The 451,714-nt window shown below is 62.2% G+C and carries 434 protein-coding genes, 7 tRNA genes, 2 other RNA genes and 1 pseudogene (1 of these 444 cut by a window edge); 214 read left to right on the top strand and 230 right to left on the bottom strand.

The features are described from left to right. Together ACGYLI_RS05955 and ACGYLI_RS05950 are read left to right on the top strand one after the other, a co-directional pair. Positions 1-111, top strand: partial view of a sterol desaturase family protein gene (locus ACGYLI_RS05955; RefSeq protein ID WP_394418057.1) — the end only. The gene continues 615 nt to the left of window position 1, outside the view; only the last 111 of its 726 coding nucleotides appear in the window; its start codon lies off the left edge, out of view; its stop codon occupies positions 109-111. A 100-nt stretch (positions 112-211) separates the two neighbouring features. After that, positions 212-1,519, top strand: a complete 1,308-nt coding sequence (locus ACGYLI_RS05950) for an alpha/beta hydrolase family protein (protein WP_394418296.1) — start codon at positions 212-214, stop codon at positions 1,517-1,519. 426 nt (positions 1,520-1,945) lie between these two features. Here ACGYLI_RS05950 and ACGYLI_RS05945 read toward each other — a convergent pair whose 3' ends face one another. From ACGYLI_RS05945 to ACGYLI_RS05910, 8 genes are all read right to left on the bottom strand, one after another. Continuing rightward, positions 1,946-3,445 (bottom strand): replicative DNA helicase, encoded by a 1,500-nt coding sequence (locus tag ACGYLI_RS05945; protein ID WP_067268251.1) that lies wholly within the window; start codon positions 3,443-3,445, stop codon positions 1,946-1,948. 150 nt (positions 3,446-3,595) lie between these two features. Beyond that, entirely contained in the window at positions 3,596-4,273 is a 678-nt protein-coding gene (locus ACGYLI_RS05940; protein WP_322327598.1) for an orotate phosphoribosyltransferase, read from the bottom strand. A gap of 55 nt (positions 4,274-4,328) precedes the next feature. After that, positions 4,329-5,360 (bottom strand): dihydroorotase, encoded by a 1,032-nt coding sequence (gene pyrC / locus ACGYLI_RS05935; RefSeq protein WP_394418054.1) that lies wholly within the window; start codon positions 5,358-5,360, stop codon positions 4,329-4,331. 46 nt (positions 5,361-5,406) lie between these two features. After that, positions 5,407-6,366: a phosphoadenosine phosphosulfate reductase gene (locus tag ACGYLI_RS05930; RefSeq protein ID WP_209217651.1), complete on the bottom strand. Its 960-nt coding sequence runs from the start codon at positions 6,364-6,366 to the stop codon at positions 5,407-5,409. Positions 6,367-6,509: 143 nt separating this feature from the next. Then, positions 6,510-7,154, bottom strand: a complete 645-nt coding sequence (locus ACGYLI_RS05925) for an FkbM family methyltransferase (protein WP_394418051.1) — start codon at positions 7,152-7,154, stop codon at positions 6,510-6,512. Positions 7,155-7,208: 54 nt separating this feature from the next. Next, a complete protein-coding gene (locus ACGYLI_RS05920) occupies positions 7,209-9,563 on the bottom strand; it encodes a glycosyltransferase family 2 protein (protein ID WP_394418049.1) in 2,355 nt (784 codons plus the stop codon). After that, on the bottom strand, positions 9,563-10,189 hold the full coding sequence (locus ACGYLI_RS05915) for a hypothetical protein (protein WP_394418046.1): 627 nt from the start codon (positions 10,187-10,189) through the stop codon (positions 9,563-9,565). The genes ACGYLI_RS05920 and ACGYLI_RS05915 overlap by 1 nt, the downstream gene beginning before the upstream one ends. Beyond that, the gene (locus tag ACGYLI_RS05910) at positions 10,186-11,205 is read right to left on the bottom strand and encodes a glycosyltransferase family 2 protein (protein WP_394418043.1); all 1,020 of its coding nucleotides are present in this window, start codon (positions 11,203-11,205) and stop codon (positions 10,186-10,188) included. Before ACGYLI_RS05910 ends, ACGYLI_RS05915 begins: the two co-directional genes overlap by 4 nt. A 185-nt stretch (positions 11,206-11,390) precedes the next feature. Here ACGYLI_RS05910 and ACGYLI_RS05905 point away from each other — a divergent pair, with 185 nt between their 5' ends. Continuing rightward, positions 11,391-12,299 carry an AAA family ATPase gene (locus tag ACGYLI_RS05905; RefSeq protein WP_394418040.1) on the top strand — a complete coding sequence of 303 codons (909 nt, stop codon included), beginning with the start codon at positions 11,391-11,393 and terminating at the stop codon, positions 12,297-12,299. 5 nt (positions 12,300-12,304) lie between these two features. Next, a complete protein-coding gene (locus ACGYLI_RS05900) occupies positions 12,305-13,564 on the top strand; it encodes a VWA domain-containing protein (protein WP_394418037.1) in 1,260 nt (419 codons plus the stop codon). A gap of 211 nt (positions 13,565-13,775) precedes the next feature. Here ACGYLI_RS05900 and purL read toward each other — a convergent pair whose 3' ends face one another. Together purL and ACGYLI_RS05890 are read right to left on the bottom strand one after the other, a co-directional pair. Next, positions 13,776-15,935 carry a phosphoribosylformylglycinamidine synthase subunit PurL gene (gene purL / locus ACGYLI_RS05895; protein ID WP_394418034.1) on the bottom strand — a complete coding sequence of 720 codons (2,160 nt, stop codon included), beginning with the start codon at positions 15,933-15,935 and terminating at the stop codon, positions 13,776-13,778. 283 nt (positions 15,936-16,218) lie between these two features. After that, positions 16,219-17,130, bottom strand: coding sequence for a LysR family transcriptional regulator (locus ACGYLI_RS05890; protein ID WP_067260717.1), 912 nt, complete (start codon positions 17,128-17,130; stop codon positions 16,219-16,221). 169 nt (positions 17,131-17,299) lie between these two features. Between ACGYLI_RS05890 and ACGYLI_RS05885 the strand changes: the two genes are divergently transcribed. From ACGYLI_RS05885 to ACGYLI_RS05840, 10 genes are all read left to right on the top strand, one after another. Beyond that, entirely contained in the window at positions 17,300-20,716 is a 3,417-nt protein-coding gene (locus ACGYLI_RS05885) for an indolepyruvate ferredoxin oxidoreductase family protein (RefSeq protein ID WP_394418031.1), read from the top strand. Between the two features lie 57 nt (positions 20,717-20,773). Next, on the top strand, positions 20,774-21,646 hold the full coding sequence (locus ACGYLI_RS05880; protein ID WP_394418029.1) for a lysophospholipid acyltransferase family protein: 873 nt from the start codon (positions 20,774-20,776) through the stop codon (positions 21,644-21,646). Between the two features lie 9 nt (positions 21,647-21,655). Then, positions 21,656-22,465: a glutamate racemase gene (locus ACGYLI_RS05875; protein WP_394418026.1), complete on the top strand. Its 810-nt coding sequence runs from the start codon at positions 21,656-21,658 to the stop codon at positions 22,463-22,465. A gap of 38 nt (positions 22,466-22,503) precedes the next feature. Continuing rightward, a complete protein-coding gene (gene argC, locus ACGYLI_RS05870) occupies positions 22,504-23,532 on the top strand; it encodes an N-acetyl-gamma-glutamyl-phosphate reductase (protein ID WP_394418023.1) in 1,029 nt (342 codons plus the stop codon). Then, positions 23,529-23,972: a cytochrome c maturation protein CcmE gene (gene ccmE, locus ACGYLI_RS05865; RefSeq protein ID WP_394418020.1), complete on the top strand. Its 444-nt coding sequence runs from the start codon at positions 23,529-23,531 to the stop codon at positions 23,970-23,972. The genes argC and ccmE overlap by 4 nt, the downstream gene beginning before the upstream one ends. 81 nt (positions 23,973-24,053) lie before the next feature. Then, on the top strand, positions 24,054-24,665 hold the full coding sequence (locus ACGYLI_RS05860) for a holin-associated N-acetylmuramidase (RefSeq protein WP_394418017.1): 612 nt from the start codon (positions 24,054-24,056) through the stop codon (positions 24,663-24,665). Beyond that, on the top strand, positions 24,656-25,231 hold the full coding sequence (locus ACGYLI_RS05855; RefSeq protein ID WP_394418014.1) for a holin family protein: 576 nt from the start codon (positions 24,656-24,658) through the stop codon (positions 25,229-25,231). The genes ACGYLI_RS05860 and ACGYLI_RS05855 overlap by 10 nt, the downstream gene beginning before the upstream one ends. A gap of 74 nt (positions 25,232-25,305) precedes the next feature. After that, positions 25,306-27,270, top strand: a complete 1,965-nt coding sequence (locus ACGYLI_RS05850) for a heme lyase CcmF/NrfE family subunit (RefSeq protein ID WP_394418011.1) — start codon at positions 25,306-25,308, stop codon at positions 27,268-27,270. Beyond that, positions 27,267-27,719 (top strand): cytochrome c-type biogenesis protein, encoded by a 453-nt coding sequence (locus tag ACGYLI_RS05845; protein ID WP_322327616.1) that lies wholly within the window; start codon positions 27,267-27,269, stop codon positions 27,717-27,719. Before ACGYLI_RS05850 ends, ACGYLI_RS05845 begins: the two co-directional genes overlap by 4 nt. Before the next feature lie 67 nt (positions 27,720-27,786). Then, positions 27,787-28,560: an enoyl-CoA hydratase-related protein gene (locus ACGYLI_RS05840; RefSeq protein WP_394418008.1), complete on the top strand. Its 774-nt coding sequence runs from the start codon at positions 27,787-27,789 to the stop codon at positions 28,558-28,560. Between the two features lie 3 nt (positions 28,561-28,563). On the opposite strand, the gene ACGYLI_RS05835 is transcribed toward ACGYLI_RS05840, so the two are convergent. The 3 genes from ACGYLI_RS05835 to gltX all read right to left on the bottom strand — a co-directional run bounded on the left by ACGYLI_RS05835 (position 28,564) and on the right by gltX (position 32,145). Continuing rightward, positions 28,564-28,863, bottom strand: a complete 300-nt coding sequence (locus tag ACGYLI_RS05835; RefSeq protein WP_322327618.1) for a hypothetical protein — start codon at positions 28,861-28,863, stop codon at positions 28,564-28,566. 471 nt (positions 28,864-29,334) lie between these two features. After that, on the bottom strand, positions 29,335-30,630 hold the full coding sequence (locus tag ACGYLI_RS05830) for a citrate synthase (RefSeq protein ID WP_271691449.1): 1,296 nt from the start codon (positions 30,628-30,630) through the stop codon (positions 29,335-29,337). Positions 30,631-30,744: 114 nt separating this feature from the next. Further along, positions 30,745-32,145, bottom strand: a complete 1,401-nt coding sequence (gene gltX, locus ACGYLI_RS05825; RefSeq protein ID WP_394418004.1) for a glutamate--tRNA ligase — start codon at positions 32,143-32,145, stop codon at positions 30,745-30,747. Between the two features lie 115 nt (positions 32,146-32,260). Between gltX and ACGYLI_RS05820 the strand changes: the two genes are divergently transcribed. Beyond that, positions 32,261-34,288, top strand: a complete 2,028-nt coding sequence (locus ACGYLI_RS05820; protein ID WP_394418001.1) for a ComEC/Rec2 family competence protein — start codon at positions 32,261-32,263, stop codon at positions 34,286-34,288. On the opposite strand, the gene lexA is transcribed toward ACGYLI_RS05820, so the two are convergent. The 7 genes from lexA to ACGYLI_RS05785 form a co-directional block, all read right to left on the bottom strand. Then, positions 34,282-34,977: a transcriptional repressor LexA gene (lexA, locus tag ACGYLI_RS05815; protein ID WP_394417998.1), complete on the bottom strand. Its 696-nt coding sequence runs from the start codon at positions 34,975-34,977 to the stop codon at positions 34,282-34,284. The two genes, ACGYLI_RS05820 and lexA, sit on opposite strands and share 7 nt — an antisense overlap. A 72-nt stretch (positions 34,978-35,049) precedes the next feature. Further along, positions 35,050-36,222: a gephyrin-like molybdotransferase Glp gene (gene glp / locus ACGYLI_RS05810; RefSeq protein ID WP_394417995.1), complete on the bottom strand. Its 1,173-nt coding sequence runs from the start codon at positions 36,220-36,222 to the stop codon at positions 35,050-35,052. Next, the gene (gene moaC, locus ACGYLI_RS05805; RefSeq protein WP_394417992.1) at positions 36,219-36,692 is read right to left on the bottom strand and encodes a cyclic pyranopterin monophosphate synthase MoaC; all 474 of its coding nucleotides are present in this window, start codon (positions 36,690-36,692) and stop codon (positions 36,219-36,221) included. Before moaC ends, glp begins: the two co-directional genes overlap by 4 nt. After that, positions 36,692-37,504, bottom strand: a complete 813-nt coding sequence (gene trpC / locus ACGYLI_RS05800) for an indole-3-glycerol phosphate synthase TrpC (RefSeq protein ID WP_271687133.1) — start codon at positions 37,502-37,504, stop codon at positions 36,692-36,694. The genes moaC and trpC overlap by 1 nt, the downstream gene beginning before the upstream one ends. 7 nt (positions 37,505-37,511) lie before the next feature. Further along, positions 37,512-38,171 carry a uracil-DNA glycosylase gene (locus ACGYLI_RS05795; protein WP_394417989.1) on the bottom strand — a complete coding sequence of 220 codons (660 nt, stop codon included), beginning with the start codon at positions 38,169-38,171 and terminating at the stop codon, positions 37,512-37,514. After that, entirely contained in the window at positions 38,168-39,184 is a 1,017-nt protein-coding gene (gene trpD, locus ACGYLI_RS05790) for an anthranilate phosphoribosyltransferase (protein WP_394417986.1), read from the bottom strand. The genes ACGYLI_RS05795 and trpD overlap by 4 nt, the downstream gene beginning before the upstream one ends. Beyond that, a complete protein-coding gene (locus ACGYLI_RS05785) occupies positions 39,181-39,762 on the bottom strand; it encodes an anthranilate synthase component II (protein ID WP_394417983.1) in 582 nt (193 codons plus the stop codon). Before ACGYLI_RS05785 ends, trpD begins: the two co-directional genes overlap by 4 nt. 166 nt (positions 39,763-39,928) lie before the next feature. Between ACGYLI_RS05785 and ACGYLI_RS05780 the strand changes: the two genes are divergently transcribed. Beyond that, positions 39,929-41,488: a divergent polysaccharide deacetylase family protein gene (locus ACGYLI_RS05780; protein WP_394417980.1), complete on the top strand. Its 1,560-nt coding sequence runs from the start codon at positions 39,929-39,931 to the stop codon at positions 41,486-41,488. Positions 41,489-41,512: 24 nt separating this feature from the next. Here the strand turns inward: ACGYLI_RS05780 and ACGYLI_RS05775 are convergent, their stop codons facing one another. The 6 genes and pseudogenes from ACGYLI_RS05775 to fabI form a co-directional block, all read right to left on the bottom strand. Continuing rightward, complete coding sequence (locus ACGYLI_RS05775) at positions 41,513-42,553, bottom strand: succinylglutamate desuccinylase/aspartoacylase family protein (protein ID WP_394417977.1); 1,041 nt, start codon at positions 42,551-42,553, stop codon at positions 41,513-41,515. 2 nt (positions 42,554-42,555) lie between these two features. Next, positions 42,556-44,067: an anthranilate synthase component I gene (trpE, locus tag ACGYLI_RS05770; RefSeq protein WP_394417974.1), complete on the bottom strand. Its 1,512-nt coding sequence runs from the start codon at positions 44,065-44,067 to the stop codon at positions 42,556-42,558. A 12-nt stretch (positions 44,068-44,079) separates the two neighbouring features. Then, positions 44,080-45,924 (bottom strand): peptidyl-prolyl cis-trans isomerase, encoded by a 1,845-nt coding sequence (locus ACGYLI_RS05765; protein ID WP_394417971.1) that lies wholly within the window; start codon positions 45,922-45,924, stop codon positions 44,080-44,082. Between the two features lie 30 nt (positions 45,925-45,954). After that, positions 45,955-47,132 (bottom strand): annotated as a pseudogene (locus tag ACGYLI_RS05760) (aminotransferase). Between the two features lie 46 nt (positions 47,133-47,178). Further along, positions 47,179-47,712 (bottom strand): xanthine phosphoribosyltransferase, encoded by a 534-nt coding sequence (gpt, locus tag ACGYLI_RS05755; protein WP_067261592.1) that lies wholly within the window; start codon positions 47,710-47,712, stop codon positions 47,179-47,181. 54 nt (positions 47,713-47,766) lie between these two features. Continuing rightward, the gene (gene fabI, locus ACGYLI_RS05750) at positions 47,767-48,573 is read right to left on the bottom strand and encodes an enoyl-ACP reductase FabI (protein ID WP_067261594.1); all 807 of its coding nucleotides are present in this window, start codon (positions 48,571-48,573) and stop codon (positions 47,767-47,769) included. A 248-nt stretch (positions 48,574-48,821) separates the two neighbouring features. Between fabI and pdxH the strand changes: the two genes are divergently transcribed. The 6 genes from pdxH to ACGYLI_RS05720 all read left to right on the top strand — a co-directional run bounded on the left by pdxH (position 48,822) and on the right by ACGYLI_RS05720 (position 55,483). Next, positions 48,822-49,427: a pyridoxamine 5'-phosphate oxidase gene (gene pdxH, locus ACGYLI_RS05745; protein ID WP_271691432.1), complete on the top strand. Its 606-nt coding sequence runs from the start codon at positions 48,822-48,824 to the stop codon at positions 49,425-49,427. 19 nt (positions 49,428-49,446) lie between these two features. Beyond that, positions 49,447-49,992 carry a cold shock domain-containing protein gene (locus ACGYLI_RS05740; RefSeq protein WP_394417967.1) on the top strand — a complete coding sequence of 182 codons (546 nt, stop codon included), beginning with the start codon at positions 49,447-49,449 and terminating at the stop codon, positions 49,990-49,992. Positions 49,993-50,015: 23 nt separating this feature from the next. Continuing rightward, entirely contained in the window at positions 50,016-50,474 is a 459-nt protein-coding gene (locus tag ACGYLI_RS05735; RefSeq protein WP_394417964.1) for a DUF192 domain-containing protein, read from the top strand. A gap of 77 nt (positions 50,475-50,551) precedes the next feature. Further along, positions 50,552-50,628, top strand: a tRNA-Pro gene (locus ACGYLI_RS05730). 693 nt (positions 50,629-51,321) lie between these two features. Then, on the top strand, positions 51,322-54,966 hold the full coding sequence (locus ACGYLI_RS05725; protein WP_394417961.1) for a vitamin B12-dependent ribonucleotide reductase: 3,645 nt from the start codon (positions 51,322-51,324) through the stop codon (positions 54,964-54,966). A gap of 178 nt (positions 54,967-55,144) precedes the next feature. Beyond that, on the top strand, positions 55,145-55,483 hold the full coding sequence (locus tag ACGYLI_RS05720) for a hypothetical protein (RefSeq protein WP_394417958.1): 339 nt from the start codon (positions 55,145-55,147) through the stop codon (positions 55,481-55,483). Positions 55,484-55,489: 6 nt separating this feature from the next. Here the strand turns inward: ACGYLI_RS05720 and ACGYLI_RS05715 are convergent, their stop codons facing one another. Both ACGYLI_RS05715 and ACGYLI_RS05710 read right to left on the bottom strand, forming a co-directional pair. Continuing rightward, a complete protein-coding gene (locus tag ACGYLI_RS05715) occupies positions 55,490-56,200 on the bottom strand; it encodes an endonuclease/exonuclease/phosphatase family protein (protein ID WP_394417955.1) in 711 nt (236 codons plus the stop codon). After that, entirely contained in the window at positions 56,197-57,567 is a 1,371-nt protein-coding gene (locus ACGYLI_RS05710; protein ID WP_394417952.1) for a phospholipase D-like domain-containing protein, read from the bottom strand. The genes ACGYLI_RS05715 and ACGYLI_RS05710 overlap by 4 nt, the downstream gene beginning before the upstream one ends. A gap of 450 nt (positions 57,568-58,017) precedes the next feature. On the opposite strand from ACGYLI_RS05710, the gene ACGYLI_RS05705 reads away from it, so the two are divergent. After that, complete coding sequence (locus ACGYLI_RS05705) at positions 58,018-58,617, top strand: outer membrane protein (protein WP_271687147.1); 600 nt, start codon at positions 58,018-58,020, stop codon at positions 58,615-58,617. A 67-nt stretch (positions 58,618-58,684) separates the two neighbouring features. On the opposite strand, the gene ACGYLI_RS05700 is transcribed toward ACGYLI_RS05705, so the two are convergent. Continuing rightward, positions 58,685-59,866, bottom strand: coding sequence for a pyridoxal phosphate-dependent aminotransferase (locus tag ACGYLI_RS05700; RefSeq protein WP_394417949.1), 1,182 nt, complete (start codon positions 59,864-59,866; stop codon positions 58,685-58,687). 272 nt (positions 59,867-60,138) lie between these two features. Between ACGYLI_RS05700 and cysS the strand changes: the two genes are divergently transcribed. From cysS to ACGYLI_RS05680, 4 genes are all read left to right on the top strand, one after another. Then, positions 60,139-61,509, top strand: coding sequence for a cysteine--tRNA ligase (cysS, locus tag ACGYLI_RS05695; protein ID WP_394417946.1), 1,371 nt, complete (start codon positions 60,139-60,141; stop codon positions 61,507-61,509). A gap of 127 nt (positions 61,510-61,636) precedes the next feature. After that, the gene (gene cimA / locus ACGYLI_RS05690; RefSeq protein ID WP_394417943.1) at positions 61,637-63,253 is read left to right on the top strand and encodes a citramalate synthase; all 1,617 of its coding nucleotides are present in this window, start codon (positions 61,637-61,639) and stop codon (positions 63,251-63,253) included. Beyond that, positions 63,250-63,969 carry a class I SAM-dependent methyltransferase gene (locus ACGYLI_RS05685; RefSeq protein ID WP_394417940.1) on the top strand — a complete coding sequence of 240 codons (720 nt, stop codon included), beginning with the start codon at positions 63,250-63,252 and terminating at the stop codon, positions 63,967-63,969. The genes cimA and ACGYLI_RS05685 overlap by 4 nt, the downstream gene beginning before the upstream one ends. Then, positions 63,966-64,730, top strand: coding sequence for a squalene/phytoene synthase family protein (locus tag ACGYLI_RS05680; RefSeq protein ID WP_394417937.1), 765 nt, complete (start codon positions 63,966-63,968; stop codon positions 64,728-64,730). Before ACGYLI_RS05685 ends, ACGYLI_RS05680 begins: the two co-directional genes overlap by 4 nt. A 4-nt stretch (positions 64,731-64,734) precedes the next feature. Here the strand turns inward: ACGYLI_RS05680 and ACGYLI_RS05675 are convergent, their stop codons facing one another. Next, positions 64,735-65,946 (bottom strand): MFS transporter, encoded by a 1,212-nt coding sequence (locus ACGYLI_RS05675; protein ID WP_394417934.1) that lies wholly within the window; start codon positions 65,944-65,946, stop codon positions 64,735-64,737. Between the two features lie 123 nt (positions 65,947-66,069). On the opposite strand from ACGYLI_RS05675, the gene ACGYLI_RS05670 reads away from it, so the two are divergent. From ACGYLI_RS05670 to ACGYLI_RS05660, 3 genes are read left to right on the top strand one after another with little or no spacing between them, the layout of a single operon-like run. Beyond that, positions 66,070-66,816, top strand: coding sequence for a precorrin-6A/cobalt-precorrin-6A reductase (locus ACGYLI_RS05670; RefSeq protein WP_394417931.1), 747 nt, complete (start codon positions 66,070-66,072; stop codon positions 66,814-66,816). After that, positions 66,813-67,445 (top strand): DNA-3-methyladenine glycosylase family protein, encoded by a 633-nt coding sequence (locus tag ACGYLI_RS05665; protein ID WP_394417928.1) that lies wholly within the window; start codon positions 66,813-66,815, stop codon positions 67,443-67,445. Before ACGYLI_RS05670 ends, ACGYLI_RS05665 begins: the two co-directional genes overlap by 4 nt. Further along, positions 67,442-68,107, top strand: a complete 666-nt coding sequence (locus ACGYLI_RS05660; RefSeq protein WP_067267442.1) for an alpha/beta hydrolase — start codon at positions 67,442-67,444, stop codon at positions 68,105-68,107. Before ACGYLI_RS05665 ends, ACGYLI_RS05660 begins: the two co-directional genes overlap by 4 nt. 36 nt (positions 68,108-68,143) lie before the next feature. Here the strand turns inward: ACGYLI_RS05660 and ACGYLI_RS05655 are convergent, their stop codons facing one another. Next, entirely contained in the window at positions 68,144-68,548 is a 405-nt protein-coding gene (locus ACGYLI_RS05655) for a VOC family protein (RefSeq protein WP_394417926.1), read from the bottom strand. A gap of 145 nt (positions 68,549-68,693) precedes the next feature. Here ACGYLI_RS05655 and ACGYLI_RS05650 point away from each other — a divergent pair, with 145 nt between their 5' ends. Beyond that, a complete protein-coding gene (locus tag ACGYLI_RS05650) occupies positions 68,694-69,278 on the top strand; it encodes an HNH endonuclease (protein ID WP_067265843.1) in 585 nt (194 codons plus the stop codon). Positions 69,279-69,280: 2 nt separating this feature from the next. Here ACGYLI_RS05650 and xth read toward each other — a convergent pair whose 3' ends face one another. Beyond that, the gene (xth, locus tag ACGYLI_RS05645) at positions 69,281-70,063 is read right to left on the bottom strand and encodes an exodeoxyribonuclease III (RefSeq protein WP_271691414.1); all 783 of its coding nucleotides are present in this window, start codon (positions 70,061-70,063) and stop codon (positions 69,281-69,283) included. A 410-nt stretch (positions 70,064-70,473) separates the two neighbouring features. Here xth and ACGYLI_RS05640 point away from each other — a divergent pair, with 410 nt between their 5' ends. After that, the gene (locus tag ACGYLI_RS05640) at positions 70,474-70,644 is read left to right on the top strand and encodes a hypothetical protein (protein ID WP_394417923.1); all 171 of its coding nucleotides are present in this window, start codon (positions 70,474-70,476) and stop codon (positions 70,642-70,644) included. Positions 70,645-70,723: 79 nt separating this feature from the next. Further along, positions 70,724-71,782 carry a DUF6902 family protein gene (locus ACGYLI_RS05635; RefSeq protein ID WP_394417920.1) on the top strand — a complete coding sequence of 353 codons (1,059 nt, stop codon included), beginning with the start codon at positions 70,724-70,726 and terminating at the stop codon, positions 71,780-71,782. 14 nt (positions 71,783-71,796) lie between these two features. Here ACGYLI_RS05635 and ACGYLI_RS05630 read toward each other — a convergent pair whose 3' ends face one another. Next, positions 71,797-72,120: an iron-sulfur cluster assembly accessory protein gene (locus tag ACGYLI_RS05630; RefSeq protein ID WP_067265985.1), complete on the bottom strand. Its 324-nt coding sequence runs from the start codon at positions 72,118-72,120 to the stop codon at positions 71,797-71,799. A 96-nt stretch (positions 72,121-72,216) separates the two neighbouring features. Between ACGYLI_RS05630 and ACGYLI_RS05625 the strand changes: the two genes are divergently transcribed. The 7 genes from ACGYLI_RS05625 (at position 72,217) to scpB (ending at position 79,439) form a co-directional block, all read left to right on the top strand. Then, positions 72,217-73,374: a deoxyguanosinetriphosphate triphosphohydrolase gene (locus ACGYLI_RS05625; RefSeq protein ID WP_067265853.1), complete on the top strand. Its 1,158-nt coding sequence runs from the start codon at positions 72,217-72,219 to the stop codon at positions 73,372-73,374. Positions 73,375-73,422: 48 nt separating this feature from the next. After that, complete coding sequence (locus ACGYLI_RS05620; protein ID WP_394417917.1) at positions 73,423-74,043, top strand: hypothetical protein; 621 nt, start codon at positions 73,423-73,425, stop codon at positions 74,041-74,043. Between the two features lie 106 nt (positions 74,044-74,149). After that, entirely contained in the window at positions 74,150-75,895 is a 1,746-nt protein-coding gene (gene argS / locus ACGYLI_RS05615) for an arginine--tRNA ligase (RefSeq protein WP_394417914.1), read from the top strand. A 79-nt stretch (positions 75,896-75,974) separates the two neighbouring features. Beyond that, on the top strand, positions 75,975-76,985 hold the full coding sequence (locus ACGYLI_RS05610) for an SPOR domain-containing protein (RefSeq protein WP_394417911.1): 1,011 nt from the start codon (positions 75,975-75,977) through the stop codon (positions 76,983-76,985). Next, positions 76,985-77,992, top strand: coding sequence for a beta-N-acetylhexosaminidase (gene nagZ / locus ACGYLI_RS05605; protein ID WP_394417908.1), 1,008 nt, complete (start codon positions 76,985-76,987; stop codon positions 77,990-77,992). The genes ACGYLI_RS05610 and nagZ overlap by 1 nt, the downstream gene beginning before the upstream one ends. After that, complete coding sequence (locus ACGYLI_RS05600) at positions 77,985-78,779, top strand: ScpA family protein (protein ID WP_209217704.1); 795 nt, start codon at positions 77,985-77,987, stop codon at positions 78,777-78,779. The genes nagZ and ACGYLI_RS05600 overlap by 8 nt, the downstream gene beginning before the upstream one ends. A gap of 3 nt (positions 78,780-78,782) precedes the next feature. After that, positions 78,783-79,439, top strand: a complete 657-nt coding sequence (scpB, locus tag ACGYLI_RS05595; protein WP_067265864.1) for an SMC-Scp complex subunit ScpB — start codon at positions 78,783-78,785, stop codon at positions 79,437-79,439. Between the two features lie 14 nt (positions 79,440-79,453). On the opposite strand, the gene ACGYLI_RS05590 is transcribed toward scpB, so the two are convergent. From ACGYLI_RS05590 to ACGYLI_RS05555, 8 genes are all read right to left on the bottom strand, one after another. Further along, entirely contained in the window at positions 79,454-80,530 is a 1,077-nt protein-coding gene (locus tag ACGYLI_RS05590) for a 2'-deoxycytidine 5'-triphosphate deaminase (RefSeq protein ID WP_394418294.1), read from the bottom strand. A 79-nt stretch (positions 80,531-80,609) separates the two neighbouring features. After that, a tRNA-Pro gene (locus ACGYLI_RS05585) sits at positions 80,610-80,686 on the bottom strand. A 67-nt stretch (positions 80,687-80,753) separates the two neighbouring features. Beyond that, complete coding sequence (locus ACGYLI_RS05580) at positions 80,754-81,671, bottom strand: MerR family transcriptional regulator (protein ID WP_394417905.1); 918 nt, start codon at positions 81,669-81,671, stop codon at positions 80,754-80,756. A gap of 3 nt (positions 81,672-81,674) precedes the next feature. Then, positions 81,675-81,977, bottom strand: coding sequence for an integration host factor subunit alpha (gene ihfA, locus ACGYLI_RS05575; protein WP_067265868.1), 303 nt, complete (start codon positions 81,975-81,977; stop codon positions 81,675-81,677). A 109-nt stretch (positions 81,978-82,086) separates the two neighbouring features. After that, positions 82,087-83,058, bottom strand: a complete 972-nt coding sequence (locus ACGYLI_RS05570) for a beta-ketoacyl-ACP synthase III (RefSeq protein WP_394417902.1) — start codon at positions 83,056-83,058, stop codon at positions 82,087-82,089. Continuing rightward, a complete protein-coding gene (gene plsX, locus ACGYLI_RS05565; RefSeq protein WP_209217708.1) occupies positions 83,055-84,131 on the bottom strand; it encodes a phosphate acyltransferase PlsX in 1,077 nt (358 codons plus the stop codon). Before plsX ends, ACGYLI_RS05570 begins: the two co-directional genes overlap by 4 nt. Before the next feature lie 50 nt (positions 84,132-84,181). Next, entirely contained in the window at positions 84,182-84,388 is a 207-nt protein-coding gene (gene rpmF / locus ACGYLI_RS05560; RefSeq protein ID WP_067265873.1) for a 50S ribosomal protein L32, read from the bottom strand. A gap of 200 nt (positions 84,389-84,588) precedes the next feature. Further along, a complete protein-coding gene (locus tag ACGYLI_RS05555) occupies positions 84,589-85,140 on the bottom strand; it encodes a DUF177 domain-containing protein (RefSeq protein ID WP_067265875.1) in 552 nt (183 codons plus the stop codon). A gap of 90 nt (positions 85,141-85,230) precedes the next feature. Between ACGYLI_RS05555 and ACGYLI_RS05550 the strand changes: the two genes are divergently transcribed. From ACGYLI_RS05550 to ACGYLI_RS05540, 3 genes are all read left to right on the top strand, one after another. Further along, positions 85,231-85,695: an outer membrane protein assembly factor BamE gene (locus tag ACGYLI_RS05550; protein WP_067265877.1), complete on the top strand. Its 465-nt coding sequence runs from the start codon at positions 85,231-85,233 to the stop codon at positions 85,693-85,695. A 62-nt stretch (positions 85,696-85,757) separates the two neighbouring features. Next, positions 85,758-86,477, top strand: coding sequence for a GNAT family N-acetyltransferase (locus ACGYLI_RS05545; protein WP_394417898.1), 720 nt, complete (start codon positions 85,758-85,760; stop codon positions 86,475-86,477). A gap of 55 nt (positions 86,478-86,532) precedes the next feature. Next, a complete protein-coding gene (locus ACGYLI_RS05540; protein WP_394407909.1) occupies positions 86,533-88,344 on the top strand; it encodes an ABC-F family ATP-binding cassette domain-containing protein in 1,812 nt (603 codons plus the stop codon). On the opposite strand, the gene ACGYLI_RS05535 is transcribed toward ACGYLI_RS05540, so the two are convergent. From ACGYLI_RS05535 to tyrS, 3 genes are all read right to left on the bottom strand, one after another. Beyond that, positions 88,341-88,952 (bottom strand): hypothetical protein, encoded by a 612-nt coding sequence (locus tag ACGYLI_RS05535; RefSeq protein WP_394417896.1) that lies wholly within the window; start codon positions 88,950-88,952, stop codon positions 88,341-88,343. The two genes, ACGYLI_RS05540 and ACGYLI_RS05535, sit on opposite strands and share 4 nt — an antisense overlap. Next, a complete protein-coding gene (locus ACGYLI_RS05530) occupies positions 88,952-89,707 on the bottom strand; it encodes a 3-hydroxyacyl-CoA dehydrogenase (RefSeq protein ID WP_394417893.1) in 756 nt (251 codons plus the stop codon). The genes ACGYLI_RS05535 and ACGYLI_RS05530 overlap by 1 nt, the downstream gene beginning before the upstream one ends. Positions 89,708-89,841: 134 nt before the next feature. Further along, positions 89,842-91,092 (bottom strand): tyrosine--tRNA ligase, encoded by a 1,251-nt coding sequence (gene tyrS / locus ACGYLI_RS05525; RefSeq protein WP_394417890.1) that lies wholly within the window; start codon positions 91,090-91,092, stop codon positions 89,842-89,844. Between the two features lie 66 nt (positions 91,093-91,158). Here tyrS and ACGYLI_RS05520 point away from each other — a divergent pair, with 66 nt between their 5' ends. Together ACGYLI_RS05520 and ACGYLI_RS05515 are read left to right on the top strand one after the other, a co-directional pair. Continuing rightward, positions 91,159-92,286 carry an anhydro-N-acetylmuramic acid kinase gene (locus ACGYLI_RS05520; protein WP_394417887.1) on the top strand — a complete coding sequence of 376 codons (1,128 nt, stop codon included), beginning with the start codon at positions 91,159-91,161 and terminating at the stop codon, positions 92,284-92,286. Between the two features lie 233 nt (positions 92,287-92,519). Then, positions 92,520-93,200 carry a hypothetical protein gene (locus ACGYLI_RS05515; RefSeq protein WP_394417884.1) on the top strand — a complete coding sequence of 227 codons (681 nt, stop codon included), beginning with the start codon at positions 92,520-92,522 and terminating at the stop codon, positions 93,198-93,200. 49 nt (positions 93,201-93,249) lie between these two features. Here ACGYLI_RS05515 and ACGYLI_RS05510 read toward each other — a convergent pair whose 3' ends face one another. The 3 genes from ACGYLI_RS05510 to ACGYLI_RS05500 are packed head-to-tail and all read right to left on the bottom strand — an operon-like array spanning position 93,250 to position 95,999. After that, complete coding sequence (locus ACGYLI_RS05510) at positions 93,250-93,786, bottom strand: GNAT family N-acetyltransferase (RefSeq protein WP_394417881.1); 537 nt, start codon at positions 93,784-93,786, stop codon at positions 93,250-93,252. Continuing rightward, the gene (gene eno, locus ACGYLI_RS05505) at positions 93,786-95,063 is read right to left on the bottom strand and encodes a phosphopyruvate hydratase (RefSeq protein WP_271691385.1); all 1,278 of its coding nucleotides are present in this window, start codon (positions 95,061-95,063) and stop codon (positions 93,786-93,788) included. Before eno ends, ACGYLI_RS05510 begins: the two co-directional genes overlap by 1 nt. A 33-nt stretch (positions 95,064-95,096) precedes the next feature. Continuing rightward, positions 95,097-95,999: a DMT family transporter gene (locus ACGYLI_RS05500; RefSeq protein WP_394417877.1), complete on the bottom strand. Its 903-nt coding sequence runs from the start codon at positions 95,997-95,999 to the stop codon at positions 95,097-95,099. 130 nt (positions 96,000-96,129) lie between these two features. Between ACGYLI_RS05500 and ACGYLI_RS05495 the strand changes: the two genes are divergently transcribed. After that, a complete protein-coding gene (locus ACGYLI_RS05495) occupies positions 96,130-97,191 on the top strand; it encodes an AbrB family transcriptional regulator (RefSeq protein ID WP_394417874.1) in 1,062 nt (353 codons plus the stop codon). A 7-nt stretch (positions 97,192-97,198) separates the two neighbouring features. Here ACGYLI_RS05495 and ACGYLI_RS05490 read toward each other — a convergent pair whose 3' ends face one another. Both ACGYLI_RS05490 and ACGYLI_RS05485 read right to left on the bottom strand, forming a co-directional pair. After that, entirely contained in the window at positions 97,199-97,897 is a 699-nt protein-coding gene (locus ACGYLI_RS05490; protein WP_394417871.1) for an NYN domain-containing protein, read from the bottom strand. Next, positions 97,894-98,313: a Fur family transcriptional regulator gene (locus ACGYLI_RS05485; protein WP_067265902.1), complete on the bottom strand. Its 420-nt coding sequence runs from the start codon at positions 98,311-98,313 to the stop codon at positions 97,894-97,896. The genes ACGYLI_RS05490 and ACGYLI_RS05485 overlap by 4 nt, the downstream gene beginning before the upstream one ends. 348 nt (positions 98,314-98,661) lie before the next feature. On the opposite strand from ACGYLI_RS05485, the gene ACGYLI_RS05480 reads away from it, so the two are divergent. Next, positions 98,662-99,972: a DEAD/DEAH box helicase gene (locus ACGYLI_RS05480; protein ID WP_394417868.1), complete on the top strand. Its 1,311-nt coding sequence runs from the start codon at positions 98,662-98,664 to the stop codon at positions 99,970-99,972. A 92-nt stretch (positions 99,973-100,064) separates the two neighbouring features. Beyond that, positions 100,065-100,952: a DMT family transporter gene (locus tag ACGYLI_RS05475; RefSeq protein ID WP_394417865.1), complete on the top strand. Its 888-nt coding sequence runs from the start codon at positions 100,065-100,067 to the stop codon at positions 100,950-100,952. 2 nt (positions 100,953-100,954) lie between these two features. Here the strand turns inward: ACGYLI_RS05475 and ACGYLI_RS05470 are convergent, their stop codons facing one another. From ACGYLI_RS05470 to mazG, 4 genes are all read right to left on the bottom strand, one after another. Further along, complete coding sequence (locus ACGYLI_RS05470) at positions 100,955-102,364, bottom strand: YdiU family protein (RefSeq protein ID WP_394417862.1); 1,410 nt, start codon at positions 102,362-102,364, stop codon at positions 100,955-100,957. Beyond that, positions 102,364-102,813 (bottom strand): N-acetyltransferase, encoded by a 450-nt coding sequence (locus tag ACGYLI_RS05465; protein ID WP_067265911.1) that lies wholly within the window; start codon positions 102,811-102,813, stop codon positions 102,364-102,366. The genes ACGYLI_RS05470 and ACGYLI_RS05465 overlap by 1 nt, the downstream gene beginning before the upstream one ends. Then, positions 102,810-103,751, bottom strand: coding sequence for a nucleoside hydrolase (locus ACGYLI_RS05460; protein ID WP_394417859.1), 942 nt, complete (start codon positions 103,749-103,751; stop codon positions 102,810-102,812). The genes ACGYLI_RS05465 and ACGYLI_RS05460 overlap by 4 nt, the downstream gene beginning before the upstream one ends. Positions 103,752-103,828: 77 nt before the next feature. Beyond that, entirely contained in the window at positions 103,829-104,653 is an 825-nt protein-coding gene (gene mazG, locus ACGYLI_RS05455) for a nucleoside triphosphate pyrophosphohydrolase (protein WP_394417856.1), read from the bottom strand. 64 nt (positions 104,654-104,717) lie between these two features. Here mazG and ACGYLI_RS05450 point away from each other — a divergent pair, with 64 nt between their 5' ends. The 3 genes from ACGYLI_RS05450 (at position 104,718) to ACGYLI_RS05440 (ending at position 107,380) form a co-directional block, all read left to right on the top strand. Further along, positions 104,718-105,887: a M20 aminoacylase family protein gene (locus ACGYLI_RS05450; protein ID WP_394417853.1), complete on the top strand. Its 1,170-nt coding sequence runs from the start codon at positions 104,718-104,720 to the stop codon at positions 105,885-105,887. Continuing rightward, complete coding sequence (gene speB, locus ACGYLI_RS05445; protein ID WP_394417850.1) at positions 105,887-106,852, top strand: agmatinase; 966 nt, start codon at positions 105,887-105,889, stop codon at positions 106,850-106,852. Before ACGYLI_RS05450 ends, speB begins: the two co-directional genes overlap by 1 nt. 102 nt (positions 106,853-106,954) lie before the next feature. Next, the gene (locus tag ACGYLI_RS05440; protein WP_394417847.1) at positions 106,955-107,380 is read left to right on the top strand and encodes a DUF1499 domain-containing protein; all 426 of its coding nucleotides are present in this window, start codon (positions 106,955-106,957) and stop codon (positions 107,378-107,380) included. On the opposite strand, the gene ACGYLI_RS05435 is transcribed toward ACGYLI_RS05440, so the two are convergent. After that, positions 107,318-107,617 (bottom strand): hypothetical protein, encoded by a 300-nt coding sequence (locus tag ACGYLI_RS05435; protein WP_394417844.1) that lies wholly within the window; start codon positions 107,615-107,617, stop codon positions 107,318-107,320. The two genes, ACGYLI_RS05440 and ACGYLI_RS05435, sit on opposite strands and share 63 nt — an antisense overlap. Before the next feature lie 60 nt (positions 107,618-107,677). Here ACGYLI_RS05435 and prfA point away from each other — a divergent pair, with 60 nt between their 5' ends. The 3 genes from prfA (at position 107,678) to ACGYLI_RS05420 (ending at position 110,374) form a co-directional block, all read left to right on the top strand. After that, a complete protein-coding gene (gene prfA / locus ACGYLI_RS05430) occupies positions 107,678-108,733 on the top strand; it encodes a peptide chain release factor 1 (RefSeq protein ID WP_394417841.1) in 1,056 nt (351 codons plus the stop codon). Beyond that, entirely contained in the window at positions 108,730-109,572 is an 843-nt protein-coding gene (gene prmC / locus ACGYLI_RS05425) for a peptide chain release factor N(5)-glutamine methyltransferase (protein ID WP_394417838.1), read from the top strand. The genes prfA and prmC overlap by 4 nt, the downstream gene beginning before the upstream one ends. 208 nt (positions 109,573-109,780) lie before the next feature. Then, complete coding sequence (locus ACGYLI_RS05420) at positions 109,781-110,374, top strand: DUF4167 domain-containing protein (RefSeq protein ID WP_394417835.1); 594 nt, start codon at positions 109,781-109,783, stop codon at positions 110,372-110,374. 62 nt (positions 110,375-110,436) lie between these two features. Here ACGYLI_RS05420 and ACGYLI_RS05415 read toward each other — a convergent pair whose 3' ends face one another. Genes ACGYLI_RS05415 through lptF form a run of 7 tightly spaced genes read right to left on the bottom strand, consistent with a single transcriptional unit; the run spans position 110,437 to position 118,430 of the window. Further along, complete coding sequence (locus ACGYLI_RS05415) at positions 110,437-111,015, bottom strand: hypothetical protein (RefSeq protein ID WP_394417832.1); 579 nt, start codon at positions 111,013-111,015, stop codon at positions 110,437-110,439. Between the two features lie 2 nt (positions 111,016-111,017). Further along, positions 111,018-111,860: a 16S rRNA (adenine(1518)-N(6)/adenine(1519)-N(6))-dimethyltransferase RsmA gene (gene rsmA / locus ACGYLI_RS05410; protein WP_209217732.1), complete on the bottom strand. Its 843-nt coding sequence runs from the start codon at positions 111,858-111,860 to the stop codon at positions 111,018-111,020. Then, positions 111,857-112,828 (bottom strand): 4-hydroxythreonine-4-phosphate dehydrogenase PdxA, encoded by a 972-nt coding sequence (gene pdxA, locus ACGYLI_RS05405; RefSeq protein WP_394417829.1) that lies wholly within the window; start codon positions 112,826-112,828, stop codon positions 111,857-111,859. The genes rsmA and pdxA overlap by 4 nt, the downstream gene beginning before the upstream one ends. After that, on the bottom strand, positions 112,825-114,063 hold the full coding sequence (locus tag ACGYLI_RS05400; protein ID WP_394417826.1) for a peptidylprolyl isomerase: 1,239 nt from the start codon (positions 114,061-114,063) through the stop codon (positions 112,825-112,827). The genes pdxA and ACGYLI_RS05400 overlap by 4 nt, the downstream gene beginning before the upstream one ends. After that, a complete protein-coding gene (locus ACGYLI_RS05395) occupies positions 114,051-116,201 on the bottom strand; it encodes an LPS-assembly protein LptD (RefSeq protein ID WP_394417823.1) in 2,151 nt (716 codons plus the stop codon). Before ACGYLI_RS05395 ends, ACGYLI_RS05400 begins: the two co-directional genes overlap by 13 nt. 1 nt (position 116,202) lies before the next feature. Then, positions 116,203-117,300, bottom strand: a complete 1,098-nt coding sequence (gene lptG / locus ACGYLI_RS05390) for an LPS export ABC transporter permease LptG (RefSeq protein ID WP_394417820.1) — start codon at positions 117,298-117,300, stop codon at positions 116,203-116,205. Beyond that, the gene (gene lptF, locus ACGYLI_RS05385) at positions 117,297-118,430 is read right to left on the bottom strand and encodes an LPS export ABC transporter permease LptF (protein WP_394417817.1); all 1,134 of its coding nucleotides are present in this window, start codon (positions 118,428-118,430) and stop codon (positions 117,297-117,299) included. Before lptF ends, lptG begins: the two co-directional genes overlap by 4 nt. A 131-nt stretch (positions 118,431-118,561) precedes the next feature. On the opposite strand from lptF, the gene ACGYLI_RS05380 reads away from it, so the two are divergent. Then, positions 118,562-120,034 carry a leucyl aminopeptidase gene (locus ACGYLI_RS05380; RefSeq protein WP_394417814.1) on the top strand — a complete coding sequence of 491 codons (1,473 nt, stop codon included), beginning with the start codon at positions 118,562-118,564 and terminating at the stop codon, positions 120,032-120,034. A 7-nt stretch (positions 120,035-120,041) separates the two neighbouring features. Continuing rightward, entirely contained in the window at positions 120,042-120,500 is a 459-nt protein-coding gene (locus ACGYLI_RS05375; protein ID WP_394417811.1) for a DNA polymerase III subunit chi, read from the top strand. A gap of 52 nt (positions 120,501-120,552) precedes the next feature. Here ACGYLI_RS05375 and ACGYLI_RS05370 read toward each other — a convergent pair whose 3' ends face one another. The 4 genes from ACGYLI_RS05370 to ACGYLI_RS05355 all read right to left on the bottom strand — a co-directional run bounded on the left by ACGYLI_RS05370 (position 120,553) and on the right by ACGYLI_RS05355 (position 124,411). Beyond that, on the bottom strand, positions 120,553-121,038 hold the full coding sequence (locus tag ACGYLI_RS05370; protein WP_394417809.1) for a hypothetical protein: 486 nt from the start codon (positions 121,036-121,038) through the stop codon (positions 120,553-120,555). Positions 121,039-121,191: 153 nt separating this feature from the next. After that, a complete protein-coding gene (locus ACGYLI_RS05365; RefSeq protein ID WP_209217741.1) occupies positions 121,192-121,773 on the bottom strand; it encodes a TIGR02281 family clan AA aspartic protease in 582 nt (193 codons plus the stop codon). Positions 121,774-121,818: 45 nt separating this feature from the next. Next, entirely contained in the window at positions 121,819-122,457 is a 639-nt protein-coding gene (locus tag ACGYLI_RS05360; protein ID WP_067266625.1) for a MarC family protein, read from the bottom strand. 91 nt (positions 122,458-122,548) lie between these two features. Next, positions 122,549-124,411: an ABC-F family ATP-binding cassette domain-containing protein gene (locus tag ACGYLI_RS05355; RefSeq protein ID WP_394417806.1), complete on the bottom strand. Its 1,863-nt coding sequence runs from the start codon at positions 124,409-124,411 to the stop codon at positions 122,549-122,551. 106 nt (positions 124,412-124,517) lie between these two features. Here ACGYLI_RS05355 and ndk point away from each other — a divergent pair, with 106 nt between their 5' ends. Then, positions 124,518-124,940 (top strand): nucleoside-diphosphate kinase, encoded by a 423-nt coding sequence (gene ndk / locus ACGYLI_RS05350; RefSeq protein WP_067266630.1) that lies wholly within the window; start codon positions 124,518-124,520, stop codon positions 124,938-124,940. 61 nt (positions 124,941-125,001) lie between these two features. Here ndk and ACGYLI_RS05345 read toward each other — a convergent pair whose 3' ends face one another. The 3 genes from ACGYLI_RS05345 to ACGYLI_RS05335 form a co-directional block, all read right to left on the bottom strand. Then, positions 125,002-125,424, bottom strand: a complete 423-nt coding sequence (locus ACGYLI_RS05345; RefSeq protein ID WP_394417803.1) for a DUF4112 domain-containing protein — start codon at positions 125,422-125,424, stop codon at positions 125,002-125,004. Between the two features lie 95 nt (positions 125,425-125,519). Next, positions 125,520-125,642 carry a hypothetical protein gene (locus ACGYLI_RS05340; protein ID WP_269451603.1) on the bottom strand — a complete coding sequence of 41 codons (123 nt, stop codon included), beginning with the start codon at positions 125,640-125,642 and terminating at the stop codon, positions 125,520-125,522. Between the two features lie 145 nt (positions 125,643-125,787). Next, a complete protein-coding gene (locus tag ACGYLI_RS05335; protein WP_394417800.1) occupies positions 125,788-126,702 on the bottom strand; it encodes an MBL fold metallo-hydrolase in 915 nt (304 codons plus the stop codon). 44 nt (positions 126,703-126,746) lie between these two features. Between ACGYLI_RS05335 and ACGYLI_RS05330 the strand changes: the two genes are divergently transcribed. Beyond that, on the top strand, positions 126,747-128,069 hold the full coding sequence (locus tag ACGYLI_RS05330; RefSeq protein WP_394417797.1) for an ATP-binding protein: 1,323 nt from the start codon (positions 126,747-126,749) through the stop codon (positions 128,067-128,069). A 69-nt stretch (positions 128,070-128,138) separates the two neighbouring features. Then, entirely contained in the window at positions 128,139-128,588 is a 450-nt protein-coding gene (locus ACGYLI_RS05325; RefSeq protein WP_394417794.1) for a DUF4442 domain-containing protein, read from the top strand. Positions 128,589-128,615: 27 nt separating this feature from the next. Here ACGYLI_RS05325 and ACGYLI_RS05320 read toward each other — a convergent pair. Beyond that, a tRNA-Ile gene (locus ACGYLI_RS05320) sits at positions 128,616-128,692 on the bottom strand. Positions 128,693-128,820: 128 nt separating this feature from the next. Between ACGYLI_RS05320 and purM the strand changes: the two genes are divergently transcribed. The 3 genes from purM to rnd all read left to right on the top strand — a co-directional run bounded on the left by purM (position 128,821) and on the right by rnd (position 131,697). After that, positions 128,821-129,867, top strand: coding sequence for a phosphoribosylformylglycinamidine cyclo-ligase (gene purM, locus ACGYLI_RS05315; protein ID WP_394418293.1), 1,047 nt, complete (start codon positions 128,821-128,823; stop codon positions 129,865-129,867). Then, positions 129,864-130,460, top strand: coding sequence for a phosphoribosylglycinamide formyltransferase (gene purN, locus ACGYLI_RS05310; protein ID WP_394417792.1), 597 nt, complete (start codon positions 129,864-129,866; stop codon positions 130,458-130,460). Before purM ends, purN begins: the two co-directional genes overlap by 4 nt. 79 nt (positions 130,461-130,539) lie before the next feature. After that, positions 130,540-131,697, top strand: a complete 1,158-nt coding sequence (gene rnd / locus ACGYLI_RS05305) for a ribonuclease D (protein ID WP_394417789.1) — start codon at positions 130,540-130,542, stop codon at positions 131,695-131,697. Between the two features lie 58 nt (positions 131,698-131,755). Here rnd and ACGYLI_RS05300 read toward each other — a convergent pair whose 3' ends face one another. Further along, positions 131,756-132,274: a hypothetical protein gene (locus tag ACGYLI_RS05300; protein WP_394417786.1), complete on the bottom strand. Its 519-nt coding sequence runs from the start codon at positions 132,272-132,274 to the stop codon at positions 131,756-131,758. A 126-nt stretch (positions 132,275-132,400) separates the two neighbouring features. On the opposite strand from ACGYLI_RS05300, the gene ACGYLI_RS05295 reads away from it, so the two are divergent. Beyond that, entirely contained in the window at positions 132,401-132,811 is a 411-nt protein-coding gene (locus ACGYLI_RS05295; RefSeq protein WP_394417783.1) for a SufE family protein, read from the top strand. Between the two features lie 3 nt (positions 132,812-132,814). Here ACGYLI_RS05295 and ACGYLI_RS05290 read toward each other — a convergent pair whose 3' ends face one another. Both ACGYLI_RS05290 and ACGYLI_RS05285 read right to left on the bottom strand, forming a co-directional pair. After that, a complete protein-coding gene (locus ACGYLI_RS05290) occupies positions 132,815-133,459 on the bottom strand; it encodes a DUF1638 domain-containing protein (protein WP_394417780.1) in 645 nt (214 codons plus the stop codon). A 50-nt stretch (positions 133,460-133,509) separates the two neighbouring features. After that, positions 133,510-134,208 (bottom strand): corrinoid protein, encoded by a 699-nt coding sequence (locus tag ACGYLI_RS05285; RefSeq protein WP_394417777.1) that lies wholly within the window; start codon positions 134,206-134,208, stop codon positions 133,510-133,512. 201 nt (positions 134,209-134,409) lie between these two features. Between ACGYLI_RS05285 and ACGYLI_RS05280 the strand changes: the two genes are divergently transcribed. After that, positions 134,410-135,486 carry a PA0069 family radical SAM protein gene (locus ACGYLI_RS05280; protein WP_394417774.1) on the top strand — a complete coding sequence of 359 codons (1,077 nt, stop codon included), beginning with the start codon at positions 134,410-134,412 and terminating at the stop codon, positions 135,484-135,486. A 3-nt stretch (positions 135,487-135,489) separates the two neighbouring features. On the opposite strand, the gene bmt is transcribed toward ACGYLI_RS05280, so the two are convergent. Next, positions 135,490-136,503, bottom strand: coding sequence for a betaine--homocysteine S-methyltransferase (gene bmt / locus ACGYLI_RS05275; protein ID WP_394417771.1), 1,014 nt, complete (start codon positions 136,501-136,503; stop codon positions 135,490-135,492). 134 nt (positions 136,504-136,637) lie between these two features. Next, positions 136,638-136,955: a DUF1476 domain-containing protein gene (locus tag ACGYLI_RS05270; RefSeq protein ID WP_394409613.1), complete on the bottom strand. Its 318-nt coding sequence runs from the start codon at positions 136,953-136,955 to the stop codon at positions 136,638-136,640. 167 nt (positions 136,956-137,122) lie between these two features. Here ACGYLI_RS05270 and purC point away from each other — a divergent pair, with 167 nt between their 5' ends. From purC to ACGYLI_RS05245, 5 genes are read left to right on the top strand one after another with little or no spacing between them, the layout of a single operon-like run. Next, positions 137,123-137,884, top strand: a complete 762-nt coding sequence (purC, locus tag ACGYLI_RS05265; RefSeq protein ID WP_067266657.1) for a phosphoribosylaminoimidazolesuccinocarboxamide synthase — start codon at positions 137,123-137,125, stop codon at positions 137,882-137,884. A 48-nt stretch (positions 137,885-137,932) separates the two neighbouring features. Beyond that, on the top strand, positions 137,933-138,163 hold the full coding sequence (purS, locus tag ACGYLI_RS05260; protein ID WP_394417768.1) for a phosphoribosylformylglycinamidine synthase subunit PurS: 231 nt from the start codon (positions 137,933-137,935) through the stop codon (positions 138,161-138,163). Further along, positions 138,163-138,831, top strand: coding sequence for a phosphoribosylformylglycinamidine synthase subunit PurQ (gene purQ, locus ACGYLI_RS05255; RefSeq protein WP_394407819.1), 669 nt, complete (start codon positions 138,163-138,165; stop codon positions 138,829-138,831). Before purS ends, purQ begins: the two co-directional genes overlap by 1 nt. 36 nt (positions 138,832-138,867) lie before the next feature. Beyond that, on the top strand, positions 138,868-140,628 hold the full coding sequence (locus ACGYLI_RS05250; RefSeq protein ID WP_394417765.1) for an ATP-binding protein: 1,761 nt from the start codon (positions 138,868-138,870) through the stop codon (positions 140,626-140,628). 4 nt (positions 140,629-140,632) lie between these two features. Then, complete coding sequence (locus ACGYLI_RS05245) at positions 140,633-141,967, top strand: sigma-54 dependent transcriptional regulator (RefSeq protein WP_067266663.1); 1,335 nt, start codon at positions 140,633-140,635, stop codon at positions 141,965-141,967. Positions 141,968-141,990: 23 nt separating this feature from the next. Here the strand turns inward: ACGYLI_RS05245 and ACGYLI_RS05240 are convergent, their stop codons facing one another. Beyond that, positions 141,991-142,281 carry a hypothetical protein gene (locus ACGYLI_RS05240; RefSeq protein WP_394409619.1) on the bottom strand — a complete coding sequence of 97 codons (291 nt, stop codon included), beginning with the start codon at positions 142,279-142,281 and terminating at the stop codon, positions 141,991-141,993. Between the two features lie 560 nt (positions 142,282-142,841). Between ACGYLI_RS05240 and ACGYLI_RS05235 the strand changes: the two genes are divergently transcribed. Continuing rightward, the gene (locus tag ACGYLI_RS05235) at positions 142,842-145,736 is read left to right on the top strand and encodes an Rne/Rng family ribonuclease (protein WP_394417761.1); all 2,895 of its coding nucleotides are present in this window, start codon (positions 142,842-142,844) and stop codon (positions 145,734-145,736) included. A gap of 89 nt (positions 145,737-145,825) precedes the next feature. Here the strand turns inward: ACGYLI_RS05235 and ACGYLI_RS05230 are convergent, their stop codons facing one another. Further along, entirely contained in the window at positions 145,826-146,053 is a 228-nt protein-coding gene (locus tag ACGYLI_RS05230; RefSeq protein WP_067266668.1) for a sulfurtransferase TusA family protein, read from the bottom strand. A 91-nt stretch (positions 146,054-146,144) separates the two neighbouring features. Here ACGYLI_RS05230 and ACGYLI_RS05225 point away from each other — a divergent pair, with 91 nt between their 5' ends. The 4 genes from ACGYLI_RS05225 to ACGYLI_RS05210 all read left to right on the top strand — a co-directional run bounded on the left by ACGYLI_RS05225 (position 146,145) and on the right by ACGYLI_RS05210 (position 150,491). Then, positions 146,145-146,897 (top strand): cytochrome c biogenesis CcdA family protein, encoded by a 753-nt coding sequence (locus ACGYLI_RS05225; protein ID WP_394417758.1) that lies wholly within the window; start codon positions 146,145-146,147, stop codon positions 146,895-146,897. 53 nt (positions 146,898-146,950) lie between these two features. After that, entirely contained in the window at positions 146,951-148,180 is a 1,230-nt protein-coding gene (locus ACGYLI_RS05220) for a hypothetical protein (RefSeq protein WP_394417755.1), read from the top strand. Next, positions 148,177-149,529 carry a cytochrome P450 gene (locus ACGYLI_RS05215; protein WP_394417751.1) on the top strand — a complete coding sequence of 451 codons (1,353 nt, stop codon included), beginning with the start codon at positions 148,177-148,179 and terminating at the stop codon, positions 149,527-149,529. The genes ACGYLI_RS05220 and ACGYLI_RS05215 overlap by 4 nt, the downstream gene beginning before the upstream one ends. 68 nt (positions 149,530-149,597) lie before the next feature. Further along, positions 149,598-150,491 carry a fructose bisphosphate aldolase gene (locus tag ACGYLI_RS05210; RefSeq protein WP_394417749.1) on the top strand — a complete coding sequence of 298 codons (894 nt, stop codon included), beginning with the start codon at positions 149,598-149,600 and terminating at the stop codon, positions 150,489-150,491. A gap of 49 nt (positions 150,492-150,540) precedes the next feature. On the opposite strand, the gene ACGYLI_RS05205 is transcribed toward ACGYLI_RS05210, so the two are convergent. The 8 genes from ACGYLI_RS05205 to ACGYLI_RS05170 form a co-directional block, all read right to left on the bottom strand. Beyond that, the gene (locus ACGYLI_RS05205; protein ID WP_394417746.1) at positions 150,541-150,768 is read right to left on the bottom strand and encodes an N-(5'-phosphoribosyl)anthranilate isomerase; all 228 of its coding nucleotides are present in this window, start codon (positions 150,766-150,768) and stop codon (positions 150,541-150,543) included. Between the two features lie 9 nt (positions 150,769-150,777). After that, positions 150,778-151,011 (bottom strand): ribbon-helix-helix domain-containing protein, encoded by a 234-nt coding sequence (locus ACGYLI_RS05200; RefSeq protein ID WP_271691335.1) that lies wholly within the window; start codon positions 151,009-151,011, stop codon positions 150,778-150,780. Beyond that, positions 151,008-151,184: a DUF4169 family protein gene (locus ACGYLI_RS05195; protein WP_394417743.1), complete on the bottom strand. Its 177-nt coding sequence runs from the start codon at positions 151,182-151,184 to the stop codon at positions 151,008-151,010. The genes ACGYLI_RS05200 and ACGYLI_RS05195 overlap by 4 nt, the downstream gene beginning before the upstream one ends. Next, the gene (gene fumC, locus ACGYLI_RS05190) at positions 151,181-152,572 is read right to left on the bottom strand and encodes a class II fumarate hydratase (RefSeq protein WP_394417740.1); all 1,392 of its coding nucleotides are present in this window, start codon (positions 152,570-152,572) and stop codon (positions 151,181-151,183) included. Before fumC ends, ACGYLI_RS05195 begins: the two co-directional genes overlap by 4 nt. A gap of 95 nt (positions 152,573-152,667) precedes the next feature. After that, the gene (locus ACGYLI_RS05185; RefSeq protein ID WP_394417737.1) at positions 152,668-153,147 is read right to left on the bottom strand and encodes an SspB family protein; all 480 of its coding nucleotides are present in this window, start codon (positions 153,145-153,147) and stop codon (positions 152,668-152,670) included. Positions 153,148-153,220: 73 nt separating this feature from the next. Beyond that, the gene (gene chrA, locus ACGYLI_RS05180) at positions 153,221-154,465 is read right to left on the bottom strand and encodes a chromate efflux transporter (protein ID WP_394417734.1); all 1,245 of its coding nucleotides are present in this window, start codon (positions 154,463-154,465) and stop codon (positions 153,221-153,223) included. Between the two features lie 120 nt (positions 154,466-154,585). Further along, positions 154,586-154,931: a transfer-messenger RNA gene (ssrA, locus tag ACGYLI_RS05175) on the bottom strand. Between the two features lie 275 nt (positions 154,932-155,206). Next, positions 155,207-155,461 (bottom strand): helix-turn-helix domain-containing protein, encoded by a 255-nt coding sequence (locus ACGYLI_RS05170; protein ID WP_394417731.1) that lies wholly within the window; start codon positions 155,459-155,461, stop codon positions 155,207-155,209. Between the two features lie 72 nt (positions 155,462-155,533). On the opposite strand from ACGYLI_RS05170, the gene ACGYLI_RS05165 reads away from it, so the two are divergent. Both ACGYLI_RS05165 and ACGYLI_RS05160 read left to right on the top strand, forming a co-directional pair. Next, positions 155,534-155,926, top strand: coding sequence for a hypothetical protein (locus tag ACGYLI_RS05165; protein ID WP_394417727.1), 393 nt, complete (start codon positions 155,534-155,536; stop codon positions 155,924-155,926). Between the two features lie 91 nt (positions 155,927-156,017). After that, positions 156,018-156,911: a hypothetical protein gene (locus tag ACGYLI_RS05160; protein ID WP_394417724.1), complete on the top strand. Its 894-nt coding sequence runs from the start codon at positions 156,018-156,020 to the stop codon at positions 156,909-156,911. A gap of 178 nt (positions 156,912-157,089) precedes the next feature. Here the strand turns inward: ACGYLI_RS05160 and ACGYLI_RS05155 are convergent, their stop codons facing one another. Next, on the bottom strand, positions 157,090-157,404 hold the full coding sequence (locus ACGYLI_RS05155) for a hypothetical protein (protein WP_394418291.1): 315 nt from the start codon (positions 157,402-157,404) through the stop codon (positions 157,090-157,092). A gap of 54 nt (positions 157,405-157,458) precedes the next feature. Here ACGYLI_RS05155 and ACGYLI_RS05150 point away from each other — a divergent pair, with 54 nt between their 5' ends. From ACGYLI_RS05150 to ACGYLI_RS05110, 9 genes are read left to right on the top strand one after another with little or no spacing between them, the layout of a single operon-like run. Then, positions 157,459-158,313: a helix-turn-helix transcriptional regulator gene (locus ACGYLI_RS05150; protein WP_394417721.1), complete on the top strand. Its 855-nt coding sequence runs from the start codon at positions 157,459-157,461 to the stop codon at positions 158,311-158,313. Next, positions 158,310-161,726, top strand: coding sequence for a DEAD/DEAH box helicase family protein (locus ACGYLI_RS05145; protein WP_394417718.1), 3,417 nt, complete (start codon positions 158,310-158,312; stop codon positions 161,724-161,726). The genes ACGYLI_RS05150 and ACGYLI_RS05145 overlap by 4 nt, the downstream gene beginning before the upstream one ends. Continuing rightward, positions 161,726-163,246 carry an N-6 DNA methylase gene (locus ACGYLI_RS05140; RefSeq protein WP_394417715.1) on the top strand — a complete coding sequence of 507 codons (1,521 nt, stop codon included), beginning with the start codon at positions 161,726-161,728 and terminating at the stop codon, positions 163,244-163,246. The genes ACGYLI_RS05145 and ACGYLI_RS05140 overlap by 1 nt, the downstream gene beginning before the upstream one ends. After that, positions 163,243-164,433: a restriction endonuclease subunit S gene (locus ACGYLI_RS05135; RefSeq protein ID WP_394417712.1), complete on the top strand. Its 1,191-nt coding sequence runs from the start codon at positions 163,243-163,245 to the stop codon at positions 164,431-164,433. Before ACGYLI_RS05140 ends, ACGYLI_RS05135 begins: the two co-directional genes overlap by 4 nt. Then, a complete protein-coding gene (locus ACGYLI_RS05130; RefSeq protein WP_394417709.1) occupies positions 164,430-165,359 on the top strand; it encodes a DUF5655 domain-containing protein in 930 nt (309 codons plus the stop codon). The genes ACGYLI_RS05135 and ACGYLI_RS05130 overlap by 4 nt, the downstream gene beginning before the upstream one ends. 9 nt (positions 165,360-165,368) lie before the next feature. Further along, positions 165,369-165,884 (top strand): hypothetical protein, encoded by a 516-nt coding sequence (locus ACGYLI_RS05125; protein ID WP_394417706.1) that lies wholly within the window; start codon positions 165,369-165,371, stop codon positions 165,882-165,884. Next, positions 165,877-166,854, top strand: a complete 978-nt coding sequence (locus tag ACGYLI_RS05120; protein WP_394417703.1) for a hypothetical protein — start codon at positions 165,877-165,879, stop codon at positions 166,852-166,854. The genes ACGYLI_RS05125 and ACGYLI_RS05120 overlap by 8 nt, the downstream gene beginning before the upstream one ends. A gap of 14 nt (positions 166,855-166,868) precedes the next feature. Next, positions 166,869-168,560, top strand: a complete 1,692-nt coding sequence (locus tag ACGYLI_RS05115) for an AAA family ATPase (protein ID WP_394417700.1) — start codon at positions 166,869-166,871, stop codon at positions 168,558-168,560. After that, entirely contained in the window at positions 168,560-169,492 is a 933-nt protein-coding gene (locus ACGYLI_RS05110) for a hypothetical protein (RefSeq protein ID WP_394417697.1), read from the top strand. Before ACGYLI_RS05115 ends, ACGYLI_RS05110 begins: the two co-directional genes overlap by 1 nt. 182 nt (positions 169,493-169,674) lie before the next feature. On the opposite strand, the gene ssrA (ACGYLI_RS05105) is transcribed toward ACGYLI_RS05110, so the two are convergent. From ssrA (ACGYLI_RS05105) to ACGYLI_RS05080, 6 genes are all read right to left on the bottom strand, one after another. Further along, positions 169,675-170,026, bottom strand: a transfer-messenger RNA (tmRNA) gene (ssrA, locus tag ACGYLI_RS05105). 4 nt (positions 170,027-170,030) lie between these two features. Then, positions 170,031-170,708 (bottom strand): hypothetical protein, encoded by a 678-nt coding sequence (locus tag ACGYLI_RS05100; RefSeq protein ID WP_394417694.1) that lies wholly within the window; start codon positions 170,706-170,708, stop codon positions 170,031-170,033. A 157-nt stretch (positions 170,709-170,865) separates the two neighbouring features. Beyond that, positions 170,866-171,837, bottom strand: a complete 972-nt coding sequence (locus tag ACGYLI_RS05095; RefSeq protein ID WP_394417692.1) for a P63C domain-containing protein — start codon at positions 171,835-171,837, stop codon at positions 170,866-170,868. A 150-nt stretch (positions 171,838-171,987) separates the two neighbouring features. Then, complete coding sequence (locus tag ACGYLI_RS05090; protein WP_394417689.1) at positions 171,988-175,131, bottom strand: VPA1269 family protein; 3,144 nt, start codon at positions 175,129-175,131, stop codon at positions 171,988-171,990. Next, a complete protein-coding gene (locus tag ACGYLI_RS05085) occupies positions 175,124-176,590 on the bottom strand; it encodes a tyrosine-type recombinase/integrase (RefSeq protein WP_394417686.1) in 1,467 nt (488 codons plus the stop codon). Before ACGYLI_RS05085 ends, ACGYLI_RS05090 begins: the two co-directional genes overlap by 8 nt. Positions 176,591-176,933: 343 nt before the next feature. Next, positions 176,934-177,686: a FadR/GntR family transcriptional regulator gene (locus tag ACGYLI_RS05080; protein ID WP_394417683.1), complete on the bottom strand. Its 753-nt coding sequence runs from the start codon at positions 177,684-177,686 to the stop codon at positions 176,934-176,936. 77 nt (positions 177,687-177,763) lie between these two features. Between ACGYLI_RS05080 and ACGYLI_RS05075 the strand changes: the two genes are divergently transcribed. From ACGYLI_RS05075 to ACGYLI_RS05000, 16 genes are all read left to right on the top strand, one after another. After that, a complete protein-coding gene (locus tag ACGYLI_RS05075; RefSeq protein ID WP_394417680.1) occupies positions 177,764-178,552 on the top strand; it encodes a DUF2182 domain-containing protein in 789 nt (262 codons plus the stop codon). A gap of 1 nt (position 178,553) precedes the next feature. Continuing rightward, complete coding sequence (locus ACGYLI_RS05070) at positions 178,554-179,186, top strand: DUF1326 domain-containing protein (RefSeq protein WP_394417677.1); 633 nt, start codon at positions 178,554-178,556, stop codon at positions 179,184-179,186. Beyond that, positions 179,183-179,683, top strand: coding sequence for a DinB family protein (locus ACGYLI_RS05065; protein ID WP_394417674.1), 501 nt, complete (start codon positions 179,183-179,185; stop codon positions 179,681-179,683). The genes ACGYLI_RS05070 and ACGYLI_RS05065 overlap by 4 nt, the downstream gene beginning before the upstream one ends. After that, positions 179,683-180,786, top strand: coding sequence for a dimethylsulfoniopropionate demethylase (locus tag ACGYLI_RS05060; protein ID WP_394417671.1), 1,104 nt, complete (start codon positions 179,683-179,685; stop codon positions 180,784-180,786). The genes ACGYLI_RS05065 and ACGYLI_RS05060 overlap by 1 nt, the downstream gene beginning before the upstream one ends. Before the next feature lie 36 nt (positions 180,787-180,822). After that, entirely contained in the window at positions 180,823-181,809 is a 987-nt protein-coding gene (gene acuI / locus ACGYLI_RS05055; RefSeq protein WP_394417668.1) for an acryloyl-CoA reductase, read from the top strand. A gap of 67 nt (positions 181,810-181,876) precedes the next feature. Beyond that, on the top strand, positions 181,877-182,302 hold the full coding sequence (locus tag ACGYLI_RS05050) for an HIT family protein (protein WP_067266693.1): 426 nt from the start codon (positions 181,877-181,879) through the stop codon (positions 182,300-182,302). A 177-nt stretch (positions 182,303-182,479) separates the two neighbouring features. Then, on the top strand, positions 182,480-184,117 hold the full coding sequence (locus tag ACGYLI_RS05045; protein ID WP_394417665.1) for a BCCT family transporter: 1,638 nt from the start codon (positions 182,480-182,482) through the stop codon (positions 184,115-184,117). A gap of 98 nt (positions 184,118-184,215) precedes the next feature. Then, positions 184,216-185,439 carry an aminotransferase class V-fold PLP-dependent enzyme gene (locus tag ACGYLI_RS05040; RefSeq protein ID WP_394417662.1) on the top strand — a complete coding sequence of 408 codons (1,224 nt, stop codon included), beginning with the start codon at positions 184,216-184,218 and terminating at the stop codon, positions 185,437-185,439. Positions 185,440-185,500: 61 nt separating this feature from the next. Beyond that, entirely contained in the window at positions 185,501-186,922 is a 1,422-nt protein-coding gene (locus ACGYLI_RS05035; protein ID WP_394417658.1) for a cryptochrome/photolyase family protein, read from the top strand. A gap of 62 nt (positions 186,923-186,984) precedes the next feature. Next, entirely contained in the window at positions 186,985-188,196 is a 1,212-nt protein-coding gene (locus ACGYLI_RS05030) for a class I SAM-dependent methyltransferase (RefSeq protein ID WP_394417655.1), read from the top strand. 36 nt (positions 188,197-188,232) lie between these two features. After that, positions 188,233-188,673, top strand: coding sequence for a TrgA family protein (locus ACGYLI_RS05025; protein WP_067266699.1), 441 nt, complete (start codon positions 188,233-188,235; stop codon positions 188,671-188,673). A gap of 5 nt (positions 188,674-188,678) precedes the next feature. Then, the gene (locus tag ACGYLI_RS05020) at positions 188,679-189,812 is read left to right on the top strand and encodes an NUDIX domain-containing protein (RefSeq protein WP_394417651.1); all 1,134 of its coding nucleotides are present in this window, start codon (positions 188,679-188,681) and stop codon (positions 189,810-189,812) included. A gap of 13 nt (positions 189,813-189,825) precedes the next feature. Next, a complete protein-coding gene (locus tag ACGYLI_RS05015) occupies positions 189,826-190,860 on the top strand; it encodes a cysteine synthase A (protein WP_394401039.1) in 1,035 nt (344 codons plus the stop codon). After that, positions 190,857-193,220, top strand: a complete 2,364-nt coding sequence (locus tag ACGYLI_RS05010) for a DUF3772 domain-containing protein (protein ID WP_394417647.1) — start codon at positions 190,857-190,859, stop codon at positions 193,218-193,220. The genes ACGYLI_RS05015 and ACGYLI_RS05010 overlap by 4 nt, the downstream gene beginning before the upstream one ends. Then, a complete protein-coding gene (locus ACGYLI_RS05005; RefSeq protein WP_394417644.1) occupies positions 193,217-193,939 on the top strand; it encodes an alanyl-tRNA editing protein in 723 nt (240 codons plus the stop codon). The genes ACGYLI_RS05010 and ACGYLI_RS05005 overlap by 4 nt, the downstream gene beginning before the upstream one ends. Before the next feature lie 72 nt (positions 193,940-194,011). Beyond that, positions 194,012-194,101, top strand: a tRNA-Ser gene (locus ACGYLI_RS05000). Positions 194,102-194,213: 112 nt separating this feature from the next. On the opposite strand, the gene ACGYLI_RS04995 is transcribed toward ACGYLI_RS05000, so the two are convergent. The 4 genes from ACGYLI_RS04995 to ACGYLI_RS04980 form a co-directional block, all read right to left on the bottom strand. Next, on the bottom strand, positions 194,214-194,504 hold the full coding sequence (locus tag ACGYLI_RS04995) for a hypothetical protein (protein WP_394417641.1): 291 nt from the start codon (positions 194,502-194,504) through the stop codon (positions 194,214-194,216). Positions 194,505-194,941: 437 nt separating this feature from the next. Beyond that, positions 194,942-195,538 (bottom strand): L,D-transpeptidase, encoded by a 597-nt coding sequence (locus ACGYLI_RS04990; RefSeq protein ID WP_394417638.1) that lies wholly within the window; start codon positions 195,536-195,538, stop codon positions 194,942-194,944. Between the two features lie 111 nt (positions 195,539-195,649). Next, positions 195,650-197,377, bottom strand: a complete 1,728-nt coding sequence (locus tag ACGYLI_RS04985) for an FAD/NAD(P)-binding protein (RefSeq protein WP_394417635.1) — start codon at positions 197,375-197,377, stop codon at positions 195,650-195,652. Between the two features lie 47 nt (positions 197,378-197,424). Next, entirely contained in the window at positions 197,425-197,994 is a 570-nt protein-coding gene (locus ACGYLI_RS04980) for a DUF882 domain-containing protein (protein WP_067267369.1), read from the bottom strand. A 331-nt stretch (positions 197,995-198,325) separates the two neighbouring features. Between ACGYLI_RS04980 and ACGYLI_RS04975 the strand changes: the two genes are divergently transcribed. From ACGYLI_RS04975 to ACGYLI_RS04960, 4 genes are read left to right on the top strand one after another with little or no spacing between them, the layout of a single operon-like run. Beyond that, the gene (locus tag ACGYLI_RS04975; protein ID WP_394417632.1) at positions 198,326-199,942 is read left to right on the top strand and encodes a murein L,D-transpeptidase; all 1,617 of its coding nucleotides are present in this window, start codon (positions 198,326-198,328) and stop codon (positions 199,940-199,942) included. A gap of 34 nt (positions 199,943-199,976) precedes the next feature. Continuing rightward, positions 199,977-201,068, top strand: a complete 1,092-nt coding sequence (gene lpxD, locus ACGYLI_RS04970; RefSeq protein WP_394417630.1) for a UDP-3-O-(3-hydroxymyristoyl)glucosamine N-acyltransferase — start codon at positions 199,977-199,979, stop codon at positions 201,066-201,068. 32 nt (positions 201,069-201,100) lie between these two features. Beyond that, entirely contained in the window at positions 201,101-201,358 is a 258-nt protein-coding gene (locus ACGYLI_RS04965) for an acyl carrier protein (protein WP_209217782.1), read from the top strand. Between the two features lie 3 nt (positions 201,359-201,361). Next, positions 201,362-202,570, top strand: coding sequence for a beta-ketoacyl-[acyl-carrier-protein] synthase family protein (locus tag ACGYLI_RS04960; RefSeq protein WP_394417627.1), 1,209 nt, complete (start codon positions 201,362-201,364; stop codon positions 202,568-202,570). A gap of 69 nt (positions 202,571-202,639) precedes the next feature. Here the strand turns inward: ACGYLI_RS04960 and ACGYLI_RS04955 are convergent, their stop codons facing one another. Then, complete coding sequence (locus tag ACGYLI_RS04955; protein WP_209217784.1) at positions 202,640-203,290, bottom strand: invasion associated locus B family protein; 651 nt, start codon at positions 203,288-203,290, stop codon at positions 202,640-202,642. A 467-nt stretch (positions 203,291-203,757) separates the two neighbouring features. Between ACGYLI_RS04955 and ACGYLI_RS04950 the strand changes: the two genes are divergently transcribed. Then, a complete protein-coding gene (locus ACGYLI_RS04950) occupies positions 203,758-205,296 on the top strand; it encodes a helicase HerA-like domain-containing protein (protein WP_394417624.1) in 1,539 nt (512 codons plus the stop codon). A 76-nt stretch (positions 205,297-205,372) separates the two neighbouring features. Here ACGYLI_RS04950 and ACGYLI_RS04945 read toward each other — a convergent pair whose 3' ends face one another. The 6 genes from ACGYLI_RS04945 to ACGYLI_RS04920 all read right to left on the bottom strand — a co-directional run bounded on the left by ACGYLI_RS04945 (position 205,373) and on the right by ACGYLI_RS04920 (position 210,869). Beyond that, complete coding sequence (locus tag ACGYLI_RS04945) at positions 205,373-206,677, bottom strand: branched-chain amino acid ABC transporter permease (RefSeq protein ID WP_394417621.1); 1,305 nt, start codon at positions 206,675-206,677, stop codon at positions 205,373-205,375. Beyond that, positions 206,674-207,684: a branched-chain amino acid ABC transporter permease gene (locus ACGYLI_RS04940; RefSeq protein ID WP_067261483.1), complete on the bottom strand. Its 1,011-nt coding sequence runs from the start codon at positions 207,682-207,684 to the stop codon at positions 206,674-206,676. The genes ACGYLI_RS04945 and ACGYLI_RS04940 overlap by 4 nt, the downstream gene beginning before the upstream one ends. A gap of 2 nt (positions 207,685-207,686) precedes the next feature. Continuing rightward, the gene (locus tag ACGYLI_RS04935; protein ID WP_271687269.1) at positions 207,687-208,508 is read right to left on the bottom strand and encodes an ABC transporter ATP-binding protein; all 822 of its coding nucleotides are present in this window, start codon (positions 208,506-208,508) and stop codon (positions 207,687-207,689) included. Beyond that, positions 208,505-209,287 carry an ABC transporter ATP-binding protein gene (locus tag ACGYLI_RS04930; protein ID WP_067266791.1) on the bottom strand — a complete coding sequence of 261 codons (783 nt, stop codon included), beginning with the start codon at positions 209,285-209,287 and terminating at the stop codon, positions 208,505-208,507. The genes ACGYLI_RS04935 and ACGYLI_RS04930 overlap by 4 nt, the downstream gene beginning before the upstream one ends. Before the next feature lie 88 nt (positions 209,288-209,375). Beyond that, positions 209,376-209,537: a hypothetical protein gene (locus ACGYLI_RS04925; protein ID WP_156505744.1), complete on the bottom strand. Its 162-nt coding sequence runs from the start codon at positions 209,535-209,537 to the stop codon at positions 209,376-209,378. 147 nt (positions 209,538-209,684) lie between these two features. Further along, positions 209,685-210,869: an ABC transporter substrate-binding protein gene (locus ACGYLI_RS04920; protein WP_067266789.1), complete on the bottom strand. Its 1,185-nt coding sequence runs from the start codon at positions 210,867-210,869 to the stop codon at positions 209,685-209,687. A 182-nt stretch (positions 210,870-211,051) separates the two neighbouring features. On the opposite strand from ACGYLI_RS04920, the gene ACGYLI_RS04915 reads away from it, so the two are divergent. Further along, the gene (locus tag ACGYLI_RS04915; RefSeq protein ID WP_394417618.1) at positions 211,052-212,149 is read left to right on the top strand and encodes a PQQ-dependent sugar dehydrogenase; all 1,098 of its coding nucleotides are present in this window, start codon (positions 211,052-211,054) and stop codon (positions 212,147-212,149) included. A gap of 3 nt (positions 212,150-212,152) precedes the next feature. Here the strand turns inward: ACGYLI_RS04915 and ACGYLI_RS04910 are convergent, their stop codons facing one another. Beyond that, positions 212,153-213,157: a GlxA family transcriptional regulator gene (locus tag ACGYLI_RS04910; protein ID WP_394417615.1), complete on the bottom strand. Its 1,005-nt coding sequence runs from the start codon at positions 213,155-213,157 to the stop codon at positions 212,153-212,155. A 191-nt stretch (positions 213,158-213,348) separates the two neighbouring features. On the opposite strand from ACGYLI_RS04910, the gene ACGYLI_RS04905 reads away from it, so the two are divergent. Further along, positions 213,349-214,719, top strand: coding sequence for a class II 3-deoxy-7-phosphoheptulonate synthase (locus ACGYLI_RS04905; protein WP_271687274.1), 1,371 nt, complete (start codon positions 213,349-213,351; stop codon positions 214,717-214,719). An 88-nt stretch (positions 214,720-214,807) separates the two neighbouring features. On the opposite strand, the gene ACGYLI_RS04900 is transcribed toward ACGYLI_RS04905, so the two are convergent. Next, the gene (locus ACGYLI_RS04900; RefSeq protein WP_394417613.1) at positions 214,808-215,467 is read right to left on the bottom strand and encodes a PAS domain-containing protein; all 660 of its coding nucleotides are present in this window, start codon (positions 215,465-215,467) and stop codon (positions 214,808-214,810) included. 281 nt (positions 215,468-215,748) lie between these two features. Between ACGYLI_RS04900 and ACGYLI_RS04895 the strand changes: the two genes are divergently transcribed. The 12 genes from ACGYLI_RS04895 to ACGYLI_RS04840 all read left to right on the top strand — a co-directional run bounded on the left by ACGYLI_RS04895 (position 215,749) and on the right by ACGYLI_RS04840 (position 226,554). Further along, a complete protein-coding gene (locus tag ACGYLI_RS04895; RefSeq protein WP_394417610.1) occupies positions 215,749-216,639 on the top strand; it encodes a YicC/YloC family endoribonuclease in 891 nt (296 codons plus the stop codon). 3 nt (positions 216,640-216,642) lie between these two features. After that, positions 216,643-217,290: a guanylate kinase gene (gene gmk / locus ACGYLI_RS04890; RefSeq protein ID WP_394401072.1), complete on the top strand. Its 648-nt coding sequence runs from the start codon at positions 216,643-216,645 to the stop codon at positions 217,288-217,290. Further along, complete coding sequence (locus ACGYLI_RS04885) at positions 217,287-217,808, top strand: gamma carbonic anhydrase family protein (protein ID WP_271691305.1); 522 nt, start codon at positions 217,287-217,289, stop codon at positions 217,806-217,808. Before gmk ends, ACGYLI_RS04885 begins: the two co-directional genes overlap by 4 nt. A gap of 1 nt (position 217,809) precedes the next feature. After that, a complete protein-coding gene (locus ACGYLI_RS04880) occupies positions 217,810-218,862 on the top strand; it encodes an ATP-binding protein (protein WP_394417607.1) in 1,053 nt (350 codons plus the stop codon). 138 nt (positions 218,863-219,000) lie between these two features. After that, complete coding sequence (locus tag ACGYLI_RS04875) at positions 219,001-220,041, top strand: substrate-binding domain-containing protein (RefSeq protein ID WP_271691303.1); 1,041 nt, start codon at positions 219,001-219,003, stop codon at positions 220,039-220,041. A gap of 97 nt (positions 220,042-220,138) precedes the next feature. Next, positions 220,139-221,608 (top strand): phosphate ABC transporter permease subunit PstC, encoded by a 1,470-nt coding sequence (pstC, locus tag ACGYLI_RS04870; protein WP_394418289.1) that lies wholly within the window; start codon positions 220,139-220,141, stop codon positions 221,606-221,608. After that, entirely contained in the window at positions 221,605-222,960 is a 1,356-nt protein-coding gene (gene pstA, locus ACGYLI_RS04865; protein WP_394417604.1) for a phosphate ABC transporter permease PstA, read from the top strand. The genes pstC and pstA overlap by 4 nt, the downstream gene beginning before the upstream one ends. 15 nt (positions 222,961-222,975) lie before the next feature. Next, positions 222,976-223,773, top strand: a complete 798-nt coding sequence (gene pstB, locus ACGYLI_RS04860) for a phosphate ABC transporter ATP-binding protein PstB (RefSeq protein ID WP_067266771.1) — start codon at positions 222,976-222,978, stop codon at positions 223,771-223,773. A gap of 4 nt (positions 223,774-223,777) precedes the next feature. Continuing rightward, entirely contained in the window at positions 223,778-224,485 is a 708-nt protein-coding gene (gene phoU, locus ACGYLI_RS04855) for a phosphate signaling complex protein PhoU (RefSeq protein WP_209217798.1), read from the top strand. Positions 224,486-224,489: 4 nt separating this feature from the next. Then, complete coding sequence (gene phoB, locus ACGYLI_RS04850) at positions 224,490-225,179, top strand: phosphate regulon transcriptional regulator PhoB (RefSeq protein ID WP_394417601.1); 690 nt, start codon at positions 224,490-224,492, stop codon at positions 225,177-225,179. Between the two features lie 182 nt (positions 225,180-225,361). Beyond that, the gene (gene aroQ / locus ACGYLI_RS04845) at positions 225,362-225,799 is read left to right on the top strand and encodes a type II 3-dehydroquinate dehydratase (protein WP_394417598.1); all 438 of its coding nucleotides are present in this window, start codon (positions 225,362-225,364) and stop codon (positions 225,797-225,799) included. Continuing rightward, a complete protein-coding gene (locus ACGYLI_RS04840; protein WP_394417595.1) occupies positions 225,799-226,554 on the top strand; it encodes a LuxR family transcriptional regulator in 756 nt (251 codons plus the stop codon). The genes aroQ and ACGYLI_RS04840 overlap by 1 nt, the downstream gene beginning before the upstream one ends. Before the next feature lie 138 nt (positions 226,555-226,692). On the opposite strand, the gene ACGYLI_RS04835 is transcribed toward ACGYLI_RS04840, so the two are convergent. From ACGYLI_RS04835 to ACGYLI_RS04810, 6 genes are all read right to left on the bottom strand, one after another. Beyond that, positions 226,693-226,851, bottom strand: coding sequence for a hypothetical protein (locus ACGYLI_RS04835; protein WP_394417592.1), 159 nt, complete (start codon positions 226,849-226,851; stop codon positions 226,693-226,695). An 11-nt stretch (positions 226,852-226,862) separates the two neighbouring features. Further along, positions 226,863-227,738, bottom strand: a complete 876-nt coding sequence (gene tsf, locus ACGYLI_RS04830; protein WP_394417589.1) for a translation elongation factor Ts — start codon at positions 227,736-227,738, stop codon at positions 226,863-226,865. Between the two features lie 98 nt (positions 227,739-227,836). Next, the gene (gene rpsB, locus ACGYLI_RS04825; RefSeq protein WP_067262080.1) at positions 227,837-228,712 is read right to left on the bottom strand and encodes a 30S ribosomal protein S2; all 876 of its coding nucleotides are present in this window, start codon (positions 228,710-228,712) and stop codon (positions 227,837-227,839) included. 155 nt (positions 228,713-228,867) lie between these two features. Next, the gene (locus ACGYLI_RS04820) at positions 228,868-229,716 is read right to left on the bottom strand and encodes a lysophospholipid acyltransferase family protein (protein WP_394417586.1); all 849 of its coding nucleotides are present in this window, start codon (positions 229,714-229,716) and stop codon (positions 228,868-228,870) included. Then, positions 229,713-230,471, bottom strand: a complete 759-nt coding sequence (locus tag ACGYLI_RS04815; protein WP_394417583.1) for a GNAT family N-acetyltransferase — start codon at positions 230,469-230,471, stop codon at positions 229,713-229,715. The genes ACGYLI_RS04820 and ACGYLI_RS04815 overlap by 4 nt, the downstream gene beginning before the upstream one ends. A gap of 148 nt (positions 230,472-230,619) precedes the next feature. After that, positions 230,620-230,805: a DUF3553 domain-containing protein gene (locus ACGYLI_RS04810; RefSeq protein ID WP_067262087.1), complete on the bottom strand. Its 186-nt coding sequence runs from the start codon at positions 230,803-230,805 to the stop codon at positions 230,620-230,622. Positions 230,806-230,834: 29 nt separating this feature from the next. Between ACGYLI_RS04810 and ACGYLI_RS04805 the strand changes: the two genes are divergently transcribed. Further along, positions 230,835-231,437, top strand: coding sequence for a histidine phosphotransferase family protein (locus ACGYLI_RS04805; protein ID WP_394417580.1), 603 nt, complete (start codon positions 230,835-230,837; stop codon positions 231,435-231,437). A gap of 3 nt (positions 231,438-231,440) precedes the next feature. Here ACGYLI_RS04805 and ACGYLI_RS04800 read toward each other — a convergent pair whose 3' ends face one another. The 8 genes from ACGYLI_RS04800 to ACGYLI_RS04765 form a co-directional block, all read right to left on the bottom strand. Next, complete coding sequence (locus ACGYLI_RS04800) at positions 231,441-232,706, bottom strand: glutamate-5-semialdehyde dehydrogenase (protein ID WP_394417577.1); 1,266 nt, start codon at positions 232,704-232,706, stop codon at positions 231,441-231,443. A gap of 28 nt (positions 232,707-232,734) precedes the next feature. Next, positions 232,735-233,841, bottom strand: a complete 1,107-nt coding sequence (gene proB / locus ACGYLI_RS04795) for a glutamate 5-kinase (protein ID WP_394417574.1) — start codon at positions 233,839-233,841, stop codon at positions 232,735-232,737. Then, positions 233,829-234,863, bottom strand: a complete 1,035-nt coding sequence (gene obgE / locus ACGYLI_RS04790; RefSeq protein WP_394417571.1) for a GTPase ObgE — start codon at positions 234,861-234,863, stop codon at positions 233,829-233,831. The genes proB and obgE overlap by 13 nt, the downstream gene beginning before the upstream one ends. Before the next feature lie 30 nt (positions 234,864-234,893). Beyond that, a complete protein-coding gene (locus ACGYLI_RS04785; protein ID WP_067262104.1) occupies positions 234,894-235,430 on the bottom strand; it encodes a GNAT family N-acetyltransferase in 537 nt (178 codons plus the stop codon). A gap of 296 nt (positions 235,431-235,726) precedes the next feature. Continuing rightward, positions 235,727-235,996, bottom strand: a complete 270-nt coding sequence (gene rpmA, locus ACGYLI_RS04780; protein WP_067262095.1) for a 50S ribosomal protein L27 — start codon at positions 235,994-235,996, stop codon at positions 235,727-235,729. 12 nt (positions 235,997-236,008) lie between these two features. Further along, on the bottom strand, positions 236,009-236,695 hold the full coding sequence (locus ACGYLI_RS04775; RefSeq protein ID WP_067262097.1) for a 50S ribosomal protein L21: 687 nt from the start codon (positions 236,693-236,695) through the stop codon (positions 236,009-236,011). A gap of 207 nt (positions 236,696-236,902) precedes the next feature. After that, positions 236,903-237,712, bottom strand: coding sequence for a DUF2059 domain-containing protein (locus tag ACGYLI_RS04770; RefSeq protein ID WP_394417568.1), 810 nt, complete (start codon positions 237,710-237,712; stop codon positions 236,903-236,905). Beyond that, entirely contained in the window at positions 237,712-238,554 is an 843-nt protein-coding gene (locus ACGYLI_RS04765) for a DUF2059 domain-containing protein (RefSeq protein WP_394417565.1), read from the bottom strand. The genes ACGYLI_RS04770 and ACGYLI_RS04765 overlap by 1 nt, the downstream gene beginning before the upstream one ends. A gap of 145 nt (positions 238,555-238,699) precedes the next feature. Here ACGYLI_RS04765 and ACGYLI_RS04760 point away from each other — a divergent pair. The 5 genes from ACGYLI_RS04760 to ACGYLI_RS04740 all read left to right on the top strand — a co-directional run bounded on the left by ACGYLI_RS04760 (position 238,700) and on the right by ACGYLI_RS04740 (position 244,092). Continuing rightward, a tRNA-Ser gene (locus tag ACGYLI_RS04760) sits at positions 238,700-238,789 on the top strand. Positions 238,790-239,054: 265 nt separating this feature from the next. Continuing rightward, positions 239,055-240,995, top strand: coding sequence for a TonB-dependent receptor domain-containing protein (locus ACGYLI_RS04755; protein ID WP_394417562.1), 1,941 nt, complete (start codon positions 239,055-239,057; stop codon positions 240,993-240,995). Between the two features lie 157 nt (positions 240,996-241,152). Beyond that, complete coding sequence (locus ACGYLI_RS04750) at positions 241,153-242,007, top strand: universal stress protein (RefSeq protein ID WP_394417559.1); 855 nt, start codon at positions 241,153-241,155, stop codon at positions 242,005-242,007. 21 nt (positions 242,008-242,028) lie between these two features. Further along, entirely contained in the window at positions 242,029-242,442 is a 414-nt protein-coding gene (locus ACGYLI_RS04745) for a c-type cytochrome (RefSeq protein ID WP_394417556.1), read from the top strand. 120 nt (positions 242,443-242,562) lie between these two features. Continuing rightward, the gene (locus ACGYLI_RS04740; protein WP_394417553.1) at positions 242,563-244,092 is read left to right on the top strand and encodes a PAS domain S-box protein; all 1,530 of its coding nucleotides are present in this window, start codon (positions 242,563-242,565) and stop codon (positions 244,090-244,092) included. Here ACGYLI_RS04740 and ACGYLI_RS04735 read toward each other — a convergent pair. Next, complete coding sequence (locus tag ACGYLI_RS04735; protein ID WP_394418288.1) at positions 244,089-244,823, bottom strand: response regulator; 735 nt, start codon at positions 244,821-244,823, stop codon at positions 244,089-244,091. The two genes, ACGYLI_RS04740 and ACGYLI_RS04735, sit on opposite strands and share 4 nt — an antisense overlap. Before the next feature lie 155 nt (positions 244,824-244,978). Here ACGYLI_RS04735 and ACGYLI_RS04730 point away from each other — a divergent pair, with 155 nt between their 5' ends. Then, positions 244,979-245,662, top strand: a complete 684-nt coding sequence (locus ACGYLI_RS04730; RefSeq protein WP_394417551.1) for a helix-turn-helix domain-containing protein — start codon at positions 244,979-244,981, stop codon at positions 245,660-245,662. 55 nt (positions 245,663-245,717) lie between these two features. On the opposite strand, the gene ccoS is transcribed toward ACGYLI_RS04730, so the two are convergent. From ccoS to ACGYLI_RS04645, 17 genes are all read right to left on the bottom strand, one after another. Next, positions 245,718-245,903 carry a cbb3-type cytochrome oxidase assembly protein CcoS gene (ccoS, locus tag ACGYLI_RS04725; RefSeq protein WP_394417549.1) on the bottom strand — a complete coding sequence of 62 codons (186 nt, stop codon included), beginning with the start codon at positions 245,901-245,903 and terminating at the stop codon, positions 245,718-245,720. Next, positions 245,900-248,020: a heavy metal translocating P-type ATPase gene (locus ACGYLI_RS04720; RefSeq protein WP_394417546.1), complete on the bottom strand. Its 2,121-nt coding sequence runs from the start codon at positions 248,018-248,020 to the stop codon at positions 245,900-245,902. Before ACGYLI_RS04720 ends, ccoS begins: the two co-directional genes overlap by 4 nt. Next, positions 248,017-248,490: a FixH family protein gene (locus ACGYLI_RS04715; RefSeq protein ID WP_394417543.1), complete on the bottom strand. Its 474-nt coding sequence runs from the start codon at positions 248,488-248,490 to the stop codon at positions 248,017-248,019. The genes ACGYLI_RS04720 and ACGYLI_RS04715 overlap by 4 nt, the downstream gene beginning before the upstream one ends. Beyond that, entirely contained in the window at positions 248,487-250,076 is a 1,590-nt protein-coding gene (gene ccoG, locus ACGYLI_RS04710) for a cytochrome c oxidase accessory protein CcoG (protein ID WP_394417540.1), read from the bottom strand. The genes ACGYLI_RS04715 and ccoG overlap by 4 nt, the downstream gene beginning before the upstream one ends. A 96-nt stretch (positions 250,077-250,172) precedes the next feature. Continuing rightward, positions 250,173-251,075 (bottom strand): cytochrome-c oxidase, cbb3-type subunit III, encoded by a 903-nt coding sequence (gene ccoP, locus ACGYLI_RS04705; RefSeq protein WP_394417537.1) that lies wholly within the window; start codon positions 251,073-251,075, stop codon positions 250,173-250,175. Then, on the bottom strand, positions 251,072-251,260 hold the full coding sequence (locus tag ACGYLI_RS04700) for a cbb3-type cytochrome c oxidase subunit 3 (protein WP_136720504.1): 189 nt from the start codon (positions 251,258-251,260) through the stop codon (positions 251,072-251,074). Before ACGYLI_RS04700 ends, ccoP begins: the two co-directional genes overlap by 4 nt. Before the next feature lie 10 nt (positions 251,261-251,270). Beyond that, positions 251,271-252,107, bottom strand: coding sequence for a cytochrome-c oxidase, cbb3-type subunit II (ccoO, locus tag ACGYLI_RS04695; protein WP_394407706.1), 837 nt, complete (start codon positions 252,105-252,107; stop codon positions 251,271-251,273). 5 nt (positions 252,108-252,112) lie between these two features. Continuing rightward, positions 252,113-253,723 (bottom strand): cytochrome-c oxidase, cbb3-type subunit I, encoded by a 1,611-nt coding sequence (gene ccoN / locus ACGYLI_RS04690; protein ID WP_394417534.1) that lies wholly within the window; start codon positions 253,721-253,723, stop codon positions 252,113-252,115. Positions 253,724-253,840: 117 nt separating this feature from the next. Beyond that, positions 253,841-256,288 carry an FAD-dependent oxidoreductase gene (locus ACGYLI_RS04685; RefSeq protein ID WP_394417531.1) on the bottom strand — a complete coding sequence of 816 codons (2,448 nt, stop codon included), beginning with the start codon at positions 256,286-256,288 and terminating at the stop codon, positions 253,841-253,843. 1 nt (position 256,289) lies between these two features. After that, complete coding sequence (locus tag ACGYLI_RS04680) at positions 256,290-258,752, bottom strand: FAD-dependent oxidoreductase (RefSeq protein WP_394417528.1); 2,463 nt, start codon at positions 258,750-258,752, stop codon at positions 256,290-256,292. A gap of 89 nt (positions 258,753-258,841) precedes the next feature. Continuing rightward, positions 258,842-259,429 carry a helix-turn-helix domain-containing protein gene (locus ACGYLI_RS04675; protein ID WP_394417525.1) on the bottom strand — a complete coding sequence of 196 codons (588 nt, stop codon included), beginning with the start codon at positions 259,427-259,429 and terminating at the stop codon, positions 258,842-258,844. Between the two features lie 92 nt (positions 259,430-259,521). Then, positions 259,522-260,787 (bottom strand): ABC transporter permease subunit, encoded by a 1,266-nt coding sequence (locus ACGYLI_RS04670; protein ID WP_322329701.1) that lies wholly within the window; start codon positions 260,785-260,787, stop codon positions 259,522-259,524. Then, on the bottom strand, positions 260,787-261,590 hold the full coding sequence (locus ACGYLI_RS04665; protein WP_067266249.1) for a taurine ABC transporter ATP-binding protein: 804 nt from the start codon (positions 261,588-261,590) through the stop codon (positions 260,787-260,789). The genes ACGYLI_RS04670 and ACGYLI_RS04665 overlap by 1 nt, the downstream gene beginning before the upstream one ends. A gap of 103 nt (positions 261,591-261,693) precedes the next feature. After that, positions 261,694-262,686, bottom strand: coding sequence for an ABC transporter substrate-binding protein (locus ACGYLI_RS04660; RefSeq protein ID WP_394417522.1), 993 nt, complete (start codon positions 262,684-262,686; stop codon positions 261,694-261,696). A gap of 412 nt (positions 262,687-263,098) precedes the next feature. Further along, the gene (locus ACGYLI_RS04655; RefSeq protein ID WP_394417519.1) at positions 263,099-263,875 is read right to left on the bottom strand and encodes a MetQ/NlpA family ABC transporter substrate-binding protein; all 777 of its coding nucleotides are present in this window, start codon (positions 263,873-263,875) and stop codon (positions 263,099-263,101) included. A gap of 41 nt (positions 263,876-263,916) precedes the next feature. Continuing rightward, positions 263,917-264,591, bottom strand: a complete 675-nt coding sequence (locus tag ACGYLI_RS04650) for a methionine ABC transporter permease (protein WP_394417516.1) — start codon at positions 264,589-264,591, stop codon at positions 263,917-263,919. Continuing rightward, positions 264,581-265,642 carry a methionine ABC transporter ATP-binding protein gene (locus ACGYLI_RS04645; protein ID WP_394417513.1) on the bottom strand — a complete coding sequence of 354 codons (1,062 nt, stop codon included), beginning with the start codon at positions 265,640-265,642 and terminating at the stop codon, positions 264,581-264,583. Before ACGYLI_RS04645 ends, ACGYLI_RS04650 begins: the two co-directional genes overlap by 11 nt. 193 nt (positions 265,643-265,835) lie before the next feature. On the opposite strand from ACGYLI_RS04645, the gene ACGYLI_RS04640 reads away from it, so the two are divergent. Then, positions 265,836-266,753, top strand: coding sequence for an MBL fold metallo-hydrolase (locus tag ACGYLI_RS04640; protein ID WP_394417510.1), 918 nt, complete (start codon positions 265,836-265,838; stop codon positions 266,751-266,753). Beyond that, positions 266,750-267,697 carry an MBL fold metallo-hydrolase gene (locus ACGYLI_RS04635; RefSeq protein WP_394417507.1) on the top strand — a complete coding sequence of 316 codons (948 nt, stop codon included), beginning with the start codon at positions 266,750-266,752 and terminating at the stop codon, positions 267,695-267,697. Before ACGYLI_RS04640 ends, ACGYLI_RS04635 begins: the two co-directional genes overlap by 4 nt. A gap of 9 nt (positions 267,698-267,706) precedes the next feature. Here the strand turns inward: ACGYLI_RS04635 and ACGYLI_RS04630 are convergent, their stop codons facing one another. Next, positions 267,707-268,966, bottom strand: coding sequence for a urate hydroxylase PuuD (locus tag ACGYLI_RS04630; RefSeq protein ID WP_394417504.1), 1,260 nt, complete (start codon positions 268,964-268,966; stop codon positions 267,707-267,709). 96 nt (positions 268,967-269,062) lie between these two features. Between ACGYLI_RS04630 and ACGYLI_RS04625 the strand changes: the two genes are divergently transcribed. Continuing rightward, the gene (locus tag ACGYLI_RS04625; protein ID WP_394417501.1) at positions 269,063-269,968 is read left to right on the top strand and encodes a LysR family transcriptional regulator; all 906 of its coding nucleotides are present in this window, start codon (positions 269,063-269,065) and stop codon (positions 269,966-269,968) included. On the opposite strand, the gene uraH is transcribed toward ACGYLI_RS04625, so the two are convergent. Continuing rightward, positions 269,965-270,318: a hydroxyisourate hydrolase gene (uraH, locus tag ACGYLI_RS04620; RefSeq protein ID WP_394417498.1), complete on the bottom strand. Its 354-nt coding sequence runs from the start codon at positions 270,316-270,318 to the stop codon at positions 269,965-269,967. The two genes, ACGYLI_RS04625 and uraH, sit on opposite strands and share 4 nt — an antisense overlap. Positions 270,319-270,457: 139 nt before the next feature. Here uraH and puuE point away from each other — a divergent pair, with 139 nt between their 5' ends. The 3 genes from puuE to ACGYLI_RS04605 are packed head-to-tail and all read left to right on the top strand — an operon-like array spanning position 270,458 to position 273,849. Next, on the top strand, positions 270,458-271,867 hold the full coding sequence (gene puuE, locus ACGYLI_RS04615; protein WP_394417495.1) for an allantoinase PuuE: 1,410 nt from the start codon (positions 270,458-270,460) through the stop codon (positions 271,865-271,867). After that, positions 271,864-272,358, top strand: a complete 495-nt coding sequence (locus tag ACGYLI_RS04610) for an ureidoglycolate lyase (protein WP_394417492.1) — start codon at positions 271,864-271,866, stop codon at positions 272,356-272,358. Before puuE ends, ACGYLI_RS04610 begins: the two co-directional genes overlap by 4 nt. A 54-nt stretch (positions 272,359-272,412) precedes the next feature. After that, positions 272,413-273,849, top strand: coding sequence for a nucleobase:cation symporter-2 family protein (locus ACGYLI_RS04605; RefSeq protein WP_209217834.1), 1,437 nt, complete (start codon positions 272,413-272,415; stop codon positions 273,847-273,849). A 201-nt stretch (positions 273,850-274,050) separates the two neighbouring features. Here ACGYLI_RS04605 and ACGYLI_RS04600 read toward each other — a convergent pair whose 3' ends face one another. From ACGYLI_RS04600 to ACGYLI_RS04585, 4 genes are all read right to left on the bottom strand, one after another. Next, positions 274,051-274,872 carry a bifunctional allantoicase/(S)-ureidoglycine aminohydrolase gene (locus tag ACGYLI_RS04600; protein WP_394417489.1) on the bottom strand — a complete coding sequence of 274 codons (822 nt, stop codon included), beginning with the start codon at positions 274,870-274,872 and terminating at the stop codon, positions 274,051-274,053. 162 nt (positions 274,873-275,034) lie between these two features. Then, on the bottom strand, positions 275,035-275,592 hold the full coding sequence (locus tag ACGYLI_RS04595) for a hypothetical protein (RefSeq protein WP_394417486.1): 558 nt from the start codon (positions 275,590-275,592) through the stop codon (positions 275,035-275,037). A 93-nt stretch (positions 275,593-275,685) separates the two neighbouring features. Further along, positions 275,686-276,411, bottom strand: coding sequence for an RlmE family RNA methyltransferase (locus ACGYLI_RS04590; protein ID WP_394417483.1), 726 nt, complete (start codon positions 276,409-276,411; stop codon positions 275,686-275,688). Then, entirely contained in the window at positions 276,411-277,529 is a 1,119-nt protein-coding gene (locus ACGYLI_RS04585) for a Ppx/GppA phosphatase family protein (protein ID WP_067266266.1), read from the bottom strand. Before ACGYLI_RS04585 ends, ACGYLI_RS04590 begins: the two co-directional genes overlap by 1 nt. A gap of 292 nt (positions 277,530-277,821) precedes the next feature. Here ACGYLI_RS04585 and ACGYLI_RS04580 point away from each other — a divergent pair, with 292 nt between their 5' ends. From ACGYLI_RS04580 to ACGYLI_RS04570, 3 genes are read left to right on the top strand one after another with little or no spacing between them, the layout of a single operon-like run. Continuing rightward, a complete protein-coding gene (locus tag ACGYLI_RS04580; protein WP_168613014.1) occupies positions 277,822-278,118 on the top strand; it encodes a virulence factor in 297 nt (98 codons plus the stop codon). Positions 278,119-278,148: 30 nt separating this feature from the next. Then, entirely contained in the window at positions 278,149-279,078 is a 930-nt protein-coding gene (locus ACGYLI_RS04575) for a methylenetetrahydrofolate reductase (protein ID WP_394417480.1), read from the top strand. 10 nt (positions 279,079-279,088) lie between these two features. After that, positions 279,089-280,168, top strand: coding sequence for a methyltetrahydrofolate cobalamin methyltransferase (locus tag ACGYLI_RS04570; RefSeq protein WP_271693733.1), 1,080 nt, complete (start codon positions 279,089-279,091; stop codon positions 280,166-280,168). 99 nt (positions 280,169-280,267) lie between these two features. On the opposite strand, the gene ACGYLI_RS04565 is transcribed toward ACGYLI_RS04570, so the two are convergent. The 12 genes from ACGYLI_RS04565 to ACGYLI_RS04510 form a co-directional block, all read right to left on the bottom strand. Then, a complete protein-coding gene (locus ACGYLI_RS04565) occupies positions 280,268-281,062 on the bottom strand; it encodes an SDR family NAD(P)-dependent oxidoreductase (RefSeq protein WP_394417477.1) in 795 nt (264 codons plus the stop codon). A gap of 52 nt (positions 281,063-281,114) precedes the next feature. Further along, the gene (locus ACGYLI_RS04560) at positions 281,115-282,110 is read right to left on the bottom strand and encodes a zinc-binding alcohol dehydrogenase family protein (protein ID WP_394417474.1); all 996 of its coding nucleotides are present in this window, start codon (positions 282,108-282,110) and stop codon (positions 281,115-281,117) included. 195 nt (positions 282,111-282,305) lie between these two features. Then, positions 282,306-282,382, bottom strand: a tRNA-Arg gene (locus tag ACGYLI_RS04555). A 74-nt stretch (positions 282,383-282,456) separates the two neighbouring features. Beyond that, positions 282,457-283,677, bottom strand: a complete 1,221-nt coding sequence (locus ACGYLI_RS04550; RefSeq protein ID WP_394417471.1) for a cysteine desulfurase — start codon at positions 283,675-283,677, stop codon at positions 282,457-282,459. A gap of 3 nt (positions 283,678-283,680) precedes the next feature. Further along, positions 283,681-284,256 (bottom strand): YIP1 family protein, encoded by a 576-nt coding sequence (locus ACGYLI_RS04545; RefSeq protein ID WP_394417468.1) that lies wholly within the window; start codon positions 284,254-284,256, stop codon positions 283,681-283,683. A 1-nt stretch (position 284,257) separates the two neighbouring features. Then, positions 284,258-284,740: a YIP1 family protein gene (locus tag ACGYLI_RS04540; protein WP_271693728.1), complete on the bottom strand. Its 483-nt coding sequence runs from the start codon at positions 284,738-284,740 to the stop codon at positions 284,258-284,260. Beyond that, positions 284,740-286,020, bottom strand: coding sequence for a Fe-S cluster assembly protein SufD (gene sufD, locus ACGYLI_RS04535; RefSeq protein WP_394417465.1), 1,281 nt, complete (start codon positions 286,018-286,020; stop codon positions 284,740-284,742). Before sufD ends, ACGYLI_RS04540 begins: the two co-directional genes overlap by 1 nt. Then, positions 286,020-286,775, bottom strand: coding sequence for a Fe-S cluster assembly ATPase SufC (gene sufC, locus ACGYLI_RS04530; RefSeq protein WP_394417462.1), 756 nt, complete (start codon positions 286,773-286,775; stop codon positions 286,020-286,022). Before sufC ends, sufD begins: the two co-directional genes overlap by 1 nt. A gap of 83 nt (positions 286,776-286,858) precedes the next feature. After that, entirely contained in the window at positions 286,859-287,665 is an 807-nt protein-coding gene (locus ACGYLI_RS04525) for a polysaccharide pyruvyl transferase family protein (protein WP_394417459.1), read from the bottom strand. After that, a complete protein-coding gene (gene sufB, locus ACGYLI_RS04520; protein WP_209218955.1) occupies positions 287,665-289,188 on the bottom strand; it encodes a Fe-S cluster assembly protein SufB in 1,524 nt (507 codons plus the stop codon). The genes ACGYLI_RS04525 and sufB overlap by 1 nt, the downstream gene beginning before the upstream one ends. Before the next feature lie 36 nt (positions 289,189-289,224). Beyond that, positions 289,225-290,325 carry a cysteine desulfurase family protein gene (locus ACGYLI_RS04515; protein WP_394417456.1) on the bottom strand — a complete coding sequence of 367 codons (1,101 nt, stop codon included), beginning with the start codon at positions 290,323-290,325 and terminating at the stop codon, positions 289,225-289,227. Positions 290,326-290,438: 113 nt separating this feature from the next. Then, positions 290,439-290,900, bottom strand: a complete 462-nt coding sequence (locus ACGYLI_RS04510; RefSeq protein WP_067262959.1) for an Rrf2 family transcriptional regulator — start codon at positions 290,898-290,900, stop codon at positions 290,439-290,441. Between the two features lie 172 nt (positions 290,901-291,072). Here ACGYLI_RS04510 and ACGYLI_RS04505 point away from each other — a divergent pair, with 172 nt between their 5' ends. The 4 genes from ACGYLI_RS04505 (at position 291,073) to ACGYLI_RS04490 (ending at position 293,854) form a co-directional block, all read left to right on the top strand. Then, the gene (locus tag ACGYLI_RS04505; RefSeq protein WP_067262961.1) at positions 291,073-291,726 is read left to right on the top strand and encodes an alpha/beta hydrolase; all 654 of its coding nucleotides are present in this window, start codon (positions 291,073-291,075) and stop codon (positions 291,724-291,726) included. Next, positions 291,726-291,962 (top strand): hypothetical protein, encoded by a 237-nt coding sequence (locus tag ACGYLI_RS04500; RefSeq protein WP_209218794.1) that lies wholly within the window; start codon positions 291,726-291,728, stop codon positions 291,960-291,962. The genes ACGYLI_RS04505 and ACGYLI_RS04500 overlap by 1 nt, the downstream gene beginning before the upstream one ends. Next, positions 291,959-292,543 carry an HD family hydrolase gene (locus tag ACGYLI_RS04495; RefSeq protein ID WP_394417453.1) on the top strand — a complete coding sequence of 195 codons (585 nt, stop codon included), beginning with the start codon at positions 291,959-291,961 and terminating at the stop codon, positions 292,541-292,543. Before ACGYLI_RS04500 ends, ACGYLI_RS04495 begins: the two co-directional genes overlap by 4 nt. Before the next feature lie 96 nt (positions 292,544-292,639). Further along, complete coding sequence (locus tag ACGYLI_RS04490) at positions 292,640-293,854, top strand: NADP-dependent isocitrate dehydrogenase (RefSeq protein ID WP_067262970.1); 1,215 nt, start codon at positions 292,640-292,642, stop codon at positions 293,852-293,854. 313 nt (positions 293,855-294,167) lie between these two features. Here ACGYLI_RS04490 and ACGYLI_RS04485 read toward each other — a convergent pair whose 3' ends face one another. Then, a complete protein-coding gene (locus ACGYLI_RS04485; RefSeq protein WP_394417450.1) occupies positions 294,168-294,374 on the bottom strand; it encodes a DUF6356 family protein in 207 nt (68 codons plus the stop codon). A gap of 115 nt (positions 294,375-294,489) precedes the next feature. Between ACGYLI_RS04485 and ACGYLI_RS04480 the strand changes: the two genes are divergently transcribed. The 3 genes from ACGYLI_RS04480 to typA all read left to right on the top strand — a co-directional run bounded on the left by ACGYLI_RS04480 (position 294,490) and on the right by typA (position 297,253). Next, complete coding sequence (locus tag ACGYLI_RS04480) at positions 294,490-294,948, top strand: Lrp/AsnC family transcriptional regulator (protein WP_394417447.1); 459 nt, start codon at positions 294,490-294,492, stop codon at positions 294,946-294,948. 11 nt (positions 294,949-294,959) lie between these two features. Next, positions 294,960-295,289: a multidrug efflux SMR transporter gene (locus ACGYLI_RS04475; protein ID WP_271693720.1), complete on the top strand. Its 330-nt coding sequence runs from the start codon at positions 294,960-294,962 to the stop codon at positions 295,287-295,289. A gap of 146 nt (positions 295,290-295,435) precedes the next feature. After that, a complete protein-coding gene (typA, locus tag ACGYLI_RS04470) occupies positions 295,436-297,253 on the top strand; it encodes a translational GTPase TypA (RefSeq protein ID WP_209218798.1) in 1,818 nt (605 codons plus the stop codon). Between the two features lie 84 nt (positions 297,254-297,337). Here the strand turns inward: typA and ACGYLI_RS04465 are convergent, their stop codons facing one another. The 4 genes from ACGYLI_RS04465 to recA all read right to left on the bottom strand — a co-directional run bounded on the left by ACGYLI_RS04465 (position 297,338) and on the right by recA (position 302,305). After that, positions 297,338-298,063: a phosphatase PAP2 family protein gene (locus ACGYLI_RS04465; protein WP_394417443.1), complete on the bottom strand. Its 726-nt coding sequence runs from the start codon at positions 298,061-298,063 to the stop codon at positions 297,338-297,340. 85 nt (positions 298,064-298,148) lie between these two features. Next, positions 298,149-298,436: a DUF1330 domain-containing protein gene (locus ACGYLI_RS04460; RefSeq protein ID WP_394417440.1), complete on the bottom strand. Its 288-nt coding sequence runs from the start codon at positions 298,434-298,436 to the stop codon at positions 298,149-298,151. A 5-nt stretch (positions 298,437-298,441) separates the two neighbouring features. After that, positions 298,442-301,099, bottom strand: coding sequence for an alanine--tRNA ligase (gene alaS, locus ACGYLI_RS04455; RefSeq protein WP_394417437.1), 2,658 nt, complete (start codon positions 301,097-301,099; stop codon positions 298,442-298,444). Positions 301,100-301,234: 135 nt separating this feature from the next. Then, positions 301,235-302,305 (bottom strand): recombinase RecA, encoded by a 1,071-nt coding sequence (gene recA, locus ACGYLI_RS04450; RefSeq protein ID WP_067261794.1) that lies wholly within the window; start codon positions 302,303-302,305, stop codon positions 301,235-301,237. Between the two features lie 203 nt (positions 302,306-302,508). Between recA and ACGYLI_RS04445 the strand changes: the two genes are divergently transcribed. Continuing rightward, positions 302,509-303,102, top strand: a complete 594-nt coding sequence (locus ACGYLI_RS04445; protein ID WP_271693818.1) for a gamma-glutamyl kinase — start codon at positions 302,509-302,511, stop codon at positions 303,100-303,102. Positions 303,103-303,120: 18 nt separating this feature from the next. On the opposite strand, the gene ACGYLI_RS04440 is transcribed toward ACGYLI_RS04445, so the two are convergent. The 3 genes from ACGYLI_RS04440 to guaB form a co-directional block, all read right to left on the bottom strand. Continuing rightward, positions 303,121-305,355 (bottom strand): ATP-binding protein, encoded by a 2,235-nt coding sequence (locus tag ACGYLI_RS04440; protein ID WP_394417434.1) that lies wholly within the window; start codon positions 305,353-305,355, stop codon positions 303,121-303,123. 175 nt (positions 305,356-305,530) lie between these two features. Beyond that, positions 305,531-306,691 (bottom strand): RsmB/NOP family class I SAM-dependent RNA methyltransferase, encoded by a 1,161-nt coding sequence (locus ACGYLI_RS04435; protein WP_394417431.1) that lies wholly within the window; start codon positions 306,689-306,691, stop codon positions 305,531-305,533. Between the two features lie 48 nt (positions 306,692-306,739). Then, the gene (gene guaB / locus ACGYLI_RS04430; protein WP_394417428.1) at positions 306,740-308,188 is read right to left on the bottom strand and encodes an IMP dehydrogenase; all 1,449 of its coding nucleotides are present in this window, start codon (positions 308,186-308,188) and stop codon (positions 306,740-306,742) included. Positions 308,189-308,379: 191 nt separating this feature from the next. Between guaB and ACGYLI_RS04425 the strand changes: the two genes are divergently transcribed. The 4 genes from ACGYLI_RS04425 (at position 308,380) to ACGYLI_RS04410 (ending at position 313,640) form a co-directional block, all read left to right on the top strand. Next, positions 308,380-310,428, top strand: a complete 2,049-nt coding sequence (locus ACGYLI_RS04425; RefSeq protein WP_394417425.1) for an ASKHA domain-containing protein — start codon at positions 308,380-308,382, stop codon at positions 310,426-310,428. Beyond that, complete coding sequence (locus ACGYLI_RS04420; RefSeq protein WP_394417422.1) at positions 310,428-311,273, top strand: class I SAM-dependent methyltransferase; 846 nt, start codon at positions 310,428-310,430, stop codon at positions 311,271-311,273. The genes ACGYLI_RS04425 and ACGYLI_RS04420 overlap by 1 nt, the downstream gene beginning before the upstream one ends. A 41-nt stretch (positions 311,274-311,314) precedes the next feature. After that, positions 311,315-311,388 (top strand) — tRNA-Gly (locus tag ACGYLI_RS04415). 200 nt (positions 311,389-311,588) lie between these two features. Next, entirely contained in the window at positions 311,589-313,640 is a 2,052-nt protein-coding gene (locus ACGYLI_RS04410; protein ID WP_394417419.1) for an ATP-binding protein, read from the top strand. Between the two features lie 41 nt (positions 313,641-313,681). Here the strand turns inward: ACGYLI_RS04410 and ACGYLI_RS04405 are convergent, their stop codons facing one another. The 4 genes from ACGYLI_RS04405 to zwf form a co-directional block, all read right to left on the bottom strand. After that, the gene (locus tag ACGYLI_RS04405) at positions 313,682-315,310 is read right to left on the bottom strand and encodes a long-chain fatty acid--CoA ligase (RefSeq protein ID WP_394417417.1); all 1,629 of its coding nucleotides are present in this window, start codon (positions 315,308-315,310) and stop codon (positions 313,682-313,684) included. Positions 315,311-315,469: 159 nt separating this feature from the next. Next, on the bottom strand, positions 315,470-317,062 hold the full coding sequence (pgi, locus tag ACGYLI_RS04400) for a glucose-6-phosphate isomerase (protein ID WP_394417414.1): 1,593 nt from the start codon (positions 317,060-317,062) through the stop codon (positions 315,470-315,472). Further along, the gene (gene pgl / locus ACGYLI_RS04395) at positions 317,059-317,730 is read right to left on the bottom strand and encodes a 6-phosphogluconolactonase (RefSeq protein WP_394407617.1); all 672 of its coding nucleotides are present in this window, start codon (positions 317,728-317,730) and stop codon (positions 317,059-317,061) included. The genes pgi and pgl overlap by 4 nt, the downstream gene beginning before the upstream one ends. Continuing rightward, a complete protein-coding gene (gene zwf, locus ACGYLI_RS04390; protein WP_394407615.1) occupies positions 317,727-319,190 on the bottom strand; it encodes a glucose-6-phosphate dehydrogenase in 1,464 nt (487 codons plus the stop codon). The genes pgl and zwf overlap by 4 nt, the downstream gene beginning before the upstream one ends. A 155-nt stretch (positions 319,191-319,345) precedes the next feature. On the opposite strand from zwf, the gene ACGYLI_RS04385 reads away from it, so the two are divergent. Then, a complete protein-coding gene (locus ACGYLI_RS04385) occupies positions 319,346-320,293 on the top strand; it encodes a radical SAM protein (protein WP_394417411.1) in 948 nt (315 codons plus the stop codon). 25 nt (positions 320,294-320,318) lie between these two features. On the opposite strand, the gene ACGYLI_RS04380 is transcribed toward ACGYLI_RS04385, so the two are convergent. Next, positions 320,319-320,588 carry an usg protein gene (locus ACGYLI_RS04380; protein WP_067262037.1) on the bottom strand — a complete coding sequence of 90 codons (270 nt, stop codon included), beginning with the start codon at positions 320,586-320,588 and terminating at the stop codon, positions 320,319-320,321. Between the two features lie 190 nt (positions 320,589-320,778). Here ACGYLI_RS04380 and gyrA point away from each other — a divergent pair, with 190 nt between their 5' ends. Further along, positions 320,779-323,526, top strand: coding sequence for a DNA gyrase subunit A (gyrA, locus tag ACGYLI_RS04375; protein ID WP_394417407.1), 2,748 nt, complete (start codon positions 320,779-320,781; stop codon positions 323,524-323,526). Between the two features lie 128 nt (positions 323,527-323,654). Here gyrA and ACGYLI_RS04370 read toward each other — a convergent pair whose 3' ends face one another. The 4 genes from ACGYLI_RS04370 to ACGYLI_RS04355 all read right to left on the bottom strand — a co-directional run bounded on the left by ACGYLI_RS04370 (position 323,655) and on the right by ACGYLI_RS04355 (position 327,802). Beyond that, on the bottom strand, positions 323,655-323,990 hold the full coding sequence (locus ACGYLI_RS04370; protein WP_276154009.1) for a hypothetical protein: 336 nt from the start codon (positions 323,988-323,990) through the stop codon (positions 323,655-323,657). Positions 323,991-324,152: 162 nt separating this feature from the next. Continuing rightward, positions 324,153-325,634 carry a carboxypeptidase M32 gene (locus ACGYLI_RS04365; RefSeq protein WP_394417404.1) on the bottom strand — a complete coding sequence of 494 codons (1,482 nt, stop codon included), beginning with the start codon at positions 325,632-325,634 and terminating at the stop codon, positions 324,153-324,155. Positions 325,635-325,637: 3 nt separating this feature from the next. Next, positions 325,638-326,783 (bottom strand): heme A synthase, encoded by a 1,146-nt coding sequence (gene ctaA / locus ACGYLI_RS04360; RefSeq protein ID WP_394417401.1) that lies wholly within the window; start codon positions 326,781-326,783, stop codon positions 325,638-325,640. A gap of 254 nt (positions 326,784-327,037) precedes the next feature. Further along, positions 327,038-327,802, bottom strand: coding sequence for an RNA methyltransferase (locus ACGYLI_RS04355; RefSeq protein ID WP_394417398.1), 765 nt, complete (start codon positions 327,800-327,802; stop codon positions 327,038-327,040). A 158-nt stretch (positions 327,803-327,960) separates the two neighbouring features. On the opposite strand from ACGYLI_RS04355, the gene ACGYLI_RS04350 reads away from it, so the two are divergent. Beyond that, positions 327,961-328,584, top strand: coding sequence for a thiamine phosphate synthase (locus ACGYLI_RS04350; RefSeq protein WP_394417395.1), 624 nt, complete (start codon positions 327,961-327,963; stop codon positions 328,582-328,584). 40 nt (positions 328,585-328,624) lie between these two features. Here the strand turns inward: ACGYLI_RS04350 and ACGYLI_RS04345 are convergent, their stop codons facing one another. Next, complete coding sequence (locus ACGYLI_RS04345; protein WP_394417392.1) at positions 328,625-329,770, bottom strand: HupE/UreJ family protein; 1,146 nt, start codon at positions 329,768-329,770, stop codon at positions 328,625-328,627. On the opposite strand from ACGYLI_RS04345, the gene ACGYLI_RS04340 reads away from it, so the two are divergent. The 4 genes from ACGYLI_RS04340 to ACGYLI_RS04325 all read left to right on the top strand — a co-directional run bounded on the left by ACGYLI_RS04340 (position 329,754) and on the right by ACGYLI_RS04325 (position 333,289). Next, positions 329,754-330,596: a DUF4198 domain-containing protein gene (locus tag ACGYLI_RS04340; RefSeq protein WP_394417389.1), complete on the top strand. Its 843-nt coding sequence runs from the start codon at positions 329,754-329,756 to the stop codon at positions 330,594-330,596. The genes ACGYLI_RS04345 and ACGYLI_RS04340 overlap by 17 nt on opposite strands. A 42-nt stretch (positions 330,597-330,638) precedes the next feature. Beyond that, the gene (locus ACGYLI_RS04335; protein WP_067262050.1) at positions 330,639-331,523 is read left to right on the top strand and encodes a PfkB family carbohydrate kinase; all 885 of its coding nucleotides are present in this window, start codon (positions 330,639-330,641) and stop codon (positions 331,521-331,523) included. Then, the gene (locus ACGYLI_RS04330) at positions 331,520-332,452 is read left to right on the top strand and encodes a pseudouridine-5'-phosphate glycosidase (RefSeq protein WP_394417386.1); all 933 of its coding nucleotides are present in this window, start codon (positions 331,520-331,522) and stop codon (positions 332,450-332,452) included. Before ACGYLI_RS04335 ends, ACGYLI_RS04330 begins: the two co-directional genes overlap by 4 nt. Positions 332,453-332,536: 84 nt before the next feature. After that, on the top strand, positions 332,537-333,289 hold the full coding sequence (locus tag ACGYLI_RS04325) for a DUF502 domain-containing protein (protein WP_067262054.1): 753 nt from the start codon (positions 332,537-332,539) through the stop codon (positions 333,287-333,289). On the opposite strand, the gene ACGYLI_RS04320 is transcribed toward ACGYLI_RS04325, so the two are convergent. Both ACGYLI_RS04320 and ACGYLI_RS04315 read right to left on the bottom strand, forming a co-directional pair. Next, the gene (locus tag ACGYLI_RS04320) at positions 333,269-334,303 is read right to left on the bottom strand and encodes a patatin-like phospholipase family protein (protein ID WP_394417383.1); all 1,035 of its coding nucleotides are present in this window, start codon (positions 334,301-334,303) and stop codon (positions 333,269-333,271) included. The genes ACGYLI_RS04325 and ACGYLI_RS04320 overlap by 21 nt on opposite strands. Positions 334,304-334,308: 5 nt before the next feature. Further along, entirely contained in the window at positions 334,309-335,094 is a 786-nt protein-coding gene (locus ACGYLI_RS04315; RefSeq protein WP_394417380.1) for a 3-hydroxybutyrate dehydrogenase, read from the bottom strand. Between the two features lie 393 nt (positions 335,095-335,487). Here ACGYLI_RS04315 and ACGYLI_RS04310 point away from each other — a divergent pair, with 393 nt between their 5' ends. After that, positions 335,488-337,218, top strand: a complete 1,731-nt coding sequence (locus ACGYLI_RS04310) for an extracellular solute-binding protein (RefSeq protein WP_394417377.1) — start codon at positions 335,488-335,490, stop codon at positions 337,216-337,218. Here ACGYLI_RS04310 and ACGYLI_RS04305 read toward each other — a convergent pair. Beyond that, positions 337,207-337,830, bottom strand: a complete 624-nt coding sequence (locus ACGYLI_RS04305; protein ID WP_067262060.1) for a helix-turn-helix domain-containing protein — start codon at positions 337,828-337,830, stop codon at positions 337,207-337,209. The two genes, ACGYLI_RS04310 and ACGYLI_RS04305, sit on opposite strands and share 12 nt — an antisense overlap. A gap of 102 nt (positions 337,831-337,932) precedes the next feature. Between ACGYLI_RS04305 and ACGYLI_RS04300 the strand changes: the two genes are divergently transcribed. Together ACGYLI_RS04300 and ACGYLI_RS04295 are read left to right on the top strand one after the other, a co-directional pair. After that, positions 337,933-338,577, top strand: a complete 645-nt coding sequence (locus ACGYLI_RS04300; RefSeq protein WP_394417374.1) for a DsbA family oxidoreductase — start codon at positions 337,933-337,935, stop codon at positions 338,575-338,577. A 148-nt stretch (positions 338,578-338,725) separates the two neighbouring features. After that, entirely contained in the window at positions 338,726-339,931 is a 1,206-nt protein-coding gene (locus ACGYLI_RS04295) for a multidrug effflux MFS transporter (protein ID WP_209218961.1), read from the top strand. A gap of 19 nt (positions 339,932-339,950) precedes the next feature. Here the strand turns inward: ACGYLI_RS04295 and mfd are convergent, their stop codons facing one another. Further along, positions 339,951-343,421 carry a transcription-repair coupling factor gene (gene mfd / locus ACGYLI_RS04290; protein ID WP_394417371.1) on the bottom strand — a complete coding sequence of 1,157 codons (3,471 nt, stop codon included), beginning with the start codon at positions 343,419-343,421 and terminating at the stop codon, positions 339,951-339,953. A 31-nt stretch (positions 343,422-343,452) separates the two neighbouring features. Continuing rightward, positions 343,453-343,980 (bottom strand): component of SufBCD complex, encoded by a 528-nt coding sequence (locus ACGYLI_RS04285; protein WP_136720314.1) that lies wholly within the window; start codon positions 343,978-343,980, stop codon positions 343,453-343,455. 119 nt (positions 343,981-344,099) lie between these two features. Here ACGYLI_RS04285 and hemB point away from each other — a divergent pair, with 119 nt between their 5' ends. Both hemB and ACGYLI_RS04275 read left to right on the top strand, forming a co-directional pair. Beyond that, positions 344,100-345,104, top strand: coding sequence for a porphobilinogen synthase (gene hemB / locus ACGYLI_RS04280; RefSeq protein WP_394417368.1), 1,005 nt, complete (start codon positions 344,100-344,102; stop codon positions 345,102-345,104). 113 nt (positions 345,105-345,217) lie between these two features. Further along, a complete protein-coding gene (locus ACGYLI_RS04275) occupies positions 345,218-345,784 on the top strand; it encodes a YSC84-related protein (protein WP_271693665.1) in 567 nt (188 codons plus the stop codon). 89 nt (positions 345,785-345,873) lie between these two features. Here ACGYLI_RS04275 and ACGYLI_RS04270 read toward each other — a convergent pair whose 3' ends face one another. Continuing rightward, positions 345,874-346,746: an NAD(P)-dependent oxidoreductase gene (locus ACGYLI_RS04270; protein ID WP_271693663.1), complete on the bottom strand. Its 873-nt coding sequence runs from the start codon at positions 346,744-346,746 to the stop codon at positions 345,874-345,876. A gap of 96 nt (positions 346,747-346,842) precedes the next feature. On the opposite strand from ACGYLI_RS04270, the gene ACGYLI_RS04265 reads away from it, so the two are divergent. Both ACGYLI_RS04265 and ACGYLI_RS04260 read left to right on the top strand, forming a co-directional pair. After that, a complete protein-coding gene (locus tag ACGYLI_RS04265; RefSeq protein ID WP_394417362.1) occupies positions 346,843-349,311 on the top strand; it encodes a penicillin acylase family protein in 2,469 nt (822 codons plus the stop codon). Continuing rightward, positions 349,308-349,874 carry a pseudouridine synthase gene (locus ACGYLI_RS04260; RefSeq protein WP_394417359.1) on the top strand — a complete coding sequence of 189 codons (567 nt, stop codon included), beginning with the start codon at positions 349,308-349,310 and terminating at the stop codon, positions 349,872-349,874. The genes ACGYLI_RS04265 and ACGYLI_RS04260 overlap by 4 nt, the downstream gene beginning before the upstream one ends. On the opposite strand, the gene ACGYLI_RS04255 is transcribed toward ACGYLI_RS04260, so the two are convergent. The 5 genes from ACGYLI_RS04255 to trkA form a co-directional block, all read right to left on the bottom strand. Continuing rightward, positions 349,871-350,272: a DUF2177 family protein gene (locus tag ACGYLI_RS04255; RefSeq protein ID WP_394417356.1), complete on the bottom strand. Its 402-nt coding sequence runs from the start codon at positions 350,270-350,272 to the stop codon at positions 349,871-349,873. The genes ACGYLI_RS04260 and ACGYLI_RS04255 overlap by 4 nt on opposite strands. Before the next feature lie 99 nt (positions 350,273-350,371). Beyond that, complete coding sequence (hflX, locus tag ACGYLI_RS04250) at positions 350,372-351,670, bottom strand: GTPase HflX (protein WP_394417353.1); 1,299 nt, start codon at positions 351,668-351,670, stop codon at positions 350,372-350,374. Further along, on the bottom strand, positions 351,667-351,906 hold the full coding sequence (gene hfq / locus ACGYLI_RS04245; RefSeq protein WP_007119530.1) for an RNA chaperone Hfq: 240 nt from the start codon (positions 351,904-351,906) through the stop codon (positions 351,667-351,669). The genes hflX and hfq overlap by 4 nt, the downstream gene beginning before the upstream one ends. 130 nt (positions 351,907-352,036) lie before the next feature. Next, complete coding sequence (locus ACGYLI_RS04240; protein ID WP_394417350.1) at positions 352,037-353,587, bottom strand: TrkH family potassium uptake protein; 1,551 nt, start codon at positions 353,585-353,587, stop codon at positions 352,037-352,039. A 16-nt stretch (positions 353,588-353,603) separates the two neighbouring features. Continuing rightward, positions 353,604-354,980 (bottom strand): Trk system potassium transporter TrkA, encoded by a 1,377-nt coding sequence (trkA, locus tag ACGYLI_RS04235; protein WP_394417347.1) that lies wholly within the window; start codon positions 354,978-354,980, stop codon positions 353,604-353,606. Between the two features lie 126 nt (positions 354,981-355,106). On the opposite strand from trkA, the gene ACGYLI_RS04230 reads away from it, so the two are divergent. Further along, positions 355,107-355,601, top strand: a complete 495-nt coding sequence (locus ACGYLI_RS04230) for a hypothetical protein (protein WP_394417344.1) — start codon at positions 355,107-355,109, stop codon at positions 355,599-355,601. A gap of 43 nt (positions 355,602-355,644) precedes the next feature. On the opposite strand, the gene ACGYLI_RS04225 is transcribed toward ACGYLI_RS04230, so the two are convergent. The 5 genes from ACGYLI_RS04225 to dusB all read right to left on the bottom strand — a co-directional run bounded on the left by ACGYLI_RS04225 (position 355,645) and on the right by dusB (position 362,856). Further along, positions 355,645-357,057, bottom strand: a complete 1,413-nt coding sequence (locus ACGYLI_RS04225; protein WP_394407573.1) for a sigma-54-dependent transcriptional regulator — start codon at positions 357,055-357,057, stop codon at positions 355,645-355,647. Further along, the gene (locus tag ACGYLI_RS04220; protein WP_394417341.1) at positions 357,050-359,305 is read right to left on the bottom strand and encodes an ATP-binding protein; all 2,256 of its coding nucleotides are present in this window, start codon (positions 359,303-359,305) and stop codon (positions 357,050-357,052) included. Before ACGYLI_RS04220 ends, ACGYLI_RS04225 begins: the two co-directional genes overlap by 8 nt. A gap of 95 nt (positions 359,306-359,400) precedes the next feature. After that, a complete protein-coding gene (locus ACGYLI_RS04215) occupies positions 359,401-360,780 on the bottom strand; it encodes a response regulator (RefSeq protein WP_394417338.1) in 1,380 nt (459 codons plus the stop codon). 1 nt (position 360,781) lies between these two features. Continuing rightward, on the bottom strand, positions 360,782-361,867 hold the full coding sequence (locus ACGYLI_RS04210; RefSeq protein WP_394417335.1) for a nitrogen regulation protein NR(II): 1,086 nt from the start codon (positions 361,865-361,867) through the stop codon (positions 360,782-360,784). Continuing rightward, positions 361,864-362,856, bottom strand: a complete 993-nt coding sequence (dusB, locus tag ACGYLI_RS04205) for a tRNA dihydrouridine synthase DusB (RefSeq protein ID WP_394417332.1) — start codon at positions 362,854-362,856, stop codon at positions 361,864-361,866. The genes ACGYLI_RS04210 and dusB overlap by 4 nt, the downstream gene beginning before the upstream one ends. Before the next feature lie 184 nt (positions 362,857-363,040). Between dusB and ACGYLI_RS04200 the strand changes: the two genes are divergently transcribed. The 3 genes from ACGYLI_RS04200 to ACGYLI_RS04190 are packed head-to-tail and all read left to right on the top strand — an operon-like array spanning position 363,041 to position 365,133. Further along, entirely contained in the window at positions 363,041-364,171 is a 1,131-nt protein-coding gene (locus ACGYLI_RS04200; protein WP_394417329.1) for a bifunctional 2-C-methyl-D-erythritol 4-phosphate cytidylyltransferase/2-C-methyl-D-erythritol 2,4-cyclodiphosphate synthase, read from the top strand. Next, complete coding sequence (locus tag ACGYLI_RS04195; RefSeq protein ID WP_394417326.1) at positions 364,168-364,659, top strand: phosphatidylglycerophosphatase A; 492 nt, start codon at positions 364,168-364,170, stop codon at positions 364,657-364,659. The genes ACGYLI_RS04200 and ACGYLI_RS04195 overlap by 4 nt, the downstream gene beginning before the upstream one ends. After that, complete coding sequence (locus tag ACGYLI_RS04190) at positions 364,660-365,133, top strand: CinA family protein (RefSeq protein WP_394417323.1); 474 nt, start codon at positions 364,660-364,662, stop codon at positions 365,131-365,133. Here ACGYLI_RS04190 and ACGYLI_RS04185 read toward each other — a convergent pair. Further along, on the bottom strand, positions 365,130-365,582 hold the full coding sequence (locus ACGYLI_RS04185; protein WP_168613460.1) for a type II toxin-antitoxin system RatA family toxin: 453 nt from the start codon (positions 365,580-365,582) through the stop codon (positions 365,130-365,132). The two genes, ACGYLI_RS04190 and ACGYLI_RS04185, sit on opposite strands and share 4 nt — an antisense overlap. A 69-nt stretch (positions 365,583-365,651) precedes the next feature. On the opposite strand from ACGYLI_RS04185, the gene hpt reads away from it, so the two are divergent. The 4 genes from hpt to ACGYLI_RS04165 all read left to right on the top strand — a co-directional run bounded on the left by hpt (position 365,652) and on the right by ACGYLI_RS04165 (position 367,824). Continuing rightward, positions 365,652-366,188 carry a hypoxanthine phosphoribosyltransferase gene (gene hpt / locus ACGYLI_RS04180; RefSeq protein ID WP_067264049.1) on the top strand — a complete coding sequence of 179 codons (537 nt, stop codon included), beginning with the start codon at positions 365,652-365,654 and terminating at the stop codon, positions 366,186-366,188. A 23-nt stretch (positions 366,189-366,211) separates the two neighbouring features. Then, positions 366,212-366,361 (top strand): hypothetical protein, encoded by a 150-nt coding sequence (locus ACGYLI_RS04175; protein ID WP_394417320.1) that lies wholly within the window; start codon positions 366,212-366,214, stop codon positions 366,359-366,361. Positions 366,362-366,453: 92 nt separating this feature from the next. Beyond that, positions 366,454-366,933 (top strand): c-type cytochrome, encoded by a 480-nt coding sequence (locus ACGYLI_RS04170; protein ID WP_394417317.1) that lies wholly within the window; start codon positions 366,454-366,456, stop codon positions 366,931-366,933. Positions 366,934-366,936: 3 nt separating this feature from the next. After that, positions 366,937-367,824 carry a c-type cytochrome gene (locus ACGYLI_RS04165; protein WP_394417314.1) on the top strand — a complete coding sequence of 296 codons (888 nt, stop codon included), beginning with the start codon at positions 366,937-366,939 and terminating at the stop codon, positions 367,822-367,824. 20 nt (positions 367,825-367,844) lie between these two features. Here ACGYLI_RS04165 and lipA read toward each other — a convergent pair whose 3' ends face one another. Next, a complete protein-coding gene (gene lipA, locus ACGYLI_RS04160; protein ID WP_271687409.1) occupies positions 367,845-368,798 on the bottom strand; it encodes a lipoyl synthase in 954 nt (317 codons plus the stop codon). A 242-nt stretch (positions 368,799-369,040) separates the two neighbouring features. Here lipA and ACGYLI_RS04155 point away from each other — a divergent pair, with 242 nt between their 5' ends. Then, positions 369,041-369,589, top strand: coding sequence for a peroxiredoxin (locus tag ACGYLI_RS04155; RefSeq protein WP_394417311.1), 549 nt, complete (start codon positions 369,041-369,043; stop codon positions 369,587-369,589). A gap of 94 nt (positions 369,590-369,683) precedes the next feature. On the opposite strand, the gene ACGYLI_RS04150 is transcribed toward ACGYLI_RS04155, so the two are convergent. After that, on the bottom strand, positions 369,684-370,601 hold the full coding sequence (locus ACGYLI_RS04150; protein ID WP_394417309.1) for a LysR substrate-binding domain-containing protein: 918 nt from the start codon (positions 370,599-370,601) through the stop codon (positions 369,684-369,686). A gap of 95 nt (positions 370,602-370,696) precedes the next feature. On the opposite strand from ACGYLI_RS04150, the gene ACGYLI_RS04145 reads away from it, so the two are divergent. Next, the gene (locus ACGYLI_RS04145; protein ID WP_209218870.1) at positions 370,697-372,193 is read left to right on the top strand and encodes a catalase; all 1,497 of its coding nucleotides are present in this window, start codon (positions 370,697-370,699) and stop codon (positions 372,191-372,193) included. Between the two features lie 56 nt (positions 372,194-372,249). Here ACGYLI_RS04145 and ACGYLI_RS04140 read toward each other — a convergent pair whose 3' ends face one another. Then, on the bottom strand, positions 372,250-373,338 hold the full coding sequence (locus tag ACGYLI_RS04140; RefSeq protein ID WP_394418286.1) for a DUF6456 domain-containing protein: 1,089 nt from the start codon (positions 373,336-373,338) through the stop codon (positions 372,250-372,252). 279 nt (positions 373,339-373,617) lie between these two features. Here ACGYLI_RS04140 and ACGYLI_RS04135 point away from each other — a divergent pair, with 279 nt between their 5' ends. Next, a complete protein-coding gene (locus ACGYLI_RS04135; RefSeq protein WP_271687411.1) occupies positions 373,618-373,914 on the top strand; it encodes a DUF6477 family protein in 297 nt (98 codons plus the stop codon). 35 nt (positions 373,915-373,949) lie between these two features. On the opposite strand, the gene ACGYLI_RS04130 is transcribed toward ACGYLI_RS04135, so the two are convergent. Next, positions 373,950-375,488, bottom strand: a complete 1,539-nt coding sequence (locus tag ACGYLI_RS04130) for a trimethylamine methyltransferase family protein (RefSeq protein WP_394417305.1) — start codon at positions 375,486-375,488, stop codon at positions 373,950-373,952. A 199-nt stretch (positions 375,489-375,687) separates the two neighbouring features. Here ACGYLI_RS04130 and guaA point away from each other — a divergent pair, with 199 nt between their 5' ends. The 10 genes from guaA to ACGYLI_RS04080 all read left to right on the top strand — a co-directional run bounded on the left by guaA (position 375,688) and on the right by ACGYLI_RS04080 (position 385,044). Then, on the top strand, positions 375,688-377,250 hold the full coding sequence (gene guaA, locus ACGYLI_RS04125; protein WP_067266859.1) for a glutamine-hydrolyzing GMP synthase: 1,563 nt from the start codon (positions 375,688-375,690) through the stop codon (positions 377,248-377,250). A gap of 1 nt (position 377,251) precedes the next feature. Then, positions 377,252-377,530 (top strand): putative quinol monooxygenase, encoded by a 279-nt coding sequence (locus ACGYLI_RS04120; protein ID WP_394417302.1) that lies wholly within the window; start codon positions 377,252-377,254, stop codon positions 377,528-377,530. Beyond that, on the top strand, positions 377,527-378,396 hold the full coding sequence (locus tag ACGYLI_RS04115; protein ID WP_394417299.1) for a DMT family transporter: 870 nt from the start codon (positions 377,527-377,529) through the stop codon (positions 378,394-378,396). Before ACGYLI_RS04120 ends, ACGYLI_RS04115 begins: the two co-directional genes overlap by 4 nt. A 121-nt stretch (positions 378,397-378,517) precedes the next feature. Further along, a complete protein-coding gene (locus ACGYLI_RS04110) occupies positions 378,518-379,660 on the top strand; it encodes an OmpP1/FadL family transporter (RefSeq protein ID WP_394417296.1) in 1,143 nt (380 codons plus the stop codon). 111 nt (positions 379,661-379,771) lie between these two features. Beyond that, the gene (locus ACGYLI_RS04105; RefSeq protein ID WP_394417293.1) at positions 379,772-380,704 is read left to right on the top strand and encodes a DMT family transporter; all 933 of its coding nucleotides are present in this window, start codon (positions 379,772-379,774) and stop codon (positions 380,702-380,704) included. 12 nt (positions 380,705-380,716) lie between these two features. Beyond that, complete coding sequence (locus tag ACGYLI_RS04100; protein ID WP_394417290.1) at positions 380,717-381,577, top strand: ATPase; 861 nt, start codon at positions 380,717-380,719, stop codon at positions 381,575-381,577. 56 nt (positions 381,578-381,633) lie between these two features. Then, entirely contained in the window at positions 381,634-382,551 is a 918-nt protein-coding gene (gene metA, locus ACGYLI_RS04095) for a homoserine O-succinyltransferase (protein WP_394417286.1), read from the top strand. Then, positions 382,535-383,515: an alpha/beta fold hydrolase gene (locus tag ACGYLI_RS04090; RefSeq protein ID WP_394417283.1), complete on the top strand. Its 981-nt coding sequence runs from the start codon at positions 382,535-382,537 to the stop codon at positions 383,513-383,515. The genes metA and ACGYLI_RS04090 overlap by 17 nt, the downstream gene beginning before the upstream one ends. A 49-nt stretch (positions 383,516-383,564) precedes the next feature. Further along, the gene (ppk2, locus tag ACGYLI_RS04085; RefSeq protein ID WP_394417280.1) at positions 383,565-384,434 is read left to right on the top strand and encodes a polyphosphate kinase 2; all 870 of its coding nucleotides are present in this window, start codon (positions 383,565-383,567) and stop codon (positions 384,432-384,434) included. Then, positions 384,427-385,044 carry a TetR/AcrR family transcriptional regulator gene (locus tag ACGYLI_RS04080; RefSeq protein ID WP_067266873.1) on the top strand — a complete coding sequence of 206 codons (618 nt, stop codon included), beginning with the start codon at positions 384,427-384,429 and terminating at the stop codon, positions 385,042-385,044. The genes ppk2 and ACGYLI_RS04080 overlap by 8 nt, the downstream gene beginning before the upstream one ends. A 12-nt stretch (positions 385,045-385,056) precedes the next feature. Here ACGYLI_RS04080 and ACGYLI_RS04075 read toward each other — a convergent pair whose 3' ends face one another. Next, complete coding sequence (locus tag ACGYLI_RS04075) at positions 385,057-386,052, bottom strand: LLM class flavin-dependent oxidoreductase (RefSeq protein WP_394417277.1); 996 nt, start codon at positions 386,050-386,052, stop codon at positions 385,057-385,059. A gap of 238 nt (positions 386,053-386,290) precedes the next feature. Here ACGYLI_RS04075 and ACGYLI_RS04070 point away from each other — a divergent pair, with 238 nt between their 5' ends. Then, positions 386,291-386,980 carry a hypothetical protein gene (locus tag ACGYLI_RS04070; protein WP_394417274.1) on the top strand — a complete coding sequence of 230 codons (690 nt, stop codon included), beginning with the start codon at positions 386,291-386,293 and terminating at the stop codon, positions 386,978-386,980. A gap of 147 nt (positions 386,981-387,127) precedes the next feature. Here ACGYLI_RS04070 and rpsI read toward each other — a convergent pair whose 3' ends face one another. The 3 genes from rpsI to ACGYLI_RS04055 form a co-directional block, all read right to left on the bottom strand. Next, complete coding sequence (rpsI, locus tag ACGYLI_RS04065; protein WP_067266905.1) at positions 387,128-387,628, bottom strand: 30S ribosomal protein S9; 501 nt, start codon at positions 387,626-387,628, stop codon at positions 387,128-387,130. A 2-nt stretch (positions 387,629-387,630) separates the two neighbouring features. Then, positions 387,631-388,092 carry a 50S ribosomal protein L13 gene (gene rplM / locus ACGYLI_RS04060; RefSeq protein WP_067266879.1) on the bottom strand — a complete coding sequence of 154 codons (462 nt, stop codon included), beginning with the start codon at positions 388,090-388,092 and terminating at the stop codon, positions 387,631-387,633. A 160-nt stretch (positions 388,093-388,252) separates the two neighbouring features. After that, entirely contained in the window at positions 388,253-389,668 is a 1,416-nt protein-coding gene (locus ACGYLI_RS04055) for a PLP-dependent aminotransferase family protein (RefSeq protein WP_394417271.1), read from the bottom strand. Positions 389,669-389,764: 96 nt separating this feature from the next. Here ACGYLI_RS04055 and ACGYLI_RS04050 point away from each other — a divergent pair, with 96 nt between their 5' ends. Then, positions 389,765-389,995, top strand: coding sequence for a DUF1127 domain-containing protein (locus ACGYLI_RS04050; RefSeq protein WP_067266882.1), 231 nt, complete (start codon positions 389,765-389,767; stop codon positions 389,993-389,995). Between the two features lie 253 nt (positions 389,996-390,248). On the opposite strand, the gene ACGYLI_RS04045 is transcribed toward ACGYLI_RS04050, so the two are convergent. Continuing rightward, positions 390,249-390,677 carry a PaaI family thioesterase gene (locus ACGYLI_RS04045; protein ID WP_209218884.1) on the bottom strand — a complete coding sequence of 143 codons (429 nt, stop codon included), beginning with the start codon at positions 390,675-390,677 and terminating at the stop codon, positions 390,249-390,251. Positions 390,678-390,735: 58 nt separating this feature from the next. On the opposite strand from ACGYLI_RS04045, the gene ACGYLI_RS04040 reads away from it, so the two are divergent. The 4 genes from ACGYLI_RS04040 (at position 390,736) to gluQRS (ending at position 394,633) form a co-directional block, all read left to right on the top strand. Then, positions 390,736-391,521, top strand: a complete 786-nt coding sequence (locus ACGYLI_RS04040) for an enoyl-CoA hydratase (protein WP_394417267.1) — start codon at positions 390,736-390,738, stop codon at positions 391,519-391,521. A 249-nt stretch (positions 391,522-391,770) separates the two neighbouring features. Then, positions 391,771-393,111 (top strand): methylenetetrahydrofolate--tRNA-(uracil(54)-C(5))-methyltransferase (FADH(2)-oxidizing) TrmFO, encoded by a 1,341-nt coding sequence (trmFO, locus tag ACGYLI_RS04035; RefSeq protein WP_394417264.1) that lies wholly within the window; start codon positions 391,771-391,773, stop codon positions 393,109-393,111. 53 nt (positions 393,112-393,164) lie between these two features. After that, entirely contained in the window at positions 393,165-393,779 is a 615-nt protein-coding gene (locus ACGYLI_RS04030; RefSeq protein ID WP_394417262.1) for a class I SAM-dependent DNA methyltransferase, read from the top strand. After that, on the top strand, positions 393,776-394,633 hold the full coding sequence (gene gluQRS / locus ACGYLI_RS04025) for a tRNA glutamyl-Q(34) synthetase GluQRS (RefSeq protein ID WP_394417259.1): 858 nt from the start codon (positions 393,776-393,778) through the stop codon (positions 394,631-394,633). The genes ACGYLI_RS04030 and gluQRS overlap by 4 nt, the downstream gene beginning before the upstream one ends. A gap of 9 nt (positions 394,634-394,642) precedes the next feature. Here gluQRS and hisI read toward each other — a convergent pair whose 3' ends face one another. Continuing rightward, complete coding sequence (gene hisI, locus ACGYLI_RS04020; RefSeq protein ID WP_394417256.1) at positions 394,643-395,002, bottom strand: phosphoribosyl-AMP cyclohydrolase; 360 nt, start codon at positions 395,000-395,002, stop codon at positions 394,643-394,645. A gap of 75 nt (positions 395,003-395,077) precedes the next feature. Here hisI and ACGYLI_RS04015 point away from each other — a divergent pair, with 75 nt between their 5' ends. Then, the gene (locus tag ACGYLI_RS04015) at positions 395,078-395,539 is read left to right on the top strand and encodes an iron-sulfur cluster assembly scaffold protein (protein ID WP_271687444.1); all 462 of its coding nucleotides are present in this window, start codon (positions 395,078-395,080) and stop codon (positions 395,537-395,539) included. Positions 395,540-395,731: 192 nt separating this feature from the next. On the opposite strand, the gene ACGYLI_RS04010 is transcribed toward ACGYLI_RS04015, so the two are convergent. From ACGYLI_RS04010 to ACGYLI_RS03990, 5 genes are all read right to left on the bottom strand, one after another. Next, positions 395,732-395,860, bottom strand: a complete 129-nt coding sequence (locus ACGYLI_RS04010) for a hypothetical protein (protein ID WP_269451604.1) — start codon at positions 395,858-395,860, stop codon at positions 395,732-395,734. A gap of 99 nt (positions 395,861-395,959) precedes the next feature. Next, the gene (gene recG / locus ACGYLI_RS04005) at positions 395,960-398,050 is read right to left on the bottom strand and encodes an ATP-dependent DNA helicase RecG (RefSeq protein WP_394417253.1); all 2,091 of its coding nucleotides are present in this window, start codon (positions 398,048-398,050) and stop codon (positions 395,960-395,962) included. Next, positions 398,047-400,167: an NAD-dependent DNA ligase LigA gene (gene ligA / locus ACGYLI_RS04000; RefSeq protein WP_394417250.1), complete on the bottom strand. Its 2,121-nt coding sequence runs from the start codon at positions 400,165-400,167 to the stop codon at positions 398,047-398,049. The genes recG and ligA overlap by 4 nt, the downstream gene beginning before the upstream one ends. A gap of 101 nt (positions 400,168-400,268) precedes the next feature. After that, the gene (gene ctrA / locus ACGYLI_RS03995; protein ID WP_136720308.1) at positions 400,269-400,976 is read right to left on the bottom strand and encodes a response regulator transcription factor CtrA; all 708 of its coding nucleotides are present in this window, start codon (positions 400,974-400,976) and stop codon (positions 400,269-400,271) included. A 94-nt stretch (positions 400,977-401,070) separates the two neighbouring features. After that, positions 401,071-401,349, bottom strand: a complete 279-nt coding sequence (locus tag ACGYLI_RS03990) for a DUF1153 domain-containing protein (protein WP_067266163.1) — start codon at positions 401,347-401,349, stop codon at positions 401,071-401,073. A gap of 120 nt (positions 401,350-401,469) precedes the next feature. On the opposite strand from ACGYLI_RS03990, the gene mnmA reads away from it, so the two are divergent. Further along, positions 401,470-402,612: a tRNA 2-thiouridine(34) synthase MnmA gene (gene mnmA / locus ACGYLI_RS03985; RefSeq protein WP_067266051.1), complete on the top strand. Its 1,143-nt coding sequence runs from the start codon at positions 401,470-401,472 to the stop codon at positions 402,610-402,612. Between the two features lie 6 nt (positions 402,613-402,618). On the opposite strand, the gene lpxB is transcribed toward mnmA, so the two are convergent. From lpxB to pyrH, 13 genes are all read right to left on the bottom strand, one after another. After that, entirely contained in the window at positions 402,619-403,770 is a 1,152-nt protein-coding gene (gene lpxB, locus ACGYLI_RS03980) for a lipid-A-disaccharide synthase (RefSeq protein WP_394417247.1), read from the bottom strand. Next, complete coding sequence (locus ACGYLI_RS03975; RefSeq protein WP_394417244.1) at positions 403,767-404,567, bottom strand: LpxI family protein; 801 nt, start codon at positions 404,565-404,567, stop codon at positions 403,767-403,769. Before ACGYLI_RS03975 ends, lpxB begins: the two co-directional genes overlap by 4 nt. Beyond that, entirely contained in the window at positions 404,564-405,346 is a 783-nt protein-coding gene (lpxA, locus tag ACGYLI_RS03970; RefSeq protein WP_271687453.1) for an acyl-ACP--UDP-N-acetylglucosamine O-acyltransferase, read from the bottom strand. Before lpxA ends, ACGYLI_RS03975 begins: the two co-directional genes overlap by 4 nt. After that, entirely contained in the window at positions 405,343-405,813 is a 471-nt protein-coding gene (gene fabZ / locus ACGYLI_RS03965; protein WP_067264885.1) for a 3-hydroxyacyl-ACP dehydratase FabZ, read from the bottom strand. Before fabZ ends, lpxA begins: the two co-directional genes overlap by 4 nt. Before the next feature lie 81 nt (positions 405,814-405,894). Then, positions 405,895-406,479 (bottom strand): OmpH family outer membrane protein, encoded by a 585-nt coding sequence (locus ACGYLI_RS03960; protein ID WP_394417241.1) that lies wholly within the window; start codon positions 406,477-406,479, stop codon positions 405,895-405,897. Positions 406,480-406,483: 4 nt separating this feature from the next. After that, entirely contained in the window at positions 406,484-408,820 is a 2,337-nt protein-coding gene (gene bamA, locus ACGYLI_RS03955) for an outer membrane protein assembly factor BamA (RefSeq protein ID WP_394417238.1), read from the bottom strand. A gap of 194 nt (positions 408,821-409,014) precedes the next feature. Then, complete coding sequence (locus tag ACGYLI_RS03950) at positions 409,015-409,140, bottom strand: hypothetical protein (protein ID WP_269451576.1); 126 nt, start codon at positions 409,138-409,140, stop codon at positions 409,015-409,017. Between the two features lie 136 nt (positions 409,141-409,276). Further along, positions 409,277-410,620, bottom strand: coding sequence for an RIP metalloprotease RseP (rseP, locus tag ACGYLI_RS03945; RefSeq protein ID WP_394417235.1), 1,344 nt, complete (start codon positions 410,618-410,620; stop codon positions 409,277-409,279). Positions 410,621-410,633: 13 nt separating this feature from the next. Then, a complete protein-coding gene (gene dxr, locus ACGYLI_RS03940) occupies positions 410,634-411,809 on the bottom strand; it encodes a 1-deoxy-D-xylulose-5-phosphate reductoisomerase (protein ID WP_394417232.1) in 1,176 nt (391 codons plus the stop codon). A 6-nt stretch (positions 411,810-411,815) separates the two neighbouring features. Next, entirely contained in the window at positions 411,816-412,607 is a 792-nt protein-coding gene (locus ACGYLI_RS03935; protein ID WP_067261564.1) for a phosphatidate cytidylyltransferase, read from the bottom strand. Between the two features lie 11 nt (positions 412,608-412,618). Next, on the bottom strand, positions 412,619-413,356 hold the full coding sequence (gene uppS, locus ACGYLI_RS03930; RefSeq protein ID WP_067261562.1) for a polyprenyl diphosphate synthase: 738 nt from the start codon (positions 413,354-413,356) through the stop codon (positions 412,619-412,621). Positions 413,357-413,404: 48 nt separating this feature from the next. Beyond that, the gene (gene frr, locus ACGYLI_RS03925; protein WP_067261561.1) at positions 413,405-413,971 is read right to left on the bottom strand and encodes a ribosome recycling factor; all 567 of its coding nucleotides are present in this window, start codon (positions 413,969-413,971) and stop codon (positions 413,405-413,407) included. Between the two features lie 171 nt (positions 413,972-414,142). Beyond that, complete coding sequence (pyrH, locus tag ACGYLI_RS03920; protein WP_067261559.1) at positions 414,143-414,868, bottom strand: UMP kinase; 726 nt, start codon at positions 414,866-414,868, stop codon at positions 414,143-414,145. A gap of 130 nt (positions 414,869-414,998) precedes the next feature. On the opposite strand from pyrH, the gene miaA reads away from it, so the two are divergent. The 5 genes from miaA to ACGYLI_RS03895 all read left to right on the top strand — a co-directional run bounded on the left by miaA (position 414,999) and on the right by ACGYLI_RS03895 (position 421,797). Next, complete coding sequence (gene miaA, locus ACGYLI_RS03915; protein WP_394407494.1) at positions 414,999-415,889, top strand: tRNA (adenosine(37)-N6)-dimethylallyltransferase MiaA; 891 nt, start codon at positions 414,999-415,001, stop codon at positions 415,887-415,889. A gap of 91 nt (positions 415,890-415,980) precedes the next feature. Next, the gene (locus tag ACGYLI_RS03910; protein ID WP_394417230.1) at positions 415,981-416,766 is read left to right on the top strand and encodes an AraC family transcriptional regulator; all 786 of its coding nucleotides are present in this window, start codon (positions 415,981-415,983) and stop codon (positions 416,764-416,766) included. A 310-nt stretch (positions 416,767-417,076) separates the two neighbouring features. Continuing rightward, positions 417,077-418,165 carry an ABC transporter permease gene (locus ACGYLI_RS03905; RefSeq protein ID WP_394417227.1) on the top strand — a complete coding sequence of 363 codons (1,089 nt, stop codon included), beginning with the start codon at positions 417,077-417,079 and terminating at the stop codon, positions 418,163-418,165. A gap of 12 nt (positions 418,166-418,177) precedes the next feature. Beyond that, complete coding sequence (locus tag ACGYLI_RS03900) at positions 418,178-419,644, top strand: ABC transporter permease (protein WP_394417225.1); 1,467 nt, start codon at positions 418,178-418,180, stop codon at positions 419,642-419,644. 62 nt (positions 419,645-419,706) lie between these two features. After that, on the top strand, positions 419,707-421,797 hold the full coding sequence (locus ACGYLI_RS03895) for a dipeptide ABC transporter ATP-binding protein (protein WP_394417222.1): 2,091 nt from the start codon (positions 419,707-419,709) through the stop codon (positions 421,795-421,797). Between the two features lie 106 nt (positions 421,798-421,903). Here the strand turns inward: ACGYLI_RS03895 and ACGYLI_RS03890 are convergent, their stop codons facing one another. Next, positions 421,904-422,431: a hypothetical protein gene (locus ACGYLI_RS03890; protein ID WP_209218906.1), complete on the bottom strand. Its 528-nt coding sequence runs from the start codon at positions 422,429-422,431 to the stop codon at positions 421,904-421,906. Positions 422,432-422,611: 180 nt separating this feature from the next. Then, positions 422,612-423,157 (bottom strand): lytic transglycosylase domain-containing protein, encoded by a 546-nt coding sequence (locus tag ACGYLI_RS03885; protein ID WP_271689979.1) that lies wholly within the window; start codon positions 423,155-423,157, stop codon positions 422,612-422,614. 280 nt (positions 423,158-423,437) lie between these two features. On the opposite strand from ACGYLI_RS03885, the gene ACGYLI_RS03880 reads away from it, so the two are divergent. After that, complete coding sequence (locus tag ACGYLI_RS03880) at positions 423,438-423,953, top strand: single-stranded DNA-binding protein (RefSeq protein ID WP_394417218.1); 516 nt, start codon at positions 423,438-423,440, stop codon at positions 423,951-423,953. 294 nt (positions 423,954-424,247) lie between these two features. Here the strand turns inward: ACGYLI_RS03880 and aroB are convergent, their stop codons facing one another. Next, complete coding sequence (aroB, locus tag ACGYLI_RS03875; RefSeq protein ID WP_394417215.1) at positions 424,248-425,363, bottom strand: 3-dehydroquinate synthase; 1,116 nt, start codon at positions 425,361-425,363, stop codon at positions 424,248-424,250. After that, positions 425,356-425,952: a shikimate kinase gene (locus ACGYLI_RS03870; RefSeq protein ID WP_394417212.1), complete on the bottom strand. Its 597-nt coding sequence runs from the start codon at positions 425,950-425,952 to the stop codon at positions 425,356-425,358. Before ACGYLI_RS03870 ends, aroB begins: the two co-directional genes overlap by 8 nt. 80 nt (positions 425,953-426,032) lie before the next feature. Here ACGYLI_RS03870 and ACGYLI_RS03865 point away from each other — a divergent pair, with 80 nt between their 5' ends. The 3 genes from ACGYLI_RS03865 to ACGYLI_RS03855 are packed head-to-tail and all read left to right on the top strand — an operon-like array spanning position 426,033 to position 428,814. Beyond that, positions 426,033-426,182 (top strand): hypothetical protein, encoded by a 150-nt coding sequence (locus ACGYLI_RS03865; protein ID WP_007120408.1) that lies wholly within the window; start codon positions 426,033-426,035, stop codon positions 426,180-426,182. Positions 426,183-426,187: 5 nt separating this feature from the next. Further along, positions 426,188-427,834 (top strand): hypothetical protein, encoded by a 1,647-nt coding sequence (locus tag ACGYLI_RS03860; RefSeq protein WP_394417209.1) that lies wholly within the window; start codon positions 426,188-426,190, stop codon positions 427,832-427,834. Continuing rightward, positions 427,831-428,814 (top strand): site-specific tyrosine recombinase XerD, encoded by a 984-nt coding sequence (locus ACGYLI_RS03855; protein WP_394417206.1) that lies wholly within the window; start codon positions 427,831-427,833, stop codon positions 428,812-428,814. The genes ACGYLI_RS03860 and ACGYLI_RS03855 overlap by 4 nt, the downstream gene beginning before the upstream one ends. On the opposite strand, the gene ACGYLI_RS03850 is transcribed toward ACGYLI_RS03855, so the two are convergent. Continuing rightward, a complete protein-coding gene (locus tag ACGYLI_RS03850; protein ID WP_394417203.1) occupies positions 428,751-429,581 on the bottom strand; it encodes a metallophosphoesterase family protein in 831 nt (276 codons plus the stop codon). The two genes, ACGYLI_RS03855 and ACGYLI_RS03850, sit on opposite strands and share 64 nt — an antisense overlap. 88 nt (positions 429,582-429,669) lie before the next feature. Here ACGYLI_RS03850 and ACGYLI_RS03845 point away from each other — a divergent pair, with 88 nt between their 5' ends. Next, complete coding sequence (locus tag ACGYLI_RS03845; protein WP_271687478.1) at positions 429,670-430,977, top strand: HlyC/CorC family transporter; 1,308 nt, start codon at positions 429,670-429,672, stop codon at positions 430,975-430,977. A gap of 6 nt (positions 430,978-430,983) precedes the next feature. Here the strand turns inward: ACGYLI_RS03845 and ACGYLI_RS03840 are convergent, their stop codons facing one another. After that, positions 430,984-432,294, bottom strand: coding sequence for a DUF2254 domain-containing protein (locus tag ACGYLI_RS03840; protein WP_394417200.1), 1,311 nt, complete (start codon positions 432,292-432,294; stop codon positions 430,984-430,986). A gap of 142 nt (positions 432,295-432,436) precedes the next feature. Here ACGYLI_RS03840 and ACGYLI_RS03835 point away from each other — a divergent pair, with 142 nt between their 5' ends. Then, a complete protein-coding gene (locus tag ACGYLI_RS03835; RefSeq protein ID WP_394417197.1) occupies positions 432,437-433,039 on the top strand; it encodes an NTP transferase domain-containing protein in 603 nt (200 codons plus the stop codon). A 70-nt stretch (positions 433,040-433,109) separates the two neighbouring features. Here the strand turns inward: ACGYLI_RS03835 and ACGYLI_RS03830 are convergent, their stop codons facing one another. Next, on the bottom strand, positions 433,110-436,022 hold the full coding sequence (locus tag ACGYLI_RS03830) for a Hint domain-containing protein (RefSeq protein WP_394417194.1): 2,913 nt from the start codon (positions 436,020-436,022) through the stop codon (positions 433,110-433,112). Then, the gene (locus ACGYLI_RS03825) at positions 436,019-436,348 is read right to left on the bottom strand and encodes a hypothetical protein (protein ID WP_394417191.1); all 330 of its coding nucleotides are present in this window, start codon (positions 436,346-436,348) and stop codon (positions 436,019-436,021) included. The genes ACGYLI_RS03830 and ACGYLI_RS03825 overlap by 4 nt, the downstream gene beginning before the upstream one ends. Before the next feature lie 1,031 nt (positions 436,349-437,379). Here ACGYLI_RS03825 and ACGYLI_RS03820 point away from each other — a divergent pair. The 10 genes from ACGYLI_RS03820 to ACGYLI_RS03775 all read left to right on the top strand — a co-directional run bounded on the left by ACGYLI_RS03820 (position 437,380) and on the right by ACGYLI_RS03775 (position 446,903). Beyond that, positions 437,380-437,652, top strand: a complete 273-nt coding sequence (locus ACGYLI_RS03820) for a DUF1127 domain-containing protein (RefSeq protein WP_169306066.1) — start codon at positions 437,380-437,382, stop codon at positions 437,650-437,652. A gap of 298 nt (positions 437,653-437,950) precedes the next feature. Beyond that, entirely contained in the window at positions 437,951-438,919 is a 969-nt protein-coding gene (locus tag ACGYLI_RS03815) for an ABC transporter substrate-binding protein (RefSeq protein ID WP_067268365.1), read from the top strand. 255 nt (positions 438,920-439,174) lie between these two features. Beyond that, positions 439,175-440,200 (top strand): ABC transporter permease, encoded by a 1,026-nt coding sequence (locus tag ACGYLI_RS03810; protein ID WP_394417188.1) that lies wholly within the window; start codon positions 439,175-439,177, stop codon positions 440,198-440,200. 8 nt (positions 440,201-440,208) lie between these two features. Further along, positions 440,209-441,252 carry a glycine betaine/L-proline ABC transporter ATP-binding protein gene (locus ACGYLI_RS03805; RefSeq protein WP_394417185.1) on the top strand — a complete coding sequence of 348 codons (1,044 nt, stop codon included), beginning with the start codon at positions 440,209-440,211 and terminating at the stop codon, positions 441,250-441,252. A 249-nt stretch (positions 441,253-441,501) separates the two neighbouring features. Beyond that, complete coding sequence (locus ACGYLI_RS03800) at positions 441,502-442,377, top strand: STAS domain-containing protein (protein ID WP_394417182.1); 876 nt, start codon at positions 441,502-441,504, stop codon at positions 442,375-442,377. Position 442,378: 1 nt separating this feature from the next. Further along, positions 442,379-442,732: an STAS domain-containing protein gene (locus ACGYLI_RS03795; RefSeq protein ID WP_271687493.1), complete on the top strand. Its 354-nt coding sequence runs from the start codon at positions 442,379-442,381 to the stop codon at positions 442,730-442,732. Further along, positions 442,704-443,144 (top strand): ATP-binding protein, encoded by a 441-nt coding sequence (locus ACGYLI_RS03790; protein ID WP_394417179.1) that lies wholly within the window; start codon positions 442,704-442,706, stop codon positions 443,142-443,144. Before ACGYLI_RS03795 ends, ACGYLI_RS03790 begins: the two co-directional genes overlap by 29 nt. Beyond that, the gene (locus ACGYLI_RS03785) at positions 443,141-444,151 is read left to right on the top strand and encodes an ATP-binding protein (RefSeq protein ID WP_394417176.1); all 1,011 of its coding nucleotides are present in this window, start codon (positions 443,141-443,143) and stop codon (positions 444,149-444,151) included. Before ACGYLI_RS03790 ends, ACGYLI_RS03785 begins: the two co-directional genes overlap by 4 nt. Next, positions 444,151-445,287, top strand: coding sequence for a sensor histidine kinase (locus ACGYLI_RS03780; protein ID WP_394417173.1), 1,137 nt, complete (start codon positions 444,151-444,153; stop codon positions 445,285-445,287). Before ACGYLI_RS03785 ends, ACGYLI_RS03780 begins: the two co-directional genes overlap by 1 nt. A gap of 176 nt (positions 445,288-445,463) precedes the next feature. Then, positions 445,464-446,903, top strand: a complete 1,440-nt coding sequence (locus tag ACGYLI_RS03775) for an aldehyde dehydrogenase family protein (protein ID WP_271693590.1) — start codon at positions 445,464-445,466, stop codon at positions 446,901-446,903. A 66-nt stretch (positions 446,904-446,969) separates the two neighbouring features. Here ACGYLI_RS03775 and arsH read toward each other — a convergent pair whose 3' ends face one another. From arsH to ACGYLI_RS03760, 3 genes are read right to left on the bottom strand one after another with little or no spacing between them, the layout of a single operon-like run. Beyond that, positions 446,970-447,680 (bottom strand): arsenical resistance protein ArsH, encoded by a 711-nt coding sequence (gene arsH / locus ACGYLI_RS03770; RefSeq protein WP_394417170.1) that lies wholly within the window; start codon positions 447,678-447,680, stop codon positions 446,970-446,972. 39 nt (positions 447,681-447,719) lie between these two features. Then, positions 447,720-448,778, bottom strand: coding sequence for an ACR3 family arsenite efflux transporter (gene arsB, locus ACGYLI_RS03765; RefSeq protein WP_394417167.1), 1,059 nt, complete (start codon positions 448,776-448,778; stop codon positions 447,720-447,722). Between the two features lie 29 nt (positions 448,779-448,807). Beyond that, a complete protein-coding gene (locus ACGYLI_RS03760) occupies positions 448,808-449,137 on the bottom strand; it encodes a helix-turn-helix transcriptional regulator (protein WP_209218923.1) in 330 nt (109 codons plus the stop codon). A gap of 122 nt (positions 449,138-449,259) precedes the next feature. Here ACGYLI_RS03760 and ACGYLI_RS03755 point away from each other — a divergent pair, with 122 nt between their 5' ends. After that, positions 449,260-449,874: a hypothetical protein gene (locus ACGYLI_RS03755; protein ID WP_394417163.1), complete on the top strand. Its 615-nt coding sequence runs from the start codon at positions 449,260-449,262 to the stop codon at positions 449,872-449,874. 13 nt (positions 449,875-449,887) lie between these two features. Here ACGYLI_RS03755 and ACGYLI_RS03750 read toward each other — a convergent pair whose 3' ends face one another. Beyond that, positions 449,888-450,460: a TetR/AcrR family transcriptional regulator gene (locus tag ACGYLI_RS03750; protein ID WP_394417160.1), complete on the bottom strand. Its 573-nt coding sequence runs from the start codon at positions 450,458-450,460 to the stop codon at positions 449,888-449,890. 99 nt (positions 450,461-450,559) lie between these two features. On the opposite strand from ACGYLI_RS03750, the gene ACGYLI_RS03745 reads away from it, so the two are divergent. Continuing rightward, positions 450,560-451,126 carry a carboxymuconolactone decarboxylase family protein gene (locus ACGYLI_RS03745; RefSeq protein ID WP_394407446.1) on the top strand — a complete coding sequence of 189 codons (567 nt, stop codon included), beginning with the start codon at positions 450,560-450,562 and terminating at the stop codon, positions 451,124-451,126. A 60-nt stretch (positions 451,127-451,186) separates the two neighbouring features. Here the strand turns inward: ACGYLI_RS03745 and ACGYLI_RS03740 are convergent. Next, a partial coding sequence (locus ACGYLI_RS03740) for a YaeQ family protein (RefSeq protein WP_394417157.1) occupies positions 451,187-451,714 on the bottom strand: 528 nt, incomplete at its 5' end.

Below are 451,714 nucleotides of genomic sequence, written 5' to 3'. Positions count from 1 at the left end.
CGCACCTTGGGGATGCAGCCCGACGATCCAAGACTGCTGGCCGCCCGAGCGCGGTTCGCTGGGAAATACGGGCTGAGCGAGGCCGAAGTGGCCCGCGCCGCGCGGGGGTAGGTGTGAAACTTCCGTAACGTTACCCGAAGGGCGCTTGCCTGTCCCCGTGGCGCGGGTAGGCTTGGCCCAATTCAAGGGAGGACGAACCATGCACCGACATATGACCACCACAGCCCTGCTTGCCGCGGGCCTTACCGCTGGCGCGGCGCAGGCGGAGAACCGGATCGACCGGCAATTGCCGAATGCGCCCGAGCTTGCGGCCTATGGCGATCATGCCGTGGGGGTGCGCACGCTGGAGATGGTCAACCCCGACCAGATCGACATCCTCGCCATCGACCCCGCCGCCGACAAGCCTGAGGAGGTGCCGCGCTATGACCGGCCGCTGACGGTGGAGATGTATTACCCCGCCGCCGAGGGGGCGGAGGGCGAGACCGCCTTCAAGGCTTATCTCCGCGACGGCACCACCGAGGTCACGTTGCAGGGCCAAGCGATGCGCGACGTCGATCCGGCAGAGGGCGAGACCTTTCCGCTGGTGCTGATCAGCCATGGCTATCCGGGCAACCGTTACCTCATGTCGCATCTGGCAGAGAACCTCGCCTCCAAGGGCTATGTCGTGGCCTCGATCGACCATACCGACAGCACCTACCGCACGCAGGCAGCCTTTGGCTCGACACTGGTGAACCGCTCGCTGGACCAGCTTTTCGTGCTGGAGCAGATGGCGCAGAAGGCCGCGGAGGGCGGTGACTTCGCGGGGCTCTATGATGCCGAGAACACCGGTCTGATCGGCTATTCCATGGGCGGCTACGGCGCGATCATCACCGCCGGAGGCGGGGTGACGGAAACGTCGGTCGGCTATACATGGGGCGGGCCGCATGGAACGCTGGGCATTCATCAGGCGGGCTCCGAGACGCATGACGCGCTGCCCGATCCGCGCATCAAGACCGCCGTGGCCTTCGGCCCTTGGGGCATGAACCGCGGCTTCTGGGATGCCGAGGGGCTGGCCGGGGTGCAGATCCCGATGTTGTTTATCGCAGGCTCGCAGGACGATACCTCGCTCTACGAAAACGGCATCCGGGCGATCTGGGAGAACACCTCGAACGTAGACCGCGCGCTGTTGACCTACATGAACGCGGGCCACAACGCGGGCGCGCCCATGCCGGCGCCGGAGGAGGCCTATTACTTCAGCGAAGACAAGGGCTTCAACATCTCCGAGCATTACACCGACGCGGTCTGGGATACGGCGCGGATGAACAACATCGCCCAGCATTTCGTGACCGCGTGGATGGACAGTCATTTGAAGGGTGAGAGTGAGAAGGCGGCGTATCTCGATCTGGTAGAGAACTCGAACGACGGCGTCTGGTCGGTCGAGGAGGATGGGACCGAGAAGGAGGACCACAGCTATTGGCGGGGTTTTCCGGAGGGGACCGCCAAGGGGTTAGTGTATGAGGTGAAATCGGCGGCTGAGTGAGGCTGGGGCCCGGTAGCGTTGCCGGGCCCTTTTGCCACCGGGCCCGGAATCAGGCCGCAGGCGCCGGGCCATAGCCTGCTTGGCGAAAGGGGGGCCACTAGGTGAAGTTCGGCATGGCGTTCCTTAAGACCGATCATGGCGGCAAAAGCACCAGTCGAGGTTGCCACGCAGCCCGGAATCAAGCCGCAGGCGCCGGGCCATCGCCTGCCCGCCCTGTCACGCCGGAGGCGTGCCGGATTATGATCGGCGCACCTTTGGTGCGACCGGGTAGGCGATTTGGCGAGGCTGGGTGAGACCTCGCGGAACGCACATCATGGTTGAAGGATAAAGTGGTACCGAACTTCTGTTGCATCGCCCACCCGCGGGCAGGCGATGGCCCTAAGTTCTTTAAGATCGCTGGTCAGGGGAAACGGAAGGCGCCAGCCCTCAAAACTCCTGATCGTCCCCGCCGCCCTGCTGCCAAGGCTGCACGAGGTTGCCGAAGCGGGTGAACTTGCCCTCGAAGCTGAGGTCAACCGTGCCGATGGGCCCGTGACGCTGCTTGCCGATCACCACCTCGGCGCGGCCGTGCAGACGCTCCATCTCTTCCTGCCAGACCGCCATCTTGTCGAGCTCGTGATCGCCGGGCTTCTCGCGTTCCTTGTAGTATTCCTCGCGGTACACGAACATCACCACGTCGGCGTCCTGTTCGATCGAGCCGGATTCCCGAAGGTCCGAGAGCTGCGGCCGTTTATCGTCGCGGCTCTCCACCTGACGCGAGAGCTGCGACAGGGCGATCACCGGAATGTCGAGTTCCTTGGCGATGGCCTTGAGGCCCATGGTGATCTCGGAAATTTCGTTCACCCGGTTCTCGGATTTGCCGGTGCCGCGCACGAGCTGGAGGTAGTCGATGATCAACACGTCGAGCCCGTGGGTCCGCTTCAGGCGCCGCGCGCGGGCGGCAAGCTGGCTGATCGGCAGGGCAGGCGTGTCGTCGATGAAGAGCGGGCAGGCCTCGAGCGCCTTGGCGGCATCGACGAAACGGCGGAACTCGGCCTCGGTCATGTCGCCCGAGCGGATCTGGTGGCTGGGGATCTCGGCAGCTTCCGACAGAATCCGCGAGGCAAGCTGTTCGGCGCTCATCTCTAGGCTGTAGAAGCCCACGACGCCGCCGTCGATAGCACCCTCAGTGCCGTCGGGCTTCATCCCGCGCTTGTAGGCCTTGGCCACGTTGAAGGCGATGTTGGTGGCGAGCGAGGTCTTACCCATCGAAGGACGCCCCGCAAGGATCAGAAGGTCCGAGCGGTGCAGACCGCCCAGTTTCTTGTCCATGTCGATAAGCCCGGTGGAGACGCCGGAAAGGCCGCCATCCCGCTGGTAGGCGGCATTGGCGACGTTGACCGCATCCGTGACGGCCTTGAGGAAGGATTGGAAACCGCTTTCGACCTGACCCTGTTCGGCCAGCTTGTAAAGCTCCTGCTCGGCCTCGACGATCTGCTCGCGCGGCTCGGAAGAGACATCAACCTGTGCTGCCTTGGCCGAAATGTCGCGACCGAGCTGGATGAGGTCGCGGCGCACGGCGAGGTCATAGATCATCTGCGCGTAGTCGCGTACAGCGAAGGCGCTGATCGCCGCACCGGCAAGGCGGGCCAGATAGGCCGGGCCGCCCAGCTCCTTCAGCCCCTCATCGTCCTCCATAAAGGCCTTGAGCGTGACCGGGGAGGCGAGGTTGTTCTTGGCGATCCGCTGGGCCGCGATGTCGAAGATGCGGGCGTGGACCGGCTCGTAGAAATGCTTGGGCCCGATGACCGAGGCGACACGGTCGTAGACGTCATTGTTGGTCAGGATCGCGCCCAAAAGCTGCTGTTCGGCCTCGATCGAATGCGGCATCGATTCCGGTGCCTGCACGGCCAATTGGTTCGCGTTCAGCGATGTAATCTCGTTCATGACCTCACCCATTTCTACCCAGATGGACCTCATAGCCAGTGGGTTCGCCCGGCGCAAATTGTATCTTTTGTGGATATCTTTACCGACAAAAGGCCCCACCACATTTTGCCTTGTGGTGGGGCCTTCGGTCAACATCTTGCGAAAATTCGGTTAACTTTTGCGGGATTCCTGCCAATCGCGCGGGGCGTTCAGGAAGGCTTCGACCTCCGTCAGCGTGGCGGCGTCAAAGGCCCCTTGGGCGCGGGCCTCGGCCAGCACGTCCCACCATGTGCAGAGCGCGTGGAGCGTAACGCCATGGTCGCCAAGGGTCTTTTCGGTCTGGGGGAAGATGCCATAGTGAAAGATCACCGCCGTATGGGCACAGGTCGCCCCTGTTTCGCGAATCGCGTCGACGAAGCTGAGTTTCGAGCCGCCATCGGTGGTCAGGTCCTCGACCAGCAGCACGCGCTGTCCCGGCGTCATCTCACCTTCGATCCGCGCGTTGCGACCGTAGCCTTTCGGCTTTTTGCGCACATAGGTCATCGGCAGGGCCATCCGTTCGGCGACCATGGCGGCAAAGGGAATGCCCGCCGTCTCGCCCCCGGCGATATTGTCGAAGGCCTCGAAGCCCGCGTCGCGCATGACGGTGACGGTGAGGAAATCCATCAGCGTGGACCGGATGCGCGGGTGAGAGATCAGCTTGCGGCAGTCGATATAGGTGGGCGACGGCAGTCCCGAGGCCAGCGTGAAGGGCTCCTCCGCGTTGAAATGCACCGCGCCGATCTCCAGCAACATGCGCGCGGTGAGGCGGGCCATTTCTTGGGGGCTTGGGTGGCTGGTGGGGATCATGGCAGGCGTCCTTGGGTGGGGAGAGGTCGGAGCGGTATTTAAGAAAGGATGAAGATCAGGTGGTCCAGTGGAGATCAAAACCGGGGTCGAAGACCGTGACCGGGCCAGCGGGCGTGTCGATGCTGACCGGATGGCTCGGGGCTTCGCGGCGCAGGGTAATCTGTGTTTCGTTCGGCGGGAGGCCGTAGAAGGCAGGGCCGTTGAGCGAGGTGAAGGCTTCGAGCTTGTCGAGCGCGCCGTCTTCTTCGAAAACTTGAGCGAGGATGGACATCGTGTTGGGGGCGGTGAAGCAGCCCGCGCAGCCGCAGGGCTGGAGTTTCGCGCCATCGGTATGGGGCGCGCTGTCGGTGCCGAGGAAGAAGCGCGGATCGCCGGAGGTGGCCGCTTGGCGCAGGGCGCGGCGGTGGGTCTCGCGTTTGGCGACCGGCAGGCAGTAATAATGCGGGCGGATGCCACCGGCGAGGATGTGGTTGCGGTTGATCACGAGGTGGTGCGTGGTGATCGTGGCAGCAAGCCCGCTGGCGTTGCTGCGCACATAGTCGGCGGCCTCGGCGGTGGTGATATGTTCCATGATCACGCGCAGCGCGGGGTGGGCGCGGCGGATCGGGTCGAGCACACGGTCGATGAAGACAGCTTCGCGGTCGAAGATGTCGACCTCGCTGTCGGTAACCTCGCCGTGGGTGCAAAGGGGCAGGCCGATTTCGGCCATGCGGTCGAGCACCGGGGCGACATTGTCGAAGTTCGACACGCCGCTGGCGGAGTTGGTGGTGGCGCCTGCGGGATAGAGTTTGACGGCGTGGATCAGCCCTTCAGCATGGGCGCGGGCGACATCGTCGGGGTCCGTCTCCTCGGTCAGGTAGAGGGTCATCAGGGGCGTGAAATCCGCGCCCTCTGGCAGGGCGGCCATGATCCGGTCGCGGTAGGCGGCGGCCTGGGCGCCTGTCACAACGGGGGGCACGAGATTGGGCATGATGATGGCGCGGGCAAAATCGCGGGCACTGTGCGGGACCACGGCGCGCAGCATGTCGCCGTCGCGCAGGTGCAGGTGCCAGTCATCGGGACGGCGGATCGTGAGGCTTTGTGTCATGGGCGCGGGGCTAGCACAGCGCGGGGCCGCGCGCCAGATTGAAAACCTATCCGGTGGCGGTCGCGGCCTCGGCCACACGGGCCTTGCGTCTGGCGCGGATGCGTTCGAGGCGGCGGGCAAAGCGGGGGGCTTTCATCCGGGCCGAGACATTGGCGCAGAGCGCTTCGAGCAGCAGTTCGCGCCCTTGGGTGTTGATCGCTTGGCTGAGGTTGCGCAGATAGGGCAGGTAATCGCGCCGCGCGCGGTAGAGGGCGGCGAAGCGGGTTGCGTCCAGCGTGCCCTCGGCGGCGGCTTGCAACAGCGGGTCGAGCTGGTCGATCTCTAGCAGGTCGGTTTGCAGCGCATCGCCCATGAAGGGCATCCGCAATTTGGTGACATTGGCACGGGTGAAGAGCGCCGCATGCATCGCGTCGAGCCTCTCGCGCGGGTCATAGAGGACGAAGACCCGTTCGGCGGCGTCGAGCATATCGGGCGCATATCCATAACGGGACGTGAAATCGAGGATGCGCATATCGGCGAAACGGTCATCCCATTCGGTGATGCGCGGGTTGAGCGTGGCCTGCGGTTGGATCGCCACCACTGCCGCGCCGGGGGCGGCCACGGAATAGGCGGCGGCAGCATAGGCGCAGGGGCCCGCGCCGTAGAAGAGCACTTGATCGAATTCGTCGAAGAAGCCGTCGTCAATCAGCCGGTCGAAATAGGCATAGACCTCTTCGGCGCGGAACCATGTGTCTCCGTCGCTGGCAAGGCACAGATGCGACCAATCGTGATTGCGCACCATGTCCCAGCCCAAGGGCTGCGCCTTGTCAGAGAGCGCATGCATGCCTTGGTAGGTTTCGAAGGTGACGAGCAGGGTCGTCTCACGCTCGATGAAGGCGGAGAAGTGGCTTTTACCCAGAGATTGGAAATAGCCATCTTCTTCGGCGACGGCCTCAATCGCGCGCAGCCATTTGCGCTTGGGCATATCGGCCAGTGAGCTTTCGATCGTGGGCGTCTCGCGCGGCATCGGGCATCCTCGGGCTTGTCGGGGCGGGGCAGAACCGCCGTTTCAGCTGGGTGTAGCCGGATATTAGGGCGAAAATGCGGAAAATCCGTGAGAAATTGAAGAGAATGTGACGGTTTTCCGGGGGCGCGGCTAGGGAAGGGGCGTCACCAACTACGGCGGAAAGCCACGACTTTATTGTGCGAGCCCCGGTGATAATAGGCCATGCCCGCCTGCATGAAGGCGGCGAAGACCTTGTTTACGCCCTCGGGGCCGATCCATTGCGGGTGCAATTCGATGATCGCGGCGCGGAGGGTCTCGAGGGGCAGATTGGGGATCAGATCGACCTCGGCCCCTTCGATGTCGCAGATCAAAACGCTTGGGGTGAGGTCGGCAAAGACTTGAGCCGCGTCGAGCACGTCGATCTGATGGGTTTCAGGTGGGTCTTCGTCTTTGAAACGGGTCAGGGAAGACGACAGGATGCGGTCGCGCACATAGAAATCCGCCTTGCCGGGGGCGGGGCCGAGGATCGCGTTGGTGACATGGGCGTTGGACAGGCCGTTGGCTGCGTGGACCCGCCGGATATAGGGGATGAGGTTGGGGTTCGCCTCAAAGCTATGGACCAAGGCAACATTGCGTTTGCTGGCCACCAGCGTCGACATATAGCCAACCCCGCCGCCTAGTTCGATCACCCTGTCGCCTTCGCGGACGACGCGCAGCGCGGCCTCACTCTCCTTGGCTTCATAGGCGTTCTGTCGCAGCAGCTTGCGGACCCGCCCGCGCAGGATCGCCGGATCGTCGGGAAACTTCATGCCGCGGGAGTGGATGAAATTGGGTTCAGACGGGGGCGCGGCCTGTGTCACGGGTCAGCTTTCCATATTAAGGGCAAGGGCATAGGCGGCGCGTTCGGTTGCGGTTAACTTGATGTTAAGCGCTTGGCGGTAGAGATCGCGGAACTCCGGTGTCTGGCGCAGTTCTTCGGACTTGGCGCGGTGCCAGTCGAGGCCCGCTTGGTGATGTTTGCGGAGTTGGGCGTCGGTGAGGAGGTGGTTCATCTCGGCGCGCAGGCGGGGCAAATTGCGCTGGATCGACAGGTCGCGGTGGTCGTTCCAGTCCATTCGGATCCAATAGTTGATCCCGATGGAGCGGTCGACGTGAAGGGCGCGCCCGCGCTGGCGTTTGATGAGGAAGGAGTCGGCTGACCGGAGGGCATAATGGTTCAACTGTAGCAGATCATAGCCGACGTTGCTGCGCGAGGACCGCCAGCCGTTGCGCAGCGCGTCGCGCGTCATGTCGCGGCCCGCGCCGTTGACCCATTTGACCTCGGGCACCGAGGCCTCGTCCAATTTGTTTGGTCGGTGGCAGGAGAGTTTGGCATAGGCGCCGAGGTTGCGGAACATCGTTTTGAACCCCCATGCGGTATGGGGTTTGGGGCAGAAGCTTGGCGCGCAGTGGTCGAATTGGCCGATCACGGGGGCCTCCGACAGGGCGGTCACACCGTTGTGGCCGAAGAGGCGCCACGTCATCGCGATATTCGTGGCCTCGGGGGCGGCGGCGAAGAAGTCTTCGAGCCTGCCGTTGCCGGTGCGGATGTTGACGAATTCGTCCACATCGATATGCGCGATCCATTCCGCCTGGCGGACGAGCGGTTCCTCCAGCGCTTGGTTCAGCGCGTGTTGTTGGGGGGAGTTGCCTTTCCAATCGTCGTTGTTGCGGTGCTGGAGAATGCCCATGTCTTGCAGACGCCCCAAAACGGCATCGGTGCCGTCGCTGCAATCATTGGTGTAGATCAGGAAGTTATCAAAGCCCACAGCGCGGTGATAGGAGACCCATTCGACGATATAGGGCGCTTCGTTTTTCATGCAAGCGACGATGACATTGCCGCTGTTGCCGGGCGGCAATGCGCGCGGGGGCACGGCGGTATAGGCGGGCGCGGGCTCGTCTTCGCCCGCAGGGGCTGCGCCGTTGTGGGGGCGGAAAGGGCCGCGCAGAATGGTTTCGTGGTTGACCTTCAGCCGGGTGAGGAGCCGGGCATTGGCGGCGCGTGTCTCTTCGGGGGCGTCGGGATCGTGCAATAGCGCCTCGAACATCGCCGCGGAGCGGCGGGCCTCCTTGGCATCTGCGCGTTTTTGCGCGAGCGGGGTCGCGGTACTGCGGATGCGGTGGGCGAAGGCGGCGAGGTATTGGGTGGCGCGAAAGCCGAACTGGGGGTCGGCTTCTTGCCAAGCAGCCTCGGGCGCATCGGGGGCAAGCGCCTGATCCAGCGCGGGAAAACGGGCGATGAGCGCGGCATTGTCGCGGGCGAAATGGTCAGAGATCGCGGCCAGGCTCCCGGGTTTGATCACGGGGCCGCCGATTTGCAGCGCCTGCAACATCTGGCTCCATGTGCTGCGCGGGCAGGCGAGGTCATGGGCCTGTTGATAGCGGATCAGCACATCGTTGAACTGCCGCATCCGCATCAGCCAAGGCGCGGGCAGGGCTGCGAGGGCGCGGCCGGGAGCGACGGGGCCGAGGGGCGTGGAAAGGCCCAAGCTCTCGGTGATCTCGCTGGCCCCGGCCTTTGACATAAGATGGGGCAGGTCGAGCGGGCGAAAAGTGATGTTCTCGGCTCCGAAGGCGGCGGCCCAATGGGCGTGCAGTGCTTGATAATCGAGCCAAAAGGGCGGGGCTTGCACCTCGGGGAAAAGGCCGAAATCCGGGGCGGTCTCTCTCTGGGCAAGCGCGCCATGCCACCAGTCGTCGCGCTCGGCCAAGGCCAGTTCCTGCGTTAGCGGGTGACGGCGGCTTTCGGCCACGGCAAAGCCGTAATGCGCAACCAGCGTCCGCGCCTGTTCATCCAGATGGGCGACCACGCGGATGTCGTCGAAATAGGGGCGCAGCAGATCGTGTAGGGCGCGCAGCTCCTCGGGCCGGGACAGCAGATTGCCCAGTTGCGCCGCGCTCAGCACCACATGATCGGCGCGGGTCGCGGCCAGCTCATGGGGGATCAGCGCGTGAAATTCATCGCGCAGGGTGGTGCCGATCAGGGGGCTGTCCAAGCCGCGGCGGTGCCGTAGCAGCCCCACCGCTTCCGGGGCGGCGCAAGCGGCATAGAGGCGGACGTGGTTCCAATCGGCGGCTAGAACCCCCTGTTTAAGCAACGCGTCCTTTTGCTGATGCAGGATGTTGCGCAGCCGGGCGGCAGCACGTTCGGTCGGACCGATGAAGAGGGTCAGCCGCATCACTCGGCCTCCGCTTTGCCGGTGTTGCTTTGGCCCCACCACGGCAAGTCGATCTCAAGATAATTTGCGATCTTGTCGCGCGCCTCGGTGTCTTCGATGTCGAACTCCAGAAAGTTGGCACAACCGGCAAAGACACGGCGGCAGAAGGCGAAATGCCCTTCGATCCACCGGGCAAGCTCGGCCTCGTCGCGGCCAAAGCCGCGGGGCAGCCCCGGCACATCGGCTTGCGGCAAGCGTCGGCGGCCCAGATTATTCCAGCGCATCATGCTGTTGGCCGTTCTGGCCGGATCACGGTGCGAGAGTAGAAACTTGACCTCGGGGTGGTGGTGCTGGATGGCGTTCAGCACGCCCCAATCCGTCTGTGGCCAAAGGCTGCGGTCATGGCGCACGGCGCTCATCTCATTGATCACGTCGAACTCATGCAGCCGCGCCAGCGGGTCGCCACTGGCGAAGTAGTCGGCATAGATGATCCGCCCTACATGCGCGCCGGTGATCTCGGGAGAGGTGCTTTGGCCCTTGCGGATGCGCCAGTCCGCGACCTTGAGCCCGGCGTGGCGCAGCGCATCCGTGAGCGTGGTGGTGCCGGTCTTGGGCAGGCCGAGGTTGACGATCCGCGGCCCTGTCATGTGAGGCCGATCTCGGCGCGGATCCGGGCCTCGGCGGCGCAGAACGGGCTGGCTGCGCGCAGTTGGGCTTGCATTTCGCGGTAGCTGGGATCGGTCAGCAGCGCGTCGCGGCGCGCGCGGTGGGCCGCCACGGAGGCGGCATGCAGATCGGCGACGCCGGGCAGCGCTTTTAGGCGGTCGATCTCTTCATTCAAGGCGGGCAGGTAGCGCTGGATCGAGCGATCCTCCCAAGCTGCATCGTTCCGGTCGCGCCAATAGCTGTCGTCAAAAGCGCGGTGTTCGCGGTTCACGTCGCCACGGTCGTTCTTGACCAGATAGCTGTCGAGCGAGCGCAATGCGTAGTGGTTCAGCGTGGCAAAGCGCCGTGCACCGCGGGCGGGAAAGGCCCGGATGCGCCGTTTGGTGGCGGCACTGCGGAAGGGCTTAGGCACCTGTCGGCCTGCGCCATCGGTCCAATGCGGCTGATGCTTCGTGTCGTCGTGGAAGGGCCGGTGCGCCCCGTAGTAGCCCAAGGGAAAGTCGTGCCGGACCAAGGTCTTAACTTCAATCGCCGTATCCGCACAGCAGATATCAGGGTTATGGCTATGGGTGAATTGCGCGATGACGGGGGCGTCGGTGAAATCCTCGACCCCGCCATTGGCGAAGAACTGGAAATGCAGCGAGATCGCCTGCGGGTTGCCGCAGGCCGTGATCAGGGCGGGCAGTCGGTGGTCGCCGACATGAATGTTCAGAAACTCATCCACATCGGCGATCCAGACCCAATCGGCCTGTGTGACGATGGGGTGACGCCGCGCATCCTTGAGCGCCTGCATCTGGTAGTTTCGATTGGTGGCCGGATTGGGCAGATGGGTGACGATACCGTGGCGGGCAAGCACGTCGAGCAGGGCATCGGTGCCATCGCTGCAATCGTTCGAGTAGAATAGGAAATCCGTGACCCCGACCACCCGGTTGAAGGCGATCCATTCCAGCAAAAACGGGCCTTCGTTCTTGACGCAGGTGACAGCGGTGATGCGCATGTCAGACCCCGCCGCGCCGGATCGCGATGATAATGCTCTGTCCCATATCCGCCCCTGTGGCCCCCTTGTTGCCGGAAGCCGTCGTTTATTGCACGGGACTATGCCAGCGCGGGGAAATCCCGTCAATCTGCCGCCGCGCGGTCTGCCCTCTTGACGGGGCGGGGTGGGAATGCACCACTGGGGCCATGAAAAACATTGATACGATCGACGCGGTCCAAGAGATGCTGAGCGCTGAGGGCTATGTCTGCGACCGCGCGCTTGGGGTCGTGGTGTTCCTGAGCCTCACGCTGGGGCGGCCCCTGTTTCTGGAGGGCGAGGCGGGCGTTGGCAAGACCGAGATCGCCAAGGCGCTGGCCGCCGCTCTGGGGCGGCGGTTGATCCGGTTGCAATGCTATGAGGGGCTCGACGCCTCCAGCGCGGTTTACGAATGGAATTTTCCCGCTCAGATGGTGGCGATCCGCACGGCGGAGGCAGGCGGCGGCGCTGACCGGCGCGCACTGACGCAGGAGTTGTTCAGTGACGACTACCTGATCGAACGCCCCCTGTTGCAGGCGCTGCGCCCGGATGAGAACGGCGCCCCGGTGCTGCTGATCGACGAGTTAGACCGCACCGATGCGCCTTTCGAGGCGTTCTTGTTGGAGGCGTTGAGCGATTTTCAGGTGACCATCCCCGAGCTTGGCACGATCCGCGCGCCCGAGCCGCCGATTGTGATCCTGACCTCGAACCGCACGCGTGAGGTGCATGACGCGCTGAAACGCCGCTGTCTATACCACTGGGTCGATTACCCGGATGTGGCGCGCGAGATGGCGATCCTTGCCGCCCGCGCGCCCGAGGCGGCAGAGGCGCTTAGCCGCGAGGTGGTGGCCTTTGTCCAGCAATTGCGGACCGAGGATCTGTTCAAGAAGCCGGGCGTGGCGGAAACGATTGACTGGGCGAAATGCCTGCTGGCCTTGGATGTCACCACGCTCAGCCCCGAGGTTATCGCCGATACGCTGGGGGCTGTGCTGAAGTATCAAGATGACATCGCCAAGCTGCAAGGCTCCGAGGCGGCGCGCATTCTCGCTCAGGCCCGCGCATCGCTGGCGCCTGCCTGAGCGCGATGGCCGAAGACCTACCTTTGGACCTGCCTGACGACCCCAAGCTGGCGGGGAATATCACCCATTTTGCCCGCGCCCTGCGCCGGGCGGGGCTGTCAATCGGTCCCGGGCGGGTGGTAGAGGCGGTGGAGGCCGTCGCTGCCGTGGGCTTCACCAGCCGCCGTGATTTCTATTGGACGCTCCACGCCTGTTTCGTAAGCCGCCCCGAACAGGCGCGGGTCTTTGCGCAGATATTCCGGCTCTATTGGCGTGACCCGCGGTATTTGGAGCATATGATGGCCGCGATGCTGCCCGCGATCCGCGGCGTGCAAGAGGATCGCCCCGCCACGCCCGCCGAGAAACGCGCGGCAGAGGCCCTGTTGGACGGGGCCGAGGCGCCGGAGCGGGAGGACGCGCCTCAGCCAGAGGAGACCCTCGTCGAGGTGGATGCAAGCCTGACCATGTCCGCGCGGGAACGGTTGCGGACATTAGATTTCGAACAGATGAGCCTCGCGGAAATGGCCGAGGCGAAACGGATGTTGGCCAAGCTCGACCTGCCGGTGCCGCCGATGCCAAGCCGCCGCAATGTGGCGGCGGCGCGGGGGCGGATCGACATGGCGCGCACGATGAAAGCAGCGCTGCGGCGGGGTGGAGAGGCGGACCGGCTTTATCGGAAGACACCGCGCGCGCGCTATCCGAACCTCGTCGTGCTGTGCGATATTTCCGGCTCGATGAGCCAATACAGCCGGGTGATCCTGCATTTTCTGCATGCGGTGGCCAACCGCAGGGGCAAAGGCTGGGCGCAGGTGCATGGTTTCACCTTTGGCACCCGGCTGACCAATATCACCCGGCATCTCGCCACCCGCGATGTGGATGCGGCGCTCGCCGCGGCGGGGGCGCAGGCGCAGGATTGGGAGGGCGGCACGCGTATCGGCGCGGCGCTGGCAGCCTTTAATCGAGACTGGTCGCGGCGGGTCATGGGGCAGGGGGCGGTGGTCTTGTTGATCACCGACGGGCTGGACCGGGACGACCCGGCGGAATTGGCGCGGCAGATGCAGCGGTTGCAGCTGACCGCGCGGCGGGTCATTTGGCTGAACCCGCTGCTTCGCTGGGACGGTTTCGCGCCCAAGGCAGCGGGCATTCGTGCGATGCTGCCCCATGTCGATAGTTTTCGCGCCGGGCATTCGATTGCATCTTTGGAAGCGCTGGCCGAGGCGATCTCGCGCCCCGATGATGCGGGGGAGAAGGCGCGGATGTTGGCGGGGTTGAACGCAGAGGTTTAGCCAATGAGGGGCAGGCGGAGGGCTGCGGGTCTCTCCAAAACCAGAGGGGTTTCGGACCCACCCTTGATTGATCCCGGCCTGTCACCCGCCTGTCGTCGGTTCAATCGAAATAGCCGTATCCCCTGAAGGGGCCCCTCGGCGATTTAGCCTGCCCCGCCGCCCTGCGCGCGACCGTTTGGTCTCAAGCAAGGGCGGCTCCGAAACCAGAGGTTCAGGCGAAGGTCTGGGCGAAAGTGGTCCGGTAGATCGTGCGCAGGTCCGACAGGGGCGCGGAGGCGCTGCCGAAGCTGATCTTGTTGCCGCCAAAGGCGCCGACGGCGGTGACCGGTACGCCCGCTTCCTTGCCCGCGGCGATCAGGGTTTCCGCGGCGTCGGCGGTGCAGGCGACGAGGTAGCGGGCTTGGTCTTCGCCGAAGAGGGTGGCGGTGTCTTCGCTTTCGATTTCCACGCCGATGCCTGCGGTTTCAGCCAGCTCAAAGGCCGCGAGGGCGAGGCCGCCGTCGCCGAGGTCGGTGCAGGCGGAGATTTGGCTGGCTTGGGCGCGGATGAATTCGCCGTGGCGGCGTTCGGTGGCGAGGTCGACATGGGGGGCGTCGCCCTCGGCCCGGTCGAAGGCTTCGGCGAGCAGGGCGGATTGGCCGAGGTGGCTGCCAGTCGTGCCGATCAGGAGAGCCACATGGCCCTCACGCAATTGGTTGCTGATGACTTGGTCGAGGCTGTCGATCAGGCCGACCGCGCCGATGGTGGGCGTGGGCAGGATGCCCTTGCCGTCGGTCTCGTTATAGAGCGAGACATTGCCGGAAACGATGGGCATGTCGAGCGCGCCCACGGCCTCGCCGATCCCTTTGATGGCGCCGACGAACTGGCCCATGATCTCGGGCTTTTCGGGGTTGCCGAAGTTGAGGTTGTCGGTCGTCGCCAGCGGTTTGGCACCAACCGCGCAGAGGTTGCGATAGGCTTCGGCGACGGCCTGTTTGCCGCCTTCGCTGGGGTTGGCCTTGACGTAGCGCGGGGTCACGTCGGAGGTGAAGGCCAGCGCCTTGTCGGTGCCATGCACCCGCACGATGCCCGCGCCGAGGCCGGGCAGGCGGACCGTATCGCCCATGACCATCGTGTCGTATTGTTCGTAAACCCAGTCTTTCGAGGCGTGGTTCACGGAGCCGATCAGGGCGCGCAGGCCTTCGATCGGGTCGATGCTGGGCGCATCGGTCAGCGCGGCGGCGGCGGGTGTTTCCACCCAAGGGCGGTCGTATTCGGGCGCGGTGGAGGCGAGTTTCGACAGCGGCAGGTCGGCTTTGACCTCACCATCGAGACAGATGAGGAAGCGGTCTTCGGGGAGGGTTTCCCCCACGATGGCGAAGTCGAGGTCCCATTTGTCGAAGACGGCTTTGGCCTCGGCCTCAAGCTCGGGGCGCAGCACCATGAGCATGCGCTCTTGGCTTTCGCTGAGCATCATTTCATAGGCGGTCATATGCGGCTCGCGCGTCGGAACCTTTTCAAGGTCGAGACGCACGCCGAGACCGCCTTTGTCGCCCATTTCCACGGCAGAGCAGGTGAGGCCCGCAGCACCCATGTCTTGGATCGAGATCACGGCGCCGGTGGCCATCAGCTCGAGCGTGGCTTCCATCAGGCGCTTTTCGGTGAAGGGGTCGCCGACTTGAACGGTGGGGCGTTTCTCTTCGATGGTGTCGTCGAATTCGGCACTGGCCATGGTGGCGCCGCCGACGCCGTCGCGGCCGGTTTTCGCACCGAGGTAGACCACGGGCATGCCCACGCCGGAGGCGGCGGAGTAGAAGATCTTGTCGGCATCCGCTAAGCCTGCCGCGAAAGCGTTCACGAGGCAGTTGCCGTCATAGGCTTTGTCGAAACGCACTTCGCCGCCAACGGTTGGCACGCCGAAACAGTTGCCATAGCCGCCGACGCCTTCGACGACGCCGTGCACAAGCTGGCGTGTTTTGGGGTGATCGGGGCGGCCGAAGCTCAGCGCGTTCATCGCCGCGATGGGGCGCGCGCCCATGGTGAAGACATCGCGCAGGATGCCGCCGACGCCGGTCGCCGCACCCTGGTAGGGTTCGATGTAGGAGGGGTGGTTGTGGCTTTCCATCTTAAAGACCAGCGCTTGGCCATCGCCGATGTCGACCACGCCCGCATTCTCGCCCGGGCCGCAGATCACTTGGGGGCCGTCGGTGGGCAGGGTGCGGAGCCATTTCTTGGAGGATTTGTAGGAACAGTGTTCGTTCCACATGGCCGAAAAAATACCCATCTCGGTGTAGTTCGGCTCGCGCCCGAGGATGTTGACGACCTCGGCGTATTCCTCAGGCGTGAACCCGTGGCTGGCGATGAGGTCGGGCGTGATGGCTGGATCTTGCATGGAAATTCCCCGGCTGGCGCGTTTGCGCCCTCATACAAGGGGAAATGCCGGGGGGGAAGTGGCTTTGGCCGCCTGCGGGCTGAAAGAAGGCGACGCGCCAAAAAAAAGGCCGAGCTAAAAGCTCGGCCAAGTCCAACAGGGAGGTATGAAGCGACGCGCCCTCAGGCTGTCAATCTTCATGATGGTGAAATAGGAGGCAGGGCTGCTCAAATCAAGGCTAATTAACATGGCAAGGCATCATGGCCGATATGCGCCTATTGCATGGCTGGCCATGGGCTGCGGTTTAGCCTTCGCCCTCCACCCGTTCGCGCCATTGCTTGCGGTAGGTAATGATCTCTTCTTGAACGAAATCCTTGAAGGCGGCGACGCGTTTGGATTGGCGCAGCTCTTCTGGATAGGCGAGGTAGACCGGCACCTCGGCGGATTCGATATCGGGCATGACCTGCACGATATGGGGGAAGTCTTGGATCAGGTAGTTGGGCAGCACGCCGAGGCCAAGGTGGTGCACCACGCCTTGGAGCACGCCGAAATAGTTGTTCACGGTCAAGAGCGAGCGCAGGTCGTACATCATCAGCTCTTTGACGAGTTGCAGTCCCGCGCCGACCTGATCGCTGTCGGTGTTCTGACAGATCAGCCGGTGATCGGTCATATCCTCCATACGCGCGGGCGTGCCGTGTTTCTCGAGGTACTCCGGGCTGGCGTAGAGGCCCATGCGCACCGACATCAGCCGTTTGCGGACCAGATCGGCCTGGCTCGGTTCCTTCATGCGGATCGCCACGTCGGCCTCGCGCATCGGCAGGTCGAGCACGCGTTCTTCGAGCATCAGGTCGACTTTGAGGTCGGGGTATTGCTCGTAGAGTTTGGGCAGGCGCGGGGCGAGCCAAAGGGTGCCGAAGCCGGTCGTCGTCGTGACGCGCAGCTCGCCAAAAACCTCTTCTTCGCTGTCGCGGATGCGCGCCGCGGCGGCGTCGAGGCGTTTGGCCATGGCGGAGGTTGCGTCGAACAAAAGCTCGCCTTGTTCGGTCAGGATCAGCCCGCGCGCATGTCGGTGGAAGAGGTTGGTGTTAAGCTGCTCTTCCAGCCCGCGAATCTGTCGGCTGACGGCGGATTGCGACAGGTTGAGCTTGTCCCCCGCATGGGTCAGCGACCCCGCATCGGCCACGGCGTGAAAAATTCTGAGTTTGTCCCAATCCATGGCCCGTACTTTCCTTGCCCAGCCTTTCTCCTACCTTAATAGCCGGGAGAAAACAGCACAAACCGTCGCCTACGGGACCGCCGTTGCGGAATAACTGCTATACAGGTCAGTAACTGTGACCTATAATCCGGGCAATCATGCAAGACTGACGTGCTAGGGAGGGCCCGCCATGACGACGCAAAAGATTTCACTCAACGACCGTTTCGACCTCGATAAAAGCCCGGTGCTGCTGAACGGCACGCAGGCGCTTGTGCGCCTGATGATGATGCAATCGGCGCGCGACCGGGCGGCGGGGCTCAATACCGCGGGCTATGTGACCGGCTACCGCGGCAGCCCGCTGGGGGGCGTGGACCTGCAGATGCAGCGCGCGCAGAAGTTCCTGACTGACTACAACGTGCGCTTCGAGCCGGGTCTGAACGAAGACCTCGCGGCGACCATGCTTTGGGGCAGCCAGCAGGCGGAACTGCGCGGGGAGGGGAAATACGACGGCGTCTTCGGCCTGTGGTACGGCAAGGGGCCGGGCGTGGACCGCACCGGCGATGTGATGCGCCATGCGAATATGGCGGGCACTTCGCCCCATGGTGGTGTGTTGATGGCCATGGGGGATGACCATACCGGCGAATCCTCTACCGTATTGCACCAATCCGAATGGGCCATGGTCGATGCCTATATGCCCGTGGTCTCCCCGGCCGGTGTGCAGGAAATCCTCGACTACGGCATCTACGGCTGGGCGCTTAGCCGGTTCTCGGGTCTCTGGGTCGGTCTCAAGACCATGAAGGACACCGTGGAGGCCACCAGCGTGGTCGACGGCGATCCGAACCGGATGAAGCTGGTGCTCCCTGAGTTCGACATGCCCGACGGCGGCCTCAGCATTCGGCTGAACGACACGCCGCATCTGCAGGAAGCGCGGATGATCGACTACAAGCGCTTCGCGGCCGAGGCGTTTTCGCATGCCAACAAGATGGACAAGCGCGTCTGGGGCAAGCGCGGCGCCAAGATCGGCTTTGCCGCGGCGGGTAAGAACTGGCTCGACCTCGTGCATGCGATGAGCCTTCTGAACATCGACGCGAATGAGGCCGAGCGGCTCGGCATCACCACCTACAAGGTCGGCCAGACCTTCCCGCTCGACATGCAGGGCTTCCATGACTGGGCCGATGGGCTCGATCTGGTGGTTGTGGTCGAGGAGAAGCGCAAGCTGATCGAGGTGCAGATCAAGGAAGCGCTGTTCAACGACACCCACCGCCGCGTCTACGGCTGGCACAAGGGTGGCGCGGGCATGGAGCATGGCGAAGAGCTCTTCCCGACGCGCGGCGCGCTCGACCCGATCCTGATTGCCGAGAAGATCGGCGGCATCTTGTTGGAGGAGGGCCGCGAGACCGATGGCATCCGCGCAGGCCTTGAGGCGCTCAACCAAGCGCGCCGCTCGGACAATGCCGAGGATATCGCGGCCCGTCTGCCGTATTACTGCGCCGGCTGCCCGCATAACTCCTCGACCAAAGTGCCCGATGGCTCGCGCGCCTATGCGGGCATCGGCTGTCACTATATGGTGCAGTGGATGGACCGGGAGACCACGGGCTTTACCCATATGGGCGGCGAGGGCGCGAACTGGATCGGGGAGGCGCCGTTCTCGAATACCGAGCATGTGTTCCAGAACCTCGGTGACGGCACCTACAACCACTCCGGCGTGCTGGCCATTCGTGCTGCCATCGCGGCGGGGACGAACATCACCTACAAGATTCTCTACAACGATGCGGTTGCCATGACCGGCGGGCAGCACAACGAAGGCGACCTTGACGCCTACCGCATCGTCGAAGAGTTGAAGGCGATGGGCGTGAAGAACGTCGCGGTTGTCTACGACCAGAAGGAAGACGTAGACCTGACACGCTTCAAGGGTGTCGAAATCCACGAACGGGCCGAGATGCCGAACGTGCAAAAGGCCTACCGCAAGCACAAGGGCGTCAGCGCTATTGTCTACATCCAGACCTGCGCTGCCGAGAAGCGCCGCCGCCGCAAGCGCGGGCTGTTCCCGGACCCCGACAAGCGCGTCTTCATCAACGAGGACGTCTGCGAGGGCTGCGGCGATTGCGGCGTGCAGTCGAACTGCGTGGCCGTGGTGCCGAACGAGACCGAGTTGGGCCGCAAACGCGCCATCGACCAGTCGCAGTGCAACAAGGATTTCTCCTGCCTCGACGGGTTCTGCCCCTCTTTCGTGACGCTGGAAGGCGCCAAGATCCGCAAGGACCCGACTACCGATCTCAGCATTCCCGACCTGCCGATGCCCGACCTGCCCAAGATCGACGGCACCCATAACGTCGTCATCACTGGCGTGGGCGGCACCGGCGTCGTGACTATCGGCGCGCTGCTGGCGCAGGCGGCACAGTTGGACGGCAAGGGCGCGGGCATGATGGAGATGGCCGGCCTCGCACAGAAGGGCGGTGCGGTGCATATCCACTGCCGACTGGCCGAACGCCCCGAGGACATCAGCGCGATCCGTGTGGCCACCGGCGAAGCGCATGCGCTCATCGGCGGCGATCTGGTGGTGTCCGCCGGTCATAAGACGCTGGGGCTGACCCGCGCCGGGCGCACCGGGGCCGTGGTCAACTCGCACCAGATCATCACCGGCGACTTCACCCGCGATACCGAGTTCCAGATGCCCTACGACCGGCTGAGCCTCGCGCTTGAGGCGCGGTTGAAGGATGACGTGGCGATGTTCGACGCTTCCGATCTGGCAAAGGCGACTTTGGGCGACTCGATTTTCTCCAACATGATGATCTTCGGTGCCGCATGGCAGCGGGGCTTGCTGCCGCTGACGTTTGAAAGCCTAATGCAGGCGATCGAGATGAATGGCGCGGCGGTGGAGCGGAACAAACGCGCGTTTGAGATTGGCCGTTGGGCCGTGCTTAACCCCGAAGATGCCAAAGCGGTCAGCCAGCCTGACAACGTGGTGGAACTGCCCAAATCGCTGAACGAGAAGATCGCGTTCCGCGAGAACCACCTGACCGAGTATCAGGGCAAGGGGCTGGCCAAACGCTATACCAAGATGCTCGACGGTATCGAAGACCGTGACGTGAAAGCGGCGGTGGCCTTGGGGTATCATAAGCTCCTGAGCTACAAGGACGAATACGAGGTCGCCCGCCTGCTGATCACCAGCCGCGACAAGGCACGCGCGCAGTTCGATGGCGACTTCAATATGACCTTTCACATGGCGCCGCCGCTAATCTCGAAGATGGGGCCGAATGGCCGTCCGCAGAAGCGTGAGTTCGGCCAGTGGCTGGAAGGGCCGCTGCGGGTCATGGCGAAGTTCAAAGGGCTGCGCGGCACGCCGCTCGATCCCTTCGGCTATACCGCCGAGCGCAAAATGGAGCGTGCGCTGATCAAGCAATATGAGGCCGATATGGCCGAGGTGCTGCCAAAGCTGACCGACCAGACCCGCGACGCCATCGTGGCGCTGGCCGAACTGCCGCTGCAAATCCGCGGCTTCGGGCCGGTCAAACAAGCCAATGAGGCGAAGGCCGCGAAACGGCGCGAAGAACTGCTGGCGGTGATCCGCGCAGGCGGCACGGCCACGGCCAAGGCGGCGGAGTAATACCGCTGTTACATCTTTGCCCTAAAGTGTCCGCCAAGACGATCCTGAGGCCGAGATGTGACCTACGCCCGTGACATAAGCTATGCCCATTCCGCCCGAACCCGGGGCGGGAGGGCGCTCATCCGATTGATGGAAAACACCACCGGCCGCGTCTCCCTGCTGAAACGGGCCGAAGGCTACGAAGACGATCTGGCCGCGGGGCTGGGATTTTTCGATGCGATGGTGCAGCGCTGTGGTCTGACGCTGGACGTGATGCGCGGCGCTTTGGCGGATATCCCGACGCGGGGGCCGATCATTCTGATCGCCAATCATCCTTACGGCATTCTGGATGGGCTGATGCTGGGCCATATCCTGAGCCAGACGCGCGGCGATTTTCGCATCATGGCCAATGCGGTCTTTAGCCAAGCGCCGGATCTGGCGCATCATCTGCTGCCCATCAGCTTTGCCGAAGACCGCGCCGCACTGGCGCTCAACCTCGCCACCCGCCGGACCGCGTTGAATTATCTGGCGCAGGGCGGGGCGATTGGTATCTTTCCCGGGGGCACCGTCAGCACCGCCGCGCGGCCCTTTTCGCAGCCGATGGACCCCGGCTGGCGCAGCTTCACGGCGCGGATGATCGCCAAGTCTGACGCCACTGTGGTGCCGATCTACTTTGACGGCCACACCAGCCGCTTGTTCCAAATCGCCAGTCACCTGCACGCCAACCTGCGCATGGGCCTGCTGATCAAAGAGTTCCGCGCCCGCGTCGATACGCCCGTGCGCGTGGCTATCGGCGACCCGATCCCGCGCACCACGCTCGACCCGCTCGCAGGGGACGCAAAAGCGATGATGGATTTCCTGCGCAAAGCCACCTATGAGTTGTCACCAAAGCCGAGCCAATATCTGGGCCTCGGTTACGAGTTTGAGGAACGGCATAGAGCCGACAGGTGACGACAGACCATGGCAGTTGGTATTTTCGATTCGGGGCTGGGCGGGCTGACCGTCTGGAACAAGGTGCAAGAACGGCTGCCGGAGGTGGATTTTGTCTACCTCGCCGACAGCGCCCATGCGCCCTACGGCGTGCGCGACGCCGATGACATCTATGAGCTGACCTGCGCCGCCGTGCAGCGGCTGTTCGATGCGGGCTGCGATCTGGTGATCCTTGCCTGCAACACCGCCTCTGCCGCCGCGCTGCGCCGGATGCAAGAGGGGTGGATCCCGCGCGACAAGCGGGTGCTGGGGGTTTTCGTGCCCTTGATCGAAGCGATGACCGAGCGGCAGTGGGGCGACAACTCCCCCCCGCGCGAGGTGGCCGTCAACCATGTGGCGCTCTTCGCCACTCCCGCCACGGTGGCAAGCCGCGCGTTTCAGCGTGAACTGTCTTTCCGCGCCATCGGTGTGGATGTTGAGGCGCAGGCCTGCGGCGGGGTGGTCGATGCCATCGAAGAAGGCGACATGATCCTTGCCGAAGCGCTGGTGCGCAGCCATGTCGACGCGCTGAAGCGCAAGATGCCCAGCCCCGATGCGGCGATCCTTGGCTGCACCCATTACCCGCTGATGCAGGACGCCTTTCAGGCGGCTTTGGGCGGGCAGGTCAAAGTCTTCAGTCAGGCCGAATTGGTGGCGGACTCCTTGGCCGATTACCTTGAGCGGCATCCCGATATGATCGGCAGTGGCGAGGCGGCCTTTCTTACCACCGGTGATCCCGCCCGGGTAAGCGACCGCGCGACGCAGTTCCTGCGACGACAGATCACATTCACTGCCGCCTGAACTCCAATTACATTTCGTTCCGAACAAGGGGACATACCATGACCCAAAACATCGCCATTCTTGGCGCCTCCGGCTATACCGGGGCAGAACTCATCCGGCTGATCGCTGGCCATTCTTCTATGCAGATCAAGGCTTTGGGCGCAAATTCCAAGGCGAGCCAGACCATGGCCGAGGTCTTTCCCCATCTGCGCCATCTCGATCTGCCCACACTAGTCACGATTGATGAAATCGATTTTTCCCAGATTGACCTGTGCTTTTGCGCATTGCCGCATAAGACCAGCCAAGAGGTGATCGCGGCGCTGCCGAAAGACCTGAAGATCGTCGATCTTTCCGCCGACTTCCGCCTGCGCGACCCTGAGGATTATGCCAAGTGGTACGGCAATGAACATGCTGCCCTTGAGCAGCAGAAAGAGGCTGTCTACGGCCTCACCGAATTCTACCGCGAAGAGATTGCCGCCGCGCGGCTGGTGGCGGGGACGGGCTGCAATGCGGCCACGGGGCAATTTGCGCTGCGCCCGCTGATCGCGGCGGGGGCGATTGACTTGGACGATATCATTCTGGACCTGAAATGTGCCGTTTCCGGTGCTGGCCGCTCGCTCAAGGAAAACCTGCTGCATGCGGAGTTGAGCGAGGGCTATCACGGCTATGCGCTTGGCAGCACGCATCGGCATCTGGGGGAGTTCGATCAGGAGTTTTCAGCCCTTGCAGGACGGCCCGTGCAGGTGCAATTCACCCCGCATCTGGTGCCTGCGAACCGCGGCATTCTGGCGACCTGCTATGTCAAAGGTGATGCGCAGGTGATCTATGAGACAATGCAAAAAGCCTATGCCGATGAACCCTTTATCGAGGTGCTGCCCTTCGGCGAGGCGCCCAGCACGCGGCATGTGCGCGGCTCGAACTTCTGTCATATCGGCGTGGTGGCCGACCGTCAGACCGGGCGGGCAACGGTGGTCGCGGCGCTGGATAACCTGACCAAAGGCTCCAGCGGGCAAGCCTTGCAAAACGCGAACCTGATGCTGGGTCTGCCGGAAACCGAGGGGCTGATGATGGCCCCGCTTTTCCCATGAAGAGCCTCAAAAAACAGCGCCGGATCCAGATCATCGCCGTGGCGGCGGTGGCCTTGGTCCTGTCGACCGCACTGATCGGCTATGCGCTGCGTGACGGGATCAACTATTTCCGCGCCCCGAGCCAAGTCATCGCCGAGCCGCCCGGCCCGACAGAGGTGTTCCGCATCGGCGGGTTGGTTGAAGAAGGGTCGCTCAAGCGCGGGCAGGGGGAGCAGATAAGCTTTGCCGTGACCGATGGCGGGGCCTCTATCCCGGTGGTTTTCACCGGCGTTTTGCCGGATCTCTTTGAAGAAAACCAAGGTATGGTCGGCACCGGCAGCTATGTCGGCGGCGTGTTCGAAGCCACTGAAATCCTTGCAAAACATGATGAGACCTACATGCCCAAGGAAGTGACGGACGCGCTGAAAGAGCAGGGTGTTTATCGCGAATCCGAAGGCTAATGGCTGCGCAACGCGCGGGGGCGTGAGCATCGGTTAACCAATCCGGCGGAGCCTGTTTGCATGCAAAACAGGAGAGCCGCGATGCAGTCCGTGCGTGAGATCGCCAGCGCCATCGTCGCCCGCGAGGGCGGCTTTGTGAATGACCCCGACGACCCCGGCGGGGCGACGAAATACGGGGTGACGATCCATACCATGCGCCGCTTGGGGCTGGACCTGACCGGCGATGGGGCGGTCGATGTGGCGGATGTGCGCCGCCTTGGCCGCGCGCAGGCGGTCGATATCTTTGTCCGGCATTACTTCAACGCGCCGCGGATCGCCGAACTGCCCGCGCCTTTGCAGCCGAGCGTTTTCGACATGTATGTCAACGCTGGCAGCAACGCGGTGAAAATCCTGCAAAGCCTGCTGCGCGAGATGGGGCAGGACATCGCCGTTGACGGGGCGATCGGCCCGCAGACGATCCGCGCCGCACATGCCGCCTGGCAGGCCGCCCCGGATCATCTGGTGGATGCTTACGGAATCGCGCGGCGCAACTACTACTTCCGCCTTGCCGACCGCCGCCCCGCCAGCCGCAAATACGCGCGCAGCCGGGCAGGCGGCAAGGGCGGCTGGATCCGGCGCGCGGAGGAGTTCATCGCCCCGCGGTATCACATGAGCGACGCCGATTTCGCACGGAGGGTGGCACAATGGGGCTGATCGAACGTATCTTCACGACAATCTTCGGCGGTGAGCGGAACGTCATCCGCGACACGGTCGAAGTGTTCCGCGAGAATGCCGAGGCCGGGGCGCAGCGCGCCCATGCGGTGCAGGGCCAAGCCATGGCGCAATATTGGGCCGAGTTCGCGCAAGCGCGGCAAGGTAGCTTTGACCACTTCATGGATGGGGTCAACCGGCTGCCGCGCCCGATGCTGGCGCTCGGCACGCTCGGCCTGTTCGTAACCGCCATGGTCAATCCGCTATGGTTCGCCGAACGGATGCAGGGGATCGCCTTGGTGCCCGAGCCGCTTTGGTGGTTGTTGGGGGTGATCGTCTCTTTCTATTTCGGCGCGCGGCAGCAGGTAAAATCGCAGGAGTTTCAGCGTGCCATCGTTGGCTCCATCGCGCGGGTGCCGCAGGTGGTCGAGAATATCGAAGCCTTACGCGAGATGCGCGCCGACAGCCCTCAGGTGGCCGACACCGGTGCCGACAGCCGTCTGGCCCTCGCCGCGGTTGCGCCGTCGGAGAATGCGGCCCTTGATGCTTGGCGTCGCAGCCGCGCCTGACTGCGACCGATTGACCGTTTTTCACGTTTGATTTGCCATGGCTTAGGGGGCTTCGGCCCCCTATAGTCCGGCCCATGATTACAGAGCTTGGACATTTCGCGCTTGTGCTCGCCTTTGGCGTCGCGCTTGTACAGATGGTGGTGCCGATGTGGGGTGCTTGGCGGGGCCGCACGGGCTGGATGGCGGTGGCCGAACCGGCGGCGGCGGCGCAATTTATCCTGATCGCCCTGTCCTTTGGCGCGCTGATGTGGGCCTTTGTTACATCGGATTTCAGCCTGCAACTGGTGGTGGCCAACAGCCATTCCGCCAAGCCGATGCTCTATAAAATCAGCGGCACATGGGGCAATCACGAAGGGTCGATGCTGCTTTGGGTGTTGATCGTGGCGCTTTTCGGGGCGATGGCCGCGTGGTTTGGCGGCAACCTGCCGCCGCGGCTGCGCGCGCGGGTGCTCTCGGTGCAGGCGGCGATTGGGGTGGCCTTTCTGGCGTTCATCCTTTTCACCTCGAACCCCTTTCTGCGCATGGGCACGCCGCCCTTTGACGGCCAAGACCTGAATCCGCTCTTGCAAGACCCCGGTTTGGCCTTCCACCCGCCGTTTCTTTACCTCGGCTATGTCGGTCTCAGCATGGCCTTCAGCTTTGCCGTGGCGGCGCTGATCGAGGGGCGCGTGGATGCGGCTTGGGGCCGGTGGGTGCGGCCTTGGACGCTGGCGGCTTGGGTGTTTCTGACCATCGGCATCGCGCTTGGGTCTTGGTGGGCCTATTACGAGCTTGGCTGGGGCGGTTTCTGGTTTTGGGATCCGGTTGAGAACGCGAGCTTCATGCCCTGGCTTTTGGCGGCGGCGCTCCTGCATTCCGCCATCGTGGTCGAGAAACGCGAGAGCTTGAAAAGCTGGACCATCCTGCTGGCCATCCTCGCCTTCGGCTTTTCGCTGATCGGGACTTTCATCGTGCGCTCTGGCCTGCTGACTTCCGTCCATGCCTTCGCCAACGACCCCGAGCGCGGGGTCTTTATTCTGGCCATTCTGGGGGTCTTTACCGGTGGGGCGCTGGTGCTCTATTCGCTGCGCGCTTCGGCGCTGGAGGCGAAAGGCGTCTTTGCTCTGCTGAGCCGTGAGACGGCACTGGTGGTGAACAACCTGCTGCTCGCAGTGGCCTGTTTCGTGGTCTTCGTCGGTACCATGTGGCCGCTGGTGGCTGAGATGTTTTTGGACCGGAAACTCAGCGTCGGGCCGCCGTTCTTTAACGCCGCGTTTACCCCTTTCATGGTAGCGCTCGGGCTGATCCTGCCGATTGGCAGCGCGATGCCATGGAAACGGGCCAAGATCATGCGCGCGCTCTACCCGTTGCGCTATGTCTTCCTGCTGGCGCTGGCACTTGGGGGGCTGGCCTTTGCCATGCAGACCGGGCGCGGCCTGCTGGGGCCTGTGGGCCTGTTCCTTGGGGCATGGCTGGTGATGGGCACCGTGGTGGATGTGATGCAACGTCTTGGGCGCGGCCCGGGCAAGCTGCGCCGGTTGCGCCGCCTGCCGCGTGCGGATTGGGGCAAGGCCACGGCGCATGGCGGGCTGGGCGTCACCATGGCCGGGATCGCGGGGCTGATGGCTTGGGCCGTGGATGACATCCGCGTGGCCCGGATCGACGCGCCTTTTGACGTTGGCAGCTACACGCTGACCCTGCGGGATGTGAGCGAGGTTCGGGGGCCGAACTACCTCAGCACCATGGCCGAGATTACGCTGGCGCAGGACGGCGCGGTAATCTCGACCCTGCGGCCTGAAAAGCGGTTCTACCCCGTCGCGCAGATGCCGACGACCGAGGCGGCGATCGACTATAACCTTGCGCGGGACGTCTATGTGGTGATCGGCGATGCGCAGGACGGCGGTGGCTGGGCCGTGCGGACCTATATCAAGCCGATGACCAACTGGATTTGGATCGGCTGCGCGCTCATGGCGCTTGGCGGGGTTCTGAGCCTCAGCGACCGGCGCTTCCGGGTCGCGGCGGGTGCGCGCAAGCAACCGACGGGGGTGCCTGCGGAATGAAACGGCTGCTGCTGATCCTGACCCTGCTCGCCAGCCCCCTCTGGGCGGTGCAGCCTGACGAAGTGCTCGACGATCCCGCGTTGGAGGCCCGCGCGCGGGAGTTGAGCCAAGGTCTGCGCTGCCTTGTCTGCCGGAACGAAAGCATTGATGAGAGCAACGCGAGCCTTGCGCGTGACCTGCGCATCTTGCTGCGCGAGCGGCTGGTGGCGGGCGACAGCGATGAGGAGGCGGTGGATTTCATCGTCGACCGATACGGTGAATATGTCCTGCTGAACCCGCAGGCGACGGGGGCCAATTGGCTGCTTTGGGGGGCGGGGCCGCTGATGCTCTTGCTGGCCGGGGGGCTGGGCGTGATCTATCTGCGCGGCCGCGCCCGCAGCAAAACCCCAAGCGAAGCGCCCCTCTCGGCAGAAGAAGAAGCCCGCCTGCGCGATATTCTCGACCGCTGACGCCCCGTTGCACTGGCAGCGGCACATTGCTTTGATATGCTGCGGCCAAGCAATCGAGGATAGCAAGATGGACTATGAAACGATCACCTATGCGCTGACCGACGATGTCGCGCTGATCACGCTGAACCGCGCCGATAAGATGAACGCGCTCACCACCCAGATGCGGGCGGAGCTGACCCATGCGGTGACCGAAGGCGGGCGCGCGGCGCGGGTCGTGGTTCTGACGGGGGCCGGGCGTGCCTTTTGCTCGGGCCAAGACTTGGCCGATCGGGCGGGCGGCGTGGCCGATCTGGAGAAAACGCTGCGCGAAGAATACGCACCGCTGCTGCGCGCCATCAACAACTGCCCGGTGCCGACGATCGCCGCCGTGAACGGCCCGGCGGCAGGGGCAGGGGCGAATATCGCGCTGGCCGCTGACGTCGTCTTTGCGAGCGAGAGCGCCTATTTCATGCAGGCTTTCACCCGCATTGGTCTGATCCCCGACGCGGGCGGCACCTATGCGCTGCCACGGCAGATGGGCATGGCCAAAGCAATGGGGGCGGCCCTCTTTGCCGATAAGATCACCGCCCGTCAGGCCGATGATTGGGGGATGATCTGGCAGGCCGTGCCGGACGCGGAATTCGATGCCCATTGGCGTGCCAAGGCCGCGCAATTGGCCGCCGGCCCGACCGCTGCCTATGCCGAGGCCAAGAAGGCGATCCGCGCGTCATGGGACAATGGGCTTGAGGATCAACTCTCGCTGGAGGCCCAAGCGCAGGGCCGCTGCGGCAAGTCGCAGGACTTCGCCGAGGGGGTGACGGCCTTTACCCAAAAGCGCAGCCCCAAGTTTCAGGGGCGCTGAGCGCTAGCAGCTCCGCTCGACCAGCAGCACATCGCTGGCCGAAGGCGCCGGGCCATTGGCCCGCGCCACCACCGCCACAGCGACGCCATCCGCCAAAACCGTGTGAACCGAGTTCGAGACCTGCGCGATGGTGATGCGCGGCGGGGTCTGGCCCTTGTCATAGACCACGGCGATCTGGTCGCAGTCATGCAATGTATCGGGGACGAGCGCACCCTGAGGGCCGGGGACATCGTCGGCCTTCGCCGACGTCAGACCGGTGGCGCAATCCCAGCGAAGCCCTTTGGTCCGGTCCGTTGCGGTCATCCTGCATCCTCTCGTCGCGGCCCGGCTGTACTGCTGGGCGTCTACAATGGGGTGGACGCCGGCCGGACTGCGAAAGAGCGAACCCCTTCGGCAGTGCCACAATGATGCCCTTCCCACCCCGAAAAGACATCGTGAAAGGAGGCTACCGCCGCGGGGGGAATCCCGTCAAGCGGGGCGGGTGCATTGTCACGAGGTGCGAAACAGTGCCGTAATTTGGCCGTATTTTCGGCTCCGGTGTTTCGCGTCCGGCAAAACGCTTGGAAACATTCACTGATTTTTCACGCCATTGCTGACAGAGCATATAAGGGCACCGGTTTTCGCGATTCGGGCGCGCGGAATCAGTCGCCCCACCGGCGGGTCCATTGTTGCCCTAGGGTCAACAACCTCAATCATAGGTATTGTGGGCAGTGGCGGGAGAAACGCGAAACGCCCCGGAAATCCGGGGCGTTTGCATGGTGTATGAAGGTCGCCTCAGCGGTTCTCGATATCGACGTAATCGCGCTTGTCTTCGCCGAGGTACAGTTGACGCGGACGGCCGATTTTGAGCTGCGGATCGCTGATCTGCTCTTTCCACTGGGAGATCCAGCCCACGGTCCGCGCCAGCGCGAAGATCGGGGTGAACATCGACGTGGGGAAGCCCATCGCTTCGAGGATGATGCCGGAATAGAAATCCACGTTCGGGAAGAGCTTCTTTTCCGCGAAATACGGATCCTCCAGCGCGGCTTTCTCCAACTCCTTCGCAACCTGAAGGATCGGGTTGTTCTCTACGCCCAGCAGTTCGAGCACCTCGTCGGCGCTTTCCTTCATCACGGTCGCGCGCGGGTCGTGGTTCTTGTAGACGCGGTGGCCAAAGCCCATCAGGCGGAAGGGGTCGTTCTTGTCCTTGGCGCGGGCGATGAACTCAGGGATGCGATCTGGCGTGCCGATCTCCTTGAGCATCTCAAGGCAGGCTTGGTTCGCGCCACCATGCGCCGGGCCCCAGAGGCAGGCGATGCCAGCGGCGATACAGGCGAAGGGGTTCGCACCGGAAGACGATGCCAAACGCACGGTCGAGGTCGAGGCGTTCTGCTCGTGGTCGGCGTGCAGCGTAAAGATCCGGTCCATCGCGCGGCTAAGGATCGGGTTGACCTCATGCTCTTCGGCCGGAACGGCAAAGCACATGCGCAGGAAGTTCGACGCATAGTCGAGATCGTTGCGCGGATAGACGAAGGGCTGGCCGATGGTGTATTTATAGGCCATCGCCGCGATCGTTGGCATCTTGGCGATCAGGCGGATCGTGGCGACCTCGCGCTGGTGCTCATCGTTGATGTCGGTGCTGTCGTGATAGAAGGCCGACATTGCGCCAACCACACCCACCATGATCGCCATCGGATGCGCATCGCGACGGAAGCCGCGGAAGAAGTTCATCATCTGCTCGTGCAGCATGGTGTGGTTGGTCACCAAGCACTCGAAATCTTCCAGCGCCTTGGGGGAGGGCAACTCACCATAAAGCAGCAGGTAGCAGACTTCGAGGTAATGCGACTTCGAGGCCAGCTGCTCAATCGGGTAGCCCCGGTGCAGCAGCACGCCTTTGTCACCATCAATGAAAGTGATCGTGCTGTCGCAAGCCGCGGTCGAGGTGAAGCCCGGGTCATAGGTAAAGACACCCGCCTGCCCATAGAGCTTGCGGATATCGACAACATCGGGCCCGTCAGTGGGGCTGTGAATCGGCAGATCGAAGCTTTGATCGTCGATCGTCAGCGTTGCGGTTTTATTGTTATTGGTCATGAAATCCCTTCCCGAATGTAGGCTGCGGAGATGCCCCCGCCGTCTGGGCCTAGCCCCATATGGGGCTGTCCCGTTCAGTTATACCTGCCGCCCAAAGAAGTGGTGAACCAAAACTTAGGCCGCGGCGTCCGTCAGTCGGGCAAGGGTCTCATCGCGCCCCAGCACCAACATCATGTCAAAAACCGATGGGGTGACTGCCCTGCCAGCCAAGGCCGCCCGAAGCGGCCCCGCCAGCTTGCCAAATTTGGTGTCATGCGCGGCAGCAAAGCCGTTCAGTACCTCCTCCAGCGTCTCTTTGTTCCAGCTAGCATTTTGCAATTGCGGCGTCAATTCCGACAGTATGCCACGGGATACCGTATCGAGATTCTTTGCCGCTTTCTCATCTGGCGTGATCGGGCGATCGGCCAAGACAAAGGCCGCTTTTTCAAGCAGTTCTGGGAACTTCTTCGCGCGATCTTTGAGGCAATACATTGCCCGTTCCAACCCCTCGGCCTGACCTTCGGTCAGCGCGGGCTCTCCTGCCGCTTCAAGATAGGCTTCGATCTCGCGCCGCAGCGCGGCATCATCGGCCTGTGCGATATGCTGACCGCAGAGGTTTTCCAGCTTTTTCAGGTCAAATTGCGCGGGGCTTTTGCGGATCCCGTCCAGATCGAACCACTCCTGCGCCTGTGCATCGGTAAAGAATTCGTCATCCCCATGGCTCCAGCCCAGACGGGCGAGGTAGTTGCGCATGCCCGCCGCGGGATAGCCCATCACCTGATATTCCTGCGCACCCAAGGCGCCGTGACGTTTCGACAGCTTCTTGCCATCCGCGCCGTGAATCAGCGGGATGTGCGCCCAAACCGGCACGTCCCAGCCCATCGCCTCATAGATCATCATCTGGCGAGCGGCGTTGTTGAGGTGATCGTCGCCGCGCACCACATGGGTCACGCCCATGTCGTGATCGTCCACCACCACGGCCAGCATATAGACCGGCGTGCCGTCCGAGCGCAGCAGGATCATATCGTCGAGCTGGTCGTTGCGGATGGTGACATCGCCCTGCACCTGATCGCGGATTACAGTGGTGCCTTCCAGCGGCGCCTTGATGCGGATGACATAAGGCGCGTCCGGGTGGCTCGCCGGATCGGCATCCCGCCAAGGGGAGCGATAGAGCGTGCTGCGCCCCTCGGCCTTGGCCGCCTCGCGAAAGGCGGTGATTTCTTCTTGGCTGGCGAAGCACTTATAGGCTTTGCCGGCGGCCAGCAGTTCCTGCGCGACTTCCGCGTGGCGCGGGGCATTCTCGAACTGGCTCACGATCTCGCCATCATGATCGAGGCCGAGCCACGACATGCCCTGCAGAATCGCCGCCGTCGCTTCGGGGGTGGAACGCGCGCGGTCGGTATCTTCGATGCGCAGCAGGAATTTACCCCCCCGGCCACGCGCATAGAGCCAGTTGAACAGGGCGGTCCGCGCCCCGCCGATATGCAGGAACCCGGTGGGAGAAGGGGCGAAACGGGTCACAACAGGGGCGTTCATGGCGGAGGGCCTTTCGGTCAGAGATATGGTGTTCGGAGCGGCGTTTACCAATTGGTAACCATCCCGGTCCTAAGATTTGACGCCTGTCTACCCAGTGCGATCCGCGGGGGCAAGCATGGGCCTTTGGAACCAGTTCAGCGCCGTGATGCTGCGCCAGCGCGGGCATCTGTTTTGCTGGGTGCCGGTCTGCCTCGCCTTGGGGATCGGCTGGTATTTTTCGCTGCGGTTGGAGCCTTCGGGGGTGATGTTGGCGGCGGTCGCATGTGTCGTGGTCGTGCTGGCGGTCGTCGCGCGGGCGCTGCCTGAGGTCACGGCCCCCTTTGCTGTCGCCGCGGCTTTGGTCCTGCTGGGACTGCTGCTGGCGGCGTTTCGGGCGCATTCGGTGGCGGCCCCGGTTCTTGGCTGGCGCTACTATGGCCCGGTCGAGGGGCGTGTCGTGGCGCTTGACCGAAGCCAGTCCGACGCGCCCCGCGTGACGCTCGATCAGGTCCGGTTGGATCGGGTGCCGCCCGCGCGCACGCCGCCCCGGGTGCGCGTCTCACTCCATTCGACGCTCCCCGGCGCAATTACGCCACGGCCCGGCATGCAGGTGATGACCACGACGCATCTGTCGCCACCCGCAGGCCCGGTCGAGCCGGGCGGCTTTGATTTTCAGCGCCATGCTTGGTTTGCCGAGTTGGGCGCGGTGGGCTACACCCGCGTGCCGCTCCTAGGCATTGCGGACCCCTTGGAAGGGGGCATCCCGCTGATCCTCTTTCGATTGCGCATGGCGGCCTCCGCGCGGGTACGCGCCCATCTTCCCGGCGATATCGGCGGTTTCGCCGCCGCCATCACCACCGGCGACCGCAGCGCCATTTCGCAAGACGCCCTGCAAGACCTGCGCAGCAGTAATTTGGCGCATCTACTGGCGATCTCGGGCCTGCATATGGGGTTGCTCAGCGGAGTTGTCTTCGGCGCAGCGCGCCTGCTTCTCGCGTTGCATCCGGTCACCGCCACCCGTTGGCCAAGCCGAAGCATCGCCGCGGGGGCCGCTCTGATCGCCGCCACCGGATACCTCGCGCTGTCAGGCGGAAATGTCGCGACCGAGCGGGCCTATGTCATGTGCGCCGTGGCGCTATGCGCCCTGATAATCGGGCGGCGGGCGATCTCCCTGCGCGCTGTCGCCATCGCGGGCATCATCGTCCTGACCCTGCGGCCCGAGGCGCTGATGGGGCCGGGGTTTCAGATGTCATTCGCCGCAACAACGGCGCTCGTCGCCGTCTTTGGCTGGATCCGCGATTTCGAAGGTGAGGTCATTTCCAAACGCCTCCGCCCCGTTGCCGCGGTGGTGATCTCTTCCGCCGTCGCAGGCATCGCCACCGCGCCCATATCCGCCGCGCATTTCAACACGATCGCGCATTATGGATTGGTCGCGAACCTGCTCTCAGTCCCCTTGATGGGGGTCTTGGTCATCCCCGCCGCCGTGCTGGCGGCGATCCTTGCGCCCTTCGGCGGTGAAGGAATACCGCTTTGGGCGATGGGGCTGGGCCTTGATTGGATCCTATCGGTCGCGGATGTGGTGGCGCATCTGCCCGGCGCGCGCAGCTTCGTGCCGGGGCCGGGGGGATGGGTGCTGCCGCTCTTGTCGCTCGGGTTTCTCTGGCTCGTCCTGTGGCAAGGTCATCTACGTTGGTTCGGCTTGCCCGCGATCATGCTGTCTTTCGCCCTCTGGCAAGGAACCACACGCCCTGACGTGCTCATCGCCGACACGGGAACGCTTGTGGGTGTCATGACGCCGGCGGGCCGGGCGCTCAGCAAAGACAAAGCCGCAGGTTTCGTCGCGCGCAATTGGCTGGAGAATGATGGCGATGGGGCGGATCAAGCCGTGGCTGCCCAAAAATGGGCGGGCCAAGAGGCAGGTATCATCCATTTGTCAGGAAAACGGGCGGTCGCCGCCTTCAGCGGCTGCCAGCCCGAGGATGTCGTGGTCGCGTCCGCCGATATGGCAACCGACCGAGATTGGGGCTGCCAAGTCTACGATCCCCTGCGGCTGCGGAAAACTGGTGCAATCGCGCTCAATAAATCAGCGCAGGGTTGGGAAGTCACCACCGCGAAAGACCGCGCCGGGGCACGCTTGTGGAACAGCCGCTCGCAGCGTCAGTAGGTGCGGATCAACCCGACCAGTCGCCCCTGAACCTTCACCTTGTCCGAAGGCAGCACCCGCGTTTCATAGGCGGCATTAGCGGCTTCCAAGGCGACCGAAGACCCTTGTCTGCGGAAACGCTTCAGCGTCGCCTCCTGATCTTCAACCAAAGCCACCACGATATCACCATTGTCGGCGACGGAGGTTTCACGGATCACCACGATATCGCCATCGTTAATACCCGCCTCGATCATCGAGTCGCCGCGCACTTCGAGGCCGTAATGCTCCCCCTGACCAGCGATCATCCCGCCGGGCACCGTAACGCTATGGGAAACTTGGGAGATCGCCTCGATCGGGACACCGGCAGCAATCCGGCCCATGACCGGCACATCGAACGCGTGATGCGCGGTGACCGGTTGCGCCGCAGGCGGCGGCGGGGCGTCGGGCCGATCCCCGTCGATCACGCGGGGGGCGAAACCGGGCGCACCGCCTAGGCTCTCGGGTAGCTTGACCACTTCGATCGCACGGGCGCGGTGGGCCAGGCGGCGGATGAAGCCACGCTCCTCCAATGCCGTGATCAGCCGGTGGATGCCGGATTTCGACCGCAAGTCGAGCGCCAGTTTCATCTCATCAAAGCTGGGCGGCACGCCGTCGCGCTGCACGCGTTGATGAATGAAAGAAAGCAGATCGAGTTGTTTTTTGGTCAGCATCGCGCGGCCCCTGAAGCTTTTATTGCTTTTGTTCTAGGGATGTTCTTGTTTTGTGTCAACCGTGGGTTGGCGTTAAATCAAGATGTACTTTTGCAAATCGCCCGCCTTGCGCGCCGGTTCATTAGGCGGGCGGATCATCAGCGCATCAGCCTGCGCGAGCACGGATAGAAGAGACGAATCCTGCCGATCATCCGGCTGGAGTGCGCCATCCCGAAGATGGGCGCGCATGTAATGCGCACGCGGCCCATTCGGGCCAATCTCGCGTCCAAGGGGGGCTTCGCGTATGACAGCATGGACTTCGGTCAGCCCGAGCATGCGCCGCAGCATAGGCAACACGAAGATCGCACCGCAAACCATTGCGGAAACTGGGTTTCCCGGCAGCCCGATCATCGCGACATCACCGATCTTACCTGCCATCAACGGCTTGCCGGGGCGCATCGAGACCTTGTAAAAAGACTGCTCCATGCCAAGCTCAGCCGCCACGGGCGCGATGAGGTCATGATCGCCCACCGACGCGCCGCCGATGGTGACAATCAAATCCGCGCCGCGGGCCAGGGCGAAGGCCTGTTTGAGCGATGCTGTCGTGTCCCGCGCGATGGGCAGCATGCGCACTTCGGCGCCCGCCTCTTCGAACATCGCGGCGAGCCCGTAGCTGTTGGAGGCGATGATCTGGTCGGGGCCGGGGTTTTCACCGGGCTGCACCAATTCATCCCCGGTGGCGAGGATCGCGATGATGGGTTTGCGGGTGACAGGCACCTGTGCCACGTTCATCGCAGCCAGCAGCGCCACATCGGCAGGGCGCAAAATGCGCGGGGCGATTAGGTATTCGCCTTTGGTGAAGTCTCCGCCAGCGGGGCGAATATTGTCTTTGTCATCAATACTGTGGCCGAGGGTGATAAGGTTACCCCGCTGGGTCACATCTTCTTGGATCACCACAAAATCGGCGCCCTCGGGCACCGGCGCGCCGGTGAAAATGCGCACGGCTTGTCCGGCCCGCAGCGTACCCGCATAGCCATGGCCCGCCGCGGCTTCACCGACGACTTTGAACATCGCATCCGGTTCGACTTCGGCGCGGCGCAGGGCGTAGCCGTCCATAGAGGAAGCGGCAAAGGGCGGTTGGCTGCGCTGCGCGCGCACGGGCTGCGACAAGACACGGCCATTGGCGGCCCGCAGCGCAACTTCTTCGGTTTCCAAAGGAGCGACAAGGTTCAGGACGGCTTCCAAAGCCGCTTCGACGCTGATCATGTCGCCTCGTAACGGCCTGATTTACCGCCATCTTTCAGAACGACCCGCGTGCCGCCAATCTCCATCGCCTTATCCACGGCTTTGGCCATGTCATAGACGGTGAGGGCGGTGACGGAGGCCGCGGTGAGGGCCTCCATCTCAACCCCGGTTTGGCCAGTGGTTTTGACAGTGGCGAGAATGCGAATGCCGGGGAGTGCGGCGTCGGGAGTCAGATCGACGCTCACCTTGGTGATCGGCAGAGGATGGCAAAGCGGGATCAGGTCTGCCGTCCGTTTGGCCGCCATAATCCCGGCAAGCCGTGCGACCCCCAGAACATCCCCCTTCTTGGCGCGGCCTTCAGTAATGATATCAAGCGTTTGCGGCGCCATCTTGATGTAGCTTTCAGCCTTAGCCACCCGCGAAGTCACGGCTTTCCCCGAGACATCGACCATATGGGCGTCGCCCTCGGCGTCGAAATGGGTGAGCGCCATTACATCCCTCCGGGAACGAGCGGGTTGGCGAGCAGATCGCGGGTGGCCTGTTCGACATCTTGCTGCCGCATCAGGCTTTCGCCGATGAGGAAACAGCGCGCGCCGTAGACAGCCATATCGGCGAGGTCCGCTGGGGTGTAGAGGCCGGATTCACAGACCAGCATACGGTCGTGAGGGACGGCCTCTGACAGTTGGCGCGTCACATCAAGAGAGGTCTCGAAGGTGTTGAGATTGCGGTTATTTATCCCGATCATGCGGCTGTTGAGCTTTTCGGCCCGGGCGAGTTCCTCTGCGTCATGAACCTCAATCAGCGCGTCCATGCCCCATTCATCTGCGGCTTGCTCAAGTTCCGCGGCCTGCGCGTCAGAGACGGAGGCCATGATGATCAGGATGCAGTCGGCACCAAGGCTGCGCGCTTCGGCGACCTGATAGGGATCGTAAAGGAAATCCTTGCGCAGTACCGGTAGATCGCATTCGGCGCGGGCCTCGACGAGGAATTCCTTCGCGCCCTGAAAACTCGGGGTGTCGGTAAGGACCGAGAGGCAGGTCGCGCCGCCTGCGGCATAGGCGCGGGCGAGGGCGGCGGGTTCGAAATCTTCGCGGATCAAACCTTTGGAGGGGCTGGCTTTTTTGATCTCGGCGATTAGGCCGTAGCCCTCGCGGGAGGCTTTGTGCAAGCTCTGCGCGAAGGGGCGGACTGGCGGGGCCGCGCGGGCCGCAGCTTCGACCTCTGCCTGCGATTTTTCGGCCTTGGCAGCGGCAATTTCGTCCAGCTTATAGGCTTTGATTTTTTCAAGAATTGTGGCGGTCATGGCTTCCTCACGGCTTTGTCCAATGTATGCCGGGCTTGCCTTGGCCCTGCAACCAGTCATTCACGCGGCTGAAGGGGCGTGAGCCGAAGAAGCCGCGCCTTGCTGACAGCGGTGAAGGGTGCGGCGTCTCTATCTTCAGGTTGCGCGCCGGATCGACCTCTGCCGCCGCCTTTTGCGCATGCGCCCCCCAAAGCAGGTAGGCGCGGGGGCGATCAGAAAGACGGTTGAGCACCTGAGCGGTCAACTTTTGCCATCCGAGCCTCGCGTGCCCATGCGCGCAGCCCGCCGGAACGGTCAGCACGTTATTGAGCAGTAGAACCCCTTGATCGGCCCAGAACCGCAGGTCTGGGTCTTGCGGTGATGCGCCAAGATCGGCGTCTAACTCTTTGAAGATATTGACAAGGGAGCGGGGAATGGGGCGCACATCCGGCTCGGCTGAGAAGGCATAGCCATGGGCGTGGCCGGGTGTCGGATAGGGGTCTTGGCCAAGGATCACCACCTCCACAGCTGACGGTTGCAGATGCTCAAGTGCGGCGAATATCTGCGGGGCGGGCGGTAGGATCACCCTCGTATCCACGGCGAGCTGCTCGGCGATACGTGGCCAATCCTCGGCAAAAAAGGGCAGCTCGGCCCATGCGCCAAGGGCGGTGAGGCTGGGAGGCGTCATGCCGACTGGCTGATCTGCGCCACTTTTTCGATCCGGTCACGCGCCGCGCCGCTGTCGATGCTTTCGCGGGCCATCTCAACGCCGGTTTTCAGATCCGGGGCCACGTCGGCCACCACCAAAGCAGAGGCTGCGTTCAGCAGCACCGCGTCGCGGTAGCCTGATGGAACCCCGTCGAGGAGCGCTTTGAAATGTTTGGTGTTTTCGGCAGGCTCGCCCCCGGCGATTGCCTCGAACGGATGGACCGGCAGGCCCGCATCCTCGGGGTGCAATTCGCGCAGGTTGACGACACCGTCTTCCAGTGCTGCGACCCAACTGACGCCGGTGATGGTCAGCTCATCCGTGCCATCGGAGCCATGCACAAGCCATGCTTTTTCCGAGCCGAGCTGCTTGAGTGTCAGCGCCATCGGTTCAATCAGATCGCGGGTATAGGCGCCGGTCAGCTGCCGTTTGACCCCTGCCGGATTGGTCAGTGGCCCGAGGATGTTGAAAATCGTGCGGGTGCCAAGTTCGGACCGGGTCGGCATGACATGGGCGACGGCAGGGTGATGCATGGGCGCCATCATGAAACCGATACCGGCCTCGGCCAATTCACGCTCGACCACCGCGGGGCCGACCATGACGTTGATCCCCAGTTGCGACAGCGCGTCGGAAGCACCTGATTTCGAACTGAGGTTGCGGTTTCCATGTTTCGCCACGACAGCGCCTGCGCCCGCAGCCACGAAGGCGGCGGCGGTCGAGATGTTCAGCGTACCCTTGCCGTCACCGCCGGTGCCAACGATGTCGATCGCGCCTTCGGGCGCGCGGACGGCGTTGCATTTGCTGCGCATGACCTGTGCCGCGGCGGCATATTCGGTGACCGTTTCGCCCCGTGTGCGCAGCGCCATGAGGAACCCGCCGATCTGGCTGGGGGTCGCTTCGCCCTCGAACAGAATTTCAAAGGCTTCAACGGCCTGATCCGAGGTCAGCGGCCCGTTCGCGGCGGCATCCAGCAGGGGTTTCAGCGCGCTACTCATGCCGGGACCTTCATCTCGTTCAGGAAGTTTTGCAACAGGGCGTGGCCATGCTCGGACCGGATCGATTCCGGGTGGAATTGCACGCCGTGTAGCGGCAACTCGCGGTGTTGCAGGCCCATGATGGTGCCATCTTCAAGCGCTGCGGTGATTTCAAGGCAATCGGGCAGGCTCGCGCGTTCGACCACCAGCGAGTGATAGCGCGTGGCCCCGAAGGGCGAGGGGAGCCCGGCGAAAACGCCGCGCCCGTCGTGCTGCATCTGGCCCAGTTTACCATGCACGATATCATCCGCGCGCACGACCTTACCGCCGAAGGCTTGGCCAAGCGTTTGATGGCCAAGGCAGACGCCCAGAAGCGGCACCCGCGCGGCGGCGGCGGCATGGGTCAGCTCTAGGCAGATTCCCGCTTGGTCGGGGTCGCAGGGGCCGGGAGACAGCAGGATACCGGCGGGGTTCATGGCCATCGCTTCGTCCACGCTGAGCGCGTCGTTGCGGTGCACTTGCACAGCCGCCCCGAGGCTGCCCAGATAGTGGACCAAGTTATAGGTAAAGCTGTCGTAGTTATCGATGAGCAGCAGCACAGGCAGGCATTTCTTTGTATTAGGACTGGAGAAACCGCGCCGGAGCGCGGTATAGGTTTTCGCATACATGTTCAGGCTTGAACCCCATCGTCAAGAGTTTGGGGCAAGCCAATTGAGGGGAACGCCGGGCTTTCTGGCCATGGCGCAGACAGCAGGAGTAGCGCAGATGGCACGCGGAGTTCTGAGCGGGCTGATTTGGGGCGGTGTGGCAAGCATCGGTGTGGCCGGTGCGGTGTCGCTGATGATGCCTTTGCCGCTGCCGCCGCAGGTGGGCGATGCGCCCGGATCTGGCCCCGCGCCAGCGCGGATCAACGTGACGGATGCAGGCGAGCGGGCGCGCAGCCGCGATAGCGCGCCGGTGTTGAACGCCCCCGCGCCGCGCGCGGATGTGCCGCAGCAAGACAGCCTCGCCGCGCTCGACCCCGACACACAGACCTCCGCCAGCCTGCCAGAGACTGGCGGTGCGGAGGGGCTCAGCACCCCCGCGGCCCCCGAGGGGCAGACGCCGATGTCGCCTGGCGCGGAAGAGCCTGTCATGCCCAATCCGCAGGCCACAGCGCCTGATGCGCCGCCCGCGGCGGATGAGCTTTCGATCAGCACCGAACCCGCGCAGCCGCCCGCGCCGGATGTGGCGGATATTGAAGGGGCCTTTGACGCGCCACAGGGCATGGCCGCGCCGGAGGTCGAAGAGGAGGAGGCGATCACCCTGCCGGCGGAAGAGGTCGTGGTTGAAGAGCCGGAGGCTGAATCCGGAGCGATCGAAGACGTGCCTCGCGGTGAGGCGGAGGCCGCTGAGGCTGACCTGTCTTCCCCGGTGCCTGATCCGGAAAACATCGGGGGGGCGAGCCCTGCGCCGCTGAAAGAGACGGAGGTTACCGAAGTCACCCCAGACCCCACTGAAACCGAAGCAGACAGCCGCCCGGCCATCGGTACACCAGCGACCAGCCTGACCGAGCGAGATACAGGCGTCGTGATCAACCGCCCCGGTGCAGAGGCGGTGGCAGAGCCCGCTGAAGCTGACGAAATCGTGAATGAAGACCCGCGCCCCGTGGTGGCCAACAGCCTCGCCGTGGACTTGCCCGAGGGCAAGCCGCTGATGAGCGTGGTGTTGATCGACGATGGCACCTCGGTCACCGCGGGCAGCGCCGGGTTGGCCGCATTGCGCAGCTTTCCCTATCCGCTGAGTTTCGCCGTCGATAGCACCTTGCCGGATGCCGCCGAGCGGGTGGAAACCTACCGCGAGGCTGGGTTCGAGGTCTTGGCCATGGTCGACCTGCCGCAGGGCGCGCAGCCCAGCGATGCCGAGACCGCATTTGGCGCCACGCTCGACCAGATTGGCCCGGTGGTGGGGGTGTTGGAAGGCACCGAAAGCGGCTTCCAAGGCAGCCGCGCGCTGGCCGATCAGGTGACCGATATCCTCGCGCAATCAGGCCACGGGTTGGTCACGCAGGACAAGGGGCTTAACACCATGCCCAAGCTGGCGCGCAAGGCGGGTGTGCCTGCCGATCCGGTGTTTCGCGATTTTGACAGCAAGGACCAGTCAGCCCGGGTGATCCGGCGTTTTCTGGATCAAGCGGCCTTCAAAGCGGGGCAGGAGGGTGCTGTGATCATGCTGGGCCGCCTGCGCCCCGATACCGTCTCCGCCCTGTTGCTCTGGGGGCTGCAAGACCGCGCGAGCGATGTGGCCTTGGTCCCGATCTCGGCGGTGCTGCTGCGCGAGGAATGACCCCGCGCGGGGGGCGCCTTGGCGCTAGATAATCTCGTCTTCGTCGAAGAGCGGGTCTTCCTCCAACTGGCTGGCGAGTTCATCCACCGTCGCCTCCGCCGCGCGGGGGCCGAGTTTGGCAAGGTGAAAGACCGCATCGCCCTCGTTAACGATGGGCAGCATCGCCCGCCCGATGAGGATGCCGGGCGCATCGGCCAGAAGCTCGGCCTCCTCCTTGCCGAATGGGTCCGAGACGATGGCCAGAAGATCGCCCTCGGCGACGGTTTCCCCCTCGGCCCGGAAGGTGCGCAGCAGGCCGCCTGCGGGGGCGCGCAGCCAATGGGAAGCGGTGCAGATATAGGGCGCGCTGCGGGCGCGGGCGATGCCCTTGGCGGGCAGCATGTCTTGCCCGCGCATGACGCGCAGGATGCCCGCCAGACCGGCCCGCACGGCCATCTCGTCAAAGCGCAGCCCTTCACCCGCCTCGTAGAGCAGGATCGGTGTGCCTTGTTTCGCGGCGACCGCCCGCAGCGACCCGTCGCGCAACGGGGAGGTCAGCACCACCGGCGCACCGAAATCCAGCGCCATTTTCTGGATCACCTTATCCGCCGGAGAGACGCGCACCTGCGGCAGGTTCGTGCGGTGGATCGCCGCCGAATGTAGGTCGATGCCGAAGTCGCAGCGCAGCACCACCTCTTGCAGAAAGATATGCGCCAGCCGCGCGCCGAGGCTGCCGGTGGGCGAGCCGGGGAAACAGCGGTTCAGATCGCGTCGGTCTGGCAGGTAGCGCGAGCGGTTCAGGAAGCCGAAGGAGTTCACGACAGGCACTACAATGAGTGTGCCGCGCAGCGCCGAGAGTTGCGGCGCGCGCAACAGGCGGCGCAGGATCTCGACGCCGATCACCTCATCCCCATGCACCGCGGCGGAGACGAACATCGTCGGCCCGGGCCGTTTGCCGTGGAAGATTTCCAGCGACAGATGCACCGGCGTGTGATCCGGCAGGATCGAAACGGGCAGATCAACGGCAAGGCTGCTGCCGGGGGCGACGGAATGCCCCGCGATCTGGAAGGGCGCGCGGGGGGCCATGGTCAGCCGTTGCCTTTGCCGCCGAACCGCGACGCATCCGCAGCCGCGCGGCGGATTGCGCCGGATTTATGCACGGTTTCCATGAATTCGGCCTCGGGATCGCTGTCATAGACCACGCCGCCGCCTGCTTGGATATAGAGCGTTTCGTCCTTCACCACGGCGGTGCGCAGGGCGATACACATGTCCATGTCGCCGCCCGCGCTGAAATAGCCCACGCCGCCGCCATAAACGCCGCGCTTCTCGGGCTCCAACTCGTCGATGATCTCCATCGCGCGAACCTTTGGCGCGCCGGAAACGGTGCCGGCAGGCATTCCGGCAAAAAAGGCGTCGAGTGCATCCTTGCCCTCTTTCAACTCGCCCACCACGTTGGAGACGATGTGCATGACGTGGCTGTAACGCTCGACGATGAACTCCTCCGTAGGGCGCACGCTGCCGATCTTGGCAACCCGGCCCACGTCGTTGCGGCCCAGATCCAGCAGCATCAGGTGTTCTGCCAACTCCTTGGGGTCGCTGAGCAAATCGGCTTCCAGCGCGCGATCCTCCTCCGGCGTAGCACCACGTTTTCGGGTGCCTGCAATGGGTCGGATGGTCACTTCGTTGCCGAATACCCGCACGAGGATTTCGGGGCTGGCACCCACCACATGGAAGCCGCCGAAGTTGAAATAGAACATGAAGGGCGAGGGGTTGGTGCGCCGCAAGCTGCGGTAGAGCGCGAAGGGCGGTTGGGTGAAACCTTGGGCCCACCGCTGGCTTGGGACCACCTGAAAGATATCGCCCGCCTTGATATAGTCGCGCGCCTTTTCCACAGCAGATTTATAGCCATCGCGGGTGAAATTGCTGACCGGTTCCGGCGCGTCTTCGGCCTCTCCCAAATCGCGGGAGGTCTGAGGCATGGCGCGTTCCAGATCGCGCACGGCGTCCATCACCCGCTCGGCGGCCTGGGCATAGGCCGCGCGGGCGGTTTGGCCCTCGGACACCCAAGCGGGGGAGACGATGGTCACCTCGCCTTTGACCCCGTCGAGGACCGCGACGACCGAAGGGCGTACCATCACGGCGTCGGGCAGGCCCAGAGGGTCGGGGTTCACATTGGGCAGATGTTCGACAAGCCGGATCATGTCATAGCCGAGGTAGCCAAAGAGCCCGGCGGCGGCTTGCGGCAAATCGTCGGGCAGGGTAATCCGCGATTCCGCGATCACGTCGCGCAGACGGTCCAGCGGGTCACCGGGCATATCCTCAAAGGCATCGGCATCATAGCGCGCCGCACGGTTGAGTGCGGAGGTCTTGCCCCGGCAGCGCCAAATCAGATCGGGCTTCATACCGATGATCGAATACCGCCCGCGCACATCGCCGCCGGTGACGGATTCCAGCACAAAGGCATTCTCCGCCGCGCCGGTGAGTTTCAGCATCAAGGACACAGGCGTGTCGAGGTCGGCAGCAAGGCGGGTGTAGACGATCTGATTCTCGCCCGCCTCATAGGCGCGGGCGAAACTATCGAAATCCGGGGTCAGGGCCATCAAAATTGCCTATCAGGGAAAGTTCACATGCACGGCATTGATCGCGCGCTGGTCGATCTGGGGATCGGCGTCGCGCATGACGGCATTGCTGTAGATATCGAAAAGACCTTGGGCCAGCGCCTGATCCAACTGCTGCGACAGACGGTCCATCAGCGCTTGGGTCTGGTCGTCTTCGCCCGCCGGTGTCACGGCATCGACGCGCAGAACCACGACGCTATCGCCTGCAGGCAGGACGGCCACACCGCCTTCGTCGAGGTCAAAGACCTGATCCATGAAATCGTCCGGCGTGCCGTCGACATAGGAGCTGCGGGTCAGCCCTTCGCCAAGCTGCGGCGAAAGACCGGCGGCTTCAAAACCCCCTTCTTCGGCCAGCGTCTCGGTCAGGCTCTCGGCCTTTTCGGTCAGCGCCTCGACAATTTGGGCGTTGCGCCATGCGGTCTCAACGGCGTCGCGGGCCTCTTCGAAAGGTTCGGGACGCGCCTCTTTGGTCTCATCCAGACGCATGGCAAAGATGCCGCCGTCTTCGAGTTGATCGATCTGCGGGAAGTCATTGGCACTCAGCCCCGCCGCGGCCTCGCGGAAGGCGCCATAGGCGGCGATGCCCTCGCTGCTGTCTTGGGTCCAGTCGATGGTGCCAAGGCGCATTTTGGTCTCTTGGGCCAAGTCTTCGAGCGTGGCACCCCCGGCAAGCTGGTCGTCAATCTCTTGCGCGCGGGCTTCGACAGCGCGGGTGGCGCGGGAGATGGCGAGGGTCTCTTCCAGCACGTCACGGGCCTCTTGGAAAGGCACATGCTGCGCGGGAAGGATGGCGTTCACACGGAACAGGGCCGGACCAAGCGAGCTGGGCAGCGGGCCTACGATATCACCGCTTTCGGCGGAGAATACCGCATCACCTGCGTCATCGAGATCGGATTTCGCGACATCGCCCAGATCGACATCCGCCAGAGCAAGGCCGCGCTCTTCGACCAACGCCTCGAAAGTGGTGCCGTCGACCTCAAGCGCTGCGGCAGCGCGGTCTGCGGCCTCCTGATCGGCAAAGACCAGACGTTCGACCAAACGCCGCTCGGGCTGGTCGTATTCGTCGCTGCGGGCGTCATATTCGGCGCGCAGTTCTTCTTCGGGCACTTCGACTTCGTCCAGCAGGTCTTCGGGAGCGAGCCAAGCGTAGGTGATTCTTTTGCTGGCGGGCAGCATGAAGTCATCGGTGTTGGCGTCGTAATAGGCGCGCAATTCGTCTTCGGTGGCGGCGGGCAGGGGCGCGTCGAGGTCATCCTCGCTCAACCGTGCCCAAGTGAAGCTGCGCTCTTCGGCGACATAGTCGACCAGCGTGCGGGCATAGGTGTCGGGCATGGAGACGCCGCCCAGAATGGCGCGTTGGAGCAGGCCGCGCGCGGCTTCTTCGCGGATCGAGCGTTCGAACTCGGCCTCGCTCATCCCGCTTTGCTGAAGGGCAAAGCGATAGCCTTCGCGGTCGAAATTGCCGTCGATCCCTTGGAAGGCCGAGATCGCCACGATCTCATCACGCAGGGTGGCATCACCGATGGAGATGCCCATTTCGTCGGCTTCGTGGTCCAGCGCGCGGTTGCGCACGATCCGTTGCAGCACGGCGCGGTCCAGCCCCATTTCTCGGGCGCGGGCGAAGGGCAGGCTCTCCCCCGTTTGGGCTTCGATCGCGCGGATTTCCTGCTGCAACTGGCGGGCATATTGATCGACCGAGATCGACTTGTCGCCCACGGTGCCGATGCTGCGCAGATTGCCGCTGAGGTTGATCGCGCCAAAGCCGCCCAGACCCAAGATCAAAAGGGCCATCAAGGCCCAGACGGCGGTTTTCGAAAAGCTGAAGCCCTTTTTGGCCATGACACGGTCCCTCGTTGATTTCGGACCTGTCTATGCGTTGCGTGGCAGGGCTGCAAGCCTGTCGAAAAGCACCTTTAGACCGGCGGCGTCGAGGTTGGCAAAGGCGATGCGCAACTGGCTTTCGCCGCGGGCGTCACCCTCGGGCTGGAACATCGTGCCGGGCAGGCAGAGCACGCCGGCGTCACGCACCAGATCGCGCGCCAGATCAGCCGAAGAAACGCTGAAAGGATGGCGCATATAGGCGAAGTAGCCGCCCAGCCCCAGAAGCTCCCAGCCCAGCGGTTCAAGCCGGGGCATCAGGTCGGCAATGGCGGCGCGGCGGGTGAGGATTTCCTCGCGTTCTTCGGCAAGCCATGCGCTGAGGTTCTGCATCCCCCAAAGCGCGCCGTGTTGGCCGATCTGCGCGGGGCAGATGGCGACGGTGTCGAGGAACTTCTCGACCTCGGCCAACCGTGCGCGGCTGGCGATCAGCGCGCCGACGCGGTGGCCGGTCAGGCGGTAGGCTTTGGAGAAAGAATAGAGGTGGATGAGTGTGTCATGCCAATCGGGGTCGCGGAACAGCGTGTGTGGCGCGCCGGGGCGGCTGTGGAAGTCGCGGTAGGTCTCATCAAGGATCAGCGCGATGCCGTGGCGGCGGGCGAGGTCAAAGAAGTCCTGCACGAGGGCGGCAGGGTATTCCACGCCGCCGGGGTTGTTGGGCGTGACCAGCGCGATGGCCCGGGTGCGCGGGGTGATGGATGCCGCGGCCTTCTCGGGGTCGGGCAGCATGTCGGCCTCAACGGGAAGCGGCACCGCGGTGACGCCGCTCATGTCGAGCCACATCTTGTGATTGAAGTACCACGGCGTCGGGATGATGACCTCGTCGCCCTCGCCGCAGAGCGTGGCGATGGCGGCGGCAAAGGCTTGGTTGCAGCCGGAGGTGATGCAGACCTGTTCGTCGGTCACCACGCCCGCGTATTTTTCGGCCGTCTGCCGCGCCAGTTCGGCGCGCAGCTCCGGCAGGCCCAGCACCGGCCCGTAGAGATGCGCCTCATCGTTGTTCAGCGTGACCTCGGCCATGGCCCGGCGCAGCCCTTCGGGGGGCGGATTGACGGGCGCGGCTTGGCTGACATTGATCAGCGGTCGGTCGGGAAGTCGACCCCGTCGAGCCAGCGCCGCGCCTCCATCACCGGAGGAAAGAAAGTGGTGGCGGTGCGCGGAAGCGTCATGGGGGTATCCGGTCAGATAGGGGCAGGGCAGCTGGCGCGGGGCCGGTCAGTCCTTGCCGCGGTAGGGTTCGACATATTGCAGGGCCATGTCCCACGGGAAGAAAATCCATGTGTCCTGGCTCACGCCGGTGATGAAAGTATCGACCTGCGGCTCGCCCTCGGGCTTGGCATAGACGGTGGCGAAATGCGCCTGCGGGTAAAGCTCGCGCACCAGTTCGATGGTCTTGCCGCTGTCGACAAGGTCGTCGACGATCAGGATGCCAGTGCCGTCGCCCATCATCTCGGCATCGGGGGATTTCAGCACCTTCGCCTCGCGGCGTTGGTCGGCGGCGCCGCCACCCGAGTGGTAGGACATGACCGAGATCGTGTCGACGGTGCGGATGTCGAGCTCGCGCGCGACGATCATCGCGGGCGCCATGCCGCCGCGAGTGATTGCCACGACCGCACGCCAAGCGCCATCGTCGGGGCCCAGACCGTCCAGCCGCCACGCTAGTGCGCGGCTGTCGCGGTGGATCTGATCCCAGGAGATGTGAAAGCCCTTTTCATGGGGCAGGCGCGAGGCGTCCTTGGATTTGGTCATGGTGGTCCTTTGCAGCAGCTGGCGCGGGCACCCGCGCGAATTAATTTGGGCGGCTTATTCCTTGGACATGTCGGGCGCGTCAACCGCCTTCATGCCGACGACGTGATAGCCCGCGTCCACATGCAGGTTCTCACCCGTGGTGCCGCTGCCCAGATCCGACAACAGGAACAGCGCGGCCTTGCCCACGTCCTCTGTGGTGACGTTGCGGCGCAGGGGCGAGTTATACTCGTTCCATTTCATGATGTAGCGGAAGTCGCCGATGCCGGAAGCCGCCAGCGTCTTGATCGGCCCCGCCGAGATCGCGTTGACGCGGATGCCGTCCTTGCCCAGATCCTCGGCGAGGTATTTTACGCTCGCCTCCAGCGCCGCCTTGGCCACCCCCATCACATTATAATGCGGCATTACCTTCTCGGCGCCGTAGTAGGTGAGCGTCAGCGCGCTGGCACCGGGCGACATCATCTTCTCGGCGCGCTGCATCACGGCGGTGAAGGAATAGACCGAGATGTCCATCGACATGGCGAAATTGCCGCGGCTGGTGTCGACATAGCGGCCACGCAGCTCGCCCTTGTCGGAAAAGCCGATGGCGTGAACGATGAAATCCAACTCACCCCAACGTTCTTTCAGGCTTTCGAAAAGCGCGTCGATCGATGCTTCATCGCCCACGTCGCAGGGCAGAACGATGTCGCTGCCAAGCTGCTCGGCCAGCGGGCCGACGCGTTTCTTCAGCGCTTCGCCTTGGTAGGAAAAAGCAAGTTCCGCCCCCGCATCGGCCAGTGCCTTGGCCACGCCCCATGCGATGGATTTGTCATTCGCCAGCCCCATGATGAGCCCGCGCTTGCCCTGCATCAGTTCGTTTCCCATTCCGCCGCCTTGTCTATGTTCTTGTCTATGTTCCGTTCAGGTTGTCTTGGTCTAGGCGATTGCAGCGCTACCATCAAGACTGCACAGGCGCCTTCACCCCCGAGATTTGCCATAAGATCGGCGGCTAACTGTCGGAAATCGGGTGAGGTTGTCCTTTGAGTTGCCGATTGTTAACAAATGCCATACCGAAGAGATCGGGCCCCGGTGTAGAACCGGTGACAGGCAAAGCACTCTGAAGGAGATGCCGAATGGAGACGCGGACTGGTATTTTTGCGGGGGATGATCCCTTTGCAATTGCGCAGCGTTGGCTTTCCGAAGCAGAGGCGACCGAGCCGAATGATCCCAATGCCATCGCGCTCAGCACGGTAGATTCGCAAGGTCTGCCCAACGCCCGCATGGTGCTGCTGAAAGAGATCGAGCCGGAGGCTTTTGTCTTTTACACCAATTACGAAAGCCAGAAGGCGCAGGAACTTGACGGCGCGGGGAAGGCGGCCTTTGTCATGCATTGGAAATCCCTGCGCCGCCAGCTGCGGGTGCGCGGCTTAATCAGCCGCGAGGACGGGCCGCAGGCCGATGCCTATTACGCCTCGCGCTCGCTCAAAAGCCGTCTGGGGGCTTGGGCCTCGCGCCAATCGCAGCCGCTCTCGGGCCGCGGTGCGCTGATGGCCGAGGTGGCCAAGGTGACCGCGCAAAAGGGGGTGAACCCTGAGCGCCCCCCGTTCTGGGGCGGTTACCGGATCACCCCGTTGGAAATCGAATTCTGGGCCGATGGCGAGTTTCGCCTGCATGACCGTTTCCAATGGCGGCGCGCAGATGTCGCGGCACCCTGGGCCGTGACCCGGCTCAACCCCTGATCTGACGGCGCGATACCCCATGAAAGATGTGTCTGAAACCCAAGCGGAACCAGCGGCGATAGATGACCCCCTCGAAGGCGTGGTCAAATGGTTCGACCCGGTCAAGGGCTTCGGCTTTGTCGTCGCGGATGCGGGCGGGGCGGACATCCTGCTGCACGTCAACGTCCTGCGCAATTACGGCCAAAGCTCTGTCGCGGATGGGGCGCGGGTGGCGGTGCGCGTCCAACAGACCGAGCGCGGGGCGCAGGCGGTCGAAGTGCTTTCCGTCGAGGCGCCCCGTGAATTGCCCGCCGCCGTGGTGGAATTCGCCGGTTTCGATCCTGAGCAACTGGCCACCGCCGAGTTTGAGCCCGCCCGTGTCAAATGGTTCGACAAGGCCAAGGGATTCGGGTTTGCAAATGTCTTTGGCTGCGCGGAAGATGTGTTTTTGCATATCGACGTGCTGCGCCAATCCGGACTTTGTGATTTGCAACCGGGCGAAGCACTTGCCATGCGTGTGATTGTTGGCGATCGGGGCCATCTGGCGGCGGAGGTAAGCTCATGGGACGCGGTGATAGACGGCTAAAGGTCAGGCGACTGGCAAGGCATATGGCAGGGGCGGCACTGGCTGGCTTGTTGCTGACCGGCGCGGCGGTGGCCGAGGTTTGCCGTATCGATTCCGTGACGCTCCGCGGGGAGTGGGGGAAGGCCCGCTTCTCTGTCGAAGTGGCTGATGACACGGCGGAACGCGCCACGGGGCTGATGCACCGCCGTTCACTGCCGCTGAGCGCGGGGATGCTCTTTATCTACGAAAGACCTCAGCCCCTGAATTTCTGGATGCGCAACACGTTGATCCCACTGGACCTGCTGTTCATCGACGAAAGGGGTGTGGTGCAGAAGATCCGCCACTCCGCCAAACCGCTGGACGAAACACCGATCCCGGGCGGCGACGATTTGCTGTCGGTGCTGGAGATTAACGGCGGCTTGTCGAAACGCCTTGGGATCACCGAAGGCAGCGAAATCCGCCATCCGGCCTTTGCCGGGAACGCTCCGGCTTGGCCCTGCTAAAGACTTCGCGGATTTTCCAATTTTAAGGTCAATCGGGGCTTTTCAATTGGCGGGCTTATGGCTAAAGAAGCCCCAGTCGGAGCGTGGCGCAGCCTGGTAGCGCACCTGTTTTGGGTACAGGGGGTCGGAGGTTCGAATCCTCTCGCTCCGACCATTTTCTTCCAACATCGCTGGTGTAGCGCTTCCCGCTTTGGTTGAGGTGCGCCCGTTGTCCTATCCTCATTCTGCACAAGATATAGTAGCTGCCGCCGCCGCATTGGCAGTTTGCGCCTGTGCGCGCCGAGATCGTGATGATTCTGCCGCGGTTCTTGATGCGGACATGGGGCAGGGGGCTTGGGCCGGGTGATCGTGGCACATAGCCCACTTTCGGCGGCCTGTCGCCCGGTGGGTGGTCTTGGGCTGTGGATGAATTCAACCAATCTCTCAAACACCTCCGCTAACCCGGCCCCGGCAATGGATTATTTCAAAGGCGCCCGCCAGTCGGGCTTGCGGGTATCTTTGGGGATATCCTGAGGCTGAATCACTGGGGTAGGGCGCGGGGCAAATCGGGGGGCTTCGGTCAACTGCCCGCCCCGAAATAATTCCGAAAAAAACCGTTGACCAATTAGTGCGATCTACGTCAGTTTGTGGGGGTCAAGTAAAGCGCCACAATATGTTGTGGTTAACGCAACGGGCGCTTCGGCGGCGGGGACAGAGTATAGAACCAGCGATTTCATCGGTTTCGGGCCGCTTGCGTCTGCAGGTGGCGCGGGGAAGCTTTGTTCAAACTGCCAGCACATAGGGGTGAGACGGCCTGCCGTGGGCATGTCGGCTCAGGATTTTGAGAGTTTGAAAAAGGGCAGCGACGATGAAGATTGAACGGAATTTCACCAAGGCCGGGCAGGATGCCTATGCGGATTTGGACTTTGTCACCACGGTGTCAGAGATCCGCAACCCTGACGGTTCGGTGGTGTTCAAGCTCGACAACGTCGAAGTGCCCAAGTCCTGGAGCCAGGTCGCCAGCGACGTGATTGCGCAGAAGTATTTCCGCAAGGCCGGCGTGCCCAGCAAGACCCGCAAGGTGAAGGAAAAGGACGTGCCCGAGTTCCTCTGGCGCTCCGAGCCCGCAGAGGGCGCCGAGATGGGTGGAGAGACCTCTTCCAAGCAGGTCTTCGACCGTCTGGCCGGGGCCTGGGCCTATTGGGGCTGGAAGGGCGGCTATTTCTCGACCGAGGAAGACGCCCGCGCCTACTACGACGAAATGCGCCACATGCTGGCCAGCCAGCGCGCCGCCCCCAACAGCCCACAGTGGTTCAACACTGGGTTGCACTGGGCCTACGGCATCGATGGCCCGGCGCAGGGGCATTACTACGTCGACTACAAGACCGGCAAACTGACCCGGTCGAAATCCTCTTATGAGCACCCGCAGCCGCATGCCTGCTTTATCCAGTCCGTCGGCGACGATCTGGTGGGCGACGGTGGCATCATGGACCTCTGGGTCCGCGAGGCGCGTCTGTTCAAATACGGCTCGGGCACGGGCACCAACTTTTCATCGCTCCGCGGAGAGGGCGAGAAGCTGTCGGGCGGCGGCAAGTCGTCGGGTTTGATGGGGTTCCTCAAGATCGGGGACCGCGCCGCTGGCGCCATCAAATCCGGCGGCACCACCCGCCGGGCGGCCAAGATGGTGATCGTCGACGCCGACCACCCCGATATCGAGGATTTCATCAACTGGAAGGTGCTCGAAGAGCAGAAGGTGGCCTCCATCGTCGCCGGCTCCAAGATGCACGAGCAGAAGCTCAACCTTTTGTTCGACGCGATCAAGGCATGGGACGGGGCCGAAGCGGATGCCTATGACCCCACGAAGAACGCCGCGCTGAAACAGGCGATCCGCGAGGCCAAGAAGGTCGCGATCCCCGAGACTTACGTCAAACGCGTGCTGGACTATGCCAAGCAGGGCCACACCGGCATCGAGTTCCCGACCTATGACACCGACTGGGATAGCGAGGCCTATAACTCCGTCTCGGGCCAGAACTCCAACAACTCGATCCGCGTCACCAACGCCTTCCTGAAGGCGGTTGAGAAGGATGCCGACTGGGAGTTGATCAGCCGCACTGAGAACCGGGTGGTCAAGACCGTCCGCGCCCGCGACCTCTGGGATCAGGTCGGCCACGCCGCATGGGCCTGCGCCGATCCGGGCATCCAGTACCACGACACCGTGAACGACTGGCACACCTGCCCCGAAGACGGTGCGATCCGCGGCTCGAACCCCTGTTCGGAGTACATGTTCCTTGACGATACGGCGTGCAATCTGGCTTCGATGAACCTGCTGACCTTCCTTCAGGACGGGGTCTTTCAGGTCGAGGACTACATGCATGCCGCGCGCCTGTGGACCGTGACACTGGAGATCAGCGTGATGATGGCGCAGTTCCCCTCCAAGGAAATCGCGCAGCGGTCTTACGACTTCCGCACGCTGGGTCTGGGCTATGCCAATATCGGCGGCTTGCTCATGAACATGGGCTATTCCTATGACAGCGACGAGGGCCGCGCTTTGGGCGGTGCGCTGACCGCGATCATGACCGGCGTCGCCTATGCGACCTCCGCTGAGATGGCGGGCGAATTGGGCGCCTTTCCGGGCTATGCCAAGAACGCCGAGCACATGCTGCGCGTCATCCGCAACCACCGCACCGCCGCCTATGGGAAAGTTGACGGCTATGAGAAGCTGTCGGTCAAGCCGGTGCCGCTGGATCACGCCAACTGCCCGCAGGCAGGGTTGGTCGACATCGCCAAATCCTGCTGGGACGAGGCGCTGAAACTGGGCGAAGCCCATGGCTACCGCAACGCGCAAACTTCGGTCATCGCGCCCACCGGCACCATCGGTCTGGTGATGGACTGCGATACCACCGGCATCGAGCCTGACTTCGCGCTGGTGAAGTTCAAGAAGCTCGCCGGGGGTGGATATTTCAAGATCATCAACCAATCCGTCCCTGCCGCGCTGGAAAAACTCGGCTACGGCTCGGCCCAGATCGAAGAGATCGTCAGCTATGCCGTCGGCCATGGCACCATCGGCAATGCGCCCGCGATCAACCACACCACGCTGGCAGGGCACGGCTTTGGCGCCAATGAATTGGCCAAGATCGACGCCGCGCTAAAGCAGGCCTTCGACATCCGCTTTGTGTTCAACCAATGGACGCTGGGCGAAGCCTTCTGCACGCAGGTGCTGGGCATTCCGACCGAAAAGCTGAACGACCCGACCTTCGATCTGCTCCGCTCCCTCGGTTTCAGCAAGGCCGATATCGAAGCGGCCAATGACCACGTCTGCGGGACCATGACGCTCGAAGGCGCGCCGCATCTGCGCGAGGAGCATTACGACATCTTCGACTGTGCCAACCCCTGCGGCAAGAAGGGCAAGCGCTATCTCTCGGTTAACAGCCACATCCACATGATGGCAGCGGCGCAGAGCTTTATCTCGGGGGCGATCTCCAAGACGATCAACATGCCGAATGATGCGACGATCGAGGACTGCCAGAAGGCTTATGAACTGAGCTGGTCGCTCGGGATCAAGGCCAATGCGCTCTACCGCGACGGCTCGAAGCTGAGCCAGCCGCTGGCCGCAGCCCTCGTGGAGGACGACGAAGACGCTGCCGAGACGCTGGAAAGCGGCAACACGCATGAGAAGGCCGCCGTGTTGGCCGAGAAGATCGTCGAGAAGGTGATCGTCAAAGAGATCATCAAATCACATCGCGAGAAGATGCCGCAGCGCCGCAAGGGCTATACGCAGAAGGCAAACGTGGGCGGTCACAAAGTTTATCTGCGCACCGGCGAATATGAGGACGGCAAGCTGGGCGAGATCTTCATCGACATGCACAAGGAAGGCGCGGGCTTCCGGGCGATGATGAACAACTTCGCCATCGCGGTCTCGGTCGGTCTGCAATACGGCGTGCCGCTGGAGGAGTTCGTTGACGCCTTCACCTTCACCAAGTTCGAACCGGCGGGCATGGTGCAGGGCAACGACAGCATCAAACAGGCGACCTCGATCCTTGACTATGTGTTCCGTGAATTGGCGGTGAGCTACCTCGACCGCACCGATCTGGCACATGTGAAGCCCGAGGGCGCGACCTTTGACGATCTGGGCCGGGGCGAGGAAGAGAACCTCTCGAACGTCAGCGAGTTGAGCGAGGGGGCCGCGAATAAGTCCTTGGAGGTACTCAAGCAAATCAGCTCCACCGGCTATCTGCGCAACCGGCTGCCGCAAGAGTTGGTGGTGTTGCAAGGCGGGCAGGGCGTCGAGCCGAGCACCGCTTACGCGCCCCAAGTGAGCGGCGGCGACGTGGCGGTCGCGGTGCAACCCTCGACCTCCGTCAGCACTGGCGCGGTCAGCCTTGATGCGCGGGCCAAGGCCAAGATGCAGGGCTATGAGGGCGAAGCCTGCGGTGAATGTGGTAACTACACATTGGTTCGCAACGGCACCTGCATGAAGTGCAACACCTGCGGGGGCACCTCGGGTTGTAGCTGATGAGATGTGCCCCGAAAGGGGCGCGCAGGGGCAGGGCCGCAAGGCCCGCCCCGACGAGGCTGCCGGGGCGCCTCAGCCATACTTGCGCGAAAGGGTTAATTTCCGCGCTGCCATCCAGATTGCGTTAACCAAAATTAAACCAGTCTCTCCCTATCAAGGTCGTGAAAGGGAGAATTTGATGAAACGTCTTATTATATTGGGATTTCTCGCCGGATCGCTGGCGGGCTGTGTGGAGCCTCCGGCCTCACCGATGGAGGCCGCGGCGCGTAAAGCGGCGGCGGCGGAATTGACGGCGAAACAATGTGCGGGGTTTGCGGGCGGCTATGAAAGCGTGCGGAAGCTGCGACATGACGCGAACCAGAACATTGCCACTGCCCGGCGGCTTGGCGCGACGGATGCCACGATTGCAAAGGCGCGGGCGGATGTGCGCATGGCCTTTGATATGCAGGTCGCCTTCTCGACCCCGCAACAGGCCTGCAACATGATGGTGGGCGAATTGGCTTGGGCCACGGGGTGAGGGCGTCTAGCGATGCGCCACGTCGAGCCAGATCGGCAAATGGTCCGAGGCGCGGCGGGTCTGGGCCGTCTCGATCACACCGCCTTGGCGCACAGTAAGATGTTGGTCCAAGGCGATGCGATCTAGGAAGGCCACGGGCATCCGCGCGTGATAGCTTTTGCCCGGCGCATGAATGGTGAACCGTTTCGCCAGACGCCCGAGCCCCACCTTTTGCGACCATTCGTTCAGGTCGCCCGCGATCAACGTCGGGCAGGCGGCGCAGGCGTCGAGATGGGCGATCATGGCGCTCAGTTGCTCCTTGCGCGACGGACGCAGCAGCCCCAGATGCGATGCGATCACGCGCAATTGGCGCGCGCCGATATGCAGGTCGGCGACCATGGCGCCGCGCGGCTCCACCCCCGGCAGGGTCAGATGCGCCACCCTGTCGATCTTGGCCGAGGGGCGGACCAGAACGGCATTGCCATGCCAGCCGATGCTCACGTCGCTCGGCGTGGGCAGAGGGCGCAGGCCCGTCACCTCTTCGACCCGGTCGAGCGGCAGGGCCGAGGGGCGCGGCGCGCGGCGGCGGTCGGCCTCTTGCAGCACGACCACATCGGCATGCAGGCTGCGGATGATCCGCATGATCCGCTCAGGGTCGCGGCGCCGGTCGGTGCCCATGGCCTTGCGGATGTTATAGCTCACGATGCGCAGCGATTGCGGGGCGACGGCGGGGATCATAGGACGGGCGCTCCCAGACGAAACAGCCCTTCGGCCACCTTGCGGAACATCCCGCTTGGCGGTCTTTCCATGGCGCAATGCTCGGAGAGATGTTCGAACCAATCATGCAGCTTCGCGACCGAGGCCGCGTCATAGACGAAAAGCGTGACCTCGAAATTCAGCAACATGCTGCGCACGTCGAAATTGGCCGTGCCGACCAGCCCCATGTCGTCGATGATCCCGGCTTTGGCGTGGATCATGCCAGGCTGGTAATAGAGCACATGGCCCCCCGCCTCATGCAGATCGCGCAGATAGGCGCCCCGCGCGAAATCGGCCATCCGTTGGTTCGAGCGTTCGGGGACCAGTACCCGCACATCCACGCCCCGCCGGGCCGCGGTGGTCAAAGCCGAACCGAGCGCTTCGGTCGGGACGAAATAGGGGGTCACCAGCCAAATCCGCGCCTCGGCCAGGTGAATTGCGCGGATCAGTCCGTCATGCAGCGGGTCTTCGGCGATATCGGGGCCGGAAGGCACGAGCTGCACCGTTGCCGTCCCGCCGGTATGGGCCGCGACCGAGGGGGCCGGGTCCAAAGCCTCCCCACTGGCGACGCCCCAGTCTGAGCGGAACACATCGCCGAAACTCTGCACCGCGCGCCCTTCGAGCAGAAAGGCCAGATCGGTCCAGCCATCCTCCAAGGCCGCAGGCCCGAGGTAATGCGCGCCGATGTTCATGCCCCCGGAAAAGACCCGCGCATCATCGGCGATGATCATTTTGCGGTGGTTGCGGAGGTTCAGATGGCCCGATCCCGGCAGTTGCAGTAGCGGAGAGTAGAAGCGTACATCGCCGCCCGCGTCGCGCAGGCGGCGCAGGGCGGCTGTCGGGCCGCGCAGGGTGCCCAAACGGTCCATCAGCAGCCGAACTTTCACGCCCGCCTTGGCGCGTTCGGTCAGCGCGTCGACGAAAATGCGCCCGGTGTCGTCATTGGCTACGATGTAAAAGAGCACGTCGAGCCGTTTCTCGGCCCCTTGGATCAGCGCCATCACCGCTTCATGGGCCGCCGTCGGGTCGCCCAAGAGCCGCAGGTCTTGGCCATGGACGGCGGCGGGCAGGCCGAAATACTGCATCGTCGCGTCAAGCGTATGCACAGGGCGGGGCGGCGGGCCGCCGGTATCGCCTTTCAGAAAATGCACCTGCGTGTAGCGCGAGGATTGTTTGCGAAAGCCGAGCGCAAGAAACAAAGGCACCGCGACCCAAGGCAGCACGATGATGAACAACAGCCAAGCGGCGGTGGATTGCGGCGTGCGGCGTTGTTGCAAGATCACGATCGCCGCCAGCAGCGTCAGGATCACGATAATGACGACTTCCAGATGGGTGGTGATCCAAGACATGGGGTGGGGCCTGCTCCTTCTTGCTGACAATACAAGCAGATAACGCGTTCAGTGGTGACAGCAAGCCTCGGACGGGGTCTACCGTGAGGGAATGGCGCGGGGCCGGGGGCGTTTTAGTGGTTTTCGATCGGGGAGCCTCTTTTGCGCAGTTGTCTCGGGGTCGTTTCTCTGGCGGAACTTTCGCTGCGGTGAGGGCAAACACGGTCGGGAATTCGTGTTGCGGTATCAACCGACTGATTTCACATAATAAAACACGTCTGAGCGACGACCAATTCGACACATGATACATAACTTAAGCGGCCACTAGCCGAGGGTATGTTGCAAATGTGCGACAATCAGCGCATCGCAATTCTGTGATGTGAAAAAACTGAAACCCAACCCTAAATGGGGCGTTGCGTGAGTGACCCCGCGGCGAGGATCGCGGGGTCACCTGTATTTAAGGAGCAGAACATGAAACGCACGACAACAATCGCCAGCATCGCCCTGATCGCATCCAGCGCCTTCGCGGGTGCAGCAGCAGCCGGTTCGCTGGAAGACACCACCGTTGAAGCACCGGTTTTCACACCGGCGCCGACACCCGTGGCCGTTGATGGCGACTGGACAGGCTTCTACACCGGTCTTCAGGTCGGCCAGACCGACGTCGACAGCGACAGCGGCAACCTTGACGGCGACGACACGTCCTACGGTTTCCACGCCGGTTACGACTATGACTTCGGCAAATTCGTTCTGGGTGGCGAACTTGACTACGACAAGACCGACATCGATCTGGGCAACGGCGCAGGCGATGTGGACTCCGTGGCACGCGCCAAGGTCAAGGCTGGCTACGACTTCGGTAAGACACTGGTTTATGCAACAGCCGGTGCAGCCCGTGCCGACACAAGCGTTGGCGATGAAACTGGCCCCTTCGCCGGTCTGGGCGTCACCTATAAAGTGACTGACCGCTACACCGTTGGTGGCGAAGTGCTGCAGCACAAATTCGATGACGTAGGCGGCACAGGCGAAGATCTGGACGCGACCACGATCTCCCTGCGGGGTTCCATGCGCTTCTGATCTGTCTTGGCGGGATGACCCGCTTTGATGAAGGACCGGCTTCCGAAAGGAGGCCGGTCTTTTTTGTTTACGCGGCGCGGCTGGCGCGCCCTTCGGCAAAGCGGCAGAGGTCGCGCAAGGCCGCCTCAAACGCGCTGTCTTCGATCGTCATGGCCACGCGCACGTGGCCCGCCGCCGCCGCGCCGAAACTCTCGCCCGGCATCACCGCGATCTGCTGATCTTCCAGCAGGGCATCGGCAAATTCGCTGCCGCTGAGGCCCGTAGCGCGGACATCCAGCATCAGATACATCGCCCCTTGCGAGGGCACCGAACGCACCACGTTCTGAGTGCTCAAGACCCGTTGCGCCAGCGCGCGGCGGCGGGCGAAGGGGGCGCTGATTTCCTCCTCAAAAGCCGCGCCCTGGGCGAGGGCGTAGTCGCTCGCGTCCTGAATGAAGCCCGGCACGCCGTAGTTGGTATGGGTCGCAAGGTCGATCAGGTCGGCGATGATGTCTTCGGGCCCGATAATCCAGCCACAGCGGCTGCCGGTCATCGCGTGGGATTTCGACATGGAGCCGATGACCAGCGTTCGCTCCGCCATACCGGGCAGGGCGCGGGGGCTGAGATGTGCGCCCTCCCAAATCTGCGTGTCATAGACCTCATCCGAGACCAGCCAGAGGTCGCGTTCTTGGCAGACCTGCGCGATCTCTTCCAAGGTTTCGCGGCCATAGATCAGGCCGGTCGGGTTGTTGGGCGTGTTGATCAACAGCGCTTTTGCGCCCTCGGCGGCTGCCGCCAGATCCGCCCTGCGGGGCAAGAACCCCTGATCGGCCCGCGCTTCGACCGACACGGCCCGTGCCCCGGCAGCACGCAGGGTGCCGGGGTAGGTGGCATAATAGGGGTCGATGTAAAGCGCCGCATCGCCGGGGTCGCAGACCGCCATGAACGCCGCGAAAAGCCCCGCTTGCCCGCCCGGGGTGACCACCACATTGTCCCGCGTCGTCGGCACGCCGGTCCGCTCTTCGGCGCGTTTTGCAATCCGGTCGCGCAGGGCATCGGTGCCCGGCACGGCGGCATAGCCGGTATGTCCGCCAAGCGCGCTGCGGTGCATCTCTTGCAGGATCGGGGCGGCGGTGCGAATGTCATGCTCGCCGATGGTAAGCTCGATCACCGGCACCCCCGCCGCGATCATCGCGCGCGATTTGTGAAACACTTCCCAGCCGTCGGACCCTCCGGCCAGAACCCCTTTGATGCGCGATGATCTATCCATGATGCCTCCGAAATTTTCCGCACAAGGGGGCAGAGCCTTGGGGCTTTGTCAATCCGCGCCGGCAAGGCGGAAGGCAGGGTTGCATAAAACTTAACCGGACAAGGGGCTTGGCGCAGGGCGGCGCGCTTGCTACAACCCGGTCATGAACACCGCAACGCTCATTATTTGCTGCATTACCCGCTGAGACATCCTCGCGGGCCGCTGTTCACGTCATTCCCATTCTGACAAAACTATGCCAAGCCCGCGTCACACCCGCGCAAGGACGCCTGCCCATGACCCGTGACCTGACGATCAAGCTGCACAATACCGCCACCCGGAAGAAAGAGGATTTCACCCCGATCGATGCGCAGAATGTGCGGATGTATGTCTGCGGCCCCACCGTCTATGACCGGGCGCATCTGGGCAACGCACGGCCCGTGATCGTGTTCGATGTGCTCTACCGCTTGCTGCGTTATGTCTATGGGCCGCAGCATGTGACTTACGTGCGCAATTTCACCGATGTGGACGACAAGATCAACGCCCGCGCCGCAGAGAGCGGGCGCAGCATCGGAGAGATCACCGCCGAGACGACGCAGTGGTATCTGGACGACATGGCCGCCGTGGGCGCCTTGGAGCCCGACCACATGCCGCGTGCCACGCAGTATATCCCCCAAATGGTCGCGATGATCCGCGGGCTGATGGATGAGGGCTACGCCTATGAGGCCGAGGGCCATGTGCTGTTCCGGGTGCGCAAATATGCCGAATATGGTGCGCTTTCGGGCCGGTCGGTCGACGATATGATCGCTGGTGCACGGGTCGAGGTGGCGCCTTATAAGGAAGACCCGATGGATTTCGTGCTGTGGAAGCCCTCGGACGAAGACACCCCCGGCTGGGATTCCCCTTGGGGCGAGGGGCGTCCGGGCTGGCATATCGAATGTTCCGCCATGGCGCACGACCTGTTGGGAGAGCGTTTCGACATCCACGGCGGCGGCATCGACCTGCAATTCCCGCATCATGAGAATGAGATCGCCCAATCGAAATGCGCGGGCCACGGGTTCGCCAACTACTGGCTGCACAATGAGATGTTGCAGGTCGAGGGCAAGAAGATGTCCAAGTCCTTGGGCAACTTCTTTACCGTCCGCGATTTGCTGGACCAAGGCGTGCCGGGGGAGGTCATCCGTTTCGTGATGCTCTCGACCCATTACCGCAAGCCGATGGACTGGACCGAGAAGAAGCGCGAGGAGGCCGAAAAGACCCTGCGCAAATGGTATCTTCAGGCGGCAGAGGCCGAGGCCGCGACGCCGGGCGCCGAACTGGTGGCGCTCTTGGCCGATGATCTCAACACCCACGGGGCGCTGACCGAATGCCACCGTCTGTCAAATGCAGGCGATACGGCGGGGCTGCGCGGGGCGCTGTCGCTTCTGGGGCTGCTGGATGATTTGATCCCCGAATGGGCTGCGGTACAAGCGCTGGACTTGACCGATATCGAAGCCTTCCTCAGCGATGCCCGTGCCACTGCGATGGAGACCAAGGATTTCGCCGAGGTGGACCGGATTAAGAAAGCGCTGATCTCGGTCGGGATCGAGGTGCAGATGAGCAAGGACGGGGTGAAGCTGACGCCGCCGCCGGGCTTTGATCGGAGCCAGTTGGAGGGGTTGTTGTGATGTGTCGCCGTCCCAAGAACGGTGTTCGACCGCGGGCGGAAGCGAAGCGCCCGCCCATGGGGGCGGTCGGGCGCTGTTCGTGCCGCGGGCACGAACGGGAGTGTGACGCGGACGGAGGCAATCTCTCATGACCCGCGCGCGCCTCAGCCTCTACGACACCACTCTGCGCGACGGGCAACAAACCCAAGGCGTGCAGTTCTCCACCGACGAGAAACGCCAGATCGCCAGCGCGCTCGACGCGCTTGGCGTGGATTACATCGAAGGCGGCTGGCCTGGGGCCAACCCGACCGACAGCGCCTTCTTCGACGCCGCCCCGCCGACGCGGGCAAGGCTCACCGCCTTTGGCATGACCAAACGCGCGGGCATGTCGGCTGAGAATGACGACGTGCTGGCCGCCGTGCTCAACGCGGGCACCAAATCCGTCTGCATCGTCGGCAAGACCCACGACTTCCACGTCAAAACCGCCCTTGGCATCACCCTGGCGGAAAACACCGACAACATCGCCAAATCCGTCGCCCATCTGGTCGCCCAAGGGCGGGAGGCGCTCTTCGACGCCGAGCATTTCTTTGACGGCTACAAGGCAAATCCCGACTACGCGCTGGAAGCGATCCGCGCGGCCTATGACGCGGGCGCGCGTTGGATCGTGCTTTGCGACACCAATGGTGGCACGCTGCCCGATGAGATTGGCCGCATCACCCGCGCCGTGATCGCGGCGGGCATCCCGGGGGATCATCTGGGCATTCACACCCACGACGACACCGAAAACGCCGTGGCCTGCACGCTGGCCGCCGTTGACGCGGGCGCGCGGCAGATCCAAGGCACGCTCAACGGGCTGGGGGAGCGTTGTGGCAACGCCAACCTGACCACCCTGATCCCGATCCTGCTGCTGAAAGAGCCCTATGCCAGCCGCTATGAGATCGGCGTCACCGATGACGCGCTGCGCGGTCTGACTCGCACCAGCCGCATGTTGGATGAGATCCTCAACCGCGTGCCGATGAAACAGGCGGGCTTCGTCGGGTCTTCGGCCTTTGCACATAAGGCGGGGCTGCATGCCAGCGCCATCGCCAAAGACCCCAGCACCTATGAGCATATCGACCCCGCGCTGGTCGGCAATACGCGCGTCATTCCGATGTCGAACCAAGCCGGGCAATCCAACCTGCGCAAACGGCTGAGCGATGCGGGCCTTTCGGTCGCCAAGGGCGACCCTGCGCTTGGCCGGATCTTGGAGGTGGTCAAGGACCGCGAGGCGCAGGGCTATGCCTATGACACCGCGCAGGCGAGCTTTGAGCTGCTGGCCCGCGACGTGATGGGCCAGTTGCCGCATCTGTTCGAGGTCGAGCGCTACCGCGTCACCGTCGAACGCCGCCGCAATGCCGAAGGCCGGATGGTCAGCCTCTCCGAAGCGGTCGTGGTCATTGATGTGGACGGGGAAAAACGGCTCTCGGTCTCGGAATCGCTGGACGAGGATGGCGCGGACCGTGGCCCGGTCAACGCGCTGTCCAAGGCGCTGGCCAAGGACTTGGGCAAATACAGCAGCCTTCTGGAGGACATGCGTCTGGTTGACTTCAAGGTGCGCATCACCCAAGGCGGCACCGAAGCCACCACCCGCGTCATCATCGACAGCGAAGACGGGCAGGGGCGGCGCTGGTCCACCGTGGGCGTCAGCGCCAACATACTCGACGCCTCATTCGAAGCGCTGCTTGATGCGATACGTTGGAAATTGATCCGGGACCGCGCCCAATGACAGATGATATGACCGCCTTTTTCACCCTCCACCGCGATTTACCACGCGAAGGGCCGGGGGAGCCTGCGGATGTGAGCTGGGCGGTGGATCAGGTCGATCTGCCCGCTCGGGCCGAGATTGCCGATGTGGCCTGCGGCCCCGGCAGCGACATCGGCGCCCTCCGCGCGGCGATCCCGCAGGGCCATGTGACGGCCCTCGATCAAACTGCGCATTTCGTCGACACCGCGCGGGGCCGTTTTGTGGCCGATGGCAATGTTACCCTGCTGCGGGCCGATATGGCCGCGATCGCCAATGAATATGATCTCATTTGGTGCGCCGGTGCGGTCTATTTCCTTGGCGTGACCGAGGCGCTGACCCGCTGGCGCAAGTCGCTGCGCGCGGGCGGTGTGGTGGCCTTCTCCGAACCCTGCTGGCTGACGGATAGCCCGTCGGAAGAGGCCCGCGCGCAATGGGCGGACTACCCCGCGATGAGCGATGCAGACGGCATTGCCGAGCGGGTCCGCGCGGCGGGCTATGAGGTCGTGGCGACCCGTGTCCTGTCGGATGAGGCTTGGGAGAATTACTACACCCCCTTGGAGGCGCGGATCGAAAAGCTGCGCCCCGCTGCGGATGATGATTTGGCTCAAGTGCTCGATGCCGCCGAGGCGGAGATCGCCTGCTGGCGCGCGCATCGGGATGAGTTCGGCTATCTTCTGACGGTGGCACGCCCCACATGACCTTTGACGCCGATCTGAACGCCTGCGCCGCCATGGTAGAGCGCGCCGACCCTTGGCGCTTTCGCGCCGCCATGGCCGCCCCCGTCGAGACGCGCAAGCTGCTCTTCCCGCTCTATGCCTTTAACGTCGAAGTTGCCCGCGCCCCATGGGTCACCCAAGAGGCGATGATCGCCGAGATGCGCCTGCAATGGTGGCGCGACGCGCTGGAAGAGATCGCCAAGGACGGCCCGGTGCGGCGGCATGAGGTGACCACGCCGCTGGCCCGTGCGCTCGCGCCGGAGGATGCTGAACTGCTCGATGAACTCGTCGCCGCGCGGCGGTGGGACATCTACAAAGACCCCTTCGAGGATGCCGCGCATTTCGAGCGCTATATCGACCAGACCGCAGGCCATCTGATGTGGGTCGCCGCCCGCCGCTTTGGGGCGACGGATGAAGCGGTCGTGCGCGATGCGGCCTATGCCACTGGGATCGCCGCATGGCTCTGTGCCATTCCGAATTTGGAAGAGGCGGGCCGCGTGCCGCTGTTGGACGGCACGGCAGAGGGGGTCTCGGCCCTCGCCAAGGGGGCGCTTGACCGGCTGAAATCGGCGCGTGCCAATCGGGGCAGGATCCCCAAGGCGGCGCGCGCGGCGCTGCTGCCTGCCGCCCATGCGGGTCCGGTGTTGCGGGCCGCGGTGGATGCGCCGGAAAAGGTTTCCCAAGCCGCGCTGCCTGACCCGCGCCGCCATTTCGCGCTGCGGGCCATGGCGTCGCGCTGGTAGGCGCTTAGCTCAGCTGCGTCTCCTTGCGGCTGCGCAGCACCAGCCAGATCAGCGACCCGCCCGCGAGCACCAAGAAGGGCACCATGGCAAGGTTCACCGCCGCCCAGCCTTCCTGCGCCGTGCCGCCCGAACAGTTCATCAGCCCGCCCGAGGCCAGCGAGGCCACGGTCACGCCGCCGAACACCAGCAGATCGTTCAGGCCCTGCATCCGTCCGCGCTCATGCGGCTCATGCGCGCCCGCAAGCATGGTGGTGGCCCCGATGAAGCCAAAGTTCCAGCCCAGTCCAAGCAGGATCAGCGCGACAAAGAAGTTGCCCAGTTCCACCCCCTGAAGCGCGACCAGCCCGGCGGCGGCAAGGATCGCGATGCCAAGGCCCATGATCCGCTCCACGCCGAAACGGTTGATCAGATGGCCGGTAAAGAACGAAGGCGCGAACATCGCCAGCACATGGCCGGTAACCACATAGCCCGCGCTGTCTTGGCTATAGCCGCAGCCGACGACCGCCAGCGGGGTCGAGGTCATCACAAGGTTCATCAAGGCATAGGACACCATGGCGCAGATCACCGCAACGGCGATGCGCGGCGTGGTCAAAAGTTCCCACCGGCTGCGGCCCTTGGGCGCGTCATGGGCCGGGATCGGCGGTTTTGGAATGTCGATGAAGAGAAACAGCAGCGCCCCGATAAGGTTCACCGCCACCACGGCCATATAGGTGCCAAGGAAGGGCACCACGAGGCTCATCGACGTGGCCGTGGCAAGCTGCGGCCCGATGATGGCCGAGACAAGACCGCCCGCCATGACATAGGAGATCGCCTTGGGCCGGAAATCATCCGAGGCGGTATCGGCGGCGGCGAAACGGTAGAAGCCCTGCGCCGACATATAGATGCCCGTCAGGAGCGACCCCAGCAGGAAAACAGGAAAGGACGCCAGATAAAGCCCGTAGGCCGCGACCGCGCCGCCCAAGGCACCGCCCGCGGCCCCCAGAAAGAACCCCGCCCGGCGGCCATAGCGCTGCATGATGGCCGAGACCGGCGTGGCCGAAAGCATGGAGCCCAAAACGATCATCGAGATCGGCAGGGTGGCAAGACAGACATTGGTCGCAAGCGACTGCCCGGCGAGACCTCCGACAAGGAATATCATCGGCATCTGCGCCCCGAGAAAGGCCTGGGCTGCCACCAGCACCGCTACGTTGCGCCGTGCGCGTCTGTCGTCGATCATGTCTGAATTCCTCACTTCCCGCCAAGGGGTAGCCCTGCCCTTGGGTAAGGGCAAGCCCGGCAGCGGTTTTTGCGGCTCCGATCCCGCTTGCGCCCGGCGGCAAGCTCGCCGATGATCGCGCCGATGACCGCCCCCGATCGCCCTTCGCTGACCCTTCTTTTGCTCGCTGGCACCGCCGAAGCGCGGCAGCTTGCACGTGCCTTGACGCAGGCCGGGCACCGGGTCACCGCTTGGCTGACGGAGGCGCCGCGCGGCAACAATCCGATGCCGGTGGCCTATGAGATGCGCGATGCCGGGGATGCCGCGGCGCTGCGGCGCGATATGGCGGGCTTTGACGCGGTGCTCGATCTCAGCCACGGGTTCGATGCGGGGCTGAGCCATGCAGGCTATGCCGCCGCCTCGTCTCTGGGCAAACCCTTCGTCAGCTTTTCGCGGCCCCTCTGGCCGCTGGACAACCCGCTGCTCAATTCAGTGCCGGATGTCGCGGCCGCCGCCCGTGCCGTGCCGCCCGCTGCCCGCGTCTTTGCCGCGACCGGTTGGGCCAGCCTGCCAGCGTTCCAACCGTTCAAGGGCGCGAGGCTCATGCTGCGACAGACGAGCCGCCATGACCGCGCCGCACCCTTTGACTTTGTAGATCTGATCTTTGGCGAGCCGCCGTTCACCGTTGAGAGTGAAACGGCATTGTTCCGCGACCTCGGCGTCGACCTACTGATTTGCCGCAACCTCGGTGGGCAGGCCAGCCGCCCGAAAGTCGATGCCGCCCTGTCGCTCGGCCTGCCGGTGATCCTAATCGACAGACCGCCACTGCCAAAGGGCGCACCTTGTCTGACCGATCTCGACGCGATGCTAGATTGGGTGGCACAGCTGTGAGCCTCGCGCGCCCGATCACCTGCGACGCCGATGTGGCCGAGGGCGCGGCATGGCTGGCCGAACGGGAGCCGCGTTTCGCTATGGCGCTGGACCAGACCGGGCCGCTGCCCTTGCGCCTGCGCCCGCCCGGCTTCGCGGGGCTGCTCGACATCATCGTGGGGCAACAGGTGAGCGTGGCCTCGGCCCGCGCGATCTATGCGCGGCTTGTCACGGCGGGGTTGGATCGGCCCGAAATCGTCCTGCGCGCCGGTGACGACGGCCTGCGCGCCGCAGGGCTAAGCCGCCCCAAAGCGCGCTATGTGCTGGGCTTGGCGGAACGTGATTTCGACTTCGACGCGCTGCGCGGGCTGCCCGATCACGATGCCATCGCCGCGCTGGTCGAGATACCGGGCATCGGGCCATGGACGGCGCAGATCTATGTGATGTTCTGCCTTGGCCGCCGCGATATCTTTCCCAGCGGCGACCTTGCGCTGCAAGAGGCGGCGCGGGGGCTTTTCGATCTGCCTGCCCGTCCTAGCCCGAAAGACCTCTCCGCCATGGCCGTCGCTTGGTCACCTTGGCGGTCGGTTGCGGCGCGGCTGCTCTTTGCCTACTACCGGGTGTTGAAACAAAAGGAAGGATTGTCATGACACGGGTTTTGAACGCCGAGCGCCGCGCGCCGGTCTCTGGCACCACACGGTCGGTGGTGGTGTTCCTGCATGGCTATGGCGCGAATGGCGCCGATCTGCTGGGCCTTGCCGATCCGCTGAGCGAGCATTTGCCCGACACGCTTTTCGTCGCACCCGACGCGCCCGAGGCCTGCGCCGGTGCGCCGATGGGCTATCAGTGGTTCCCGATCCCTTGGATCGACGGATCATCCGAAGAGGAATCGATGCGCGGCATGATGAGCGCGGTCGAAGACCTCGACGCCTTCCTCGACGCGCTGATGGTCGACGAAGACGTGTTGCCCGAACAGGTCGTGCTCTTCGGCTTTTCCCAAGGCACGATGATGTCGCTGCATGTGGCCCCACGGCGCGAAGATGCGGTGGCGGGGATCGTGGCCTTCTCGGGCCGTCTGCTCAACCCCGAAGCGCTGGCCGAAGAGGCGCAGGTCAAACCGCCGGTGCTGCTGGTCCATGGCGATGCCGATGACGTGGTGCCGCCGCAATCCTTGCCGCAGGCCGCCGAAGCGCTGCAAGAGGCGGGGTGGCAAGACGTTTACGCCCATGTGATGAAGGGCACTGGCCATGGCATCGCGCCCGATGGGCTGAGCGTCGCGCTCGCCTTCATGCGCGACAAATTGGGGCTTTAACCCTTCAACTCGTCCCAAAGCCAGGGTTCGGCGAACTCAACCGAATTGCCCGCGGGGGTCGCGCACATAGAGCGAGCGCGCCCCGTTGGGCCAATCAAAACTGGTGTCGATCTCGACCCCGGCGGCCCGCAGCCGCGTCTCCATCGTGGCGATCTCATCGCGTTTCATCGCAAAGCAGACATGCCCCGGGCCGCGCGCGCCATGGGGCGGCACAGGCATTTTCGGATTGCCGGGCGGCTGTGCCGTGGCGGTCGGGTTGAAGACCAGCAAGACCGAAGGGCCGAGCGCGAAGAACATATGCCGACCCGGCACCTCCTGAAACAGTTTCAGTCCCAGAATGTCGCGGTAAAACCCCCGCGCCGCGTCCAGATCATCGGCATAGACGGCGGCTTCGAGCAGGGATTGCGGGGCGGGCGCATCGGGGAGGGGGCTTTTCGACATGCCACAAGGTTAACAAACTCTGCCCATCTGTCACGCCTCTGTCGTAATCTTTGGGCAAAATCGGCGACATCTAGTGGTTCACCTTTGTCTTGCCAGAGAGAAACCGCGAGATATAGTGACTAAAACGGGCAGAGGACGCGACCAGATGGACGGCGATTTCAGGACCGAATTTACCCGCCACCCGGCGGCGCTCAAACACCACCCCGCGCTGGTGCTCAACGCGGATTACCGACCTTTATCCTATTACCCGCTGTCGCTCTGGCCATGGCAAGAGGCGGTAAAGGCCAAATGGCTCGACCGGGTCGAGATCGTCGCCGAATATGACGAGGTGGTGCGCAGCCCCTCTACGGTGATCAGGATCCCCTCGGTTGTCGTTCTCAAAGACTATGTCAAACCTCAAAAGCGCGTGGCCTTCACGCGCTTTAATTTATTTCTGAGGGATGAATTCCGCTGCCAATACTGCGGCGCGAAGGGCGATCTGACCTTTGACCATGTGGTGCCGCGCGCCGCCGGTGGGGTGACAAGCTGGCAAAACGTGGTCGCCGCCTGTAGCCCCTGCAACCTGCGCAAAGGCTCGCGGCCCCTGCACCGCACGGGGCTTGCCCTGCGCAAACCGCCGCGGCAACCCGCCGCCGAAGAGCTGCGCAACATGGGGCGCAAATTCCCGCCCGGCCATCTGCATGAAAGCTGGATGGATTTCCTCTATTGGGATGCCGAACTGGAGGCCTGACCTCAGATATCCAGTTCGACCCAGATGGGCACGTGATCCGACGGCTTGTCGCGCCCGCGCACGTCGCGGTCGATCTGGCAATCGCGCAGCCGGTCGGCCACGGTGGGCGACAATAGGAAGTGGTCGATGCGGATGCCGTTGTTGCGGTTCCACGCACCCGCCTGATAATCCCAGAAGGAGTAATGCCCCGGCCCTTGGGTGCGTGCCCGGAAGGCGTCCGTGAGGCCAAGGTTCACCAGCCGCCGCCACGCGGCGCGGGACTCGGGGCGGAAGAGGGCATCTTCGCGCCAGCTGTCGGGTTTGGCAGCATCCTCGGCCTGCGGGATAATGTTGTAATCCCCCGCCATAAGGAAGGGCGTTTCCTCGGCCAGAAGCGCTTCGGCACGGGCTTGCAGCCGCGCCATCCACGCGAGTTTATAGTCATATTTTGGCCCCGGCGCCGGGTTGCCGTTGGGCAGGTAGAGCCCGCAGACCCGCAGCGCCATATCGTCGCCCACAACCGTTGCTTCGATCCAGCGTGCCTGATCATCGGCATCATCACCCGGCAGGCCGCGGGTCACATCCTCAAGCGGGAGTTTCGACAGGATCGCCACACCGTTAAAGGACTTCTGCCCGTGAGTTTCGACGTTATAGCCGCGCTCTTCGAGCATTTCGCGGGGGAAAGCCTCATCCACCGACTTGATCTCTTGCAGCACGACAACGTCCGGCTGCGCCTCGTCTAGCCAATCGGGAAGGGCCGCCGCGCGGGCCTTGATACCGTTGATGTTGAAACTCGCGATCTTCATATCCGGCCCTCTTTCGACGTCCGACTGCTATCGCGCAATTGGCGTCGCGGAGCAAGGGAAAGGCTTGCGCGCTTAAGGTGATTCTCGGGTCAGATTTCTCGCTATTATAGAAATTCCGCGAGGCGGTTGCCCGTATTGTCTCTATCCTGCCCTGTGGGCGGCATTTCTTTTTCTCCACAGGGCGCAAGAGAAATTGAGAATTAAGGTGAAACTGTGGCGCTACCTTAATGTGGATAAGTGTTTCAGTACAATGCGTTAGCCGAAAAATGCTTGGATCAACACGCTTAACGTGCGTCAGTCGAAGAACTACATCTTTAAATTGCAAAACCCTTTGAAAGGACCTCACGATGACCGCTCTTTTTGCACGCGACTTTGCCCCAGTAACAGCCCCTCAGACATAGGACAATCCAATGGCGCTCGGCGCCGGTGTTGGCCTTTTCACCACCGGCCTCAACCGTGGGGGCGGTGACATGTTGTTGGGCGAAGGGGTCGAGATCTTCACCACTGGGTTACAGCAGGACGGCAGCAGCATCACGCAAGGCGGCGGCGTCGACCTGTTCAACTGGCCTCGCCCCGGCTGAGGTGCTGCCCTTCAGTGGCTGAAGCCCTTTCAAGCGGGCGGCTTTGTCGCCCGCCGTTCCCCCTGTCGGAGGCCATGCGATGACCAATGTTGTTCTGCTCAGATCTGACGAAAGCCAAGACCCGGCCATTCAAAGGGCCCGGCTGATCCAAGCCTTCGCAGAAGGGCGTCGCGCGCAGGGGGATGTTTTTTGGCTGAAGGAAAACGCCGAACTGCTCGGGGCGCTGGCGAGCACGGGGGCCACGCTCGACACCGCGGCGCTTCAGCCGCTCGCGGCCTTCCATCAGGGCTGCCGGAACCTGCTGCGCGATTTTCCTCAGTATTACCGTTTCATCCTGTCGATTTGTCTCGATCTCGAAGACCTCGGTTTGCCTCGGCACTACGGCGCGGCCCTTTGCGCCAAGGTTGCGCGGGCAGGGCTGGAGGGGGCGGAGCTGTCGGATCTGCAACGGGCCGAGGCACGCCGTCTGCTGCGCCGTCGGGGTGTGGGGCCGCGGGTGGAGGACGGGGCGCTCGGTCAACGGTTGCGCGATTTTATCGCCCGCAGTGCCACCTTCGCCATGCCCAATCGCAAGGCGGCCTATGAGTTGACCCATATCGTTTTTTACCTGTCAAACTATGGCCGCCGGCTCCCGGACCTGCCGGAGGCCGCGCTGAAAAGCCTGCATTTCACGGGGCTGCTGGCTTTTCTCGATCAAGATATGGACCTGCTGGCCGAGGTCTGCGCCGCGTTGCGTTTTGCCGGGCAGGCCCCCAGCCCCCTGTGGGAGGATGCCATTGCCGCCAGCCACCGTGTCATGAAGGTCTACGCTGACGAAGGCGTGCCTTTGCAGGACGAATACCACGAATGGCTTGTCACCGGCTGGGCCATGCAGATTGCGGGCCGCTCGATGCGATCCACCGATATCCCAAAAGGCGCATTGCGTTTTCACAAAAGCCGAAAGGGGGCAGGGGCCCTGCGCCCGCTGGCGGCTTGCCTCAACGACATGGGCGCAAACCGCCGGGCCGACTGGGGGCAGATGCGCCCGCATGTGCTGTCGTATCTTTGCCCGGAGAGCCACGCGACCCTGCTGCGCGCCGAACGCGCCGGGCCTTATTTCGACGAATTCTTCGAGGGGTTCGCCCGGGCGCGCGGTTAAACGCGCCCGAAAACTTACATCGAAAAGGACGTGCCGCAGCCGCAGGCCGCCGTCGCATTGGGGTTCTCGATGGTGAAGCGCGCGCCGATCAGCTCTTCGGTGAAATCGATCACGGCGTCGGCCAAAAACGGCAGGGAGACGCTATCGACCACCACCTTCTGACCGCTGCCTTCGAGCACGAGGTCATCTTCGGCGGGCTCGTCCAGCGCGATGTCGTATTGAAAGCCCGAGCAGCCGCCGCCTTCGACAGCGATGCGCAGGGCCTTGCCTTCGTCAGCGGCCCCGATCTCGGCGAGGCGTTCAAAGGCGCGGGGGGTGACTTTGGGGGGCAGGTTCATCTGCGGGCTCCGATGCATCGGTTTTCTTTCGTGTTCCTCTAACATATAGAAAGTACAAGGACAGGTCACAAGGACCGCGAGAGAGGACCAGCCGCGATGCGCGCAGAATTCGCCTCTGATCCGGACACCGCCAAGGGACGGTTGGTGCCGGAAGAGGAAAGCACTTTTCGCTCCTGTTATCAGCGGGACCGGGACCGGATCATTCATGCCTCTGCCTTTCGGCGGCTCAAACATAAGACGCAGGTTTTTGTGGAGCATGAGGGCGACTATTTCCGCACCCGTCTGACCCATTCCATCGAAGTGGCGCAGGTCGCGCGGACTATCGCAGGCGCGCTGCGTCTGAATGGCGAGCTGACCGAGGCGGTGGCACTGGCCCATGATCTGGGCCACACGCCCTTTGGCCACACCGGCGAAGATGCGCTGCACAAGCTGATGGAGCCCTACGGTGGCTTCGATCACAACGCGCAGGCGATCAAGATCGTCACCACGCTGGAGCGGCACTATGCCGAATTCGATGGGCTAAACCTGACGTGGGACACGCTGGAAGGCATCGCGAAACACAACGGGCCGGTGACGGGCGAGGTGCCCCATGCGCTGGCCGATTACAACGCGCGGCACGATCTTGAACTGCACACCCATGCCAGCGCCGAGGCGCAGGTCGCCGCGCTCTCCGATGACATCGCCTATAACAACCACGACCTGCACGACGGTCTGCGCGCAGGGCTGTTTACGGAAAGTGAGATCGCCGAACTGCCCATGGTCGGCCCCGCCTATGCCGAGGTTGACCGGCTCTACCCCGAGACCGACAGCTACCGCCGCCGTCACGAGGCGCTGCGGCGGGTCTTTGGGGTGATGGTCGGCGATGTGATCGAAACCTCGGCCAAACTGCTGAAAGACTCGGGGGCGAAATCCCCTGACGACATCCGCCATCTGGGCCGCCCGGTGATCCGTTTCTCAGACCCCGTCTGGCAAGACCTGCGCGAGATCCGCAAGTTTCTCTTCACCCGCATGTATCGCGCCCCCTCGGTGATGGAGAATCGCGAGAAGGTGACCAAGGTGGTCGAGGACCTGTTCCCGCTGTTCCTGTCCCAGCCCAACCTCTTGCCGCGCCATTGGGCGGCGGCGATCGAGGCGGCAGAGGATGAAACCACGCTGGCGCGGATGGTGTCTGATTACATTGCGGGCATGACCGACCGTTTCGCCTTGCAAGAACACGCGCGTCTCTTCGACAGCGACCTGCGCAGCTTCCGCTAGTCTTCGCGGCATGGTAGTCTTCTTTTGATGATCCATAGGTGAGATGACATGATACAAACCCCCGTTCTGCCGGAAAGTCTGGCCGGTGACGCGACATTCGCGATCCTCTCGGCGGGGCAAGCGCCGGGGCCTGCGGTGGCCAAACGCGCGGCGGATCTGGGGGCGGAAGTCGTGGCGATGGACCGCGATCCCTCGGTGCTGGCGCGGTTGATGAGCCAATCGACAGAACGTGTCGAAGCGCTGGCGCTGGCCGGCGATCTTGTCGCGCGGTTTGAGCCGTTGCACCGCAATTGGGGCGGCACGCCGCTGCATATGGTGCTGAACCTGATGCCGCTCGACCCCGACGATTGCTGCAAAGGCACGGATGCGCAGATCCGCGGGCTTTCAGCCATGATGCGTGCCTTGGGCCGGGGTCTGGTGGCCGGGCAGGGGGCGGTGGTGACTGTTCTTTCGCGGCCAAGCCAACCATTGGCGCTGGCCGGGCATGCCATGATCGGCGGGTTTGAAGCGGCCAATGCCGCGCTCGACAAGGTGTTCGGGCCGCGGGGGCTGCATTTCCACCTCATCACCGTGCCCGAGGGGCAGGCAGAGCTTGCAGCGGAAAGCGCGCTGTTCCTCGGCTCCGAAGCGGGTCGACGGCTCCGATCTGGGCGTTTGGACCTCGGCTGAACGCGCCGCTTCAAACGCCACTCCCCAACTTGTGCCGCGACGGCCCGACGCTTGATTGACTGCACCCCCGCACATGATAAACGGGCGGGGAACAAGGATACCCGACATGAACCTATTTGCCGAAATTCGCCATCTCATCATTGCGACGCTGGAACAGATGGTCGCGCAGGAAGCCCTGCCTGCGACCCTGAACTTTGACCCGATCACCGCTGAGCCGCCGCGTGACGCGGCCCATGGCGACATGGCCACCAATGCCGCGATGGTGCTGGCCAAACCTGGGGGCATGAAGCCGCGCGACATCGCCGAAGCACTGGCCGCGCAGTTGCAAAACGATCCGCGCATCACCTCTGCCGAAGTGGCGGGGCCGGGCTTCATCAACCTGCGTCTGGCACCTTCGGTCTGGCAAAACGTGGCCCGTCAGGTGCTGAACCAAGGCACCGACTTTGGCCGCGCGATCCTTGGCGCCGGTCAGCGGGTGAACGTTGAATATGTCTCGGCCAACCCGACGGGGCCGCTCCATGTGGGCCACACCCGTGGCGCGGTCTTTGGTGATGCGCTGGCGAGCCTGCTGGACTTCGCGGGCTATGACGTGACGCGGGAATACTACATCAACGACGGCGGTGCGCAGGTCGATGTGCTCGCCCGTTCGGTCTATCTGCGCTACCTCGAAGCCAATGGCAAAGAGGTGGCCTTCCCCGATGGCACCTATCCCGGCGACTACCTGATCCCGCTGGGCGAGGCGCTGGCCAAGATGTACGGCGACAAGCTGGTCGATCAGCCGGAAAGCGAATGGCTGGACGATATCCGCGAATTTGCAACCGACGCGATGATGAACCTGATCCGCGACGATCTGGCGGCACTGGGTGTCGAGATGGACGTGTTTTATAGCGAAAAATCGCTCTATGGCACGGGTCAGATCGAAGCGGCCATCGCCTCGCTCGAAGCCAAAGGGTTGATCTACGAAGGCGTGTTGGAGCCGCCGAAGGGTAAGAAGCCCGACGATTGGGAACCGCGCGAACAGACGCTGTTTAAATCCACCGAACATGGCGACGATGTGGATCGTCCGGTCAAGAAGTCCGACGGGTCTTGGACCTATTTCGCCCCCGACATCGCCTATCACTACGACAAGGTTAGCCGCGATTTCGACATGCTGATCGACGTTTTTGGCGCGGACCATGGCGGCTATGTCAAACGGATGAAGGCGGCGGTTTCGGCGCTCAGCGACGGTCATGTGCCGCTCGATATCAAGCTGACGCAGCTGGTGAAGCTTTTCAAGAACGGCGAGCCGTTCAAGATGTCCAAACGGGCAGGGACCTTTGTGACCCTGCGCGATGTGGTCGATCAGGTTGGCCCCGACGTGACGCGCTTTGTCATGCTGACGCGCAAGAACGACGCCATGCTCGACTTCGATTTCGACAAGGTGTTGGAGCAGAGCCGCGAGAATCCCGTATTTTATGTGCAATACGCCCATGCCCGGGTCGCGTCGATCCTGCGCAAAGCCGAAGAGGCGGGGATCGAGGTGGCGGATGCCACGCTGCTGGACGCGGACCTGTCCAAGCTCGACCACGAGGCCGAGATCGGCCTGCTGCGCAAGCTTGCCGAATGGCCCCGTTTGGTCGAGACCGCCGCGCGCAGCAATGAGCCGCACCGGGTGGCCTTCTACCTCTATGAATTGGCCTCCGACTTCCACAGCCTCTACCACTTGGGCCGGTCCGAGGATGGCTTGCGCGCGTTGCAAGAAGGGAACGCGGCCACCTCGCAGGCAAAAATCGCCCTGTCGCGTGCCGTTGCGATTGTAATTGCGGCGGGTCTTGGTATTCTCGGGGTCACACCGGCGCAGGAGATGCGGTAACCGCACCAGCGCGCCGAAAACAGGCAACCCCATGACCAGACCCGCGTGGCGATGTATCACGCCGGGCAAAGAGGCAGAGATGGCAGATTTCACGTCTTCCCCGACGACGGCGGGCTATGCGCCCGATTCCGCGCATAGCTACGCAGTGGGCAGCGCGCCCAAGACCCTGACAACGCTCACCAATATCGCGGGCGCCGTGGTGTCCTTGGCGCTGGTGGCGGGGATCGGTGTTTGGGGCTACAAACTGCTTGTCCGCGACGTGACCGGCATCCCGGTGGTCCGCGCGATAGAAGGCGAGATGCGCGTGCGCCCCGAGGAGCCGGGCGGCGAATTGGCCCGCCATCAGGGGCTTTCGGTGAACGTTGTCGCCGCCGAAGGCAGCGCCGGGCGCCCGGCGGATGAGCTGCGTCTCGCGCCGCGCCAGATCGAATTGCAAGACGAAGACCAGCCCGTCAAAGTGGCAATGGTTGCCGCAAAGACACAAGGTACGGCGACCCCAGCCGTGGCGCGTGAGGATGACGGCGACCTGCTCGACGCCTCCGAAGCGATCCGCTCGGGCAATGTGCAAGACCTCGTGGCGCAACTGACCAATGGCGTGGCACCGCTCACCGGTGAGGAGGCCGCCGCTGGCGATCCTGTCGATGCCGCCGTGGCGATGGCGCTGGCCGATACCTCCGTGCAGCCCAAGGTGGTCAAGGCCGTTTTGAACGCGCCCGGCGTGCGCAACTCCCTGCGTCCGCGCCGCCGTCCGGCGGGCGGTGCCGTGGTGACACCCGCCGCCGTGCAACTAAATCCAGTGGCCGCGGCCACCCAAGAAGTCGATCCCGCATCGCTGCCCGCCGGCACCCGCATGGCCCAGCTTGGCGCCTTTGACAGCCCCGAGGTGGCGCGCGAACAGTGGGACCGTTTGCAGGGCCGTTTCGGTGCCTATCTCGAAGGCAAGAGCCGCGTCGTGCAAAAGGCCACCAGCGGCGGACGGGTCTTCTACCGCCTGCGCGCCATGGGCTTTAACGACATTGCCGACGCGCGCCGCTTCTGCTCGGCCCTCGTGGCTGAAAACGCGGATTGCATCCCGGTGGTGATGCGCTGATGCGCCCCTTCGGCGCCACGATCCTCGACGCGACGGGCCATCGGCTGAGCGTCGAGGAAAAGGCGTTCTTTCGGGACGTGCGGCCCTTTGGCTTTATCCTCTTCGCCCGCAACATCGACAGCCCCGACCAGCTGCGCGCGCTCTGCGAAGAGATGCGCGAGGCGGCGGGGCATGAGGCCGTGATCACCATCGACCAAGAGGGCGGCCGCGTGCAGCGCATGCGCGCCCCCCAATGGCGCGATTGGCTGCCGCCGATGGACCTCGCCGCCCGCGCCGGCGATCAAGCGCGCCAAGCCTTTTACCTGATGTACCGGATCATCGCCCATGAGCTGCACAGCGTCGGGGTCGACAGCAATTGCGCCCCACTGATCGATGTGGCCGGGCCGGACACCCACCGTTTTCTGCGCAACCGCTGCTACGGTGAAACGCCGGGGCAGGTGGCCGAGATTGGCCGCGCCGTGGCGGATGCGCTACTGGCCGGAGGGGTCTTGCCGGTGATGAAGCACATGCCCGGCCATGGCCGCGCGACGCTTGACAGCCACCACGATCTGCCCCGTGTTGCGGCCCGCCGGATCGATCTGGAGGCGGTCGATTTCGCCCCGTTCCGCAGCCTGCGCGACCTGCCGATGGGGATGACCGCACATCTGGTCTATGACGCGCTGGACAATGCCCCGGCGACCCTGTCGCCCGAGGTGATGCGGCTGATCCGCGAAGAGATCGGCTTCGACAACCTCGTGATGACCGACGACATTTCGATGAAAGCGCTGCAAATGACCCCGGCGGAAAGCACCCGCGCCGCCATCGCGGCGGGCTGTGACGTGGCACTTTTCTGCAACGGCCCGCTCGAAGACCGCCGCGCCGTGGCCGAAGCGGCGGGCGAGATGACCCCCGCCGCCCAGACCCGCGCCCTGCGCGCCATGGATGCGCGGCAAACCCCCGATGACGTTGACATCGACGCCCTCAGCGCCCAGCTTGAGACGCTTCTGGGCGGGACATTGCATGGCTGACACGACATTTCAGGAAGACCGGGGCGGGGCTGGCAGCACCGTGGCCGACCGGCTGGCCGCCGAAGCCTTCATCATCGATGTCGAAGGGTATGAAGGGCCGCTTGACCTGCTGCTGTCGCTGAGCCGCACGCAAAAGGTCGATCTGCGCAAGATCTCGGTGCTGCAACTGGCGCGGCAGTATCTGGCCTTTGTCGAACGGGCCAAGGAGTTGCGGCTGGAACTGGCGGCGGATTACCTCGTCATGGCGGCGTGGTTGGCTTTCCTGAAGTCGCGTCTGCTGCTGCCTCCAGACCCGACCGAAGAGGGCCCATCGGGCGAGGAAATGGCCGCGCATCTGGCCTTCCAGCTGGAACGTTTGCAGGCCATGCGCGACGCCGCCGCGCGTCTGATGGCGCGGGATCAGCTTGGCCGGGACTTTTTTGCCCGCGGCCAGACCCAAGAGATCACCAGCGTCAAAAAGGTCACTTATACCGCGACCCTGTTGGACCTGATGCAGGGCTATGCGCGCACCCGCACGCGAGAGGATTTTCGCCCCTTCGTGATGGACCGCGACAAGGTCTTCACCATGGAGGAGGCGCTGGACCGCATGCGCGGGCTGATCGGCTATGCGGGCGATTGGGGCGATCTGAACAGCTACTTGCCCGAAGGTTGGGAAAGCGACCCGGAGCGCCGCCGCTCGGCCACGGCAGCGACCTTTGCCGCCTCTTTGCAACTGGTCAAAGAGGGGCATATGGAGATCCGGCAGAAAGAGATTTTCGCCCCCATCCAACTGCGCAAGAAGGATTGATGCGTGTCGGAAGAGATTGAAACCAAAGAAAAGAAACTGTTCGACGCGCCCTCGCTCGCCGAGCAGGAGCGTATGATCGAAGCCGTGCTTTTCGCCAGTTCCGAGCCGATCACCCTGCGCGAACTCGAAGAGCGTTTGCCGCGCGGCTCAGACGTGGGCGAGGCGATGGCCTTCCTGCGGCACCGGTATCAGGGGCGCGGCGTGCAGGTGATGAAAGTGGGCGATGCCTATGCCTTTCGCACCGCGCCGGACCTTGGTTTCCTGATGCATAAGGAAACGGTCGAGACCCGCAAGCTCAGCCGCGCCGCCATCGAGACTTTGGCGATCATCGCTTATCACCAGCCCGTCACCCGCGCCGAGATCGAAGAGATTCGCGGCGTATCGGTGTCGCGGGGCACGGTGGACCAGTTGCTTGAGATGGAGTGGATCCGTTTTGGCCGCCGCAAGATGACCCCGGGCCGTCCGGTGACCTTTGTCGTCACGCAGGAGTTTCTGGATCACTTCGGTCTGGAAAGCGCGCGGGATCTGCCGGGGCTGAAAGAGCTGCGCTCTGCCGGGTTGTTGGAGAACCGTCCGCCTGCCGGTCTGCTGCCCACCGTCGGCGATGGCGAGGACGAGCCGGAAGCGACCGAAGGGCAGAGCGAGTTGTTCGAGGATTGACCGGCGCCGCGTCTTTACGCGGTGCGGAAATGCTTCGAGAGTTTCAGCCCCTGACCTTGGTAGTTCGACGCGATGTCGGCGCCGTAAAGCTGACTTGGGATCTGCGCCATATGCTCATAGACCAAACGGCCCACGACTTGCCCATGCTCCAGCACGAAGGGGGCCTCGTGACAGCGCACCTCCAACACCCCGCGTGAGCCTGCGCCGCCCGCCTCGGCATGGCCAAAGCCCGGATCGAAGAAGCCCGCGTAATGCACGCGGAACTCTCCGACCATCGCCAAATAGGGTGCCATTTCAGCGGCATAGGCAGGCGGGATCGTCACCGCTTCGCGGCTGACGAGGATGTAGAACGCGCCGGGGTCGAGGATGATTTGACCGTTGGTGCTATGCACCTCTTCCCAATAGGCGGCGGGATCGTAATGGCCAATCTTGTCGAGGTCGATCACCCCGGCATGCGGCTTCGCGCGGTAACCGACGAGGCTGGTGCCGGGCAGCCGTAGATCGACGGAGAAGCCCAAGCCCTCATCGATCACGGCGGTCCCGTCAACGAGCGGTGTCTTATCGTGCAGCGCGCGCAGCGCGTCGTCGTCGAGGGTCGCATCCCCGCTGCCGAAACGAATCTGATTGAGCCGCATCCCGGGCCGCACCAGCACCGAGAAAGAGCGCGGGCAGATCTCGGCGTAGAGCGGGCCAGTGTAGCCCGGCGCAATGCGGTCGAATTCGGTGCCACCATCGGTGATGGTGCGGGTCAGCAGGTCCAGCCGCCCGGTGGAGCTTTTGGCATTCGCCACGGCAGAGACACCCTCGGGCAGCGCCAACTGCTCCATCAGCGGCACCACATAGACGCAACCCTTTTCCAGCACGGCCCCTTCGCTGAGGTCGACGCGGTGCATCTCGAACTCCGCCAAACGATCCGAGACCTTGGCCCCATGCCCGGCAAGGAAAGACGCGCGGACGCGATAGGCGACGCTGCCGAGGCGGAGGTCAAGACTGGCGGGCTGGATCTGGGCAGAGGTGACCGCGGGATCGGCGGCAATGGCGCCGCTTTCGATCATCGCTGCAATCTGCTGGTTGGGGAGCACCCCGTTCATCGCATTGGGCATCGGGCGCGGCCTTCTTAAATGACAAACGCCCGCGCGTTACCGGCGCGGGCGTTTTGTTGTAGTCGGTTGGTCGGGCTAGCAGGACTCGAACCTGCGACCTTCCGTCCCCCAGACGGACGCGCTACCAGGCTGCGCCATAGCCCGACTACGTGGGCTTCATACCCGATCTCGCAGGGGGTGCAAGAGGGAATTGCCAATCTTTTCATCGCGATTAGAAATTTGTTTCCGCGCCGGCTTCTGCGGCCATGCGCGCGCGCAATTCAGCCAGATCCAGCAGCAGACCGGCGACCTGCGGTTGCACGTCGCGGGGCAGGCGATGGACACGCGCACCTACGCTGAGCAGCCCCGGACGGGCGGGAAAATCGGCTTCTGGGGTGAAATCGGGCAGGTCGATGATCGCGGGTTTCGGCCTGTCGTCTTCGGGGTCTTCTGCCTCGGCTTCAGCGGGGGCGGGCGAAACCTCTGCGGTCTCCTCCGGCTCAGCCGCCAGCGGGCGCTTGACGAACTCGGGCAGGCCGGTCTCCGATGCAGGTTCCGGCGCGGGTTCTTCTTCGGGCTCAGCTTCGGACGCAGGGAGTTGCGGCGCGTCGGGCGTGTTGCTGTCAGAGGGTGCCAGCGGATCGGGAGTGGCCCGTGGGTGATCGTCGGCGGGCGGCATGGGCGAGGGGCGCTGAGCTGTCGCAGGGGCGGGCTCTTCTACCTCCGCCGTGTTCTCCTGCCGCGTGTCGACCGTCTCAGCGTTCACCTCATCCCCGCGCGCTTCCGTCTTTGCGCCAAAGTTCAGAACAACACCGGTCTCAGGGCGGATAATGTCGGGCTTCGGCGCAGGGCGCGGCTCAACAAAATCCAACTCATCAAGCGGGGCGGAGAGGGAGGAGACATGGGTCATCCCTTCCTCACGTAGGATCTTCTGAACGCCTTTGATGGTCAGCCCATCGTCATGCAGCAACTTCTTGATCCCACCAAGCAGCAGCATATCGGCGGGGCGGTAATAGCGCCGCCCGCCCGCCCGTTTGATGGGTTTCACTTGGGTGAACTTACTCTCCCAAAACCGCAGAACATGGGCTTGGATACCGAGCCAGTCAGCGACTTCGGAGATGGTGCGAAAAGCGTCCGGCGATTTGACCATGGGTCAGGACTTGTTGCCTTCGGCAACCCGGTCTTTCATCAGATGCGAGGGGCGGAAGGTCAGCACCCGGCGCGGGTTGATCGGAACCTCTTCGCCGGTTTTCGGATTACGGCCCACACGCGCGGTCTTGTCGCGTACCGAAAAAGTGCCGAAAGAGGAAATCTTGACCTGTTCCCCGTCGACCAGAGCGTCGGACATATGCTCAAGCACGGCTTCGACCAGCTGAGCACTCTCATTGCGAGAAAGACCGACCTCACGAAATACAGCTTCGCTTAAATCCATGCGCGTCAATGTCTTGTTCGGCATTATATCCCCCATGCTTTCCAATAGCATATGCTGCTCAGATTTTTAGAGTCAACATCAATGCCCGGATCGAGCACGATTCGGCAGAGATTTTCCGCGTTAGCTCAGGGACTTACCAGCGCAGGACAACAGAACCCCAAGCCAGACCGCCGCCGATGGCTTCGGTGACGATCAGATCGCCCTTGTTGATCTGGCCGCGCTCACGGCCCACCGACAGCGCCAGCGGGATCGAGGCGGCAGAGGTGTTGCCGTGGTCTTGTACGGTCACGACAACGCGCTCCATCGGCAGGCTTAGTTTCTTGGCGGTGCCTTGGATGATGCGGATGTTCGCCTGATGCGGCACGATCCAATCGACATCCTCGGCGCTGACACCGGCGCGGTCCATCGCGGTATTGGCGGTGGCGGCGAGTTTTTCCACCGCATGGCGGAACACCTGATTGCCCTGCATCCGCAGATAGCCGGTGGTGCCTGTGCTGACGCCGCCATCGACGTAGAGCAACTCGCGGTAGCGCCCGTCGGAATTCAGGTCAGTCGCAAGGATCCCGCGATCCTCGGGCGTGCCTTGCCCTTCTTGCGCCTCAAGCAGCAGCGCGCCTGCGCCGTCGCCGAAAAGCACACAGGTCGACCGGTCGGTCCAATCCATGATGCGGCTGAAAGTCTCGGCCCCGATCACCAGCACATTGCGCGCCTGACCGGAAACGATAAGCGCATTGGCGTTCGCCAGCGCATAGACAAAACCCGCGCAGACCGCCTGCACGTCAAAAGCGAAACCATTGGTCATGCCCAGTTCGGCCTGCACCATGGTCGCGGCCGACGGGAATGTCAGGTCGGGGGTGGAAGTGGCCACGACGATCGCGTCGACATCAGAGACATCGCGCCCCGCGTCTTCAAGCGCCTTGCGCGCGGCGGCGCTGGCCATGGAAGAGGTCGTCTCACCTTCGGCGGCGAAGTGGCGGCGTTCGATGCCCGAGCGCGAGCGGATCCATTCGTCATTCGTGTCGAGGGTCGCTTCAAATTCGGCATTTTCCACGACACGGGCGGGCAGGTAGTGGCCACAACCAGTGACAACGGCGCGCAGGCTCATTTGACGGACTCCTCAGCTGGCAGCGTCGCGGCGACGCGAGCGGCTAGCTTGTCATTGAATTTATTCTGCGACAACTGCGCGGCGAGTTTGATCGCAGCGGAGATGCCGGTCGCATCGGCGGAGCCGTGCGATTTCACCACCGTGCCGTTCAAACCCAGAAAGACACCGCCGTTCACACGGCGCGGGTCGATCTTTTTGCTGAGACGGCGCAGAGAGGTATAGGCCAGCAGCGAGGCCAGCCGCGATAGGGGCGAATATTTGAACGCTTCGCGCAGCCGGTCGCCAATCATACTGGCCGTGCCTTCGCCGGTTTTGATCGCGACATTGCCGGTGAACCCATCGGTCACGATGACATCGGCGCGGTTGCCCGAGATATCGCCCCCCTCAACGAAACCGACGAATTCAAACCCGGTGGCATCACCTTGGGCGCGAATCAAATCATAGGCTTCTTTGAGTTCGGTGCGGCCCTTATGCTCTTCGGTGCCGACATTCAGCAGCCCCACGCGGGGGCGCTGCAAATCCATACCGTTGCGGGCGTAGGAGGTGCCCATCAGCGCGAAACGCAACAGATCATCGGCGTCGGCGCGCACATCGGCGCCCACGTCGAGCATCACGTTGAAGCCCTGCGGGTTGGAAGAGGGGTAGAGCACGGCAATTGCAGGGCGATTCACGCCCGGCAATTTGCGCAGCCGTATCATCGACATCGCCATCAGCGCGCCGGTATTGCCGCAAGAGACAGCCACAGCCGCCTCTCCGCTGCGCACGGATTCGATGGCAGACCACATGGAACTGTCTTTGCCGGTGCGCACGACTTGGCTGGGCTTGTCGTCCATCGTGACGACATCCGTGGCGTGACGTATCTCGCAACGGCCCGACAACTCACCACGTTTGGCGATCAAAGGCTCCAACTGATCACGGGGACCATGCAGGATAAAACCGATATCGGGATTTGCTGTCGCAGAAAGCGCACACCCGGCAACAACTGCTGCCGGGCCTTCGTCACCCCCCATCGCGTCGACCGAGATCAGGGTGTGTCCGGCTTTCGCGTTGGGGTGATCGGGCTGGGCCGTCATCAGTGCGAATGCCTCACTGCCTAAGAGAAAACCTTAAAAACTACCGCAGCTTATGCTGCGTCGTCTTCCAGGTCCACTTCTTCGGTCAGGGCGACAACTTCGGCGTCGTCATAGTGACCGCAAGCCGCGCAGATGTGGTGGGGGCGCTTCAGCTCACCGCAGTTCGAACATTCGTTCGGGTTCGCCGCAGAGAGCGAATCGTGAGCGCGGCGGTTGTTGCGGCGGGATTTGGATACTTTATTCTGTTGGACAGCCATGTCTGGTGCCTTTGCCTTCGGGGTTGCTGACTTGGCAAAGCAGGCCGCAACCGTGTTTCAATTCGGACCCCGTTTCGGGCGTGACGACGCTTTAGGGCCGCAGCCGCGCAATGTCCAACCTTAATTCGGGTGAGGGCGGCAAAATAACGCGAAACCGGCGCGATGCAAGCGCGAATTTCCGCGGTTTTCCGCTTGTTTCCTTAGGTTTCGTCTTTCTTCAGCGCATCGCGCAGCGCGCCCAAGCCCGCAAAGGGCCGCGCGTCTTCGTCCGTCATCGGCTTTTGCCCCGGTTCGGCATGAACCATCTGGCCCAGTTCGGCGTCGCCTTTGCGGGGATATTCCGGCACTTCCAGCGCCAGCGCCTCGATCATGACCTGCGCGGGGTCGATCCATTGTCCCAAAGGCTCTGTCGTATCGTCCTCGGGCATTTCGACCTCCTCTTCTTCGGGGAGTTCGAAATCATGGATGAAACGGCGGGTGATATCGGCGTCGATCCGCGTGGTCACTGGCTCAAGCGTGACGACGCAGGGCTGCACCACGGTCGCGCCCAGTTTCCCGTCCAGCTGCCAGTCCTGTTTGCCGAGCGGTTTGATGCTACCCGAAAAGCTAAGTTTGCGCAGGGCCGAGAGATCGAGTTCCTCGGCGATCTGTGCCAGCGCTTCCGCCTCAGGGCGCAGCGCGAACGCGTTTGGCTCCGTCTGGGACAGGTCCGCGACCCGAAGAGCGGTTGGCGTAGGTGATTTGCGCGACATGAGATCCGACTTTCGTTTCTTGTACACTTGGGGTGCCTTGGTGTATGCGAAATAAAAGCCATAATCCGTCAGGGCAAGAGGGCAGACCAAATGCGCAAAACCAAACAGACCGGCAAGACGCACCTCCGGATCGCGGGTATGGGCCTTGCACTTCTTCTGACCGCCTGTAGCCCGCAGTATGAGAACCACGGCTATGTGCCGCCGCAAGACCAGCTTGAGCAGGTCGTTGTGGGCAGCGATACCAAAGAAAGCGTCGCGCAGAAGATCGGTGTGCCCACGGTTTCGGGTGTTTTGAGCGATGATAGTTACTATTACGTTAAGATGCGCAAACGCGCGCTCGGCTTCATGGCCCCGAAAGAGATCGAGCGTGAGGTGGTGACCGTCAGCTTCAATGAAGCCGGTGTGGTGTCGAATGTCGAACGCTTCGGGCTTGAACGCGGGCAGGTCGTGCCGCTGTCGCGCCGCGTGACGACATCGCCTGTGGCCGACAACACCTTCCTGCGCCAGCTTCTGGGCAACCTTGGCCGCTTCAGCCCGTCGGCCTTCGGCAGCTAAGTTCCCCTTGGCATGCCCCGGCAGCGGGGCAGGGCCGCGGATAAGCGAAGGCGACCTCGCAGATGACCCAAGCGCCCCCGGGCCGATATCTGACGCGCGAAGCCCTCACGCCCGGGGACATCACCCGGGCGCAGGCGCTGCGGACGCAGTGTTTTCAGACCGGGACCGTCGACCATGATGCATTCGACGCGGCAGCGCGGCATTTTCTGATAGAGGATCGCGACAGCGGCACATTGGTCTGCTGCTTTCGCCTGACCCTGTTTCAGGGCGCGGAGCTGGCCCAGAGCTATGCCGCACAGTTTTACGATCTGAGCCGTCTGGGGCGCACGCAAGGCGCCATGCTGGAACTGGGCCGCTTTTGTATCCACCCAGAATGGCAAGACCACGACATTCAGCGCCTCGCTTGGGGGCAATTGGTGCGGGAAGTCGATGACAGCAGCGCGGCGCTTTTGTTTGGCTGTTCCTCTTTCACGGGCACGGATCCGACCCGCTACCGCGATGCCTTTGCCCTGTTGAAACAACAGCATCTTGCCCCCGCGGAATGGCGCCCCCGCGTCAGGGCGGCTGAGATCCACCCCTATGCCCGCGAGCGCCACAGCCCCGATCCCCGGCGCGCGCGCCAGCAAATCCCGCCGCTGCTGCGCAGCTATCTGGCGATGGGCGGTTGGGTCAGCGATCACGCCGTGATCGACCGGCAAATGGGCACGCTGCATGTCTTCACCGGGCTGGAGATCGCCGGGATCCCGCCCAACCGCGCGCGGCTTTTGCGGGCGCTGGCCTGAAGCCGCACCGCCTTTGGACATTGACCTTGCCCGCGCCGAAAGATAGCTGGCAGGCATGGCACGCGCACCCCTTTTACAACTCACCGACATTTCGCTGACCTTTGGTGGCGATCCTGTTTTCGAAGACCTCTCCCTCGTGGTTCAGACCGGCGATCGGTTGGCCTTGGTGGGCCGCAACGGCTCGGGCAAATCGACGCTGATGAAGGTCATGGCCGGGCTGGTAGAGCCCGACAGCGGGGCGGTTGTGGCCGGGCCCGGCGTCTCGGTCGGCTATATGGAGCAGGAGCCGGACCTCTCGGGCTTTGAGACGCTTGGCGACTTCGCGGCCCATGGGCTGGATCCGGGTGAGATGTATAAGGTGGAACGCGCCGGCGAGGGGCTGAAGTTTGACCCGGCGCGCCCTGTGGCCACCGCATCGGGCGGGGAGCGTCGCCGCGCGGCACTGGCGCGGCTGATGGCCGAAGAGCCGGAACTGATGCTGCTGGACGAGCCGACCAACCACCTCGACATCGAAGCCATCGCATGGCTCGAATCCGAGCTAAAGGGCACCCGCACCGCCTTTGTCATCATCAGCCACGACCGCGCCTTCCTGCGCGAGCTGACCCGCGCGACCCTCTGGGTCGACCGCGGCACCGTGCGCCGTCAGGACATCGGCTTTGAAGGGTTCGAGGCATGGCGCGATCAGGTCTGGGAAGAAGAGGACATGCAGCGCCACAAGCTGAACCGCAAGATCAAGGCCGAGGCGCGTTGGGCGGTCGAGGGGATCTCGGCCCGGCGCAAGCGCAATCAGGGCCGGGTGCGCGCGCTTCAAGAGTTGCGCGCCGAACGTTCGGCGCAGATCAAACGGCAGGGCACGGCGGCCATGGCGTTGGAGGCTGGGCCGAAGTCAGGCCGCAAGGTGATCGAAGCGAGCGGCATCGCCAAGAAGTTCGGCGACAAACAGATCCTGCGCGATTTCTCGATCACGGTGCAGCGCGGCGACCGGATTGCGTTGGTCGGGCCGAATGGTGTGGGTAAGACCACGCTTTTGAACATGCTGATCGGCAAAGAACAGCCCGACGCGGGCGAGATCAAGCTCGGCACCAATCTGGAACTGGCGCTGTTCGATCAGGCGCGCGCGCAGCTTGACGGCGACATGACCCTTTGGGACAGCCTGACCGGCGATCCCGAAATGCGCGTCTCGGGCAAGGCCGATCAGGTGCTGGTGCGGGGTCAGCCGAAACATGTGGTCGGCTACCTCAAGGAATTCCTTTTCGATGAAGCACAGGCCCGCGCGCCGGTCCGCTCGCTTTCGGGCGGCGAAAAGGCACGGCTGCTCTTGGCCAAGATCATGGCGCGCTCCTCGAACCTTTTGGTGCTCGACGAGCCGACGAATGATCTCGACGTCGAGACGCTCGACCTCATGCAGGAACTCTTGGGCACCTATGACGGCACCGTGCTGCTGGTCAGCCACGACCGTGACTTCCTCGACCGCGTGGCGGCGACCACCATCGCGATGGAAGGGGATGGCCGCGCCACGGTCTATGCGGGCGGCTGGTCCGATTATCTGGCACAGCGCGGGCAGGATGATTTCGCCCAAAGCGTGGTTAAACCCAAGCCAAGCAAACCCGAGCCGAAAGCGGAGAAAAAGCAATCCGCGGGCGGGCTCAGCTTTACCGAAAAACACCGGCTCGAAGCCTTGCCTGCTGAGATCGAGCGGCTGGAGGCGGAGATCGGCAAGCTCGAAGAACTGCTCAGCGATGCAGAGCTTTTCACCCGTGAGCCGGTGAAGTTTCAGAAAGCCACCGATGCGCTGGTGCAGCGGCATGAAAAGCTCTCTAACGCCGAAGAAGAGTGGATGGCGCTGGAGGAGAAGGCGCAGGGCTAACCCCGCGCCTCTGCCAGAGCGATCTGCGGGCGGTAGCCGTTGCGGAATGCCGCGACGATGCTCGGCGGGGTGAGCAGGGTAACGCGGCCCTGCGGGCGTCGCTGCGCGGCCCCGTAGCCCTCCGTCGCATAGGGGTGAAGGGCATCGCCGAGAAGCACGCCGCTCTGGCCGTCGTGATCCAAGACGAAACTGCCGTCGGGCAGGTTCTGTGCTTCTACATCCCCATGGCGGCGCTGACGAAAAACGCGCGGCACGGCGCGTTCGGCGTGCAACTGACGGTCCAGATCCGCGGCGGGGCCGGCGAGGTCGCAACCCGCGCGAAACCGTCGATAATCCGCGGCACGGCATTCCGCGCAAGGGCGGTGACCGGCGGCAAAGGCCACGGCCTCATCAAGAAAGAACAGCTCGGTATAATGGCGGGGCGCCATAAGCTTGCGGCGACGCCCCTTGAAACTGAGCCGACAACAAACCCAATTCTGATGCGCCCAACGGCGTTTGGGGTGCAGTCCGTTTTCGTCATGCAGGATGCCTCGGTTGCCCATGAAGCTGCCCCGCGCCGGGTGGGCGATGATCTCCCCATCAGGTTGCACGCGGTTTTGCAGCGGCATCAGCGCATCCTGAGCGCGCCGTCGAGGCGGATCACCTCTCCATTGAGATAGCCCATTTCGACGATGAACCCGGCCAGCCGTCCGTATTCCGCCGGATCGCCAAGGCGCGGCGGGTTGGGCACATCCTTGGCCAATTCGGCCTGCACCTCTTCCGGCAGCCCGGCCAGCATCGGCGTTTTGAAGATGCCCGGCGCGATGGTCATCACGCGAATCCCTTCCTTGGCCAGATCCCGCGCCATCGGCAGGGTCATGCCCGCGATCCCGCCCTTGGAGGCAGCATAGGCGGCTTGGCCCTTCTGCCCGTCGAAGGCGGCGATGGAGGCGGTGTTGATGATCACCCCGCGCGCGCCGTCGTCTTCGGGGGTGTTCTTGGCCATGGCCACCGCCGCCAGCCGCGCCACGTTGAAACTGCCGACGAGGTTGATGTCGATGGTGCGTTGAAAGGCGTCGAGCGGATGCGGCCCGTCGCGGCCCGTGGTTTTGATCCCAAGTGCGATACCCGCGCAATTCACCGCCGCGGTGATCCAGCCCATCTTTTCTTGGGCATAGTCCACCGCTTCCTGCACCGAGGTCTCATCCGTTACATCGGTCAAGACGTAGTGGCCGCCGATCTCTTTCGCGATGGCTTCGCCCCGGGCAGCGTCACGGTCCAACAGGGTGACCTGCGCGCCCTGCGACGCGAAATAGCGCGCGGTGGCTTCGCCAAGCCCCGATGCGCCCCCGGTGACGATGGCGGCTGTACTGTCTAGTTTCATGATGGCTCCCCCCGATATGAACACTTGTTCAGTTCAGCACGAAGTCTCACCCCATGCAAGGGATGCCGTTGCGGCGGCTGTAGGGCGGCGGGAGTGGGGAAGACGGGGCAGACCGAAGCCCGCCCCGTGAGAGATCAGCCGACCTGCACCAGCGCGTGGCGCTTCTTGCCCGCGCTGAGTTTAACCGGAGAGGACAGCGCGCCTGCGTCCAGCATCATGCCCGCATCCGTGAGCGGCTGGTCGTCGATCCGCGCGCCATTCTCGGCAATCAGGCGCTTGGCCTCTTTGCCGGAACCCGCAAGGCCCGATTTCACCAGCAGTTGCACAATGGAGACGCCATCGCCCACATCAGCCGCCGACAGGGTCAGTGTGGGCAGGTCATCGCCCACACCGCCTTTTTCAAAGACTTCGCGCGCGGTGGCTTCGGCGTTGCGGGCGGCCTCTTCCCCGTGGAGGAGACCCGTGACCTCATTGGCCAGACGCACCTTCGCCTCGTTGATCTCGGATCCGGCAAGCGCGCCCAGACGGTCGCATTCATCGACCGGCAGCTCGGTGTAGAGCTTGAGGAAACGGCCCACATCGGCATCGGTGCAATTGCGCCAGAACTGCCAGAACTCATAAGGGCTCAGCATATCGCCATTGAGCCAGACTGCACCGCCCGCCGATTTGCCCATCTTCTTGCCGTCGCTGGTGGTCAAGAGCGGTGACGTCAGGCCGTAAACCTCCCCATCGATCACCCGGCGGGTCAGGTCGATGCCGTTGACGATATTGCCCCATTGATCCGACCCGCCCATCTGGAGAATGCAGCCATAGCGGCGGTGCAGCTCCATGAAGTCATAGGCTTGGAGAATCATGTAGTTGAACTCAAGGAAAGACAGCGACTGCTCGCGGTCCAAACGGGACTTCACGCTCTCAAAGCTCAGCATCCGGTTAATCGAAAAATGCCGCCCGATGTCGCGCAGGAATTCGAGGTAGTTCAACCCGTCGAGCCATTCCGCGTTGTTCAGCATCAAGGCGCCATTTTCGCCCTCGCTGTAATCGAGGTATTGGGCAAAGACCTGACGGATGCCTTCGATATTGTTGTCGATCGCCTCGGGCGTCAGCAGCGGGCGCTCGTCCGAGCGGAAGGACGGATCGCCCACCTTGGTCGTGCCGCCACCCATCAGGGTGATCGGCTTGCCGCCGCATTTCTGCAGCCAGCGCAGCATCATGATATTGACCAGATGCCCCACGTGCAGCGATTTGGCCGTGGCGTCATAGCCCACATAGGCCGGGGCCGCGCCTTTCAGCAGGGCTTCGTCCAACCCCTGATAATCGGTGCAATCGGCCAGAAAGCCGCGCTGCATCATCGTGTGGATGAACTCCGATTTGGGATGGTATGTCATGGTGACTTGCCTCAAAACTGTATTGCGGGGCAATCTATATGCGCACGAGCGGCAAAGGAAAAGGCCATGAATAGGGCCAAGCACAGGCAAGATGCCGGAACCAAAGTGGTGACGGCTTTGGGAATGATGTCGGGCACCTCTCTCGATGGGGTGGACGCCGCGATTTTGCGCACTGACGGGCAGGATATCACAGGCTTTGGCCGCAGCGACTATCGCAGCTATTCCGCCGATGAGCGGCGCGTGATCGCCGCGGGGTTCGGCAAGTGGCACGGGGCCGAGGTTGAGGAGGCAGCCAAGGCGGTGGAGGCCGCGCATCTGGCGCTTATCGCCGATCTGCTGAAGGATGAGGCCGAAGTCGAACTCATAGGGTTCCACGGCCAGACGTTGGCCCACGCCCCACGCATGCAGGGCACGCTGCAAGTCGGCAACGGCGCGCTGCTGGCGCGAGAGATTGGCCTGCCCGTGGTCTGGGATTTCCGCAGCGCCGATGTTGAACTGGGCGGCGAGGGCGCACCGCTCGCCCCCTTCTTTCACCACGCCTGCGCACGCTACGCCGGGCAAAAAGGGCCGGTGGCCTTCCTGAACCTCGGCGGCGTGGGCAACCTGACATGGGTCGACCCGCGCGTGGCCCGCCCGGAGGAGGACGGCGCGTTGCTGGCCTTTGACACCGGCCCCGCCAATGCGCCGATCAATGATTTGATGCAGACCCGCCTTGGCCAAGACTACGACGAAGGCGGCAAGCTCGCCGCGCGGGGCAGGGTGGAGCAGGGCGCCTTGGAGCTGTTTCTGGCCGAGCCTTATTTCGCACGCATGCCGCCCAAATCCCTCGACCGGAATGATTTTGCCGAGATGGTGGCTCTTGTGGGTGAGCTCTCCGATGCCGATGCCTGCGCCACCCTCACCGCCATGTGCGCCGCTGGCGTGGCCGAGGCGATGCAGCATTGCCCAGCCTCGCCCGAACGCGTCTATGTGACGGGCGGCGGGCGGCATAATCCGGTGCTGATGCGAATGTTGGATGTAAGCCTCGATTGCCCCGTCACCCCGGTGGAGGAGATCGGGCTCGATGGCGATATGCTGGAGGCGCAGGCCTTTGCCTATCTGGCAGTACGCGTGGCGCGCGGGCTTCCAACCTCGTGCCCCGGCACGACAGGCGTCCGCGCCGCCGTTGGCGGGGGCACCGTCAGCCGGGAGTGAGGTGAACGGGGCGTTGCCTAACTTTGACGGAAAGGTGCCGAAGAAGGATTTTAAGGCCCCAGCGTGCAGCGGCTATGCCGTCATATCGGCAAGAGCGCCAACTTGCTAACAAAGTTGCAAAAAATACAACTATAGCGCAATTTCCTTGAAACATCGTTCCGACTTCCCGCGTAGGTTCCCTGTGGGGGCTAAGGGTCGAAGGCATTCGACCGGCTTAGAGAAGGAGATTCGCTATGACTATCTTTCACACAGGTGCTTTCAAAAACAGCCTCGCCGCTACGGCAGTGACGCTCATGCTCGCGCCCGCGGCGCAGGCCGAAATCGGCCTCGGGGTTGGGGTCAGCGTCGGGGGCCATGGCGACCATGGCGGCGCGGATGTCGGTGTCGGCGCTTCGGTTGGCGGCAGTGACGGCATCGGGGCCGGGGTTGGTGCTTCGGTCGGCGGCAGTGATGGCATCGGGGCCGGGGTTGGTGCTTCGGTCGGCGGGAGCGACGGTGTGAACGCAGGCGTCGGCGCTTCGGTGGGCGGCGGTGACGGTCTGGGGGCCGGAGCTGGCGTCTCGGTCGGCGGGGGCAGCGGCCACAGCGGGACAGATGACCCCGATAGCACCCCTACAGCGACTGCAGGCCGGGCGACCATCGGCGGCGACAACAGTGCCACCACACCAAGGCCGATCAACATCGCGACCCTCATCGGCGCGCCGGTCTGGAGCAAAGACAGTGTCTTGGTCGGCATGATCGAAGAGGTCGCCCCGGGGCCAAACGGCAAGGTCGACGCGGTTCTGCGCCTCAACGCAGCCCTTGAGACCGACCGGGACATCATCCGCATGCGCATCGCGCCGCGCCTGTCGGACCGTGGGGCGCTGAAGCTGGGGTATTCGAAGCAGAAGTTCTTACAACTCTTCGCCGGGTAAACCGCGCAGCAATGAAAAACGGGGCGGCAATCTGGCCGCCCCGTTTGCGTTATTCCGCTGGCGCGGCCACATCCCTCAGCGGCATCTCGAAGAAACAGATCGCATCCCGCGTGAAATCCGGCATCGGCTGATAGGGCCCGCGCTCAACAAACCCGAGCGACCGATAAAGCGCGCGGGCAGGGGCGAAGCCTACGGAAGTGTCGAGATAGACCTTCTCGAACCCGTCCTCCCGCGCTTGATCGACAAGGCGCTGACAGATCGCCCGACCCGCTCCCGTGCCACGGGCCGCATCGGTGACGAAGACGCGTTTGATCTCGCTCTCCGTCTCGGTCAGCGCATGGGACATGCCACAGCCCAGGGGGATGCCATCCCGCTCCGCCAAGAGGATGATGCCGCGCGGGCGGGCGTGTTCCTCGGGCAGGCGCGCCATCAGGGCGCTGTATTTCTCTTGGGGGTAGAAGGTCTCGACGATCCGCTGTTCGGTCGGGCCGAAGTGATAGAGAAAGTCGCGATAGGCCCAGCAGAGGTCCACCACCGCCGCGAGGTCCGCAGCGGTGGTGACAGGGCGGATGGTGAGGGCCGACATCAGCCGCGCAGGATCGAGCGGCCCGCGTATTGAGCGGTCTCGCCCAGCATTTCTTCGATACGGATCAACTGGTTGTACTTCGCCAGCCTGTCGGACCGCGCCAGCGAGCCGGTTTTGATCTGGCCGCAGTTGGTGGCGACTGCAAGGTCGGCAATCGTGGCGTCTTCGGTCTCGCCCGAGCGGTGCGACATGACGTTGGTGTAGCCCGCGCGATGCGCGATATCGACCGCTTTGAGGGTTTCGGTCAGGGTGCCGATCTGGTTGACCTTGACCAGCATGGAGTTCGCCGCGCCGCGCTGGATGCCATCGCTCAGACGCGCGGGGTTGGTGACGAAAAGGTCATCGCCCACCAGTTGGACCTTGCCGCCCAAAAGGTCGGTCAGCGCCTTCCAACCGTCCCAATCGTCTTCGGCCATGCCGTCTTCGATGGAGATGATCGGGTAGTCGTTCACGAGCGCAGCGAGGTAGTCGGCGTTCTCTGCGCTGGACAGGGTTTTGCCTTCGCCGGAGAGGACATATTTGCCGTCTTTGTAGTATTCCGTCGCCGCGCAATCGAGGGCGAGATACATGTCTTCACCCGGTTTGTAGCCCGCTTTTTCGATGGACTTCAGAATGAAATCAAGCGCATCGCGCGACGAGCTGATGTTCGGGGCAAAGCCGCCTTCGTCGCCGATCCCGGTCGACAGGCCCGCGGCGGAAAGCTCTTTCTTCAGCGTGTGGAACACCTCGGCCCCCATGCGCACGGCTTCGCGGATGTTCTCCGCGGCGACCGGCATGATCATGAATTCCTGAATGTCGATCGGGTTGTCGGCATGTTCGCCGCCGTTGATGATGTTCATCATCGGCACTGGCAGGACGCGTGCGGTGGTGCCGCCGATGTAGCGGTAGAGCGGCTGCGCGCAGTAGTCCGCCGCCGCCTTGGCCGCGGCCATCGACACGCCCAAGATCGCATTGGCGCCGAGGCGGGATTTGTTCTCGGTCCCGTCGAGTTCGATCATCATCTCGTCGATCTCGACCTGTTCCGTCGCCTCGACCCCCACGAGCGCCTCGGCAATCTCTCCATTAACGGCGGCGCAGGCTTCGAGCACGCCTTTGCCCAGATAGCGCGACTTGTCGCCATCGCGCCGCTCGTTCGCCTCATAGGCGCCGGTCGAGGCACCGGAGGGGACAGCGGCGCGGCCCATGGTGCCGTCTTCGAGGATAACGTCGACTTCGACCGTCGGGTTGCCCCGGCTGTCGAGGATTTCGCGGGCGTGGATGTCGATGATCGTGCTCATGGGCTTTGTCCTCATGTTCGGGTTTGTGGCGGTTTACCCCGGCAGGCCCGGCTTGGAAAGACCACGGCGGGGCCGGGGGGTGATTTTGCGTTCGCGCAGCAGGGTATAGACCCCCGAGGCGATGATGACCGCGGCCCCAACCAGCGTCAACGTGTCGGGGGATTCGTCAAAAACCACGATCCCCGCCACCAGCGCAAAGAGCATCCGGGTATAGCGGAAGGGGGTGACAAAACTCACCTCGCCCACGCGCATGGCGGCGACGATCGCGTAATAGGCCAGCACCCCGATCACCATCGCCCCGGCGAGATAGAGCACCTCGGCCCCGCCGGGCATGGCGGCTGGCGTGCCTGCGGCCAGCATCAGGATCAGCCCTGCGGGGACCAAGACGATAAAGGCCAGAAAGCTAAGCTGCATGGAACTGATGCTTTTGGGAACTTTGCGTGTCGCCAAGTCGCGCAAAGCGAGGCCGATGACACCGGCCACGGCAAAGAGCGACAGCGCATTGAACCCCTCCAGCCCCGGGCGCACGATCAAAAGCACGCCGAGGAAGCCCACGACAATCGCGCTCCAGCGGCGCCAGCCGACCGGCTCGCCAAGGAACAGCGCCGCACCGAGGGTGACGGCCAACGGGGTCGCCTGCAAAATAGCCGAGGCCGAAGAGAGCGGCGTCAGCACGATGGCGGTGACGAAACAAAGCGTGCCCAGCACTTCGCCCACGGCACGCAGCAGGATCGGCTGCGTCAGCATATCGGCAGAGAACAGGCGCTTTCCCTGAATGCGCAGGATCACGGCGAAGATCGCCCCGCCGCCCGCGCCCAAAAGCGCGATGATCTGACCGACGGGAAGCGCATCGCTCGTCAGTTTGACGAACATGTCCTCGACCGCGAATCCGGCCATGGCCAGCACCATCAGCATCGCGCCGCGCAGATTGTCCATGATCACGCCCCTTCATCCCGTGGTATTGCCAGTCGCCCATGAACCTTTTGCGACGAAAGGGCAAGGGCGCGCGATGCGCGTCATGCGTGTGGCACTGGCGCAGGCTCTACCGGAGTGCTAGCCCTATCGCATGAGATGGTCGATCCCCTCGCTCGCCCCGCGCGACACAGTGCTGACCCTTGCGGCCGGGGCCTTTGGTGCGCTGCTGTTCTGGTGGCTGAATGCGCCGGTCTATATGCTGCTTGGCCCGGTGATCGCGGTGAGTGTCTTAGGCCTGATGGGGGTGCGCACGGCGGTCGATCCGCGGCTGCGGGATGCCTGTTTTGTCGTGCTGGGCATCGCCGTGGGGGCAGGGTTCAACCAAGATGCGGTGAACGCCATGCTGCGCTGGCCACTGGCCTTTGTCTTTATGACCGGGGTGATTTGGGGGATCATGGCGCTTTGCCGTTGGATGCTCGCGCGGTATTTTGGCTTTGACGCGCGCTCCGCGCTTCTGGCCTCGGCCCCCGGACATCTGAGTTTCGTGATGGCGATTGCCAGCGACAGCGGGTCGGACATGCCGCGCATTTCGATCACGCAGTCGGTCCGGCTTCTGGCGCTGACCATCGTCGTGCCTTTCGCCGCTTTGCTGATGGGCGTCGACATGACCGGGAATATCGCCCCTGCGGGCGCGGGGATGAGCCTGCTGTCGATCCTCGTGATGATCGGCGTCTCCGTCGTCGTGGGAATGATCTTTGCCCGGCTTTCCGTGCCCGCGCCGCTCTTGATGGGGGCGATGGTGGTCTCGGCCATCGCGCATCTGACGGAGCTGGAGACGGGCGTTCTGCCGGGCTGGCTGACCCTTGTCGCCTATCTCGTGCTCGGCAGCCTCATCGGTACGCGGTTTTCCGGCATCACGCCTGCGCGTCTGGCAAGCGGGCTTGGCGCGGGGCTGGCGATCACGGGCGTTGCGGTGGGGCTGGCGGGCCTCGGCGCGGTGCCGGTGGCCTGGGCGCTTGGCATGCCGCTGGGGCATGTGCTGGTGGCCTTCGCACCCGGCGGGCTAGAGACGATGATCGCCCTTGGCGCCGTGCTGGCGGTGGTGCCGGGCTTCGTGGCCGCCTGCCACATCATGCGTCTGGTGGTGCTGAGCCTGCTGTTGCCCGCCATGCTCGCCCGTGTGGCGCGGCAAGAGCAGCGCGCCGCCGAGTGATCCGGCGTTAGCTTTTTAGGCGGACCATCAAGCGGTTGCCATCTTTGCGCGTTTCCAAGGCTTTGAGGTCGGCGGCCAAGGCGCTCAGCTTGCCATGGCCATAGGTACGGCTGTCGAAATCGGGATGCGCCGCCTGAATGGTTTGGCCGATCTGGCCGAGGTTATACCAATCGTCTTCGGTGTCGATCTTGTCCATCGCGGCTTTGAACAGGGGCAGGGCATCGCCCACCTTGGCCTTGGCCCGCGAGGGGGTGTCGGGCTCTACCTCGTCGAGGTTTTCGATCAGGATGAAGCGGTTGTAGACATTGCGCAGCGAATCGTGGGTCTTCTTCTCGCCGATGCCGATAACGGTCACCCCATCCTCGCGCAGGCGGTTCACCAGGGCTGTGAAATCGCTGTCGGAGGAAACGATCACGATGATGTCGAAACGGCGGCTGTGCAGGATGTCCATCGCCTGAATGACCAGCCCGATGTCGCTGGCGTTCTTGCCCTTGGTGTTCGCGGTCTCTTGATGCGCCACCAGACCCAACTCGCGGATCGGGGCTTTCCAACCCTTGAGGTGGTCGTTCGACCAATCACCATAGACCCGGCGCAGGGCAGGCTCCCCAATCGTCGTGACCTCCCGCATGATGGCAGAGGCATGTTTTGCGGGCACGTTATCGGCGTCGATCAACACGGCCAGCAAAGGGCGGTCACGTTCTGTCATGGGTCATCCTTCTTGATCGGCACACCGTAGAGTTCCATCCGGTGGCCCTGTAACTTGTAACCCAGCTTGCGCGCGATCCGTTCCTGAAGCTCTTCGATTTCCGCATCGACGAACTCGATGACCTCGCCTGAGTTCACGTCGATCAGATGATCGTGATGCGCCCGCTGCGCGTCTTCATAGCGCGCCCGGCCATCGCCGAACTCCAGCTTGTCGAGAATGCCCGCTTCCTCAAACAGCTTCACCGTGCGGTAGACCGTGGCGATGGAGATGCCGCTGTCGATCACGCTGGCGCGGGTCAGGATCTCTTCGGCATCGGGGTGGTCTTCGCTGTCGTGAATCACCTGCGCGATGACCCGGCGTTGCCCTGTCATGCGCAGGCCCATCGCCTCGCAGCGTTTGATGATCGGGTTGCGCATCGTCTCGCCCTTCGTCCGTCGGACTACGGTCCTAGCATTTTAGCACCGCCGGACGCCACCGGAATTGACCACGCAGGTTGACTTTTGCGCCCGCACCGCCCATGTGGGGATCAAGCGAAGCCTTCTGCCGCGTGAGCAGTATCAGCGCCAAGCCCCATGAGGGGCCTCTGGGACGCTGACGACAAGGCCCGCCGATGTTCCCAAAATCACGCGTGGGGCCAAGCGCGACAGACGGGTGTGAGGCATGTGGCCTGCGCCCGCGATCTGGCTTGCGCGACCCCGTGGCGCCTGTTGAGTGGCGCGGCGAAAGAACATGGCGCGTGTTTTCGCGGGCCGGAAAGTGAACGAATGAGCGATTTTGACATGATGGGCCTGCCTGCCAAACTGGTGGCCCGACTGAAAGAGATGGGGCTGAACGAGCCGACCCCGATCCAGAAACAGGCGATCCCCCATGCGCTGAACGGGCGCGACGTGATGGGCCTTGCCCAGACCGGCACCGGCAAGACCGCCGCCTTTGGCGTGCCGCTGCTGGCCCAGATGATGGAGATCGAAGGCCGCCCCGCAGCGCGTTCCGTGCGCGGGCTGGTGCTTGCGCCTACGCGCGAGCTGGCGCAGCAGATCGCCGTGAACCTGCGCGGCTATGCCGAAGGCACGCCGATCAAAGTGGCGATGGTGGTTGGCGGCCAGTCGATCAACACCCAGATCAAACGTCTGGAACGGGGTGTCGATCTGCTGATTGCCACACCGGGCCGTCTGCTGGACTTGCTCGACCGCCGCGCGGTCAAGCTCGACGCAACGACCTTTCTCGTGCTGGATGAGGCCGACCAGATGCTCGACATGGGGTTCATCCATGATCTGCGCAAAATCTCGGACATGATCCCGAAAGAGCGGCAGACGATGCTCTTCTCGGCGACCATGCCCAAGCTGATGAACGAGATCGCCAAAAGCTATCTCAACAGCCCGATCCGCATCGAAGTCTCGCCTCCGGGCAAGGCGGCGGATAAGGTGACGCAAGAGGTGCATTTCATCGCCAAGGCCGAGAAGACCGAACTGCTGAAAGAACTGCTGGCCAAGCACAAGGGCGAACGCGCGCTGGTTTTTGGCCGCACGAAACACGGCTCGGAAAAGCTGATGAAGACGCTGGTCAAGGCCGGGTTTGACGCCGCTTCGATCCATGGCAACAAAAGCCAAGGTCAGCGGGACCGCGCGATTGCAGGGTTCAAGAATGGCGACATTACCGTGCTGGTGGCCACCGATGTGGCGGCGCGGGGTTTGGACATTCCGGATGTGAAGCACGTCTATAACTTCGACCTGCCGAATGTGCCGGACAACTATGTCCACCGCATCGGCCGGACCGCGCGGGCGGGCAAGGACGGGGCCGCCGTGGCCTTCTGCGCCCCCGATGAGATGGGCGAACTGAAGGCGATCCAAAAGACCATGGGTATTTCGATCCCCGTGGCCTCGGGCCGTCCTTGGGAAGTGATTGATGAGCCTGCCAAACCCAAGGGCCGGGGCCGCAGACGCGGTGGTCGCCCCGGTGGTGGTGGCGGTCGTCCCGGTGGCGGCGGCGGTGGTGGTGAAGGCGCAGGCAAGCCGAGCGGCGGGCGCCGTCGCAGGCGTGGCGGCGGCGGCAAGTCGGGCGGCCAGCAGGCGGCCTGAGCCGAGGCACCTCCCTAAGACAGCGAAATGGCGCGCCCGGAAAACCGCGGCGCGCCATTGACTTATCCGATCCGGGCAGCGCTTCTGTCGGGATGGAACGCAAATCACATATCGACACGTTCGGCGCCGTGGCGCTGGTGCTCTTCGCGCTGAACCTCGGCTTTAACCAAGTCGTCATCAAGGTCAGCACTGGCGGCTTCAACCCGGTCTTTCTGGCCGGGCTGCGCTCTCTCGGGGCGGTGTTTTTGCTCCTGATCTGGATGCGGCTGCGAGGCGTCAGCCTGTCGATCCCGCGCGCTGCGCTATGGGGCGGTGTGGCCGCGGGGCTTTTCTTTACGCTAGAGTTTGTCTGCCTGTTCCTCGCGCTCGACCTGACCACGGTCAGCCGCGCCTCGATCCTGCTTTATTCCATGCCGGTCTGGCTTGGCATCGCCGCGCATCTGTGGCTGCCAGGAGAGCGGCTGAGCGGGGCGCGGCTCATCGGCATGGGGCTGGCCATGGGCGGCGTGGTGCTGGCGCTAAGCGATGGCGGAACCGAAGGGGCGCATTGGCTGGGCGATCTTCTGGCGCTTTTCGCAGCACTCTGCTGGGCGGGCATCGCGCTTTGCGTTCGCGTCACGCCGCTGGCCAAGGTGCCGCCCGCGCAGCAACTCATGATGCAACTGGTGATCTCCGCCCCGATCCTTCTGCTGCTTGCGCCGCTTTTTGGCCCCTTGCTGCGCGAGGTGGCCCCTGTGCATCTGGCGGGGCTTGCCTATCAGATCATCGCGGTGGCGAGCTTTGGTTTTCTGGCGTGGTTCTGGCTGCTGACGATCTATCCCGCAGCCTCCGTCGCCTCGTTCAGCTTCCTGTCGCCGGTCTTTGCCGTGCTTCTGGGCTGGCTGATCCTCTCGGAAGAGGTGGGGCTGAGCATCTGGGCCGCATTGCTGCTGGTGGCGGCGGGGATTTACCTGATTAACCGTAAACCCCGCAGCCACTAAGCTCAGGTGCCGCAGAATGTGGCAGGGACGATCTCGTCCTCGGTCGGCGGGCGCTGAAGCTCTGGGTCCGTCTCGACAAAGGGGGTGGCCAGCGCTTTCATCAGCCGCTCGAAAGGGGCCATGTCGCCCGCGACGGCGGCCTCGATCATCTCTTCGATCCGGTGGTTGCGGGGGATCACGGCGGGGTTCGCCGCATTCATCACCGCTTGCGGATCGGGTTCCCCTTCGATCCGCGCGCGCCAGCCTTCGGCCCATGTGTCAAAAGCGTCGCGGTCGGTGAACTGGTCGCGGGCTTGATCCGTAGGAAGGGCACGGAAGGCATTGGTGAAGTCGGCACCATCCTTTTGCATCAGCCCCAGCAATTCGTTGATCAGATCGACATCTTCGGCCCGCGGCGTTGAGATACCAACCTTGGCCGCGAAACGGCGCAGCCATGCGGCTTCGATCAACTCGGGCATGTCATGGACGATCTCAGTGGCCTCTTCGACGGCGCTCTCCTTGTCCTCCATCTGCTGCAAGAGCGAGGTCGCCAGCTGCGCCATGTTCCAGACCACGATCTGCGGCTGGTTTCCATAGGCATAGCGCCCCTGCCGGTCGATGGAGCTAAAGACACGACCCTGATGGAAGGCATCCATAAAGGCGCAAGGGCCATAGTCGATCGTCTCGCCCGAGATGCTGCAATTGTCGGTGTTCATCACGCCGTGGATAAAGCCCACCGACATCCATTGCACCACCAGTTCCGCCTGCGCGGCACAGACCGCGCGCAAAAGGTCAAGCGGGCCATCGGCCTCGGGATAGTGGCGCGCGATGGCATAGTCGGTGAGGGTTTTAAGCGCTTCAGTCTCCCCGCGATGGGCGAAGACCTGAAAGGTGCCGACGCGCAGGTGGCTGGCGGCGACGCGGGTCACGATGGCGCCGGGCAGGGGGCCGCTTTCGCGCAGGATTGGCTCTCCGGTAGCGATGGCGGCCAAGGCGCGTGTGGTCGGCACGCCGAGGGAATGCATCGCTTCGCTTATCAAATATTCGCGCAGCACCGGGCCAACCCATGCCCGGCCATCACCCATCCGCGAATAGGGCGTGGGGCCTGAGCCTTTGAGCTGAATGTCACGGCGCTTGCCGCCCTGATCGACGACTTCCCCCAGCAAAATCGCCCGGCCATCGCCTAGTTGCGGGTTGAAGTTGCCGAATTGATGCCCGGCGTAAAGCTGCGCCAAGGGGTCCGCGCCCTCGGGTACTTCGTTCCCTGCGAAAACCTGCGTAATCTGCGCGGGTTGAGCCCCTTCGATACCCAGTTCTGCCGCCAATGCCGCATTCCACGCCAAAAGCTTGGGCGCTTTTACAGGCGTCGGGCCCAGCCGGGTAAAGAACCCGTCGGGCAGGGCAGCATAGCTGTTATCGAAAGGAATACGCATCACAGGGTCCGGGACATAAGCATGTAATCCTCGCGCGGGCGAAAGCCCGCACGGGTATAGAGTTTCATCGCCGCGGCATTGTTGCGATCCACCTCAAGATGGACGGCCCGCAGCCCGCCCGCCGCCAGCGCCCGGGGCAGCGCGATCAGCGCCTCCGAGGCGATGCCGCGACCCCGCACGCCGGGACGGACGTAAATTTCATCAATGATGGCGTCCAAGCCGCCGAATTCAACCGACCAACCGAAACAGATCACCACATAGCCGATGGGCGCGCGGGGCGGGCCGATCAGATAGGCGGCGCCATGGGGGATGCCATCCAACAGCGGGGCCAGCCCGCGGCGACGCTGTTCATCGCTCATCTCGATCCCCGCTTCGGCGTGGAATGCCGCGACAAGCGCTACAAGCTTGTCGAGATGCTCAGGCGCGCCGAGAGTGAGATGGGCGCTCATAGGCGGGCCAACCTTTCGGTGAGCAGGGCAAAGAACCCATCGGCATCAAGATCGCCTACGAAGAGCGCGTTGGGCGCCCGGTCGGTCACGCGCCACCAGTCGGCGACGGTCATGCCCATTGTCAGTTCCGACTGGGTCTCGATCTCGACATTGATATGACGGCCTTGGAAAAGATCGGGGTTGATCAAATAGGCGGTGACGCAAGGGTCATGCAGGGGCGCGCCTTCGGAGCCGTATTTCTCCTTGTCGAACCGCTCGAAGAAATCGGTCATCTCGGCCACGGCGACGCCGACCTTGGTGCCAAGTGCGCGGAAGGCATCGTTACGCGGTTTGGTGACCAGCGCCTTATGGGTCACATCGAGCGGCATGACGACGATCGGAATGCCGGATTTAAAAACGATATCAGCGGCATGGGGGTCGACGTAAATGTTGAATTCCGCCGTGGGCGTGATGTTGCCCCCCTCGAAATAGCCGCCGCCCATCAGCACGATCTCTTGCACCTTCTCGGCGATGTCGGGCGCCTTTTGCAGGGCGGTTGCGACATTGGTCAACGGCCCCAAGGGGCAAAGGGTTACGCTACCTGCGGGATGGGCGCGGACCTGTTCGATGATGAAATCCACCCCATGCCCTTCGGCCAGCGGCATGGTGGGGTCGGGCAGGTCGGGTCCGTCGAGGCCAGTCTTGCCATGCACATGTTCCGCCGTCACCAGATCACGCCCCAGCGGGCGATCGCAACCGGCGAAAACCTTCACATCACTGCGCCCCGCCAACTCGCAAACGATCCGCGCGTTCTTCGAGGTCAGATCCAGCGGCACATTGCCCGCCACACAGGTGATGCCGAGAACGTCGATCTCTTCGGGGCTTGCTAGCGCGAGGAGGATCGCGACGGCGTCGTCTTGGCCGGGGTCGGTGTCGATGATGATTTTGCGCGGGGTCATGGGCTTACTTTCGTCAAATTGCTTGGGGCAGAGCCTTGCCGGAGGGGCGGGTCTTTGTCCAGCCGCTGCCCGGGGGATTAGCCGCGTTCCGCCAGTTTCACCGCCTCCCACAGCGCGTCCATCTCGGCCAGATCACTGTCTTGCGGGGTTTTGCCCATGGCGGCGAGCCGGGCCTCGACCCCTTCGAAACGGCGGGTGAATTTGGCATTGGCGGCGCGCAGAGCGGCTTCCGGGTCAAGGCCCAGATGGCGGCCCAGATTGGCCATGACGAAGAGCAGATCGCCATATTCCTCCTCGACCTCCGCTTGGCTTAGCTGGTCCTTCGCCTCGACCAATTCGGCAGCCTCTTCGGTAATCTTGTCGAGCACCTGCGTCGTCTCAGGCCAGTCAAAACCCACACGCGCCGCGCGTTTTTGAAGCTTCATCGCCCGCAACAGCGCAGGCAGGCCGATCGCCACCCCGTCCAAGGTGCCCCCCTGTGCCTTGCCCGCGCGTTCGGCGGCTTTGATCTTTTCCCAATCGGCGGTCTGCTGTTCGGCGCTCTTGTCGCGGGATTCGTCGCTAAAGACATGCGGATGCCGCGCTACCATCTTATCGCTGATGTTGCGCACCACGGATTGAAAGGTGAAATGCCCCGCTTCTTCACCCATCGCCGTGTGATAGACCGATTGCAGCAGCAGATCGCCCAATTCCCCCTCAAGCTCGCCCCAATCACGCCGGGCGATGGCATCGGCGACTTCATAAGCCTCTTCAATGGTATAGGGGGCGATGCTGTCGAAATCTTGCTCGATATCCCAGGGGCAGCCCGTCTCGGGGTCGCGCAGGCGGCGCATGATTTCGAGCAACCGTTCGATCCCGGCATCTGAATCGTGAATGAGATCGGCTTTTGTGTTGTCCGGCATTGCAGGCCCCGTATGTCTGGTGTCAGATGCACCCTGACCAAACCAACCCCAAGGAGTCCAGCCCATGCCCGTGGTGAACCGCATCAACGCCTTTGCGGAGGATATGACAGCATGGCGGCGCCATTTGCACGGGATTCCCGAATTGGCGTTCGACTGCCATGAGACGGCGGCTTTCGTGGCCGAGCGGCTGCGCGCGTTTGGTGTGGATGAGCTGCACGAGGGCATCGCGACGACCGGTATCGTGGCGATCATCGAAGGGCAGGGCGAAGGCCCGACCATCGGCCTGCGCGCCGATATGGATGCGCTGCCGATCCAAGAGGCATCGGGCAAGGAATATGCCAGCACGCGAGAGGGCAAGATGCATGCCTGCGGCCATGACGGGCACACCACCATGCTTCTGGGCGCGGCGCGATATCTGGCCGAGACACGCAATTTCGCGGGCCGGGTGGCGCTGATCTTTCAACCCGCCGAAGAGGCGGGCGGCGGCGCGGGCGTGATGGTCGAAGAAGGCATCATGGAGCGTTTCCAAATCGCGCAGGTCTACGGGATCCACAACGCGCCCGGCTTTGACGAAGGCGCATTCTATACCACGCCGGGGCCGATCATGGCGGCGGTGGATGAATTCCACATTCATATCAAGGGCAAGGGCGGTCATGGCGCGATGCCCCATGAGAGCCGCGACCCCGTTGTGGCGGCCTGCGGCATCGCCACTGCGATCCAGACTATCGTCAGCCGCAACCATGTCGCGGCGCAGGATTTAGTCGTCTCAGTCACGCAGATTCACACCGGCACCGCCGATAACATCATCCCTGAGACGGCCTATATCAACGGCACCGTGCGCACCTTTGACCGTGAGGTGCAAGCCATGGTCATGCGCCGGATGCAGCAGATCGTGGACGGGCAGGCGGCGAGCTATGACGTCACCGCCGAGTTGGACTATGAGGTCGGCTATCCCGCCACGGTCAATGATCCGGCCAAGGCCGAGGCCGCCATCGCGGCAGCGACCGAGGTGGTGGGCGCGGCCCAAGTGCACGGCGATTATGGCCGCGAGATGGGTGCGGAGGATTTCAGCTTCATGCTTGAAAAACGCCCCGGTGCCTATCTCTTCCTCGGGGCCGGGGAAGGCGCAGGGCTGCACCACCCGGAATACGACTTCAACGACGAGATCGCGCCGCTTGGCGCATCCTTTTTCGCCCGTATCGTTGAGCGGGCACAGCCAGCAGGAGGCAACTAATGGCATTGGAAGACGCGGCCAAACAGATGGATATGGCCTTTACCCGCGAGGACCTCAAAGGGCCGAGCTATGAGTTGACCTTTGGCGGGGCGACCTCCTTCCTGCGACGGAAATACACTAAGGATCTGACCGGCGTCGACATCGCGGTAACAGGCGTGCCCTTCGATCAAGCGGTGACCAACCGCCCCGGCACGCGCCTTGGCCCCCGCGCCATCCGCGAGGCCAGCGCGCTGCAAGCGCCCGATGCGCCCTATGGCTGGGATTTCGACGTGCTCAGCGAATTCGCCATCGCGGATTACGGCGATCTGGCCTTCGACTATGGTCATGTCAGCCAGTTTCCCGCCGCCCTGACGGCCCATATCAAGACCATTCTGGATGCCGGTGCGGCTTCTGTCGTGCTGGGCGGGGATCACTATATCTCATTCCCGATCCTCAAGGCCTATGCGGAAAAATACGGGCCCATCAGTCTGTTACAGTTCGATGCGCATACGGATACTTGGCAAGATGACGACATGGACCGGATCGATCACGGGACGATGTTCTACAAAGCCGTGAAGTCCGGCATCGTCGACCCGTCGACCAGCGTGCAGGTCGGCATTCGCACCACCAATGAGGACACGATGGGCGTCAATATCATCGACGCGCGTGAGGTGCATGAGAAAGGGCCGCAGGCCACCGTTGCCAAGATCAAGGAGATCCTCGGCGATCGCCCCTGCTATCTGACCTTTGACATCGACGCGCTTGATCCGGCCTTTGCCCCCGGCACCGGCACCCCGGTGTGGGGCGGGCTGACCTCGGCGCAGGCGTCGATCATGCTGCGCGATCTGGCGGGGATCAACATCATGGGCGGTGACGTGGTTGAGGTCTCTCCGCCCTTCGACACCACTGGGGCCACAGCGATCGCGGGCGCGCATGTCGCGACCGAGATTCTGTCACTGCTGGGTCACCGCATGAGAACGGCGTGAGCGAAAGCCACGACATCAACCGCCGGTCCGTCGAAACGCGGGCCGGCCTGCTTAATGCGACCTCTGTCGCCCTTGACCGCCGAGTTTTGAAAGGTGTTTAAAATGCTGTTCTGGATCATCGTGATCGCCCTCGTCGCCTTGGTGGCCTATATCCGCCTTGCGCCCATCGACACCGCGCGTTGGCATGCGCAGGCCGACGGGCAGAAGATGGGCAAGACCCAAGGCACCAACAGCTATATCTGGCGCGTGCCCGTCGAGGGCGACGGGGCCGAGACCTTGGCCCAGCTTGACCGGGTGATCCTGCAAACCCCGCGCACCGAAGTCGTCGCCGGATCGCTTGCCGAGGGGCAGGTCACCTATGTCACCCGCACCAAATTGATGGGCTATCCCGATTTAACCACCATCGGCGTCTACGGAGACGCGCCGCGCTATGTCGAGGTCTATGGCCGCTCGCGGTTTGGCCGGTCAGATCTGGGGGTCAACGCCAAGCGGGTCAACGAATGGCTCGATCAGATCGAGGCGCGATGACAGGCAACCCTGCTGCACCTCGCGCCACATCGGCACGTTGAGCGACATCTGGCATTGCGCCATGAACATGCGCCCATCCACTTGTAGGCAAATCGTCTCACCCAGTTCCACCCGGGCGCCGCTGCTGTTGGTGCAATAGCAATCAATCGTCTTGCCGCCCGGTGCTTTGACATCCGCAAGGGCAGGGTGCAGGGCCGTCAGGCCCATAAGGCAGATGAGCGGCATAAGACGTGTCATACCCCATGATAGCACAAGCCGCCTCTTGACCAAAGCATTTGCATAAGCGACAGGAACCCCATGATCCCGATGCACCGCCTCGCGCAAATCTCGCAACGCTTCCAGTTTCTGGAGGCCAGCATGTCTGCGGGCTCCGATGGGGCCGATTTTGCAGCCCTCGCCAAAGAATACAGCGATCTCAAGCCGGTGGTCGATCAGATCGAGCTATACCAGCGGCTCCAGCGCGACCTTGAAGAGGCCGAGTTGATGCTGAAAGACCCCGAAATGGCCGAGCTTGCGCGGGAGGAGCTGCCCCGTCTGCGCGCCCGCCTGCCGGAGGTCGAACAGGGGTTGCAACTGGCACTTCTGCCGCGCGACGCGGCGGATGCGAAACCCGCGATGTTGGAGATCCGCCCCGGCACGGGCGGCGATGAGGCGGCGCTTTTCGCCGGTGACCTGCTGCGCATGTACCAACGCTATGCCGAAGCACAGGGCTGGGGGTTTGACCTGATCGAAAGCCAGATGACCGAACTCGGCGGCGTGAAAGAGGTCGTGGCCCATATCACCGGTCAGAACGTCTTTGCCCGGCTTAAGTTCGAAAGCGGCGTGCACCGCGTGCAGCGCGTGCCCACCACCGAAAGCGGCGGGCGCATCCATACTTCGGCGGCGACCGTGGCGGTGCTGCCCGAGGCCCAGGATGTGGATATCGAGATCAACGAAATTGACCTGCGGATCGACACGATGCGCTCTTCGGGCGCGGGCGGCCAGCACGTCAACACCACCGATTCCGCCGTGCGGATCACCCATATCCCGACCGGGATCGTCGTTACCTCGTCGGAGAAGTCCCAGCACCGCAACCGCGACAAGGCGATGCAGGTGCTTAAAGCGCGGCTCTATGATATGGAGCGCAGCCGGATGGACAGCGAGCGCTCTGCCGACCGCGCAGCGCAGGTGGGCTCCGGTGACCGCTCTGAGCGGATCCGCACCTATAATTTCCCCCAAGGTCGTATGACGGACCATCGGATCAACCTGACGCTATACCGGCTCGAAGCCGTGATGCAGGGCGATCTGGATGAGATCGTCGATGCGCTGACTGCTGACGCCCAAGCGCGGCAATTGGCGGAGATGGAGGGGTGAGGCCTCAGACCGCCGCCCAAGCTATGGCCGCCGCCGCCGGACGGCTGCGTGCCGCCGGTGTGCCCGATCCGGCGCGGGATGCGCGGCTGTTGCTCGCCCATGCCGCCGCCGTCGATGCCGCCCGCGTGACCCTCATCGCGCCCGAGGAAATCGCCCCCGAGGTTGCAGAACGCTTTGACCAGCTCATCTCCCTGCGCGCCGTGCGCGTGCCGGTCTCGCAACTCATTGGCCGGCGGGCCTTTTATGGCCGCGATTTCGCGATCAGCCGCGATGTGCTCGACCCGCGGCCCGAGACGGAGACCCTGATCGACCTTGCGCTCAGCAAGGATTTCACCCGCATTCTGGACCTCGGCACCGGCTCGGGCTGTATCCTCGTCACCCTGCTGGCCGAACGGGCGGCGGCGACGGGGCTGGGCGTGGACCTCTCGGAAGCTGCCTGCCTTCAGGCCAGCGCCAATGCGGTGCAGCACGGGGTGGCCGACCGCACCGATATCCGGCAGTCCGATTGGTTCAGAGCCGTTGAGGGGCGGTTTGACCTGATCCTGTCGAACCCGCCTTATTTGGCCGCTGAGGAAATGGCCGATGTCTCACCGGAATTGCGCCAGCATGAGCCGGAAATGGCGCTGACTGACGGCCAAGACGGGCTGAGCATCTACCGCATCATCGCCGCCGAGGCGCAAGGCTACCTCACGGCTCAAGGCCGCGTCATGGTCGAAATCGGCTGGCAACAGGGCGAAGCCGTGCAGGAAATCTTTGCCGCGGCGGGCTGGGGTCGGGTCACGCTGGCGCATGATCTCGATGGGCGGCCAAGGGTCATTTCAGCCGATAAACCGGCGTGAAATCGCGAAAAAACCGCCATTTGGCGGGCTAAGTGGCAGTTTCTTCTTGCCCAAGCCTTTCTGGCATGGTTAGTCAGGGGTGTTGCAGCGGTGGATGCCACAGGCGGTCCCGCGCGGCACTATGCCCAACATATCGCTTAGGCCGGGTTCAAGACGTGCTTTGCACCCCCGGTGAACGACACACAGCACACAAGGCTGACATCATTCCATGAATTCTCCCAGATCACGCTCCCGGTCGAAGAATAACCGCAAACGCTCGTCGCAAGGTGGCGGCGGCAATGTCGTCAACCGTGTTTTCGACAGCTCCGGCCCCGAGGGCAAGGTGCGCGGCACGCCGCAGCAGGTTATCGAGAAATACAACCAACTGGCCCGCGATGCCCAGTTGAGCAATGACCGTGTGGCCGCCGAGAACTTTCAACAGCACGCCGAACACTACCTGCGCCTGCTGAGCGAGGCACAGCGCGAAGTGGACCAGCGCCGCGAGGAGCAAGAGCGCCAGAACCGTGAGCGTCAGGCCGAGCGGGATCGTGAGCGCGCCGAGCGTCAGGAGCGTGAAGCACAGCAGGGCGGCCAGTCGCAGGGCGAGCAGCCGAAAGCCGACAAACAGCCCGAGCAGCAAGAGCCCGCGCAGCAGCAGGCCGAGGCCGAGACGAACAGCGAAGAGAGCACGCTGGTCGACACGCCCGAGAGCAAGCCCAAGCCGAAACGCGCCCCGCGCCGCAAGCCCAAGCCGAAAGCGGCAGAGGCACAGCCCCAGGAGGGTGGCGACAGCAAGAGCGACACCGCAAAGGTCGCAGAATAAGAAAAGCCCCGCGATTTGCGGGGCTTTTTCGTAAGCGGTGATGGTGGCAGCGCGGGCCAGATTTACCCTTCCATCCCCGCCTGCACATATCTGATCCGCCCGTTGCGCCGCAGCACCTCTTCGCGCGGCGCCCAGTCATACCGCGGGTCGCTGGTGACAGGCGACCAGAACAGCTCACCCCCGCGCCGCCAAGGGTCAAGGACAAGCCCCGCCTGCATCGGTGTCCCGGCGGCTGAGATGATGGCCGTGGAATGATCCAGCAGAATCCGCGAGTCGCCATTGGCGATGGCGCGGTGCAGGTCGAGCGTGACGAATCCCTCGGCCTTGAGCCGCTTCTCCAGATCCTCCGCCCAATGCCAACACAGTCCGCGCGGCTTGCTGCCGTTGTTGACCTTCACGTTGTGGATCAGCGGCGGGTCGGTGATCTGATAGGCGATCGCCAGTTCATGGGTATGCCGGTAGGCGATCCGCGCGGCACGGGCGGCCTCTTCGGGATTTACCTCCGAAGAAAGGTCTTCGATGGCGCGAGCGAGTTCCGCGATTTCGCCCTCGGTGCCCATAGGCGGTGGACCGATGCGCGGCAGGGCGCAGGCGGAAAGCCCCAGCAACAGGGCAAAGACGAGCAATAGTCGGTAGAACATGGTTACCCCTTGGCAATCTCGCGGGCGAGGGCGCAGAACCCCTCAAGCGGCACCTGTTCGGCGCGGTCGGTGGGTTTCAGCCCCGCGGCGGTCAAACGGTCCTCGATATCCGGCGCGGCGCCTTTGAGCGCCGAGCGCAGCATCTTGCGCCGCTGGTTGAAGGCCATCGCGACCACATGGCTCAGCACCTTCGGATCGGCGGGGAAGCGCGGCTCGGGCAGGGCGGTCAGATGCACCACGCTCGACGAGACCTTGGGCGGCGGGGTGAAGGCGCCCGGCGGCAATTGCATCACGATCCGCGCGTCGCTGCGCCACTGCGCCAGCACGGCCAGCCGCCCATAGGCTTTCGACCCCGGCTGCGCCACGATCCGCTCCGCCACCTCGCGCTGGAACATCAACGTGAGGCTTTGCCAGAAGGGTGGCCACTCGGGCGGGGTGAGCCAACGGACCAGCAGTTCGGTCCCGACGTTATAGGGCAGGTTGGCGGCCACACGGATGGGCGGGGTCAGATGGCTCAGCGGGTCGATCTCAAGCGCGTCGCCTTCGATCACCGTCAGGCGTCCGGGGTAATGTTCCGCCACCTCGGCCAGCGCGGGCAGGCAGCGGCGGTCCTTTTCGATCGCCAGAACATGACGCGCGCCTTCGGCCAGCAGACCACGGGTCAGGCCACCGGGGCCGGGGCCGATCTCCAACACGTCGCAATCGGCCATATCCCCCGCTTGCCGCGCGATCTTGGCCGTGAGGTTCAGATCCAGCAGAAAGTTCTGGCCGAGGGACTTCCGCGCGGCCAATTCGTGGGTGTTGATCACCTCGCGCAGCGGCGGGAGATTGTCGATTGCACTCATGTCTTCCCCATCTGCCATGCCAATTTGATCGCTTCGATCATGCTGGTCGGGTTGGCGCGCCCTTGGCCCGCGATGTCAAAGGCGGTGCCGTGATCGGGCGAGGTGCGCACAAAGGGCAGCCCCAGCGTCACATTCACGCCCCGGTCGAAATCCAAGGTCTTGATCGGGATCAGCGCTTGGTCGTGATACATCGCCACCGCCGCGTCATAGCCATCGCGGGCGCGAGCGTGGAACATCGTATCGGCAGGCAACGGCCCGGTCAGCGCAAAGCCTTCGCCCTGCATCTCAAGGATCAGCGGCGCGATCCAGTCAATCTCTTGCCGGCCCATGCTGCCGCCTTCGCCCGCGTGCGGGTTCAGCCCGGCGACGGCAATGCGGGGGCGGGCGATGCCAAAGCGGTTTTGCAATTCCTGCGCGGTGATCTCAATCGTGCGGCGCAGGCCCGAAGGGGTCAGCGCCTGCGGTACCTGATCCAGCGCGATATGGATCGTGGCGGGCACGACGCGCAATTGATCAGAGGCGAGCATCATCACCACGTCGTCGACGCCTGCCAGCGCTGCGAGGTATTCGGTATGGCCCGGATAGGCGAACCCGGCCCCGTCTTGCAGCGCCTTCTTGTGGATCGGCGCGGTGCAGATGCCGGAGACCACGCCCGTCTGCACCAGATCGACCGCGCGGGCAATCACGTCGATCACCCCCTGCGCATGGCCGGGCTGCGGCACGCCGGACAGGGCGGCGCTGTCAAAAGGGTGGGCCATCACGGGGAGCGCGTCGGCACTGGGCGCGCTCACCTCAACCGGGCTGTCGATCACGCGGTGCGGGACATCCTGCGGCAGATGACGCGGGTCGCCGATCCAGACCATCGGGATATCATTCGAGAGGGCCGCCCAAGCGCGGGCGGCGATCTCGGGGCCGATCCCGGCGGGTTCACCGCATGTGATGGCCACCGGCCGGGACGGGCGGCTCATTGGCGGGTGATACGGGCTTCGGCGCGGGCCTGTTCCAGCAGCTGTGTGGCATAGCCCTCAAGCTTGCGCTGCCGGATCGAACTGACCACCGCCTCGCGGTTGACATCGGCATTGGCCGCCGTGGTGCGGTTGCAAAGCATCAGGAAGACCAAAGTCTCACCATTGGCACGGGTCAGCGCGGTGGAGACTTCGCCGGGATCGAGTTTCGCCAGTTCAATGGCCACGTCCTGCGGGATCTCGGCGGGGGCCTTGGTACCACGGTCCAGCACGTTGGCGGGCTGGCCCTTGGCCACGCCATAGAGGTCGTCACATTGATCCACCTGACCGCGCAGCTGTGCCGCGCGCGACAGGGCGGCCTCGGACCGGCCACCGGGGATGTAATAAGCGGCATAATCGATTTCGGAATACTCGACGCTCGGCTTGCCGGTCTCTTCGATGCCGCGCAGTTGGAACAGGGCCACGGCATTGGGGATCGGCAGCGGCGCTGTCACCTCACCCGGGGCGAGGGCCAAGAGGATGGGCCGCAGGCTGGCGGGCAGTTTTTCAAGCGGTGTCCAAGGCATCCGGCCCCCGCGCCCGCGCGAGGCGGTGGCGGAATGCTTGCTGGCATAGGACGAGAATTCGGCCTCAGAGCGGCTTTCCGAAATGCGTTCGGCCAGCGCGTTCACCTGACCGGCATTCTGCGGCGGGGCGGGAATGATGATCTCCGACAACAGCACGCGCAGACCGTTATTGCCCCGGCTGCTGCCAAGCGCGCGGTCGACCTCTTCGTCGGTGATGTTAACCCGGCCATTATAGCGCGCGCGAATAAGATCACGCCATGCGGCGCTGATCACGATGAAATCGCGAAACGTCTCTTCGGAAATCTGCGCTTGGCCCAGCACTTTCAGAAACTCCTCGGTCGTCAGATCCGCGCGGCTGGCAAATTCTGCCATGCCGGATCGAATGCCCTCGGGGGTAACTTCAAGCCCGGCTTGATCAAGGATCTGCCCACGCAGGCGGTCGTCGATCAGACTGTCGATCACGCTGTCGGTATCGGCCCCGGGCGCGCCGATCAGCTGCATGAAACGCTGGCGCTGCTGCACTTCGTAGCCGGTGATCACCTCGTCATTGACACGGGCCACAGGCGCAAAGAGGTTCTGCGCCGCGGCGGATTGGCCGATGACCAGAGCAAGGGCGAGTGCCGCAGTGCCACGGATCCCGGTGCGGACGGTCTGTTTCGTTACTTCCCACATGAGCGTACGTATCTTTCTGTTCCGGTGTTTGCGGCAAAGCCCCTGAGGCCGATGTTAAAACCGATATCCGTTGAGGGCTCAACACTTGTTGAGGATGAATAGCTGCGGTTCACCGAAAGGTCGACCTGCACGCATTCATTGTTGTAGCTCAGGCCAAGACCCGCCGTCGCGGCGCGTTCGTCAGCAAGGTCGAACCGCCATTCGGCGGAGGCCTGCCACTGGCTGTTGATCGAATAGCTGCCGTCGAAGGTGATCTCAGACACGTCTTCGTTGCGATCCTCGGCAGCGTCTTCATGCAGCCAGACATAGCTGCCCGAGATCTGCCCGCGCTTGAAATCCCAGACCCCGCGCAGCTCGGCCTTGGCGACTTCGAAATCATCATCGACAAGCCCGCGCCCGATGAGCGCCAGACCATTGTCGCTGCGCAATTGCCCGGCCAGCAGGAAATCGGAATAGGTGCCCTGCAGGCCTGAGCTAAAGCTAAAGGCATCATCCGCATCGGCGCGGATCACCTGACCGAAAGACAGGCTGGCATCCATGCCATTGGGATCGAGCCGCGCCCAATTCACCCCGATGGCCGCCACGGCACCCCGTTCGCGCCGGTCGGGCCGGGGGAAGCGGCTGAGCGACAGAAGGTTGCCCTCATCATACTCCACCAGCGTGCTTTCCTCATTCGGAATGTCGAGCCGATCACCGCCGGTCCAACCCAATTGCACCAGCGGTTCAAGCTGTTGCACCACGCCTGCGGCCTCCCGGCGCTGCATGGGGTAGCGCATGGTGACGGCAGCATGGGGCACGAGGTCGGAGTAGCGCCCGTCATAGACCGCATCCTGCGCGATGTTGAACAAACCAAAGCTCGCCCCCGCTTCGACGTCGGTCACCAGACCATTGCCGAAGGTAAAACGCCGCAGCCAAGCGGCCTCCCCGTTAAGCCGCGACACATCGCGCCCGTCGGCTTCGCCATCCCCATTACCATCGGTGCTGAGGTCCGACGACCGGCGGTGGCTATGGGCCTCAAGCGTCAGGCGGAGTTCGCCGCCCACGGAAGTCGGGAAATAGCGCCGCTGGAATTCACCATCCAAGACCAGGTTGGGCAGCAGATCATTGTCCTCACCATCGCGGAGCGATTGGTAGTTCAGCAGGGTTGCCCGCATATACTCATCGCGCCGCGCGCGGCTGACGGTCAATTCGCTGGTCAGACGGTCCTTGCCCGAATAGCCATAGTCGCTGAGATAGGAACTGTCGCTCGTGGTCTCGATATCGAAATACAGTTTGTAGTCGCGCCGCAGATCGAAACTGCCGGTGCCAAAGAGGTAGCCACGGGTTTTGCCGGGGTCCAATTCATCATCGGTGATCGCCCCTTCGAACTCGATCCGCCCCGAAACGAAAGCCTGACGGTAGCGGAACTCAAGCGTGCGGGTTTCGGCGGAAAGATAGGGCGTCAGCGTCAGATCGCGGTGATCGCCGATCTTGATGAAATAGGGCAGTTTCAGCCCCACGCCCAATTGCGAGGTCGAGCGGACCGTGGGCGCGAGAAAGCCAGTCGCGCGGTCCAATGTGGGGTCGGGCAGGCGCAGGCGGGGCAGATAGGCAATGGGCACGTTCTTGATCCGGAACTGCGCCTCGTCAAAGTAAAGCTGCTGCGCCAATTGATCATGCACCACCCGTTTCGCGCGGATTTGCCAGAGCGGCGTTTCGCCATCTTCGCAGACTTTGCAAGAGGTTACGGCGGCTTTGTAAAGTTGGCTATAACGCCCTTCGACCCGGTTGATCTGCACGGCGGCAAGCTGCAACTGCTGCTCAAGGATCATCCGCGCGCCGCGCAAAAGGCCGGACTGCAAACCCACATCAAGTGAGGCCGCATCGGCGAGGATCGTGGTATTCTCCCCCTCAGACAGCACGATCGGCCCTTCGATGCTGAGCGCGCCCGTGGCCTGATCATAGCGGATCGCCGTGGCGCGCAGCCGCGTCTCCCCCTGGAAGGCTTCGACATTTCCTTGCGCGACCAAGACCTTATCGCGTGTAATGAAGACCTGATCGGCCACCAGAACGGCGGGGCGGTCGCTGGCAGGCGCGGTCTGGGCGGCAAGGCTCAGAGGCGCGAATGAAAGGGCAAGTCCAACAAGGGCCGCGCGCATGTCAGCCGTCCTCCGCATGCAGTAGCAGGCCTAGCGCCAGAAAGATCGCCGCCACGGGCGGCGCCCAAGCGGCAAGGATCACGGGGATCTGGCCATTCTCGCCAAGGATCTGTGCGAAACTGCGAATGAAATACAAACCGAACCCCAGCAAAATCGAGGCCAGCACAGCAACGCCGGTCCCCCCAAAGCGGGTATGGCGCATGGTGAATGCGCTCGCAACCAGAACCATGGCCACCAGAAAGAAGGGCCGCGCAAGCTCGGCCTGAAGCCAGACCTCATGCTGGCGCGTGCTGAACCCGGCCTGTTCCAACTGTCGGATAAACTCGGGCAGTTCATAGATCGAAACGGCAGCGACACGGCCAATGCTCTCGCGGATACGCTCGACGGTGAGGGAAGAGGGGATCGTCAGGGTCTCATGCACCTCCGCCGCGCCTTCGGCGTTCACCCCGGCCGCCAGCGGCCAAATCTTTGCCCCGGTAAGTTCCCAATCGCCGCTGCTAAGTTGTGCGCTTTCGGCTTCGATGCGCCGCACCGGGCCCTTCTCGGCATCATAGCTGATAATCGTGACGTTATAGAGGACAGAGGCGTCGGCGTTGGTGCGCCATGCGCGAATGACCGATTGGCCTTCCTCCGTGCCTTGCCGCAGCCACAGCCCCTCGTCACTGACCGAGAGCGCCGCGCGGCCATTGGACCGGTATTCTTGGGTCAATTGCTCGGCCCGCTCACTTGTCGCCGCGACGATGGGGTTGAGCATGGCCACGGCCAGCGTGCCGATGATCAAGGCCACCATCACCGGGGCCACCAGCGCGCGCAGGGCCGAGCGGCCCGCGGCTCGGGTCACCACCAATTCAGAAGACCGGGCAAGCCCAATGAAAAGCGCCACCGTGGCGAGGATCATGATCAGCGGCAGGATCATGTTGATGGTCTGGGGCATATGCAGCAGCGTCATGCCCAGCACCTGATCCCAGCCCACATCGTCATCCGCGAAACGCCGGGCCTGATCCACACCATCGACCAGCATCACCAGCGCGGCCAGCACCCCGGTGATGACGAGAAAGCTCATGAAAAAGCGGCGGGCGAAATAGAAATGCAGGATCATGTGGCGGCCCTCTTGCCACGCAGACGCCGCCTTATCCAGCGCGGATGTGCGGCTTGCCAAAGCATTGCCAGCGTCAGCACGGCCCCGATGAACGAGGGCAGATAGGCCAGCGGCCAGAGCGCCGCCGCCTCGCGGATTTGCACGACCATCGTGCCCCGCAGCCCGTCGATGGCGATGAGCAGGCCGAAAGCGATCAGCGCCTCGCGCCAGACGCCAAAGCGGGAAAAACCGCCGAGGATCAAAGTCGCGAAACCAATCATCGCGGCGACGAGGCAGAACAGCGGCTGCGCGAAGCGGCCATGCAGCTCTTCGGCCACCACGCCCGGCGAGGTGTCGGTCGCCGCCGCGACCCCGTCCCAATCCCAAAGCAGATCAGGCGTGACCATGGCGCTGACCGACAGGTCGATTTCGTCTCCGCTGCTGACCAGCGGGGAGATATCGAACGAAAAGTCGCGGAATTTGGCCGTGGCCAAACGGTTGCTCTCGGTGTCCAGCCGTTGCGCCATGCCGTTGAGCATGATCAGCGTCGTGTCGTCGCCGTTGCGGGCGAGGTAGGCTTCGGCGGCGGTGTAGATCACGCCTTCGTCGGCCTTGCGCCGGTCCGACAGGAAAACATCGCGCAGCACGCCGTCACTGTCGATGGCGCGAGTATAAAAGGTGACATCGTCGGAGGGATGCAGAAAAGTCCCCTCCGTCAGCAGCCTTGCGGTGAGGTTGCGCGAGATCTCGGCCTCGCGCTGCTTCAACTGCCCCTGCGCCATGGGGACCAGAAAATGGCTCAGCACTGTCATCATCGCCGCCACGCAGAGGCCAAAGACGAAGACGGGCCGCGCCAGCCGCCACGGGCCAGAGCCTGCGGCTTGGAGCACCGTCAACTCGGATTCGCCCGACATGCGGTTGGTCACATAGACCGAAGCGGCAAAGGTCGCGATGGGCAGGACGGTGACGATGAGTTTCGGCAGGCCGAGGGCCGTGAACTCCAAAAACACCAATGCGGATTGGCCATCGCCAATCAAACGGTCGAATAGGACCACCGCGCGGTTGATCCAGAAAAGCGCCACCAGCACCAAAGCGAAAAAGCCGAACATAACCAGAAGTTGCGACAGCATGTAGCGGTCAATTCTTGCCACTCTGATCCCCCGAGATGCTCTGACGGCCTTTGCGCAGATCTTAAAGCAATTCGCGGGGCGGGAAAACTGCTATCTGGCCATGGGCCGCACGGCGCGCTAGGTCTGGGGCAAAATCAACCATGAGGCATGCCATGACCGATCTGACCCCTATCACCTTCGCCGAGACCGACATCGACCGTATCGCGGGGCATTCCGGGCGGATCGCGCTGTTTCTGGAACCTGAGGGCCGTTTGGATGCCGGGGCGCGGCGGGTGAACCGTCTGACCAAAGGCGCTTTGCAGCGGCTGGTAGAGAGTGAGCGTTTCGCGGCGCTGAAACCCGGCGAGGTTCTCAGCATGGGATATCCCGCGGGCATGGCAGCAGAGGCAGTCGACGTGGTTCATATGCCGCGCCGGGCCGAGGTGATGACCGCGCGCAAAGCCGGGGCCGCGCTGGCCAAGCGCCGGGGTGACAGCGATCTGCTAATGCTCGCCGCCGCGACACGCCGGGTGGCCGATGTGGCCTTTGGGATGGCAATGCGGGACTACGGGTTCGAAGATCACAAATCCGCGCCCAAGGTGCGCAAAGGCACGGTTGAGGTCATGTGTTCCAAACCCGATGACGCCCGCGAGGCCGCCGCACCGCTCATGGCCGTGGCCGAAGGGGCCTTCATGACCCGCGATCTGACCAACGCGCCCGCCAACATCCTGACCACCACCAATTTTGCCGAACGTCTGGCCGAGATGGAAAGCTTGGGCCTGAAAGTTGAAGTTCTGGATGAGGAAGAGCTTGCAAAGCTTGGAATGCGCACGCTTTTGTCTGTGGGGCAAGGCTCGGACAGCCCGTCGAAAGTGGTCGTGATGCGGTGGGAAGGCGGCGCCGATGACTCAGCCCCTCTGGCGCTGGTCGGCAAGGGTGTGGTCTTTGACACCGGCGGCATCAGCCTCAAACCCGGGGCTGGCATGGAAGACATGACCATGGACATGGGCGGCGCGGGCGTCGTCTCCGGCGTGATGCGTACTCTGGCGCTGCGCAAGGCCAAGGCGAATGTCGTGGGGCTTGTGGGTATCGTTGAGAACATGCCCTCGGGCAATGCCACCCGCCCGGGCGATGTGATCACCACGATGAAGGGAGACACGGTAGAGGTCATCAACACCGACGCCGAGGGGCGTTTGGTGCTCTGCGATGTCATGTGGTACGCCCAAGACCGTTTCAAACCCGCGGCGATGATCGATCTGGCCACGCTGACCGGGGCCATCATCATCGGGCTGGGCCATGAGAACGCCGGGGTCTTCTCGAATGACGACGGGCTGTGCAACGATTTCCTCAAAGCCGCCGAGAGCGAAGGCGAGGGCGCGTGGCGGATGCCGCTGGGGCAGGGCTATGACGACCTGCTGAAAAGCCGCGTGGCCGATATGAAAAACATCGGCGGGCGTCCGGCCGGGTCGATCACCGCGGCGCAATTCCTCAAGCGGTTCGTCAAGGATGAGACACCTTGGATTCACCTCGATATTGCCGGTGTCGCTTCGTTGAAATCCGAAAGCACGCTGGCGCCTGCGGGCGCGACGGGCTGGGGCGTGGCGGCGTTGAACCGTCTCGTCGCCGATCGTTTCGAGAAGGGCTGAGCGACGGATGGGGGCGGCTTACTTCTATCACCTGACCCAGCGACCTATGGTCGAGACGCTGACGATGCTGCTGGAAAAGTCGCTCGCCAATGGCTGGCGCGTGGCCCTGCGCGGGACGGACCGGGCGGGGCTACAGGCGCTGGACCGGGCGCTTTGGACCTATGCGGATGACAGCTTTCTGCCCCATGGCATGGCGGGTGGGCCGCAGGACGCGGATCAGCCCGTGCTGCTGATGCTGGAGGATGGCGCCCCCAATCGGGCCGATTGTCTGATGACGGTGCATGGGGCCGATGTCACCGCTGCGGAAGTGGCAGCGCACCAGCGGGTCTGCGTCTTGTTCGACGGGCATGATCCCGTCGCGCTGGATCAGGCGCGCGGCCTGTGGAAGCGGCTGAAATCCGAAGGCGCCTCGGCCCAATATTGGTCAGAGGAAAGCGGCCGCTGGGAAAAGAAGGCCGAGACCTGAAGGGCGGCAGTGCAGGGGCAGGGGCCGAAAGCCCGCCGCCCCTGAACGCGGCTTAGGCCGCTTTGTCGAGCGCGGGTTTCGCGGCAGCGGCGGCTTTGCTCGCCTCAGCCTCCGGCGCTGCGGGTTCGACCTTGCTGACATAGGATTTGGCCGCTTCGACCGCGCTGTTGTTCACCGGCGCGATCGTGTCCAGCAGGGCGCGGGTGCGCTGGCTGTCGACGCTGCGTTGTGCTGCGGCGCGGGCAAAGGCTTCGTCATCCGCGCTCGTGGCCTTTTGGGCCGTCTCGACCGGTGTTGCCTGCCCTACGGCTTGCACCGCTTCGGTCTTGGCAGGGGCTTGCACGGATTGAGGTTTCGACGCCTCTTGCGCCGCCGCGCTGTTTTGTGTGGCCTGCCCGTCGCCGGCGGGTTTCGCCTGCGCCTGCGGGTTGTTGTCCTTGGTCTTCTCGACCTTCTCCGGCTTTTCAGCCTTCTCCGCCTTAGCGGGTTTGTTGCTTTGTTGGTAGGAGGATGACCCACCAAAAATGTTCATCAGCATAGCAGCACTTTCTCCAAAATTGGGTACAGTTGTGCCCTGCAGATATCCGCTCAAAAGGGCGGGAACCTGTTCAATTCACGGCGAATGCGGCGTCATTTTGCGGCGTGTTTGATGTTTTGCCCCGTATTTCCGGCAAGGTCTTGCCCTATTCCGTCAGCGGCTCAGGCGCAGTTCACCGCCGCTGATCTCGATCCGGCCCCAACGTTGCAGGTAGCCCATGCCGAGCAATGATTGCGACATGATCCCGTCATTCACCACCGCGGGGACGTTGTGATCGACCGCATGGCCCACCACCACCTCGTCGAGACGCACGAAGGCGGTGCGCGTTTCGCCATTGGCGGTGCCCGCGCGGCCAAGGTAATCCAGCCCCTCGGGGTCGATGCCGATGCGCGCCGCGTCGGATTTGGTCAGCACGATATCGGATGCGCCCGTATCGACGACAAAGCGCACCGGCGCGCCGTTGATCTGGGCCGTCAGGTAGTAATGCCCATCGCGCCCGCGCGGCAGCACGATGTCACCCTCTTCGCTGATGGTGAGATGTTGGCGGGCGCTGTCGCGGGTGATGTCTTGCCACAGGCCGACGCCCGCCGCGGCACCGGTAAAGATCAGCCCCCAGACCGCCGCCTGTTGCAGGGTTTTGTTCATATTCGGGCGGCTATGCATGAAAAACCAGCCCGCCACCATGGCCAGAAGAACGATGAGATAAATCAGATGTGCTGTGTCGATTTCGGCCATGAACGCGCCCCCTTACATCTCATATAGGAAGGCCGCGCGGAAATGTCAGCCGGACGTGGGGCCGGGGCCAAAGCCAAAGGCCGCCAAGCCGTCGAGCACGAATTGAACCGAAAGCGCCGCCAGCAACATGCCAAGCAGACGGGTCACGATGTTAATGCCCGTCTTGCCCATCGCCCGCTCAAGCGCGCCGCTGACCTGCATGGTCAGCGCCATGACCACCAGTGTCAGCGCGGTGATCACGATAATGGTCAACAGCCCTTCGCCGCCCGGTTTTTCCCCCGTCAGCAGGATGACCGAGGCGATGGAGCCGGGGCCCGCAATCAAAGGAATGGCCATGGGGAAGACGGAAGGGTCGTCGTGGTCGTCTTCATCCGCGCGGTCCTCGCGCCGTTTGGTGCGGCGGTCGAAGAGCATGTCGAGCGCGGTGATGAACAGCAAGATGCCGCCCGCGACGCGGAAGGCGGGCATGGAGATGCCGATGAAGCCCAGCACCGCCTCGCCGAAAGCGGCAAAGATCAACAACACCAACCCGGCCACGCCCACCGCGCGCCATGCGATTTTGCGCCGCTCTGCATTGCTCATCCCACGGGTGAGCGCGAGGAAGACCGGCGCGATGGCGATGGGGTCGATCACCACGAACATCGTGACGAGGGCGGTGATCATATAGGCGGTGTCGAGGGTCATGGGGTTTCCTTGGCGCGGGGCTTCTTGCCAGAATGCACGAGGGCCGCCCCTTAGGCGACCCCTGCGATGTGATAAAGTGAACGCTTCCGGGTCAGGCCGTGGCCTTCTCCAGCTTTTCCTGTGCGCCCATCCAAAGCGATTCCGCGCGGTCCAGCGCCTCCATCACCTCGGCGTATTTCTTGTTCCAAACCTCAAGCTCACCGGTTTTGGCGTCCTCGTAAAGCGCGGGATCGGCGAGTTTCTTGGCGAGCTTGTCGCGCATCTCGTTGATCTTCTCCATTCGAGCTTCGGCCTTGCGGACCTCGCTGCGCAGGGCCAAAACCTCATCGCGGCTGGCGCGTTTGGGTTTGGGCGTTTCTTTCGGCTTGGCGGGGTTCTTGCTAACCGGCTTTTCCGGCGTCAGCAGCATTTTGCGATAGGCTTCGAGGTCTTCCTCATAGGGTTTGACCGTGCCTTTCGACACCAGCCACAGCCGGTCGGCCACCAGCGACAGCAGGTGCATGTCGTGGCTAACGAGGATCACCGCGCCCGAGTAGCGCGTCAGCGCCTCCACCAGCGCTTCGCGGCTTTCGATGTCGAGGTGGTTGGTCGGCTCATCAAGGATCAGCAGATGCGGCGCGTGCAGCGTCGCCAGAAGCAGCGACAGCCGCGCCTTCTGCCCGCCCGAAAGCCGCCCGACCTCGGTCTCGGCCTGTTCGGGGCCAAGGCCGAAGCCCGCAAGCTGCGCGCGCAGCTTGGATTGTAACACGCCGGGGCGGGCGGCGATCATGTGTTGCAGCGGGGTTTCCTCGACGATCAGCTCATCCACCTGATGCTGGGCGAAGAAACCCACGCGCAGCTTGGAGGAATTGACCTGCCGCCCGGCCATCAGGGGCAGGCGGTCCGACAGAAGTTTCGCCAGCGTCGACTTGCCCTGGCCGTTCTTGCCCAGAAGGGCGATCCGGTCGTCTTGGTCGATGCGCAGGTTCAGCCGCGTGAGCACCGGGTTGTCGTCGCTATAACCGACTGCGCCGTTCTCGATATTGATGATCGGGGGCGACAATTCTTCAGGCTCGGGGAAGGTGAAGACCTTGCGCGCCGCCTCCTCGGGCGCGGTGATCATGTCCATCTTCTCGATCATCTTCAGACGCGATTGCGCCTGTTTGGCTTTGCTGGCCTTGGCCTTGAAACGGTCGACGAAGGCCTGCATGTGATCGCGCCGGGCCTGCTGTTTCTTGGCCATCGCCGCCTGCAACGCGCGTTGCTCGGCGCGCTGGCGGGCGAATTGGTCGTAAGGGCCTTGGTAATAGGTCAGCTTGCGATCTTCGAGATGCAGGATGCCGCCCACGGCGCGGTTCAACAGGCCGCGGTCGTGGCTGATGATCAGCACCGTATGGGGGTATTTCGCCAGATAGCTTTCCAGCCAGAGCGCGCCTTCGAGGTCGAGGTAGTTGGTCGGCTCGTCCAAAAGCAGCAGGTCGGGCTGGGCAAAGAGCACGGCGGCCAGCGCCACGCGCATCCGCCAGCCACCGGAGAAGGCGGAGCAGGGCATCTGCTGCTCTTCGTCGTCGAAACCAAGCCCCTTGAGGATCGACGCCGCGCGGCCTTCGGCGGACCAAGCGTCGATATCGGCCAGACGGGTCTGGATGTCAGCGATGCGGGCAGGGTCTTCGGCGGTCTCGCTCTCTTTCATCAACCGGGCGCGTTCAACGTCGGCCTCCAGCACCGTGTCGATGAGCGAGGTCTCGGACGAGGGCACCTCTTGTGCCACACCGCCGATCTTGGCGCGGGAGGGCAAAGAGATATCGCCGCTATCGAGTGACAGCTCACCACGGATGATTTTGAACAGCGTCGTCTTGCCCGCGCCGTTGCGCCCGACGATGCCGACCTTATGCCCCTCGGGGATCACGGCGGAGGCTTCCTCGAACAGGGGGCGGCCTTCGACGGAGTAGTTGATTTCTGAAATGCGTAACATGAAAGCCGTTTGGAGCAAGCGGGGCCGAAGGTCAATCACGGCTTTTCATGGGCCAGACCCCATGCTAGGGAGCGCGCAAATCAACACCCGCTATGGAGTACAGCCAATGGCCCTCGAACGCACATTCTCGATCATCAAGCCCGACGCAACCCGCCGCAACCTGACAGGCGCCATCGTCAAGAAATTCGAAGACGCGGGCCTGCGCGTTGTCGCACAAAAGCGCATCCACCTGACCAAAGCGCAGGCGGGCGAGTTCTACAAGGTGCACGCCGAGCGTCCCTTCTACGACGAACTGTGCGAGTTCATGGCCTCCGCGCCGATCGTGGCCCAGGTTCTGGAAGGTGAAAACGCCATCGCGAAAAACCGCGAAGTGATGGGCGCGACCAACCCTGCCGATGCGGCAGAGGGTACCATCCGCGCAGAATTCGCTGAAAGCGTTGGCGAAAACTCCGTCCACGGTTCCGACGCACCGGAAACCGCAGCGGTTGAGATCGCTTACTTCTTCTCCGGTCTGGAACTGGTCGGCTAAGCCACCCGTTCTTCGGAAAGACTGAAAGGGTCGCCTTGGGGCGGCCCTTTTTCTTTGGTGATCAGTTGTTGAGCGTCGGGTGGTGCGAAGACATGCGCCCTTCGACATCGCCCATCGGCGGGGCTTTGGCAGCTTGGTCTTTCAGGTGACGCTCCAGCAAGTCGACGTTGCGCAGTTTCGACTTCCAACCGATATCGAAAAGGTCACCGAACAGCGGGACCGAGCCGATCACATAGTCGACCCCGGTGTTCAACAGCATTTTTGCTAGCACGTTTTTCGGCGCGCCCATGCGGTGCGATTCTTTTAGGATATAGGCTGCGGGCAAAAGGGCGAGCGTATCGCCCACCACCGGCACGAGGCCCAGAATCGAATCCCATCCCATCCGCACGCCGACGATCGGCAGCTTAAAGGCGCTGTCCATGCTGACGGCCAAACGGCGCAGACGGGCGAGGTCAGCTTCGTGAGAGGGGGTATGGGGTTTCATATCTTTCCTTGCGTGTTGCTCTAGGCGGCAAACGCATGGTCCGGCCCCAAAGTTCCCCCATCCACCGGCCCCATCCGGTGCGCGGGGAGCGCCGTTCAAAGACTGGCGTAGTCGGTGATCAGCGGCGTGGGGCGCTGCGGTGGTTGGGCCGAGGTGCCGTTCGGCTTCGGCGCAGGCTTTGGTTTTTGCGGTTGCGGCGTTCTGTCTAGTCGGGCCATCGGGTAGCTCCTTTGCTGCTCGCTGGGGTTTGATGTCTCTCACCCCCGCAACCAGCTTGGGCGCGGTTCGGGTCCATAAAGGGGCCAGATTGCGCCCAGAATGGGGCATTTGTTGCGATTTTGCGACGGAAAGGCCCGCATTCTCCTATGAGTTGAGAGTGAAACGCGCCTCTGCCTGCAAGGTGCCCTCTGGGGCTACGCGCCCCCGGCCTGTCAGATCGACCAGATGCGCCAGCACGTTTCGGGTGGCCGCGCCTAAGAGCGCGGAAGGTGTTTCGGTATAGATGGCGCAAGCGAGGTCCTCCGCCGTCGCGGGTCCGGCAACCAGTGCGTCGAGGATCGACACCTCCCGCGCGCGACGATGCGCCACCAACCAGTCGAGCCGCGCGTTGGGATCGCTCACCGGGGCGCCGTGACCGGGATAGAACACCCGCCATTGCCGCGCGCCCAGCTTCTCGCAAGAGGCCATGAAATCGGTCAGGTCCCCATCAGGGGGCGAGACGAGCGAAGTTGCCCAGCCCATGACGTGATCCGCTGTCAGACAGGCATCGCCCCAAGCGAGGCTAACGTGATTGCCTATATGGCCTGGCGTGTGCAGCACCTCCAGCGTCCAGCCGTCCCCCTTCAGTACATCCCCATCGGCCAAAGTGTGATCAGGGCGAAACCCGTGGTCCACACCTTCGCCGCCGCCCATCAACCCCGCCTCAGCAAGCCCCTGCATCACCGTCGAACGGCCCTCCGTGGCCTCACCGAAGGCCCATACCTCGGCCCCCGTACGCGCGGCCAGCGGGCGGGCGAGCGGCGCGTGATCCAGATGCGTATGGGTCACGATGATATGGCTGATCCGCTGCCCGGGCTGGATTGCGGCGAGGATCGCCTCAAGATGCGCGGGGCTGTCGGGGCCGGGGTCGATCACCGCCACGCCGGTCTCGCCCAAGAGATAGGTATTGGTGCCGCGATAGGTCATCGGTGAGGGGTTGGGCGCCACGATCCGCCGCAGCCCGGGTTCCAGGGTTTCGGCAAGGCCGATCTCGGGGTCGAAGTTGTCGGGCGGCAGCATGGTTTCACCTTTCGCTGGGGCAGGGGGCTGGCTAAGGTCTAGCCATGAATTTTGCCTGGCTCAAACGATATGTTCCGCGCGGCATCTATGGACGCGCCGCGCTGATCCTGCTGTTACCAGTGGTGTTTTTGCAGTTGGTCGTCGTGGTGATCTTTGCGCAGAGGCATTTCGAAGGTGTCACCGGCCAGATGACCGATACGGTTCTGCGGGAACTGGAACTGGTCATGCTGGCGGTCGGAACGGCCCCCGATGCGCAATCCGTGCCCACGGCGGTTGAGGCGCGGGCGGGCCCGCTTGATTTCGTGGTGACCCCCGCCAACCGTCCGCTGCCCGAAGAAGACAGCATGCTGTGGTACGATTACTCGGGCCGCGTCCTCATTCCCCGGCTACGCAGCAAGATGGACGGGATCGAAGCGGTGGACCTCAGCGATGACGATTTCGTCGTGCTCTATATCGAAAGCGTGCGCGGGCCGTTGCGAATCCAGTTCGAGCGGCGGCGCATCTCGGCCTCGAACCCGCATCAGCTTTTCGTCTACACCGTGTTTTTCGGCGTGCTTTTGAGCTATATCGCCACGATCTATCTGCGCAATCAGCTGCGCCCGATCAAACGTCTGGCCCGCGCGGCGGAGGCCTTTGGCCGGGGGCGGCATGAGCCTTATACTCCCACCGGCGCCATCGAAGTCCGCGCGGCGGGCAATGCCTTTGTCGACATGCGCGCCCGGATCGAGCGGCAGATCGAGCAACGCACGCTGATGCTCTCAGGCGTGAGCCACGACCTGCGCACACCGCTGACCCGCATGCGCCTCGGCCTGTCGATGATCGACGAAGAGGATGCAGCCCCGCTCTTGGCCGATGTCGATGATATGCAACGGATGCTGGACGAATTCCTGAACTTCGCCAAGGGTGCCGCCGAGGGTGAGCCCGAAGAGGTGGCCCCACATGGGTTCGTCAGCGCCATCGTGGAAGACGCGCAGCGGGCCGGGCGCAGGGTCACGCTGCTGCCGCCCGAAGGCGCGGGCGAGGGGATCGTGAAGCTGCGCAGGGTCGCGATGCGCCGGGCGGTGGACAACCTTATTTCCAACGCCGTGCGCTATGGCACGCAGGCCGAAGTCTCGGTCATGCTGAGCGATCGCACCCTGCGCATCCGGGTCGAAGACGATGGCCCCGGCATCCCCGAAGCGCGGCGGGACGAGGCGACGCGGCCTTTCTCGCGGCTTGATCCTGCGCGCAACCAAGACAAGGGCGGCGGCGTGGGGCTTGGCCTTGCCATCGCCTCCGACATCGCGCGCGCCCATGGCGGGGTGCTGCGGCTTGGGGAATCGGACCGCCTTGGCGGGCTGCGCGCCGATATCGTCATCGCGCGGTGACCCGGCGGCATGATTGTGCCGCGGGCCGGGCTTTGTCACAGTGAGGCGACCCTAATACGGAGCGCAGCGATGACCCCCTATGACATGATCAAAGCCCATCTCGACACGGCCGTACCCTTTGCCGCCCATGTCGGGGTGAAACTGCTGGAGATCGGAGACGGCACCGCCAGCGCCGAATTGGTGCAGCGGCATGAGACCTCGAACCACATCGGCACGCAGCATGCGGGCGCGATGTTCACGCTGGGCGAAGCCGCATCGGGGGCCGCCATGGCGGGGGCGATTGCGCCGGTGATCATGGATATGCGCCCCGTGGCGGCCATGGGGCAGATCACCTTTAAAAAGATCGCCGAAGGCACGCTGACCGCCCATGCCCAAACCTCGCGCCCCGGGGCCGACCTGCTGGCCGCGCTGCAAGAAGACGGCAAAGTCGCCTTTGACGTGGCGGTCGACATCCAGAGCGAAGCGGGTGAAACGGTGGTCGAGATGCAGGTGAACTGGCACGTCAGCGCCAAACGGTGACGGCCACGAAAGGCGGGGGCGGAAGTATGGTAGGCCCGGCAGGACTTGAACCCGCAACCAAAGCGTTATGAGCGCTCTGCTCTAACCAATTGAGCTACAGGCCCGCCATGGGCGTTTGGGTATGACGCCGCAGGCCGAGCGTCAAGACATTAGCTGCACCAAATGATTGCAGTGGGCCGCGCAATACTCTAACTCCGCGCGCAAGGGAAAATGCGCGCCGGGGGCCATGACCATGACGAAATCCGACAACGGAATCACCTATGCCGAAGCAGGCGTGGATATTGACGCAGGCAATGCGCTTGTAGAGCGGATCAAACCGGCGGCGAAATCCACCGCGCGGCCCGGTGTGATGTCCGGCCTCGGCGGCTTTGGCGCGCTGTTTGATCTCAAGGGCGCAGGCTTCACCGACCCGGTGCTGGTCGCCGCGACCGATGGCGTGGGCACCAAGCTGCGCATCGCGATTGATACGGGCAATGTCGACAGCATCGGCATTGATCTGGTCGCCATGTGTGTCAACGATCTGGTCTGTCAGGGGGCCGAGCCGCTCTTCTTCCTCGACTATTTCGCCACCGGCAAACTGGAACTCGACAGTGCCGCGCGGATTATCGAAGGCATCGCCAAGGGCTGCGCTGATTCCGGTTGTGCCTTGATCGGGGGCGAGACGGCTGAAATGCCGGGCATGTATCACGCGGGCGACTTCGACCTCGCTGGTTTCTCGGTCGGCGCGATGGAGCGGGGGACCGAGCTGCCGCGCGATGTGAAAGAGGGCGACGTGCTCTTGGGCCTGCCGAGCGACGGGGTGCATTCCAACGGCTACAGCCTCGTGCGCAAGATCGTCGAGCGGAGCGGTCTGGGCTGGGGTGATGATTGCCCATGGGGCGAGGGTGATCTGGGCAGCGCGCTGCTGACGCCAACGAAGCTCTACGTCAAAGGCGCTGTGGCCGCCCTGCGCGCCGATGCCGTGTCGGCGCTGGCGCATATCACCGGCGGTGGCCTGACCGAGAACCTGCCGCGCGTCCTGCCCGTGGGGCTGGCTGCTGAGATCGACCTCAATGCATGGGAACTCCCGCCGGTGTTCAAATGGCTGGCCGCCGAAGGGGGCATGGCCGAGGCCGAGATGCTCAAGACCTTCAACGCCGGGATCGGCATGGTCGCCGTGGTTTCCGCCGACAAGGTCGAGGCCGCCAAGGCCGCCTTTGGCGAGGATGGCCATAGCGCGATTGAGATCGGGCGCATCACCACTGGCAATGGCGTCACCTATTCCGGCGCGCTGCTTTGACCAAGCGGGTTGCGATTTTCGTCTCGGGCGGCGGCTCCAACATGCGGGCGCTGGTCGAGGATATGACCGGCGACCATGCGGGCCGCCCCTGTCTGGTGCTGTCGAACAACGCGGATGCGGGGGGGATCGCTTGGGCGCAGGGGCAGGGGATCGCGACCGAAGTGGTCGATCACCGCCCCTTCGGCAAGGACCGCCCGGCTTTTGAGGCGGCGCTCAGCGCTGCGATTGAGGCCCATTCGCCCGACATCATTTGCCTTGCCGGTTTCATGCGCAAATTGACCGAAGGATTTACAGATGCCTGGGCCGGTCGGATGATCAACATCCACCCCTCGCTTCTGCCGAAATATCGCGGTTTGCACACCCATGCCCGCGCGCTGGAGGCTGGCGATACCGAACATGGCTGCACCGTGCATGAGGTGACCGCCGCACTTGATGACGGTCCGATCCTTGGTCAGGCGCGCATCCCCGTCCTGCCCGGCGACACGGCCGAGAGTTTGGCCGAGCGGGTGCTGGTGCAGGAACACCGCCTTTACCCCGCCGTGCTGCGCCGTTTCGCCGCCGGTGAGCGGGAGCCGGTCCTGCTCACGGGCTGACGCTGGTCAAACCCTCTCGCGTGATGTACCTCTTTGGCAAAGCCCGATGACCGGGCGTGCAACATGTCAAAGAGCATATATGAAAACCATCACCACGACCGCCGACCTCGCGCAATTCTGTGAAGAGGCTGCGCGCCATGATTACGTGACCGTCGACACGGAATTCCTGCGTGAGCGGACCTATTATTCCAAACTCTGCCTTGTTCAGCTTGCCATGCCCGGCACCGATGACAGCAACGCCGTGTTGGTCGATCCTTTGGCAGATGGCATCTCGCTTGAGCCGCTATACGATCTGTTCCGCGACACATCGGTGGTCAAGGTCTTCCACGCCGCGCGGCAGGATCTCGAGATCTTCTATGTTGACGCCAAGGTCTTTCCCAAGCCGCTGTTCGACACGCAGGTCGCCGCGATGGTCTGCGGCTTTGGGGAACAGGTGGGCTATGAGACCTTGGTGCGCAAGATCGCGCATCAGTCGCTCGACAAGACCTCGCGTTTCACCGATTGGTCGCGCCGCCCGCTGACCGAGGCGCAGAAGACCTATGCGCTGGCCGACGTGACCCATCTGCGCCAAATCTACGAATTTCTGGCCCGCAAGCTTGAACAGACCGGGCGCGCGCGGTGGGTTGCCGAAGAGCTTGAAACGCTGCTCAGCCCCGACACCTATGTCACCCAACCGCAGGATGCGTGGAAACGGGTCAAGACCCGGACCAATTCGCCCAAGTTTCTGGCGATCGTCCGCGAGTTGGCGGCCTTCCGTGAGGATTACGCCCGCAGCCGCAACATCCCGCGCAACCGGGTGTTCAAGGATGACGCGCTGGTCGAATTGGCGAGCCTCAAGCCCTCGAATGGCGAAGAGTTGAACCGCGCCCGGCTGTTGCTGCGCGAGGCCCGCAAGGGCGATATTGCCGAGGGTATCCTGAAGGCTGTGGCCGCAGGTGTGGCCTGCAAGCCTGCCGACATGCCCCAGCCCGACCGCAAGCGCGACAAGTTGCAGGTGAACCCGGCCTTGGCCGATCTTCTGCGCGTGCTGCTCAAGGCCAAGACCGAAAGCGCAGGCGTCGCGGCCAAGCTCATCGCCTCGGCCAGCGATCTCGACATGCTCTCGGCGGGGGAGCGTGACGTGCAGGCGCTGCGCGGCTGGCGGCACGAGGTGTTCGGTGCCGATGCGCTGCTGCTCTGCGAGGGCAAGATCGCCTTGGCCGCTGACGGAAATGACGTGAGAGCCGTCAAAGTCTGAAACGAAAAGAGCCGCCCGATCAGGGGCGGCTCTTTCTCAATAAAGGGCAGGCGGCGTCTTAGCGTCGAGAGACCAGCGCGTTTAGCTGCCCTTCGACGCGAATCTCGCGCACCCCGGCCAGCATCTGATCGGTAAGGCGACGCCCGGCAATCACTTCGCGCGTGGGGCGGCTGCCTTGCGGGGTGGCCTTGTCGGGCCGGACCCCTTCCAAACGATAGGTCAAAACACCGTCGACGGGCATCTCATCCGGCGTCGCGGGGGTCAGGCGCACTTTGTAGATGCCTTGGCGTGCCGCCAGCCCGGTGGCGCGCAGAATCGCACCGCCCGGCACCGGCTCGATGGTCAGATCGGTGATCTGCTCAAAGGGGCGCCCCTCATAGGTGTCGACCTCAACCGCGCGCCGCGCGAACAGCCCGCTGCGCTGCGGAATCAGGGGGTTCGTGCCCTCCGCCGGGGCGGTCTCAACCGAACGGGCGGGGCCGAACCAATTCAGCGGGTTGATGCGGCTGTCACGGACCGTGCCGCAGGCGGATACCAAAAGGGTCGAAGCCAAAAGAGCGAGGATTGTCTTGCGCATGGGAACCGCCGTTAAGTTTACTTGCCTTGTGCTACCCCATCCCGCCAGCCTTGGGAAGGGGGTGGACCTTTGCCCATGGGCATCCTACCTGTCAGGCAATGGAATTCACCCGAAGAGAGTGCACAGATGGCCACGCCCGCCTTTGAAGAACTGGTCGAGGATTTCGAGTTTCTGGACGATTGGGAAGACCGCTATCGCCATGTGATCGACCTTGGCAAAGCGATGGAGCCGCTGCCTGAGCCGCTGCGCGTCCCCGCGACCAAGGTCGATGGCTGCGCCTCTCAGGTCTGGCTGCATGCACAGTTCGAGGGCGGGAAGCTGCATTTCGACGGCGCCAGCGATGCGATGATCGTCTCAGGGCTGATCGCGGTTTTGCGCAATCTTTACAACGGCTTGACACCTAGTGAGGTGGGCGGCGTCGATGCCAAGGCGGAACTGGCGCGGCTGGGGTTGAACGACCACCTCTCGGCGCAGCGCTCGAACGGATTGCGCGCGATGATCGAGCGGGTGCGCGAGACGGCAGCGCAGGAAGCGTAGCGCTCAGAGGACGCGCAACGCGCTCTCCAAATCCCCGTACCCCGTGAATCGCCGCTCAAACGCAAGGCCGAGCCGCGCGGCGCAGTCTTGGGCCTTTTCGGTCAGCGCCGGGTCATCCGTCTGCGCCTGATAGACCAGTTTCTCGTAATTGCCGAAATACATGTCGCGCAGCTCGGGATGCCGGTCGAGGCCCATGGGTTTGATGATGAAGGCTTCGAACTGCCGCACCAGAAAATCGGTGAGATAGAAGGTGGTGATCTCATCTTCGGCGGTTCTGGCGAAGCTCTCGTTGCCCTGAAAAAAACTGTAGCAATGCGGCCCCGCGACCATCTGCACGCCCATCTCTTCGCAGGCCCGTTCCAGCCCGCCGCCCGTGCCGCAATCGGCGTAGACGACAAAGAAATCGTCATAATCCGCGCGATGTTTGGCGACCGTGTCGCGCACCGCTTGGGTGATCTTTTCCGGGTAGAGGTGATATTTTGCCGGAAGGCAGGTCAGGTCCAGATGGGTCCAACCGTTAGCGGCCTTCAAATCCAGAATCTCACGCGCCAGCGCGCCACAGGCGATTAGCAAGATACGGCCCGCGCGGGTTGGCGCGAGCCCGTCTTGGGTCAGGGTCCGATCATCTGGCAGTTTACTGTCGCTCATGGCGTCACCATCGCATGGCAGCGATGCCAACGCAAAGCAGGGAAGGTAGGTTAGGCGTTGGCAGAGTTATGTTTTCGGCCCATCCAGTCTTTCGCCGTTTCAACCGCCACGGCAGCATCGCGGCAATAGGCGTCAGCCCCGATGGCCTTGCCGAATTCTTCGTTCAGCGGCGCGCCACCCACCAGCACGATATAGTCTTCGCGCTTGCCCTGTTCGACCAGCGTGTCGATCACCACTTTCATATAGGGCATGGTCGTGGTCAGCAGGGCGGACATGCCAAGGATATCGGCCTTTTCCGCTTCGAGCGCTTCGAGATAGGCTTCGACCGCGTTGTTGATGCCCAGATCGACAACTTCGAAACCCGCGCCTTCCATCATCATGCCGACGAGGTTCTTGCCGATGTCGTGAATGTCGCCTTTGACGGTGCCGATCACCATCTTGCCCACGCGCGGCGCGCCAGTTTCCGCAAGCAGCGGCTTGAGGATGGCCATGCCGCCCTTCATCGCATTGGCAGCCAGCAGCACTTCGGGCACGAAGAGGATCCCGTCGCGGAAATCGGCGCCGACGATGGTCATGCCGCCGACAAGCGCCTTGGTCAGGATCTCATAGGGTTCCCACCCGCGGGCGAGCAGGATTTGCACCCCTTCTTCGATCTCTTCCTTGAGACCGTCATAGAGGTCATCGAACATCTGCTGGACCAGTTCTTCGTCGTCCAACTCGGCCAGGATGATATCGTCTTCTTCCGACATGGTGTTTCCTTCTGCTGGGCGTGCAGGTGCATGACACTTGAGCCCTTGTCTCACGGAATGTTAGCGCCGGGGTCGCGGTTTGCGACATCGGCCGCGCCTTGCGCGACGCCTTGGGGGCAAACTACTGCTTTTTGCGGTGTAAGGACAAGGGTTTGCACGAGGTTACTTGCCGATGTTCGTGCAATGTTCTAACCTTCTTTCATGGATAGGGAAGACCAGCGATTCCGCGTGCTTGGCCGCGCGGCAGGCAGCAATGATGCGGGCCGGTTTGAGCGTCATACCCGTGTCGCCGAAGATGACGGTTGGGCGCGTGACGAGGTGCTTCCGGTGCTGCGCACCCAGACCAGTATCGAGGTGCCGCGCCGGGTGATCACCTATAACCGCTCGCCGGATTTGCCTTTCGACCGCTCGATCAACCCCTATCGGGGCTGTGAACACGGCTGCGTTTACTGTTTCGCGCGGCCCAGCCATGCCTACCTCGGCCTGTCGCCGGGATTGGATTTCGAGACGCAGCTGATCGCCCGCCCCGAAGCGCCGGACGTTCTGGCGCGGGAGCTGCGGTCGAAGCGTTATCAAGTTGCGCCCATCGCCATCGGCACCAACACCGATCCCTATCAACCGATCGAAAAGACCCATGGCATCATGCGAGAATGTCTTGAGGTGTTATCGGCGTTCAATCACCCGGTGGCGATCGTCACAAAGGGCAGCCTGATCGAACGCGACATCGACATCTTGGGCGACATGGCTGGGCGCGGATTGGCAGCGGTCGGCATTTCGGTGACCACGCTGGACGCAAAGCTCAGCCGCCTGATGGAGCCGCGCGCGCCCGCACCGCAGCGGCGGTTGCAGGTGATCCGAAAGCTGTCGGAAGCAGGGATTCCGGTGCGGATCATGGCATCGCCGATGATCCCGGCGCTGACGGACCCGGAGTTGGAGGCGATCCTCACCGCCGGGCGCGACGCGGGCGCGCGGCATGCAAGCTGGATCATGCTGCGCCTGCCGCGAGAGGTGTCGCCGCTGGTGCAGGACTGGCTCGCCAGCCATTACCCCGACCGGGCCGAGCGGATCATGGCGCGCTTGCGCGATATGCATGGGGGCAAGGAATATGACGCGGGCTGGCACAAGCGGATGCGGGGCGAGGGGCCATATGCGCAGATGGTGGCGCAACGTTTCGACCTGGCGGTGAAACGTTTGGGGCTGGCCCGTTCCGGCGTGCCGCTGCGCTGTGATCTGTTTCGACCGCCCTCCGAAAAGGGCGATCAATTGAGCTTGTTCTGAGCCTCAGCCCCGGCGACGCCCGCGGCGCGGTGCGCGGGTGGGGCCTTGGCCATCAGTGCCATCGCTTTCGGAAGAGAAATCGCCAATCTCTTCGCGGATCTGGTCCAGTGTGGGCGCCGGGCCTTTTTCGGTGCTGTCGAGCGCCTCGCGCATGGCGACCAGATGCTCAGGCAGGGTGCCGCAGCAGCCGCCGATGATGCTTGCGCCTGCGTTGCGGGCCATCACCGCATAGCGCGCCATCAACTCGGGCGTGCCGTCATAGTGGATGTGACCTTCGACGTATTTCGGAATGCCTGCGTTGCCTTTCGAAATGATCGGCAGCGTGCCGTTCTTCGCGGCAAAGCCAAGCACGGTGCGCAGCAAGTCAGAGGCACCGGTGCCGCAGTTGGCGCCATAGGCCAGCGGCATGTTATCGAGCCCATGCGCCAAGTCGACCATCCCTTCGGAGGTCAGCCCCATCATCGTGCGGCCCGCGGTGTCAAAGCTCATCGTGCCACACCACGGCAGACCGGCAAGCTGGAAGCCCTCAGCAGCGGCGCGGTATTCTTCGGGGGCGCTGATCGTCTCTAGCCAGCCGATATCGGCACCGCCGGCCTTGAGCCCATCGGCAGTCTCGTGGAACATCTCAACGGCGAGGGAGTGGGACAGGGTGCCCACAGGCTCCATGATCTCACCCGTGGGGCCGACAGAGCCTGCAACGATCACCTTACGCTCGGCGGTATCGGCCACCTCGCGCGCCAGCTCGGCGGAGACGCGGCTCAACTCATGCACGCGGTTCTGCGCGTCGTGCAGCTTGAGGCGGGCGGCATTGGCACCAAAGGAGTTGGTCAGGAACAGATCGCTGCCCGAATCCACCGCGAAACGGTAGAGCTTGGTGATCTTGGCGGGCTCGTCGGTGTTCCACAATTCGGGCGCATCGCCCGACATCAGCCCCATGTTGAACAGATTGGTGCCCGTGGCCCCATCGGCGAGCAATGTGCCCTTTTCAGCGAGAAGATCGGTGAATGCGTTGCTCATGGGGGCTCCTGTTGGGTCTGGGAATTTCGCCTGATGTCACGCGGGCCACTTGGGGGCAATCTCATAATATTCATCTTCATTATGAGGGCAGGCGGGAAGGCTGCGCCGCGGTGCTAAGACCGGGGCGCAGGGGGTCAGCTTGTCTCGCTCAGCAGCTGCGCCTTGGCCTCGGCCATTAGACTTTGCATCTTGGCGCGGATCGTCGCCTCATCCGCGCGGTCGCCCAGATCGCCCGAGACTTTCCGATAAACGTCTTCGTCGCCCGCCTCTTCGAAATCGGATTTCACGACCTCTTTGGCATAGTCCTCGGCATCGCTGCCGGATTTGCCTAAAAGTTCAGCAGCCCAGAGACCCAGAAGCTTGTTGCGCCGCGCCTCGGCGCGGAATTGCATATCCGCATCGTGGGCGAACTTGCTTTCAAAGGCATTTGCACGGTCGTCAAAGTTGCTCATGGCGGGTCTCCGGTTGCTGCGATTACCCTATCGATATGCGAACGCAGGCCCGTTCTCGCAAGTGGCGGGGCAAAGGTGGCGGGCCATGCTTGCAGCAGCGGGGTGCTTGCACTAAGAGAAGCGCAAGCGGCGGGGATGTTCCCGGCCCCCTGTTGGAAAGGATGCCCATGGCCCGGCGCAACAAGATCTACGAAGGCAAGGCAAAGATCCTCTATGAAGGTCCCGAGCCCGGTACGATCGTTCAATATTTCAAAGACGATGCCACGGCCTTTAACGCCGAGAAGAAAGCCACGATCGAAGGCAAGGGCGTGTTGAACAACCGCCTGTCCGAGTTCTTTATGACCGGGCTGAACAGTATTGGCGTGCCGACGCATTTCATCAAACGCCTGAACATGCGTGAGCAGCTCGTCCGTCAGGTTGAGATCATTCCGCTGGAAGTGATCGTGCGCAACTATGCCGCCGGTTCCATGTCCAAGCGCCTTGGCATCGAAGAGGGCACGCAACTGCCGCGCCCGATTGTCGAATATTGCTACAAGGACGACTCGCTCGGCGATCCGCTGGTCACCGAAGAGCATATCGCCGCATTCGGCTGGGCCAGCCAGCAAGATATGGACGATATCCTGAGCCTTGCGCTGCGGGTTAATGACTTCATGTCGGGCGTGATGATGGCCGTGGGCATTAAGCTGGTGGACTTCAAGATCGAGATTGGCCGCGTTTACGACGGTGATTTCCAGCGTCTGATCGTCGCCGATGAGATAAGCCCCGACAGCTGTCGCCTGTGGGACATCGAAACGGGTCAGAAGCTCGATAAAGACGTGTTCCGCCGCGACCTGGGTTCGCTCACCGATGCCTATACTGAAGTGGCCAAACGCCTTGGCGTCATGCCCAAGAACAACGCGCCGGTGACCAAGCCGACGCTGATCAACTAACGCGGCTTCGCCGCTCAATTTGCAGATGTTACAAAGGGGTGTCGCGCCATGAAAGCACGGGTGCATGTGATGCTGAAGAACGGGGTGCTCGACCCTCAGGGCGAAGCGGTTCGCCACGCGCTCGGAGCCTTGGGCTTTGACGGGGTGAACGGTGTTCGTCAGGGCAAGGTGATCGAACTTGACCTCGCCGAAGGAACCTCTGAGGCCGATGTGGACGCCATGTGCGAAAAGCTCTTGGCCAATACGGTGATCGAATCCTATTCGGTGGAGCTGGCCTGATGCACGCAGCGGTGGTTGTCTTTCCCGGGTCCAATTGCGACCGCGACCTTGCCGTGGCTTTTAAAGCCGCGGGTGCCAAGGTCTCCATGGTCTGGCACAAGGACAGCGAACTGCCGCAAGGCGTTGATATCGTGGGGATCCCCGGCGGGTTCTCCTATGGCGACTACCTGCGCTGCGGGGCCATCGCCGCGAATTCGCCGATCTGCCGCACCGTGGCGGCCCATGCGGAACGGGGCGGCTATGTGCTGGGCATCTGCAACGGTTTTCAGGTGCTGACCGAAACCGGCCTGCTGCCCGGCGCGCTGCTGCGGAACGCAGGGCTAAAGTACATCTGCAAAACCGTTGGTCTGAAGGTCGAGACTACAGCGAGCGATTACACCAGCGGCTACACCGCCGGTCAGGTCATCGACATTCCGATCGCCCACCACGATGGCAACTATTTCGCGGATGACGAGACGATTGCGAAACTGCGCGGCGAAGATCGCGTGGCCTTTAGCTATGCCGAGAACCCGAATGGCGCGCGCGATGATATCGCGGGCATCCTGTCGGAAAACCGCCGGGTGCTGGGCATGATGCCGCACCCTGAGCGGGCGGCGGAAGCGGCGCATGGCAATACGGATGGGGCGGCGCTCTTCCGCGCATTGACCGGTGCTTTGCAAACCGCCTGACTTGAGTGCGGCGCGCGGAGCGCGTAGGTTGCCGCGATGAGTGATACATCCGGTTCCGAAGGCAATAGCATGGCCGTATCCTGGCGGGTGCGGTTCGCCATCGCGGCGCTGATGATCCTCGCCGTGGTGACGATTTCGATCACCAACAAACTGCTGACCGACCGGTTTACCGAAAGCACCCGCAACCGCGCCGAACTGCGGATCGCGCTTTATAGCGGCAACCTGCTGGCGGAACTGCGCCAGAATGCCATCGTGCCGCAGCTTTTGGCGCGTGATCCCACCTTGATCGGGGCGCTGCAAACGGCGGATTATTCCCTGTCGACGCAACGGCTTATCTCCTTCGTGGAGGAGATCGGCGCGGCCTCCTTGATGCTTTATGACATCGACGGGCGCACGGTGGCGGCGACCGACCGCAACCGTTTGGGCTCTGCGCATAAATCCGAGCCTTATTTCGTCGACGCCATTCGCTCCAACGCCACAATCTTTTCAACGATTGAGCGGGAGCAGGGCGGCTATCGTTTCCTCTATTCGCGGCGCATGCAGTCGGGCGGCACGACCCTTGGCGTGATCGCGGTCGAGGTCGACTTGCAGAAGTTCGAGCGCGCTTGGGCCGGGATTTCCGATGCGGTGATTGTCATGGACAGCACCGGGCAGATCATTCTCGCCACCGAGCCGCGCTGGCGTGGCCTGACCGAACCCGAAGCCTTGGCCAACCACACGCCGCAAAGCGCCATTGAGCGCGCCATCCAAGCCACCACCGATTGGACCGCGCTGCCGCCCGACGCCTATTTGAAGGGCGAAGCGGTGATGCGTCTGGAAAACCGGATTCCGTTCCGGGGCTGGCGGATGAGCAGTTACACCACCTATGCCTCGGTCCGCGAAAAGGTGAACGGCGTGCTGGCGCTTGAGGTGATGGGTTTTGCGATCCTGCTGGCCTTGGCGTTCTACTTCCTCAGCCGTCGCACGGCCGGAAGGCTGGCGATCTTCCAACGGGAATCGGCAAAACTCAGGGCGCTGAACCTTGCCCTGCAACGTGAGATTGCCGAACGAAAGCGCGTGCAACAGACCCTCGCCGTGGCCGAGCAGACCCTTGAACAGTCATCGAAACTCGCCGCCTTGGGCGAGATGTCCGCCGCCGTCAGCCATGAGTTGAACCAACCGCTTGCCGCGATGAAGACCTATCTGGCGGGCGCGCGGTTATTGCTCAACCGCAACCGGCAAGATGAGGCGTTGTCGTCCTTTGGGCGGATCGACGATCTGATCGAACGGATGGGTGCAATCACCCGGCAGCTGAAATCCTATGCCCGCAAGGGGCAGGAGGCCTTCTCTCCGGTGGATATGGGCGCGGCCTTGGCCTCATCCTTGTCGATGATGGAGCCACAATTGCGCCAACGACAGGTCCAGATCAGCCGGATTCTGCCCGATAATCCCGTCATGGTGATGGGAGACCGTATGCGGATCGAGCAAGTTATGGTAAACCTGTTAAGAAACGCATTGGACGCAACAAAATCGGAACGAAACCCTCAGGTGGACATTATACTATCAGCGGGGGAGACGGCGACATTGACCGTGCGCGACAATGGCCCGGGGATCGAAGACTTGGACGCGCTGTTCGAACCTTTCTACACGACCAAACAGCCCGGCGATGGCGTTGGGCTGGGTCTTGCCATTTCATCGGGGATCGTGAACGACCTCGGTGGAAGGCTGACGGCGCGCAACGGACAGAACGGTGGCGCTGTTTTTGAAATGCAACTGCCCATATTGGCAGATGAAACGAAGATAGAAGCGGCGGAGTGAACGCATGGCTCAGGCAATGAAAATCGCGATTGTAGATGACGAACAGGACATGCGGCAGTCGATCAGCCAGTGGCTGGCCCTCTCAGGCTATGACACGGAAACTTTCGGCAGCGCCGAGGACGCGCTCAAGACATTGGGGCCCGATTATCCGGGCATCGTCATTTCCGACATCAAGATGCCGGGCATGGACGGGATGCAGTTTTTGAAAAAACTCATGGGCAGCGACTCGGCCCTGCCGGTCATTATGATCACCGGCCATGGCGACGTGCCGATGGCGGTTGAGGCGATGCGGGTGGGCGCGTTCGATTTCCTCGAAAAGCCCTTCAACCCCGACCGGATGAGCGAACTGGCTAAGAAAGCCACCAACGCGCGGCGGCTGGTCATGGACAACCGCGCGCTGCGGCGTGAACTGTCCGACGGCGGCCAGTTGATGAAAAAGCTGATCGGCCAATCCCCGGTGATGGAGCGCCTGCGCGAGGATATTCTCGATCTGGGGCAGGCCGATGGGCATGTGCTGATCGATGGAGAGACCGGGACGGGCAAGACTTTGGTCGCCCATGCGCTGCACGCCGTTGGCTCGCGGGCGGGCAAGAAATTCGTGCTCGTCTCCTGCGGCGCCTTGGAGGAAGAGGCGCTGGCCAAACGGCTTTTCGGCCCGATGCAGCCCGAAGACGCGCAACTGCCTGCTATCGAAGAAGCCCGCGGCGGCACTTTGGTCTTAGAGGATATCGAAGCGCTGTCCGAGCAACTCCAAGCCCGGCTGCTGAGCGCGATCAACGAGCAGGGCACCCCGGCGGAGACGCGGATTGTCGCCATCTCGAACCTGCAAGAGGCAGGGCGCACCTCGGAAGACGCGCTGCGCTCGGACCTGTTTTATCGTCTGGCGGCGCTGCGCATCACCGTGCCGCCATTGCGCCAGCGGGGCGAGGATATTCTGACGCTCTTCACCCGGTTGAGCGATCAATTCGCGGATGAATACGGTTGCGAGGCGCCTCAGGTCAGCGCGCAAGAGGCGGCACAGCTGTTGCAGGCGCCTTGGCCCGGCAACGTGCGTCAACTCATCAACGTGGCCGAACGCGCCGTACTGCAATCGCGCCGCGGCTCGGGCACCATTGCTTCGCTGTTAATGAGCGACCATGATGAGATGCAGCCGGTGATGACCACCGAGGGCAAGCCGCTGAAGGAATATGTCGAAGCCTTTGAGCGTATGTTAATCGATAACACCATGCGCCGCCACAAGGGTTCGATCGCCAGCGTGATGGACGAGCTTTGCCTGCCGCGACGGACGTTGAATGAGAAGATGGCGAAATACGGGTTGCAGCGGTCAGATTACCTCTGACCGCGCCCCACAAGCAGCGCGGCTTAACCGTTGCGCTGCTCTGCGATCTCGACCGCTTTGCCATTCGGATCGGTGATGCAAGACCAGCTCGCCGCGCCGGGCACATCGACGATATGGCGGTAAAGCTCAACGACCGGACGGGTGGTATTGATCGCAACCCCCGCCGCTTCGGTTTGCTGGGCCACCGCAGAGATACAGCTTTTCTGCCCGCGCAATTCAGCCAAAGCTGCGGGGTCGTCGGCCACGGCGATCTCATCACAGGCGGTGAGGCCCAGAAGGGTCAGGCAAAGCGCGGGGCGCAGAAATTTAGGCATGAAAGCGGTCCTTTGAAACTCTGGGCCGCATTGGCGGCAAGGCAATTCTATAGCGTCGCCCGGCGACAGCCGCCACGACAGTCCGAATGTTTCCAAGCCCATGCGCCTTGTCAACCGACCGGGGATAAAGCGCATTTGACTGTTGCTCATTCGATTGACCATTGTGTTTCACCCCGTAAAGCCCTTAACTAGCCGGATAAGTCCCGTAACGCCCGACCGGCGTGGGGTGACTTTTGACAGTTTCGCTGCCGTGCCAGCCCGACACCGGGGGGCCAGCAGACCGATTGGGCCGGAAACGGCCGAAGAACCGCTGATATTCGCGAGGGTTAGCCCGACCGAAGCACAGCTAATTAATGGATGGGAGAGGCCGCAGAGCCCTCGCATCGGAGAAGAACCGCGATGACGCGCGCAGATGCTCAGAGCAGACAGTCGGGGGCCCTTGGTGGCTCTGCTGTTGCCGCGTCCTCCATCGCCCTGACAAGTCACACCTCCCAGCCCGAAGCCCCGCCAGGGGCCTTTTGTGCGCGGGTGCTGTGCATAATGGATCTATGTCTAAGAAAATGCTTATCGATGCCACCCACGCCGAGGAAACTCGGGTCGTGGTCGTGGACGGAAACAAGGTCGAAGAATTCGATTTTGAATCGGAAAACAAACGCCAGCTTGCTGGCAATATCTATCTAGCCAAGGTTACACGGGTCGAACCGTCGCTTCAGGCGGCCTTTGTCGACTATGGCGGCAACCGTCACGGTTTCCTCGCTTTCTCGGAAATTCACCCCGATTATTACCAGATTCCCGTGGCCGACCGTCAGGCGCTGCTGGAAGAAGAGCGCGCCTATGCCGAAGCGCAGGCCGCCAAGGATGATGAAGAAGAAAAACCCAAGCGCACCCGCTCGCGGTCGCGTAGCCGGTCGAAAAGCCAAGCGGCCGAGACCAACAGCGATGATGCCGTAGCCACCGCCGAGGTCGCCGAGGACAACAGCGATCAGATCGCGGGCATGGAAACCGTCGATCTCGACAGCGAAGAGGGCAGCTCGCCCATGGAGCGGGTCGCGGAAACGCCGGTTGAAGAGCCCGAGAATGATGCGGCGGAGGGCGATGTCGCCAAGGCCGAGGACGCGGCCCCGGCCAAGGCGGATGACGCGGCAAAGGCCGAGGATGCCGACGCCAAGGATGACGCGCAGGCCGACGGTGAAGACGCCGATTGCAATGAGGACAAAGGCAGCGATGCCACGGCGAAGGACGATTCCATCGAATCCGTCGCCGATGAGGACGACAGCGAAGACATCCGCCCCGTGCGCAAACCGCGCCCGCGCCGATACAAGATTCAAGAAGTCATCAAGGTCCGCCAGATCCTGTTGGTGCAGGTCGTCAAGGAAGAGCGCGGCAACAAGGGTGCGGCGCTGACCACCTACCTCAGCCTCGCCGGTCGTTACTGCGTGCTGATGCCCAACACGGCCCGTGGTGGCGGCATCTCACGCAAGATCACCAATGCCGCCGACCGCAAGAAACTGAAAGAGATCGCGACCGAGATCGAGGTGCCGAAAGGTGCGGGCCTGATCGTGCGCACCGCCGGGGCGAAACGCACCAAGGCCGAAATCAAGCGCGATTACGAATACCTCCAGCGCCTCTGGGAGCAGATCCGCGAGCTGACGCTGAAATCCATCGCGCCTGCCAAGATCTACGAGGAAGGCGATCTGATCAAACGCTCCATCCGCGACCTCTACAACCGCGAGATCGACGAGATTCACGTCGAGGGCGAGCGCGGCTACCGCATCGCCAAGGACTTCATGAAGATGATCATGCCGTCCCACGCGAAGAACGTGAAGCTCTACAACGAGAGCCTGCCGCTCTTCGCCCGCTACCAGGTCGAAAGCTACCTCTCGGGCATGTTCAACCCCACGGTGCAACTGCCCTCGGGCGGCTATATCGTGATCGGCGTGACCGAAGCGCTGGTGGCGATCGACGTGAACTCGGGCCGGGCCACCAAGGAAGGCTCGATCGAACAGACCGCGCTCAAGACCAACCTTGAAGCCGCCGATGAGGTCGCCCGCCAGCTGCGTCTGCGTGACCTTGCCGGGCTCATCGTGATCGACTTCATCGACATGGACGAGCGCAAGAACAACGCCGCCGTCGAAAAGCGCATGAAGGACCGGCTCAAGACCGACCGCGCGCGGATTCAAGTGGGCCGCATCTCGGGCTTTGGCCTAATGGAAATGTCGCGTCAGCGTCTGCGCCCCGGCATGATCGAGGCGACGACCCAGCCTTGCCACGCCTGCCACGGCACCGGCCTCGTGCGCTCGGACGACAACCTCGCCTTGTCGATCATCCGCCAGATCGAAGAAGAAGGCACCCGCCGCCGCTCTCGCGAGGTGCTGGTGCGCGCGCCCGTGGGCATCGCCAACTTCCTGATGAACCAAAAGCGCGAGCATATCGCCCATATCGAAATGCGCTACGGCATGTCGGTGCGGATTGAAGGTGATCCGTCGCTGGTGAGCCCCGACTTCCACATCGAGAAGTTCAAGACGGCAACGCGCACCGTGCCGCCCGTCTCGGATCACGTCGTCTCGGTCGATACTTCCCTCATGGATCAAATCGACGAGGATGAGAGCGCCGCCGAGGCCGAAGAGGCCCCCGCCGCACAGGACGCCAGCCCCTCCGACAACGGGAACGGCAATGGCAATGGTGAAGAGGGTGAGGGCAAATCCAAGCGCCGCCGCCGCCGTCGTCGCAGCCGGGGTGGCCGTGGCCGCAATGGCAATGGCGATCAGCAAAACGGTGCAGAGGATCAAAACGGTGCTCAGCAGCAGGACGAAGCGAAATCGGACGAGGGCGAGAAAACCGCGCCGATAGAGGCGGAAGCCCCGCAGGCCGAAGCGGAAGCCGCGCCCGCCGAGGAGAAGCCCAAGCCGAAATCCCGCAGCCGCTCACGCAAGCCTAAGGCCGAAGTCGCTCCCGAGGCGGAACCCGCGCCCGAAGCTCTTGCCGCTGCGGAAGGCGAAGCGCCGAAAGTCAGCGCCGAGGCCGAAGGGGAGGAGGCCCCCAAGCCCAAGGCCAAGCGCAGCCGTCGGACCAAGAAACCCGCAGCCGAAGCGGCGGAAGAGACCGTGAGCGCAGACGCCGTGGCAAGTGAGGAAGAGGCCGCACCCGCGCCAAAGCCCAAGCGCCGCAGCCGGGCAAAAGCCAAGCCGGTCGAGCCGGTCGCCGAAGCCACGCCCGATGCGATGGCCGAAGCCCTGCCGAGTGAAGCGCCCATCGCGGCCCCGTCACCGGAAACGGCGCCGCCCGTCGCGGAGGCGCCTCAGCCTGAGCCGCAGCCCGACCCCGCGCCGAAGCCGGTGGAGGCCGAGGCACCCGCTGCCGAAACCGCTCCTGAGCCGGTGGCCGAAAAGGTAGAAGAGCAGCCCGCCGAAAAGCCCAAGCCCAAACGGCGCGGCTGGTGGTCGCTGGGCAGCTAAAGCGCTTAAGATAAAGAAAACGGCGGGCTCTCAGGCCCGCCGTTTTCAGTTTGGCGATAGGGTAAGAAAGACGGCGCGACCGCGCCCGCTCAGCCGCCTTTGGTGATGATATAAAGCTCTGCCGCGCCCTCGGTCCGGGTTTCGGTCAGCTGATGGCCCGCCTCGGCACAGAAATGCGGCACGTCGATCACGGCGGCGGGGTCATCCGCCGTCATGTGAAGCTGATCGCCCGGCGCAAGCGCCGCCAGTCGTTTGCGTGCTTTCAGCACGGGCAGGGGGCAGAGAAGCCCCGTGGCATCCAGTTTTTCGATCTTCATAAGATCAGTTAAGCCAAGCCGGTCCCGAGGTCCACGATCTTGTGACAATATGACAGGTGACGCCGGGGCCATGTCGGTCTAGGAGTCGGTCATGTTTGAAATAAGCCTCCTCGACGCCGGGATCCTGCCGGCCATGACCATCGCCCTTGTCGCCGGGATTTTCAGTTTCCTGTCGCCCTGCGTGCTGCCCATCGTGCCGCCCTATCTGGCCTATATGGGGGGCGTGTCGATCAATGACATGTCGAGCCAATCCAGCGCGCGGCGGCGGGCGGTGGTGGCGGCGCTGTTCTTCGTGCTGGGGCTAAGCACCGTCTTCGTGCTCTTGGGCTTCACCGCCTCGGCCTTTGGGATGTTCTTTCTCCAGAATCAGGCGCTTTTCGCCAAGATCTCCGGCGTGGTGATCATTGTCTTTGGCCTGCATTTCATCGGCCTCTTCCGCATTCCCTTTCTGGACCAAGAGGCACGGTTGGACGCGGGCGATAAAGGCGGTTCCAGCTTTGGCGCCTATGTTCTGGGGCTGGCTTTCGCCTTTGGCTGGACGCCCTGTATCGGCCCGCAGCTTGGCGCGATCCTGTCGCTCGCGGCAAGCGAGGCTTCCGTCTCTCGCGGTACGCTTTTGCTGGGCATCTATGCGGCAGGGCTGGGGATCCCGTTCCTGCTGGCCGCGATGTTTATCACCCGCGCAATGACGCTGATGAACCGGATCAAACCGCATATGAAGCTGATTGAGCGGATCATGGGGGGGCTTCTCGTGCTCGTCGGGCTGGCCTTGCTGACCGGTGCTTTCACCGCCTTCTCCTTCTGGCTGCTAGAAACCTTCCCGATCCTCGCAACTGTGGGTTAAGCCTTATTCTCGCCCCGAATTACGGCTAGACTATGCCGAAGAAGAGGGCGGGCATGGTAAGCAAAGCGCAGGGAAAGACGGTGAAAACGCGCCGGGTGTTCTACATCCCCGGCTACGATCCGATTCACCCGCGCCGCTACCGCGAGCTGTACCGCAAGGAAGGCGCCGCGCAGGCGGCGATCTCGGGTTATGAGATCGGGCTGAAGCCGAAGGCGGGCCGCGGCAATTACGGCTGGCAGGTGGATGCTGAGATCGACGGGCAGCGGGTGAGCGCGCAGGTCGAGGTTCTGGTCTGGTCCGACATCGTGCGCGAAAGCATGAGCAGTTCGATCCCGGCGACCTATTGGCAATTGCTGCGCACGGCTTGGGTCTACATCGGGTCGGGCGCGCTTTGGCGGCTCATGCGGCTGCGCAAGGGGCCGGTGATCGCCGCACTCTACCCCGTTGGCATGTTGATCGCGCAGGCGCTGTTGGCGGTGGCGCTTGGCCTGTTGACCTATGGCCTTCTCGGCATGCTCAGCGATCATTGGGCCGCGCGGCTCGCCTTCGCGGCACTGGGTATGGGGTTGGGCATTGCCCTGCTGCGCTGGTTCAAAAAGAAGGACGGCAAGTTTTTCGCCTATTACCTCATGCATGATTACGCCTATTCCGCCGCCACCAAGGGCGCGAATCCACCGCAGCTTGAGGCCCGGATGGCCACCTTTGCCGATGCCATCGCCGCCGCGCTGTCTGATGATGTCGACGAGGTCTTGGTCGTCGGCCATTCCTCGGGCGCGCATCTGGGGGTATCGGTGCTGGCCGATCTGATACGGTCGGGCAGGGTGACCGAAGGCGGGCCTGCTCTGGGTTTCCTCACGCTGGGGCAGGTGGTGCCAATGGTGTCTTTCCTCCCCCTAGCCGAGCGGTTGCGCAGCGATCTGCGCTATCTCTCGGCACGCGACGAACTGGCTTGGGTCGATGTCACCGCCCCGGGCGATGGCTGCGCCTTTGCGCTTTGCGATCCGGTGTCGGTGTCAGGCGTAGCGCCCGAAGGGAAGCGTTGGCCGCTGGTCTTCTCCGCCGCCTTCACGCAAACGCTTAGCCCCGCGCGTTGGAAAGCGCTGCGCTGGCGCTTTTTCCGGCTGCATTTCCAGTATCTTTGTGCCTTCGACCGCCCGCGCGACTATGATTACTTTCAGATCACTGCCGGGCCCCAGACACTCGCCGCGCGCTATGACGGGCGGCCTGCGTCGAAATCGCGGATCGACCAGGCGGTCAGCAAATACACCTCTGTCGCCGCATGAGCCATCCGCCCAAACCCCCCGCGCGGCCCGACCGCGTGTCGCTCTGGCGATATGCCAAGCTGTTCCGCGCCGACATCCTCTCGGCCCAGCCCGCGCGGCTCTATCGGGCGTGGATGGCCGAGTTCAAAACGCCGTTCTTTCGCAGCTACCTGATGAACCAGCCCGAGCTGGTCAAAACCGTGTTGAAGGACCGGCCCGAAGATTTCCCCAAGTCCGACCGCATCGGCGAGGGGCTGCGGCCCCTCTTGGGCAACTCCGTCTTTCTGACCAATGGCGAGACATGGAAACGCCAGCGCCGCATCATCGACCCAGCCTTCGAGGGCGGGCGCCTGCGCGAGACCTTTCCAGCCATGTGGGACGCGGCAGAGGCGGCTGCGGCACGGCTGGACCCCAAGGCGGGTGAGGTGGTCGAGATCGAGGCTGAGACAAGCCACGCCGCCGCCGATGTGATCTTTCGCACGCTGTTTTCGCTGCCGATCGAACATGAGGTCGCCCGCGCGGTTTTTGACGAGTTTCGCAATTACCAGCGCAGCCAGCCGATCCTGAACCTCGGGGCGCTTTTGCCGCTGCCGCGCTGGATGCCGCGCCTGTTTCGCCGCGAGACGCGGGCCAGCGCGGCGCGGATCAGGGCGCTGATCACCGATCTGACCCGCGCGCGCATGGCGCAGATCGAGGCGGGCACCGCGCCCCACGATCTTGCCACCAAGATCATGACCCAAGCCGATCCCGAAACCGGAAAGCGCTTCGACACCCAAGAAATGGTCGATCAGGTCGCGATCTTCTTTCTTGCAGGGCATGAGACCAGCGCCTCGGCCCTTGCTTGGGCGCTGTACCTGATGGCCACCCATCCCGCGTGGCAAGAGCGGTTGGCGGAAGAGGCGCAGGCGCTTGAGACCTGCGATTTCGCGGTGATGTCGAAACTCAAGCTCAGCCGCGATGTTTTTCGCGAGACGCTGCGCCTCTACCCGCCCGTGCCGATGATGGTGCGTGAGAACCGTTGCCCCGAACGCTTCCGTGACCGACAGGTGAAACAGGGCGCGCAACTGGTGCTCAGCCCGTGGCATCTGCACCGCCACGAACGGCTTTGGGAAGATCCCGACGGCTTTGACCCGACCCGCTGGCAGACTGAGAACGGCAGACAATACCAGCGCGACGCGTTCATCCCATTCTCCGCCGGGCCGCGGGTCTGCACGGGGGCGGGCTTTGCCATGGTCGAGGGACCGCTGATCCTGTCGCGCATCCTGCGCGACTTCCGCGTGACCGCCCAACCGGACCGCGTGCCAGTGCCTGTCGCACATTTGACCGTCCGTTCAGATAAGGGCATTTGGTTAGCGCTATCAAGACGCTAGCTGCTATCATCGGCTGTGCGTTTCAATTAGAAACGCAGCGAACGGAATCAAAATAGGACCTGGGTGACATGGGCTACGACAAGGCGCAACTTGAGCAAATGGACAGCGGCAAGGGCTTCATCGCGGCGCTTGATCAATCGGGTGGCTCCACCCCCAAGGCGCTAAGCCTCTATGGCGTGGAACCGTCGGATTACAACGGCGACGAAGAGATGTTCAAAGCCGTCCATGACATGCGGGCGCGGATCATCTTGGCCGATGATTTCACCTCTGAAAAAGTGATTGGCGCGATCCTTTTCGAGCGCACGATGGATGACACGATCAACGGCAAACCGGTCGCGCAGCTGCTCTGGGAAGACCGCGGCGTGGTGCCTTTCCTGAAGATCGACAAGGGTCTGGAAGAGACCAATAACGGCGTGCAGATGATGAAGCCGATCATGGAGATCGACCATCTGCTGGCCCGCGCGGTAAAGCACGGCATCTTCGGCACCAAGGAACGCTCTGTCATTCATGAGGCCAATGAAAACGGCATCGCCGCCGTGGTGGCGCAGCAGTTCGAACTGGCCAAACAGGTCTGTGCCGCCGGTCTCGTGCCGATCATCGAGCCCGAGGTGAACATCAACTCCGAGAGCAAGGCCGAGGCCGAAGAGATTCTGCGCGGTGAGATCGAGAAGCACCTAAAGGCGCTGCCCGAAGGTGAGATGGTGATGCTGAAGCTGACGATCCCCGAGAAGGCCGGTCTCTATGATGATCTGGCCGAACATGCCAATGTTCTGCGCGTCGTGGCGCTGTCGGGTGGCTATTCCACAGCGGAAGCCTGCGAACGGCTGGGCAAGAACCGGACCATGATCGCCAGCTTCTCCCGCGCTTTGACGGAAGGGCTGAACGTCAAGATGACGGACGCGGAGTTCAATGAGGCGCTTGGGCAGAACATCGACAAGATTTACCAAGCGTCGATCTGTTAGATCGGAATTTTTTGAAAATTCCGGTCCCGTTTTCTTTAAAAGAAAACGGCTAGGCAATCCGCCGGATAGGTTCTCTATTGCAAAATATGATGACCTGTCCGGCGTTCTCAACCGTTTGAAAACCACGACGTTTTAATTCGTTTTCAAATGTTTGGCGTCCAACAAACTTCTCAATATCGCGCGCATTACGTCGAATGACCTGTCCGCGAATAGCCGCCTTTGAGGCAAAAATATCATCCAGCCAAGCGGCGGGTGAGAGAGGGGATCCGACGGCCATGGCCGGACGCTAATCCGCTTTTGGTAAACGTTCCTTTAACGACCGCAGCACAAACAGCCGGATCGCCCCGGCCAGCCCGATGTCCAGCCCACGGGCGGCGTCGATCTCGGCCACCAATGCGTTGATCGGCATGCCCCGCGCGGCGGCGATGGCGCGGAACTCATCCCAGAATTCGTCTTCGAGGGAGATCGATGTCCGGTGGCCCCTTAGGGTCACCGAATGTTTGCGGGGCCTTGCGCTCATATCTCGCGCTTATGCGCGTCGAGCGTGGCCTTGGCTTGGGCGGCGCTTTTGCGCGCCGCCTCTTTCTCAGCTTTGCTACGGCCAAAGCGCAGCGCATTCTCATCCGCCTGAGCGCGGCGGGCCGCAAGATCGCGTGCCTTTCTCGCCTTGTTCAGGTTGATGGGCTGACTCATTTCGGGCCGATCATGTTTTCAGGGCGGACCACACGCTCGAATGTCTCGGCATCGACGAAGCCGAGGGCGATTGCCTCTTCCTTCAGGGTCGTACCGTTTTTATGCGCGGTCTTTGCGACCTTGGTGGCGTTGTCGTAGCCGATCTCGGGGGCCAGCGCGGTGACCAGCATCAGCGACTCGCGCATCAGCTTCTCGATCCGGTCCGCGTCAGCCTTGAGGCCATCCACCAGATTGTCGGTAAAGGCCGAAGCCGCATCGCCCAAGAGTTGCATAGATTGCAACACGTTATAGGCCATCATCGGCTTGTAGACGTTAAGCTCGAAATGCCCCTGCGATCCGGCGAAGCCCACGGCGGCATCATTGCCCATGACATGGGCGCAGACCTGCGTCAGCGCCTCGCATTGGGTCGGGTTCACCTTGCCCGGCATGATCGAAGAGCCGGGCTCGTTCTCGGGCAGGATCAATTCGCCCAGACCGCAGCGCGGGCCGGAGCCCAAAAGGCGGATGTCATTCGCAATTTTGAACAGCGAGGCCGACACGGTCTTCAGCGCGCCGGAGATCTCGACCATCGCGTCATGGGCGGCCAGCGCTTCAAACTTGTTGGGCGCTGTGACGAAGGGCAGGCCGGTGATCTCGGCCATGTTATGCGCAACGGTCTCGGCCCAGCCTTGCTTGGTGTTCAGCCCGGTGCCCACGGCGGTGCCGCCCTGTGCCAGCTCATAGATACGGCCAAGCGAGTCGCGCACGCGGGCGATGCCCATGGCGACCTGATGGGTATAGCCCGAGAATTCCTGAGACAGAGTCAGCGGTGTCGCGTCCTGCGTATGGGTGCGGCCGATTTTGATGATGCCGTCGAATTCCTCGACCTTCTTCTGCAACGCGCCGTGCAGCTTCTCCAGCCCCGGCAGCAGCACGTCACGCGCCGTCATCGCGGTGGCGATATGCATGGCGGTGGGGAAAGTGTCGTTCGAGGACTGGCCCATGTTGCAGTGATCGTTGGGGTGCACCGGATCTTTCGAGCCGATGGTGCCGCCCATGAGTTCAATTGCGCGGTTGGCGATGACCTCATTGGCGTTCATGTTCGACTGGGTGCCGGAACCGGTCTGCCAGACCACCAGCGGGAAGTTATCGTCGAACTTGCCCTCGAAGACCTCACCGGCAGCTTGAATGATTGCCTTACCGCGTTCCTCGTCCAGCGAGCCCTGCGCCACATTCGCCTGCGCGCAGGCCTTCTTGATCACGCCGAGCGCGCGCACGATGGCGATGGGCTGCTTTTCCCAGCCAATCGGGAAGTTCATGATCGAACGCTGGGTCTGCGCGCCCCAGTATTTATCGGCGGGGACTTCGAGCGGACCAAAGCTGTCGGTTTCGGTGCGGGTATCGGCCATTCTGCGGCTCCTGCTGTGACTTATCGTTGTCCAGCGGTGTACCTGCGCCTTACGCGCTGCGCAATGCGGGGATGGCGCTAACTGCCATTCCGGCGCTACTTCCGAAAGGAATCGAGCGAGACGATCTCGGCATCTTTGACCGGCTCTTCTGCGACTTCCAACTCTGCCTCATTCGTCTGGTCGAGCGTGGCCTCGTCTTCCGCCACGTCTTCCTCTTCGGTCTCTTGCTGTTCGAACCGCAGGCCAAACTCAACCGAAGGGTCCACGAAGGTGCGGATCGCGTCGTAAGGAATATAAAGCGGCTCCGGCGCATCGCCGAAGTTCAACGTGATGGCGAAACCGTCTTCACCCACATCGAGGCCGTCGTACCAATGCTGCATCACCACGGTCATCTCATCGGGATAGCGGTCCGACAGCCAATCGGCCAATTCCGCATCCGGATGCGAGGTGTCGAAGGTGATGAAGAAATGGTGATTCCCCGGCAGTCCCTTGTCCGATACGTCTTGCAAGACCCTGCGGATCAGGCCCCGCATGGCTTCGTGCATCAGGTTGCCGTAATCAATGCTGCGGCTCATTCTTCTCTCCGGTCCGGGCGATGGGCAGGGGTAAGCATACCCCATTCAGGGGCGAGTGAAAGGGGGTCCCGCGCTAAATCGCGTGAAGGATCAGCGCCAGCGTGGCGAGCAGAACCATCGTGAGGACAAAACCACGCTTGAGGGTCAGCATCAGCACGGCAGCCAAGAGCGTGAGCGCGGCGGCCATGGGGTTGAAACTGTCCCAAACGGGCAGGGGCAGGGCGAGCGGGCCATCAGCGCCCACCCGATCAAACAGCACATGCAGCGCAAACCAAACCGAGAGATTGGCGATGACCCCCACTACAGCCGACGTGATCGCCCGCAGCGCGCCTGCGATGCGCGGCTGTTCAGAAAGCGCCTCAAGATACGGGCCAGCAAGGAAAATCCACAGAAAACAGGGCGTGAAAGTGACCCAAAGCGCCAGCAGCCCGGCAGCCATCGCCCCCGCGGGGCCGCTTTGCGCAAATCCCGCCAGCATCCCGACGAATTGCGTCACGAGGATCAGTGGGCCGGGGGTCGTCTCAGCCAGGCCAAGCGCGTCGATCATCTGATCGGTCTCGATCCAGCCGAAATCCTGCACCACGGTCTGGGTCATATAGGCCAGCACCGCATAGGCCCCGCCGAAGGTCACCACGGCCAGTTTGGAAAAGAACAGCCCCAGTTGCAGCAGAAAGTCGTCGCCGATGAAGGCAAGGAACAGAAGCGGCGCGGCCCAGAGACCACCCCAGATGAGCAGGGTGCGCAGGCTATGCGCAGGCGGCAGGTTGGCGGCTTCGGTCTCGGGCGTCGGGCTTCGGGTCAGCATCCCAATGGCCCCGGCCACCAGAATGATCAGCGGAAACGGCAGACCCAGCACGAAGAGCGCGATGAAAGACCCAAAGGCCAGCGCCCAGCCGAGCCGCCCATGAAGCGCCTTTAAAGAAACCTTCAGAAGCGCTTGGAATACCACGATAATGACAGCGGCCTTGATGCCCAGGAAGGCCGTTTGCACCAAGGGCATCTGCCCATACCACGCATAAAGCAGCGCAAGTGCCGCAATGAAGACCGCACCCGGCACGACGAAAAGCAACCCTCCCAACAGCCCGCCCGCGACGCCGCGCAGGCGCCAGCCTGCATAGGTCGCCAGCTGCATCGCCTCCGGTCCGGGCAACAGCATACAGAGCGAAAGGGCCCGCAGGTAGGTCTGCTCGCTCAGCCACGGGCGATGCTCGACCAGCTCGCGGTGCATCACGGCGATTTGGGCTGCGGGGCCGCCGAAGGACATCAACCCAATCCGGCCGAACACGCGAAACATATCGGGCCAACTAGGTGGGGTCATCGGGGCCATCCTGCGTCATCAAAGCCACCACGGCTTCGCTGCGTCACGGATAGGGACAGAGGAAAGCGCGGTCAAGTTAATGCAAGAGCGCCTTCTAACGGGTATGAAACGGAAGGAAAAAGTGCAGGTTTCTGTTGCCAGGTACCTGCGAACCCCGCCTTAAGCTGCAAGGCCTAAGGACTTAAGATTTCAGTCGCTGAAACCGCTTACGCGGCCATCGCAACTGGAGCACGATTGTCATTTGCAATTGTACAGTTTGAACCGATAACGGTGGTATCTCACCGAGACAAAGCAACCCCTTTAGACGTTCGTCGATCCTATTTCGGCCCCATGATCCCCAAATGAAGGATGTTTGGTGGAGCCGCCGGGTACCGCCCCCTTATGGCCACCAAAAATATTACTTATTGACCTGCATCCTCTATAAATAAGCTCCTCAAGCATCAGTAGATTGAACTTTTTCTACCTCGCACCCGACCCAAAGTCTACTCGAACCACTTTAGGTAAAAATCCCGTTGGCGGGGAGAAGGGGGCGAAACGTAGAGGCCGTGCCGTCGATCAGCGCGGGCTGAGCGGAGCCTTCGCATAGCGAAGCGAAGCCCGCGCGGGTTAGCTAGCAATTTTGGTTCGTTATCGACCGGCGACATGCATTTTTCCCCAATTTCGCCTCACCCGCAGTGGTGGTCGTTAGCAACGATACTAGAAGAGCGGCAGGATCAAGTGGCGCGGTTCCGGAACAAAACGTCAAGATAGGGTGGTCGGCGCGTCTTTAATGAGCGGCTGGAGAAATTCGCATATGTCCACTTGGATGCAGTTGAGAATGACGCACATCTCGACGACATCTAAGCGACGCTCACCAAGCTCATATTTTGCAACGAAAGAAGGAGGCTTGTTGAGCATTTTTGCCAGCGCAGCTTGAGAGAGGTTAGCCTCACGCCTCACATTGATCAGCTGCCGTCTGAAAAGTTCATATGTGCTGCTATAGACTGCGCCTGCCACTGTTTGCTCCGAATCCTCTGGACAAATCGCAGTACGCTGTTTAGTCGGCACTCCCAAAATAGGAGTGAACGCATGTCGTCAGATTTTGAATTGACTAATCTGCCAATACTAAGGCCTAAGACGGTTTTACCTTTTATCTTGGTTTGGTACGGTTGGCTGTCGGAAAGCCAAGGCGCCCTTGCGAAAGAGCTGAACCTAATTGTTGTCGTCCCATTGGATGATCCGATTCACGATCAGGTGTATGTACGTCTATCTCACATCGGAAGACGCTATTTTAGGAAACGTATTTGCGGTCCACGCAGGCTTGAGGCTGGATATGCGCTTGCTTCTCTATACCGTGAACTCGGCCACCTCAGCACAGAGAAATGCTATATTTACAAAGGGGTGCCTTTAGGGTCTAAGGCTGACCATCCGGACCTACAAACTAACCGTGACCGTCATTTTAGCCTCAAGGAAGGCTATTAAGCTTTTGAAACACTCTGATTTTTCTGAGATGAGAGTTTTTTAGATTTCGAGTGCTGCAGGTGCGAAGTTCAAAATTTGTTGAGGAAATTTAATGCGAGATGTTTTCCATATTCAATATCGAGGCGGCGATGCAGAAGGCCACGATATTCCCGCGCGACATCTTGCGGCATCACTCGAAGGACTGGACAAAATTGTCGTCCGATTCTTATGGGCGATAGAAACACAGAACTCGGCTGTCCGTTCACCTTCGACTGAAACGGCGAGCCTCAACCTATTAGCGCCGACATCTGGCTGCGTCGATATTTCTCTTTTTGCAGGCGTAGCACAAAGCCTCATGCCGTTCATCGGGAGCATGCAGGATTCAGTCCGAAACAAACTTAGCGAGCACATTATCAGCTACACCATGTTAAGGTGGGGTGGACGAAAAGTGGAAGCCGACAGTCACCTGAGCAAAGCCTTGGATATAATAGAAAAACAGAATGAATTGATTGCTGAGGATCGGAAGCATGAGCGGGAAACTCAAGCAGAAGATCGCCAGCGTGAGCGAGCTCATGTCGAGGCCGTTCTGCGGACGCAGGTAGAAACACATAAGGCAGACGCGGCAAAAGCAGCGCGACCTGTGGGCGTCTCCTGCCGCAATATGATCATAGCGAGCGGCGATGCCTCGACCGAGATTGATGAAGCGACTGCAGACGCAGTGAGAGCTAAAGAGGAGCTTGTAGTGAGTGATGTTATGGAGATTACTGTGCGGGTTGACGGTATTGAGTTGAGCTCACGAACCCTCAAAGTGTTCGATCCAACTGATCCAGGAAAACGCGTTCGAGTTCATATCTCAGACCCTGCCTTTGATCCATTGAGACCGGGAGATAACGCCTATGAAACTGCCGTTCAAAAAAGAGGGACTATCCGTTTAATCGGTAAAGCTACGCAAAGATCTGATGGTACATTGAAATCATTCTACGCCATTGGCGCAGAGGCTTTGTAAGCACGTAAGAGAATTGTCAGCTTTCTATGTAGAGTGCCGGTCTTTTTCCCCGTTGATACTGCTCTGACGCGCCTCTCGGCAAAAAGAGGATATAAATACTCCTTGTCGCCTCCATCCCTGAATGGTGCTCAGTCGACGCCTTCAATGAATGCTTTAACGAAATATTCTATTTTCTCAATCACGCGGTCCGCGATGCTACGACGTTCCCGCAATGAAGGGCGCTTCTCCATAATTTTCTGACATCGTCACTCATGGGGGCTTTCTTAGTAAATAGGTATCTCCCAATGACCTTTTCCAAACCTATTTGTTGGAGGCCTTCACCTTTATTCAGATTTGTAATGACTTCCTGCTTCCTAGCTTGCCAATAGCTATCAAACTCCTCACCAACATCGGCGCTCAACGGGATGTCGGGGAAGTGTTGCGAGATAAGCCGCTCAATGAGCTCCTTTTGATGAGTAAGGTGAGCAAGAAGGGAGAGTTTCGAACTTGATATTTGTGCGGATAATTAATATACGCATAGTAAATAATCTCAAATCTGAGTGAAGTCATGTCTGCTTCCGAATTGAAATGGGCGACGGAGCAGAGGTTCCAGTTAATTGAGTACCAAGCTTTCTGGCTTGGCAGCTTAAACCGTATCGATCTGACCTCACATTTCGGCATCTCGGCACCTCAGGCTTCAAAGGATATAGCAGCTTACCAGTCTCGATACCCGCGAAACATACAATACGATCACGGCGAAAAACGGTACGTTGTTACAGAAGAGTTTGCTCCTCGCTTCATGGAGTTGAAACCAGATGTATTCCTTAATGATTTATTGAGAGAGGTTGATATTAGTCAGTATCCTGCACGGCTTCCGACTGAAGTTGTCCCAATTCCGAAGCGGCTGATTGATCCGTTGGTACTGCAAGCCCTGACCCAGTGCATTGCCCACAGTCAGTCTGTGGAAATTCTTTATCATTCGATGAGCCCCAGCAAACCTGATGCTATTTGGCGCCGCATCACTCCCCACAGCTTTGTAACTGATGGGCTTCGCTGGTACACGAGGGCCTACTGTCACCTTGACCAGAAATTCAAAGACTTCCTGCTATCACGGTGTCTGAAATCCCGAGAGCCTGACGCACCTAGAGCATCGGTTCATGACGATACCTATTGGAACGAGTCTTTCGAGGTCCACCTTGTACCCAACCTTGCACTATCTTCCGCACAGAAGAAAGTGGTAGCAAAGGACTATGGCATGACCGATATGAAGCTGACCGTGTCTACTCGAAAAGCCATGTTGTACTACTTTAAGAAGCGTTTGCGTTTGGACGTAGCGCATCTGATGGACGAACCGGTCGAATGCCCTTTAAATATCGAGAACAAAGCGGCTTTCGATGCTGCCATCGAGGAAGCAACGAAATGACGGCGTCCAATTTCGAATTCCTTAAAGATTACTGGCCCGAGGTCGCTGTACTCGGTGAAAGGGCAGAAAGCTATGTGATGCTGGATGCTAGAAGCGCTATTTTCAATCTTCGGCTTCTGGCAGAGAATCTTGTGAAAGATATTTATCACTCACTTAATCTACCGAAACCAGACCGATCCACTCAGCTCGACCTTCTTAGCAACAGTGCCTTCACAGCCATTGTGCCGAAAGTCGTTCTGAATAAGCTGCATGCCATCAGAAAGTTCGGCAACAAAGCAGCGCACGGCGATGACGTTTCCAGGAATGACGCCCTTTGGCTACTAAACGAAGCCCACGATCTGAGTAAATGGGCTATGGTTAACTACCGTAAGGTTGACCACAAAACGCTACCAGCTTTTCAACAAATAAAATTGCAAAGTGCTAGTACGGTACAGCAGCCACTCACACACCAAGAGAAGCAGACCCTCCATAAGCTAGCCGCGCAAGAAGAAAAGATCACTGCGCTCCCTGGAGATGTTGAAAAAACTCGCGAGCAAGCTCAAACTGCTGAGAGAAAAGCTGATGAACTCACAGAACTCCTCCGATCTGCTCAGCAGACTGCCGACATTCTCGAGTTTAACGAGGCGACGACACGGTCGCGCATCATCGACAACCTGATCGCGGCTTCCGGTTGGAGCGTAGCAACTGGCGAAGCTTCGACGAGGGAAGTCGTGAAGGAAATGGAGGTCGGCGGCCAGCCTACAACGTCAGGCAAGGGCTACGTTGATTATGTCCTGCTGGACGCGGACGGTGCGCCACTGGCCGTCATTGAGGCAAAGAAAACTTCCGTCGAACCGGAGCTCGGCCGCAAGCAAGCAATGCTGTACGCCGATGCGCTGGAGAAGCAGTTTGGTCAGCGACCGGTGGTTTTCTACACCAACGGATACGATATTTGGATGTGGGACGACGCGGCTGGGTACCCACCGCGAAAGGTGTTTGGCTACTATTCTAAGGACAGCCTTCAATATCTCGTGAAGTTCCAACGCAAAAGCCGTAAGGATCTGAAGTTGTTGGTCCCCCAAGAGCGCATCGTCGACCGTCTCTATCAAATCGAAGCGATCAAACGCGTATCCGAGCGATTTGCCGACAAACATCGCAAGGCGCTGATCGTACAAGCAACAGGCACCGGCAAAACACGTGTGGCCATTGCTCTCGTCGAGCTACTGATCCGTGCCGGATGGGCAAAGCGTGTGCTCTTCCTTTGCGACCGGAAGGAACTTCGAAAGCAGGCGAAGAATGCCTTCACGGACTACCTCGACTCAGAACCAATACGGGTGGTTAACTCGCGCGTCACCGGAAATGCGACCGAGCGGATCTTCATTTCCACCTATCCGGCGATGCTCAAGGTCTACCAATCCTTCGATGTGGGATTCTTCGACCTGATCATCGCGGACGAGTCTCACCGTAGCATCTACAACATTTATGGCGACCTCTTTCACTATTTCGACAGCCTCCAAGTCGGGTTGACAGCGACGCCTGTCAACTTCGTAACGCGATCGACCTTTGGTCTTTTTAACTGCGAGGGTAAGCTACCGACCTTCAACTACGACCTAGAAGATGCGGTAGGTGAGAAACATCTTGTTCCTTTCGAAGTGATCGACCACACCACGCAATTCCTGCGGGAAGGCATCACGCTCGATGGGCTAAGCCAAACCCAGATCGAAGAACTAGAGGCGCAGGGCGAAGACCCGAATTCCTATGACTACTCCTCGGAACAGATCGATCAGGCGATTTACAATCGCGACACCAACCGCGTGATCATTCGTAATCTGATGGAGAACGGCATCAGGGATGCGAACGACCAGACCATCGGTAAGACTATTGTCTTCGCGCGTAATCACGAGCATGCCATACTGTTATGCAAGCTGTTCGATAAGATGTATCCGCAATATGGCGGTAAGTTCTGCCAGGTGATCGATAACTATGACCCGCGCGCAGAAAGCCTTATCGACGACTTCAAAGGAACAGGGACCAACAGCGAACTCACTATCGCCATTTCAGTGGACATGCTGGATACCGGCATCGATGTGCCCGAGATCGTGAACCTAGTTTTTGCCAAACCGGTGCGCTCGCCGGTCAAATTCTGGCAGATGGTTGGACGCGGCACACGGCTTCGTTCTGATCTGTTCGGCCCTGGAAAGCATAAGACCGTCTTCCGGATATTTGATCACTGGGCAAATTTCAAACGCTTCGAAGAGGGATACAAACCTACCGAGCCTCAGGTTTCGAAATCGCTGCTTCAACAGCTTTTTGAACAACGCATCTTGCTCGCAGAGACCGCGCTCCAGAAAAGCGAGATTGCCGTTTTCGATCACGTTGTCCAGCTGATTGCTGCCGACATCAATGCACTTGACGAAAACACCGTGGCCGTCCGCGAGAAATGGCGGGAGAAGCGCTCAACAGCGTCAATTGAAAGTCTAAAGGGGTTCGATCCTGGTACCGTGTCGGTATTGCGACAGGCCATCGCCCCGCTCATGCAATGGCGTGATATCAGGGGCAAGGCAGAGGCGCATGCGTTCGATCTGCTCGTCTGCAAGGCCCAGATCGCGGTTCTGCGTCAGTCTGCAGCAGTCGCCGATCTTAAGATTGATTTCCTCGACCGGGTGGGTTCGCTCCAAATGCATCTCAACCCGGTCCGTGAGAAAGCCGAAGTCATCAAAGAAGCGAAGTCGGATGCTTTTTGGAAGGATGTGACGGTGCTTGACCTGGAAGCCGTGCGCGAACCACTGCGCAGCATCATGATCTACCGCGACCGAAAAAAGTCTGGCGGCAATGGCCCGAAGATCATTGATGTCACCGAAGATGCTTCCCTGGTACAGTCCTCACGCCGCAGTGCGTCTCTCAAGACGGTAGACATGGCAGCCTATGAGCAACTCGTTGAGGCGGAACTGAAGAAGCACTTCGAGACCAATCAAACGTTGAAGAAAATCCGCGCCGGTGAACCGGTGGCGCCAGAAGACCTGAACGCCATCATTTCGCTGGTCCTGACTCAAAACCCTGATGTCAGCCGCGATGCGCTTGAAGAGTTTTTTGCGTCCACGATGCTGCCGCTCGACATCACCATCCGCAAGATGGTCGGTCTGGACGAACAGGCCGTGAAGGACAAGTTCTCGACCTTCGTGCTGAGCCATCCAGAGCTAACTGCTAAGCAAACGCGCTTTCTGGCGCTGCTGCAGAACCACATCATCAAATTCGGCTTCATCACCATCGACCGTCTCTATGACCAGCCTTTCACGGTAGTTGATGCCGATGGTCCCGAGGGCATATTTGACAAGGCTGACGACATCGATCAGCTGATGAGGATCGTCAATTTCTTCGCTCCGGCGCCCAAAGGCGATGGCGGAGCCCAAATGTCCCAAGGAAAACTGCACTGATGGTAACCGGTGAACTGAAAAAGAAGATCGATGCGCTTTGGACCGAGTTCTGGACCGGCGGCATCACTAATCCGTTAACGGTGATCGAGCAGATCACCTTCTTGATCTTCGTGCGCTTGCTGGACGTTAACGAGGCCCGCGACGAGAACCGATTGAAGCGCGGCCGCGTGGAATTCAAGCGCCGTTTCAACGGCGATGAACAAGAACTCCGCTGGTCGCAATTCCGGCACTTGGGTGCCGATGAAATGCTGCCCCTGGTGCGCGACCAAGTCTTCCCACATTTCCGCAAGGCGTCCGTCGGAACCACCTTCGCCGAATTCATGAAGGATGCGCAGCTGATGATCCAAAAGCCTAGCCTTCTGGTGAAGGCGGTAAACATGATCAACGACCTTCCGCTTACGTCTGGTGACACCAAAGGCGACCTCTACGAATATCTGCTGGGCAAACTGACCACTGCAGGCATCAACGGCCAATTCCGGACGCCGCGCCACATCATCCGCCTGATGGTGGATATGCTGGAGCCTAAACCCACAGATGTGATTTCCGACCCGTCATGCGGCACCGGCGGCTTCCTGGTCGAGACAATGAACTACCTTCTCGAGAACCACACCTCGCCCGAGGCGGTCATGGAGGAAAAAGATCCGGACACCGGCAAAACCGAAAAGACCTTCACCGGCGACCTGCTCGAGGACCATTGGAACCATATCAGCAACGACATGTTCTATGGCTTCGATTTCGACGCCACTATGCTGCGCATCGCTGCCATGAACATGATGCTGCACGGCGTCGACAATCCCGACATCCATTACCAGGACACGCTGAGCAACAGCTTTCCAGAGCGGTTTCCTAAATCCGCCAGTGAAGGCTTTGACATTGTTCTCGCAAATCCACCCTTCAAAGGCTCGCTCGATTTCGAGGATGTGCATGCTGGGCTTCTGCGGCAGGTGAAGACGAAGAAGACGGAACTCCTGTTTTTGGTGCTGATCCTGCGCATGCTGAAAACTGGCGGGCGCTCGGCAACCATTGTGCCCGATGGCGTGCTGTTCGGCTCTTCCACCGCTCATGTGGCGCTCCGCAAGCTGCTGGTCGATCACAACCAGCTGGAGGCGATGATCTCGCTGCCATCGGGTGTGTTCAAGCCCTATGCGGGTGTGTCCACCGGCATACTCGTCTTCACCAAGGGCGGGCGTACTGATGATGTCTTCTTCTACGATGTGGAGGCGGACGGTTACTCGTTGGACGACAAGCGCGATCCGATCGATGCCAATGACCTGCCGGATTGCATCAAGGCTTGGACCGCCCGCGACCCGAAGCGCGACACGGACCGCAAGCAGAAGGCCTTCTTCGTTCCGGCCGATGACATTCGCGAGGCGAATTACGATCTTTCACTCTCCAAATACAAAGAGCGCATCTACGAGGAGCAGGAATACGACCCGCCGAAGGTCATCTTGAAGCAGATGAAGACCCTGAATGACGACATCAGCAAAGACCTCGCAGACCTTGAGGGGATGCTGGGATGACGACGGCGATACCCCTTGGCGAGGTTGTCGATGTCTCGTCCGGGCAACCAGCTCCTAAGCCCGATGAGTTCTCTAGCTCTGGAGAGCCCTTCATTCGTGCCGGTAGTCTCGAAAGACTGATCGCCGGCACAGGAGAAGAAAATTGCGAGCGGATCAGCGAAGAAACCGCGCGGAAAAAAAGGCTTAGGCTATATCCGGAGAATACGATTCTTTTCGCAAAGAGCGGTATGTCCGCCAAACTTGGCCGTGTCTACAAGCTTAAGCGACCTGCTTATGTCGTGAGCCACCTAGCAGCACTGGCGCCAATTGGAAAATACGACCCCAACTATCTTTCGTACTGGCTAAAAAAGAACCCACCATCACATCTGATCAAAGATGATGCTTACCCATCTATTCGCACCACGGAGATTGCGAGCCTCGCAGTTCCAAACATAGCACTTGAAGAACAACGCCGGATTGCGGCGATCCTCGACAAGGCCGACACCATCCGCCGTAAACGTCAGCAGGCCCTCGCCCTCGCCGACGATTTTCTCAAGTCGGTGTTTTTGGAAATGTTCGGTGATCCTCAAACAAACCCGAAACAACTGCCACAAGAGGAGCTTGGCGAGTTATTGGAAAGGATCGATAGCGGTCATAGCCCCAAATGCGAATCCAGGCCAGCTGCAGAGGACGAAATCGGAATTTTGAAAGTGAGCTCTATCTCATCCACTCACTTCAAACCCGAAGAAAACAAGGCCGTTTTCGAAGGGTATCCTATTGATGAGCGCAACCTCGTTCATAGTAGAGATCTTCTCTTCTCCAGAAAGAACACTTACCAGTTAGTAGGCGCGTCCGCGATTGTTGAGAACGTACATGGAAAACTGGCGCTGCCCGACTTGATATTTAGGCTCGTACCAAGACCGGATCGTAAAATTGAAATTCCGTATCTGTGGATGCTCTTGACCCAAGACTCAATCAGAGAGCGCTTGAGAAAAGTAGCCGGTGGATCGGCTGCGTCGATGCCAAACATTGGAAAAGAAAGACTTAGGTCTGTCCTGCTCCCAATCGCCAAACCGGAGGACCAAGTCCAGTTTACTAAATACTTCTCTAAGAGAATTTCATTGAAGAAAAAGCTTCAGGAAAATCTGACAGTAACGGAAGACCTCTTCGCCTCCCTCTCACAACGCGCTTTCCGGGGGGAGCTATGAGCGATCTGAAACTCTTCCGGATTGGCGGCACGGATGTCTGCGAGGTGCATGGCACGTCGCTGGCGCTGGAAAAATCGCTGCAGACGCTGATCGAGCAGAACCTGGAGACCTTTCTGGGAGTCCGCTTTCTGGCGTCGGAATTTTCAACGGGTCGCGACCATGGCGGGCGGATGGACACGCTTGGCATCGATGAAAATTCCTGCCCGGTCATCATCGAATACAAACGTTCCTCCAACATGAACGTCATCAATCAGGGCCTGTTCTATCTCGACTGGCTGGTGACCCACCGCGGCGATTTCGAGATGCTGGTCTTGAAGAAGTTCGGCGAGAAGGCTGCGCAGTCCGTCGAGTGGTCATCGCCGCGCCTTATCTGCATCGCCGGCGACTTCTCCCGCTATGACGAGCACGCCATCAAGCAGATGAACCGCAACATCGAACTTATCCGATACATGAAGTTCGATGAAGACCTGCTGCTGCTGGAACAGGTCAACGCAGCCTCTGCTCCGCTGATCGGCGTGATCGCGACGGATAAAGTTGATGGCGGCACGGACGGCGGGCAAAAGCAGAAATACACCACGGTCTCGCAATATCTCGACAAGGCGGACGGTGAGTTGCGCGCCCTCTTCGATACAGTGAAGGAGCATCTCGAAGGGTTGGGGGATGACGTGCAGTTCAAGGTGCTGCGCTTCTATTTCGCTTTCAAGCGGATCAAGAATTTCGCCTGCGTCGAGATCAAGACCCAGGAGCGCAAGCTGATCGTCCACGTCAAGGTCGACCCCGACACAATCACGCTCGAAGAGGGATTTACCCGCGACGTGCGCAGCATCGGCCATTTTGGCACCGGCGATCTGGAAATTACCATGCGCTCCATCGAGGACTTCGAGAAGGCGAAGCCGCTGTTCGAGCGCAGCTATGAGAATGCGTGAGGCGGTGTGATGGCTGAGCTTCACACTCTCACCCTGCCGGGCCCGATGCTGAAACGCTGGTTCTGGCTCTATGTATGGCGGATCGATACGCCTAAGCGAGAGCGCCTCTACGTGGGGCGCATCGGGGAAAACAGCAGCCCTTATGCGACCGCGCCGTACACCCGCATGGGGCAAAATCTCGGATTTAAGAAATCATCCAACAGCCTTCGCCGTTTTCTTACCGAGCAAGGCATTTCACCGGAGCAATGCGCCCAGTCCGATTTGGTATCCTATGGTCCTATATTTTCCGAGATCGGGAAGACAGAGGAGGAGGATTACGGCGAGCAAATGGAGCCGCACAAGCCTGTTCGCGACCGGACGGCAGCGCTGGAACGGGATCTGCGCGACGCATTGGCCGATGCTGCCTATTCAGTTCTTGAAGTGGTGCGCGGCAAAGCGAAATTCGATCCGAAAATCTGGGCGGCGGTGCTGGGGGCATTTCCAGCGAACTTCCCGAAACTGAAGGGAGTCTCTGTCGATGGGTGACCTGTTACCCGAAGACCGCCAAGTCTGGGTTCGCGCATTCTACGGCTTCAACCCTGAGGAGGCCGGTTATATCGGCTTCACTCATAAATCTCAGCGTGAAGACATGCTGACCAAGATGAACGGCGGGGACCTTGTCCTCATCTACGGTGCCGTCGACTCTCTCACTGATGCCGATCTGCAGAGGCAGGCCCTTGGCTTCATGGAAGTCGAACTTGAGCGATGCAATGATGTTGGTCGGCAGAATGACGCTTCGAGGAGTTGGAAGCTCAATCATGGCTTTCAGGAAAGGTGGACTTACGGCCTGAAGGTTGTCCGTGCATGGCGCACCACCAACCGGGTCCACATCAAGACTATCGCGCCGAAGGCTTACGAAAGCAAGAAACGGTTTGAGAGAACGACCAAGGCTGTCTTGCTTGAACCCGACGAGAAGCGCAGGGCGCTCAGCCACTATGTCCGGCAGGTGAACGTCTATGGCGAACCGCCAATCGCGGCGAATGAACTCGCCAGTGGCTACATGAATGAAGTGCTCAAGCCGTCCAAAGGTGTTCCTCCAAGTTTTGGGGACCGCAATTCCAAGCACGAAGACGGTGAGAACTACCTCTACCTTATGAAATTGTCAGCCAATGCGGATTCGTTGCTTGGGAAAACCGGCCCCCATGTCGGTGACGCCTTGGTGAAGATCGGCAGATCAAATGATCCGATCCGCCGGTTAGAAGAGGTGAATAGCGGGTTTCCTGAGCGTGCGGTTTGCCGATGGAAACTCGCGTACAGCCAATCCTTTGAAAACGGCGAAACCGCCCATAATCATGAATGTGAGTTGAAAGAACGCTTTGCCAGAGAGTTTACCTCTCAGGCGGGGGAATTCTACACAGGTGGATGGTCTGCGATGGAGCGCGCGTTCCAAACCTTTTGTTGTTCCAAAATGCCCAAAATTCTCGCCGCGGCCGGGAAGGCAAAGGGAGTGAAGTAAGAAATGAGAGTGTCATGCGACTAAGCCGGATCGAAATTGAAAACTTCAAGGGTGTTGGGGCTAAGCAGGTCATCGAGCTGCGGCCAATCACGCTGCTGTTTGGCCCGAATAGCGCGGGCAAAAGCACGATCCTTCAAGCGTTACACTATGTTCGCGAAATCTTGGAGAGGAAGAACCCTGATCCGGATCAAACGATTGCTGGAGGCCTGATCGATCTTGGCGGTTTCAAGAACCTGATCCACAATCATGATCTTTCGAAATCGATGAAGATAAAGATGGTTATTGATTTGTCTGAAGACCAAGGGAGTGACCGCCTGCCAATCAATAACGGCAATTCGGTCGACGATCCGGAGTTTGAGAACCTGCGCATCCGCTATATAATCGGCGAAAACACCGATCTAAAGGAATACGCCGTCGTCCGAGAGATCGGGGTCTCTTTTGAGGTTCAGTGGAGCGACCTGATCAATGCGCCTTATGTTTCGAATCTAATTATCGATATGGACGGCGGAAACATCGCCAAGATCAAATCCCCACCGCAACCCGGTCAAGCTCAACTTACAGAGTTCAACTTCCAGCATCCGCTGTTGCAAGAGTATGTGGACACAGATGACGGGGCGTATCAAGAACCTGATAGCAGCGATCTACTCGGTACGAAGTTGGGTATCGAAATTTGGGAACTTTCCCGGGATATGGCCCGATCTGCGGAATTGAAAGATGTTAGTGAGTATCGCGTTGCTGCTGCATCCGTGATCGGTGCTCTGCCGGATATTGACAAACCTTGGAATCTGGAACTGCGTGATCCAGAACCGAAGAAGCTGGAACTGGAAGGCAATACGCCACGGGTTCGCGGTCTATCTGCTTTGCTTGACGAATTGATGCTAGGACCATTACGAATAGTGCGTGACTATCTCTCAGAGATGACCTACATCGGTCCGCTCAGGGACATCCCGGCCAGGGCTTTCCGGCCACAAGTTTCGCCCGATGAGGGGCGTTGGGCACAGGGCCTTGCGGCATGGGACCTTCTCTATTCAGACACGAAGGGTAAATTACTTAGCGAGGTGAATGCCTGGCTGAGCGGTGAGGATGGTCTGGGGACGAGTTACGAGATTGCGAAGTCAGAGTATCTGGAAATACCGGTCTCGAGCCGGATCGACCAGTTGTTTAAACGCGGCATTAGCGAAGACGACCTCGGAGAACTGCAGGAGGAGTTCCAGAAACTGGGCTCGCGCACCGAAATCGTTTTGCGTGACGGGATGAAAGGCATTGATGTTGCACCAAACGATGTGGGCGTTGGCATCTCTCAGATGATCCCAGTCATCGTCGCGTGCCTTCGCGACAAGGATGGCATTTTGGCAATTGAGCAGCCCGAACTTCACGTACATCCGGCAATTCAAGTCGGGGTCGGCGACCTTTTCATTCAGTCTGTTATGCCTAGCGAACAGTCTTTCGGTCCAGGAAAAACGCTGCTGGTCGAGACCCATAGCGAACATATCATGCTGAGGCTCCTACGTCGGGTGCGGGAGACCACCGATGGAGGACTGCCGCCGGGAGCGATTGCAGTCAAACCAAATGATCTCTCGGTGATCTACGTCGAGAACACACCGGTCGAGATCCGCTTTCGGCAACTTCGAGTTGATAATGACGGTGATTTTACCGATCGGTGGCCGAACGGGTTCTTTGCCGAACGCGCTGAGGAACTCTTTTGATGCTGTGGGAGTATGCGGTCGAGCCGGAAGCGATCGGATCAGATTGGAAGACCTTTAAGGACCTAATTGACCGCTTCGGATCAGACAAGGGCAGGCTAATCTCTCGATTTCCCAGCAAATGGGAAAAGAAAGTAATTCAGGCCGCAAAGGCCGCCGGTGTACCAGATGTGCGAATGTTGAGTATCGTCGAGCGTCTCCATAGTGAAAAATACAAGCTTGCAGATTTTTGCCGAGGTTACGATCATGCGTCGGATTGGATCAGCAACGCCGCTCGGGAACATCGAGATCGACCGTTTCAGGCAATGATCTGTGTGTCCGACACTTGCAAATGCGACGAGATACTCTCACCGGACGATTGTTCGGAGGCTGAGCCTCTAATGAGAACAGCCGTTAGCCAAGATGTTAATAGGGTATCAGCCGATATCGCTGCCCCGCTAATTATGCTTGCGGCCGCTGCAAGGGAAATTGATCTCGTAGATCCATATTTCGACTTGCGAGGAACAAATGGCGACTATCTAGGGCCCCTTGAGGCTCTGCTCGGCGGGCTTGCTGCGATACCCGTGTTTCCCAAGACCATGAGAATTCACTTTCGCACGCATGCTTCACGACCAACTTCTCAATTGCTTGCGCAGGACAGTGCAGAGCGTACTGCAGGCTTGATACCGCCTGGACTTACACTTGAGCTTTGCGAATGGGAGCAAATCAAAGGCGGCGAAGACTTGCATGATCGATTCTTTCTTACTGATGTCTGTGGAGCAATAGTTGGCGCGGGTTTCGCAGCAGCCGGAGGTACTGAGACCGCCACAGTTTCACTGCTTGAGTATGCACATGTCCAGCATCTCCGAAGCAGATTTATCGCCGGATCAACTATTTACAAACAGGTAGGTTCTACCGTTCGCCTCCATGCGGACGGAAGCGCTCAGCTCGTTTAGCGCTTAATATTACCTCGAAATTACCTGGATACCGAGATTCTCTTCCAAATGGAGCTCGGCGTGTTGATTGTCACTGAGAACTGACCCCGGTAGGGGGGGTGCGGACGAAAAGTTGGACTATCTGGGATATAGTCCACGTACAGCCACGAAAAACCGAGCTGCTGGGACTTGCAAAGGGAAAAGGTGCAGGTTTCTGTTGCCAGGTACCTGCGAACCCCGCCTTAAGCTGCAAAGCCTAAGGGCTTAGATTTCAGTCGCTGAAACCGCTTACGCGGCCATCGCAACTGGAGCACGATTGTCATTTGCAATTGTACATTTTGTACCGATAACGGTGGTAACTCACCGAGACAAAGCAACTTCTTTAGACGTCCGTCGACCCTAATTCAGCCCCTCAGTTACCCCCAAATGAAGGGTGTGTTGGTGGAGCTGGGGGGAATCGCACCCCCGTCCGGTCCGCTTATTTCAAGCGCCTTTATGTCCATAGTCCTTGCGGACATCACTTATATAGTCCGAAAGCGAGACCAGTTCAAGCCCATAGTCAGCTACTAAGAACGTAATGGATTGCAGCAACAAAATCCTTTGCCTGAAGCGGCCTACGCCCCTTATAGATCTCGCCGTCTCGAACGTCGTATCCTTCATTGAAAAGCGTGTTGTCTAAGAAGTTGCGCACTGCCTCTTTCTGCTTCTGACTAAACTCAATTTTTCCTCTCTCGTAAGTTAGTGGGGCGCCACCGGTCGACTCAGCCTTCAAATCGACAGCTTTAAGCTGCTTTAGAAAAGCATCAAGAATGTGAACATCGGATTTCAGTTGCCTGTTTTCTAAGAAGAGGTCTCGGATGATTGAACGATGCTTGGGGCTGCTAATCGAGGCAAGAACCGCGCTCATCGTCTGGTCCGCTGAAAGGGCATTCCGGGTACTCTGTTTAGGAGATGATAGAGCCCGGTAAACGACCTGAAGTTTCTTAACCAGCGGGTTCAAGCCCGAGCTGTTGTTATAAATTGTTTGGGCGCTTGGCTCACCAAATTGATCTATGCATCTTCGTGCCAGTGCCGAAATGGTGATCTTCTCGCGCGCATCCAACATAGCGTTTCCAACTGCCCACACATTGTGTAGACACCTGAGGCTTCGTGGGTCAGTAGTTTCGAGCTCGGCTGCTGAGTAATAGGCGAACGCTGTCCTATATTCGTTCGTCTCTTGATAGTCATTGTTCTGCATTATGAATGTCTTCCATGCGGCAGGGGGAGGCAGTAAGCGAGAGCAGTTTGATTGAAAGAAAGTGTAAATAGCACTCTCTGGTAACTCACCATTCCGCACGCTAACATATGCGATATGCAGGCTTAATATACTTAACTAGCGGTTTGCCGCGAGGAACCTAGGAGTCCTCATTATCATATACACCAAATAGCAATGCTTGTTTTCCGTAGTGATGAGCAACTTTTTTCCGTAGTTCTGGCATTGTTTTGCAGGACTTGGCTAGGCCCACGACTTCATAACAACGAGAGACGAGTTGTCTAACTCCGTAATTTTCGGTCAGGTTCTGATGCCAGCGCACCCCTGGCGCGGGACGGTTCTCGCGTAGGTACTTAGCCACGTCAGGGTCAAGGGTGTCGTAGATAAGCTCTATGACCAGCTTGCCCCAGTATTTTGGGCGATTGTGCAACGACCCTTTCCAATCGGTTAGTCTGCCAAATTCCTCCCATAGTTCATCTGGAAAGGTTTTCTCCCAAGCGCGAAGTTCTTCAGCAATGAATGCGCGCAACTTGACCTGGAGGGCGTCTTCTTCCCGCTTATATTGATAGCCCGTCGCCTCATCGACAAGCGCGTCAAGCCCGGTTCGTGTGAGACCCGCGGTGAGAACCGCACAGCGAATTGCTATCTCTCGCTGTCTCTCTGTAAGCGGGGCTCCCTCATACAGAGCTTGCACATAGCCGCGGCAGATCAGTTCGAAGTGTTCTGTTGTGATGCCAGAAGCGGGCCATTGTGTCCCAGGTATGGAAAACTTGCGAGTTTCCTTCAGGACCCTTTCTATATCAATATAGGGATTAAGCGCTTTTTGCCCAGCGTAGTCCTTCAGGTTCGCACGGTCTACTTCTGAAATTGCCATAGCTGCTGAACTTGACGCTAAGAGACGGGTTCCGTCCGGCAGTACATAGCAGTCGATTTCAGCACCCCCTAGATCGAGTTGCCCCCGCCATTGAGCAACGGGAAGACTGGGGTCAGAAAATTCTTTGTTCCCTTTGCCGGGACCTTGAGGCTGGTATTTTTCGTCAACGCTAACCAAGGTCCCCGCAACGTCGTCAAGTGCAGCTTCAGTTGGTTCAGTTGTCTTTTCATCTTCGGCCATTGATTATCCCTTTATCTGTCAGCCATTTGGCGACCATGCGGTCAGTTATCCTTTGGGTGAATTCTGTAATGCCAATCTTCGACGCGTTGTGGCGATTGAAGGGCTTCTACACATAGCGATCCGGGTGTTAGTGCTCTTATAGTGAAAAAATCAGTCAATTTCACTTCCTTCACTGTCTGTATAAATGTTACATGGATCTTCCTGTTTAACGGATATGGGATTTAAACCCTTAGTTGCTCCTAATGCAGTCGGGATCGCCTCGCCGACCGCAACCTCAAACTCGTCGATAATCCCTAGCTCGAGCAGGGATTGCTCGCCTGACATCAGGCTGCTGAGTGCTTCCCGCCCTGCAAGCTTTGTCAGAAGATCGGTAAGCTTATTAGCGGCAAATTGGGCATCTTCGACAGAGAGGTGCAGGAATAGCGGCGCCAAGCCATTTTGCTGCGCTATCTGTTCCAGCAAAAGTTGCTTTCTAAATCGAGCGGAAGAGACAGGAACTTGCGGAAAAAATTCAAATGTTTGGGCTGCAAATTCTAGCAGCTCCCAAGACCTAGTTTCTTCAATTACGAAGTTCAGCTCGTCTTCACACATCGAGGTCAACATCGCATGCGATTTCGTTTCAGACGCGGCGGAAAGGTTTCCTTCGTCTTTTAACTTCTTGGAGGCATAAAATCTTTCCAACCGTGCGCCAAGCGACGTGACCTTATCGGACAGTTCGTCCTCTATCTTTCTCAATTGATCGCTGAGAAGCTTTGCCTTCCGAGGGTTTTTTGAAGCGATTTGTCCATCGATCTTCTCGATGATTTTTTCTCTGTCAGCGGTTCGCTCTCTAATGACATACAGAAGATTATTAAACATGGCCGCCTGACCGACTAAAAAATCTGGCCCGGTTAACCAAAAGCGACACTGGGGACAGTTAAAACCATCAGGAACAATAGGGCCGAATACCGGTTTTCCATTGACAGAGTGATCAACTAATCTCCCTGTGCGGCAACTAGATCGGCCAACAGGGCACACCCCATCAATATCGAAACTCCAAAAACCCCGTTCACCAGCTAGCAGCGCTCTCTTACCCGGGGATCCTTCTGATTTGTTGTCAACAAACCGTTCAGACATTTCGGCCAGTGTATCGAAAAAATCGTCCTCGGAAACTGATCTCATCTTATCGTAGGCAAGTTCGAGTTTGTCGCGAACAGCTCCAGGGTTCAGCTTGGTGTAATAGAGCGTCATAATCAGTTGCGCATGACCGGATACGAACTCAGAGATGACATGAATTGGAACACCATTCTCAATAAAGTTAGTAATTCCTGAAACCCTTAGGCTGTGCAAAGTATAGAGGGCATGTGGTTCCGACCTACGACCGGAATTCTTCCAACGAACTAGCTGAATTGAGTAACCGAGCTTATCCAGCCTATCTTGAACGGCTAGGCAAACATGGCCCCAAAATTGAGTTATTTTTGCCCCGGTTATAGGCAGCATCTTGTTGCCATAGTGAGTGGCGTCGCGAAATAGAAAAGTATATTCGGGTTGATTTATGACGGTCGAGTTGACCCTTTGGCTTTTGTCTTCAAGCTGCCCACGTGTTAGCATAACTGGTATCGGGTTGTATTGAATTTGCCATTCTCTCAACAGACCCATTTGCTGCAACAGGCGCTCTTCATTCCATGGAATTTCATACCCTATTTCAAGCTCGTTAGTAGAGTTTTCAGCGGTTTTATTAGTGTTGATGAAGAAGCCCACAAAAGGCTCAGAACCTAGTCGGCTCGGGAACGCTCGAATGCAAGCCATTTCCCGCCCCACCCTAGCCAAAGGGTGTGGGTTTTCTTCGACGTGACCGTCTGCAGTAACTATAAATTCATCAGCTTCTCCTGAATCCAGCAAACAAGCCTGAAGTGTTCTGATAGGAAGGGTTAAGAGCGTCAAAAGGGCCGTTGTAACGACAGGGCACCAAACATCTTCCAATAACCCAGTTTCCTTCGACAAACTGCGTACGTACTGACTCTTAAACGTTTTTGAAAAGCGAAACTCATCCTCAGTAAGCACTTCGATCGCCATCTGGATGATTTCTGAAGGTAAGGGGTCCTTATTACTCTTTCCTCGCCTTGAGGGTCCGGAGGCAAAGCGACTCGCGTCTGCTTCTTGGAACGGATTCACAAAACTGGCACGATCTTCATTGTAGCGTTCAACATTATCAACGTACTCAAAAAACTGATACAGTCCGACTACAGTCTTGTACGAAGGCTCCTGCCCAACATTGCTCTCTAACCAAGAGAAGAAGTTTGGCTCATCCGAATAACTGACTTCAGCTACATGTTTCCGGCGAACATCCAGAGGGTCAAACAGATCAATTGAATAATATTGACAAAATTTGATGAAGTAAGTAATGGAATTTACTTTCGTATCCAGCTTTTTATCCTTTAAGCTGTATACCCAGTTGATGGCCCAATCCTGCCAATGTTTCCATTCTGGGGCGCCGCCCGCGGAAACGTCTGTTAACCACCAGAAATCTGTATCTGTCAATTTCCGCTTAGATACGTAAGCGGCTCTGGATACGGCCGGAGGCAGAAAGTTTGGATCTTCGTGCCTAGCTATATTGGCGATCGCTTCCAGTGTTTTATTGTATAAGCTAGTTCTATTCGCCGGAAGGCATTGTTGAAATGGACTTTCATAGTATGCCTGGCAAAACTTTTCAGTTAGTTGCGAGGCGTTACTCATGCCGACATGATTAAAGAAAGAGGCGGATGCTGCCAAAAGTCGTGTATCTTCCCAGGATGAGAGCGCCCTTTCAACTGCCGCTGCAAGATCGCTCTTTCGCCTGATGGACGGGCTGTAAGGAAACCAACTTAGCTGGCCACGGCGCGTCATCGGTAGTAACACCAAATTTCTGTTCAGCGCGTCGCTCAAAAACTTCCGTATCGCCTGGCCTGATCTAAGCGCAGTGGAGCGGCTCTGAGTTTCTAATTTGGCCTCAACAAGCTGATCAAAGAAGAAACAAACGTCGGAAAGTGACTCTAGCTCTGAGAGCTGATAAATAGCTTTTCGCCTCCAAGAACTGTATAAGCTGCAAACTGAAGTTTTCGATCGGGTGCCTGACACCGGGGCGGCTGTTGCACCAGCCAATTTGTATTTAGCCACTTCACACCGATCAAGGTGACTTTGGTCTCTCCAATGCTTAAACAGCCGCCGCCATGAATCGGGATCTTGCTTGATCCAAACCTTGGTCAAAGAAGTGTTTACATCGACACCGTCAAAATTTCGGACTTCATGAGTGCAATGAGTGAACACCTTATCCATCTATCTTGTCCTTTCCGAAACCAAGATTTTGCTCCGTGAACACTCCTGAAGGATCACTTCTATATCGGCACATCGAGTGACCTTTGACGATGTCGTACTCAATACCGCCCCCGGCTTGGCCGAATTTGGTTTTCATTTCGGCATGCGCTTTCTTCAACGCAGCATTTACCTTAAGTGGAGTCGGCCTCGTGTAGGCCACCTGAGAAGTAATGCTCAAATGATGCATGCATTGTTGAATTATTACAGGTGACAAACCCATGTCCGTGAGGCTTTGCCCGTAATAATGGCGGCAGCCATGAGGGGTGGTGCCATGCTCCGCTTTCGAAACGAGTCCAATCGAATTGACTGCAGCGGAAAATTGCTTGGTCAAAGCTTTTGAAGTCCAAGGCTGGCCGAAATGATCCCGGTCCAATGATACGAAAAGGTAGGGATGGTCGACGTTGTCCGGTAGGACTCGGTCCCGGTATTCTTGAAATAGTCTAAAAAAAAGGCTTTCCCATTTAGGAAGGAAATAGCATTCGCTTCTTTCGTTTGATGCGTCGGTAATCAGTAGGCTCTTCCACCCGACTTGCTGGTTTCCCCTCATCCTTCTACGTGGGATCCGTCCAAACTCCTGCATGAGGTATTCTTGCCGTGTGACAGTAGGGCCCTCGGGCTGTCTGTGAACGCCTCTCTCAGGATGGTAGAGGTATACGATATTTTTTGGAGACCAGACATCCTCTACGAAGAGATGGAATAATTCCGACTTTCTGAGACCTGCACCGGCCATTAGAGCAATCGCCATCATGAGATTAATGTTATACTCACTAGCGATCGTCGGTCGCCCATTTGAATCATAGAACTCAGGGACCGCTCTCTTTCTCTTACAACCAAGCCAGATAAGATCGTTGAGCTTTTTTTCGGGGAATTCGACCGCGCGGTTTGATGCTTGGGTTTGCCCAAAATTATTCGAAGGTGGATACAGTGTACGGTCAGAGTTGGTTGCGCAATGATATAGTAACGATTGGCTTTGCTGGCGCTCCGAATTGCGAGCCTGCCTCGCAGCATTATAGAACGATGTCGCCTTCAATGCGCTGTTTGAATGAAAATCCTCTAACTTTTCAACGAAACATTTTAGATAAGTCCTAGATTGATCGTAAACTTGTCTTGACGCTGGATGCCAATAGAGTCCCGACGGATCATTACCATCTACCGAGATGGTGCCATTGCTGAGAGAGGATAAAAAGCGGTTAATAAGTTGATTAGCTAGAAATGGATCACACGGTTCAGTCTCACCTTGCATTTTATAGTAATCAAAGAACTTGCCAATAGTTCGAGCGGCGGCACCTTTCCAGGAATCACTTCTATTGGCATAGGGGAATTCTGTAAGAAAGCGCCACGCATCAATCAGAACCAGCCCGTCTTCAGGAGGAACTAATATAGCAGGCGTCGGCCGACCCGCTAATCGAGAAGCAGGCATGCTCCGAATAAGATGCAGTCTGAAACCACGGCCCAATACGTCCCCCCACAAACCTGCCTCAGGTAAATGGTAGGTTGGTAGTAAATACGAGTCAAGAACAGATATGGAACACTGCCAAAGGCGTCGTTATCCACAGCTGTGGCGCTTGGTTATTAGATTTAGGTAAATAACTGCGGGTAGCTATAAGCCCCCGGGTCCGAACCGCTTATTACGAGCGCGTTTATGTCCATAGTCCCGAAGGACAGGATTAAAGTAGGGCTGCCATGGGCGAATTGCAAGGGGTGGGACGTGCGAATTTGTTACGTCAAGATAGACGCGTATCTTGTTGTTTTACATGCCCGCCCTAGCGTCGGCCCGCAGCTTCGGCATTCCGCGCCGCACGCGCGGCGAAAACGCTTTGTGCAAGCTGTTGGGTCTCGGCCTCAAGCGCGGTCAGCCCTGCCGTCACCGCCCTGCCGTCATGGGCCTCTGCCGCATCCGCGATCTCTTGATGCAGAGCCACGATCCGCGCGCGATCCCGCGCGGTGAAGGTGATCATATTCATCAGGGGCTGCATCGCCTCGACCGCGCCCGCCAATTGGTAGCTCAGAACCGGATTGCCCGCACCATCGACCAGCGCCCGGTGAAATGCTACGTCGGAAGCGCAGAAGGCCTCATCCGTCAGTCCCGGCTGTGCCTGCCGATGAATCTCCGCGCGCATGGTGGCAAGGTGGTCCGCCGTCCGCCGCTCTGCCGATAGCGGGGCGCAGGCGCGCTCCAATGCAAAGCGGGCCTCGCAGGCGGTCTCAAAGCTCACCGCGTTCATCGACAGAAGCAGAGTCGATGTGGTGATCTGCTGCGCGTAGGCATCCGGAAAGCTCAGCCGGTTAACGAAAGCACCCCCCGTGGCCCCGCGCTGCGTGCGGATCAGCGATTGCGCGGCCAGCCGCTTGAGCGCCTCGCGCACCGTGGGGCGGGAAACCTCGAACTGCTCGGCAAGCTCCGCCTCGGAGGGCAGACGCTGGTCGACGATCAGATGCCCGCCGATGATGGCGTCGCGAATGGCCGTGGCGATCTGAGCCGATAGATCGGCGGGGTTGCTTGGGTCGATTTTCATATGTCTTACAATTAGTGTTTGCGAGGACTTTAATTGTCTGACATTAAATCTACAAGAGCACGCAGGGGAGGGCGGCGATGACCGGGATGGTACGATCAACACTATGGCTGGGGTTTTTCGCCCTGATTCTCGCCGCTTGGTGGATGATGTACAGCATGGCGATGCAGATGGACCTCGATCTGCTGGGCCGCCCCGGGGCCATGGGCGAACGCATGCGGCAGATGGATCCGGGCATGGATATGTATATGCCCATGGCGCGTTTCTTTCCACTGTTCGTGATGTGGGGCGCGATGATGGCGGCGATGATGGTTCCGACCATGGTGCCGACGCTACGCGCCTACGAAGACCTCATGATTTCGGCCAATGGCACGCGCGCGGGCTGGCTGGCGGTGCTTGCGGGCTACCTCGCGGTCTGGCTCCTCTTCGCGGCGGGGATCGCGGGTTTGCAACTGTTGCTGCTGCACGGCGGCGTCATCGACATGCTCGGAATCGCCAAATCGCGTTGGACGGCGGCGGCGTTGCTCTTTGCTGTGGGCCTCTTCCAATTCACCCGCGCCAAGGAGATTTGCCACGGGGTCTGCCACTCTCCGATGATGTATTTCATGGGCCACTGGCGCCCCGGCGCCGCGGGCGGCTTTCGCATGGGGCTGGGCCTCGGCGCCTTTTGCGCGGGCTGCTGCTGGGGCTTTATGCTTCTGGGCTTTGCCGGCGGGGTCATGAACCTTGCTTGGATGGGGCTCGCCACGCTTTTCATGGTCATCGAAAAACTGCCCCAAATCGGGCATTACGTAACAAAACCAATGGGTTTCGCCCTGGTCCTCGGCGCAGGTGTCGTGGCGGGTTGGCCCATGATCACAGGAGGATGATATGCCAAACAGAGAGATGACACCCGCCAATTGGGCGATCAAGGGCGAGCTTTTCCTGAACTGCTCTTGCGATGTCTTCTGCCCCTGCGTGGTCAGCCTTGGCGCGCATCTGCCGACCGAAGGCCACTGCCATGCATGGATGGGCATCGTGATCGACGAAGGCCATTTCGAGGGGGAGGATTTGGCCGGCCTGAACGTCGGGCTGTTGGTCGACATTCCGGGGCGCATGGGCGAGGGAAATTGGAAGGTCGCCGCCTATGTGGACGACCGCGCGAGCGAGGCGGCATATGACGGGTTGCTGCAAATCTTCTCGGGCGCTGCGGGTGGCACCACGGGGCTGTTCACCATGTTGGTAAGCGAGATCATCGGCGCCGAACGCGCCCCGGTCGAAATCATTCGCGACGGCAACCGCCGGGTCATCAACATTGGCCGAAAGATCAACGGCGAGATCGAGATGCTGGCCGGGGCCGAACCGGGGGAGCCGGTGACGATCACCAATTCGAAATACTGGATGGGTCCGAATATCGTGGCTGCGCGTGGCGTAAAATCCAAGGTCCGCGACTATGGCCGGGTCTGGGATTTCGGTGGCAAATCAGCTGAGGTCTGCGCGATCAATTGGCAGGGGGCGCGGTGATCACCCCCACCTATGCCACGGAAATGGCGCGCTATAATGCATGGCAGAACAGTCAGTTGTCGAGCGTCGTTCAGGCTTTGGATGAGGCAACGTTAACACAGGATCGCGGGGCGTTCTTCGGCTCCATCCTCGGCACGCTGAACCATCTTCTGTGGTGCGATCAACTCTGGCTGTCGCGGTTCGACCCTGCCGCGCCAAAACCGGAAGGCAAAGACACCGAGCTTTGCCTCTCAGGCGACGCTTGGGTTTTGGCGCGAGGGCACTGCGATCTTGCCATTTCTCAATGGGCGGCGGGGCTGGAGCAGTCAAGGCTGGATGGGGATTTAACGTGGCATTCCGGCATCTTGCAACGCGATGTTTCCAAGCCAATGGCGGGATGTGTAGTGCACTTCTTCAACCACCAAACCCATCACCGCGGCCAAGTGCACGCCATGCTCACCAGCGCAGGATGTGACGCGCCGGTGACCGATTTCATCTTCATGCCGGAGGAGGTGTGATGGCCGAACTCTCTCCCTCGCGCCGGATCAGGCGTACGCCATTCTCTGACGGGGTCGAGGCGGCGGGTGTGAAAGCCTATACGGTCTACAACCGGATGCTGCTGCCGACCGTCTTTGAAAGTACCGAGGCGGATTATCACCACTTGAAGAAAGCCGTGCAAGTCTGGGACGTGGCTTGCGAAAGACAGGTTGAACTGCGCGGGCCCGATGCTTCCCGACTGATGCAAATGCTGACACCCCGCGACCTGCGCGATGTGGCGCCGGGCCGCTGTGTCTATGTGCCGATCGTGGATGAGACGGGTGGGATGCTTAACGATCCGGTGGCGGTAAAACTGGCCGAGGATCGTTGGTGGATTTCCATCGCAGATAGCGATTTGTTATTGTGGGCCAAGGGGATATGCAACGGTTATCATCTTGATGTTTTGGTCGATGAGCCGGATGTGAACCTGCTGGCGGTGCAGGGGCCGAAGGCCGAAGATCTAATGGAACGCGTCTTTGGCGCGGCGGTGCGGGAGGTGAAGTTCTTCCGCTTCGGAGAGTTCCAGTTTCAAGGCCGCGCCATGAATGTCGCGCGCTCCGGCTACTCCAAACAGGGCGGCTTTGAGATTTATACCGAAGGGGCCGACATCGCGATGCCACTTTGGGAGGCGCTTTTCGAGGCGGGGCGCGATCTGGATGTGCGGGCGGGCTGTCCGAACCTGATTGAGCGGATCGAGGGCGGATTGTTGAGCTATGGCAATGACATGACCGATGACAACACGCCCCACGAATGCGGTCTTGGCAAGCTCTGCGACACGCAGGCGGCGATGGGCTGTATTGGCAGAGATGCGCTGCTGCGGGTGGCGAAAGAGGGGCCGGTGCAACAGATACGTCCCCTAGAGATCGCGGGCGATCCGGTGCCGCTTTGTGATCGTGTCTGGCCCTTGATGGCGGGCGACAAGCGCGTGGGGCAGGTGACCTCGGCGGTTTGGTCCCCTGACTTTGGCGTGAATGTCGCCATCGGAATGGTGCGGATGACCCATTGGGACCCGGGTACGCGCTTGCGGGCGCGTACCCCCGATGGCGAGCGTGACGTAACCGTGCGTGAAAGTTACTGGGCCTGAGGCCCGGTCGATTGAAACCTGAAAAGGAGATGAAAGATGAGCTTTAATGCGCTGATTGTAAACAAGGATGACGAAGGCAAGACCAAGGCCGAGGTCACCCAGATCACCGAAGACCAACTGCCCGAGGCCGAGGTGACGGTCGCGGTCGAATATTCCACCGTGAACTACAAAGACGGGCTTTGCATCGGGCCGGGTGGTGGCTTGGTCCGCAATTATCCGCATGTGCCAGGCATTGATTTCGCCGGCACGGTTGAGACCTCGAATGACGACCGTTACAAGCCCGGCGACAAGGTGGTGTTGACCGGTTGGCGCGTCGGCGAGGCCCATTGGGGCGGCTATGCGCAAAAGGCGCGGGTCAAGGCCGATTGGCTGGTGCCACTGCCCGAAGGGCTGGACACGCGTCAAGCGATGGCCGTGGGCACGGCAGGTTTCACCGCGATGCTGGCCGTCATGGCGCTTGAGGATCACGGCATCAAGAAAGGCCCGGTTCTGGTCACGGGTGCGGCGGGGGGCGTCGGCTCGGTCGCGACCGCGATCCTTGCCAACCTCGGCTATGAAGTGGCGGCGGTCACCGGGCGGCCCGAGACCGAGGATTACCTCAAGAGCCTCGGCGCGGCCCGGATCGTCGCGCGGGACGAGATCAACGAGACGGTGAAGCGCCCCCTTGAGGGCGAGACATGGGGCGGCTGTGTCGATGCTGTGGGCGGCGCGATGCTGGCCCGCGTGCTGGGCCAGATGGAATATGGGGCGAGCGTGGCGGCCGTGGGCCTTGCGGGCGGTGCGGCCCTGCCTGCCACGGTGATCCCCTTCCTGCTGCGCGGCGTGAACCTCTTGGGCATCGACAGCGTCATGCAGCCCTATGACAACCGTCTGCGCGCCTGGGAGCGGGTGGCCAAAGACCTGCCGATGGACAAGCTGGAAGCGATGGTCCAACCCGCTGGGCTCAGCGACCTGCCGCAATTGGGGGCGGACATCCTGAAAGGGCAAGTCAAGGGCCGGGTGGTCGTCGACGTAAACGCTTGATATTGCCTCGGCGCGGGGCGGTGTGGTTAATGGTCCGCGCCGCCCCGATCGCCAGAAGGAGAGCATGATGGCCAGCTACGACGACGACAATATCTTTGCCAAGATTTTGCGCAAAGAGATCCCCAGCTTTAAGGTCTATGAGGACGACAAGACCTATTGCTTTATGGACATCATGCCTCGCGCCGAAGGGCATTGTCTGGTGATCCCCAAGTCGCCCTGCCGCAACATGCTCGACGCCAGCCCCGCACAATTGGCGGATTGTCTGGCGACGGTTCAGAAAGTCGCCAATGCCTGCCTGCGCGCCTTTGGCGCCGATGGCATCACGGTGCAGCAGTTTAACGAGGCTGCGGGCGGGCAAGAGGTCTTTCACCTCCACTACCACATCCTGCCGCGGCATGAGGGCGACAAGCTGCGGCCGCCCGGTGTCCAAGGCGACATGGACCGGATTCGCGAACAGGCCGATGCGATTGCAGCCGCGCTCGGGACAGGGTAGTCCCCCCAAACTTACGTCGCAGCAGATACCGAAACGGTCGTTTTAGCCAAGTTTCCAAGGGGGCTTGGCCGCAATGGCTTGCCCAATGGTCGCAGGCCTCTATCCTGTTGTGCACGGATGAGAAAAACAGAAGGCCGTGTTTTGCGCGGTAATCTGTCATCAAAGAGGGAACAGATTATGAGCGATACCAATTCGCACGGCATCCCCGAGCCTGAGGGCAAGGCGGATGTGATCGATACCGATTATGAGATCGGTCAGGACAATATCGAACGGCAGATCGGGCCGTTCGGGCTGGATATTCACAACCCGGTCTTTCTAATCTCGGGGATCGCGGTCGTGGTCTTCGTGTTCTACACCATCGCATTGCCGGAACAGGCCGCCGCGATCTTCTCGGCCATGTTCAACTTTACCACCAAGAACTTCGACTGGTTCCTGATCGGCTCTGCCGACTTGGTGGTGATCTTTGCACTTTTGCTGATTGTCACGCCCTTTGGCAGTGTCCGCCTTGGCGGCAATGAAGCGGTCGCGGATTATACCTATCTGGGCTGGTTCGCGATGCTTTTCGCGGCGGGCATGGGCATTGGCCTGATGTTCTACGGCGTCTCCGAGCCTTTGACCCATTTCTCGACCTCCATGGGCGAGATCACGACAGAGAACGGCTTGCGCACCGACTGGGCCCCCTTGGGTGCCGCCACGGGTGACGAGGCTGGTTCGCTGCGCCTTGGCATGGCGGCGACGATCTATCACTGGGGCCTGCACCCTTGGGCGATCTATGCCATCGTCGCGCTGGCGCTGGCGTTGTTTACCTATAACAAAGGTCTGCCGCTGACTATCCGTTCGGCCTTTTACCCGGTTCTGGGCGAACGTGTTTGGGGCTGGCCCGGGCATATCATCGACACCATCGCGGTTTTCGCCACGCTCTTTGGTCTGGCGACGTCGCTCGGTCTGGGAGCCACGCAGGCGAACGCGGGTCTGAACGAGCTGTTCGGGATTCCCGTTGGCACCACATCTGAGATCGTTCTGATTTCGCTGATCACCGCCGTGGCGCTGGTTTCGGTGCTGCGCGGTCTTGATGGCGGTGTGAAAGTCCTCAGTGAGGTTAACATGGGTCTGGCAGCACTGCTGGCACTGTTCACCTTGATCGTCGGGCCGACCGTGTTCCTGCTGTCCTTCTTCTGGGACTCGCTGGTTGCTTACATCGAATATCTGCCCGCACTCGCAAACCCGTTTGGCCGTGAAGACGTGAACTTCTCCCAAGGCTGGACGGCGTTCTACTGGGCTTGGTGGATCAGCTGGTCACCCTTCGTCGGCATGTTCATCGCCCGCGTCAGCCGGGGCCGTACCGTGCGCGAATTCATCGTTTGCGTGCTGTTGATCCCATCGCTTGTCTGTGTGCTGTGGATGTCGATCTTTGGTGGCACCGCGATCCATCAGGTGCTGAACGACGGCTACACCGCAGCCCAAGATGCGGGTCTGCCGTTGCAGCTGTTCAAAATGCTCGACGCGCTGCCGCTGGCTTCGATCACCTCCTTCATCGGCATCGTGCTGGTGGTGGTGTTCTTCGTCACCTCGTCCGACTCCGGATCGCTTGTGATCGACACGATCACCGCAGGCGGCAAGGTCGATGCGCCGGTGCCGCAGCGGGTGTTCTGGTGCATCTTCGAGGGTGCCGTGGCCATCGCGCTGTTGATCGGCGGCGGCTTGGCAGCGCTGCAATCCATGGTGATCTCCACCGGTTTGCTGTTCACGCTGCTGCTGCTCTTCATGTGCTTCTGCATCTTCCGCGGTCTGCAGGACGAACGTAAAATCCGCTAACCTGCACAGCCTTTGCAACACGGATGACGGCGGCCCCTCGGGGTCGCCGTTTTGTTTGGGCGCTTGACCTTGGCCGCGCTGCGGTCAACCTTCGCGCCATGCATATTGATTCCGAATGGGTCCGCGCCCAATTTCCCGCCTTCGCCGAGCCGAGCCTTCAGGGGCAGGCTTTCTTTGAGAACGCCGGTGGGTCTTACACCTGCCGCCAAGTGATCGACCGGCTGCATCGCTTCTACACCCAGCGAAAGGTGCAGCCCTACGGCGCCTATGAGGCCAGCCGCCTTGGTGGGGAGGAGATGGACGAGGCCCGCACCCGCATGGCCGCGATCCTTGGCGTGACGCCGGAGGAGCTGAGCTTTGGCCCCTCCACCACGCAGAACACCTATGTGCTGGCGCAGGCTTTCGGCCAGATGATGCAGCCCGGTGAGGCGATCGTCGTGACCAATCAAGACCATGAGGCCAATACCGGCCCGTGGCGCCGGCTGGCCGAGCGGGGGATCGAGATCCGTGAATGGCAAATCGACCCTGACACCGGGCATCTCGATCCGGCAAAGCTCGAAGACCTACTCGACGAGAATGTCCGGCTGGTCTGCTTCCCGCATTGCTCAAACGTGGTGGGCGAGATCAACCCGGTGACCGAGATCACGGCGCTTGCCCATGCCGCCGGGGCTTTCGTCTGCGTCGATGGCGTCTCTTATGCGCCACATGGCTTTGCCGATGTCGGGGTGCTGGGGCCAGATATCTACCTCTTTTCGGCTTACAAGACCTTCGGGCCACATCAGGGTGTCATGGTCATCCGCCGGGCGCTCGCCGAACTGCTGCCGAACCAAGCGCATCACTTCAACGGGGACGTGCTTTACAAACGTTTCACCCCCGCCGGGCCGGATCACGCGCAGATCGCAGCCAGCGCGGGCATGGCGGATTATATCGATGCTTTCCACGCCCACCATATCGGCGGCACTGCCGGGGCCACGGCGCGCGGTGTCGCTGTGCATGACGCGATGCGCGCCCATGAGACGGCTTTGCTGCAACCGCTGTTGGATGCCATGGCGGCGCGCAACTCTGTGCGGGTCATCGGCCCCACCGATGCGGCAACCCGCGCGCCCACGGTCGCATTGGCGCTTGATCGCCCGGGGGTCGAGATGGCGCAGGCATTGGCCGCGCGCGGCATCATGGCAGGGGGTGGCACCTTCTACGCAGGCCGGGCGCTCGGCGCGATGGGGGTGGATGAGGCCAAAGGCGTGCTCCGTCTCAGCTTCACCCATTACACGACGCAGGATGAAATGGACAAACTGTTGAACGCGCTGGATGATCTGCTCTGATCCTTGACCCCGGCGCAGGGGCGCTATGTTTCGGGACAAGTGCAGGAGCAAGACCCCGAACGTGAGCGACAATTCCCCGATTATCATGTGGTTCCGCCGCGATCTGCGGCTGAGCGACCATCCCGCCCTGACGGCGGCCTGCCAGTCGGGCCGCCCGGTGATCCCGCTGTTCATCCACGACGCACAATCGGAAGCTTTGGGCGCGGCGCCGAGGTTCCGCCTCGGGCTGGCCTTGGGCTGTCTTGGGGAGACTTTGGCCGAGAAGGGCAGCCGCCTGATCCTGCGCCGTGGCGATGCGCTTGAGATGCTGCGCGAGGTGATTGAAGCCACCGGCGCGGGGGCAGTCTATTGGAGCCGCCTTTACGATCCCGCCGCGATCGACCGCGACACCAAGGTCAAAGAGACGCTAAAGGACAATGGGGTCGAGGCCTGTAGCTTTGCCGGGCATCTGATGTTCGAGCCTTGGACGGTTGAGACCAAGACCGGCGGCTTTTACAAAGTCTTTACCCCCTATTGGAAGGCGGTCCGGGGCCGCGATGTGGCGGCCCCCTTGGCCACTCCGAGCGACATCCCAGCCCTGCCAAACTGGCCCGAGAGCGCCGCGCTCGACGATTGGCAAATGGACGCCGAGATGCAGCGCGGGCGCGACGTAGTGCGCCCCTATGTGCGTCTGGGGGAGGCCGCGGCACAGGCCCGGCTAGGTTCTTTCATGGCCCATATCGTTGAAGGCTACGACGAAAGCCGCGACATGTCGGGCGAAGATGGCACCTCGGCCCTGTCGGAAAACCTGTCATTGGGTGAGATCAGCCCGGCCCAGTGCTGGCACGCGGGCCAGCGGGCGATGCAAGAGGGCAAGCGCGGGGCTGAGACCTTCCTCAAGGAACTCGCATGGCGCGAGTTTGCCTATCACCTGATGTATCACACGCCGCGCATCCTTGACCAAAACTGGCGCAAGGAATGGCAGGCTTTCCCATGGAACGAGGACGAGCGCCGCGCCGAGGTGCTGGCGTGGAAACAGGGGCGCACCGGGGTGCCATTCGTCGATGCGGCCATGCGCGAGTTGCAGGTCACGGGGCGCATGCACAACCGGGGCCGCATGATCGTAGCGAGCTATCTGACGAAACATTTGATGTGCCACTGGCGGATCGGGCAAAAGTGGTTCGAAGAACACCTGATCGACTGGGACCCGGCCAATAATGCGATGGGCTGGCAATGGGCCGCAGGCTCTGGCCCCGATGCGACGCCGTTCTTTCGCATTTTCAACCCCGAGACCCAGCTTGATCGGTTCGACAAGGGGCGCGACTACACCCGCCGTTGGATCGCCGAGGGCCGCGCGAAACCGAGTGACGAGGCGCTGGCCTATTTCGACGCGGTCCCACGCCGCTGGGGCCTAAGCCCAGAGGATGATTACCCCGATCCGATCGTCGATCTGTCAGAGGGGCGGGAACGAGCGCTCGACGCCTATCGCAACCGCAACTTTTAACTTTTTGCGAAACAGCAGCCTGCGGTTACAGTAGGCGTCAAGAACAAGAACGGAACCGAGGTATGAAGCTTACGACCACCGAGGGGCAGAAAGGTCTGCCGCGCTATTTTCCGCAGGTCTTCGCCATGGCGCAGGAAATGCAGCATGGGCGGGTGGACTTTGTCCTGCCTGATGGCCGCGTGTTCCGCGCCGAAGGGGCCAAGCCCGGCCCGGTGGCGGAACTGCACATCCATAACGATGACCTTTTCGCACGGTTGATCCGCGAGGGCGATCTGGGCTTTTGCGACGCCTATCTGGACGAGTGGTGGTCGACGCCGGACCTGCAAGCCTTCATGGATTTGGTCCATGCGGGGAATGAGACGATCTATGATGGTTTCCCCGGCCAAGGGCTGCTGCGTCAGTTCGAAAAGTTCCGCTTCTGGCTTCAGCGCAACAACCGCAAACAGGCCAAGCGCAACATCAGCTATCACTACGATCTCGGCAATGCGTTCTACAGCCTCTGGCTGGATGACACGATGACCTATTCTTCGGCCATTTTCGAGGGCGACGCTCAGCAATCGCTTGAGGCCGCGCAGCGGGCGAAATACAAGTCCATGGTCGATCAGATGGGTGTGGAGCCCGGCGATCATGTCTTGGAAATCGGCTGCGGCTGGGGCGGTTTTGCGGAATATGCCGCCGCCGAACGCGGGCTGAAAGTGACCGCGCTGACCATCAGCCAAGAGCAGTTCAACTACGCGCAAGAACGCATTGCCAAGGCGGGCCTCTCGGACCGCGTGACCTTCAAACTGCAAGATTACCGCGACGAGACCGAAAGCTATGATGGCATCGCCAGCATCGAGATGTTCGAGGCGGTGGGCGAGAAATACTGGCCGGTCTATTTCGACACGCTGCACCAACGTCTGAAACCGGGCCGCGCCGCGACCTTGCAGATCATCACCGTCGCCGACCGCCGTTGGGAGGTCTACAAACGCGGAGTGGATTTCATCCAAAAATACATCTTCCCCGGCGGCATGTTGCCCAGCCCCACGATCCTGCGGGAGCAGGTAGAGCGGGCAGGGCTGGTGGTCGACCGGTCGATCGAATTTGGCAAAAGCTATGACATCACCCTGCGCCGTTGGCATGAGACCTTTAACGAGAAATGGGATCAGATCACCGCGCTTGGCTTTGACGAACGCTTTCGCCGGATGTGGAATTTTTACCTCACTTCCTGTGCCGCGACATTTGACAGTGGCAATTGCGACGTGACGCAGATTACGGTACGGCGACCTGTGTGACCGCCCCTGCGGTCCGCCCCCGCAAGGAGCCGAAAAATGCCGACTGGTGCACGACTTATGGCGGCGATCTCACTCGCCGTGCTGGCCTTTGTCCTGTCGGGCATGGTGGTGCCACTGATGCCGGAAAGCACGGATTTCGGGTATTTCCTGCCGCTTAACGTGGTGCTTGGCCTCATCGTGGGCTGGCGCGTGATGGGCCGGCGCGCGGGCCGGGGCATCGTGGCTGCGATCAACAACGGTTTCGCCGGTGTCTTTGTGCTGATGCTCTGGGCGATCTTCTTGCAGGCGGCGAATGAAATGGTCCGGCTGGCGCTGCGCAACCGCTATGACGATCCCTTCGAGGCCATCGTCGCTGTGTTTCAGATCGGCGCGGAATTCGGCCTGATGATCGCCACCGTGCCCATCGGCGTGGCGCTTGTCGTCGGCGGCATGATCGCAGGGCTTTTGACAGAATTTGCTTATAACCGTTGGCCCTGATCCCCATGCGACATCTCTTTATCTATGGCACCCTCCGGCATCTGCCGCTGTTGGAAATCGTGCTTGGCCGCTCCGCCGAGGCGATTGACCTCAGCCCCGCCAATCTGTCCGGCTACCAAGTCTCTGCCGCCGCCGAAGGCCCGTTTCCCACGATTGAGACGCGCGATGGCGCGCAGGCCGAGGGCTTGCTGGTGTGGGGGCTGAGCGCGGATGATTTCGCGCGGCTCGACTTTTACGAAGGCGCGTTCGACTATGACCTTGTGCCGGTGACACTGGTAGACGGGCAGGGGGCCGAGGTCTATCTGCCCCAGCCCGGGCGCTGGACCGCGCAGGGGCCATGGTCCTTGCCTGAATGGGAGAGGGATTGGGCCGCGCTTTCCTGCCACGCCGCGCGCGAAGTGATGAGCTATATGGGCAAGCGCCCGCGGGCCGAGGTCGATGCGATGTTTCCGATGATCCGCCGCCGGGCCCATCAGCAGGTGTTGGCGACACAGGGCATGCATGATCCGCTGGCGCTCGATGGCAAGGTCGAAGTGACCGACCGCCGCCGCGTTTACGCGAACTTCTTCGCCCTTGATGAAATCTCGCTGCGACATGAGACCTTTGACGGCAGCATGTCGGCGCAGATCGACCGCGCGGTTTTTGTCAGCGCGGATGCAGCTTTGGTGCTGCCCTATGACCCGCTGCGCGACCGCGTGCTGCTGGTTGAGCAAATCCGCATGGGGCCGCTGGCGCGGGGTGATCATACCTGCTGGCAGTTGGAACCCATCGCGGGCCATATCGACCCCGGCGAAACGCCGCAGGCCGCCGCCCGGCGCGAAGCGCGTGAGGAGGCGGGGATCACCTTGGGCGCCTTGGAGCCGGTCGGAAACGTCTATGCCTCACCCGGGAATGCGACGGAGTTCTTTCACGTTTTCGTGGGATTGGCAGATTTGCCGGATCATATCATCGGCACCGGCGGTTTGGCTGCGGAGGGCGAGGATATCCGGTCGCATTTGATGTCATTCGATGATCTGATGGCCTTGGCCGATGCGCAGGCGCTGGCCAATGCGCCATTGGTGGCAAGCGCCTATTGGCTCGCCCGCCACCGCGAACGCTTGAGGTCCGAAGGCGCGACAGCTAAACCGGACGGAACATGAACTGGGGGCAAACATGCAGGTTGCTAAAGATCTGGCCGAGGCCATTGGAAACACACCGCTGATCCGGCTGCGCGGCGCGAGCGAAGAGACCGGCTGCGAAATCTTGGGCAAGGCGGAGTTCATGAACCCCGGCCAGTCGGTCAAGGACCGCGCGGCGCTGTTCATCATCCGCGACGCCATCGCACGGGGTGAGTTGAAGCCCGGCGGCACCATTGTTGAAGGCACCGCAGGCAACACCGGCATCGGGCTTGCGCTGGTGGGCGCGTCGATGGGGTTCAAGACCGTCATTGTCATCCCTGAGACCCAGTCGCAGGAAAAGAAAGACATGCTGCGCCTGGCCGGTGCCGAACTGGTGCAAGTGCCCGCCGCACCGTATAAGAACCCCAATAACTTCGTCCGCTATTCCGAACGTTTGGCCAAGGAATTGGCCAAGACCACGCCCGAGGGGGTGATCTGGGCCAACCAGTTCGACAATACCGCCAACCGGCAAGCACATATCGAAACCACTGGACCCGAGATTTGGGAACAGACCGGCGGCAAGGTCGATGGCTTTTGCTGCGCGGTCGGCTCGGGCGGGACGCTCGTTGGTGTGGCCATGGCGCTGCAACCCAAGGGCGTCAAAATCGCACTGGCCGATCCCGATGGCGCGGCGCTGCATAGCTACTATACCGAGGGCGAGTTGAAATCCGAAGGCAGCTCCATAGCCGAAGGCATCGGGCAGGGGCGGATCACTGCGAACCTCGAAGGGTTCAAGCCCGACTATTCCTATAATATCTCCGACGAAGAGGCCCTGCCGGTCGTCTTTGACCTGCTGGAGAATGAGGGGCTCTGCCTTGGTGCCTCCTCGGGCGTCAATGTCGCCGGGGCCATGCGTCTGGCGAAAGAGATGGGGCCGGGCCATACCATCGTGACCGTCTTGTGCGACTTCGGCACGCGCTATCAATCCAAGCTCTTTAACCCCGAGTTCCTGCGCGAAAAGGGGCTGCCGACGCCCGGTTGGCTTGATGCCGCACCGCAATCCATCCCAGGTGTTTTCGAGGATACATGACCCAAATGCTCCGCTTCGCCCTCGGCCTTACCGCGTTGCTGGTCTGGCTGACCGGCGCTGCTGTCGCACAGGAACCGGTTCTGCCGGATTTCGACCAATGGGAAACCGTCGCCTCTTCGGCTGAAGAGGCGATTGACGCGCCCGATACCACCGAAACCATGCTGGAGGTGCAGCGCGCCCGGCTGGTGGATTACCGCGCCGAGTTCGATGCGGCGCGCAACCTGAATGCGGCGCGGATCAGCGCGCTGCGCGAACAATTGGCCGCGCTTGGCACCCCGCCGGAGGGCGAGGGGGCCGAGCCGGAATCCCCCGAAGTCGCCGCCAACCGTGAAGAGTTGAACCGACAGCTCAACACACTGCTGACCCCGGTCCAGCGGGCCGAAGCGGCATATCTGCGCGCCGATGCGCTGATCGGGCAGATCGACGTGGCCCTGCGCGAACGCCAGACCGAGCAGTTGATGGAGGTGGTGCCCACGCCGCTTAACCCCGTCCATTGGCGCACCGCGATAGACGATCTGGCGACAGCGGCGGGTGAGATCGCCGCCGAAGCGCCTGACGATGCCGATACGGCACGGCGCAGCCTGCGTTCCTCTCTCCCTGCGGTTCTGGCCCTCACCATTCTGGGCTTGGTGCTGATCTTCCGTGGCCACCATTGGTCGACCGCGATCGTGGGGCGGCTCCAGCAGTTCGGCGCGCGCGGCTTTGGCATCTGGCGCTTTGTCGTGTCTCTTTTGCGGATCATCCTGCCCACGGTCGGTCTGGTCTTGCTGGCCATGGCCGTCTTGGCAACCGATTGGCTTGGCCCGCGCGGCTCGACCCTTGTGCAGCTTATCCCGGTGATCGGCGGCGCAATGCTGGGCGTTCGCTGGGTCGCCGAACGGGTGTTCTCGCGCGATGAGGACGAGGCCTTGATCCTGCTGCCCGCGGCTGAGCGCAAAGCGGTTCGTTTCTACGTCAGCATCATCACCGTCACCGTCATCATTGGCGCCATCATCACAGCCATTTTCGACGGCCAGCAACCGGCAGAAACCACCGAGGCCGTGCTGCGCCTGCCGGTGATGCTGCTGAGCGCCTTTGCCCTGTTCCGCATCGGGAAAATTCTGCGCGGTTACAGCGATCCGCTGGCGGAAGACGTTTCCGCCGCCGAAGAGCCGCGGACCTCGACCCTGAACCGCGTCGTGCGTGGGCTGGGCTTGGGCGCGATGATCGTGGCCGTGGTCGCGCCCCTCTTGCTGATCAGCGGCTATTACAACGCCGCCGTCTCGCTGCTGCCGCCCTATGTCACCACGCTGGTGCTTCTGGGGCTGGTGATGACGCTGCAACGCTTCTTGGCCGATGTTTACGGCGCGATGACCGGGCAGGGGGTGCAGGCACGCGACGCGCTGATGCCCGTCTTCTTTGGCTTGATCCTGCTGCTGCTGTCGCTGCCTGTGATGGCGCTGGCATGGGGCGCGCGGGTCACTGACCTGACTGAGCTTTGGGCGCTGTTCAGCCGCGGCTTCGCCTTTGGTGAGACGCGGATCCGTCCCACGGATTTCCTCTCCTTCGCCGTGATCTTCGTGATTGGCTATGCCGTCACCCGTCTGATCCAAGGGGCACTCCGCAGCAACGTCCTGCCCAAGACGCGGATGGACATCGGCGGGCAGAACGCCATCGTCTCGGGGATCGGCTATGTCGGGATTTTCCTCGCCGCGCTGCTCGCCATCACCGGGGCAGGGATCGACCTTTCTGCGCTGGCCTATGTCGCCGGTGCGCTGTCGGTCGGTATTGGTTTTGGCCTACAAAACGTGGTGTCGAACTTCGTCTCGGGCATCATCCTGTTGATCGAACGTCCGATCTCCGAGGGGGATTGGATCGAGGTGGGTGGTCAGATGGGCTATGTGCGTGACATCTCGGTGCGCTCCACAAGGATCGAAACCTTCGACCGCACTGATGTCATCGTGCCCAACGCCGATCTGATCAGCGGCACGGTCACCAACTACACCCGCGGCAATACCGTGGGCCGCCTCATCGTACCCGTGGGCGTGGCTTACGGCACCGACACCAAACGGATCGAAGGCATCCTGCAAGAGATCGCCGAGGCGCAGCCCATCGTGCTGACCAACCCGCCGCCCGCGGTCTTGTTCTTGAACTTCGGGGCCGATGCGCTGGAATTCGAGGTGCGCTGCTACCTGCGGGATGTGAACTGGATGATGAAGGTCAAGAACGACATCAACCACGCCATCGCCGCGCGTTTCAAAGAGGAAGGAATCGAAATTCCCTTTGCCCAACGCGACCTATGGCTGCGCAACCCTGAGACGTTGAAGGCCGAAGCAGCACCGAAAATAGAAGATGACGCAAAGCCGGAGCCGCAGGCATGACGGGCGAGCTGTACCGGACCGAGACCTACCTGCGCGACGCCCCGGCCCGCGTGGCGGCCCATACGCCCGAAGGTGGGGTGATCTTGGACAATTCCCTGTTCTACCCCACGGGCGGCGGCCAGCCGGGCGACAGCGGGTGGCTGACCTGGGACAAGCAAGAGCTTACCATCGCGACCACGGTGCGCGACCGAGACAGCGGCGGCATCGCGCTGGTCCCGGCAGAGCCGCGTCCCTTGCCGCCGGTGGGCGCATTCGTGAAACAGGAACTCGATTGGGACCGCCGCCACAAGCACATGCGGGTTCATACGGCGCTGCACCTTCTGTCGGTCGTGATCCCGCATCCCGTGACGGGGGGGCAGATTTCGGCCACCCACGGGCGGCTTGATTTCAACATGCCCGACGCGCCGCAGGACCGCGAGGAACTGGAGGAGGCGCTGAACCACTTCGTCTCCCTCGATGCGCGGGTGAGCGAGGACTGGATCACCGAAGCCGAATTGGACGCCGCGCCTGAACTCATCAAAACCATGTCCGTCGCCCCGCCGCGCGGACGGGGGGACATTCGCCTAATCCGCATCGGAGGGGCGCCGGACCCCATCGATCTGCAACCCTGCGGCGGCACCCATGTCGCCCGCACCGGCGAGATCGGCGGGCTTCGCCTTGGAAAGATTCAGAAAAAGGGCCGTTTGAACCGCCGGGTCTATGTTCATCTGGGCGGTTAAATAAATTTATCCTCTCTGGGGGGAATTCGCTCTTGCAACTCACTGCCCCCCCAAGCTAAACCCCGCCTCAACGGAGCGGTGGCCGAGTGGTCGAAGGCGCACGCCTGGAAAGTGTGTAGGCGGGAGACCGTCTCCAGGGTTCGAATCCCTGTCGCTCCGCCATTTTCCCTTTTTTGCAGAAAGAAGTTGTTGCCCATCGGGCCATGCGGCTCCGCCTGCAAGAAAAAAGCCCGGCACCTTTCGGGCCGGGCCTCTCGGGTCTACCTAAGACAATTTAGCGAGAGTCGTTGCCCGCGCCATAACCACCATAGGCGAAACCTTCGCCCAAGCTGCTCACGGGGCCGCTGGTCGAGAAGGTGGCGACCGGCGCACTCTCGTCCGAGAATGTTTCCAAGCGCAGGTCAGCGGCGCGCTCATTAGGGCGGGCTTCACCGGCATCCGCGGCATGGACGACATCAGCCGTTAGGGACGTGTCCAAGCGCAGGTCTTCGTAGCGCGTCGATTGGCCTGCGAAGCTCGCGGTGGCGATCAGAGTGGCGGCGGCGGTTGCGATAAAGAGTTTCATTGTTCTAGTCCTTTCAGGTTTGGGAAAGGGCGTCGGCTTTCTCGCTCTGGGGAGAGGCGGGGAGGTCGGGAGGCCCGTTCGATACAATGATATTAAGGCGCGGCGAGGGGCGGTTACAAAGCAACTCGGATCACGGCCCAGTGTTAGAGCGAGACCCGGCGCGATCAGATCGTAACAAATTGCCATAGCCTCATAAGATACTGTTCTTAATGGGTTATCCCTGCGCCGCGGGCCGGGGCCCATGACGCTAGTCGGCCCCGCGAAAAGCGTTCAAGACCTGTTACACAGTCGTCGCAGAAACGTGTGTGCCGCCACCGCAGGCAAACCTCTTTGGCCCGTGTGAAATGTTTCAATCCTACTGGTCGACTGAGAGGCACAAAAAAAGCCCGAAGCGGATATTCTCCGCTCCGGGCTACTTGATGTGGCCGAAAGAAAACTCAGCCGATGGGTTCGTAAAGCACCACGCGGGTGTTCATCGGCACGCGGTCATAAAGCTCGGCCATCTGATCGTTCACCAGACGGGCACAGCCGTTCGAGACGCGTTTGCCCAATGTGCTGGGGTCATTGGTGCCATGGATGCGCAAGAAGGTATCGCCGCGCTCTTCGGTAAAGAGATAGAGGGCACGCGACCCCAGCGGATTGTCCAAACCGCCTTCCATACCATCGGCATATTTCTTGTATTTCTCCGGTTCGCGGTCAATCATACCTGGGGTCGGGGTCCAGCTCGGCCATTCCTTCTTGGCACCAACGTAAAACTCGCCGGATTCATAAAGACCGGGGCGGCCCACGCCCACGGTATAGCGCCACGCCATATTGTCGGGCAGTGTCCAGTAGAGCGCGAAATTGTCGGGATCGACGTGGATTTCATAGGGCGGCGCGCCTGCCGCGATTGGCACTTTGCGCGGCATCATCTCTGGCGGCACGTCATAGCTCGGCATTTCCTTGGGCGGATGCGCCAAAGCAGGTGTGACAAGGCCACCGCCGAAGGCGGCACCGCTGGCGGCTACACCGGTGATGAAATGTCGTCTCTTCATTGCGTCGTTCCCCTATTCTTCAATCTCGTGTTGAAAGAGAAACCGTTTCAGCGCCTTGCCGTTCCATCGCGCGGGCCGGATCACAAACTGTTGTAGCCAAGCGGCAGCGTGTCAAACCGACAGCCTGTCGATCACGCCCTGCGCCCAACGGTCGGCGGATTGGCCAAAGCAATCGTGCAGGGAATCCACCGCCGTCACACTGCCGAGCGCCAGCCGCCCCAGCAGGCAAAGGCGGGGCACGGGCCGTCCGTCACGGGCGCGCAGCGTCCCGTCAGGCGCGGTCGCGGCGGCCAGATCGGATGACTGCGAGGAGAGCAAACCTTGGGAGATGAGATCAGGCAGGGGCGGTGCTGCGATGCCCGAGAGGTTCGGCGCAGGCAGCACCGCATCGACTATGACCGACACCTCCGCCGCGTGCCCCTCCGCCTGCAATGTCCAGCCTTGCGCGCTATTCGTGATCTCTGGATTGGTGGCGAAGGACAGGTCGACCAGCCCTGCGTCGATCAGAGCCAAAAGCTCCCGGGCGGAGGCGAGGGGCGGGCCGTAGGAATATCGTTTCAGCCCCTCATCGAAGTCTATCAGCCGCTTGGCCGTCTGGGGCGACGCCTTGCCCGGGTTGAAGGCCGCGCGCCATGCGTCCTGCCATTTGCGCCAAACCTGCCCGAGCGTGTAGCCAATACTCGACGCGACCTCTCCGGCGGCCAGTTCTATCCCATGGCGCAGCGCCTTCATTGGGGGCAACTGGTCCTGCGCGCCGGGGTCTGACCATTCCACCTCCAACCAGTTCGCGATTTCCGCCGCCCGCACATTGTGAGGCGCGAGGATACGCGCGACCACGGGTAGGAGGGCGTCAGAGATCAGCAAAGGCGCCGCTTCAGGTGCCGCACTGACCGCAGCCGTGGCGGCCTTTGAGAAACCTGCGGTCTCTTCCGATGTGGGATTGAACAGCGCGTCGAAAGCGGCAGCCTGTGGCTTGGGGAAGGGGGGTTGCCCGTTGAGCGAGAAGGGCAGAATGCGGCAGGGCTCCCGGCCCGAGGCATGATAGCCCGCCGCGTCGAAGCGCCCGCCCTGTGCCATGGTCAGACCACGCAACACGTCATAGGTCGAGAGCCCCAAGCCCCGGATCGCGACGTGCTTGCCCCGCCATGCCGCCGCCCTCGCGCGCAGATCTGCCGCCGGATAGGCCTGCGCGACCTCCGCCTCGCGCCGCGCCGCGTGCTCTTCCCAATCGGCCCACTGCGCGTCCGGCTCGACAGGGGGCTGCCCGAGGGTGAGGAGCACTTCGTCATATAGGGCCTCCGACCCGCTTTCCGATTGCACACGCCAACCCGCCCCCTCGGGCGAGATGCGGGCCACAGCGGCGGGGATCACCCTGCAAGTCACGCCAGTTTTCGTAAAACCCCGGGCAAAAAGATCGTCCCGCCGCGCCATAAGGTAGCGGCCCATTTCGGCGCGGGAGGGGAAACTGTCGGGATCTACGGCGCGGTCTTGCCACTCCGCGAAATGTCCGACCCGCGACCCCTTCGGCGGGCGGATCGCGATATCTCGGTTTGGGATGTTAAGCAGACAATAGGTGGGCTCCGAGGGGGCGAAGTTCGGACCCGCGCCGGGATGGGGGCCGGGTTCATAAATGTCGATCTCTATCCGCCCTTCGGTCCTAGTAAGCCGTTGCGACAGAGCCTCCAACGCGCCAAGGCCGCGCGGCCCGAAACCGATCACCGCAATGCGCGCCGCTTCTATCTGCATCTCTCTCCCCGGCATGTGTTTGGCGCGACCGTAGAGCCGTACCACGGCCAGCGAAAGCCCACCGGCGACAAAATCGGGCAACAAAAAAGGCACCCGAAGGCGCCCTTAACAATTCACTCATCCCGCCCGAGAGGCTGCGATCAGCCGCCCCAGCTGCGCACTGTGCCGCAGTCCATATGGGTGAAGTTGGAGCCGGAGTAGCGCCCGACACCGCCACCGCGACAAGCCATCGCCGCGCGGGCCACCTGATGCACCGAGCGCGAGGCGAGGCGCAGGTCAGCGGCCTGACCTTTGAGGTGCAGCGAATTCTTGGCCACACCGCTGGAACGGGAGCGCAGCATCGCGTTGGTTTTCGGGCTGCGGTAGCCGGAGAGGAGCATATAGGGCTCGTTCACATCCAGCAGATTATGCGACGCGGCCATGATGTCGATGGTGCGCAGGTCCATGTTGATGACATCGTCGGTCCGCCAGTCGCGCATGAAGTGATTGATTTCGGCAAAGGCGTCTTTGATATAGTGGCCTTCGATCCAATAGATCATGTCCAACCGCTCACCGGTGCGGCCCGAATACATGCGGATGCGGCGAATGTCGCCTGCGCCCCGTAGAAAGCCTGCCGCGTTCGAGAAGGTGGGAGCTGCTGCAACGGTGGTTGCTGCGAATGCGCCGAGAAGGGCGCGCCGGGTCATCCCCGAGGAGCTTTTGCCTGTCATGTGTCTCTGTCCCGTCGTCTGCCTAAGTTACCCAAGATGTTACATGGGCCATTCATCTCATCCCCAGATGCAACATTGTTATTGCATAGCGGGAAAACCTGACCAAGGGCTGAATCGGAATGGTTCCCGAGTGGTTCGAATTTAGGCAAATTTTTGCGCAATGAGGTTAAAAAACCCAATGTTTGCAGGGGCAACCGATGCGCAATCCGCACAGGCCATCACGCGTTTTTCCTGCGAACGGAAATTTGAATGGACTTGCGCGTAGTATTATTGGCAAACCGGGCAGGCAATAGGGTCGCGCGGCGGCAATGGTATATTCACGGGGTACGACATGGGTTTTAGCGCGACTTTTTCACGGCAACTGTCCAAATTTATCGCAGGGTTTGCCCTATTGATTTCGGCACTGGTCCTTGCCGCGCCTGCCACGGCGCAGGTCACCGCTTTCAAACAAGCCGTCGCCGAAGCTGCTGCCCAAGACGATGATATCGCCGCCTTCTATCGTGAGAACGATTATACCGCCATCTGGACAGGGGCCGCCGAAGAGCACCGCGCGCGCCGGTCGGAACTGATGCGGGCGATCACCACGGCAGATGATCATGGCCTGCCGGTCACGCGCTACAACCCCGATGCGGTGTTGGAGATGCTGCGCACAGCCAAGACCCCGCGTGATCGCGGATTCGCCGAGGTGGAGTTGAGCCGCGTGTTCCTGCGCTATGCCCGCGACGTGCAGACCGGCGTACTGATCCCCAAACGGATCATCAGCCAGATCGTGCGCGAAATTCCGTACCGTGACCGGAAGACCTATCTGCAAGACCTGCCCAAATCCACGCCCGCCGCTTATTTCCGCGCCCTGCCGCCGCGCAGCCTTGAGTATAATGCGCTGCTGAAAGAGAAGATCGCGATGGAAAAGCTGCTCTCCCAGGGCGGCTGGGGCCCCTCGGTGCCTGCGGGTAAACTCGAGCCGGGCGATACCGGGAATGACGTGATTGCCCTGCGCAACCGCCTGATCGCCATGGGCTTTCTGGAACGGTCCAATGCCGTGGGCTATGACGCCAGCCTGACCGAAGCCGTGCGCCAGTTCCAAGAGGCCCACGGGCTGAACACCGATGGCGTTGCCGGTCCGGCCACGATGAAACAGATCAACATCGGCGTTGAGCAGCGGCTGCAATCGGTCATGGTCTCACTTGAGCGTGAGCGTTGGTTCAACACCGACCGCGGCAAACGCCATATCCTTGTGAACATCCCCGATTTCTCGGCCAAGATCATCGACGATGGCAAGATCACCTTCCAAACCCGCTCGGTCGTGGGGGCCGCGCGCGAGGACCGTCCGACGCCCGAATTCTCGGACGTGATGGAGCATATGGTGGTCAACCCCAGCTGGTATGTGCCGCGGTCGATCGTCACTGGGGAATACCTGCCGCAGCTCAAGCGCAACCCCTATGCGGTCAACCATATCGAGATTACCGACAGCCGGGGCCGCAAGGTGAACCGCGGCGCGGTGAACTTTAACCGCTACACCGCGCGGACCTTCCCCTTCGCCATGCGCCAACCGCCCAGCAAGACCAATGCCTTGGGTCTGGTGAAGTTCATGTTCCCCAACAAATACAACATCTACCTGCATGACACCCCGGCCAAGAGCCTGTTTGCCCGCGACGTGCGTGCGTTCAGCCATGGCTGCGTGCGTCTGGCCGAGCCGTTTGAATTCGCCTATGCGCTGCTGGCCCCGCAATCGGCGGACCCGGAAGGCGAGTTTCAGGCCATTCTGCGCAGCGGACGCGAGACGCGCGTCGTCCTCGAAGAGCAGGTGCCGGTGCATCTGATCTACCGCACCGCCGTGACCAACGCCCGCGGCCATACCGAATACCGCGATGACGTATATGGCCGGGATGCGCTGATCTGGAACGCGCTCTCCAAGGCGGGGGTGGCCTTGCGCGGCGTTCAGGGGTAACTCTCGGGCGCGCAACAAGTAAGGGCCGCCCGAAATGACCTATAGTGTTCAGCAAATCGCCAAAGCCGTCGGCGCCAGCGCCGAGGGCGACATCGAACTCAAGGTAAGCGGCGTCGCGGAACCCGCCAGCGCCAAATCGGGCGAAATGGCGCTGGCGATGGACCCGCGCTATGCCAGCAGCCTCACCGATGGCGCCGCCGAAGTGGCGATGCTTTGGGAAGGGGCCGACTGGCGCGCCCTGGGCCTCAAGGCCGCGATCCTGCCCAACCGCCCGCGCTACGCGCTTTCTGGCGTGACGCGGATGCTCGACAAGGGGCAGGGGTTCAAGCCGGGCATCCACCCCACTGCCGTGATCGACCCCGAGGCCGTGCTGGGTGAGGGCGTCTCGGTCGGCCCCTTGGCGGTGATCTCTGCCGGGGCGCGGATCGGCGCGGGCAGCGTCATCGGGCCGCTGTGTTTTGTCGGCGTGGATACGACATTGGGCGATGGCTGTTTTCTGCGCGAACATGTCAGCATCGGCGCGCGGGTCACCATCGGATCGGGTTTCATCGCGCAATCGGGCGTGCGCTTGGGCGGGGACGGTTTCTCTTTCGTCACGGCTGAGCTGTCCACCGTGGAAAGCGCGCGGCAAACGCTCGGCGATCAGGGCGATGCCGCCCCGCAGCCTTGGACCCGTATCCATTCGCTTGGCGCCGTGACCATCGGCGCGGATGTCGAAATGGGCATGGGCTCCACCATCGACAACGGCACCATTCGCGACACGCAGGTCGGCGACGGCACGAAAATCGACAACCTCGTGCATATCGGCCACAATGCTGTGATCGGCAAAAACTGCCTGCTCTGCGGGCAGGCGGGCGTTGGCGGCTCGACCCGCGTGGGCGACAATGTGGTGCTCGGCGGGCAGGTCGGTCTGGCCGACAACATCACCATTGGCGACCGGGTGATCGCGGGCGGGGGGACCATTGTGCTTTCCAACGTGCCCGAGGGGCGCACCATGTTGGGCTACCCTGCCACCCAAATGAGCAAGCAGACCGAGATCTATAAAGCGCTGCGCCGTTTGCCCAAGCTGCTGCGTGATGTCGCGGCCCTGCAAAAGGTGGTTTCCAAAGCCGACAAGGCTGACTAAACCTGCCGCGGACATATGTTGGGGGACGCCGCATGAGCACTCAGGATCAGGTCATTACCATCCTCGCCGAACAGGCCATGATAGAGCCGGAGGATGTCACGCTCGACAGCACGCTCGAAGACCTCGGGATCGACAGCATGGGGGTCGTGGAATGCATCTTTGCGATTGAAGAGACATTCGACATCAACGTGCCTTTCAACGCCAACAGCCCCAGCGAAAGCGATTTCGACATCTCGACCGTGCGCAGCATCGTCGCCGGGGTGGAACGGCTACAAGCCGAACAGAGCTGAGCGATGCGGCGCGTTGTCATCACCGGCGCGGGCACGATCAACGCTCTGGGCCTGTCGGTGCCCGAAACGCTGGCGGCCATGCGCGAGGGCAAATGCGGCATCGGCCCGCTTGAGTTCCGGGATGTGGAGCGGCTGGCCATCCGCATCGGCGGTCAGGTGCGCGGGTTCGAGGCCGAGGGCCGCTACAACCGCCAGCAAATCGCGCTTTATGATCGGTTCACGCAATTCACCCTCACCGCCGCCCGCGAGGCGATCGAGCAATCGGGCCTGACCTTCACCGATGACTTGGCCGCCCGCGCCGGGGTTGTGCTGGGCACGGCGGGGGGCGGGGTCTCGACATGGGACGACAATTACCGCGCGGTCTATGAAGAGGGTAAAAACCGGGTGCATCCCTTCGTGGTGCCCAAGCTGATGAACAACGCCGCCGCCAGCCATGTCAGCATGGAATGGAACCTGCGCGGGCCGTCCTTCACCGTCTCCACCGCCTGTGCTTCGTCGAACCACGCCATGGCGCAGGCCTTTGCCATGGTCCGCTCCGGCATGAACCCGGTGATGGTGACGGGCGGATCCGAATCCATGCTTTGCTTCGGCGGGGTGAAGGCTTGGGAAGGGCTGCGCGTGATGAGCCGCGATGCCTGCCGCCCATTCTCTGCCAACCGTAATGGGATGGTGCAGGGCGAGGGGGCAGGGGTCTTTGTCTTTGAGGACTATGAACATGCCCGGGCGCGGGGGGCCGAGATTCTTTGCGAAGTGGCCGGTTTCGCCTTGACCTCGGATGCCAGCGATATCGTCATGCCCTCCAAAGCCGGGGCCGCGCGGGCCATGGAAGGGGCGCTGGCCGACGCGGGCATCAACCGCGATGAGGTCGGCTATATCAACGCCCATGGCACCGGGACCGCGGCGAATGACAAGACCGAATGTGCGGCGGTGGCGGATGTGTTTGGCACCCATGCGGACCGGTTGATGATCTCTTCCACCAAGTCGATGCACGGTCATATAATCGGCGGCACCGGCGCGGTTGAGCTGCTGGCCTGTATCATGGCGCTACGGGACGGGGTGATCGCGCCGACCATTGGCTATGAGGAACCCGACCCGGAATGCGCGCTCGACGTGGTGCCCAATGAGGCGCGCCAAGCGCAGGTCGATGTGGCGCTCAGCAATGCTTTTGCCTTTGGTGGGATGAACGCCGTGCTGGCACTGCGCCGCGCCTAAGCGACGCGCGGCCATAAAAAATGCCGCCCCCGAGGTCGGGCGCGGCATTCAAATCGGTAAAATCCAGTCTTACTGCTCGATCACCGAAACTTCGTCGTAGCTGGCGGTGAACCCGTCGAGCGAAAGTGTCAGTTTCACTTCCTGATCTGGGGCCAGCGCGGGCACGATGGTCAGCACCGCTTCTTTGCCACGCTTGAACGCACCGATATCGGCATCGGTCAGACCCATGCGGACATAGCAGCCAACTGGGTTGCAGAAGGCATAGGGATAGCGGCGGGCCTTGCCGCCGTCGACGGACAGGGTCAGCTGCGCGGGCAAGGCGGTCTCAAGCGGGACGACAACCGTGGCACCGGCCTTGGCCTGCCCCCCATCGGGCAGCCGGAAGAGCGAGACTTCGGCAACCGGCGCGCCTTCGCCATCGGCGAGGAGCTGGTACATCTGGCAGGGGTCGACTTCTTCTTCGGTCTTGATGCAGCGCATCTCCCAAGCACCGATCTCTTTCTTGGTGTAGGGCTTGCCCAGATCGGGGTCTTTGTCCGCATCTTCACCGAGGCTCAGCTGCTCTTCGATCTGCGAAGCATTGCCGCTGGTGCCGGGCTGGGGCTGCTGCTCTTCGGTCTGGGCGGTGTCTTCTTCCGTGGCGGTCTGGGCGAAAGCCGTCATTGGGGCCGTCAGTGCAAGCGCTGCACAAAGCGGCAGGGCGGTCATAAACTTGCTCATGTCATATCCACATTTGTTGCGTTATCGCCCCTTACCACGCCGCCCCGGGATTGTCAGTGGCCAGGGCCGCATTTCGATCAAGGTTCGGGCAATTTCATGCCGACCCCGCAATCGCGGTTTTCCCGCGATGTCAGAGGCTTAAACGCCAGAAATGCAAAAGGGGACGCAGCGCGCCCCCTTTCCGTGTACTTTCTCCCCGTCGGACTGGGCCGACTTATTAATGCCACGTTAGGCAAGCGCGTGATGCCGGTCAACAGGAAAAATGCGTCAATCTGTCAGGGTTTTAGCACGGCCCCGGTCAGAAAAAGGGCCGCACCCGAAGGCGCGGCCAAGTCTAACAGGGAGGAAGTACACCCGCCCGATAAAAGGACATGCGAGCGGGATGCCTTCACTATGGCGCGCAAAGGTTAAGTTTGTATGCTCTAGTGGAACGGACGAATGGCTAAAATTGACAGAAAGGCCCCAGCGTGAGCAGTGACATCTTTATCGGCGGCGGCGGTCCCGACCATGCGACAAAGCAATTCCTCGATCTTGGCTATGCCAACCGTCACGGGCTGATCGCGGGGGCGACGGGCACGGGCAAAACGGTGACGCTGCAAATCCTTGCTGAGGGCTTTGCCAATGCCGGGGTGCCGGTGTTCTTGTCGGATGTGAAGGGCGATCTGTCCGGCCTTGCCGTCGCGGGGAGCGAGGCCGCCAAACTGCACGGCGCTTTCACCGAACGCGCGGCCAAGATCGGCTTTGACGACTATAGCTATCAATCCTTCCCGGTCACCTTTTGGGATCTCTTTGGTGAGCAGGGCCATCCCGTCCGCACCACGGTTTCCGAGATGGGGCCGCTGCTCATCGCGCAGTTGCTCAGCCTGTCGGAGGCGCAGGAGGGCATCCTGAACATCGCCTTCCGCGTGGCCGATGAGGAAGGGATGCCGCTTTTGGATCTGAAAGACCTGCAATCCCTACTGGTCTGGGTCGGCGAGAATGCGAAGGAATTGGCGCTGCGCTATGGCAATGTCTCGACCGCCTCCGTCGGCACCATTCAACGGCGGCTGCTGGTGCTGGAGAACCAAGGCGGCGCGCAGTTGTTTGGCGAGCCGGCGCTGGCGCTCTCGGACCTCATGCGCTGCGACGCCGAAGGGCGCGGGCGGATCAACATACTCGCCGCTGACAAGCTCATGGCCTCGCCCAAACTTTATGCGACTTTCCTGCTGTGGCTCATGTCCGAACTGTTCGAGGAACTGCCCGAGGTGGGCGACCGCGACAAACCCAAGCTCGTGTTCTTCTTCGACGAGGCGCATCTGCTGTTCGACGATGCGCCCAAGGCGCTGGTCGACAAGGTGGAACAGGTGGCGCGGCTCATCCGCTCCAAAGGCGTCGGGGTTTATTTCGTCACCCAGAACCCCGCCGATGTGCCCGACGATATCCTCGGCCAGCTTGGCAACCGTATCCAACACGCGCTACGCGCCTTTACCGCGCGGGATCGTAAGGAACTGCGCCAAGCCGCCGAGACCTACCGCGAGAACCCGCGTTTCGACACCGAAGAGGCGATCCGCGAGGTCGGCGTTGGCGAGGCGGTGACCTCTATGCTGCAACATAAGGGCGTGCCGGGTGTGGTGGAGCGTACCTTGATCCGCCCCCCGTCTTCGCGGCTCGGTCCGATTACCGTGGCAGAGCGTGCGGCGGTGCTGGCGGACTCCGATTTGGCAGGGAAATACGAGACCGTGCAGGACCGCGAGTCAGCCTATGAAATGCTGAAGGCCCGCGCGGAGGCTGCGGCAAAAGAGGCGGAAAAAATCGAAGCCGCGGCAGAGGCCGAGGACGCGGCCGCGCGCGAGTTCCAGAAAGCACGCCGCTATGGCGGGGCGCGCAGTGGCGGCAGCCGGTCAAGCCGTAAGGCATCGGACGGTTTCGGCGATGCCATCGCAAGCGCGGTGATCAAAGAGCTGAAAGGCACCACCGGGCGCCGGATCGTACGCGGTATCTTGGGCGGATTGTTCAAAGGGCGTTGAAGCGGCCTGAGAAATGAAAAAGGGGCGCGGTATTGCTACCGCGCCCCTTTTTTTATGTCACGAAGGTCCACCTGCTTTACCGCTCGGGGATCAACCCGCGCGGGCTGAAGCGGAGCACCAGCAGCAGCACGATACCCATGGTCAGCAGACGCATATGCGCCGCGCTCTCGATCAGATGAGCCTTCAGCGCCGAGCCTTCGGACATGCCGGCTGTGATCAGGTTCATCAGCCACAGGCCCATCGGTTCGACCTGCACCCAAAGGAACCAGATCAGAAAGCCGCCCAGAATCGCGCCGAAGTTGTTGCCCGAGCCGCCAACGATCACCATCACCCAAATGAGGAAGGTGAAGCGCAGCGGCTGGTAGGTGCCGGGCGTGAGCTGGCTGTCCATCGTCGTCATCATCGCCCCCGCGATGCCACAGATCGCGGAACCGAGGATGAAGACCTGCAAATGCCGCGCGGTCACGTCTTTGCCCATGGCCTCTGCCGCGACTTCGTTGTCACGGATCGCACGCAGCATCCTGCCCCAAGGGGAGTGCAACGCCCGCTGGCTCATCCACAACAGGACGATCAGCACCGCCGCGAAGAGCGCGATATAGAGCAGTTTGACCCAGAGCGTCGAGGCGTCCACGGGATCAAAGCCAAGGCCCGCCGCACGCTCCACGAAGGCGGGGTTGTTTTGCAGGTCGATCTCATAAGGAACAGGGCGGGGCAGGCCGATCACGTTCTTCACGCCACGGCTCATCCAGTCTTCGTTTTTCAGCACCGCGATGATGATCTCGGCAATCCCCAGCGTCGCAATCGCCAGATAGTCCGACCGCAGGCCGAGGGCCGTCTTGCCGATCAGCCAAGCCGCGCCAGCGGCAAAGAGACCGCCCACAGGCCAAGAGATCAGCACCGGCAGGCCAAGACCCCCGAGATAGCCGGTCTGCGCGGGGTTGATCGCCTCGACCGCTTCGACCGCAGGATCGAGCAGGGCGCGGAAGACGAAGAAACCGATGACCAGCACCGCAATCACCGAAAGCGTGCGCAGCGTGCCGGGGGCCATGCGTTTCATCAGCATGACCGCCGCCACCACGGTGCCCGCCCCAAGCGCCAGCGCCCCCAGAATGGCGAAACCACCGGTGGACCAAGCGCCCTCGGTCGGGGGCATGGAGACCAGCACAGCCGCCAAACCGCCAAGCGCCACGAAGCCCATGACGCCCACGTTGAACAGGCCCGCAAAGCCCCATTGCAAGTTCACCCCAAGCGCCATGATCGAAGAGATCAGGCCCATCGCGATGATCAGCAGGGCCGAGTTCCAGCTTTGGGCAAAGCCGGTGTAGATGATCATCAAGGCGATGATGCCGAAAAGGATCGTGTTTTTTACAGTCTGGGTCATACCGATTTCCCCTTGAACAGGCCGGTGGGCTTGATCAGCAGAACGATCAGTAGAATGACAAAGCTGACCGCAAATTTGTAATCCGTGCTCATGAGCTGCACCAAGCCGTCCGGCTGCAACCCTTCGGGCATCACATAGCCCAGCACCTTTTTCCACGCGTATGTGATCGTGACCTCGCTAAAGGCGATCACGAAACCGCCCGCGATGGCCCCGACCGGAGAGCCGAGCCCACCGACGATGGCCGCTGCGAAGATCGGCAGCAGAAGTTGGAAATAGGTGAAGGGTTTGAACGACTTATCAAGGCCATAAAGCGTGCCTGCGATGGTCGCCAAGGCGGCCACGATCATCCATGTGATCATCACCACACGCTCGGGGTTGATGCCCGACAAGAGCGCCAGATCCTCGTTATCGGAATAGGCGCGCATGGATTTGCCCGCCCGCGTCTTGTTGAGGAACCAGAACAGCAATGCGACGACGATGATCGCGGTGACGATGGTGATGCCTTGGGTGGTCTTGAAGGCCAGACCTTCTCGCAGGCCAGTCATCTCTTTGAAATCCCGCGCCGACATGATGAAGCGCTGGCCGTCGAGGAAGTTCTGGTCATCCGCGCCGATGATAAAGCGGGTGATGCCGTTGTAGATGAAGGTCACGCCGAGCGAGACGATCACGAGGATCACCGGCTTGGCCTTTTGTTCACGGTAGAACTTGTAGACCACCTTGTCTGTGCCGAGCACCAGCAGCATGGTAAAGGCGATGCCGAAGGGCAGGGCCAGAAGCGCCGTCGGCAGCACGCCGAGGCTCAGACCCATGGACTGGAACAGCCATGTCATCAGGATCGTCGCCATGGTGCCCATGGCCATCGTGTCGCCATGGGCGAAGTTGGAAAACCGCAGGATGCCGTAGACCAGCGTCACGCCAAGCGCGCCGAGCGCCAGTTGCGAGCCATAGGCGATGCCCGGAATGAGCACATAGTTCGAAAGTGCAATGAAAGCGTTGAGCAGATCCATGTTCAGCCCCCCAGAAACGATTTGCGGACTTCAGGATCGGCCAAAAGCTCTTTGCCGGTGCCGGTAAAGGCATTCGCCCCCTGCACAAGCACATAGCCTTTGTCCGCGATCTCAAGCGCTTGACGGGCGTTTTGTTCGACCATCAAGATTGGGATGCCGGTGCGGGCCACCTCGATGATGCGGTCGAAAAGCTCGTCCATGACGATGGGTGAGACACCCGCCGTCGGCTCATCCAGCATCAGCACCTTGGGCTGGGTCATCAGCGCGCGACCCACGGCCACCTGCTGGCGTTGCCCGCCCGAGAGTTCACCCGCCGCCTGATGGCGCTTTTCCTTGAGGATCGGGAAAAGGTCATAGACCTGCGCCATCGTATCGCGAAAGTCATCGCGGCGGATGAAAGCGCCCATCTCAAGGTTCTCTTCGACCGACATGGAGGTGAAGATGTTCGAGGTTTGGGGCACGAAGCCCATGCCCTTGGCCACACGGTCCTGCGGGCTGAGTTCGGTGATGTCTTCACCATCCAGCCGCACATGGCCTTTGCGCATGTCGAGCATGCCAAAGACCGCCTTCATGCCGGTGGATTTGCCCGCCCCGTTGGGGCCGACGATCACCGCGATCTCGCCGCGGTCCACGGCGATGGTGCAGTCATGCAGGATGTCGGGGCCGTTGCCGTAGCCCGCCGTCATGCCGTCACCAATCAGGAAGGGGCCGCCGGGGGCGGGGTGGGTTTTGCCGCTGGCCTTGGGCATGATGCTGCCTTGGCCCTTCGCGTTGCCGACCGACCAATCTTTGTTGCCGCGGTCGCCGTAGGGATCATTGCTCATGCGCCTACCTTGTCCTTATTCTTCAGCCCGGTGCCGAGATAGGCCTCGATCACCTGTTCGTTCGCCTTGATCTCATCCAGCGTGCCTTCGGCCAACACGTGGCCCTCAGCCATGCAGATCACCGGGTCGCAAAGGCGGCCGATGAAATCCATGTCATGCTCGATCACGACGAAAGTGTAGTTGCGCTCTTGGTTGAGGCGGATGATCGCGTCGCCGATGGTGTTCAGCAGCGTCCGGTTCACGCCCGCGCCGACCTCGTCCAGAAAAACGATCTTGGCGTCGACCATCATGGTGCGGCCAAGCTCCAGCAGCTTTTTCTGCCCGCCCGAGATCTGGCCCGCCTTCTGTTCGGCCAGATGTTCGATGGTCAGGAACTCCAGCACCTCATCGGCCTTGGCCTTGAGCGCGCGTTCCTCATTGGCGATGCGTTTGGTGCCGAACCATGTGTTCCACAGCGTCTCGCCCGACTGGTTGCCCGGCACCATCATCAGGTTCTCACGACAGGACATCGAAGAAAACTCATGCGCGATCTGGAAGGTGCGCAAAAGCCCCTTATGGAAAAGCTCATGCGGGGGCAGGCCGGTGATGTCCTCCCCATCCATGGTGACGCGGCCCGAAGTGGGCTGAAGCACGCCGGCAATTACGTTGAACAGCGTGGTTTTCCCCGCGCCATTTGGGCCGATCAAACCAGTGATCGATCCTTTCTCGATCGACAGGCTCGCCCCGTCGACGGCGTGAAACCCGCCGAAGTGTTTGTGTACGTCGTCTACGACGATCATATGTCCATCCCCGTGTCCGCCACCTTGTGGCTGGTTTTTATTGGTCGTCATATGGGCCGCGCAGGCAGATGCGCGCCGCCATACCTGTTTACAATGTGCTGAGATTCTTGGAAGGGACCGCTGCGGTCCTGATCTGAAGAAAGCCCTGCGCTGCCTTGTCAGAGGCAGATTGCGCCGTATTGCCGAAATCACGTTCAGCAAAATACATGCCCAAAGCCCTGACCGAGACGGCCATACGTTGCTTTTTCATCCTGTCCTCCCAGACGGGACGTGTTTTCCACGTCCTCAATAGGGGATTTGTACTGTCTGCATCCCAGGAAGAAAAGCCGATTTCCTAAGCAAAAGGCCCGATCGCACTGCGACCGGGCCTCTCATAGCGGTTAGATAGTAGCGCGGATCAGCGGTAGCCGACCGTGACCATCTTGCCGTCCTTCATCTCGATCTCGCGGTAGTTGCCCGCGCTCTCGCCCGGTCCGATCAGTTCGACCGCCGAGGCACCGACATAGTCCACGTCGCCGCCGTCTTTGATGATCTGAAGCGCTTTGCCCAGTTCACCCGGCAGGATTTTTTCACCCGGGGCGTTGGCGACTTCCATCACCTTTTCCTTGTACTCCGCCGGATCGTTGGAGCCTGCGGCCTGCATCGCCAGCAGCATCAGCGCCGCCGCATCATAGGATTCAGGCGAAAAGGCATTGGTCGGCTCGAAACCGGCTTCCTTGCCCATCTTCTTGTAGTTGTCTGGGCCTTCGCCAGCCGCACTCGGGTTCTGACCAAAGGAGCCATCCGCGATCTCGGCGAATTTCTCTTCCAACGTGTCAGAGACCATGCCATCGGGGAACATGAAGACGTCGAATGCACCGGCGTCCAGCGCACCGTTCACGATGCCCGCGCCACCTTGGTCGACATAGCCTGCCACGACCAGAACCTCACCACCGGCAGAGGCCAGCGCGCCGACTTCGGCGGAGTAATCCGCTTTGCCGTCTTCATGCGAGGTGTTGATGGTCACGGTGCCGCCGGATTCCTTATAGGCGGTCTCAAAGCTGTCGGCCAAACCTTTACCATAGTCGTTGTTGGTATAGGTGACGGCGACTTCCTTGATGCCACGGTCGTTCAGGATGTCGGCCATGACCTGACCCTGACGCGCGTCCGACGGCGAGGTGCGGAAGAACAGGCCGTTGTCTTCGACCGTCGACAGGGCCGGGGATGTCGCGGAGGGCGAGATCATCACGATACCGTTCGGGATGGCGACGTTTTGCAGCGAGGCGGTGGTTTCACCCGAGCACATGCCGCCCACGATGCCGCTGACGCGGTCGGAGGTAATCAGACGCTCAGCCGATGCCACTGCAAGGCCCGCGTCGATACAGCCAGTGTCGCCACGCTCTGACGAAACGGTGGCCCCGTCGAGGAACATGCCGCTCTCGTTAACCTCGGAAATCGCCAGTTCGGCACCGGCGGCCATGTCATTGGCCAACGATTCCAGCGGGCCGGTGAAGCCCAGCAGAATGCCGATTTTAGTGTCTTCCGCATGCGCGCCCGTGGCGAGCAGAGCAACGGCCGTTGTGGCCATCAGTATTTTTTTCATTTGGTACTCTCCCTTAGTTGAACTCTCGTTCTGATCGAACGTTAGGTTGTGGTTTCGAAAAAGAAAAGGCGATTTATAAAGTGTTTTTCGCAGGCTTTTCGCGGGATACGGGCGCGATGGTGGAAATGGGCGGGTCGCTGGCTATGTCTAGACCCAAGCCCCATGCCCACAGGAGCCTGCTCATGACATTCGCCAAACATATCGCGACCGCCACTGCCCTCACCCTTTGCAGCCTTTCCGCCGCAGGCACCGCCAGCGCACAAAGCGGCCTGACGATCACGCCCATCGCCGAGAATCTGGAGGCCCCTTGGGGCGTCGCGCCTTTCCCCGATGGCGGTCTGTTGGTGACCGAGAAAGCCGGTCGTCTGATCTACCAAAAGGACGGCGCTCGGCATGAGGTCACGGGCCTGCCGCAGGTGGCCGTGGTCGGACAGGGCGGCCTGTTGGACATTACCTTGGCCGGGGATTTCGCGCAAAGCCGCCTGCTGTTCCTGACCTATGCCAAACCCCAAGAGAGTGGCGGCGCGGGGACCGCCTTGGCCAGCGCGAAACTGTCCAAGGATACCCGCAGTCTGGAAAACCTGACCGAGCTTTTCGCCATGAAACCCGGCAGCAGCGGCGGCCAGCACTTCGGTTCGCGCGTGGTCGAGGCACCGGATGGCACGCTGCTGGTCACTATTGGCGAACGCGGCGACCGTCCGGCGGCGCAGGACCGCAGCACGCATAACGGCAGCATCATCCGCGTGAACCGCGACGGCTCAGTCCCCGACGACAATCCCTTTATCGACATCCCTGACGTGCTGCCTGAAATCTGGTCCTACGGCCACCGCAACCCGCAGGGCGCGGGGCTGGATCTGGAAGGGCGGCTATGGGTTTCCGAACACGGGGCCAAGGGCGGTGACGAAGTGAACCGCATCACCAAGGGCGCAAATTACGGCTGGCCGGTGATTTCCTACGGAGAGCATTACTCGGGCGAGAAGATCGGAGAGGGCACCGCGAAAGAAGGAATGGCGCAGCCTGAATTTTACTGGGATCCCTCCATCGCGCCTGCGGGGCTCATGGTCTACTCCGGCGCGCTTTTCCCTGAATGGGAGGGCGATATCTTCGTCGGTTCGCTCAAGTTCGACTATATCGCCCGGCTAAGCGGCACGCCGCTGGAAGAGGTGGCGCAAATCAAGACCGACGAGACCGCCCGCGTGCGCGATGTCGTCGAAGGGCCGGAGGGCGGGATCTGGTTCATCTCAGAGGTCAACGGCACCGTCTACCGGATCACGCCCTGACCCTCAGGCGGGCTGCCGGGTGGATTGGCTGCCGCGTTCGCGGTAGGGCGTGGTCTGGTAATGCGCCCGGTAGCATTTTGAGAAATGCGAGGGCGAGGCAAAGCCGCAGGCCAGCGCCACGTTGATCACGCTCATATCCGTCTGCATCAGCAGGTTGCGCGCCTTTTGCAGCCGCAATTCCATATAGTAGCGTTTTGGGCTGCGGTTCAGGTAGCGGCGAAACAGACGCTCTAGCTGGCGGGTCGACATGCCCACGTCACGGGCGAGGATGGAGGGGCTGATCGGCTCTTCGATGTTGCGCTCCATCTGCTGGATCACTTGGGAAAGCTTGGGATGGCGCACGCCGATTCGCGTGGGCACCGACAGGCGCTGCGTGTCTTGGTCGGTGCGGATCGAGGAATAAATAAGCTGATCCGCCACGGCATTGGCCGTCTCCTCTCCATGATCATCGGCGATGAGTTTCAGCATCATGTCCAAAGAAGACGTGCCGCCCGCCGTGGTCAGCCGGTTGCCGTCGACCACGAAGACCGATTTCGTCAGAATGACCTCTTCGAATTCCTCGCCGAAACTGTCCTGATTCTCCCAATGGATCGTGGCGCGTTTGCCGTCGAGCAGCCCCGCCTTGGCCAGCGTATGCGCCGCGGTACAAAGCCCGCCAACAACCAGCCCCTTGCGCGCCTCGCGGCGCAGCCATGCCAGCAGCTTCTTGGTGGTCGCGGCCTGCACGCCGATGCCGCCACAGATCATGATGGTATCGTCGCGGCCCAACTCCGCAAGCCCGCCATCCAGTGCGAACACCGCGCCGGATGAGCTTACACAGGTCTCACCGCTTTCGCCCACGACCTGCCATTCATAGACCTCGCGTTCGAGCATGCGGTTGGTGATCCGCAGGCATTCCACCGCCGAGGCAAAGCTCAGCAGGGTGAAATTCTCCAACAACACAAAGACGAAGCGCCGCGGCTTGTCGGTCTGGGGGGGCATGCGGGTGGCCGGGCGCGGTTGGGACATCACGGCGTCTTTCTATTCAGGTCGTCTCTGTCGACATGTGCCATGGCCGCCAGAACTTGCCGGAAACATTGCCCACGGGCCTCACGCCACATCAATAGGGCGCATTTCGGTTCTGGTCACTTTCCCCGCGCCTTTGTATAGAGAAAGATCACGAAGCGCCGACACTCGGCGCTGTGGAGCGGAGTAGAAAGATGACAGACTGGAGCACCTCGAGCTGGCGCAGCAAACCGCGCGTCCAGATGCCCGATTACCCTGACCAAGCCGCATTGGAAGCGGTTGAGGCACAGCTGGCACGCTATCCGGTCCTCGTTTTTGCGGGCGAAGCACGCCGGTTGAAAAAACATCTGGCCGCCGCGGGCCGTGGCGAAGCCTTTCTTTTGCAGGGCGGCGACTGTGCCGAGAGCTTTGAGCAGTTCAGCTCGGACGCCATTCGCGACACCTTCAAGGTGATGTTGCAGATGGCCATCGTGCTGACCCATGGGGCCAAGGTGCCGGTGATCAAACTGGGCCGCATGGCCGGTCAATTCGCCAAGCCGCGCTCGGCCCCGACCGAAGTGGTGGATGGCGTGGAACTGCCCAGCTACCGCGGCGACATCATCAACGATCTGGCCTTCAACGAAGCGGCGCGTATCCCCGACCCGCAAAAGATGCTGCGCGCCTATACGCAGGCCGCCGCCACGCTGAACCTTTTGCGCGCCTTCTCGACCGGGGGCTATGCCGATGTGCATCAGGTTCACGGCTGGACGCTGGGATTCACCGACGACGAAAAGGCCGAGAAATACCGTGAGATCGCCAACCGCATCTCTGACACGCTTGATTTCATGGCCGCCGCAGGGGTGACCGCCGAAACCGCGCATACGCTGCAATCGGTGGAATTCTATACCAGCCACGAGGCGCTGCTGCTGGAGTATGAAGAGGCGCTTTGCCGCCGTGACAGCCAAACCGGCAAATGGCTTGCGGGCTCGGGTCACATGATCTGGATCGGTGACCGCACGCGGCAGCCCGACGGGGCCCATGTGGAGTTTGCCAGCGGCGTGCAAAACCCGATTGGCCTGAAGTGTGGTCCCTCGATGACCAGCGATGACCTCAAGCAGTTGATGGCCAAGCTGAACCCCGAGAACGAAGAGGGCCGTCTCACCCTGATCTCGCGCTTTGGTGCGGGGCAGGTGGGCGATCACCTGCCGCGTTTGATCAAGACCGTTCAGGAAGAGGGCGCCAATGTTGTCTGGACCTGTGACGCGATGCACGGCAACACGATCAAATCCTCCACGGGCTACAAGACCCGGCCCTTCGATTCCGTGCTGCGCGAAGTGCATGAATTCTTTGCCGTGCATAACGCCGAAGGTTCCGTCCCCGGTGGTGTGCATTTCGAGATGACCGGCCAAGACGTGACCGAATGCACCGGCGGTGTGCGGGCGGTCAGCGACGAGGATCTATCGGACCGTTACCACACGGCCTGTGACCCGCGGCTCAACGCCAGCCAGTCGCTGGAATTGGCCTTCCTCGTGGCCGAGGAGTTGTCGAACCGCCGCGTGGCACAGACGGCGCGGGCGGCAGGGTAACAGCCCCGGGCTGCACTTGATTGTGACGAAAGAAACGCCGTCCCGTTTTCCGGGGCGGCGTTTTCGCGTTCCGAGGACGGCGGGCGGGCTATTCCTGCTCTGACTTCACCAGACGCAGATAGGGCGGGATGTCACCCGATGGGGCGGCGGTGAAGCTTGCTTTCGGCTCTGCGAATCCGGTTTCGCGTGGCAAAAGCGGCTGCTGCAAGGGATCGGCATGGCGCAGAGGTTTGGCCACCCCGCCAAAGGCGCTATGCCGCGTGGCCTGCGCCAGATCGAAGCGCCGCGGGGTTTGGCCGATCTCCCCCAGCACGACGAGACAGCCCAGCACCCGACTGACATCGCCCAGGTCGCTTTTCAGCGGCAAGAGCAGCATCCGCCCCGTCAAGGCAGGCCGCCCATAGCTCGCCGCCGCGCCCAAGTGCAGCGTGATTTGGCCGGGCATCTGAAACACTTCTTCCAGCGCTTCGCTGACGCGGGGGCGTGACTGCGTTCCGAAAAAGGCGGTGATCGGCATGCCGCGCACCTCCATCCCCATGAGATCGCGCAGATGGCCGCCCGCAATCCGCAACCGTCCGACACCCACGGCGACACGTTCGAGGATAAAGGCATATTCCAATGCCTGCTCGATCCCCCGCGGGTCGATATCCGACCGCCGCGGCATCAATCTGTTGCCGCGCAGGGCCTCCCAATAGGCTTCGACCTGCGCGAGCGGGCCATAGCCAACATGCGTCCGATGATCTGACATGGCGACAACATTCTGCGCGGTGTGGCCTGTATTGCCCATTGAAACTCACCCATACGGACTTGGCCAATACAGCAGCCGTTTTTGAAACGACAGCGGCACAATGCGGCCGAAATGATTACCAAATCATTAATACCGCAGGCGGTTAAGGAATTCGTCACGCTTTCGCTGAAGTGGTTAACGCGTGAGCCAAGGGATCCGCCGGGCCGAAGGGCCGGGGGCTTGCCCCTCGCGGGGGTTTCGCCGTAAGGCAGGACATGACCGCCCTTGCAAGGAACGCGCCGATGATCAGGTCCATGACAGGTTTCGCCTCTGCCTCCGGCGCTTTGGAGGGTTGGAGCTGGTCTTGGGAGCTGCGCGCGGTCAATGGCAAAGGGCTCGACCTGCGGCTGCGCGTGCCCGATTGGGTCGAGGGGCTTGAGGCCGCCCTGCGCAAGCAGATTTCGGCGGAGGTGGCGCGGGGCAATATCACCTGCAACCTGCGCATCTCCTCGGCTGAGAGTGACGGCAGCTTGCAGATCAACGAGGCGCATGTCGACACGCTGCTGACCGCCCTGCATGAGATCGAGGCCCGTGCGATGGATGCCGGCGTATCGCTGGCGCCCTCGCGGGCGAGCGATATTCTTTCCATGCGCGGTGTGTTGGAACAGGCCGATCAGGCACAGGACATCGACGCGCTGCGCGCCGCTTTGCTGGCGGAAGTGCCGACCCTGCTGCATGATTTCAACGAGATGCGCGCGCAGGAAGGCGCGGCGCTGGCCGGTGTAATGCAAGAGCAGTTGACCGAGGTCGAAAACCGCGCCGCCGAAGCCGCCGCTTTGGCCGAGGCCCGCAAGGAAGAAACGGCTGCCCAGTTGCGCCGCAACCTCGCCCGCGTGCTCGACAACAGTGAGGGCGCGGATGCGGACCGGGTGGCGCAGGAGCTGGCCTTGATCGCGGTCAAGGCCGATGTCACCGAAGAGATCGACCGCCTTGCCGCCCATGTCGCCGCCGCGCGCGCGCTGATCGGGCAGGGCGGGCCGGTGGGGCGCAAGCTGGATTTCCTGATGCAGGAGTTCAACCGCGAAGCCAACACGCTCTGCTCCAAGGCGCAGAGCACCGAATTGACGACTGTCGGTCTGGCCCTGAAGGCGGTGATCGACCAAATGCGCGAACAAGTGCAAAATGTGGAGTAAGACGTGACAAACCCAAGCCGACGCGGCCTTCTGATCATCCTCAGTTCCCCCTCCGGGGCGGGCAAATCGACCATGGCCCGCGCCCTGCGCGCATGGGATCCGACGATCAACTTCTCGGTCTCCGCCACCACCCGCGCCCCCCGACCGGGCGAGGAGGATGGCAAGGATTACCGCTTTGTCGGCGAAGAGGAGTTCCGGCAGGCCGTGGCTGAGGGCGAAATGCTGGAACACGCCCATGTTTTCGGCAACTTCTACGGATCCCCCAAGGCCCCCGTGCAGGCAGCGATTGACGAGGGGCAGGACATCCTTTTCGACATCGACTGGCAGGGCGCACAGCAGATCCGCAACTCCGACCTGAACACACACACGCTGTCGATCTTCCTGCTGCCGCCCTCGATCACCGAGTTGAAGCGCCGTTTGGAAAGCCGGGGGCAGGACGATGCCGAAACCATCGCCAAGCGCATGGGCAAAAGCTGGGATGAGATCAGCCATTGGGACGGCTATGACTTCGTGCTCGTGAACGACGATCTCGACCAGACCGAGGCGCGGCTGAAGTCCATCATCACCGCCGCGCGCCTCCGGCTGAGCCAACAGCCCGCCATCAAGGATCACGTTCGCCGTCTGCAATCCGAATTCGAGGAATTGAAATGACCCTCTACGCCCTCGCCGATGCCCGCCCCGAAGTCTCCCCCGATGCATGGGTCGCCCCTGATGCGAATGTCATCGGTAAGGTGACGCTCGGCCCCGAAGCCTCTGTCTGGTTCGGCAGCACCCTGCGCGGCGACAATGAGATGATCACCGTGGGCCGCGGCAGCAATGTGCAGGAGAACTGCGTCTTTCACACCGATATGGGCTATCCACTGACCGTGGGCGAAGATTGCACCATCGGCCATAAGGTCATGCTGCACGGCTGCACCATCGGCGACAACTCTCTGATTGGCATGGGGGCCACGGTGCTGAATGGTGCCAAGATCGGCAAAAACTGCTTGATTGGGGCAGGGGCGCTGATCACCGAAAACAAGGTGATCCCCGATGGGTCTCTGGTCATGGGCGTGCCGGGCAAAGTGGTGCGTGAGCTTGATGCGCAGGCGATCCAACAGTTGACCGCGAGCGCCAAACACTATGCCGAGAACGCCGCGCGCTTCCGCCGCGATCTTGAACCGCTCTGACATGGGCAGCACCGCCGTAACCCTTTCCGATGTGGTGGCGGCGCTGCCGCTGCCAAGCGTGGCCATCAATGCCGAAGAGCGGATCACCGTTCTGAACGCGCCCGCCGAGGATCTGCTGGGCAAGGGGCTGCTGGGCCGCCATTTCGTCACCGCGCTGCGCCAGCCGGGGCTGGTCGAAGCGGTCGAGCGCTGTCTCGCGGGCGCGGGGCCCTGCCAAGCGCGCTTTACCAGCACCGGCGGCGAACATGGCACCACCTATGACGTCAGCCTCCGCCCGGTGGGCGACCACGGGATTGTCCTGCTCAGTTTTAACGATGTGACGGAGATGGCCCAGGCAGGCCAAATGCGCCGCGATTTCGTGGCCAATGTGAGCCATGAGCTGCGCACCCCGCTCACCGCGCTCATCGGCTTCATTGAGACGCTGCAAGGCCCAGCACGGGACGACACGGCGGCGCGCGAGCGGTTTCTGGGAATCATGGCGCAAGAAGCCGAACGAATGAACCGGCTGGTGGGGGAGCTTTTGTCACTCAGCCGGGTGGAGGCCGAAGAGCGCGTGCGCCCCGAGGCGCCGGTTGATGTGCGTGATGTGCTGCGCGGCACGCTGCGCAACCTCGCGCCGCTGGCGGTGGATAGCAATGTGACACTGGCGCCCAAACTGGGCGATGCACCGGCCCTTGTGCTGGGTGATGCGGATCAGTTGGTGCAGGTCTTCACGAACCTCATCGAGAACGCGATCAAATATGGCGGGCGCGACAACCGGGTTGAGATTTCGGTCAAACGCACGGCCCATGACCCGGCGATGCGCGGCCCCGCGGTCTATGTCAGCGTGCGCGACCATGGTCCCGGGATCGATGCGATTCACCTGCCACGGCTGACCGAACGGTTCTACCGGGTCGACAGCCACCGCAGCCGCGCTCTTGGTGGGACGGGGCTGGGATTAGCCATCGTCAAACACATCATGAACCGTCACCGCGGGCGTCTCAAGATCACCAGCACCCCCGGCGAAGGGGCCGAATTCCGCGTGATTCTGCCGATGAAACCGGGTTCTGACTGATCTTTGCAGAAATTTGGTGATTCAGGCCGACTGTCATGAAACTGTAACGTTGCTGTCACAAAAGCACAGCACCGCCTTCATAGACGGGGCGCAGATCACCATGGGGTGGTCACCAATTCGCATCTGACAGGAGATATCATGTCACTCGCAAAACTCACCACTTCCGCCCTGGCGATTGCCGCCGTATCCGCAACCGCTGCTGCCGCGCGTGACCAAGTACAGGTTGCCGGTTCCTCGACCGTGCTGCCCTATGCCTCCATCGTCGCCGAAGCCTTTGGCGAGAACTTCGACTTCCCGACACCGGTCGTGGAATCGGGCGGTTCCTCGGCTGGCCTCAAGCGTTTCTGCGAAGGCGTGGGCGAGAACACCATCGACGTGGCCAATGCATCGCGCCAGATCAAGGACGCCGAAGTGGCGGCCTGTGCCGAGAACGGCGTGACCGACATCATCGAAGTGCGCATCGGCTATGACGGCATCGTCTTCGCCTCCGACATCAATGGCGAGACCTTCGAGTTCACGCCGGTCGATTGGTACAAAGCCCTCTCCGCCAAAGTTGTTGTCGACGGCGAAGTGACCGAGAACCCCTACACCACATGGGATCAGGTCAACCCCGACTTCCCCGCCCAGCCGATCCAAGCCTTCATCCCCGGCACCAAACACGGAACGCGTGAAGTGTTTGAAGACAAGGTGATCCTCGCAGGCTGCGAAGAAACCGGTGATTTCGAAGCCTTCCTCGAAGCCGCGGATGGCGACAAGAAAGCCGCTGAGAAAGAGTGCATCAGCCTGCGCACCGACGGCAAGTCCGTGGACATCGACGGCGACTACACCGAGACGCTGGCGCGCATCGAGAGCAACCAAGACGGCATCGGCGTCTTCGGTCTGGCCTTCTACGAGAACAACACCGACAAGCTGCAGGTTGCGACCATGGGCGGCGTCGAGCCAACCACCGAGAGCATCGCCTCGGGTGACTACCCTGTGTCGCGCCCGCTGTTCTTCTACGTCAAGAAAGCCCACATCGGCGTGATCCCCGGCCTGAAAGAATACGCTGAGTTCTTCGTCGCCGACGAAGTTGCCGGCCCCGACGGCCCGCTGGCCGAATACGGTCTGGTCTCCGACCCTGAACTGGCCGACACCCAGTCCGTGGTTGCCGATGAAACCGTGATGGGCAGCGGCTCCTAAGCCTTTACCCTTATCGCCGGGGGCGGGTGACTGCCCCCGGTTTTTCGCTTTTTGATCCACCGGGGGACATGTGGGACAAATACTGACAACAGGCGCGGTGCTGCCGCTGGTCATCCTGATCGCGGCACTGGCACTAGGCGGGTATTACCTTGCGCGGCGTCGGGCTTTGGCCTCTGCCCAAGGCGACAGCCGCAAGCTGCATTCGCTGCCAAGCTACTACGGCTACAATGCAGTGATGAGCGTGGCGGTGCCCGCGCTTTTGGTTTTGGGCATCTGGCTGCTGGTTCAGCCGATGCTGGTGCAATCTTCGGTGGTCGATATGATCCCCGCCGAGGCTGTGCCCGAAGGCTCCTCCGTCAATCTGATCATGAGCGATGTGCGTCGTCTGGCCGATGGGCTGGACGCGGCCGTCTCTTCCGGCGCGCTTAGCGCCGCCGATGCGACCGATCTTTCCGCCGCCGATGACCTGCGCGCATGGCTGGGCGAACAGGGCGTTGCCTTGGGGGCTGAGATTAGCCCCGAGGTGCTGCAAGCCGCGCAGGCTTACCGCGAGATGACGGCGACGGGAAATTTCTGGCGCAACATCATCGTGGCGCTGATCGCCTTGGCCGGGCTGGCCATGGTCTACCGCGAAACCGATGCCACCTTCCGCGCCCGCAACCGGGTCGAAGGGGGCGTGAAGGCGCTGCTGATCCTCGCGGCGTCGCTCGCGATCCTGACCACGGTGGGCATCGTGTTGTCGATGCTCTTCGAGACGATCAATTTCTTCAACCTGCATCCCTGGACTGACTTCTTCTTCGGCTCTTCCTGGGCACCGAACTTCCGCGGCGACAGTGACCTGTCGATCCTGCCGCTGCTTTGGGGGACGCTATATATCTCGCTCATCGCGCTGCTGGTGGCCGTGCCCATCGGGCTTTTCGCCGCGATTTACCTGAGCGAATATGCAGGCCCCAAGGTGCGCGCCACGGCCAAGCCGCTGCTCGAAATCCTCGCAGGCATCCCCACAATCGTTTACGGCCTTTTCGCGCTGCTGACGGTTGGGCCGTTCCTCGTCCAAGTCTTCGGGCGTGGGGAAGAGGGGCTTCTGGGCGTCGATTGGATGTCGGGGGCGACCTCGGTCCTGACCGCGGGGCTGGTCATGGGCATCATGCTGATCCCCTTCGTCTCCTCCCTGTCGGACGACATCATCAACGCGGTGCCGCAATCGCTGCGCGACGGCTCCTTCGGGCTGGGCGCGACCCAATCCGAGACGATCCGCCAAGTGGTGCTGCCTGCGGCACTGCCGGGCATCGTGGGCGCCGTGCTGCTGGCCGCGAGCCGCGCCATCGGTGAGACCATGATCGTGGTGCTGGGGGCAGGGGCCATCGCCCGCATCTCGGCCAATCCGCTGGAGGCCATGACCACCATCACCACCCGCATCGTCAGCCAGTTGACCGGGGACAGCGATTTCGCCAGCCCCGAGACGCTGGTGGCCTTCGCCCTTGGCCTGACCCTCTTCGTCCTGACCTTGGGCCTGAATGTGCTGGCCCTCTACATCGTGCGCAAATACCGGGAGCAGTACGAATGAGCGATATCCCCAACCCCGCAGCCCCCATCGCAGACCCGCGCGGAGCCTCTCTGCTGGTCCAAGACGGGCGCACCAAACGCCGCAACGCTTCCGAGGGCCGTTTCAAGCTCTATGGCATCATCGCCATCGTGATCGGCCTGCTGATGCTGCTGACGCTGCTCTTCACCATCATCTCCCGCGGGACCGGCGCGTTTCAGCAGACCTATGTGACGCTTTCCGTGCCGCTGCTGGAAGACAAGCTCGACAAAAACGGCAACCGCGATTTGGAAGACATCAAGAAGGTCTCGACCTTCGGATATTCACCGCTGCTAAAAGCCGCCTTTGAAAACAAGGTCGAAGCAGGCGAAGTTGTAACCGGGCTCAAGCCCAAGGCGATGGCCGATATCCTGTCGAAAGACGCCGCTGCCCAATTGCGCAACTACGTCTTGGCCAACCCCGAGCTGATCGGCACGAATGCCGAGTTCGAGTTCCTGACCAACAGCCGTGTCGATGGCTACCTCAAGGGGCGCGTGACCCGCGAAAGCATCGCCAATGACAAGAACATCAGCGCCGCGCAGCTTGATCTGGTCGATGCGTTGATCGCCGACGGCAGCATCGAAAAGCGGTTCAACCTCGACTTCATCACAGGCGCCGACGCCTCTGACGCGCGGCCCGAAGCGGCGGGCATGGGGGTGTCGATGATCGGCTCTTTCGCGATGATGCTGGTGGTGCTGGTGCTGGCGCTGCCCATCGGGGTCGCCGCGTCAATCTACCTCGAAGAATTCGCGCCGAAGAACTGGATCACCGACATCATCGAAGTGAACATCTCAAACCTCGCCGCGGTGCCCTCGATCGTCTTTGGTATCCTTGGCCTTGCGGTGTTCATCAACTACATGCACCTGCCGAATTCGGCCCCGCTGGTGGGTGGTCTGGTGCTGACACTGATGACCCTGCCGACGATCATCATCTCGACCCGCGCCTCGCTGAAATCGGTGCCGCCCTCGATCCGCGACGCGGCGCTTGGGGTAGGGGCCTCGAAAATGCAATCGGTGTTCCACCATGTGCTGCCCCTCGCCGCACCGGGCATCCTGACGGGGACGATCATCGGGCTTGCCCAAGCCCTTGGCGAAACGGCACCTTTGCTGCTGATCGGCATGGTGGGCTTCATCGCCTCCAACCCGCCCGACAGCATCGCCGAAGGGCTGATGGCCCCGAACTCCGCCATGCCGGCCCAGATCTATGAATGGGCCAAACGCGCCGACCCGGCCTTCTACGAACGCGCTTGGGGCGGTATCATCATCTTGCTGGTGTTCCTGATCACGATGAATGCCATCGCCGTGCTGCTGCGCCGCCGCTTTGAGCGTCGCTGGTAAACCAAGGACGGGACCATGAAAGACAACAGATATTCGGAGAGTGACGTGACAACCCAACCCGTCAAGATCGCGGCCCGCAACGTGCAGGTCTACTACGGTGACAGCCACGCCATTCGCGACGTGGACATCGACATCAACGACAAGACAGTGACCGCCTTTATCGGCCCATCGGGCTGCGGTAAATCAACTTTCCTGCGCTGTATCAACAGGATGAACGACACAATTGATGTGGCCCGCGTGACCGGCGACATTCGTATCGACGGCGAAGACATCTATGACAAACGGGTCGACCCGGTGCAGCTGCGCGCCAAAGTGGGCATGGTGTTTCAAAAGCCAAACCCCTTCCCAAAGTCGATCTACGACAACGTGGCCTACGGCCCACGCATCCACGGGCTGGCCCGCAATAAGGCCGACCTCGACGATATCGTCGAACAGGCGCTGCGCCGGGGCGCGATCTGGAACGAGGTGAAGGACCGTCTGCACGCACCGGGCACTGGCCTCTCGGGCGGCCAACAGCAGCGTCTGTGCATCGCTCGCGCCGTGGCAACCGAACCCGAAGTGCTCTTGATGGACGAGCCATGCTCGGCCCTTGACCCCATCGCCACCGCGCAAGTCGAGGAATTGATTGACGAATTGCGGCAGAACTACTCCGTCGTGATCGTCACACACTCAATGCAACAGGCCGCGCGGGTGAGCCAGAAAACCGCCTTTTTCCACCTCGGCAACCTCGTGGAATTTGGCGACACCGACGACATCTTCACGCGGCCCCAAGACCCGCGCACTGAAAGCTACATCACCGGCCGTATTGGATAATATCATGTCAGATCAACACATTGCATCAGCATTCGACCGCGATCTGGAAGCCGTTCAGGCGCAGATCCTCAAAATGGGCGGGCTGGTCGAAGACGCCATTCGCCGCGGCGCGCAATCGCTGGAAACCCGCGACGAAGAGCTCGCCAATGAGGTGCGGGCAGGGGATAAGGCCATCGACGGGCTGGAGGAGCAAATCAACGAAAGCGCCGCCCGCGTGATCGCGCTGCGCGCGCCCACGGCGATCGACCTGCGTCTGACGCTGAGCGTCATCAAGATTAGCGCCAACCTCGAACGTATTGGCGACTATGCAAAAAACATGGCCAAGCGCACCAGCGTTCTGAACCAGATGGAGCCGGTGAGCGACAGCACCGGCGCGATCCGCCGCATGGCTGGCGCGGTTGAGGCGATGCTGAAAGACGCGCTCGACGCCTATATCCAGCGCGACGCGGATCTTGCGCGCGATGTGATCACCCGCGACGAAGATGTCGACCAGATGTATAATGCGCTCTTCCGCGAATTTCTCACCTTCATGATGGAAGACCCGCGCAGCATCACCGCCTGTATGCATCTGCATTTCATTGCCAAAAACGTCGAACGTATGGGTGACCATGTGACAGCCATCGCCGAACAGGTTGTCTATCTGGTGACCGGTGAGACGCCCGAGGACGACCGGCCCAAGGCCGACCGCACTTCGATCACCACGAAGGACTGAGACGATGGACGTCACACGACCCCAGGTTCTGCTGGTAGAAGATGAACCCGCTCAACGTGAGGTACTGGCCTATAACCTCGAAGCCGAAGGCTTTGAGGTGCGCCGGGCCGAAGACGGCGAAGAAGCCATGCTTCTGGTCTCAGAGGCCGCGCCGGATTTGGTGATCCTCGATTGGATGATGCCATTGATGAGCGGCATCGAAGTCTGCCGCCAACTCAAATCGCGCGAGGCGACGCGGCATATTCCAGTCATCATGCTCTCCGCGCGCTCTGAGGAAGTGGATACCGTGCGGGGGCTTGAAACCGGCGCGGATGACTATGTGATCAAGCCGTACAACCTGCGCGAACTCATGGCCCGTGTGCGCACGCAGTTGCGCCGCACACGTCCCGCAGCCGCAGGCGCGCTGCTGAGCTTTGACGACATTCAGCTCGACCCAGAGCGTCACCGCGTGAGCCGCGCGGGCAGCGAGCTGAAACTGGGGCCGACGGAGTATCGGCTGCTAACAACGCTGCTGGAGAAACCCGGGCGCGTGTTCAGCCGCGATCAACTGCTCGACCACGTCTGGGGCCGCGATATCTATGTCGATACCCGCACCGTGGACGTTCATATCGCGCGTTTGCGCAAAGCATTAACGCGCGAAGGTGGCGGAGACCCGATCCGAACCGTGCGCGGTGCGGGTTATGCCTTGGGTTAAACTGTTCCATCTCCTCTCAGGACCCGATTTATTACATAATACTGATTATCAGTTTTACAGATCGCCATGCCAGCCCTGTTGTTGCGATTTTCTCGCCACAGTAGCACCGCAATGCCACCTGACGCTGGACAGCGCCAGTTTTGCTCCGTTAACACTATCTAGATGATTTAATGCGAGTGATTATGGCGTCTGTACTTATCTTGAACGGCCCGAACCTGAACCTTTTGGGCACGCGACAGCCTGAGGTCTATGGCAAGACCACCTTGGCGGATGTTGAGGCGCTCTGTGCCGAGGAAACCGCACGGCTGGGTCTGGAGATGGAGTTTGCGCAGTCGAACCACGAAGGCGCGTTGATCGATCTGATCCACGCGGCCCGTGGCCAACATGCTGGTATCATTCTGAATGCCGGCGCCTATACCCATACCTCCATCGCGCTGATGGACGCCATCGCCTCTGTCGAACTGCCGGTGGTCGAAGTGCATCTGAGCAATATCCACGCGCGTGAGAGTTTCCGCCACACATCCTATATCGCGCCTGTGGCCCTCGGACAGATCTGCGGCTTTGGCGTTCATGGCTATGTTCTGGCCATCCAAGCCCTTCAACGTCATATCGTAAGCTGATGATCTTGCGCGACTATTTGCATCAGATCGCGCATAGCCCGACAATCGAAGAACTCTGGGACGCCCATACGCGACAGATGGCTGACTATGGGTTCGACCGGCTGATCTACGGCTTTACGCGCTACCGCACACCGACCTCTTTGGGCGACCCGGCGGATTTCGTGATTTTGAGCAATCAAAGCGCGGAATACCTCAACGGCTACCTGCACAGCGGGCTCTACTTCAATGCGCCGATGCTGCGTTGGGCACTCAACAACGAAGGCGCTTGTAGCTGGGGCACCTTGGCGGAGATCACGCAGCGCGATGGCCTGTCGGAGACCGAGAAACGGGTGATCGACTTCAACGCCAGCATGGATGTGACGGCGGGCTATACGATCAGCTTCCGCTCGATCTCGGCGCGGTCCAAGGGGGCAATTGCGCTAACGGCGCGCCGCGGGCTATCTCAGGATGAGGTGGATGCGATTTGGAAGAAGCATGGCGCGGACATTCAGCTGATGAATGAAATTGCGCATCTGAAAATCCTCTCCCTGCCCTACAGAAGCCCCAACCGCAGCCTCACGCGGCGTCAACTGGAGGTGCTGCAATGGGTCGGAGATGGCAAGACCACGCAGGATATCGCCCTGCTGATGGGTCTGACGGCCCCCACGGTCGAAAAACACCTGCGCCTCGCGCGGGAGGCTTTGTCGGTCGAGACGACGGCTCAGGCGGTGCTGAAAGCGGCCTTTGCCAACCAGATGTTCGTGATGGATCCGTAATATATTAGGGTATGGAATACCTTACTGGCACCTCAGGTAGTAGATGGCCATGGTCCGCCAGTATCGCGGGTGTTCGCACCGGCGGTACGACGGGCCTTAAATCCTTGTAATACCAAGGCGCTTTTTGGCTCGCCGGTCTCAGTCAGGTTTATTTTTCGCCTGGCTGACCGGATCCTTCCCCTGCCCCATCCAGAACCTGCCCTGATACTTCGAGCCGTCGTTTTTATCGGCGTCCCTATCGGTGATTGGCCACGAAAAAGGGCGGCGCATCGGAATGCGCCGCCCCATATTCATCATGTCGAGAAGGCTTAGCCTTTCGCGGCTTTCGCCACTTCCGCTGCGAAATCTTCTTTGACGACTTCGATGCCTTCGCCAACTTCCAGACGCACGAAACCGGTGATGGTCGCACCCGCTTCTTCAGCGGCTTTGCCGACGGTCAGGTCAGGGTTCACGACGAAGGACTGGTTCAACAGTGTCACTTCGGACATGTACTTCTGCATGCGGCCAGTGATCATTTTCTCGATCACGGCTTCGGGCTTGCCGCTTTCGCGGGCGATGTCCATCTGAACCTGCTTTTCCTTCTCGACCACGGCCGGGTCAAGATCAGCTTCGGAGAGCGACGCGGGGTTCACAGCGGCGATGTGCATCGCGATTTGCTTGCCCAGTTCCTCGTTACCACCAGTCATGGCGACCAGAACGCCGATTTTGCCCATGCCGGGTGCGGCGGCGTTGTGGACGTAGGAGACGACAGTCTCGCCTTCGATGCTCTGCATGCGGCGCAGGGACATGTTCTCGCCGATTTTGGCGATGGCGTCTGTCAGGGTGGTTTCAACGGATTTGCCGTCGATCTCAGCCGCTTTCAGCGCTTCGACATCGTCCACTTTCAGCGCGGCATCGGCGATGTTGCTGACCATGGATTGGAATTCGGCGTTCTTGCCGACGAAGTCGGTTTCGGAGTTCACCTCAACCGCGACACCGTGACCGCCTTCGACCTTAACAGCCACGAGACCTTCGGCAGCGGTACGGCCGGATTTCTTCGCCGCTTTGGCCAGACCTTTGGTGCGCAGCCAGTCGACAGCGGCTTCCATGTCGCCGTCGTTTTCTGTCAGTGCCTTCTTGGCGTCCATCATGCCTGCGCCGGTGCTGTCGCGCAGTTCCTTGACCATGGATGCTGTGATTGCCATCTCTTGGTTCTCCTTTGGAAATCGGGTGCAGGCCCAAGGCCCGCCTCTGGTGGAAATCGGGGCAGGTTACCCTGCCCCGTGTTTCAGGTCCGTGACGCTTAGCCTTCGGCTTTGGCGACGGTCTCTTTCTTGGATTCGATGTCCAGCGGTGCATCTTTGCCCATGGCATCGTCATGCAGAGTCTCTTCGGACGCGTTGCCGATTTCGACGCCGGTGCTTTCTTCGCTCACGGCTTCTTCTTCGGGGGCTTCTTCCATGGCGCCCAGATCAACGCCTGCCGCACCCAGCTGAGCCGACATGCCGTCGAGAGCAGCACGCGATGCCAGATCGCAGTAGAGCGCGATGGCGCGGGCCGCGTCGTCGTTGCCGGGGATGATGTAATCAACACCGTCGGGCGAGCAGTTGGTATCAACCACGGCCACAACCGGGATGCCCAGCTTGTTGGCTTCTGCAATGGCCAGCGACTCTTTCTTCACGTCGATGACGAAGAGCAGGTCAGGACGGCCGCCCATTTCGCGGATACCACCCAGCGACGCTTCCAGCTTCGCTTGGTCGCGTTCCATGCCAAGACGCTCTTTCTTGGTCAGGCCTTCGAAGCCGCGCTCGGACTGCTCGTCGATGTTTTTCAGGCGGTTGATCGACTGCGAAACGGTCTGCCAGTTGGTCAGCGTACCGCCGAGCCAACGGTGGTTCATGTAGTACTGTGCGCATTTCTCTGCGGCGTCGGCGATCGGCTGAGCGGCCTGACGCTTGGTGCCAACGAAGAGAACGCTGCCGCCCTTGGCGACGGTGTCACGGATCACTTTCAGCGCTTCGTCCAGCATGGGGACGGTCTGTGTGAGGTCCATGATGTGGATGCCGTTGCGCGCGCCGTAGATATACGGGCCCATGCGGGGGTTCCAGCGCTGTGTCTGGTGACCAAAGTGTACGCCTGCTTCGAGCAGTTGGCGCATGGAGAACTCAGGAAGAGCCATGTCTTTATACCTTTCCGGTTTAGCCTCATCGGGGGTATGACAGCCTCATGCTGCCAACCGGCGGACGATCTGGGATTTCTCCCCAAAAGGCCCAACCCCGACTGCGGGTTCAAGTGGGGCGCATATAGGCCAGCGCGCGGCGCAGCGCAAGGGGCTTATTGCAGGCCCGACCCGCCATCAGCACCTGTCTGGGCATGCCCCGCGCGCACGATCGCTTCGCAGCGTTGCGCCAACGCCTTGCGCCCGGTGTATTCCGCCACCGGCACCGGCGTGTGATAGACCACCTCGACCGCGCCTTGCCGTGCCGCGGCCAGCGTCGTTAGCAGATGCGCGCCAAAGGACATATCCCCCCACCAGCCATAGAACCGCGGATCTTCACCCTGCGGCGCGTGGTAGATCACGCTGACGGGCTGCACCGCGATCTCATCCCGCAAGGCCGGGTCAAAGAAGGCCTCGAACAGCGTGGTCTTGAAGGGGAGCACTTGCAGCCCGTCAGTGCTGGTGCCCTCGGGAAAAAACAGCAGCTTATGCCCGGCCAAGAGGCGCGTCCGGAACACCTCTGTCTGGGTGCGCGCCTCGGCCCGGTCGCGGCGGATAAAGACGGTACCCGTCGCCCGTGCCAGCCAGCCGATGCCGGGCCAGCCCGCCACCTCGGATTTAGAGACGAAGTAGATCCGTTTGGCCGCGTTCAGCGCGAAAATATCGAGCCATGAGGTATGGTTGGCCACCACCGCGCCGCGCCGTTCCATCGGGGTGCCGCGGCGGATAAAGCGCATGCCCAGGACCCAGAACGCCGCGCGGCATACCATCTGCGTGATATGGGGGGTGATGGGCCGATGCAGGCCAAAAATCGGCCGCTCGATCAAGCGCAGCAGCAGCAAGACCAGTAACCCGCCGAAAACCAAAATAGCCAAGACCGCGCCGCGGAGCATGACGCGCAGCATCCCTGCAAGCGTCAAACGCCGCTCTGGCGGCGGCTGGTCACTGTCCCAAGTCGTGCTCATGCAGCGCTCCCGTTATAGAACCGCATCTGCCGCGCGCTCATCTGTTTCGTATCAAGGATCAAGCAAACATCCGTGGTGTTGAAGGCCCAGTCGATATAGGCCCCCTCGCCCACGGTCCCTCCCAGCCGAAGGTAGGCTTTGATCAGGCTCGGCACCGCCAGCATGGCCTTGCGCCGGTCCAACTCGGGCTCGGGGATCAGGTCCATGGGCGCGTAATCACGCGCGCGGACCCGCAGTTCGGGCGGCGCCAAATGCCGGTGATGCAAAAGCGAAAGCGGCTCGGCCAGAGCCGCGGTGTCGGTGCCGTGAAAGCTCGCCACGCCGAAAAGAACCTCGATCTCATGTTCGGCAACATAGCCTGCAAGCGCGGCCCAAAGGTGGTGCATCGCCGTGCCACCGCGATAGGCGGGGTCAAGGCAAGAGCGCCCCAATTCCAACAGCTTACGCCCCGACTGGACAAGCGGCGCCAGATTGTACTCCGCCGCCGAATAGAAGCCCCCTGCCCGTGCGGCCATATCGCTCCGCATCACTCGGTAGACGCCCGCCAATTTACCGCTGCGCCGGTCGGTCAAAAGCAGATGGTCAAAGTAGGGATCGAACCGGTCCCGCTCCAACCCGGCGGCATGATCGACCATCGGCCCACCGCCGCCCAACTCCCGCACGAAGACGTCGTACCGCAGCCGCTGTGCCGCCTGCACATCGGCCTCCGTCTGCGCCAATCCGACCTGAAAATCTGCTGCTACGCCCCGTGGCATCGGCCAATCCTATGCCCGAAATGAAAGTCTCTGCCTGATAGGCAATCGGCTGCGCGGGCGCAACAGTTGCGGGGAAAGCGGAAATCGGCTACTCTCCCTATGGTTGCTTTAAGAAGATTTTCTTCCACCATTAAGGATTTGGAAAGGGTCATCCCTCATCAAAGACCGGCATTAATTCCAAACGAAAGCTGTCTATGACCACTTTGCCTTGGTCACGAAAGTTGACCGTCACTTTGCCGCCGATATTGCTTTGCACCTGTCCCGTGCCCCATTCGGGATGCTGCGGATGCATCACCAACATGCCCGGCGTCAGCAGCGCGTTCAGATCATCCATCCCGTTTCCAATCATTCCAAGGGGCCACCATGGGCCAGCTTAACATCGACCTGCCCGCCCTGATCGGCAGCCGCATTTGCCACGACTTGATATCGCCAATCGGGGCCATCAACAACGGGCTTGAACTGCTTCAGATGGCGGGCACCGGGGCCGCCCCGGGGCCTGAGCTTGCCTTGATCGGTCAAAGCGTCGAAAGCGCTTCGGCCCGGATCCGCTTTTTCCGCATCGCCTTTGGGGCCGCGGGCGATCAGACCATGGGCCAGAACGAGGTGACTTCGATCCTACGTGATCTCTATGCCGCCTCGCGGGTTGAGGTTGATTGGCAGGTCACAAGCCCCCAATCACGCAACAGCGTGCGGATGGCCTTCCTCGCGCTGCTCTGTATCGAAACAGCCCTGCACCACGGCGGGCGGATCACCATCGTCGAAGAAACAGGGCATTGGACCCTACTGGCCGAGGCCGACAAAATCGCGATAGACCCTGAACTTTGGGGGCTGCTGACACAGCCCGGGCCGGACCGGCCGCTACAGCCCGCGCAGGTTCAATTCGCACTGTTACCAATTCTGACCGAAGCACAGGGGAAAGAAATCACGCTCGACAGTAGCGATACGGCCCTAACCCTGTCTTTCTGACGGTCAGCCGCGCACGGTACCCTCGCCACGCACGAGATATTTGAAGCTCGTCAACTGCGCCGCGCCAACGGGGCCGCGGGCATGAAGCTTGCCCGTGGCGATGCCGATCTCTGCGCCCATGCCGAACTCTCCCCCATCCGCGAATTGGGTTGAGGCATTATGCATCAGGATCGCCGAATCCAGCCCGTTAAAGAACGCCGCGGCGGTCTCGGCATTCTCGGTCAGGATGCAATCGGTGTGCCCCGATCCATACTGGCGAATATGCGCCATCGCAGCGTCCAGATCGGGGACGGCCCGCGCCGCAACGATCATATCGAGGTATTCTTGCCCCCAATCCGCATCGTTGGCTGGGACCGTGCCGGGGACATTCTGCAAGGCCGCATCGGCGCGCACTTCGACGCCTGCGTCAATCAACGCTCGGATCACGCCATTGCCAATGGTCTTGGCGACATCCTCATGGATCAAAAGACATTCCGCCGCGCCGCAAATGCCCGTCCGTCGTGTCTTGGCGTTCAGCACGACCTTCAACGCTTTTTCGGGATCCGCCTCGGCGTCGATATAGATGTGCACGATGCCTTCCAGATGGGCAAAGACCGGCACCCGGGCCTCACGCTGGACCAAGCCGACAAGCCCCTTGCCGCCGCGCGGTACGATCACGTCGATGGTATCGGTCATCGTCAGCATCTCACGCACCGCCGCCCGGTCGCGCGTCGGGACCAATTGCACCGCGTCTTCCGGCATGCCCGCATCTCGCAGCCCCTGTTGCAGACAGGCGTGAATGGCACGCGATGATTGAAAGCTTTCCGACCCGCCGCGCAGGATCACGGCATTGCCCGCTTTGAGACAAAGCGCGCCCGCATCCGCCGTCACATTGGGCCGCGATTCATAGATCACGCCGATCACGCCAAGTGGGGTACGCACGCGCTGGATGTTAAGGCCCGAGGGCTGGTCCCATTCAGCGATCACCTCGCCCACCGGATCGACCTGTTCCGCGACCGACCGCAGCCCGTCGACCATGCCGCGAATACGCTCTTCGTTCAGCATCAGACGGTCCATCATGGCATCCGACAGCCCCTTGTCGCGGCCAAAGGCGAGGTCTTGCTCATTGGCAGCGATGATCTCGGCCCGGTTTTTCCAGACCGCATCGGCAGCGCTGATCAGGGCGGCGTGTTTGCGCTCGGCTGTGGCGGTTGCCAGTTGCGCTGCCGCTGCACGGGCGCGGGCGCCGATATCGGCCATCAGCTCAGAGATATTCTCGATGTCGTTCATAGCCTTATGCCCCTCTCTTCATCTTCTCTTAGAGCGCCATATCGTCGCGATGGATCAAAGCCGCCCGCCCGGGATAGCCCAAAAGCGCCTCGATCTCAGCGCTCTTGTGGCCCTTGATTTGCCCGATCTCCTCCGCCGAATAGCGGCTGAGACCATGGCCCACCGCGTGACCGGCGGGGTCATACATGGCGATGCTATCGCCCCGTTCAAAACGCCCCTCAACGGCGGTCACCCCGGCCGGCAAGAGGGACGTGCCCCGCGCCAATGCCGCCACGGCTCCGGCGTCCAAGGTCACCACCCCGCGCGGCTTCATCGCGGCAATCCAGCGCTTACGCGCGGCTTGTGGGTCACTCTGCGCGCTGAACCAAGTGGCATTCGCACCACCTTCGAGCGCGGTGAGCGGGCGCATGACGAACCCATCGGTGATCACCATCGCACAGCCCGCCGTTGTCGCCGTGCGCGCGGCCATCAGCTTGGTTTTCATGCCACCTTTGGACAGGCCCGACCCGGCATCACCAGCCATCGCCTCGATCTCGGGCGTGATGCTCTCGATCACATCGTAACGTTTCGCGGTCGGGTCCTGTGAGGGGTTGGCACTGTAGAAACCATCCACATCGGAGAGCAGAATCAACTGATCCGCCCCCACCGTCACCGCGATCTGCGCGGCGAGACGGTCATTGTCGCCAAAGCGGATTTCATCAGTCGCGATCGTGTCGTTCTCATTCACAATGGGCACGACCCCGAGCGAGAGCAACTGCTCCAAGGTCGCGCGACTGTTGAGGTAGCGCCGGCGGTTGGCGCTGTCCTCCAACGTCACCAGAACCTGCGCGGTGGTGATGCCATGGGGAGCCAGCACCTCTTCATAGGCCCGGGCAAGGCGGATTTGCCCCACCGCCGCGGCGGCCTGCGCCTGTTCCAGCGCCAGAGCGGTTGGCGGGAGGCCAAGAACACCCCGGCCAAGCGCGATGGAGCCAGACGATACCAGCACAACATCGCAGCCCAAGCCCTTGAGCCATAAGACATCTTGCGCCAATCCGGTCAGCCAGTCTCGACGCAGATTGCCGCTATCGCGGTCCACCAGAAGGGCGGACCCGATCTTGATGACGACACGGCGGGCGGTGCTTAGGGTTGCCAAGGCGTCTCTTCCTCGGTGCTGCGAAAACGCAGGCGATCTTCGTCGATATTCTGGCGCAGGGTGCGCAATACTTCCGTCACGCCTTCGCCAGCCACACTGGACATCATCATCACGCTGCCGCCGGAAGCTTTTTCCAATTCCTTCGAACGACTTGCGCGCTCTTCCTCATCCAATGCATCAACTTTGTTCATCACAGTGACACGCGGCTTTTCTGCCAGATCGCCGCCATAGGCTTCCAGCTCTCCGATGATGGTGTGGTAATCCTCCGCCACGGTTTCGGAGGTGCCATCGATGAGGTGCAACAACACCGCGCAACGCTCGACGTGGCCAAGGAAAAGATCGCCCAGACCGCGCCCTTCGGAGGCGCCTTCGATGAGGCCAGGAATATCCGCCACCACGAATTCGGTGTTATCGACACCGACCACGCCAAGGTTGGGGTGCAAGGTGGTAAATGGGTAATCGGCAATCTTGGGCCGCGCGTTCGACGTGCTCGCAAGGAAGGTCGACTTGCCCGCGTTGGGCAGGCCTAGCAAGCCGACGTCGGCGATCAGCTTGAGCCGCAGCCAAAGCGTCCGCTCCACCCCTTCTTGCCCGGGGTTCGAGCGGCGGGGGGCTTGGTTGGTCGCGGATTTGAAATGCAGGTTGCCCCAGCCGCCATTGCCGCCGCGCGCAAGCTGCACGCGCTGGCCAAGCTCGGTCAGATCGGCGATGACGGTCTCCTGATCCTCATCAAGGATCTCCGTGCCCACGGGCACCCGCAGGATGATATCCTCACCGTCCTTACCGGTGCGCTGTTTGCCCATGCCGGGCTGGCCGTTCTTGGCAAAGAAGTGTTGCTGATAGCGAAAGTCGATCAGCGTGTTCAGCCCATCGACCGCCTCGGCCCAGACCGAGCCGCCGGTGCCGCCATCGCCGCCATCCGGGCCACCATATTCGATGTATTTCTCACGCCGGAACGACACACAGCCGCCGCCCCCGGCGCCGGATCGGATGTAGACTTTGCACAGGTCGAGAAACTTCATGGTCTTGCCTTTCAGGCACGGGAAACGGAGCTACAGCTTGCGGCTATAGGTCCATGTGGGTACGGCAGCATCGCGGGCCAAGCAATAGGTTTCCGCGTCGCCGAGATAGACAAAGCCCGCATTGGTCAGCACCTTGGCCGAGGCCGGGTTGTCATGGAAAACAGAGGCAAAAAGCGCGTCATTGCCCAAGGGGTTGGCGTTTACCAAAGCCTGCACCGCGTCAGAGGCAAGATGCGTGTTCCAGAACGCCGGTGCCACCCAATAGCCGATTTCGGATTGGTTACGATCCAGCCGGGTGAGGGAGATCACGCCCATCACCTCAGAACTGTCCGCCCGGGTGCCATCCATGACCCAGACGTCTTCTTCACGGTCATCGGACATGGCGCGGGTGACATAGGCTTCGACACTGCCGGGCGGCAGCGGATGTGGGATCGAGGATGTGGCATTGGCGACCCGCGGGTCGCTGGCATACATCTCAATCATGCCCATGTCGGACCGGCGCACCGGGCGCAGGTCAAACCGCTCTGTCTCAATAAGGGGTTGGTTCACAATCGCTTCCAACTGCATCGTCATGTTCCTCCTCCGAACAGACTGGATTGGGGGCCTTTGGCCAGACGGGCCGTCCCTGCCCCGATCGCGCGTAACCCGCGCGCAGAGGCGTTGACACATTCGACATATTCCTCCCTGCCGAATGTAACGACTTTATCAAAATTCAGCCGCGTTCCGCAAAGAGCGGAGAAACGGCCCGCCAGGCCAATGGGCCCTGAACTGGAAAACAAAAACATCGGGGGTCTTTCCGAAAAAGAAAAAGGGACCGGCGGTATCGCCGATCCCTGATTTTTTCAAACCCTTTGGGGTACGGCTTATTCAGCGGCCTCCGCGCGTGGCAGAACCGAAATGAACGTGCGGTTTTTCAGACCCTTGTGGAAGGTCACAGCGCCGTCGACGGTTGCAAAGATCGTGTGATCCTTGCCCATGCCAACGCCTTCGGCAGGCCAGAACTTGGTGCCGCGCTGACGCACGATGATGTTGCCGGGGATGACGGCTTCGCCGCCGTATTTTTTCACGCCAAGGCGACGACCAGCTGAGTCGCGCCCGTTACGGGATGAACCGCCTGCTTTTTTATGTGCCATCTCGGTCTCTCCTTAGCCTTTGGTCTTTTCTTTGGCCTGTTCGACCCAGCCTTCACGCTGGATACGGCCTTTGAAAGACAGTTTCTCGTCAACTTCAGCGATATCCGCTTCGGTCCATGCTGCGATTTGAGCGAAGGAGGTGATGCCCGCTTCGTGCAGCTTTTTCTCAAGTGCGGGGCCAACGCCGCTCAGCGCCTTCAGGTCGTCCGCGCCGGCTTCCGACATCTGGTCGGCTTTCTCGGCTTTCGGAGCGGCCTTGGTGGCTTTCGCCTTCTTGGCCTTCTTGATCTGCGCAGCCTCATCGGTCTTGCCGGTGATGGCAGCCACGGCGGCGGCGCTTACGGAGCCTGTGCCGACAGCTTCGGATACGCCCGACTTCTCTGCGCCCGAGGCAAGGATGTCGGTGATCTTGACCAGCGTCAGCTTCTGACGGTGACCCTTGGTGCGCTTGGAAGAGTGCTTCCGGCGACGCTTGACGAAGTTAATGACCTTTTCGCCTTTGATCTGATCGACGACTTCGGCCTGAACGCCAGCATCTTTGACCGTGGGCGCGCCGAGCACGGGGCTGTCGCCGCCCAGCATCAGAACTTCGTTGAACTGGACCGTTTCGCCAGCATTGGCCGCAATACGTTCAACGCGCAGCATATCGCCTGCTTGAACCTTGTATTGCTTGCCGCCTGTCTTGATGACCGCAAACATGCGTCTTCCTTTTCTGTCATCCGCGTTCTGTGGCCCCCGCTTGGGAGTTTGTGGATGGCTTTCCGGCCGATCCGCCTCGAACAGCGCGCCCATGGGGCGTCATTAAAAAAACAATCCCGAAAACGGATTACCCGCCGGGATGCGGGCTTATCTTCGGAATGGCGGGGCAAGTCAAGTAGGTTTTCTTGGCCCCGCCCCTAGGGGCTGTCAGAGGCTTTCGGCCACCATGTTCAGCGCCAATGCGCGCCCCAGCCCGTAGGAGATGTCCTCATAGGCCCGGCCGAACCCGTCGAAAAGCCCGCGGTTGAGCGCCCGGCCCGCCGGTGTCTCGGCAAAGGCCGCATATTGCGCGATTTCGGCGTTGCTCAAGGGGTGATAGGCCAGCAGCATATAGGCGTGCAACCAGACGGAGGTGTCTTCGGTCACCGCGTCCAGATCGGCGCCAACATCGGCCAAGAGGTCTTCATCACTGTCCTCCAGCGCGCCGCCATCGCGCATGCCGCGCAGGAATTGGAAATTGCTGTTGAGCGCCGTGCCGACATTGCGGTCGATCATATCGGAAGCGTCGATCAACCGGCGGATCAAAGTCACCCGCGGATCACCGTCCCCCGCCAGCACCCCATAGTTCGCCCGCGCGATCTGCTCAATCTCAGGCTCGGCGATGGCGGCGCGGGCGGCATTCTCCAACCCGACGACCCGACGCCCCAGTTCGGTGGAATAGAAGGCGATCGCCTTTTCGACCTCCTCCGCCGTCATCGTCTCTTCTAAGGCGCGGCGAACCATTTCGACCATACGCTCGGGATCGTGGATGCTTTCGACCTGCATCTGCCAAGCTGGGCCGCCCTGCCCGCCCATCATGTCTTGGTTCAGCACCTCCGCATGGGCCTGCCCTTCGTTGCCGAGGATCACCGCCGCTTGGCGAAGCTCCAACAAGTCGACCAGCACAGTCATCCGCGCATCGGCCCAAGCGGGCAGCGCCAGAAGCCACAAAAGCGGCGCGAAAACCCAAGCCCGCATCAGATGTCCTGACTGGGCTGCATGGCCGCAAGGCGCGCGGCCACGGCCTCGAACCGGTTGGCCATGATCTCATATTGAACGGCGTTCATCAGCGTGTAGACCTGCTGCATCTTGGGATGTTCCAACGCCTCGGCATAGGCGGCAAGGTCTTCGTCCGAGAAGGATTGGTAGGTATAGGCGGCGTTGGCCAATGCGTTGGCGGCGATCTGCGCGCCCAGCTCATCCGCCTGCGCCCGCATCGCCTCGCGCAGGTCCGGCTCTTCCATCTGCAATTCGATCACCCCGGCCGCCGCGGCGGCCAGAAGGAAACGAATCTGCACCTCTTGAATGGCCCGGACCGAGATTTCCTCGACATCGCTGGCCACGTTCAAGCGCCGCAGGGTCTCCAACCGGGGGGAGCCGATCCGCTCAAGCCCCGCGATGATGGCGGCACCGCTCTCGGCCTTCAGCCCGTCATCCTCAGCCATATGCGCTTTGTTCTCGACCGCCACCAAACGCTGGCCCAGATCGGAGGCATAGAATCCGGCGGCATGATCCAACAGGTCATCGCTGAGCGTCTCGGCAAGGATATCCATCGCCATGTCATGCATCAACTCGGTGTCAAAGACATCGCGCACCAGCCGCGACCACTCCGAGCCGAAATCCTTGCTTTGCAGCCCTAACATCTCAGGCGCGGAATCGGCGGACAGGCGGATGCTCTCCAACGCCACGTCAAAGCCGGTCACTTCCAAGAACCGCTCCAACGCGCCGCGATCCGCCGCCCGCAGCGGCAGGGCAAGCGCGACGAGCAGCGTCAACGCCATGACAAAGGGGGCTGCAATCATTCGGTTTTGGCGAAACATGGGCGGTCCTTTCGCAGAATTCTGCCTTTAAACTTAGGCTCTACCAGCCTCGGCGCAATGAAAATCCCCAAACTTTCAATTGATGCGCAAAACCCCTCTTGCCACTGCTGGAAAAGGCGACTAAACGGACCCCCCAGACCCCCGCGGAGAGGTGCCGGAGTGGTCGAACGGGGCGGTCTCGAAAACCGTTGAGCCTTCACGGGTTCCCAGGGTTCGAATCCCTGTCTCTCCGCCACTAACGCCTTGGGCGTGGTGCTTATTTCCCCCGATACGAAGACGCTGGTCAGTCGCCGCGCAAGCCGCGACGTCGCCGTCCTCCAAACCGATCTGCTTAAAGACCAGGCACCCGCGTAGAAATCTAACGCCGCAGCCGCCACCCTCCCGCTTTAGCCAAATCCGCGCCTTGAACATTTCGGCGGATTGTCGCAACTATCCGCGCAGAGCAAGCAAGCGGTTTCATGAGTCCCAGCCAGCCAAGGATTTCTACAAGGGACAATAAAATGAAAACCAATACCGCCAAGCGCGTCGCGCTCTCTTGGCTGATGTGCTCGACCGCCACTCTCGCTTACGCGCAAGACGACACCGCCTTCGATCTCGGTGTGCTGCGCATTCAGACCTCAGCCGCGCAGGCTGTTTTGGGCAATGACGAGATCACCGAAACCGAAATCGAACAGCGCAACCCGGCCACCGTGGCCGATGTCTTTGCCGGCGAATCCGCGATCACCGCCAGCGGCGGCGCGCCGATCGCGCAGAAGGTCTATGTGAACGGGATCGAGGAAAGCCTGCTTTCCGTCACCATCGATGGCGCGCGTCAGAACAAATCGGCCTTCCACCATACCGGCAACGTTCTGCTGGATCCGGCCTTGCTGAAATCCGTTGAGGTCAGCGCGGGGCTTGCCCCGGCGGATCAGGGGCCAAACGCGCTGGCGGGCTCTATCGCCTATACCACCAAAGACGCCCGCGACCTGTTGGACGGGGACGATCCCTTTGGAGGTCGCTACACGCTATCTTATGGCAGCAATGGCCAAGGGTTCCGCAATACCCTGACCCTTTTCGGGCAGAACGACGGTTTCGAATATTTGCTGAGCGGCACCCGGGCGACGGGCGATGACTATGATGACGGCTCGGGCAGCACCATCACCGGCACGGCGGCGGACCTGACCGACTATATCGCGAAATTCGCCTATACCTCGCAAAGCGGCAAACGTCTGAGCTTCTCTGCTTCTGAGACCACTGACAACGGCCTGCGCGCGTCTCAGGGTGGCTTCATCCGCCCCGACTTTGCCGATGTGATCGGGCGCGACACGGTGCTCTACGAAGCGCTGTCGCAGCGCACCTCCTATACGCTGACCTATGAGGATGAGAACCCCTCGGGCATCTGGGCGCCCTATGCGCAGCTCAGCTACAACGAGCAGGCGATGGACGTAGGCTCGCTTTATGGCGTGAACAAAAGCCTCAGCGGTGTGCTCAGCAACGACTTCACGCTCCGCAACGGCAGCGTCAATGTCGGTGTCGATTTCTTTGACGAAAGCGCCGAAGGCTATGACAACACGGTCAGCCCGCGCAGTTCGAGCGGCCGCGAAGAGCTTAGCAACATCGGTATCTTCGCGCAGGCACGGCAGGATCTGTCGGACCGCATTTCCGTGTCCTACGGCGGGCGCTATGACTGGGCGTCCTTCGAAGGCGCGGATGGGAGCGATTTCGATGCCAGCGGCGCCAGCGTCAACGGCTCGGTCGACTACGTCTTGAACGATCAATGGACCCTCAACGCCGGGGCCGCGTCCAGCTGGGGCGGTTATGAGTTGGGCGAGGCTGCATTGGTCAACTTCCGCACCCCGTGGAATTATGACGGCTTCACCACCTCGCGCGCCAATGCGGTGCGTCTTGGTCTGCGCTACGACAGCGGCCCTTGGGCGGTCAAAGGCGCGCTCTTCGACACTGAGATCGAAGACATCAACGCCGTTCTGCCTTCAAGCGGTGCACGCGGTGCCGTGGACGATCTGACATCGCGCGGCTTCGACGGGTCGGTCACCTATACCGGCGCGCGCGGCTTCGCGACCTTGAACTACACCTATGCCGATGTGCAAACCAACGACGCCACCACCGCCACGACCGCCTATTACCTTGGCCGTCCAGTCGGCCATATCTTTGGCTTCGAAGCGGGCTATGACGTGACCGAGGAATGGCGCATCGGGGCGACCGCGCAGATCGCCTTGGAGAACGACGATACCGATGTGTCGCTCGACGGTTACGAGGTGGTCAATCTCTACGCGGAATACAAACCGCGGCGGATGGAGAACCTGAACGTGCGCATGGACGTGCAGAACCTGTTCGACGCGACCTATGCAAGCCGCAGCTCCGATGGGCTTGGGCTTGCCAATGTGGTGCCCTTGACCGAACCGGGCCGCACTGTCAGCCTGACCGCGTCGATCAGCTTTTAACTGACGCAGGTATCGCCCCCCTTTGTGCGGGGGCGATACCCTTTTCCGGCACTTGCCGCCTAAGGTTCTTTCCGCAGTCCTCCTCCCGCTTGATCCAAATCAATACAGCCGCTCCGGCCCGCCCCATAATGGCCGTGGTCACATGAGGAGCGTCGCCATGCAAAATGCCACCATCACAGCCGTTCTGGGGGTCGATGCCCGGCCCAATCAGCTTGAGGCCCTCGCCCGCGAGGCGCAGACCCGGGGCGCGCATCTGATCGTTCTTCTGCTCAGCGAAACCCCTGCCGTCCCGGTCTATTCGATGGGGGTGGGCGAACTCAGCACCTATTCCCTCCCGGCGGGCTGGCAGGCGGATGTGGACGCGGCCCGCGAGGCGGTCGAAAAACAGCGCGCGGAATTTTCGCAGTATCTCACCGATCAAGGCGCCAGCGCGGATGTGCGCGCGGTCTGTGGCGACGCCTCCGCCTTGCGCAACAGGGTGGCGCGGGCGGGGCTGACCTGTGACGCGGTGCTTATCGGCACGGACCTGCGCGAAGACAGCCGCCTGTTCGAGGACATCGTGCATGCCGCCCTCTTCGAGTCCGCCGTGCCGGTTTTGCTCAACACCGCGCAGGCTAAGGTGGCTTTGACCCCACAATCGGTCTTCGTCGCATGGAAAGCGGGCATTCCCGCCACGCGGGCGATCCGCGCCGCTCTGCCAATCCTGCGCAATGCGCGGGAGGTAACGGTGGCGCTTTTCGATCCGGTCTCGATCTCGGCCTATGACGGGGAAAACCCCGGCACCGATGTCGCCGCTTGGCTGACCCACCAAGGCTGCAACGTTGCGGTGCAGCAATATGCCAGCGGAGGCGCGGACATTGGCACCGCCATCCTGAAACGCGCCAAAGAAACCGGGGCCGATCTGATCGTCATGGGCGCCTATGACCACTCCCGCCTGCGCGAGATGGTTTTTGGCGGTACGACCCGCAGCCTGATTGAACAAAGCGCCTTTCCTGTGCTTCTGTCGCACTAACGCCCATCGAAAGGACCCCCTATGCGCCCTCACCTCGCTGCCCTCGCCGGGCTATCTTGCGCCCTCCTCTCTGCCTGTTCGGAGGGGTCCCCTGACGACACCGACCGGGTGCGCGCGGGGCAGCGGGTCTATGCAAAGGAATGCGCCGCCTGCCACGGGGCGCAGGGCGAAGGGGGCGGTCCGATGTCCTTGCATCTGGATGTGGTGCCGCCGGATTTGGCCGGGCTGAAACAGCGCAATGACGGCTACTTCCCGCGGGAGTTTGTCCGCCGCTTTGTCATGGGCCAGCTGGCGAAAGACGACCCCGCCTCACCCATGCCGGACTTCTCCGCCGTTGGCCTGCGCCACGTCTACCCCAATGGCGGCGCGGATGGGGAGGTGCTGGAAACCGATTTCGCCAATCTGCTCGACTATCTGGAAGCGATCCAGTGGTAGGACCGGCGTGGTTCGGGAGGCAGCCCTCGGGCACGTGAGGCATCGCCCCGCATTGCGGCCCCGCCCCCTCTCACGCTATCGGATGCCCTGCCCCGCAGCCCCTACAGACGGAACCCTCGCATGAAGATCAACGACGAAAGCCCCGTTCTGCTGGCCCTTCTGGACGCCGCCGTCGATGCCATGGTGGTGGCCGATCACGCCGGCAATATCCTGCGGGTGAACAAGGCGGCGGCCATGCTTTTCGGCCATCCGGTTGAGGATTTGGTAGGGCAAAACGTGCGCATGCTGATGCCGGGAGACATGGCCGTTCAACATGACGGCTTCCTGCGCCACCATCTCGAGACCGGAGAGAAACGCATCATCGGCGTGGGCCGCGACGTGGAAGGGCTGCGCGCCGATGGCAGTGTCTTCCCGCTGCATCTTTCCGTGGGCCGCGCCGATATCTCGGGCGAGGTCGCCTTTGTCGGCATCATGCACGATCTGTCGCGCCGAAAAGCCGCCGAGGAGGCCAGCGCCCGCTCGCAACGGATGGACGCCATCGGCCAGATGACCGGCGGCATCGCGCATGATTTCAACAACCTTCTGACGGTCGTGATTGGCAATCTGGAACTGCTGGAAATGTCGGAAACCTCGGCCAAAAGCGGCGCGCTGATCTCGGACGCGCTGGAGGCGGCAGAGATCGGCGCGGACCTCACCTCACGGCTGATGGTCTTTGCCCGCAAGACCACGTTGAACGCGGCGGAGATCGACCTTAATGCCGAAGTCTCAAAAGCCGTGGCGATGCTCAAACGCACCATCGGCGCGCATATCGCGGTCGAGACGGGTTTTGCCGAGGACCTTTGGCAGGCCAAGGTGGATGCCACCCAGCTTCAGACTGCCGTGCTCAACATCGCGCTCAATGCCCAAGATGCCATGCTTTCGGGCGGGAAAATCACGCTGGAAACCCGCAACATGCAGCTCGACGACACCTATGTCGCACAAGAAATCGGCATCGACATGGGCAACTACATCCGCCTGTCGATCGCGGACACAGGCGAAGGCATGTCCGCCGAGACCCGCACCCGCGCGATGGAGCCGTTTTTCTCGACCAAACCGGTCGGCCAAGGCACGGGGCTGGGCCTGTCGATGGTTTACGGCTTCATCAAGCAATCCGGCGGGCATATCGCGATCTACAGCGAATTGGGCAAGGGCACGACGATCAGCCTCTATTTCCCCGCCCTCGTGGACAGCACCGGCACGCGGGCGGCCTCCAGCGACGCGCCAGAGCAGCACGCCGGGATCGGCACCGGCCTGCGCGTGCTGCTGGTCGAGGATGACCCGATGGTCCTGCGCCTGTCGGAGCGACGGCTGGAGTCGCTGGGGTTCGACTGCGTCACGGCAACCACCGGCGACGCGGCTTGGGACATCCTGCAAGACCGCGACGACATCGACGTGGTCTTTACCGATCTGGTGATGCCGGGGGAGTTGTCGGGCCATGCGCTGGCCAAACGGGTCGCAGCGGAAATGCCCGATCTGCGGATATTGATCACCTCGGGCTTTTCCGAAAACGTCCTGCGCGGCGAGGAAGAGAGCCACGCCTTCGCCCTCTTGCGCAAACCCTATAGGCAAGCGGATCTGGCCGAAGCGTTTCGCGCCTTGTTACAAGACTAACCCGAGGTGGCGGTGGGGCTTTCGGTCAGCACATAGCCCACCCCGCGCACCGTCTTGATCAATAGCGGACGCGCCGGATCACGCTCGACCTTCTTACGCAGCCGCGCCACTTGGTTGTCGATGGTGCGGTCCAAGGGTGCCCAATTCTGCCCGTCAATCAGATCCATCAACCGGTCGCGCGACAAGGGCTTTTTCGCGTGGTTCACGAAGGCGGCCAGAAGTTTGAAATCAGCCGTGGTCAGATCCCCCTCCTGCCCGTCACGGCCCACCAGCAGCATCCGGTCGAGGTTGATCTTCAGCCCATCAAGCGCAAGCCACGGCTCTGCATTTTGCGGTGCGGGCGCCTCCGCTTCGCGCTTGCCGCTGCGCCGCAGGACGGATTTCACGCGGGCCAAGACCTCACGCACATGGAAGGGTTTGGTGAGATAGTCATCCGCGCCCAGCTCCAGCCCGACAACGCGGTCGATCACATCGTCCTTGCCCGTCACCATGAAGATCGGCACGTCATGATCGCGGCGAAGGTCGCGCGCGATGTCCAGCCCGTCCTCCGCGCCGAGGTTCAGATCCAAAGTCACCAGATCGAAAGCCTCCGCTGCAAAGGCCGCGCGCACGCTCTGCGCGTCATGCGCCTCGGTCACAAGGTAGCCGTCGCTTTCAAGACAGCGCCTTAGAAGCGTCCGGATCTTGGCATCGTCATCAACAACAAGGATCTTCTTCGCGGTCACGCCCATCACCCCAAAAGTTGCGTTTGTATAGTCCGCAACCCAAGCGAGCACCACCCGCCACGCCATCCCCTGCGACAAAGCGTTACAAACGGATACAAGACCAAAGGTCGTTCTGCGACATGCGCCTGAGAATGTGACCGCGCCGCAGAAAGGACGATCGCATGTACGTGACGCTATCCAATGAGTTCACCCCCGCAACCAAAGTGCCCGAGGCGCAGCTTTGCTCTCGCACCCCCGCCGCGCAATCGCCGCGCAAGCGGCAGGCGGTCGGCAGCCATCTGTTTCGCGAGGGCGATATCGCCAACCATATCTATGAGATCACCTCGGGCGTCTTTCGCCTGACCCGCGTGCTCGACAACGGGCGGCGGCAGGTCATCGCCTTTGGCCTGCCCGGCGACATCATCGGCTTTCCCAATGGCGCGCTCCATCACAGCGATTGCGAGGCGATCCAGACGGCAGAGGTGATTGCCCACCGCCGCCATGCGCTCGACGATTTCGAGGGGGATCACGAGACGCATAAGCGGCTGTTGAACGCTGCCCTGCGTGAGATTTCGGCGATGCAGGATCACTTCATGATGCTGGCCCGCAAATCCGCGCTGGAAAAGGTTGCCTCCTTCCTCATCACGCTGGCAGAGCGCACGGGCAGGCCGATCGGCAATTACACCACCTGCGCCCTGCCGATGACCCGCAGCGACATCGCGGATTTCCTTGGCCTGACGATTGAGACGGTGAGCCGCACCCTGACCCGTCTGCGCAAGCAAGATATCATCGCGCTCGAGACCTCTCAGACCGTGCTGATCAAGGATATGGACGCGCTGATCTCGGCCTCTCAGGCAGCCGACTGAAGGCGGGCTTTCATTGAGCTAAGAAAGCGCGGGCCACGGCCCGCGTTTTGCGTTTCTAGGTCGCCTTTTCGGAATCGCGCTGTTGGGTGTCCCCACTAGGCGCGCCATTCTCCAGCAAAATCCGCGCCGCGTCTCCTTCAAGGTCATCGTATTGCCCGTTGCGCAGCGTCCAGAGACAGGCCGCAAGCCCCGCTGCGCCAAGACAGACCGAGACGGGGATGAGAACGATCAGGATATTCATCGGCGCACCGCATTCAAAACCACGAGGATAGACGAGGAAGACATCACCGCCGCCGCCATCAGCGGGGTGGCGAAGCCCATGACCGCCACCGGGATCGCGACCGCGTTATAGGCGGCGGCCAGCCCGAGGTTCTGGCGAATACGGCTGCGCGCCCGGCGGGCCAGCCGCAGGGTATCGGCGACCGCCGAAAGATCACCGCCCAGCATCACCCCGTCTGAGGCGACCCGCGCGGCATCCAGCGCCGTGGCAGGCGCGAGAGAGGCATGCGCCCCGGCAAGCGCCGCCGTGTCATTCAGCCCGTCGCCCACCATGAGCACCCGCTTGCCCCGCGCGGCCATATCGCGGACCAGACCGGCCTTATCTTCAGGCCGAACGGCGGCATGAACCGTGGCGATCCCGAGGGTTTCGGCCAACGCTTCTGCACGCTGCGCGGTATCGCCGGTAACCATCGCCACCTCCATCCCCCGCCGCCGCAGAGTGTTGACCACTTCCGCCGCACCGGCGCGGGGTGTTTCGTTCATGGGCAATGGGATGCAGCGGTCAGGCAGATGCAGTTCCGGCCCCTCCTGGCCGCGGCCCAGCCAAACCGGTGCGCCGTTCCACTGGCCGCAGACGCCCTCACCCGGCACTTCATGCAGATCACGCAAGCTGGCAGGCATATGCCTATGCAGCGCCGACGCCAGAGCGCGCGATGCCGGGTGGTCCGAGGCCTGCGCGAGAGCCAGCGCCACCGATGCGGCCTCTGCATCAAGTGCGGGCAGCCGCGCCGCGCCTTCGGTCAACGTGCCGGTCTTGTCGAACAGAACCGTGTCGATCTCGGCCAAACGCTCCAAGGCCGTGGGGGATTTCAGCAACACGCCCGCGCGGAACAAACGCCCGGTCATCGCTGCCGTCACCGCCGGAATGGCCAGCGCCAGCGCGCAGGGGCATGTGATGATCAGCGTCGCCGTGGCAACGGCAATCGCGTGATAAAGGTTCCCCGTCAGTGCCCACCAGACCACAAAAGCCAGCGCCGCCAGCCCATGCACCACCGGCGCGTAAAGCCGCGCCGCGCGGTCGGCGATCCCGCTGTAGCGGTGCTTGCCGGTCTCGGCGACCTCGACCAAAGCCGCGAGGCGGCGCAGGGTGCTGTCCTTGGCCCGGCGGGTGACCCTTAGGGTCAGCGGCGTGCCAAGGATTACCTCGCCCGCGCAGATCGGCCCGCCCGCCGCCACCGCGACGGGGTCGGCCTCTCCGGTCAGGGCGGAGCGGTCCACCATCACCGCGCCCAAGGCGATGCCATCCACCGGCGCGCGCGCGCCAGCGGCGAGGGCGATGCGGTCTTCGGGCATCAGGGCGCTCACGTCCACCGTCTCACGCCCCGTCGCGGTCAGGCGCGTCGCGCGGGGCAGTTCCAGCGCCGTTAACTCCGCCGCGGCGGAACGTGCCGTGGCCCGCGCGCGATGCTCAAGATAACGGCCCACCAGCAGGAAAAAGGTCAGCGAGAGCGCCGCATCGAACCAAGTATGCGCCCCGGTGGCGGCGAAAGTCTCATAAAGCGAGGTCGCCGCCGCCAGCAGGATCGCCAGCGCAATCGGCACATCCATATTCATTCGGCCCGCCCGCAGGGCGACCGATGCCGAGGCGAAGAAGGGCACCGCCGAAAAGGCCAAGGCAGGCAGCGCGATGGCCGCAGAGACCCAGTGAAACATCTCGCGCGTGATATCGCCCGCCCCGGACCAGACCGCGACGGAGACTGCCATCACGTTCATCATGGCAAAGCCCGCCACGGCGGCGCGGGCCAGCAGACGGCGGCCCGTGTCATCCCCCGCAGGCCGCAGGGCGGTCGCGTCCAGCTCATGCGCCTCGAAGCCCGCGTCGTTCAACGCCTGAAGCGCGGCGCTGGCGTCATAGCCGGGGCTCAGCACGATCCGCACCCGTTTGGCCCCAAGGTTCACCCGCGCGGCCTTGACCGAGGGCAAGCGGGCCAAAACCCCCTCGACCCCCGCAATACAGGCCGCGCAGCGGATCTGCGGCAGGGCGAGATGGATGGCCTTGTCGTTCTCCGCGATGCGCTGCGCCGCGGCCTCAGCCGAGGGGGTGCCTGCGACACAGCCGGGACAGGCGGCGACGGTCATCGTGTCACCCGCAAAGGAATGCGGCGGCGAAAGAGCGTGCCATCGGCGGCGCGCATCTCGACCCGCAGGTTCCAGTTGCCGGGGCCTGCGGTAACCGGCGCGGTCCACGCGCGGCCATCCCAGACGAAGTCGGGCGTCATGTCATCCGCCACGGTGGTCGCCCGGCCCAATGTGGCCGCAATGATCTCGGGCTGCACCACGCCATTGGCATCCTGCACCGCCAAGCGGAGCGCCTCTCCCGTCAACTCGGTCTGCACCGCCCAGCCGAGCGCTTCCTGCGCCGCGCGGTCGCTGTCGAAATTTTGCGAGGCGACGTAGCTCGATTCGGTTTCCTTGCCCGGGAAGGTGCGCACCGCATTGAAAGCGAGCGCGAGGTTCACCGCGATGATGATCGAAAACCCGCCCACGAAGATCGCCAGCACATGCCAGCCTGTCAGGGGGCGCCGTCGTTGCAATTGCGCTGCGGTCATTGGCTGTCCTTTCCATTGAAAATCGTGTCACCAAAGGCCCGCTCGCCCGAGCGGACGTCTTCGACCCAGAACCGCAGATCGCTGCGCGGCGCGGTGGCGGCGTCACTCTGCGGCGGGGCGATGACATAGACCCGTTGCAGGCGGGTGGTGTCGGCGGGGACGGAGACCACCGGACCCGCAGCCCCCTCGACGCTGAGGTCCAAGCCACGGTCTCCGGCGAGAGACAGCCGGAAATCCCGTGCCTCCCCATGTTTGTTGCGCAGACGGATGTCATAGGCGTTGCGGATCGACCCGTCCGAGAGGGTGACGAAGGTCGGATTGCGCACCGGCGCCACGGTCATGTCGATCTCGGGCCGGATGAAGAGCGCCACGACAAGCGCCACACCGATGGCGGCCCAAGCGGCGGTATAGATCAAGGTGCGCGGGCGGAAGACATGCTGCCAAAGCGGCTTGGGCTGCCAGGGCGGCGCAGTGGCCCCGGCGACATCGCCCGCGGGCGCCTCGGCAAGGCCCGCCACGGCGGCGCTTTCCTTGGGCGCGGTGGGCGGCTCATCATCCAGCGCGAGGTAGTCGATCAGCCCGCGCGGTCGGCCAATCTTGGCCATCACATCGTCGCAGGCATCGATGCAGAGCGCGCAGGTGATACATTCCATCTGCTGGCCTTCGCGGATGTCGATCCCCATCGGGCAGACCGCCACACAGGCGTTGCAATCAATGCAATCGCCCAAAACCTCGCGGTCCCGCGACTGGCGGTCGCCCGCAGAGTTTTTGTCGAGCGCCGCACCATAGCGCGCCACCGCATCACCGCTGCCGATCGCCTCTGCCGCCGCTTTCTGGCGCTTTACCCCGCCCTTGCCGCGCGGCTCGCCCCGCCATTTGCGGTAGCCAACGGTCAGCGTGCCGGGGTCCATCATCGCGCCTTGGATACGGGGCCAAGGGCACATGTAGATGCAGACCTGTTCGCGCATGAAACCGCCAAAGATGAAGGTCGTGGCCGTCAGCACGGCGATGGTGGCATAGGCCACGGGGGCGGCCTGCAGGGTCACGAGGTCGCGCGCCAGACTGGGCGCATCGGCAAAGTAAAAGACCCAAGCCCCGCCCGTCGCCACCGCGATCAGCAGCCAGACCAGCCATTTTGCCCCCCGCAGCCGCGCCTTGCGCAGGCTCCAAGCTGCGTTGTGCAGGCGGATGCGCGCGTTGCGGTCGCCTTCGATCCAGCGCTCCACAGTCATGAAAAGATCGGACCAGACGGTTTGCGGGCAGGCATAGCCACACCAGACCCGCCCCAAAGCAGAGGTAAACAGGAACAGCCCCAGCCCCGCCATGATCAGCAGCCCGGCCACGAAGTAGAATTCATGCGGCCAAATCTCGATCCAGAAGAAATGGAAGCGCCGGTTTGCGAGATCGACCAGAACCGCTTGATCCGGCAGGTTCGGCCCCCGGTCCCAGCGGATCCAGGGGGTGATGTAATAGACCCCCAGCGTGAGGATCAGGATCACCCATTTCAACCGACGAAAGAATCCGCTGACCCGGCGGGGGAAAATCGGCTCGCGGGCGGCGAAAAGCGGGGGGGCGGCGTTGGACATGGGCAGTAGGCTCCGGTGTTACGTCTTGCGGCCTACACCCCTAGGGCGCAGGCCGCTTTGATCTGCATCAATCCGCAGATTATTTGTCGTACCGGTTTAATCGGCGGCGGCACCCTCGGCATCGACCGCAGCCTCGCCGCCGCCCAGACCGTGGACATAGGCGGTCACGGCGCGCACCTCGGCCTCGCCCAGACGGGCCTGCCACGGCGGCATCACCCCCATGCGCGGCGCTTTGAGCTGCCGCAGGATCGCCTCATGGCTTCCGCCGCGCAGCCAGATCGCATCGGCAAGGTTCGGCGCGCCCATCTCACGGTCACCAAGGCCGCGCTCCCCATGGCAGGCACTACAGTTGTCGGCAAAGACCTCTGCCCCCGCCTGCGCTGCGCCTGCGTCATGCTCAAGCCCCGAAAGGCTGCGCACGAAATGCACGGTGGCGTCGAGATCGGCCTCCTCCATCCAGTCAAACGGTGGCATCTCCGAGAAACGCGCGTCGGGGTCATCCTCGTTGCGGATGCCATGGCGCACGGTATAGGCGATCTCCTCCATCGTGCCGCCCCAGAGCCAGTCATCGTCCAAAAGGTTCGGATAGCCCGAGGCCACCACACCCCCTGCCCCCGCGCCGTGGCATTGCGAGCAATTGGCCGCAAAGACCGAGCGCCCGGCCTGTGTCGCGAAACGGTGAAGCTCTTCGTTGTCCTTCAGCACCCCCAGATCGACGTTGACGAGGCTTTCGGTCAAGTCGGCATTCGACAGGTCCACACGCGCAATCTCGGCAGCGACCTCGCCACGGGTGGAATAGCCGAGCAGCCCCGCCGTCGCGCCAGAGACCATCGGCCAGGCGGGATAAAGGATGGTATAGATCACGCCCCAGACGACGGTGGCATAGAAGGTCCAAAGCCACCAACGCGGTAGCGGCGTGTTCAGCTCTTCGATCCCGTCCCAACTGTGGCCTGTGGTCTCGGTCCCGGTGGCGGGGTCGATCTTGCGTTTATCGGTCATGTGCGGGCTCCGTCATTGCGGGCTTGATCGGGGTCGTCGTTGCGAAACGGGACGGCGGCGGCATCGTCGTGCAGGGCGCGCGAGCCGGGGCGAAAGGCCCAAGCAATGACGCCCAGAAAGATCAGCGTCAGGATCAACAGCGCCCAGCTATCAGCCAGTTCACGCAGGAAAGAATAGGTGTCCATTGCGGCCTCCTCAGCGACTGGCGTCAGGCACGAAGGTCGAGAAATCGACCAGCGTTCCGAGCATTTGCAGATAGGCGATCAGGGCATCCATCTCGCTCACCCCCGGCTGGCCGTCGAAGTTGCGCACCTGCGCGCCGGGGTAGCGTTCCAGCAGCCCGTCGTAATCGCCGAAAGGGTCGACTTGCACCCGGAAGTCGCCACGGACATTCGCGATCATCTCATCGCTATAGGGCACGCCGACCGTGCGGTGGGTGGCGACCAGATCGGTCACATCCTCAGGCTCAAGTTTGGCGTCCATCAGAAAGGCGTATTTCGGCATGACGCTTTCCGGCACCACCGATTGCGGGTCCATCAGGTGATCGACATGCCACTCATCCGAATAGCGCCCGCCGACCCGCGCCAGATCGGGACCGGTGCGTTTGGAGCCCCATTGAAACGGGTGATCGTACATCGATTCGGCGGCGAGGCTGTAGTGGCCGTAACGCTCCGTCTCATCGCGCATCGGGCGGATCATCTGGCTGTGGCAGACATAGCAGCCCTCGCGCACATAGATCTCGCGCCCGGCCAGTTCCAGCGGCGAATAGGGGCGCATGCCCTCGACCTCTTCGATGGTGTTCTCCAACCAAAAGAGCGGCGCGATTTCGACGATCCCGCCGATGCTCACCACCCCGAGCGAGGCGATCAGCAGCAGCGTCGCATTGCGCTCGAACCGCTGGTGAAAGGTGATCGCCTCCGTCTCGGGCGGCAGTTCGTTGGGAATTTTGCCCTTCTTCAAGCCTTCGCTGGCGGTGACCACCTTGGGGTCGTCAGCGGGGTCATAATTGGGGCTGTGGGGGTTCTTGGCCATTGATCTTACTCCGCTGGCAGGGCGACGGTGACGGGGCGGGCTTGCGGGGCGCGGATGGTCATCCACATGTTCCAGACCATCACCGCACCGCCCGCGAGGTAGAGCACCCCGCCCAGACCACGGACCACATACATCAGGAATTTCGCTTCGACGGTGTCGGCAAAGCTGTTAACGAGGAAGCCATTGGCATCGACCTCACGCCACATCAGCCCCTCCATGATGCCCGAGACCCACATCGACGCGGCGTAGAGCACGATCCCGAGGGTCGCGAGCCAGAAGTGCAGGTTGATCGCCGCCATGGAGTGCATCTGCGCCCGGCCCCAGAGCCGCGGGGTCAGGAAGTAGAGCGCGCCAAAGGTGATCAGCCCGTTCCAGCCAAGCGCGCCGGAATGCACATGTCCGATGGTCCAGTCGGTGTAGTGGCTAAGGCTGTTCACCGCGCGGATCGACATCATCGGCCCCTCGAAGGTGGACATGCCGTAGAAGGCGAGCGAGGCGACAAACATGCGGATGATCGGATCGGTGCGGATCTTGTCCCACGCGCCTTCGAGCGTCATCAGCCCGTTGATCATGCCGCCCCAGCTTGGCATCCAAAGGATGATCGAGAACACCATCCCAAGCGTCGCCGCCCAATCGGGCAAAGCGGTGTAATGCAAGTGGTGCGGACCGGCCCAAATATACAGAAAGATCAGCGCCCAGAAGTGGATGATCGACAGTTTGTAGCTATAGACCGGGCGGCCCGCCTGTTTCGGCACGAAGTAATACATCATGCCAAGGAAACCCGCCGTCAGGAAGAAGCCCACCGCGTTGTGGCCGTACCACCATTGCGTCATCGCATCCTGCACGCCCGCAAAGACCTGCACCGATTTAGAGCCCCAGATCGAGACCGGGATGGCGAGGTTATTGACCACATGCAGCATCGCCACGGTGATGATGAAGGCCAGAAAGAACCAGTTGGCGACATAGATATGCCGCTCACGCCGCTTCAGGATCGTGCCGAAGAAGACGGCGAGGTAGACCAGCCAGACGATGGTGAGCCAGATGTCGACGTACCATTCCGGCTCGGCATATTCTTTGGACTGGGTCGCCCCCAGCAGATAGCCCGTGGCCGCCAGAACGATGAAGAACTGATAGCCCCAAAAGACGAACCAAGCCGCGTTGCCACCCCAGAGCCGCGCCGAAGAGGTGCGCTGCACGATGTAGAAAGACGTGGCGATCAGGGCGTTGCCGCCAAAGGCGAAGATCACCGCGCTGGTGTGCAGCGGGCGCAGGCGGCCAAAGTTGGCATAGGGCTGCGCCCAGTCGATGTTCAGCGCCGGAAAGGCCAGTTGGAAGGCGATGAAGGTGCCCACCAGAAACCCCACCACGCCCCAAAAGGCGGTGGCGATAACGCCATAGCGAATGGGGCCATCCATATAGCCCTGCGGGACCGCAGGCGCGACCGGCGCCGCGTCCTCGACAGGCATCCGGCGCAATTGCCAGAAAAACAACCCAGCGGCCACCAACATGACCAGCAGGGCGTGAACCATATAAGCCGGATCGCGCGCCCAATCCGCCCCGAGTGCTGCAAAGAACACTATAAGCGCAAGCACGATCAACTTGAGCGTATCGAACATATTCCGAATCCCTTCATCTTTGGGAGACGGATCGCATGAGCCCCAAGCCGCCGCTTTGATCTATGTCAAAGCCGGGGCGATAAGCCTGCGAAGGGCGCGTTTTCGTAAGGCGACGGCCTAGCTTTTGGTCCGCGCCCCGCTGGGGTCATACATCGGTTTCAAACTGGCCTCGGCCTTGATCCGGCGGCCCGCCACGTCGATCTCATAGGTCGAGGCAAGCAGATCGGCGGAGCTTTCGCCCGCGCAGGGCACATAGCCCAGCCCGATCGCACCGCCTAAGTGATGGCCATAATTGCCTGAGGTGAGATACCCCACGATGGCCCCCTCCCGCAGGATCGGTTCAGCGTGGTAGAGCAGTGGCTCGGGGTCCGTCAGGCGGAATTGCAGCATCCGCAGCTTCAGCCCCTCTTCCTTTTTGCGCAGCACCGCGTCGCGGCCGATGAAGTCGGGCTGGTCGGTCTTCACCGCAAAGCCCAAGCCCGCCTCTAACACATGATCCTCGCAGGTGATGTCATGACCGAAGTGGCGAAAGCCCTTTTCGATCCGGCAACTGTCCATCGCATGCAGACCGCAAAGTTTCAGGCCGAAGGCCGCGCCCGCTTCCATCAGCGCCTCAAAAACATGACCTGCCATCTCGGCGCTGACGTAAAGCTCCCAGCCCAACTCGCCCACATAGGACACCCGATGCGCCCGGGCGAGGCCCATGCCGATCTCGATTTCGCGCGCCATGCCGAAGGGGTGCGTCTCATTCGAGAAGTCATTGGGGGAGACCGCCTGCAACACGTCCCGCGCCTTCGGCCCCATAATCGCGAGCACCGCCTCACCCGCTGTCACATCGGTGATCACCACCATCCGGTCGCCTGCATGGCGGCGCAGCCATGTCTCATCCGCAAGCCGTGTCGCTGCCGGGGTGACAACTAGATAGGCCGTCTCGCTCAGCCGGGTCACGGTGACATCCGCCTCGATCCCGCCGCGGGGGTTGAGGAACTGGGTATAGACGATCTTGCCCACCGGCACCGCCATCTGCGCGCCGCAGACGTGGTTCATGAAAGCCTCGGCCTCTGGCCCCTCGACGCGGATTTTGCCGAAAGACGACATATCGTAAAGCCCCACGCCCGCGCGGATGGCGGCATGTTCGGCGGCTTGATTGTCGAACCAATTCTGCCGGCCCCAGCCATAGCGATATTCGCGCGGCTGCCCGGGATCGGCGAACCAATTGGCCCGCTCCCAGCCTGCGAATTCGCCCATGACCGCGCCAAGCTCCAGCAGATGCACATGGAGCGGGCTGCGCCGGATGCCCCGCGCGGTGGCCTTTTGGCGGTAGGGGAAGTGATCGGCATAGAGCAGCCCCAGCGTTTCGGTCGACCGTTCCGCCAGATAGGTCTTGTTGCCCTGAAACGGCTGCATCCGCGCGATGTCCACATCGCCCAGATCAAAGGGCCTCTGCCCGTCCTCCATCCACTGCGCCAGCGCCATGCCCGCCCCGCCTGCCGATTGGATGCCGATGGAGTTGAACCCGGCGGCGACCCAGACATTGTCCATCTCGGGCGCTTGACCGAGGTGATAGGCATCGTCGGGGGTGAAACTTTCGGGACCGTTGAAAAAGGTATGAATCCCCGCCTCCGCCAGCAGCGGCAGCCGTTTGACCGCCATCTCGAGAATCGGCTCGAAATGGTCGAAATCCTCGGGCAATTGATCGAACTCGAAACTCTCGGGGATGCCGTCCAGCGCCCAAGGTTTGGCGACGGGTTCGAAGGCGCCGAGCAGGATCTTCCCCGCATCCTCTTTGTAATAGGCGTATTCATCAGGGATGCGCAGCACCGGCAACTCGTGCAAGCCCGGCACGGCCTCGGTGACGATATAGAAATGCTCACAGGCTTGCAGCGGCACGTTGCTGCCCAGCATCCGGCCCAGCTCGCGCCCCCACATGCCCGCGCAATTGATGACATGTTCGGTCTCGATCCGGCCCCTGCTGCCATCCTCCCCGGCCCAGTCCACCGCGGTGATCCGACGCCCCGCGCGGGTGACCCCTGTCGCCTTGACCCGCTCGGCCACCACCGCGCCACGCGCCCGAGCGCCCTTGGCCAAGGCCAGCGCGATATTGGCCGGATCGCCCTGCCCGTCTTTCGGCAGATAGACCGCGCCGGTCATGCCATCGGTCTGCACATGGGGGTATTTCGCGCGGACCTCTTCGGGGGTGATCTCTTCGACCTCGACGCCAAAGGCGCGGGCCATGGCGGCCTGCCGCAGGATCTCCTCGCGCCGCGCAGGCGTCAGGGCGGCGGTGATTGAGCCCACCCGCTTGAACCCGGTGGCGACCCCGGTTTCCCCCTCCAACGCGCAGTAGAGTTCTTGGGAGTATTTCGCCAGCCGCGTCATGTTCTGCGTCGCGCGCAGCTGCGCGATCAGCCCCGCCGCGTGCCATGTGGTGCCGGAGGTCAGTTGTTTGCGCTCCAGCAGTACCACATCGGTCCAGCCCAGTTTCGTCAGATGATAGGCGACCGAACAGCCGATCACGCCACCGCCGATGATCACCGCGCGGGCTTTGGAAGGCAGCTGTCCCATCTCAGACCTCCTGCGCGCGGATGCGCGTGTTTTGGCTGTCCCAAAGCGGGGCGTCGGGCTGCACCGTGGCACGGTAGCTTTGGCCATAGATTTCGACCGTAAGTTCGGTACCCGGCACGGCAGCATCAGCCCGCAGGACGCCGAGGGCGATAGAGGCATCGACCCGGTAGCCATAGCCGCCACTGGTCACTTCACCCACTGCATCTCCGTTCAGGCGCAGCGTCGCCATCGGCGGCGCATCTTGCGGGTTGCCTTCGACCACCAGCGTCACAAAGCGGCGCTGCGGCCCTCGCGCCTGTTCTGCGATCAGCGCTGCTTTGCCGGGGAAATCCTGTGGCTTATCAAGACGCAGGAAACGGTCCAATCCGGCCTCTAACAACGTATATTCCTGCGAGAGATCTCCCTTCCACGTTCGATACCCCTTTTCCAGGCGCATGGAATTGAGCGCGAACATCCCAAAGCGCGTGGCCCCGCCCGCGATCAGCGCATCATATATCGCGGGCATGTCTTCGGGGGCCGCGTGGATCTCCCAGCCCAACTCGCCCGCGAAACAGACCCGGGCGAGCAGCGCAGGCCTGCCCTCTACCGACGCCTCTTGATGGCTGAGCCACGGCAGCGCCAGATCGGCCTCTGGCGCCAGCGATGCCAGCAGGGCGCGGGATTTCGGGCCGCATAGGATCAGGGTCGAGACTGCATCGGTGCGATCCGTCAGGCTGATCGAACCGTCTTGGGGCAGCGCATCGCGCAGCAATTCATAGTCATGCCATTGCGCGGGAGCGGCGGTGATCAGGGTGAAGTCATCCTCCGCATGGCGCAGGATCGACATCTCGGTCAGGACCCGGCCCCGGCTGTCGGGGAAATAGCCCAGCGTCATCCGCCCGACCTTGGGAAGCGCGCCTGCGATCCGCCCCCGCAGCCATTCCGCCGCCCCCGGCCCCCCAAGCGCGAAACGCGAGAACCCCGGCAGATCGAGCACGCCCGCATCGTCGCGCACCGCCACGACCTCCTCACGAACCCGCGCCGCCCACGGGCCATCCCTGTCCCATGTCTGGGTCGCGGCCTCGGCGGTGTCATCACCGGGTTTGGCGAAATAATTCGCCCGCTCCCACCCGTTGTAGGCCCCCATCTGACCGCCCGCGTCGCGCAGCCGGTCGTGCAGCGGCGACAGCTTCTTGTCGCGCCCGGCGGGCCATGCGTAATGCGGGAAATGCATCGCATATTCATGGCCATAGGTCTCAAGTGCCTTGGCGAGGGTAAAGTCGTGATCGGCATGGGCGGTGTAGCGGCGCGGGTCGACATCCCACATGTCCCACTCCGTTTCACCTTGCGTGATCCATTCGGCCATGACCTTGCCCGCGCCGCCGCCCTGCGCGATGCCAAAGGTAAAGCTATGCGCCTCGAAAGCGTTTGGCACGCCGGGCATCGGGCCCAGCATCGGCAGCCCATCGGGCGCATAGGGGATCGGCCCGTTGATCACCCGCCCCACACCGCTCTGGCCCAACAGCGGCATCCGCGCCATGGCGTCTTCGATATACCATTCCAGCCGATCCAGATCGTCGGGATAAAGCTGAAAGCTGAAATCCTCGGGCATCGGATCGTCGGGGGTGATCCAATGCGCCTTGCAGTTGCGCTCATAGGGGCCGAGGTTCAGCCCATTCTTGTCCTGCCGCAGGTAGTAGGAACTGTCTACATCGCGGACCATTGGCATCTTATGGCCCTTCTCGGCGGTCCAAGCGGCGAGTTCGGGGATTTCTTCGGTCAGGAAATACTGATGGCTCATCACCACCGCAGGCACGCGGCGGCCCCCATGGGGGCGGAACCATTCGCCGACCCGCTGCGCGTAATAGCCGGCAGCGTTGACCACCTTCTCGCAGCGGATATCGCCCTTTTCGGTATGGACGATCCATTCGCCCCCATCGCGATCTATGCCGTTGGCGGGGGTAAAGCGGTGAATTTGCCCCCCTGCCTCCCGCGCGCCTTTGGCAAGGGCTTGGGTCAGTTGTGCCGGGTCGATGTCCCCATCCAAGGGGTCCCACAACCCGCCCGCAAGGTCATGTAGCTCTATGAACGGGTTGTGTTCTTTCAATTCGGCAGGGGTGCACATCTCCATCCCCAGCCCCTGCGCGCGGGCCATGGAGGCGACATGTTCAAACTCCTGCATCCGCTCGCGGCTATGCGCGAGCCGCAGCGCCCCGGTGACATGATAATTGATCGGATAGCCGACCGTCTCACCCAAACCGCGGTACATCTCAAGCCCGTAGCGCTGCATGTTCATCACCGCCCAAGAGTTCGAGAAATTCGGACAGTTGCCCGCCGCATGCCAAGTGGAGCCTGCGGTGAGTTCATTCTTTTCCAGCAGAACGCAATCGGTCCACCCCGCGCGGGCAAGGTGGTATAGGGTCGAGACCCCAACCACCCCGCCCCCGATGATCACCACCCGTGCCGTTGTCGGAAAATCAGCCACATTTACCTCCTATCGCCATGCACCGCCAAAGGGCTGGCCAGAGACGCCCCCGGACAGTTTGTAATTGTTCGAACTGATGAAAACCCGGTTCAGTACACCGGGGGAGAGATCACCCAGACCACCACGGCGGGCGTGTCGTAGGGGTTGTCCCAAGTGTAATATTCGCCCCGAATGCGAAAGCTGTCGCCGGGGCCGACGGTAAAGCGGCGTTCCGCGATCGTGAGGTTCAACCGGCCCGAGATGACGAAGCCGACCTCTTGCGTCTCCCGCTTCACCGGCGCTTCCAGCCCCGAATAGGCCGCAAAGGTCGAATGGATCACTTCGAAACTGTCGGTCAGATCGGGCGAAAGCAGTTCTTCCGTCAGCCCGTTGGCGGCACTGCCCATGGCACGCCGCGCCCCGGCCCGCACGACATAGCCGCGTTCTTCGGGGCTTACCGCCGCTTCGCCAAAAAGCAGCGAGATCGGCACGTCCAAGACCTCGGCGATGCGACGCAGGTCGGCGATGGAGGGGGTCGAGATGTCGCGTTCGATCTGACTGACCCAGCCGACCGACCGGCCCAAAGCCTCGGCCAGATCCGTGAGAGTCAGTTTGCGCCCCTTGCGGATCGCCCGTAGGTCGGCCCCCAGAGAGCGTGGCCCCACGGCCTCCGCCCCGGGTCTTTTCGCTCGGGTCATGTGAAATTTTCCTCCATTTTTTCACTTTGGCGCGGAATTCGGCGTCTGGCAAGGGGGGGCTCCTTTCATACAGAAGGGGATTGCGGGCGGGGTTAAGACCGCCCTTTCCAAGGGACCAGCAACCGCTCAGCCTTGCGCATCAGCATGTCGATGCCGAACCCGATGATGCCGATCAGGATAATCCCCATAAGCACGATGTCGGTCAGCTGGAATTTGGAGGCGACCATGATCATCATCCCCGCCCCCTTCTCTGCCGCGACCAGTTCGGCGGCGACCACCGTGCCCCAGCAGACCCCCATCGCCACCCGCGCACCGGTAAAGATCTCGGGCAGCGAGTTCGGCACGATGACATGGCGCATGATCTGCGCCTTGGACGCGCCCAGAGAATAAGCCGCATGGACCTTGGTGATATTCACCCCCGACACGCCCGACCGTGCGGCGATGGCCATGATCCACAGCGCCGCGAGGAACAGCAGGATGATCTTGCCCACCTCGCCGATGCCGGCCCAGATGATCACCAACGGGATCAGCGCGAGCGGCGGCACGGGGCGCATGAATTCGACAATCGGATCGAACCAACCGCGGAACCAGCCGGAAAGCCCCATGGCATAGCCCAGCGGAATGCCCACCAGCGCACCAAGGGCGAACCCCACCACCACGCGGAACAGCGAATAGCCCAGATGCTCCCACAGGGTGCTGTCGCGGTAGCCTTGGCTTGAGATTTCAGCAAGGCGGGAGACCACGGCTTCGGGGGGCGGCAGCCAGATCGGCTCCATCTGCCAACCCTTGGCAGGCTCGAAATTCAGCGTGCCCTTGGGCGACATGCCCACACGGCCAAACTCGGTCTGCACCTCGCCACCGGGCGCGATCTCTTCTCCATTCACGGCGACGACCCGGTGCCCGAGATCGCGGCCCTTCTCGTCATTCTTATCAACACGCAACAGCCCCGAGCGCCAAGCGCCAATGGTGAAAGCGTCATTCTTGGCCCAGCCTTCGCCGGGATCGACCTGCGGGGTCTCGGCGTCTTCGCCCACCGGATGCACCAGCACCGTGATCGTACCATCATCGCGGGAGCCGTCATCGGCCTCAGCAGTATAGGTCAGCTCGGCCAGCCCCTCGAACGGGCCGGGCGCATGTAAAAATCGGGGCAGCAGGGACGAGCCGGTGAACGCGCCCCACAGCAAGAAGATCGTCAAGATCGAGATCACGCTGGCGGTGCGGTTCGACGTCACCGCGCTTTCGTCGCCAAAGGTTACCGTTTTACGCGCCGCGAAACCGCTGGCGGTCTGATCGACAACCAGACGGACAAGGAAAAAGGAAAGCGCAAAGATGACGATATAAATAAGCAGGATCAACATCATGCCTCCTCCGTCCGGCCCATGATCTCTTCCTCCATGTCCCAGATCATGCCGAGGATCTCCTCGCGCCTTTCGGCGAATTCCGGGTGTTTCTTGACCTCACGCAGGTCTTGCCCCACGCCCAGATCGGCAAAGGGCAAACGGTATTCGCGGTGAATGCGCCCCGGGCGCGGCGCCATGACCAAAAGCCGCTCGCCAAGCAGCAGCGCCTCTTCGACCGAATGGGTGATCAAGATGATGGTCTTGCCTGTCTCTTTCCACAGTTTTAGCACGAGGCTTTGCATCTTTTCGCGGGTCAGCGCATCCAGCGCGCCCAAGGGTTCGTCCATCAAGATCACATCGGGGTCATTCGCCAGACAGCGCGCCAGCGCCACCCGCTGCTGCATCCCGCCCGAGAGCTCATAGATCGCCTTTTCCTTGAAATCGCCCAGCCCGACGATATCAAGCAGATGGTCAACCTCGGCCCCGTACTGCTTTTCGCCCTGCCCTTTCATGCGCGGACCAAAGCTCACGTTTTCACGCACTGACATCCACTCAAAGAGCGCGCCCTGTTGAAAGACCATGCCACGCTCGGCATCCGGCCCGGTGACGCTATGGCCGTTCATCACGATCTCGCCCGAACTCGGGGCAAGGAAACCCGCCACGATATTAAGCAACGTCGTCTTGCCACAGCCCGAGGGGCCGAGGACCGACATCAACTCCCCCTCCGCAAGGTCAAGCGATACGTCCTCAAGCGCCTGCACATGACTGCCATTGGGCAGATCAAACCGCATCGACAGGTTTTCGATTTTCAATCCCGACATGCCGCCCCGCTGCATATTCGTTTATCGGCGCGCCCCATCTGCCCGGTCCCTCGCAATCAGGCACCGGGCTGCAACGGGGCGGCCTATTTTTGCGCCGCTTGGCTTACATATCGCTCGCGGCTTGCAGCGGGCCGGTGTTCACCGCGTCTTCATAGCTGTCGAGCGCACCGTCGATCGCGCCTGCTTCGACAAAGACATCGGCCACGCCTTTCATAAACTCCTGCGCGCCCCCGCCGAGCCATTTCTCACCCATTTGCTCATCGACCGAAGGGAAGGAGAAGGTCGCGATGGTTTCCATCGTGGCGTCTTCGTCCATACCGGCGTCCTTGGCGATGACGGGCAGCATCTTGTCGCGGTTGGCCTCATCCGCCCACATCGCATTTGCCTCGGCCGTCACGCTCAAGAAGGCCGCGACCGTGTCGGAGTTTTCGGCCACCCAAGAGGCCGGGCCGGAGGTCACGTCGAAGACGAGAATGCCCAACTCTTCCTTCTCCGCGCCGGTCAACAGGATATTGCCATGTTCCATCATCCGGCGCAGCGATCCACCCCAGCCGCAGGCCATATCGACCGATCCCTGTGCGATGGCCGCGGCCCCATCTGGCGGCGCCATATCCACCACGTCGAGCGATTCTACATCGACGTCGAAGTGGTTCATTTGTTTGAGAAAACCGTAATGCGCAGCCGTACCGAGCGGCACCGCGACCTTCTTGCCCGTCAGTTCCTCGGCAGAGGATTTGTCGATCTCCAGCGCCTCACGCACGACGCAATTGTCATTCTCGGAATAGCTGACCGCGACATCGAGAATTTGCAGGTCTTGCCCCGCCGAAGTGGCGACCACGAAGGGCGGCACGCCTTGGCTCAGCGACAACTGCACATCCCCCGAGGCCATCGCCGCCGACATGGCGGTGCCGGAATCGAAGCTCACCCAATTCACCGTCGTGCCGAGCGCTTCGTCATACATCCCCTCCGCCTTGGCGTATTGGAACGGCATCGGCCATTCGAGGAAATACCCAACGGTCAGATCCTGCGCGGCGGATTGACTGACCCCCAGCACAAGCAGGCTGGCGGCGGTGCCCATCAGTTTCACGGTCTTCATGATAGTCTCCCTTGGTTTGTTATGGTCGCTTCTTGCAGTCGAACTCCCGTTCACATGGATCGCGACCATCGGCCCTGTCAGACATCAGGAAGGGCAAGCCCCGGGTCATGTGAAAAAATCCCTCACGATTTCACGATACGGGCGGAATTGAACTTTTCAACAATTTTCTCACACCGCAGCGCAACATAATTTCAATGTTAAGAAATGTGCGTCGAAATGTGCCAGAACGCGCGTTGTCTGCGAGAACTACGCGGAATTTCTAAACAGAAATTTAATGGTTTTGGCTGACCGTCAGCCTCGACCCAATGATTAGGGGAGTTTTAACCAGTCGGAATGCCCCGGCACGGTCTGGGGCGCTCTTGACCCGCGCGGGCGCGGGTCAAGTCTATCAATACGCTTCTATAACAAGCGCTTACCAGGAGGTGATTACCGTGCCCTGATAGCTTTCATCGATAAAGGTTTTGATCTCATCGGAGTGATAGGCCTTGAGCAATGTCTCAACCCATGCCGCTTCCTCGTCGCCCTTGCGGACGGCGATGACGTTCACATAGGGGTTTTCGGCGCTTTCCATCGCGATGGAATCTTCCTTGGGGCTTAGGCCCGAAGCAATCGCGTAGTTGGTGTTGATCAAAGCCGCATCCAGATCGGCCAGCGAACGCGGCAGTTGCGCGGCGTCGAGTTCTTTGAAGGACAGATCTTTGGGGTTTTCGGTGATGTCGAGGACGGTCGGCACCAGACCTGCGGCCTCATCGACCTTGATCAAACCGAGTTCTTGCAGAACCAACAGCGCGCGGCCACCGTTCGTGGGATCGTTCGGGATGCCGAATGTTGAGCCTTCTTCGAGATCGGCAAGATCGGTGATCTTGTCGGAATAGACGCCCATCGGGGTGGTGATCGTGTTGCCGACCACGCTCAGCTCAAAGCCGCGGTCTTTCATCTGCGCTTCGAGGTAGGGCACGTGCTGGAAAGAGTTTGCCTGAATGTCGCCATCGGCCAGCGCTTGGTTCGGCACCACATAGTCAGAGAATTCGACCACATCGATTTCGAGGCCCATAGGCTCCGCGATGCGGGCGACTTCTTCCATGATTTCGGCATGTTCGCCGGGCGAAACGCCGACTTTAATCTCCTCGGCGGCAAGGCCAGTGGCCATCAGCGCCAGAACGGAGGTGAGTGTTGTAAGACGAAGCATAGTAGTCTCCTTAGATTGAGAGAACGGATGTAAGGCGCGGCCTATTGACCGCCACTTTTGGTGGCCCGTTTATCCACGGCGCTGGCGATACGCTCGCCAATGGACTGCACAAGCTGCACCAGAACGATGAGGATGATCACGACAATCGCCATGACGTCGGGCATAAACCTCTGATATCCATAGCGGATACCCAGATCGCCTAGGCCTTCGCCGCCCACGGCGCCGACCATGGCGGAGTAACCGATCAGGCTCACGATGGCGAGGGTCAGGCCCAGTGTGATGCCGGGCAGCGCCTCGGGCAGCAGCACCTTGCGGATGATTTGCAGCGGCGTCGCACCCATGGCGCGGGCGGCTTCGATCAGACCGGAATCGACCTCGCGGATGGCGTTTTCCACCAGCCGGGCGATGAAGGGCACCGTGGCGATGGTCAGCGGCACGATCGCCGCCGTGGTGCCGATCGAGGTGCCTGCGATCATGCGGGTGAAGGGAATGATGGCCACGACCAGAATGATGAACGGCACGGAGCGCATGGCGTTCACGACCAGCCCCAGCACCTTGTTCACCCATGGGGACGACAGCAGTTCCCCGCGCTGCGAGGTGGCCAAAAACAGCCCCAGCGGCAGCCCGAAAAGCGTACCGAGAATGGCCGAAATCGACACCATATAAAGCGTTTGACCGGTGGCTTCGATCAATAGGTTAATCAGGTTAGCCGACATAGCCCAGCGCCTCCGTCAGAAGCCCGTGTTGTTCCAAAAAGGCCCGCGCTTGGGCGGCCTGCGCCACGGGCATCGACACCAGCAGGTTGCCGAAGGGCCGCGTGCTGATCTCTTCCACCGCACCGGCAAGGATATTGACCGGAATGCCCATCTCTTGCGTCAATCGCGCCAGCATCGGATCGGTGGCATGGGTGCCCGCAAAAGTGACGCGGATGACCTCTTCGCCCCCTGCCGCGGGCGGGGTTTGGGTCAGCCGGTCTTTGACGAAGGCAGGCAGGGTGACGCCCGTCACGCCCGACAGGAAAGACCGCGTCGTCGCATGTTGCGGCGCTGTGAAGATGTCATAGGTCTCCCCATGCTCCACGATGCGGCCCGCGTCGATCACGGCCACATGGCTCGCGATGTCGCGCACCACAGCCATCTCATGGGTGATCAGCAGGATCGTCAGCCCCAGATCGCGGTTAATATCTTTCAAGAGCGCCAGAACAGTTTGCGTGGTTTCGGGGTCGAGCGCCGATGTCGCCTCATCCGAAAGCAGCACCTTCGGCCCGGTGGCCAAGGCCCGCGCGATGCCGATACGCTGTTTCTGCCCGCCCGATAGCTCTGCCGGATAGCGCCCCGCCTGCGCGCTCAGACCGACACGGTCGATCAGGTCGGCCACGCGCGGCTTGATCTGCGCGCTCGGCATTCCCGCCACTTCGAGCGGCAACGCGATATTGCCCGCCACGGTGCGTGAAGACAGCAGGTTAAAGTGTTGAAAAATCATGCCAACGTCACGGCGGATCGCGCGCAGCTTGCCGCCCTTGGCGCTGCCGACATCCTCACCCCCGACCAGCACTTTGCCGGTCGTCGGACGCTCCAACCCGTTGACCATACGCAGCAGGGTCGACTTGCCCGCCCCCGACCGCCCGATGATCCCCGTGATGGAGCCGGGTGCCACGTCGAGGGAAATCCCTTCGAGCGCGTTCACGGTCGCACCGCCCGCTTTGGTAAAGGCCTTGCCGACCTTGTCAAAGGCGATCGAGGCGCCTTCTGTAGTGATATCAGTCATTTTCCGTCCGGATCGGGGTGGGTTTCGAGTGGTGCCCCCGTAGATAGAACCCCTGCAGGCGATGCAAGGCATGATCATGCATAGCTGCATTGTTTCTCGGGCCTATCTCTCGCAGCCGCATTCGCCCCTTGTGCCGCTAGCCGATGGGGATGATTATATTCACGAATCGGAATGAATGATGGGAGGGGATCAGGTGAAAATTAACAGACGGATGGTGCTTGCCGGAATGGGGGCGGCCGCCCTCGCCCAAACGCCGCTGCGCGCCTTCGCGATGACCTCGGCCCAGATCGGCGGCTATGAGTTCATAAGCGTGAGCGACGGCAATCTGGTACTGCCGCGCAGCTTTTTCTTCGAAGGTTTGCCGCAAGACGCGCTGGCGGAGGCTTTGGCGCCCTTCGACCTGCCCCAAGACCAGTTGGAGCCGCCCTGCAACCTGACGCTTTTGCGCAATGGCGAGCGTGTGATCCTCTTTGACGCGGGCGCGGGCCCTGCCTTCATGCCCTCCGCCGGGTCGCTGCTCGACAGCCTTGATGCCGCAGGCGTCGCGCCGGAGGCGGTGACCGATGTGGTCTTTACCCATGGCCACCCCGACCACCTGTGGGGCGTGCTGGACGATTTCGACGATCTGGTCTTTCCCAATGCGCGCTACCATATGGGCCAGGTTGAATGGGACTATTGGCGCGATCCGGCGACGGTGGACCGGATTGGCCCGGCCCGTGCCGCCTTTGCCGTGGGGGCCGCGCGGCGGTTGGAAGCGATTGAGGATCGGGTGAGCCATTTTGCCGACGGGGACGAAGTGCTGCCCGGCATCACGGCGCAGGCGAGTTTCGGCCATACGCCCGGGCATATGTCCTTCCTTCTGGGCACGGGCGGTGATGCGCTATTGATCGGCGGCGATGCCATTGGCAACCACCATCTTGCCTTTGCCCGCCCGGGCTGGGCCAGCCGATCGGACCAAGACCCCGAGCAAGGCGCGAGCACCCGGCAGCGTTTGCTCGATCGGCTGGTGCAGGAGAAAATCTGGCTGATGGGCTTCCACTTGCCGCAGGGCGGATTGGGCCGCGTCGAACGGAGTGGCGAAGGCTATCGTTTTCTGGGGGCCGCGCAATGAAGCACCTGATTTACGCCGCCGCCCTTCTGGTCGGATCGCACGCCATGGCCAGCGAGGATATCGCCGATAAATACCCCGGCTCCCTGCTTTACGACAAACCCTATGAAGTCATTCCCGGCGTCTTTTCGGCCATCGGAGCGACGGCCCCGCCCAGTTATGAAAACGCGGGCCATAACAATAACCTAAGTTTCATCGTGACCGGCGAAGGCGTTGTCGTAATCAACGGCGGCGCGGCCTATGGGCTGGCCGCGGCGCTGCATGATGAGATCAAGGCCGTGACCGACGAGCCGGTGAAATTGGTCTTTAACGAGAACGGTCAGGGCCACGCGGTTCTGGGCAACGGTTACTGGGCTGAGCAAGGCGTGCCGATCGTCGCGCATGCAGACGCCGCGCATGAGGTGGAGCACTTTGGCGGCAGCATTCTGGAGGCCATGCAGCGCTACAACCGCGACCGGGCCGAGGGGACGGAGGTGCAGCTGCCGACCGAGACCTTCGAGGATGAATATATCGTCGAGATGGGCGATTTCCGCATCGAAGCCCGCCACCTCGGCCCGGCCCATAGCCCCGGCGATATCGTGATCTGGCTGCCGAAGCAGAGCCTCGTGATCTCGGGCGACATGGCCTTTCACGAGCGCATGCTGCCGATCTTTCCTGACACGATGACCGCCGAATGGATCGAGACTTGGGAAACCGCGTTTGAGCCGCTTGCGGCGCGTTATGTGATCCCCGGTCACGGGCATCCGACCAATATGGCGCAGGTCCGTCGCTTCACGCGGGATTATCTGCTCTACCTCCGCGCGCAGATCGCCGCCCATCTGGAGGCGGGCGGCGGTCTGGCCGAGGCCTACTATGTAGATCAATCGCCCTATGCGGGGCTTGATACTTTCGAGGAATTGGCGACGAAAAACGCAGGCCGCGTTTTTGAGCAGATGGAGTTCGAGTAGTGCGCCCCGCTACTTCCCCGCAAGGCTGAAGGGCTGTGATGCGGCCCCGTCGCGATACCAGCGCATGATCTTGCGGCGCTCTTCTTCCTCCATGAAGGACACATTGGCGGGGGGCATGGCATTGGTCACCCCCGCTTGCAGATAGATCTGCCGCGCGGCGCGGGCGATGTCCGCGGGTGTTTCAAGCAGCAGCCCTTTGGGCGCGCGGTGGATACCGTCGTAGAACGGCTCGCGCGCATGGCACATGGCGCACCGCCCCGGCACGATATTGGCCACCTCGTCAAACCCCTCGGCGCTGGCGAAAAGCTGTTCTGTCTCAGTCAGCGCGCGGGCCTCTGCCGCTTCGATATCGTCTTGCATCAGGGGCGCGGTGGAGAGCCACATGATCGCCACGAACAAAAGCGCGGTCACGCCCCATGTCCAATGCGGGCCCTTTCCGGTCGCGTGCATCGTGTTGAAATAATGCCGGATCGTCACCCCCATCAGGAAGACCAGCGCGGCAATCAGCCAGTTGTACTCGGTCGCGAAAGCCAGCGGGTAGTGGTTGCTGAGCATCAGAAAGATGACCGGCAGCGTCAGGTAATTGTTGTGGGTCGAGCGCAGCTTGGCGATCTTGCCGTATTTCGCGTCCGGCGTGCGACCCTCTTGCAGGTCCTTCACCACGATGCGCTGGTTCGGCATGATGATGAAAAACACGTTCGCCGTCATGATCGTCGCTGTAAATGCCCCCAGATGCAGCAGTGCCGCGCGGCCCGTGAAGACCTGGTTGTAGCCCCAAGCCATCGCCACCAGCAGCACGAAGAGAAGCAGCATCAGCACCGTGGGCCGGTTGCCGAGTTGCGATTTGCACAGGAAATCGTAGATCAGCCAACCCAAAGTCAGCGAACCCGCTGAGATCAGGATGCCTTGGAAGACCGAGAGGTCCGCCTTGGCCGGATCAATCAGGTAAAGCTCCGCCTCCGCCCAATAGACGACCATCAAGAGCGCCGCGCCCGAGAGCCACGTCGAATAGCTCTGCCATTTGTGCCAGATCAGGTGCTCGGGCATGTTTTCTGGCGCCACGAGGTACTTTTGAATGTGGTAAAACCCGCCGCCATGGACCTGCCATTCCTCGCCAAATGCGCCCGCGGGCAGATGCGGCACCTTGCGCAGGCCGAGGTCGAGCGCGATGAAATAGAAGGACGCGCCGATCCATGCCATGGCGGTGATGACATGCACCCAGCGGATGGCAAATCCGATCCAATCCCAGATGATGGCTAAGTCGTGCATGAGGTCTCTCCGGATGATTCACCGGGCAGACTATTCAATCGCGGATTTTACCGCTAGATTTGGCATTCCCTAAACTCTATCAAAAGTTCCCGATAAATGTCCTATTTCGACAACATCCGCACCTTCGTGCGCGTCTACGAGCTTGGCAGCATGTCGGCGGCGGCACGCGACCAGCGGGTCTCGCCTGCAGTGGCTTCGGCACGGATCACGCAGTTGGAGGGGCATCTGGGCGTGCGATTGTTTCAACGCACCACGCGCAGCCTGTCGGCCACCGAACAGGGGCGGATTTTCTATGACGGAGCCTGCAAGATCCTCGCCTCCGTGGCCGAGGCCGAGGCGGGCATCGAGGACGTCACTGACAATCCGCGCGGCACGCTGCATGTGGCGGCCCCCTTGGGGGTCGGGCGGCGGCTGATCGCGCCGCATGTGCCTGCCTTTGCCGAAGCGTATCCGCTCGTCGATCTGCGGCTGCGCCTCAGCGACCGCAAGCTCGATCTCACCGCCGAAGGGTTGGACGTGGCCTTTTTTCTGGGTCGCCCGCAGGATTCTACACTACGGATCCGCAAGGTGGCCGATTGCGAGCGCGTGCTCTGCGCCAGCCCGGCCTATGTCGCGGCGCATGGGCATCCCCGCTCGGGGGCCGAGATCGACCGCGGCCAGCACAATTGCCTTAACCTGCGCTTTCCCGGCGCGACCGAGTTTCAATGGCAGCTACAGGGCCCTGAAGGCGCGGTGAAATACGACGTGCGCGGGCGGTTTGAAAGCGACGATGGCGATGTGCTGACCGATTGGGCGCTGGCCGGCGCGGGCATCGCCATGAAGCCGATCTTTGAGATCGCCGAACATTTGCAAAGCGGCGCTTTGGTGCGGGTCGTGGAAGACACGCCGCCCCTGCCCGTTCAAATGGCCTGCCTCTACACCCATCGACGCCATCAAGACCCGAAAACACGGCTCTTCATGGACTTCATGATCGCGCGGATGGAAGACGCGCTAAAGGTCTAGCTGCCCCGGTAGGTGGAATAGCCGAAGGGCGAGAGCAGCAGCGGCACGTGGTAATGCGCGGCCTCGGACATGCCGAACCGCAGCGGGACGACATCCAGAAAACGCGGCTCTTCCGCCGGGGCGCCCTGCGCGTCGAGGTAATCGCCGCAGTGGAACAGCAGCTCATAGGTGCCGGTCTGGAACTCCGCCGCGGGCAGGATCTGCTCATCGGTGCGGCCATCGGCATTGGTGGTGAGGCTGCGCAGATGGGTGCGGCTGTCGCCCTCCAAACGGTAGAGGTCGATCTTCAGCCCTGCCGCCGGGCAGCCGCGCGCGGTGTCCAATACATGTGTTGTCAGATAGCCTGTCATCATACCCTCCGTGCCTAACCCTTGATCGCCCGCGCCGCGCCCGAGCGAAAGTGCCCTTTTCACGATAGTCTTTCAGGAATTAATTGAAAGCAATCCAAGACCTTCCGGTCTAGACAGAGAACGACAGAAGGAGAAAGACATGACTCGCTACCCCCGCGACATGCAGGGTTACGGCCCCACCCCCCCAGATGCACAATGGCCCGGTGGCGCGAAGATCGCCGTGCAGCTGGTGCTGAACTACGAAGAAGGCGGTGAGAACAACATCCTGCATGGGGATACGGCATCAGAAGCGTTCCTGTCCGAGATCGTCGGCGCCGCGCAATGGCCGGGACAGCGTCATGCCAATATGGAATCGATCTATGAATACGGCGCCCGCGCCGGGTTCTGGCGGCTGCACCGTTTGATGAAAGACCTGCCCGTCACGGTCTATGGCGTCGCCACGGCGCTGGCGCGCTCCCCCGTGCAGGTCGCCGCGATGATCGACGCAGGCTGGGAGATGGCGACCCACGGTCTGAAATGGATCGAACACAAGGACATGGCCGAAGACGCAGAGCGCGCAGCCATCGCCGAGGCGATCCGCCTGCATACCGAAGTGACCGGCCAAGCGCCGCGCGGCTTTTACTGTGGGCGCTCGTCCAAGAACACGCTGCGCCTTGCGGCAGAGGCCGGGCAGTTCGCCTATGTCGCCGACGCCTATGCCGATGACCTGCCCTATTGGATGGAGGTCGGTGACCGCGACCAGTTGATCGTGCCCTATACGCTCGACGCCAACGACATGCGTTTCGCCACGCCGCAGGGGTTCAATGCGGGCGCGCAGTTCTTCGACTACCTAAAAGCCAGTTTCGACGCGCTTTACCGCGAAGGGGTCGAGGGCGCGCCGAAAATGCTTTCGGTCGGATTGCATTGCCGCCTGATTGGCCGTCCCGGCCGGGTCGAGGCGCTGCGGCAGTTCATCGAATACGCCCAAAGCCATGAGGGCGTTTGGTTCGCCACCCGTGAGCAGATTGCGGATCACTGGGCCGCCACCCATCCGCACCAGCGCCGCGCGCGTCCCAGCCAGATGGACCGCGAGACCTTCGTCGCCAAATACGGCAGCATTTTTGAGCATTCGCCTTGGATCGCCGAGGGCGCCCATGCACTGGAACTGGGCGCGGGCCATGACACCGCCGTGGGCCTGCACAACGCTCTGGCCCGCATCTTCCGCTCCGCCTCAGATGCGCAGCGCCTGGGCGTGCTACAGGCCCACCCCGATCTGGCAGGCAAACTGGCGCAGGCCAAGCGGCTGACGGCTGAGAGCACCTCGGAACAGGCCGCCGCGGGGCTGGATGCGCTGACGGATGAGGAGCGGGGAACCTTTACCCAGTTGAACGACCGCTATGTCGAGAAACACGGCTTCCCCTTCATTATCGCCGTGCGCGACCACGACAAGGCGGGCATCCTCGCCGCTTTCAAACGCCGCATCGACAATGACCGCGCCACCGAGTTTGCCGAGGCCTGCCGCCAAGTCGAACGGATTGCGCAGCTGCGTCTGAAAGACCTGCTGCCATGAGCAGACAGATCCTGCTCCAGCCCCTCACCGCCGGGGGGTTCGCCCCCTTCGGCGAGGTGCTGGAAGTGCGCGGCGCGCCCGACAAGATCATCAACCAAGGGCTTTGCGGGCGGCACCACGATCTGGCCGATCTCGACTTTGGTGGGGGCCGCGCGGGCATCAGTGTCTTTAACGCAGTACCGCGCGCCCTGCCCTTCACCCTTGAGATGGTCGAGCGGCATCCGCTTGGCGCGCAGGCCTTTCTGCCGATGCACCAAAACCCCTATCTGGTGGTCGTCGCCCCCGATGACGCAGGCCGCCCCGGCCCCTTGCAGGCGTTTCTCGCAGGCCCCGGTCAGGGCGTGAACTACCGCCGCAATACATGGCACGCGGTTTGCTGCCCGCTGAGCGCCCCCGGTCTTTTCGCCGTGGTCGACCGGATCGGCGAAGGCGACAATTTGGAAGAACATTGGTTCGATCAGCCGTGGGAGGTGGTCGCAGCCAAGGAATAACCGTCATGCCCTCAGCAGAAGCGGCAGACGGGATCGGTCAATAGGGAGAATGACATGACTGACGCTTCACTGGGCACGCCGGCGCAACTGCGCGACCCGAATTATACCCCCGCCCTGTCCAAGGCCGTGCCCTTGGGCATTCAGCATGTCTTGGCGATGTTCGTCTCAAACGTGACGCCCGCGATCATCGTGGCGGGGGCTGCGGGCTTTGGCTTTGGCTCGGACGCCGGGGCGCAGGGGTTTCCCGACATGACCTATCTGATCCAGATGTCGATGCTCTTTGCGGGCATCGCCACGCTGTTTCAGACCATTGGCATGGGTCCGGTGGGGGCGCGGCTGCCTATTGTGCAGGGCACGAGTTTCGCGTTCCTGCCCATCATGATCCCGCTTGTCGCGGGCAAAGGGGTCGAGGCGCTGCCCGCACTCTTTGGCGGCGTTCTGGTCGGCGGGCTGTTTCATGTGCTGTTGGGCACTTTCATCGGACGCATCCGCTTTGCCCTGCCGCCATTGGTGACCGGGCTGGTGGTGACGATGATCGGCCTCGCGCTGGTCAAGGTGGGCATCCAATATGCCGCCGGGGGCGTGCCCGCGATCAACAGCCCCGAATACGGCAGCCTGTTGAACTGGTCGGCGGCGCTGGTGGTGATCGTGGCGACGCTGGGCCTGAAGTTCTTCGCCCGGGGCATGCTATCGGTCTCTGCCGTGGTGATCGGCATTGGCGTGGGCTATCTCTATGCGCTGGCGATGGGGATGGTCACCTTCGAGGGCATCGCCACCAGTTGGAACCGCGCCGCCGCCGTAGCGCTGCCCGTGCCCTTTGCTTACGGGTTCGAGTTCAGCTTTGCCGCCATCGTCGGTTTCTGCCTGATGGCCTTCGTCTCGGCTGTTGAGACCGTCGGCGATGTCTCGGGCATCACCAAGGGCGGCGCGGGGCGTGAGGCGACGGATGCCGAGATCACGGGTGCCACCTATGCCGACGGTTTGGGCAGCGCGGTGGCCGGGGTCTTTGGTGGGTTTCCCAATACCTCTTTCAGCCAGAACGTCGGCCTCATCGCGATGACCGGCGTGATGAGCCGCCATGTGGTGACCGTGGGCGCGCTGTTCCTGATCCTTTGCGGACTGGTGCCGAAGGTCGGCGCGGTAATCCGTACCATCCCCATCGAAGTGCTGGGCGGCGGGGTGATCGTGATGTTCGGCATGGTGGTCGCGGCGGGCATCTCGATGCTGTCGGACGTGAACTGGAACCGCCGCAACATGGTGATTTTCGCGATCTCCCTCTCCATAGGTCTGGGGCTGCAACTCGACCCCAAGGCGGTGCAATACCTGCCCGACACGCTGCGCGTGCTGATGACCAGCGGGCTGCTGCCGGCGGCGCTGATCGCGATTGTGCTGAACTTGGTGTTGCCCGAGCAATTGTCGGATGAGGCGACCGAGGAGGTCTCCGGCGGGCTTTCGGGGCATGGTTCGGGGTCGTTGGAGAAGCGGGTTTGATGATGAAGGGGCGCCCGATGCGGCGCCCTTTTGTTGTGACCAACTCGGCTCGATACAATGCGATAGGCAACCGGCTAGCGCATGTCGCTTAAGACCACCGATTTTGGAAACCACCTTGGCCCGGAATCAAGCCGAAGGCGCCGGGCCATCGCCTGCCCGCCCCACCGGGTAGGCGCTGGCCCTCGAGTTCCGCAAAGGCCCTCACCGCAGCTTCATATGCCGGTTCACGTCCTTATAAAGCAGATACCGGAACGGCCCCGGTCCGCCCGCGTAGCAAGCCTGCGGGCAGAAAGCGCGCAGCCACATGAAATCACCCGCTTCGACCTCGACCCAATCCTGATTGAGCCGGTAGACCGCCTTGCCCTCCAACACATAGAGCCCGTGTTCCATCACATGAGTCTCGCAAAAGGGGATCACCCCACCGGGTTGCAGCGTGACAATGGTCACATGCATGTCATGGCGCAGATCCTGCGGATCCACGAACCGCGTCGTCGCCCAGACCCCATTGGTATCGGGCATCACATTCGGCTCGATGTCCTGCTCGTTCAGCACCAGCGGATCGGGGCGGTCCAGCCCCTCCACCGCCTCATAGGCTTTGCGGATCCAGTGAAAGCGCGTCACCGCGCCGCTGTCGTTTTTCAGCGTCCAATCGGCCCCCGCGGGGATATAGGCATAGCTGCCCTCGCGCATCGCGTGCTGCTGGTCCTCAACGGTCAGGGTGAAGCCGCCCTCGACCACGAAAAGCACCCCCTGCGCCTGCGCATCAAGCTCAGGCCGGTCCGAGCCGCCACCGGGCTGCACTTCCATAATATATTGCGAAAACGTCTCGGCAAAGCCGGTCATCGGGCGGGCGATGACCCAAAGCCGCGTGCCTTCCCAGAACGGCAGGAATGAGGTCACGATATCGCGCATCGTACCGCGCGGGAGAACGGCATAGGCCTCTGTAAAGACCGCGCGATCTGACAAAAGCGTTTTTTGATCCGGGTGGCCGCCGGTGGGTGCGAAATAGCTTGGGGGGGTCATCAACTCTCTCCGTCGGGATGGACTGTAGAATTGCCGCTTCCCAGGCCGAGGCCAAGGGTTTTATCGCTGAAGGATTGTTCGGGGATATTTGATAGTCCCGACCCCGCTTAGGGGTGAGCAACAGACCGGCCCCGCCTACCGGGACCGGTCTGGGAGGCAGCCTCAGAAGAAAGCCGCCGCTTCCAACTCAACTGTAATCACCCCGATGATTGCGCCGTTCGACGGCTCCGTGATCGGCATCGAGACGCGGCTTTGATGGGCCTTCGACCTCTCGTCAACGGCCACCTGATCGATCACGAAAATCCCCGACGGCGGCGAAAAACGGTTGCTGTTCTTGGGCTTGCCGCCCTTGAAATAGACCGAGGCGCTGCCGCTGGAGACCACGGTCAGCCCATAGGCATCCAGCAAAGTCACCCCGGCAATCCGACCCTCGGCACGGGCGATCTGCGTTTGGAGAAAGGCGGCAGCAATCGGGGCTTTCGGCTGGGGCACCCCGGCGCCCGGCCCGGTGACTGCTGCCGGCGTGACCGCCAGCGCATTCATTTCACGGTGCCGCTCATTCTGCTGTGCGATCGCATCGACGATGCGGGCATCATTGACCCAAGACAGCAATTCGCGGTCGATGTAATCGTTCACCGCCCAAGGCACTTCGGAGGCGGAAACCTTTAGCCCGGAACACAGGATGAAGATGAGCGATACAAGTGGCAAGTGTCGTAGCATCGGGGAGCCCTCATGAGGTAGGCGGCACAATACCGCGGGAGAGCTACACCCTAATCCTTGACTGGTTTACGCCCCATGAACGGCGATGGCGGCTTAACCCTCTTCGCCCTTAAACCCTGTGGCCACCACGAATTTCTCCGATGAATCGGGGCGGCTTGCAGGTGGTTTGATATTGGCGACCTTGGTAAAACGGCGCTTGAGAAGCTTCTGCAACTCACCTTCCGCGCCGCCTGCCAGCACCTTGGCCACGAATGTCCCGCCCTCTTCCAACACATCGAAAGCGAAATAGGCCGCCGCCTCGCAAAGCGCGATGATGCGCAAATGGTCGGTCTGTTTATGCCCGGATGAGGCCGCGGCCATGTCCGACATCACCACATCTGCCTTGCCGCCGAGCCATTCCTTGACCTTGAGGTCGGCGTCATCCTCCATGAAGTCGAGCTGGTGCAACTCGCAGCCCGCAATCGGCTCCATCTCTTGTAGGTCAACGCCCAGAATGGTGCCCTGCGCCTTGCCCTTCTTTTCGCCCAATACGTTGCAGCGCTTGACGGCGACCTGACACCAACCGCCCGGCGCGGCGCCAAGGTCCACCACCCGCGCGCCGGGGACGAGGAACCGATATTTATCGTCCAATTCCATGATCTTATAAGCCGCCCGCCCGCGATAGCCTTCGGCCTGCGCGCGTTTGACATAAGGATCGTTCAACTGCCGCTGCAACCAACGGGTCGAACTGAGCTTGCGCCCGCGTGCGGATTTCACCTTGACCTTGAGGTCACGCTGACCGCGCCCCGAGGTGTTCTTTCCGTCCGGTGTCTTGGCCATTAAAAGACCCCTTCTTCTAATACGCCATCGGCGCTCATCTGTGCATATAGCAGGCCTTCGCGCAGACCGCGATCCGCAACTGACAGCCTGTCGGTTGGCCAGCAGCGCATCAAGGCTTGCAGGATAGCCGCTCCCGACATGATCAGTGCGGCGCGGTCTTGCCCGATGCGCGGATCGGCGCGCCGCCCGCCCGGCCCCATGGCGATATAGGAATGAATCACCTTGTCGATCTGCGCGCTGGTCATGCTGAGGCCGTCGACCTTTGTCCGGTCATAGCGCTTCAGGTTCAGGTGGCTTGCCGCCACGGTGGTCACGGTGCCCGAGGTGCCGACGATCTGGAACCGCTTTTGCGACTGGATCGTCTGATAGGGCGTAAAATCGGTGAGGTTCTCTTCGAAAAACCAGCTCATCAGCGCAAAGCGCGCGGCATCGTCTTCAACGTCAGAAAATTGATCGCGCAGGGTCGCCACCCCCAATGGCACGCTGATCCAATCCACCACTCGGGCGGCGGGGACATCGGATTTCGCCTGATAGAACCCGCCCTGAAGCCGCATGATCGAGCGTGCGCGGTCGGCCCGCGGCACTTTGGAAATGTCGATCCAGACCAACTCGGTCGAACCGCCGCCGATGTCCACCACCAGCAGGTTTTCCGTCTTGCGGCTGACCAGCGGCGCGCAGGAGATCACGGCAAGCTGGGCTTCTTCTTCGGGGCGGATAATGTCGAGCTTCAGACCGGTCTCGCGCTGGATACGGCGCATGAACTCCGCCCCGTTCTGCGCGCGGCGGCAGGCTTCGGTCGCGACAAGACGCATGTTCTGCACCTTGTTGCGCCGCAACTTTTGCTGACAAATGCGCAATGCCTGAATGGTGCGCGCCATCGATCCGCGCGACAACCGCCCGGTCTTCTCCAAACCGGCACCCAATTGCACCGATTTCGAAAAACTGTCCACCACATGGAAACCGCTGCCCCGAGGCTGGGCGATCAACATGCGGCAGCTATTTGTACCCAGATCTAGGGCCGCATATAGCTCATTAGATCTGGGCGGAACTGGCGCGGGGCTCAGAGCCGGAATATCTTTGTCGAGCGCACCCGCACCTTTGGGACGCTGTGGCGCCATGGTTACGCGCCTTTCATATCGAGTTGCCCCCAAGGTATTCCCTGCGCCCAGCCGGTGCAAGTGGTCGCGGTGCCTTGGGCCAATTTCCGCGGCGTCCGCGGGGCGCCCTCGCCCCGCCATCAGGGCCACCTCACAATCATCTTGAGAATAATGGGGGCGCCGCCCCCTCGTGATGACAGGGCCAATGCGCTATCACCTCTCCCAAGTCGCGGATGGGTCGTGTTTCGTCGAAAAACGGCCCTGTCCTGACCGCGACGCTCGTTAGACAGGTTTAAACCGGAGGAATCGTCCCATGCCCGCAGTCACCATCGTTTACTGGCGCGACATTCCCGCTCAGGTGATCGTCGGCAAGGGCCGTCGCGGGTCAAAACGCCCCCTGCCCGAACGCTTTGAGCAGGCCATCGACCGCGCGGCGATGAAGGTGGGGGCTGCCAATACCGATGCCTATCTCGCGGAATGGCGCAAGGCCGAGCCTTTTGAGGTTGAGGGCGACCCCGACAGCATCGCCGATGCCGAAGCCGCCCGCATTGACGCGGAATACGACCGCGACCGGATTAAGCAACTGATTGACAATGACGGCTGGGCATAGCCTGCCAGCCCTATGATCAAGGACACGCTCATGGCACTTTTGAACTTCCGCAAAAAGGAAACACCGGCCCCACAGGCGCCGGTGGCCGAAGTCGAGGCGCTGTTGAAAGATTATTCTATCGAGGTGATGCCCCGCACCGCCGAAAAGGTCGAGGATTTCCGCGCCCTGCTGCCAGAGGGCACCCGTGTCTATATCGCCCATATCGACGGCACCCCGATCGAAGATATGGTTGCCACCGCCGCGCGGTTGAACGCGGATGGCTTCAAGGTCATGCCACATTTCCCGGCCCGCATCATCAAAGACCGCGCCACGCTGGCCGATTGGATCGCCCGCTATCAGGGCGAGGCCGATGTCCGCCAAGCGCTGCTGCTGGCGGGCGGTGTCACCACCCCGGCGGGGGAATTCAGCGACTCGATGCAGTTGATGGAAACGGGGCTGTTCGACAAGGCAGGCTTTACCCGCCTGCATGTCGCCGGCCACCCCGAGGGCAACCGCGATATCGACGCTGACGGGGGCCGCCTCAACGTCGATGCGGCGCTGAAATGGAAGAATGATTTCCAGACCCGCACCGATGCTAAAATGGCCATTGCCACGCAATTCGCCTTTGACGCGCAGCCGATCATCGAATGGGCCGACAGTCTGAAGGCCGCTGGTATCACCCTGCCGATCCACATCGGCATCGCGGGCCCCGCCAAACTGCAAACGCTGATCAAATTCGCCATCGCCTGCGGTGTTGGCCCCTCGCTCAAGGTGCTGCAAAAGCGGGCGATGGATGTCACCAAGCTGCTGTTGCCCTATGAGCCTGCAGATGTGATCAGCGACTTGGCCGCCCACAAAGCGGCCCACCCGGATTTCAACATCACCCATGTGCATCTTTTCCCGCTGGGCGGGATCAAGACCAGCGCCACATGGGTCCAAGAGAATGGCGGCGCCTCTGGGGTGCCCGCCGACGCAGCCTAAAGGAAGTTACATGACCAGAACCGTCATCGAATCCAAGACCAAGACCGCCGTCATCGGCTTTGACGAGCCGTTTTGCGTGATCGGAGAGCGGATCAACCCCACGGGCCGCAAGATCCTCAGCCAAGAGCTGGAGCAAGGCGATTTTTCGCGGGTCGAGGCGGATGCCATCGCGCAGGTCGCCGCCGGTGCCACGGTGCTCGACGTGAACTCGGGCGCGGTCTTCTCCAACAAAATGGCCGAAGACCCGCGCTATGCCGACAACAACTTTGTCGAGCCGATGCTGATGCCGGAGCTGATCAAGGTCGTGCAAAACGCCGTCGACGTGCCGATCTGCATCGACAGTTCGGTCCCCGGCGCGCTTGAGGCGGGGCTTGAGGCCTGCGAAGGTCGCCCGCTGCTGAACTCCGTCACCGGAGAGGAAGAGCGGCTCGAAGTCGTCCTGCCGCTGGTCAAGAAATACAACGTGCCCGTCGTGGCGATCTCCAATGACGATACAGGGATCTCCGAGGACCCGGATGTCCGCTTTGCCGTGGCGAAAAAGATCGTCGAACGCGCCGCCGATTTTGGCATTCCCGCCCATGACATCGTCGTCGACCCGCTGGTCATGCCGATTGGCGCCATGGCGACGGCGGGCCATCAGGTCTTTACCCTCGTCCGCCGTTTGCGCGAGGAGTTGGGCGTGAACACCACCTGTGGCGCCTCCAACATCTCCTTCGGGCTGCCCAACCGCCACGGGATCAACAACGCCTTCCTGCCCATGGCGATGGGTGCGGGCATGACGAGTGCGATCATGAACCCGGTTGCCGTGCCGCTGAACGCCACCAAAATCGCCGAAAAGCGGGCCGAGATTGCTGCCGCGGGGATCATCCTCCCCGAAGATATGGATGATGAGACCTTTGCGACGCTCTTCAACCTCGGCTCGACCAAACCCCGCCCGGGCAAGGAGATGGAGGCCATCCGCGCCGCCAACTTCCTCTTCGACCGTGACCCTCACGGCAGCGCTTGGATTGAGTTCAACAAAAGCGCGCCCAAAGCGGGTCAAGAGGGCCGCGGCCGCGCGGGCCGTTCAGGTGGACGCCGCCGCCGCTAAGACCGCCTGACAAGATCGAAAAGCCCCGCCAGCAACGCTCGGCGGGGCTTTTTCTTTTCCATGCGGGCGGGCGGAAGTCCGAGATGACGCTCTCCGGCGCTACTCCGCCCGGTTCCCGCTCACCAATTCTTGGATCGCGGCCATGACGGCGGCCACATGATCGGGGTCTTTTGCCGCGCGATGCGGCTCATTGAACCCGCCCATATCATTGTCGAAATAGGCGCCGGAGGCCTCTGCAAACTCATCCGAAAGGGCTGCTCGGGCAAGAATGTCGGCCCCGATGCTCAGGTCGTTCCCGGCGACGCCAAAGCCTTCCTTCACCATCTTCGACGCCAAGAGAGAGCCGGGGTTCACCGCGATAAAGAGCGGCCCGTCTTGGTGCGCGCGGGCCATCTCTCGGGTCCAGATCGTGATCGCCAATTTGCTCTGCGCATAGGCCGCCATATCGTCAAGCGCCCCATCGCCCCTAAGCGCAGCCACCTCCACCGGCGCCTGCGCGGCGGACGAAAGGTTCACCACCCTGCCCGCTTTGGGAAGCACCGGCAGCAACAGTTGAACCAGCAGATAAGGCGCCAGCGTGTTGACCACGAAACGCGCGTCCAACCCTGCCTCGGTGCGCGGCTCGGGCAGTTTCAAGACACCGGCATTGTTGATCACCACGTCGATCTGACTGTGATCGATGCGCAGCGCCTCTGCCAGCGTCACGACCTCTTCCAGCCGCGACAGGTCCGCGCGGTAAGTCTGAGGATTGCCCCCCACCTCCGCCGCGGCAGCGCTAAGTTTCTTGGCACTGCGCCCGTGCAGCAAAACGCTATGCCCCTGCGCGCTGAGCTTTTTGGCGGTCAACAGACCGATACCGTCGGTCGCGCCGGTGATGAGGATCGTCTTGGTCATCTGTCTCTCCTTACTGGGTCTCTGCGCGGGGATGGGAGGCGGCTCTGCGCGATCACCACCCGCCCAGAACCTGCTTGCCGATCACCCGCCCGCTTTCCTGACGCTCATGGGCCGCGCGAAGGTTTTCCACATTTATCACGCCCGCATGTTCCGTCACGGTAGAGCGTAAAATGCCTGCGTCGATCATCTCCGACACCCGGTTCAACAGGTCGCGCTGCGCAGTCATGTCCGCGGTCTGGAACATCGAACGTGTGAACATGAACTCCCAATGCACGCTTAGGGCTTTCGGTTTCGCCGCTTTCATATCCAGCGTCTCAGGATCGTCGATCAGCGCGATCTGCCCGCGCGGCGCAATGGCTTCGATGATGGCGGGCCAATGCGTATCGGTGGCCGTCAGCGCGGCGACATAGCTGGACGTGAGGTCGAGCGCGGCAAGCTGCGCCACCAGATCGCCCCGATGGTCCACCACATGATCCGCCCCCATCTTGCGCACCCAATCTTGGGTCTCTGGCCGCGAGGCGGTTGCGATCACGGTCAAACCGGTCAGGGCCTTGGCCAGTTGAATAAGGATCGACCCCACGCCCCCGGCCCCGCCGATGACCAAAATCGCATCCCCTTCGCCAGCGCCCTCGGCCAGCCGGAAGGAGTCGAACAGCATCTCCCAAGCCGTGATCGCCGTCAGCGGCAAACCGGCGGCCTCAACAAAATCAAGAGTTTCCGGCTTTCGCCCGACGATCCGGGAATCGACCGTGTGGAAGGCGGCATTGGTCCCCGCGCGGGTCACGTCCCCGGCATAGAACACCTCATCGCCAACCGCGAAATCGCTAACCTCTGCGCCCAGTTCCACGACCACGCCCGCGGCGTCAAAGCCCAAGACCTTCGAACCACCCTCAGGCCCCGAAAGCGCGCGCAGCTTCACATCCACCGGATTGACCGAGATGCCCTTCACCTCCACCAAAAGATCATGTGGTCCGGGTGTGGGACGCTCAATTTCGAGCATCTCCAAAACCTCTGCCGGGCCGGTGGTGTTATAGCCGATGGCTTTCATTTTGTCTGTCCTTCCGCAGGGATATTACTGTTGGGCAGAAGGTATCAGCTTGCCGGGCTATATAAACCGGGACGGAGGCGGATAGAGTTTTTAGATACGGAGTATAATCCAAACGCTTGGCGAGCCCACGGCAAAGCCCCTCTCGGGCGAAGGCATAGACCCCAACGCGACAAACGACATTCATATGGAGAAAAATGGCGGACCCTAGAGGATTCGAACCTCTGGCCTCTGCCTTCGGAGGGCAGCGCTCTATCCAGCTGAGCTAAGGGTCCACTGAGGGGCGGTATAGCCAGAGCGGGCCGCCCCTGCAATGGAAAATCCGGGGGCGAGGGCGGCGAAATTCACCTTAGGCGAAAAGATCATGCGCCAATTCGAGGGCATCGACCAATGTGTCGACCTCGGCCCGGGTGTTATACATGCCAAAGGACGCGCGGCAGGTGGCCGAAACGCCGAGATGCGTCATCAAAGGCGCAGCGCAATGATGCCCAGCCCGGACGGCCACGCCTTTCTTGTCGAGCACGGTCGAAATGTCATGCGCATGGGCGGCGCCGTCCAGTGTGAAGCTAAAGATCGCCGCTTTGTCCGGCGTCGTGCCTTGCAGGTTGAGCCAATTCAAACCGCCGAGCCGCGAGACCGCGTAGTCGCGCAGATCGTCCTCATGGGCGGCGATATTCTCCATCCCCAGATCCATCATGAACTCCAGCGCCACGCCCAAGCCGATGGTGCCCACGATCCCGGGGGTGCCGGCTTCGAACATCATTGGCGGGTCGTTGTAGCTCACCGCGTCCTTGCTGACTTCGCGGATCATGTCACCGCCGCCGATAAAGGGGCGCATTTCGGCCATGCGCTCGGACTTGATATAGATCGCGCCCGAACCGGAGGGGCCATAGAGTTTATGCCCCGTGACGGCATAGAAATCACAGTCGAGGTCCTGCACATCGACCGGCATATGCACCGCCGCCTGCGAGCCATCGACCAAGACCGGAACGCCCTTCTCATGGGCGGCTTCAGCGATGGTTTTCACATCAACTTTCGTGCCCAAGACGTTGGAAAGGTGCGATATTGCAACCAGCTTGGTCTTCGGCCCGATGGCGTCGATCACCGCCTGTGGGTCAAGCGCGCCGGTGGCGTCCACATCGACCCATTTCAGCACCACGCCCTGCCGTTCGCGCAGGAAATGCCATGGCACGATATTGGCGTGATGCTCCATCACCGACAGGACGATCTCATCGCCCGCCTGCATGCGCGGCATGGCCCAACCATAGGCCACGGTGTTGATCCCCATGGTCGCCCCGGTGTTGAGCACAATCTCATCTTCCGACCCGGCGTTGAGGAAGCGCGCCACGGTGCCGCGCACGCTTTCGTATTTGTCGGTCGCAAGATTAGAAAGATAGTGCAAGCCCCTGTGAACGTTGGAATATTCATTCGCATAGGCTTGTGTGATCGCATCGATCACCATCTGCGGCTTCTGGGCCGAAGCGCCATTGTCGAGGTAGACCAGCGGCTTGCCGTTCACCTCGCGGCCAAGGATCGGAAACTGCGCCCGGACGGCTTCAACGTCGAACATGACTTAAACTCCCTGGGCGGTCAGCCCGATCAAAGACAGCAAAAGGCCCAACCCCAGCAAGACCCCAAGCGCGGCCCCCGCGAGCACTGCAGCGGCGTGGAACAGCCCCGGCAGATGCAAGAGTTCGGCCACGAAATTCAAAAGGATCCAAAGACCCCAGAAGGTAACGACAAAAGAGGCCAGCAGCGCCATCGGCGGCAGCGCCAAGGTCAGCAGCAAGATGCCCAGTTGCGCGCAGAGGCGAAGCGCCTGAAGCCACACGACGGCAGGCAAAAGCGGCGTCACCGCGCCCTGCCCGCCCAGTGCCCGGCCAACCCAAGTCAGCGCATGCACATAGAGCACCATCAACCCGGCCAGCAGCGCGAAGAGCACCAGTGGCGATTGGAAATAGCTCGGCAGCGCCATGGCGGGCGGCGCGATCACGAAGGTGGCCGAGATGACGAGCGCATTCAGCGCGGCCACCAAGGCAAGCGACGTCCAGATGACATCATTGCCTAAAGGCAGTTCCGCAATCTGGCGCGCTGCGGCGCGGGGGCGGCGCAGGGTGCTCTGCGCAAGCTGGATCAGGGCGCCGCTCATCTCAGCCCCGCTGCGCGGCAACAAGGCCCGCGATCCAGAACCAAAAGAACACGGCCAACCAGATCACCCCGACGATCTGCGCCTGTAGGCCCGGCCCGATGAACCCAAGCGCGAGGCCCAGCAACAAAAGGATCGGTGCAGAGGCAAGGAGCGACCAAACCAAGGTCAGCCGCACCGCATAACCGCTGAGCCGTTGGCCCGCGATCCGGCTGATCCCCCAGACCATCGCGGCCAAGCCATAGAGCAGCAAGGGCATCACGAAGATCCAGAAAAACGCGCTCCAATACTGGCGCACCGCGAGCGGCCCGTCCGGATCGAGATGCGCCGCGCGGGCTTGATACGGCGACAGGGCCACGAAGATCAGCAGCCCCGCCATCAGCGCGAACATCAGCACGCGCACCTCGTTGCGGCCCTGCGCAAGCAGCCCCGACATCACTTTGCCGGGGCCGCGGTAGGTCGCCACGATATCGCTGGTAACAGCCATCAGGCGCTACGACGCTCCAACCACGAGCTGAGACGCCCGGTGATTTCCTCCCGCAGTTCCTCGGCCTCGATCTCCTCCACCGCTTCGGCGAGGAAGGCGAGCGTCAGCAGGTCGGTCGCCTCGGCATGGGACACACCGCGGGCGCGCAGGTAAAACAGCGCCTCCTCGTCGATCGCACCGGAGGTCGAGCCATGCGAACAGGCCACATCGTCGGCGTAGATCTCAAGCTCGGGCTTGGCGAGGAACTGGCTGTCGCCATCCAGCAGCAGCGACTGGCTGATCTGGTAGCCATCGGTCTTCTGCGCGCCTTCCTTGACGAGAATCTTGCCTTGGAACACGCCGGTCGCGCCGTTGCGCAGGACCTTCTTGAACACCTGACGGCTTTCGCAGTTCACCGCGTCATGGGTGATGAAGACCGTGTCGTCGTGGTGGAAATCACCATCGCCAACGCAGGCGCCCGCCACATGGGCCGAGGCATCATCGCCCGTCAGTTCGATCACGCATTCGTTGCGTGTCAACGCGCCGTTGACGGTGACGGTGAAGCTCTTGAACAGCGACTCGGTGCCAAGACGGGTGAAGACATGTGTCGCAGCACGGCGCTCATGATCGCGGCCCTGTGCGCGCACATGGTGGAAGCGCGCGGTGTCGGCCACCTCGACCTCCATCACGGTGTTGAAGCGTGCAGCCGCGGGGCCGTTCTCCAAAAGCGTCACTTCGGCGCCTTTGTCGAGCTTCACGACGTGGTGCAGCATCGCATCCGAAGTTTCTGATTTGTGTTGATAAACCAGATTGATCGGCTTGCTTGGCGTGCCAGTGACATGGATCAAGACACCGTCGGTGGCAAAGGCAGTGTTCAGGGCCGCCAGCGGGCGCTGCACCGGAGTCTGGCCGTTCTTTTCCAGCGTGCCATAAAGGTCGCGCGCCCAATGCAGATCGCTGTCAGCAGCCGCGAGCCGTTCGATGCTGACGCCTTCGAGCGACAGGTCGTCCGATGCCTCCGCGTCGAACTCACCATCGACGAAAACGATCCGCAGACGATCGGTTCCGTCAAAGAGCGGAGCGTCGCCATGATCGAAGATCGCGGCGGGCAACGCTTTGGCTTGGGTCAGCGTGTCGGGGCGGGTGAACTTCCAGTATTCATCCCGGCGCTGCGGCAGGCCCATGGCACGAACCCGCGCCAACGCGTCTTCACGCGCCGCCTGTGCCCAGCCACCCTGCGGCATATGGAGCGATGCGATCATCGCCTCGGTCGGGGTTTCTTTGAGCTTCGCTTCGGCCATTACACCACCTCGGCGAGGATGTCGGCATAACCGTTGTTCTCGACTTCGAGCGCGAGCTCCGGCCCACCGGTCTTGATGATGCGGCCATCGGACATGATGTGCACGACGTCGGGTTTGATGTGGTCCAGAAGACGCTGGTAGTGGGTGATCACAAGGAAGCCACGGCCCTCGGTGCGCAGCGCATTCACGCCCTCAGCCACTAGTTTCATGGCGTCAACGTCGAGACCCGAGTCGGTTTCGTCGAGGATGCACATCTTCGGCTCGAGCATGGCCATCTGCAGGATTTCGTTGCGCTTTTTCTCCCCGCCCGAGAAGCCCATGTTGACAGGGCGCTTGAGCATGTCGGCGTCGATCTTGAGGTCCTTCGCCTTGGCGCGAATTTCCTTGAGGAAGTCGGCGGCCGAGATTTCCTCTTCGCCACGCGCCTTGCGCTGTGCGTTCACGGCGGTGCGCAGGAAGGTCATGTTGCCGACGCCGGGGATTTCCACCGGGTACTGGAAGGCAAGGAAGAGGCCCGCCGCGGCGCGCTCTTCGGGTTCCAGTTCGAGGATGTCTTCGCCTTCGAGCGTGGCGGAGCCTTCGGTGACCTCGTAGCCGTCCTTGCCCGAGAGCACATAGCTCAGCGTGGACTTGCCCGAGCCGTTCGGCCCCATGATGGCGTGCACCTTGCCGGCCTCGACTTCCAGATCGACGCCCTTGAGGATCTGCTTGTCCTCTTCTTCCAGTTTCACCTGCAGGTTCTTGATGCTCAGCATTTCGGTCTCCTTCTGGCGCGCCTTGCGCCGCAATTCATGCTATTTCAGTGTTGTCTCAGGGGCTTGCCCCTGCGTGTTAAAGTTCATGCCGCCCCCTGACGGGCGCAGAGCGCGGCGGGAAAGCTGTCTTTCAGCGCGGCGCGGCAGGCCGTGATGCCGTCTTGGTAGGTCAGCGGCGCGTCGGGTTTGAGCGCCGCCGGAATATCGGCCAAGGCAATCGGCGCGCGCATGTCGCGCCCCACGGAGGCGGCGTAGTCGTGAAACTTCAACCGCCCCTGCCCCTCGGGCGCCACCCAAGTGTTGGCCACGCCGTAAGCATCCGCCGTGATCAACCCGTGCAGCGACGAGGCAAAGACATGGGCACAGGCGGCGATGCCGGCGCAAACCTGCTCCACCGGATCGCGCGGGTCGATCAACACATAGGCGCTGTCGGAGGCTACGAGTTCCAGCAGGTCGGGATCGTCCGCCAGCGTGTGATGCGGCACGATGCCGATCTGGTCGCCGCGTGGTGCATCACAGGGCAGCACCTCGTTCACCAGAAGGCCCGGATCGCCATAAGCATTGGTCTCGATCCCGAGAAGCGCCGCCGTCACCGGCCCGCGCAACAGCGCGATTTCGATGTTTTTCAGGAAGGCACGGCCCCCGGCGGGACGCAGCAACCCGCTGCCCCAGATCACCGGCTTGGCCCCCGCACGCGGCGTGTCGTAGTTCCGCCGCACGATCTGCAAAAGCGAGCCGAGACCAAAGACATCCGCCTCATCCACCGACGCATGCTCCACCCGCCGCCCCGAGACATGGCTCAGGACCAGCGGGCTCAGCGCATCGCCGAAGTTCGGCTGCGCCTTCCACCAATGCAGGCGAAGGGGAGTATGCGCCGCATCAAGGCTCATCAGCCGACGGAGCCTTCCAGCGAGATCGCCACCAGCGCCTGCGCTTCCATGGCAAACTCCATCGGCAGCGCCTGCAGCACGTCCTTGCAGAAACCGTTCACCACCAGCGCCACGGCCTCTTCCTCGTCCATGCCGCGCGAGCGGCAATAGAACATCTGGTCGTCGTCCACCTTGGAGGTGGTCGCCTCGTGCTCAACGCGGCTCGAGTTGTTCTTCACCTCGATATAGGGCACTGTATGCGCCCCGCATTCCGAGCCGATCAACAGGCTGTCGCACTGGGTATAGTTGCGCGATTCCTTGGCCTTGGGGTGCATCGAGACGAGGCCACGGTAGGTGTTCTGCGCCTTGCCGGCCGAGATACCCTTGGACACGATCCGCGACTTGGTGCGCTTGCCGAGGTGCACCATCTTGGTGCCGGTGTCGGCCTGCTGCATGTTGTTGGCGATGGCGATGGAGTAGAACTCGCCCTGGCTGTCGTCGCCGCGCAGGATGCAGGACGGGTATTTCCAAGTCACGGCGGAGCCGGTTTCGACCTGCGTCCACATCACCTTGGCACGGTCGCCACGGCAATCGGCACGCTTGGTCACGAAGTTGTAGATCCCGCCCTTGCCGTCCTCGTCGCCCGGATACCAGTTCTGGACGGTGGAGTATTTCACTTCCGCGTCTTCCTCGACGATGATCTCGACCACGGCGGCGTGCAGCTGGCTCTCGTCGCGCTGCGGTGCCGTACAGCCTTCGAGGTAGCTGACGTAGGAGCCCTTGTCGGCGATGATCAGCGTGCGCTCGAACTGGCCGGTGTTTTCGGCGTTGATGCGGAAATAGGTCGACAGTTCCATCGGGCAGCGCACGCCCGGCGGCACGTAGACAAAGGAGCCGTCGGAGAAGACGGCGGAGTTCAGCGTGGCGTAGAAGTTGTCCGACACCGGCACGACCGAGCCGAGGTACTTTTTCACCAGATCGGGATACTCGCGGATCGCCTCGGAGATCGAGCAGAAGATCACGCCGGCCTTCTTCAACTCCTCTTGGAAGGTTGTGCCGACGGAGACGGAATCGAACACCGCGTCCACCGCCACCTTGCGGCCTTCGGCAGGCGCATCCTCGGCGCCTTCGACGCCAGCAAGGATCATCTGCTCCTTCAGCGGGATGCCGAGCTTCTCATAGGTCGCCAGCAGCTTCGGATCGACCTCGTCGAGCGACTTGGGCTTCTCGGCCATGCTTTTGGGGCGAGCGTAATAATACTGCTCCTGAAAGTCGATCTCAGGATAATCCACCATCGCCCAATCCGGCTCTTCTTTGCTGAGCCAACGGTTGTAAGCTTCAAGCCGCCATTCGGTCATCCACTCAGGCTCGCCGTTCTTCTCCGAGATCAGCTTCACGATCTCCGGCGTCAGCCCCTTGGGCGCGTATTCCATCTCGATATCGGTGGACCAGCCGTACTTATACTTGCCGCCGACTTCGCGCACGGCATCCACGGTTTCCTGGTCAACGCCTTCCTTGACGCCATCATTCTCTTTCAGGGTCATATTTTCCAAGGTTTCAGTTCCTTTCCGTGGCGGCGCTCAGGCGGCCCGCGTTTCGTGCTTTTTCAATTTGGCGGTCCAGCTTGTGGCGAACCGCAGGATATCTTCCCGGGTGGTGTCGAGGCCCAGCGACACCCGGATCGCGCTGGCGGCCTGTGTTTCATCAAAGCCCATGGCGCGCAATACGGCACTGGCACGCACCTTGCCGCTGGAACAGGCCGACCCCGCCGAAATGGCAAAACCGGCAAGGTCCATCTGCATCACTTGGGTCTCGCCCTTCCAGCCGGGCGTGATGATACAAGAGGTGTTGGGCAGGCGCGGAGCGCCTTTCCCTACAAAAATAGTCAGACTTGCGGCATCCGCAAGGGTCGCCTCCAGCAAATCACGCTGTTCTGCCACCTCTTCCCAACGCCCCGCAGCCAGATCGGCCGCCGCGGCCTCAGCCGCCGCGCCGAACCCTGCAATGGCGGGGATATTCTCGGTTCCCGAACGGCGGCCCATCTCCTGCCCGCCGCCGCGCAGCAGCGCATGTTCGGCCAGATCAATGCCGCGTTTGACGATCAATGCGCCGATCCCCTTGGGCCCGCCCAGCTTATGCGCCGAGACAAGGATGAAATCCGCGCCCGAGGTCGCCATCTTGAACCGGGTTTTGCCGAGCGCCTGGACCGCATCGACCAACACATAGGGCGTGCGCTCCATCGCCCAAGATTGCTGCGCCAAAGGCATGGTTTGCTGCAACACACCCGTCTCGCTGTTCGCAGCCTGAAGGGCCACCACATCGGCCCCCGCGGCGGCGGTCAGGTCACCGTCCCAAACACCCTGTGCGTCGACGCCCAAACGCGCCGCCTGCCCCCAAGACAGAACCGCGTCATGTTCCACCGCTGAGGTCACAACCCGCGCCCCCATCGCAGCCGCAAGCGCCGCCGCCTCGGTCGCACCGGAGGTAAAGATCACATCGACCGGATCACAGGCCACAAGCCCCGCCACCTGCACCCGCGCGCGCTCGACCACGGCCTTGGCCGCACGCCCCTCGGCATGGACCGAAGATGGGTTGCCGGGCAGATCCATCGCCGCGATCATCGCCGCGCGCGCCTCCGCCCGCAACGGCGTGGTCGCGTTATGGTCAAGATAGACCCGCATCCTTCATCCTTTTCCAAATACCGCGGGGGTCCGGGGGCAGCGCCCCCGAAATTCCACATCACCACCTGCACAGACCACAGCCGCCAAAGCGCGCCCGCTGCCCAAAACCACCCTCACGACTCATCCACCACGGCAAAAAGGGTCGGCACCGCCGGACAGGGGGCCAGCTCATTCTCAACCACATCCGAAAGGCGCGTCTGGTGCAGGAAAACATAAACATGCGCGCTCAGCCCCTGCCACAGCCGGTTGGTCAACGATTGTGCCCGGCTGCCCGACAAACCGCCCGAGGCGCCCGCCCCCTTGTGCATCGCATCCACCGTCTCATCCACCGCCGCCAGCACATCGACCACGCGAATATCCGCTGCCGGACGCGCCAAACGATACCCGCCGCCCGGGCCCCGGACAGAGGTCACCAATTCGGCCCGGCGCAGCTTGACGAACAACTGTTCCAGATAGGGCAAAGAGACCGACTGCCGCTCGGCAATGTCGCCCAGAGACACCAAGGTGCCCTCGGGTTGCAGGGCAATATCGGCCAAAGCGACCATCGCGTAGCGCCCTTTGGTAGATAGCTTCATCGTCTCACCCTCACCCGCCGCGCCATTTGATTGACGTGGGCGGCTTAAATGCCTAAGTCCAAAGACTGATCCACGCGACACTGCGCGGAACCAGATTAGAACCGTTCTAAGGTGGCCTAGCGAATTCGTCAACTATTCGCGGCGATCTTTGAACCCCTAGACAGGGATACCCATGCCCGAGGTTATTTTTCCCGGACCCGAAGGCCGCCTTGAAGGCCGCTACCACCCCCAAAAAGAACGTGACGCCCCGATTGCCATCGTGCTGCATCCGCATCCGCAGTTCGGCGGCACGATGAATCACAAGGTCGTCTACAACCTGCACTATGCGTTCTACAACATGGGTTTCACCGTGTTGCGCTTCAACTTCCGTGGCGTGGGCCGCAGCCAAGGCGAATACGATCAGGGCATCGGCGAATTGTCTGATGCGGCCTCGGCGCTCGATTACCTGCAATCGATGAACAACAACTCCAAGCATTGCTGGGTTGCGGGGTTCTCCTTTGGCGCATGGATCGGGATGCAACTGCTGATGCGCCGGCCCGAGATCACGGGATTCATCTCGGTCTCGCCGCCCGCGAATATGTACGACTTTTCATTCCTCGCGCCCTGCCCGGCCTCGGGTCTGGTGATCAACGGCACCGCCGACCGCGTGGCGCCGCCCGCGGATACCACGAACCTCGTCAGCAAGCTGCACGAGCAAAAGGGCATCACGATCACCCATCAGGAGATCGAAGGCGCCGGGCACTTCTTTGAAGAGCCGCATATGGACACGCTGATCACCTCGACCAGCGACTATGTCAAACGCCGCCTGACGGAATCCACACGCTGATGGCGGACGCGGTCGTCACCCAACTGGCCAATAAATTGGCCGAGGAATGTCTCGCCGTACAGGCCGAGACAGGCGAAGACCGCTTGTTCATGGAAGTCGGCGAGGTGCTGGGCGCCTCGTCGCAAACGCTGGAAGAAGCCTTCCTCACCGCCGTTCGCACCCGGATGGCCAATGACAAGGCCCGCGCCTTTCTTGCGCGCAAGCTGCGCGACCATCGCGGTAAGGGCGGCGCATGACAGAACGGCTCGACAAGCAGATCGCCTTTCTGAACGAGGCCGACAAGCTGAAAACCGTGCTGCGCGGCACCACCCTATGCGATGCCAGCCGTGCGGAAAACTCTGCCGAACATTCGTGGCATCTGACGCTCTATGCACTGGTGCTGGCCGATCAGGCAGGGCCAGAGGTCGACATCAACCGCGTCATCAAGATGCTGATCCTGCACGACCTTGTCGAGATTGACGCGGGCGACAATCCAATCTTTGGCGATTACGACGCCGCCGAGATGGAAGCGCAGGAACAAATCGCCGCCGACCGCATCTTTGGCCTATTGCCGGACGATCTGCGGGACGATCTGCGCAGCATCTGGGAAGAGTTCGAGGCCGCCGAAAGCCCTACGGCCCGCTTTGCCAAATCGCTTGATCGGTTCCAGCCGCCGATGCAGAACCTCGCCTCCGGCGGCGGCAGTTGGACTGACTATAACGTCTCGGAAGCGCAGATCGAAGAAAAGGTGGGCCGCAAGATCGCCATCGGCGCCCCTGCCCTTTGGTCCTATGCCCGCGCCCGCATCAGCAGCTTTTTCGCCGGGGTCGGCGCCTGACCGCAGCCTTCGGCATACCATTGTATACGATCTTTCTCTTTGGCCCCGAATAGGCTAAAGCACGGCCAAACGCACCCTGAAACAGAGGAATTCGTCATGTCGAAGATCAAGGTAGAAAACCCCATCGTCGAACTCGACGGCGATGAGATGACCCGGATCATCTGGGATTTCATTAAAAAGAAGCTAATCACGCCCTATCTTGACGTTGACCTGAAGTATTACGACCTCGGCATCGAAGTGCGGGACGAGACTGACGACCAGATCACCGTCGACGCGGCCCATGCGATCCGCGAACATGGCGTCGGTGTGAAATGCGCCACCATCACGCCCGACGAGGCGCGGGTCGAGGAGTTCGGCCTTAAACGCATGTACCGCAGCCCCAACGGCACCATCCGCAATATTCTGGGCGGCGTGATCTTCCGCGAGCCGATCATCTGCCGCAACGTACCGCGTCTTGTGCCGGGCTGGACGCAGCCGATCGTCGTTGGCCGCCATGCCTTCGGCGACCAGTACCGCGCCACCGACTTCCGCTTCCCCGGCAAGGGCAAGCTGACAATCAAATTCGTCGGCGATGATGGCGAGACCATCGAGAAGGAGGTCTTCGACGCGCCCTCCGCCGGTGTCACCATGGCGATGTACAACCTCGACGATTCGATCCGCGATTTCGCGCGCGCGTCTTTCAACTACGGTCTGAACCGTGGCTGGCCGGTCTATCTCTCGACCAAGAACACGATCCTGAAGGCCTATGACGGCCGTTTCAAAGACCTGTTCCAAGAGATTTTCGACGCGGAATTCGCCGAGGACTTCAAGAAGAAGAACATCTGGTACGAGCACCGCCTGATCGACGACATGGTCGCCTCGGCGATGAAATGGTCGGGCGGCTATGTCTGGGCCTGCAAGAACTACGACGGCGACGTGCAGTCGGACACCGTGGCGCAGGGTTTCGGCTCACTGGGGCTGATGACCTCGCAACTGATGACGCCGGACGGCAAAATCGTGGAGGCCGAGGCCGCCCATGGCACCGTCACGCGCCATTACCGCCAGCACCAGAAGGGCGAGGAGACCTCGACCAACTCCATCGCCTCCATCTACGCTTGGACCGGCGGGTTGAAGCACCGGGGCAAGCTGGACGGGAACACCGCGCTGATCAACTTCGCCGAGACGCTGGAGAAGGTCGTAGTGGATACGGTGGAATCAGGCTTCATGACCAAGGACCTTGCCCTGCTGGTGGGGCCGGATCAGGGCTGGCTGACGACCATGGGGTTCTTGGAGAAGGTGGACGAGAACCTGAACAAGGCGCTGGCGGGCTGAGCCTGTCAGATGTTTGGAATGACAGAGGGCCGCAGCGATGCGGCCCTTTTCTATTTTTCGGTCACGCCTGCCACCCGGCCCGGAATCAAGCCGTAGGCGCCGGGCCATCGCCTGCCCGCCCGTCACGCCGGAGGCGTGCCGCTATAAAGGGGGCGCACCTTCGGTGCGACCGGGTAGGCGATTTGGTTAGGCTGGGCGTGAACTCGCGGAACGCACAACATTGCTGAGCCATAAAGTGGCACGAGGCCACGTAAGATCGCCCACCCGCGGGCAGGCGCTGGCCCTCATTGCGAAACTGGAGCCGCGCTGGCCCTCATTGCCCCCGGTTGTGCGTCCGCGCGTAAAGCTTCGCGATGATCCCACTCGCCGTCTTCTCAAACAGGCACGGGATCAGCGCATGCACCAGCGCCGCGCCAGCTGCCGCGAACAGCAGCCCCGAAAACTTCAGCGCGAAGGCCATGTGCTGGAAGAAGGTCTCTTCCACCTTGGCGGGATGGTCGAGGAAGATGCGTGCGATCATGGGAAACTCCTGTCTCTGCCTTTCTCCCACCCTAGCCGAGCCTGCCTGTGACGTTGTCTCAAAACTCTCCCGACAACCGCTTGTGCGTGAGAAGATTTCCCACCAAACTACCGCCATGATAACACTTGATGACATAGACCGCCGCATATTGGTCGAACTGCAACGCGACGCCGGCCAATCCCTTGAGGCGCTTGGCGCGGCGGTCCATCTGTCGCGCAATGCCTGCTGGCGCCGCATCCGGGCGCTGGAGAACGCAGGCGTGATCAAGAACCGGGTGACGCTCTTGGACGCGGCGAAACTCGACCTTGGCCTTAGCGTCTTTATCCAAGTCCGCACCAACGCCCATGCGCCCGATTGGCTCGAGAAATTCTCCCGCGCCACGAAAGCCATGCCCGACATCCTCGGCGTCTACCGGATGACCGGTGATCTGGACTATTTGATCCGGGCGCGCGTTCGGGATATGGCGGGATATGATCGCCTCTATCAGGACCTGATCCGCCGAGTGCCGCTATCGGATGTTTCGGCCAGTTTCGTGATGGAGGAGATCAAGGAAACCACCGAACTCCCGCTCTGAGGAAGACCGAGATGCATTACCTGTGGCTCATCATCGCCGTGGTGGCGGAAACCCTTGGCACGACCGCGGTGCAGGCTTCGCATCAGTTCACCCGGCTCTGGCCTTCGGTGGCGGTAGTGGTCTTCTACATGATCTCTTTCTACTGCATGTCGCTGGCGCTGAAGGTCATGCCAGTTGGGATCGTCTATGCCTTTTGGGCCGGTCTGGGCATCGTGCTGATCGCGATTATCGGCTTCGTCCTCTTCGGTCAGCGGCTCGACCTGCCCGCGGTTCTGGGACTTTTGCTGATCATCAGCGGCATTCTGGTCATCCACCTCTTTTCGAACAGCGCCACCCATTAAGGCTGCACCAGTGGCACAGCTTCGCGCAGTAAGGGGGGCGTCACGGCATTAGGGCTAGCAATTGTAGCCGGGGCGCGGTATGGGCGGCGCAATTATACGCGCAGCTTCAGGTTGGCGCGTCCCTCCCCTATCCAAAGGCTGACTTAATGGACCTGCGCAACATCGCAATCATCGCCCACGTCGACCACGGCAAGACGACGCTGGTGGACGAGCTTCTGAAACAATCCGGCACCTATCGTGAAAACCAGGCGACCACCGAGCGCGCCATGGACAGCAACGATCTGGAGCGTGAGCGCGGCATCACCATCTTCGCCAAGCCGACCTCCGTCGTCTGGAACGACACCCGCATCAACATCGTCGACACGCCGGGCCACGCCGACTTCGGCGGCGAGGTTGAGCGCATCCTGTCGATGGTCGATGGTGTGGTGCTTTTGGTGGACGCCGCCGAAGGCCCGATGCCCCAGACCAAATTCGTGACCTCCAAGGCGCTGAAACTGGGCCTGCGCCCGATCGTCGTGCTGAACAAGGTCGACAAGCCGGATGCCGAGCCCGACCGCGCGCTGGATGAGTGTTTCGACCTTTTCGCCAGCCTCGACGCCACCGACGAACAGCTCGAATTCCCGCATATGTATGCCTCGGGCCGCTCCGGCTGGGCGGACGCTGAACTTGACGGCCCGCGCAAAGACCTCTCTGCACTGTTCGACCTGATCCTTGATCACGTCCCCGCGCCGAAGCAGATCGAAAACGCCGACAAGCCCTTCACCATGCTGGCCACCACGCTCGGCGGCGACCCGTTCCTGGGCCGCCTGCTGACCGGTCGTGTCGAAACCGGCACCCTGAAAGCGGGCCAGACCGTCAAGGCGATGTCGCGCGACGGCACCCAGATCGAGACCTTCCGCGCCACCAAAATCCTCGCCTTCCGCGGGCTGGAGCAGACCGCCATCGACGTGGCCGAAGCGGGGGACATCGTCTCTATCGCGGGCATGGCCAAGGCCACCGTGGCAGATACGCTGGCCGATCCTTCGGTGAACGAAGCGATCCCGGCGCAGCCGATCGACCCGCCCACCATCACTGTGACCTTCGGCATCAACGACAGCCCGCTCGCGGGCCGCGACGGCAAAAAGGTGCAATCCCGCGTGATCCGCGAGCGTCTGCTGAAAGAAGCGGAGAGCAACGTGGCGATCAAAATCTCCGACACGCCGGGCGGCGAGGCTTTCGAAGTCGCGGGCCGCGGCGAATTGCAGATGGGCGTGTTGATCGAGAACATGCGCCGTGAGGGGTTCGAGCTGTCGATCTCCCGCCCGCAGGTGCTGTTCCAAGAGATCGACGGCGTGCGCCATGAGCCGATCGAAGAAGCCACCATCGACGTGGATGACGAATACTCCGGCGCGGTGATCGAAAAGATCACCGGCACCCGCAAGGGCGAGCTGGTCGAGATGAAACCAGCCGGCGCCGGCAAGACCCGGATCATCGCCCATGTCCCCTCGCGCGGGCTTATCGGCTATCACGGCGAGTTCCTGACCGACACCCGCGGCACCGGCGTGTTGAACCGCGTCTTCCACGGCTGGGCACCGCACAAGGGTCCGATCCCGGGCCGCCGCGCGGGCGTGCTGATCTCGATGGAGAACGGCACCTCGGTCGCCTACGCGCTGTGGAACCTCGAAGAGCGCGGCAAGATGATGATCGGCGCGCAGGCGGACGTCTACACCGGCATGATCATCGGCGAGCACAGCCGCGACAACGATCTGGAAGTGAACCCGCTGAAGGGCAAGAAGCTGACCAACGTGCGCGCTTCGGGCACCGATGACGCAGTGCGCCTGACCCCGCCGATGACGCTGAGCCTTGAAGAGGCGATTGCCTATATCGACGACGACGAGCTGGTCGAAGTGACCCCGAACGCCGTGCGCCTGCGCAAGCGTTACCTCGACCCGCATGAGCGCAAGCGGATGGCAAAAGCCAGCTAAGCTACGGTAAATTAAAAGCAAAACGGCAGCGCATTTTACGATGCGCTGCCGTTTTCACATCCGCGCCCCGGAGACCTCGCGGCGTTAAGTATCGCCTTCTTCGCGATCGATATGCCCACGCCTCGCCAAACTCAGCGCCGCAATCAGGCAAAGGATGGCCCAAGCCCCGCCGCCAAGCCAGCCCGCCGCCACATCCGTCGGCCAATGCACCCCCATATAGACCCGGCTGATCCCGACGAGCAGCGTGAGCAGGACGGCAACCACCAGCGTATAGACCTTGAGCGCCCAGCGTTTCTGCGCCCGCGCCACCATCGCGCCAAGGGTGAGATAGGCCACCGCCGCCATCATCGAATGCCCCGAGGGGAAGCTTGCCGTATGCACGAGCGACCCATGCGGTACGAGGTCAGGGCGCGGACGGTCGAAAAACTCCTTGGCGATGCTGCTCAGCACGATGCCCCCGCCAACGGTGGCGAGGATGTAAAGCGCGGTCGACCACCGCCGTTGCAGCAGGAAAAAGAGCGAGACGACAACGGTCGTCAGTACCAGCACCGCGACCCCGCCGAGGGCCGTCAAATCGCGGCCAATTTCCTCGACCCACCACGGGCCGATGGGATCGGACAGGTCGCCGGGCGTGCGCAGGAACAACAAGATGTCACGGTCAAGGCTGCTGGTGCTGCCTTCGACGACCTCTTCGGTCAGTTCGGCCAATGTCCAAACGGCTGTGATTGAAAGCCCCATCAGGGCCAGTGTCGTCACCTCCACATGGCGGCGGCACCATTGGGCGAAAGCGGATAGTCGGTCGAAGGTCATGAGAGATCAACCACCCTCCCGTTAGAAGGTTCCGCCCCGCCAATGCAAGAAGCCCCGCCTGTCGTTCAGGCGGGGCGTTCTAGGATTATTCCTCAGTTTCGACGATCATCAATTCGCGCTCCGACGCCCCGCGCGCATGGTTCAACGCCGCTTGATAAGCATCGGAATGATAACATTTTTCGGCCGTTTCGACATCGGGGAAACGCGCCACCACATTGCGCGGACGCTCTTTACCCTCAAGCTGAACGAACCGCCCGCCGCGGGCGATGAACTTACCGCCATGTGCCGCAATGGCCTCGGTGGCGCCAGCGGCGTATTTCTTATACGCCTCCTCATCGGTGACGGTGACATGTGCAATCCAAAGTGCGCCCATGGGCCTTATCCTTTCAAGATGTTCTCAGCCGCAGTAATCGCCGCCTCGGCATTCTCCGCCGAAGCGCCGCCCCCCTGCGCCATGTCGGGACGGCCACCGCCGCCCTTACCGCCCAGTTCGGCCACCGCCGCTTTCACCATGTCGACCGCCGAGAGACGATCTGTCAAATCCTTCGTCACACCGCCTGCGACTGCGGCCTTGCCGCCGGTGTCGGCGATCAACAAAACCGCGCCTGAGCCGAGCTTGGCCTTATGTTCATCCACCAGACCCGGCAGGTCTTTGCCCGTGATACCGCTCAGCACTTGGCCTACGAATTTCACGCCGTTCACCTCGCGCGCTTCGGGCGCAGCCGCGCCGCCGCCCGACATCGCCAATTCACGACGCAGCTGCGCCACTTCGTTGGACAAGCTGCGGCGCTCGTCCAGCAATGCACGCACCCGTTCCGGCACGTCACTGGCTGAGGTTTTCAACTCCGCCGCGACTCGGCTCAGCGCCGCTTCCTGCTCGCGCAGCCATGCCAAAGCCTCGGTCCCGGTCAGCGCTTCGATCCGGCGGACGCCCGCGCTGCTCGCGCTATCCCCTAAAAGGACGAAGGCGCCGATATCACCCGTCTGCCGCACATGGGTGCCGCCGCAAAGCTCCAGCGAATAGGTCGACTTGTCGCTGCCCTTGCCGGACCCTTCCAACTGCCCCATCGAGACGACACGCACCTCGTCGCCGTATTTCTCACCAAAGAGCGCCTGCGCCCCCATGGCGCGCGCATCGTCTGGCGTCATGATCCGTGTCTCAACCGGCGTGTTCTGGCGAATGTAATCATTCACCTCACGCTCGACCTGGCTCAACTCTTCCTGCGTCAACCCCTTGGCATGGGAGAAGTCAAACCGCAGACGATCATGCGCATTCAGCGAACCGCGCTGCGAGACATGATCCCCAAGCGCGTTGCGCAGGGCCTCGTGCAACAGGTGCGTGGCCGAGTGGTTGGCGCGGATGGCACTGCGCCGCAAACGATCCACCTCAAGAACAGCGGTCTGCCCCGGCTTCACCTCGCCTTCGACCACATGGCCGAAATGCACGAAAACGCCCGCCGATTTCCGCGTATCGGTCACGTTCACAATACCGGTCTGCGTCCGGATCACGCCGGTGTCGCCAACCTGCCCGCCGCTTTCGGCATAAAACGGAGTCTGGTTCAGTGCGACCTGCACATCGCTGCCTACTGCGGCGGCTTCGACCTGATCACTGCCCTGCACCAAGGCGACGATCTGCCCCTCAGCACTTTCGGTGTCATAGCCCAGAAACTCTGTCACGCCGCTTTTGTCGGCCACATCGAACCAAACGGTAGCATCCGCAGCCTCGCCCGATCCGGCCCAGGCCGCACGGGCCTTGGCCTTCTGCGCTGCCATGGCGGTGTCGAACCCCTCGGTATCGACCGCACGGCCCTTCTCGCGCAGCGCATCCTGCGTCAGATCAAGCGGGAAGCCATATGTGTCATAAAGTTTAAACGCCGCCTCCCCCGGCAGGGTCGCCCCCTCGGGCAAACCGCTCAACTCATCATCCAGCAGCTTCAAACCGCGATCCAACGTTTGGCGGAAACGGGTTTCCTCCAACAGCAAAGTCTCACGGATAAGCGATTGCGCCTGTCCCAACTCAGGGTAAGCCGCGCCCATCTGCTGCACCAAGGATGGTACCAGCTGATGCATTAAGGGATCCTTAACGCCGAGCAGATGCGCATGGCGCATGGCGCGCCGCATGATCCGGCGCAGCACATATCCGCGGCCCTCGTTGGAAGGCATCACCCCATCGGCAATCAGGAAGGAGGTCGACCGCAGGTGATCTGCGATCACCCGGTGATGGGTCTTGCCCGGCCCATCGGGATCGGTCGAAGACGCATGGGCGCTCGCCTCGATCAGGTTGCGCATGAGGTCGGTGGCATAGTTGTCATTCGTGCCCTGCAACAGCGCCGCCACCCGTTCGATCCCCATCCCGGTATCGATCGATTGGTTGGGCAGCGGCTGGCGCGTGCCGTCTTCGAACTGCTCGTATTGCATGAAAACGAGGTTCCAGATCTCGACGAAACGGTCACCGTCTTCCTCGGGCGATCCCGGAGGGCCGCCCCAAATGTGATCGCCGTGATCGTAGAAAATCTCAGTGCAAGGCCCGCAAGGGCCGGTGGGGCCAGCGGACCAGAAGTTATCATCCGTCGCGATGCGAATGATGCGCTCATCCGGCAGGCCGGTATGGGCCTTCCAGATTTTAACCGCTTCTTCATCGGTATGGTACACTGTGACCAAAAGGCGGTTCGGGTCGATGCCGAACTCCTTGGTCAGCAGGTCCCAAGCAAAGGGGATCGCTTCGGCCTTGAAGTAGTCGCCGAAGCTGAAGTTGCCGAGCATTTCGAAAAACGTGTGATGCCGCGCGGTATAGCCGACATTGTCGAGGTCATTGTGCTTGCCGCCCGCCCGCACACATTTCTGCGCCGATGTGGCACGGCTGTAATCGCGCGTCTCGACCCCGGTGAAGAGGTTCTTGAACTGGACCATACCGGCCGCGGTGAACATCAATGTCGGGTCGTTGCGCGGCACCAGCGGGCTGGAGGGCACGATCTGATGCCCCTGCGCATCGAAATAATTCAGAAAAGTTGAGCGAATTTCATTCAGCGTCTTCATGGCGAGGCCTTCCGGGGCAGATTTGATCCGTCCCAAATACCCCTCAGCCCCGGCGCTGTCCACCGTTCCTGCCCATGAAAAAGGGGCGCAGCCTTTGGCCACGCCCCTTCTTAAATTCAAATTGTCGAAGCAGGTTCAAGCTTCGAGAATATCCGCGTCGTCACCCCCGGACCCTTCAAAGTCCAATCCGTGGGCCGCGCGGATCTTGTCTTCGATCTCCGATGCCATGGCAGTGTTCTGTTTCAGGAAGTTCTTGGCGTTTTCACGCCCCTGCCCAATCCGCTCATCCCCGTAGCTGAACCACGAGCCGGATTTATCGACCACACCGGCCTTCACCCCAAGGTCCAGCAACTCCCCCATTTTGGAAATGCCTTCGCCATACATGATGTCGAATTCGACCTGTTTAAAGGGTGGCGCCACTTTGTTCTTGACGATCTTGACCTTCGTTGCGTTGCCAACAACCTCGTCTCGGTCCTTCAGGGCGCCGATCCGGCGGATGTCGAGACGGACGGAGGAGTAGAATTTCAGCGCGTTGCCGCCGGTGGTGGTCTCAGGAGAGCCGAACATCACGCCGATCTTCATCCGGATTTGGTTGATGAAGATAACCATACAATTGGACCGGCTGATCGACCCGGTGAGTTTGCGCATCGCTTGGCTCATCAAACGGGCCTGAACACCGACATTGCTGTCGCCCATCTCACCTTCAAGCTCGGATTTCGGCGTCAGGGCCGCGACGGAGTCGACGATCACCATATTGACCGCGCCAGAGCGTACCAGCGTATCGGTGATTTCCAGCGCCTGCTCACCCGTGTCGGGCTGGGAGATCAACAGCTCGTCGATGTCCACGCCAAGCTTTTTCGCATATTGCGGATCAAGCGCATGTTCCGCGTCGACAAAGGCGCAAACGCCCCCGGCCTTCTGCTGCTCTGCCACGCAATGCAGCGTCAGCGTTGTCTTACCCGAGGATTCCGGGCCATAAATCTCAATGATGCGCCCCATCGGCAAGCCACCGATACCAAGCGCGATATCAAGGCCAAGCGAGCCTGTGGAGCTGGCTTTGATATCCTGGATCGCCCCTTCGGCCCCCAGTTTCATAATCGACCCTTTGCCGAACTGACGTTCGATCTGGGCCAGCGCGCTGTCGAGCGCCTTTTGCTTTTCTGCGGTTTTCTTGCTGTCCATCGTCAAAAGATCTGCCGTTGCCATTAGGTTCATTCCTTAGTGTCACAGTGGCGCCCCGGCGGCAATCGCCTGCGCGCTGCGTCGCTTATGTTCTTCTAATGTTCCATATGAGGGTAAATGCGGAACATTTCAATGACTTTGTTTATCCTTTATGTTTTGGCGAGAATGGTAAAGAAATGGTTTACCCGAACCAGAAAGGGCCGCCTGCAGCCCAAGGTAAGACGCAATTGATTGTTTTTTTTAAAGAACGGCTGGCTTTTCTGTCGGTCCCAAAGACCGGAACCACGGCCTATGAGAAAGCACTGGCGCCGCGGGCGGACATGGTGATTTCCGATCCGCCCATGCTGAAGCATGCGCCTGTTTATCGCTATAATCGTTTCATTCGGCCAATGTTTCTAAAGGTTTGCGATGCCGAGCTTGAGCTGATGGCAGTGATGCGCGAACCGATCTCTTGGCTGGGCAGTTGGTATCGCTATCGGCAGCGCCCCTTCATGAAGGGCAAGCCGAACAACACCTTCGGGATCACTTTCGACGAATTCGTTCTCGCCTATATGAAGGGCGACAAGCCGGGCTTCGCCGATGTGGGGAGCCAGCTGAAGTTCATGGAGACCCAACCGAACGGCACCGGGATCACTCACCATTTCCGCTATGAAGATCAGACGCGGCTCCGTCGCTTTTTGGAAGAGCGGCTCGACGTGACGCTGACCTTGGGGCAGGAGAATGTCTCTCCCAAGATGGAGCTGGCGCTTTCCCCGAATGTGGAAAAACGCTTTCGCCGTAAGTTCGCGGCGGAGTTTGAGCTTTACGAGTCGATTACATAACCCTGCCCCAGGCGATGCTTAATGTAGCTGATTGTGGACCGTTGTGGTCAGGTCGGTGAGAGAGAAGGGTTTGGGCAGGAAGACAGAATTCGGAATTTTCGACTGTTCCTGACCGAAGTTATCCTCCGCATAGCCGGAGACGAAAACAACCCGCACATCCGGGCGTTGTTTGAGCGCTTGGCGCACCCAGCTTGGCCCATCCATGCCGGGCATAACGACGTCTGTTACGAATACATCGATATCCAAATCCTTATCTTCGAGCATCTTTAACGCGGCTTCGGCGGATTCGGCTTCGAGCACCGTGTAGCCGCGGAGCCGTAATGCGCGGCTTGCGAAGGCGCGCACGGGCGCTTCATCCTCCACCAGAAGGATCACCCCGTCGGACCGCTGAAGCGGGCTTTGATCCGGCGATGCCGGGGGCTTTTTCGCGACCGCAGTGGGCTGGCCCTCCAGCACGGGGAAGTAGAGGGTAAAACATGTGCCCCTGCCCAACTCACTGTCGATAAAGATGAAACCGCCCGTTTGTTTGACGATACCATAGGCAGTGGAGAGGCCAAGGCCGGTGCCCTCGCCGGTTCGCTTGGTGGTGAAGAACGGCTCGAACACCTTTTGCAGCTTATCCTTCGGAATGCCCGTGCCATCGTCATGCACCTGCACCGTGACGTAGCGGCCTGCTGGCACGCTGACCCGATCTCTTTCAAGCGGTTGGTCGAGGCTCGTCACCTCGGTCACGATACGGATCTCGCCCCCGGCGGGCATGGCATCGCGGGCGTTGACGACGAGGTTCATCAAAACCTGCTCCAACTGGCGTTTATCCGCGCGGATTGGCGCAAGTACCGGGTCATGGCTAAGGGTCAGCGTTACTTTTTCGCCCACCAGTCGGTTCAGCAAATGCGTGAGATCGGCGAGGGTATCGCGCATGTCGAGCGTCTCTGGCCGGAGGGTTTGTTTGCGCGAAAAGGCGAGGAGTTGTCCCACAAGCGCGGCCGCCCGATTGGCGTTTTGGTTGATCTGGACCAGATCGCTGAAATCCGGGTCTCCCTGATCGTGCCGCAGCAAGAGGAGGTCACAATGCCCAGAAATTGCCGTCAAAAGGTTGTTGAAGTCATGCGCGACGCCCCCGGCAAGCTGTCCAATGGCCTGCATCTTCTGGCTCTGCACGAATTGTGCCTCGAGCGATTTGAGTTCGGTCGCGTCCTGTAGCACCGCGATGAGGGCCGCCTCGCCTGCTTCGGATATGCGGTTGAGTGAGACCTGAACGAAGACCTCCTGATCCGTTCGGGTGAGCCTGAGAAATTCGGACTTTTGAACCAACCGCCCTGCAAGACTGTCTTGCAGCCAGTCCGAGATCGAGCGGCCGAGCCCCTCCATCAGATGCGAAAGATGGGTGTCGCGCCGCAGCGATACGCCGAGCAGCTTCCCCGCCATACGGTTGAAAGCCAATACCGTTCCATCGGGGCGCAGTTTGATCATCGGCACGGGGAGGTCTTGAAACGTTTCCCAGCCTAATTCATTGGGAGAGGCAGCCCCTTCGGCCGGCGGCAGAAGATAGAGCGCGCGGCGGTTCGCGCCGGCCTCAACCTCGGCCACCAGTACCTGCCGGTTTCCTTCTGCGGTGGCGATTTCGGTCACGGTTCCGGGGGTTAAGGGTAGGGAATTGAACAATCGGTCCAGTGACTTCACCCGTTCCCCGACCAGTATGCGCGCCGCTTCATTCATGAAAAGGATCGCCCCACCGCGGCCCAGCATGACCATTGGCAAGGCCATGCTTTCGTGCGTACTGCGGGGGCCCTCGCGGGTGGCAACGCTTTCAATCCGCCAAAGCAGGCGGTCGGCTGATAACTGGTGCACCGATAGGCGCATCGGGCCGGACCGGGTGATCACCTCTTCCCGCGCATTGCCGTTGGCGTTGGCGCGTGATTGCAGGCGGTAGAGAAGGCCCACGGGATTGGCGAAATGCGCTCGTAAGGCCTGCGCGAGGGTTTTTTCGCCGCCCTCGCCAAACTGCTTTAGAGCCGCCTCGTTGCGGTAAATGACTTGCCGATCGGAGGTAGCGATGAAACTGGGTGCGGCGTCTTTTGCGATGAAGTCCGCGACCCCATCCGCGCTGGCCCGATTCCGGCCACTATCCCATAGAAGCAAGACGATGTAACCAGTTAAAATAAAACCCAATGTGGCCGCCGAGGCGACAAGGGCAAGCTGCAACGTCGCATCGGTGCTGCGCAGCGCAAGCGCGCCAGCGGCAATGGCCATCACCACAAGCAGCCAAAGCCGCCTGAGCCCCGCCTGCCCCCCAATCCCTGAATGCCCAACGTCCTGCTGCACGCACATCCCCTAACAACCGAATCATACGACTATTACGTGCGACAGAGGTTAAGCAGGCTTTAACCGAGATCGGTTTGCACGCATTGGTTGATTATGGGTAAATTTACTCGCGCGTCAACTGCGCTGAAAAGAATCCGTCGCCATCGGGGGTTACGTCATAGCGGTCCCTGCGGGCGACTCGCCACTCGGGGTGGCGGGCCAGAAAGGCTTCCACCCGCGCTTCGTTCTCTTCGCGAAACAGGGAGCAGGTGGCATAGGCCAAGACTCCGTCGCGTGCGGTAAGTCCTGCTGCCGTATCGAGAATCTGGTCCTGAATGGTGGTCAACTCGGTCAAGCGCTCGGGGGTCAGGGTCCACTTGCCCTCCGCCGCGCGGCGCCATGCGCCCGAGCCGGAACAGGGCGCATCGCAGAGGACGAGATCATAGGGGGCGCCCGCTTTGGCTTCTTCGGTATCGGCTAGGGAAATCGCGACGCCCGCGCGATCGGCGCGGGGGGGAAGATCGCTCATCCTGCGGGGGTCAATGTCGTGTGCCGTGATCTCACGCGCGGAGTCCATGGCCAGCGCAAGCGCTTTGCCGCCGCCGCCGGCGCAGTAGTCGAGCACCCGGCCCCCCGAAGGCAGCGCGGCGACGACAGCTTGGCTCGCTGCGTCTTGCAATTCGACGTAACCGTCGGTGAAGGCGACGGAATTTCGGATGCGGCGCGCGCCTTCGGTCACGGTCAGCGCGGCTTCGGCAAGCGGGTTTGCGCGGGTTTGGACACCCTCTTCGGCCAGCAGTTCTTGCGCGGCGGGCACGGCGATCCGCGCCGTGTTTACCCGCAGGCAGATCGGCCCGCGCTCTTGAAGCGCGAGGGCCGCGGCATCCGCATTCTCCCCAAGCGCCGTATCGAACAGGGGGAGCAGCCAGTCGGGCAGGTTCAGCCGCGTTGCGCGATCCTCGGGCGCTGGCGAGAAGGCCCGCTCAGCCTCGGACAGCGGCGCGGGCGCATGGCCTGCCCCTGCAAAGAGCGCGTCAAGGTCGCCCCCCTGCCCGTGCAGCACACCGATCATCAGCGCGCGGCCCGTCTCCCCCCTGCCATAATGCGCCGCGCTGCGTTTTCGGCGCAGCACGTCGAACACATGATCGCGCACGGCGGCACGGTCTTTGGAGCCCGCGAAACGGCTCTGACGTGCCCATCGGGTCAGCGCCTGTTCGGCGGCCAGCCCCCCGGCAATTGCGTCCAGAACTTCTATCGCAGCGGATACGCGCGCGCCGGGGGTCATGGCATCTTCCTTTTAGAAAGAACGGCCCGCGGGCCGCTGCTTTATGGGTTAACCGATACGGTAATTCGGGCTTTCGCGCGTGATCTGCACGTCATGCACATGGCTTTCCTTCAGCCCTGCGCCGGTGATCTTCACGAAGTTGCAGTTGCGGCGCATCTCATCGACGGTGGCGCAACCGGTATAGCCCATGGCCGCGCGCAGACCGCCGACCAATTGGTGCAACACATTGCCCGCGCTGCCCTTGTAAGGCACCTGACCTTCGATCCCCTCGGGCACCAGTTTGTCAGAGGCGGCGTCTTTCTGGAAATACCGGTCTGCCGAGCCGCGCGCCATGGCGCCCATGCTGCCCATTCCACGGTAGCTTTTGAAGCTACGGCCTTGATAAAGAACGACTTCGCCGGGGCTTTCGTCGGTGCCGGCGATCATGCTGCCGACCATGGCGCAGGAGGCACCGGCGGCAATCGCCTTGGCAAAATCGCCTGAGAACTTGATGCCGCCATCGGCGATGATCGGCACGTCGCCCGCAGCGGCCACGCAGTCCATGATCGCGGTCAGTTGCGGCACGCCCACGCCCGCCACCATCCGCGTGGTGCAGATGGAGCCGGGGCCGATGCCGACCTTGACCGCATCGGCGCCCGCGTCGATCAGCGCGCGGGTGGCATCGCCGGTGGCCACATTGCCCGCGACGACCTGCACATCGCCGAACTGTTTCTTGGCCCGGGTCACCGCATGGGCCACGCCTTCAGAATGGCCATGGGCGGTGTCGATCACGATCATATCGACGCCCGCATCGACCAGCGCTTCCGAGCGCTCGAAGCCCGCGTCGCCCACTGTCGTCGCCGCAGCGACACGCAAGCGGCCCAGATCATCTTTGCAGGCGGTGGGGTTCAGCACGGCCTGTTCGGTGTCGCGCAGGGTCAGCAGCCCGGTGAGCTTGCCTTCGGCATCCGTGACCAGCAACTTCTCGATCCGGCGCGATTTCATCAGGCTGATCGCCTCGTCCCGGTCCGCAGGCTCTTGCAGGATCGCCAGCCGATCAGAAGTCATCATCACCGAGACCGGCGTGCGGTCGTCGGAGGCGAAACGCATGTCGCGGTTGGTCACGATGCCCAGCACGCGGCCATTTTCGTCTACAACCGGGAAGCCGGTCACGCGGTAGCGTTCTTGCAGGTCCTTGGCATCCGCCAGCGTCTGGTCGGGGCGCAGGGTGATCGGGTTGTAAACGATGCCGGATTCAAAGCGTTTTACCCGACGCACTTCGCGGGCCTGTTCTTCGATCGTGAGGTTGCGGTGCACCACCCCCATGCCCCCGGCCTGCGCCAGTGCAATGGCCATGCGGCTTTCGGTCACCGTATCCATGGCCGAGCTGAGCAGCGGGATATTGAGCGCGATGCTCTGCGTGACGCGGGTTCGCGTGTCTGCGGTGGACGGCAACACAGAAGACGCTGCGGGAACCAGCAGGACGTCATCAAAGGTCAGGGCCTCACGAATCTCCATTTAACACCTCGGGTCTGGATGGGTTCATTTGGCGGTTTCCTATTTCACGGATGGCCGGGATTGGAAAGGCCTATTCCCCCGCGTAAGCCACAGACGGCGAATGACGCGGGCGCGGCATGAATTGCCGCCCCGCATCTTTCCCCCGCCGCGCGGCACGCTATGCTGTCGCAAAGAAACAAAGGACGGCCCCGATGAGCAGTGACCCCCTCGTGATTTTCACGCCCTCCGGCAAGAGAGGGCGCTTTCCCACAGGCACCCCGGTGCTGACCGCCGCGCGGCAGTTGGGTGTCGATCTGGACTCGGTCTGCGGCGGGCGCGGCATCTGTTCGAAATGTCAGGTCTCGCCGGGCTATGGGCAGTTCTCAAAACATGGGGTGACCGTTGCGCCCGATGCGCTGAGCCCATGGAACGCGGTCGAGGAACGCTATGACGAGAAGCGCGGCTTGAAGGAGGGCCGCCGTCTAGGCTGTCAGGCCACGGTGCAGGGCGATGTGGTGATCGACGTGCCGCCAGAGAGCCAGGTGCACAAACAGGTCGTGCGCAAACGCGCCGAGGCGCGGGAGATTGTGCTGAACCCGTCGGTCAAACTCTTCTACGTCGAAGTGACGGAGCCCGACATGCACGAACCCTCGGGCGATCTGGAACGTCTCAGGGCCGCGCTGGCCGAGCAGTGGGAGTTGGAGAAAGTCACCGCCGATCTGCACATCCTGCAAATGATGCAGCCGGTCCTGCGCAAGGGCGATTGGAAAGTCACCGTCGCCGTCCATCTGGGCGATCAGGAAAACGCCGCGCGGATCATGAACATTTGGCCGGGATATTACGAGGGCACGGTCTATGGTCTGGCGGTCGACCTCGGCTCTACCACCATCGCGGCGCATCTGTGCGATCTGCAAACCGGTGAGGTCATGGCCTCTTCCGGCGTGATGAACCCGCAGATCCGTTTCGGCGAAGACCTGATGAGCCGCGTCAGCTATTCCATGATGAACCCCGACGGCGCGCAGGAGATGACCCGCGCGGTGCGCGAAGGGATGGCGACGCTTTTCAACCAGATCGCCGCCGAAGGGAATGTCGCGCCCGATCTGATCGTCGACGCGGTCTTCGTCTGCAACCCGGTGATGCACCACCTGCTGCTGGGCATCGACCCCTTCGAGTTGGGTCAAGCGCCCTTTGCGCTTGCAACCTCCGGCGCGCTGCGTCTGCGGGCCGAGGATTTGGATCTGAACATCCACCCCTCCGCCCGCGTCTACCTGCTGCCTTGCATCGCGGGCCATGTCGGCGCGGATGCCGCCGCGGTCGCCCTATCCGAGGCGCCGGAGAAGTCCGACGAATTGATGCTGGTGGTCGATGTGGGCACCAATGCGGAGATCCTGCTGGGCAACAAGGAAAAGGTGCTGGCCTGTTCCTCTCCCACCGGACCCGCGTTTGAGGGGGCGCAGATCAGCTCGGGCCAACGAGCGGCGCCGGGGGCGATCGAACGGGTCGAGATTGACCCGGAAACCAAGGTGGCCCGGTTCAAGGTGATCGGCTGTGATCTCTGGTCCGACGAGGACGGCTTTGAAGAGGCGGTGGAGAGCACCGGCGTCACGGGCATCTGCGGCTCCGGCATTATCGAAATGGTCGCCGAGATGCGCATTCACGGCATCGTCGACGCGCCGGGGCTGATTGGCAGCGCTGCGCAGACGGGCTCCGCCTCGGTCTTTGCCGATGGGCGCACCAACAGCTATCTGGTCTATGACGGCACCGAAAAGGGCGGGCCCAAGATCACGGTGACCAACCGCGACATTCGCGAAATCCAGATGGCCAAGGCCGCGCTCTATTCCGGCGCGCGGCTGCTGATGGACAAATTCGGCGTCGACAAAGTTGACCGCGTTGTACTGGCGGGGGCCTTTGGCGCACATATCAGCCCCAAACACGCGATGGTGCTAGGCATGATCCCCGACGCGCCGCTCGACAAAGTCACCAGCGCGGGCAATGCGGCGGGCACCGGCGCCCGGATCGCCCTGCTCAATACCGAGGCCCGGGCCGAGATCGAGGCGACCGTGGGCGCGATCCACAAGATCGAAACCGCCGTCGAGCCGCGCTTTCAGGAGCATTTTGTCAACGCCTCAGCTATCCCCAATGCGGTAGAGCCTTTTCCCATCCTCAACAGCCTCGTCGCCCTGCCGGAGATGACCTTCAACACCGGCAGCAGCGGCGAAAGCGAACGCGGCGGGCGTCGGCGCAGAAGAAGGGCGACGTGATGAGTGCGACAGACAACAGCGATCAGGTCGAATTCTGGAGCGCCTCTGCGGGGCAGAGATGGGCCGCGCGGCAGGCTGAGTTGGACATTCTGATGCAGCCTGTGCTGGATGGCGTGCTGGCGCGCGCCGAACTGGCGCCGGGGCTGAGGGTGCTCGACATCGGCTGCGGCGCGGGGGCGGGCTGTCTCGCCGCCGCCGAGGCGGTGGGCGATGCGGGCGCGGTGCTGGGCGTCGATGTCTCTGCCCCGCTGCTCGACCTCGCGCGGCAACGGGCCGCCGCCCTGCCCCATGTCGCCTTTCACCACGGTGATGCAACGACGCTAGCGCTTTCCCCTCCCTATGACCGGCTGATCTCGCGCTTTGGCGTGATGTTCTTTGCCGATCCGGTGCTCAGCTTCACGCGCATGGCCGCGCAACTCAGCCCCGGCGCGAAGCTCAGCTTTGCCGCTTGGGGCCAAATCCCCGAGAACCCTTTCTTCACCCTGCCCGCCCGCGCGGCCCGGGCCACCATCGGGGCCATGCCGAAAAGCGATCCCGACGGCCCCGGCCCCTTCGCCTTTCGCGACCCCGAACGCGTGGTGTCGATCCTCGCCGAGGCGGGATTTGTCGATATCGCCTGCAAAGTGACACGGCTTGACCTCACCCCCGCGGGCACGGTCGATGACCTTGCCCAGCAGATGTGCGACATCGGCCCGGCCAGCGGCGCGATCAATCATTTCGAGGCGGACCCGCCACAGGTCGAAAAGCTTCGGCAAACCATCGCCGAAGCTCTGCGCCCCTATGCGGAAGACGGCCCCCTGCGCCTGCCAGCCGAAATCAATTTCGTCACCGCGACGAAACCCTGACTTGACCTTCCCCCGCGCGCCGATTATCTCACCCTCAGCGCGCGGGTATGGTGAAAAGGTATCACGGCAGCTTCCCAAGCTTTAGTTACGAGTTCGATTCTCGTTACCCGCTCCACGCTCCCCCCTCCGCCTTTGTGATCCCGCCACATGGCCCCACACAGGCCCCGCAGGGTTCCCCAAGGTCACACCCCTGAAAAGCCTAATCTGGTCCGAATTTCGCCATGATTGCCCGCAAAAGTAGCAATCAACAGGGAAGTAACTTACGCGCAAATGGCCCAACGATGTCGGATGCGCATTGAGGCAAAGGAAAAAAGCGTGGCAAACGCGTTTCGGGACTACGCGACATCCAAGGCGTATATCATCGTCAATTTCATCGTGCTGTGCTGTGTCGCCGGCATCAGCTATTCAATCGTCAAACTGGATTACGAGCAGCATATCGCCAGCATCCGTCAGGACGCCCGGCAAACGCTGCATGAAGTCAGCAATCAGGTACAGCATCAGTTCCAAGAGACCATTCTGGTCACTAAGAACATCGAGAATATCCTGCTCTCCGGCGAGGCCTTCAAAGACAAAAAGATCGAACTGCTGGTCAAGGAGTTGCGCGACCGGAATCCCGGCATTCAGGCCTTCGCCCTCGCCCCGGACCTGAAGATCACCCATAGCTATCCCAAGACCCAGAATGGCGAGACGATTGGCCTGGAATACAAGAACATCCCGACGCAGCTTTCCGGCGTCGCCAATGCCTACCGCCGCCAAAGCCCGACCATCGAAGGGCCGCTGAACCTCGTTCAAGGCGGCAAGGGCTATATCATGCACTACCCGGTGTTCGAGCGCCCCATCGGCCTGGGCGCGCCGCGTTTTTGGGGGGTGATGTCCATCGTCTTCCAGCCCGACCGGCTGTTCGAGCCGCATCAAAACCCGCATCAGGCCGCCGACTACATCTATAGCCTCCGCGCCTTTCCCACGGGCGTCATGCCGCCTGAGATTGAGCCTGCGGGGGTCGACCCCACAGCCCCCGTGCGCACCCGGTTCGAGCTTTTGGGCAAGACATGGGAGGCCACGGCCAGCCCCGCCAACGGTCTGCCCCCCTATGCCCCGCAAAGCCCCTACCTCGTAGCCTTCGCCCTGATCGCGACCATCGCGCTGATGGCAGGCCTCTGGGCCTTCCGCCGGGTCACGCTGAAAAAGCAGGAAGCCCATGCGCTTTTGGCCGAAGGGATCGGCTCGATCCAAGAGGGGTTCATCGCCTTTGACGAGAAAGAACGCCTTGTCACCGTCAACAGCAAGTTTCTGGAGTATCACCCTGAAATCGCTGACCTTCTGATCCCCGGCAAAACCATCGAAGAGCTGTTGCGCCATTGGGTCGCCCGCCATCAGCACCCAGAGCAGGTCGAGGAGCGTGAGGCTTGGATCGCCAAACGTCTCGCCCGGTTCCGCAACCCAACCGGCGCCTTCATTCTTGAGGTCTCGGATAACTTCTGGCTCAAAGTCACGGAATCCCGCACGCCGCATGGCTATACCGTGGGCATCTGGACCGATGTGACGGCCGAGAAACGCGCGCTCGACGCGGCAAAGGCGGCGGACCGCGAAAAGACCGAATTCCTGAACAACGTCAGCCATGAATTGCGCACGCCGCTGACCGTGATCTCGGGCCGAGCGACCTTTCTGCAACATGCCGGGAAGCTGCCCCAAGCCCGGCGTTTGCAGACCGCGCTGAACAACAGCGCCAATGCCACGCCCGACATTCGACACAGCGTCGATGAGTTCCAAAACTTCGTCTCTGACCAAGCGGGCGGCATCGCGGGGTCGTCCAAACATATGCTGCGCCTTGTCGAAGACCTGTTGGATTGGACCAAGGTCGCGCGCGGCAAGATGGAGCTCGATCTGCAAGAGGTTGAGACCAGCGAGATCGCCCGCTCCGTCGCCGAGGACCTGCGCCCGGATGCCGAGGCTAAGGGGCTGACGCTGACCTACGAGGACAATGGCACGGCCCTCGCCAATGCCGATCCGGTGCGCCTGCGGCAGATCCTCTACAACCTGATTTCAAACGCGATCAAATTCACCCGCAGCGGCAATATTCATCTGCAGATGCAGCAGGATGCCGAAGAGATCACCTTCTCGGTCTCCGACACGGGCTGCGGTATTTCCGAGGACAATCTTGAGCGGGTTTTCCTGCGGTTTCAGCAGGTTGACGGCTCAATGTCGCGTGAGAACGGCGGCTTGGGGCTGGGCCTTGCGATTGCCGAGCAACTGGCCAGCCTGCATGGCGGCAGCCTGTCGCTGGAAAGCAAAGTCGACGTGGGCAGCACCTTCCGGCTGTCCCTGCCCCGACCCGTGGCTGATAGTGAGATGCGCCGTTCGGCCTGACGATAAACGCCCCGGCCCAAAACGGACCGGGGCAACTTACCTTAGCTCTCGCCCTGCATCAGCACATCGCCAAAGCGGTCCCTCAGATCGCGTTTCAGCACTTTGCCCGTCGCGTTGCGCGGCAGTGCCTCGGCGAAGACCACCCTGTCGGGCACCTGCCATTTGGCGATCTGATCCTCAAAAACCTTGAGGATATCCGCCTCTGACGGATCGGCCCCTTCGGCCTTCACCGCGACCAGAACCGGGCGCTCGTCCCATTTGGGATGGGTGGCCCCGATGACGGCGGCGTCGGCCAAATCGGGATGGGCGATGGCGATATTCTCTAACTCGACCGAACTGATCCATTCGCCGCCCGACTTGATGATATCCTTTGCGCGGTCGCGGATGGTGATATAGCCGTCGGCGTCCATCGTCGCGATATCGCCGGTGTCGAACCAGCCATCGCGCAGGGTGCTGTCGCGGTCGGATTGGTAGTAGGCATCCAAAATCCAATGCCCGCGGGTGACCAGCGCGCCTTGGGTTTCGCCGTCGTGGGGCAGCGGCTTGCCTGCGTCGTCCCAGATCTCAAGTTCGACGCCAAAGACCGGGCGGCCTTGGTTCTCGCGCAGCTTGTGCTGGGCATCCTCGGGCAATTCACCGTGTTTCGCCAAGGGTTTGTTGACGCTGCCCACCGGCGACATCTCAGTCATGCCCCAGGCGTGGATGGTCTCCACCCCATAGTCTTCGCGAAAGGTCTTGATCATCGACGGCGGACAGGCCGAACCGCCGACCACGGTACGCTCTAGGCTGGGCAGTTCGCTGCCGGATTTCTTTGCCGCCGCCAAGAGCCCTTGCCAGATCGTCGGCACGCCAAGCGCCAAGGAAACGCGGTAGGTGTCGATCAGCCCTACCAGCGACGCCCCATCGAGGTTCGGCCCCGGCAACACCATCCGCGCGCCGGTCATCGCGCTGGCATAGGGGCAGCCCCAAGCGTTGACATGGAACATCGGCACCACGGCCATCACGATGTCCCGCGCGGAGATCGCGATGCTGTCGGCCATGTTGATGCCAAAGGAATGCAGCACGGTCGAGCGGTGAGAATAGAGCACGCCCTTGGGATTGCCCGTGGTGCCAGAGGTGTAGCAAAGGCTCGACGCCGTGTTCTCATCCAGATCGGGCCAGTCGAACCCGGCATCGCCCGAAGCCACCAATTCGTCGTAGAAGACCAACCCCGGCAGCGCCTCGGCTGCCTCGGCATCGGGGCCGGACAACAGGACGAGGTGCTTGAGATGCTCAAGCTTATCGCGGATCGCGGCGACCAATGGGACGAAGGTCTTGTCGATGAACAGCACCTCATCCGCGGCATGGTTGAGGATATATACAAGCTGATCGGCAAAGAGCCGCGGGTTGATCGTATGGCAGACAAAGCCCGCGCCGGAGGTGCCGAAGTAGATCTCCAGATGCCGCCGATTGTTCCATGCGATCGTCCCGCAACGCGCCTGCGGCGACAGCCCCAGATCGGTCAAGGCCGCGCCCAAACGTCGCGCGTTCTCGGCCACCTGTCCCCAGTTCGTCTCCTCAACCCCGCCGGTGGTCGAGACCGAGATAATCTCGCCCTCGGGGTGATAGCGTTCGGCATGGGAAATCAGGCTTGAGATCAGCAGCGGCTGCGTCATCATCTGGCCAAGCATAGGGGGTCCTCCAATCATTTGCTTTGAGACTGTCCAAAGGTCAGGGCAGTTGCAAGCCTTCCCCTCCGGCAAGTCGGAATAGCGCTGACGGACAGGACAATGGCACCGCGCAGGCGGCTGTCGCCCGCGCGGTGCCTCGTTCCGGTCTAAGGGCAGCCTCTAGCCGCGATGCTGGTGGATATAGCCGATCAGCCCTGCGGTAGAGCCGTCTTTCCCCTTGGTAGAGACCTCGCCTTCGACCAGCGGTTGGAGCGATTTGGCCAGTTCCTTGCCCAGTTCCACGCCCCATTGATCGAAAGAGTTAATGCCAAGGATCACCCCTTCGACAAAAACGCGATGCTCATAAAGCGCGATGATCTGGCCGAGCGTGAAGGGATCAAGCGTTTCATAGACGAGTGTGGTCGAGGGCCGGTTGCCGGGGAAGACACGGTGGCGGGCTTGGCGTTCAAGCGCGTCGCCCGAAAGCCCCGCATCGCGCATGATGGCGCGCGCTTCATCCAAAGACCGCCCGCGCATCAGCGCCTCGGATTGAGCGAGGCAATTGGCAATCAGCAGATCGTGGTGGTGCTGCAAATCCGGCTCATGTCCCTTGGCCGCCACCAGAAACTCGCAAGGGATCACCCGGGTGCCTTGGTGGATCAACTGATAGAAAGCGTGCTGCCCATTGGTCCCCGCCGCGCCCCAGACCACCGGGCCAGTGTGGCGCGGGCTGTCGGCGCCGTCCATCTGCACGCCCTTGCCGTTCGATTCCATCTCAAGCTGTTGCAGGTAATCGGGCAGCATCTCAAGCCGTTGGTCATAGGGCAGCACCGCGCGGGTGGCATGGCCGCAGATTTGGTTGTGCCAGATGCCCACCAGCGCCAGAAGGATCGGCATATTCTCAGCCGGATCAGCGGCGCAGAAATGGCGGTCCATCTCCTGCGCGCCGCGCAGGAAGCTGTCGAAAGCCTTGGGGCCAATGGCGATCATCAGCGACAGCCCAATCGGACCCCAGACGGAATAGCGTCCGCCGACCCAATCCTCGAAACCGAAGACCCGAGCCGGGTCGATCCCGAACTCAGCGGTCTTGTCATCCGCGGTGCTGAGTGCGGCGAATTGCGTCGCCGGATCGCCGCCATGGTCCTGCATCCACCCCCGCGCCGTGCGCGCGTTGGTCATGGTCTCGATGGTGGTGAAAGTCTTGGACGCCACGATCACCAGCGTTTTCTTGGCATTTAGGCCCCGCAGCGTATCCGCGATATGCGCCCCATCGACGTTCGAGACGAAGTGGCAGCGCGGCCCATCGTGATAGGGTGTCAGCGCGCGGGTTGCCATGGCGGGGCCAAGGTCGGAGCCGCCGATGCCGATGTTGACCACATCCGTAATGTCGCCGCTGCGCACCTGATCGGCAAAGCTGCGCATCCGCGCCAGCGTGTCGCGGACCTGCGGCATGACATCTTCGCCCGCGACCTCTACCGGCCCGCCATCGAGATTGCGCAGCGCAGTGTGCAGCACCGCGCGGCCCTCAGTCTCATTGATCGGCGCGCCCGCGAACATCGCATCGCGCCGCTCGGTGACTTTGGCGTTTTCGACCAGTTGCAGCAGTGCCGCGCGGGTCTCGGTGTCGATATTCGTCTTGGCGTAGTCGAACAGCATATGCTGCGTCCGCAGCGAGAAGTCCTCGGCCCGGTTCGGGTCATAGAACAGTGCCGTGATCTTGCGGTCCGCCACGGCGCTCTGCCGCTCTTGAAGGTCTTGCCAAATGTTCATCATGCCGCCCAGTAAACTTCGATTTCATCCAGCACCGATGCAATCGGCGCCTCTTCGGGGGAAAGCCCCTGCGCGCGCTCAAGGGCCGCGCGTTTCTCATCCCCGAAAATCACGAGATGCTTGTTCAGCGCCCCGTCGAGCACATGCGCCGGCAGCGTGACCCGCGCAGTGGGCTGGCCCTCGGGATAGACCGGGCACAAAAGCGGGGCATCGGCGGCCAAAGCGTCAGGCAGGCTCCGGTCGCCGGGGAAAAGCGAGGCGGTGTGCATGTCGTCGCCCATGCCAAGCAACAGGACAGAGATCGGCACATGATCCGTCAGACTGGGGGCCACCACCTCTGCCCCCTCGCCCGGAGAAAGCCCGGGGCGGAAAAAGGGGATGAACTGCGCCGCCGCGGCACGGTCGTTCAAAAGATGCTCGCGCACCAGACGCGCGTTCGACAGCGGGTCATCCGCGTCCACCCAACGCTCATCGGTCAGCATCACATCCACCCGACTCCAATCCAGATCGGTCGCGCTGAGCATCTCAAAGATCGGCCCGGGGGTAGAGCCGCCTGGCACCGCGAAAGACACGCGGTCATTGCCCGAAAGCGCCGATTTCAACTTGCCCGCCAGTTTGTTGGCGACATTCATCACCAGCATTTCGCGGTCCGCATATTCGATGATGTTCATGGGGATACCTTTCGCCATTCACGGCCATCGCGCCGCATCATTTCTGTCGCATCCGTCGGCCCCGCCGAGCCGCTGTCATAGGGTTTGGGCACGTCGTGACGCGCCTCCCAGCCTTGGATGATCGGATCGGTCCAGGCCCAGGCGGCCTCGACCTCGTCGTCGCGCATGAACAATGTCTGGTTGCCCCGGATCACGTCCATGATAAGCCGCTCATAGGCATCGACCTGATCGCCCCCATCGGGGCCAAGCGCTTCGGCAAAGGTCATGTCGAGCGGCACATCGACCAGACGCATGCCCCCCGGCCCCGGTTCCTTGATTGTCACGCCAAGAGTGATGCCCTCGTTGGGTTGCAAGCGGATCGACAGCACGTTGCGATGACGGCCCGCGTCTTCGGCAAAGATGGAATGCGGCGTGTCTTTGAAAACCACCGTGATCTCGCTCGACCGGGCCACCATCCGCTTGCCGGTGCGCAGATAGAACGGTGTGCCATGCCAACGCCAGTTGCTGATATGGGCCTTCAACGCCACGAAACTCTCGGTCCGCGACCGTGGGTTGCCGACGGCATCGCGGTAGCTGGGGGCATCTTCTTCATTGCCCTCTTCAGCCTCATACTGTCCGCGCACGAGGTGATGCGGCAGCACCGGATCAATCGCGCGGATCACTTTCAGCTTTTCGTCGCGCACCGCATCGGGGTCGAAACGCGCGGGCGGCTCCATCGCGATCAGGCACAAGAGTTGCATCAAGTGGTTCTGCACCATGTCCCGCATCGCGCCGGATTTGTCGTAATACTCCCCACGGCCGCCGACGCCCACCGTCTCGGCCACGGTGATCTGGATGTGATCGACGTATTGGCGGTTCCACAATGGCTCGAACAGCATATTGCCAAAGCGCACGGCCATGAGGTTCTGCACCGTCTCTTTGCCGAGGTAGTGATCGATCCGGTAGATCTGCTGCTCTTTGAAATAGGTGGCCAGCGTCGCGTTGAGGGCGCGCGCACTCTCCAGATCGCGACCAAAGGGTTTTTCCACGACAATGCGACATTCTTCGCCCGCCATGCCCCATTGCTGCAACCGTTCCGCCAAATCACCGAAAAGCCCCGGCGCGACGGAGAAGTAATAGACCTCGATCCGGTCCTTGCCGGACATCAGGTCTTGCAGTTCGGCCCAGCCGGTCTCTCCGCGTGCGTCGATGGCGACATAGTCAAGCTTGGCGAGAAAGGCGTCGAGGTTATCGCAGGCGTCTTTCCCGCCGAACTCTTCAATCGCTTCGGCCACCATCTCGCGGTAGCCTGCGGCGTCCATCTCGGTGCGCGCAGCGCCGATGATCCGCGCCTCTTCGGGCATTTGGCCCGCACAGTAACGGCGATAAAGACCCGGCAAAATCTTGCGCCGGGCCAGATCGCCGGTGCCGCCAAAGATGACAAGATCGAAGGGGTCGACAGGGATAACACGCGAAACCATTGATTAATCCTTGTCCGGGCAGAGTGGCAGAGTTAGCGCAAACATACTTATTTTTCCCTACATCACAAGACTGTGCGCCCCGGTGCTTGGACTTTTAGGGTGCGCCGCAATAGCTTACCACAACAGGAACACACGGGATCACGCAAGGAACAATCATGAAAGATATTGCGCAAGCAAACGAGGGCAAGTTCCAGAACCCGGCGGTCACCGCCAAGGGGGAACCCCGCGCCACCGTGGCCCTGCGCGGGGCGGAAACGCTTTGGTTCAACACAGGCACCCTGTGCAACATCGAATGCGTGAACTGCTACATCGCCTCTAGCCCCAAGAACGACGCGCTAGTCTATATCACCGCGGATGAGGTGCGCGACTATCTCAACCAGATCGAGGAGCGTAGCTGGCCGGTGCGCGAGATTGCCTTCACCGGCGGCGAGCCCTTCATGAACCCCCAGATGATCGAGATCACCGAAGCCTCGCTAGAGCGCGGATACGAGGTGTTGATCCTGACCAACGCCATGCGTCCGATGATGCGCAAATCGGTGCAAAAGGGGCTGTTGCGGCTGCGCGATGCCTATCCCGGCAAGATGACCTTCCGCATCTCCGTCGACCATTATCGCCGCGATCTGCATGATGCGGAACGTGGCGAAGGTGCCTTCGACAAGACCCTGACTGGCATGGAATGGCTCCGCGACAACGGCTTTCGCATGGCCGTGGCGGGGCGGTCGATCTTTGCCGACAGCGATGCCGACAGCCGCGCGGGCTATGCCGCCTTCTATGCCGAACACGGCTTTGACATCGACGCGCAGGACCCCGCCATGACCGTCCTCTTCCCCGAGATGGACGAGGCGGTCGAGGTGCCCGAAATCACCACCGCCTGCTGGGGCATCTTGGACAAGTCGCCTGACGCGGTGATGTGCGCCTCCTCCCGGATGGTGGTCAAACGCAAGGGGGCCGAGAAGCCTGCCGTGCTGGCCTGCACGCTCTTGCCCTACGACCCTGAGTTTGAACTCGGCACCACATTGGCCGAGGCGGAGCGCGACGTGGCGCTGAACCACCCGCATTGCGCAAAATTCTGCGTGTTGGGCGGGGCGAGCTGTTCGGCCTAACGCCCCTGCCCTCGGGCTTACCGGCTCAATGTAGCGTGAACTCACCCACTTGGTTTTGCCATTCGCCGGGGCCGATCAGCTTGCGGTGGGTGAACCGGACCGAATGCAGCGGACCGTCCAACTCTGCGCGCCAGAATTCGACGAATTCGAACAGGCGTGGATGGTCCGGTGCAATGTCGTAATCCTGCCAGATGTAGCTGTTCAGCACATGGCTATAATCGGGCATGTGGTAAAAGAACTCTGCCGTGGTCAGCCCGTAACCTTTCAGCATCAATTCGGTTTCACTGCGGGGCATGTTGCGCCTCCCTTGCTGCCTCTGTAGGACAAGTTTGCGCGGTCAGAATTACTTTTCAATGAAAACAGTGTGTTGGCACTTCGCCCCGAGTGCTGCCAGTGCGTTTCGGCCACAGCCATTGCACCTGATATGCCCCGTCTGCTATAGAAAACCCCAAGATATAGAACCATAAAAATGGTGGGCAAGATACGTGACCGATACGCCGGATACCCCTGAAAACGCAGACGAAAAGCCCATCTTTCACGGGCCGTCGGTGACCATCGAACACGAGATGCGCACGTCCTATCTGGACTACGCGATGAGCGTGATCGTCAGCCGCGCGATTCCCGATCTGCGCGACGGTCTGAAACCGGTGCACCGCCGCATCCTCTACGCGATGCACGAGACCGGCAACACGCATGACAAAGCCTACCGCAAATCCGCGCGTCCCGTCGGTGATGTGATGGGTCAGTACCACCCGCATGGCGATAGCGCGATCTATGATGCGCTTGTGCGGATGGCGCAGGATTTCTCCATGTCTCTGCCCCTTCTGGATGGTCAGGGCAACTTCGGCTCGATGGACGGCGATAACCCGGCGGCCATGCGCTATACCGAAGTGCGCATGGACAAGCCCGCCGCCTATCTTCTGGCCGATATCGACAAGGAAACCGTCGATTTTCAGGACAACTACGACGGCAAGCAGCAGGAACCCACGGTTCTGCCCGCGCGCTTTCCGAACATGCTGGTCAACGGCGCGGGCGGCATTGCCGTCGGCATGGCGACGAACATCCCGCCGCATAACCTCGGCGAGGTGGTTGATGCCTGCCTCGCGCTGATCGACGATCCGGACCTGACTTCGGAACAACTCATCGAATACGTCCCCGGCCCCGACTTTCCCACGGGCGGCATCATGCTGGGCCGCTCCGGCGCGCGTAAAGCCTATCTCGAAGGCCGCGGCAGCGTGGTGATCCGCGCCAAGACCCGGGTCGAGGAAATCCGCAAAGACCGCTGGGCCATCGTCATCGACGAGATCCCCTATCAGGTCAACAAAGCCACGATGATCGAAAAGATCGCCGAACAGGTTCGCGAGAAGAAGATCGAGGGCATCGCCCACGTTCAGGATGAGAGCGACCGTAACGGCGTGCGCGTGGTGATCGAACTCAAACGCGACGCCACCGCCGAAGTGGTGATGAACCAGCTTTACCGCTTCACCCCGATGCAGACATACTTCGGCTGCAACATGCTGGCGCTGAACGGCGGCCGTCCTGAGCAGCTCACTTTGCGCAAATTCCTGAGCTACTTCATCGACTTCCGCGAAGATGTCGTGGCGCGCCGCACGGCCTACTTGCTGCGCAAGGCGCGCGAGCGCAGCCATATCCTTTGCGGTCTCGCGGTCGCTGTCACCAATATCGACGAAGTAGTCGCCACCATCCGCTCCTCCGCCGATGCCGCCGAGGCGCGCGAGAAGCTGATGACCCGCCGCTGGCCCGCCGAGGACATCCTGCCCTATATCGCGCTCATCGACGACCCGACCCATACGGCGAACGACGACGGCACCTACAACCTCTCCGAAGCGCAGGCCCGCGCCATTCTGGAACTGCGCCTACAGCGCCTCACCCAGATCGGCGTTAAGGAAGTGACCGACGAGTTGGAAGAGTTGGCGGGCAAGATCAAGGAATACCTCGAGATTCTGGGTTCCCGCGAGCGCATCCTCGGCATTATTTCGGACGAGCTGCGCGAGGTGCGCGAGCAATTCGCCGTGCCACGTCGGACCGAGATCGTCGACTGGTCGGGCGATATGGACGACGAAGACCTGATCGCCCGCGAGGAGATGGTCGTGACCGTGACCTCCGGCGGCTACATCAAGCGCACGCCTCTGGCTGACTTCCGCGCACAGCGCCGCGGCGGCAAGGGTGTCTCGGGCATGCAGACCAAGGAAGAGGATGTCGTCACCAACCTCTTCGTCGCCAACACCCATACGCAACTTCTTTTCTTCACGACCGACGGCATGGTCTACAAGCTGAAGACATGGCGCCTGCCGCAGGGCGCGCGCACCGCCAAGGGCAAGGCCATCGTGAATATCCTGCCCATCCCCACCGGTGTCTCCATCGCGGCGATCATGCCGGTGGACCGGGATGAGAAGGAATGGGACGACCTGCAGGTGATCTTTGCCACCTCTGCCGGGACCGTGCGGCGCAATAAGCTGTCGGATTTCACCAATGTGAAGGCCAACGGCAAGATCGCCATGAAGTTCGAAGGCGAGCATGAGGGCACCACGCTGATCAACGCGCGCATCGCCTCGAACGACGATGACGTGATGCTGGTCACCGACGCGGGCCGCGCGATCCGCTTCCCGGCGACCGATGTGCGGGTGTTCAACTCGCGCAACTCCGTCGGCGTGCGCGGCATCCGTCTGGGCGAAGGCGACAACCTCGTCTCCATGTCCGTGATCCGGCATTTCGAAGCGAGTTCGGAAGAGCGTGTCGCCTATCTCAAACAGCGCCGCTTGATGGCGGGGCTGACCGATGAGGACAGCAGCGATGACGAGGAAGAGCAGGTTCAAGCTGGCCAGCTCAGCACCGAACGCTATGCCGAAATGTCCGCCGCCGAGGATCTGATCCTGACGATCACCGCCAAGGGTGCGGGCAAGGTCTCCTCGGCCCATGACTACCCTGTACGGGGCCGCGGCGGCATGGGCGTGACGGCTTGGACCAAGGCCATGGCCCACGGTCCCATCGTCGCCTGCTTCCCGGTCGAGATGTCCGATCAGGTGATGCTGGCGACCTCCAAGGGCCAGTCGATCCGCGTGCCGGTCGAGGGGATCTCTTTCCGCTCGCGCAGCGCAGGTGGTGTCAAAGTGTTCAGCACCGGCAAGAACGAGGAAGTTGTGAGCGTGGCTTGGATCGCCGATCAGGGCAACGAAGAGGACGAAGCCGAGGGTGACAGCGCCGCCGAATGATCGGCGCCCCCCTGCCCCATGCATATGCTTTGGGGCGGGGGCTTTTTACCAAAACATCATCGAACAACAAAAAATCCCCCGCGCCATCAGCGCGGGGGATTTTCTAATCTTAAACTTCCGTTAGGAAATTAGTTGGTAGTAGTGGTCGAAGAAGAGGAACCGGATGCCGCGACTGCAACCAGAACCAGAGCAGCACCAGCTGCCGCCGCGCCGCCACCAAGACCAGCACCAGCAGCAAAGAGCCCTGCACCATCTGCAGCGGCAGGCACGCAAACGCGCGCAGTGTTGCCGTCTACGGTGACCGGATCAGGCTTACAGTTATAGACCACACCATTGGCACCTTGAACCTGAAGCGAATAGACCGCATCGTCAGACGCCCCAAGAACAGCCGCTTGAGAAGTGGTTTGGGCGAAAGCAGCACCCGAAAGAGCGATAGTTGCCGCCACCGTTGCAAGAATTTTCATGTCTAGGTACTCCTATATCTCGTCAAAAATGAAACTCACCGCAGCATCGCATATAATCTTATCCGGCGCAAAGGCGAAATATTAAGCTATGGTTAGGATTTATAGCGATGCCCGTTGTTTAAGCAACATCCAAAATGGCGAATTGTTCCCCATCTCGGATGCCTAAATTCCATACAGTTCCGTGAACTTGTTTTCTAGGTAGGTCAGCAACGGTGCCTCGGTCGGCGGCTTTCCGCAGGCGCGGGTGATTACCTCACGCGGCTCGTAGAGGCCCCCATGCTTTTGCACGTTCTCACGCAGCCAACCGGTAGCGGCGCTCGTATCTCCCCGTGCCAGGGCTTCGTCGAGATCGGGTACGGCCTCCCGCAGTGCCTCGTGCAGGCATCCCGCATAGACGTTGCCAAGGCTGTAGGTCGGGAAATAGCCCAGAAGCCCGACCGACCAATGCACGTCCTGCAAGACGCCGTTTGACGGGCGGTCGACCGGATAGCCGAAATCAGCCTCGAAGCGATCGTTCCACGCCGCTTCCAATCCGTCGACCTGCAGGTCGCCCGACATCAGCGCCCGTTCAAGATCGAAACGCAGCAGAACATGGAGATTGTACTGAAGCTCATCCGCCTCGGTCCGTATGAAACCGTCGGACACGCGGTTGACGATCCGGTAGAAAGTCTCGGCATCCGGTACGCCGAAATCGCCATAGACCGCCGTCATCTCACCAAAGAGCCACCCGGTGAAGGCGCGGCTGCGGCCGATTTGATTTTCGTAGATGCGGCTTTGGCTTTCATGCACCCCCATCGACACGCCCCGGCCCAAAGGCGTCAGCAGATAGGCGCTGTCGATCCCTTGCTCATAGGCCGCATGGCCAACCTCATGCACGGTGGAGTAGAAGCAATTGAACGGGTCGAGAGCATTGGTTCGCGTGGTGATCCGCACGTCCAGCCCCGACCCGGAGGAGAAGGGATGCACCGCCTTGTCGATGCGTCCGGTGGCCAGATCATAGCCAAAACGCCGCGCCAGTTTGGCGGTGAGGGTCATCTGTGCTGCTTCGTCAAAGGCCCCCTCCAACACCGGCGGCGCTTCGGCATCGCGGACGGCGGCGCGCAGTTCGGAGAGTTTTGGCCGCAGCGCGCCGAACATGGCTTCAAGGTCCGCCGCCGTGGTGCCGGGCTCGTAATCCTCGAGCATGGCGTCGTAGATCCCCACCCCGCGCCCGTCTGCCAGCGCGGCCCCCTCTTCGCGTTTGAGCGCGATCACTTCTTTCAGAGTGGGAGCGAAGGCCGCGAAGTCATCGGCGGCGCGGGCCTCGGCCCAAGTGCCTTGGGCGGCGGAGGTGACTCGGGCGATGCGCGCCGCCAGATCGGCGGGCACGCGGGTAGCGCGATCAAAGTCGCGCTTGATGTGGCGCAGGTTCGCCTGCCCGACCGCATCCAGCGCCGCGGGCTCGATCTGGCCCAGCCAATCTGCGATGCGTGGGCCGATGCGGCGGGCGTGCAGAACGCTTTCCATCGCCGCCATCTCCTCGGCCCGCTGCGGGGCCGCACCCCGGGGCATGACCGTTTCCTGATCCCAGCCCAAACGGCCCGCGACCTGCGCCAGCGCCTCGGTGTCGCGCTGAAAAGCCATCAAATCGTCATATGCAGTCATGTCTCAGCCTCTCAGCGATGTGGCGACAGGATAGGCCGCAAGGAAACGCGCGCGCAGGATCAGCACCCAAAGCAGCACGGCCAGCGCCTGATGCGCGAGCGCCAGATGCACCGGCGCGGCATAAAGTACGGTGGTGATGCCCAGAACCACCTGCAAAAACAGCGCCGCCATCACGGCGTTGAAAGCAAAGCGCGTCCGGGCATGGGCCGAGCGGCGACCGCGCAGCCAGACGACAACCCCGAAAGCAAAGAGCAAATAGCCCGCCATCCGGTGCATGAATTGCACCAGTCCCGGATTCTCAAAGAAATTCCGCCATGTCGGCGTGATGTCGAATGCCTCGGGCGGGAAGAACTGCCCCTGCATCAGCGGCCAGTCGACGAAATAACGCCCCGCGTCAATCCCTGCGACCAGGGCGCCCAGCAGGATTTGCAGTGCGGCGAAATGCAACAGACCCGTAGCCATGCCGAATTGCTTGGCCTCCTTGGCGCGGCGGGCTTGCATTAGATCGCGTTCGCTGCGGCCCAGCAAAAGCACATACCAAGTGATGAAACCGAGGATGACAAAGGCCAGCCCCAGATGTGTCGCCAAACGGTAGGAGGCCACATCCGTCACCCCCTGCCCACTGGTCACGCCCGAGGCGACCATCCACCAGCCGATCGCCCCCTGCGCGCCGCCCAATGCGCCGATAAAGAGCAGCCGTTTGGTCCAGCCGACAGGGATTTGCCGGCGCAGAAGGAAGTAGAGAAAGCCCAAGACCCAGACGAGGCCGATCACCCGGCCAAGCTGCCGATGCCCCCATTCCCACCAGTAGATGCTTTTGAAATCAGAGAGTTCCATCCAGGAGTTCTGGACCTGAAACTCGTCGATCTGCTTGTATTTCTCGAATTCTGACTGCCAGTCGGCCTCATTCATCGGCGGCAAGGCACCGGTCACCGGGCGCCATTCCGTGATGCTGAGGCCGGAGTCAGTGAGCCGCGTCAGCCCGCCCACGGCGATCATGACAAAGACCAGCGCAAAGAGGATCATCAGCCAGACCCGGATCGGCCCGCGCGCGCCGCCCCGGCCCTTGTCGATCGTGCCGGTTTGCACCGGTGCACGGCTGGGTTGGTCAGTCCCGACCTCTTCGAACAGTTTGCGTTTCTCCGCCATGGCGCGCCTCTTTTTCCGTTTGGATAGAGTGGTATGACATGGGCAGAGAAAGGTCTAGCGGGGTGGGGTCGCCAGACAGGTGAGGGCCATCGCCTGCCCGGGGGTGGCGATCCGGCGGGGCCGTCATGCCATTTTATGGCTCAGCGATGGTGCAACATGCGTAAGGCGTTGCATTGCTTTGCAAAATCGCCTCCCCGTGGGGCGGGCAGGCGATGGCCCGGCGCCTGCGGCTTGATTCCGGGCCGGGCTTCGGCTCAACCCTTCTCCTTCCAGCGGACCATTTGCCGCAGGATGCCGTGCAACATCTGCACATCCGCCCGCGTCAGCGGCATCCGCGACCACATGTTGCGAAGGTTGAGCTTCATCGAGGCGACCTTATGCTCGGGGAAGAAGAACCCGGCCTCGGTCAACTGCTCCTCGTAATGCCGCGCCAAATGGTCAACCTCGGCGCCCTTGGCCCAATCGGTGCCCGCCATCTCGACGACCTCATGGGTCACCTTGCCCTGCGCCCGCATCCATTCGTAAGACATCAACAGCACGCATTGCGCGAGGTTGAGAGAGGCGAACTTTGGGTTCACCGGGACCGAGACGATGGCATTGGCCTGCGCGATATCTTCATTCTCAAGCCCTGCCCGCTCGGGTCCGAACAGAACCGCAACCCGTTGACCCGCCATGATTTTCTCCGCCGCCAGCCGCATCGCGGCTTCGGGGCTGTAGATCGGCTTGGTCAGGTCTCGGCTACGCGCCGTGGTGGCGAAGGTGAAATCGCAATCGCCAAGCGCTTCGGGCAGATCGGCGCAATGCTGTGCCTCGTCCAACAGCCGCCCCGCCCCCGAGGCCATGGCCACGGCGGATTGGCTCGGCCAGCCGTCGCGCGGGGCCACGACCCGCATGTGATCGAGGCCGAAGTTCCACATCGCGCGCGCCGCGGCGCCGATGTTCTCGCCCATCTGGGGGCGGACAAGCACGATGGCCGGGATCGGCGCGGGCTGAACGGGGGAGGATGATGTCTCTGTCATGCGCGCCTCATAGCCCCTGCGCCTGCGCACCGCAAGAAAGCCCGCGCGACGCACGCATATCCGTTTTCTTTTGCAACGCCCTGCGCTAGGCAGGCTTCCAGACCCGATTAAGGCCCATGACTCGATTAAGGCCCCAGACTCGATTAAGGACAGTGACCATGGACGCGCCAGAACAGCCGCAGATTTACCTTATCACCCCGCCCGAAGTTGAGCTGAGCCAATTCCCCGCGCAACTCGCCGCCGTGCTCGACGCCCATCCGGTGGCCTGTGTGCGCATGGCGCTTTCGACCCGGGATGAAGACCGCCTTGCCCGCGCCGGTGACGCGCTGCGCGAAGTGACCCATGCGCGCGACGTGGCCTTGGTGATCTCGGATCATCTGCTGCTGGTCGAAAAGCTCGGCCTTGACGGGGTGCACCTTAGCGATGCGGCCCGCACCGTGCGCCATGCCCGCAAAGAACTGGGCGATGATGCCATCGTCGGCGCCTTCTGCGGCACATCGCGGCATGAGGGGATGGCGGCTGGCGAAGCCGGGGCAGACTACATCAGCTTCGGCCCGACCCAAGCCAGCACGCTCGGCGACGGCAGCTTTGCCGAGGCCGATCTGTTTCAGTGGTGGTCCGAAGTGATCGAAGTGCCCGTCGTCGCCGAAGGCGCGCTTGACATCAACATGATCCGCGATCTCGCCCCCCGGACCGACTTTTTCGGCATCGGGACCGAGATTTGGGACAAGGACGATCCGGTGGCCGAACTCGCCACCCTGATCGCCGCCATGCAGGGCTAAGCGGCCCTTGGGGCAGCCCGGTTAAGGGCTGCCCGCGCGCTTACAAAAACACCCGTTCGATGAACCAATAGGCCCCGACCGCCGCGATGACGCAGGAGGCGGGGACCGCGATGGCCCGGCGGTACCAATCGCGATTCATCGCCCAGCCGACCAGTACGAAAGCGATAGCAATCACCGCAAGCTGGCCCAGTTCCACCCCGATATTGAAGCCGATAAGCGCCGGCACGAATTGCCCCGCAGGCAGGCCGAAATCCCCCAGCACTGAGGCGAAGCCAAGCCCGTGCAACAGCCCAAAGCCAAAGATCACCAAGGGCCGCCAGCGGTTTAGGGCGGAGTGAAAGATATTCTCGACCGCGACATAGGTGATTGAGGCGGCGATCAGCGGCTCGACGATGGCACCGGGCACGTTAACCCAGCCCAAAGCGCCGAGCGCCAGCGTGACCGTATGGGCCAGCGTGAAGGCGGTGACCTGCCAGATCAAAGGCCGCAGACGGGTCGACAGAAAGAATAGGCCCAAGACGAATAGGATGTGATCCAACCCTTTGGGCAGGATGTGGTCGAACCCGACCGGGATGTAGCTGACGAAAGCCTGCCAGCCGCTTTCAGCATCACCGCCCCCAAGGGCGATTTCGGGGCTGGTCTCACCGCCCGACAGATAGCCGGTATAGGGTGCCTCCACCCCTTGCTGGCGCAGCACCAGTGCGCCCGCCCCATCCGGCCAGGTCACCTGTACCTCTTCGGCGCCTGCCGGCACTGCGCCCTCCAACCGCCACTGGCTGTCGCGCGGCAGTTCGGCGTCGATCCCTTCGGGCACCTCGAGTGTCACACTCTCCAACGGTACGGCGGCGCCATCGACGCTGAGCAGCGGCAGGCTGTTCCACTTCGGCAAAAGCTCAGGCGTGCGGTCGGCGATGCGCGCGGCGGGCAGGCTGCGCAGCGCATCGTAATCGCCCGCATTCTCGGCATTGTCGGTGTCTTCGACGGTATCGAGGTCGATGCCCGCCAAGAGCGCTTCAATGTTGACCTCCAGCGCCAGCACCGCCCGTCCGTCGGCCACGGTCAGATCCGCGATGGTGGGTTTGACCTCATGCGCCTGTGCACCCGCGCCTGCCGAAAGCAGCACCGCGCTTGACAACAGCCACAGCAACGCCAGCTTGGTTCTTAACAAAATGAAAGTTCGCTTCATGAAACTGTCCCAGTTGTCCGCTATTATTTTCAGTATCTTATCGGCAGCGCCTGCCTTTGCACATGAATACTGGCTGTCGCCGGTGAACTATCAAGTGGAAAGCGGTGAAAAGATCGCGGCGCATTTTCGCAATGGTGAGGAATTTACCGGCGCGGCCTTTCCCTATCTGCCCAACCGGCTCACGCGTTTTGAGGTCAAAATCGGGGGACGAGAGGTCGCGCTATCGCCGCGCGCGGGCGACAGCCCTGCCCTGAGCCTCCCCGCGCCCGAGGGTGACGCGCTGGTCGTGGCGGTGGCCGAAACGACGCCCTCCAAAGTCACCTATGAGGACTTCGACAAATTTCTCCGTTTCGCCGCGCATAAGGATTTCCCCAAGGCCGAAAGCGATCACCGCGCGAACGGCTGGTCGACCGAGAAGGTCGTCGAGAGCTACACCCGCCACGTCAAAACCCTGATCGCCCTCGGCGCGGGCGCAGGGCAGGATGCGCCCAACGGCATGGCGACGGAGTTCGTGGCGCTGACGAATCCCTATGCCGCAGATTTCGCAGGTGAGATGAAGGTGGCACTCCTCTATCAAGGCGCCCCCCGCCCCAACGCGCAGATCGAAGTGTTCGACCGCGCGCCGGATGACAGCGTCGCCATCTCCCTCCACCGCACCGATGCGGCGGGCGAAGCACGGCTTCCGGTCACGGCGGGGCATGAGTACCTCTTTGACGCGGTGGTGCTGCGCCCGGCGGCAGAGGCGCAAAGGGGCGCGGGCTACGACCCCGATCAACCGGTCTGGGAAACGCTCTGGGCGGCGCTGACATTCGCGGTGCCACAATAACGCCGCTTGCGCGTGGGGAGATTTGGCGGCTAGAAGCGCCGCATGACCAAGACAGCTGACATCCTTTGCATCGGCTCCGTCCTTTGGGACGTGATCGGCCGCTCTGAAAACGCCATGCGCCAAGGCTCTGACATGCCGGGGCGGATCACCCGCCTGCCCGGCGGCGTGGCCCTGAACATCGGCATGGCGCTGGCCCGCTTTGGGCTGACGCCCGCGCTGCTTTCCGCCGTGGGGCGCGATGCGGAAGGGGATGAGTTGATCGCCGCCTGCGCCCTGCGCGGGCTGATCACCGATCACGTCTACCGCTCGGACGATCTGCCGACCGACCGTTACATGGCCGTCGAAGGGTCCAACGGGTTGATCGCCGCGATTGCCGATGCCCATTCGCTGGAGGCTGCGGGCGACAAGATCCTGCGCCCGCTGGAGGATGGCAGCCTGCCCAGCCCCTACGAAGGGGCCGTGGCGCTTGATGGCAACCTGACCGTCGAACTGCTGGCCCGCATGGCGCAAAGCCCGCTGTTGGCAAAGGCCGACCTGCGCGTCGCGCCCGCCTCTCCCGGCAAGGCGCTGCGGCTGACGCCCTTCCTCAAAGCGGGACGCGGTACGCTTTATGTGAACCTCGAAGAAGCCGGACTGCTCTGCCAGTCGAGCTTCGACGATTCCCCCACCGCCGCCCGCGCCCTACTGGCCCGTGGCGCACGCCGCGCCGTGGTGACCGACGGCGGCAACCCCGCCACCGTGGGCCAAGGCGACGAGATCATCACCCTCACCCCGCCGCAGGTGCATGTCGCCCGGGTCACGGGTGCAGGCGATACATTCATGGCGGCCCATGTGGCCGCTGAACTTGGCGGTGCCGTTGCGCAATCCGCCCTCAAGGCAGCACTTGATGCCGCCGCCCTTTACGTTTCCGGAGAGACCAAGATATGACCACCGCCACATCCGCCCTGCCCCTGACCTTCAGCGCCGAAGTGGCCAAGGCCCGCGAAAACGGTGCGCCGATCGTGGCCTTGGAAAGCACCATCATCACTCATGGCATGCCCTATCCGCAAAACCTCGAAGTGGCGCGGCAGGTCGAACAGGACATTCGCGCCGCAGGCGCCGTGCCCGCCACCATCGCCGTGATCCGCGGCGCGCTGCATATCGGTCTGGACGATGACCAGTTGAGCGATCTGGCCCAAGCCAAGGACGTGGCCAAACTGTCGCGCGCCGATATGGCCGTCTGCATCGCCTCGGGCGGGACAGGTGCAACCACCGTCGCCGCCACCATGATCGCCGCCAATCTAGCGGGCATCGAAGTCTTCGCCACCGGTGGCATCGGCGGCGTGCATAAGGGCGCGGAAGACAGCTTTGACATCTCCGCCGACCTCATGGAACTGGCCCAAACCCCCGTCACCGTCATCGCGGCGGGCGCCAAGGCGATCCTCGACGTGCCGAAGACGCTGGAAGTGCTGGAAACGCAAGGCGTGCCGGTCATCACCGTGGGCCAAGACAGCTTCCCCGCCTTCTGGAGCGCAGGCTCGGACCTGCAATCGCCGCTGCGCCTTGATGATGCCGCTGCCCTTGCCAAAGCCCACCGCACCCGCGCCTCCATGGGCCTGCCCGGTGGCCAGTTGGTGGCCAACCCGATCCCCGCGGCAGAGGAAATCCCCGCCGCCGAACTCGCCCCGATCATCGCGCAGGCCCAGTCTGAGGCCGATGCCCAAGGGGTACACGGCAAGGGTGTGACCCCCTTCTTGTTGCAACGCATCTTCGAGCTGACCGAGGGCCGTTCGCTCACCGCCAATATCGCACTGGTGCGCAACAATGCCCGGCTGGGGGCCAAGATCGCCGCAAACCTCGTCAACCTGCCGCGTTAAAGGCGAAAAACACCGCGGAGCCATTGCCGGGCCGGGGCATACGCCTTAGCTATGTTGCGATTAACTCTTCGGAAAACGGCGCAGATGAACACACCTTTTGATCCCGACCCAACGCAGGTTCGGCGCAGCCTTGTCGCAAGGCTGCGCGCGTCTTTCCTGACCGGTCTGGTCGTGATTGCGCCTGTCGGGCTGACCATCTGGCTGATCTGGAGCGTGGTCGGCTGGATCGACGGTTTCGTGCTGCCATTGGTGCCCAAAGCCTACCATCCCGACCGGCTGCTCCAAGATTTCTTGGGCCTCGACCCGTCGATGCAGTTCAACGTGCGCGGCCTTGGGGTGGTGATCTTTCTGATCTTCACCGTCATGGTGGGCTGGGCCGCGAAAGGGCTGATTGGCCGTTCGATGATCCGCTTCGCCGAAAGTCTGGTGGAACGCACCCCCGTCGTGCGGACGATCTATTCCGGCATTAAACAGATTTCCGAGACGATCTTCGCCCAGTCCGAGCGGAGCTTTGAGACTGCCTGCCTGATCGAATACCCCCGGCGCGGCATCTGGGCGCTTGGCTTCATCTCGACCGAGGCGAAGGGAGAGGTCTTGGCCCGCACCAACGCGGGGGGCGAGATGCTCTCGGTCTTTCTGCCCACCACGCCGAACCCAACCTCGGGCTTTTTGCTGTTCCTGCCGCGGGAGGATGTGATCGAACTCGACATGAGCGTCGAAGACGCGGCGAAGCTGGTGATCTCTGCCGGGCTGGTCTATCCGCCGCGCCCCGGTGCCGATCTGCCCGAGGCGCTGGCGCTGTCGGACCCTGAAAACTCAGCCGAACATCGCGGGTAGATCAACGCTGCTGCGCTGATTCAGATCGTCGAAGTGCTCCTCTAGAAACCGATCCGCCGCCGCCACGCCTGCCTCATGCAGCGCCCGGATCACCGCCGGGTTGGGCATCAGTTTCGTTGCCACCGACAGCTGAGCCATCAGCGCGTCATCGGCGATCATATGCATGTGCACCCGCTTCATCCGACCCTCTGGCAGGGTGCCATCCGCAATGAGCCGCTGGACGAATTCAATCGCCCGCATCTCTCGCAATAGGCTGGAATTAAAGCTGATCTCATTGATCCGGTTCTGGATCTGCTGGGGCGTGACCGGCAGGTCTTCGCGGTCGAGCGGGTTGATGTTCACCACCACGATATCTTCGGGCAGGTCATCGCGGAACAGCGGAAACAGCGCCGGGTTGCCGGTATAGCCCCCGTCCCAAAACGCCTCGCGCTGGCCGGTCTGGGCGTCGTCAATCTCAACCGCCTTGAAGATCGTCGGCAGGCAGGCCGAGGCGAGCAAAGCATCAGGCCCGATCTCATCCCCCTCAAACACCCGGATCTTGCCGTTGCGGACCCGTGTGGCGCAGACGAAAAAGAACGGCGGCTTATGCGCGCCCACTTTGCCATAGTCGAACCGCGCCACGACATCTTCGAGCGGGTTGCGGTAGAACGGGCCATAGGCATAGGGCGAGACGACCCGCGTCAGCGAATCCGAGATTGCCATCGGCAGCGAATATTCCATCGCCTGACTGAGCTTGTCCAAACCGAATGGCGCCAGCCAATGCGACAGCCGCAGGTCCGAAATGCCAGAGACCTGCGCCCAAAGCCAATCAAGGTTCTCCCGCGCGCCCTCGCGACCGCCCGAGATCATCCCCGATTTCAGCGCCGCCCCGTTCAGCGCCCCCGCCGAGGTGCCCGAGATCCCGCAGATATCGAGATCGTCCTGCTGCAACAGCCGGTCGAGCACCCCCCAAGTGAAAGCGCCATGTGCGCCGCCACCTTGGAGGGCGAGGTTAATGCGTTTCTTGACCGCCACGGCGCTTACAAGGCCGTCCAGCCGCCATCGACACTGATCGTCGTGCCGGTGATCTGCGCCGCTGCATCCGAGCATAGGAAGGTCGCCGTGCCGCCCATTTGCTCAACAGTGGCGAATTCGCGCGACGGCTGCCGCGTGAGCATGACCTGTTCGATCACCTCTTCGCGGCTCATGTCGTATTCCTTCATCGTGTCGGGGATCTGCTTCTCGACGATCGGGGTCAGCACATAGCCGGGGCAAATGGCATTGCAGGTGATCGGGTCTTTCGCCGTCTCAAGCGCGGTGGTCTTGCTGAGACCCACGATCCCGTGTTTCGCGGCGATATAGGCGGATTTATAGGGCGATGCCGTCAGACCATGGGCCGAGGCGATGTTGATCACCCGGCCCCACCCCGCCTTGCGCATCATTGGCAAAGCCTCGGCGGTGGTGTGAAAGGCCGACGACAGGTTGATCGCGATGATCGCGTCCCATTTCTCGGCCGGAAACTCAGGGATTGGCGCGACATGCTGGATGCCAGCGTTGTTCACCAGAATGTCACAGGCCCCCGCTTCGGCAATCAAACGCCGACACTCCGCCCCCTTGGACATGTCAGCCTTGATGTAGCGGGCCGTTACGTTGCATGTCTGCGCAATCTCCTGCGCCAGCGCATGATCCGCCTCGTCATCGGTAAAAGAGTTCAACACGATATCGGCCCCGGCCCGCGCCAATTCCCAGGCGATGCCCAGTCCGATTCCAGAATTCGATCCCGTGATGACGGCTGTCTTGCCGGACAGGTCGATGGTGAAAGCCATGGCGCGTCTCCTTGTTCATGCTGCGCCTGCATCATGTACTGCGCGCGCGCCAAAGGGAAAGGGTTTGCGCGAAGGAGCTTAAGGGTCGGTGAAAATTGGCCAAAAAAAACGCCCGCGCGAGGCGGGCGTAAGTTATTGAGGCAGGTTTCATACAGGCAAGAAACCTATCGAGCAGTGACCTCTGTATACGCCTTTCACGCTCACAATCCAAGCTAAAAGTTTGATAAGGCGAGAATCCGCGGGTATGGAATAACTCCAACAAAATAAGGGCAGAACGTGATTGTTTCAAAAATGAGCTGGGAATTTTTCTCGAAAGCACGGGGCGTTGCGGCCCTTTCTTCACTGATTCTGCTCTCGGGGGCGGCATGGGCTGCCCCGCAACATGGAATCGCCATGTATGGCGACCCTGCTCTACCGGCCGATTTTGACGCCCTCCCTTACGTGAACCCCGAAGCCCCCAAGGGGGGTGATATCGTTCTGGGCAATACCGGGGGATTCGACAGCCTCAACCCCTTCGTGCGCAAGGGCACCGCGCCTTGGCAGTTGCCGCATTTCACCCATGAGACCTTGATGGGGCGGTCATGGGATGAGCCCTTTGCGCTTTACGGGCTGCTGGCCGAGACGATCGAGGTGCCCGAAGACCGCGCGTGGGTGGAATTCACCCTGCGCGAGGAGGCGCGGTTTTCCGATGGCACGCCCGTCACGGTCGAGGATGTGATCTTTTCTTTCGATCTGCTCGGCACCGAAGGCCACCCCCGCTACCACGGGCTGCGCCAGCAGATCGACAGCATCGAACAGACCGGCCCGCGCAGCCTTCGGATGACCTTCAACAGCGACAATCGTGAGCTTGCCCTGCTCGCCGGGATGCGCCCCATCCTGAGCAAGGCGCAATGGGCGGGGCAGGACTTTGCCAATGCCCCCCTGTCCGAAATCCCCTTGGGCAGCGGCCCCTATACCATCACCGACTATCAAGCGGGCCGCCATGTCACGCTGACGCGCAACCCCGATTACTGGGGCGCCGACGTGCCCTTTCGCCAAGGCACGCATAACTACGATGAGGTAAAGATCGACTTTTACGGCGATGCCAATGTGCTCTTCGAAGCCTTCAAGGCCGGTCAAATCTCGGCCGTGCGCGAATTCAACGCCGAGACTTGGGCCACGCAATACGACTTCCCCGCGATCACCCGGGGCGACGTGGTAAAATCGACCTTCCCGCATAGCAAACCATCGGGCATGACCGGCTTTGTCATGAACGCCCGCCGCGCGCCTTTCGACGATTGGCGGGTGCGCGACGCTCTGATTTCGGCCTTCAACTTCGAGTATATTAACGAGACGTTGACCGGCGGCACCCTTCCCCGGATCACCTCTTATTTCTCGAACTCCGACCTTGCCATGCGCGACGGTCCGGCGTCAGGGCGGGTTTTCGATCTGCTGGCCGATTACGTCGACACGCTGCCGCCCGGCACGGTGGATGGCTATCGGCTGCCGGTGGGTGACGGCTCTGCCCGCAACCGCGCGGGCATCCGCGCCGCGATGCAGCAGTTGAATGCCGCAGGCTATCAGGCCGAAGGCGGCGTCATGCGCCGTGGCGATGGCACGCCGCTGACCTTCACCATCCTGCTGTCCAAGGGCAGCCGGGAAAACCTCGCGATTGCAGAGCTTTACACGCAGGCCCTCAAGCGACTGGGCATCACTGCCGAGATCGAAACCGTGGACGATGCGCAATTCGTGGCGCGGCAAAACAGCTATGACTTCGACATGACGACCTTCCGCCGCGCCCTGTCGCTCAGCCCCGGCACGGAGCAGCGTTTCTACTGGGGGTCGGAGGCCGCCGATCTGCCCGGCACACGCAACCTTATGGGCGTGCGCTCTCCAGCGGTGGATGCGATGATCGACCGGATGTTGCAGGCCCGCGAAACGGCAGATTTCGTCGCCGCGACCCGCGCGCTCGACCGCATCCTGACGGCGGGGCGCTATGTCATCCCCTTCTGGCAGTTCGACGAAGGGCTGATCGCCCATGACGCGCGTATGGCCTACCCCGAGACGATCCCGCTCTACGGCGACGGGCCGAACTTCATGCCCGAGGTCTGGTGGTGGCAACCGGCGGGGGGGTCAGACCAGTGAGGTCACCCAGAGGATCGTCGCATCCTCATCGCTGAGCGAGACAACGTTATGCCCCATGGTGGCGTCGTAATAGGCGCTATCGCCCCGGCGCATGTCGACGGGCTCGTAGAACTCGGTGAAGAGCCGCACCATGCCGGTCAGCACATAGAGGAACTCCTCCCCGTCATGGCGCACCCAGCCGTCGAACTCCTCCATCCGGCGGGCGCGGATGCGGGCGCGGTAGGGCAGCATCTGCTTCTTGCGCAACGCGTCGGCCAGTAGGACATGCTCATAGGTGCCGGTGGCCTTGGGCGCGCCTTCCTCGGCGCGGGTCACGGCCATGCGGCCGGTGATCTTTTCGCCTGCGGGCGGGGTGAAAAGCTGCGGCACCGTAATCTCCAGCCCCACGGCAAGCTTTTTCAGCGCGTCATAGGTGGGGGACATCAGCCCGTTTTCGATCTTGCTCAAGGTCGATCGCGCCAGTCCTGCCTGCCGCGCTGCCTGCTCCAACGTCCAGTTGCGCGCCTTGCGCAGCTCGCGCACCCTTGCACCAAGGTCGACCGGCGGGGCGGTCTCGCTCGCGCCGCTTTCGCGGGCGATCTGGATCAGGGAACGGGGCGGCGTATCTGTCATGGACCTGCTATAGCCGCGCCTCGGGGCGCTTGCAACGCTGCCCGCTTGCGATACCGGCCCCGGCCCGCTATGCCCATTGCGCAGCAATAGATGGGGCGCATCATGGCCGAAGCGATCAAACTCGATATCATGTCAGACCCGATCTGCCCGTGGTGCTATATCGGCAAGGCGCATCTGGACCGCGCTTTGCAAGACCATCCCGACCACCCCTTTGCCATCGAATGGCACCCGTTCCAGCTCAACCCCGACATGCCGCGCGAAGGCATGGACCGGCGCGGCTATCTTGAACGTAAGTTCGGCGGCAAGGAAGGCGCCGTGCGCGCCTATGCACCGGTTGTGGAACATGCCGAGAAGGCCGGGCTGAATATCAACTTCGAGGCCATGCAGCGCACGCCTAACACGCTGGACGCGCACCGTCTGATCCATTGGGCCGGGATCGAAGGCCGCCAGACCGCCGCCGTCTCTGCCCTTTTCAAAGCCTATTTCGTCGATGCCCGCGACATCGGTGACCCCGAGGTACTGGCCGATATCGCTGACAGTATCGAGATGGACGCCGCCGTGGTCACCCGCCTGCTGAAATCCGATGTCGATGCGCAGGACATCCGCGACCGTGATGCCCATAGCCGCAAGATGGGCGTGAACTCGGTGCCGACCTTCATCGTTGCCAACACCCATGCCGTGCCCGGGGCACAGCCGCCCGAGCTATGGGCGCAGGTCATTGCCGATCTGACCAATCAGCAGGACTAAACAAGGCGGCAATCATTGCCAAGTTAAGCGTTCTCGACTATCGAGAGCGCAACCACAAGTTATTCCCTGAATCCTGCCCAAACGGATCCGCCGTTCGGGACAATCGCCGGAGTGCGCCTTCGTGACCACCGAAAAACCAGAATTCTCCATGGGGCGGATCGAATTCGTCGGCCTCATCGCGATGATGATCGCCACCATCGCCTTTTCCATCGACGCGATGCTGCCCGCCCTGCCCGAGATCGCGGCGGAACTCTCGCCCGAGATGGCCCACCGCGCCCCGCTGATCCTGACAGCCTTCGTGCTAGGCATGGGGCTGGGCACATTCTTTAGCGGCGCGCTGTCGGATGCATTCGGCCGCCGCAACGTGGTCTTCGGCGGAGCGGCGCTCTATTGTCTTTCGGCCTTCGTCGCTTGGATGAGCAACTCTCTCGAAGTCATGCTGGTGGCACGCATCTTCCAAGGGCTTGGCGCCTCTGGCCCGCGTGTGGTGGCCGTGGCGATCATCCGTGACCTCTACGCGGGGCGCGAGATGGCGCGGATCATGTCGGTGGTGATGATGGTCTTCGCGCTGGTGCCCGCCTTGGCCCCGATGCTGGGCGCGGGCATCATCCTGACGGCGGGCTGGCGCGCGATTTTCATCGCCTTCATGGCCTTCTCGCTCATCTCGGTCATCTGGATGGCCCTGCGTCTGCCCGAAACCCTCGCCCCCGAAGACCGCCGCCCGTTGCGGGCACGGCTGATCATTGGCGCGGTGCGCGAGTTGGTGGGTCACCCCACGGTGCGCCTGTCGATCCTCGTGCAGTCGCTTGCCATGGCGATGCTCTTTTCGATGCTGATGCTGGTGCAGCCGATCTATGACACGGTCTATGGCCGGGGCGAAAGCTTCCCGCTGTGGTTCGGCGGCATCGCCGTGGTGGCGGCCAGCGCCAGCCTGATCAACGCGCTTTTGGTCGTCCGCTACGGCATGCGGCGGCTGGTGACCATCGCCTTGGGCGTGCAAATCCTGCTGTCGGGCGCCATGTATTTCCTCAACCTCGGCGCCCTGCCCGACCCTTACGGCTTCGCCGCCTTCGTGTTCTTCCAGACCTGCCTGTTCTTCCAAGCGGGGCTGACATTGGGCAACCTCAACGCCATCGCGATGGAGCCGATGGGCCATATCGCGGGCATGGCGGCTTCGGTCGTGGGGGCGATTTCCACCGTGCTGGCGGCGCTGATCGCCTCCCCAGTGGGGTTGATGTTCGACGGCACGACCAAGCCGCTGGCGCTGGCCATGCTACTAATGGCAATCGCGGCCTATGCGCTGATGCTCTACATGGGGCGGGTGGAGAACCGGCAGCCGGCGGCGGCGGAATAACCGTCGCCTTTCGAAGGGCTTAGCCCTTCGCCTTGGCCTTTTTCGCGGTCTTTTCCTTGGCGATCACATGTTCGGCCAAATCGCGTGCGATGGCAAAGGCGCCTTTGATCTTATCGGCATCCGTCTTCCAATCCCTGCGCACGACGATCTTGTTGTCCTTCACCTTCGCTAGCCCGCGCTGGTCCTGAATAAACTTCACCAACCCCTCGGGCGAGGCGAACTTGTCATTGTGGAACTGGATCGTCGCCCCCTTCGGCCCGCCGTCGAGCTTGGCAATCCCGGCGCGTTTGCACATCGCCTTGATCCGCACCACCAGCATCAGTGTGTTGACCTCTTTCGGCAGTTTTCCGAAACGGTCGATCAGTTCGGCGGCGAAGCCTTCCAGCTCGACCTTGGTCGATAGCTCGCTCAGGCGGCGGTAGAGTCCAAGCCGCACGTCGAGGTCGGGCACATAGTCTTCGGGGATCAGCACCGGCACGCCAAGGTTGATCTGCGGCGCCCATTGCTCGTCGGCCTCGGACAACCCCTCAAGTTCGCCCGCCTTGATCTTGGCGATCGCCTCTTCCAGCATGGACTGGTAAAGCTCGAAACCCACGTCGCGCATCTGGCCGGATTGCTCCTCGCCCAGCAGGTTGCCCGCGCCGCGAATGTCGAGGTCTTGGGACGCCAGCGTAAAGCCCGCGCCGAGCGTGTCGAGGCTGCCCAGCACCCGCAGGCGTTTCTGGGCCGTGTCGGTCAGCTTGGCGCGTGGCTTAGTCGTGAGATAGGCATAGGCGCGGGTCTTCGAGCGCCCCACGCGGCCCCGGATCTGGTAGAGCTGCGCCAGACCGAACATGTCGGCGCGGTGCACGATCATCGTGTTGGCGGTGGGAATGTCGAGGCCGGATTCCACGATGGTCGTCGCCAACAGAATGTCGAACTTGCCGTCGTAAAAGGCGTTCATCCGGTCGTCGAGTTCCCCCGGCGCCATCTGGCCGTGGGCGACGACGTAAGAAAGCTCGGGCAGTTGCGCCTTCAGGAACTCCTCAATCTCGCGCAGGTCGCTGACACGCGGCACGACATAGAAGCTCTGCCCGCTGCGGTAATGCTCGCGCAGGAGCGCCTCGCGGATGGTTACCGCGTCGAACTCGCTGACATAGGTGCGGATCGACAGACGGTCCACAGGTGGCGTGCCGATGATCGACAGATCGCGCACGCCCGTCAGCGACAGTTGCAGGGTGCGCGGGATCGGCGTGGCGGTGAGGGTCAGCACATGGATGTCCGTGCGCAGCGCCTTCAACCGCTCCTTATGGGTGACGCCAAAGTGTTGTTCTTCATCAATAATCAAAAGGCCGAGGTCGTTGAAACGAATCCCCTTTGCCAGCAGCGCATGGGTGCCGATCACGATATCGACCGTGCCCTTGGCCATCCCCTCACGCGTCGCCGCCGCCTCTTTGGCCGAGACGAAACGGCTGAGTTGCCGCACGTTGATCGGGAAGCCGCGGAAACGTTCCGCGAAGCTCTTGTAGTGCTGACGCGCGAGCAGCGTCGTCGGCGCGATCACTGCGACCTGCACGCCCGACATGGCCGCGACGAAGGCCGCGCGCATCGCCACCTCGGTCTTGCCGAAACCCACATCGCCGCAAACCAGACGGTCCATCGGATTGCCGGAGGTCAGATCGTCGATCACATCACCGATGGCGCGGAGCTGGTCGTCGGTCTCAGTGTAAGGGAAACGGGCCGAGAATGCGTCCCACATGCCGGGCGGCGGGTCGAGCACGGGCGCTTTGCGCAGGCTCCGTTCGGCGGCGATACGTATGAGCTTGTCCGCCATCTCGCGAATGCGCTCTTTCAGCTTGGCCTTTTTGGACTGCCATGCCCCGCCGCCGAGCTTGTCGAGAAGCCCTTCCTCATGGCCGTAGCGCGACAGCAGTTCAATATTCTCCACCGGCAGGTAAAGCTTTGACTGTTCGGCGTATTCCAGCACGAGGCACTCATGCGCGGCGCCTGCGGCGGTGACCACCTCCATCCCGTGATAGCGCCCGATGCCGTGGTCGACATGAACCACCAGATCGCCGGGGCTGAGGCTTTGCGCCTCGGTCAGGAAGTTCTCGGCCCGGCGCTTGCGTTTCGCCGCACGGATCAGACGGTCGCCCAGCACGTCCTGTTCGGAGATCACCGTCATCCCCGGCGCTTCGAACCCATGTTCCAACGCCCAAACCGCCAGATGCAGCCCGCGCTTGCCGATGCGGGTGGCATCCATCACCGGGATCGCCTCGGCCAGACCTTCGTCTTCAATCAGCCCGGTCAGGCGCTCCCGCGCGCCTTCGGAGTAGCTGGCGATTAGCACCGGCCCAACTTCAAGCTTTGCTTTAATATGCGCGGCCAAAGCGCCGAAAAGACTTACGGATTCCTGCTGACGCTCAGGGGCGAAGTTGCGCCCGAGCCGCGCGCCTGCATCCAGCACTCCCGGCCCCGTGGGCTGCGGTAGCGGGTTGAACTGGATGACGCGGTGATCCAGCAACGCTTGGGTCCAGGCCTCATCGGTCAGGTATAGCCCCTCCGGCGGGGCGGGTTTGTACACGCTGTCCATCTTCGAGCGCGTCTTCATCGCCAGTTTGCGGGTCTCATACTGGTCGGCGATGGTTTCCCACCGGGCAATCCGCATCGGGGTCAATTGATCGTCCAGAGTGACCGTCGCCTTGGGCAGATAGTCGAAAAGCGTTTCCAGATCATCGTGGAAAAACGCGAGCCAATGCTCCGCACCCTGATGTTTGCGGCCCGCACTGATCGCCTCGTAAAGCGGATCGTCGGTGCCCGCGGCGCCGAATTCGATGCGGTAGTTCTGCCGGAACCGGGTGATCGCCGCCTCGTCGAGGATGACCTCGCTCACCGGGGCAAGCTCGACCAGATCAAGCTTTTCAGTGGTCCGCTGCGTCGCCGGATCAAACCGCCGCGCGCCATCCAGCACATCGCCGAAGAGATCGAGCCGCACCGGGCCAAGATCGCCGGGCGGGTAAATGTCAATGATCCCGCCGCGCACCGCGTAATCGCCCGGCTCCATCACCGTGGGGCTTTGCACAAAGCCCATGCGCACCAGAAACGCGCGCAGCGCCTTTTCGTCGATCCGGCTGCCGACGCGGGCGGCAAAGGCCGCGTCGCGCAGGGTGTCGCGGGCTGGGATGCGTTGGCTGGCCGCGTTCAAGGTCGTCAGCAGGACGAACTGATCGGGCATCCCATGCACCAGCGCCGCCAGCGTTGCCATCCGCCGGGCCGAGATATCGGCGTTGGGTGACACCCGGTCATAGGGCAGACAATCCCAGCCCGGGAAAGTGACGACCGGCATGTCGGGGGCGTAGAACCGCAAGGCGGCCTGCATCGCCGCCATGCGTTTGTCATCGCGCGCCACATGGACCACCGGCTGGCCGCCCTTGGCGATTTCATCGAGGATGGCGCGGGCATCATAGCCTTCGGGAACGCCGGAGAGGGTGATATTGCGCGGATCGTTCATCGGGTCTCAATTGGCCCTCGGAGGGGGGCTGTCAACCCGCCAGCGGGCCGATGCTTAGATTTTGATACATTCCCCAAAGCGCGGTTACGAAGATCGAGACCATGCCGATGATCTGGGTGTAAAGCCGGTGCCGCATCAAGCGCCGCCGCAACACCTCGCCGGTTGACCCTTCGATGCGAATGAGCCGCGCCGTCGACAGGCTCAAAAGCCCCACCAGCGACATGGGAAAACCCAAGAGCAGCAAGGCTTGGGCGAATTCGATCCCATAGACGAACCCCAGGAGCACCAGAGAGGTCAGCGCGAAGAACCCCAGCCCCAAAAGCCACAGCCCCGAGACCTGCGAGATATAGAGCATCCGGTTCACGTTGATCCGCACGATGTCTTCCAGATCGGCCTCGGCCTCTCCGCCATAGCGGCGGGCGCGCAGGACCATGTCGAAGGGCACGCCCAGCACCCAGTGACTTGCCGTTGACCACATCACAGCCAGCGCGATCCAGAACCAAAGGTTCGAGAAAGAGCGCATGTCGATCATTTCGAAAAGGGTTTGATACCAGTCCAAGGCGTACTCGTCCGAATATTGAGTTCGGATCTCTTAGCGGTCCGGCGCGACAATTCATAGGGTTGAGGCGTTCAAAAATACATGGCAAGCCCGTGCCGAGCCATTCTGAGGTATAATTGATGCAACCCGTCCACGCCCCCTTCCCCGCCACACGCCTGCGCCGTACCCGTGCCAATGCCGGTATCCGCGCGTTGGTGCGCGAGAATGACCTGCACTTGGGCGATCTGATCTGGCCAGTTTTCGTACGCGAAGGCGAAGGCGTGGAAGAGCCCATCCCCTCCATGCCCGGTGTCATGCGCCGCTCGGTCGACACGCTGGTCCCGGCGGTGCGTGCGGCGGCGGATCTGGGCATCGGCACGGTCTGCGTCTTCCCCTATACCGGGCCTGAGGACCGGACAGAGGATTGCGCCCGCGCATGGGATCCGCAGAACGCCACCAACCGCGCCATCGCCGCGATCAAAGAGGCGGTGCCGGAGATGGTGGTGATGACCGATGTGGCGCTCGATACCTATAACATCAACGGCCATGACGGTTTCGTCGAAGACGGCATCATCGTGAACGACCGCACAGTCGAGGCGCTGGTCAAGATGGCGCTGGCCCAAGCCGAAGCAGGGGCGGATATCATCGGCCCTTCGGATATGATGGACGGGCGCATCGGCGCGATCCGCGCAGGTCTCGAAGAGGCCCGGCATCAAGATGTGATGATCCTGAGCTACGCCGCCAAATACGCCAGCGCCTTCTACGGCCCCTTCCGCGACGCGGTTGGTGCCTCTGCGGCCCTGACCGGCGACAAGAAGACCTATCAGATGGATCCCGCCAATAGTGACGAGGCGCTGCGGCTGGTGGCGCGCGACCTTTCGGAAGGCGCGGACATGGTTATGGTAAAGCCGGGGATGCCATACCTTGATATCTGCCGCCGGGTGAAAGACGCCTTCGGCGCGCCGACCTTCGCCTATCAGGTCTCGGGCGAATACAGCATGATCAAGGGCGCGGCAGACCAAGGTTGGATCGACGGCGAACGCGCGATGATGGAGAGCCTTCTAGCCTTCAAACGCGCGGGCTGCGACGGCGTGCTGACCTATTTCGCCCCCGAAGTCGCCCGGCTCTTGCTCAAAAGCGCGTGAATCTGCGCAAAGGGACCAATCAACATGACAAGCCGCGTGATTATGCGTAATCTTGCGCATAAGTCGGGAAAACCGGCAGCAGGCAACCGATCTTGAATATACAGGCAGAAAAGATGACCAATCAGACATATAACCGGCGCTTCGTGACATTGGGCGCCCTCTCGGCGCTCGGCGCGACCGCGGCCTGCGGCAATGGCGTGGGCGGACGCGGCAGCGCGATGATCGACGCACGCGTGGACGCGACACTGGCCGAGATGTACCGCGGCTATCCCAACACCCGGCAATTGGCCGAAAAGGCCAATGGCATGTTGGTCATGCCGCTGGTGACGGAAGCGGGCCTCGGCTTTGGCGGTGCCTACGGGCGCGGCGCGCTGCGCGTGAACGACGTGACGGTGGACTATTATTCGGTGACCAAAGCCTCGGGCGGCTTGCAGATCGGCGCGCAGCAATATGCGCATGTGCTGTTCTTCATGACCGAGCCTGCATTGCGCGAATTCCGCAGCTCGCCCGGTTGGGCGGCTGGGGCCGGTCTGGAATATGTGATCTCCGACAAGGGCGACAGCGTCAGCGCCGACACCACCACTGTCATGGCCCCCGTTCTGGCGGCGGTCTTTGGCCGCGCGGGCCTGCGCATCGGCGCGACGCTGGAAGGCACGAAATACACGCGGATCATCCCCTAAGAGGGATCGACGGCTGTGGAAGGCAAACGCCCGGCTTTAGGCCGGGCGTTTTTTGTTTAAGGCGAGAGGTCAAAGCTGCCCGTCGGGTTTCACCCGAGGTTCTGCAACCGCTTGAACAGGCTCGACGTATCCCAACGCCCGCCGCCCATCTTCTGCACGTCCTTATAGAACTGATCGACCAGCGCGGTCACTGGCAGGCTCGCCCCCGTCTCATCCGCCGCGTCCAGACAGATGCCCAAATCCTTGCGCATCCAGTCCACCGCAAAGCCGTGATCAAACTTATCGTCGAGCATGGTCTCATAGCGGTTCTCCATCTGCCATGAGCCTGCCGCACCTTGGCTAATCACCTCGACCACCGCGCGGCCATCAAGGCCCGCCTTCTCGGCGAAATGCAGCGCTTCAGAGAGGCCCTGCACCAGACCGGCGATGGCGATCTGGTTGCACATCTTGGTCATCTGACCCGCGCCGCTTTCCCCAATGCGGCGGCAAATTTTCGCGTAGACCTCCATGATCGGCAGCGCCCGGTCAAAAGCGCCTTCGTCGCCGCCGCACATGATCGACAATTGGCCGTTTTCCGCACCCGCCTGACCGCCTGAGATCGGCGCGTCGACAAAGCTTACCTGCGCGTCATCGGCGGCGGCATAAAGCTCACGCGTAACGGCCGCCGAAACGGTGGTGTGATCAACAAAGATCGCCCCTGCCGTCATGCCGCCAAAGGCCCCGTCTTCCCCCAAACAGACCGAGCGCAGATCGTCGTCATTGCCCACGCAGGCGATCACGAAATCCGCATCCTTTGCCGCCGCACGCGGGGTCTTGGCCATGGCGCCGCCATAGGTTTTCACCCAGTCGTCCGCCTTGGCTTCGGTGCGGTTGTAGACGGTCACATCGTGGCCCGCCTTTTGCAGATGCCCCGCCATCGGAGCCCCCATGACCCCCAGTCCCAAAAACGCGAGCTTTGCCATGTGCTTTTCCTTGTCATTCAGTTGCGTTATTCCCTGTCATTACACCTACCACCCTGCGCGCTCCGGTCAATCTGCGCGCCAGTCGAGGATCCCCCGATGGCATTGATGTTTCGCTGGCTTATCCGATTGGCGGTGTTTCTCGTCACGCTGAGCGTCGTGGTTTTGGTGCTGGTCTATTGGTTCGCCGCGCGGTCCTTGCCCGATTATGACGATACGGTCGAGGTCGCGGGCGTCAGCGCCCCGGTCGAGATCGTGCGCGACAATGCCAATGTGCCGCATATCTTCGGGCAGAGCGATGAGGATGTCTTTTTCGGCCTCGGTTTCGCCCATGCCCAAGACCGGCTGTGGCAATTGATCACCCTGCGCCGCACCGCGCAGGGGCGGCTGTCCGAGGTCTTCGGCACCGCCACCATCACCACCGACAAACTGATGCGGCGCTATGACATCTACCGGCTTGCCGTGGCAGCGGCGGATAAGCTCGACCCCGAAACCGAAGCGGCGCTTGAGGCTTATTCCGCCGGGATCAACGCGCGTCTCGACCAGATCAACACCGAAGCCTTGGGCCGCGGTGCGCCCGAGATGTGGCTTTTCAATGCGCCCATGGCCCCGTGGCGGCCTGCGGATTCACTGGCGATCACCAAGCTCATGGGCCTGCAAATGTCGGGCCATCTGGAGGCCGAGGTGCTGCGCGCGCGCGTGTCCTTGGAGTTGAGCGATCCGGACCGTCTGCGCGATATCCTGCCCGAAGCGCCGGGCAGCGGGGTCGCCGCCCTGCCCGAATATGCCGCCCTCTTCCCCGAGGTCAGCCGCCGCCACGCCGCCGCAGCGCCAATGGCGCGCCACCCGCTGTCGCCCTTCAAACGGCAGGCCTTCGCCGGGGCTTCCAACGCTTGGGCCGCCGCGCCCTCGCGCTCTGCCGCGGGGGGCACGCTTTTGGCCAATGACCCGCATTTGGGCTTCACCGCCCCCGCGATCTGGTATCTCGCACGGTTGGAGCTTGAGACCGGCGGCGTGATCGGTGGCACCATTCCGGGGATGCCGGTGGTGCTTACGGGCCGCAGCGCCGATCTTGGCTGGGGGCTCACCACCGCCTATGTCGACGATCAAGACGTCTATATCGAAGAGCTGAACCCCGACAACGCCGAGGAATACCGCACGCCCAACGGGTTCAAGAAGTTCCGCAAACGCGCGTCGATCATTAATATCGCCGATGCCGACCCGATCACCGTCACCCTGCGCTGGACCGACAATGGCCCGGTGCTGCCCGGCAGCCACTACAACCTTGGCAGCATCACCCCGCCGGGGCATGTGGCCTCTGTCGCCTCGACCCTCTTTACCGAAGAGGACACCTCACTTGCCGCCGCGATGAAGGTGATGCGCGCGAAATCGGTGCAGCAGGCGATCAATGCCGCGACCGACTATGTGGCGCCCGCGCAGAACCTCACGCTGGTCGACCGCGACACCATCGCGATGAAGACCATTGGCGCCATGCCGCGCCGTGATGCCAATCACCAAAGCCAAGGGCGCATGCCCAGCCCCGGTTGGATCGCCGCCAACCGCTGGGACGGGATGCTGCCCTATACCGCGAACCCCGAATTCATCGCCCCCGCGGGCGGCATCCTTGGCAATACCAACAACAAGACCGTCGACCGCCCCTTCCCCAACCATGTCTCCTTTGTCTGGGGCGACACGCAGCGGGTGCAGCGCTGGCAGCGGCTGATGCAGAACCGCGAGGTGCACACCCGCGACAGTTTCATCGAAGCGCAGCTTGATACCGTCAGCCCCACGGCCCGATCGCTGCTGCCGCTCATCGGCGCCGAGCTGTGGTTCACCGGAGAGGCCGCCCCCGATGGCACGCCGGAGCGCCAGCGCCAGCGCGCGCTCGACCTGCTCGCCGGCTGGTCGGGTGAGATGAACGAACACCTGCCCGAGCCGCTGATCTATGCCGCGTGGATCCGCGCCCTGCAGGACCGGCTGATCCGCGACGAATTGGGGCCGCTGGCCGAGGAGTTCACCCATATCCAGCCGCTCTTCATCGAACGCGCCTTTCGCGATGTGCAGGGCGCTGCGAAGTGGTGCGACGTGCGCCAATCCGCCCCGGTGGAGACCTGCCACGACATGGCGCGGCTGGCGCTCGACGACGCGCTGTTGTGGATCAACGAGACATGGGGCACGCAGCTTGAATCCCTCCGCTGGGGCGACGCGCATCAGGCGACTCATGACCACCCCGTGCTGGGCGAGGTGCCGCTTTTGCGCTACTTCGTGAACATCCGCCAGTCAACCTCGGGCGGGGACAATACCCTGCAACGCGGCCTGACACGCGGCACTGGCAAAGACCCGTTTTATAACGTGCACGGCGCGGGCTATCGCGGCGTTTACGATTTTGCCGATCCCGACAGTTCGGTCTTTGTCACCTCCACCGGGCAATCGGGGCATTTCCTGTCGCGCCATTACGATGATATGGCGCAACTCTGGCGGCGGGGCGAATATATCCCAATGTCGCTGGACGCCGAACTGGCCCGCGCCGCCGCCGTGGGCGTGACCCGATTGGAGCCTGCCCAATGACCGCCCGCGTGATCTTGCTGAACAAACCCTATGGCGTGCTGTCGCAATTCACCGACAAGGGCACCGAAGGCAGCACACGGCCCACCCTCTCGACCTATGTCGATGAAAAGGGGTTCTATCCCGCAGGGCGGCTCGACCGAGACAGCGAAGGGCTTTTGGTGCTGACAGACCACGGCCCGCTTCAGGCCCGCATCGCGCATCCGAAATACAAACGGCCCAAGAGCTATCTGGTGCAGGTCGAAGGCACGCCGGATGCCGCAGCGCTCGACGCGCTGCGCAAAGGTGTCGAACTGAAGGACGGTCTGACGAAACCCGCCCAAGTGGATCAGATCGACGCGCCCGATCCGCTTTGGCCGCGCGACCCGCCGGTGCGTTTTCGCAAGACGGTGCCCGACGCTTGGCTGCGCATCACCATCCGCGAGGGGCGCAACCGGCAAGTGCGGCGCATGACGGCCCATGTCGGCCTGCCCACCCTGCGGCTGATCCGCGAAAGCGTGGGCGACTGGACGCTGGCCCGGCTGCAACCCGGCGCATGGCGCTGGTCGACCGAGAACGGTCGTTAGGTCAGCGCGCGGGTGATGGCGACGCCAGCGGTCGCCGCCGTCCCGGTCAAGACCGACCCCCAAGTGAAATCCCGCGCCACCATGGCCCATGTCCAATCCTTGAGCGTCGCCAGATTGGTGAACTCATAGGTGCCATAACCCATCGCGCCGATCAGCAGCGCATTGCCAAAGACCCAAAGCAGCGAATGATCCTGCGCCATCGCAGGCCAAGACACGAACCACAGCACCACGGCCACGAAGAAAGCGTAAAAGATCAGCGCCGGGGCGACGCGGAACTCATCTAAAAGCCAGTCCCCAATATCGCGTTCAAACACAGGTTTGATGAGATAGGTCAGCCCGAGGTAATCGAGGCCGAGGAAGATGACGACGGTTGAGATATAAAGGATGAGAAGGGTCATGTGGCGCGCTCCGTTACTGATCGCATGACCATATGCGGCGCAGCGTGCCGATTTCGATGCTTGCCGGGGCAAAAATTGCCCCAGCCGGCGCCCAACCTGTCAAATCTGCTGGAATTCCGCCTCTTGCCGCGCGGACCAGCGCACGGTGATCTCGAACCCGTCGTCGGTCTGACGCTCGCCCTCGACCACGTCCTGCGCGAACAGCCAGGCGCGTTTCTTGCCGTCGGCGAAACCGAGGGTCAGCACAGCCTCGCGCACGGCACCTTGCAGCGCCTCGGCGATGGTTTCTTGCAGCGCCTCCAGCCCTTCGCCCGTGATGGCCGAGATCGCCAGCACGTCATCGTTGCGCGCGGCACGCGCGCGCATGGCCTCGGCCCGGTCGTCGGGCAGCAGGTCCAGCTTGTTCCAAACCTCGAAACTGCGGGTCTCTTTCGGGACGCCGAGAGAGGCGAGAATATCGCGCACGTTCTGGGCCTGCTCCTCGGTCTCGGCGTGCGAGACATCGCGCACATGGCAGATGATATCTGCGGCCAAAACCTCTTCCAGCGTGGCGCGGAAGGCGGCGACGAGTTCCGTGGGCAGATCGCTGATGAAGCCCACCGTGTCGCTGAGGATGATCTCAGGCCCGTCGGGCAACACGAGGCTGCGCATGGTCGGGTCGAGCGTGGCAAAGAGCATGTCTTTGGCCATAACCTCGGCCCCGGTCAAACGGTTGAAAAGCGTGGATTTCCCGGCGTTGGTATAGCCCACTAGCGCAACGATTGGGAACGGCACCTTCGCCCGTGCGGCACGGTGCAACGCGCGGGTTTTCACGACCTTTTCCAACTGGCGGCGCAGGCGCACCAATTGGTCGTCGATGGCACGGCGGTCGGCCTCGATCTGGGTCTCACCCGGCCCGCCGACAAAGCCCAAACCGCCGCGCTGCCGCTCAAGGTGGGTCCATGCGCGGACAAGCCGCGTACGCTGATAGTTCAGCGCGGCCATCTCAACCTGAAGCACCCCCTCGCGGGTCGCCGCACGGTCGCTGAAGATTTCGAGAATCAGCCCGGTCCGGTCGAGCAATTTGACGCCCCAAGCCTTCTCAAGATTGCGCTGCTGCACCGGGGTCACGGGGCCATCCACTAGCACGAGGTCGACCTCTGCCCCCTTCATGCGCTGCTCGAGCTCTTCGATCTTGCCCTTGCCGAACAGCATACCCGCATGGACCGTGCGCAGAGGCACGACTTCGGAGCCGACGACCTGCAATTCTGGCAGAGCCTCGGCCAATGCCACGGCTTCGGCCAGCGCGGGTTCAGGCGCGCGCCGGTCGTTGTCGGACTTGATATCAGGATGCAGCACCCAAGCGCGCGTTACGCGTGGCCCGTCGCTGTTGTCGATCTGAAATGCTGGACGGCTCAAGAAGCGTCTTCGCCCTCATATAGGCTGATCGGCTGGCTTGGCATGATGGTCGAAATCGCGTGTTTGTACACAAGTTGCGATTGACCGTCGCGGCGCAGCAGAACGCAGAAGTTGTCAAACCATGTAATGACGCCCTGCAATTTGACGCCATTGATCAGGAAAATTGTCACCGGTACTTTGGTCTTGCGAACGTGGTTAAGGAACGCATCCTGAAGGTTCTGTCTGTCTGACGCCATCGTAGTCTCGCCTTTTGTTCTTGCTGGCGTCCGCGTACCGGACCCCCCCATTGCCTCAAGTATGGAGTGCGAAAGCGTGAGTTTCCAGCCCCAATATCAGAGGACTAGGACGGATCATGGGGCAAACGTGTCAAGCGCGCCACAAATTCGGGGTCATAAGCGCAATAATCGCCAAGGTTTCGAGCCGCCCCAGCACCATCGCGCCGCTCAGGATGACTTTGGCCGCCAATCCCAGTTCGATCAGGTGAATGGGTTTGTCGGCGGCATGTTCGATCAGCGGCCCGGTGGTGGAAAGCGTTGCCACCGACATGACGACCGCCGCATCAAAGGACACGCCGGTCAGTGTAAGCAGCAGAGTGACCCCCGCCAGCGACATGGCGAAGAGCATGAAGAAAATCCAAGCGATGAAAGCACCGTTGCTCTGCAAGCGCCGCCCGGCTGCCCCCGCGCCGCTGACAGAATTGGGATAGACCAGCCGGTCCATCTCGCGCACCCCGTTTTGGTAAAGCGCGAAGACCCGCAGCAGTTTCACCCCGCCCGCCGTGGTGGCCACCCCGCCGCCGATCAGCGCAAGCCCCATGAGCACCAGCCCCGGCGTGCGCAGCCCCGACCAATTCTGCGCATCGGCCCAATGCTCAGAGACGAAACCGGTGGTCGACAGGAAGGACAGCACCGTGAACAGCCCGCCCCAAAGCGCGTGCAAGGCGCGGGTGCCGTCGACCTCAACCTCAACCTCAAAAGCGCCGATCCAATGGCGCGCGAATAGCAGCAGCGGCACGCCGATCACCACCAGAAGACCGATGCGAAACTCAGGGTCGGTCATCAGCCCGCCTTGGGTGGCGGTGACGGTATCCTTGGAAAAGGTCAGCCGCGACAGGGCGAAGAGCATGAAGAGCATCATCACCGCCTCGCCGGTGACGCCGACCTGCGCCTCGGCCACGCCGCCGATGGGCGAGATGCCCGACGTCGCCATGACCGACATGGCATGACAAAGCGCCACGAGGGCCGTCTCTCCCCCGATGACCAGCAAGAGCCACAGCAGAAGTGTTAGCCCGAAGTAGATCGGCAGCAGCGCTTGCGTGGTGCGCAGCAGCCGTTGGCGCGGGGTGATCCGGCCCATCCGCGTGTTGATCCGGTCATCAGGCCGCCCCGGTTCGGCCTGCGCCGTAACCTCAAAGCCGCCCAAATGCAGAGGGGCCAGAATGGCCGAGGCCGTGACCCACATGAGCAGCCCGCCCATCCACCCGACCTGCGCGCGCCACAGATGCAGCGTGTCGCTCAGCCGTTCGGGGTTGAACATCGTGGCCCCGGTGGTGGTCAGCGCGCTGACCATCTCGAAATAGACATTCACGAAACGGGTCGTCGGCAGCGCCTCAAGAAAAGGCACCGCAAAGAAGACCGGCAGCAACACAAAGGCCGAGAGCAGCGACAAAAGCGGCCCGAGCGCCCCGTCCAAAGGTTTGCGCCCCGCGTGGGCGATGGCGATGAGCGTGAAGGCCACAAGCCCCAACAGCCCCGCATAGAGAAAGGCGCGACTGGCCAGATGATCGTTCATCACCAGCCCGTGGATCGACGGCAGGATCATCGACAGGGCCGAGACGCCGAACAATTGCAAGAACAGCGGTAGCTGCACGATCTCGCGGCGGATGCCGGTCGGGCCTATGCGGGTCGGTTGCGTCACAAAGGCGCTCCTGCGCTTAGAAAAAGTCGATCGAGACCTGCAAAAGCTGTTCGACCCGCGGCACATCCTCGGCCAGAGCGAAGAGGGCGACCACATCGCCTTCGTCGATCCGGGTGCTGCCCATGGGGCGGATCACTTTTCCTTCTTTGCGCAGCATGCCGATCAACACGCCCTCGGGGAAGTCAATTTCCGACACTTTCTTGCCCGCGAGGGGAGAGGTCGACAGCACTTCGGCCTCGATCACCTCGGCCTCGGCATCGCCGATGGAATAGACCGCCCGCACCCGCCCGTGGCGGATGTGGCGCAGGATGGAGCTTACGGTCGTGGCGCGCGGGTTGATATAGGCGTCGATGCCGAGGTGGGTCATCAGCGGCACCAGCGTCGGGTCGTTGATCAGCGCGATGACATAGGGGCAGCCCTCGGCCTTGGCCCGGACGCAGGACAGCATGTTGGTCTTATCGTCGTCGGTCACCGCCAGCATCGCATCGGCGCGGCTGATACCCGCCTCGGCCAGCAGCGCGGCGTCCAGCCCGTCGCCATTGAGCACGATGGTCCGCTCCAACCCTTCGGCGGCGCGTTCGGCGCATTTGCGGTTCTTCTCGATCATCTTCGTGCGCACGCGGAGAGGCCCGCTTTCCAGATGCTTCGCCACGGTCAGGCCGACATTGCCGCCGCCCACCAAGACGACACGCTCCTGCTTGGTCGTCTGCTTGCCGAAAATCTCCATCGTGCGGGCGATGTCGTCGTGATGCGAGAAGACATAGCAATCATCGCCGACGAAAAGCTGGTCCTTCGCCTCGGGCGCGAAAAGCGTGCCATCGCGGCGCACGCCCACAACCACAGCGCGCAGGGTTGAGAAGAGATCGGTCAGCTGCCGCAGCGGCGTGTTCACCACCGGACAATCACTGTCGATCGAAATGCCCAAAAGCTGGGCCTGCCCCTCCATGAAGATCTCGGTATCGAAAGCGGCGGGCGCGCTGAGCCGTTGGAGCGCTGCGGTCGCGACCTCCTTCTCGGGGGAAATCACCACGTCGATCGGCATGTGATCGCGGCGGTAAAGGTCGGAGTAAATCGCATCGAGATAGGACTGGCTGCGCAGCCGCGCGATCTTGCGGTTGATGCCAAAGACCGAATGCGCCACCTGACAGGTCACCATATTGACCTCATCGGAATGGGTCGCGGCGATGATCATCTCGGCGTCGCGCGCGCCTGCACGGTCCAGCACGTCAGGGTAGCTCGCGAAACCGGCGATGCCCTGCACATCCAGCGTATCGGTGGCGCGGCGGATCAATTCGGCATTGCTGTCGACCACGGTCACATCGTTGCGCTCTCCGCTGAGGTGACGGGCAATCTGCCAACCCACCTGCCCTGCGCCGCAAATGATGATTTTCATGAAGGCTTCCTTACCCTGAGCAAAGATCGTGTGAGGGTTGTCTTGGGTCGGTTAGAGGGCATGACAGATGGGTTGGCAAGGGTCAAATCAATTGTCTTTGCCCCGCAACGGCGGCATGATGGGGCCATGAAACCGATATCTCCCCGCCCCTCCCGCGCCGCTGTCGCCTTGACCTTTGTCGGCTTGGCGGCGGCGGCCTGTGCGCCGCTCAACACCTATTACAAACCGGGCGCGAGTGTCGCGCAGGTCAATCGCGCCACCACCGCTTGCGAGGTTCAGGCCCTGCGCGACGTGCCGATCTCGACGCAAATCCGCCGCGAACCGCCACGCTATGTGCCCGCGCGGCGCCACTGCGATGCCGATAACAATTGCACCACGCGGGGCGGTTTTTACGTGCCGGGGGAATTGGTGACCTTTGACCCGAACGAAGACCTGCGCAACCGGGTCGAGGCGCAATGTATGGCCGACAAAGGTTTCGCGACCGTGTCGATCCCCGCCTGCCCCCGCGATGTGGCCCGCGCCGCACCAACGCGCGCGACGACTACGCTGCCCGCGCTCAACCCCAAGTCCTGCGTGATCCGCAACAGTGATCGGTCGTTCCAGATCGTCACCCAAGGGTGACGCAGAAGCGCGCGGAGCAGCCCCCGCGCGCAACCCGCGGGGTTTAACCCGCCGCTTCGACTTCCTCGTCAACATGGGCCACGCGCACGCCCGCTTTGGCCGAGGTCACGACGCCGAGCGATTTCAGCTTGCGGTGCAGGGCGCTGCGCTCCATCCCCACAAAATTCGCGGTGCGGCTGATGTTGCCGCCGAAACGGTTGATCTGGGTCAGCAGATACTCCCGCTCGAAAGCTTCCCGCGCTTCGCGGAGGGGCAAAGTCGCCAAGGCGCCCGAGAGCACCACGCGCCCCTCGTCGCCGCCGTTCTCCTCCTCGCCCGGAAGCTCCCGCGCTTCGATCGGGCCGGTGCCATCGCCGAGAATCAGCACCCGTTCGACAAGGTTCTTGAGCTGGCGCACGTTGCCGGGCCAAACCATCGTCTGCATCAGCGCCACGGCGTCTTCGGTCAGCGCGCGCTGCGGCAGCCCTTGGGAGGCGTTGAATTCCGCGATGAAATGTTCGGCCAGCAGCGGGATATCCTCCCGGCGCTCTTCAAGCGAGGGCACGGCGATCGGCACGACGTTCAGACGGTGATAGAGTTCCTGCCGGAAGGTATCAGCCTTGATCGCCTGATCCAGATCGCGGTTCGTCGAAGAGATCACCCGCAGATCGACCCGGACCTTATCCGTCCCGCCAACGCGGGTGAATTGTTGATCGACCAGCACGCGTAGGATTTTGGACTGGGTGCCAAGCGGCATGTCGGCGACCTCGTCGAAATAGATCACCCCGCCATGGGCCTGTTCCAGCAACCCCGGCTCGACCCCGCGGTCGGGGGTCTCACGGCCAAAGAGCACCTCTTCCATCCGGTCGGGCGCCACCCCGGCGCAGTTGACGGTAACAAAGGGTGCGGAGGCGCGGGCGGAATGGGCGTGAATATACCGGGCGGCCACTTCCTTGCCCGATCCGGCGGGGCCGGTCAGCATCACGCGGCCATTGGATTTGGTCACCTTATCAAGCTGGCCCAGCAGAGCACGATAGGGCGCGGAGGTGCCGATCATCTCGGAGGTCGCCACATCGCGGCGCTTGAGGTTCTGGTTCTCACGGCGCAGACGCGAGGTTTCCATCGCGCGGCGGATCACCACCAGCAACTGGTCGATGTTGAACGGCTTTTCAATAAAATCGTAGGCGCCCTGTTTGATCGCCGCCACGGCAATCTCGATATTGCCATGGCCCGAGATGATCACCACCGGCACATCCGGGTTGTCGCGTTTGACCGTCTTGAGGATGTCGATCCCGTCCATCCGGCTGTCTTTCAGCCAGATATCGAGGATGATCAGCGCCGGTGCCTCGGTGTTGATCTCGGCCATCGTCTCATCCGAATTGCTGGCCAATCGCGTGGCAAAGCCCTCATCCTCAAGGATATCCGAGATCAACTCACGGATGTCGCGTTCGTCGTCTACAATCAGAATGTCACTCATCTGCCTTATCCCCTTGGTCTGTCGTTGCGTCGATGGCCAAGGGCAGCGAAATGACTGCCATGGCACCGTTATGGTCTTGCCCGTCGAATGCGGGCGCGGTTTCGAGCGTCAGGCTGCCGCCGTGTTCCTCGATAATCTTTTTGACGATCGGCAGGCCAAGCCCCGTGCCTTCGCTGCGCGTGGTCACATAGGGCTCGAACAGCCGGGCGCGGTCTTCGGGCAGGCCAATGCCATTGTCGGCGATGGTCAGCCGCAAGAGCCGGTTCTCGGGCGTGAGCGTCACGCGGATCTGCGGTGCATGCCCTTCCGGCGCGCCTTCTTTCTTCAGGCTTTCAATGGCTTCGCCAGCGTTCTTGATCAGATTGGTCAGCGCCTGCGAAATCATCGTGCCGTCAATATTGGCCATGATCGGCTCTGCGGGCAGGTCGAGTTTGATCGCCACGTCTTCCTGTCTGCTCTGCTGAAGCATCACCGCGTCGCGCAGCAACTGCCGGATGTCCTGACGGCTGGTTTCCGGCTCGGGCATCCGCGCGAATTTCGAGAATTCGTCGACGATGCGCCGCAGGTCGCCCGTCTGGCGAATAATCACGCCGGTCATCTGCTCCAACGCGTCATCATCGCCCTCGGCCATCTTGGGGCCGAACTTGCGGCGAATGCGCTCGGCACTCAACTGGATCGGCGTCAGTGGGTTCTTGATCTCATGCGCGATGCGGCGGGCCACATCGCCCCATGCGGCCATGCGCTGCGCCGAGACCAGATCGGTCACATCGTCAAAGGCCACCACATAGCCCTCAAGATCGCCATCCTTGGACCGCCGGGTCGCCATGCGGACCAAAAGGTTCTCCATCGCCCCTTGGCGCGAGACCTTAACCTCGGCCTGCGCCACCTCGTCCGTGGCGGTCTTCACCGTCTCGAACAGCGGTCCGAATTCCGGCACGGCGAGGGTCAGCGGCAGGCTTTGCTGATCCTCGGACCAATCCAACAACCGCATGGCCGAGCGGTTCACAAAGGTCACGCGCCCCTCGGGGTCAAGCCCTACCACGCCGGAGGTCACCGAACTCAGCACGGAATCGAACAGGCGGCGACGACGCTCGATCTGGTCGGTATTCTCTAGCAGCGTCTCGCGCTGGCCCTTCAACTGCCGGGTCATCTGGTTGAAGTAACGGCCCAGCATGGCGATCTCGTCATCGCCTTCTTCTTCGCGGACCTGCACGTTCAGATCGCCCGCGCCCACCTGCTGCGCGGCCCCCGTGAGCCGCCCAACCGGGCCGGAAAGCCGCTCGGCAAACCACAGGCCCAGCCAAACGGCGGCCAGAATGAGGATCACCGCAAAGCCCAGATAAACAAGGGCGAATTCGAACAGCAGCCGGCCGCGTTCGGATTCAAGCTGTTGGTAAAGGCGCACCGTCTCCTTGGTTTCATCCAGCAGCGCCAGAATCTCACCATCTACAGCGCGAGAGACATAGAGAAAACGATCGACATAGGCGTCCATCGGCACCAGCGCGCGAAATTCATTGTTGGGCCAGTCCTCGATGACCAAAAGCCCCTCTTCGCTGGCGGTTTTTAGCTGCGCCTCGGTGGGGGCCTCGAAATCAAAGAGATAGGACCGATCCCCCCGCGCCCGGATCTGCGCGGTGCTGTCGATCAGAAAAGCTTCGCGCAGGCCCCGTTGGATCTGGCGCTGGCCCTCGCCCAAAAGCTCACTGTCGCTCAGGTTAATGCCCTGTGCCCGGGCGCTGTCGATGCTGCGGGCAAGGGTCTGCGCGTCCAAGATCAGCGCCTCGCGCTGCTCGGCCTCGTAAGCCTCCGCCGCTGCTAAAGACGAGCCGACCACGCCGCTGACCCGGTCGGAAAACCAGCCTTCAAGCCCGACATTCACCGTGAGCCCCGCGAAAATCGCCACCGTAACCGTCGGGATCAGCGCCATCAGCGCAAAGACCCCCGTCAACCGCAGGTGCAACCGCGACCCCGCCGATTTGGCGCGCCGCGCCGAGATCAGCCGCCCGACTTGGATCAGCACCAGCGCCGCCACCAGCAGCACATAGACAAGGTCGGACAAAAGAATGAGCCGCAGGTTGAGCGTATCCGCCCCCTGCCCTAGCGGCCCGAGTGCCAAATAGGTTGCCAGCGCCAAGACCGGCCCCAGCACCACCAGCCCAAAAGTGGACCAATTGCGCAGCCGCTTGACCCGCCTGAGACGCCCCAACCGCTCGAGCTTGAACCTGCGTGACCGGGTTGCCACCCGCATACCTCACCGATGTTGTGATGCATCGCTGCATCAACCGCCATATTATGTGGTCCTGAACGGGGGAGTTCCCCGATGGCCACTGTTATGTGGCTCTTTTACATCATCTTGCGGCCCCGTGTCACCTCAATATCGAGGTCGGTGATCTTCTTGCGCAAAGTATTTCGGTTAATTCCCAGCAAAGCGGCACATTTCGCCTGGTTCCCCGCCGTCGCGGCAAGGGCGATTTCGATCATCGGCAGTTCAACCTCACGCAGAATCCGCGCGTAGAGACCCGGCGGCGGCAGCATGGAGCCGTGCAGATCAAAGTAGCGTTGCAAATGCCGCTCGACCGAGGCGCCCAGCCGTTCGGTATCCGCCTCGGTCTGCATCGGTGCCGGACCGCTTTGCGCGCCCAGCAGTTGCTCGGCCTCGCTGGCCGTGATCTCAGCCGCTTGGCTGGCCAGCGCGAGTTGCCGCATCGCATGTTCCAACTGGCGCACATTGCCGGGCCATGGGAATTTCAGCAGGATCTGCGCGGCCTTGTCCGACAGCTTGCGCGGCGAGGCAGGGCCGGGATTGGCGCGGGCCAGAAAATGGTCCGCCAGAAGCGGGATGTCTTCGACCCGATCCCGCAGGGCGGGCACTTCGAGGGTCGCCCCCGACAGACGGTAATAGAGATCGCGGCGCAGCTTGCCCTCTTGCATCGCGGCATCCAGATCGCTTTGACTGGTGGCCATGAAGCGCGGCGCGTCATCGCCCGGCGCGTCCATCATCCGCACCAGACGGGCTTGAATATCTTGCGGGAAATCCGCGATCTCGTCGATCATTAGGGTGCCCCCGCCGACCCGCGCAAGCACCCGCGAGGGGCCTTCGATATCCGCAAGATCGGCGTCCGTCACGGTCACGAACGGCAGGCTGCGCCGATCAGAGAAGTCGTGAATCGCCCGCGCGATCAGTGACTTGCCCGAACCGCTTTCGCCCCAGATCAGCACTGGCAGATCGGTGTTCATCACCCGCGCTACGGTGCGGTAGAGCGCCTGCATGACCGGGGTGCGGCCAATCATCGGCAGATCATCACGCTCTGCGTCGATCTCAGCGTTGTCATCGGCGGCAGCTTTGCGGCTGAGCGTGGTGCGCTGCTCCAAGGCGCGCGCCGTGCGTTTCATCAGATCCGGCAGGTCGAAGGGTTTGGGCAGATAGTCAAAGGCTTCGGCCTCTGCCGCCTTGATCGCCGTCATGATCGTGTTCTGCGCCGAGATCACGATCACCGGCAAGCCGGGCCGGTCCTGCGCGATTTTCGGCAGCATTTCCAATCCGTTGCCATCGGGCATGACCACGTCAGAGATCACCGCGTCGCCCTTGCCCTCGCTGACCCATCGCATCAGGGTGGTCAGGCTTGAAGTGGCGTGCACCTTGCAGCCCGCGCGGGTCAGCGCTTGGGTCAGAACGGTGCGGATTGTGCGGTCGTCATCGGCGACGAGGATGGTGCCATCCATGTCAATTCTCCTTAAGGGCAGCGGCGCCTGCGCGCGGCAGCGAAATGCGGAATGCGGTTCGACCGGGGGCGGAACTGACAGAAATCCAGCCTCCGTGGTCTGAGATGATCTTGCTCACCAAGGCGAGGCCCAGCCCGGTGCCATTCTCCCGGCCCGAGACGAAGGGATCGAAAACATCGGCGCGGATATGATCCGGCAGGCCGGGGCCATCGTCGATCACTTCGATCTGGAGGGGCAGCGGCTGGCCATCCCCATCGGCGCGGCGCAGTTGGAAGCCATGTTCATAGAAACTGCGCAGCCGGATGGTGCCTCCCGCCTCGCCCGCTGCCTCAGCCGCGTTGCGAATGAGGTTGAGCAAGACCTGCAAAAGCTGGTCCTTGTCGCCAAGCGCGGGCGGCAGCGAGGGGTCATAATCCTCGGTGATTTTCATGTGCGAGCCGAAGCCCAGCAGGACCGACCGGCGGGCGCGGTCCAACACGTCATGCAGGTTCACAGGCTTGCGCTCAGGCGCCGTCAAATTTCCAAATTGCTCGACCTGCTCTAGCAGTTTCACGATACGGCGGCTTTCGGCGACGATCAGATCGGTCAGTTCCAGATCATTCTTGGACAGGTTCATCGACAAGAGCTGCGCCGCGCCGGTGATCCCGGCCAGCGGGTTCTTGATCTCATGGGCCAGCATCTCGGCCATGCCGATGGCGGATTTGGCGGCGGATTTCACGCTGTGATCTTGGGTGATGCGCCCGGCCAATTCGCGCGGCGTGATCATCAAGACCATCTCGCCTGCGCCGCCCACCAGCGGGGCGATCTGCAAGCCGCATTGCAAGGGCGCGCGCTGCATCGCGCCCACATCAACGTCATTGACGAAAAGCGGCGTGCCTTGCAGCCGCGCACGGGCGAATGCGGCCTCAAGCGGGTGATCCACCGCGATCAACTGCCAGATCGACTGGCCGATGGTGGCGCGGGCGGAGGCATTGAGGAAGCCTTCGGCTGAGGGGTTCAGATCGACGACCCGGTCATCGGCACCGACGATGAAGGCAGGCACCGGCAGAGAGGTCCAAACCTGCCGTTCCGGGGTCTCGCTTCTCATGCTGCGGCCCGGGGTTGGGCGGTGGCGGCGTCATATTGCATGGCCTCCGCGATGAGATCGAAAGTGGTTTTGACCTCGCGCGCCGTGAGCAGAGCGCGGCGCAGATCGGCAGGGGTGGCGCAGTGATCCATATACCAGCCCAGATGTTTGCGCGCGACCTTGGCACCCAGTTCGACGCCATAGAAACGCAGCATTTCGTCGTAGTGCTCGGCCACCATTTCGGCCATCGCCTGCCCTTGCGGGATCACCGGTTTGGCGTGGCCGTGCAAGTCATGGGCAATCTGCGCCAACAGCCACGGTCGGCCCTGCGCACCGCGCCCGACCATCACACCATCTGCGCCCGAAAGCCGCAGGGCTTGGCGCGCCGTGTCACTGCCGATGATGTCGCCATTGGCGATGACGGGAACATTCACGGCCTCTTTCACCGCCCGGATCGCGGCCCAATCGGCGCGGCCCTTGTAGAACTGACAGCGCGTGCGCCCGTGGATGGTGATCATCTGCACGCCCACCTCCTCGGCCCGTTTGGCGATTGGGGCGGCGTTGAGCATATTGTCGTCCCAGCCCAGCCGGGTTTTCAGCGTCACCGGCACCTTGACCGCGCCGACCACGGCTTCGATCAGCCGCAGCGCGTGATCGGGTGTCTTCATCAGTGCCGAGCCCGAGGCACCCTGCGTCACCTTCTTGGCCGGGCAGCCCATGTTAATGTCGATGATCCGCGCGCCCATCGCCTCAACCATGCGGGCGGCTTCGGCCATCGGTTCGGCCTCGCGCCCGGCAAGCTGAACGGAGGTGCCGATGACATCCAGCCCCAGTTCCGCTTTCTCCCGCGTGCCGGGGCGGCGGCTGAGCAACTCTTGGCTGGCGACCATCTCGGACACGACCAATCCGGCCCCGAATCGCGCCACGAGGCTGCGATAGGGCAGATCGGTGATCCCGGCCATCGGGGCGAGGAATACCGGCGGGTCGAATGTCAGGGGGGCGGCGGTCACATGCTTAATCCTTGTGCGGTCCCTTGCTGTGTAGCTCTGCCACGGGGTGACCTCAATAAAACTACCCTGAAAAGCAGCTATGCGCCAAGGCGCTGCCCATTTTTTAGGCAGCCACCCCAGATTGCACCCCGCCGCCGCATTGCCTAGACAGGGCCATGTTCGCCAGCTTTTCCGGATTGCCCAAATGAGTATCGCAGCTCTGATCGTCGCCGCAGGACGCGGCAGCCGCGCCGGCGGTCCGCAGCCGAAGCAATGGCAGGCACTGGCGGGCGCGCGGGTGATCGACCACACGATCGCCGCCTTTCGCGCCCTGCCCCAGATCACCGAGATCGTGCTGGTGCTGAACGCGGACGACATGGATCAGGCAGCGGCATTTTCGGCGGATGGCATCACCGTCACCACCGGCGGGGCGGACCGCGCGGCCTCGGTCCAACGCGGGCTTGCGGCGATCCGGCAGGCGACGAAGGTGCTGATCCATGACGCCGCGCGGCCCTGTGTTTCGGCTCAGATCATCCTAGGCGTGATCGACGCGCTTAACCAACATCAAGCCGCCGCGCCGGGGCTGCCGGTGAGTGACGCGCTTTGGCAGGGGCACGAAGGCCGCGTCACCGGCACCCAAGACCGCAGCGCCCTTTTCGCCGCGCAAACACCGCAGGGCTTTGACCTCGCCGCGATCCGTGCGGCGCATGCGGCTTATGACGGCCGAGCGGCGGATGACGTCGAAGTCGCCCGCGCGGCGGGCCTGACCGTTGCCATCACCCAAGGCAGCGCTGATAACCTGAAAATCACCCGGCCCGAGGATTTCGCCCGCGCCGCCCGCATATTGGAGACCCGCATGGACATTCGCACCGGCAACGGATTTGACGTGCACGCTTTCGGCCCCGGAGATCACGTGACCCTCTGCGGCATCGACATCCCACATACCCACGGGCTGGTCGGCCATTCCGACGCCGATGTGGCGCTGCACACGGTGACCGATGCCATCTACGGCGCGCTTGCACGCGGCGACATCGGCCAGCATTTCCCGCCGAGCGATCCGCAGTGGAAAGGCGCGCGCAGCGATATCTTCCTGCGTCATGCCGCAGAACTGGCGCGCGACATGGGCTTCACCCTAACCCACGTCGATTGCACGCTCATTTGCGAGACGCCCAAGATCGGCCCGCATGTGCAGCCGATGCGCGCCGCGATGGCCGAGATGCTGGGGATTGAGATCGACCGCGTATCAGTCAAGGCCACCACGAGCGAGCGCCTCGGCTTTACCGGGCGGGGCGAAGGCATCGCCTGTATGGCAACGGCAACATTGGTGAAATCATGACCGCAGCACATCTGATCGCGACGCTTCTGGGCGTTGGCCACATCCGCCCCGCGCCGGGCACTTGGGGGTCGCTCATCGCCCTGCCCTATGCCTGGCTCTTGCATGTATTGGGGGGCTTTCCGCTGCTGGTGATCGGGCTTCTGGTGGCCATTCCCTTGGGCTGGTGGGCCACCGGACGCTACACCGCGGGCGGGCCGGATCATGACCCCGGAGAGGTCGTGGTCGATGAATTGGTTGGCCAGTGGATCGCGCTTTTGCCGCTCTCCTATGCCGCTTGGTCGATGCAAATCCCGATCCTTACCATGTGGCCCGGTTGGATCGCCGCCTTCGCGCTGTTCCGGCTGTTCGACATCACCAAACCGCTGATCATTGGCTGGGCCGACCGTCTGGGCGGGCCTTGGGGGGTGATGCTCGACGATATTTTTGCCGGGGTTTTCGCGGCGCTCGGCGTCATGGCGCTGGCCGCACTTTATCACGGGGTGCTGTAAATGAGCCTTGCGGCGCAACTGTTGGAAAAGGCCCGCGAAACCGGCGCGATGGTCGCCTGTGCGGAAAGCTGCACCGGCGGCATGCTCGCCGCCGCGCTGACCGATCTGCCGGGGTCATCGGCGCTGCTGGACCGGGGTTTCGTGACCTACACCAATGCGGCGAAGGTGGTGATGCTGGGCGTGTCGGAAGAGACGCTGGCACAATGGGGTGCGGTGTCGGAACAGGTCGCCGCAGAAATGGCGGCGGGCGCTCTGGCGCGGTCCGAAGCGCAGATCGCCGTCTCCATCACCGGCATCGCAGGCCCGGGCGGATCAGAGCACAAGCCCGAGGGCCGCGTCTGTTTCGGCCTTGCCACGGCAGCCGGGGTTCAGACCGAAACGGTGGAGTTCGGCGCGCAGGGCCGTGATGCCGTGCGCTTGGCCGCCCGCGACCACGCGCTTGGCCTTTTGCTGCAAGGCTACGCGGCGCTTTAACCCTTGGGGCCGTAAAGCTCTTTCGCGCGGTTCTCAAAGGCGCGCACGATACGCTGCATCGCCTCGTTGAAAACCACGCCGATGACCTTTTGCAGGATGGCGTTGCGGAATTCGAAATCGACGAAGAAATGCACCTGACAGCCTTCGAGGTTATCCTCGAAATGCCAGTTTGATTTCATATACTTGAAGGGTCCGTCGAGGTATTCCGTATCGATCTTCTTGGCCTCGGGCCAAAGTACGACGCGGCTTGTAAACCGCTCCCGAAATACTTTGAACGAGATCACCAAATCGGCATCCATCACCCGATGATCGCCGCGGTCCTCGTCGCTGCGGATGCGCGCGGCGGCGGTCCAAGGCAGGAATTCAGGGTAGCGGCCCACATCGGCGACAAGATCATACATCTGTTGCGCGCTATAGGGCAGTTGGCGGGTCTCTGAGTGCGTAGGCATTGCGTTCCGTAGCGTTGCGGGTTAACCCCCTATTTCACGTCTCAACCCCGCAGATTCAAGGGCAAAACCATGGCACACGGGCCTTATGTCATCGACGAAATGATTTCGGCCAAGGCCATCGCGGCGCGGATCGAAGATCTTTGCCGTGAGATTCACGGTGAATTCAACGGCACCGATAAATTGGTCGTGGTCGGCTTGCTGCGCGGCTCTTTCGTCTTTATCGCCGATCTGGTGCGCGAGTTGGACCTGCCGATCGAAGTCGATTTCCTCGAAGCCTCCAGCTATGGCGACGGCATGGAGAGCAGCCGAGAGGTGCGCATTCTCAAAGACTTGCGCGGGGCCATCGAAGGGCGCGACGTACTGGTTGTCGAAGATATCGTCGACACCGGCCACACGCTGCACCATGTCACCAACCTGCTGCGCTCGCGTGAGCCTGCGCGGTTGAAGTCCATCGCCCTGCTCGACAAACCCACCCGGCGTGAAGTCGACCTCAAGGCAGATTGGACCGGCTTTGAAATCCCCGATGAATTCGTTGTGGGCTATGGCATCGACTTTGCCCAACGCGACCGCAACCTCCCCTTCATCGGGAAAGTCCGCTTTACGTGATGGACCCGCGGTGGCTGCTGCGCATGTCCCAATGGGCGCGCAATCCACCTTCGGGCAAACGCGTGATCTTGGTCTTTGCGATCATCGCCGCGGCCTTGGCCGTGGGGCTTGTCGAATGGCTGGGCTATTGGCCTGACTGGGCCACGGCCGACCGTATCCCCCGCCGGTTCTGACCCTGCCCGCAGTCTTATCCCGCTGATCACATTTTTGTTTTTTGCGACCTGCCCCTGCCATGTTACGCTGCGGCAAGAAAAGGGAGATGACCATGCATTTGACCAAAAGCATTACCGCCAGTGGTATCAGCGCCGCCTTGATTGCCACCGCGGGCTTCGCCGCCAGCCATAGTGAGAAAGCCGCCAGCGCTGCCGTGAACGCGCGCCACGCGCAGATGCAACTGATCGCCTATCATACCGGCATCTTGGGCGGCATGGCCAAGGGCGAGACGGAGTATAACGCCGAGATGGCAACCGCCGCCGCGACCAATCTGAACGCTGCCGCCGGGTTCGCGCCGGGCACCCTCTGGCTTGAAGGGACCGAGCAAGGCGCCGTCGAAGGCTCCCGCGCCAAGGCCGAAATCTGGAGCGATGCCGAAGGGTTCAACGAAGCGCTCATGGCGCTGGAAACCGCCAGCGCGGATATGATCGAGGCCGCGGGCACCGATCTGGATGCGCTGAGGGCGGGCATGGGCGCAATCGGCAAGGCTTGCGGCGCTTGCCATGACGATTACCGCGGCCCCAAGAACTGATCCTTGCGACGGGTCATTCCTATACTGCTGGGCTGTGCCGCTCTCGGCGCGGCCCTTGGCTGGGCGCTCACCCGGCCCGATCCGCTTGAGCCTTCCTATGGTGCCGGGCTGACACCGGACCCGGAGGCGGGCGCGCTGGTCTTTGCCGCCGGCGGCTGCGTTTCCTGCCACGCCGCGCCCGAAAGTGAAGAGGATGAGAGGCTGGTGCTGGCCGGGGGGCTGCCCTTCGCCAGTGATTTCGGCACCTTCCACGCGCCCAATATCTCCCCCGATCCAGGACAGGGCATCGGTGACTGGACCCTGCCGGAGTTCGCCCGTGCCGTGACCCGGGGCGTCTCGCCCGAGGGGCAGCATTATTACCCCGCCTTTCCATACACCGCCTACCAACACCTCGCCCCGCAGGATGTGGTGGACCTTTTTGCCTATATGCAGACCCTGCCCACCTCGGATACGCCGAGCATGCCGCATGAGGTGGGGTTCCCTTTCAATATCCGCCGCGGGCTTGGCGCATGGAAGGTGCTGTTCTCACATGATGATTTCGTGCTGAGCGAGTTGCCCGATGCTGTGGTCGAACGCGGGCGCTATCTGGTCGAAGGGCTGGCTCATTGCGGCGAATGCCATACGCCGCGCAACGCTTTGGGCGCGCTCGACCGTGAAGCTTGGCTGACCGGCGCGCCCAACCCTTCGGGCAAGGGGCGCATTCCGGGCATCACGCCAGCGCAATTGGATTGGTCCAAGGCCGATCTGGTGGAATATTTCACCTCCGGCTTCACGCCGGAATACGACAGCGCGGGTGGCGAGATGGCCGAGGTGGTCAACAACCTTGCCCAACTCCCTGAGAGTGACCGCGAAGCGATTGCGGCCTACCTCAAGGCCCTGCCCGGCGGTTAACGCCGGGCGCGTCTTTTCAATCAGGCAATCCCCAGTTTGCGGTTACGCGCCTCGCGCAGCCGCGCGAAATCGTCGCCCGCGTGGTAGCTCGACCGCGTCAGCGGCGTGGCCGAGACCATGAGGAAGCCCTTGCCGTAGGCCGCCTTTTCGTAAGAGGTAAACTCTTCGGGGGTGACGAAACGGTCCAGCGCATGGTGCTTAGGCGTCGGCTGTAGGTACTGGCCGATGGTCAGGAAATCGATGTCGGCGGCGCGCATGTCTTCCATGACCTGAATGACCGCTTGGCGATCTTCGCCCAAACCTACCATGATGCCCGATTTGGTGAACATCGACGGATCCAACTCCTTTACCCGCTGAAGCAGGCGGAGGGAGTGGAAGTAGCGCGCGCCGGGGCGTACTTCCGGGTAGAGGCCCGGCACGGTTTCAAGGTTGTGGTTGAACACATCGGGCCGCGCTTCGACAACCTTTTCAAGGGCTTCAGGGCCGCAGCGGATGAAATCCGGTGTCAGGATTTCGATTGTCGTGTCGGGGCTGCGGTGACGCACGGCGCGGATCGTCTGGGCGAAATGCTCCGCCCCGCCGTCTTCGATATCGTCGCGGTCAACGCTCGTGATGACCACATGGTTCAGCCCCAGTTTGGCCACCGCATCGGCCACGCGGCCCGGCTCGAACACGTCCAGTGCCTCGGGCGGCTTACCGGTGGCGATGTTGCAGAAAGTACAGGCGCGGGTACAAACCTCGCCCATGATCATCATCGTGGCGTGGCCCTGAGACCAGCATTCGCCGACATTGGGGCAGCCCGCCTCTTCGCAGACCGTGGTCAGCTTGTTGTCGCGCATGATCCGCGCGGTTTCGGCATAGCCCTTGCCGCCGGGGGCTTTGACCCTGATCCAGCTCGGCTTTTTCGGTTGGGCGTTGTCGGGCTTGCGCGCCTTTTCGGGGTGGCGCTGTTCGGGTATCTTCAGATCGCGCATCGGGGGCCTCTGATCATTGTGTCGCGCCCTGTTTATCACAGTCCTTAACCCGATGGCCACCTACTGCATACGCCCCCGCGACAAGGCCGCCATGCACAGGCGGCATCGCCCTAGACCATTAATTTAGAATGTTGATATTTAAATGGAAAATTACAATGCAGTTGCAGCATTGCCAGAGTTGCCGAGGCTTCCTATATGAGCTACCAAGCCACAAAGATTCCAATCCGAGAAAGAGAGACGCGATGAAACCCGGTATCAATGTCCCCAACGTCACCTTCAAAACGCGCGTGCGCGACGATAGCATCGAAGGGTCCAACCCCTTCCGCTGGGAAGACAAGACCAGCGAAGATTTCTTCAAAGGCAAGCGCGTTGTCCTATTCTCCCTCCCCGGTGCCTTCACCCCGACCTGCAGCACCTACCAGCTGCCCGGGTTCGAAAACAATTTCGCCGCTTTTCAAGAGCATGGCATCGACGCGATCTATTGCCTGTCGGTCAACGACAGCTTTGTCATGAACAAGTGGAAAGAGATGCAGGGCGTCCAGAACATCGACGTGATCCCTGACGGTTCGGGCGAGTTCACCCGCCGCATGGGCATGTTGGTGGCCAAAGACAACCTTGGCTTCGGCCCGCGCAGCTGGCGCTATGCGGCCATCATCAACGATGGTCAGATCGAAGCATGGTTCGAAGAGCCCGGCATCCGTGACAACCACGACGAAGACCCCTACGGCGTTTCCAGCCCTGAGACCCTGCTGGAATACCTCGAGAACCAAAAGCAAACCGAAGCGGCCTAAGCGCCCTTTGCATGACCGGATCGGGCCATCTGGCCCGGTCCTTTGACACGCTCCGTTTGACCCACGCCCTTTGACCCGACAGGCCCCACAGCGCCTAGTATTTCGCGCGCAGTTCTCCGGTCAGCCCCTCCCCCACTTCCTTCAGCGTCTCGGCCAATTGCGCCGCCCAACCGCTGCCCGGCGTGCCCGCCCGGCGGACCAGTCCGATTTGCCGCGCAGGTTCCGGCGAACCGAAACGGTGCAGGCGCAGCCCCGGTGCGGCATCAAGCTCGGTCTTGGCGGCGATTTCGGGCATCAGGGTCATGCCAAACCCCGCCTCCACCAGCCGCGACAGCGTGGCGAGGGAGGACGCCCCGGTGTGAATGCCCGCCTGCGTGCGGTCGCGCTGGCAAACCTCCAGCGCCTGATCGGTGAGGCAGTGCCCATCTTCCAGCAACATCAGCGGCGTGCGGGCCAGATCGGTCGGGCGGGCGACATCCGCCCCCGCCATCCGGTCGGCGGAGCCTGCCAGCAAGAACCGATCCTCGAAAAGCGGCACCTCGGCAAGACCCGTTTCGCCCGAGGGCACCGCCATCACCGCCGCATCCAGCGCCCCGGCGCGCAGATCGGCCAGCAATTGATCCGTCTGCGCCTCGCGTACCTCGACCCGAAGCGAGATATCCTGCGCCCGCAACGCGGCCAGCACGCCAGGCAAGAGATAGGGCGCGACGGTCGGTATCAGGCCAAGGTTCAGCGTGCCCGCCAGCCCGACCTGCTCTCGCGCCGTGGCCTCCAACAGCTTGGCGCGGCGCAGGATATCCTCCGCGCGGGTCAGCACTTCCCGGCCCAAGGGCGTGAGCACCGAAGCACGGCTCTGCCGTTCGATCAGCCGCCCGCCGAGCGTTTCCTCCAAAGTGCGGATCTGCACCGAGAGCGCGGGCTGCGAGATATTGCTCGCCTCTGCAGCCCGCCCGAAGTTGCCCAAGGTCGCCAGCGCGCGGAAGTACTCGAGTTGTTTCAGGGTAAAATTCATAACTTTTACCTATCGCAATTTTATAAAACTGCAATTGGAAATTATGGGCGGAATAGATCATCTTCCTGTCAGACAGTAACCGAGGGGAACCCAAGATGAGCAAGCGTCTCACCACCACCGCCGGCGCACCGATGCCGACAAACGACACCAGCAAGACCGCGGGCGCCCGTGGCCCGGTCCTGCTGGACGACTACCAATTGATCGAGAAGCTCGCCCATCAGAACCGCGAGCGCATTCCTGAGCGTGCCGTGCACGCCAAGGGTTGGGGTGCCGAGGGCACCTTCACCGTCACCCATGACATCAGCCAATATAGCTGTGCTGCGATCTTCTCCGAAGTGGGCAAGACCTGCGAAATCATCTCGCGCTGGTCCACCGTGGCGGGCGAGCTTGGCGCCGCCGACAGTGAGCGTGACGTGCGCGGCTTCTCGGTGAAATTCTACACCGAAGAAGGCAACTGGGACGTTGTGGGCAACAACACCCCGATCTTCTTTGTTCGCGATGCCTATAAATTCCCGGACTTCATCCGCACCCAGAAACGCCACCCGCGCACCAACCTGCGGTCGCCCGAGGCGATGTTCGACTTCTGGGCAGCCCAGCCCGAATGTGTGCACCAGGTCACCATCCTGATGTCCGACCGGGGCATTCCGGTGAACCCGATGCATATGCACGGCTACGGCAGCCACACCTATTCGATGTGGAACGCCAAGGGCGAGCGTCACTGGGTGAAGTTCCACTTCCGCTGCCAGCAGGAAATCCGCAACCGCACCAATGAAGACGCGGAAAAGCTGATCGGCTCCACCCGTGAGAACTTCCAAGAGGATCTCTTTAACGCGATCGAAGGCGGTGACTACCCGAAATGGGAGCTGAACATCCAAGTCATGCCCGAGGAAGAGGCCGAGACCTGCGGCTTCAACCCCTTCGACCTGACCAAGGTTTGGCCGCATGCGGATTACCCGCTGATCCCCGTTGGCATGTTGGAGTTCAACCGCAACCCTGACAACTACTTCCAGAGCATTGAGAACGCTGCCTATTCGCCGTCGAACAAAATCCCCGGCATCGGCTTCTCGCCCGATAAGATGTTGCAGGCGCGGGTGTTCTCCTATGCGGATGCGCACCGCTACCGTCTTGGCACGCATTACGAGGCCCTGCCCGTGAACGCGCCCAAGGCCGCGCCGATGCATCACTACCACAAGGACGGCGCGATGCGGTTCTTCCCGCAGCAGACCGGCCACCCGGACGCCTATTACGAGCCGAACCAATACGAAGGCTCGGCCCGTCCCGATCCATCGGTGCAAGAACCACCACTGCGCATCTCGGGCGATGCGGACCGCTATGTGCAAGAAGAGGCGGATGCCGATTACGTCCAGCCGCGCAAGCTCTATACCGAGGTGTTCGACCAAGCGCAGCGTGACCGTCTGCACGAGAACATGGCCGGTGCCATGGCCCCCTGTTCGCAATCGGTGAAAGAACGCTGGTATGCGGTGCTTGAGAAGGTGCACCCCGACTATGCCGCCGGTGTGCGTGCCGCTTGCGAGAAAGACGAAGTCGCGATCTCGGTCACAGATGAGACACCGGTAAAGGTCGCAGACTAAACCAACGGGGGCGGCAGGGTTATCATCCTGCCGCCCCTTCTTTACCCGACCCGCATTTAACCGATCATTGGGCCACCCGGCCCCACGGTTTCATCGTAGTGCCGCTTCAGCCGCATGAGCGCGATCCGAAGCACGATCTTGCCCGAACGCGCTGACCAGCCGAGCCGCTTCTCGGTGGTCTCCAACCCCTCCAGATAGCAGCAACAGCGCAGCACCACGTCCGACAGGCCGGGGCCAAGGTCTGCCATGGCATCGGCCACCCTCTTGCGCGCCTCCGCCGCGGCCATGGCGCCTGCCCCATCTCGCCCGCCGCTGGGTTTGGCGCCGGGGGTCAGGAAATGGTCCCAGTTCTGCGTAACCTCACCACCCATCTGCGCCAGTTCGAAATCTTCGCGCAGCCTTTCGCCCGCATGGACCAGCCCCTCGTTCAAGAAGGGCGCGCCGGATTTGTCGCGCCGCCTTGCGAGGGTCGAAAGCGGGCTTTCTGACAAGCAATAGCGGCCACGGCGCGGGGCCGTATCCGCATCTGCGCCCAAGTCTGCGGCGGGCGCGTCGGGCCCGCCCAGAAACGCGGTCTGATCTTCGGCAAAGCCATCTGCGGCTGCCCCTTGCTCTTCAAGCATGCGCCGCAGCGCCGCGCGCCCCGCGCTGGTGATATGATAGCGTGTCACCCGGCCTGCGCTGCCCGGCGCGATCCAGTCTTTCAGCGCCATCGCCTGCGCCACGGCGCTGTCCACCACGGCAGTGCGTGCGCCGGGGCCGGTGTCCGTCTCGCGCAGGACGACGGCCTTTTCCATCCCTTCGGCCACGGCAAGGATCGCGCCTGCCTCATGCAGGCGCCGCAGGACGCGCAGCGCCTCGGCGGCGAAAGTGTCTTCGTCAAGAAGGGGGGCGGCGGGTTTGGTCATTGTCGCTGTCTTTCCTGCTGGGGGGCCAGCAGTACAATCCAAGGCGCGCCGCACCGCTCCGAGCCTGCGCAGGGCGGCATCCACCAGCGGATCGTCGCGCCGTGTCTCGATACGGCGAATTTGGCGCATGATGGTCGAGGCATGACAGCCAGCTTGGCGTGCCAAGGCCCGGATCGGGGCGCCGGTCTCCGTATGTGCGAGGTAATGCAGGGCTCCGTGCGGCACCCATCCCGGCAGGACGGACTGTTGAATTTGGTGATGCGCCTTCAATTGACTGCCACTTCCATTTTGGCGGGTCCCCAAGCTGGGCGAGTTATCCCCAGAGTTATTCACAACCTATGGATGTTTTGGTTACCCGTTCGTTAAAATCGTCGCATTTGGCAATGATTGTTTCCAAAAGGTAAACGCCATCAAAAGGCGCCGTTCGCCGGGAACCTGCAACACGCAACACCCGGAAAGGTTGTGCAACACTTCGCCGATCCGGGGTGATTCACCCCTCAGAAATCGGAGAGTGTGATGCAAGATCTACTGACCATGTTGCAAAAACTTCACCGCCCGCGCCTGCTGATGCGAGCCGCCCGCATCGGGGCCGAAGACTACCGCCGCGGCACCCATCTGCCACGGATACTGGGCTTTGGCATATTGCCACGCCACGGCACCGCGCTGATCAAACTGATTGAGATCGAGGCCGCGTTGGACACCCAGCGCAAGACGGCGGATGCAAGCTATAGCCTGATCCGCCATGTAGATGTTCTTATCGCCATGGTTGGCGAGGCGCGGTTCTTGAAGGCCGCTATGATGCCCAGCGCCTGAACTGCGATGCGGGGGATCGCCCCCGCCGCAAAGCTTTAGCTAAAACTATCGGGTTCCGCCGCCTTACGGGTCGCGACAAAGGCATCGAGCGCTTCGCGAATGGCAGGATCCAGTGCGGGCTGCTGATAATCGGCCAGCATCTTTTCGACCCGCGCGGTGGCAAGGCTCTGCGTGTCGCGCGCGCCCTCGTCCGACCAAGTCTCGAAGGGTTTGTAGTCCAACAGATCCGACTTCCAAAAGGCATCGCGGAAATTGCTCTGCGTATGGGCGCAGCCAAGGTAATGCCCCCCCGGCCCCACTTCGCGGATCGCGTCCATGGCCTGCGCGTTCACGTCGATCTCCACCCCACGGGCAAGGTGATGCAACGTGCCCAGTTGATCGGCATCCATGACGAACTTCTCGAAAGAGGAAACAAGGCCCCCTTCCAGCCAGCCACAGGCGTGCAGCATGAAGTTCACCCCCGAAAGCAGCCCCATGTTCAGGCTGTTCGAGGTCTCATAAGCCGCCTGCGCATCGGGCAGTTTCGAGCCGGTGAAAGACCCAGCGCTGCGGTACGGAAGGTTGAGCCGGCGGGCCAGTTGCCCAGCGCCATAGGTGATATGCGCAGCCTCGGGTGTGCCGAATGTGGGCGCGCCGCTGTTCATGTCGATGGAGGTGACGAAAGCCCCCATGATCACCGGCGCCCCGGGACGGACCAGCTGGCTATAGGCGATGCCCGCCAGCGTCTCGGCCAAGACCTGTGTCAGCGTGCCTGCCACACTCACCGGGGCCATGGCACCGCCCACGATGAAGGGTGAGATGATGCAGGCCTGATTGTTCTCGGCATAGACCTTGAGCGCGCCCATCATCACATCGTCGAATGTCATCGGCGAATTGATGTTGATGAGCGAGGTCATCACCGTGTTTTCCTGCACAAAATCCTTACCGAAGAGGATACCGCACATATCGACGGAATCCTGCGCCCGGCTGGGTTCGGTCACCGATCCCATGAAGGGTTTGTCGCTCAGCGTCATATGGGCGTGCAGCATATCAAGGTGACGTTTGTTCACCGGGATATCTGTCGGCTCGCATACCGTCCCCCCCGAGTGATGCAGCCATTTGGACATATAGCCCAGCTTCACGAACTTCTCGAAATCCGCCATCGTGGCATAGCGGCGCCCCCCTGCGGCATCGCGCACAAAGGGCGGGCCATAGACGGGGGCAAGGACAAGGTTCCTCCCCCCGATCACCACATCCCGATCTCGGTTGCGGGCCACTTGGGTGATCGTCGAAGGCGCGGTGGAACAGAGCTTGCGTGCCAGCCCCCGTGGGATACGCACCCGCTCTCCCTGAACATCGGCCCCGGCCTCACGCCAGAGCGCCAATGCCTCGGGGTTGTCGGGGAAGTTCACGCCGATCTCTTCCAGCACCGCATCGGCGTTCTGTTCGATGATCTCCAGCGCCTCTTCGGTCAGCACTTCGAAGTTCGGGATATTCCGCTCAATATAGCGCGCTGTCTCGAAAGAGACGGCTGTGCGTGCTGCGCGTCTTGCTGCACCACCACCGCCGCGTACCCGTCGTGCTGATTCCGCCATTGCTCTATCCTTCCCGCAAGTCTTGGCCCGTCACTACCCCATTCCCGGCAGGCGCTTCGCGCGGATAACGCCCCCTAGCGGCAAAAAGCGACATCGCGTGCCGTCCCCGCGCCACTTGCGCGAATTAAACGCGGGCGGCACCGGTCTTCGGCCTGCTAGAGACTTGCCAGAGCGCGCGCACGGGCCTAATCACAGCCCCATGACAGATATCACCCATGACCGCCTTCTCATCATCGACTTCGGCAGCCAGGTCACGCAGCTTATCGCGCGTCGCCTGCGAGAGCTGAATGTCTTTTGCGAAATCCACCCGTTCAACACGGTGGACGAAGCCTTCCTCAAGGAATTCGCGCCTAAGGCGGTGATCCTGTCGGGTGGCCCGTCCTCGGTGTTTGCCGAAGGTGCGCCGCGTCCGCCGCAGGCCGTTTTCGAACTGGGCGTGCCGATCCTTGGCATCTGCTATGGCCAGCAGGTGATGATGCATTGCCTCGGCGGCCATGTGGAGCGCGGCCATGGCACCGCTGAATTCGGCCGGGCCTTTGTCACCCCCACGGGCCAACAACTTGATCTGCTCGAAGGCTGGTTCGCCACCGACCGCGAACAGGTCTGGATGAGCCACGGTGACCACGTCAGCAAAATCGCCCCGGGGTTCGAGGTCTATGGCACCTCCCCCAACGCGCCTTTCGCCATCACCGCGGATGTCGAGCGTCACTTCTACGCGGTGCAGTTCCACCCGGAGGTGCATCACACCCCCAACGGCCCGCGTCTCTATGAGAACTTCGTGCGCCTGGCGGGCTTCAAAGGCGACTGGACCATGAGCGCCTACCGTGAGGAAGCCATCGCCGCGATCCGCGAGCAGGTCGGCGACCAGAAGGTGATCTGCGGCCTTTCAGGTGGCGTCGACAGTTCCGTTGCCGCCGTGCTGATCCATGAGGCCATCGGCGACCAGCTCACCTGCGTCTTCGTCGACCACGGTCTGCTGCGCAAGGGTGAGGCCGAAGAGGTCGTCACCATGTTCCGCGACCACTACAACATGCCGCTGATCCACGCCGACGAGCAGGAACTCTTCCTTGGCGAGCTCGACGGTGTCTCCGACCCCGAAACCAAGCGCAAGATCATCGGCAAACTCTTCATCGACGTGTTCCAGAAACACGCCAAGGAAGTGGGCGATGCCACCTTCCTCGCCCAAGGCACGCTCTACCCCGATGTGATCGAGAGCGTTTCCTTCTCCGGCGGGCCTTCGGTGACCATCAAGAGCCACCACAACGTCGGCGGCCTGCCCGAGAAGATGGGCCTGAAACTGGTCGAGCCGCTGCGCGAACTCTTCAAAGACGAAGTGCGCGAGTTGGGCCGCGAGTTGGGCCTGCCGCCCTCCTTCATTGGCCGCCATCCTTTCCCCGGACCGGGTCTTGCGATCCGCTGCCCCGGTGAGATCACCCGCGAGAAGCTCGACATCCTGCGCGAAGCCGATGCGGTCTATATCGACCAGATCCGCCGCCATGGGCTTTATGACGATATCTGGCAGGCCTTCGTGGCGATCCTGCCGGTGCGCACCGTGGGCGTGATGGGCGATGGCCGGACCTATGACTTCGCCTGCGCCCTGCGTGCGGTGACCTCGGTGGATGGGATGACGGCGGATTACTACCCCTTCTCGCATGATTTCCTTGGCGAAACCGCCACACGGATCATCAATGAGGTGCCGGGCATCAACCGCGTGACCTATGACATCACCTCGAAACCTCCGGGCACCATCGAGTGGGAATAAAATGCGGGTGGCCCTGACCGGCCACCTTCGCTGCGTCACCCGGGCCGAGGCGGACCGGGTGCGCGCAGGGCTTGACGCGCATCTGCGTCTCACCCGGGCCGAGCCGGGATGCCTCCGCCTCGATGTGACCCCCACCGACGATCCTCTTGTCTGGCAGGTGTCGGAGCTTTTCACCGACCGCGCGGCTTTTGAGGCACATCAGGCCCGTGCGGCGGCATCTGACTGGGCCAAGCTTACCGCCGGGATCGCCCGCGACTACCAGATAGAAGAAGCAACATGAGCCCGACCTTCCGCGCCGCCCTTTGGATGATCGGCTCCATCGGGTCATTCTCCACCATGGCCGTAGCGGGGCGCGAACTCTCGGCGCGGTTCGATACTTTCGAGGTGATGCTTTACCGCAGCGTGATCGGCGTGATCATCGTGCTGTCGCTCGCCAGGGCCACAGGCGCTTGGCGGCAGATCAACACCCGCAACTTCGGTCTGCAACTCCTGCGCAACCTTGCGCATTTCACCGGGCAGAACCTGTGGTTCCTTGCGGTGTCGCTGATCCCGCTGGCGCAGGTCTTCGCGCTTGAGTTCACCTCGCCCCTCTGGGTCATCGTCCTTTCGATCTTTCTGTTGGGCGAACGGCTGACCGCGACACGGGCGCTGGCCGGGGTTATGGGCTTTATCAGCATCCTGATCGTGGCACGGCCCGATATCGGCAACCTAAACACCGGCATTCTGGCGGCGGCGGGCTGTGCCGTCTTCTTTGCCCTGACCAATGTGCTGACCAAACGGCTGACGCGGACCCAAGGGATCACTACGATCCTGTTCTACCTCACCACGCTGCAATTGATCTTTGGCCTGATCTCGGCGGGATACGACGGCGACATCGCCGGACCCACGGTTGAGACGATGCCCTTCCTCCTGCTTGTCGGCGCCTGCGGGCTGCTTGCACATTACTGCCTGACCAATGCGCTGAGCCTTGCCCCCGCGACCGTGGTGGTGCCGATTGATTTTGTCCGCCTTCCGGCCATCGCCGTGGTCGGAATGCTGCTCTATGCCGAAGCGCTGGATATCTGGGTCTTCGTCGGGGCCGCGATCATCTTTGCTGGCAACTACCTCAACATCTGGTTTGAGACCCGCAAAGCACACCCAAGGTAATGTTTGCACAGATTTCAACCTGACCCAAGGTCAGTGATTGACGCAAACGGCAGCAATCCGCTTAGATCGTTTCTAACCTGTGCCGGGGAGGAACCGCACAGAAGTCTTGGGAGGAGAGCAAATGAAAACCTATTTCTTGGCAATTCCGGCACTGTTGGCATCTACGGCAATCGTTCACGCTGGCGGCATCGATCGGTCGGGCCAATCCATCAACGCCCTGTTTGAGAGCGGCCGCTATGCGGAGTTCAGCTTTGGTGCAATTTCGCCCGATACAAGCGGCACATCTACAGCGGCAGTGCCACCGCCGTTCGGTGCTGGTGCCAATTCTGGTGACATGACGTCGAGCTACCTCCAGTTCGGCGCGGCCTATAAGGCCGACATCAACGAACGTTTGTCCTATGCCATCATCTATGACCAGCCCTTTGGCGCGGATGTCGATTACCCGGCTGGTACGGGCTATTATGCTCAGGGCTCGCAGGCCGATCTTGACAGCCACGCGCTGACCGGGCTGTTGCGCTACCGGATGAACGACAACTTTAGCGTTCATGGTGGCGTTCGCGTCCAGAGCATTGAGGCTACTGCGACCGTTCCATTCGTCACAGACACCAGAGGTCCGTTTGCTGGAGCGCCGTATCGTGTTGACGGTGACCGCGATATCGGGGTCGGCTATGCCGTGGGCTTCGCTTACGAAAAGCCCGAAATCGCGATGCGGGTCTCGCTGACCTACAATTCCAAGATCAAGCACGACGTGGATACGACCGAGAACTCTGTACTCGGCGGCCCTAATCAATCGACCACAGAGATCGAGACGCCGCAGTCGGTGAACCTTGAATTCCAGACCGGCATCGCGGAGGACACACTGCTCTTCGGCGGAGTTCGCTGGGTCGACTGGTCAGACTTCGACATCTCGCCGGCGAACTATGGCACGCTGACCCGCGGTGGCTCGCTCGTCAGCTACGATGACGACGTTTTCACCTACTCGCTCGGCGTGGGCCGCCGTCTGAACGACAACTGGTCGGTCTCGGCCTCCGTCGGCTATGAGAAGTCCAACGGCGGGTTCGCCTCCAACCTCGGGCCGACCGATGGCAACAAGAGCCTCGCTCTGGCCGCCGTCTATACCCGCGACAACATGAAGATCACCACCGGCGTGCGCTACGTCAACATCGGTGATGCAGAGACAACTTTGAACGGTGCGAATGCATCGGGCGAGTTCGAAGACAACGATGCTCTGGCCTTTGGCGTGAAAGTAGGCTTCACCTTCTAATCCACACCAGACCCGTCGCGATTACGCCGCCCGAGACCCTCGGGCGGCGTTTTTTTATGCATGCGCATCTTTCGGGTCGTGCCGATCAACGGAACAGCCTAAACCCAAGCGATGATCACACAGAAAACCATCCCCCCGCGCGCTTGGATCGAAATGGGCTTTCTCGCCCTGCTCTGGGGCGCGTCCTTTGTCGCCGTGCGGGTGGCCTTGGATGAGATCGGACCGCTGACCTCGGTCGCGCATCGGGTGTTCTGGGCGATGTTGGTGCTTTGGGCGGCCGTCGCCACCATGCGCCTGCCACTGCCGCGCGACCCGCGCATCTGGGCGGCCTTCCTGCTGATGGGGCTTTTAAACAATGTGATCCCCTTTTCGCTGATGGCATGGGGGCAGCTGCACATCCCCTCGGGGCTGACCTCGATCCTCAATGCCGCCACCGCGATCTTTGGCGTGCTGGCCGCCGCAATCTTTCTGGCGGATGAGCGGATCACCCCACGCAAGGCGATAGGCGTCTGCCTTGGCTTTGCCGGGGTCAGCACCGCCATCGGGCTGGAAAACCTCACGAATTTCGACCTCGGCAGCCTTGCACAACTGGCCGTGCTGGGCGGGGCGATGTCCTATGCCATGGCCGGGGTCTGCGCGCGCAAACTGCTGCCGGGCCAGCCGCCGCAATTGGCCGCCGCCGGGATGCTGACCGGCGCCACGCTCGTCATGTTGCCCGCGGCCTGGATCGTCGAGGGGCCACTGACCCTAAACCTCGCCCCCGCCACGCTCGTCGCCATCGCCTATTACGCGCTGGCCGCGACGGCGCTGGCCTATCTGCTATATTACCGCGTGCTCGGCATGGCGGGCAGCAGCAACCTTATGTTGGTGACACTGCTGGTCGCCCCCGTGGCGATCCTACTGGGCGCATGGCTGCGCGATGAGACCCTGCGCCCCACTGCCTATGGCGGTTTCGCCCTTCTGGCACTCGGGCTTCTGGTGCTCGATGGCCGCATCTGGCGTCTGGTGAAACACTGGGGTAGTCAGGGGAAACGAAGCACTTAACCTTGGTGATACATGCTCTACCCCACGGCTGACGATTGGCGCGCGGCGCCGCGGCGCAAAGTTCTGATCTTCGGCATGTCGGGCTTGGGCAAGACCCATCTCTCCAGCCTGCTGCGCGCCAGCGGGGATTGGTTTCACTACTCCATCGACTACCGCATCGGCACCCGCTACTTGGGCGAACTCATCGTCGACAACGCCAAGGCCGAGGCGATGAAAGTGCCCTTCCTGCGCGATCTGCTGCTGAGCGATAGCATCTACATCGGCTCGAACATCACCTTCGACAACCTGTCGCCTGTGGCCACATGGCTGGGCAAACCGGGTGACCCTTCGCGCGGCGGGCTGCCGATGGAAGAATACGCCAAACGGCAAGAGGCTTTCCGCCGGGCCGAGATCAACGCGCTGCAAGACACCGCCTATTTCGCCACCCGTGCCGACGCGCTCTATGGCTATCCGCATTTCATCTGCGACACCGGTGGCTCGATCTGCGAATGGGTCGACCCCGAAGACCCGAACGACCCGCTCCTGCGGCAATTGGCCGAGGAATGTCTGCTGGTCTGGATCAAGGGCGACGAGGCCCATACCGAGGAACTTATCCGCCGCTTTGACAAAGCGCCCAAGCCGATGGCCTATCAGCCCGAATTCCTCGCCCGGGCGTGGGCCGACTATCTGGCGAAAAAGAACATCTCCGAGGACGCGGTGAACCCCGACGACTTCATCCGCTGGACCTATGCCGCTGCCCTGTCGCACCGCCAACCCCGCTATGAGGCGATGTCGAAATGGGGCGTCACCATCACCCCTGCTGATATCGACGCGCTGAAAGCTCCCGAAGACTTTACCGACCTCATTGCCCACCACCTGCCCGCGGGCGGTTGAACCCGCCCCGCCCAAGATTATCTGACTGCACTGCCCCCCCCTGAAAGACCTGTCTCATGCCCATCAAGATCCCCTCCCGCCTGCCTGCCTTCGACGTTCTGCGCAACGAAGGGGTCATGGTGCTGGACGAGGAACTAGCCTCGCGGCAAGACATCCGCCCCCTGCGCATCGCCCTGCTGAACCTGATGCCCAAGAAAATCCAGACCGAGAACCAGTTTGCCCGGCTGATCGGTGCCACGCCCTTGCAGATCGAGCTAAGCCTCATCCGCATGTCCGACCACCGGACCCGCAACACCGCCGCCGAACATATGGAAAGCTTCTATCGCCCCTTTGAGGAGATGAAGGCCGAGAAGTTCGACGGGCTGATCATCACTGGCGCCCCGATCGAACATCTCGACTTTGACGAGGTGACCTATTGGGACGAGCTGCGCGAGGTGATGGAATGGACCCAGACCAATATCCACTCCACCTTTGGCGTCTGCTGGGGCGGCATGGCGATGATCAACCATTTCCATGGGGTTAAGAAACACATCCTGCCCGAGAAAGCCTTCGGCTGTTTCCGGCACCGCAACCTCGCGCCCGCCTCGCCCTATCTGCGCGGCTTTTCGGATGATTGCACCGTGCCCGTCTCGCGCTGGACCGAGATGCGCCAGGACGAAGTCGACGCGCATCCCGGCCTGACCACGCTTTTGGGCAGTGATGAGGTCGGCCCCTGTCTGATCGAAGACCCCGCGCACCGCGCGCTCTATGTCTTTAACCATTTTGAATACGACCGCGACACGCTCAAGCAAGAGTATGACCGCGATGTCGAGAATGGCGTGCCGATCAACGTGCCCTGCAACTACTACCCCGAGGATGACCCCGCGCGCACGCCGGTGAACCGCTGGCGCAGCCATGCGCATCTGCTTTATGGCAATTGGATCAACGAGATATACCAAACCACCCCCTTTGATATGAATGAGATCGGCCATTAAACTGCTGCTTGCCCTCCTCGTCGGGCTGGCGCTGCTTACCGCGCTCGTCCAATGGCGCGCCGCGCGGCATGAGGCGCGGGCCGAGGCGAGCCATCCGCCCGAAGGTGAGATCATCACGGTGGATGGCCTGACGGTCCATGCCAAGATCATCGGCAGCGGTCCGGATCTGGTGTTGATCCACGGGGCCAGCGGCAACCTGCGCGATTTTACTCTGGGCTTCGCTGAGCGGCTGAGCGAGCGCTTCCGCGTCATCATGTTCGACCGTCCCGGCATGGGCTATACCGCCCGCCTTCCCGGCGCGCGCGGGCCTTGGAACCCACGAGGCGAGTCGCCGCAGGAACAGGCCGCACTCTTGCAGAAAGCGGCGGATCGACTGGGCGTCGAAAACCCCATCGTACTGGGCCATTCATTTGGCGGAGCCGTGGCGCTGGCATGGGGGCTGCAACGCCCTGATGAGACCGCAGCGCTGGTGCTGGTCTCTGCCGTGTCGGAACCTTGGCCCGGCGGTCTGGGCTGGCTCTATAACGTCAGCGCCTCACGGCTTGGCGGGGCGCTCTTTATCCCAGCCGTCACCGCCTTTGTGCCAGACAGCGTAGTGCAAAGCAGCATCGCGGCGATCTTTGCGCCACAGCAAGCGCCCGAAGGCTATGCCGATCACATCGGCACGGGCCTCACCCTGCGCCGCAGCGCCAGCCGCGCCAATGCGCAACAGGTCCACCAGCTTCGCCCCCATGTGGTTGAAATGGCAGCGCAATATGACCGCCTGACCATGCCGGTCGAGATCATTCACGGCGATGCCGATACCATTGTGCCCATGCATATTCACGCCGAGGAACTGATCAAAGACATCCCCAACGGGGCCCTGACCCGCCTGCCCGGCATGGGCCATATGCCCCATCACGCCGACCCGCAGACAGTGGTCGATGCCATCGACCGCGCCGCCGCCCGTGCCGGTTTGCGTTAATCGCCTTAACATCCCATATTGAAACAAGAACAACCCGCAAGGAGCGCCCATGGACCTGCCCTTTGACGGCGCAATCAGCGCCTTTTACGAGAACGAAGCCCCCGAGGACATTCGCCAAGCGATCCAGCGGGCCGACAAAGACGATATCCTTTCGCCCAGCTACCCGCATGACGAACGTCTGTCGCGCAAGACCTATGAGCGCGACTATGACCGGTTGCAGATCGAGATGGTCAAACTGCAATCTTGGGTGCGCGAAACCGGGCAGCGCGTCGTCATGGTTTTCGAGGGGCGCGACGCCGCTGGCAAGGGCGGCACGATCCGCCGTATGCGCGAAAACCTCAGCCCGCGCTCCGCGCGGGTGGTGGCCCTGTCGAAACCCACCGAAACCGAGCAGGGCGAGTGGTATTTTCAACGCTATATCAAACACTTGCCCACAGCGGGCGAGATGGTTTTTTATGACCGCTCTTGGTACAATCGCGGGGTGGTGGAAAAGGTCTTTGACTTCTGCACGCCCGAACAGCGCGCTCATTTCTTTGAACAGGTCACCCCGTTTGAGCAGATGCTTGTCGAAGACGGCATTCACCTGATCAAATTCTGGCTTAACGTGGGCCGCGCCGAGCAGTTGCGCCGCATGTTATCGCGCGAGTCCGATCCGTTGAAACAGTGGAAACTCAGCCCCATCGACGTCCAAGGTCTCGCGAAATGGGAGGGGTATTCCGCCGCCGTCGCCGAGACACTGCTGCGCAGCCACACGGATGAAACCCCGTGGACGGTGATCCGCTCTGACGACAAACGCCGCGCCCGTCTGGCGGCCATGCGCCATCTGCTGCACTGTTTCGACTACCCCCAGAAAGACGCCAAAGCGATCGGCAAGATCGACGACGAAATCTGCGGCGCACCGGACATCTGGGATGCCTAAGCGCGGCTACCATCACGGCAACCTGCGCCAAGCGCTGATCGACGCGGCGCTTGAGTTGATCGAGCAGCGCGGCCCCACGGGTTTCACCCTTTCCGAGGCCGCCAAACGCGCGGGCGTCACCCCGGCGGCGGTCTATCGCCATTTCGAAGGCCGCGAAGACCTCATTGCCGAGGCCGCGCATCAAGGCTATGATATCTTTGCCGATTTGATGGAATTCGCCTATCAATCCGGCCAGCCCTCGGCGCTCAAAGCCTTTGAGGCGACGGGCCGCGCCTATCTTGCCTTCGCCCGCAAACATCCCGGCCATTACATCGCGATGTTCGAATCCGGCATCTCGGTCAACCGTACGCCGGAACTGGCCCATGCTGCCAACCGCGCCAATGCAGTGCTGGAACGCGCGGCGACCGACCTCAGCCAGCATATCCCGGCGGACAAACGCCCGCCCGCTTCGATGTTCTCGGCCCATATCTGGGCGATGAGCCACGGGGTGGTTGAGCTTTTTGCCCGCAACTCGCCCGGGCGCGCCTCGCCCTTCCCGCCCGATGACCTGCTGGAAACCGGGATCGGGATTTATCTGCGCGGCTTGGGGCTGGTCAGCCCTGACGAGTGACGGCGGCGGCCCTTAGGCCGCCACTTTCATCTCCTGCAAAACATCCGCCGCAATCTCGAACGAGCGCAGGCGCGCTGAGTGGTCGTGAATCTGCCCGGTCAAGATCAACTCATCGGGGCAATGCTGCGCGATCAGCGTTTCCAACTGGCGTTTCACCGTCTCAGGGCTGCCGACGGCAGAGATGCGCAGCGCGTGGTCGACCCCTTGGCGCAGGCCCGCGCCGATCTCGGCATCGATGTCGCGCACCGGGGCTGGCAGCTTGCCGGGGCGGCCAGTACGCAGGCGGGCGAAAGCTTGCTGCATGGTGGTCCGCAGATAGGCGCCCTCCTCATCCGTCTCAGCGGCAAAGACGTTCACCGCCAGCATGAAACGCGGTTCAGGGCAGGCTTCGGACGGTTTGAAATCCCGGCGATAGATCGCCGTGGCCTCTTCCAACGCGTCCGGCGCAAAATGCGAGGCGAAGGCATAGGGCAGCCCGAAATGCGCTGCCAATTGTGCGCCATAGAGCGAGGAGCCGAGGATCCAGATCGGCACATGCGTCCCCTCACCCGGATGGGCGCGGACCGGCGCGCGAGGATCGGGCGCACCCAGATAGGCCATCAACTCGGCCACGTCATCGGGGAATTGATCGCCCGCGCTCATCCCGCGGCGCATGGCGCGCATCACCGCATGGTCGCCACCCGGCGCGCGGCCCAAGCCCAGATCGATCCGGTCGCCATGGATCGCCGCCAAGGTGCCGAACTGCTCGGCAATGGCCAAGGGCGCATGGTTGGGCAGCATAACCCCCCCCGCGCCGACACGAATTTTCTGCGTGTGATCGGCCACATGCCCCAGCAGAACCGAGGTCGCCGCCGAGGCGATGCCGGGCATGTTGTGATGCTCCGCCATCCAGAACCGGTGATAGCCCTTTGCCTCGGCCAGTTGCGCCAGAGCGACGGAATTGGCGATGGCGGTGGTGGTGTCCGACCCTTCGGGCACGGGCGCAAGATCAAGAACTGAATACTGCATGACTGTCTCCTGTGTTGGGGCTGATATAGGCAGGCACAGCCCCGCCCGGAACCACGTCGCCCCAGAAAAACCAACGGCTTGGCCGAAATTTCCGTCGATCACAATGTTATGTTCTAACGCATGCCAGATATGCGCAATCGGGCCTTGCCGCCCCCCGGTGAGCGCCCTATCCGATGGGCCTTCACAACCTGACCTCGCCAGTCGCAGACAAGCTATGGTCCAAAACTAGGCAAATGCCATGAATATCAAACATCTTATCGGGTTCGGCCTCACCGCCGGGCTGCTCTCCTCTGCTGCCTATGCGCAGGAAAACGTCACCACCGGTTTCGACCCGGTCATCGAAGACCGCAGCATGACTTCCATGGTTGGCTGGACCGCCGGCGTCTCTGCCGCGACACGGTTCAACACGTCGGATGATTTCGATCACCTCGAAAACGAAGTCGAAGGTTTTGTCGAGCTGACCTACGGCGGCTTCCACACCGGGCTGAGCGCGACTTCGCTTTACCAAGACCCCACCGATGACGTCGAATTCGAAGCAAACCTCGGCTACGGCGCGGACTTCGGTCAGGGCCTGAGCTGGGATCTGACCTATGGCTACATCTGGCTGAACGACTCCAAAGACCACAGCGAAGAGATCACCGCGACGCTGGGCTTCCCCATCGGGCGTGACGCCTCGGGCGCATTCGCCGTGATCATCGATCCCGACAATGGCGAAAGCGATCAGGAAGTCGCGTTTGAAGCGCCCCTGTCCGAGCGTTGGACCGCCGTTGGCCTCATCGGCAACAGCGACCGTGACGACAACATCTATGCCGAAGCCGGTGCCGTTTATGACTTCGGTGATGGCGTCACCTTCGAAGCGCTTTACGAAGACACCAACGATGGCGACGGCGTGCTGGGCTTCACCGTGAGCTACGAAATCGGCGGCTAAGCCGTTTCGGGATCAGAAGCGATCCGACCCTAAGGCCGCTGCGGGAGACCGCGGCGGCCTTTTTCATGTGCCACGGCCAGCCCTGCCCACCGCAACGAAAAAGGGCCACCCCGGAGGGCAGCCCTTTCGCAAACTTGATCGGTAAGCTTAACGCTTGGAGAACTGGAAGCTCCGGCGCGCTTTGGCCTTACCGTATTTCTTACGCTCGACGACGCGGCTGTCGCGGGTCAGGAAGCCTGCCGCTTTCAGCGCACCGCGCAGGGAGGGATCGTAGAGTTGCAGGGCTTTGGAGATGCCGTGCTTGACCGCGCCCGCTTGACCGGACAGACCGCCGCCTTTGACAGTCGCGATCACGTCGAACTGGCCTTCGGTGTTGGTGATGCCGAACGGCTGCGCGAGGATCAGCTGCTGCACGGGGCGCGCGAAGTATTCGTTCTGCGGCTTGCCGTTCACGATGACCTTGCCGGAACCGGGCTTGATCCAAACGCGAGCGACCGCGTCTTTACGCTTGCCGGTGGCATAGGCGCGGCCCAGTTCGTCACGAACCGGCTCACGGGGGGTCACTTCGGTCTCGGTGCCCTGCACGCCGCCGATGTTGTCGGTCACGGCTGCTTCCAGACCGTCGAGGGATTTGATTTCGTCAGCCATGCTCATGCACTCCGCGTGTTTTTCTTGTTCAGGGATTTGACATCCAGAACTTCGGGGCTCTGCGCCTCATGGGGGTGTTCGCTACCTGCATAGACGCGCAGGTTGGTCATGATCTGGCGGCTCAGGCGGTTGCCGGGCAGCATGCGCTTGACCGCTTGGGTCACAACACGCTCAGGATGCGCGCCTTCGAGGATCTGTGCCTTGGTGCGCGATTTGATGCCACCGGGGTGGCCGGTGTGCCAGTAGAAGTGCTCTTCGCGCTTCTTGCCGGTCATCTGCACCTTGTCGGCGTTGATGACGATCACGTTGTCGCCGCAATCCATATGCGGCGTGAAGGACGGCTTGTGCTTGCCGCGCAGGCGCATGGCAACGATCGAGGCGAGACGGCCCAGCACGACGCCTTCGGCGTCGATGATGATCCATTTCTTGTCGATATCTGCCGGTGTCGCAGAAAAGGTTTTCATGGATGAATTCCCGTTTGAGGTTGGTCGGAACGAGGAATCCCCGCCCGGTGTCTGATGGAGGGGTTATAAACACCTGCATCGCCGGGTCAAGCGGAGCAATACCTGATTTTACAAGCCAAAACAAGGTGTTGCGATTTAGGTATAATAATACCCCATATTTCTACACGCTGATCTGCTCCGGCGGATTGTCCAAAAGGCAGCGCAGCCGCTGCATCGCCGCCTCGAAAGAGCGTAGGGAGACATGGGCGTTCACGGCAATGCGCACCGCATGGGGTGCGCGGCCATCGCGCAGGGCGAATTCATCGGCCGAGCGGATCTGCACGCCCTGCGCCTCTGCCGCGCGGCAGAACCCGGCGGCCCGCCACCCCGGCGGCAGTTGCAGCCAGAGGAAGGGCACATCGCGCGACCATTCCAAAGCGTGGCCGCCCAAATGGTTTACCGCCACTTCGACATATTCCGCCAGTCTTTCGCGAATATCCGCGCAGATCGCCTTGAGCCGCGGGTCGGTCAGGAGGATCCGCGTGGCTTCGGCCAAGGGCCGCGCGAGACCGAAATAGCCATATTCCGCCACCCGCCGCAGGTCCGCCGCACGGCCTGCGGGCGCCAGTGCAAACCCCACCCGCAAGGCAGGCGTCAACTCTTTCGAAATCGACGAGACGTGCCAGACATGTTCCGGCCAGAGCGAGCGATAGCTCGGCGCGCGGGCGGAGCCCATGCGGTAGCAATCATCCTCCAGAATTTCCAACCCATGCCGCTTGGCGACTTCCAGCAGCGCGCGCCGCCGTTCGAGGCTGGTGTGGCTGCCCGTTGGGTTATGGACCTCAGGCGTCGTGCAAAAGACCTGCGCCCCGCTGTCGCGCGCGGCCTTGTCCAAGGCCTCGGGCAGGACGCCGTCCTTGTCCATCGCCACGCCAACCACCTCGGCCCGCAACACCTCCGCCGCGCGACGAAACCCGGCGTAGGAGAGGTCTTCGACCAGCATCACCGGCTTCGGCCCCGAGAGGATCGCTTGCAGTACCAATACAATCCCGCTCTGCCCGCCATGCGACAGCACGACGTCACGCTCGCTCAGCGGCCCGAGGGCGAGATGCGACAGCCAGTCGACCACCGCTTGCCGCACCGGGGCATAGGCGTCGCGGGTGGGATAGTTCATCAGATCCTCGCCTGGCACATCCGCCACCTGCCGCAGGGCGCTGCGGATCAGCGCCACCTGCCCCATGTCCGGCAGGCGCGGGCTGAAGAGGCTGACCGCATCCGTATCGGCAACCTCCAACTCCTTGATCCAACTATCTTGTTCGCGATTCCAGACATCTTCGCGAATGGCCGCCTGCGGCGGGGCGACAAAGGTGCCACGGCCCACCTCAGCCTCTAGCAGACCCTCATCGGTGAGGATGGTATAGGCCCGCGCCACGGTGCCGGGGGTAATCCCCAATTGCCACGCCAGTTCCCGCACCGGCGGCAGCTTATCCCCCACCGCCAGAGCGCCGGAGTTGATCCCCTGCCGGATGGTCAGCGCGACGAGCTTGTACTTCGGCCCCTGCCCCTCGGCCAACGTCGGCTGCCAAATTGTACCCATTACAATATTCCTGTGGTCAAATTGTATCGCGCTTTGTACCTTTGTACTTGTAGGCATTCTACACTTTGTGTCAATACAATTTCAAGGAGTTCCCCCATGACACAGGCACGCCCCCTTACCGCTGATGCAATGACATTGATGACATACCGCGCCCTGCCGGTCCCTGCGGTGATTGCGCTGCGCTTTGCGGCGGTCGTGACCACATGGGCGGCCCGCCGACGCACCCGGATCGCGCTTGCCGCGCTTGAACCGTGGGAGCTTGAAGATGCGGGACTTACACCGGAACAAGCCTCGGCCGAGGCTTCCCGCGTGTTCTGGCAGGCGTAGCTTCCCTGTGGCGACTGCCAGACCTCTTCCTCGGGCCGGGTTTTCCCGGCCCTTTTTTATGGCCTCTGAGAATTCCTCGGCCCGGAATCAAGCCGCAGGCGCCGGGCCATCGCCTGCCCGTCCCGGCGGGCTGGCGATTTGGTCAGGCTGGGCGCATTTGCGAGAAGGCGCATCACGGCTGCGCCATAAAGTGGCATGGACCGGCGTCGCAATCGCCACCCCACGGTCAGGCGCTGGCCCTAAACTCTGCCCCTCACCCCATCGAGGCTGGCGGAATCGCATAGGTCAGCCCGGCCCGCGCCACCGGCTTGTCCGACCCTTCGGAATAGATCAACACATCCGTCACCGACAGCTGCCGCCCCAGCTTCAGCAGCTTGGCATGAGCCACCAGCGGCACATCCGCCAGCGGTTTGCGCATGAAATCAATCGAGCAGTTCGTCGTCACCGCCAGCGCTTTGGGCCCGATCATCGCCAGCGTCACCAGATAGGCCGAGACATCCGCCAGCGCGAACATCGACGGGCCTGAAACAGTCCCTCCGGGCCGCAGATGGCGACGGCTGGTCAACAGGCGCATGGTGATCTCGTTCTCGGCCACATGATCCACGGCGAAATCATCCGCCACCTGATCGAACACCTCCCGCATGAAGGCTTCCAACGCCTCCGCATCCATCACCACGGCCATACTTGTCCTCCCTGCTGTCCTCGGCGTAACGTTGGCGTGATCAGCCGGGGAGGGCAAGGTGGCAATTCTTGACGTTACGGCACGCGGGCCGGTGACCCACCTGCGCATGAACGCCCCCGAGCGGCTGAACGCCCTGTCGGACGAAATGCTGGCCGCCCTGCACGCGCGCTTCGACCAATTGGCCCAAGACCGCGCCACCCGGGTCATCGTCCTGTCCGGCGCTGGCAAAGCCTTCTGCGCGGGCCACGACTTGCGCCAGATGACCGCCATGCGCCAATCCGAAGATGGCGGGGCTGCGGCCTTCAAAGACCTCTTTGACCGCTGCGCCGCCCTGATGGCCCGCATCCAAAGCCTGCCCCAACCCGTCATCGCCCAAGTCCACGGCATCGCCACCGCCGCAGGCTGCCAATTGGTCGCCACCTGCGATCTGGCCATCGCCGCGGATGACTGCCGCTTTGGCGTCAACGGCGTGAACATCGGCCTTTTCTGCTCGACCCCAATGGTCGCCCTGACCCGCAACATCCCGCGCAAACAGGCGTTTGAGATGCTCACCACCGGCGAGTTCATCTCCGCCCCCCGCGCTGCTGAACTGGGCCTGATCAACCGCGCCGTGCCGGGCGACCAACTGGCCCAAGAGACCGAGGCGCTGGCCGAGAAGATCGCCGCCAAACTCGGCACCGCCGTCGCCCATGGCAAAGGCGCCTTCTACCAACAAATGCAGATGCCCAGCGAACAAGCCTACGCCTTCACTGGCGAGGTCATGGTCCGCAACATGCTCGAGGCAGAAACACGCGAGGGCATCGACGCCTTCTTGGAAAAACGCCGCCCCGATTGGTCCCAATGATTGTTTCCAAATCCGCCAGCCTTTGTTGCCACGCGGGGGCTGGCAAATCTGGCGAAATCACGGCATAGTTATGTTAGGGTATAGTAACCCTGATGATTTTGGGTCGCCGCAGGCGGAAGGTCCCTCCGGGTCAGCCTCTCACTGACCGACCATTCCCGCCGCGGCGACCCCAAAACCATTCCTCTCCCGCAGCCACATCGCCCCTTCTTGCCTGTTGCGTGCGGCGCTGCCCTGCCCTACATCGCCCCCATGACAGATACATTGCACATCATCGGCGGCGGCATGGCCGGATCAGAGGCGGCTTGGCAAGCGGCGAACGCGGGCGTGAAGGTCGTGATCCACGAAATGCGCCCCAAGGTCGAAACCTTCGCCCACCAAACCGGGCTTCTGGGCGAGATGGTCTGCTCCAACTCCTTCCGCTCGGATGATGACGAACAGAACGCCGTCGGCCTGCTGCATTGGGAAATGCGTGCCGCCAACGGGCTGATCATGGCCTGCGCCGACAAAAACCGCCTGCCCGCAGGCGGCGCATTGGCGGTGGACCGCGATCCCTTCGCGCAGAGCGTCACCGACACGCTGCTCGCCCACCCCAATATCACCGTGGAATATGGCGAGATCACCGAACTGCCGCGCGAGGGCAAATGGATCATCGCCACCGGCCCGCTGACCTCGGGCAAGCTCGCCGAAGCCATCGCGGCTGAAACCGGCGCCGAAGCGCTCGCCTTTTTCGACGCCATCGCGCCCATCGTCTATTTCGACAGCATCGACATGTCCAAAGCCTGGATGCAGTCGCGCTATGACAAGGGCGAGACCGAAGAAGAGCGCACCGCCTACCTCAACTGCCCGATGGACAAGGAGCAATACGAGGATTTCCTCGACGCGCTGCTGGCCGCAGAAAAAACCGAGTTCCGCGAGGGCGAAACCGCAGGCTATTTCGACGGCTGCCTGCCCATCGAAGTGATGGCCGAACGGGGCCGCGAAACCCTGCGCCACGGCCCGATGAAACCCGTGGGGCTGACCAATCCGCACCAGCCCGAGGTCAAGGCCCATGCCGTGGTGCAATTGCGCCGCGACAACAAACTGGGCACGCTTTACAATATCGTCGGCTTCCAGACCAAGATGAAGTACGGCGCGCAAACGGATGTTTTTAAACGTATTCCGGGACTGGAAAACGCGCGCTTCGCTCGTTTGGGCGGCATTCACCGGAACTCCTTCATCAACTCGCCGACACTGCTTGACGACCAGATGCGCCTGCGCAGCCGCGACAATATCCGCTTTGCGGGTCAGATCACCGGTGTCGAAGGCTATGTCGAAAGCGCCGCCATGGGCCTGCTGGCGGGCCGCATGGCCGCTGCTGAAATCAAGGGCGGCAGCCTGCCCACCCCGCCCGACAGCACCGCCATGGGCGCGCTGATCACCCATATCACCGGCGGGGCCGAGGCAAAAACCTTCCAACCGATGAACGTGAACTTCGGCCTCTTCCCCCCGGTCGAAGGGCTGAAATCGGGCCGCCGTGGCCGCAAGGACCGCTACAAAGCCTATACCGACCGCGCCAAAGCCGATTGGCAAACTTGGCTTAATCAAGGTTAACGCGCCGGGGGTTAACACTGGATCCTCCCGCCCATCCCCCATATCCTAGGGGGATGACACAGCATTTTTTCGACAAGGCCTATGCGGCGCGGGACACCAATGTGATCCGCAGCCTCTATGACGAATGGGCAAGCAGCTATGACGAGGACGTCAAGGCGCTGGGCTATGCCACGCCCGACCGCGCCGCTGCCACGCTCGCAGAATTTCTCGACGACAAAGACCTGCCGATCTTCGACATCGGCTGCGGCACCGGGCTGTCCGGCGCGGCGCTGAAACAGGCGGGTTTCACCACCATCGACGGCGGCGATGTTTCCGCTGCCATGCTGGAGCAAGCGCGCAAAAAAGGCATATACCGCAACATATTAGAACTCGAAGTTGATGCGCCACTTCCCTTTGCGCCCGGGGCTTATGCGGCGATCAGCGCCATCGGCGTGATCGGCCCCGGTGCGGCCCCCATCAGCCTCTTCGATACGCTGATGCATGGGTTAGAAAAGGGCGGTAAGATCCTATTTTCACTAAATGAAAAGGCGCTGGAAGATCGCGGTGCTTTGGGCATGATCCACGAATGGACCGATTGCGGCGCGGCGATCCTTCTCTTTGCCGAAGAAGGGCCGCACCTGCCCGGGATCGACATGAAGTCTACCGTATATCTGATTGAAAAGAATTGACTCTCACCACCAGATTCGCGCCATCCCCGACCGGACCACTGCACCTCGGCCACGCCTATTCCGCACTCTTGGCCCATGATCTGGCAACGGCGGCAGGGGGCGATTTTCTGCTGCGGATCGAAGACATAGACCAATCCCGCGCGCGTGCGCATTGGGAGGCGCAGATCTACGAAGACCTCGCATGGCTGGGCATTGACTGGCCGCAACCCGTCATGCGGCAATCGGAACGAATGGCGGCCTATGAAGCCGCCCTAGATGCCCTCTGGTCGCGCGGTCTGCTCTATGCCTGCACCTGCAACCGCCGCGACATTGCCGCTGCCACCAGCGCGCCGCAAGAGGGAGCGGAACCCGTCTACGGCCCCGATGGCCTCATCTACCCCGGCACCTGCCGTGCAGCAGGCCACCCCAAAGACGCCGGCGCGCTGCGCCTCGATATGCGTAAGGCACTGGAAACCCTTGGCAATGCCAAGCTAGGCTTCACCGAGAACGGCGAGGGCCCGAATGCCGAAACCGGAAAGGTCACCCTTTCCCCCGATCAGTTGATCGACACGGTCGGGGATGTGGTCTTGGCCCGCCGCGACATGGGCACGTCCTATCACCTTTCGGTCGTGCTCGACGACGCCGCGCAGGGGGTGACGCTGGTCCCGCGCGGGGCCGATTTGTTTGAAGCAACCTATATTCATGTGGTGCTACAGGCATTGCTCGATCTGCCCACGCCGCTGTATCACCACCACCGGCTGATCCGCGATGACAGCGGCAAACGACTGGCCAAACGTGATGACGCCCGCGCCATCGCACTCTATCGCGAGAACGGCGCCACGCCCGACGAAATTCGTGATATCGTCGGGCTTTAGCGCGCGGTCTTAATCCATCGGCTTCATCAGTTCGACCTCTTCACCCTCCTGAATGCCGGTGTAAAAGCAACTCCGCCGCCCGGTATGACAAGCCGGCCCGGTCTGATCCACCATCATCAACAGGCAATCCCGGTCACAATCGACGCGCATCTCGACCAGCTTTTGCACATTGCCGCTGGTTTCGCCCTTCACCCAGAACGCCTGCCGCGAACGGCTCCAATAGGTGACCTTGCCGGTCTCGAGGCTGCGCGCGATGCTCTCCGCATTCATCCACGCTAGCATGAGCACCTCATGGGTCTCGGCGTCCTGCGCAATGGCCGGGATCAACCCCGCTTCGTTGAACTGAAGGCTAGCAGGATCAAATGTCATCGGGCACCTCATGGAAATATTTGCATCTGTCTCTGCGGCGCTTATGTAGGGTTTCAGCACGAAAAGGAACAGCCCATGTCGGATGAGACGGACCTCATCAAGCTCTACTCCGCGCGCATTCTCGCGCTCGCGGCCGAGATCCCCCACTTGGGCCGCATGGAGGCCCCGCAGGCCAGTGTGAAACGCCGCTCGCCGCTCTGCGGCTCCACCGTGACGGTCGATGTGCGGGTTGAGGATGGGCATCTGGCCGAGATGAAGCAGGACGTGAAAGCCTGCGCTCTGGGGCAAGCCGCCGCCGCCGTGGTAGGCGATGCCGCCCCCGGCAGGTCGCTTGCGCAGATCACAACCGCACGCGATCAACTGCGCGCCATGCTCAAGGGCGAAGGCCCGGTGCCGGATGCCCCTTTCGATGGTTTCGAGGTGCTCACCCCCGCCACGGCCTATAAAAACCGCCATGCCTCCATCATGCTCAGCATCGAAGCATTGACGGAAGCGATGCAAGAGGCCGAAGCACCTGCCGAAGCGGGCGAACGATGAACGCGGGCAACCTCAGCCCCCTTTCCCCCCTGAAAAGCTAAAAAAACGCCGCACATCCTGCGAAGGATGGCGGCGTCAGTCGGCGTGCCTCATGTGGGACCCACTTTGCCGAAACCCGACGCGGACAGGCAAGTCGGAGCATCAAATTGGGACGGATGCAGCGGCAAAGCGGCATGAGAGCCTTGGCAGAACTCAGATAAAGGCGGGCAGATGCAGACCCACCACCAGCATCACGATCAAAGCGGCGGCCCCTGCTGCATCTTGCAGCAATGTGGCCTGTGATCTGACAGCGATAGATTTCAGGGCAGTGTAAGTCATCATCAATACCTCCTTATCTGTGTTGCTTCTTTGTTCTCATTTCTTCACCCGCAAGTAAAGAACTTTTTGAGAACATCCGCGAACATAATGAGGTTCCGATCTCTAACCCACTGTTATCAAACGGATCGCTTCATCCTGCCGCATGAGCCACAAAAGCAGTCTCACGGCCTTGCCGCGCGGCCCTTCGAGGCTGGGGTCATCGACCAAAAGCTTGCGCGCGTCTGATTGCGCCACCGCCATCAGCCCCGCCTGACGCTCCAAATCCGCCACGCGGAAACGCGGCACGCCGGACTGCGCCGTGCCAATCAGATCCCCCGTGCCGCGCATCTTCAGGTCGGTTTCGGCGATGACAAACCCGTCCTCGGATTCGCGCAGCACCTCAAGCCGCTGGCGGCCCGTCTCACTCAGCGGCGCTTGATACATCAAAAGGCAGGTCGAGGCGCCTGAGCCCCGCCCGACGCGACCCCGCAACTGGTGCAGCTGCGCGAGGCCGAAAATTTCTGCCCGTTCCACCACCATGATTGTTGCATTGGGCACGTCGACGCCCACTTCGATCACCGTGGTGGCCACCAGCACCTTGGTCTCCCCCGATTGGAAGGCGCGCATGGCGGCGTGCTTCTCGGCGGGCGGCATCTGGCCGTGGACCAGCCCGACAACGCCCTCGCCCAGAGCGGCGCGCAGACGTTTGAACCGGTCCTCCGCCGCCGTAAGATCGCTGACCTCGCTTTCCTCTACCAGCGGACACACCCAGTAGCACTGCCGCCCCTCACTGATCGCATGACGCATCCGGTCGATAACCTCATCCATCCGTGAGGTCGAGACGAGCGCGGTGCGAATGGGCTGCCGCCCGGGGGGCTTTTCGTCGAGGATCGACACATCCATATCGCCGTATTGCGCCAGCGCCAGACTGCGCGGAATCGGCGTAGCGGTCATCACAAGGACATCGGCGAGCTTCCCCTTACGGCCCAGTTCCAGTCGCTGCCGCACGCCGAAACGGTGCTGTTCATCAACCACGGCGAGGCGCAGATCGGCAAAGCTGACATCCGCCTGAAAGACCGCGTGGGTGCCGACGAGGATCTGGATATCGCCGCGTTCCAGCGCCGCGAGCTTGGCCCGACGCTCGCCCCCCTTGTCGCGCCCGGTGAGCAGTTCCAGCACAACGCCCGCCTGTTCCGCCAGCGGCTGAAGCCCCATAAGGTGCTGACGGGCAAGGATTTCCGTCGGCGCCATCAGCACCGCTTGTCCCCCCGCCTCAACCGCGCGCAAGAGCGCCATAAAAGCCACCAGCGTCTTGCCCGCCCCCACATCGCCCTGCAACAGGCGGTTCATCCGCGTCTCGCGGCCCATGTCGGCGGTGATCTCTTCGATCGCGCGCTGTTGCGCACCGGTGGGGCGATAGGGCAAGGAGGACAGCACCCTTTGTTGCAGCCGCCCGTCGCCCCGGTTCGCCCGCCCGATCTTGCGCCGCTCATTCTGTCGCGCCAGCGCCAAGGTCACCTGATGGGCGAAAAGCTCGTCATAGGCCAACCGCTCGCGCGCGGGCGCGGTGGCGGTCAGATCCTCGGCCTTCCGCGGATCATGCGCGGCCTCTGCGGCGGCGACGAAATCGGGCCAGCCGGCCTGCGCCACCTGCCCCGGATCGGCCCATTCGGCCACCATCGGCAGCCGTTTCAACGCGCCGCGGGTGGCCTTGTACATCAGCTTTTGTGTCAGCCCGGAGGTCAGCGGGTAAACCGGCTCAAAATCGGGAATGCTGCTGGCCTGATCCTCCGGCACCGCGAAATCGGGGTGGACCATCTGCGCCATCCCATCGAAAAACTCCACCCGGCCCGAGACGATGCGACGGCTGCCTTCGGGCAATTGGCGCTGCCAGTAATCGCCCCGCGCGTGGAAATAGACCAGTTGAAAACTGGTCTGCGCGTCCTCAACCATGATGCGATAGGCGCCCCCCTTGTTGCGGGCCGGGCGATGCGCGCCGATCGTGACCGCGACGGTCAATGTCGCGGGCAGATGCGCCTCCTTCACGCTGTCGCGCAGACGGCGGTCGATGCCGGAATGCGGCAGGGTAAAAATTAGATCGCGCGGCGCTTGGATGCCCAATTGCCCCAGCAATTGCGCAGTTTTAGGCCCCACCCCTTCGAGCGTTTCCAGCCCGGCGAAAAGCGGGAAGAGCTGTTCCGGTCTGCCGCTCATTGGCCGTCGATCAGGGCCAGCCAGCCGTCTTCATCCAAGGTCTCGATCCCCAGTTCGGCGGCCTTTTTGGCCTTGGACCCCGCACCCGGCCCCGCGACCAGAATGTCGGTCTTGCCGCTGACCGAGCCCGAAACCTTGGCCCCCAAACGCTCCGCCCGGGCCTTGGCCTCGGCACGGCTCATCTTCTCCAACGTGCCGGTGAAGACGACCGTTTTGCCCGCCACGGGGCTGCCTTCGGTGTCGGGCCGCTCGGCAGGAATCACGGTCAGATGCGCCACCAGCCGGTCGATCGAGGCGCGCTCCGCCTCTTGCGCGAAGGCCGAGACGAGCGAGCCCGCCATGACGCTGCCCACCCCATCGACGCCGATCAGATCGTCCCACGCCGGGCCGTCCAGCCCGCGCGCCTCGGCCATGGCGGCCTCGAAACTCTGCCAATCGCCGTAGTGCAGCGCGATCAGGTTCGACGCCGCCTCGCCCACATGGCGAATGCCGAGGGCAAAGATCAGCCGCGCCATGGGAATTTCGCGCCGATCTTCAATGGCTTGGAACAGGTTTTCGGCCGATTTCGGCCCCCAGCCTTCGCGGTTCTTCAACTGCTGCACGCCGCTGCCGTAACGCTCTTTCAGGGTGAAGATATCCGCAGGCTCTGCAATCCAGCCGTCGTGGTAGAACTGTTCGACCTGTTTGGCCCCCAAGCCATCAATGTCAAAGGCTTTGCGGCTGACAAAATGGAACAGCTTTTCAACGGCTTGGGCCGGGCAGATCAGCCCGCCCGTGCAGCGCCGCACCGCATCGCCCGGCTCGCGAATCGCATCCGACCCGCATTCCGGGCAGGTGGTCGGAAAGACGAAAGGCGCCGCATCCTCGGGGCGTTTCGACAGGTCAACATCGGCCACTTTCGGGATCACATCGCCCGCGCGGTAGATCTGTACCCAGTCACCGACGCGCACATCCTTGCCACCGCGGATTTCGGCGCCCTTGCTGTCGAGCCCTTTGATGTAGTCCTCATTGTGCAGCGTGGCGTTTGAGACAACGACACCGCCCACCGTCACCGGCTGCAACCGCGCCACGGGGGACAATGCCCCGGTGCGGCCGACCTGAATGTCGATGCTCTCAAGCCGGGTCCATGCCAGTTCGGCGGCGAATTTATGGGCCACAGCCCAACGCGGGGTGGTCGAGCGAAAGCCGAGCCGGTGCTGCAGGGCAAGGTCATCGACCTTGTAGACCACGCCGTCGATGTCATAGCCAAGGGTGGCGCGCTGCGCCTCGATCGCCTCATAATGGGCGACCATATCGCCCGGCCCCTCGCAAAGCGCGGTCAAAGGGTTGGTCGAGAACCCCAGTTCCGCCAAACGGTCGATGGCGCCTTTTTGGGTGTCGGCCAAGGGGGCCGAAAGCGCGCCCCAAGCATAGGCGAAGAACCGCAAGGGTCGCGCGCGGGTAATTGCAGGGTCCAATTGGCGCAGCGATCCGGCAGCGGCATTGCGCGGGTTAGCGAAAGTCTTGCCGCCCCTTTCCGCCTGCCGCGCGTTTAGGGCCGCGAAATCGGCGTGGCTCATATAGACCTCGCCGCGCACCTCCAGCAGATCCGGCGCGTTCTTGAGCTCTTGCGGGATGTCTTTGATCGTGCGAGCGTTCGCGGTGACATTCTCGCCCACCGCGCCATCGCCGCGGGTGGCGGCTTGGACCAACACGCCGTTTTCGTAGCGCAGAGAAAGCGACAGCCCATCGATCTTGGGCTCGGCCGTATAGGCCAGCGGCGCATCGGCACCGAGGCCAAGATATTTGCGGATCCGCGCGTCGAATTCGGTGACTTCCTCGGCGTCGAAAGCATTGGCGAGCGAGAGCATCGGCACCGCATGGCGTATCTTGCCAAAGCCTTCGGCAACCGGTGCGCCGACCTGTTCGGAGGGGCTATCGGCGCGTTTGAGGTCCGGAAAACGCGCTTCGATCTCGGCATTGCGGCGTTTGAGCGCGTCATATTTCGCATCGGAAATTTCCGGTGCATCTTCCGTATGATAGGCGGTGTTCGCCGTGCTCAACACATCGGCCAGCCGGGCCAATTCCGTCTCTGCCTGCGCTTTGGTCAGCGCTTCAACCTCGATCTGGGATGTCACGATCTGCCCCCGATATTGTCATCTGTCGCTTAGATAGGTGGCGATCAGGGGCAGGTCTAGCGATTTCAGGGCGAATGATTTCAAGCCGGGGCCGAGGGGGATCAGGCGCTGGCGGCCAAATCCATCTCGACCGGGTCAGGATCGCGCAGCACATAGCCGCGGCCCCAGACCGTCTCGATATAGCTCTCACCGCCGGTGGCTTGGCTCAGCTTCTTGCGAAGTTTGCAGATGAAGACATCAATGATCTTCAACTCAGGCTCATCCATGCCGCCATAGAGGTGGTTAAGAAACATTTCCTTGGTCAGGGTCGTGCCCTTCCGCAGGCTCAGGAGTTCGAGCATCTGATATTCCTTGCCGGTCAGATGCACGGGGGTATCGTTCACGCTGACGGTCTTGGCATCAAGGTTCACCGCCACTTGGCCCGTCTTGATGATGGATTGCGAATGCCCCTTGGACCGCCGAATAATGGCATGGATCCGGGCGACCAATTCCTCCCGATGAAAGGGTTTCGTCAAATAATCGTCGGCTCCGAAGCCGAAGCCCCTCAGCTTATTTTCCGTATCGTCGGAGCCTGAGAGGATCAGGATCGGCGTCTCAATCCGGGCGAGCCGCAACTGGCGCAGCACGTCATGGCCGTTCATATCCGGCAGATCGAGGTCGAGCAGGATCAAATCATAATCGTAAAGCTTGGCCAGATCGATTCCCTCTTCGCCTAGGTCGGTGGCGTAGACGTTGAGATTCGCATGGGTCAGCATCAGTTCGATACTGCGAGAGGTCGTTGGGTCGTCTTCAACTAACAATACACGCATTTCGGTTACTCCGGCTCATCTTGGACGATGGGCTCACCCTGAGCAAAAAAGGTTAACTACCCGTTACCGATACTCGACAGGATAGATTAACAACTTAAAGTTGTCTATATTTTTTCAAGGCCGTGGCTTTCAGCGCCGCCTCCCCATGTTCGGTAACCGCATGTAACCACTCCATAAATTCTTCGTCACTGATGCCGTAACGCTCCAGCGCTTCGGATTGGGTGATCAGCCCATAGACCACCCCCCGCACCACCGCCGCCTTGCGCGAGGCCACCCACCTGCGGGTATCGGCGCTTGGCAAATCAGCGCGTGACATCACGCTCCCGTCAGCGAGGGTAACAGACCGTGGCCCATCGACTTTTTTCAGGTACATCGCATCATCCGCCATTGTTTTGGCGTCCAATAACCCCCACCTGCCTTAACGCGGCGTGAAGCCCGCCCTTGTGACTAGGTAGGATTTTCCTATATTCGCGCACAAACTCCGGAGAGACCCATGGCCCTTGATCAGACCCCGCCGCTCAATTCGCTTGGCTTTGCCAAAGCGCCTGCCGATACGCGCGTCGTCGTGGCGATGTCGGGCGGCGTGGACAGTTCCGTCGTCGCGGCCATGCTCAAGGACGAGGGCTATGACGTCGTAGGCGTGACCCTGCAGCTCTACGATCACGGTGCGGCGCTGGCCAAGAAAGGCGCCTGCTGTGCGGGCGTAGACATTCAAGATGCCCGCCGCGTGGCCGAAGAGATGGGCTTCCCGCATTACGTCTTGGACTATGAGAACGTCTTCAAGGACGCCGTGATCGACGAGTTTGCCGACAGCTACCTCGGCGGCGCCACGCCCGTGCCCTGCATCCGCTGCAACGAGCGGGTGAAGTTCAAGGACCTGCTGGAAACCGCCAAGGATCTGGAGGCCGACTGCATGGCCACCGGCCATTATATCCAGCGCAAGATGGGTGAGAACGGGCCGGAGCTGCATGCCGCCGCCGATGGCAACCGCGACCAGAGCTATTTCCTCTTCTCCACCACCGAAGAGCAGCTGTCCTACCTGCGCTTCCCGCTGGGCCATCTGCCAAGCAAGGACGACACCCGCAAGCTCGCCGCGAAATACGGGCTGGAGGTTGCCGATAAGCCTGACAGCCAAGACATCTGCTTTGTCCCGAACGGCGACTACGCCGCGGTGATCCGCAAGCTGCGCCCCGAGGCCGCTGATCCGGGCAATATCGTCGACACCGAGGGCAATGTACTGGGCAGCCACGAGGGCGTGATCCATTACACCATCGGCCAGCGCCGCGGCCTCGGCATCGGCGGTCTTGCCGATCCGCTTTATGTCGTGAAGCTCGACCCCGAGCGGAAAGAAGTTGTCGTCGGTCCGAAATCCATGCTCGCCACCCGCAAAATCCCGGTGCGCGAAATCAACTGGCTGGGCGATGCGCCCCTGACCTCGCAGGCGGAATGGAACATCGCCGTTCGCGTGCGCTCCACCCGTCCGCCACGCGATGCAATCCTGCGCCCGATCAGCGAAACGGAGGCCGAGGTCGAGCTACTCACCGCCGAGGAAGGCGTCTCTCCCGGGCAGGCCTGTGTTTTCTATGATCCTGAAAGCACGCGCATTTTTGGAGGCGGCTGGATTCACCGCGGCTGACAGCCCTTAAAGCCGCGCCAGCACCGCCCGCGCGGCCCGCAGGCCGGGTGCCTCACCCCCCTGCCCCAGACGCTGCATCGTCAGCGCCATGGCGTCCTTCTGGGCGCCGGGCGCGCGCAGCACTTGCAAAACCCCTTCGGCAATCGGGCCGGGGCGGCAGTTCGCGCCGATGAATTCCGGCACCACGCGGGTTTCCGAGACGAGGTTGACCAGCGTCACCGTATCCACCCGCAGCATCCGACCGATGATCTGGCGGCTGATCCAATTCATGTCATAAGCGATGACCATCGGCGTGTTCACCGCGGCAAGCTCCAGCGATACGGTGCCCGAGGCCGCAAGCGCCACATCCGCCGCGCGGAAGGCGGCGCGTTTGCTGGCGGTGAAAGCCTCGGCACTTTGGTCGCGCGGGTCCAGCACCAGCGGGCTGCCCGCCCAGTTGCGCGTTACCTGTTTGACCAAGGCCGCCACAGGGGCCGCCGCAGGAACGACGACGCGCAAAGACGGCTCGGCCTCGACCAATCGCGCGACGACCTGCTGAAACACCGGGGCCAGCCGCGAGACCTCCCCCCGGCGCGAACCGGGCAAGGCAAGTAGCAAGGGCGCATCGGCGAGGCGGTGTTCGGCACGGAACGACGCGGCGGCGGCGTCATCGGCCACGGGCTCGGCCACCACCGGGTGGCCGACAAAATCGCAGGCCATGCCTGCCGCTTCCATATAGGGCGGCTCGAAGGGGAACAGGGCGAGGACGTGATCGACGGAACGGGCCATCTTCTCGGCCCTGCCGGGGCGCCATGCCCAGACGGTTGGGGCCACGTAATGCACTGTTCTGATATCGGATTTCTCTTTCACCTTGCGCGCCACGCGCAGTGAGAAATCGGGGCTGTCGATGGTGATGAGCACATCTGGCTTGGTTTCAATCACCGCCTGTGCCGTCTCATTGATCCGGGCCATCAGCGCGCGGTATTTGGGCAGGATCTCCGCCAGCCCCATGACGCTGAGTTCATCCATATTAAAGCGGCTTTCCAGCCCCTCAGCCATCATCTGCGGCCCGCCGATGCCGTCGAATGTCACCTCGGGGCAGAGTTCTTTCAATCCGGCCATGAGCGCGCCGCCCAACCGGTCGCCCGAAGGCTCGCCTGCCAGAATGAACACCTTCATCCCGCGTCCCCCTCTCGGACCCAAAGCACCAATCCCAATTCATCTGCCAGCGCCACGCAAGCGTCCCGCTCCAGTAGCATCACGCCGCCAGCCTTGACCACCACGCCCGCCAGCCCCGCCGCATGGGCGGCGCGCAGCGTGTCGGGGCCGATGGTTGGCAGGTCGATCTCACGGATTTGGCCAGTTTTCGGGCCTTTGCAAAGCACTGCGCGCGCGCCCTCTACCGCTTCTGGCAGGGTCGCAAGCAAATGATCCGTGCCCCCAATGGTCTCGACCCCATAGACCTGTTCACGCCCGATCACGCAGGCCTGCCCGATGTCCAAGCTTGCCAACCCATCAAGCACTGCCGCACCGCGCGCCGCATCCCGGCGCATCTGATCGTCGGGCATCTCGCGGGACAGTACACCGCTGTCGGCCAGCAGGTCCGGGACCAGTTCATCGGCCCCAACCACCCGCAGACCGTGATCTTCGAAAATCGTCTTGATCACCTCAAGCGCGCCATTGTCCCCCGCCGCAAGGGCGGCTTTGAACTGCGGCACCAAGGGCGCCGTGCGCATGTCGAGCTTGGCAGGATCGAGCGTAGGCCGGTCAATCGCACCGCAGAGGCAAACATCGCGGATGCCAAGGCCCAGAAGATGCGCAAGCAGGCTGCCCAAAGTCTCCAACCGGAAGGTCAAATCGGCCTTCAGCCCATCGGGCGCGCAGCCCTCATAGGCGCAGACCAAAGGCGGCACGTCCTGCGCCGCCGCCACCCGCGCGGGCAGGCCGCCGCGCCCGGCGATCAGCGCAAGGCTCATTTCGGCGTCAGGAAATGGCGGCCCGTGTCGGCCATGACAAAATCGACGATCTGGCGGACGTAATCGCTTTGCGTCTCGTCCCCCAAACGCCGCGCCCGGTCCGAGAATGTCCCCTCGCCCTGCGCCAGCATCTGGAACGCGGCCCTGAGCGCCGTGATGTCGCTGCGCGCCACGCCCGCGCGTTTCAGGCCAACGAGGTTCAGCCCGTCCAGATCACCGCGCGGCGCTTGCACGAGGCCGTAGGGGATCACGTCATTCGTCACCATGGTCACCGCGCCGACGATCGCACCCTGCCCGATCCGCACCCATTGATGAATGCCAGACAGCCCGCCGATAATCACGTCATCTTCTAGCACGCAATGCCCGGCGACAGCGGCGTTGTTCACCACGATCACCCGATTGCCAACCACGGCGTCATGGGCGATGTGGCAGCCGGCCATGAAGAGCCCGTCATCACCCACCCGGGTCACCCCGCCGCCGCCTTCGGTGCCGCAGTTCATGGTGACATGTTCGCGGATGCGGTTGCGCTCCCCAATGACCAGACGGCTGGCTTCGCCCTTGAACTTCAAATCCTGCGGAATCTCACCGATCACCGCGAAAGAAAAGATCACCGTGCCCGCGCCGACCTCGGTCCGGCCGGTGACGACGACATGGGATTTCAGCTCCACATCTGCCTTCAACACGACCTCGGGCCCGACCACGCAGAAAGGGCCGACGCGCGCCGAAGGGTCGATCTGCGCGCCCTCTTCGATCACGGCACTGGGGTGGATATTGCTCATGCCGCGTCCTGCGGGAGATCCAACATCGCCATGAACTCGGCCTCGGCGGCCATTTCGCCCTCCACGGTGGCCACGCCGCCGAACTTCCAGATCTTCGCACCCGGCTTGCCGCGCAGGGTCTTGAGGTCCATCCGCAGCACATCACCGGGGCCAACCTTGCGGCGGAACTTACATTTGTCGATGGACATGAAATAGATCAGCATGTCGCGGTCCTGCATGCCGAGGGCCGTGCCCACCATCACACCCGCAGTCTGGGCCATTGCCTCCACAATCGTCACGCCCGGCATGATCGGCGTGCCGGGGAAATGGCCCTGAAAATGCGGCTCGTTCATGGTAACGTTTTTATAGCCGACAGCACTCTCGGTGCCCGCGATCTCTTCGACCTTGTCGACCAGCAAAAAGGGATAGCGGTGCGGCAGGATGCGCTGGATCATTTGGATATCGGCGCGCAGCAGCTCTTCGGTCATGGACTGTCCTTTGTCTCAGAAGGTTGCCGAAGGGCTACCAATTCGGGCGGCTGGGGGCAAGCATCCCGGCAGCTGCGGCGCCTACTCGGCGTCCGTCAGCCCGCTGCCGATCGTCTCGTCCAAAAGCGCAATCGCCTCATCCGTGACCTCGATCGCGGAGGACGAGACAAAGACCCGACGCCGCTCCAGAATGACCGCCGCGTCGGAATTGCGCATCAACTGTTCAAGCACCGGGGCCGCAGCGGCCAGAAACCGTTCCCGCTCAAGGTCCAGCGCCTCGCTCAGCGCCCGGTTCTTCGCCGCCTGCTCTGCCCTTGTGCGCTGCACCTTTTCGTCAAAGGCATCGGCCATAAGCCGGAACTGCGCCGGTTTCAGCTGGGATCGTTTTTCGGTGAGCTCGCGTTCTTCCGCCTCAAGCGCCGCTTCGATCTCACGGTTCTCCGTGGCCAATTGCTCGCTCTGGGCTTCGATCTCGCGGCTGACACGCTCGCCAAAGGCGCTGTCACGGAACAGCCGTTCGGAATCGATGGTCAGCACCGGGCTGATCACACCGCCCCCCGCGGGGGCGGCTGTATTTGTCTGAGGTTCCGCCACGGGCGCCTGCTGCGCAAGGCCGGGGGTGACCCCGGCCAGCATCATCACCAAGGGGATGAAGGCGCGGCGCATGGGCTTAGAACGTGGTCCGCAGGGTGACCTCAAAGCTCTGCTCTTTGTCAAAGCTCTCTTTCTTCAGCGCGTCGGAGACGTTGAACTGAAGCGGGCCAAGCGGCGTGTCCCAGAAGACCGAGACGCCGATCACATGGCGGAACGAACCGCTTTCGCCGACGATATCCGTACTTCCCGCAGTGTTTACATCGCTCAGGTCCCACAGGTTGCCCACGTCATAGAAGACGCCGCCGGTGATGCCATATTCCTCAGGCAGACCCAGCGGGAACTCCGCCTCGAAACGGGCCACGGCAAAGAGGTTACCGCCAAGCGCGTCGTCCACACCATTGCTCTGGTCGCGCGGCCCGATGCCGCCCGGCTCAAAGCCGCGCATGATGGATGGGCCAAGGATGAAGCGGTCCACCGCGCGGTTGGTGCCGCTGTTCCACGACAGCGCACCGCCTTCGAGCGTGGCACGCAGGGTGACTTCCTCGTTAAAGATGCGCTTTTCGCCCGCGATCTTGGCCGTGGTCTTGATATATTCGTTGTCGCCGCCCAGCCCGGCGAAGTCCTGCCCGAACTCGAACAGAACGCCCTGCGTCGGGTCCAGCCCGCTGCGACGGGTGTCATAGGTATAGGTGTAACCGACAGAGGAGGAGAAAAGCGCGCCTTCGGCGATTTCACTCGCGATGGTGGCGCTGTTGTCTTCGTCCTCCCGCTCCAGCATCTCGATCCCTTCAAGGGTATAGCGCGTCGACAGACGGCCATTCTCGCTGACCGGGAAGGTCAGGCTGGGCTGGAAGACCAGACGTTCGGTGTCATAGCTGGTGTAGGAGGAATTGGTCTCGGCGTAATCCAGCTTGAGGCCAAGCGCCACATCGCGGCCAAGGAAGCGCGGCTCAACGAAGGTCACGCCATAGCGTGTTGCATCCTCGGCGGTGGAGATCGACAGGTTCAGCCGCTGCCCGCGCCCGAGGAAGTTTTCCTCTTGGAAGCTGACCGCCACACCGAAACCATCGTTGTTCGAGAAGGAGCCGCCGAAGTTCAGAGAGCCTGTGGGCTTCTCTTCCACATCCACGTCGATCACGACCTGCTCGGGGCTGGAGCCTTGGCGGGCGTTGACCTCTGCCGTCTCGAAATACTGCAACGCGCGGATGCGTTCCGCTGCTTGGCGGATTTCGCGTGGGTTGAAGGGGTCACCCTCCACGCTGTCGAACTCGCGCCGGATCACACGGTCGAGCGTGGTGGTGTTGCCTTCGATGTCGATCCGCTCAACAAAGATGCGCTCCCCACGGGAGAGCCTGTAGGTGACGTTAAGCGACAGATCGCGGTCATTGCGGTCGATCACCGGCTCGACGCGCAGGAAATCGACGCCATCGCGGATCGCTTGGCGCTCGATCCGGGCGATGTCATTCTCGATCAGAGTCGGGGAATAGATCACGCCAGGGCGGATCTTGAGCAGGTCGCGATAGGCCGCCGCATTCAGGCCGGGCACTTCGGATTCCAGCGTCACCTCGCCGAAACGGAACTGCTGCCCCTCGGTGATGTTATAGGCCACAAAGACGCCATCACGCTCTTCGGTCAACTCGGCATTCACCGCCTCGGTGCGCATGTCGACATAGCCGCGCGACAGGTAGAAATCCCGCAGCAACTGTTTGTCAGCCTCGACGCGGCCTTCGACATAGGTGTCGCGTTTGACCAAGCGGCGGAACAGACCGGCCTGTTTGGTGCCAAGCACGCGGCGCAGGCGGCGGTCGGAATAGACGCGGTTGCCGACAAAGCTCAGACGCTCAATCTCGACATTGTCGCCTTCGAAAATCTCGAACACCAGATCGACGCGGTTCTGATCGCGGCGGATGATGCGCGGCTGCACGCGGGCCGACAGGCGCCCCTCGTTGCTATAAGCCTCCGCGATGGCGGCGGCGTCTTGCTCGGCTTGGCTGGGGTTGAACACCCGCCGCTCGGTCGAGCCGATGAGTTCGGCCAGCATTTCATCCTTGATGCGGCGGTTGCCTTCAAAGCTGACGCGGTTCAGCGTCGGCAGTTCGACCACCGTGATCACCAGCGTGCCGCCCTGCGGCTCAAGCGAGACGGATTCGAACAGACCCGAGTTTTGCAGGTTCTGATAGGCGTCGTTCAATTGACCACCCGTCACCGCCTGCCCGCGCCCGATGCCCGCGCGGCGCAGGATAGCGCTATCGCCAATCCGCTCATTGCCGTCGATGACGACCGTGTTGAACTGATATTGCTGCGCCTGCGCTTGGCTGCCGGGCACGAGCCACGCGACGGACAACATGACACAAAGCGATGCCCCCCGAAGGGTCTTGCCGACATTGCTGCGCTGCGCCCATTCGACGGGCATTCTGCCCTCGTTCCTCAGTCCCATTACACCGACCCGTTTTTTACGACATTGTTGTCAACCTGACTACGCAGGTTAACGGGGTTTGTCAAAAGCAACGGCGGGAAAAATATACCATATCATGCGGCAAGTTGGGCCGGAATGACATCATGAGCCGATAACGCGCAGATGCGCCCCTGCGGGGTGCGGGGCGGCTGTCAGAGAGAGGCGACAAAGGCCCCGGCGGAAAGCGCGGCGGCAATGGCCGCGCCAAAGAACGCACGGTCCCAATTCAGGTCCAAAAGCAGGCTCAGGCCGCGGTATGTTCCTTGCAAGACGTGCATCTTCGGTTCCTTCTTGATGAAGGGGAACCATAGCCAGAGATTGCGGCACGATTTTGTTCAATTGTGGCCATTTGAAGGCATTGCGCCCTGCCCCGAAGGGCAGGGCGCAGGCTCTCTTTCGCTGTCCCTGCGCCGTTTAGGGGCAGAACAGATCATTGCCAAGCGCAAAGAGCATCAGGGTCAGCACCAAGGCGATGCCAATGCTCATCAAAAAGCGCAGCGCGCCATCGCTGGGCGGTTTGCCGGTCACCGCCTCATAGGCGTAGAACACCAGATGCCCACCGTCCAAGGCCGGGATCGGGAAGAGGTTCAGCAGACCGACCGCTGTGCTCAGCACCGCGATGAAATAGATGAAGGACTGCGCCCCTTGGCTCGCCATCGCGCCCGAGGTCTGGGCGATGCCCACCGGGCCGCTGAGGTTGCAGGTGCTGATATTGCCGACGATCATCTCACGCAGGCCCGAGATCGACCCGGTGATGATGCGCCAAGTGTTGTCCAAACCGGTGCCAAACGCCTCGCCCACGCCGGGGGTATCGGTCGCAGGCACGAAAGCCATGCCGCCAACGATGCCAATGCGCAGGTTCTGTTTGAAACTGCCATCCGGCTGCGGCTCATCCGTGGCTTTGGGGACAAGGGTGAAAGGCAGGGTCTCGCCATCGCGCCAGACGGTCAACTCCTGCGGGGCCCCTTCGGAGGCTTCGACCACCTCTTTCAATTCCCCAAAGGCCACGATCTCTTGCCCATTCACGGCGGTGATCACATCGCCACTGCGCAGACCGGCTTCTTGCGCCGCCGATTGCGGGGCGACGTTGCTGACCAGCGGCGGCATCAGATAGGGGCCAGGCACGGTCAACTCTTCGCCGTCGCGGGTGATGTCATAGCTCAGAACCGCTTCCTGCGGCAGGTTGGTCAGGAAATCGCCATAGCCTTCCCCGGCAGAGAGCGAGGGCACCGGGGTGCCTTCGACCGCGCGGAGAATATCGCCCGGAGCCAACTCATAGGCATCACTCGGCAGCGCGCGCAGCTCGCCCACGGTCAGCGGATCACGGGCGGTGCCCGCCGTCATCGCCACGGCGAAGAAAATGATGATCGACAGGGCAAAGTTGAACACCGGCCCCGCCGCCACGGTCAGCGCGCGCGCATAGAGCGGCGCGCCGTGCATCGTGTGGCGCAGCGCCTCGGGGTCGTCGGCGAGCGCTTCCATCGCGGTCTCATCCTTGCCGGAGGCCGCGTTGGAGTCGCCTGCGAATTTCACATAGCCGCCAAAGGGCAGCAGCGCGAACTGCCAGCGCGTGCCGCGCCTGTCGACGCGAGAGAAGAGCACGGGGCCGAAGCCGAGACTGAAGACATCCGCCTTGATCCCGGTCCAACGGCCAACGATGTAATGGCCGTATTCGTGGATCGCCACGATCACCGACAGCGCCACGACAAAGGCCAGTATCGTCCAGATCAGCCCGCCGAACTCCGGCAAAAATCCCATGATGTCCAACGTGCTACCCTGCCCTTTTCTGAATTGCGGCCTCTGCCGCCTTGCGTGCGAGATGGTCCGCCTGTGCCACCAGTTCAAGTGTCATGTCGTTGCGGCCCTGCGCGGCCTCTTCGGCGCGGCGCTCCAGCACCTCTTCGACGATCTCGGCCATCTGCGTAAAGCGCAGCCGTCCGTCGATGAAACCGTCAAGCGCCACTTCCTTGGCCGCGTTAAAGACCGCGCCCATCAGACCGCCCGCTGCCATGACGTCCCGCGCCAGCCGCAGCGCGGGCCAGCGGGCGTCATCGGGGGCGGTGAAATCGAAACGTCCAATCTTGGTCAGGTCCAACCGCTCAACGGGGAGATGCCCGCGCGCGGGGTGGTGCAGCGCATAGCCGATGGCATGGCGCATATCCGCGGGGCCGACATGGGCCATCAGCCCCCCGTCGCAAAAGCCCACCAGCGCATGGATCATCGACTGCGGATGCACCAGCACCTCAATCGCCTCGGGGGAGACGCCGAAAAACTCACGCGTCTCAATGACTTCCATCGCCTTGTTAAACATCGACGCCGAGTCGATGGTGATGCGCTGTCCCATGTCCCAATTGGGATGGCTTGAGGCTTGGTCGAGCGTCGCATGGGGCAGGTCTTCGAGCGGCCAATCGCGAAACGCGCCGCCGCTGGCGGTGATGATAACACGCTCAACTGCGGTCATGTCTTCGCCGACCAGCGCCTGAAATACGGCGGAATGTTCACTGTCGACGGGCAGGATCGTCGCGCCGTGGCGCGCGGCCTCGCCCATGATCAACGCCCCGGCGCAGACCAACGATTCCTTGTTGGCCAGTGCCAGCGTGCCACCTTGGCGCAGCGCCGCCAGCCCCGGTGCCAGCCCCGCCGCGCCGATGATCGCCGACATGGTCCAATCCGCCGGGCGCGAGGCGGCCTCGGTGATCGCCTCGTCCCCCGCTGCGGCTTCGACCCCGCTGCCGCTGAGCGCGCCGCGCAAATCATCCAGCAGGTCTTCACGCGCGGTGACGGCCACATCGGCCTTGAGCGCAATGGCGTCCTTAGCCAATTGCGCGATATTGCCCGCGCCGGTCAGGGCCACGACCTCATAGGCGTCGGGCGCGCGGCGGATCAGGTCAATCGTGTTCTGACCGATGGACCCGGTCGCCCCCAGTATCGAAATCTTGCGCGGCATAGCGGGTCAGTTCACACCCGGCGGGAAACCGATCAGCGGCCCGACGATCAGCAAGAAGACGGCGGCGCCGAGCATCCCGTCAAAACGGTCCAACAGACCGCCATGGCCGGGGATCAGCGCCGAACTGTCTTTGACGCCCATCTTTCGCTTCATGCCCGACTCCGCCATATCGCCCATCTGAGAGGCCATCGACAGGGCCACCGAGATGCCGACGAGTTGCAGGCCAAAGCCCGTGTTGAACGAGAAAATCAGCCCGACAACAGCCGCCCCAACCCAGCCCGAGGCGGTGCCGGACCATGTTTTTTTGGGGCTGACCTTGGGCCAGAATTTGGGCCCTCCGATGGCGCGGCCTGCGAAATAGCCCACCACATCGGTCACCACGACCACCAGCACCAGCCACATCAACCAGCCAAAACCCATGTCATCGCGCAGCTGGATCAGACCAAAGCCCGCCAGCAGGATTAGCGCGGTAAAACTCATGTAAAGCGTGCGATTGGCGCTCAATAGTGCAAAGCCCGCCAGCGCCGGGGCCAGCAAAAGCGGCAGGCCAAAGCCCACCGGCAGATAGACCGAGGCCAGCACCGCCGCCGCGGTCACCAGCCCCAATTGCCAAGCCGCCGCCTGCCCCTGCCCGCGCAGCATGCCGACCAATTCCCAAACCATCATGCCGCAGATCAGCGCCACCAGCAGATGAAAGACGGTGCCGCCCAACCAGATGCCCAACAGACCGATCAGGATCATCGCACTGGCCGATAGCATACGGGCGCGTAGGTCGGACCATTGTTCAGGTGATTTCATCGCAGCTCTCCTCAGGTCTTGACCGCACCGAACCGCCTGTCACGCCCGCCATAGGCGGCGCAGAGCCGGGCGAATTCCTCGCGGGTGAAATCCGGCCACAGCGTGTCGATGAACTCATATTCCGCATAGGCCGATTGCCACAGCAGAAAGTTCGAAATCCGTGCCTCGCCGCTGGTGCGGATCACCAAATCGGGGTCGGGCAGCACATGGGTATCGAGGTAGCGCGGCAGGGTCTCTTCGTCCACGCTGTCGGGGTCGAGCTTGCCGCTGGCGACATCTTGGGCCAAGCGATGCGTGGCGCGAGCCACCTCATCGCGGCCGCCATAATTGAGCGCGATAGTTAGATTGATGCGGGTGTTATGGGCGGTATGGGCCTCAAGCTCTCCCATGAGCTTGATCAGCTTGTCATCCAGCCGGTCGCGATCCCCAATGAACCGCACCCGCGCGCCATAGTCGCTGAGGCTGCGCATTTCTTTAGAAATATAGCGCCGAAACAGGGACATAAGCCCCGCCACTTCGACCTGCGTGCGCTTCCAATTCTCGGTCGAGAAGGCAAAGATCGTCAGATACTCCACCCCCACATCGGGGCAGCATTCGACGATCTCGCGGACGCGTTTGGCCCCGGCGTGATGCCCGAAAAGCCGGGGCCGCCCGCGTTGGGTGGCCCAACGGCCATTGCCGTCCATGATGATCGCCACATGGCGTGGCCCGCCGGGTATCGTCTGGGGCTGAATTTCGGCGGTGCTCATGTCTCGACCTTCTTCTTTCAAGTTCTGTTTCCCGGCGTCTTGGCGGGGTCAGACTTGCATAATTTCGGCCTGTTTCGTCTCAAGCTGTTCATCAATGAGCGTGATGAAACGGTTGGTCAGATCCTGCACTTCGCCTTCCCAGATTTTCTGGTCGTCCTCTGACATCGCGCCGTCGTTCTTGGCTTTCTTGATCTGGTCCATCCCGTCGCGGCGGATGTTGCGGATCGAAACGCGGGCGTGTTCTGCATACTGCCCGGCAACCTTGGTCAACTGGGTGCGGCGCTCTTCGTTCAGCTCAGGGATCGGCAGCATGATAATGGTGCCATTGAGCTGCGGATTGATGCCCAGACCGCTTTCGCGGATGGCTTTTTCAACCTTACCAACAAGACCTTTGTCCCAAACGTTGATCGTCACCATGCGCGGCTCGGGCACGTTGACGGTGCCCACTTGGTTCACCGGGGTCATCTGGCCATAAGCCTCAACCATCACCGGCTCCAGCATGGAGGCCGAGCCACGCCCTGTGCGCAGCGATGCGAACTCGGTCCGAAGCGACGCAATCGCGCCGTTCATCCGCCGTTCAAGATCATCGGTATCGAGCATAAATTCGTCTGACATGGCGAGCCTGCTTGTTGTTTCCTTGCGTTACGGCTTTCTAACGGTGGCGCGGCGCTTTCACAACTGCCCATTGTTACGCCACCATACGCGCACCGCGCCCCTTCGTGAGAGACGCGGCGGCGATAGGCCAATCGCCCTGCCGTGGCGCGATGCCTTGGAATGCGGTCGGAATTACCCGACGCGGGTGTAAGTACCCTGCCCCGCCAAAATGCCTTGGAAGCCGCCCGGCTCGTCCAGCGAGAAGACGATGATCGGCAGGTTGTTGTCCCGCGCCAGCGCGATGGCAGAGGCGTCCATCACCCCCAGCCGCTTTTGCAGCACGTCGTCATAGCTCACCAGATCATAGCGTTTCGCATCGTCGAACTTAGCCGGGTCTTTGTCATAGACACCGTCGACCTTGGTGCCCTTGAAGATCGCCTCGCAGGACATCTCATTGGCGCGCAGGGTCGCGGCGGTGTCGGTGGTGAAATAGGGGTTGCCGGTGCCCGCGGCAAAGATGCAGACCCGCTTCTTCTCAAGGTGGCGCACGGCGCGGCGGCGGATATAGGGCTCGGCCACCTCGTTCATGGTGATGGCGCTGATCACGCGGGTGTGGATGCCCAGACCTTCGAGTGCCGATTGCATCGCCAGCGCGTTCATCACGGTGGCGAGCATCCCCATGTAATCCGCCGTGGTCCGCTCCATCCCCTGCGCCGAGCCTTGCAGCCCGCGGAAGATGTTGCCGCCGCCGATCACCATGCAGATCTCGACGCCCAGACTGTGCACCGATTGCACCTCACGGGCGATGCGTTCGACGGTTGGCGGATGCAGACCATAGCCGAGGTCACCCATCAGCGCCTCCCCGGAAATCTTTAGCATCACGCGGTTAAAGGAGACTTGGGGGGTGTCTTGGGACATCGGGCACACCTTACTATTTCACCAACCGGGGGAGATTTAAGCCTTGCGGCGGTGAAGGGTTTTCATTTCGCGCCAAAATGTCGCAAATACGCCCAAGGTTCAATGCGGGACGTAAGGAAGACGCAAAGAAATGCCGGATATTCCCAATGCCCAGATGGACGCCCTGTTGCAAGACTTACCGCCCGAACGGCCGGTGTTGATCGCCGGGCCGACTGCCAGTGGCAAATCCGCCCTTGCCCTCGCCATTGCCGAGGCGCAGGGCGGTGTGATCGTCAATGCCGATGCCAGTCAGGTCTACGCCCCCCTGCGCATCATCAGCGCCCGCCCCTCGCCCGAGGAAGAGGCCCGCGCGCCGCATCTGCTTTATGGTCATCTGGCCGAAGATGCGCCCTATTCCACCGGCCATTGGCTGCGCGAGGTGGCCCCGCTGTTGGGCGGCGATCAGCGGGTGATCATCACCGGGGGCACCGGGCTTTACTTCTCTGCCCTGACGCAGGGGCTGGCCGAGATTCCGGCCACCCCGGTAGAGGTGCGCGCCCAAGGCGACGAGATGGCGCTCGAAGACCTGTTGGCCGGGCTGGATGCCGAGACCGCCGCAGGCCTCGACCAACGCAACCGCGCGCGGGTGCAGCGCGCTTGGGAAGTGTGGCAGGCCACCGGGCGCGGCCTGTCGGACTGGCAGCGCGACACCGGCGCACCGCTTTTGCCGCTGGCGGACTGTCTGCCGATCGTCTTCGATGTCGAGCGGGATTGGCTGAACGCCCGCATCGCACAGCGCTTTGACCTGATGCTCGAGCAAGGCGCCTTGGAAGAGGTCGCTGCCCTTCGCCCGCGCTATGACCCATCCCTGCCCGCCCATCGCGCCATCGGCGTGCCGGAACTGATCCGCCACCTCGACGGCGACTGGCCGCTGCACCGCGCCCGCGAGGCCGCCGTCGTCGCCACCCGCCGTTTCGCCAAGCGGCAGCGCACTTGGATGCGCAGTAAGATGGCAGATTGGCAGCGGGTGACGCCAGAATAGCCGCCGAGCGGGCGGAATTTCTTGCGTTATCCCAACCATCCGCTAGCCTGACGTTGCGGATAACCCTTGTAAGGTTTCCATTTCTCAACGAATGCGCCGTGTGCCCGAGACAGAGATTCAGACCCAGTCCCTAGCCCAGCTTTCAGCGGGGCAAGACTGGCGGCTGACCCTCGCGCACGACCGCGACCACCATCTTTTGATCTGGATCACCCGGGGCCAAGGTCGGCTGCTGCTCGACGGCCAACGCCGCGGCATCAGCCCGCATAACGCGCTTTGGATACCGGCGCGGTCGCTCTTCGCGCTGGAGCTGGGCTATCAATGTCTGGGCCATGCGGTGCTGATCCCCGAAGACAGTGACGAAAGCCTGCCCGAGACCCCGCGCCAATTGCGCATCCGCGATGGGGCCGCGCAATCGGAGATCGCAACCCTCATCGAACAGACCCAACGGGAGGTCCAACAGGCCCGCCCCCTGCACCAAGATGCGCTCAAAGCGCAGGTGGCGCTGATGTCGGTCTGGCTGCGCCGCCAGATCATGGCAGAGGCGCATACCGCCCCCCGGCCCAAGGCAGGCGACAGGCTGAGCGCGCGGTTCTGCGCCTTGGTCACTCAAGACGTCCCCAAGGGCACCAGCATGGCCGAACACGCCGCAGCTCTTGGCGTGACCCCAACCCATCTGACCCGCGCCGTGAAGGCGGCCACCGGCAAATCCGCGGCTGACCTTCTGACCGAGCGCAGTTGCCATGCCGCCCGTCGCCTGCTGGCCGAGACCGATCACACCGCTGCCGAGATCGCCGCCACCTTGGGCTTCGGCTCTGCCGCCTATTTCACCCGTTTCATGCAACAGCACAGCGGCCTGCCCCCCAGCAAGCTGCGCTGAGAGCCGGGCCGAAATGTCGCTTTCAGACCCTCAGCATGTCGCAAAAACTCCTCCAAACTCCTCAGCCGAATGTTGACGCGCGAGCAATTTCCGTGCCTCATGGCTGAACCGCTCCGCACAGGGGCGGGGCAATGAACAAGCGCAGGCTGCCAGAAAGACCGCCAAAAGGTCTTCGGCACCCCAGCGCCACAAGGCAGAGAAAACCTGCCGCGCACAGAACCGGCGCCCCCAAGGCGCCGCACCAATTAAAAAGGCCAAAAGGCCGCATCGTCGGGCCAAGTCACCGCCCGACCCTGCTACAGGGGACCACATGGGACTATTCATTTTGCGCCGGCTGGGTGTGATGTTGCTGACGGCGCTTTGCCTGACGTTCATCGTATTCTGGCTGACCAATCTCTATCCGAACCTCGAAAAACTCGCCAAGACCCAAGGCAACTTCCGTATGTCGGACGAGGCCGTGGCCAGCTACCTCGAAGACCGCGGCTACCTGCAGCCCACGGTCGACAAGTTCGGCGAATGGCTGGGCGTGCTACCCGGCTGGGTCACCGAAGGCGACACGCCCGAGGAAACCTTTGGCCGCTGTTTCGCCCCCGGCACCCCGGTGGAAGAGCGCCCCACCCGCTGCGGCATCCTGCAAGGCGATTGGGGTTTCTCGACCGTCTTCAAAGAACCCGTGGGCGAGACGGTGCTCACCCGTCTGGCACTTACCGGCAAGCTGATGTTCTGGGTGCTGGTGCTGATGGTCCCCTCGGCGCTGATCGTCGGCGTGCTGGCGGGGATGCGCGAAGGCTCCAAGCTCGACCGCTCGCTCTCCACCTTCTCCATCGCCACCACGGCAACGCCGGAATATGTCTCTGGCGTGATCTTCATTGCGGTGCTCGCCTCCTCGCGCTTTGGCCTGTCGCCGCTTCTGGCCGAGTGGGGCTGGATCGACAGCAAGACGCTGTTTCTCGGCTCCGCCACCTCGGCCATGAAAGATGCGACCTTCTGGAACTTCTTCCTGCCGGTGCTGACCATCTCGCTCTACGGTATGGGCTATATCGCGCGGATGACACGGGCCTCGATGACCGAGGTGATGACCGCGCAATATATCCGCACCGCAAGGCTCAAGGGGGTGAAATTCTCAGAGATCGTGCTGAAACACGCACTGCGCAACGCACTCATTGCGCCCTTCACCGTGATCATGCTGCAAATCCCGTGGCTCTTGAACGGCGTGGTGATCGTCGAGACCCTGTTCAACTACAAGGGCTTCGGCTGGCTGCTGGTGCAGGCGGCGGCCAATAACGACATCGAACTGCTGCTGGCGGTCTCGGTCGTGTCGGTGATCGTCGTCCTCGTGACGCAGCTGATCTCGGACATCGGCTATGTTTTCCTCAACCCGCGCATTCGCATTTCTTAAGGGAGCTTGGACATGGAACCTTTGACATGGACCGGGTCGCTTGCGGGGCTCAACATCATCTTCCTCGGTCTTGCGGTGCTTCTGGCCTTGGCCGTGGCGGTGCAGATCGTCGTTTCCTTCTTTCCCGCCAGTGAGGCACGCCAGATAAACCCGGACGGCACCGTCGACCGGCAAGGCGGGCTGGCGGGCGGGGTGAACCGTGCGGTGATCCTGCTCTTTGCACTGCTGATCCTCGTCCTGCTGATCTATATCATCGCAGGCGCCTTCATGGGACCGCAGGCGGGCATCATCGGCGGCATGTCGCAACAGATGCTGCCCGTGTGGATTGCGCTGATCCTGACCTTTGCGCTCTCTATCCACTTCAAGCGGCGGCTCGGCCTTTACGGCAAGCTGTTTGACAGCACCGTCGGCATGATCGGTTTCGCTATCGTCATGTTCTGGGTCTACACCGGCATCTTCGGCGGGCTGTTCGATCTGTTGGTGACGCATGACAGTCTCAGCCAGACCTCGGGGATGAAGAACAAACTGCCCGGCACGCCCCTGCGCAGCCCGGATGAAGGCGAATACCCTTGGTTCCTTCTGGGCGGTGACAACCTTGCCCGCGATGTCTTCTCGCGGCTGATCAAAGGGTCTTGGGTCGTGGTGCAGATCGCGCCGATGGCAACGCTCTTTGCCTTTATGGTGGGGATCACGCTGGGCCTGCCTGCGGGATACTATGGCGGGCGGTTGGATACTGTGCTGAGCTTTCTGGCAAACCTGATCCTCGCCTTCCCGGTGATCCTGCTCTTCTACCTGCTGGTCACGCCCGAGATCGTGCTCACCGGCATCCCGAACTACATGGCGGTCTTCCTATTCATATTCCCGCTGATCTTCCTCGCCGTGCTGTTGAACGCGCGCTACTACACGCAACCTTCGTTCCGCACGCCGCTTCTGATCGTGGTGCTGGGGGTGGTCGGCTGGCTCTACCTGTCGCTGGTCTCCACCGACGGGGCGATCGTGGCGACGGACAGCTACCGCATTCCGGGCCTGCCCGGCATGATCGACCTTTTCGACATCGACCCCGGCGTGCTGGTGGTCTTTGTCTCAGTGGTCTTCGTGAACTCGCCCACGGTGTTCCGCATCGTGCGCGGCTTGGCCCTCGACATCAAAACCCGCGACTACGTCGCCGCCGCACAGACCCGCGGCGAAGGCCCGTGGTATATCATGCTGTGGGAAATCCTGCCCAATGCGCGCGGGCCGCTGATCGTCGATTTCTGCCTGCGCATCGGTTATACCACGATCCTTCTGGGCACGCTGGGCTTCTTCGGCCTCGGGCTGGAGAGCGAGAGCCCCGATTGGGGCAGCACGATCAACGCGGGCCGCCGCCTGCTGTCGCTCTACCCGCATGCCGCCATCGCGCCTGCGCTGGCGCTGCTGAGCCTCGTGCTGGGTCTGAACCTCTTGGCCGATGGCCTGCGCGAAGAATCCCTGCGCGACTAAGAAACATCCTCCGGGGGGCCAGCCCTCCCGGCCCCTTTTGATCCCCCGACTGGGAGAGCCAAATGCCAAAGACTGATTACGACGGTCCCATTCTTGAGATCAACAACCTGTCGATCTCCTTCTTCACCCGCCTGCGAGAGATTCCCGCCGTGATGGATTTCTCTGTCAACGTCCAACCGGGGGAGGCCGTGGGGCTGGTGGGCGAAAGCGGCTGCGGCAAATCCACCGTGGCGCTGGGCGTGATGCAGGATCTGGGTCGCAATGGCCGGATCGTCGGCGGCTCGATCAAATTCAAAGGCTGCGACCTGAGCGAGATGAGCACGGAAGAGCTGCGCGACATTCGCGGCAGCGAAATCGCGATGATCTATCAAGAGCCGATGGCCAGCCTGAACCCCGCCATGCGGATCGGCAAGCAGCTGATGGAAGTGCCGATGATCCACGCCGGCATGACCGAGAAGGAAGCCTATGCACGCGCCTTGCAAGTGGTCACGGACGTGAAACTGCCGGACCCCGAGCGCATTCTGAAGGCCTATCCGCACCAGCTTTCGGGCGGGCAACAGCAGCGTATCGTCATCGCCATGGCGCTGATGTCCGAACCCTCGCTCTTGATCCTCGACGAGCCAACAACCGCGCTCGACGTGACCGTCGAGGCCGCGGTGGTGGAGTTGGTGAAGGATCTCGGCAAGAAATACGGCACTTCGATGCTGTTTATCTCCCACAACCTCGGGCTGGTGCTGGAAACCTGCGACCGGATCTGCGTGATGTACTCGGGCGAGGCGGTCGAGAAGGGCTCGATAGAGGATGTCTTTGACGAGATGCAGCATCCCTACACGCAGGCGCTGTTCCGTTCGATCCCGCTGCCGGGCGGGGACAAGAACGCGCGGCCCCTGAAAGCCATTCCCGGCAATTTCCCCCTGCCCCACGAACGCCCGCCCGGCTGCAACTTCGGCCCGCGCTGTGACTATTTCGTCCCCGGCCGCTGCGACGCCGCGCCGATCCCGATGGAGAGCGTGCCCGGCAACGACCGGCATGAGAGCCGTTGCATTCGGTTTCAAGAGATCGACTGGCAAGCGCCCTTGGAGCTGGCCGAGGTCAAGGAAAAAAGCGATGTCGGTGAGGTCGTCCTCAAGATGGACAAACTCAAGAAATACTACCAAGTCGCGGCCAATGCCATGTTCGGCGGCGGCAATACCAAAGTGGTCAAAGCCAATGAATCCCTCAGCTTCGAGGCCCATGAAAGCGAAACCCTCGCCATCGTGGGCGAGTCGGGCTGTGGCAAGTCCACATTCGCCAAAGTGCTGATGGGGCTAGAGACGGCGACCGAGGGGCATATCTACCTCGACGGGCAGGACATCGGCGGCGTGTCGATCGACAACCGCACGACCAAGAACGTGGCCGATGTGCAGATGGTGTTCCAAAACCCCTTCGACACGCTCAACCCTTCGATGACCGTGGGGCGGCAGATCATCCGCGCCTTGGAGATTTTCCGCATCGGCAAGAATGAGAAAGAGCGCCGCCAGCGCATGCTGGAACTGCTCGATCTGGTAAAACTACCCCGCGAATTCGCAGGTCGGATGCCGCGCCAACTCTCCGGCGGGCAAAAGCAACGCGTGGGCATCGCCCGCGCCTTTGCGGGGGATGCGCGGATCGTGGTGGCGGATGAGCCGGTCTCGGCCCTCGACGTGAGCGTGCAGGCCGCCGTCACCGACCTGCTGATGGAGATCCAACGCGAGCAGAAGACGACGCTTTTGTTCATCTCCCACGACCTTTCTATCGTGCGCTATCTCTCGGACCGGGTGATGGTGATGTATCTGGGCCATGTGGTTGAACTGGGCGACACCGATCAGGTTTTCGCCCCGCCCTATCACCCCTATACCGAAGCGCTGCTGAGCGCGGTGCCGATTGCCGATACCAAGGTGAAAAAGAAACACATCGTGCTGGAAGGCGACGTGCCCTCGGCCATGAACCCGCCCCCGGGCTGCCCCTTCCAGACGCGCTGCCGGTGGAAGTCGCAGGTGTCGGGTGATCTTTGCGAACGCGAGGTGCCGCCGATGGTGACCATGGCCGACGGCCTTCAGATCAAATGCCACCTCTCGGCCCAGCAATTCGCCGAGATGGAGCCGGTGATCGAGACAGGCACGGCGGCCGAATGAAAAAAGGCGCGGTTCCGAAGAACCACGCCTCATACCTCAGGCTATCTAAGGGGGAACGGCCTGAGGCTATGACGATCCGGCCTGCACGGCCAAATCAGACCCGGATTTAGGGATCAACAGGCGAACCGGCAGTGTTCACATTGGCCAGACCTTCGGCCACGACATCCGCGAAGGTAGAGACGAGCGCTACATAGAACTCAGTCTCGGACGGCTGCACGTTGACATAGCCTTCGGGCGCGATCTCATCGCCGCTATAGGCAGAGATCATGACCGGGAAGCTCAGGCCAGCGTTGTCGCCAGTGGGGCTTGTGATATCAACGACACCTTCCAACTCGTTGAATTCCTTGCTGTCGGGCAGCATTGTCGCGCCGTTCAAAGAGATTTTGCGGATGTCGATCTTGATCTGCGGATCGGACCCATCGCTGCTCATCGGTACGCGCTCTGCCACTTCGGCGCGCAGGTCTTCTTCCAGATCAGGATAGAAATCCATGGCATTGCTGTCAGCCGCGGCGGCGACAGAGGATTCGACGTCGATTTTCGAGACCATGATCTTGTCATCGGCGAAAGCAGAGCCGCTCAGCGCGATAACGCTTACACCAGCGGCAAGGGCGATGTTTTTCATATTCGTCAGCATGTCGTTCTCCTTTGATCTTTCCTCTCTGCGGCGAGAATGCCCCGCTGCAAAGTTTCTGATCAGAGAACACCACGATTGCCCCGGCGGTTCCCGAGGGGGCCGATGCCAAAGGGGCTTACGGGGGTGCAAATAGGCGGACAAACGCCCAAGCGCAGCGCCCATTCCATAAATATCAATAACTTAGCTGCCCGTGATCACTTTAACGTAATTGCGGGTTTCCTTGTAGGGCGGGATGCCCCCGTATTTCTTCACCGCCCCCGGCCCCGCGTTATAGGCGGCCAGCGCCAGCTCCCAACTGCCGAAAGCGCGGTACTGCATCTTGAGGTAGCGCGCCCCGCCTTCGAGGTTTTGCACCGGATCGGCGGGATCGACACGCAGCGCCCGCGCGGTCTGCGGCATCAACTGCGCCAGCCCCATCGCCCCCTTGTGCGACAGCGCCTTGGGGTTCCACCCGCTTTCCTGCTGCACCAATCGCAAAAACAGATCGACCGGGATGCCATGGCGCGTGGCCGCGGCGCGGGCATGGGTCAGAAAGGCCCCTTTGTAAGACCCGTTGTATTTCGGCACGTCCCATTTCGTCGGGGTAACAACCTTGGGCGGTTGCAGCCGCACGGAGGCGGAATATTGTTTGGACGCCCGATTATCGAGGATGCTTTTCTGCGAGGCAAAGAGCCCCGCGCGGTTCTTGCTAGCAAACATATCGGCAGCCGCTGGTGCCGCCCCCATCGCGATGATCCCGGCTGCCGTCAAACTCACCGTGGCCAGACCGGCCAAAAGTCCCGTCTTTCGCATATCTGCCCCCTGCCGTTGCATTGCGCGCAGTATACTTAAATGCGCCCCTTCTACCAGCCCCCGAAATCCCGGCCATTTCGCGGGCCGTGGCGATGGGCTGCGGGATGGAAAGCCGGTGTCATCCGGCGAACAAGCACGATATAAACAGCCGAATTGGGCGCGCTCGGATTCGCGCCCGACGCAATGACACAGCAATGACAAACGAGGGGGCAAGATGGCCGGCTCAGTGAACAAAGTGATCCTTATCGGCAACCTCGGGCGCGACCCCGAGGTGCGGTCGTTCCAGAACGGCGGCAAAGTGTGCAACCTGCGCATCGCCACCTCGGAGACATGGAAAGACCGCAACACCGGTGAGCGCCGCGAGAAGACCGAATGGCATTCGGTGGCAATCTTCCAAGAGGGGCTCGTTCGCGTGGCCGAGCAATACCTCAAGAAGGGCTCCAAAGTTTATATCGAAGGCCAGTTGCAGACCCGCAAATGGCAAGATCAATCCGGTGCGGACCGCTATAGCACCGAAGTCGTGTTGCAAGGCTTCGGCGGCACGCTGACCATGCTCGACGGTCCCGGCGGCGGCTCCGGCGGTGGTGGTGGTGGTGGCGGCGGCTACGGTGGTGGCGGCTACGGCGGTGGCGGCAACGACTACGGCGGCGGCTATGACAGCGGCCCGTCCTCTTCGGGCGGCGGTGGCGGCGGCGGCAGCCGTGATCTGGACGACGAGATCCCGTTCTAAACCCTATGCGACTTGGGGCGGGGCGCTGTTGCGCCCTGCCCAACCTTTGCGAACGCGGCTATGAGAAACCTTTAACCGCGCCGCAGTAGACCTTTCCCCATCGCGATACCCGCCGGGCAATCATCCGTTCGGCGACAGGATCAGAGGCGCCCCGCGCGGGCACCATGTCAAGACGTCAAGACATGCAGGGTGACGCCTGTCTCAAACATCCGATTTGGCGGCGCCGCCCTTTTTATACGGCTCCACAATAGCTTAGAGAATTAAGTTAAACCGCTGGGCCCCACCCGCCGCGGATCACTGCCGTGCGCTCAATGCATCCCGCAACAGCGCCAGCACCTGCTCGTTCTCCACCTCGGCCCCCGCAAAGGCCTGCCCGATGCCGCGAGCCAGAACAAAGCGCAAACGGCCATCAACCACCTTCTTGTCCTGCCCCATCAGCCGCAGCAGTTCCTCGGCTTCGGGCAGATCGCCGGGAATGTCGCGCAGGTCGGTCTTCATGCCCATCTGCACCAAATGGGCGCGCAGACGGCTCGGGTCTTCTTGCGGGCAAAGCCCCAGCCGCGCGGAAAGCTCAAAGGCCAGCGCACAGCCAATCGCCACCCCTTCGCCATGCAGCAGCCGGTCGGAATAGCCCGTCGCCGCCTCAAGCGCATGGCCGAATGTATGGCCGAGGTTCAAAAGCGCACGGTCGCCCTGCTCTGTCTCGTCGCGCTCCACAATATCGGCTTTCATCTGAACCGACCGCCGCACCGCTTCGATCCGGGCGGCCATATCGCCCGCCGCGAGGGCTGGGCCCTGCGCCTCCAGCCAATCAAAGAACGCGGCATCGCCGAGTAGCCCGTATTTTACCACCTCGCCATAACCGGCGAGGAAATCCCGTTCGAGCATGGTGCCCAACACCTCGGTATCCGCCAGCACGAGGCTGGGCTGGTGGAAGGCCCCGATCAGGTTCTTGCCTTGGCGCGCGTTGATCCCGGTCTTGCCGCCCACCGAACTGTCGACCTGCGCCAAAAGAGAGGTGGGGATCTGCACGAAACGCACCCCGCGCCGCAGCACGGCGGCGGCGAAGCCCACCAGATCACCGATCACCCCGCCGCCAAAGGCCACAACGATATCGCCGCGCTCCACCTGCTCATCAAGCAGCCAGTCCACGCAGCGCTGAAGATTGGCCCAGTCCTTGGTCCCCTCGCCGGGGGCGAGTTCCAGCGCAGACATCGCGATGCCCTCGGCGGTCAATCCCTCCCGCAGGGATTGCAGATGCAATGCAGCGACGCGGCTTTCGGTGATGACGGCCACCCGCTTGCGGCGCAGCAGCGGCGCGATCAGCGCGCCGGCATCCCCCAGCAAGCCCGGCCCGATAACCACGTCATACTCGCGCCTCGGCAGGGCGACGGAAACCGTCTCACGCATCCAATCTCTCCAAAACATCGGGCCTTGTCAGCAGCTTGTCGATCACCCGGTTGGCCATGGCGTCAATCGACAGACGCGGATCGCAGCGCACTGAAAGGTCCGCCAACCGGTACAGCGGCACCCGGTCGCGATAAAGCGCCGCCAGCGTGGCCTTGGGATCAGCCGTGCGCAGCAGCGGACGGCTGTCTTTGTAGCGCACCCGGTTCCACAGCAGGTCCAAATCCGCATCAAGCCAAAGCGCCACACCGTAAGCCGCGATATTGTCGCGGTTCACCTCGGCCAGAAAGGCGCCACCGCCGGTCGACAGGATGCAGCGTTCCTCGGCCAAAAGCCGCGCGATCACCTCGGTCTCGCGTTTGCGAAAGAACGGCTCGCCGTCGCGGGTGAAAATTTCAGGCACGCTGAGATTGGCCGCTGCTTCGATTTCCGCATCGCTGTCCAGAAAGGGCGCGCCCAGTTTGGCCGAGACCGCACGCCCCACCGCCGTCTTGCCCGCGCCCATCATGCCAACCAGCGCCACCGTCTTGTTCAGACGGTAGCTGGGCGGCGTTTCTTCGCCATTGGTCATGCTGTGCTTAATTCCGCTCATTTTTCTCTGAATGACGTGATCTTGCCGAAAAGGCCATATATAGTTTGGCAAAATAGCAGAATTCCGGGCAGGCATAAATCATGGGTAAACTTTTCAAGCTTTTGATATTTCTATTGATTGTCGGCTTCATCGGTCTTGTGGGCTATGCCTATGTCGGGCCTTTCTTTGGCGTGGATTTTTCGCCCGAACAGATTGAGACGCGCCAGCCTGTCACGCTGACAGCGGATTGAGCGGCGTGGCCAACGCCCTGTCCAAAGGCAAACGGGCCCTTTGCGCTGCATTGATCTGCTCGGTCAGCGCCACGGCCCTGCTGGCCGAATCCGAAGAAGACCGCAATCTGGGCCGCGGATCGCGTCAGGCGGCTCAGCAGCAAGAACAGCCCCCCGCGGCCAATGATCAGCCGCTTTCGGTGATCGACTGGCTGGGCGCGCAATCGCCGCCCGAAAACCGGCCCAAACGCCCGCCCAACCCGGGCCGGGTGCCGGAACCGCCCGTGGCCGACAGCGCCCTGCCGCCGCCCGTGCAGGTCACGCCCCTGGGCGATGGCGCGCCGCGCCGCATCGGGCTGGTGCCCGGCTCTGTCACCGGGCTGCGCGGGGACATCTGGCTGGGCAGCGACACGACCGCCCTGATCGACCGCATCCGCGATTTGCCGGACCTGCATCTGCCCGCCGCGCAGGCGCTGCTCTACACCGTGCTTCTGGCCGAGGCACAGGCCCCGCAGGGCGAGGCGCGCAATGGCGATCTTTTGGCGCTGGCGCGGGGCGAAAAGCTGATGGAGCTTGGCGCCCTCGACCCGGCGCTGTCGCTGATCGAACAGGCCGGGGTGACCACCTCGACCGCGCATTTCGACCTGTGGATGCAGCTTTCCCTGCTTACCGGGACCGAGCATCGCGTCTGTGAGCGATTGGTGAAATCGCCGCATCTGACCCGGGACTATGGCACCCGGATTTTCTGCAACGCCCGCGCTGGCAATTGGGAGAACGCGGCCCTGACCTTTGGCTCGGCCCAAGCGCTCGGCCTGCTGCCCGAGGCGCAGCTCGAACTCTTCGACCGTTTCCTGAACCCGGATTTCTACGAAGGGGCCGAACCGCTGCGCGTGCCCCGCCAGATGGACCCAATGACCTTCCGCCTGTTTGAGACCATTGGCGAGCCCTTGCCCTCTAACATCCTGCCGCGTGCTTATGCGGTGGCCGATCTGCGCGACATCGCCGGATGGAAGGCCCAGCTTGAGGCCGCCGAGCGGCTGACCCGCGCGGGCGCCCTGCCCGACAACCTGCTGCTGGGGCTTTATACTGATCGTCAGCCCGCCGCCTCTGGCGGGGTCTGGGACCGGGTCGCGGCGCTGCAACGGTTTGAGACGGCCCTGCGCACCGGCAGCGCCGAGGCGGTGGCCAAGACCCTGCCCCCCGCATGGGAAGCGATGCGCGAAGCCTCACTTGAAGTGGCCTTTGCCACGCTCTTTGCCGAACCGCTCTCGACCATTCCGCTGGCGGGCCGTGCCGCGCGTCTGGCGCGGGATGTGGCGCTGCTGTCGCCCAATTACGAGGCCGCTGCGGCGCGGGTGATCGGCAAGTCCCCCGAAGACGAATTGCTGCGCGCCGTGGCCATGGGCGACGCGCCCAAAGGCCCCGCGCCCGATGCGCCATTGGCCGCCGCGGTGCATGACGCTTTCGCCAATCCCACCCCCCGCGCCGACCTGATGGCGCTGGCGCGGGACAAGGAATTGGGCATGGCGATTTTGCGCCTATTGTCGCTCTTGCATGACGGGGCGAGTGGTGACACATCGGCGCTCCGCGACGCCCTAGCCACCCTGCGCGCCCTCGGATTGGAAGACACCGCCCGACGTGCCGCCTTGCAGATTGTATTGCTCCAGCAATGATGATGTCCCAGACCCCGACCTTCCATTGGATCTCCAGCTTTCTGGAGGCCGCCGCCGCCGAACAGGGTGCCGCCACCAACACGCAGCTGGCCTATGGCCGCGACCTGAAGGATTTCGATACCTTTCTGGCGCAGCGCAACCATGACTTCCTGACCGCCAGCCGCGGTGAGGTCGAAGATTACCTTGTCTATTGCGACGCGCAGGGGCTGGCCAAATCCACCCGCGCGCGGCGGCTCTCGGCGATCAAACAACTCTACCGTTTCGCCTTTGAGGAAGGGCTGCGCGAAGACAACCCAGCAGTGCAAATCGCCGGGCCGGGGCAGGACAAACGCTTGCCCAAGATCCTGTCCGAGGAAGAGGTCGACCGGCTGCTCGATGCCGCGCGCAACTCAGGCCGGTCGCTGGCCGACCAGCTGCGCAACACCTGCCTGATGGAACTGCTCTATGCCACCGGGATGCGGGTGAGCGAATTGGTCAGCCTGCCGGTCAGCGCCGCGCGCGGCGATCCGCGCCTGCTGCTGATTTCGGGCAAGGGGGGCCGCGAGCGGCTGGTGCCCCTGTCAGAGCCTGCGCGCGACGCGCTGGCGGCATGGCTGGTGGTGCGCGACAAGGCGGATGAAGCGGCCCAAGCCAAGGGCAAACCGCCCGCACGGCATCTCTTCCCGTCGCGCGGGGCAACGGGCCATCTGACGCGGCATCGGTTCTATCTGTTGATCAAGGAATTTGCCGTGACCGGGGGCGTGCCCCCTGAAAAGGTCACGCCGCACACCCTGCGCCATGCCTTTGCCACGCATCTGCTGGCCAATGGCGCGGACCTGCGCGCGATCCAGACCATGCTGGGCCATGCCGATGTCGCCACGACCGAGATCTATACCCATGTTCTAGAAGAGCGCCTGTCGGACCTCGTGCTGGAGCGTCACCCCCTCGCCAAGGACGGCACGCGCAAACCGAGCGGCAGCACGTCCTCCGAAGGCCAGTAACCGCTTTGCAGCGCGTCGGCATAGGCGCGCGGCAGACTGGCCTTTGTCATGTCTCTTACGGCCCCTGCCACATCATAGCTAAGCCGATGGAACGTCACCTCTCCCCCGTCCAACACGGCCACCCGCGTTTGCTGGCCGCCGTCGTGGGGCGGCATGCCGATCACCCCTGCATTGATCCAGTGCCCACGCGCCGTCTTGCGGATAAAGGGCAGACCGGAATGCCCGACAATGATGTGATCGACGGGGCCTGTGACCTCTTCCAATGCCTGCCACTCCTCCTCGAACACCGCCTCTGCACTCTCTGACCAGATGAACCGCGCCACATCGCGCACCCCGCCGTGGATCACGCCATAGCGCTGCCCTTGATGCTGGAACACCGCCACATCCGGCAGTGACCCCATCCACGCCTTCGCCTCCGCGTCCAACGCCTGCGCGGCATAGGCATACCAAGCGCCCGACAGCATGTCGCAACTGCTGCCCGGTGCAAATCCGCAGCCGCAATCCTCGGCCCCGCTGGCCAGTTGCACTTCGCAATTCCCTGCCACCACGGCACAGCCAAGCGCCCGAATTGCTGCCACACATTCGCGCGGCGCGCCGCAATAGGCGACGCTGTCGCCGGTGCAGATCATCTGCCCCCCGTCGATCCCGCGCGCCGCGGCGAAAGCCGCCAGCGCCTCGACCGCCTGAAGGTTGGAATAGGGCCCGCCAAAAAGCAGCAACGGCCCGTCCAAAACCCCAAGCTCCGCGCAGTTGATTTTCGCCTGCATCGCACCACCCTGCCCCGTTGCAACCCTTGAATGACGCAGCCCCTGCGCCCATAACATTCGCAACACATAATGGATGGATTTAGACCTCATGGAAACGGGCCCCGCCCTTTTTGACACCGCTTTCTGGATCAGCACCGGAATTATCCTGTTCCTCCTTGTCCTCTCGGGCTTCTTCTCAGGCTCCGAGACCGCCCTGACCGCCGCCTCGCGCGGCAAGCTGCGCGCGCAGGCCGACAAGGGCGCAAGCGGCGCGATCCGCGCGCTCAAGATCACCGAGGATAACGAGCGGCTGATCGGCTCGGTCCTGTTGGGCAACAACTTGGTCAACATCCTTGCCGCCTCCATGGCGACAGCGCTCTTCACCCGGCTCTTCGGTGAAAGCGGCGTGGCGCTGGCGACGCTGGTGATGACGCTTCTGGTGCTCGTCTTTGCCGAGGTGTTGCCCAAGACCTATGCCATCACCAATGCCGAAACGGCGGCGGCGCTGGTCTCGCGCCCGATTAGCATCGTGGTACTTATCTTCTCGCCCGTGGTGACGGCGGTGCGCTATTTCGTGCGCGGGGTGCTGCGGCTTTTCGGCGTGCAGATCGACCCCGACAGCAACATTCTGGCGGTGCGCGAGGAAATCGCCGGGGCGCTGCAACTGGGCCATTCCGAAGGCGTCGTCGAAAAGGAAGACCGCGACCGTATTCTGGGCGCGCTCGACCTGCGCGAACGCGCGGTCGAAGAGGTCATGCTGCACCGTTCGGGGATCGAGATGATCGACGCGGATTCAGACCCCACCGACATCATGGAGAAATGCCTGCAATCGAACCACACCCGCCTGCCGGTCTTTCGCGATGACCCGGAAAACATCATCGGCGTGATCCACGCCAAAGACCTTTTGCGCGCCATGTACAAGCTGATCGGCGGCCCCAACGGCGATGCCGCAGCGCTCAACGGGTTCAACGTGGCCGATGTGGTGATGAAGCCTTATTTCGTGCCCGAAACCTCGACCCTAGACGAACAGATGCGCCAGTTCCTGCGCCGTCGCACGCATTTTGCGCTGGTGGTGGACGAATATGGCTCGCTCCAGGGGCTGATCACGCTCGAAGACATCCTCGAAGAGATTGTGGGCGAGATCACGGATGAGTTTGACCCCGATGCGGATCACCCGCTGAAACAGTCAGACGACGGGCATCTGATGGTCGAAGGCGCGATGACGATCCGCGACCTCAACCGCGCGACCGATTGGTCCCTGCCCGATGATGAGGCCAATACCGTCGCCGGTCTGGTGATCCATGAGGCGCAGATGATCCCCACCGTGGGGCAGGTCTTCTCCTTCCACAACTTCCGCTTTGAGGTGATCGAGCGGGATGGCAACCGGATCACCCAGCTCAAGATCCGCCCCCTCTGATCCGGCTTAGGCCGGGGTTTCCACCGCTGCCTGCACGTCCTTGCAGGCGGCGGACCAGATGCGCGCCCGGTCGGGGCCGAAGGGCACCTCTTCAAAGGCGCGGCGCAGGTGATCCTCTGCCGCGTCACGGGCGGCGGTCGACAGGCCGGGATCGGGGTGCTGCATCAGCCCTGTAAGCACCTCCTGCAAGACCATCTGCACATCGACGACCGAGGCGCCATCGCGCGCCAGCGCACCAAATCCGTCTTCGATCAGCGCATCCGCCGGGATCGGCGGGATATGCAGGTTCGGCAGCGTGACCTCGCCGCCCGGTTTGGCCTCATCCGAGTAATAGGACAGCACGCGCCCGATGCGGGTGATCACGTCAATCGCCGTGCCGCCATCGTTGATCCCCGGCGACAGCGCCTTCGAGGCAACCTCTCCCAGCACCCGCAGGCCGAAACGGGGGTCTTGGTCAAAGGTGCGCAGATCGCCCAGTTGCACGGTCTCCAAAACCTTTTGCTCTAGACTGTCCCAATCATGTTCCGCGTCCTGCGGGCTGCCCCGCCGGGTGACCATTACCAGAGGCTCCCCAACAAAGACGAAATCACCGATGCGCCGGGGCATATAGATCGCGACCCCATGGTCCCGCGCCTGCTGGTCCAGCGCCTCGGGGTAGATATGTTGGATATAGCCGCTCTCAGGGGCAAAGATCGGGCGGGCCTCATCGGGCACCGGACCGGTCAGGGGATGGCCGCCCATGCAGGGCGTCTTCAGCCGTTCCTTGAACAATGACGTGGTCACCGCCTCGATCTGGCGGGTCGTGTCGATCAGGCTGCCGAAGCTTTGCAGATGCAGCACCCAGCGGATCAGGAAGATCACGATGATCGCCAGCACCAGTACCGTGGTCAGGAACAGCACGAAAGAGCGTTCATCGACATAGATGCCCAACTCGCGCATGATGATCGCCACCAGCGCATAGACATAGGCGCCGATAAAGACGGCCAGCGTGTTCTGCGTGGTGCGGTCCTGAATGATCAGACGATGCGCCCGTGGCGTGAATTGCGCCGAGGAGGCCCGGTAGACCGTCACCATGATCGTGATGGAAAAGATCGTGACCGCCAACATCGCATCCGCGATGATCTGCAACAGACGATCCGCCGCTTCGCCGGTCAACCTCGTGGCGACTTCCTTGGGCACCAAGGGCTCAAAAAGCTGGGTCAGCCCGAGGGCGACAAAGGCCAGCAGCCCCATGAAAACCACCCGCACCCAAAGTTTGCGAGAATATTCGCGGGCTTTGCGAAACAGCGTGTGCGGGATCAGGTCCTTGATATTCATGGGGAAAGGGTAGCACGAAAAAGCGCCCTGCCAACGGCGGTTTAGCGGAATTTGCACTCTGGCCCGGCGCGAAACGCCGCCCCACGGCGCGGGGACAAGAAAGCCCTTATCCTCGCCCCCCGTGCCCGGTAGGTTGGGCGGCATGACGATAGCCCCTTTGCCCGTGATCCTCCTCGCCGCCGGTGCCTCAACTCGGATGCGGGGGCGTGACAAATTAATGGAAGATATCGGCGGTGAGCCCTTGCTGCGCCGCCAGGCGCGGCTGGCGCGGGGCATTGGACCCGTCACCGTCGCCCTGCCGCCCGCGCCGCACCCGCGCTACACGGCGCTCAGCGGGTTGGACATCACGCCGCTGCCCGTTCCCGAGGCCGCAGAGGGCATGGGCGTCAGCCTGCGCCGCGCCTTTGCCGCCCTGCCGTTGGACACGCCCGCCGCCATGGTGCTGCTGGCCGATATGCCCGCGCTTGAGGCCAGCGATCTTGCCTGCCTCGCGGCTGCGGTGGACCTGACGGGCGAGACCCTGATCTGGCGCGCGACCACAGAGGACGGCAAGCCCGGGCACCCCATCGTCTTTGCCGCCGCGCTTTTCGATCAGCTGAAACAGCTGCGCGGCGATGACGGGGGCCGCGCGGTTGTGCGCGCTGCCGCAGACCGGATGCAGCTTGTGCCCCTGCCCGGCCAGCGCGCAAGGCGCGACCTGGACACGCCCGAGGATTGGGCCGCGTGGCGCGCAGAGCAGGAATGACCCGCAGATGAAAAAAAGGGGCGGTCGCCCGCCCCGTTTTCAAACTGTGTCACGCTCGGCTCTTGCCGGATTACTTCACCAGCAGGCTGGCCTCGTGTTTTTTCAGCGAACGACGCGCGGCGGTGTAGCCTTCGATCCCGTCCTTCGTCGCCAGTTCGGGGAACAGTTCAAAAATTTCCTGACGCTGCTCTTCGCCGATACCGGCAAGGGACATATCACCGGGCTGGAAGCTCTCGGTCCATGTGCCGTCGGAGAGGATCACCTCGTGACGGTCGAACATCACATGGATGTAGCTGGTGCCCGAAACCTCGACCACGTCGATGCCTTCCATCCCGGTCAGATGTTTCGCCGCAACGAGCACCTCACGCTCTTCGAAGTAGAGCGCGGTCTTCTCGTTGGCGACCAAGACGCGGTGGTTGGGGCTGACCATCATGTCACGCTCGGGCAGGTCGTTGCCAAGCGCGCCTTTGCGGATCAGCACCGGCTTGAGATGGGCGGCCATTTCGAACTCGGCCCCGGTCATCTCACGCGCGCCTACCCAGCGGATCGTCTGGATGCCGTTGTCGCGGGTGATGACCCGGTCACCGACCTGAAGCGCCTCGACCGGCACCTCACCGCGCGGCGTGGCGATCTTGGTCCCCGGTGTGAAACAGGGGATCACATTCTCGATCTCGACGAAGTTCAAACGCCCGGCATCGCTGCCATCTTGGTTGAAGTAGTCAACGAAACCGTCTTCGCGATCGTCGGAGGTATAGGTGATCTCCAGACGGCCACCCTCGGGGGCAGAGCCGCGCAGGTCGAGCGTGTCGTAATCCACGCCCGCGCTGCCACCATCGACATCATCGCCTGCGTTGACGTTGACGAAGCTGTCTTGATCGGCACCGCCGGTCATCACGTCGACGCCTGCGCCACCGTCGAGCAGATCGTCACCCCGACCGCCTTGCAGTTCGTCGTCGCCTTCGCCGCCCATCAGCGTGTCATTCTCACCGCCACCGTCGAGCAGGTCATCGCCTTCACCGCCGACCAGCAGGTCGTCGTCCCGGTTGCCGCGCAGGGTGTCGTCGCCGGTGCCGCCGTCAAGCTCGTCATTGCCCTGACCGCCCGAGAGGCTGTCATCGCCCTGACCGCCCAGCAGCGTGTCGTCGCCGGTGTTGCCCGAGATGACGTCATCGTCGATCTGGCCGTCGATATAGTCATCGCCCGAGCCGCCGCGCAGCATATCCGCATCGTCGGCGCCATAGATCACGTCATTGCCCGCGCCACCGTCGACCGTGTCCATCCCGTTGGTCGGGTTGCGGTCGGGGGTGAAGGGGTTCGACGCGTCCTCTTCGTCGGGAATGTCGAGCACGTTGAGACCCAGATCGGGGTCGTTGCCCGCATAGATCGTATCGTTGCCAGCGCCGCCGAGCAGGCTGTCGTTGCCCTCGCCGCCGACGATCCGGTCGTCGCCGTCACCGCCGTCGACGATATCGTCGTCGATGCCTGCGTTGATCACGTCATCGCCGGTGCCGCCGGTGATGGTGTCGCGGTCGTCGCCGGTGCTGATCGTGTCATTGCCCGCCCCGCCATCGACGGAGTCGCGGTCATTCTCGGGGTCGGCGTCGGGGTCAAAGCCCAGATCGTCGCTGTCGCTTTCCGGGTAGCCCAGATCGGGGGCGAGATCGTCGTTGCCGGTGGTGATCATGTCATCACCCTCACCGCCCTCGACCACGTCGGAGCCTGCGCCAGCCTCGACGATATCATCGCCGTCGCCCGCCAGAATTGTGTCGTCACCGTCGCCAGCGCGAACATAGTCGTCGTCGCCTTCCGCATCGGGCAGGATCGCGTCGTCATTGTCGATCATGTCGCCATCGGGGTCGCCGGTATAGGCGGTGTCGATCAAGTCTGCGCCCGCTGTGCCGTCGACATAGCCGTCACGGGTCGAACCGCCGTCGCCCACCGTCACGGTCACCGAGCCTTCGTCGGTCAGGCCGTCGGGGTCGGACACGGTATAGGTGATCGTCGCATCGCCGGTGAAGCCGTCATTGGCGACAAAGGTGATGGTGCCATCGTCGTTGATGGTCACGGTGCCATCATCGCTCGACGCATCTGTCACGCTCAGGGTGTCGCCGTCGACATCGGTGTCATTGTCCAGAACCGGGATCACGACCGGATCGGTGCCGGTGGTGTCGGCGGTGTCGTCATTGGCGACGGGGGCGTCGTTCACCGGGTTCACGGTGACATTCACGTTGCCGGTGTCGGTGCCGCCATTGCCGTCATCCACGGTATAGGTGATTGTGGTGTCACCATTGAAATCCGCGTCCGGCGTGAAGGTCAGCGTGCCATCGTCATTGATGACGACCGGGCCTGCCGGGCAGGTTGCCATGGTGACGGTCAGCGTGTCGCCATCGCTGTCGCTGTCATTGCCCAGCACGTCGACGGTGCCCGAGGTATCTTCGTCGATCTCAAGCACATCGTCTTCGGCCACGGGCGCGTCATTGCCGCCGCCCTGCGGTTGGCCATCGTCGAAAACCAGATTGTCGATCGCGCCCGAGCCTTCGAAACGCACTTCGAAACGCGACACGCCATCAATGTTGAACTGAACGAAACGCTCACCGCCATCGCCGGTGGGCTGCACATAATGGTTTTGGATCACATCGCCATTGTCATCGTAAAAGATGACACGGGTGCCCTCGCCGCCCGTCTCTTCGATGTCTTTGAAGGTCACGCCCTTCATGCGCACCATCTCATCGAAATCAAAGAACAGGCTGCCGCCGCCGGCGTTATCATCCGGGTCGCTCTGGTCGCCGTCTTCGGAGACGATCAACAGCCCCTCAAGCGTGTCGGAGGCCAGATCGCTGTCGCCGCCCGTGGGGTTGCTGCTGTCAAAGACCATCGCATCGCCGGAGCCGCCGCTGGCCGAAACCGTAACGCCCAGATCCGCATATTCGTCGTCAATGATGGTGCCTGCGCTGAACGCATTGAAATCAAGTGTTCTAATCATTGTGAAATCTCCTGAGCGGTGTTGCACGCGGCGCGCAACGCGGCCGTCTTGGAAGTGGATGCTGTTTCAATTTGAGGAATGGAGCGCCGAACGGCAGAGCGGTCGAAACGGGCATTTCTTGCCCCGCAGAAGGCCAGTGGCAGGGCCTGTCGCTTGTGTATCATCTCGTCTCTCCCTCCGTTCACACGCGCCCCGCTGGCAGAAATCCAGATCGAGCGGCACGCATCCTGCGCAACGAAGGGGAAGAGCCGGAACATGGCCCACAGCCGAGGCGCGATGCGCTTCGGTATGTTGTGTTTACGGTCGCAAACTTGCGGCGTATCCACATTTCCCGCATCCCTGATGCGCTTAATGCGGCCGCCCCCGTGACCTACAGACTTCTATGCCCCCCAGTTGGGCACCTATAGGAATAGCCCTCCTATACGAATGGACAAAGCAAAAAATGTTTGAAAATAGCCGGAACCAAATGAAGTTTTGCCGCAATTCAGGTGGTTTAGCGCGACTTTTGGGCGCGATTGTTTCCGGCGCGCTCCGCGTCGGTATCGCGAATCGCCATAGGATTAAGGTGAATTAACGCCTGCGCAGGACGGCTGCGCCGATCCCTCGGTCAAGACTGTTTCGCATTGCGCGACAATGCCGCCGCAAATCAGCCGCATCTGCGCCGCCTTGTTTTCGTCATTCTTTTTGATTGCTTGTTCACCGGCTGGAACCAATCGCCCGCAAACCTGCGAAACTGGTGACGAAACCACGGGCGACCCGCCTTATTCCCGCCGAATCAACTCCTCGCGGCATTGAGCGCCCGCGGCGGCAAAAGCCGCGCGCGTTACGGGCGAGTCATGGTGAGCGCTCCGCCCCTCACCTCGCGCCGAGATTGACCGCGGAGAAAATGCAATTGCCAGCCGCGAAGGCCACCCAAACAACCGCCCCATTCCGTTCGATCCGCCGCGCCAAAATGCACCAAATCCGACACTCAAAACGACATTTCAGATGCCACAAACGACACCGCGCCGGGCGGGCGGAAACCTCAGCCATAGTAGGCTCTGCGCCCTGCACATGCGGCAGGGTGTCGCACCCCTATTTCACCCTATTGCAAAGCCCGCTCGGGTGGACCAAATGCGCGGCATGTTGATGTATGCTGTTCATAAGAGGCGCCCGCGCAAACCGGGCACGCTGCTGAACCGCCGGTAACCCCGGTCGGACAGGCCGATCCGCCTGTTTAGACCATCGGGGTTCCAACTGACTTTCCGGATCACACTCGGGATGAGACCCACACAACCGACCCGGCCCGGCCTTCTGGCACTGACCGTCGTCTCTTGCGGATCCTTCCCACTTCGACCTTCTTGATATGGAGCATGCCATGCACTTCCGCCTGCTGAAAAACACCAACCAGATCGCCGGGATGCCCGGAACCGCCTTTAACGGCAGCATCGGTCAAGTCGCCAATGCCGAGGGTTTGGCCCTTGTTGCCATGCTGCGCCGTGCGCTGCGCGACACCGCACGTCGCTGGGAGCGTAACCGCACGCTGTCGACCTTGAACGCGATGGACGACCGTCTGCTTCAGGATATCGGCCTGAACCGCAAAGACATCCCCCAGCACATCCGCGACATGGAAAGTTTTTCCCGCCGCTGAATGCTCTGGCCCGTGCCCCGCGTGAGGGGCCGTGCCGACCCTTAAAAATATGGCGTTCTGCATGGGAACGCCGCATATAGCGGCATCGCGTCAGGCCCGGCGCGGTGCCCGTTCTTGCGTCTTGCGCCCGGCAATCGTGTTGCACAGGGGCGCATGATTTGTTTTCATATCTCCAGCAAACCCGCCCATCGAAAGCTGCCGCGCCTATCGCGCGACCGGCTCCTTCTTGATGGAAAGGGGCAAAGATCAGCGGTGCGCGGCTGCGCGACACTGCGGATACAATAGAGGAGATATCACGATGAAACGCTATTTGCTTGGCACGGCCTTTGCCGTTGCAACCCCGATGGCCGCCGCCGCACAGGACTGTGGCGAAGTCTCGATCGCGGAAATGAACTGGGCTTCGGCGCAGATCGTCACCGCCGTCACCGAATTCCTGCTGACACAGGGCTATTCCTGCGACGTGACCGTGGTGCCGTCGGACACCACCCCCGCCGTGACTTCCCTGTCCGAGAACAACGAGCCGGACATCGTGCCCGAACTGTGGCCGAACTCCGCCGGTGACGCTTACAAAAAGCTGAAAGCGGACGGCAAGATTGTTGAGCTGACTTCCGTGCTCGATCCCGGTGGCGTCGAAGGCTGGTGGATCCCCACCTATCTGGCCGAAGAGCACCCCGAGCTGAAGACCATCGAAGGCATCTTGGAAAACCCCGAACTGGTCGGCGGCATGTTCAACAACTGCCCCGATGGCTGGGGCTGCCGCGTGGTGAGCGACAACCTCGCGCGGGCCTATGACCTCGAAGGCAACGGCATCGAAGTCTTTAACCACGGCTCGGGTGAGACGATGGTGACCTCGATGGCGTCGGCCTACGAGAGCCAAGAGCCTTGGTTCGGCTACTACTGGGCGCCGACCACCCCGCTTGGCAAATACGACATGACCAGCGTCGATCTGGGCGAATATGACGAAGCCGCGCATAACGCCAACCAGAACGCCGACACGCCGGACCCCAAGCCTTCGGCCTTCCCGACCGCGCCGGTGCTGACCGTCATGACCAAGGATTTCCACGACGAGAACCCCGAGATCGCGGAGTTCATCGGCAATGTGACCTTCAAGACCGACGAGATGAGCAAGCTGCTGGCATGGCAGGGTGAAAACAACGCCTCCAACGAGGAAGCGGCGGTGTATTTCCTGCAAAACAACAAGGACGTCTGGGCCGAATGGCTGAGCGATGACGCCCGTGGCAACCTGTCCAAGCTGCTTGAGCAGTAAGACAGACTGACCAAAACGACGGGCGGGGAACTCAACCGGGTTTCCCGCCCGTTCGTTTCGATGACCGGCGGCAAGACTTACGTCTTTTCATACCGACTGCGCCTTGGCCCCTTTGGCCCGAAGCGCAGTTCCTTTGTAAGGACATAGGTTTGAATTGCCGCCACTGCATGGGGCAGCCGACGCCGCGCGGCCTGCGCGGCGCCCCGGCCCCCTCCCCGAAAGCAAACGGTCTGATGCAGGCCGGGAAAGCGACAGATGGCAACCTACGACAATCTCTTTGACACGCTCGGTCTGCGGGACTGGTGCGGCGACGATCAAGGCGGCGGGCTAAGCTCCATGGCCGACCTTATGGGCCAAGCGGGCGGTGATACCGACACCACGCTTTGGGACATGCCCTTCCCCTCTCTGGATGCGCTGCACGACAGCTGCGAAGCCATCCCACAATCGCGCGACCTGACCCAAGGGCTGGAGCAAGGCTTCCTTGCCATTAAGGACAGTCTCAAAGTTGTTGTCGACCCCCTCACCCAACCGCTGAGCTGGGCGCTGGAAAACGCACTGTGGCTGATGCAGTCGGTGCCGTGGTTCGTGATGATCCCGCTTTTGATGGCAATCACCTATGCGGTGGGCCGTTCGCTCAAGCTGGTGGGTCTGGTGGCGCTGGTCTTTGGTTTCCTCGCCTTCATCGACTTTTATGAACACACCATGCAGACGCTGGCGATCATCTTTGTCTGCGCCTTCATCTGCGTGCTTTTGGGCGTGCCTATCGGCATCGCCATGTCGCGCAGTGACAGGGTGCAACGCTCGATGATCCCGGTGCTGGACATGCTCCAGACCCTGCCGCCCTTCGTCTACCTGATCCCGCTGATCTTCCTCTTTTCGGTGACCGAGCCGAAGCTCTACGGCATCGCCATCATCCTCTATGCCATCGTGCCGGTGGTGCGCCTGACTGACCTCGGCATCCGTCTGGTCGACAAGGACGTGATCGAGGCCGCCGATGCCTTTGGCATGACCAACCGCCAAAAGCTTTACAAGGTGCAGATCCCGCTGGCGCTGCCCAACATCATGGCCGGTGTGAACCAGACCATCATGATGAGCCTTGCCATGGTCGTCATCGCCTCGCTGGTGTCCGCTCCCGGCCTTGGCGTGCTGGTGCTGCGCGGCATTCGCAGCCTTGAGTTGGGCGTGGGCCTCCTGTCGGGTCTGGGGATCGTGCTTCTTGCGATCATCCTCGACCGGGTCACCAAAGCCGCGCTTGCGCGGATCAACGCGGCGCAGAAGTGAGGCCAGACATGACAGACGACATCAAGATTTCCGTCCGCAACCTCTACAAGATCTTCGGCGACGATCCCAAAACCGCGCTGGAGAAGGTCCGCGGGGGGATGAGCAAAGCCGACCTTCAGGCCGAGACGGGCCATGTGCTGGGCCTTAATGACATTAACGTGGACATGCCTGCGGGCAAGACGACGGTGATCATGGGGCTCTCGGGCTCGGGCAAATCAACGCTGATCCGCCACCTCAACCGGCTGATCGACCCCACGGCGGGCGAGGTCATCGTGAACGGCGAGAACATCCTCGACTATAACGAGCGTCGCCTGCGCCAGTTGCGCAAGCATGACATGTCGATGGTGTTCCAAAAGTTCGCCCTGCTGCCCCACCGCACGGTGCTGGAAAACACCGGACTGAGTTGGGAGATCGAAGGCAAGAGCCGCAGCAAATACGCGGATGAGGCCACCAAATGGCTCAACCGCGTCGGGCTGGAAGGTCAAGGAGAGCAGTATCCCGCACAGCTTTCGGGCGGGATGCAGCAACGTGTGGGCATCGCCCGCGCGCTGACCTCGAACTCGGACGTGATGCTGATGGACGAGGCTTTCTCGGCACTCGACCCGCTGATCCGCACCGACATGCAGGACCTGCTGATCGAATTGCAGGAAGAACTGCATAAGACGGTGATCTTCATCACCCACGATCTGGACGAGGCGCTGAAACTGGCGGACCATCTGGTGATCCTCAAAGACGGGTTCATCGTCCAACAGGGCGAGCCGCAGCATATCCTGCTGAACCCCAATGATCCCTATATCGAAGCCTTCGTCAGCGACATCAACCGTGCCCGCGTGCTGCGCGTGCGTTCGGTCATGGAAAAGACCGATGTGCCGCCCAGGGATGTGGCCGGTGAGGTTGATTTCGACGACACGCTGGAAAGCATCATCGCGGTCTCCGGCGGGGATACCACCAACAACTACCGCGTCATGCGCGAAGGCAAACAGGTTGGCGTGCTGCATATGCGCGATCTGGTGCGCGCGCTGGTGCCGCGTCACCCCGGCGAGGCGGCGTAATAACCTCGCGGCAACCTGACAGCCGCAGGACGAGACCAGGAAAGGGGCAGTACCCGGCCAGAGCGCCGTTGCTGCCCTTTTTGCACGCGACCCTTACGTTTCGCCGCGAGAGCCTGCTTAAAAACAGCCACTTACGCGCCATTTCATTCTGTAAAACGGCGCTTTACCGCCGATCAAACTCCCTGCGTCCTATTGACACTCACCCCCACGATTGGCCTATGGGGGGTGAAATAAATACTGGGGTTCAAGATGCCGCAATCTGCTACGGCCAATATTCTGACTGTTCTCGACACCGATTTCAAAGGTATCATCGAGGAGTGGCTGGGAACGCAGGTCAAAGAAGGCGTAAAGCGTTCTGACCTGTTCTCCGATGCGGAGAGCCGTAACCAGAACCGCGAATTGCTCAAAGCCTTCTCCAAAGGTGTGCGCGATGGGGTCACCGGCGAGGATTTCGACTTTGACGATACCCAATGGGAAGATCTGCGTGCCGTTCTGACCGATGTCAGCCGCGAGCGGGTCAACCGGGGCGTGACCCCGACCGAGATGGCGACCTTTGTGCTGGCGTTGAAAACGCCGCTGTTCAAACGGCTTGAGACGATGCTGGACAGCGACCACGGGATGCTGATCCGCGACGTGATGCTGGTCACCCGTCTGGTCGATGCCTTTGCCATCTACACCAACGAGATCTTCATTCTTGAGCGTGAGCAGATCATAGACCGCCAGCGCCAAGAGATGCTGGAACTGTCGACCCCCGTGGTCGAGCTTTGGGACCGCGTTTTGACCCTGCCGCTGATCGGCACGCTCGATTCCGCCCGCGCCCAAGAGGTGATGGAGAACCTGCTGCAGACCATTCTTGAGCGTCAGGCCGAAGTGGTCATCATGGACATCACCGGTGTGGGCACTGTCGATACGCAAGTGGCACAACACCTTTTGCGCGCCGCTGCTGCCGTGCGTCTGATGGGGGCTGAATGTATCATCAGCGGCATCAGCCCGATGATCGCCCAGACCATGGTGCAGCTTGGCATTGATGTCGGCACCGTTTCCACCCGGTCCAGCATCCGCACCGCCCTGTCGGATGCGCTGATGACCGTCGGCTATGTGATCAAGAAGACCGAGGGCCAATAAGGTGGCCGGTGTCACGTCGATTAATCTGGTCGAACATGCGCTCCTCGTTTCGATACAGGATGACATCACGGACACGGAGATTTTGGAGCTTCAGGATCGGCTGTCGAACAAGATATCCCAGAATCGCATCGATGGGGTGATCCTCGATATCTCGGCGCTTGAGATCGTGGACACTTTTGTCGGGCGGGTGATTGCGCAGTTGGCGGGGATCTCTCGCCTGCTGGCGGCGGATACCTATGTGGTCGGCATGCGCCCCACGGTGGCGGTCACGCTGGTTGAGCTTGGCATGTATCTGCCGGAAATCCGCACCGCCTTGAGCCTGACCCATGCCCTCACCCAGCTACGACGCGTTTGATGAAAAGGACCTTGGGGCGCAGGTTCTTCTCTCTCAGTTCAAACTAAAGACCAGCGGCGACGCGGTTACAGTGCGCCAGGCCGTGGCGCGCTACATGAAAGAACATGGCGCCTCGGCGCTGAATATCACACGTTTCGCCACCGCCGTCAGTGAAATCGCGCGCAATGCGATCATTCATGCTGGCGGCGGCGAATTTTCCATCTATGTCGACCCGAAAGCCAAGCGGCTGAGCGTGGTTTGTTGGGACAAGGGACCGGGGATCGAGGACGTGGCACTGGCCCTCACGGACGGCTATACCTCGGGCGGCGGGCTTGGCCGGGGCTTGGGCGGCGCGCAGCGGTTGGCCCAGAAGTTTGAAATTCGCACCGCCGTTGGCGGGGGCACCAGCGTGTTGATGAGTGTGAACCTATGATACAATGGGTCGAAGTGCAGGACCAAAGCGCCATCGCCGTGGTGCGCCGCGCCGCGCGCCGTCTGGCGGCGGAACACGGCTGGCCCAAACACCGGACCGATGAATTGGCCATCGTCGCCACCGAAGCCACCACCAACATCCTGCGCTACGCCGAAAAGGGCCGCGCGCTGATCAATGCCCCGGCCGAGGGCAAGGGCGATAAGATCGTGATGATCTTTACCGACCGTGGTCCCGGCATCAGCGATATGGATCACATGTTTCAGGACGGCATGAGCAGCGGCGGCTCTGCTGGGCTGGGCCTCGGGGCGATCCGCCGCCTGTCGAATGATTTCGACATTTTCAGCGGGCCGGAGGTGGGCACCACCATCGTTTGCAGCTTTGTCAAAAACAGTACCCCCTGCCCGACCCATGGGGTCGAGGCCGTGGGCCTACGGGTCTGCCATCCGAACGAAGAGGAGTGTGGCGACGATTACCTGCTGCGGCAGACGCCGAAAGCCACCGACATCCTGCTGTGCGACGGGTTGGGCCATGGCCCCGAAGCCGCAGCCGCTTCGCTGCAGGTCACCGACGCCGTCAAAGCCACGCGCAGCTTCAACAGCGAGCCGGGCGCGGTGATGTATGAGGTGACCGAGCAGTTGATCGGCAAGCGCGGCGCGGTAGCGGCACTTGTGCATATCGCGCAGCCGCAGATGGTCCTGCGCTATGCCGCCTTGGGGAATATCGCCACGCTGCGGGTCCGCGACGGTGCGGTCAAACGCCTGCCGGTGCGTGACGGGCGGATCGGTGCCCGCGCCACGCGAGGCTATGAAGACACCTTTGACCTTGAACCGGGGGATCTGATGATCCTGCACAGCGACGGGTTGAAAACCCTGCGCGACAGCTATCTCCCACAGGGTCTATTATGGAAATCTCCGCTTTTGATCGCTGGCTACCTGCTCGACCGGGCATTTCGCGGGCGTGACGACGCCTCCATCGTGGTCATACGCATTGCACGGGACGCGGACTGATGAAAGCAACGAACCTCACATCGGTGAACCTTGAAAAGGGCGGCGATATCGCAGCCCTGCGCCAGATCGCCCTGACCCTCACCGAAGCCATGCGCTTTACCTCATTCGAGCGGACGCGCACCGTGACCGCCGCCGTGGAACTGGGCCGCAATGCCATAGAGCACGGCCAGAAAGGCCGTGCGCGCTTTTCACTGACGGATATCAACGGCAAGCCCGCCCTTGGCCTAACGGTAATCGATCAAGGCCGCGGGATCGAAGAGGACAAGCTCGACCCCAACCGCGCCATCGTGTCTGAGACGGGCATGGGGCTGGGCCTGCGCGGCGTGCAGCGGATCGCGGCGCGTTTTGATGTCGACACCGGGCAAGAAGGCACGCGGGTTCATGCGGAGTTCCTGCTGCCCGAGCCGCAAAGCACGGTTGAGCAGATCAAGGCCGATGCCCTCGCGGCGCTGGAAGCCTATAATGCCAAAGACCCCACCGCCGCGCTGACCGAACAGAACCGCGAACTCAGCGAAGGCATCGCCGACCGCGACCTCTTGATGCAGGAGCTTCATCACCGCACGGGCAACAACCTCGCCCTGATCGTGGCGCTGATCCGGATGAGCAAGAGCCAAGCCAAAGAGGACGAAACCCGCCAAGTGCTGCGCGAGTTGGAGACCCGGGTGGGTTCGCTCTCCAAGGCGCATGAGCTGATGCAACGCTCAACCGACAGCACCGACCTTGATCTGGAGGATATGCTGGATGAAGTCGCCAAAAACGCCGAACGCGCCTTTACCGGAGATCGTCAGAACATCGGCATCAAGCTGATTTGCCCCAGCCTGAAGATGGACAACAAACTGGCCGTCGACATCGGGCTGATCGTGGGTGAGCTGATCACCAACGCCTATAAACACGCTTTCAAAGGGCGCGACAAAGGGGTGATCACCATCGAAGTCACGCAAGAGGATGACGAAGGGCTCACGCTCAAGGTCTATGACGATGGCGTCGGCCTGCCCGATGACGCCAAACGGCCCGAGCGGTCGGATTCACTCGGCTGGCGAATGATCCGCACGCTGACCTTCCAGCATGAAGCGACGCTGAAGGTCGAAGGCCAAGACGGGCTTTGCGTCGAAATCCGCTTCCCCGCGCAGGGCTGAGCGCGCGCCCTGCCCGCCCACGGGTTTCGAGCCGCCGCGCCCGTCTTTTTGATCAAAAGCCACCTCTGAACTTTTCCGCCCCGTAAAATTGTCTTAGGCATATCGGGAGCCGGCGATTCCCGGACACTTCTAGGCGGCAAAAACATCGCCCGCCTGGCCAATAACGGAGACAGAGCATGATCGAAAAACGTGATTTCTATATCGACGGCAAATGGGTCGCCCCGCTTGAGGGCAGTGAACATAAGGTCATCAACCCGTCGACCGAAGAACCCTGCACCGTGATCTCGCTCGGCGGGCCAAAGGACGTGGACGCTGCCGTGGCCGCGGCCAAGGCCGCCCTGCCCGCGTGGATGGCCACCGCCCCCGAAGAGCGCATCGCGCTGATGGAGAAACTGGCCGAGGTCTATAAATCCCGGACCGAGGATATGGCCCAAGCGATCAGCACCGAGATGGGCGCCCCCATCGAGATGGCGCGCAGCTCCCAGTGGGGGGCGGGTTACAGCCACCTGAAGAACTTCATCAAAGCGGCGAAAGATTTCAAATTCGTAAAGCCCTTGGGGGATCACGCGCCAAACGACCGGATCATTCACGAAGCGGTTGGCGTCGTGGCGATGATCACGCCATGGAACTGGCCGATGAACCAAGTGATGCTGAAAGTCGGCGCCGCTGTCGCCGCGGGCTGCACCATGGTGCTGAAACCGTCTGAGGAAAGCCCGCTGAGCGCGGTGATCTTTGCCGAGATGATGGATGAGGCAGGCTTCCCCGCCGGTGTCTTCAACCTCGTGAACGGCGACGGCGCGACCGTGGGCACCGCCCTGACCGGCCATGAGGATGTGGATATGGTGAGCTTCACCGGCTCCACCCGCGCCGGCATCGCGATTTCCAAGAACGCGGCGGATACGCTGAAGAAGGTCCATCTGGAACTTGGCGGTAAGGGCGCGAACCTGGTCTTCGCCGATGCCGATGACAAGGCCGTCAAACGCGGCGTACTGCATATGATGAACAACACCGGCCAAAGCTGTAACGCCCCCAGCCGGATGATGGTCGAGGCCAGCGTCTATGACCAAGCGGTCGAGACGGCAGCCGAAGTGGCCAATAAGGTCGAAGTCGGCCCCGCCAGCGAAGAGGGCCGCCACATCGGCCCGGTCGTGAACGAGGCGCAATGGGGCAAGATCCAAGACCTGATCCAGAAAGGCATCGACGAAGGCGCGCGGCTGGTGGCCGGTGGCACCGGTCGGCCCGAGCATCTGAACCGGGGTTTCTATGTCAAACCCACCGTTTTCGCCGATGTGACGCCCGATATGACCATCGCCCGCGAAGAGATCTTTGGCCCCGTCTTGTCGATCATGAAGTTCGAGAGCGAGGATCAAGCCGTCGAGATGGCCAATGACACGGTCTATGGCCTGACCAACTATGTTCAATCCAGCGATGGCACCCGCCGCAACCGTCTGGCGACCAAGCTGCGTTCCGGCATGGTTGAGATGAACGGCGAAAGCCGTGGCGCAGGCGCGCCCTTCGGCGGCATGAAACGCTCGGGCAACGGGCGCGAAGGCGGCGTTTGGGGGATCGAGGACTTCTGCGAAATCAAAGCGGTTTCCGGCTGGTCCAACGACTGATCGCTTTTTTAGCGCGAGTATGATGCGGCAGGGCCTAGATTGGCCCTGCCGTTTGCGTTTTGGCGGTCAGATCGCCTTTTGATTGACCCGCTTCGACAGTTCCTCGGCGCTTTCCTTACGCTCACTATAACGGTCGAGCAGATAATCTTTGTTGTCGCGGGTCAGCAGGGTGAATTTCACCAACTCCTCCATCACATCGACCACGCGGGCATAGAAGGGCGAGGGTTTCATCCGGTCATCCTCGTCAAACTCCAAGAAAGCTTTGGGGGTCGAGGATTGGTTGGGGATGGTCAGCAGCCGCATCCAGCGGCCCAAAATGCGGAGTTGGTTCACCGCGTTGAAACTTTGCGACCCGCCGCTGACCTGCATCACGGCCAAGGTCTTGCCTTGGGTCGGGCGCACCCCGCCGAGCGACAGGGGGATCCAGTCGATCTGGGTCTTCATGATCCCCGTCATCGCGCCGTGGCGTTCGGGCGAACACCAGACCATGCCCTCGGACCATGACACCAAATCGCGCAGTTCCTGCACCTTGGGGTGCTCAGGGCCGGCATCGTCGGGCAGCGGCAGGCCCGTGGGGTTATAGGTCCGCGTTTCGGCCCCGAGGCGGGTGAGAATGCGGGCGGCCTCCTCGGTCATCAGACGGCTGAAGGAGCGCGGGCGGAGCGAGCCGTAAAGCAGCAGAATGCGCGGGCCGTGGGTGGCGCGCTCGGGCGACAGGAGGCGTGTGTCGTCGATGGGGTTGAAGTGGTCTTCTTCGATATTTGGCGTATCGGTCACGGGAATATCCTTAGGCGGAAGAGGGTTATCGGGGGTGGTTCATTTGGCGGCGGGGAACCAATGCTGCGTGCGGTTGGCAAAGCCCACGAGGGAGAGCATGACCGGCACTTCGACCAAGACACCCACGACGGTGGCCAAGGCCGCGCCCGACCCCAGTCCGAAGAGGCTGATCGCCACGGCGACGGCCAGTTCAAAGAAGTTCGACGTGCCGATCAAGGCGCAGGGGGCGGCCACGTTGAAGGGAATGCCCCACGCCCGCGCAGCACCATAGGCGATGAAGAAGATGCCGTAGGATTGCAGCAACAGCGGCACGGCGATCAGCGCGATGACGAGCGGACGGTCGAGGATCACCTCGCCCTGAAAGCCAAAGAGCAACACGACCGTCAGCAGAAGCCCCATAATGGCAAAGGGCTGCACCCGAGCCTTGAAAGCGTCGACCGCCGCCTCACCGCCCTTAGCTACCAACCGCCCGCGGGTGAGGTAGCCCGCCAGCAGCGGCAGCATGACGTAAAGGCCGACCGAGATCAGCAGCGTGTCCCAAGGCACGGTGATATCGGTCACGCCCAAAAGGAAAGCCACGATCGGCGCGAAGGCGAAGACCATGATCACATCGTTCACGCTGACCTGCACCAGCGTATAGGTCGCGTCGCCGCGGGTGAGGTTGGCCCAGACAAAGACCATGGCGGTACAGGGCGCGGCCCCCAAAAGGATCACCCCTGCCAGATAGGCCTGCGCGTCATCGGGCGGGATCGGCCCGGCGAAGACGTGGTTGAAGAACAGCACCCCAAGCGCAGCCATGGTGAAGGGTTTGATCAGCCAGTTGACCACCAGCGTCACCACCAGCCCTTTGGGCTCGTCCCCTACCTGCCGCAACGCGCCGAAATCGACGCCGACCATCATCGGAAAGACCATGGCCCAGATCAGCACCGCCACCGGCAGGTTGACCGAAGCGACTTCGAGCGCCGCCAGCGCGCCAAAGATGCCAGGAAAGAGATTGCCGAGCAAAAGCCCCGCCCCGATGGCCAGCGCCACCCAGAGCGAGAGCCAGCGTTCAAAAGCCCCAAGGCCAGTGGTTGCGGGATCGGCGGTATCGGTCATGGCGGTCTTTCGTGTTGGGGGTTCGGGGGTTAGCAGCAGGTCAACTCATCCAGCAGCGGTTGGCACAGTTCAGGCTGGCCGCCGCAGCAGTCTTCCAAGAGAAAGCCCAGCAGCGCGCGCAGCCCGTTCATATCGGCGAAATATCGGATGCTGCGCCCTTCGCGCTTGCTGCGGATCAGCCCTGCGCGGGCCAGCACCGAGAGGTTGGCCGACATCGTATTTTGCCGCACATCAAGCGCGGTGCCGATCTCGCCCGCTGACATGCCTTTACCGCCCGCTTTGATCAGCAGGCGAAAGACATCCAGCCGGGTCGGCTGACCTAAGGCGGCGAAGGCTTGGAGGGCGTTTTCATTATCCATATATCGCGAATTATTGATATAATATCGCCCGGTCAACCCCGCCCTGCCAATCTCTGTGCAACGAAGCGCCGCCCCGTGCGTTAATCTCGCGACCCCCGCAGGCTTGGTAAGGAAGAGATAGGATGCTCGATTGGATCGCAGAGAATTCCGGCACGTTGCAAGTGGCGGTGAGCCTTTTCACCGCAGTGGTCTGGCTGGCCTATCTGCATATCCTATGGCTCAACTTCCGGCGGCAGCGACAGCCGGTGATTTTGATCAACCGATCGATCGCGCGGGATGAGAATGCCCATTGTTTCGTGACCAATATGGGGGCCGAACCGATTTACCTGCTGGAGGTCATGGCACGGGTGGTGACGGAGGAGAAAACCTATCACGTCAAGGTCACCGAACGCGAAGAGGTGGCGTTGAACGATGTGGAGAACCCCCTGACCCGCACCAATCAGGGGCCGATCAAAAGCGGTGATTTCATCGACATCGGCAGCTTTCTGGACCTATTGCGTCGCGCCGAGACGCGCATCGGGACCGAGGGGCTGTTCGATAAAGTCCGGCAGATGGACCTCACCGTTGCTGCAGCGGATGGCCATACCACCAAGCTGATCGCCGCCCGGCATGAGTTCCGAGCGGAATGGAAAGACGGCAAACCCTATTTCGTGCCGGAACGGATCATGGCGCGTCAGATCCGCAATATCTTTCAACGGCGCAAGATCACCACGATGTTGGAAGAACAGATCGAATAGCGCCCGCTGGGGGCTACAACCGTTCCAGCCCTTCCGCGATCTCGCGGGCAATGGCATGGGCGTCGATCCCCTCCCGCTCGGCCGAGACGCGCAGGCCCAAAAGATCGCTCTGATAACGCCGGGCCAGCGCCTTTGGATCATGCCCCGCGCCGATTTCCCCGTCTCGCTGCATCTGCGCGAAAAGCGCCGCGAATTGCTCTTCCATCCCCATAAGATGCGCGCTGGCCCGTTTCGCCAACGGGTGGCCATGAGCCTGTAGCTCCAACAAGGTTTTGGAGAGCATGCAGGCTTTGGCCGGAGCTTCCTCGCGGCAGATCGCCAATTCGGGATAGCGTTTCAGCGCCGCCATCGGACCATGTTCCGCGACCAATTCGGCCAAGCGCCCGGCCCCATCCTCGGCATATTTGTCCAAAGCGATTTCAAACAGCGCCTCTTTTGACCCGAAGGCCGCGTAGAAACTGCCGGGCTTCATCTTCAGCACCGCTTCGAGGTCTTTCAGCGACGTGCCCGCCCAGCCCTGACGCCAGAACAGATCCCGGGCGCGGTCGATCAGCTCGGCTCGGTCGTGGTTCGGTTTGCGTGGCATGTGATCACCATATGTTGAACGATCACTCAAATATATACTTGAGTGATCGCTCAAGAAAGCCTAAATGACGGATATCGACGATTTACAAAGGTAGAAACCATGACATTCCCGTCCCACGACCAAAACACCGCGCCCGAAGCCTCCAAGCCGCTGCTGGAAGAATCGCAAAAGGCCTTTGGCCGCCTGCCGGGTCTGCACAAGGTGCTGGCCGAAAGCCCGCAGGCCTATGAAGGCTATCAGGTGCTGCACAAGCTCTTCACCGAGACCGAGTTCGACGCCGAAGAGCTGACCGTGGTTTGGCAGTCGATCAACGTCGAGAACGAGTGCCACTACTGCGTGCCCGCCCACACCGGCATCGCCAAGATGATGAAGGTCTCGGACGAGATCAGCGACGCGCTGCGCAATGAAACGGCCCTGCCGACGCCGAAACTCGAAGCGCTGCGGACCTTTACCGTGCAGATGGTGCGCAACCGCGGCTTCGTCTCCGACGCGCAGATGCAGGCGTTTTTCGACGCAGGCTATGGCCACCGCGCGGTGCTGGACGTGATCCTCGGCATGGCGCAGAAAACCATCTCCAACTACGTCAACCACGTTGCCGAGACCCCGGTGGATGAGGTTTTCCAGCCGCTGGCGTGGAAGCGCGGCGACAAGAAGCTGGACGTTTAAAGTAAAAGGCGCGCCCAGAGTGGCGCGCCTTTTTTCTACAGCAGTTAAGCGCGCCGTCCTCTACCGGCCAGTCTTCCAACGGTCGAGCGTGAGGGTCACCATCGCCTCATCAAGGTTCACCGTCACCTCGCCGTCTTGGATCATCACCTGAAGCTTCATCGCCCGGCTGGCCAGTTCCGCCAGCGCCTTGGTGTCACCCTCGGCCAGGTTCACCACGTCCAGATTGTCAAAACGGGTTGTGCTGTTCTTGACCTTATCCCACCAGACCTCCGCCGTTTTGCCGCCGTAGGGGTAGACCACGACCTTGGCCGCCTTGTTGCAGGACTGGCGCAGGACCTTCTCACTCGGCAAGCCGAGCGTGATCCAAACGTCCAACTCGCCGCTCAGACTCTTCTGCCAGATGTCCGGCTCATCATCCGTAGAGAGGCCCTTGGTCATCTCCAGATGCTCATGGGCGTTAAGGGCAAAGGCCACCAGCCGCACCATCAGCCGCTCATCGGTTTCCGAAGGATGTGAACAAGCATGCAATTTTGACCCCGTAGAGGGGTGATCGGCGTCCAAAAATGACCCCCTTACACTGATGTGGAT

Source organism: Sulfitobacter sp. 1A13421, assembly GCF_043557285.1.
In the GTDB taxonomy this organism is placed as follows: Bacteria; Pseudomonadota; Alphaproteobacteria; order Rhodobacterales; family Rhodobacteraceae; genus Sulfitobacter; species Sulfitobacter faviae.
Note: the sequence above shows the minus strand (reverse complement) of the source record. Positions and strands in the feature narration are given on the sequence as shown.

Coding starts and splice junctions, on each gene's coding strand:
- ACGYLI_RS05950 (WP_394418296.1), top strand. CDS start 212: ATGACCACCACAGCCCTGCTTGCCGCGGGCCTTACCGCTGGCGCGGCG.
- ACGYLI_RS05945 (WP_067268251.1), bottom strand. CDS start 3,445: ATGAACGAGATTACATCGCTGAACGCGAACCAATTGGCCGTGCAGGCA.
- ACGYLI_RS05940 (WP_322327598.1), bottom strand. CDS start 4,273: ATGATCCCCACCAGCCACCCAAGCCCCCAAGAAATGGCCCGCCTCACC.
- pyrC (WP_394418054.1), bottom strand. CDS start 5,360: ATGACACAAAGCCTCACGATCCGCCGTCCCGATGACTGGCACCTGCAC.
- ACGYLI_RS05930 (WP_209217651.1), bottom strand. CDS start 6,366: ATGCCGCGCGAGACGCCCACGATCGAAAGCTCACTGGCCGATATGCCC.
- ACGYLI_RS05925 (WP_394418051.1), bottom strand. CDS start 7,154: ATGAAGTTTCCCGACGATCCGGCGATCCTGCGCGGGCGGGTCCGCAAG.
- ACGYLI_RS05920 (WP_394418049.1), bottom strand. CDS start 9,563: ATGCGGCTGACCCTCTTCATCGGTCCGACCGAACGTGCTGCCGCCCGG.
- ACGYLI_RS05915 (WP_394418046.1), bottom strand. CDS start 10,189: ATGACAGGGCCGCGGATCGTCAACCTCGGCCTGCCCAAGACCGGCACC.
- ACGYLI_RS05910 (WP_394418043.1), bottom strand. CDS start 11,205: ATGCGCATCACCGCTGTCACCTGCGTCAAGAACGAAGGCCCGTTTTTG.
- ACGYLI_RS05905 (WP_394418040.1), top strand. CDS start 11,391: ATGAAAAACATTGATACGATCGACGCGGTCCAAGAGATGCTGAGCGCT.
- ACGYLI_RS05900 (WP_394418037.1), top strand. CDS start 12,305: ATGGCCGAAGACCTACCTTTGGACCTGCCTGACGACCCCAAGCTGGCG.
- purL (WP_394418034.1), bottom strand. CDS start 15,935: ATGCAAGATCCAGCCATCACGCCCGACCTCATCGCCAGCCACGGGTTC.
- ACGYLI_RS05890 (WP_067260717.1), bottom strand. CDS start 17,130: ATGGATTGGGACAAACTCAGAATTTTTCACGCCGTGGCCGATGCGGGG.
- ACGYLI_RS05885 (WP_394418031.1), top strand. CDS start 17,300: ATGACGACGCAAAAGATTTCACTCAACGACCGTTTCGACCTCGATAAA.
- ACGYLI_RS05875 (WP_394418026.1), top strand. CDS start 21,656: ATGGCAGTTGGTATTTTCGATTCGGGGCTGGGCGGGCTGACCGTCTGG.
- argC (WP_394418023.1), top strand. CDS start 22,504: ATGACCCAAAACATCGCCATTCTTGGCGCCTCCGGCTATACCGGGGCA.
- ccmE (WP_394418020.1), top strand. CDS start 23,529: ATGAAGAGCCTCAAAAAACAGCGCCGGATCCAGATCATCGCCGTGGCG.
- ACGYLI_RS05860 (WP_394418017.1), top strand. CDS start 24,054: ATGCAGTCCGTGCGTGAGATCGCCAGCGCCATCGTCGCCCGCGAGGGC.
- ACGYLI_RS05855 (WP_394418014.1), top strand. CDS start 24,656: ATGGGGCTGATCGAACGTATCTTCACGACAATCTTCGGCGGTGAGCGG.
- ACGYLI_RS05850 (WP_394418011.1), top strand. CDS start 25,306: ATGATTACAGAGCTTGGACATTTCGCGCTTGTGCTCGCCTTTGGCGTC.
- ACGYLI_RS05845 (WP_322327616.1), top strand. CDS start 27,267: ATGAAACGGCTGCTGCTGATCCTGACCCTGCTCGCCAGCCCCCTCTGG.
- ACGYLI_RS05840 (WP_394418008.1), top strand. CDS start 27,787: ATGGACTATGAAACGATCACCTATGCGCTGACCGACGATGTCGCGCTG.
- ACGYLI_RS05835 (WP_322327618.1), bottom strand. CDS start 28,863: ATGACCGCAACGGACCGGACCAAAGGGCTTCGCTGGGATTGCGCCACC.
- ACGYLI_RS05830 (WP_271691449.1), bottom strand. CDS start 30,630: ATGACCAATAACAATAAAACCGCAACGCTGACGATCGACGATCAAAGC.
- gltX (WP_394418004.1), bottom strand. CDS start 32,145: ATGAACGCCCCTGTTGTGACCCGTTTCGCCCCTTCTCCCACCGGGTTC.
- ACGYLI_RS05820 (WP_394418001.1), top strand. CDS start 32,261: ATGGGCCTTTGGAACCAGTTCAGCGCCGTGATGCTGCGCCAGCGCGGG.
- lexA (WP_394417998.1), bottom strand. CDS start 34,977: ATGCTGACCAAAAAACAACTCGATCTGCTTTCTTTCATTCATCAACGC.
- glp (WP_394417995.1), bottom strand. CDS start 36,222: ATGATCAGCGTCGAAGCGGCTTTGGAAGCCGTCCTGAACCTTGTCGCT.
- moaC (WP_394417992.1), bottom strand. CDS start 36,692: ATGGCGCTCACCCATTTCGACGCCGAGGGCGACGCCCATATGGTCGAT.
- trpC (WP_271687133.1), bottom strand. CDS start 37,504: ATGACCGCCACAATTCTTGAAAAAATCAAAGCCTATAAGCTGGACGAA.
- ACGYLI_RS05795 (WP_394417989.1), bottom strand. CDS start 38,171: ATGACGCCTCCCAGCCTCACCGCCCTTGGCGCATGGGCCGAGCTGCCC.
- trpD (WP_394417986.1), bottom strand. CDS start 39,184: ATGAGTAGCGCGCTGAAACCCCTGCTGGATGCCGCCGCGAACGGGCCG.
- ACGYLI_RS05780 (WP_394417980.1), top strand. CDS start 39,929: ATGGCACGCGGAGTTCTGAGCGGGCTGATTTGGGGCGGTGTGGCAAGC.
- ACGYLI_RS05775 (WP_394417977.1), bottom strand. CDS start 42,553: ATGGCCCCCCGCGCGCCCTTCCAGATCGCGGGGCATTCCGTCGCCCCC.
- trpE (WP_394417974.1), bottom strand. CDS start 44,067: ATGGCCCTGACCCCGGATTTCGATAGTTTCGCCCGCGCCTATGAGGCG.
- ACGYLI_RS05765 (WP_394417971.1), bottom strand. CDS start 45,924: ATGGCCAAAAAGGGCTTCAGCTTTTCGAAAACCGCCGTCTGGGCCTTG.
- gpt (WP_067261592.1), bottom strand. CDS start 47,712: ATGACCAAATCCAAGGACGCCTCGCGCCTGCCCCATGAAAAGGGCTTT.
- fabI (WP_067261594.1), bottom strand. CDS start 48,573: ATGGGAAACGAACTGATGCAGGGCAAGCGCGGGCTCATCATGGGGCTG.
- pdxH (WP_271691432.1), top strand. CDS start 48,822: ATGGAGACGCGGACTGGTATTTTTGCGGGGGATGATCCCTTTGCAATT.
- ACGYLI_RS05740 (WP_394417967.1), top strand. CDS start 49,447: ATGAAAGATGTGTCTGAAACCCAAGCGGAACCAGCGGCGATAGATGAC.
- ACGYLI_RS05735 (WP_394417964.1), top strand. CDS start 50,016: ATGGCAGGGGCGGCACTGGCTGGCTTGTTGCTGACCGGCGCGGCGGTG.
- ACGYLI_RS05725 (WP_394417961.1), top strand. CDS start 51,322: ATGAAGATTGAACGGAATTTCACCAAGGCCGGGCAGGATGCCTATGCG.
- ACGYLI_RS05720 (WP_394417958.1), top strand. CDS start 55,145: ATGAAACGTCTTATTATATTGGGATTTCTCGCCGGATCGCTGGCGGGC.
- ACGYLI_RS05715 (WP_394417955.1), bottom strand. CDS start 56,200: ATGATCCCCGCCGTCGCCCCGCAATCGCTGCGCATCGTGAGCTATAAC.
- ACGYLI_RS05710 (WP_394417952.1), bottom strand. CDS start 57,567: ATGTCTTGGATCACCACCCATCTGGAAGTCGTCATTATCGTGATCCTG.
- ACGYLI_RS05705 (WP_271687147.1), top strand. CDS start 58,018: ATGAAACGCACGACAACAATCGCCAGCATCGCCCTGATCGCATCCAGC.
- ACGYLI_RS05700 (WP_394417949.1), bottom strand. CDS start 59,866: ATGGATAGATCATCGCGCATCAAAGGGGTTCTGGCCGGAGGGTCCGAC.
- cysS (WP_394417946.1), top strand. CDS start 60,139: ATGACCCGTGACCTGACGATCAAGCTGCACAATACCGCCACCCGGAAG.
- cimA (WP_394417943.1), top strand. CDS start 61,637: ATGACCCGCGCGCGCCTCAGCCTCTACGACACCACTCTGCGCGACGGG.
- ACGYLI_RS05685 (WP_394417940.1), top strand. CDS start 63,250: ATGACAGATGATATGACCGCCTTTTTCACCCTCCACCGCGATTTACCA.
- ACGYLI_RS05680 (WP_394417937.1), top strand. CDS start 63,966: ATGACCTTTGACGCCGATCTGAACGCCTGCGCCGCCATGGTAGAGCGC.
- ACGYLI_RS05675 (WP_394417934.1), bottom strand. CDS start 65,946: ATGATCGACGACAGACGCGCACGGCGCAACGTAGCGGTGCTGGTGGCA.
- ACGYLI_RS05670 (WP_394417931.1), top strand. CDS start 66,070: ATGACCGCCCCCGATCGCCCTTCGCTGACCCTTCTTTTGCTCGCTGGC.
- ACGYLI_RS05660 (WP_067267442.1), top strand. CDS start 67,442: ATGACACGGGTTTTGAACGCCGAGCGCCGCGCGCCGGTCTCTGGCACC.
- ACGYLI_RS05655 (WP_394417926.1), bottom strand. CDS start 68,548: ATGTCGAAAAGCCCCCTCCCCGATGCGCCCGCCCCGCAATCCCTGCTC.
- ACGYLI_RS05650 (WP_067265843.1), top strand. CDS start 68,694: ATGGACGGCGATTTCAGGACCGAATTTACCCGCCACCCGGCGGCGCTC.
- xth (WP_271691414.1), bottom strand. CDS start 70,063: ATGAAGATCGCGAGTTTCAACATCAACGGTATCAAGGCCCGCGCGGCG.
- ACGYLI_RS05640 (WP_394417923.1), top strand. CDS start 70,474: ATGGCGCTCGGCGCCGGTGTTGGCCTTTTCACCACCGGCCTCAACCGT.
- ACGYLI_RS05635 (WP_394417920.1), top strand. CDS start 70,724: ATGACCAATGTTGTTCTGCTCAGATCTGACGAAAGCCAAGACCCGGCC.
- ACGYLI_RS05630 (WP_067265985.1), bottom strand. CDS start 72,120: ATGAACCTGCCCCCCAAAGTCACCCCCCGCGCCTTTGAACGCCTCGCC.
- ACGYLI_RS05625 (WP_067265853.1), top strand. CDS start 72,217: ATGCGCGCAGAATTCGCCTCTGATCCGGACACCGCCAAGGGACGGTTG.
- ACGYLI_RS05620 (WP_394417917.1), top strand. CDS start 73,423: ATGATACAAACCCCCGTTCTGCCGGAAAGTCTGGCCGGTGACGCGACA.
- argS (WP_394417914.1), top strand. CDS start 74,150: ATGAACCTATTTGCCGAAATTCGCCATCTCATCATTGCGACGCTGGAA.
- ACGYLI_RS05610 (WP_394417911.1), top strand. CDS start 75,975: ATGGCAGATTTCACGTCTTCCCCGACGACGGCGGGCTATGCGCCCGAT.
- nagZ (WP_394417908.1), top strand. CDS start 76,985: ATGCGCCCCTTCGGCGCCACGATCCTCGACGCGACGGGCCATCGGCTG.
- ACGYLI_RS05600 (WP_209217704.1), top strand. CDS start 77,985: ATGGCTGACACGACATTTCAGGAAGACCGGGGCGGGGCTGGCAGCACC.
- ACGYLI_RS05590 (WP_394418294.1), bottom strand. CDS start 80,530: ATGAACGGGGTGCTCCCCAACCAGCAGATTGCAGCGATGATCGAAAGC.
- ACGYLI_RS05580 (WP_394417905.1), bottom strand. CDS start 81,671: ATGGTCAAATCGCCGGACGCTTTTCGCACCATCTCCGAAGTCGCTGAC.
- ihfA (WP_067265868.1), bottom strand. CDS start 81,977: ATGCCGAACAAGACATTGACGCGCATGGATTTAAGCGAAGCTGTATTT.
- ACGYLI_RS05570 (WP_394417902.1), bottom strand. CDS start 83,058: ATGAGCCTGCGCGCCGTTGTCACTGGTTGTGGCCACTACCTGCCCGCC.
- plsX (WP_209217708.1), bottom strand. CDS start 84,131: ATGACGGCCCAGCCCGATCACCCCAACGCGAAAGCCGGACACACCCTG.
- rpmF (WP_067265873.1), bottom strand. CDS start 84,388: ATGGCTGTCCAACAGAATAAAGTATCCAAATCCCGCCGCAACAACCGC.
- ACGYLI_RS05555 (WP_067265875.1), bottom strand. CDS start 85,140: ATGTCGCGCAAATCACCTACGCCAACCGCTCTTCGGGTCGCGGACCTG.
- ACGYLI_RS05550 (WP_067265877.1), top strand. CDS start 85,231: ATGCGCAAAACCAAACAGACCGGCAAGACGCACCTCCGGATCGCGGGT.
- ACGYLI_RS05545 (WP_394417898.1), top strand. CDS start 85,758: ATGACCCAAGCGCCCCCGGGCCGATATCTGACGCGCGAAGCCCTCACG.
- ACGYLI_RS05540 (WP_394407909.1), top strand. CDS start 86,533: ATGGCACGCGCACCCCTTTTACAACTCACCGACATTTCGCTGACCTTT.
- ACGYLI_RS05535 (WP_394417896.1), bottom strand. CDS start 88,952: ATGCCGCTGCAAAACCGCGTGCAACCTGATGGGGAGATCATCGCCCAC.
- ACGYLI_RS05530 (WP_394417893.1), bottom strand. CDS start 89,707: ATGAAACTAGACAGTACAGCCGCCATCGTCACCGGGGGCGCATCGGGG.
- tyrS (WP_394417890.1), bottom strand. CDS start 91,092: ATGACATACCATCCCAAATCGGAGTTCATCCACACGATGATGCAGCGC.
- ACGYLI_RS05520 (WP_394417887.1), top strand. CDS start 91,159: ATGAATAGGGCCAAGCACAGGCAAGATGCCGGAACCAAAGTGGTGACG.
- ACGYLI_RS05515 (WP_394417884.1), top strand. CDS start 92,520: ATGACTATCTTTCACACAGGTGCTTTCAAAAACAGCCTCGCCGCTACG.
- ACGYLI_RS05510 (WP_394417881.1), bottom strand. CDS start 93,786: ATGTCGGCCCTCACCATCCGCCCTGTCACCACCGCTGCGGACCTCGCG.
- eno (WP_271691385.1), bottom strand. CDS start 95,063: ATGAGCACGATCATCGACATCCACGCCCGCGAAATCCTCGACAGCCGG.
- ACGYLI_RS05500 (WP_394417877.1), bottom strand. CDS start 95,999: ATGGACAATCTGCGCGGCGCGATGCTGATGGTGCTGGCCATGGCCGGA.
- ACGYLI_RS05495 (WP_394417874.1), top strand. CDS start 96,130: ATGAGATGGTCGATCCCCTCGCTCGCCCCGCGCGACACAGTGCTGACC.
- ACGYLI_RS05490 (WP_394417871.1), bottom strand. CDS start 97,897: ATGACAGAACGTGACCGCCCTTTGCTGGCCGTGTTGATCGACGCCGAT.
- ACGYLI_RS05485 (WP_067265902.1), bottom strand. CDS start 98,313: ATGCGCAACCCGATCATCAAACGCTGCGAGGCGATGGGCCTGCGCATG.
- ACGYLI_RS05480 (WP_394417868.1), top strand. CDS start 98,662: ATGAGCGATTTTGACATGATGGGCCTGCCTGCCAAACTGGTGGCCCGA.
- ACGYLI_RS05475 (WP_394417865.1), top strand. CDS start 100,065: ATGGAACGCAAATCACATATCGACACGTTCGGCGCCGTGGCGCTGGTG.
- ACGYLI_RS05470 (WP_394417862.1), bottom strand. CDS start 102,364: ATGCGTATTCCTTTCGATAACAGCTATGCTGCCCTGCCCGACGGGTTC.
- ACGYLI_RS05465 (WP_067265911.1), bottom strand. CDS start 102,813: ATGAGCGCCCATCTCACTCTCGGCGCGCCTGAGCATCTCGACAAGCTT.
- ACGYLI_RS05460 (WP_394417859.1), bottom strand. CDS start 103,751: ATGACCCCGCGCAAAATCATCATCGACACCGACCCCGGCCAAGACGAC.
- mazG (WP_394417856.1), bottom strand. CDS start 104,653: ATGCCGGACAACACAAAAGCCGATCTCATTCACGATTCAGATGCCGGG.
- ACGYLI_RS05450 (WP_394417853.1), top strand. CDS start 104,718: ATGCCCGTGGTGAACCGCATCAACGCCTTTGCGGAGGATATGACAGCA.
- speB (WP_394417850.1), top strand. CDS start 105,887: ATGGCATTGGAAGACGCGGCCAAACAGATGGATATGGCCTTTACCCGC.
- ACGYLI_RS05440 (WP_394417847.1), top strand. CDS start 106,955: ATGCTGTTCTGGATCATCGTGATCGCCCTCGTCGCCTTGGTGGCCTAT.
- ACGYLI_RS05435 (WP_394417844.1), bottom strand. CDS start 107,617: ATGACACGTCTTATGCCGCTCATCTGCCTTATGGGCCTGACGGCCCTG.
- prfA (WP_394417841.1), top strand. CDS start 107,678: ATGATCCCGATGCACCGCCTCGCGCAAATCTCGCAACGCTTCCAGTTT.
- ACGYLI_RS05420 (WP_394417835.1), top strand. CDS start 109,781: ATGAATTCTCCCAGATCACGCTCCCGGTCGAAGAATAACCGCAAACGC.
- ACGYLI_RS05415 (WP_394417832.1), bottom strand. CDS start 111,015: ATGTTCTACCGACTATTGCTCGTCTTTGCCCTGTTGCTGGGGCTTTCC.
- rsmA (WP_209217732.1), bottom strand. CDS start 111,860: ATGAGTGCAATCGACAATCTCCCGCCGCTGCGCGAGGTGATCAACACC.
- pdxA (WP_394417829.1), bottom strand. CDS start 112,828: ATGAGCCGCCCGTCCCGGCCGGTGGCCATCACATGCGGTGAACCCGCC.
- ACGYLI_RS05400 (WP_394417826.1), bottom strand. CDS start 114,063: ATGTGGGAAGTAACGAAACAGACCGTCCGCACCGGGATCCGTGGCACT.
- ACGYLI_RS05395 (WP_394417823.1), bottom strand. CDS start 116,201: ATGCGCGCGGCCCTTGTTGGACTTGCCCTTTCATTCGCGCCTCTGAGC.
- lptG (WP_394417820.1), bottom strand. CDS start 117,300: ATGATCCTGCATTTCTATTTCGCCCGCCGCTTTTTCATGAGCTTTCTC.
- ACGYLI_RS05380 (WP_394417814.1), top strand. CDS start 118,562: ATGACCGATCTGACCCCTATCACCTTCGCCGAGACCGACATCGACCGT.
- ACGYLI_RS05375 (WP_394417811.1), top strand. CDS start 120,042: ATGGGGGCGGCTTACTTCTATCACCTGACCCAGCGACCTATGGTCGAG.
- ACGYLI_RS05370 (WP_394417809.1), bottom strand. CDS start 121,038: ATGCTGATGAACATTTTTGGTGGGTCATCCTCCTACCAACAAAGCAAC.
- ACGYLI_RS05365 (WP_209217741.1), bottom strand. CDS start 121,773: ATGGCCGAAATCGACACAGCACATCTGATTTATCTCATCGTTCTTCTG.
- ACGYLI_RS05360 (WP_067266625.1), bottom strand. CDS start 122,457: ATGACCCTCGACACCGCCTATATGATCACCGCCCTCGTCACGATGTTC.
- ACGYLI_RS05355 (WP_394417806.1), bottom strand. CDS start 124,411: ATGTTACGCATTTCAGAAATCAACTACTCCGTCGAAGGCCGCCCCCTG.
- ndk (WP_067266630.1), top strand. CDS start 124,518: ATGGCCCTCGAACGCACATTCTCGATCATCAAGCCCGACGCAACCCGC.
- ACGYLI_RS05345 (WP_394417803.1), bottom strand. CDS start 125,424: ATGAAACCCCATACCCCCTCTCACGAAGCTGACCTCGCCCGTCTGCGC.
- ACGYLI_RS05340 (WP_269451603.1), bottom strand. CDS start 125,642: ATGGCCCGACTAGACAGAACGCCGCAACCGCAAAAACCAAAGCCTGCG.
- ACGYLI_RS05335 (WP_394417800.1), bottom strand. CDS start 126,702: ATGCTGCCGCCCGACAACTTCGACCCCGAGATCGGCCTTGCCGAAACC.
- ACGYLI_RS05330 (WP_394417797.1), top strand. CDS start 126,747: ATGAATTTTGCCTGGCTCAAACGATATGTTCCGCGCGGCATCTATGGA.
- ACGYLI_RS05325 (WP_394417794.1), top strand. CDS start 128,139: ATGACCCCCTATGACATGATCAAAGCCCATCTCGACACGGCCGTACCC.
- purM (WP_394418293.1), top strand. CDS start 128,821: ATGACGAAATCCGACAACGGAATCACCTATGCCGAAGCAGGCGTGGAT.
- rnd (WP_394417789.1), top strand. CDS start 130,540: ATGAAAACCATCACCACGACCGCCGACCTCGCGCAATTCTGTGAAGAG.
- ACGYLI_RS05300 (WP_394417786.1), bottom strand. CDS start 132,274: ATGCGCAAGACAATCCTCGCTCTTTTGGCTTCGACCCTTTTGGTATCC.
- ACGYLI_RS05295 (WP_394417783.1), top strand. CDS start 132,401: ATGGCCACGCCCGCCTTTGAAGAACTGGTCGAGGATTTCGAGTTTCTG.
- ACGYLI_RS05290 (WP_394417780.1), bottom strand. CDS start 133,459: ATGAGCGACAGTAAACTGCCAGATGATCGGACCCTGACCCAAGACGGG.
- ACGYLI_RS05285 (WP_394417777.1), bottom strand. CDS start 134,208: ATGTCGGAAGAAGACGATATCATCCTGGCCGAGTTGGACGACGAAGAA.
- ACGYLI_RS05280 (WP_394417774.1), top strand. CDS start 134,410: ATGGATAGGGAAGACCAGCGATTCCGCGTGCTTGGCCGCGCGGCAGGC.
- bmt (WP_394417771.1), bottom strand. CDS start 136,503: ATGAGCAACGCATTCACCGATCTTCTCGCTGAAAAGGGCACATTGCTC.
- ACGYLI_RS05270 (WP_394409613.1), bottom strand. CDS start 136,955: ATGAGCAACTTTGACGACCGTGCAAATGCCTTTGAAAGCAAGTTCGCC.
- purC (WP_067266657.1), top strand. CDS start 137,123: ATGGCCCGGCGCAACAAGATCTACGAAGGCAAGGCAAAGATCCTCTAT.
- purS (WP_394417768.1), top strand. CDS start 137,933: ATGAAAGCACGGGTGCATGTGATGCTGAAGAACGGGGTGCTCGACCCT.
- purQ (WP_394407819.1), top strand. CDS start 138,163: ATGCACGCAGCGGTGGTTGTCTTTCCCGGGTCCAATTGCGACCGCGAC.
- ACGYLI_RS05250 (WP_394417765.1), top strand. CDS start 138,868: ATGAGTGATACATCCGGTTCCGAAGGCAATAGCATGGCCGTATCCTGG.
- ACGYLI_RS05245 (WP_067266663.1), top strand. CDS start 140,633: ATGGCTCAGGCAATGAAAATCGCGATTGTAGATGACGAACAGGACATG.
- ACGYLI_RS05240 (WP_394409619.1), bottom strand. CDS start 142,281: ATGCCTAAATTTCTGCGCCCCGCGCTTTGCCTGACCCTTCTGGGCCTC.
- ACGYLI_RS05235 (WP_394417761.1), top strand. CDS start 142,842: ATGCTTATCGATGCCACCCACGCCGAGGAAACTCGGGTCGTGGTCGTG.
- ACGYLI_RS05230 (WP_067266668.1), bottom strand. CDS start 146,053: ATGAAGATCGAAAAACTGGATGCCACGGGGCTTCTCTGCCCCCTGCCC.
- ACGYLI_RS05225 (WP_394417758.1), top strand. CDS start 146,145: ATGTTTGAAATAAGCCTCCTCGACGCCGGGATCCTGCCGGCCATGACC.
- ACGYLI_RS05220 (WP_394417755.1), top strand. CDS start 146,951: ATGGTAAGCAAAGCGCAGGGAAAGACGGTGAAAACGCGCCGGGTGTTC.
- ACGYLI_RS05215 (WP_394417751.1), top strand. CDS start 148,177: ATGAGCCATCCGCCCAAACCCCCCGCGCGGCCCGACCGCGTGTCGCTC.
- ACGYLI_RS05210 (WP_394417749.1), top strand. CDS start 149,598: ATGGGCTACGACAAGGCGCAACTTGAGCAAATGGACAGCGGCAAGGGC.
- ACGYLI_RS05205 (WP_394417746.1), bottom strand. CDS start 150,768: ATGGCCGTCGGATCCCCTCTCTCACCCGCCGCTTGGCTGGATGATATT.
- ACGYLI_RS05200 (WP_271691335.1), bottom strand. CDS start 151,011: ATGAGCGCAAGGCCCCGCAAACATTCGGTGACCCTAAGGGGCCACCGG.
- ACGYLI_RS05195 (WP_394417743.1), bottom strand. CDS start 151,184: ATGAGTCAGCCCATCAACCTGAACAAGGCGAGAAAGGCACGCGATCTT.
- fumC (WP_394417740.1), bottom strand. CDS start 152,572: ATGGCCGATACCCGCACCGAAACCGACAGCTTTGGTCCGCTCGAAGTC.
- ACGYLI_RS05185 (WP_394417737.1), bottom strand. CDS start 153,147: ATGAGCCGCAGCATTGATTACGGCAACCTGATGCACGAAGCCATGCGG.
- chrA (WP_394417734.1), bottom strand. CDS start 154,465: ATGACCCCACCTAGTTGGCCCGATATGTTTCGCGTGTTCGGCCGGATT.
- ACGYLI_RS05165 (WP_394417727.1), top strand. CDS start 155,534: ATGTCGTCAGATTTTGAATTGACTAATCTGCCAATACTAAGGCCTAAG.
- ACGYLI_RS05160 (WP_394417724.1), top strand. CDS start 156,018: ATGCGAGATGTTTTCCATATTCAATATCGAGGCGGCGATGCAGAAGGC.
- ACGYLI_RS05150 (WP_394417721.1), top strand. CDS start 157,459: ATGTCTGCTTCCGAATTGAAATGGGCGACGGAGCAGAGGTTCCAGTTA.
- ACGYLI_RS05145 (WP_394417718.1), top strand. CDS start 158,310: ATGACGGCGTCCAATTTCGAATTCCTTAAAGATTACTGGCCCGAGGTC.
- ACGYLI_RS05140 (WP_394417715.1), top strand. CDS start 161,726: ATGGTAACCGGTGAACTGAAAAAGAAGATCGATGCGCTTTGGACCGAG.
- ACGYLI_RS05135 (WP_394417712.1), top strand. CDS start 163,243: ATGACGACGGCGATACCCCTTGGCGAGGTTGTCGATGTCTCGTCCGGG.
- ACGYLI_RS05130 (WP_394417709.1), top strand. CDS start 164,430: ATGAGCGATCTGAAACTCTTCCGGATTGGCGGCACGGATGTCTGCGAG.
- ACGYLI_RS05125 (WP_394417706.1), top strand. CDS start 165,369: ATGGCTGAGCTTCACACTCTCACCCTGCCGGGCCCGATGCTGAAACGC.
- ACGYLI_RS05120 (WP_394417703.1), top strand. CDS start 165,877: ATGGGTGACCTGTTACCCGAAGACCGCCAAGTCTGGGTTCGCGCATTC.
- ACGYLI_RS05115 (WP_394417700.1), top strand. CDS start 166,869: ATGCGACTAAGCCGGATCGAAATTGAAAACTTCAAGGGTGTTGGGGCT.
- ACGYLI_RS05110 (WP_394417697.1), top strand. CDS start 168,560: ATGCTGTGGGAGTATGCGGTCGAGCCGGAAGCGATCGGATCAGATTGG.
- ACGYLI_RS05100 (WP_394417694.1), bottom strand. CDS start 170,708: ATGCAGAACAATGACTATCAAGAGACGAACGAATATAGGACAGCGTTC.
- ACGYLI_RS05095 (WP_394417692.1), bottom strand. CDS start 171,837: ATGGCCGAAGATGAAAAGACAACTGAACCAACTGAAGCTGCACTTGAC.
- ACGYLI_RS05090 (WP_394417689.1), bottom strand. CDS start 175,131: ATGGATAAGGTGTTCACTCATTGCACTCATGAAGTCCGAAATTTTGAC.
- ACGYLI_RS05085 (WP_394417686.1), bottom strand. CDS start 176,590: ATGCCTGCTTCTCGATTAGCGGGTCGGCCGACGCCTGCTATATTAGTT.
- ACGYLI_RS05080 (WP_394417683.1), bottom strand. CDS start 177,686: ATGAAAATCGACCCAAGCAACCCCGCCGATCTATCGGCTCAGATCGCC.
- ACGYLI_RS05075 (WP_394417680.1), top strand. CDS start 177,764: ATGACCGGGATGGTACGATCAACACTATGGCTGGGGTTTTTCGCCCTG.
- ACGYLI_RS05070 (WP_394417677.1), top strand. CDS start 178,554: ATGCCAAACAGAGAGATGACACCCGCCAATTGGGCGATCAAGGGCGAG.
- ACGYLI_RS05060 (WP_394417671.1), top strand. CDS start 179,683: ATGGCCGAACTCTCTCCCTCGCGCCGGATCAGGCGTACGCCATTCTCT.
- acuI (WP_394417668.1), top strand. CDS start 180,823: ATGAGCTTTAATGCGCTGATTGTAAACAAGGATGACGAAGGCAAGACC.
- ACGYLI_RS05050 (WP_067266693.1), top strand. CDS start 181,877: ATGGCCAGCTACGACGACGACAATATCTTTGCCAAGATTTTGCGCAAA.
- ACGYLI_RS05045 (WP_394417665.1), top strand. CDS start 182,480: ATGAGCGATACCAATTCGCACGGCATCCCCGAGCCTGAGGGCAAGGCG.
- ACGYLI_RS05040 (WP_394417662.1), top strand. CDS start 184,216: ATGCATATTGATTCCGAATGGGTCCGCGCCCAATTTCCCGCCTTCGCC.
- ACGYLI_RS05030 (WP_394417655.1), top strand. CDS start 186,985: ATGAAGCTTACGACCACCGAGGGGCAGAAAGGTCTGCCGCGCTATTTT.
- ACGYLI_RS05025 (WP_067266699.1), top strand. CDS start 188,233: ATGCCGACTGGTGCACGACTTATGGCGGCGATCTCACTCGCCGTGCTG.
- ACGYLI_RS05020 (WP_394417651.1), top strand. CDS start 188,679: ATGCGACATCTCTTTATCTATGGCACCCTCCGGCATCTGCCGCTGTTG.
- ACGYLI_RS05015 (WP_394401039.1), top strand. CDS start 189,826: ATGCAGGTTGCTAAAGATCTGGCCGAGGCCATTGGAAACACACCGCTG.
- ACGYLI_RS05010 (WP_394417647.1), top strand. CDS start 190,857: ATGACCCAAATGCTCCGCTTCGCCCTCGGCCTTACCGCGTTGCTGGTC.
- ACGYLI_RS05005 (WP_394417644.1), top strand. CDS start 193,217: ATGACGGGCGAGCTGTACCGGACCGAGACCTACCTGCGCGACGCCCCG.
- ACGYLI_RS04995 (WP_394417641.1), bottom strand. CDS start 194,504: ATGAAACTCTTTATCGCAACCGCCGCCGCCACTCTGATCGCCACCGCG.
- ACGYLI_RS04990 (WP_394417638.1), bottom strand. CDS start 195,538: ATGAAGAGACGACATTTCATCACCGGTGTAGCCGCCAGCGGTGCCGCC.
- ACGYLI_RS04980 (WP_067267369.1), bottom strand. CDS start 197,994: ATGACAGGCAAAAGCTCCTCGGGGATGACCCGGCGCGCCCTTCTCGGC.
- ACGYLI_RS04975 (WP_394417632.1), top strand. CDS start 198,326: ATGGGTTTTAGCGCGACTTTTTCACGGCAACTGTCCAAATTTATCGCA.
- lpxD (WP_394417630.1), top strand. CDS start 199,977: ATGACCTATAGTGTTCAGCAAATCGCCAAAGCCGTCGGCGCCAGCGCC.
- ACGYLI_RS04965 (WP_209217782.1), top strand. CDS start 201,101: ATGAGCACTCAGGATCAGGTCATTACCATCCTCGCCGAACAGGCCATG.
- ACGYLI_RS04960 (WP_394417627.1), top strand. CDS start 201,362: ATGCGGCGCGTTGTCATCACCGGCGCGGGCACGATCAACGCTCTGGGC.
- ACGYLI_RS04955 (WP_209217784.1), bottom strand. CDS start 203,290: ATGAGCAAGTTTATGACCGCCCTGCCGCTTTGTGCAGCGCTTGCACTG.
- ACGYLI_RS04945 (WP_394417621.1), bottom strand. CDS start 206,677: ATGACCCAGACTGTAAAAAACACGATCCTTTTCGGCATCATCGCCTTG.
- ACGYLI_RS04940 (WP_067261483.1), bottom strand. CDS start 207,684: ATGGATCTGCTCAACGCTTTCATTGCACTTTCGAACTATGTGCTCATT.
- ACGYLI_RS04935 (WP_271687269.1), bottom strand. CDS start 208,508: ATGAGCAATGATCCCTACGGCGACCGCGGCAACAAAGATTGGTCGGTC.
- ACGYLI_RS04930 (WP_067266791.1), bottom strand. CDS start 209,287: ATGATCGTCGTAGACGACGTACACAAACACTTCGGCGGGTTTCACGCC.
- ACGYLI_RS04925 (WP_156505744.1), bottom strand. CDS start 209,537: ATGAAAAAGCAACGTATGGCCGTCTCGGTCAGGGCTTTGGGCATGTAT.
- ACGYLI_RS04920 (WP_067266789.1), bottom strand. CDS start 210,869: ATGAAAAAAATACTGATGGCCACAACGGCCGTTGCTCTGCTCGCCACG.
- ACGYLI_RS04915 (WP_394417618.1), top strand. CDS start 211,052: ATGACATTCGCCAAACATATCGCGACCGCCACTGCCCTCACCCTTTGC.
- ACGYLI_RS04910 (WP_394417615.1), bottom strand. CDS start 213,157: ATGTCCCAACCGCGCCCGGCCACCCGCATGCCCCCCCAGACCGACAAG.
- ACGYLI_RS04905 (WP_271687274.1), top strand. CDS start 213,349: ATGACAGACTGGAGCACCTCGAGCTGGCGCAGCAAACCGCGCGTCCAG.
- ACGYLI_RS04900 (WP_394417613.1), bottom strand. CDS start 215,467: ATGTCAGATCATCGGACGCATGTTGGCTATGGCCCGCTCGCGCAGGTC.
- ACGYLI_RS04895 (WP_394417610.1), top strand. CDS start 215,749: ATGATCAGGTCCATGACAGGTTTCGCCTCTGCCTCCGGCGCTTTGGAG.
- ACGYLI_RS04885 (WP_271691305.1), top strand. CDS start 217,287: ATGACCCTCTACGCCCTCGCCGATGCCCGCCCCGAAGTCTCCCCCGAT.
- ACGYLI_RS04880 (WP_394417607.1), top strand. CDS start 217,810: ATGGGCAGCACCGCCGTAACCCTTTCCGATGTGGTGGCGGCGCTGCCG.
- ACGYLI_RS04875 (WP_271691303.1), top strand. CDS start 219,001: ATGTCACTCGCAAAACTCACCACTTCCGCCCTGGCGATTGCCGCCGTA.
- pstA (WP_394417604.1), top strand. CDS start 221,605: ATGAGCGATATCCCCAACCCCGCAGCCCCCATCGCAGACCCGCGCGGA.
- pstB (WP_067266771.1), top strand. CDS start 222,976: ATGAAAGACAACAGATATTCGGAGAGTGACGTGACAACCCAACCCGTC.
- phoU (WP_209217798.1), top strand. CDS start 223,778: ATGTCAGATCAACACATTGCATCAGCATTCGACCGCGATCTGGAAGCC.
- phoB (WP_394417601.1), top strand. CDS start 224,490: ATGGACGTCACACGACCCCAGGTTCTGCTGGTAGAAGATGAACCCGCT.
- aroQ (WP_394417598.1), top strand. CDS start 225,362: ATGGCGTCTGTACTTATCTTGAACGGCCCGAACCTGAACCTTTTGGGC.
- ACGYLI_RS04840 (WP_394417595.1), top strand. CDS start 225,799: ATGATCTTGCGCGACTATTTGCATCAGATCGCGCATAGCCCGACAATC.
- ACGYLI_RS04835 (WP_394417592.1), bottom strand. CDS start 226,851: ATGATGAATATGGGGCGGCGCATTCCGATGCGCCGCCCTTTTTCGTGG.
- tsf (WP_394417589.1), bottom strand. CDS start 227,738: ATGGCAATCACAGCATCCATGGTCAAGGAACTGCGCGACAGCACCGGC.
- rpsB (WP_067262080.1), bottom strand. CDS start 228,712: ATGGCTCTTCCTGAGTTCTCCATGCGCCAACTGCTCGAAGCAGGCGTA.
- ACGYLI_RS04820 (WP_394417586.1), bottom strand. CDS start 229,716: ATGAGCACGACTTGGGACAGTGACCAGCCGCCGCCAGAGCGGCGTTTG.
- ACGYLI_RS04815 (WP_394417583.1), bottom strand. CDS start 230,471: ATGCCACGGGGCGTAGCAGCAGATTTTCAGGTCGGATTGGCGCAGACG.
- ACGYLI_RS04810 (WP_067262087.1), bottom strand. CDS start 230,805: ATGGATGATCTGAACGCGCTGCTGACGCCGGGCATGTTGGTGATGCAT.
- ACGYLI_RS04805 (WP_394417580.1), top strand. CDS start 230,835: ATGGGCCAGCTTAACATCGACCTGCCCGCCCTGATCGGCAGCCGCATT.
- ACGYLI_RS04800 (WP_394417577.1), bottom strand. CDS start 232,706: ATGAACGACATCGAGAATATCTCTGAGCTGATGGCCGATATCGGCGCC.
- obgE (WP_394417571.1), bottom strand. CDS start 234,863: ATGAAGTTTCTCGACCTGTGCAAAGTCTACATCCGATCCGGCGCCGGG.
- ACGYLI_RS04785 (WP_067262104.1), bottom strand. CDS start 235,430: ATGCAGTTGGAAGCGATTGTGAACCAACCCCTTATTGAGACAGAGCGG.
- rpmA (WP_067262095.1), bottom strand. CDS start 235,996: ATGGCACATAAAAAAGCAGGCGGTTCATCCCGTAACGGGCGCGACTCA.
- ACGYLI_RS04775 (WP_067262097.1), bottom strand. CDS start 236,695: ATGTTTGCGGTCATCAAGACAGGCGGCAAGCAATACAAGGTTCAAGCA.
- ACGYLI_RS04770 (WP_394417568.1), bottom strand. CDS start 237,712: ATGCGGGCTTGGGTTTTCGCGCCGCTTTTGTGGCTTCTGGCGCTGCCC.
- ACGYLI_RS04765 (WP_394417565.1), bottom strand. CDS start 238,554: ATGTTTCGCCAAAACCGAATGATTGCAGCCCCCTTTGTCATGGCGTTG.
- ACGYLI_RS04755 (WP_394417562.1), top strand. CDS start 239,055: ATGAAAACCAATACCGCCAAGCGCGTCGCGCTCTCTTGGCTGATGTGC.
- ACGYLI_RS04750 (WP_394417559.1), top strand. CDS start 241,153: ATGCAAAATGCCACCATCACAGCCGTTCTGGGGGTCGATGCCCGGCCC.
- ACGYLI_RS04745 (WP_394417556.1), top strand. CDS start 242,029: ATGCGCCCTCACCTCGCTGCCCTCGCCGGGCTATCTTGCGCCCTCCTC.
- ACGYLI_RS04740 (WP_394417553.1), top strand. CDS start 242,563: ATGAAGATCAACGACGAAAGCCCCGTTCTGCTGGCCCTTCTGGACGCC.
- ACGYLI_RS04735 (WP_394418288.1), bottom strand. CDS start 244,823: ATGGGCGTGACCGCGAAGAAGATCCTTGTTGTTGATGACGATGCCAAG.
- ACGYLI_RS04730 (WP_394417551.1), top strand. CDS start 244,979: ATGTACGTGACGCTATCCAATGAGTTCACCCCCGCAACCAAAGTGCCC.
- ccoS (WP_394417549.1), bottom strand. CDS start 245,903: ATGAATATCCTGATCGTTCTCATCCCCGTCTCGGTCTGTCTTGGCGCA.
- ACGYLI_RS04720 (WP_394417546.1), bottom strand. CDS start 248,020: ATGACCGTCGCCGCCTGTCCCGGCTGTGTCGCAGGCACCCCCTCGGCT.
- ACGYLI_RS04715 (WP_394417543.1), bottom strand. CDS start 248,490: ATGACCGCAGCGCAATTGCAACGACGGCGCCCCCTGACAGGCTGGCAT.
- ccoG (WP_394417540.1), bottom strand. CDS start 250,076: ATGTCCAACGCCGCCCCCCCGCTTTTCGCCGCCCGCGAGCCGATTTTC.
- ccoP (WP_394417537.1), bottom strand. CDS start 251,075: ATGACCGATAAACGCAAGATCGACCCCGCCACCGGGACCGAGACCACA.
- ACGYLI_RS04700 (WP_136720504.1), bottom strand. CDS start 251,260: ATGGACACCTATTCTTTCCTGCGTGAACTGGCTGATAGCTGGGCGCTG.
- ccoO (WP_394407706.1), bottom strand. CDS start 252,107: ATGGCCAAGAACCCCCACAGCCCCAATTATGACCCCGCTGACGACCCC.
- ccoN (WP_394417534.1), bottom strand. CDS start 253,723: ATGTTCGATACGCTCAAGTTGATCGTGCTTGCGCTTATAGTGTTCTTT.
- ACGYLI_RS04685 (WP_394417531.1), bottom strand. CDS start 256,288: ATGGGACAGCTGCCTTCCAAAGCCCGCGCGGTGATCATCGGCGGTGGC.
- ACGYLI_RS04675 (WP_394417525.1), bottom strand. CDS start 259,429: ATGACCCGAGCGAAAAGACCCGGGGCGGAGGCCGTGGGGCCACGCTCT.
- ACGYLI_RS04670 (WP_322329701.1), bottom strand. CDS start 260,787: ATGTTGATCCTGCTTATTTATATCGTCATCTTTGCGCTTTCCTTTTTC.
- ACGYLI_RS04665 (WP_067266249.1), bottom strand. CDS start 261,590: ATGTCGGGATTGAAAATCGAAAACCTGTCGATGCGGTTTGATCTGCCC.
- ACGYLI_RS04660 (WP_394417522.1), bottom strand. CDS start 262,686: ATGAAGACCGTGAAACTGATGGGCACCGCCGCCAGCCTGCTTGTGCTG.
- ACGYLI_RS04655 (WP_394417519.1), bottom strand. CDS start 263,875: ATGCTTCGTCTTACAACACTCACCTCCGTTCTGGCGCTGATGGCCACT.
- ACGYLI_RS04650 (WP_394417516.1), bottom strand. CDS start 264,591: ATGTCGGCTAACCTGATTAACCTATTGATCGAAGCCACCGGTCAAACG.
- ACGYLI_RS04645 (WP_394417513.1), bottom strand. CDS start 265,642: ATGACTGATATCACTACAGAAGGCGCCTCGATCGCCTTTGACAAGGTC.
- ACGYLI_RS04635 (WP_394417507.1), top strand. CDS start 266,750: ATGAAGCACCTGATTTACGCCGCCGCCCTTCTGGTCGGATCGCACGCC.
- ACGYLI_RS04630 (WP_394417504.1), bottom strand. CDS start 268,966: ATGCACGACTTAGCCATCATCTGGGATTGGATCGGATTTGCCATCCGC.
- ACGYLI_RS04625 (WP_394417501.1), top strand. CDS start 269,063: ATGTCCTATTTCGACAACATCCGCACCTTCGTGCGCGTCTACGAGCTT.
- uraH (WP_394417498.1), bottom strand. CDS start 270,318: ATGACAGGCTATCTGACAACACATGTATTGGACACCGCGCGCGGCTGC.
- puuE (WP_394417495.1), top strand. CDS start 270,458: ATGACTCGCTACCCCCGCGACATGCAGGGTTACGGCCCCACCCCCCCA.
- ACGYLI_RS04610 (WP_394417492.1), top strand. CDS start 271,864: ATGAGCAGACAGATCCTGCTCCAGCCCCTCACCGCCGGGGGGTTCGCC.
- ACGYLI_RS04605 (WP_209217834.1), top strand. CDS start 272,413: ATGACTGACGCTTCACTGGGCACGCCGGCGCAACTGCGCGACCCGAAT.
- ACGYLI_RS04600 (WP_394417489.1), bottom strand. CDS start 274,872: ATGACCCCCCCAAGCTATTTCGCACCCACCGGCGGCCACCCGGATCAA.
- ACGYLI_RS04595 (WP_394417486.1), bottom strand. CDS start 275,592: ATGCTACGACACTTGCCACTTGTATCGCTCATCTTCATCCTGTGTTCC.
- ACGYLI_RS04590 (WP_394417483.1), bottom strand. CDS start 276,411: ATGGCCAAGACACCGGACGGAAAGAACACCTCGGGGCGCGGTCAGCGT.
- ACGYLI_RS04585 (WP_067266266.1), bottom strand. CDS start 277,529: ATGGCGCCACAGCGTCCCAAAGGTGCGGGTGCGCTCGACAAAGATATT.
- ACGYLI_RS04580 (WP_168613014.1), top strand. CDS start 277,822: ATGCCCGCAGTCACCATCGTTTACTGGCGCGACATTCCCGCTCAGGTG.
- ACGYLI_RS04575 (WP_394417480.1), top strand. CDS start 278,149: ATGGCACTTTTGAACTTCCGCAAAAAGGAAACACCGGCCCCACAGGCG.
- ACGYLI_RS04570 (WP_271693733.1), top strand. CDS start 279,089: ATGACCAGAACCGTCATCGAATCCAAGACCAAGACCGCCGTCATCGGC.
- ACGYLI_RS04565 (WP_394417477.1), bottom strand. CDS start 281,062: ATGACCAAGACGATCCTCATCACCGGCGCGACCGACGGTATCGGTCTG.
- ACGYLI_RS04560 (WP_394417474.1), bottom strand. CDS start 282,110: ATGAAAGCCATCGGCTATAACACCACCGGCCCGGCAGAGGTTTTGGAG.
- ACGYLI_RS04550 (WP_394417471.1), bottom strand. CDS start 283,677: ATGTTCGACGTTGAAGCCGTCCGGGCGCAGTTTCCGATCCTTGGCCGC.
- ACGYLI_RS04545 (WP_394417468.1), bottom strand. CDS start 284,256: ATGAGCGGCGCCCTGATCCAGCTTGCGCAGAGCACCCTGCGCCGCCCC.
- ACGYLI_RS04540 (WP_271693728.1), bottom strand. CDS start 284,740: ATGGCTGTTACCAGCGATATCGTGGCGACCTACCGCGGCCCCGGCAAA.
- sufD (WP_394417465.1), bottom strand. CDS start 286,020: ATGGCCGAAGCGAAGCTCAAAGAAACCCCGACCGAGGCGATGATCGCA.
- sufC (WP_394417462.1), bottom strand. CDS start 286,775: ATGCTGAGCATCAAGAACCTGCAGGTGAAACTGGAAGAAGAGGACAAG.
- ACGYLI_RS04525 (WP_394417459.1), bottom strand. CDS start 287,665: ATGAGCCTTGATGCGGCGCATACTCCCCTTCGCCTGCATTGGTGGAAG.
- sufB (WP_209218955.1), bottom strand. CDS start 289,188: ATGACCCTGAAAGAGAATGATGGCGTCAAGGAAGGCGTTGACCAGGAA.
- ACGYLI_RS04515 (WP_394417456.1), bottom strand. CDS start 290,325: ATGCGGGTCTATCTTGACCATAACGCGACCACGCCGTTGCGGGCGGAG.
- ACGYLI_RS04510 (WP_067262959.1), bottom strand. CDS start 290,900: ATGAAGCTATCTACCAAAGGGCGCTACGCGATGGTCGCTTTGGCCGAT.
- ACGYLI_RS04505 (WP_067262961.1), top strand. CDS start 291,073: ATGCCCGAGGTTATTTTTCCCGGACCCGAAGGCCGCCTTGAAGGCCGC.
- ACGYLI_RS04500 (WP_209218794.1), top strand. CDS start 291,726: ATGGCGGACGCGGTCGTCACCCAACTGGCCAATAAATTGGCCGAGGAA.
- ACGYLI_RS04495 (WP_394417453.1), top strand. CDS start 291,959: ATGACAGAACGGCTCGACAAGCAGATCGCCTTTCTGAACGAGGCCGAC.
- ACGYLI_RS04490 (WP_067262970.1), top strand. CDS start 292,640: ATGTCGAAGATCAAGGTAGAAAACCCCATCGTCGAACTCGACGGCGAT.
- ACGYLI_RS04485 (WP_394417450.1), bottom strand. CDS start 294,374: ATGATCGCACGCATCTTCCTCGACCATCCCGCCAAGGTGGAAGAGACC.
- ACGYLI_RS04480 (WP_394417447.1), top strand. CDS start 294,490: ATGATAACACTTGATGACATAGACCGCCGCATATTGGTCGAACTGCAA.
- ACGYLI_RS04475 (WP_271693720.1), top strand. CDS start 294,960: ATGCATTACCTGTGGCTCATCATCGCCGTGGTGGCGGAAACCCTTGGC.
- typA (WP_209218798.1), top strand. CDS start 295,436: ATGGACCTGCGCAACATCGCAATCATCGCCCACGTCGACCACGGCAAG.
- ACGYLI_RS04465 (WP_394417443.1), bottom strand. CDS start 298,063: ATGACCTTCGACCGACTATCCGCTTTCGCCCAATGGTGCCGCCGCCAT.
- ACGYLI_RS04460 (WP_394417440.1), bottom strand. CDS start 298,436: ATGGGCGCACTTTGGATTGCACATGTCACCGTCACCGATGAGGAGGCG.
- alaS (WP_394417437.1), bottom strand. CDS start 301,099: ATGAAGACGCTGAATGAAATTCGCTCAACTTTTCTGAATTATTTCGAT.
- recA (WP_067261794.1), bottom strand. CDS start 302,305: ATGGCAACGGCAGATCTTTTGACGATGGACAGCAAGAAAACCGCAGAA.
- ACGYLI_RS04440 (WP_394417434.1), bottom strand. CDS start 305,355: ATGGCCATTGCCGCTGGCGCGCTTGCGCTGCGCAGCACCGATGCGACG.
- ACGYLI_RS04435 (WP_394417431.1), bottom strand. CDS start 306,691: ATGACCCCCGGCGCGCGCGTATCCGCTGCGATAGAAGTTCTGGACGCA.
- guaB (WP_394417428.1), bottom strand. CDS start 308,188: ATGGAGATTCGTGAGGCCCTGACCTTTGATGACGTCCTGCTGGTTCCC.
- ACGYLI_RS04425 (WP_394417425.1), top strand. CDS start 308,380: ATGAGCAGTGACCCCCTCGTGATTTTCACGCCCTCCGGCAAGAGAGGG.
- ACGYLI_RS04420 (WP_394417422.1), top strand. CDS start 310,428: ATGAGTGCGACAGACAACAGCGATCAGGTCGAATTCTGGAGCGCCTCT.
- ACGYLI_RS04405 (WP_394417417.1), bottom strand. CDS start 315,310: ATGCTTGGCCAGATGATGACGCAGCCGCTGCTGATCTCAAGCCTGATT.
- pgi (WP_394417414.1), bottom strand. CDS start 317,062: ATGATGAACATTTGGCAAGACCTTCAAGAGCGGCAGAGCGCCGTGGCG.
- pgl (WP_394407617.1), bottom strand. CDS start 317,730: ATGAACATCATCGAATATGCGGACCGCGAAATGCTGGTGATGAATGTC.
- zwf (WP_394407615.1), bottom strand. CDS start 319,190: ATGGTTTCGCGTGTTATCCCTGTCGACCCCTTCGATCTTGTCATCTTT.
- ACGYLI_RS04385 (WP_394417411.1), top strand. CDS start 319,346: ATGAAAGATATTGCGCAAGCAAACGAGGGCAAGTTCCAGAACCCGGCG.
- ACGYLI_RS04380 (WP_067262037.1), bottom strand. CDS start 320,588: ATGCCCCGCAGTGAAACCGAATTGATGCTGAAAGGTTACGGGCTGACC.
- ACGYLI_RS04370 (WP_276154009.1), bottom strand. CDS start 323,990: ATGAAAATTCTTGCAACGGTGGCGGCAACTATCGCTCTTTCGGGTGCT.
- ACGYLI_RS04365 (WP_394417404.1), bottom strand. CDS start 325,634: ATGACTGCATATGACGATTTGATGGCTTTTCAGCGCGACACCGAGGCG.
- ctaA (WP_394417401.1), bottom strand. CDS start 326,783: ATGGCGGAGAAACGCAAACTGTTCGAAGAGGTCGGGACTGACCAACCC.
- ACGYLI_RS04355 (WP_394417398.1), bottom strand. CDS start 327,802: ATGACAGAGACATCATCCTCCCCCGTTCAGCCCGCGCCGATCCCGGCC.
- ACGYLI_RS04350 (WP_394417395.1), top strand. CDS start 327,961: ATGGACGCGCCAGAACAGCCGCAGATTTACCTTATCACCCCGCCCGAA.
- ACGYLI_RS04340 (WP_394417389.1), top strand. CDS start 329,754: ATGAAAGTTCGCTTCATGAAACTGTCCCAGTTGTCCGCTATTATTTTC.
- ACGYLI_RS04345 (WP_394417392.1), bottom strand. CDS start 329,770: ATGAAGCGAACTTTCATTTTGTTAAGAACCAAGCTGGCGTTGCTGTGG.
- ACGYLI_RS04335 (WP_067262050.1), top strand. CDS start 330,639: ATGACCAAGACAGCTGACATCCTTTGCATCGGCTCCGTCCTTTGGGAC.
- ACGYLI_RS04330 (WP_394417386.1), top strand. CDS start 331,520: ATGACCACCGCCACATCCGCCCTGCCCCTGACCTTCAGCGCCGAAGTG.
- ACGYLI_RS04325 (WP_067262054.1), top strand. CDS start 332,537: ATGAACACACCTTTTGATCCCGACCCAACGCAGGTTCGGCGCAGCCTT.
- ACGYLI_RS04315 (WP_394417380.1), bottom strand. CDS start 335,094: ATGGCTTTCACCATCGACCTGTCCGGCAAGACAGCCGTCATCACGGGA.
- ACGYLI_RS04310 (WP_394417377.1), top strand. CDS start 335,488: ATGTATGGCGACCCTGCTCTACCGGCCGATTTTGACGCCCTCCCTTAC.
- ACGYLI_RS04305 (WP_067262060.1), bottom strand. CDS start 337,830: ATGACAGATACGCCGCCCCGTTCCCTGATCCAGATCGCCCGCGAAAGC.
- ACGYLI_RS04300 (WP_394417374.1), top strand. CDS start 337,933: ATGGCCGAAGCGATCAAACTCGATATCATGTCAGACCCGATCTGCCCG.
- ACGYLI_RS04295 (WP_209218961.1), top strand. CDS start 338,726: ATGGGGCGGATCGAATTCGTCGGCCTCATCGCGATGATGATCGCCACC.
- mfd (WP_394417371.1), bottom strand. CDS start 343,421: ATGAACGATCCGCGCAATATCACCCTCTCCGGCGTTCCCGAAGGCTAT.
- hemB (WP_394417368.1), top strand. CDS start 344,100: ATGCAACCCGTCCACGCCCCCTTCCCCGCCACACGCCTGCGCCGTACC.
- ACGYLI_RS04275 (WP_271693665.1), top strand. CDS start 345,218: ATGACCAATCAGACATATAACCGGCGCTTCGTGACATTGGGCGCCCTC.
- ACGYLI_RS04270 (WP_271693663.1), bottom strand. CDS start 346,746: ATGGCAAAGCTCGCGTTTTTGGGACTGGGGGTCATGGGGGCTCCGATG.
- ACGYLI_RS04265 (WP_394417362.1), top strand. CDS start 346,843: ATGGCATTGATGTTTCGCTGGCTTATCCGATTGGCGGTGTTTCTCGTC.
- ACGYLI_RS04260 (WP_394417359.1), top strand. CDS start 349,308: ATGACCGCCCGCGTGATCTTGCTGAACAAACCCTATGGCGTGCTGTCG.
- ACGYLI_RS04255 (WP_394417356.1), bottom strand. CDS start 350,272: ATGACCCTTCTCATCCTTTATATCTCAACCGTCGTCATCTTCCTCGGC.
- hfq (WP_007119530.1), bottom strand. CDS start 351,906: ATGGCGTCAGACAGACAGAACCTTCAGGATGCGTTCCTTAACCACGTT.
- trkA (WP_394417347.1), bottom strand. CDS start 354,980: ATGAAAATCATCATTTGCGGCGCAGGGCAGGTGGGTTGGCAGATTGCC.
- ACGYLI_RS04230 (WP_394417344.1), top strand. CDS start 355,107: ATGAAACCGATATCTCCCCGCCCCTCCCGCGCCGCTGTCGCCTTGACC.
- ACGYLI_RS04225 (WP_394407573.1), bottom strand. CDS start 357,057: ATGAGTGACATTCTGATTGTAGACGACGAACGCGACATCCGTGAGTTG.
- ACGYLI_RS04220 (WP_394417341.1), bottom strand. CDS start 359,305: ATGCGGGTGGCAACCCGGTCACGCAGGTTCAAGCTCGAGCGGTTGGGG.
- ACGYLI_RS04215 (WP_394417338.1), bottom strand. CDS start 360,780: ATGGATGGCACCATCCTCGTCGCCGATGACGACCGCACAATCCGCACC.
- ACGYLI_RS04210 (WP_394417335.1), bottom strand. CDS start 361,867: ATGAGAAGCGAGACCCCGGAACGGCAGGTTTGGACCTCTCTGCCGGTG.
- ACGYLI_RS04200 (WP_394417329.1), top strand. CDS start 363,041: ATGAGTATCGCAGCTCTGATCGTCGCCGCAGGACGCGGCAGCCGCGCC.
- ACGYLI_RS04195 (WP_394417326.1), top strand. CDS start 364,168: ATGACCGCAGCACATCTGATCGCGACGCTTCTGGGCGTTGGCCACATC.
- ACGYLI_RS04190 (WP_394417323.1), top strand. CDS start 364,660: ATGAGCCTTGCGGCGCAACTGTTGGAAAAGGCCCGCGAAACCGGCGCG.
- ACGYLI_RS04185 (WP_168613460.1), bottom strand. CDS start 365,582: ATGCCTACGCACTCAGAGACCCGCCAACTGCCCTATAGCGCGCAACAG.
- hpt (WP_067264049.1), top strand. CDS start 365,652: ATGGCACACGGGCCTTATGTCATCGACGAAATGATTTCGGCCAAGGCC.
- ACGYLI_RS04175 (WP_394417320.1), top strand. CDS start 366,212: ATGTCCCAATGGGCGCGCAATCCACCTTCGGGCAAACGCGTGATCTTG.
- ACGYLI_RS04170 (WP_394417317.1), top strand. CDS start 366,454: ATGCATTTGACCAAAAGCATTACCGCCAGTGGTATCAGCGCCGCCTTG.
- lipA (WP_271687409.1), bottom strand. CDS start 368,798: ATGCGCGATCTGAAGATACCCGAACAGCGCCACCCCGAAAAGGCGCGC.
- ACGYLI_RS04155 (WP_394417311.1), top strand. CDS start 369,041: ATGAAACCCGGTATCAATGTCCCCAACGTCACCTTCAAAACGCGCGTG.
- ACGYLI_RS04150 (WP_394417309.1), bottom strand. CDS start 370,601: ATGAATTTTACCCTGAAACAACTCGAGTACTTCCGCGCGCTGGCGACC.
- ACGYLI_RS04145 (WP_209218870.1), top strand. CDS start 370,697: ATGAGCAAGCGTCTCACCACCACCGCCGGCGCACCGATGCCGACAAAC.
- ACGYLI_RS04135 (WP_271687411.1), top strand. CDS start 373,618: ATGCAAGATCTACTGACCATGTTGCAAAAACTTCACCGCCCGCGCCTG.
- ACGYLI_RS04130 (WP_394417305.1), bottom strand. CDS start 375,488: ATGGCGGAATCAGCACGACGGGTACGCGGCGGTGGTGGTGCAGCAAGA.
- guaA (WP_067266859.1), top strand. CDS start 375,688: ATGACAGATATCACCCATGACCGCCTTCTCATCATCGACTTCGGCAGC.
- ACGYLI_RS04120 (WP_394417302.1), top strand. CDS start 377,252: ATGCGGGTGGCCCTGACCGGCCACCTTCGCTGCGTCACCCGGGCCGAG.
- ACGYLI_RS04115 (WP_394417299.1), top strand. CDS start 377,527: ATGAGCCCGACCTTCCGCGCCGCCCTTTGGATGATCGGCTCCATCGGG.
- ACGYLI_RS04110 (WP_394417296.1), top strand. CDS start 378,518: ATGAAAACCTATTTCTTGGCAATTCCGGCACTGTTGGCATCTACGGCA.
- ACGYLI_RS04105 (WP_394417293.1), top strand. CDS start 379,772: ATGATCACACAGAAAACCATCCCCCCGCGCGCTTGGATCGAAATGGGC.
- ACGYLI_RS04100 (WP_394417290.1), top strand. CDS start 380,717: ATGCTCTACCCCACGGCTGACGATTGGCGCGCGGCGCCGCGGCGCAAA.
- metA (WP_394417286.1), top strand. CDS start 381,634: ATGCCCATCAAGATCCCCTCCCGCCTGCCTGCCTTCGACGTTCTGCGC.
- ACGYLI_RS04090 (WP_394417283.1), top strand. CDS start 382,535: ATGAGATCGGCCATTAAACTGCTGCTTGCCCTCCTCGTCGGGCTGGCG.
- ppk2 (WP_394417280.1), top strand. CDS start 383,565: ATGGACCTGCCCTTTGACGGCGCAATCAGCGCCTTTTACGAGAACGAA.
- ACGYLI_RS04080 (WP_067266873.1), top strand. CDS start 384,427: ATGCCTAAGCGCGGCTACCATCACGGCAACCTGCGCCAAGCGCTGATC.
- ACGYLI_RS04075 (WP_394417277.1), bottom strand. CDS start 386,052: ATGCAGTATTCAGTTCTTGATCTTGCGCCCGTGCCCGAAGGGTCGGAC.
- ACGYLI_RS04070 (WP_394417274.1), top strand. CDS start 386,291: ATGAATATCAAACATCTTATCGGGTTCGGCCTCACCGCCGGGCTGCTC.
- rpsI (WP_067266905.1), bottom strand. CDS start 387,628: ATGGCTGACGAAATCAAATCCCTCGACGGTCTGGAAGCAGCCGTGACC.
- rplM (WP_067266879.1), bottom strand. CDS start 388,092: ATGAAAACCTTTTCTGCGACACCGGCAGATATCGACAAGAAATGGATC.
- ACGYLI_RS04055 (WP_394417271.1), bottom strand. CDS start 389,668: ATGGGTACAATTTGGCAGCCGACGTTGGCCGAGGGGCAGGGGCCGAAG.
- ACGYLI_RS04050 (WP_067266882.1), top strand. CDS start 389,765: ATGACACAGGCACGCCCCCTTACCGCTGATGCAATGACATTGATGACA.
- ACGYLI_RS04045 (WP_209218884.1), bottom strand. CDS start 390,677: ATGGCCGTGGTGATGGATGCGGAGGCGTTGGAAGCCTTCATGCGGGAG.
- trmFO (WP_394417264.1), top strand. CDS start 391,771: ATGACAGATACATTGCACATCATCGGCGGCGGCATGGCCGGATCAGAG.
- ACGYLI_RS04030 (WP_394417262.1), top strand. CDS start 393,165: ATGACACAGCATTTTTTCGACAAGGCCTATGCGGCGCGGGACACCAAT.
- hisI (WP_394417256.1), bottom strand. CDS start 395,002: ATGACATTTGATCCTGCTAGCCTTCAGTTCAACGAAGCGGGGTTGATC.
- ACGYLI_RS04015 (WP_271687444.1), top strand. CDS start 395,078: ATGTCGGATGAGACGGACCTCATCAAGCTCTACTCCGCGCGCATTCTC.
- ACGYLI_RS04010 (WP_269451604.1), bottom strand. CDS start 395,860: ATGATGACTTACACTGCCCTGAAATCTATCGCTGTCAGATCACAGGCC.
- recG (WP_394417253.1), bottom strand. CDS start 398,050: ATGAGCGGCAGACCGGAACAGCTCTTCCCGCTTTTCGCCGGGCTGGAA.
- ctrA (WP_136720308.1), bottom strand. CDS start 400,976: ATGCGTGTATTGTTAGTTGAAGACGACCCAACGACCTCTCGCAGTATC.
- ACGYLI_RS03990 (WP_067266163.1), bottom strand. CDS start 401,349: ATGTACCTGAAAAAAGTCGATGGGCCACGGTCTGTTACCCTCGCTGAC.
- mnmA (WP_067266051.1), top strand. CDS start 401,470: ATGGCCCTTGATCAGACCCCGCCGCTCAATTCGCTTGGCTTTGCCAAA.
- lpxB (WP_394417247.1), bottom strand. CDS start 403,770: ATGAAGGTGTTCATTCTGGCAGGCGAGCCTTCGGGCGACCGGTTGGGC.
- ACGYLI_RS03975 (WP_394417244.1), bottom strand. CDS start 404,567: ATGAGCCTTGCGCTGATCGCCGGGCGCGGCGGCCTGCCCGCGCGGGTG.
- lpxA (WP_271687453.1), bottom strand. CDS start 405,346: ATGAGCAATATCCACCCCAGTGCCGTGATCGAAGAGGGCGCGCAGATC.
- fabZ (WP_067264885.1), bottom strand. CDS start 405,813: ATGACCGAAGAGCTGCTGCGCGCCGATATCCAAATGATCCAGCGCATC.
- ACGYLI_RS03960 (WP_394417241.1), bottom strand. CDS start 406,479: ATGCGCCGCGCCTTCATCCCCTTGGTGATGATGCTGGCCGGGGTCACC.
- bamA (WP_394417238.1), bottom strand. CDS start 408,820: ATGCCCGTCGAATGGGCGCAGCGCAGCAATGTCGGCAAGACCCTTCGG.
- ACGYLI_RS03950 (WP_269451576.1), bottom strand. CDS start 409,140: ATGCACGTCTTGCAAGGAACATACCGCGGCCTGAGCCTGCTTTTGGAC.
- rseP (WP_394417235.1), bottom strand. CDS start 410,620: ATGGGATTTTTGCCGGAGTTCGGCGGGCTGATCTGGACGATACTGGCC.
- dxr (WP_394417232.1), bottom strand. CDS start 411,809: ATGCCGCGCAAGATTTCGATACTGGGGGCGACCGGGTCCATCGGTCAG.
- ACGYLI_RS03935 (WP_067261564.1), bottom strand. CDS start 412,607: ATGAAATCACCTGAACAATGGTCCGACCTACGCGCCCGTATGCTATCG.
- uppS (WP_067261562.1), bottom strand. CDS start 413,356: ATGAGCACCGCCGAAATTCAGCCCCAGACGATACCCGGCGGGCCACGC.
- frr (WP_067261561.1), bottom strand. CDS start 413,971: ATGTCAGACGAATTTATGCTCGATACCGATGATCTTGAACGGCGGATG.
- pyrH (WP_067261559.1), bottom strand. CDS start 414,868: ATGTCCCAAGACACCCCCCAAGTCTCCTTTAACCGCGTGATGCTAAAG.
- miaA (WP_394407494.1), top strand. CDS start 414,999: ATGCCGGATATTCCCAATGCCCAGATGGACGCCCTGTTGCAAGACTTA.
- ACGYLI_RS03910 (WP_394417230.1), top strand. CDS start 415,981: ATGCGCCGTGTGCCCGAGACAGAGATTCAGACCCAGTCCCTAGCCCAG.
- ACGYLI_RS03905 (WP_394417227.1), top strand. CDS start 417,077: ATGGGACTATTCATTTTGCGCCGGCTGGGTGTGATGTTGCTGACGGCG.
- ACGYLI_RS03900 (WP_394417225.1), top strand. CDS start 418,178: ATGGAACCTTTGACATGGACCGGGTCGCTTGCGGGGCTCAACATCATC.
- ACGYLI_RS03895 (WP_394417222.1), top strand. CDS start 419,707: ATGCCAAAGACTGATTACGACGGTCCCATTCTTGAGATCAACAACCTG.
- ACGYLI_RS03890 (WP_209218906.1), bottom strand. CDS start 422,431: ATGCTGACGAATATGAAAAACATCGCCCTTGCCGCTGGTGTAAGCGTT.
- ACGYLI_RS03885 (WP_271689979.1), bottom strand. CDS start 423,157: ATGGGGGCGGCACCAGCGGCTGCCGATATGTTTGCTAGCAAGAACCGC.
- ACGYLI_RS03880 (WP_394417218.1), top strand. CDS start 423,438: ATGGCCGGCTCAGTGAACAAAGTGATCCTTATCGGCAACCTCGGGCGC.
- aroB (WP_394417215.1), bottom strand. CDS start 425,363: ATGCGTGAGACGGTTTCCGTCGCCCTGCCGAGGCGCGAGTATGACGTG.
- ACGYLI_RS03870 (WP_394417212.1), bottom strand. CDS start 425,952: ATGAGCGGAATTAAGCACAGCATGACCAATGGCGAAGAAACGCCGCCC.
- ACGYLI_RS03865 (WP_007120408.1), top strand. CDS start 426,033: ATGGGTAAACTTTTCAAGCTTTTGATATTTCTATTGATTGTCGGCTTC.
- ACGYLI_RS03855 (WP_394417206.1), top strand. CDS start 427,831: ATGATGATGTCCCAGACCCCGACCTTCCATTGGATCTCCAGCTTTCTG.
- ACGYLI_RS03850 (WP_394417203.1), bottom strand. CDS start 429,581: ATGCAGGCGAAAATCAACTGCGCGGAGCTTGGGGTTTTGGACGGGCCG.
- ACGYLI_RS03845 (WP_271687478.1), top strand. CDS start 429,670: ATGGAAACGGGCCCCGCCCTTTTTGACACCGCTTTCTGGATCAGCACC.
- ACGYLI_RS03840 (WP_394417200.1), bottom strand. CDS start 432,294: ATGAATATCAAGGACCTGATCCCGCACACGCTGTTTCGCAAAGCCCGC.
- ACGYLI_RS03835 (WP_394417197.1), top strand. CDS start 432,437: ATGACGATAGCCCCTTTGCCCGTGATCCTCCTCGCCGCCGGTGCCTCA.
- ACGYLI_RS03830 (WP_394417194.1), bottom strand. CDS start 436,022: ATGATTAGAACACTTGATTTCAATGCGTTCAGCGCAGGCACCATCATT.
- ACGYLI_RS03820 (WP_169306066.1), top strand. CDS start 437,380: ATGCACTTCCGCCTGCTGAAAAACACCAACCAGATCGCCGGGATGCCC.
- ACGYLI_RS03815 (WP_067268365.1), top strand. CDS start 437,951: ATGAAACGCTATTTGCTTGGCACGGCCTTTGCCGTTGCAACCCCGATG.
- ACGYLI_RS03810 (WP_394417188.1), top strand. CDS start 439,175: ATGGCAACCTACGACAATCTCTTTGACACGCTCGGTCTGCGGGACTGG.
- ACGYLI_RS03805 (WP_394417185.1), top strand. CDS start 440,209: ATGACAGACGACATCAAGATTTCCGTCCGCAACCTCTACAAGATCTTC.
- ACGYLI_RS03800 (WP_394417182.1), top strand. CDS start 441,502: ATGCCGCAATCTGCTACGGCCAATATTCTGACTGTTCTCGACACCGAT.
- ACGYLI_RS03790 (WP_394417179.1), top strand. CDS start 442,704: ATGCCCTCACCCAGCTACGACGCGTTTGATGAAAAGGACCTTGGGGCG.
- ACGYLI_RS03785 (WP_394417176.1), top strand. CDS start 443,141: ATGATACAATGGGTCGAAGTGCAGGACCAAAGCGCCATCGCCGTGGTG.
- ACGYLI_RS03780 (WP_394417173.1), top strand. CDS start 444,151: ATGAAAGCAACGAACCTCACATCGGTGAACCTTGAAAAGGGCGGCGAT.
- ACGYLI_RS03775 (WP_271693590.1), top strand. CDS start 445,464: ATGATCGAAAAACGTGATTTCTATATCGACGGCAAATGGGTCGCCCCG.
- arsB (WP_394417167.1), bottom strand. CDS start 448,778: ATGACCGATACCGCCGATCCCGCAACCACTGGCCTTGGGGCTTTTGAA.
- ACGYLI_RS03760 (WP_209218923.1), bottom strand. CDS start 449,137: ATGGATAATGAAAACGCCCTCCAAGCCTTCGCCGCCTTAGGTCAGCCG.
- ACGYLI_RS03755 (WP_394417163.1), top strand. CDS start 449,260: ATGCTCGATTGGATCGCAGAGAATTCCGGCACGTTGCAAGTGGCGGTG.
- ACGYLI_RS03750 (WP_394417160.1), bottom strand. CDS start 450,460: ATGCCACGCAAACCGAACCACGACCGAGCCGAGCTGATCGACCGCGCC.
- ACGYLI_RS03745 (WP_394407446.1), top strand. CDS start 450,560: ATGACATTCCCGTCCCACGACCAAAACACCGCGCCCGAAGCCTCCAAG.